Here is a 327,295-nt window from a genome sequence, read left to right as displayed (position 1 = left end):
GTGACCCCGTGGGTTATTATTATGAATATATTAATCTGTTTCATATTAAACATGTATTATGCCCGTTTTGTTATCAAAAATTTGATTAGAATCCAATTTGTTTTTATCGTTTAGAACAAGGACTCCACTCCGACATTGTTTTCTATTAGTATATTATCTTGAACTAAGTTCTCTTTTCCCTGAATAGATATCCCATAAGTTGAAGCAGCAGTGATGTTATTTGATGATATATTATTCTATCAATTGTTGACATACCCAAATTAGCATTTTGAATCATATTAGCTTTAGCAGTATAGCAATTTTTGAGCTATCAAATATTATATCGTATCATCTGGATTTGCACTATCTACAGCTTCTTGTATAGTTTTGAACATAGTCGGAACGATTAGAATAGATATATCTAGAACTCATTTTTGACATTATATCTGTGATAAATATATGAAAGCTAAAAAATAAACCAAGAGCCAAAGTATACGACTCTTGGTTTTACTTAGATTTTAAACATTGCCTTCAGGAAATACCTCTGGAATGTATTTATCATAGATTGTAAAGAACTCTGTCCATTTTGCTTCTGACTCTGTTTTTTTCCCTGCTTTGTCAAATTCGCAAATTTTATTATAGATTACTTGCAAAGCTTTGTGATCTTTTTCAGTTATAGTTTCTATAATTTTAGAAGCTGATAATATTTCATCCAACTCAATAAAAGTAGGTTCAGGCTTAACATAATGATCTGCTATAATCTTGTCAAAAGCATCCCACTTCGCGAGAAATGCTTTGTGGTTAGCTTCGCTGTAAGGATTTTTTCTTAATTTTTGGATTTCACCGTATATGTTCTTTAATTTTGTTTCATCTGCTCCTGGTATATTTCCTTTTAAATGTAATTGCTCCATGTATTCATCATAAGTAATGTTACCCATATATCTATGGTTATCGTTGGCTTCTTGCACAATCGCTGTATTTTGTGTATTGGTTGTTGCCGCTAATGCACCGGTAGGTAGTATACCAAACAGCATAACAGCAGATAATGATAATGCAGTTACTTTTTTTAGTGCCATAATAATCATCCTCCTAATTTTATATATAGTTTTTTAATCGCGATTTACAAATATCATTATAACAAGGAGTTTTAGATATAATATGTTGATTATGTGTTAATTATCGTGAAATATATATATATATAAACACAAAAAAGACATATCTTAATGATATAATGATTTATTCAAAGGATAATTTTCAAAAATAAGAGGTGATATTTAATGCACCGTAATGTATTAATAATTGAAGATGAAGAAAAAATACGATCCATAATTAGAGACTATTTTTCAATGGACGGATATACTGTCTTTGAAGCAGAAGATGGAGAAATGGGACTTTATAAGTTTGATAATGAAAAAATAGACTTAATTGTACTAGATATAATGTTACCTAAAATTGATGGGTGGTCAGTATGCAGACGAATCAGGAAAAAGTCAGATGTTCCGATTATCATGTTAACTGCCAGGGGTGATGACGAAGATGTATTGCTGGGGTTTGAACTCAAAACAGATGAATATATAGTCAAGCCATTTAATCCTCAGGTCTTGTTAGCAAGAGCAAATATGCTATTACATCGAACTTATGGGACAATCATAGAAGATCAATCAATCATCAATATAGATGGAATATCTATTAATAGACTATCTAGAGAATTAAAAATAGAAGGAAATACAGTCAAAGCTACACCTAAGGAGTTTGATCTTTTAGTATATTTAATAGAAAATCAAGATAAGGTACTTACTAGAGAATCTATATTGACATCAATATGGGGATATCCATATTATGGAGATGTTAGAGTGGTAGATAATTATATAAGGAAATTACGTAAGACTTTAAGGCAAAAGGCATACACTATTGTAACTGTTTTTGGTGTGGGATATAAATTTGAGGTGAACAAATGAAAATAAGATTAAAAAGTGTGACAACCAAAACATTTATAGTTACAACATTGCTTTTTGTAGGATTGTTATGCTTAAATCTTTTAGGTCAAGAGTTACTATTGTCACGTTATTATAAAACGGTAAAGATCAATTTAATGGAAGATAAAATAAATTCTTTGATGGATGAAATAAATAATTCTATGATAACACCTAACAAATTACAAGAAATCTTAGTAAGGTTTTCAAGAAACAATCAGATGTCTACAGCAGTAGTGGACTCAAAGGGACGGGTAATATCAGGGGATATATCTTTGTACAATTCACCGTACTTCGAAATTGTAGCAGATGATAAAAAAATATATCAGGTAAGCTTAGAAGGATTGAAGCTAAACAAAAATAGTAAAGTGCATGTACAAGGTATGCTTTATGATTATGGCAATATGTTCAGATATATTTATCCGTATAAAATATATGTAGACGGGGTGGAATCAAGTGTAGATAATGGAGGGGCAAATAACAATGATTATATAAACGTAAATGGAACTATAACAGATATAATTGATACATCTAAATATTCAAAAGACATAAGCAATTACAATGCATATACGGTTGAATATATTTATAAAGTAGTAGATGAAATGAAAAATAAAGATACTTTAAAAAAAGAAATTGAAAATAATAGCTTTGTATATAAAGAGATGACTGACAAAAATTCAGGATTAAAATATATTGTTTTTAGAAAAACAGCTGTAATAAATGGAGATAGGTATTTATTTTTGTCATCTATGTCTTCTCAATCAGTTGATGATACTATATCTATAATAAGGATATATAACAAATATCTCTTTTTTATAGCAATACTTTTAGCTATAATAGTTGTATTCTTTTATTCAAAAAAGATTTCAAGACCGCTTATTAAACTTAACAATATTGCAAGGAAAATGGCTAATTTAGATTTTATGACAACATATGATGTGACAACACAGGATGAGATAGGTGAATTAGGAACTAGCTTAAATACATTGTCTACAAATCTGAATAAAAGTATAAATGATTTAAAAATGGCTAATAAGAAATTAGAAGAAGATATTATTAAAGAAAAAAAGCTGGAGGATTCTAGAAAAGAATTAATAGCAAGTATGTCTCATGAACTTAAAACACCACTTACAATAATCGAAGGAATATCCTCTGGGTTAAGAGATGGTGTATACAACAGTAATGATAAGGCATATATAGAATCAATAATTGAAGAAGTAAAGAGGATGAGTAATATAATATACGATATGTTGGAGTTATCAAAGATAGAATCTAACGTATATAAAATTAACAAAGAAGCTTTTGATTTTTCAATAAGTGTGTTAAAAATCCATAATAAATTAAAACGATTAGCTGAAAGTAAACATATATTAGTTAATATTGATGTTAAAGAGGTCATTGTATATGGAGATGTAAAAAAAATAGAACAAGTAATAACCAATTTATATAGCAATGCTATAAAATACACAAAAAGTAACCAAAAAATCAATATATCCATAAACGAGGACAAAGAAAACAATAAAGTAAAATTTACTATAGAAAATACAGGTATTCATATAGATGAAAAGGATATAAACGAAATATGGAAACCATTTTATCGTATAGAGAAATCCAGAAGCAGAAGGTTAGGAGGTACAGGACTAGGGTTGAAAATAGTTCAGGGTATATTAATGCATCATGAGTGTGATTTTGGTGTTATTAACACAGATGATGGGGTGATGTTTTACTTTAGTCTAAATAGAATAGATAGGACTTTTTAATAACTATAATAACCCACTGATAGAATTTTATCAGTGGGTTAAATTGTTTAATTAATATAAGTATATCAGTCTGCAAACTTACCAAATAGTGCTTTAACTAAGGATATAATTCAAAGCTTCTAAACTTATAATTGGTCTACATAATTGAGTTTGTTTGATGATTTCTTTATCAAATCCTGCAATACCATTTTGAAGAATGGAAGCATTAAAACCTCTTTCTAAAGCTCCGTTTAAAGAAAATAAAACACAGTGTTCTGCTGCGAAACCACTGATTACAACAAAATTCACTTCAAGTGACTTAAGTAAATCCGCCAAGCTTGTTTTCCAAAATGCATTTGAATAAAGTTTGGTTACTCTATGGTCTGATGGATGTATAACTAACTCATCTATCAATTCAAAACCCTCAGAATCAGGGCCATTGTCTACTTCTTCATCCTGTATTATAATAACTGGTTTGTTCGCATTTCGGAACATACTACTGGCTTCGTTGATATATTCTAAAGCATTTTTTAAAGATTTCTTACAAGATTCATTATTGTTAAATTCTTTTTGCATATCAATTATCAGTAAAGCGATACTCATCTTTAACATCTCCTTTTGGTTAATAATCATTAGCCTTTAGTGATGATGGAGTAGCTTGATCAAAACGGTGGTTTTGATATCCATCACAATTTAGATATTCTTTTAATATTTTATAATTTTTCATAAAACCACCTCCTTTTTTGATTTTAACAGAAAATTCTTTCAAATTCAATAAAATGGCTTTTTCACATAATTAAGAATGCTCATGTTCACAACTTAAAAAACAATTTTGCTAATATTCCTAAAAATAAATTTGTGGTTGTCACAGGAGTGAGTGGTTCAGGTAAATCCAGCTTAGTATTTGATATTTTGTACAAAAGCAGACTACAAAAAATATAAAATAATCCCCTTGTTGAATGTGATTAAAGTAATGTTTGAAAAACATATCACCATATAATATAATAATATGTAGAAATTTCATGAATTATAAGGAAATTTCAATTTTATATTTCTAAGGAGAGAAGGTTAAATGAAAAAAGCATGTAAGGGGTTTATAATGGTTTTTGTTTTGTGTATGCTTACTGTTATAGCATATTCTCAGGGAAACATAAATGTATCAATTAATGAGTATAATGTTGAATATTCTAAAGATACTGGTTTTCCTTTTGTGGATGAAAATAGCAGAACTCAAGTTCCATTTAGAGCAACGTTAGAAGCATTTGGAGCTGTTGTGGAATGGGATAACGAAAAGAAGTTGCCATTTGCTACATATGATGGTGTTAAGGTTTATGCGCCTATAGGAGAAAAATATATAATCGTAAATGATGAAAAAATCGAAAATGATACATTAGCGATATTAAAAGAGGGTAAAACATATTGCCCTATTCGTAAAGTACTAGAAGCGTTTGGCTTTGTAGTTGAGTGGGATTCTAAAACTTGTTCAGTTAAGGCAATTAATGAAAATGCAGGGATACCGCATCCAACGTTAGAATTACAATATAGTACTATAAATGGGACTGGTAAATATTCTGGATACAAAATTTTGCGAGGACATCCAAAAGAAAACCAGTATGTAGTATATTTTAAACACTCAGTAGAGGGTAATTTTGAGTCAACTCAGGTGTGTTATGATATAAAAAAACAAGAGAATTTAAAGGAAAAAATAACTTGGTCTTATGATGGTGTTTCTCATACTAACACAAGAAGTGAACTATACGAATTATTTAGCGATACTTCTGAACTAATGTCATCATTAGGTGGTACTTATAATGGCGAATTTTCTCAGTCGTGGTATGCGAATACATTTGGACAGGTATATACTGATTGGATAAGAAAAATGGATGTAGGCCAATATGCAGAGGAACAAGTGAATGCATATATAAAAGATAGATTACTACCTAATCCTATTAATTTTAAAATTAACGAGAAAGATTGGATTTCATCAGGGGATTTAAGAGAAAAGTACAAAATGGATTTAGATAGCAATCCTAGAGGTGGAGGAAGTCCATACCTTGAATACTTCCATTTCCCAGTTATATATAGATACTTCCTTTCTGGATATTATGATTTTAAAAACGGATTTTTAGAATTTAACAAGATTAGAGTTATTTCTTTAGGTAAAGGTGATAAATATTTTTATATAAAAGATATTGAAGAATATGTTATACCTGGTCTAAATGAAGAGATTGAAAAGAAAAAAAAGCTAGAAGAGAAATATAAATAGCCTTATAAAAAAGTTAAACCTTTTAGGTTTCAGACTGTAGACAAAAGCCCAATTTCTGCGTTGTAGTTAAATTTCCGGCTGACTTACTTCTAAGTAAGCTCCGCTACTCAATTTAAATACGCCCCCACTTGAACTTTTACTATAGTCTGCTATCTTGATGACTTTGTCATCAATCTAAGGCTGCCAAAAGGCAGCCTATTATTAAATATAGTTTACCATACGTTGTAATGAATATTGTTTTCTTCAAACCTATCTGGTATGCTTTTATCTTCAGCTGGATAACCTAATGCTACTATAGAGAAAGGTATTATGTTTTCTGGCGCATTAATAAGCTCTCTTATACCATCAACTCTATCTGTTTCAGGATATACCCCTAACCATACAGAGCCTATTCCTAGCTCTGTTGCAGATAATAATATGTTTTGTGTAGCAGCTGAGCAATCTTGAATCCATAAGCCCTTATATTTTTCCTTTTTCATATCTCCACAAACTATAATAGCGCAATCAGCACCGAGTAATGGTTTTGAATAAGGGTGTAACTCAGTTATTTTCTTAAGGGTATCTTTGTCTTTAATGACCACAAAGCTCCATGGTCTAGCATTACCACCAGATGGTGCATACATACTAGCTTTTAAAATTTCTTTGATTTTTTCTTCTGATATAGCTTCATCAGTGTATTTTCTTATGCTTCTACGGTTTAATATACAATCAAGTGTATTCATAAAGAACCTCCTTTTATAATATGCATTTCAAAATCTTGATAAAATATTTAGTATTGATATATAATATTTTATATTAGGACGATATAATTTACTAGTATGCACCTTTTTGATAGACTCTATCCAAAAGGATAGCTATGGAGGAGAAAAAATGAGTAAATCTGAAATTAGAATAGATGAAAATGGGAAATTAAAATGTTGTTTAGAGCATACATTGTCCATAATAGGGGGCAAATGGAAGCTTGTTATACTTTGGAATCTAGGAAAGAAAGGGACACTTAGATATAATGAGATTAGAAGATTGATGCCAGGAATAACACACAAGATATTAAGTCAAAAACTTAAAGAGCTAGAACGAGATGAATTAGTGGATAGAAAGCAGTACAATGAAATTCCACCAAAAGTAGAATATTCACTTAACCAAAAAGGACATACAGTAATGCCCATATTGGAAGCTATGCATGAATGGGGAAATAAAAATTGGTAAAGTGGTAGAGATAATAAATTAGAATGTCGGTATATAGTAAGAACAAAGTAATCTGGCAATATAGGGGGTTGAAATATGATTACCATTGACCACAATGATAATATAACAGGTATTCTAAAAAATGAATTGCTTAATATGGGAATTAATAATGATAATATAGTACTTAATATGATACGGGAAAAGAATGGTGTACATGTTTATAGAGTTATTGCTAATGATAATGCATATGTAATAAAGTACTTTTCAGATAATCAGTTTGCTAGAGAGATAAGTAATTATAAGATACTTAATTCTATAAAAGTACCTACAATAAGACTTATTGAACATACAAACAAAAGTTTGCTATTAGAAGATATATGTGAAAGTAGTATATATAGACTTGGTATTACAGATGATCTTGATGATTGCTATATAGCTAGAAAAATAGCTAAATGGTATAAAACATTACATAATCAAGGTCAGCACGTTTTAAATTTGGAAGATTTATATTGTGAACATAACATCATTAAAAAAGATAGTATAATTAGACTAAAGGATAAAACTAGTGAACAGGACAATAAAGTTTGGAGTTTATTGTTAGATAATTTTAATGAACTTATGAACATAATATCAAGCATTAAGTTAACTATGACGTATAATGATTTTTATTGGACAAATCTTATAGTCAGAAAGGACAAGACAGAAGCTTTGATGTATGATTATAACTTGATGGGTAAGGGTTATAGATATAGTGATATTAGGAATGTTTGTACTGCTTTGTCACCAGCATCAAGAAAAGCATTTTTGGACGAATATGGTGAGTTTAATGAGGATGAAAAAATAATTGATGATGGGATATCTATATTAATAAATCTAATATTTGCGTACGAAAGAGAGTGCTTCCCAGCATGGGGGAAAGAATCTTTAAAGATATTAAAGAGCGGAGAGTTATATAAACGTTTAGAGAGAATACTTAGTATAAATTAATACTAAATGGAAAATATTTAATACAGACTGCTTAAATCTAAGCAGTTTTTTTATCAGGTAATAAACTATCAGGAACCTATTTCTTAAGAGATATTACATATATATATTTGACTATTTCTATAAAGGAGATAAGAAGCACAGTTCGGGCTTGGGGCTTTCTATAGTAAAACGGATAATAGATATACATGAGGGAAAAGTTACAGTGATGAGCAATGATGATGAAACAATGTTTGAAGTTAGATTGATATGTGAATTGTAAAATACTAAAAAATATAATATAATATAGTAATAAACCAAAAAATACCTCTGAAAGGAAGTGATCAAGTGGCAAATATGGCAGATACGATTCAAGAGAAAATTGAAATGGTGGTAGACCAGTAAATCAAAGGCTTTTTGATCATTTTATTAGATGAATTTTATTGCAAATTAAACACATATTTTGATGTGCTTAATTGTGATACTTAAAATTGGACTAAAAGGAATAATCAAGAGTTTCTTGACTATTCCTTTTTCTATTTAATTTAGGAGGTAAAAATGAATAAAATCATGTTAGAAGATTATGGATATAATGATAAATTAAAAAAAGAATTCAAAAAATATAAAGATGTTAGTGGACAATATCCAGCAAGAGTTATTGGACTAACAGGGAATATATATACTATTTTAACGGAGGCAGGATCAATAAGTGGTTTGGTTAGAGGCAAATTTAGACATAAAGTCAAACAAAGCAGTGATTACCCAGCAGTTGGAGACTTTGTTATAGCTAGAAACATAGAGCAAGATAAAGCAGAGATATTACATGTCCTAAAAAGAAGAAATACCTTTTCTCGAAAAATGCCTATATCAGGAGGAAGAAAAATACGTGGAGGATTAATAGTTGGTGGTAGTACACAGGCTCAGGTTATAGCATCGAACTTAGATTATATAATGATACTTTCAGGTCTAGATAGTAACTTTAATATATCTAGGATAGAAAGATTTTTGATACTAGCTAAGAAATCCAAAGTAAAGACTATAATAGTACTAACTAAGAAAGATTTGTGTACAAATTATCAGCACTATGTAGATATAGCTAAGGAAGCAGATAAAGAGATAGAAGTAATAGCAGTTAGCTCTGTGACAAGAGAAGGACTAGACTCAATTAATCCATATTTAAAGAAGGGAAAGACGATAGCTTTATTAGGTTCATCAGGTGTAGGTAAATCAACACTACTAAATGCATTGTTTAATGAAAATATGCAAAAGACAAATCAAGTAAGCGAAGCTTCTGGAAAGGGAAAGCATACAACTACAAATAGACAGATATTTATACATCCTTCAGGAGGTATGATAATAGATACACCCGGAATAAAAGAAGTTCAACTTTGGGCAGACGTTGAAGATTTAAATCTGATTTTTTCAGATATAATAGAGCTTGAAAGAGAGTGCAAATTTAGTAATTGCACTCATGGTAGTGAAGAAGGTTGTGCTATAATAGAAGCTATAAAAACAGGTAAGATAACGCAACAGAGGTATAATAGATATAAAAAAATGCTACGAGAGCTAAAAATACTATCACAAAGAAAAAAGGACTATAATAGAAGACAAAAAAATAAAGCTTAAAGTGGTAAATGATAATAATGAACGTGAGATAGGTAGTATAACAAAAGTACTCCATATATATTTACAAAGTAATATATGAAATAAAACATAAAGGGAGAGATATATATGATAATTTTGATAGGAGGATACAGTTGTACAGGAAAGACAGCTATGTCTCAAAAACTACTTGAGAAATACAAAATACCTTATTTATCTATGGATCACTTAAAGATGGGACTATACAGAAGTAACAAGGAATGTGGATTTACACCTATGGATAGTGAAGAAGTTATAGCTGATAAGCTTTGGCCAATAGTTAGAGAAATGATAAAGACAGCTATAGAAAATGAGCAACATCTAGTAATAGAAGGATGCTATATATTGCCGAGTTTAGTGGATGCCTTTGATAAACAATACTTAAGAGATATAATATCAGTATATATAGGATTTTCAAATAGGTATATTAAAGAAAAATATGAATCAAATATCATAGGCTTTAGAAGTGTTGTAGAAAAAAGAATATATCCAGAGGATAGACCAATATCACACTTTATAAATAAACATGAAAAATTCAGGCATAAATGTGGAAAAGATAATGTTAAGTACTTTGAAATTGATAATAATTATGAAGATGAGATAAAAAGAGTCTATGAGTATATAGATAATGAAATTCAAAAAAGAAAACTACTAAAATAAGACTGACTAGAATAATATAAATAATCTATATTTTTAAAAGTAAAGAAATATATATAGAAACAAGTATTATGGATTTTACACCTATGAAAGTAATTTGATAAGATATTAAAACCCCTTATATAATTGATTTGAGGGGTTTTAATAATACTAATAAGGATAAATTTTTAGTTATTATTTCTTTTATTATTATTGTAATCATGAAAAAACTCATCTAGAAAACGGATGGCCGAGTGATTCATAGTATGCCATTTACCATCGAAATTTACAAGGTGTTCCAGAAATATATAATCATCACTTGAGTATCCATTATAGAAAATAGTTACTCTGTATTTCCAACCTTTTATATCAGATTCAATAGCTCTAATATTTTCATCTTTAATTAATACTTGAAATTTATCATTAAATTCATTAATTAACTTTTCATCTTTTAAAGATATATGGCTATCACCTACAGGCGTATTGCATATTTTTATTTCTTTTATAACAAAAAAATTATCTTCTTTATTTGCATAATAGTATCCTATAATTATTACAATAATGATAATTACTGTGGCGATTATTAATCGTTTTTTATTATTCAAAAGCTATACCTCCAAATATCCTGTATTTTATTTACTTAAATAACCCTTCTTACCAATACATAGAGGATTAACATTAATATCACTAATTCCCCATCCATCATTAACTTTAATACTAATAATTACTGCACTATGCCTAGTGAATGATACCTATTTCACTCGGGGTTCTACTGTTATAGGAACTTTTAAGATTCATTAGAAGAAATTAGCAATAATAGTTTATCATAAACTAAATAAGAAAACAATGAGCTTATAAATCACCAAAGAAGAGGTTTAATACATAAATCTGTTTATTTGTCAAACTATTTTAATGCGAAGAGATAAATAGTAAGGGTTGATTTCTGATAACAGTATAGCATAATTTCTAACAACAAATTTGCAAAGCGTACTTGACAAATTATGCAAAGTATACTATGCTAAAAATGCAAAGTAAGCATTGCATTTGATGAGGAGGATTATACTATGAAAAAATGTAATAAAGAGTTAAAGTTAGAGTTTAAAGTTGGATTATTGACATTTGCATTGTATTTGGTATTGTACAGATTTACTGATGTTCATGAATTGATATTAGGACTATTATTTGGTATTTCAATGAGTGCTTATATTAAAGGATTAATGCCACAAAGCATATTAGCTAAGATAAAATTATTTAAAAGGTCATTATTAGGAATGAAGTAAATTTGGAGCATATGATATTATAGCTAAATTAGGAATGGTTTAAGAATAAAATAAAGAACTAAGAAAGTAAATATGTTCAAAGCCATGTAGAGTAGTGCGATAGACATATATAATAATATAGTATATAATAAAATCAGCAAACTAAATTAAACGAAAGGAAGACAGTGTTTTATGAGAGAATACACTAATGCATAGCAGAGGCTATTGCATAAAAATATGATAGTAGCCTTTGCTCAACTTTAGATTAACAAACTAGAGGAGGAGCAACATGAGCTATGTAAAAATTGAAGAGGTGCTACCGAAAGAACTTATAGAGACTATACAGCAATATGTTGATGGTAAGTATATATATATTCCAAGAAAAGAGGAAAAAAGAAAAGCTTGGGGGGAAAGCACTAATATTAAAAATGAAATTAAAAGTAGAAATAAAGAGATATTTAATAAATATAAAAATGGTACTACTGTAGAAGCACTTATAATAGAGTTTTATCTATCAAAAAAAAGTATACAGAGAATCATATATCAAGAAAAGAAAAAAGCTGAAATGGGAAAGTGATATACTTTCCTTTTTTTCTGAAATTTTGTTATGTATTTGCTTTACCAGTAAATCTAACAAACTAAACTACAAAATTATGTATTATTGCTATAGAATATTTAAGTAAGTAGTTATATAATTTTAAATATAATCATATGAATAGGAGGATATTTATGGAGTACAAGGGAGTTAGAGCGACAGAAATGGTCTTAGGTATTATAGGTGGAGCATTGGGAATTGTAGGAGGAATTTTAGCGTTTTTTATAGGGGGATTTGGCGCACTTTTAATTGGTACATCAGGAAAATTAGCTAAAAATAGTCTATCAGCCTTTGGATTTTCAATTATAGCTATAATAGCCTCACTCATGGTTCATGTCAATCCGAAGCTTGCTGGATGGGGACAAGTTATAACGGGAGTAGCACTTATTATATCTATTTCTATTTTTGGATTTATTCCTGGGGTTTTACTCATTATAGCAGGAGCTATAACACTGAGAAAATAAAAACATATTATTAAATTAATATAATATTTTGAAAAATCAAACTAAATATAGAGGATAAATAAAATTATTGTCGAATAAACAAAGATAATATTTAAATTAATAAAGAAATAAAAGGGGCGGATAAAATGAAAATAAATTATAGTATCCAAAATGATCTTTCATTTGAAGGTATAATATTGCCATACTTTAAGGAATGTAAAGAAAACTACAATCAGTTAGAGATTTTAAAAGGAAATAAGATACCAACAGAGTTTTTGGTTAGTGATAAGATATTCAAAGGAGAAAAGCAAGAAACGTACAACTTAAACTTTATAAAAGACAATGCAAGATTAGAAGTAATGCTAGTAGGGCTGGGAGAGAAAAAAGAGCTGTCTAGAAGAGATTTTAAAAAAGCTATCGGCAAGGCTTACAAATCACTCAAAGGTAAAAAAGTAGTAAGTATAGGAGTTTATCTAAATGAAATAGAAGGATTATTCGATTCAGAAGAGGAAGTAGTGAAAAATACTGCCCAAGCTTTAGTGGTGGCAGATTATAAGTATATAACACAAAAATCAGATAAAAAAGAAGAAAAATTAGAGACTGTCACATTAGTATCAAATAATATTGATGATAACTTTAAAAAAGGTTTTGGTGAAGGTGTTAGTTTGGGTAATAACATGGAATTTTGTAGAGAGCTAGTTAACGAGCCAGCAAATGTTATGACACCAACAGAACTAGCAAATAGAGTTAAGAGTCTAGGGGATAAAACAGGATTTGAAGTAGAAATACTTGAATATGATAAAATTAAAGAACTAAAAATGGAAGCATTTTTGTCTGTTACTAGAGCCTCAGCAGAGCCACCAAAGTTTATAATAATGAGATACAAAGGTAATCCTGGAGGAGAAACACTTGGATTTGTCGGCAAAGGTTTAACATATGATTCAGGTGGGTTGACTTTAAAGAGTCATGCAGGAATGAAAACAATGAAGTGTGACATGGGTGGTGCAGCAGGTGTTATCGGTGCAATGGGAGCTATAGCTGAAAATAAGCTAAATGTAAATGTAACCGCGGTAGTAGCAGCATGTGAAAACATGGTTGCAGGAAATAGCTATAGACCTGGAGATATAATAGGATCAATGGGTGGAAAAACTATATTTATTGGTAGTACAGATGCGGAAGGTAGACTTACACTAGTAGATGCAGTATATTATATTATCAATAACGAAAAGGTAGATAAAGTTGTAGATATGGCTACTCTTACAGGAGCCAAAGTAGTAGCACTTGGAAGTGATACTACAGGGGCAGTAAGTAATAATGATGAATTTTTTGCTAAAGTTAATAAAAGCTATGATAAAGCAGGTGAATATGTTTGGCTAATGCCTTCGTTCCCTGAGTTTAAAGAGCAATTAAAGCATTTCGAAGCTGATTTGACGAATTCCCCGGGCAATCCAGGTACAATAACAGCGGGCTTATTTATAAGAGAATTTGTAGGAGATACACCTTGGGTACATTTAGATATTGCAGGTGCATCATATAATACTAAAGGCAAAGATTATATATCAAGTGGTGGAACAGGTATCGGAGTTAGTCCTCTATATCATCTTGCCAAACTTATGGAAAAGTAAAATATACAAAAAGAGAGATAAGGTTGTTTGATAAATAACTTTACTCTCTTTTTAATAACTCTGTATTTATAATTTATAATTAGCCATAATATTAGTAAATTTAATTGAGGAGGAGAAAATAATTAAAAAATACGAAGTAGTTGCTGGAATTATTAAATACAATGACGAAATATTATGTATGCAAAGAGGAAGCTGTAGATATGATTACATGGCTTATAAATATGAGTTTCCAGGAGGCAAGATTGAAGAAGGAGAAACTAAAGAAGAAGCACTAAGCAGAGAATTAAAAGAAGAAATAGATATAAACGTTACAATAAGCAATGAGCAACACTTCATGACTGTTGAGCACGTATATCCGGATTTTACAATAAAAATGTACTCTTATATATGCGAGGTTCAAAGTAAAGATATAGTATGCAAAGAACATATAGATTATAAGTGGCTTAAATGTAATCAGCTTGGGGATCTTGATTGGGCAGTAGCAGATATACCTATAGTAAAAGAGTTGGAAAGTTTAAAGCGAATATAAAGTTAAACTTTCATAATATTTGATTATATTGAAGGACTACAAATATCATTGTAGAATAAAGTAATACATACATAATCAGATTTATAAAAGATAAAAGGGGGAAATTATGAATATCCTATACAAAAACTCAAAAGATATTATTCCAGAAGGAATAATAATTCCATGCTTTAAAGATAGTGTAAAAAACACTTATAGCATTAATAATCTCAGTATTGATATTCCTACTGAGAGATTAAAGAATAAGAAATTATTTAAAGGAAAAAAACTTGAAACTTATACAAATTGTTTTATTCAAAACAATGAATATGTTGAAGTAATGCTAGTAGGTCTAGGTGAGAAAGAAAAGCTAACTCAAAGAAACTATAAAAAAGCTATAGGAAAAGCATATAGACAACTTAAAAGTAAGAAGGTTTCTTCTATTGGGGTTTATCTTAATGGGATAGTAGATGCTGTAAGTTGTAATTATACTATAGCTAAAAATACTGTACAAGCTATATTAATAGCTGATTATAATTTTGATGATTATAAAACAGAAAAGAAAGAAGATAAACTAAAAGAAGTTACTCTAATATTAGATAATATTAACGAAGATTTTATAAATGGATTTGATGAAGGCATAATAGTAGGAAATAACATCACAGTTTCTAGAGAACTGACAAATCAACCAGCAAATGTGTTAACACCAACAGAACTATCAAATAGAGTTATAAAGCTAGGTGAAAAGAGTGGATTTGATGTAGAGATTTATGACTACGATAAGATTAAAGAGTTAAAAATGGAAGCTTACTTATCAGTAGCTAGAGCTTCTAGTGAGCCCCCTAAGTTTATAATAATGAGATATCATGGCAATCCAGGTGGAGAGACTTTAGGTTTTGTAGGTAAAGGACTAACATATGATGCTGGTGGTCTTAGCATAAAACCTACTAAGGGTATGTCAACCATGAAATGTGATATGGGTGGAGCAGGAGATGTTATAGGAGCGATGTGTGCTGTAGCTCAGAGCAAACTTAAAGTGAATTTAATAGCTGTTGTAGCTGCATGTGAAAATATGTTAGGAGGTAATAGCTATAAACCTGGAGATATCATAGGTTCAATGGGAGGAAAGACAATATATATAGGAAATACAGATGCAGAAGGAAGATTAACTTTAATTGATGCTGTGCACTATATAATAAATCATGAGAAAGTAGACAAAGTAGTAGATATAGCAACACTTACAGGATCAGTAGTGGCTGCATTAGGAACAGTATGTACTCTAAGCGTAAGTAATAATGATGAGTTTAGTGATAAGATGAATAAGAGCTTCGATGAGTCAGGAGAATATGTTTGCAGGATGCCTGTTTTCGAAGAATACTATGAATTATTAAAACATCCTGAAGCTGATTTAACAAATATACCTGATAGACCTGGATCAATAACAGCAGGGTTGTTTATAGAAAAATTTGTAGGAGATATACCTTGGATTCATTTAGACATAGCGGGTACTTCTTATTTAAGCAAGAAAAAAGATTACATGTCAAGTGGAGCAGCAGGTGTCGGAGTAGCGCCCCTATATCATTTAGCAAAAAATATGGCAAATTAATTAGTAACCATATCTTATAGAAGTAAAATAAAGAATATATTATAAGAAATTAAACTTTCATAGGTAGCTAGGGTTCCACCATAAACTATGGGTTTGTGACCAAGCGCTACAGGATTTTATTGTATGAACAATAAAAGGCAACTATTGGATTAAAAAGCCTGAGGGAAAAGTTTGGAGTATTTAGAGTACACTTTTTTTCTTAGGCTCTTTTTATTATTATCATAAAAACAAATAAAAAGGAGAGTTGATATGGAAATCTTAGCAAAACCAGGAGTTGCAGCAATTATAGAAAAGAGAATTGAAGGCATTCTATGTATATTAGTTCAAAATAGAGAAAAGATTGATGCACCAAAGGAAACGGGGTTGTTAGAAATACCAGCTGGTAAGATAAAGGCATTTGAACCTATATATGATACACTCAGGAGAGAGGTAAAAGAAGAAACTGGTTTAAATGTAACAGAAATTTGTGGAGAGCAAGATGGTAACACAATAACAGCTAATGGATATAAAGTAATATCTTACGAGCCATTTTGTAACACACAAAATATAAGTGGAGACTATCCAATAATGGTGAGTACATTTATCTGTAAAGGAGAAGGAAAGTTATTAGAAAGCAGTAATGAATCCCAAAATATCACATGGATGCCGATAGAAGAATTAGCAAGATTACTACAGGATAATGCAAACATAATATATCCAATGCATATAAGCGCATTGAGGAAATATATTGATATGAAAATGAGATAGTGAAAGTAATAGCATAATTTGAACATTAAAAAGAAACTATGTTAAAATTATACAAAATATTTATCTGAAAAGGAGGAAAACAAATGGGTAGATTAACATATTCAAAAATAGACAGTACTCTATGCAAAGTTTGTGACACAGGTGATAGTTGCATAGAGGTAAACAGATTAAACATCACCTATAATCAATAGGTATAAACAAACTTTGCATCCTTTATAATAGATAATTAAAGGAGCGGAGTAAGTGAATTATACAAATGCAAAGGATATACTCCCTAATACACTTGTAAAAGAGATACAAAAATATATACAGGGAGAGTATCTATATATTCCTTCAAGTTCTGAAAGGAAGAAATGGGGAGAAAATTCAGGTAGTAGAGAAAGTATAAAGAGGAGAAATGAAGATATAAGGCAAAGATATAATAAGGGCATAACAATACAAATGTTGTCAGAAGAATTTTTTCTATCTATTCATAGTATTAAGAAGATTGTATACACTAAAAATAAAAATAAATAACAAATTGACATTCCAAGAACGTATAATCTTGGGTGTCTTTTTTATAAATTTCCCATTGATTCATTTAGATAGCTTAATTCAAAATAACTCTAGAAACAACTGCCCTCTAGCATCTATTTCTGTTAGCTAAAAAGCTTTTTCCGACAGTCCTTCCTATTTGATAACCAGTTTCTAATACATCTGGATCTTTAGTAAACCTTGATACTTCAAAATCATCTGTAGGAAATATATCATGTATTTTGACATCTTCAGGTGATTGCTTTATAAAATCAATAGCATTGTTATAAGTATCTACTCTTTCATCTAAAGCTCTTTGAACCTCAGGCAAGTTCTTAAACAGTAACCTTACTGCTTTATTGGTAGGTTTAATCTTATAATAAGATGGTTTAGAACGTATCACAACAATCTCCTTAGCTCCTCTATTATAGGCTTCTTTAACTGGTATAGGGTCAGCTAATCCTCCGTCTAAATAACGCACGCCATTAAAGTGTAATTTACTTCTGTATACTACTGGCATTGCGCTAGAAGCTTTTAAACAATTTTCGAGATTATCTTTTTGAGGTTTTAAATATTCTATATTTCCTGTATTGCAGTTAGTTACACCGACTATAAAAGATCTATCTATTTCACTATATATCTGCTCTAAATCTAGAGGATATTTTTCCATTGATTTTTCCCACAACCAATCCAAATCGAAATAATGTCCTCCTTTTATGAATTTTTTTATGCTGATACATTCTTTGCAACCTGTAAATTGCTTGTATATGTGATAATTTCTTTTATAAACTTTTGCCAAATATGATGCTATATTTATTGCTCCTGCTGAAACACCTATGTATATATCAAATGGATTAAATTCTTTTTCTAGAAATATATCAAGAACACCTGCGGCAAAAATACCGCGCATAGCACCTCCTTCTACAACTAATGCTACTTTTTCTTTCTCCATAATAATTCTCACTCCTTATTAGTTACTAGGCAAATAACTCGCTCATTAATATAATAATCTCTAATATAAAAGCAACAAGAATAAATCAATTTATTTGTTTTATCGTTATTATATCTTAAATTACTTTATTTTACAAAACATAATTATATATAAATTTAAGCCTACTAATGAATAGTATTCTCTAAAAATTAAGATAACATAAATCAATTTTTATATTTAAAGATAGAGTATATAAATCAATCAATATTTGGAATTATTGTTATGGATAGCTTCTTTGAAATAATAACTTCTAACGAGCATTAGAAAGAGATAATGACATTGATAAAAAATGTTTTTAAAACCAAAGGACTATGATTTTTTATAGTTTTGAGTATAAATAGAAGAATTTAAGAACTAACTGTATGAGGTGAAATAAATCTAATAAAAATTATTACAAAGGACGATTCTCAGAAAGAATCGTCCTTTTCTTATGGAATTATAGTATAGTAAATAATATTTTCACTAGTTCTTTTTTATTTTCAAGCATTGGAAAATGGCAAGAGTTATGAACTATATGTAAGTCTACTTTTTCTTTTACGCTTTTTGGCCAATTTAACTCATTGATAATTTTTTTTGTGTCACCGCATCCCCTATCTCCATTGATTACATATAACTTACTATTAATATTTTGAATAAGATTTAGAACATTTACATCTATTAATTCTTTTAAAAGCTTTTTTGAATAATTACTTTTATTATTGGACATCATTGTATTTAATCTATATTTTAATTCATCTGGAGTTTTATCAGTAACTAAGTTTTTGAAGAAATCACTTGGTGAAGTGATAAAAGTTTCTACTAAAATTACCTTCTGAATTGTATGAGATCTTATATTTGCTAAGTGTAAGGCGACAAGACCTCCCATACTATGCCCTATTATGTAATCAATATTATCGTCTATGTTCTTATCAATCCATACAGCAAAGTCTTTTAATGAATCAAATTGGGTACATTTGTTTATAGGCCAATCTATATTTTGTATTGTAAAATTATCTTGTAGTTCTTCAACTATTTCATTCCATATCCATGATTCACATGCATATCCACATAAAAACAAAACTTTTTTCATCTTTAGCATTCACCATCCTTTATAGCTCATGTTAATAAAACTGATTATATAAATTATTTATGAAAGTATAACATAAAACAAGAAATTTGTTAAGAATATTATAATACATAGATTAAACGACAACTCGTAACAATATAAAATAAAAAATAGTACAGAGCTATTTTTTATATTTTATAAGACATGATGTTAGAGTAAAATACTTATTAAAGTAGTTTATAGTCAGTAACAATAGATAAATATATGAGTATATAAAAGTTGCATAAATTCTGATTACACTGATGTTTGTCTTAATTAATGTATTATGATATCATATAGTTTCAGGCATAAAAGAAATGGAGGAATTAATATGATTGAATTACCTAACTGTCCAAAATGTAATTCAGAGTATACATATGAAGATGGCAACCTGTTTGTATGTCCAGAGTGTGCTCATGAATGGTCAGAGAGTACTAAAAATGAAGACGAGAAAGCTATTAGAGATGTCAATGGGAATATATTAAACGATGGAGATACAGTTACAGTTATAAAGGACCTTAAAGTAAAAGGAAGTTCATCTGTAATAAAGATAGGTACAAAAGTAAAGAATATACGATTAGTTGAAGGAGACCATGATATAGATTGTAAAATTCCTGGATTTGGTGCAATGAAATTAAAATCTTCAGTAGTAAAAAAAGCATAGAATATACATCATTTAATTAATCAACACTATGTATAATAATACTCATATTATTCTAAATACTATCTATTTATTGAATTAATATAGGAGGTAATGGAATGAAAAAATATGATATTAAGTGTAACTGGAACAAGATGGCGATGGCATATGAAGTTTTCACTAACGCAAGAAATTCTTATAGTAATATGATTGAATGGCCTGCAATAGAAAAACTCATGCCAAATTTAAATAACAAAGTAGTCATTGATTTAGGCTGTGGAACTGGTAGATTTTCATTTTTATTCGAGCAATATAAACCAGTGAAAGTTACAGGTATAGATATTTCTGAAGAAATGATAACCTTAGCCAAAGAGAAAGCCTTAAGCAAAGGATCTAGGGTTAATTTTATAAAAGGAGACATAGAAAATCTTTCGCAGATAGACACAAATAGCGTAGATTTAGTGTTCTCATCTACGGTGCTACATTACTTGAAGGATTTGAACTCTTTTATGAAGGAAGTACATAGAATACTTAAAATAGGTGGTATTTGTATATTATCAGTTATTCACCCTGTTTATTCTGCTCAATATCCTCTAAAACATAAGGACGGAGCTTTTCCAAAAGACGAAGAGTGGAAAGTTAGGTATTTATGTAAGAGTGAAAGAACATATATACAACCATGGATAGAATACAATTCTGACATAGACAACTTCTTATCAAGTAGTTATCATCATACAATGGGGGATTATATAAACAGTATCATAAGAGCAGGGTTTATATTAAAAGAATTTGTAGAGCCTATGCCTCCAATAGAGTGGAAACAAGGAAATAAGGTAAGATATGAAGGATTTTTGGATACACCAACTTATGGAATATTTGAGCTTCAAAAATAGAAAAGAACCCAAGTGTCAGATTAAAGATGCTTGAGTTCTTTTTAACATAGCCATGTAGTTAAACATTATGTATGTATTTTTTTCTAGTCTGCTTATAAAGACTATTAGCTATTATAGTAATAATTACAATAAATCCTCCTAAGAGTGCATATTTCCCTGGCGCTTCTTTTGTAATCAAAAATACCCAAAAAGGGTTAAGTAAAGGCTCGATAACAGGTATAAGAACTGCTTCAATAGCAGAAACGTACTTTATTGCTACGCTATATAATATGTACGATATCCCTAGTTGAAAAACACCTAATATTATTATGTAAATAATAGTTTTTGTAGTTACAGATGATGCGAAAAAGTAAGGAATACCACCTATAAAAACTAAGATATTTCCCCAGAAAGTCATTTCTACTGGAGAGCTCTTTTTTTGAAGCTTTAAAAAGATTATAACAAATGCCATAGCTACACCACTTAGAAGTGCTATACAGTTGCCTAGAGTATTTCCACGGTCTAAATCGCCAACAAAAAATAGTGACATTCCAAGTAGAACGATTATGATGGTCAGCCAATCTGATTTTAATATTTTTTCTTTTAGAAAACATCTAGAGAATAGCGCTATCCATATAGGGGCTGTAAATTGTAATAGTATTGCATTAGCAGAAGTAGTGAACTTATTAGCAGTTACAAAAAGAATTGTGAGCATAGCATATGCGCATGCACCTAAAAATTTATATTTGCATACTGTTTTTGAAGGCCTTTTTATATAAAAAAGCATTACAATAGAAGCAATAGCACTACGACCGCTGGCTATAGCCATAGGATGCCAATCAATTAGCTTAATAAATAAACCGCCGATACTCCATAAAATTGAGGCTAGTACAAGATAAAATATAGCTTTATTTCTATTCATTTTCATTAGTAGTCCCTCCTTAGTTGAAAAATAAAAAACTTAAAAGACATAATTATTATATATAAATTATAAGCAGTAAACAACTAATTAAGGAGATATAAATCGTTGGTTATTATATTGTATCAATACAAAAAGAGACTGACCGTTAGTCAATCTCATCTTATTTATTCTATATAGTTTTTAAGAAACATTGTTTACCGTCAATACTACTCTTTTCAAATCCCATTTTGGTCAAATATTTCGTGTGTTCATTTTCAGTTGAAAAACATATGAGTTTAGAATATCCTTTTTTAACAAAATAGTCTCTGTTTTGACCAAATATAAAAGATGCTATTTTAAAATCTCTGTATTCAGGGACAACAAAATCAAGATTTACTCTAAGCGTATTGTTATTGTAGCGTGAGCCTATAAATAATCCTGCATGGATCATGTTACGTAATATATAAAAACTTATGTCAGAATTATCAATATCAATTTTTGTTTCAGAGTATTTTTCAATATCATCTTTATAAAAGTTTAAAAAGTTCTTAAAATACAGTGAATCGTTTTCAATAGGCAATATTTTAAAGTATTCCTTTGAACGGTATATTTTAAATAAATAATAAATATTAATGAAAGCAATTCCTAAGTTCATAAATCCAACAGGCAGAGCATTTATAAGAAAACCGTATAATGAAAACAATAAAGCACCTATAAGATTAATCCATCTAAGTTTTAGGATAGAACTCATCAATAATGATATCAATACAATAAGTGAAGCTAAATATCCTAGCCATTCTAGCCAATTTTCCACTCGAAAAACTCCTTTCTAAGTAATATAGGACTGCCTTCAATATTATACCTTAAAAACGTATAATGATGCAAGAAATTAAAAAATTTACATAATTATAATCGTCGATTCAAACATAAAATATACCGTTAGAGTGTTAGATTATAATTTGAAATCAATGTGTTGTTTAGATATAATAGTATAAAAATAATAGCAGAGAAAAGAGGGAAAATAACTTGAGAAAAGGAAAGCTATATGGAGTGGGAATAGGATGCGGAGATCCAGAGTTATTAACAGTTAAGGCTACAAAAATACTTAAATCAGCAGATATTATAATATGTCCTTATAAAGAAAATAAAAATAGTTTTGCATTGGAAATAGCAAAAGATTATATAAACAAAAAGGCACAAATTCTAAGGTTACTTTTTCCTATGACGTATGAGCATGAAGAACTACAAAAGAGATGGGAAGAAAATGCGCTTTTAATAGCTCAAAAAGTCAAAGAAGGTAATGTAGTAGCGTTTATAACGCTAGGAGATCCAACAGTATATAGCACATATATGTATATAATGCCATTCATAAAAAAACAAAATATAGAGGTGGAGACGATACCTGGAGTCACATCTTTTTGCTCGGTAGCAAGTAGCGTAAATACACCAATTTCTAAATGGGAAGAGAACTTTTGTATAGTCCCATTAAGAAAAGGAGTAGACAATAATTTATCAAGTGCACTAGACAATTTTGATAATATTATAGTAATGAAACCATCAAATAATTGTGTACAACTCGCGGAAGAATTAATTAAGCGTAATTTAGAGAATAATTTTGTTTTAGTGTCAAAATGCGGGACTAGTGAAGAAGAAGTAATAAGAGATATAGAAGTAATTAAGTCAAAGAAAATACCTTATTTTTCAACAATGTTAATAAAAAAGAAGATAAATATTTAATATTTTAGGGTGTGAAAAGTATGAAGATTAAAATTGGAGAAATGTCAAAACTTTTCAATATAAGTATACATACGCTTAGGTATTATGATGAAATAGGGCTTTTAAAACCTAGTACAGTGGATAAAAAAACAGGCTATAGATATTATGATGAGTATTGTTTATACAGGCTAACTAAAATAAAAGCATTAAAATCAATTGGAGTACCTTTAAAAAAAATACAACATTTATTACAAGGCACAATAGAAGAAGTGGAAGATTCCTTTAAGCTTATTAGAGAAGAAGTGAATAAAAAAATTAATAGGCTAAATCAAGTTGCGAGTTATCTAGATGAGCAACTAATGGAAATGAAGCAATCAAGAGAAGGCACTTGTTATATAAAGCCACAAATAATTGAAATACCAAGAAGAGAAGGACATATTATTGATGTGAACGATAATACTAGTTTACTAGAAATAATAAGAACTATATCCGAATTTGAGAAAAAGAATGATACAAATGCAGATATATTTTATATACCAACAAGGTTGATGCAGATAAACGAAAAAGGGGTTAGAAGTTTGCGAAATTATCTTGCTGTAAAAAGAAATGGTTTATACTACAGTTACAATGATGTCTATATATTAGATGAAGGAATGTATGGCGTGATAGACCACATTGGTTACGATAAACCAATAGAAAGTAGCTATAAAAAGTTGCTGGAATATATCAAAGACAAAGGTATGAAGATTAAAGATACGGCAATAGAGGTGTTAGTTATTAACTCTTGTGTTACAGACAATGCAGAAAAGAGAAGGACTCAGATACAAATTCTTTTAAAGTAGTTAAGAAGATGAAGTTCCTAACATAGAAATATAGAGAGCATTTGAAATAAATACTCTCTTTAGATTGATGACAAAGTCATCAAAATAACAGGGTATAGTAAGAGTTCAATTTTAACAACAACGCAGAAATTGGACTTTTGTCTACAACCTGAAAAGAGCATTTTAAATAAATGCTCTTTTAATAATATAAAAGGGTGTATTATTAACAGTCTTTAGATTCTACCTTATTACTAGGGAAATCTATACCATTAATCCAAGTAAAACCATAAGACAATAAGCTTTCTATAAAAGATTTGTTGCCAGTACAAGACCAATTTGCTCTATAATGTAACCCAAAGTACCTCTGAGCCATATTGATATGGCCAGCTTCCTTTATACCATTGACCATATTTTCTGCGTACTCTTTTCCGCCAATATCATTAGCAACTTCATAAATCTCAGCTAGTTTACCTTCGGTCATAGGTAAAGTTCTATAATCATATTTTTCGTCTTGAAGTTGTTTTAGTCTTTCTATATCCAAATCTTTGTATTTTTCTTCATGTACAATTGCTTCTATACCAAGCTTGTTTGCAGGTTTTGGATATTTAGTAGGATAGCCAAGGCTCAATAAAACAACTGGGAAAACACCTTCTGGGATATCGAAGATCGATTTAAGCTCCATAAAACAACTTTCAACAGTCCCTATATATACAGAACCAAGACCTACAGAATCAGCAGCAGTACATATATTTTGTGCTGTTATAATAGTATCTTGTAATGCTATCCAAAAGTGTCTGTAGCTATTTGTGGCTACAAAAGGAGCATTACATGCTCTAGCCCATTGACCTATTCTATGCCAGTCTACACAGAACAATAGATTAACAGGAGCATTTGATACAATTGGTTGCATATCACATTCGTCAACCAACCTATCTTTTGTAGATTTTTCGGTTATTTTAATTATAGAGTAAGGTTGTAGATTCCCACCAGTAGCACCATGTATACCTGCCATTAAAACTTCATCTAAAACATTTTTAGGTATTTCTTTGTCCTTAAAAGACCTACAACTAGCACGCTCATGAAGTAGCCTCATAGTTTCATTTGAGTATTTAGTAGTCATATTTCATCCTCCCAATATTTTATTATATGTTAAGTATAAACTATAGAGTAACTCTAGAGTCAAGATAAAAATTATAAATATTGACAAGAAGAGATTTAATATATAAAATATAGGTAACTAGTTACTCATACAGGGGGGGTGATACTATTAGCGAAAAGAAGGCTTATATATTTGGCTCTATTTTCTTGTTTTCTAATTTGCTTCAAAAGGCTGGAGACAAGTTATTTGATGAAGTCACAGTAAAACAGTGGATATTACTTGCGTCAATATTAAAAAGTGGAGTAAAAGAACCTACATTATCAGAGATAGCAGATATAAATGGTTATAGTAGACAAAATGTAAAAAAACTCACTAAAATATTAGAAGAAAAAGAATTCATACAATTCAAAAAGGATGCAAAGGATAATAGAGTTTTACGAGTTCAGATTACTGATAAATGCATAGCATATCTAAAAAGTAGATATGTAAAGGAACAAGCATTTATAAAAGATATGTATAGAGGTATAACAGATGAAGAAGTTGATGATATGTATCAAACAATGAAAAAATTAGAACAAAATATATCAGATTTAAGTGAAGAGGGGTGATTAGTATGACGTTTAAAAAATTATTGTTGGGTATCTTTATACTAGCAATATTAATAATAATATATATTAAGTTACCATTTTCAAAGACAAGAAAAGAGTTTGAAAGTAAGGTATTAATGCTTCTAGAAGAATCTTTACCACAAAATCGTAAAATTACTAAGGATGATATAAATGAATTACCAGAAGTGCTTCAAAAATACCTTGTAAACAATGGTCTTTGCGATATAGGTGATGCAGGAACAATAATTTTTATGTTTTACGAAGCTGATTTTAAAATGGGTAGAGGTAAAGATAAATTAAAGATTGAACATGCAGTCTATAATTTTTTGAGAACTAATTCAAGATGCGCTATTATAAATACAACCAAATACGGTTTACCATTTGAGGGAATAGATGAATATATTATTGGAAGAGGTAGAATGAAAGGAATTATTGCTAAGCATATTACTCTTTTTGATGTAACCGGCAAAGATATGGACAAGAGCGCATTAGTAACATATCTAGCAGAGAGTATATTCCATCCAAGTGGTTTATTAAAATCAAACATTGATTTTAGACAGTTAGATAATTATAGTGTTGAAGCTACTATAACAAATCGTGGACAGTCAGCAACAGGTGTATTCTATTTTAACGAAAGATATGAAATGACAAGCTTTAAAGCAAAAAGATTTTCGGATGAAACAAAATCATACGAGGATTGGGAAGTAATTGCATCTGATTATAAAAGAGAAAAAAATATTAATAGACCAACAAGGTTACAGGCAAAATGGCATTATAAAGATGGCGAGTTACTTTATTTTGATAGCACAAATTTTAGTATACAAAGCTTGTAACTATTAAGATGACAGTTATGGCAATATCAAATAGAAAATATATAAAGCGTATATTGTAGTTATGTGATATAATTAACACTAATTATTAAGAGGTTAAATTGGATGGAGAGTTTATTAGAATGATAAATAAAGAAATGCGTTTGCGAATGAGAAAGCAATATATTAAAATTGCTAAGAAAATCTTAATAAATGAAGGTGCAAAAGCTGTTACAGCTAGGAGACTAGGCAAAGAAATGGATTATTCATATGCTACTGTCTATAATTATTTTGATAGTATAGAAAATCTTCTATGGCATGTAGCTATAAGTTTTGGAGATGATTACATAAAACAGTTTCAAGACTATAATAGCGACAAAGATTATAATGTAGAAGATTTAGTAACACTGTTTATGCGATATATTGAGTATCATTTCAAAAATCCTAATATTTTCAAATTTTATTTAAATCCAATGCAATCTAAACCTTCAAATGAAATAATAAATAGTATAAAAGCTATAGAGGTAAATGAGATAGTGTTAAAAGTTATAACTAGCATAATGCATGAGAATGAGCCTTCTAATAAGTCTAAAATGATGACACATATAATAACTAGTTCAGTTTATGGCATGTTGACACTGCATTTTGGTAATATAATGGTGCTAACTCAAGATCAAATAAGAGAGTTAGTTAAGCAAGAGATTTTATTTATTTTAGAAGAATATAAACAATAAAAGAGCTATTAGCCCTTTTATTGTTTATTGATACTATCCATAATACCAAAAGCTAGCTTTAGAGACATCATAGCATCATCTATCCCTTGTACTGTAATAGTGTTACTGTTACAACACTCAAGGACATGTTTGATTGATTTCTTATAGCAATTGGAGCTTAGTATAGGTATATCCTTTTTTTCATTATTAGTAAATAAGATTAAAGAGGTTTCAGTTTTATCAGTGTAGCCATCTTCAAAATATTTTATAGCTCCTTTATCAAAGATAGCTTCATACTCTACGGTAAACGGTGAATGATTAGGCATCATTGATGAGGCTTTGACTGATACAATAGTGTCATCATATTTAAGTAATGATGATACATTTGATTTACCAGGATTTAAGCTATTACCATATGCACTGATATTTTTAGGCATTCCCAATAACCATGTCACAAAGTCAAGCTCATGTAACATAAAATTGGTTACTATGTTTTCAAGTCCTAGGTTTCCCCATAAAGGAGGCGTTTTTCTACTTATGTTCAATACCTTAAGCTTTCCAAGAGAGTTATTCAAAGTAGTTTCATATAAATACTGATATGGATATTCGTGTTTTATAAACTGATTGACAAATATTTTTTTATTATACTTTTTCTCAGCTTTCTTCATTGATAGTATTTCGTCCATATGCAAACTTAAAGGGGTTTCGCAAAACACATGTTTTCCATGTTTTAAAGCTTTAACAACGTATTCTTTGTGTAGAGAACTAGGAAGACATATGTCTACTAGATCTATATTATCATCATGAATTATATCATCTATATTTGGGGTAGTTTTTATATTTAGTTCTTTTCTAATCCCAAGAAGCTTTTCTTCATCTCTTCCAAATATTGTTATAAAATTTTGCTTGTCTAATTCTCTATAAAGACGAGCGTGATACCTTCCAAAACCAGTTCCTAATATGCCTATATTCACATTATCACTCCTTAAATTAAATATAACAATAGTATAACATATATTGTTGACAACATTATGTCATATATATATAATTATTTGTGATAAGGAGATGAGAGTATGAGGGTGCATAGACTAATTTCAATACTTCTATTGATAGAATCAAGAGGTAAAGTAAAAGCAAAGGAAATAGCACAGAAATTCGAGATATCTGAGAGGACGGTATATAGAGATATAGATGCGTTATGTGAAGCAGGAATACCAGTGGTAACAACGACTGGGCCAAATGGAGGCATATACTTAATAGATGAATATACGGTAGGGTTAAAAAATTTCAACGAAGAAGATATACTAAATATGCATCTAATAGGAAAAGGAATTAAGCCAGATAAAAATACAGATATGGCACTCAAAATAAATAATACGCTCTTAAAGCTTCAAAAAAAGACCTCTTTGAAGCAAAGAGAGCGAATTAATATTATCGAGCAAAGATTTTATTTTGATGAAAAGCCTTGGTGGGGGAATGCATCAAGAATAAAAAATGTTAACAATATACTAAATGGGGTTTTTAAATCAAAACCACTTAACATAAAATACAAGAAGTTTTCAGGAGAAATATCTGAAAGAAAAATACTACCATATGGGATAGTAGTAAAAAAAGATGAATGGTACTTAATAGCATATTGTACAAAAAGCAAGGATATAAGGACATTTAAATGCGAGAGAATAATTGAAGATGTGTTGCAAGAAGAAAACTTTACTATGCCTAAAGGTTTTTCAATAATAGAATATTGGAATACATCAAAGAAACGGTTTAAAGATATGTGTGAGCAAAGAGAAATTTATCCGGTTGTAGTAAAAGTCAAAAAAGATAAAATTTGTACATTGAATTTTTTCGAGGTAATAAGCAAAAAACATATTGATGATGAATATATAGAAGTGACTATTGATATGAAAAATAGCGAATATGCTAAGAATAACATATCAATGATAATAAGTTGTGAGATATTAAGCCCTATAGAAATTAGAATGTTTGCTAAGAATGAAATTAAAAATATTCTTTTATTATATGAAAAGTAAGTATTATAGTTCAATTTAAGGCTTACATTTTTTAATTAGAAATGAAGTACTAGGTAAAGATAAGAGAATAGTTTATTAGAATTAATTATATAGGTGGTTTTTTATTTATACGATTTACAATAATAAGTTTTACAAATTTCTTTAGCTCTTGAGTATATTAGTGATATAATATTGTAGACTATATACTAAGCTTGAATTAATCATAGAATAATCAGTAAATACAACATATTTATGTAGTTCATGAATTTTTCAGGTTAAACTATAATTTGGGTGGTTAAACAATGAATGAAATAATTATTCGGTTAAACAAAAAATACAAAAATAGGATTAATAAAGGATACCCTTTAATAGAGAAGGATTATATAACAGAGAAACACAAATTAAAAGAAGAAGGAAGCATAATCAAATTTATAGATGATAACAAGAGATTTATAGCTAAGGGATACTATGGAAAGCAAAACAAGGGTATAGGATGGATATTAACGCTTAATCAAAATCAACCTATAAATCAAGAATTTTTTTTAAAGACTATAGCAAGAGCTATAAACTATAGAAAAGAATTATATAGAGATAAAAACACAACAGCATTTAGAGTGTTTAATGGTGAAGGTGACGGTGTAGGCGGGTTTACTATAGATTATTATGCTGGTTATTATCTAATAAATTGGTATAGTAAAGGTATCTACGAATTCAAAGAGCTTATTATAAATTCACTTAAAGAGTTAGAAGACTATAAAGGAATATATCAGAAGAAGAGATACAAGACAGGTGGCAAGTATATTGAGGAAGATGATTTTGTATGTGGAGAAAGAGCAGAAGATAGAATAATAGTTAAAGAAAATGGTGTGAATTTTGCTGTATATTTAAATGATGGTGCAATGGTAGGGTTCTTTATAGACCAAAGAGAAGTCAGAAAAGCGATAAGGGACAAATACTCAAAAGGTAAATCAGTACTCAATACATTTTCATATACAGGTGCTTTTTCAGTATTTAGTGCTTTAGGTGGAGCTATCAAGACAACAAGTGTAGATTTAGCAAATAGGAGTAGGAATAGAACTATAGAACAGTTTGATATAAATAATATTGATATACAAGAACAAGATATAATAGTAGAAGATATTTTCAAATATTTCAAATATGCTTTAAGAAAAGAACTGAAATTTGATATGGTGATATTAGACCCACCGAGTTTTGCCAAGTCGAAAAAGTATACATTTAGTGCTTCAAAGGATTACAAGGATTTGGTAAAACAAGCTATACAGATAACTAACAAAAATGGAATAATAGTAGCATCATCAAATTGTAGCTCGTTTAATATGGATAGGTTTTTGAGGTTTATACATGATGCTTTTAAAGAATCAAATAAGAAATATGAAATATTAGAAAAGTTCTCTCTGCCTAAAGATTTTAAGACAATTAAGCAGTATAAAGAGGGAGATTATTTAAAGGTAGTAATATTAACACTTGTAGGGTAATAATGTTAGCTTCAAGGTGGTTGGTTGATATTTTCTTTGAGGAATGCTTTGTGAGATTGAAAGCATAAGTTCTTTGTTATATTTTGCTGATTGGTGAGAATCATACCCTAATTTCTTACTGACTCCATAGAGCACTTATTTCTAATATAGAAAGAAACACTACTCTTACAGGGTTAAGAAAAAATGCTTCCCACATGAAGTAACGAGATACATTGTAAAGCATGACCATAGTTCTTCTTTATTCTTTGGACTTTGTATAGAATTTATTAAATTATCAATTTTGATTACAAAAATTAAGCAGTTTCCTGAGGGATATTAACCTAAGAAAACTGCTATAAGTTCTAAATATTAATCTTGTATAGAAGTTTCATGCAAGACGATACCTTCATTTCTTTCGGTAACATGTCTGATAGACCATTCATTTTGGAATAGTAAAACAGGTTCTTTGCTTTCGTTTTCCACTATCATAGAGTCCATAGGTAGTGAGAAATTACTAGTATCATAAGTATTTGGCTGTATCCAACGTATATAGCGATAAGGTAGATTTTCCCTTATTATATCAGCTCCGTACTCATTTTTAAGTCTATATTCTAGCACTTCAAATTGAAGAACACCAACGACACCAACTATCAATTCTTCCATACCGATATTAGGTCTTTTGTAGACTTGTATAGTTCCTTCTTCAGCAAGTTGTGAGATGCCCTTTAGAAACTGCTTTCGTTTCATAGAATTCTTGGTGTATATCTTAGCAAAATGTTCAGGTGCAAATTGTGGAATATTCTTATATTTAAGATCACCCTGTTTTTCACTAAGGGTGTCTCCTATATTAAATATTCCTGGGTCATGTATACCTATTATATCTCCGGGATAAGCTTTATCTACTATAGCTCTATCTTGAGCAAGGAATTGTTGTGGTTGAGATAACCTTACTTTTTTATTTTTTTGTACGTGGTTTACGAGCATACCTTTTTCAAATTCGCCTGAGCATATTCTTAAAAAGGCAATCCTGTCTCTATGAGCAGGGTTCATATTTGCTTGTATCTTGAATATAAAGCCTGAAAAATTATCTGATTCAGGATCAATATCACCAGCATTACTAGGCCTTGCTTTAGGTGGAGTAGTAATATTTAAAAATTCCTTTAAGAACGGCTCAACTCCAAAATTGGTCAATGCACTACCAAAAAACATAGGTGTAAGTTCGCCTTTGAGTATCTTGTTTATGTCAAAGTTATCTCCAGCTATGTCGAGTAGCTCAATATCATCACGTAGCTTTCCTACTATATCATTACCTAAAGTATTGCTAATATCTTCATCATCTAAATTACCTGTGATAACTTTAGCTATAGATTGACCGTGATTACCGTCATTGAATAACTCTAGTTGCTTTTGCTCACGGTTATAAACTCCTTTGAAGTTACCATCAGTACCTATAGGCCAATTGATAGGACATGAACGAATTCCAAGAACCTTTTCGATATCTTCCATCAACTCAAAAGGATCTTTTCCTGTTCTGTCCATTTTATTTATAAATGTGAAGATTGGAATACCTCTCATTTTACATACTTGGAATAGCTTTTTGGTTTGATCCTCGACACCTTTAGCGCAATCTATAACCATTACAGCGCTATCTGCTGCCATAAGTGTTCTATACGTATCTTCACTAAAGTCTTGATGACCAGGTGTATCTAATATATTGATACAATAGTTATCATAATTAAACTGCAAAACACTAGAAGTAACTGAAATACCTCTTTTTTTCTCTATTTCCATCCAGTCAGAAACTGCATGTTTATTAGAGCGTCTTGATTTAACAGAGCCAGCTGATCTTATAGCGCCACCGTACAATAATAATTTCTCTGTCAAAGTAGTCTTGCCTGCATCAGGATGAGATATAATAGCGAAGGTTCTTCTCCTTTTAACCTCATCTTTAAAACTAAAAATTTTATCTTCTGACATCCTTTACCTTCCTTATCTTTAAGTTTTAATTACTATTTTAAAAGAACAACTATATATTATGGTATACTTTTATTAAAATTATGTCAATTGTTATTAATAGTAATAAAAAACACTAATATTATATGTAATATGCTTGTAAATCATAAGTATACTAGTTTATGATACAATATACCTGTATGAATTATTATGTATAACAGTAAAGGAGTGAAGGTATGCTAAAGCTAAAAAGAACTATATTAGTTAGTTTTGCAGTATTAATGTTAGTAGTAGCACCATCTAGTAGCTATGGGAAAGCTAGTATATACTACGAGAGTAAAGATTCATTGTTTTTAAAGCAAGATGACCAAATAACTAAGATCAATAAGGATTTGAAACATGAACAAGAGTATATAACAAAAGAAGAAAAAGAAAAAATAATAAACAATAAAAAGAATTACGAAATAGAAGGACAAAATGTAAATAAAGAAGATATAAAGATTGTAAATAATTTACTGTATGTCAAAAATCAAAGACTCCTTGATATATCCGAATACAATGATTATAATGACAGATTTTATGATATATATGAAGGTGAAAACAATCACGAAGATAGAACAAAAGAACGTGAAGCTAGCAATAGAGGAAGGAGACTTAAGCTAATAAATTTAGGGACGGGTGATTATATTAAAAGAGAGCCTTTAGCTATATCAATTAATAAATATGAACTAGAAGATGGTAAAGAACTTTATTGCGTATTCATGAATGTTGCAGCTACTCCACGTGCTGGGATTTTTAGTAATATTGTTATAGCAGAAGGAGAAAATGTATTCGCATATGAACTAGGTAGTGATTTTAGGTTAAGCGGTATATATTCTAATAAACTAGGAATTTTTATTACAGGAATTAATAGTTATTCGCCTACAGGGATACATACAGATGGAGGTTGTGTAATACATGTGTATAAAAGTAATAATGATTATAAGGTGGATTATATCAAAGATAAGATTGAAGAAGTATACAGTTATTGTAAATTCATGCTAGCAGCTATAAGACAAGATAAAGTAATATTTATGGGGGAACCTGTTAAAGATACAAAAAGCTTCTATGAGTTAAATAAAGTGGGGAACATAGTTAAGAGAAATGAAATAATAAAGAAAAATTCATATGGAGAATGTTATATTGATGACAATAATCAGATTTATTACATAGATAGTAAGGGTGTATCAAACATCACAACAGGTAAATTTATAGAACTAAGAAAACACACAAGAATCAAACATGGAGATGAATATATTAAATTCAACAGCGATAAAGGATATCCATTTATAGACGAAAATAGTCGTACTCAAGTTCCTCTTAGAGTAACTATGGAGCAACTTGGAGCAACGGTAGAGTGGAACCAAGATACAAAGAAGGCTATAGTGACAAAAGGTAATACGAAAGTAGAAGTAAAAATAGGAGAAAAATATATATTTAAAAATGGAGTAAAGATTGAAAGTGATACAAAAGCAATAATAGTGAATGATAGGATATACTTACCAATGAGGATTGTTATGGAAGCTTTTAATCAAGAAGTAAGTTTTGATAAAGATACTAATACTGTGGTAATTGAGGGTAAATAGTATTATTTATGGAAGGTGAGTATTATTCTTTTTATGAACTCAATGCAGATAGTGAAATTGTTAAGAAAAAGTAGGTTATGACTAAATTAACAGGAGTTAAGTTGAGGGGATTAAAAAAATGCCCCTCGTCTTTTCTAATCTAATATGCTTCTATCAAAACATAATTTAGTATCCAATCCCTAAAAGATCACTTGTTTCAAAGAAGATTTTTTGTCACAGAAAACTCATAGTATATAGAATTTCCCATCCAATTAATTGTGATCATTGTTCCTATAACACTATTGAAGTTTTTCTCATAATTCTTTAACTATTTATCAATTTTTATTCGCAGAGTAAATGGCTGTTCTATTGCATATATTATCTGTAGGTATTGAAAACTCCACAGTTGCACCACCTTGTGCATTGTTATATGCATTAATGTTTCCGTTGTGCTTTTCAGCAATAAGTTTACATATATAAAGACCTAATCCTGAACTGTTTTTGTGAGATGTATTTTCATTTTCTTTATAGTATTTATTAAATATCATATCAGTTTGACTTTTAAAGCCTTTTCCTGTATCTGATATTTTAAAAACAAGCAAGTTATTTTTAATAAAGCTCTCTAGTAGAATCTCATCATCTTGTTTTGTATACTTTAAAGAATTGGAGACTATATTTAATAACATTTCTTCAATTCTAAATGCATCAAAGTAATAACAATCTTTATCTTTAAACGAATGTGATACTTTTAAGATCCCATTATTATCTTCACAAAAACAAGAAATATTTTTTTCAATAGAAGAAAGGAATTCTACTATTCTTGTTTCTTGTATATTTAAAACCAAACCAGGGCGCTCTAAATCCCACACTTGTTAGTGGCTAAATGGATAACACTAGCTATAACATATACGATTACTTTAGGTTGTGTATTAATAACAAAAACTATAATAGGATTTTTGTTTATACCTAAAGTACAATCTGCAAATTATTTTTTTATTAATGAGAAGCTAGGATGTTTAGATTCAATTATATACAATGTTAAATATTATTTAATATTGTTGGTAATTCATTTATCTTTGCTGGGTATAATTTCGCTCATAAATGTAGTTATTAAGAAGCCTATACTAGCTGTTTTGGGTAGCATATCTTTTATGATAGTTTCGGGTTATTTAGTCAAACCTTTATCAGATATGTTTTTTCAAGCAACAGATGTTGCATATTATATTTTAGGAGGAATATATAGTTTTAGTAATATACTGTTACTTTTCTTGTTTAATTTATGTTGTTTAGTAATATCGCTTTTTATTTGGAATAATAGAATAGGAGAAATAGTATAGAAACAAATAGTTATTACCCTATCATTTTAGCTGGATGATTTTAAATTAAACCAAGTAGCTAAGGTCGTTTTGCTACTTGGTTGATTTTATGTTGTAGCCAATTCAAGTAGTTATCAAATATATATACAGTTAACTACCAGAAGACTTATAATGTTTAACACCTAGATTCCATACCAAAATACAGGGTATGATAAATAAAGTCCCTAAAACAGGTATAAACAGATAACTCATCTTATTACCATCAACTCTTCCTAAAACAGACATCAAAGGCAAATAATTGACTGTAGCAAAAGGTATAATGTAGGTAAAGAATTTTCTAATGGGTTTCCTATATATACTGAGTGGGTACTGAGAGATTTCCTTACCTCCATTTGTAAATATATTTATAACCTCTAAGCTTTCTATTGTCCAAAAACACATAGTTGCACCTAAGATATATATTCCAGAGAAGATAAAAACACCACTTACGACCATTAAAATAAGCGTTGCGATATTATAAATATCCCAATTAACGGATAGATTGTTAATAGTATAGACAAGTAAAATTACGTTTTGCATCAACCTTCCTACCCTAGAAAACTCAAATTTAGAACCAAGTACTTGAATAATAGCACCTCTTGGTCTTACTAGAACTCTGTCAAATTCACCATTTACTATAATAGAAGAAAACAAATCAAAGCCTCTAGCAAAACATTCAGCTATAGCACTAGACATATGTATAACACAGAAGCAAAGCAATACTTCATAAAGCGACCATCCTCCAATATGTGGAAATCTTTGAAACAAAATAAAAATAGTAGCAAATGAAACAAAAGGCATGAAGAATTGTACAGAACATATAAGTATAAAAGATACTTTATATTCAAGTTGGCTTTTAAATAGTATAGATAAATATTTTAAATATAGTTTCATAAAACTATCCTCCTTGTACTATCACTTTTTTTAACGCTCTAGACATCCAATATTTACCTAATATAACTATTGTTACTATCCATACACATTGAACACCAAGCAATTTGATAGCTTCTGCTATATTTATGTTTCCAGAATATATTCTAAAAGGTAAATCACATGTATAACTAAAAGGAAGTATATGTGCTATTGTTTTTAATATTTTTGGCATAAAGGGAATAGGTATAAGTATACCTGAAAAGAAATCACTAATCATGCCAAATAAAATTAAAGAACCTACAGGCGACAGGGTATAAAATACTGATATATAAAGTAACATGGAAATTGCTACCGTTAAAACTAGACCGAAAAACATTGCAAATATAAATAATATTAAAGAGATAATATTAGGTGGTATATTTAATTTAAAAGGTTCTGGGAGTATCATACCAATTATTAGGATAGGCAAACATCTTAGTGCTGCACCAGATAATCTTTGAGCTATTAGTTTAGCGTACCAAAAAGTATATAAATCAGTAGGTCTACACAATTCATAAGCAATAGTACCGTTTTTAATATGGTTAAACAACTCATTATCTCTAAACCATAGCATAACTAAAATCAAGAAACCTTGTCTTAGCCAAAGGTAATCAACTAAATCATTCAAAGACATTGGAGCAGATGGTGAGCTTTTATAGAAAGCTTCAAATATCATTATAGTTATAAATCCCCAGAAAAATTGAGTTAATATGCCAGCTAATGCTGGGATCTTATACTGTAATCCTTTGAGTAGTCTAATTTTGAAAAGAGAAAAATAAGGCTTCATATTGCATACTCCTTATATAACTGAACGATAATTTCATCGACGGGACGATTTTCAACAGATATATCAATTATACTCAGCTTTGAAGATAGAATTCCTATGACATCAGATACTTTGGTTTTAGCTAGATCAACAGATAAGGTCATGCGCTCGTTTGATCTAGACAGTATTGAGGCACCTTTTATATTGATTTCTTCAAGGCTATTAGAATGGTGTATTGTTAAAATTTTATTAGTCATATATTTTGTTTTAAGACTATCTAAAGTGGTATCAAGCAATAATGCTCCTTTACCAATTAACATTATTCTGTTAGCAAGTGCTTCGATATCACTCATATCATGTGTAGTAAGTATGACAGTAACTTTTTTCTCTTTATTTATGGTTTTAATGAAATTTCTTACGGCTATTTTTGAAACGGCGTCGAGCCCAATGGTTGGTTCATCTAAAAACAATATTTTAGGACTATGTAAAAGAGAAGCTCCTATTTCGCATCTGATTCTCTGCCCAAGGCTAAGCTGTCTAACTGGAGTATAGAGTAGTGTTGATAAATTAAGTGTAGTAGTTAATAATTCTAGGTTACTAGAGTATTCTTTTTGTGGAATCTTGTATATATCTCTTAATAATTCAAAGGAATCAATTACTGGTACATCCCACCATAGTTGAGATCTTTGGCCAAAGACAACACCAATATTTTTAACATGTTTAATACGGTTTTTCCAAGGAGTATTTCCTAAGATGTTACATTTTCCACTATCGGGGACTAGTATACCACTAATGATTTTTATAGTAGTAGATTTACCAGCTCCATTTGGACCAATATAACCGACTATTTCTCCTTCATCAATTTCAAAGGAAATATCTTTAAGAGCATGAACTATAGAGTATTGTCTGGTAACAAAGGATTTTAGAGCTGCTTTAATTCCCGATTGCCGTTTTGACACCTTGAAACTCTTATTTAAGTGTTCAACCTTTATCATTATGAACCTCCTTTTATGATGTAATTATAAAGTGCAAAATATATTATATATTTTCTAGTAAAGCATGTCAATATTTACTTGGCAAATTTATAATTTAAATAATTAACTTACATTGTTGAATAAAATTATATAATATAGTACGATAATGACATATAAATAATAGAAGTACGGAGGCTATATTAAATATGTGGGATAAATGTGTAGAATTTCATGGTCACGAATGTCCGGGTTTAGCAATAGGATTAAAGGTGTCTCAAGCGGTAATAAGTAAAATGAATATTAAATTTTCTCTAGATGAAGAAATAGTATGTGTCACCGAAAATGACACGTGTGCAGTAGACGCGATACAAGTATTGATAGGGTGTACCTTTGGAAAAGGTAATTTGATTTTTAAAGATACAGGTAAGATGGTTTTCAATTTTTATAATAGAACAAATAATGATAATATCAAAATATCGCTTAAGCCTATGGATTATGCTAATATGAATAGGAACGAAAAAATTAAATACATATTACAGTCAAATATAGAAGAGATATTTAATTTTAGTGAAACTACAGCTGTACTACCTGAAAAAGCAAAGATATATAACACAGTCTTATGTGATAAATGCAAAGAAAAAGTAGCAGAAAATAAGGTGTATTTAGTTAATGACAAGAATATTTGTACAGATTGTTACATAAAATACCAGGAAGGAGTGTCAAAATGATACCAAAAAGATTAGATTTAGCAAATTTGCCTACCAAAATACAGGCTTCCAGATATTTATCAAGTATAGATGAGAATATAAATGTATACATAAAGAGAGATGATTATTCAGGGATAGAGGTATCAGGCAATAAGATTAGAAAGTTGGAGTTTGCAGTCAAAGAAGCATTAGATCAAGGATGTGATGCACTAATAACATGTGGAGCAACACAGTCTAATCATGCTAGGGCTACAGCAGCAGTAGCAGCAAAGCTTGGCTTAAAATCATATTTAATACTTAGAGGAAATGAAAATGACAGTATAGATGGTAATTATTTGTTAGATAAGCTATTTGGAGCAAATATAATATTTGTTACAGCCAAAGAATATGAAGATAGAGAGACAATAATGAATAAATTAGTTCAGAACCTAAAAAGTGAGGATATAAATGGATATATTATACCAGAAGGTGCATCTAATGGTATAGGTACATTTGGATATTATCATGCATTTGAAGAGATAATAAGGCAAGAAAAAGAAATAGGTATTGAGTTTGATGCTATTGTGTGTGCAGTAGGTTCTGGAGGAACTTATGGAGGCCTTTTTTTAGCTAATCTAGTAAACAAATCAAATAAAAAGATATATGGCATCAATGTTTCAAAAGATAAAGAACATTTTGTAAATCGCATAGATAAACATCTTAAAGATGCTAATGAGTATTTAGGGGCAAATATTACTTATGGACTTGAAGATATAATGATTCTAGACGGATATGTCGGACAAGGCTATGGAATAAGCACGAAAAAAGAAATAGATTTCATAAAAGAAGTAGCCAAAAGAGATGGTATAATATTCGATCCAGTATATACAGGTAAATCAGCATACGGGCTTGTAAATGAGATAAAGAAAGGCACATTTAAAAATATTAAAAATATACTATTCATACACACAGGTGGATTACTAGGACTTATACCGAAAAGAGAGGAATTTGGTTTCTAAAATAAAATATATAAATACAGGAATAATATCATGATATTATTCCTGTATTTATATATTACGTTATTTGTTAAAAATATTCTCTTAAAAAGGTTTATAAAGTAACATAATAGCCATGAAAACTAAACAGTATTTACAGAATAGACACATGAAAAGATTGTGTTTTTTTTAAGATCTATTCTCTAAGATGCATTTATAACATTTTGCATTTAATATTTCTAGTTTAGTCTAACAAATAATCTAGTCTAAACTTATCTCCACTAATCCTTTCAAACAATTCATTGAACTTATAAAGTCCCGATGGAGATATAACCTCATCAATTATAAATTGACCAAATACTTTAGGATCTTCAGATATTTTTGCTACGTTGTATTTTTGCTTAAATACTTTTTTGAGCATGGTGCAAGTTACATCACCCATAAAGTAGTTATGAAGATATATAGGGTGAGTAGTATGATGAATTGTAAATGCCCACGGTGGATTATCGCAGAAAGGTTCTTCGTCCAAAAGCTCCTTATATAGACGCCAATACATATTGCTTACATCTTCAAGACTGCTCAAATCCTCTTTATAAAACTGTTGGTCAAAAAATATTCTAAATATAGCTCTGAAACTATCTATATACTGGAATTGCTGTAATTCTTTGAATTCATCAGCAACCGAGTCATCAAAAAATTGCTTATAAAATAAACTATCAAGCATAAAGCTTTGGAATAGATTAGCAATACCTTCAGAAATTATACCACTAACACCTCGGTTAATCATTATATCTTCTGGTTTTAGTAAAAATGAATGTATACCGTGTCCAGATTCGTGAAGGAGCACTCCGTATTCACTATATAAATCTTTTACATTTGCTAAGATACGAGAATCTTTACCTGTTTCAATACCAAAGTTATAACCCCATTCAGATTTATTAATTCTTGGGAAAACATCATAAGTAATATTAAAAGATGCTAAATCAATACCAAATTGGTTAAAAAACTCTACTAAATGAGAGTGAAAGGTACTCATGTTGGTTGGAGTATTAAGACTTGGAGCTAGCTTTGCAGTCACAAATTGCTCATCCCATGGGTATATCTTTGTATCATTTAAAAAACGCATAGCTATTTTTTCCCTAATTTCTTTTATTTTAGGTAGCACCTGAGATAGTTCTTTTTTCCAGCTATCAAAAGTAGTAGATTCAAGTTCGGCTTCATCAAGCTTATAATCAACAAAATTATCGAAACCGTTTAGCTTTGCAAGTTTTTTACGCATTTTTACTAAGTCTAAGAAACCAGCATCGATAAGCGGTTTGTTCACTTGATTTTTAGCCATGTAAGCTTTTTTACGACGGTTACGGTCAGAGTCTTGTTTTAATATTTGAGATAATTCTACAGCTGAAACCTCACGTCCTTCAAAAACACAGCGATGTGTATTGAGTATTTGAGAAAGCTTTGTAACTTTCTTGTTTATTTCTAGCTGTAAGGCATTAATTTCTTCTGATTTATGAAAAGGATCAAATTCTTTTTTTAGTAATAAAAGTTTACGTCTAGATACATCATCCATGTTATTGTCAAGTAAACTACATATATAGTCGTAATATTCTGTATTTTTAAGCAATGTTATCATTTCTTCGTATGCCTTATTGACTCCAAAGTCAAAACTTGTAGTAAATCGAGTCCAAGATAACTGACTGTATTTTATGCCAAGATTATGAAGTTCGCTAGATATGTTTTCTGCCTTATTCATAGTTTAATCTCCTTTGCTAATCAATTTTTTTGTATTTATAGAGCTTACTGCATAATATTTCAATTATTTCTGAACTTGCGATATCAACAAAATTATTCATTTCTTTAGTTGTTAAGTACCGATGCGTTGGAGTGTAACTTTCTGCATCGTTCAGATAAAAGTTATGTATGAACTTCATCTTCGAGGTTAATGCACCTAAAGGAAAGTAATCAATATAATCATTGATAGAATCTATTTTTAAGTATTTATCATGAAAGACATTATTTTTTTTATTTGCTATATATTCAAAATCTAATCCATACCAATCTTGTTTTACTTCATGTATAAAGTTAGGATCATTCTTTAGACGTTCTTTGTAATTAAGGTTTTGTAACTGTTTTGCTCTATGCATCTGAAGCCATTTTATATCTGTTAATAGATGAACGTAGTAACCCAACAGAAAAGATAGCTTTTTATCATCGCGTTCCATTTCGCTAATATATTTTTTATAAAAACCTTCCGCATCTAATTGATTTTTTCCATTATTATCTTTAAACATCCAGTGAGTTACTTTCTTAGGTGGATTACAGCTTGTCCCGTTTTCATTATGGACACCGCTGTCTGGAGCAATGTTACCTGCTAGAAATTCTTTCATACTAAAATCATAATAGTGCAATATTCTTTCTGCTACACGTAAGTGAGTAATCCAAGTTGCCATTCTAGTTCTCCCTTCATAAAAATAACTTCTTACAAATCTAATTTTATACCTTTATATATAAATGTGCAAGTAAGCTAAAAGCAAAACTAAAGAGCATTTCAGTTTACACATTACCACATTATGGATGCATTATTATTTACCATATGAAGTATTGTATCCAATAATTGTTTTAATTGATTCTCTTTGATAAAAATCTTGTATTATAATATTAGGGAAATAAGCATTAGGACCAGGGTTTATTGTAGGAGAATGAGCTTTTAGCCAATCTTCTATATGTTGAAAATGTGGAGATATAAGATTATAAATACCTGGAGTGTTAACTAGTTTATTAAATTCTTCAGTGAATCTAATTTGACCGTAGATTGGTATAGGTAGCCATTTGAGAAGATTTAGTATTATATCTCTGATTTCAGAAGAGTTAATAGTTAAAATCAATTGAGATACATATATATAATCACGAATAGAAGGTAGATTTTTAAGACTAGTATCTATTTGACTAATTAGATAGTTATAATCATTGGTATTATACCATGGGTTTAAAATGGTGGAATTGTTACGATACCAGTATAGAGGTTCGCTGTCAACTATATTGCTATTAGTATATAGCAAAACTGCATTTTTTCCTGCTTTATAAAAATCGTTCAAAGTTGATTTAGTAGATAAAGAATTTCTTGAAGCAAGATGCTTACCTATAGTATTTAATATAGTGGCTTTTAGATTAATTTGGTCAGAATCGTTTAGATTATTAATAGATTGAATATCAATGATTACGACTTCATTAGGATTATTATTTAGAAAAGTTGCTATTTGTTCAAAAATATTGGTGGCACTGTTACCGAAAACAGTATGAACAATTCTAATTCTACCTTTTTGGTCTTTGGCGAACCGCAAATCTATATACCTATTTCCTTCTAAAAGCTGTGTGTATATGTTAGCATTTTGAGTTACAGCCATAGCTCTAATAATAGGACCTGCTATAGTAGGGGCTATTCCTGTAAAATCATTGACATTGTATATTTCGTCAGTGAATAATTCATAAGTTCCAGAATCATGGGTTCCAGGTAAAGATAATTTATTCAAAGCTAGATTTTTTATAGCATCACTAGAATTTCCCATCCAATTTTGAAAATCCGTCCATCTTGGAGAAGTAACAAAACTAAAGCTATTTATATTAAAAGAATTAGGATTATAATATGAAAAATACATGATATATCCTCCTTTAAGAATCTTTATTTAATATATGCAAATGTAAATTCAATGTGACAAGTATATTTATTGAATTAACCAAATTAATATGTTGTATACTATGCTGATAAAGATGTATAATAATAGCATAAAATGATTGGAGGATTAAAATGGATGAGAATAATGTTATACATTTAGAACTAGAAGATGGAAAAAAAGTTGATTGTTCAGTTCTAGCAGTATTTGAAGTAGAAAGCAAAGAGTATATTGCACTATTGCCAGATGAAGAAGAAACAGTGTACATATATAAGTATATTGAAGAAAATGGCGAGCCAATATTATCACATATAGAATCAGATGAAGAATATGATATGGTTTCACACGCTTTTATGGAAATATGTGAAGAGGATGAAGACATAGAAGAGATAAAGGAATAATTTAATAACAACAAAAAACATTAAATATTAATAAGTAAATAATACTTTAATTATAAAAAAGCCTGTCATAATTGATAGGCTCTTTTTATTAAAGGAGTACTCTAGCTTGATTAATTAAATTAATAGTACATAACTTTTACTTATTATGAAAAACATAAAACATGTGATATAAAATAACCTGAAAATATTGCCTTAGTGATTGTATCGACTAAGTTAGGAGAGGTAAATATGGTATATATAATTGGAAACCTAATTAATAAAGCAAGTGAATATATATGGAATATCTTTTTACCAGTAATTATTCTTTTAGGGTTATTTATAATATATAAAACAATAAAATACAGAAAAAAAATAAGCTATGTAGATAATGACAAATGGGTATGGTCTAAAATCAGGGATTCAGTTTCAATATCACTATCATCCAAAATAGGTACAGGAGCAATAATAGGAATTCTGACGGCAATGTATAAGTCTTCTGAGGATGGTATCGGTGGAGAAAGCATAGTAATGTGGATATTAATTGGTATGATTATACTAGTACCTATTACATATTGTGATGTTTTATTTTCTAGAGTAACTAATAAACAGCCTAGAGAGTTTATTGATTACAATATTAACAATAAAGCAGGTACTATTTATGCAATATGTCTAGTTATACTATATACATTTGGATTTGTTGGATTTCAGTTTACAGGTATACAAAGTGTAGTTAAAAATATATCGGAAAATAGCTTGGGATATAATTTTACACAAACAGGTGAACTATTGTACATAGTGTTTCCACTACTTGTTGTCGCATCTATTATAGTGATAACTAAAAACCATGAATTATTTATAAAGAGTTTATCATCAATGATTGGATTAGTATTGATTTCCTATGGTTTATTTTTTATAGTATTTTTGATAAAAACAGCGAGTTTTATACCAGAGTATTTATTAATTATATGGGATGACTTTATGTCATTTAGGATGGCAGCTATAGGTATACCTATAGGGTTGATAATAGGGTTTCAGAGAATAATACAAATAAGCGAAACAGCTCTTGGCACAAGTGCACTAGCAAGCTCAGAAGGATTTAACTCATCAAGAAGAGAAGCCTTAATTCAGACAATGTCTACATTATTGACTATATTTATTGCAGTAATAATAACATCCTATGTGTTTACATATGGTAAAAATAATGTTTCAAATATAGTATTAAGTCAAAATAATTTTAATAGAATATCAGGATACTTTAAAAGTGCAAAGATAGTTACAGGGTTTGCAGGAGAAGCTATAATAATGATTTTCTTTATATTTTCAGGATTAACCACTATACTTGGTTCATTTCATTTTATCAATAAGACCATAAAGCTAAATGAGAACAATAGGATATTACTGTATTTATCGTTAATAAGTTTATCAGGATTACTAAGTGTTACACATTTTAATATGATATTTGACATAACAGATTTACTTATGTTTATAGTAGGTACATTAAATATAACAGCAATGTTTGTGTTTACCATTAAAAATATCAAAAAGTACAAGAAATAGAGAGAAGTAAAAAATTATAATAGAAAAATAACAGGAAATTTTAAATTAGAAATAGAGAAATAGTCTAAAAAAGGCTAAAAATCAATGGTTAACAAAAAATAATATAAAAATAAAAAAATATGTTTAAACATAAGTACCATGGGTATATATATATTAACAAAAAAGAGCGACTACAAAAACATATTGACAAGGTAGTTGTTTTATATTACACTTAAATTGTAATCGTTACAAATTTAAAATGATTACACATAACTCGAAAGAAGGTATGGTTTAATGAAATTTAAAATTAATAATGTTTCAAACTATCTAAAAAGCAATGATATAAAACCATCTTATCAAAGAGTAAAGATTTTTGAGTATTTGATAAAACATAGAAATCATCCGACTGTTGATATGATATATAAAGAGTTAGCTCTAGAAATACCTACATTGTCAAAGACAACTGTGTATAACACACTTAAACTATTTGTAGAAAAGAACATAGTGATAGTGATAAACATAGAAGACAATGAAACTAGGTATGATGCAGACACCTCATTTCATGGACACTTTAAATGTAGGCGCTGTAACGAAGTCTATGACTTCAAGGTAGAAATGCCTTTTATCAAAGATTTAGATGGTTTTGAAGTTAATGAGTATCATTTTTATTTAAAAGGAATATGTAAAGGCTGTAAATAACAGCAAAAAATTAAAATTTGGAGGTAGTAAAATGAAAAAATTTGTATGTACAGTATGTGGTTATGTTCACGAGGGAGAAAATGCTCCAGAAAAATGTCCAACATGTGGAGTTTCAGCAGATAAATTTATAGAACAATCATCAATAGAGGATTTAGCTTGGGCAGATGAACATAAAATAGGAGTAGCAAAAGGTTTAGATGAAGAAGTAGTAAAAGATTTAAGAGCAAACTTTATGGGAGAATGTACAGAGGTAGGAATGTACCTTGCCATGAGCAGACAAGCAGATAGAGAAGGATATCCAGAGATAGCAGAAGCATATAAAAGAATAGCTTGGGAAGAAGCAGAGCATGCAGCTAAATTTGCAGAGTTACTAGGAGAGGTAGTAGTTGCAGATACAAAAACAAATCTAAAAATGAGAGTAGAAGCAGAGCATGGTGCCTGTCAAGGGAAAAAAGATTTGGCAACAAGAGCAAAACAACTTAACTACGATGCAATTCATGATACAGTGCATGAGATGTGTAAAGACGAGGCTAGACATGGTTCAGCCTTTAGAGGTCTTTTAAAGAGATATTTTGGTTAATAAAGATATGATGATAATATTTGAATATAAATAGTGAACACAGAACAAAAATATTAAAATGGATAAAAAACTCATATATTGAGATTTTTATCCATTATTTTTTTGTCGCTCAGTATTATACAAGAAATCATATTAATCAAAAATAAAGGAAATACAACTCTATGTAATAGTTTATGTAATAGTTAAATAGAAAAGGATATCAAAATGAAAAGAGACAGAAGACTAGCGTTATTATTTATAAGTCATAATGACAATGGCATTAAGTAGCATAGCAATATATGCACATGATGGAAACTTTCAAGTCAATATTCAAGTCAAATCCCCCTTTTGCCAAATAGCACAAACAAAAGCCACCCGAAAGAGTGACTTTTATTAATACAATAGCTTACATGACCAGTATAAGTATAGCATATAGAGCTATCAAAAAACTAGTTTTTTTCTAACGTTAATCATCAGGACCAGCCAAGAAAATCAAAATCGCTCGCTCGTCTACATAAGCGAATGAATTTTCACACCGACAGATGCAAGAACCGTTACATGCAACAGTAGATTCTGTCCTTATTATCCTTCTAAGCTTCTTCATACAAACCCTCCTTTCAAATAGAATAGTAGTTAATTATAATATAAAATACATGGATAAAAATGTAAAGAAGTAAATACATTCTAAATACTCCAAAAATTAATTATATTCAAATGTAACCTCCTATTCGATATGATGAACCCTTTTTACGAAGCTGTCTTTTCAAAAGTATAAAAGAGATAGAATTTATACAATAAATTACATTAATTAAAAATAAAGGAAATTTAAATAAAGAAATAGAACTCTATATAATAGATAAATAAAAATAAAGGGGATGTTAAAATGAAAAAAAATAACAGAAGACTAGCGTTATTATTTATTGTCATAATGTCGATGGCATTAAGTAGCATAGCGATATATGCACATGCTGGAAATCATTCATGGCCACTTCTCAGATATGGTGATAAGGGAACTAATGTAAAGACTTTAAAGTGCTTCTTAAAATCCAAAGGCTACAATCTATATCCTGATGGAGGTGAACCGAGTGACTATTTTGATTCAGCTACAAAATCAGCAGTAAAGAGTTTTCAATCTGCTAATAATTTATCAGCAGATGGTATTGTTGGGAAGAATACTTGGTCTAAGCTAATAGCAACTGTATATTATGGTGTGAAAAGTAATACTGTTAGAGGTTTACAATATCAGTTAAAAGAAAAATACAAATGTAATTTGGTGGTTGATGGGGATTTCCAATATGAAACAAAATATTATGTTAACACATTTCAGTATAGAGCGGGTCTTACTGAGGATGGTATAGTCGGACCGAAAACATGGAATCACCTCCTTAGTAATAATAGTTTTGATGATTTTCCAACTCCTCAGTGATAAATAAAACTGATATGATGATAATATTTAAATATAACACTGAACAATAACATTAAATAGAACTTTATAAAAAGTTAAATAAAAATAAAGAATATTAAAATATAAAAAAAACAGAAGACTAGCGTTATTATTGGTTGTTGTAATGATTATGGCATTAAGTAGTATTGCAACACGGTGCTTTGGAGAAAAAAATATTTGACTCTAATATGTATTTGGATTTAAACAGCTTAAGTCTAACAGGATTTTAGTATATCGTATTGCTTAACCAAGTTTTTTACTTTATAGTACAAAGGTTTAGAAATATCTTTTTCAAATGCATAAAAGCGCAATTATAAAACACGTTACTTGACAAACATGTCATTAATAAAGTAAAATGTTAATTGCTAGTAATGGAATAAGATTTTTAGGGGATTTTTAAAGAACTATAGTTAGACTATAACATAATTCAATATGACACCACGTATTGGATTGTATAGTATGTTTTATTAAATAGGGCGATGGATATTTGTATATCTGTTGCCCTAAAATTATTTAGTATAAATATTTTATAAATTTTGTAGCTTTTCGGATTACTATAGGGTATTCATAGTGGAAGGAGGATTCAGTTTATGGGAATAGACTCGTTTAACGAAGAGGATTGTTTAGAAAGCATTATAAAGACATACTCTAATATGGTGTATAGATTAGCTTTCTCACAGACACGAAATAAAAGCAATGCAGAGGACATATATCAAGAAGTATTTATTAGATATATTAGAAAAAAACCTCAGTTTGAAACAGAAGAACACTGTAAAGCATGGCTTATTAGGGTTACTATAAATTGTTGTAAAAAACTATGGGCATCTTCTTGGAGGAAGAAAACAATACCTTTAGATGAATCGATTGTATTTGAAACAAAGGAAGAAACCAATCTTCACTATGAACTTCAAAAACTACCTATAAAGTATAGAGCAGTAATACACCTTTTTTATTATGAAGATTTGAGTGTAGAAAGTATTAGCAGGATATTAAACAAAAAACAGTCCACGATTAGAACACAGCTTACACGTGCGAGGTATAAACTAAAAGAAATTATAAAGGAGGATTCTAATGTTTAGAGATACATATCGTAGCATGAATGAACAAATTTTTCCTGACAGTAAACTAGTAAATAAGGTTATACATGCTAAAAAAAAGTCAATAAAAACAAATAAAATAAAAAACTTTTTTCTTAAACCTGTTGCAATTTGTGCAATATCTTTATTAATTGTGCTGACAGTAACACCAGTAATAGCGGATAATGTATCAGGCATATATAACCTTATGTATTTCGTTTCTCCATCTGTTGCTCAATATTTTATGCCTGTGAGGAAGACATGTGAAGATAATGGTATAATAATGGAGGTTGTATCCAGTTATATTCATGATAATACAGCAGAGATATACATAACACTAAAAGATCTAAAAGGTAATCGTATAGACGAAACTACGGATCTTAATGATAGTTATTCAATCAATAGAGCATTTGATAGCTCTGCAACGTGTAGGCTAGTTGCTTACGATACTAAAACAAAAACAGCAACTTTTATGATAACTATAAAAGAATGGGGTAATAAAAAGATAGTTGGAGATAAGATAACTTTTTCAGTCAGAGAATTTATTAGTAATAAGCACGAATATAACGAAATACCTATTGAAATGGATTTAAAAACCATAGGCGAAGCAAAATCAACGAAATATGTATCAACAACTGGTGGTGGCGGAACTAAATATAGTGAGTATATTACGGATAAGGATGAAATCGAAGTTTTAACACCAGCAACTCCTATGAAATTTCCAGTTAAGGATATTAACTTAACAGGTATTGGGTATATGGATGGAATGCTTCATATCCAAACATCTGTCATTAATAACTTAGAGAAAGATAATCATGGATACTTTTTCTTGGTTGATAAAAACTTTAAAAAAATAAATGCTACATATAGAGTCGGTTTTATGGAAAAAAATATTGATGCAAACAGAGTAGATTATGATGAGTATATATTTGATATACCAAAGTCAAAGATAGATCAGTGTTCCCTTTATGGAACATTTTTTATAAGTAATACTTTTACAAAAGGCGATTGGCAAGTAACATTTCGTCTTGAAGAACAATGCTATGATTAAAATTCACTCATAAAATATAGTTGTTTTTATTAATATGTTTGATACAGTGTGTTAAAAGGGATTACATAGTTAATAGGAGGGTAATCATGGCTATTAGTAGAAAACAAAGCAAATAAAGAGAGATATTTCTTACTAGGTGCAGGACTTGGGATGTATAAAGCAACAAGACCTAGTTATTTTGGGGGAAATATATTTCCTCATGAAGAGGAAGGAACAGTTAAAACTGTGGCTGTATGCGATGTAGATGGTGATATATTTTTCATAGATAGTAATGAAATAAGGGTAGTAGAAATAGATGGTGTCAATATAGAAACCTTTAGAGATAAGTCTCATTTTAAAAGTAAAAAAAGAAAACTAGAAAATCCACTAGCTGAAAAATGTCCTGGTTGTGATACTGTGCTAAAATCAGAAGAAGAGTTCTGTCATAGCTGTGGACTAAGAGTGAGGTAATGTAAAAAATAAAGGCATGTTAGAAGCATGCCTTTATTAGAGATTTATTTAAAATCTTTTTATTAAGCCATAAAAGAATAGCTCAAATATAACCATATTTCTTTTTTTTATATCAGGGTACATGTTAATGACTCTCGGATCATTGCGAGATTTATCAATGAGTTCTAGTTGATATAAAAAGAACTCTGGAGTTATGTCATTACTTATTTTCTTTTGAGCTAATCCTATTTGATATATTACCATAGAGTTGTTGATAGAATCTTCATGAAGCTTATTAAGAAGTTCTTTTATTTTTGGTTCTCCACTGCTGTACAAAGACATAAGAAAATCTGAGGAGTATTTTTGCATAAAATCTTCTTTGAGTTGCAAGACAGCCTTTACTAAAGTCTCGAAATTAATCTTTTCATCTAATAAGTTCTTAAATCTTTCATTAGAATCGTTTATAAATAAAGTGACTATATAGATAAGTAAAGAAGTTTTATTAGAAAAATATTTATAAAAAGTTCCTTTACTTATATTAGATTTAGAACAAATTTCCTCAACTGTGACTTTTTTTGTGCCATATTTATTGAACAATTCTAACGAGTATTTCACTATGTCATCTTTTTTATTTATTTTCATTTTTATCTCCTTTAAAGTAAGCAAAATAACCTATCAATGAACCCGTAGTTATAAAGCCAATAGACATTGCCCAGGGAATCTGAGTAGGGTTGCTTGATGCTTGTAGAGTTAGAGAAGGCAATGCAATTAAGAAAATACCTTTCATTAGAAACAAAATACCTGATAAGGATACAGCTATTTCGATGAATTTTTTCCATTTGAAATGCAGTACTAAAATTGTAATACCAATAAAAAAATGAACCATACCTGACAAATTGATTAATATTGGGTCTGAGCCTTTATGAGCTATCATAGTTTGATAATAACTACTAGAGACAAAAAAGCCAATTCCAGTTATTAGGTAGTATAACGATACTATTTTAGCTATTATAGTTGTTAGATTTTTTTTCATATTACATCCCCCTTTTTATTAAACTATACGATTTTATTAATATTATACTACAAACGTACAATTTAGTCAAAAAAGTATAAATTAAATACACCATGATTTAATGATTAATAAGTAGAAATCTATAATTATATTAAATATTGAACCCCCTGATATTTTTATACATAAATTGAAGTATGGATTTATATTAATAATATTAATAGGGGGTTACTTGATGCCAAGTAAAAGAAAAGGAATAGTATTGGCAGGTGGCTACGGAACACGCTTGTATCCTTTGACTGTAGCGATTAATAAGCAATTGTTACCTGTATATGATAAACCTATGATTTATTATCCTATATCAGTATTGATGTTAGCAGGTATTAGAGAGATTTTAATTATTGCATTGCCTGGTGATATACCTAAATACAAAAACCTATTAGGAGATGGAAGTCAGTATGGTATAAACATTTCGTATGCAGAGCAAAAATATCCAAATGGCTTAGCAGAAGCTTTAATTATTGGAGAGGATTTTATAGCAGGAGATAGTGTCGCTTTAGTTCTAGGAGATAACATTTTTTATGGTAATGACCTGCAAAATATATTGAAAAGTACAAATCAAAAGCAAGAAGGCGCAACAGTTTTTGGTTACTATGTTGAAAAGCCTCAGAGGTTTGGAGTTGTAGAGTTTGATGAAAAAGGCAAGGTTCTTTCGATTACAGAAAAGCCTAAAAATCCAAAATCTAACTATGCCATTATAGGTTTATACTTTTATGATAATAAAGCTGTTGAGTATGCAAAGTCATTAAATTTTAGCAATAGAGGAGAATTAGAAATAACTGATTTAAACAAAAAATATCTAGATAAAGGCGAGCTAGATGTAAAACTTTTAGGCAGAGGTTTTTCTTGGTTTGATACAGGGACAATAGAGGCTTTATCTGATGCATCTGAGTTTATTAGGATAATACAAAAGAGACAGAGTATGATAATATCAGCATTAGAAGAAATAGGATACAATAATAACTGGATAACTAAAGAAGAGCTCTTAAAAGCAGCTAAAAAGTATATCAAAACACCTTATGGTAAATATCTAGAAAAAGTTGCACATGGAGATATTATTAACTCACAATTTTAAAGGATTGGAGTGATATAGTGGATTTGAAGGTAATAAACACACAAATAAAGGACGTAATGATTGTAGAACCAAAAGTTTATGAAGACAATAGAGGTTGGTTTATGGAATCATATTCATTAAAAAAACTCTTACCAAAGAGTATTGATGTAAACTTTGTTCAAGATAATCATTCACTGTCTAAAGTAAAGGGGACACTTAGGGGATTGCATTTTCAAAATAACCCAAAGGCACAAGCAAAATTAATAAGATGCACAAAAGGAGCAATTTTAGATGTAGTTGTAGACATAAGAAGGGAGTCGCCAACATACAAAAAATGGATAAAAGTAGTGCTTTCCGAGGAAAACAAAAAACAACTGTTTATTCCTAAAGGATTTGCACATGGTTTTTTGACATTAGTTGATAATACAGAAATACAATATAAAGTAGATGAATATTATTCCAAAGAGCATGATAGATGTATTAGATATAACGATAGTGAGCTGTCTATAGAATGGGACTATGAGAACCCTATATTATCTCAAAAGGATTTGATGGCACCATTCCTTAAAGACAGTGATTATAACTTCTAATATTAATAGAAAGAAGTGAGTTTTATGAAGATATTGGTTACAGGTGGGGCTGGATTTATAGGAAGTAATTATATATTTTATATGTTAGATAAATACCCAAACTACAAGGTTGTATGTTTAGATGCACTGACCTATGCTGGGAATTTAAGTACTCTAAAAAGCATAATGAATTACCCAAATTTTTCTTTTTGCAAAGGAGATATAACCGATAAAAGGTGTGTATACGAGCTCTTTGAAAAAGAGAAATTTGATATAGTTATAAACTTTGCTGCTGAATCACATGTAGACAGATCAATAGAAGACTCAAGCATATTCATAACAACAAATATAATAGGGACACAAGTATTAATGGATGCATGTAGAAGCTATGAAGTAAAAAGATTTCATCAAGTCTCTACAGATGAGGTTTATGGTGATTTGCCATTAGACAGACCAAATTTATTATTTACAGAACACTATCCATTAAAACCATCATCTCCATATGCTGCTTCCAAAGCAAGTGCAGATCTTTTGGTTCTATCTTATTGTAGAACACACAAATTACCAGCAACTATCTCAAGATGTTCTAATAACTATGGACCATATCAATTTCCAGAGAAGCTGATACCATGTATGATCTCAAAAGCATTAGAGGATAAGAAGTTACCTATATATGGAGATGGTATGAATGTTAGAGATTGGATACATGTAAAGGATCATTGTAAAGCAATTGATAAGATAATCAAGAAGGGTAAAGTAGGCGAATTATATAATGTAGGTAGTGGTAATGAAAGAAGTAATTTAGAAGTAGTAAGATTTATACTAAAGCAGCTAAACAAACCAGAGAGTTTAATCTCTTATGTAAATGACAGACCAGGCCATGATTTGAGATATGCCACCGATTCGACCAAAGTCGAGTCATTAGGATATAAAGCACATACTTCTTTTGAAAACGGAATAAAAGAAACAATTGATTGGTATGTAGAAAATGACTCTTGGATAGAGAATATATTAAGTGGTAAATATAAAATATCAAATATATATAATAAAACAAGGTGATCATATGAAGGTTTTAGTTACTGGTTATAATGGACAGCTAGGATATGATGTTATAAAAGAATTAAAAAAACATAATATACAGTGCTGTGGAAGTGACAAAAAGGAGTTTGATTTAACAGATAGGGTAGCTTGTAGTTCATTTATTAAAGATTATAAACCAAACATCATAGTGCATTGTGCAGCTTATACAAATGTAGATAAAGCAGAAAAAGAAAGAGAGCTATGTCATAAAATAAACGTCATAGGTACAAAAAATATTGCTAGTATTTCACAAGAGATAGGAGCAAAGTTACTATATATTAGTACTGACTATGTATTTGATGGAAAAGGAGAAAAACCTTTTACGGTTGAAGACATACCAAATCCTATAAATTACTATGGATGGACTAAATACTTAGGAGAACTTGAAGTCAAAGAACATTTAGATGATTATTTTATATTAAGAGTTTCATGGCTTTTTGGAACAAATGGACATAATTTTATAAACACAATTATTAGATTAGCTAAAGTAAATCCAAATATAAAAGTAGTAGATGATCAAATAGGATCACCAACTTATACTAGAGATGTTGCTGTATTTATAAGAAAATTGATTGCTACAAATAAATATGGAACATATCATGTCACTAATGAAGGATTTTGTAGTTGGTATGAATTTGCTAAAAAGATTATTGAGCTTTCGGATATGAAAACTATAGTATATCCTATAAAGACAATTGATTTTAAAACTACTGCTAGAAGACCAAACAATTCAAGATTATCCAAAACCAAATTAGAAACAAATGGACTGTATATATTACCTACTTGGCAAAGTGCTTTGAAAAGATATTTGAATGAGAAACATAGTAAATAGAATGAGCAGATAATGTCTGCTCATTTTTATTATGTAAATTCTACTAGTTTATATAACTTTCTTACTACAAATTACATATTATGAAATTAGGATACAAACATTTGATGCATAAGGAGGTAAGCTATGTTCTTTAAAAATAGAAAAATACTAATAATAGGAGGAACAGGAACTATAGGTCAAAGTCTAGTCAAAGAGATACTAGTAGATCAGCCCAAAGTTGTTAGAATTTTCAGTAGAGATGAATATAAACAATTTGTATTAAAGAATAAGTTATCTGAATATAGTAATATGAGGTATTTAATAGGTGATGTTAGAAATTATGATCGCATATTAAATGCTATGGAAGATATTGATTATGTGTTTCATGTTGCAGCATTGAAGCATGTTGAATCGTGCGAATATAATCCATATGAGGCAGTATTAACAAATATTATAGGGACAAATAACGTTATAAAAGCTGCTAAAGCACAAAAAGTAAAAAAAGTAATTTTCACAAGTTCAGACAAAGCAATTTCACCAACCAATATATATGGAGCTACGAAGTTAGTTGCAGAAAAAATGATAGTAGCATCTGAGAACAATAAAGGAAGTAGAATGACTAGTTTTTCTATGGTGAGATTTGGGAATGTTATGGGCTCTAGAGGGTCTGTAATTCCATTGTTTGTAGACCAAATAATAAATAACAGAAAAATAACTGTGACAGATGAAAATATGAGTAGATTTATTATGAGTATAAATCAAGCTACAAAGCTTACTATTAAAGCTATGAAGAAGGCAGAGGGTGGAGAAATATTTGTGCTTAAGATGCCAGTTATAAAGCTAAAGGATTTAATAACTGTTATTATTGAGCAGACATGTAAAAAGTATAGCATTGATAAAAAAAAGATAGAGATACAGTATATTGGATTAAGACCGGGAGAAAAAAGATATGAAGAATTGATGACATATGATGAGTCATTAACAGCTTTAGAACTTCCAGAAATGTTTATCATTCCATCCAAAAAAGATTTTAACTATAGTAATGCAAAAAAAGCAAAAGTAGGAATTTATAGTTCTGATAATCAAGAAATTATTTCTATTGAAGAACTCAATAAATTAATAATAGACCAAAAACTAATATGAAGGGAGTTGACTAAATGAATATACTAGTTACAGGAGGAGCAGGGTTTATTGGAAGATGGGTTGTAAAGAGACTATTAGAAGATGATCATAGTATATGGATACTAGATAATTTATCAAGCGGAAGCTTTGAAAATATAAAAAACTTTGTAGAGGGTAATGAGCATGTTAAGTTTATTGAAGGAGATATCACGGATAAGCAAGTCATAAGCAGTGTATTTAAAGAGGAATTTGATTTATGTTACCATTTAGCAGCAAGTATAAATGTGCAAGATAGTATTGATAGTCCCGAACAGACATTTACAAATGATACGATAGGAACTTTTATCATATTGCAGGAGTGTAAAAAGCATAAAGTAAAACTAGTGTTTATGAGTACTTGTATGGTTTATGATAAAGCTATAAAGCTTAAAGGAATTAACGAAAACCATCCAACTAAGCCGGCATCACCTTATGCTGGTTCAAAAATAGCATCAGAAAATATGGTGCTTTCTTATTATTACGCCTATGGACTTCCAACTGTTGTTATCAGACCATTTAACACATATGGGCCATACCAAAAAACTACAGGAGAAGGAGGCGTAGTGTCTATATTTATAAATAACAAATTACAAGGAAAAGATATCAATATTTATGGAGATGGCTTACAAACTAGGGACTTGCTTTATGTGGAGGACTGTGCTGAATTTGTAGCTATTTCTGGATACTCTAATAAAACAAATGGTCATATAATCAATGCTGGTTATGGCGTAGATATCTCTATTAATGATTTGGCTAAACTGATTATAAATGATGAGTCTAGGATAAAACATATCCCACATATTCATCCTCAAAGTGAGATACAGAAACTACTATGTGACTATAGTAAAGCAGAAAAATTGCTATGCTGGACTCCGTCAGTAGACATAACTAGTGGAATAGAAAAAACTCAAGAATGGATTAGTAGACAAATTGTCAAAGGAGAATAGATTAAATGAATTATAAACCAAAATTAGCAATTCATGGAGGAACTCCAGTCAGAGATAAGTATCTTCCCTATGGTAGACAATGGATTGATCAAGAGGATATAAAAGCTGTAGTAAATGTACTAAAAAGTGACTATTTAACTACAGGGCCTATTATTGAAAAATTTGAACATAAAATATCTAAGTACGTAGGTTCTAGATATGCGGTTGCTTTTTCAAACGGTACGGCAGCACTTCACGGTGCTTGCTACGCTACAGGGATAAAGTCAGGAGATGAAGTAATAACTTCACCTATGACATTTGTTGCGAGTTCAAATTGTATTCTTTACCTAGGAGGCAAACCAGTTTTTGCAGATATTGATATGAATACTTACAATATAGATACTAAATCAATAAAAAAACTTATCACAGATAAAACCAAAGCAATAATACCGGTGGATTATACAGGGTTACCGGCTGACTTAGAAGAGATTAATAATATAGCTAAGAAACATAGGTTAGTAGTTATAGAAGATGGAGCGCATGCACTAGGGGCTAGTTATAAGGGAAAAAGAGTTGGAGCTATAAGCGATATGACTATGTTTAGCTTTCACCCAGTAAAACATATCACTACTGGTGAAGGGGGAATCATTACTACGGATAATAAGGAGTATTTTGAAAAGTTAAAACAATTTAGAACACATGGAATAACAAAGCAAAAAAATAAGATTGATGATTACCAAGGTGCTTGGTATTACGAGATGCAAATGTTAGGCTACAACTATCGCATCACAGATATTCAAGCATCGTTAGGAATTAGTCAGTTTGATAAGCTTGATAAATTTATTAAACTGAGAAGAGAATATGCAAATATATATAGTGAAGCATTTAAAGATATAGAAGAGATAATATGTCAAAGCAATAAAGATGATAGAGTATCAAGTAGTCATCACCTGTATGTGATCAGACTCAATCTAAGTAAATTAAAGGCTACTAGAAAAGAGATATACGATGCACTTATAAAAGAAAATATAGGTGTAAATGTTCATTATATGCCTGCGTACTATCATCCATATTATAAAAAGTTAGGCTACAAAAAAGGGATATGTCCAAATGCTGAAAAGTTATATAGCGAAATAATAACATTACCACTTTTTCCTGCTATGAGTAGGCGAGATATATGTGATGTTGTAAAAGCTGTAAAGAAGATTATTTATTATTATTCAAAAAGCGTATAAGATATGGAGTAAAACTGCACCAACTAATATGCCAAATCATAATATAGATTATAGATTATTAGAGGTGAAAAAATGAATGAAGTAAGGATTATAGGGGAAATAGCCTCTGCACATATGGGAGATGTGAATAAACTTTACTCTATGGTTAAAGCTGTTGCTGATACAGGAGCAAATGGAGTTAAATTTCAATGGTATAAATATAATCATCTAGCAGTAGAAGATTATTATTTTTATGAAGGCTATAAAAAACTGTTTATAACTGAAAACGATTGGGCCAAAATATTATCTTTTGCTAAAAAACACAATCTAGAAATATGGATAGACATATTTGATGATTGGGGTTTAAATCTAGCGGGCAAATATATTTCGATGATAGATGGTTTTAAAATACCTCCTACAATAATACAGTCAGATAGTATCATAGAAAAAATAATGTCATTTAATAAAGTTACTATATTAGGAGTTGGGGGCTGGAAAGATAAAGAAATAAAAGATCTTTTATCAAAACCAAGTTTCGTAAATAAAACAAATCTTATATTAATGCATGGATTTCAAGGGTATCCTACAAAAATTGAAGATATAAATTTGAAGAGAATAAACCATCTGAAAAGGAAGTTTAATCTAAATATGGGTTTTGCAGATCACTATGATGCATCAAAAGAGTTGGCAATAGATATGCCGATATATGCGATATTTGCTGGAGCGACGCTTATAGAAAAGCATATAACGCTAGACCGCTCAAAGAAAGAATATGATTATTATTCATCTTTAGAACCAACTGAATTTAAGGAAATGGTAACAAAGTTAAGGATGGCAGAACGTTCGTTAGGTAGCGAAAAAATTAATCAATCTGAACGTAATTATTTAAAGGATGCACTTAAAGTTGTGGCAAACAAAAATATAAAAAAAGGAGAAATAATAGTTAAAGATAAAGTAGCATATAAGCGATGTCCAGATGAGGAAAATTTAATTATGCCTGATGACTTTAAAAATAGATTACCTATAATAGCAGATGAGGACATCAAAAGAAATAGACCTATAGTAACTGACATTATAGAAACACCAAAGATTACAATAGGTGTAATTTGTCGTTTAAAATCCACTAGGCTTAAAAAGAAAGCAATATTACCAATAAATAATATTGCATCTATAGAGAGATGTTTACTAAATTGTTTGGCAGTTCCAAATGTAGATGATGTAATACTTGCAACATCCTATTTGCCTGAAGACAATCCATTAGAACAATTCACACTAGATGGTAGAGTTAAATTGATACGTTCAGACCCAGATAATGTTGCAAAGAGATTACTTGAAGTTGCTGAATCAACAAATGCAAATATTATCCTACGTGTAACGGGAGATAATCCATTGATTTCTCCTGAAATTTTAGAGATTTTAATAAATTCACATCTTTTAAAAGGTAGTGACATGACAATCCCAGATTATAATGAAATTGCTTTGGGAACAGCAGGAGATGTATATACAGTAGAAGCTTTAAGAAGATTACTTCGTGCAGAAAAACCACTTACTCACACTGAATATTTATCATATTATTTTATAAACAATCCACATATATTTGATGTAAATGTAGTTAGTATGCCCACTAAATTTAGATATCCTAGCTGGAGACTGACATTAGATGAAAAAGATGATTTAAAATTGTTTGAAAAAATATTTTCAGACTTAAAAGTAAATAAAGAAGCATTATATTTTTCAAAAGTACGAGATTATTTACTCAAGAATCCTGACGTAGCAATGATTAATTCACATATAAAAGTCAAATGGACGGATATCAAGCAACTAAAAGAGGAGATACTTAATGCAACGCAACTATAACGCATAAGTATGAATTTGGGTAATTAAATAAAAGCAGGTGAGTTTTATGAAAACCATTAATGGCTACAAACTTGTTGAAGTTAATAATCAATACGAAAGTCTTATTCTAAGATGGCGTAACTTAGAGCATATACGTATTAATATGTATAGAGATACATTAATAGAAGAAAAGGAGCATAGAGAATGGTTAGATAAAATAAAAAATAAGAAAAATATATTGGCTAGACTGATGTTATATGAGAATAAACCAATTGGCTTTGTAAATTTTGTTGATATAGATGATAAAAATAATAAAGCTCATTGGGGATTTTATATAGGAGATAAGGAAGCACCTAGAGGTAGTGGTACAGTTATGGGATTACTAGCATTAGACCTTATATTTTTAGAGCATGGGCTAAGAAAGTTATGTTCTGAAGTTCTTGGCTTTAATAATACGAGCGTAAAATACCATGAAAAATTAGGATTTAAAAAAGAAGGAAGATTAAAAAAACAGATATATAGACGCAATAGATATATCGATGTAGTTTTGATGGGTTTATTCAAAGAAGATTGGATAGAGAGAAGAAAGATAATACTTGAGAAAGTAGGGGTGGATTAATTTATGAAAGAAATAGTATTGGGCAAAAGTAAAATAGGTAAAAATCATCCACCTTTTATAATAGCTGAAATGTCAGGTAATCATAATCATTCATTAGATAGAGCTTTAGAGATAGTGAAAGAGGCTCATAAGTGTGGAGTAAATGCATTAAAGATACAAACATATACAGCAGATACAATGACGTTAAATATAAAGGACAGACAATTTTATATAAATGACTCAAAGAGTTTGTGGAAGGGTGAGTCCTTATACAAGCTATACAAAAAAGCATATACCCCTTGGGAGTGGCACAAGCCTATATTTGACAAGTGTAACGAACTTGGAATAATACCATTTAGTACTCCGTATGATGAAAGTTCGGTGGATTTTTTAGAGACATTAAATCCTCAGTGCTACAAAATAGCTTCTTTTGAAAATACAGATATAAACTTAATAAAAAGAGTTGCTAGGACTGGTAAACCATTGATTATATCAACGGGCATGTCATCTATATCAGATATTGATTTAGCAGTAAAAACTGCTAGAGAAGCTGGATGTAGTGATTTGATACTGCTTAAATGTACTAGTGCATATCCTGCTTTGCCTGAGAATGCAAATATCAAGACTATTCCTCATATGAGTAAGCTTTTTAATGTCCCAGTTGGGTTATCTGACCATACATTTGGGATTGGAGTTGCTATAGCTAGTATTGCGTTAGGGGTTAGGGTAATTGAGAAGCATTTTACATTATGTAGGAATGACGGAGGGGTAGATTCAACATTTTCTCTTGAGCCAAATGAAATGAAATTATTAGTAGATGAAGCAAACAAAGCATATAAAGCTGTAGGTGAGGTTGTTTATGGCTGTACTTCTAATGAGATTAATTCTAAAAAACTAAAAAGGTCACTGTATATAACCAAGGACATAAAAAGAGGGGAAATATTAAGCAAAGAAAACTTACGAGCTATAAGACCGGGATTAGGATTGGAATCTAAATATTATGATATTTTTTTAGGAAAAAAAGTTAATCAAGATATCAAAAAAGGTACTCCTTTAAGTTGGGATTTAATATGACATTATATCATGAATTTAAGGAGGCTTTTTATGGTAGAAAAGTATAATCTAAAACCTAAAGTTAGTATTGTGATTCCAGTATATAATCAAATAGAGTATACAAAAATGTGTTTAAAGAGTATAAAGAGACACACAGATGTTGATTACGAAATAATAGTTATAAATAATGGTTCTATTGATGACACCGAAGAATATTTGCAAAGGCAACAAAACATCATATCTATTCACAATAAAACTAATCTTGGATACCCGAAAGCTATAAATCAAGGTATTGCAATAGCTAGAGGGGACTATATAATACTCCTAAACAACGACTGTATAGTTACTAAAGAATGGGTCAAACGATTAATAAAAGCGTCAAATATACCAAGGGTTGGGATTGTAGGAGTGATGTCTAACTATGCTCAACACCCTCAATTAATCATGTTATTAGATTATGATATAGAAAATATAGATAAAATTACAAAGCAAATTCAAAAAAAATATGATAATCGGTATTTTTATGTTACTAGGATACTTGGTTTTTGTATGCTTATAAAAAAAGAGGTTATTAAAAAAATTGGAGGTTTTGATGATACGTTTGGAATGGGTTTTTTTGAAGACGATGATTTTTCTCTTAGGGCTATTTTAAGTGGCTATAAAAATATAATAGCTAGAGATGTATTTGTATATCATTATGGAAGTGCTACATTTAAAAAGGAAAATATAAGAAGAGACAAATTGCTTAATGAGAATTGGAAAGTTTTTAAAAGAAAATGGGGGCTATCAAATAATGTAGTATTGCAAAAAAATGATTATTTATCAAAATTGAATTTCAAATTTTTAAATAGAATGAATAAACGTAAAATACATATTCCTTTGAAAAAGGAGTAAATAACTTGAGCTTATATATTGGAGGGAATATTATGAGCACAGTATCTATCATTATGACTAGTTATAATAAAGCAAAGTTTATTGGAAAATCTATAGAGGGAATATTGAATCAAACATATAAAGATTTTGAATTGTTTTTAATGGATGATAATTCAAATAAAGAAACGCAACGTGTTATTAATCAGTACTTACACGATAGAAGGATTAAGTATATCAGAAGTGATATAGAAGATGACGAAGAAAGATTGGAGAAAATCAGATATGCAGTATTGATAAATAAAGCTCTGAGATGGATTAATGGTAAGTATGTGTCATATGCTACAGATGATAATGTATATAGGCCTAGACGTATTGAAAAGATGGTAGAATATTTGGAGAACAATCAAGAAGTAAATATATGCTACTCTTCATCTAGAATATCGTACCTAAATAAAAGTAAGCAACCAACAAGAGTAATGGTAAGAAAAGCAAAATCTATACTTTGGATAGCCCCATGTGTGGTAGATCATTGCTCAGTTATGCATAGAGCTAGTATTTTACCTGTTATATATGAAAAGTGGGGTTCTTATTGGGACGAAGACCCTAGGTTTTATTTAAGAGGGGATGCGAAGTTCTTTTGGAGATTAAATCATTTTTGGCCGTTTTATCCTATACGGGAAATATTAGATGACAATGCTATAACTCAAGAATCACTTCACACACAAGTAATATCAAAAAACATAGATTCAGTAATGAAAAAATTACCTAGGCAATGTAGCTGTAGAGAAATGCGAGAACAGCTTAAGTATTTGAGGAGTGAAAGGAATGCCACAAAGTGAGGTTTATTTAGATAATTATTGGAAGGTATATCTTGAGTTTGTAGATAAATGTATAGATGTTAAATACAAAGGTATACCACTTGCATTGATGATAAATTTTTACCAATATCTCGATGAACAAATAAAGACTGAAATAAATAGTATTGAATTCAATAAATATTTAAGCACTAAATATATAGATATTAGTAAAGCAAATATTCAACCAATATTTGAAAGATGGCTTGAACCGCTCAAGAAAGATAAAACCTATTCAAATGGTAAAATACTTCTAAGTTCTGCAAATTTAAGATTTACTAGAAATAGCTATAAAATGTACTTTGACTCTAAGGAAACAATTATGTTGGCACCATGGTCTATAGATAAATATTTTAATATATCAGTGCATAATGTCCATGAATTTAAAGCTGATATTAACAATACTGTTAATGTATTAAAAGCAGAATTAGAAGATATATTTAATTCAAATAGCAGTCATATCCTAATGGGAAACAAGTTTTTTCATGATAAATTTATGAAATCAATTTATTCTATAGTTAACACTATAGCATTAGTAGATATCTATCTAGAACAAACAGATATAGCATGTATAATAATAGGAAGTACCGAAAATTTGATAAATAGAGTACTATCTGTAGTTGGAAGTCAGAAAGGAATACCAAGCATTTGTATGCAGCATGGGTTAATAGGTGGAGAAGAAGCTTTCATGCCAATGTTTTCGAGTGTGGCAGCTGTATACGGAAACTTTGAAAAAGAGTGGTATCTTGAAAGAGGCTTAAAAAAAGAAAGAATATCTATTATAGGACATCTAAAATATGATGATATTTTTACACTAAGATATATGTCTAAAACACAGTTTCGTAAAAAATATAATATAAGATCAAATAAAAAAATCATACTAATAGCAACGCAACCATTTTTTTCAGAAAAATGGAATGAGTTAATAAAATATTTATCAAAAGATAATAATTGCGAAATTATTATAAAACCTCATCCGTGGGAATTATCACGTAGACCTAAGAGAATAAAAGAATATGAAAAAATGGCAAACGAATATTCAAATGTAAAAGTAATAGTTGAAAAAAAGGTTAAACCATATAATGTTATTTCAAATATTGATATATTGCTAACACAGTCATCGACGATTGGATTAGAGGCTATGTTATTCAAAAAACATTTACTTTTATTAGATAATAAAGTAAAGAATTTTTATAACAAACTTGAAAATTTTAACTTTTCAAGTTCGAAGAAATTAGCAAAATATATTATCAAGTTAAATAAAAGTAAAAAAATGCAAAAAGCCAATGCTAAACAATACAAAAAATTTTTAGAGTATGCATATCCACAGGAACTAGCAGGGCTAAAGCTCAAAAAATTGATAGCAAAACTAATCAAGTAATCGGAATAGACAAAAAGAGCCGTTTTATTTGGAACGGCTCTTTAGATTGATGACAAAGTCATCAAGATAGCAGACTTTAGGAAAAGTTCAATTTCAAGGCGTGTTAAAATTGAGTAGCAGAGCTTACTTAGAGGTAAGTGAGCAACGGAAATTTTAACAACAACGCAGAAATTGGGCTTTTGTCTACGGTCTGAAGAGCCGTTTTATTTGAACGGCTCTTCTTAATAAAATATATCGTATAATTACCAAATAGTCCATCCTCCATCAACACGGATATTTGCTCCATTTATGTAGTCTGATGCATCAGAGGCTAATAAAACAATTATTCCCTTCAAATCATTAGGCATACCTATCCTACCTATAGGCACCTTTTTCTCAAGATTGTTTATAAAAAGTTTGTTTTCTTGAACTTTTTTATTTGGAAATGGCCCAGGAGATATAGAATTGCAGGTTATGCCATATTTACCGTAAACAGAAGCAATATACTTTGACATTTGTATAATACCAGCTTTTCCAACTCCGTAGTTAATAGGGTTATAATAATTATTGTCTTCATATATAGATACATCAGGAGCAACAATGCCATACATAGAAGCAATATTTATTATTTTTCCATATTTATTTTTTATCATTTCCTTTAGAACAGGCTGAGTGATATGAAAAATACCGTTAATGCTACCATCTATTCCAGTATTCCATTCTTTTTCTTTCATAGATAAAAATTCAGCACCTTCACAATAATAAGCATTGTTTATAAGAACATCAATTTTTCCGTGTTTTTGCAAAATATTTGAAATAGCCTTTTTAACTGCTGTACTTTTAGATATATCTAGTTGAATACAGTCTACTTTATTGCCATACCTAGATAATCTATTTTTAAGTTCCATATTTTTTTTATTATTACGGCTTGCTACAATCAAAGTTGCACCAAATTTACTGAGAGCTTCGCTCATAGCAGTTCCTAAATAGCCATTTCCTCCAGTTATTAAGACAGTTTTGTTTTTAAGAGAGAACATAGAATTTTCTTTCATATTATAACCTCCAATTCCTAGGATCAACCAAATATGATGGCATATCAGAAAACATATCATTTATATTAATATTACTGACATTTGTAGATGTATCGTAAGTGATATCAACCAATTCCTTTAGTTGATTAATGTTATCTACACCTAAAACAATGCTATCTATGTTTTTATTAGTAAGTAAATATTTAAGTGCAATTTCACATTTGCTTAAATTATACTTTTGTGAAATATTATTTAGCTTTATGATATAACTTTTTAGTTTGCTAAGAGGTAGTGGTAATTTATCAGCATCCATGAATATTAAACCTTGAACAAATGCACTTCTGGAAAAAGTTTTAATATTTTTAGCTTTTAGCGATAGAAATTCTTTAGAAGTTAGGATGCATGAATTAAAAATACTTGCAGGGAATTGGATAGTATCAAAGTTATGTTCTAAAAAAAGGTCAATATTATCTAAATCATAAATAGAGCAGCCTATTTCATTTACAAGGCCTGTGCTCTTTAAATCTTGCATAGTTTTAGCTAAAATTTTGCCATGTTGAATCATATCAGAAAAATCGTGAACGAGTAAATTGTCAATCTTATCAACCTGAAGGTTTTTTAGAGAAGAGTAAATTTGCTGCTTTAAAAACTTTGGAATCTCACTTTTCGAGATTTTTAATTTTGATAAAGATGGAATTTTAGAAGTTATGTATAGATCTTTAATATTGTACAAACTTTTAAATTCACCGATTAATTCTTCACTATCTCCATAAGCTGGTGCAGTATCTATTGATTTAATACCATTAACATAAGCATATTTTAGAATCTTGATATTTTCATCTAAAGTATTTTTTCCTGTATTGTTATTTATGCCATAGTTCATACCTAATTGTGCGGTTCCAAGTGTCAATTTAGATATCATATACAATCCCACTTTCATAAATAGTGACCATTAATAACTTGCCTTATAAGAATAGGTATGCTTAGACATAAAGTTGTATGACAGTTTTAATGTAAGATTATTGGTATTAAATAATTCAGCAAGATAAAGTAAACAAAATACATACAATAATCTCTAAAATAAAATACAGAAGTACTGAATAATGCAAAAACAACAAAATATAGAAAAATAGTATATAAATTGTTTACAAAATCAAATAAATAATGATACAATATACTAAAATAGAAAAAAATGGAGGATGGAATGTGACTGATATTATAATTAGTAATATTAATAAATACATCAAGAAGAAATATATTAAACAAACTTGGATAGCAGAAACCCTTGGAGTAAACAAAATGAATATTAGCAATATACTAAACGGACGCAAAAGAAATGTAACATTAGAGGAACTGAATTCAATTTTAGAAGTGCTAGACTTGAGTTTTGGTGAAGTTAGTAGAATAGATTTTCTAATAGATAGTACACCTTCTAAAATCGTCAGCGAAGAAAGAGCCGCATATGTTTGTAAAGTTGATGATAGTGATATGATTGCAAATAAATCTGTAGAGCTGATACTAAATATTATTGATATAATTGATGTTTTTAAAACAGCTAATGAGGTGGCACATGAATAGTCATAATAAATTAGAGAGTATTATAGAAATTAATAAGGCAATTCATAAACAAATCCAAAAGCTCGTTGAAAAAGATCTGGAAAAATATAAAAGATTTGGCGTAAATAATGCAGATATAGCAAAACAAATAATAAATGAAAAGTATGAGCTGATTGAGCTTCCAATAAAAAATAACTTATTGGCAGGTATAATAGTTAGAAAAAATGAAAGCTTCTACTATTTTGTTAATTCATCAATTCCAAGAACACTTCAAAATCTGTTACATTTACATGGACTTTACTACTTACTACATGGTGATAAAAAAGATATTTATATTATAAAAAACGAAATAGAGACAAGCGTAAATATTAACAATAGAAAGGCTATTTATTATGCATCGCTTATGATGTTAGATAAAGAATCAATAAGAAGTAATTATTATTATCTAAAAAATGATAGAAAGCTTCCTCTGAAATTGATAGTTTATAATTTAATGATGTTATATAAAACAACATACCATACTATTTTAATAAGATTATTTGAAATAAAGTGTATAGAAAGATTTGATATTTTGGAGGACTGCTTTAAAGATTTTGATAATAAAAGAATACACAACGAATTTAAAGAAATTGGTCTAGATACATGTATTTTAGAAAGTAGTAACACAAAATCTATGGGTAATTTTAAGCTATATGTAGAACAATCAAGAAATAACAATAATTTGCTAGAAGATTTTATTAATATAAACATATCTGAATACAACAATATAATAAAAGAACTACAGTGTATGCAGGAGTGCAAATGATGGATTATATAAATGAATTATTAGCTTGTAATCTAACGGATATAAGCAAAAAGATAATAAAAAAAGATGTTATTTTTTATGATGCATGTTTGATTGGCAGTCATGCTAGAAAGAACCAGGTATCCAATAAATATGATATGATAGATTATTTTAATGAGGATGATTTGATTATTTTAACAGATAAAGTGTTAGAAGAAGCTTTAAACATAAACTTTAGAGATAAAAGAGAGCAAAATGTTCAATATATAAAACAGCTAAAACAAAAGGTCAGTGATATCATATTATTAAAAGAATCTGACTTAGAAAATCTCTTAATATTAAAACATAGCAATAAAGCATATGTTAGAAGTATAATTCAACATAGTATAAAAGGTGCGTTGGTTGATTTGCCGATGAATTACAAGAAACCGATATATGATAATAAGATTTTAGGCAAGCAAGACTTTATAAAAAAAGCGTTGTCCATATTAGACATTGTTAAGCGAGATAGGGGTAAAGTATCTATACTTATATGCTTATTGGTTATGAAAAATATAAAAAATAAAAATTTTAGAGTTATATCTGATGATTATCAATGTTTTAACTATATAAATAGAATTTTTAATAAAGGAGAAAATCTATCTAGAGCATATATAGAATCTACAGCTAAAATAGTCCAACAATTATATGACTCAAGAATATGGAATGATAAGTGTACTATTGATATAAAACAGACATTAGATTTAATGAGTAACAAAGAACATTATAAAACAAAATACTATAAAATTATAGATGGAATTAAATGTGATAATCTTATAACCAAGAAAATAACAAATGAACAATTGGCTTTTTATATATGTAACAGAATGGTTAAAATTAAATATTAATAAGAGATATTATTATATGTTTTTTATTAAAATATAATCTAAGGAGGCTAGCGATGAAGGATTGTTTCGATATGATTTTCAATAACTTCGCTACAGATATGATGCTCAAAGAGTATAACTGTTTTGTAGAAACGGATTTACACTACAATAAAGTTAAAGAATTTTTAGAGAGTAATAGCGATAGATATAATCAAATTTTAAATATGTTAGAAGAAAGAGATAGAGACTTTATAAAAGAGTATATAAGTAACATGTGTAGTAAGGAATCAAGTCCTATTCAACATGTTTATATAAGTGGATATAGGGATTGTGTACAATTGCTAAAAAAGGTTGGAGCTATATAAAGATAAAAATATGGTAGACCCAGATGAAGGCATCTACCACAAAAATGAAAAAATTAGCACGTACAGTATACATCTATTTACTCAAAAAAGCAAATATTTATTATTACAAAATGTTTATAAATTTGCTATATATAATGAGATGATTGACATTATAGTTGGTTTTAATTTACAATGGATTTAAGTGAAATTGGTAAATATCTACATATTAGTATATTGAACCAATAAAAAGATGAGGGGTGGATGGATGAATAAGCTATTATCATTTATATTAATTATTGCCATATTTTTTAGTGTGCTAGGTGTTAATAACATGCAAGTTTGTTTAGCTACTAAGCAAAACGATATGTCAGACATATCAGAACATTGGGCTAGAAATACCATATTAGAATGGACGGCGAAAGGCATAATAAAAGGTTATGCAGATAATACATTTAGACCAGATAATAATATGTCTAAGGCAGAATTCATAACACTAATAAACAAAATGTATGGGTATTACAATAAATCAAATATAAACTACGCTGATATAAAAGGTGATGAATGGTATGCAAGAGCAGTATCAATAGCAAAAGCAAGTGGATATATGAAGTGGTATACCAATGACAAACTAGATGCGAGCAAAGAAATAACAAGACAAGAAATATGCGCAGTATTAGCAGTGATAATGTGTTTAGAAGAGCCTAAAGATTTAATGGATGATAAAATAATGAAATCATATGTTAATCAAATGGTAGATAAGGGTTATATGAAGGGATATACGGATGGCACCTTTAATCCACAGGACAATATAACTAGGGCAGAGATGCTAATAATGCTTGGTAGAGTAATAGGAGAATTCATTAATAGTGATAATAATAGAGCGCTAGAAAACGAGGTAAGAGTAGTAGATGGAAATATTACTGTAAATACAAATACAGCAAAAATAAAAAATATTACCGTAAATGGTGATCTAATATTGTCAGCTGGAATAGATGGAGATATATTTTTAGAGAATGTAACAGTTAAAGGGAGAATAATAGTATACGGAAGAGGGAAAAGTGCTCTGAAATTGAAAGGCAGTAAAATAAAGAAAATAATAGCATTAAAACATCAAGGAAATATAGACATAGAGTCAGAAGATAGTGAGATAGAAGAACTGATACTAAAATCAGATGGTATATTATTTGGCGATTTTCAAGATATTCAAATACAAGGAAGTAAAAATGAAGTAAAATTAAACGGAAGATTTAATAAAATATTAGTTCAAAAAACTGCAAATATTAGAATAGCAAATGATACTAGAATTAATACACTTGTTATTGATAAAAAAGCTATTGGTAGCCAAATAGATATAAAGAAGGGCACAACAATTAATAAAATGGAGTTTAACGCAAAGACAAGTGTTACAGGAAGTGGAAAAATCAATAGAATAATTATAAATGCTAAAGGAGTCTATATAGAGCAAAAGAAGAACAAAACAAATGCAGATGACGATGAGCCAGTTCCAGATACAAGAAATCCTATTATTGCAAATAGTGTGATATCAGTATCAAATGTAACTCAATCGGGCTTCAAAATAAATTGGAATAAAGCAACAGATAACAAAAGCAATCAATCAGACCTAGAGTATATAACATATTATTCATTATCAAATAACATAGAAACATATCAAGAAGCAGAGACCAATGGAATAGCAGTAGGAAACTACGAAAAGGATATAACCACAAAGCAGATAACAGGGTTAACTGGTGATACAACATATTACTTTAATGTAGTAGTAAAAGACGAAGCAGGAAACAAAAGTGTATATCAGGTTAATAGTCAAAAGACATTAGCGTTACCAGATACACAGTCACCGACAGTAACAAATGATAATCTGACGGTAGATAACGTTGCAGAAACAACAATAGATGTAAGTTGGATAAAAGCGATAGATAACAAAAGCAATCAATCAGACCTAGAGTATATAACATATTATTCATTATCAAATAACATAGGAACATATCAAGAAGCAGAGACTAATGGAATAGCAGTAGGAAACTACGAAAAGGATATAACCACAAAGCAGATAACAGGGTTAACTGGTGATACAACATATTACTTTAATGTAGTAGTAAAAGACGAAGCAGGAAACAAAAGTGTATATCAGGTTAATAGTCAAAAGACATTAGCGTTACCAGATACACAACCACCATCAGTAACAAATGATAACCTGACGGTAGATAACGTTGCAGAAACAACAATAGATGTAAGTTGGGTAAAAGCGATAGATAACAAAAGCAATCAATCAGACCTAGAGTATATAACATATTATTCATTATCAAATAACATAGAAACATATCAAGAAGCAGAGACCAATGGAATAGCAGTAGGAAACTACGAAAAGGATATAACCACAAAGCAGATAACAGGGTTAACTGGTGATACAACATATTACTTTAATGTAGTTGTAAAAGACGAAGTAGGAAATAAAGCATCATATATAATGAATAGCAAGAAAACTGTAAAACCTGTTTATATGTATTTTGCAGAGATGACAAGCAATAAAATATATAGAGCCAATCCAGATGGAACAGATGTATCAGAGTATTTAAAAGAAAGTCATGGTGTTAAAGAGCCTAGAGCAATAGCGGTAGGTTGTGGTTATTTATATTGGGTAAATGATGGAGAGACTAAGATATATTATAAAGATTTAGATGTAAGTGGAGGTATTGGAAGTTTTGATGTTGGTACTTCTCCATACGCAATAGCAATAGATAAAGATAATAATAAAATATACTGGAGTGATACGGATAGTAAAATGAAGAGAAGTAATTTGGACGGTTCTAATATAGAAGATTTTGTAACTACAAATGGACAAGCAGAATCAATAGCAGTAGGATGTGGATATGTTTACTGGGGAAATGAGAATTATGATATAAAACGTATAAAAATTGATAAATCAGAAAATCGCACTATAGTTAAAGAAGTTTTTGCAACTGCAATAGTAGTTGATACAAATAATAATAAAATCTATTGGGCTGATTACGATAACAAAAAAATAACTAGTTCTGATTTATTGGGAGATAGTAAAGAAGATATAAGAACAGATAAAGTGAAAAGTGTCTATTATGGAGTATCAATATATGAGGGTAATATATATTACAGTGATGAGGATAATCGTTCAATAGAGAAGATAGGAATTACTGATTCATCAAAAGATAGTAAAGTAATATCTGAAACAAATAAAGAATATTATGGAATAGCTCATGATTAAAATATAAAAATCGAAGGGGGATGAGAATATGAGTGAAGGATTTATAGGAGAGATACGCATGTTTGCAGGAAATTTTGCACCAAAAGGGTGGGCTTTTTGTAATGGGCAAATAATGAGTATATCAAGTAATCAAGCATTATTTTCTATATTAAGTACTACTTATGGGGGAGATGGTAGGACGTCGTTTGCACTCCCAGATTTAAGAGGAAGAGTAGCAATTGGAACTGGTGAAGGAGCCGGATTATCAGGAAAAGTGCTAGGACAAAGAGGTGGAGTTGAATATGTAAAGCTTTCCGCACATGAGATGCCAACTCACACGCATGCAGCTACGACATCTTGCAATATAGATATATCAGCAACAGGTACTATAAAATGTACAAATGGAGGAGTAGACACAAATAATCCAGAAGGGAATAATATCAGTCAGTCTAAATCTACAACAAAGGTATATAGTGATGGAGAATCCAACAAGAGGATGAAAGAAGGTAATGTCGATATAAACATTGATCAAACAAACTTTAATTTATCAACTCAGATAACAGAGGCAGGTGGGAATAATCCCCATACTAATATGCAACCTTACAGCTGTATAAATTACATTATATGTATAGATGGATTATATCCACCAAAAAATTAATAATAAAAAATACTAAAGAGAGGCTATTAAATATTAGCTTCTCTTTCTTCTAAAATAAGAGATTTATTTAAAAGTATAGAAATAATATATTGCTTATTGTATAATTTATAATATGCAGAAAGGTGGTGATATAATGGAAAATAATAAAAATATTGGAAGATTAGCAAATGGCTATTTTTAACATCTATGCTTGTATTTCTTGCTTTAGGGTTAGATGTTGTAGTTTCTATGACTATGAGTAACGTGATTTCAAAGCAAGCATCATATAGGATGCTAATCAGCAATTCTACGACAGTATTTGTATGGGGGATAGTAGCAATTTTAACATTTAAATTCATAAAAATAGTAATGAGAAAATTTATAATTCATGGTCAAATGTAAATACCAAATCAATAATATCATTTATGGTATTTGCTGGTGTGATAATAGCACTTAATTTTGTTGTAAAAGACCAAAAACTACCTGACATAGTGCAAGAGTTATCTAATTTAAAAGAAAGGTACAAGGAGTTTGGTACTGCTATATAATAAGAAATATCTATTCTATACTAGAAGCTATGTTAATGACTTTAATAGTAGTGCTTAGTCAAATATGGGGAGACAAAAAATTCGCAAAAAATTTGATACCTTATGGTGGATTTGTATTAGCATTAACATGGGGATTGGTTCATATATTGACAAAGGACTTTACTACAGGGATTTATGTAGCTGTAGTTGCATTTATAGTGTGGGTAGGATTTAAGCTATGTAATAAGAACTTATTACTTACGTATTTATTAGCTCTATTCATATTTATTTTTTAAAATAAGGCTATTTTATAAGGGGGAGTAACCATGAAAGCTATAGAGATAAACAATCTTGAAAAGAGATATGGTGAAGTTGTAGCCGTAAATGATGTATCGTTTTCTGTTAAAGAAGGAAGCATATGTGCAATATTAGGACCAAATGGTTCAGGTAAGACTACTATTATCAAAAGCATTTGTAATCTTATAATACCTGATAATGGTCAAATTATGCTATATGGCAAAGAAAATAAAAGAAGTATAGACAAGATAGCAGCACTATTTGAAGGTACAAGGAATTTATATTGGAGACTTACTCCTAGGGAAAATCTAAGGTATTTTGCAGGGCTTAGAGGCATAGGAGGAAAGAAAATTGAGAAAGAAATAGATAGGCTTTTAGATATGTTTAATTTGGGAGACAAAAAAGATATTGTAGTTAATAAACTTTCAAGAGGAATGAGGCAAAAAACAGCCATAGCAATGACATTAATATGTGATACAGATATCATATTGTTAGATGAACCGACTTTAGGTTTAGACATTAGTAGTTTTATAGACATAAAAGATATACTTAGAGATATCGCATCAGGCATGAATAAGACTATACTTCTAAGTACTCATAATATGGATTTAGTAGAAGAAGTTTGTGACGATGTTGTGATCTTGAATAAAGGTAAGCTTGTCACTGTAGATTCAGTAAGTAGTCTGAAAGACATGTTTAAAAGTAAAACTTATGAGATAGTTTTATCTAATGCTATTAGCGATGATGAGAAGCAAGCGTTGTTAGAAGAAAGTAAGAAATTTTATTTTACAGATGACTTAACTGTAGAAGTAGATATAATGAGTACGGAAGAACTGTATAGTATTATAGATACATTTAAAGAGAAGGGTATCTATGTTAAAGAGATTAAGCAAAATAATATTAATTTCGGTAGAATATATTTGAGCCTTACAAATGGAGGTGTAAAATAATGAAGAACGTATATTATTTGTTTAAGGTATCAATACAAAAATCCTTCATACAGACTATTAGATATAGATTTAACACACTTTCAGAAATTTTGAGTTTTTATTTTTTATTCCTTGGTATGTTTTATGGTATAAAAATGTTTGGAGTAGGGATGAATGTCAGCAAGGTCAATTTAGGAAACACACTAGAAGGGTTTGTAGTAGGCTATTTCTTGTGGACTATTATGATTATGGTTTATTCGGATACAGCACATGGTATAATTTCGGATGCTAATAGAGGTACACTAGAGCAAATTAGTATGTCAAATGCTAGACTTCAAAATGTACTAGTAATACGAAGCCTTAGTAATCTTATAGTTAATTTAATAATTTGTTTTATCGTTTTAATATGTGTAATGGAAACAACAGGATACTGGTTAGATATAAATATATTATTATTATTACCAATTATTATAATAGGTATATTTAGTATGTTAGGGATAGGGCTGATATTTGGAGGACTAGCACTTATATTTAAAAAAATACAGTCATTACTGAATGTTATACAATATTTTTTGATTGCACTAGTTTTACCAAGTAAAGGAAGTATACTAGACTCTATATTGCCGTTTAGACCTACAACAATATGTGCATTTAAAATTATTATGGGCAAACAATCGTTATTATCATTTTCTGCAATAGATTATGTATTATTGATAACCAATTCAGCAGTTTATTTTGTTATTGGTATAATAGTATTTAAGAAGTGTAGTGAAATAGCTAGAAAAAGAGGACTGCTCGGTCAGTACTAATAGAAGATAGGTATATATAGGGGGATACTCATAAAAATTGAGTATCCTCAGACTGTAGACAAAAGCCCAATTTCTGCGTTGTTGTTAAAATTACCGTTGCTCACTTACCTCTAATTAAGCTCTGCTACTCAATTTTAACACGCCTTGAACTTTTCTACAGTTTGCTATCTTGATTACTAATATATCCAATACTCTACTAAATGCAATGTTTTACCGGAGTCAGTAGTTACATCATATTTTTTTACTAATTTACCATTATTAAGTTCAGGTATTCGTTTACTTGCAATGTTTCTTTTATCAACTGGATACTTAATGTATTCAAAAGATATATTCTCTCGTGCCCACTGAATTATTGCATTTACAGCTTCCAGTCCATAACCATTTCCATGAGCAGATTTTTTTAGCCATATACCAATTTCAGGATCTTTATCGCCTATATGGTGAAGACCAGAGCCTCCAATATGCTCGTTTGTTTCATTATCGAGGATAGCTAAATAAAGGTCGGTGTTATTATTTATTTTAGTAGTTGCATTAGAAATAAAAGCATGAACGCCTTCTATGTTCTCAGAAGGTGTTGGATACATATACTTAGTTACTTCATCAGTGAAGTTTTTATATAGAGATTCAGCATAGCTTTTATTGATAGGAACTTGTATTAATCTTTTAGATACTATTTTAACATCTTTTAGATTCATATAATCACCCCTTATTAAATTAAATACGTATTTAACTAAACATAATATCATATATTATCCAATTTGCAAATGACATATTAAACAAATTTTGTCGTAAGTAGGACTAACGAACTAATCATATGTATATTATGTATAATATTGCCTAAATTCCACCAAAAAGTTGTATAATAAAAATATCATGTGCTTGTTTATATAACTTTTGACAGTTTCGTCAGTAACGCACAATATAATGTAAAGTTAACGAAGCTAGTACTATTACATAAAATAATTGACATTACATATTACATAATAATAGCAAGATTAAGATGTGAGCATATGGTATAGATAGCATAATAAAGGGAGGAGTAACTATGAAAATCAAAGGACGTTTGATATATCTTAATTTAGCAATAATAGTAATTATATCAGGGGCAATTATGGGATACTTAACATTTAGTTCGTATACAAACATTAGAGAAAGCACTATAAAGTCTATATCACAACAAACGGATTATGTGGCTGCAGAAATGGAATCAGTACTAGATGATGCAGTGCATGATGCAAAGGCATTAGCTGATATCTTAAAAAACTTGAAAAAAAGTGGAAGTACAGATCGAAGCTTAGTTAAACAGCTACTTAAAGAGAAACTAGAGAGTAACGAAAACTATTTGTATGCATGGGCAGCTTTTGAACCTAATGCATTTGATGGTCAAGATTCATTACATATCAATGGTGAAGGCTGTGATTCACAAGGAAGATTTATTCCGTCATGGGCAAAAATTGGAGGCAAACTTACATTTAAAAAGACCAGTAAAGTAGATGAGAATGATTATTATCTAGTTCCTAAAAAAACAAAAAGAAGCTTTATAGCCAAGCCAGAGCAATATGAGTTAGGTGGAGAAGAGGTTACTGTGGTAACATTTTCAGAGCCCATTGTAATAAACGGTAGATTTGTAGGAGTAGCTGGAGTTGATATATCTTTAAAGAAATTGACAGAGATAAACTCAGAAGTTAAGTTATATGAAAACGGATTTGGAAGATTAGTAAATAACGAAGGTACTGTATTAGCACATAGAGATGAAGGAAAGGTTAACCAAATAGGCAAAGAGTTTGGATTAGAAGCGGGAAATAGTTATTTAGCTAAGATAAACAATGGAGAGAAATTCTCAAACAATGATTTATCTGATAGTATTGGACAAGATGTAAAATGTTTTTATTCACCAATTAATTTTGAAGGTAGTGACCTAAAATGGTCATACAATATAATAGTGCCTACAGACGAGATGATGGCATCAACAAGAAAGAGCATACTAATAACAACTATACTTGCAGTAGTAGCTACATTGATTATGGCAGGAGTCATGTACTACAACAGCCAATACATAGTGAAATCAATAGATGTAATGTCCGATGTTGTAAATAAACTTGCAGGATATGATTTAAGCTATGACGAAAAGCATAAAGCAAATATACTCGTAAAAAGGAAAGATGAAACAGGAGATATGACACGTGCTTTAGGAAAGATGTGTATGAATTTTACCGAATTGATAAAAAAGGTACAGGAAGTTACATCTCACTTATCAGCATCTAGTGAAGAGCTAACAGCTACTTCAGAGGAAACTTCAACTAGTTCTCAAGAGGTAGCAAGGACTATAGAAGAATTATCTAGAGGAGCTATGTCTCAAGCACAAGATACTGAGATAGGAGCAAGTAAGATAAATGAATTAGGAGATTTGATCAAACAAAATCAAGAGCTTATGGAGGAAGTAAATAAATCCTCTGAAAATGTATCAAGCTTAATAAGTGAAGGATTAGAAGTAGTAGAAGAATTGACAGAAAAGACCCACCAAAGTGGTATTGCAGCTAATGAGATTTTTGATGTTATAGAGCAGACAAATGCTAGCTCTGAAAAAATAGGAAACGCAAGTCAATTGATAGCTTCAATAGCAGAACAAACTAATTTACTTGCACTAAATGCGGCCATTGAAGCAGCAAGAGCAGGAGAAGCAGGTAAAGGATTTGCTGTTGTGGCAGAGGAAATAAGGCATCTTGCAGAACAATCAACCAATTCAACAGTTGAGATAGACACGATAGTTAATGAACTAATAGACAACTCAGCAAAAGCGGTACAAAAGATTAAGGAAGTTGGGGAGATTGTAGATAAGCAAGCTGAATGTGTTGGAAAGACAGAAAGTAAGTATAAAGATATAACTGGTGCTATAATAAAAACAGAGGAAGCTATAGGTAAAATCAATACATCAGTGGAAGAAATGAATACTAAAAAAGCAGATATACTAGAAATAGTTCAATCACTATCAGCAATAGCCGAGGAAAATGCAGCAGGAACAGAGGAAGCGTCAGCATCAACAGAAGAACAATTGGCATCTATACAACAAGTTGCTAGCTCAAGTGAAAGCTTATCGGAATTAGCACAAGGTTTACAGGAGACGATTTCTCAATTTAAATTATAAATTTTATTAGCTGGTTGACAGTAATTAATATATATGATATCTTATAGTCAACCTGAATAAGGGGAGCTTGTTTAGCAGGCTGAGAGGAAGTAATCTAACTTCGACCCATAACCTGATTTGGATAATGCCAACGTAGGGAACATTAGAGAAAAATAATGGGAGATACTAATACATTGGTATAAAGTATCTCTCATTTTTTATTGTAGTCGCAAAATAAAAGATTAGGAGGATAAATATGTACAAAGATATATTTATGAATGTAAGAGTTAAGTCACCGTTAGTTCATTGTATTACAAACTATGTTACAGTAAATGATTGTGCAAATGTTATACTAGGATGTGGAGGATCACCAATTATGGCAGATGACATATCAGAAGTAGAAGAGATTACTTCTATATGTAATTCGCTTGATATAAATATTGGTACATTAAACGTTAGAACGATTAAATCAATGATTGCAGCTGGAAAAAGATCTAATCAATTATCTCATCCTGTAGTTTTAGATCCAGTAGGAACAGGAGCATCAATTCTTAGAACTTCTACTACATTTAAATTGTTAGAAGAGATAAAATTTGATGTCATAAGGGGTAACATATCAGAGATTAAAACCATATCACAGGGCAGTGGAAATACAAAAGGCGTTGATGCTGATGTATCAGATATAGTAACAGAAGATAATATAGATGAGGTAATATCATTTAGCAAAGAACTTAGCAAAAAAACAGGAGCAATAATAGTTATAACGGGTGCGATAGATATTGTCTCTGATAGTAAAGAATCGTATATAGTCAGAAATGGACACCCAATGATGTCAAAAATAACAGGAACAGGATGTATGTTAACAGCATTGATAGCTACATATTGTGGAGCTAACAAAGATAATATTTTAAAAGCTACTGCTTTAGCAGTGGGTGTGATGGGTCTGAGCGGAGAACTTGCTCATAAAAAAGTTATAGATAATAATGGAGGAACATCCTCCTATAGAATGTTTTTAATAGATGAAATAAGCAAGATGGAATTTAAAAGTCTTGAAGGAGGACTAAAAATTGAAAGTAGATAAAAAAGCCATGAGGCTCTATGCCGTAACAGATAGAACATGGCTAAACGAGAACACACTACAAAGCCAAGTAGAACAATCGATAGTAGGAGGAGCAACTTTTATACAGCTTAGAGAAAAGAACTTAGAGTATGAGTCATTTTTAAAGCTTGCTAAAGAGGTGAAGCAGGTGACAGATAAGCATAAGATACCATTTGTAATAAATGATAATATAGAGATAGCAATAGCTTGTAAAGCTGATGGTGCACATATAGGTCAAAGTGATACATCAGTTAAAGAATCTCGTATTAAAATAGGTAAAGATAAAATACTAGGCGTGTCAGTGCAGACAGTGAAGCAAGCGTTGATAGCTCAGGAAAATGGAGCAGACTATCTTGGAGTAGGTGCTGTATTTAAGACAAATACAAAATCGGATGTAAATGATGTTGATATAGAAACATTAAGAAAAATTTGTGAAGCAGTAAATATACCAGTTGTAGCAATTGGAGGTATAAACAAAGATAATGTTTTAAAATTGAGAGAAAGTAAGGTAGATGGTATTGCTGTGATATCAGCGATATTCTCAAAGGAAAATATAGAATTAGCATCAAAAGAATTGAGGGTTTTGTCAGATGAAATGGTGAATAACTATGTTATGGAGGATGAATATGTACAAAGTGTTAACTATTGCAGGCTCAGATTGTAGTGGGGGCGCTGGAATACAGGCAGACATAAAAACAATTACAGCACACAAGATGTATGGCATGAGTGTCATAACAGCTTTAACAGCACAAAATACTACTGGAGTATATGATGTAATGGATGTAACTAGCAAGCTAGTCTCAAAGCAGCTTGATTGTATATTTACAGATATACGTCCAGATTCAGTAAAAATTGGGATGGTATCTAGTATAGATATAATCAATGCTATAGTAAAAAAAATAAGTGAATACAATGCTAAAAATATAGTAGTAGACCCGGTAATGATTTCAACAAGTGGAAGCAAGCTTTTAAGTGATGGTGCTATAAAATCATTAACTAACTCCTTACTCCCAATAGCAGATGTTATTACACCAAATATACCAGAAGCTGAATGTTTATGTGGTTTTGAAATAAAATCAAAAGAAGATATGATTAACTCGGCAGTCAAAATATCAGAAAAGGGAATAAAAAATATACTCATAAAAGGTGGGCATTCAAAAGATTCTGCAGATGATTTGTTTTATAGTGACGGTGATATAAACTGGTTTAAAGCACGAAGAATAAACAATACTAATACACATGGAACAGGATGTACGCTTTCATCAGCTATAGCTTGTAATCTTGCAAAAGGTATGTCAATATATGATAGCATAAGTAAAGCCAAAGAATATATTACAGGAGCATTAGAAGATGGGTTAGATTTAGGAAATGGCAATGGTCCGTTAAATCACTGTTTTGCACTATAAATAGTTAAATAATATTATAATATAAGGGGCTATTTCCTAATAATAGCCTCTTATACATATGCATTTTACATAGAACAAGTAGCTTATATAGTCAATAATTTAGTATAATGTAAAATAAGAAATAAAATCTTTTAGGGAGGCACATATGAATATAATAACAACAGATAGATTGATAGTGAGAGAATTTAGTCTAGAAGATACAGAAGAGGTTTATAAATTTAGTCAAGAGGAATCATTGAAAAAATGGATGCCAGATCAAGTGTATGAAGATATACAAGTAGCTAAAAAAGTATTAGAGTTTCTAATATCTAAATATACATCTAATCTTGAGAATATTGATTACCCTTATGTAATGGGAGTAGAACTAAAAGATACAAAACTCATTGGGCATGTAGGCTTGAGCAAAATTAAAGAAGGTATAGAGATAGGATATGCAATAGGTGAAGATTATCAAAGAAAAGGTTATGCAAGTGAGGTAGTAAAGGCATTTGCCAATTGGTCAAAGGAAAATCTAAACTTACCTGTACTATATGGAGTAGTAAAATCAGATAATATTGCTTCTTGTAAAACATTAGAGAAGGCAGGATTTACATACCAAAATGAGGAAGAGGTATATAACCGAAAGATATATACAATATAATCATTTTTAGGAGGAGAAGTTATGTACAATCATATAATATGGGATTTTGATGGAACACTTTTTGATACATATCCAATGCTTGTAGATTCACTACGTAGAGCTTTAATAGAAATGAAGATAAATGATGAGTGTGACAATATAATGTCTCTTATGAGGATATCTCATGGACATACTTTTGAGCATTATAAAAACAAATATAACGTAGATTTAGATATATTGAAACAGAAATATGATGGTTTTCGCAGTGAAGTAAATTTAAGTGATGTTAAGCCTTTTCCTTCTGCAGATATAATAATCAAAGATGTATTTAAAGCAGATAAGAAAAATTATATTTACACAAACAGAGGTAAATCTGTGATTGATTACTTAGAGCACCACAATCTAATAAAGTATTTTGAAGATATTGTATCAAAAGAAGATAAATTTGAAAGAAAGCCTTCGCCAGAGGCACTATTGTATTTGTTAACCAAGCACAATATTAATAAAGAAGAAGCTATAATGATAGGAGATAGAGACATAGATGTATTGGCTGGTAAAAATGCTGGGATAAAGAGCTGTTACTTTGATATTTTTTCTGATGATCAGGTGAAAGTAGCTGATTATGTAGTAAATAGCATAGATGAGTTGTATAAAGTTTTTGGGTTAGAAAAATAGGGAAACAATTTGATTATCGTTAATTTAGTCAAGCTCTCTGAGATTAATAAAAATTACAACAAATCAATTTACTAGGAAATTAAAAGATGTTACTCGTAGGTAATTTTAGGAGCTGTTTCTTTAAAGCTTCTACTTAAATTGGTAGAAAACAGCTCCTCTACTGCACCGCTTGGAACAAATATTATTCACTAGTTATCTAGATTTATTAGGGATGATATTATATAAGCTAAATGTTAATAATGCTAGTTTATCTTAAGTTTACTTTTATTTCTTCTAGAATCTTATTACATTTTGCTCTAGAATAATAGATTCCTTCTTTAATTACACCATTATGCTTATAGATTTCATTAAGATCAACAAGGGGGTTTTTATTAGTTATTATTATGTTTGCTTTTTTTCCAACTCCAATAGTCCCCACATCCTTCTCAATTTTCAAACATTTAGCAGCGTTAATTGTTGCAGTCTTGATAACTTCATAATTATCCAAGCCTGCTTCTTTTAATAGCTTCATTTCTTTATGTTCAGAAAAACCTGCAACAACATATGGAACTGCTTTATCAGTACCCATTAGTATCCCTGCCCCTTCATTCTTTAATTGCTGTATAATATAGAATAGAAATTCCATATATTCATGGTTTCCTTTAATATTATTTTTCATGATGAGCTCATTTGATTTCCGTAACAAAAACCTCATTGCTTTCTTATTCTTATTTGATATATAGGACATTTGATCTTCATTTTCAAACTCATCTTTCCTATCAATATTAGCTATTCTTTCATTTGCAATTAGAGTTGGACAGTTCCAAACATCATTGCTTGCAGCAATACTAGCTATTTCTTTTATTTCTTCTTTCTTTAAATTCAATTCTGGCATATATGGATTAAAGAACCCATATAAATGTTCAATAGAATGCATTTTTGATTTCAATGCTTGTCTAATTCCAACTGAATCAGGTACATGTCCAACTACTGGCATATCATAAAGCTTCGCAATATTAATTATATCTTTAAAATTTTGTTTAGATATCTTAGAATAAATCTTAATGAAATCATATCCTTTTGTAAATTGATTTTTTATGACTTGATTAATCTGCTTTTTATCTTTTAGAGCATGAAGGTTCATAAACTTTGGAAAAAACGGATCTTTTCCATCCAATAATGGACCTGCTGTGAAAATCGTGGGGCCTATAATTTTTCTCTCATCAATTTGCTTTTTTAATAATAAATGATTAAATACCCTTGTTCCAAACAACCATTGTCCAAAATTAAATTTACCATAACCCCACATATTCCTTATTGTAGTTATTCCATTAGCTAAATAGAGCTTCAAATCATCTTTGTTATCTCCTAGATGTGTGTGCATGTTAATAAGCCCAGGCATAATATATTTATCTTTACCATCAATTACATTTAAGTAATTACCTGTATTATCAGTCCCTTTACCAATTTCTATAATTCTTCCATCTTTAATAATAACTAATTTATTCTTAAGTATTTTATTATTAACCATTGTTAATATATTAATATTGTTAATTATAAGTTCATTGCCTTTATAATCTTTCATAGCTATATTCCTTTCATATGTTACTAGCTTTAATTATTGTGCTTAACAGTATTAGCAGTCAAATCCAGAGTAGTCAATAAAAACATTACCCCATATAAAGGCCATGTAATTTCTTCTGAAAGAACTATCGTTTATTATTTTTTTACGGTATTCAGCGTTATGCTGAAAATAATTAAGTCCCATATCAATATAATGATATATACACTCATCACTAATGTCTTCGCGAATTAATTTGTTTTGTTGACCTTCTTTTATAAGAACAATAATTATATCTTTTACTTTCATATTAAATTGCTTAACTTCTTTATTTATTTCATCATTATAGTTACCCAACTCAAAACATAATGTAGCGTATCCCTTAGATATATAATCAGTTAGTATATATGTGCATTTAATCATTTTTTGAACAACATCATCAGATAATTCATATAGCTCTTCTAACTCTTCATAACAACGTTCTAGCATAGTTTTACCAACATATTTATATAACGTCTCCTTATCGTTAAAGTACTTGTAAATAGTCATTTTAGAAACATTAGAACGTTTTGCAATATCATCCATAGTAACTTTCTTTATTCCATATTCCATAAATAATTGAATAGAGCAATCTAATATTTTAATACTTTTTCTCGTCATTCTTTCCATAAATTCACCTTCAGATTTGATTTTTGTACTTTTTTTATAATTATAGTATATTTATAAACTTGTGTCAATAAATATATTCGTTCAATAGAATTAATAGAAAAGCATATATCCTTTGTTTTTAATTCTGTTACTAGGTTACCAAATGTTGTGATTTTCACTGTGCTACAAAAGTTATAATATAATTCTAATTACAGAAATTCCGCTCTAAATATCTTAAAGCGGAATTTCTTTCTACTAATTATATTTAATTGATTATCAATTCGATCTAAAAACTGTTCCAAAACTTCAAACTATATAAAACAATACTAGTTACTCTTTATCTCACTAAGCAATTTAGGTACTACTTGTTTTTTCCTTGAAACAACACCTTCAATAAATACACCTTGATATGGAGATATATCAAAAGCTCTTTTGAGTATTGATTCATTTGATGTTTTATAGAGTATATAAGAACCATTTTTTAATATATCAGTTATTAATAATAGCGAGATATATTGATTAGTTATCTGATTAGTTTTATTTATATATGAAATAAAATCATCCTTTCGTCTAAATACATCATCAATATCTAGAGTGAATACTTGGCTTACTCCTATTTTATATTCTCCTTCATCAAATTCCTTGTAATCTTTATTAAATATATCATCTATGCTGTCATTTTCTAGAGACGTTCCAGCTCTAAACATACTATAAGTGTATTCATCCAAATCTAACTTCAATATCTTATTTAGCTGGATTACTGCTGAGATATCTGTAGGAGTAGTAGTTGGTGATTTGAAATACAATGTATCAGATAAAATACCAGATATCAATAAACCAGCAATGTTTTTTTCTATATTTATTCCTTTTTCTTTGTACATGGTATATACTATTGTACACGTGCTACCAAGGGGCATATTCGTAAAATTTATAGGTTCATCAGTTTTTATGTCACCAATTTTGTGATGGTCAACTATTTCTAATATTCTTGCTTCGTTTAGACCTTGTATGCTTTGAGTTATTTCGTTATGGTCTACTAATATAACTTCTTTTCTTTTTGGTTTTAATACATGTAACCTATTCAAAACACCAAGATATCTTCTTTTACTATCGAGTACAGGGTAGTATGAATGCCTGTTAGTAACTAACTCTTCTTTGACGTCTTCTAGATATTCGTCCTCATAGAAAAAAGAAAGATTATCAGTTTTCATTATATTAGATATATAGTTGCATTGATTGATTAACTTAGATGTAATATAGGTATCTGATTTAACGGATATAATACATACGTTATTATTCTTAGCAGCTTCGATGTATTTTTGAGGTATCTTTTTACCGCCTGTGAGTATTATTAGTTGAACTTTACAATCTATAGCAGTTGAAATAGCATCGTACATATCACCTACTATAACTACACTTCTTTCATTAAGAATAGACGCTTTTTTTAGTGTTTTATGGTATAGTGATATAACGAGAATATCTCCAGAAATTTCTTTTGTAGTACCAGTTAGTAATTTACCATTTAAATCTTTTAATATATTGTCTAAGCTAGTAGTAAGCTCATAATAATCACCTTTTATTAATGACATTGCAATATCTTTCATTGTAACAATGCCTATAATTTTATTCTTATCATTAACGATAGGAAGAGTACGAATATTATTTTCCTCCATTTTTCTATATGAATATAGTATAGATTTATCTTTAGTGATTGAAGCAACCTTGTCATAAGCTAAATCTTTGACTTGTGTCTTCACATTATCAAGTAGCATAGGTTTTTCCATACAAAAATAATCAAGTACAAATTTAGTTTCTTTATTTAACTCGCCTAAAGAGCAAGCTGTAGCATTATAACCAAGTTTGTTTTTAAGTACGCTTAGCGCAATAGCTGAAGCGATTGAATCAGTGTCTGGGTTTTTGTGACCAAATATAAACATAATAAACTCCTTTAAATCATTTATACTAGTGCAATGTTTTTATATATTATAACATAATACATATACATACATAACAAACAATTTTAAATTGTAATATACAAAAAATGAGTATCCTATGGATACTCATTTTTACTATATTAGTATGGTCTTTTTGCATGAACATATTTAGCGTTATAGTAACTATTGTTAAGTGATGATATAGTTACACTTCGTACACTTCTAGTAGATGATGCATGTATAAAGTTACCTCCACCTATATAAATACCACAGTGAGATATTACTTTGTTATATTTTCCTGATGTATCAAAAAAAACTAGGTCACCAGCTTGAAGTTTATTTCTGCTTACATATTTTCCATAGTTTCCTTGATCTCTAGAAGTTCTAGGTAAAGTAATTCCTAGCTTAGCATAAACGTATTTCGTAAAGCCAGAACAATCAAATCTACTTGGGCCACTAGCTCCATAAACATAAGGTACACCCAAATACTGTTTTGCAGTGTTTACTACTTGGGTAGTAAATCTAGAATCACCACTTCTTGATGTTAATTGATTTGTTTGACCTGCCATAGGTTTTATTAGGTCAGTTTTAACCCATCCTACGATATTATCGCCAGTTGAAATCTTAAACCAGTCATCTTTTCTATCTAGAACAAATACAGATTTGCCTTTGTTCAACTTAGTGACTACGTCAGAATCAGTCGAGAAGGAACTTCTTAGATTAACAGTACCTTCGCTAATGGACCACATTGGGTATAGAGATATCAACTGAACGTAATCAGAATGCAAAAAAGCATTTGTAGAATTTTCAAGAAGTATTTTATACCAATCTTCTTGTTTTTCTACTATTATAACTAAATTGTTCTCATGTTTTTTAGATAATATGTTCGCTGTTAAGCTTGGTTTTTCTCTTACATTAAGTATATCTGCTGTGATTAGCCCCTTCTTAAGATATTTTATATCTTTTATAGGAACAATATAGTTGGAATCTACCCAACCAATTGCACCGTCAGATGTTTTAACATGAGTTTGACTGTTGTTTTGTCCAATAATTTCGATTTTCTGACCTAGATTCAGAGTTCTAAGTGTTTCGGAGTTTTGGGTTAACTCCTTTTTCATGGGGATGTTTGCACTGATTATTTTTCCTTTTACAGTAACTGTCACAGCGTTAGCTGATGTTGGAAGAATAGTAAGTACAAACAATACTAAACTAAGTGTTAGAATTGTTTTAAGTGTTTTTTTCATTAGTTACCTCCATTAGTTAGATGTGTTAGATGATTTTAGAATTGTTTACTATACACAATATTATATCATTAACTATAATAACCTGCAGTTGGTAATATATGCAACAAAATAGAAAACATAGTAAACAAAAACATTTTTTTAGCATATATATGACACGATTAAAGCCTGTATATGACTCAAATGAAGCTAAGTTGAAAAAGTACCATGGAAAAAACATGAAACATGTATGTAAAATATCAGTAATAAAATTTTAATCGAAAATATGAAACTTTTTTTAAATGTAAAATATGATAAAATGTATTAAGAGATTATTAAACCTAATGAAATTTTCAATAATAGGTTGAACAAGGAGATAAAATGAACATCATACTAAACAGTAACCAAAAGATTGCAGTAATGCATAAAGATGGACCAATGCTTGTATTAGCAGGACCAGGATCAGGAAAAACCTTAGTCATAGCACACAGAGTGTTTAATCTTATACATAAATATAACATAAAGCCACAAGATATACTAGTGATAGCGTTTAACAAATCAGCAGCTATAGAAATGAGCGAAAGATTCAGCGGATTAACAAATGATAATCATAACGTCATGTTTGGCACGTTTCATGCCATATTTTTTCGTATAATAAGAAGCTACTATGGGATAAGTTTAAATAACATAATAAAAGAAGATACAAAACAACAATTATTCTACAGCATTATAAAAAAGTTAGAGCTAGATTTTCAAGATGAAAATGAGTTCATAAACGAATTGATGAAAGATATATCTTGTATGAAATGTGAACTATGTGATATACATGAATATGAGCCAACTACATGCTCGCCACTAGAGTTTCGCAAAATAACGATGATGTATGAAGAATATAAGGCTAATAACAATCTTATAGATTTTGATGATATGTTGGTTAAATGTTATGATTTACTTAGTAGCAATAACGAGGTACTTAAGTATTGGCAGGACAGGCACAAATATATATTGATAGACGAATTCCAAGATATAAATAAAGTTCAATACGAAACAGTGAAGCTATTAGCGTTACCAAAGAATAATCTGTTTATAGTAGGAGATGATGACCAGTCGATATATAGATTTAGAGGAGCAAGACCTGAATTCTTATTGGATTTTTCAAAGGATTTTAAAGATGCAAAAACAATTATACTAAATAAAAATTACCGTTCAACTAAGGCAATAGTTGATTTTAGTAAGCAACTTATAACTAATAATAAACTAAGATACAAAAAAAATATGACCACAGATAATACAGAAGGGGTTAAGCCACAAATACTTGAAGCTGAAGATGTATTGGAAGAATCAAACTTAATAGTGGATAATATCATAGGTTTAATAAATAAAGGAGAGTTATTATATCAAGATATAGCAATAATATATAGAACTAATTTGCAATCAAGGTCTATAATAAATGCACTTCTTGATAGGAACATACCATTCATAGTAAAGGACAAGGTGGCTATACTTTACGACCATCCAGTAGCACGAGATGTAATAGCATATATGAAACTATCTCAGGATATAATGAATAAAAAGTATTTTCAGAGGATTGTTAATAAGCCTACTAGATACATAAAAAAGACTGAAATAAAAGCAATAAAAGATAGTGATAATATATGGATGGCTTTATATAGAAATTATAGTGATAAAGCTTGGATTACTGAAAGGTTAGAAGACTTGCAGTATCATCTTCAAATAATAAAACATATGAGCCCACATGAAATGCTTGAGTATATAAGATATAAAATAGGCTATGAAAAATATTTAGACGAGTATGCTAAGTTTAGAAATATGAAAGTAGCTGGATTAATAGAGGTATTAAATGAAATAAGCCAAAGTACAAGGCAATATGATACATTAGAGGAATGGCTTGAACATATAGAAGATTTCAGACAGAAAGTAAAACAGAGTGATAAAAAAGAAGAAAATGCTGTAGTACTTACTACGATGCATAGTTCAAAAGGATTAGAATACGAGTTAGTATGGATAGTTAGTGTGGTAGAAGGACTAGTTCCACACAAAAAATCAGACATAGAAGAAGAAAGAAGGCTTTTCTATGTTGGTATGACAAGAGCTAAAGAGTACTTGTATATATCTCATATCAAAAACAGATTTGAAAAAGAGATAGAAAAATCAAGGTTTTTAAAAGAGCTATATAGTTATTTTTCTAAAGATTTAAAAGAAGGAGTAGATATCTACCACAAAAAGCTTGGTAGTGGTAGAATTGTTAGTATATCAAAGAGTAATATAGAAATAGAGTTTGAAGAAAAAGGCAATATAAAGTTAGATTTAAAATTTTGTTTAGAAAACAATTTGATAGAAGGTGTAAATTGAAGGGAGTAATATAAATGCCACGAACGTTAGTATTAGCAGAAAAACCATCTGTAGGAAAAGAAATAGCAAGAGTACTTGGTTGTAAAAATAAGCATCACAGTTATATAGAAAGTAACAAATATATAGTAACATGGGCACTAGGGCACTTAGTAACACTTGCCCAGCCTGAAATATACAACAAAAAATATACTTCATGGAATCTTGAGGATTTACCTATAATGCCTCAAACATTAAAACTTGTTGTCATAAAAAAAAGTGCAAAGCAGTTTAACGAAGTCAAAAGGCTTATGAATAGAGATGATATCAAGGATATAATCATCGCAACAGATGCTGGAAGAGAGGGAGAACTCGTAGCAAGATGGATTATGGAAAAAGCACACGTTAAAAAAGACATTAAGAGACTTTGGATATCATCAGTAACAGACAAAGCTATTAAAGAAGGATTTAAAAATCTAAGAAATGGCAAGGAATATATAGGTTTATACAATGCAGCATCTGCAAGAGCTCAGGCAGACTGGATAGTGGGGATAAATGCAACTAGAGCACTTACATGTAAATACAATGCACAGTTGTCATGTGGAAGAGTTCAAACTCCAACGCTAGCTATGATAGCGAAAAGAGAAGAAGAAATAAGAAGCTTCGTGCCAAAAGAGTATAGAACGATAACAGCTACATCAAACAAAGTAAAATTTGAATATAGGGATAAAAAAAGCAACAACGCTAGAATTTTTGATATAGAAAGGGCAAAAGAAATAGTCAATAAATGCAAAAATAGCGACATTAAAATAATAGACGTAAAAATGAAAGTTAAAAAAGTATATTCACCAAAATTATATGATTTAACAGAGCTTCAAAGAGATGCTAATAAAATATATGGGTTTTCAGCTAAACAAACACTGTCTATAATGCAGTCTCTTTATGAAAAACATAAAATTCTCACATATCCTAGAACGGATTCAAGGTATATTACAAAAGATATATTTCCTACATTGAGAGATAGACTACAATCATGTGCAGTTAGTAATCATCAAACAATGGCTAAGAAGATATTAAAAGAGGGATTTAAAGCTAGCCCATCCTTTGTAAATGATTCAAAAGTAACAGATCATCATGCAATAATACCTACAGAAGAGCCAGTGATGCTTAGCTTATTGGATTACAAAGAGAGAAAAATATATGATTTAGTAGTAAAAAGGTTTATGTCAGTGTTATTGCCACCATATGAGGCTGAAGAATATAGCATAACTGCTGATATAAATGAGGAGTTGTTCACATCTAAATGTTCAAAAACAATAAAATTAGGATATAAAGAAATAGATGACAATACCCAAAGTGATGATTTTAATATTGATATACCTAGAATAAAAAAATCTGATAAGCTAAATCTATCAGACATAGTGTATAAAACAGATAAGACATCTCCACCATCAATGTTCAATGAAGCATCTTTATTATCGGCTATGGAAAACCCTGCAAAATACATGGCTGACGAGAAAAAAGAACTGATAAAGACTATAGGGGAAGCAGGAGGTATAGGCACAGTAGCAACTAGAGCGGATATAATAGAAAAGCTACTTTCTACTAAACTCATAGAAAAGAAGGGCAAAGAACTATATGCTACTAAAAAAGGTAAGCAACTATTGTCATTAGTACCAGAAGAGTTAAGATCACCTGCTTTAACAGCTAGATGGGAAGTCAATCTCAATAATATATCAAAAGGCAAATTAAAAAAACATGCCTTTTTAGATGAGATGCGCAAATATACAGACAAGATAATAGAAGAAATAAAAAATAGCAAAGAGAAGTTTAAGCACAGTAATGTGACAAGGAGTAAGTGTCCAAACTGCGGGAAGGCATTACTTGAGGTTAATAATAAAGCAGTAAAAAAATTAGTATGCCAAGATAGAGAATGTGGATATAAAAAAGTGATATCAAGAGTTTCAAATGCGAGGTGCCCACAGTGTCATAAAAAGATGGAAATATGGGGAGAAGGAGATAACCAAGTGTTTGTATGCTCATGTGGGCATAAAGAGAGACTGTCAGTTTTTAAAGATAGAAAGAAACAAAAGAAAAATATGGGCTCCAAAAAAGATGTCATGAAATATATGAAAAAACAAAAGAAAGAAGACGATAATTTCAACAGTGCATTAGCAGATGCTCTGAGTGCTTTTAAAGACAAACTATAAGACAAAGGGGAGATAGCTATATGACGTATACTTATAAAAACGGATATAGAGAAGGGGTAGTATTTGCGTTTATAAAGGATGATAAGGTTTTGATAGAGAAAAGACCCATTCAAACAGGTTGCCATGAGCTATTTTTTCCAAGTGGGTCTATAGAAGATAAAGATTACTTTAACAATATAGATTATAAGATTCATGCACTGTATAGAGAAGTAAGTGAGGAGTTTGAAGATAAGGTTGAGATAAAAAAATATATATATCTTGATGAAATGAAAGCCCACGAAATAAAAATAGTGTTTTATATATACTTAATAACTGACTGGGTTGGGGATATACCTAAGTATACTTTGGAAAACGGAGAGAAGGATTCCGACCTTTTGTGGATAAGATTATCAGATAAAGATAGATATTTCTCATTTGAGAGCGCATTTGAGATATGTAAGAGGATTGAAAAAACTAATCATGGGGCATATTAGTTTTTTATTGATCAATGATTATGATAGATCTAGCTGAGAATCTAGGTTATTTCTATCATATGATTTATTTGAAATATTCAAGTTTTATAATAGGGCATTCATCCGTGTGTGATGAGGAGATTGGCGTTAGCACCGATAGACTAATAAATTATAGCGTTACCCATTAATAATTGTAACAATTTCAAATTCTTTATCTGTATAGTTTATATCCAAAGTACCATTATATTTATTTATTATCTCCTTAACATTCTGAATACCAAATCCATGCATTTTGCTATTCGGTTTATTGGAAATTATCCTTCCGTCTTTCTTTACTATATCGTTTGTTTTATTATTTTTGATTGAGTAAATAAAAAAATTATTTTTTGTACGTACTTTTATACATATTTGTCTATTCTCTGAATCAGATATCTTTAAAGAAGCATCTATAGCATTATCTATAGTGTTTGCAAATAATGAACACAAATCTAAATCATCTATAGCTATTAAATTTTGTATAGATATATTAATTTTGCAGTCTATATGATTTTTACTTATCAACATCATCTTGTTATTTAAAACAGCATTTACTATATGATTATTACAGAATTTTTTATTTCTATAAATTTCAGTAGATTTAGATATTTGCATAATATATTTCAGAGCATCTTTTTTGTCGCCATTTTCAATAAAATTACCTATAACCTGTAGATTGTTGTTCATATCATGATAGATTTTCCTAGTGTTTAATTGTTCATTTTCAAGTAATTGATAGTAATCATATTGTATTTTATAGTTTTTATTTTCTAGCTTTATTTTTACGCTATCAACAATGAATTTTATTAATAGTAATATACCGATGTTTGACAGCAGACATAGTATAGCTATTATTTTTGCTTTGTATTGTTCATCATAATTTGTCCAAATTATAGTTATTATTATATTCAGAAATGGAGCGATATTTATTAAATCTAATAGTAACCATGTTTTGCTATTTATATATTGACGTGTAGATGCTATCTTATCTTTTGTATATCTATATAGAACATACCAAAATATAGCTATTGTATATATCCAGCACATATTGTCCAATGCTCCGTTTTTAAATGAAACAGGGATATATCGCATTAGAAAATTCACATTCACTACAATGGGGTATAGGATCATTACTGTTGATATTTTTTGTATTATTGTTCCTTTATAACAAATAATTACAATCATTAAAAACCAAAATAATGTAAATAGTACATTTGTTAAGTCACTTACAAATATCACGACGATTGGGACAAATATCATAGATATTGAAGCTATATACTTATATATCCTCTTATCTTTTATATCGATAAACAATTTAACCATTTTATAAAAATATTTAGTAGTAAATAATGCACCTACAACTGCAAGTGCGTGATACAATATAGTTTGATATTGTGACATATATACTCCTTTTTATTCCAACATATGTTTAGCAAAAGAGATCATTACTTCTTGATATTTTCTTTTGCTAATCGGAATTCTTTCATTTTCTAGATTTATAAAATTATTTTCTATTGATATAATATGTTTTGGATTAATCAAATATCTTTGATGAGTTCTTATAAATTGATCTTGTAATTCAATTTCTATATTATCTAACTTCTCATAAAATTCTATCAAGTTCAATTTCGTATGTACTGTTACCTTTCTTTTATTACTTGTAAAATATTTAATATCATCAAAATTAAGTTTATACAATTCTTTACCTGTTTGAACAACGTAAAATTTATTTTGTTCATGTTCAAGTTGTTTTAGCGATTGCCCTATTACATTTATTATTTTTTCCTGAGTATAAGGTTTGAGTACATAATTAAGTGCTTTTACATCGTATCCATCAAACACGTAATCTCTAAAGCCAGTTACAAATATGATTACAGAAGTATTATTATATTCTCTAATCTTTTTTGCAGTATCAATTCCATTTATATTATTCATTTCTATATCTAAGAAAAATATATCAATATGTTTATCTGATGTATCTTTAATCAAGGCTTCTCCACAATTGCATTCTATTACATTATAATCTAAACCCTTTAACTGCATCTGAGTTTCTATGATATTTAATAATTTCTTTCTTTGTGTTTTTTCATCATCACAGATACATATATTTAACAAATAAATCCACCTCTTTTCAACATAAATTCATTATAACATACTCTATGACGAATTTTACATATAACGTGCCATTTGTTACATCCAGATCTATTAAATTAATTTCCATTATTAAGTATAATTCTTGTAGATTCTAAATTATAAAAAATATTAGCTTTGAGAGGGGATTATATATGTTAAATGTAAAAAATTTATGCAAATCGTATACAACTAAGAATAATGAATATCAGGTACTTAATAACTTATCTTTCGATATAAAAGCAGGCGAATTCGTAGCTATAATGGGGGCATCTGGAAGCGGTAAAACAACATTACTTAACAGTATAGCACGCTTTATTCCCATCAATAGTGGTGAAATCATGTTAAATAATATGAACATTTCTAAAATCAAGGGAAATGACCTTGCTAAATTGAGAAATAATGATTTAGGATTTGTTTTTCAAGATTTTATGCTATTTGATGGACTTACTGTGTATGACAATATATGTATGCCTCAAATTTTGAGTAATAAAAATTTAAACCAAATGGAGATATTAGCAGATAAATTATGTGATTTGTTTGATATATCGCATATTAAACATAAATATCCGGCTGAAATATCTGGTGGAGAAAAGCAACGAACTGCTGTTGCTAGAGCACTTATTAATAATCCATTCTTGATTTTAGCCGATGAGCCCACTGGAAACCTTGATAGCAAATCAAGCAAAGCAGTAATTGATTCTTTTATTAGAGCCAAAAATGAATTATCTGCAACAATATTTATGGTAACTCATGATAGTTATGCTGCTAGTTTTTGTGATAGAGTAATTGTCCTAAAAGACGGTATGATTTATAAAGAATTAGTTAAAACAAACAACAGAACAGCATTCTTAGATAAATTGTTAGCTACACTTAAAGAATTGGGAGGTAAATAGAATGAATATATTTAAAATCAACTCTAAACTACGAAAATTTAATTATTCAAAATATATTTTATTTGCTTTTTCATTAACTTTATCTAGTTTATTAGTTTCTTCTTATGGGGTTATGTTTTTGAGTCCTACTGTTCAAAATATATTACCAGCCAGTGGAGACAGTAACAAGCAAGCATATATGTTATATTATGTTGCAATTATTGGATGTATGTTTTTTACTTCATATTCTTATTCGTTATTTTTAAAGTATAAAAGCAAAGATATAGGTATATTACTCTCATTAGGAGCTAAGAAAACTAAAATAAAAAGAATACTTTATACCGAGCTTCTTACCAATGCTGTATGTTGCAGTATAGTAGGACTGGTTTTAAGCATCCCTGTATCTTATTTGATATGGAAGGCATTTCAGTTTTTTATTATAGATTCACGTGAGATGACTTATCATATAGGATATGATGGATTTATATATGGGCTGATATTTTGTCTTGTTTGTACAATATTATTAATTTTTAAAACAGCTATATTTATTAATCATAGCAATATAATAGATACTATCAGAAGCCAACATAAATGCGAAACAGTTAAATTAGTAAAACCTTGGTATGGAGTTTTAGGTGGTATTTTCATTATTGGTGGTTTGTTTTTAGGATATGGCGTGCCTATAATATCTATAAGGCATTATTCTTATTGTATGCCAGGGATATGGTCATTGACGTACTTGTTCTGCATAGTAGGACTATATATGCTAATATCATTTTGTGTGATATATAATCAAAAAGGAAAAAATCTAAAAAAGTATTATTCTAATATTATTCCAAAAAGTATGATGAAATTTACTGGTAAGCAGACGGTAAAGAGTATGTGTGTTATATCCTTATTAATTAGTGGAGGATTATTTGCTTCTTTTTATACACCCTCTTTGGTAACTAGATTCTTTTATAATATGAGTAAGACTCCTTACAATTACTCGTTTCATTATAGGTTATCTGAAAATCTACTAACTCAAAATGACATTGATGAATTAGCAGATAAATACAATATTAAAATCAATGACTATAACGAGGTATCATCAATTTCATTAATTGGAAGTGGATTGGAATTAAGGAGTATATCTGCTAGAAAATATGATTATGTCTACAAGGAAAAATATGAAACAAACGAATTTTTTAGATTATCTGATTTTAATAAAGTTGCTAATATGGATTTAAAGCTATTGCCAGGTCAATATTATACTATTATAATCAGCTCAATGAGCGAATCAAGATTTAGAAGATTTAATGATTTGAATAAGGCAACCAACCCTATAAATGATACTAGTATAGACTTATCATATAAAGGAAATGTAGAGTTTTCACCTTTTGTTATAGAAGGAACATACAAATATGTTATATCTGATAAGGACTATGATTTGCTAGTAGCTGATTTGCCTGAAAAAAATATAGAGACATTTGTATTATTTAACGTACCTAAACAAGGAGATAACTATAGCTTTGCAAAAGAATTTAGAGATGAGATCATAACACGTAGTTCAAAAGATGTAGCGAAAGGAGTTTATTACAATGAATATAGAAAAATAAGATATCTTAAAGAAGGTAAGGAGTATGGAAATCATGAGTCTATAAATCTCTCATGTGATAATAATCAACTGTTCTTATCGTGGAAATATTATCCTCAATTTAGCATATTAAACAAACAAGACTTATTAAAAAACATGGCTGTTTACTTGATGCTTTTTATCTACATATCCATCATATGTTTTGTAGCTGTGGGAGTAATATCTTATACACGTTGCATTACTATCGCTACAAACTGTAAGGCATTATTTAAAAATCTAAAGAGATTAGGTGCTAATACTTCTTATATAAACAAGTGCATCAAAAATCAATTAAAGAAAATCTTTATTTTACCTATGGTCTTTGGAAGTATTATGCCTTATATGTTCTTTGTATTCATAACGTTTGGCGACGGTAGTATTATATCTAGTGATTATTTAGTATTAGGAATTAACTTAATTACGATATTATTAGCGGCTATATTTGTTTATGGTTTATATAGATTTTCTCTAAAAAGATTCAAAGAAGTAATTACAACCTAACTATAAATATACAGTAACCATTATATGGATGCAAAAGAGGGTTTATGCTGAATAAATTGCAGTGCATACAAAATCATTCAGATAAAGAGAACCCTCTTTGTTATACATTAGAAAAGCTCTTTCTTATACCAAATGGGCAAACAAAACTAAAATCAGAGAGTTTATCAAAGATTGATTATAAAATTAAGTTTTTAAATTAATTTTCCTCTACCCAATGAGATATATCCCCTTGTAAAGTAAAGTTTCTATTTTCTCCATCTACTTCAAGTATATTAAGACAAGTCGATTCCATACGTGGTCCTGACCAGAAATCTTCTATCTTTTTGTTTTCAAAATATGCAATTATAGCCTTTAGAGTAATCCCATGAGTGACTATTAGCACATTTTTATCACTATGGGTTTTGATAATAGCTTCTATTTCAGAGGAAGCTCTATTATAAATATCTTTTATACTTTCGCCATATTCAGGTTTGAAAAGATGAGGAGTGCTTGTATATACTTGGAAATCATCTGCATAGATTTCTTTTATATCTTTGAATAACATACCTTGCCATTTCCCCATGTGTAGTTCTTTCAAATTATCAGTAGTTATAATCTCAATATTTCTATCGCCTCGTATGAGTTTGGCAGTATTGATAGCTCTCTCACTAGAACTAGAGATTATAATATCTATATGTTCATCTATCAATTTATTACCAAGCCAAATTGCTTGTTTTTTTCCAAGTTCAGTAAGAGCAGAGTTTTGTTGACCTTGCAGTCTACCTTCTGAATTCCATTCAGTTTGTCCATGCCTTGTGATGTACAGCTTCATAACGCTAAATCACTCCAATCTTTTGTTTTAGTGCTATACTAATTTTATAAATTGTAAACCGAGATGTCAATATTACATTATAATTTATATAAAACTAGATTTAAAAATTAACAAAAGCTTAAATTATCTTTAGATGTCTTATGATATAATTAAACCAATCATAATTTTAAAATATTGATAATATATGGAGGTAATATGCATTTAATAGTAATATCATTTGATGGATTATCAACAAAAGATTTTAAGTACATATCAAGACTAGAGAATTTCAAAAGTGTGTTAAAGGATGCATCATATTGCACAGATGTAGAGAGTGTATATCCAACACTGACATATCCGGCACATGTATCTATAGTCACAGGTAAATACCCAAAAAATCATGGAGTGGTAAACAATACACTCCTGCAGCCAAATAGGCAATCACCAGATTGGTACTGGCACAGAAAGTATATTAAAGGGGAGACTTTTTATGATTTGGCTATAAAAGATGGTAAAACAGTTTCAGCACTGCTTTGGCCTGTTACAGCAAAGTCTAAAATACAGTATAATGTTCCAGAGATATTTGCTAATAGACCATACCAAAATCAAATAATTGTTTCGCTGCTAAATGGAAGTATAAAGTACCAATACAAACTAAACAAAATGTTTGGACATCTTAGAAAAGGCTTAAAACAGCCATACCTAGACAATTTTACACATCAATCCTTTCTATATACTCTCAAAAACGTAAAACCAGATATATCACTAGTACATTATACTGACTTAGATTCAATGAGGCACTACAATGGATTTGATTCAATAGAGGCTTTGGATGCTCTAAAAAGACATGACATAAGATTAGGTGAGATTATGAGAACTCTTAAAGAACTTAATATCTATGAAGAAAGCACATTAATCTTACTCGGTGATCACAGTAGCATGGATGAGAGTAAAGTTGTTTATCTAAATGTATACTTAAAAGAAAAAGGATTTATTAAAGTTAATAAAAAAGGTAAAGTTACATCCTATGATGCTATAGCCAAGAGCTGCGACGGATCTACTTATATCTACATGAAGGATAAAAGTAACAAACAATTAAAAGATAGATTATTTAAAGATTTATGTGATTTTAACAAGCATAACAATTGCTTTGATGATATATACACGAGTGAAGAAGCAATTAGATTAGGAGCAGACAGTAATTGTACGTTTATGATAGAAGCTACAGAAGACTATTACTTCTTAGACAATCTAGATGTCCCAGCCATAAAAGAGATTAGCTTAGATGAGGTTGGTAATGTACCTCATATTACAAAGGCAACACATGGCTATTTGCCGTCAAAAGAGGGGTATGGGACAGTGTTTATAGCACGCGGAAAAAGAATAAAAAAGGGCAATATAATAGATAAGATGAGACTTATAGACGAAGGTCCGACAATTGCGAAACTATTAGGCTATGAGCTTAAAGAGGCTGATGGTCAAGTTATAAATGACTTTTTAGATATATAATAAACTAAAAGGAGGAAGATAATGTTTAAGCTAAACAAATTAGAAAAGAGCTGGGCATTTTACGATTGGGCTAACTCAGCGTATACAATGACTGTAACATCGACAATTATGCCACTGTATTTTAAGTCATTATTTACTAAGAGTGGAGGGAACGGAGCGTTATCAACAGCATATTGGGGATATGCAAACTCTATAGCTACACTAATAATAGCGCTCTTAGCACCAATACTAGGGACGATAGCGGATTATAAGGGGTTTAAGAAGAAGTTTTTTACAGTGTTCGTATCATTAGGTTTAATAACAACAGTAGCACTGTCATTTGTGGACGAGCAGTACTGGTCAATATTATTAGCATGTTATATATTGACAGCGATAGGATTTTCGGGAGCAAATATTTTCTATGATGCTTTTTTAGTAGATGTAACAACAAAAGATAGGATGGATAAAGTATCAACATATGGTTTTGCTCTTGGGTATATAGGCAGTACAATACCTTTTATACTGTGTATGGCAATAGTGATATTAGCTGGCAAAAACATTATACCTATAACAGTAACATTGGCCTGTAAAGTTTCATTTGTACTTACAGCTTTATGGTGGGCTGTGTTTACTCTTCCAATGTACAAGAGAGTTAAACAGATACATGGAATAAAGAGAGAAAAGCACGTAGTAAAAAACAGTTTTGCAAGAATATATAAAACATTTAAAGATATTAAGAAACATAAAAAGTTATTCATGTTTTTACTGGCATACTTTTTCTATATTGATGGAGTTTCTACTATTATTAAAATGGCAACATCTTACGGAGCAGACTTAGGAGTGAGTTCTACAAATTTATTAGTTATATTGCTAGTAACACAGTTTGTAGCTTTTCCATGTGCTATAATATATGGTAAGCTAGCAGATAAATTTTCTACATTGACAATGATTTATACAGGAATAATTATATATATAATAATATGTGTATATGCATACTTTTTAGATAGTGTACTTGATTTTTGGATATTAGCAATGTTAGTTGGTAGCTCACAGGGAGGGATTCAAGCTCTCAGTAGGTCTTATTTTGCGAAGTTAGTTCCTAAAAATAATGCAAATGAGTTTTTTGGATTCTATAATGTATTTGGCAAATTTGCTGCGATAATGGGGCCATCTCTTTTAGGAGTGATAACTCATATAACAGGTAAGACAAACTATGGTGTATGTAGTATAATATTGTTATTTATAATAGGAGGAATACTGCTAACTAGAGTAAATAAACAGTCGGTAAAGAATGTATGTTAATTCGTAAATAAAAGGAAGGTTAGTATGAACATATATGAGGTCTTAAAAATATATTTTGGTTATGAAGAATTTAGAGTAGGTCAAAAAGAGTTAATAGAAGGAGTAATAGATGGTAAAGATGTTGTTGGCATTATGCCAACAGGTGGAGGTAAATCTTTATGCTACCAGTTACCTGCTATAGTAAAAGAAGGGCTAACAATAGTTATATCTCCTTTAATATCTCTAATGAAAGATCAAGTAGACTCATTAAAAGAAATAGGCATAGAAGCATCCTTTATCAATAGTACATTAGATGGTCAAGAATTAGTGGACAGGTTAATGGATATGAGAAGAGGTAGATATAAGCTTATCTATGTAGCACCAGAAAGGCTTAATACGCGAAACTTTAAAAGTATAGTAAAAAACATTAACGTATCGTTTATAGCAGTAGACGAAGCTCATTGTATTAGCCAATGGGGTCATGACTTCAGACCAAGCTATTTAGAGATACCAAAATTCATACAATCCTTTGCATGTAGACCAGCTGTTGGGGCTTTTACAGCTACAGCCACAAAATATGTAATAGATGAAATAAAGTCTTTGCTTAATTTACAAAATCCAATAGAGTTAGTAGCTAGTTTTGATAGACCAAATCTAACATATAAAGTCGTTAAAACTAGCAATAAATATAGATATCTTATTAAATATTTAAAATCAAAACATGAAAATGGTTCAGGAATAATCTACTGCTCAACAAGGAAGTCAGTAGAATCTGTAGCTAAAAAATTGCAAGAAAAACATATACCAGTGGTATTTTATCATGGAGGGTTAGAACCAGAGATAAGAAGAAAAAATCAAGATGATTTTATACTAGGAAGAGCTAGAATAATAGTAGCTACAAATGCATTTGGTATGGGGATAGATAAGCCAGATGTCAGATTTGTTATTCATTACAATATGCCACAAAACATGGAGGCATACTATCAAGAGGCAGGAAGAGCAGGAAGAGATGGAGAGCCAAGCGAATGTATATTGATGTATTCACCATCAGATGTAGTGAAACAAAAGTTAATAATAAACACTGATGGGTTATCACAAGAAAGGCAGAAGATATTACTAGCTAATCTTCAAATATTGGTTAATTTCTGTCATGCAAATGATTGTTTAAGAGCCCATATACTTAGGTATTTTAACGAGGATGTGACTCTTGAAAAATGTAATAATTGTGGTAACTGCCTTGATGAAAGTGAAATGATTGATATAACTTTAGAATCACAAAAAATATTATCGTGTATATATAGGGCTAATGAACGATTTGGTGTTAATACTATAATAGACATACTACGAGGTTCAAAGAATAAAAAAATAATTCAAACAGGGTTAGATAAATTATCAACCTATGGGATAATGAAGGAATATAGTGTTTATGTTATAAGAGAGATGATAATGACATTGATATCAAAGAAAATTATAAACATAACAACAGATAAATTTCCTATATTAAAGCTTACAAAGACATCTATAAATGTCCTAAAAGGAAAAGAAAAAGTAGAACACAAAAAATATCTTCTAGTCGAAGAAAATAAGGAAACAAAGAAAGAGACAAAACAGAAACAATATGAACAATATGATGAGATTTTATTTGATAAACTCAAAAAATTAAGGGCAGATATAGCGAATAATAAAGGAGTTCCAGCATTTATAATATTTCATGATGTAACATTAAAAGAGTTGGCATTTTCGCTCCCACAAAATAAAGATGAAATACTCGATATAACTGGAGTTGGAGTAAAGAAATACGAAGTTTATGGAGAGAGGTTCATAGAAATAATAAAAGAGCATATTAAAGACAAGGAAATGGAATAAATTACAATTATATATATACACAATTTGGATAAAATAGAAATGATAAATAATTATCCAAAAGGAGTGTTTATATGAAAGCATATGTAGATAAAGGAACTTGTATAGGCTGTGGCTTATGCCCAGATATTTGCCCTGAAGTATTTGAAATGGATCAGAGCGATAAGGCAGAAGCTACAGATATGGAATTAACAGATGAATTAATAGACAGTGCAAGAGATGCAGAAGAACAGTGTCCTGTGGATGCGATATCTGTTAAGTAGAGATTACAAAACAATAGATTAAAATGATAACAAGCCCAAAAGCACTTCAAGTTATAGTGAAGTGCTTTATTGTTTTTGTAAAACAAATTTGGCTAGTAAAGAAATTGCTTTAATAACCCATAAGATAAAATAATATATAATTAATACAAAATATTACAATATTCACGCATTAGTATGGTATATAATTAAAGAGCAACAAAAAATATAGAAAAGGGGGTAAATACATGAATAACTATGAAGTAGTAGAAGAAATGGTTGTTGAAAGAGGCTGCCATGATACATTGGGAAGAGGAACAGGTGTAACTACTGAAATAACTGTACCAACTACATCAATAAAAACTGGTGTAACGTGGAGTTTCTAGTTTTTTTTACAGGTGCATTACTTAATTAAAGGATTGTATCAAAATAAGAAATAACTTATTATGAAACAGCCTTCGAGGTTGTCTCATAAAAGTTACTTGAGACAGCCTCGATAAAAATAAACATAGGACAGCAGATAATTTGGGAGGTGTATTATCATTAGAGTTGTTTTTGTTAATGCAATCAGTAAGTTTAAAGTTGGTGATTTATACATAGGGACATTACTATTAGCCAGTATATTAAAAAAAGAAGGCCATGATGTAGAAATAGTAGATTTTGGATATTTGCAAAGCATAGGAGAGTTAGATGACAAAGAGTTCGAAAATCGTGATGTAAAGTATCTTGGACAGCATCTTATAGATAAAAAACCAGATGTTTTAGCATTTTATACAATGGCAAATTCATATCATTTAAGTGTAGATATGGCTAAATATATAAAAGACCAAAGACCTGATATAAAGCAAATTTTTGGAGGGCCACAAGCATCCGTTTCAGCGTATGATTTAATGAGTATTTTTTCGTTTATAGATGTTATAGGAATAGGTGAAGGTGAAGAAAGTATAGTAGATATAATGAAAGCATTTGCTGGTGAGAAAGAGCTATCAGATATAAAGGGTATATGCTATAGAGATGGAGAAAAAATTGTAATAAATAAAGAAAATAGTTTAATACAAGATTTAGATGTTTTACCTGATATAGATTATTCCCTTGTTCCATATATGGACAAGTTAAAATCATTATCAATAGAGGTAGGAAGAGGTTGTCCTTTTGGCTGCAAATACTGTTCTAGCAAGAGTTTTTGGAAACAAAGGTTCAGACTAAAAAGCAACGATAGAATAATACAAGAGATGAAAAGGGCTATAAAAGATTATGACATAAAAGCATTTAGCTTTGTACATGATTTGTTTACTGCCAACAAGAAGAGAATTATAGAGTTTTGTAATAAAATAATCAAAGAAGACTTACAAATTCAATGGGCATGTTCTGCTAGGATTGATACGTTAGACGAAGAGGTTATAGAGATGTTAGTCAAATCAGGATGTGTAGGGATGTTCATAGGAGTTGAGACAGGCTCTGCTGTTATGCAAAAAGCTGTTAATAAAAACTTAAAATTAGACGAAAAATTTTACGATAAAATCAAAATGCTTACAGAAAGTAAGCTTGATATAACAGCATCTTTCATATATGGATTTCCAAATGAAAAGCTCAGTGACTTATTAGATACATTTAGAGTCATCAAGAAACTAAAGGATTTAAAAATCAAGACTATACAACTTCATATTTTTTCAATGTTAAGAGGAACAGAGTTTTACAATGAGTACCATAACGATATAAGCTTCGATCCTGAAATAGTTTCTGATATTACTTATGGTGCAAGTACAAAAAAGAATGCTGAGTTAGTAAAAAAATATCCTAATCTATTTTCACATTTTTACACTATGAATGATTCAATAGTGAAGAAATACAAATATTGTGATATGTTTATAAATCACTTTATACAAGTTATGTGTTCTTTGTTTACAATAACATATAAAAACTTGATAGAATATTTCGATGATGATTTATTTGCATTCTATCAATCTTTTTATAGCCAGCTTGAAAAATATGCTGATGAGATAGTTCGATTTAGTGACAACATAGATATGAACAATATAGAGTTTAATAGATGGATAACAAGAGTATGGCATGAATACATAAATAATACAGATTTTGATAAGTACAATGATGTGATTCAAGAATTGTTTGACTTTGAAAAAGATTTAAGCAAGGTTATAATAAGTGCTGATAAGCAGGAAGAACTCATAAAAACATATAAATTCGATGTTTACGAAGCTAATAAAGGTAAGTCAAAGCTAGATTCCTATAACCAAAAAGAGACAATAGTGAGAATATACAAACCAGAGGGAGTTTTAAAACTACAAAGGCTCAGAAGAAAAATCTCATAGGGTTAATAGGGAGAGTTATATAATGAATTATAAAGCTAATAAAAAAGATATAAAACTAAGTGAATATATTAAAAATGATTCTATAGTAAAGATATATAAGAGTAAGGGACAAATTAAAAAAGAAAATTTCTTAATGGGCGCATTGGAGTATATATGCACCCATTGTTTTATATATGGTGTAAATTCTTAGAAAAGGTTTTATTATTAACTCTTAAAGTCTTTTGAACCAATTCATCATAATATCTACTAACTCCCTATATCTTTGACAAATAATGCATGAGGGGTGCCTTAGAGGTATATAAGCACCCTCTTTGTTATTTCTATATCCACTTATAGTTGATAAAATTCATAGTTCTTATTTAAAAAATCTGTAATATATCCTATTTGATAATCTGCATTTATAAAACCATAATAGGACATAGCTGGTACATCATGATATTGGTATTTAGTACCATTTTCAAATTCTATTTGTAGAGCTTCTCTAGCTGGATCATATTGGGTATCTTTTACCTTAAAATCACTCATAAACTATTCTCCTTTTAGTCATATATTATTTTAATCTGAACATTAATATTTTTTTTATTTGTCTATAATTTATTCCTAGAAAAATAAACCTATATAACTATATAAAGTTTAAGGATAATATATCAATTATAGAAAAGAATAATATACAAAGAAAGATTAGGAGGATAATATGAGAAACAAAATATTATTTACTATATTGGTTAGTTGCTTAGTAGTTATAACCAATGGCTGTGAAAATAAAGATGAAATTAGTAAAAAATATGATTTTGATAACATGAACTCACTAAATCCACCAAATAAATTATATTGTATGATTAATAATAATGAAGGATGGACATATGATTTTTCAAATGTTTCAGTAGCAGATATAAAAAAATATGGATTAGAAGCTAGGCACTCAAAAATCCCTGTTAAAGGAAGCAGTAGAAAAGGGATAATGATGAAATACACAGTTGCACAAGACAATATATTTATGTATATTACAAAGAAATTGTCTCCAAAGGATGATTTAAAACCAAATAAAAAATATAAAGTAAGGCTATCTTTCGATATAGCTACAAATCAATCAAGAGATAAACTCTCAGCAAAAGATAGAGTGTTTATAAAGGCTGGAATAGTAAATGAAGAACCAAAAGAAAGACAGAAAAAAGGGTTGAAGTTAATAAATATAGACACTGGAGACTTTGGATGTAGTGGAAATGATATGAGAATATTAGGAGATATATATAAAACTAATGGTACAAAAGATGAATCATATCAATATAAAAGCTTTGAAACAATTTTAGACATAACAACAAATGAAAAAGGAGAAGCTTGGATTATAATAGGTGCTGATAGTGGGATTAAGAGCAAATTTACTCTTTATTTTACTAAAATAAGGGTTGTTTTTTCTTAGAAAAAACAGAAACAATGTTATGAGAGAACCTTGTGAATGCTAGGTTCTTAGGTTGATGACAAAATCATCTAGATTGTAGTAAGGGTTCAAATTCAAGGCGTGTTAAAATCGAGTAGCACCTTACTTAGAGGTAAGTGAGCAACGCAAATTTTAACAACAACGCAGAAATTGGGCTTTTGTCTACAGTCTGAGAATCTTGTGAATGCAAGGTTATTTTTGTTTATATTATTAAATTAAGATATAAAATTTATGACCTATAATTCAATTGAATTATAGGTCAATAACATGGATATCTCTTTACATACTTACCACTTATGCGTTTTTCTCATCTCTTCATCAGTCAAATTAAAGAAATCATAGCATGCTTTTTGATTTTCATCGTCATCATCCCACGTAACATCAAGGTGATAATACTTACCGTCAATTTTTACTAAATTCCATGCATGCCCAATAGTATCAGTGTTATCTTTATTCTTTGCATGACCGAAAACTAATTTTGATTCAATACCAACTCTGTTTAAAAGCACATTAGTTGCTTCAGCATAACCATCACATACCCCAGTGCCATATATCAGCACACCGTAAGCAGTATGACAATACTCAGGTATATCTTTTATCGAATCTTTATCATATTTATAATAAACAGTATTGTTTATTATATAATCGTGAATAGCTTCTTCCTTTTGTAAATCTGACATTTTTGAATCAATTATTTTTCTTAATATATCGTCAATGACATCATTAAATATACTTTTTTCTTTATCAGGGGAATAATACAGAGGGTCTTTGCTAAGTCTGTTATTTTCTAAATCAAACAAACCTATATAAGTTAATCCATCAGACCAGATATATTTACCCTTTTCAGTTATTTCATCAACAACATCATTTCTTATATGCAAATCACCATTGTTGTAAATATAACAGCCATGTTTAGATCTATCAATAGTACCATTAAAATAGCCAATATATTTAGAACCATCTGTCCAATAACTTGCTCCAAAGCCGTATCTTTTATCGCCTTTAAAGCTACCAATGTATTTTAGATGATTAGTAGATTTATTTTTAGTAGCAGATATAAAAACACCTTTGCCATCAAATAGTTCATTTTTAAAGTTACCAATATATTTATCGCCATTAGAAAAATAATAAGTCCCAAGACCAGATTTTAAGTCTTTGTAGAAGTTACCTATGTATCTTTCATTACCTATATATTTGTAAATTCCTAAACCATCAAAGTCTCCATTTTTAAAATAACCTATATACTCATTACTATTTTTGAATACGTATTTGCCTTTACCATGTTTTTTTCCATTTTTAAAGTTACCTATATATTTGTCACCATCTTCCCAAAGTATCATTCCATTGCCATTTGCAGAAGAATTTTTATAGTTAGTATAATAAAGCTTTGTACCGCTTTTAAGAATAATCAATGTTTCGCTGTCATAATTTCCATCTTCTCTGTAGCCATATTGTAAATCTCCGTTATCATATACATGAGGCTTATTTTCAGAAACTAAAAGCTTAATCTTTTTATTTAAAAACAGTTCAAGATTATCCATTTGAGATTCTATCGTAAGGACTTTTTCTTCCATAACTTTTGTGTTAGTATACAAGGATTGTTCAAAATTGAATAATTCTTTTTCTTTATCCAAATACATTTTTTTCTCAAGCTTTGGATATTGTGTTAAAATGTTATTTGGTATATTAGGGACTTTACGCAAGTTTTTATCTAGCATCCTGTTTATGATGATACAGCTTTGCGCTCGAGTGGCGTTTTCATTTTCCTTAAACTCTCCTGAAGGATATCCTGTAATAATACCACTTGCAAAAGCACTTAGTACATAGTCTTTATAAGAGTTATTTATACTATTGTAGTCAGGTATTATTTTAGAATAAACTGAGAAATCCTCATTTTCAGGAATATCAATGCATTTAACTATTATTTTAGCCATTTGACCACGAGTAATAGGGACGTTATAAGCTTCAAACTCGCTTTCATCTATCAACTTAAGTTCAATAGCTTTATTTATATAACCAAGTGCCCAGTAGCCGTCATACTTTTGTATATCGTGATTAAGAGAGGTTATCACGATTTTTAAAAATGCATCAACATTGATATTTTCATTCGGCCTAAAAGTGTTATCAGGATAGCCATTTATTATGTTTTTTTCAACTAATAGTTTTATACTACTAGTATACCAGTCGTTTGAGTTTATATCTGAGAATGAGTTGTCAGTAGCTAGGATTGTTGTAGAAAGCAGTATTGCAATAATTATTATGCATAAACAAGTCGTTAGCTTTGATTTAAAGCAAAATAAATTCAAAAGTTTTCACTTCCTTTCAATAGTGAAGCCGAATTTACAGTATATGTATATATTTATATTGTTGCATAAAACCAGTCAAATGTAAATATTATAATAAAACTATGAATCATAAATAACATTATAGTTTATAATACATAAAATAACAATAGCAATAGGTCAAAAATCCCAAAAACTAAAAATAAACAAAGTTTAATAACTATTGACTTTTAAAATAGAGATTGATAAAATATAGACAATCTAATTCAAATTTGTAGAGAATTTCTTTACAGATTTGTTTGAGTTTAAAATAAAAATACCTTTCTAAAAAGATAATCTGATTTGAGAGGGAGTTGTAAAATATGATTCTTATAGACTTCCTTTTTGTAGGAAGTTTTTGTATTTAAAAAGAAAAAGTCAGATATATCATGCTGGAAGGAGTTATGGAGGTGTGATAATGAGTTTAAACAAAACCCCACGCTCAAATAGGGTTCATATAGCTCTGTTTGGCAAGAGAAATGCTGGTAAATCAAGTGTAATTAATGCTATAACAAATCAAGACATAGCTATAGTTTCAGAGGTGAAAGGAACTACTACAGATCCAGTTTATAAATCTATGGAAATATTGCCAATAGGTCCATGTGTGATAATAGACACAGCAGGAATAGATGACAGCGGGAGTTTAGGGGAGCTAAGAGTAAAAAAATCTTTAGAGGTATTAAATAAGACTGATGTAGCACTAATAATAGCAGATGCCACGCTTGGAGTATCAGATTATGAAAGAGAATTGATAAACAAAATAAAAGAGAAAAAGATACCAGTAGCTTTAGTTCTTAACAAAATAGATATAGCAGATGAAAATAAAATATCAAAAGACAAGTTGAGCAATCAGTTGGGGGTAGAAGTAGTATGCGTATCATCCCTTGAGAGAATAGGAATAGAAGAACTAAAACAAAAAATAATAGATATAAAACCCCAAGAAAAAAATGATATAAAATTAGTTGGTGACCTAATAAAACCTAAAGATATTATAGTGTTAGTTACCCCTATAGATAAAGCAGCCCCAAAAGGTAGACTTATTTTACCTCAGCAACAAACAGTTAGAGATATATTAGATCATGATGCTATCTCAGTAGTTACCAAAGAGACAGAGTTAAAAGAAACACTAGAAGCTTTAGAGGGAAAGGTTAAACTAGTTATTACAGATTCACAAGCATTTGAAGGTGTTTCTAAAGATACTCCTAATAATATACCTCTGACGTCTTTTTCTATTTTATTTGCTAGGTTTAAAGGAGATTTATTAGAGTTAATAAAGGGAGCAAAAGCAATCAGTAATCTTAAAGACGGAGATAGAATATTAATATCAGAGGCATGTACTCACCATAGACAAGAAGATGATATTGGACGAGTAAAAATTCCTAGATGGTTAAAGCGAAAAACAGGAAAAGATTTTGAGTATGAGTATTCTTCAGGTAGTGGTTTTACAGAGGATGCTAAAAAATACGCACTAATTATACACTGTGGAGGATGTATGCTCAACAGAGCTGGAATGGTTAGTAGAATAGACAGTGTAAAGAAACTAGAAGTACCGATAGTAAATTACGGAATATTCATAGCTTATGTCCATGGTATATTAGATAGAGCACTAGAGCCATTTAACAATGTCAAAAAGATATGGGATGGTCAGTAACCATGAAAGAATTTGTAGATAGACTTTATAGAGGAGAATCGTTTGAGAGTGGAGAGTTAGTAGAATTTATTACTAACATAGATGAAGATACTAAAAACTATTTATATAATAAAGCATGCAAAAAAAGAGATGAAATATATGGGAGAGTAGTGTTTTTTAGAGGACTTATAGAGTTTACAAATTACTGTAAAAATGACTGCATATACTGTGGAATAAGAAGAAGTAATAAAAATGCAGATAGATATAGATTAGATAAAAAAGAGATACTAGAGTGCTGTAAATATGGCTATGAAGCAGGATTTCGTACATTTGTACTACAAGGTGGAGAGGACGGATGTTTTACAGATGAAAAAATGGTGGACATCGTTAGTTCTATAAAGGAGAATTATCCAAACTGCGCAATAACATTATCTATCGGAGAGAAGAGCTATGAATGTTATAAAAAACTGTATCAAGCAGGGGCAGATAGATTTTTATTAAGACATGAAACAATAGATGAGAAACATTATAATAAACTACATCCTAACACAATGACTTTAAAAAGCAGAATTAAGTGCTTAAGAAATTTAAAAGAGATAGGATTTCAAGTAGGTGCAGGCTTCATGGTTGGTTCGCCATATCAAGAGGTAGAGTATATGGTAAGGGATATCATGTTTATAAAAAAATTCACCCCACACATGGTAGGGTTGGGACCTTTTATACCACATAAAGATACACCATTTAAGAGCTATAAAGCAGGTGATGTTGATATGACATTGATAATGTTATCAATTGTTAGACTGGTAAACCCTAAAGTACTATTGCCAGCTACGACAGCCCTAAATTCAATACATGAAAAAGGAAGAGAGTTAGGATTATTAGCTGGTGCAAATGTCATCATGCCAAACTTATCACCTAAAAGAGTTAGAGAAAAGTACACATTATACAATAATAAGAATATAAGCGGACTAGAAGCCGCTGAATATAGAGACGCTATAGCTAGAGATATTAGTAATATAGACATGAAGCTGGTTATAGATAGAGGAGATCATGTTAGTATGTGTTAGGGATAAATATAATTGGTCTAAAATCCAGTAAATAAAAAATGTGTAGTCAAGGGCGCACTATGTAATAAAAGTATCATATATTGGGTTAATATTGTGTTGACATGTATAGGGCTACACATTATAACCTTATTGATGAGGTGATAATATGAAAAATTATAAAAATGGATTTTCAAACAAAATTGGACTTTTTGGACTAGCTGAAAAAACAAAAGTAAATCGTAATCTTATCTGGTTTGGGGTTCTTTCATTTATGATTATCACGGCTGGAGGTATGCCAGCTAATATAATTGGAGAAGCTTTATTTCCAGAGAAAACACAGCCTTACTGGAATCTATTTATCAACTTATCATTTGGTTTCGGTTTCATATCACTGTTAATATTTACAATAGTGAAATATAGGGAAAAAAGGACTATCAGGGATTTAGGGTTTCAAAAGGAAGGTGCATTTAAGCACTATATTATTGGATTTATAATAGGATTAATTATGCTTGGATTGACTACGCTTATAATTGTATTATTGGGAGGATTAAAATTTGTTCCCAAAGCACAAAATGTAGGTACGCAGATGTTGCCGACTATTATGTTTATTTTAATAGGCTGGATTATACAGGGAGGAACAGAAGAAGTAATTTATAGAGGATGGATGCTTCCTCTTTTAGGAGAGAAATATAATGTACCTATTGCCCTAATATTTAGCTCGATAATATTTGCAGCAGTTCACTTAGGGAATAATTCAATTAGTATAATGCCAGTAATTAACCTTGTTTCATTCGGACTATTTGCTTCACTTTATGTGGTTTATAAAAAAAGCTTATGGGGCATATGTGGTTTGCATGGTGCATGGAACTGGATGCAAGGCAATATTGTAGGTGTTCAGGTAAGTGGAAACGTTGCACCAGGTGGCTCATTAATCAAGCTTCAAGCTCAAGGGAATCATATAATTTCTGGAGGCTCATTTGGAATTGAAGGTTCAGTTGTATGTTCAATAGTATTAATACTATCGTCATTATATTTGGTAATAAGGATTATAAATATGAGAGAATATGAAGTCTAAAATAACGATTTATTAAATATAAATCGACCACTAACATAAAGGTAATAATAAGTGGTCGATTTTGTTTTGTATTTAATACTTTTACTGTTAATCTATTTTTTATTCACATGAATCATATAAAAAATTAAGCATAATACTGTGCTTGTGCATTCCACAGCTCATGATATTTCCCTTTATCATTAGCTAATAGTGTATCATGATTACCACGCTGAATAAGTTTACCTTCATGGAATACAGCGATATCATCACAGAATCTACACGAAGATAATCTGTGAGAGATATAAATAGCTGTTCTATTAGATACTACTTCATTGAATTTAGAGTATATTTCAAACTCTGCAACAGGATCAAGAGCAGAAGTTGGCTCATCTAATACTATAAAAGGTGCATCTTTGTATAATGCTCTAGCAAGGGCTATTTTCTGTGCTTCTCCGCCAGAAATTTCAACACCATCTTCTTCAAAGTCTTTGTAAAGGAATGTATTACATCCTTTTTTCATTTTACTATAACGCTTTGTAAAGCCGACTTTGGCTAGAGTTTCTTCAACCTTAACTATATCATAATCAACTGTACTTCCTACGTTTTGACCAAGAGGAAACGAAAAAAGCTTAAAATCTTGAAATACAACAGAGAACAAAGAATAATACTCCTTAAAGTCATACTTGCGTATATCCACACCGTTTAACTTTATTATTCCTTCTGTAGGGTCATAAAGCCTACAAAGCAGTTTTATAAAAGTTGTTTTACCACTACCATTCATGCCTACCACAGCCAAACGCTTACCAATTTTTAGTTTGGCAGAAACATTTTTTAGTGCATAATCCTCAGAGCTAGGATATTTAAAGCTGACATTACAGAACTCTATCTCATAATCATTGTCCCCATTGTCGCAAGCGTAACGTTTTTCAACAGGTAATGTACCTTGATATAGCACATTTTTGATATCTAAAAAATCAAAACATGCTATCAGTCCTTCATTGTTAGCACGAAGTGATGCAAATTCATTCATAAATGTAGTAAAACTATCAATAAACTCATTAATACTTCCAACATATTTTACTATTGAACCAACACCGTATAATCCAGCTAAAGCTTTTAGGCTTACGAAAAGATATACAAGAGTAGTTATTATAATAGTTGAAATTATTGTTATAGATGAGTATTTAATTTCATTTTTACCGATTTTACTCGTTATTAGCCTTGCATTATTATTTATATCATTTTGCTTGCTAAGTATTAAATTTTTCTGGTTATATATCCTTGTATCTTTTCCAGCGTGATAAGAAGCAATAAAATTTGTAAAATAGTAAAAGTATATTCTATTAAGAGGGACGAAGCCATTTAAAATAGCAAAGTAGTTCTTTTTAGATGTAGAATTTGAATACATAGTAAGGATTACATTAATTACAATACATGAAATTAACAAGATAGAGCATAGCTTTGATGTAGCAAAATTCAGTATATTTGACGAATCGTTATTTCCATTAAGAGTAAACAGTGAAAATGTTAAGGATATTGAAAAAATAATCTTAAAAAAGTTTTTAGTAATTAATGAAGCTGAACTAAATAAATTCCATATGCCTGTTCCATTAAGGTTGCGTAGCTCTTTTATTTTTTGAAGCTTTTGATGTGTTTGAGGGTTTTCAACATTAGCGTAGTCTATATCTGCAATTTTTTGGCTTAAAATCATATCAAATTTATGGTTGAATTCCTCGTAAAATAGATTAATGTTTTTATCTAATATCTTGATTGATATTACTGCTATAAAATTAAATGTAATTGCTAGCATAGCATAAGTTATTAGAGTGTTAAAATCATACTTTGCTATAATACCATCAATGATTAAGGCAGACATATATATAGTAATAAAAGGAGAAATAGCTTCAAAAACTGAACGAATTACTACTAAAGATAACATCCATGGTCTAATTTGACGAATTTTCATAAATCCTTTATATATCAATCTAACATCCGATTTTAACTGTTTCATTACAGCAACCCTCCTTATAGTAATGGCTTTGCAATTCAAACATATTGGCGTATTTTCCACCAAGCTTGATCAAATCATCATGAGTTCCTTCCTCTATTATTTCGCCATTTTCAAGAAAGAATATTCTATCGCAAAATCGTGTACTTGATAATCTATGAGAAATAAAAATTGATGTAGTATCTTTTGTAAGTGAGTTATATTTAAGGTACATTTCATTTTCAGCTATAGGGTCTAATGCAGAAGTTGGTTCATCAAGAATGACGATTTTACCATTTTTATATAAAGCTCTAGCTAATGCTAGTTTTTGCATTTCTCCACCAGATAAATCAACAGCGTCATCATGAACACTTTTTAGAAGAATCGTTTTTTCTTTACTAGGTAACTTTTGAACTAAGGATTCTAATCCAGAAGACTTTATTACGCTTTTTAGTTGTAATTTATCAATGTGTTTTTCGGTACTTAAAGCAATGTTTTCTTCTATAGATACTGGCATAACCATAATATCTTGAAAAACTACAGAAAGAAGTTTGTAATAATCATCTCTATTATATTTCATTAATTCATGTTCATCTATTTTTATAGTACCTTTTGTTTGACGGTACAGACCACTAAGTAATTTGACCAATGTAGTTTTTCCAGCACCGTTAAGCCCTACAATCGCTATTTTTTCCCCAGATTTAATATTGAAGTCTAAATTTTTTAAGGTGTCGTTTTCACAATTTGGATACTTAAAAGAAACATTATTAAAAATAATGTTAGGAGCTTTTTTTGGTACCGTAGGGCCCTTTCCTTTATTAAAGCTATCTGGTATATCAAGAAACTCTCTTAAATCACAAATACTTAAACTTGTAAGCTGTAGAGTGTTATAAGAATTGATTAGACCGAGTAACCAGTCTGAATACTTAGATATTAATGCAAAGTAAAACACAAACTCAGATGCAGACATATTGTTTTTTGTTACTTGGTATATCAAAAATACATATGCTACACCGTCCTTTAAAAACATCATAATAGCACATATAAAATTAATAAAAAATTTAAAAGTTTCTTTTTTATTTGTCCAACTTAGTCTGTCTAAAAGAAATATAGAGAACATTTTTTTAAACCAGCTGGATATATCGTAAAGTCTCATATCTTTAGCAACTTCAAAATCGCCTAATTTATTTATTATATACTCTAGTTTCCTATCTACAAGTACCCAATTTTCTTTGTTTTGGTGTATCCATTGATTATTTTTTGTATTAATATAATAGTTTATAGTTGTCATTACAAAAAGTATAAAAATTATAAATGGACTTATATGCAGTATTAGATAGGTATATGTAGCCAAGCCAATTAGATTGGCTAATATGTCTACGAGTTGTTTAAAAAACTTCTCTGTACTTGAATTATTATTTAGAAAAGCGTTTGTTGCTTTTTTTAATTTGATTTGAGCACTTGGGCTTTCAATATTATAATAATCCATATCAAGTACTTTGTCAGAACATAATGTAATATAATTGAACCTATTAAAAACTGCTCGCCATCTCATAGAAGTACTAAGATAATTATTTAATATCCTAACAAATAAGATTATACAAGAAATATACAATATGTATTTAATCAGTGTGCTAGATGTTGTGCCTATAGTTACAAGTTCTACAATATATTTTGTTAGATATGTTGGTAATAATGGTAAAGCAATAAGCATTGGTATTTGTAAAACAGTTACCAAAATCAAGGTTTTATCAATTTTCCATGCTATTTTAAAAAGAAATATTATATTACTTAGTGTTGAGTATAAAGGTTTGTCTTTTTTTTTCAATGTCATCATCCTCCTAGAAGCAATAATAGCAAATACTTAAGAGTAAATATGAAATTTTTCACGAACGGGCAATATATAAACACGAATGGTGCTATAATGGCAGGAGAACTTCAGTTACAAAAACACTCTCTTCACTTTGACGGTTAATATATCCATCGTATTTATTTATGATATTGTCTATTCTCATTAATCCAAAACCGTGATTGTTACTTCTTTTAGTAGAAATATATTTACCTGATATTTTTTTCGGGTTACCACTAGTAGAATTAGACACATAGATATATAATTGTTTTTTTAATACACCTATATAAATTTTTATATATGGAAAGCGATCTGGATTGTCATTACAATATAAAGCACAACATGCTTCCATAGCATTATCTAGCAGATTGCCAATTATAACTGAGAGGTCTATTTCAGATATGTGTATGTCTTTTGGCACAACAGCTTTGGCATTGACATCAATTTTTTTTGATATAGCTAGTGATATTTTACTATTTAAGATAGCATCTATCATAACATTTCCAGTCTTGATAATAGTATCAACATTAGCAAGATCAGCATCAAGCTTACCTAGGTATTGCTTGAGTTCAGGTATTTGTCCCATTTCTATATGGGCTTTCATGGTTTGGATATGATTATGATAATCATGTCTCCAACCTCTCATTTGCTTGTACATATTTTGGACCTCATCTACGTGCTTGCTTATGAGGTCATTCTGGAATTCTACTATACGTTTTTCAAGTAATTTACTAATAAATAGATTAATAAGGCCCATTTTGCTCTCCTTTATAGTAGTTTATAAATGTCTGATTTACAGTACCATATTGACGTCTTGATAAAGGTACTTTAGTATCATTATCTAGAATAATATCGGTTTTAGTTATTTTTTTTATGTGTTTTAAGCCTACAAAATATGAACGATGACATTTGATAAAATCATCATTTAGTAGAATAATCATTTCCTTCATAGATTTTTTTACGGTATAATTTTCATTTGTAGTAGTTATGATAACAGAATGAGACATAGCTTCTATACACATTATGGAGTTAACCATTAAACGAATAGTTTCTCCATCAACATTGACAATAATTGATTTATTTGACTTGCTAATATTTTTTACAGCTTTGTCTAATACACAAAAAAGAGAACACTCTCTTATGGGCTTCATTAAATAATGTAGTGCTGAAACATCATATCCTTGAGCAATAAAATCAGGTAGACCAGTCGTAAATACAATTTGTATGCTTTCATTTTCAATTCGTATATGTTTAGCAAGTTCTATGCCATCCATTTCTTTTAAATCTATATCAAGAAGTAGAATATCAAAGCTTTTATCTTCTGCATAATGAAACAAAAAGCTTTCAGCACTTTCAAAGCTTTTTATAGTAGCTTTTTTGTCGGTATCCCATCTATTAATAAGTAACTTTAAATATTCTCTTTCGGCTTTTTCATCTTCGCATATTGCTATTCTAATTGACATAAAAATTACCCCTTTTTTTAATGATAAATATGCATTAACATTATAACACAATAGTAGGTTAGACAGATAGTCTTATATATTATGAATAAAAATAAAAAACAATAAGAAATAATATGGTAATAAATCGCAATATGATGTATAATTATTTAAATTAACTAAAATAAATACAAAAGGTGATTGTGTGATAATAAAAAACAGTAGAGACAAAGTTGTATATTTAATTAAAAAAGCATCAGAAACAAAAGAAATGTATGATGAGTTGGTTAAGCCAATAAAGGATTATGATGATATAAATAATACAGAAATTTTTAAGACTATAAAAGCTTTTGTAGAAACTGATGGAAGCTATAAAAAAACAGCAAAGAGCCTTTTTCAGCATGAAAACACTATAAGATATAGAGTTTCCAAAGCAAAGAAATTATTAGGTATGAAAAATAGTAATATAGAGTTTATTACATATATTAGCATAGTGGTGAAGATAGATGATATTTATACGAAGATTTACTGATATCTATTCCAGATTATAAAAAAAGTTGATACGATAAAACTCGAAATCAACTATAATATATTTATCATTTTATCTTTTTAACTTCAACATGAAAAAATGGCGTTGGTTCACTAACAGTTTCAACTAATCTCTTAACGATTTTTTTAGTATTAGGTTCGTCTATTATCCATGCTTCCCAATCTGAATATACATAGTAATTTTTAGACTTTATATACCAATTTACTTCGTACACACCATTTTTATTGAAAGTAAGCCCTGTGGATTGCCCTTGTCTTATAATGATTGTTTCTGATGGAGAGTATTCAGACAGATGCGCCATAACAGATGCAATAAAATTGTATCCACCTTGTTCACTAGATTCACTTAATAGAGTGTATTTTCTAGCACTTGTTTTTTTATTGTTTGCTCAAATATGTGAGTATATGGATTGTCGTCAGTAAACTTAATAAATGTTCTAAAAAAATGCTTGTAGTAATAATCGTAGCCTATATATTCATTTCTTATAGTATCAGGAACTTCTTGTCCATAAGTTATAAATGAATCTATAGGTTTTACTATATCATTACTAATTGAACTTTTAACAAGATTAGAATTTTCAACTATTGTCCATTTATTAAAAAAGTTAACCCATTAGAAAAAATAGAATTATTGCAAACAGAACTATAATCTTTCTTTTCATTGTAAAAATTCCTTTCATAAATACCTAGATAGGTAAAATTATAACTGTGGAATATATATTTTTGACTACTGAATATTTTTTATCTTTAAGTATAATACTCCATAACCTATTAAGTATAGTGCTACACAAATAACGGATAGTAACAAAGGTACGTAAATTATTTCGCTAAAGAATTTTTTATAAACTGCTATAAGCATATAAAAAGACAATAGCAAAATAGATTGTAATATTTTCATGCGAGAATCTAAAGATATTAGCTTTTTTATACTAGATAAAGATAAATCATTATTGAATATTTTTCTTTTATAGCACTCGTCATCTATATTTTTCAATGATACCATCCCACTTACCATCAGGTATAAGCATGTAAACAAGAAAACGATACTTAAAATAACAAACATATATTTATACTCCTTTACCGTTGGATTATTTTTCTGAATTCATCAAAATCAAAGCTATCGTCTAGATAATAATAGTCACCATCTATAGAAATAAATTCTGGTGAAAGTAATTTCACTTCCATATATGAAGTATCGTTTTTAAAATCAATATACCAACAATTACCATCATATGGATAAGCAGTTTTTAATAGTTTATTTACTTTTACACATCTTCTATCAAACAGATAATTGTATAGAGTATTTATTGTAGATGTATCATCAATATTTAAGGTTTTTTTTGTATGGAATTCGTATATAGTCAGTCTATTAAAATTATTTTCAGGAATTTTTTTGATAACATGCCAATGATAAGTATATTTAAAGGTAATATAAACTATTGAAATTAATAAAATTACAACAAAAAAATGTTTCAGTAATGTCTTTTTTTTCATAGCTCCCTCCTAGCATATAATTTATACATCATTATATCATATTTTTTTACAATTAAAAAAACCCCTATAAAACGGACTGAGGATGTTTACTCAATTATTTCTCCAGATGATAAATAAAAACTTCTCTGTATAGTATTATTTTTTTATCACTACTATAAGATTATCTTTTCCATCAATCATTTATATAGCCTTTCATTACAAACAGTTACACATAATCCATATCTGTTACATTTATCTTCATTTATATTAATTATTTTTCTTTTCATATAATTACCTCCTTGTATTGTTAATCTATGTACATTATAATAGTATAAAACAACTAAGTCCGTAACGCATGTTACGTAAAAACAAAAGGTGAAAATAGTGGAAGAATTAATAATAGCTATAAAAGATAATAGGTTTATCAACAAAAGAGTTAGCAGAGTTATTGGGTGTGCCAAGACCTTCACTTTCAAGAGAAATAATCAATATGAAAATGGATGGGTTAATAAAGTTTAATAAAAATAAGATTGAAATAAAGGACTTAGATGGCTTTTTTTAGAGTATTATCATAATAAAATGGAAATAATATCTAGATAGTTTTGTAAATATAAGAATTACTGTTATAATAAGATAGGAGAAGTTTAAATAAATAGAAATACGAAAGAGAATGTTACTGCTTAATATATAAATGGAGTTGATTATAATGAAATTATGTTCTATTTGCAAAAAGAATATAGCTGTGATATTTACAACTAAAGTTGAAAATGGAAAAAGTGAAATGCAGGGATTATGCATGGAATGTGCAAAAAAAATGGGACTACCAGTACTTGATCAAATGTTTCAGCAAACTGGAATGTCTCCAGAAGATATAGAAAATATAACACAGCAAATGAATGGGATGTTTAACGAAGAAGATATGGATATGGATGAGGCAACTGAAGGGAATTCATTAGGAGAATTATTTGGTAACATATTCAACAAAAAAGATACATCCAAAGAAAACATAAACAATGTTAAAGAAGATAAAAAAGAAAAGAAGAAAGAAAAAAAGAGAAAAAATCTCAATAAATATGGTAGTAATCTTACAAAGCTTGCTAGCCAAGGGAAAGTAGATAAAATAATAGGAAGAAATAAAGAAATAAATAGAGTTGTTCAGATACTAAACAGGCGTACCAAGAACAACCCAGTATTAATTGGAGAACCAGGTGTTGGTAAAACAGCGATAGCAGAAGGATTGGCAGTTAGAATATTTGAAAAAGAAGTACCAGAAAAACTGCAAAACTCAGAAGTTTATCTCTTAGATATGACTGCTGTGGTTGCAGGTACTCAATTCAGAGGCCAGTTTGAAGGCAGAATGAAAGCAATAATAAATGAAGCAAAAGAAAGTGGTAATATAATATTAGTTATAGATGAAGTTCACAACATAATGGGAGCTGGAGAGGTTCACGGTGGAGTTATGAATGCTGCAAACATATTGAAGCCAGCTTTAGCAAGAGGAGAAGTTCAGATATTAGGGGCAACGACATTTGAAGAATACAGAAAACATATAGAAAAAGATGCGGCTCTTGAGAGAAGATTCCAACCTGTACCTGTAGATGAACCAACAGTAGATGAAACTATAGAGATACTAAAAGGTATAAAGCACTACTATGAAGATTATCACAAGGTTACAATATCAGACGAAGTAATAAATATGGCAGCTAAGTTATCTGATAGATATATAACTGATAGATATTTGCCAGACAAGGCAATAGATCTAATTGATGAAGCAGGATCTAAAGCAAATTTATCTAATAAGAATCTCAATAAATTAAGAAAACTAAAAGGGAAGCTTGAAAAACTACAAGCAGAAAAAGAAATAGCAGCTACAGAGGGAGACTTTGAAAAATCAGCATTAATTAAAGTTGAAGAATTTAAGGTAAGCGATGAAATTAGTTTATTGAAAAACAATAATGAGTATATACCATTAAAGGAAGAAGATATAGCTTATGTAATAGAGTCTTGGACTAATATACCTGTACAAAAAATAACAAAAGAAGAAGCAAAAAAATTATTAGAGTTAGAAGAAAAATTGCACAAAAGGGTAATAGGGCAAGAGGGTGCTATAAGTAGCTTAGCTAGAACAATCAGAAGGACTAGATCTGGGTTTAAGAAGAAAAAGAAGCCAGCTTCATTTATATTTGTTGGGCCAACAGGAGTTGGTAAAACAGAGTTAGTGAGGTCGTTAGCAAGCGAGCTATTTGGAAGCGAAGAAGCACTTATTAGAATAGATATGTCTGAATACATGGAAAAACATACTGTATCAAAGTTAATAGGATCGCCTCCAGGTTATGTAGGTTATGATGAAGGAGGGCAATTGACAGAGAAGGTTAGAAGAAAGCCTTATTCGGTAATATTGATGGATGAAATAGAAAAAGCACATCCAGATGTGTTTAATATGCTATTGCAGATATTAGAAGACGGCAGGCTTACAGATAGTCAAGGCAGAACAGTGTATTTTGATAATACAGTTATAGTAATGACATCAAATGTAGGAACAAGTCTCAAATCAGCTTCTATAGGCTTCGAAAATGATAGCTATAATGTGCTAGAAGCAAAGATTCGTCAGATGCTTAAAAATACGTTTAAGCCAGAGTTTTTAAATAGAGTTGACGAGATAATAGTGTTTAATCACCTTACAAAAGAAGAGTTACAGCAGATAATACAGCTTATGATAAATGAAGTAAAGGAAGAAGCATTAGAGAAAGAAATAACAATTAATGTTACAGATACGCTCAAATCATTTATACTTGAAAAAGGATACGATAAGAAATATGGAGCTAGACCATTAAGGAGAACCATACAAAAATATATTGAAGATGAACTAGCAGAAGAATTCTTAAAAGGAAACATTAAGCCAAAAAGTAGTTTGTTAATAGATATCGTTGATGACAATGTAGTGATAGAAAGTAAATAATAGAGATCTGAATAGATACTTAAATAGCTGTTTCAAAATGAGACAAAGTACAAGCTTTGAAATTTACACTCGAGGTTACAAGATGTATGCAGTGTAATATTTTAATAACGAGTAATTTATCATTATGAGACAGCTTTTTTATAATCATACATCAAAAAGGAGATGACAAATAATTGAAAACATTAATCAAACTAATAAAAGTAGGAATTATATTTGGTTTAATAGTAGCATTAGCAGTAGGACTAATCAACATAAGAATGATAACACTAGCTGGTAAATATAAACACACAGTGGATGAAGTACCGAAAGCCGATGTAGCATTAGTGCTTGGAGCACTTGTATATAATAGCGGTAGGCCATCAGACATACTAGCAGATAGATTGGATGTTGGGATAGAGTTATACAAAAAAGGGAAAGTAAAAAAATTATTGTTAAGTGGTGATCATGGTAGAAAAAACTATAATGAAGTTGAGAGTATGAAACAATACATGCTAAAAGCAGGAGTAAAAGAACAGGATATATTTATGGATCACGCAGGTTTTAGTACCTACGAAAGCGTATATAGAGCAAAAGAAGTATTTGAGGTAGAAAATATGATAGTAGTAACACAGAAATTTCATTTATCTAGAGCGGTATATACTGCAAGAAAGCTGGGTATAAAAGCCTTTGGAATACCTGCGGATAAAAATATATATCGTAAAATGATTATATTTCAAATAAGGGAAGCGCTAGCTAGATGTAAAGATTTTGTACTTGTGAATATTTTAGATAAAAAACCAACGTATTTGGGAGAAAAAATAAACATAATGGGAGATGGCACAGTCACACAAGACTAGTAGCTTAGCAGGAGGATAACCAATGGTTTATATTAATAGGTTAGACAAAAATTTTTATAACCGAATGGCAAAGTTAGCTATTCCTATAGCGTTACAATCATTAATATTTTCATTACTAAATATGGTGGATATATTGATGATAGGGAAATTAGGAGAGACAAATATAGCTGCTGTATCCGTAGCAAATCAGATTTCATTTATATTTATGCTTATAATGTTTGGGATAAACAGTGGGTCATCAATATTTACGGCTCAATTTTGGGGTAAAAGAGATATTATAAATATACGAAAAATATTAGGGATATCGTTAATACTAGGAGTAGGAGTTGGTATTTTATTTGCAATAGGAGGAGTTTTTTTTCCAAAGCAATTGTTAAGATTGTTTACACCTGATGATAAAATCATAAATATCGGAGAACGATATTTAGTAATAGTAGTATTAAGTTATGGTGTTTCTGCAGTATCATTTGCATTTACATCCGCATCTAGAAGTATAAATCAAACCAAACTTCCAATGGTAACAAGCAGTATATCACTAGCATGTAATACGCTGCTTAATTACGTGCTCATATTTGGACATCTAGGGTTTGACGCTCTTGGAGTAAGAGGAGCAGCATATGCTACATTGATATCCAGGTTAATAGAGATGGCTCTCATAATAACAATAATATACATGAATGATGGTGTGTTAGCAGCAAAGATAAAAGAGATGTTTAATTTATCAAAAGAGTTTATCAAGACATATTTTAAAACATCTGGTAGTGTTATACTCAATGAGTTATTTTGGGTGTTAGGAGTGAGCGTGTATACAGCTATATATGGAAGAATGGGGGAACAAGCGCTTACAGCAGTACAAATATCCAATAATGTAAGAAATATTTTTATGGTACTTAATACAGGTCTATCTAGTGCATGCGCTATAATGATAGGTAACAAAATAGGTGAAAAGCAATATGAACAAGCAAATGAATATGCTAATAAATTTACAAGAGCTTCGCTTGCGCTTAGTGTGGTGCTTGGCTTGGGAATAGTGATCATAGCAAAACCTGCATTGTTATTATTTGATATTTCAGATGAAGTAAAAATGCTTACCTTTAGAACACTTATAGCACAAGCGATTTTCCTGCCAGCTACATTGTATTCAGCATTACTAATAGTTGGTATATTTAGAAGTGGTGGAGATACCAAATTTTCGTTATATCTAGAGATGTTAGGAGTTTGGTTTATAGGAGTACCACTAGCGGCGATAGGTGCATTAGTGTTAAAACTACCAATTTATTTAGTAGTTGCACTTGTTAAAATAGAAGAAGTAGTCAAAATCATGGTGGGCTTAGTTAGAGTAAAATCTAAGAAGTGGATTAAAAACGTAGTAGATGACGTTAAGTGATAATTTATAAAATAATAGGAGAGAATTATGAGAGATACTTTAAAAATAATGATAGTTGATGATGATAAGAATATAACTGAATTAATATCACTCTATTTGGAAAAGGAAGGCTACAGCACTAAAACATACAATAATAGTAAAGTGGCATTAGATGAATTTAATCATTACCTTCCAGATATGATTATACTTGACATAATGATGCCTGATATAGATGGTTATGACTTTTGTACTCAAATAAGAAAGCAAAGCTCGATACCCATTATCATGCTGACTGCTAAAGGAGAAACACTAGACAAAGTTTTAGGTTTAAGACTTGGCGCTGATGATTATATAGTAAAACCTTTCGAGCCACAAGAGTTAATAGCACGTATAAAGGCTGTGTTTAGAAGATTTAATCAAGAAACTTTAGACAAAGGATTGATATTTAGGGATTTGATAATAAATCCAACGGACTATTCAGTAGTATATAAGAACGAAAAACTAGAGCTTCCACATAAAGAATTTGAACTACTGCTGTTTATAGCATCAAATGCTAATAGAGTATTTACGAGAGATCAAATATTAGATAAAGTTTGGGGTTATGATTTCATAGGAGGAAGTAGAACAGTAGATGTTCATATTAAAAGATTAAGAGAAAAATTGAAGGATAATGATAGTTGGCGTATAAAAACTGTTTGGAGTGTTGGTTATAAATTTGAGGTGAGCTAAAGTGAAGTTATTTAAATCCCTATTTGGAAAGATGTTAATAATATATGTGTCTATTATAATAGTCAGTTTTATAATATTAGGATTTATAGTATCAAATGCGCTTGAAAGCTATTTCACAGATCAAAAAGAACAAAAGCTAATCGAGCAATGTGAAAAAATTCAAAGACAGGTTACATTGATACAACAGACCGGTAGACCTGATTTTGACAAACTAAAATTTGAAATAGACGCATTAGAGACTTATTTGAATTCTCGTATATGGATAATGGATAGGACAGGAATTATATATGTCAATTCAAGCAAGGAAAATATAGAGCTATATAGACAGGTAATGAAAGAAGAAATAGATGATGTGTTCAACGGATATATTATAAAAAGACACGGAGAGTTTAATAAACAGCTAAACGAAACAGTTTTAACTATAGGTTATCCTATAGTGTCCAACAAATCAGTGATTATGGCTTTATTTATGCACGCTTCAATGCCAGAAGTTAATAAAACAATATCGGATATTTACAATATAACAGTCATAGTATTGGGATTTGCGTTGATTATTGGTATAGTATCTTTTTTTATAGTATCAAGAACGCTAAAAAGGAAAATATATAAATTAAGTGATGCCTCAAAGAGGTTTGCAAAAGGAAACTTTACAGATATCGAGGTACATGGCACAGATGAGCTAGATCAACTAGCAGAAAGTTTTAACCAAATGTCAAAAGAATTGAAGAAAGTAGACAAAATGAGAAAGGATTTTATATCAAATCTATCTCACGATTTAAGATCACCGCTTACATCTATTAAAGGTTATGCACGTGCATTAATAGATGGTACTGTAGATAGAGATAATCAAAATAAATACTTAAATATTATATTGGAAGAAAGTGATCGCTTATCTAAAATGACAAACGATATTCTTGATTTATCAAAGATTGAAAGTGGTAACTATGAACTAGATCTTAGTAATTTTAGCATAAATGAAATGATATTAAACCAAATAGAAAAGTTTGAAGTTTTGCTTAAAGAAAAAGAAGTGTATGTAAAAATAAATCTATGCGAAGATAAAGACATAGTATTTGCGGATAGAGATAAAATAAACAGAGTAGTATATAACCTAATAGATAACGCTGTAAAATTTGTAGATGTAAATGGTAGATTAACAATTACTACAACAAAAATAGGAGAATTTATAAGCATATCTATTTATAATTCTGGTGAAATAATACCAAAAGAAGAACTAGATTATATATGGGAGCGGTTTGTAAAGTTAGATAAATCGAGAGGTAAGAATAAAAAAGGATCAGGGCTGGGTTTAGCTATAGTAAAGAGTATTTTAGATAGTCACAATGCTGAAATAGTTGCTTTGAGTGATAAAACAGGTACTCAGTTCAAATTCAAACTAAAAAAATCATAATTAATATTTTGTTCATAATTCCTTAACATATGTGTATTATTATATATTTATAGCATGATACAAAAAGAAAAAGAGGTGAATGAGTTATGGATAATGAAAGAGAAAAAAATGAACAACTACAACAAGAGTTAGATCAAAGTACAAAAGATAATGCAGAGCAGGAAACTAACCATGACTACGAAACGCAATCAGAAACGGAGAATCAAACTCTTAGTGACAATATAGACGAAGACATAAATGATGTTAATGGAGAATCAGTAGAGTATGATGAAGCTACATTAAATAAAAATGTAGAACAAGCTAACGAAGAAGGTACAAAGAATAAAAAGAAAAGCGTAAAAACTAGGAATCTGAAAAAGGTACTTGCACTAGGGTTGGTATTTGCTATGGTAGGTGGTTTATTCACAGGAGTAGGTTACAATATATCATCATATTATTTTATGCCAAAGATAGATAAAAACTATGATGTAAGTAGAAGATTAGAAAGTAAAGGGAATGAGCAACCAAAAGTAATAGAAACTAGTGGAAGTTCAAGTAATTCTGACGTAGCTAAAATTGCTGAAATAGTTGGACCTTCGGTTGTAGCTATAACTAGCAAAGTCCGTGTGACAGACTTCTTTCAACAGACTAGCGTCCAAGAAGGAGCAGGTTCAGGGATAATATTCGATATAAACAATGCTGGAATTTTCATTGTAACAAACAACCATGTTATAAAAAATGCACAAGAGGTAACAGTACTATTATCCGGGAAGAAAAGTGTACCAGCTAAAGTTGTAGGTAGTGATTTAGATACAGATTTGGCAGTAATAAAAGTAGACAGAAAAGATGTACCTATAGATGTAATAGATAAGCTAGCAGTTGCAAGACTTGGAGACTCAAATGCACTTAAAATAGGAGAAAGAGCAGTAGCAATAGGAAATCCACTAGGTTATGGCAATACAATAACAGCAGGGTTCATTAGTGGTTTAAATAGAGATGTAGGAATGAGAGACAGCGGACTTAAGCTTATACAGACAGATGCAGCAATTAACCCAGGAAATAGTGGTGGAGCATTAGTTAACTCAAAAGGTGAAGTAATCGGTATAAACACAATCAAGATTGCAGACACAAAAGTAGAAGGTATAGGATTTGCAATACCTATATCATATGCAAAACCAATCATAAAACAGTTAGTGGAAAAAGGAGTAATAAGCAGACCATTTTTAGGTATAACAGGTAGAGATATAGATGAGGAATTAGCTTCAGTATATGAACTTCCAATTGGAGTATATGTAAACGCAATATCTAAAAATTCACCAGCACAAAAGGCAGGGTTGCAACCTAAAGATATAATAATAAGTGTTGATAACAAAAAAATATTCAGCATGAATCAATTAGTAGATGTAATCAAAGGCTATAAAATAGGAGACAAAATTAAGATTACAGTAGTAAGAAATGGCAAAGAGAAACAAGTACTACAAGTTGTATTAGGAGACAAAAGCAAAATAGCTAATAATTAATTATAAAAAAAGCAAGTCATTTGAAATTTCCCCCTTTTAAAATGACTTGCTTTTATATTTTAAAGTGATTTGTTAATTTTGTTACTTAATAATAGGTAATTTTTTTAAGATTACATTTTTAGATGTAAAGGACGGTTTATATGACTATATTTTTTTAACCATAGTGTGATCATCATAACCCTTTGGACAATTACTAATAATCATCTTCACTTTATAGCCTCTCTTTTCATAGAAGCCTTTCGCTTGAAAAGTACATGTACCTAAATAGAAATGATTATAACCTTTCTCTTTAGCTTCATCTTCAATCAGATCCATTAGTTTTGTAGCAATATCATTACCCCTATAGGCTTCATCTACCCATAGAATAGATACATACAAGTAATCCTGAATCAGATAACCATATACACCACCAACAAGTTTCTCTTGATTAAATGCGACATATTCGATGTCTATTTTTGCTTCATCAATCTTAAGTACTTCATTATATGCCTTTACTTGTTCATCCACAATTTTGGAGTAAACTTCATGTTTTTTATTTGTAATTTCAAGTTTATATTTATGGTTTACTGGTATATCAGTCATCTTTTTGTTGACTAGTATGTGTGACTCATATCCAATTGGTTTGTCTTCTAAAATACCAAGTACTTCAAAGCCTGCCGCCTTAAAATCTTCAATACGATTGTTAATATATGATTCAAAAATTATACCTTCTGATTTTTCTTTAAAAAGTCTATAAAGTTCATTCATTATCGTTATCAAGATTTCATGATTTTGATAGAATAGTGCTTCAATGTATACCCAATTCCATTCAAGTTCTGTATGACAGCCTCCTACCAATTTATCATTATCAATAACATAAACGTTAACGGTCATAGAAGGTGCATCACCTGCAAACGTTTTATTGTAGGCAACCAGCCCTTTAAGTACATCTGGTTTATATTCTAATTGATCATCCCTTTTATAGTTAATATTCATAACTGTCTTTCCCCCTTAATAAATTCATTTTAGCTGAATACTACATTTGAATATGTTTTTAAAAAAGATTCTCCCACAAAAACATAGTATTAATTAAATACCTCCCCATTATAATAATGAATTACCTGAAAGTAGAAAGCTCTTAAGAAAAAATGTATAAAAAATTTACTTAAGTGAATTAATTGACGATTTTGACAATTTGATAGAAACTAAAAACTTCTTTTACTAGAACTATTTAAACGCTATATTGATTTTAATCCGTTTATTCTCACTGAATATATTATAAATACAATAGCTTTACTGGTAATCCTAGGTTTATTGTTTTTTTCTAATAAGAATCTGCAGTTTAGTTTGGCAACTATCTAAATGGCTTCTTTACTTTAATTTTTTTTTCGTATTTGTAATAACTATAGCTACGGAGGCTTATAGGAATAATAGCACATATGATTAGGAAAATCGATAACAGTGAATTTACATTATGATATTTAAAATAAAATATAGCAAACATTGTTGTCCATATAACTGCATATAAAGTACTCCCTTTTGTATTATAAGGTCCACTTAAAATAGAGCTGCTCAATTTTTTGATTTCTCTAATATAACATTCATTGTGATAACACTTTAAGCCAAAAAAACTAAGAGCTACTACTAAGTCATAGTTATACTCTATTATTTCATCACATATCTCACATCTTAGATTTTGCTTCATAAAACACCTCCATTGTCATTAATTATATCATAAACGACTATTTCCTAGAAAAAAATATTATAAAATTCAGATTGTTTTTATATAATACAAATGATACAATATATCAATATGACAAAAGTATAATTAAATATAGCAGAGGTGGAAGTATGGTAGGAACAATAGTAAATATGGTTGCAATAATCATAGGAGGATCGTTAGGCGTATTACTAAAAAAAGGTATTAAGAAAAGATATAGTGAGACAATCATATATGGAATGGCACTAAGTGTAATAGTAATGGGCATGATGAGTGCAATAAAAGCAAAAAGTATGTTAGTGGTTATAATCAGTATAGTACTGGGAAGCATTATAGGAGAATTTTTAAATATAGAACAAAAACTTGATAATCTAGGAAAAACATTAGAAAGTAAATTCAAAAGTGATAAAGGCAATTTTTCCAAAGGATTTGTTACAGCATCATTGATATATTGTGTTGGAGCAATGGGCATAATGGGAGCATTAGAAGATGGTCTTACTGGAAATCACCAAATCCTTTTTACTAAAGCAATATTAGATGGAATATCATCAATTATCTTTGCTTCAACATTAGGTATAGGAGTGGCTTTTTCAGCAGTACCAGTTTTAATATATCAAGGATCAATATCTTTAGTTGCATCTTTTTTAAAACCTTATTTAACAGATGTATTAATCACAGATATGTCAGCAGTTGGAGGGATATTAATAATTGCAATAGGAATCAATGTATTAGAAATAAAAAGGATAAGAATAGGAAATATGCTACCAGCAATTGTTCTTCCAGTATTGTACTATATATTTTTAGGGTAAAGGAGTGGTCATATGAAAAAAACAAATGCAGCTCGTATACTAGATAGAAATAAAGTATCATATGATATTAGTACATATGAGGTAGATGAGAATGATTTAGGAGCTGTTAATGTAGCGTCAAAAATCAATGCAGATATTAAAAAGGTTTTTAAAACTTTAGTGGTAAGAGGAAACAATGGAATAGTTGTAGCTTCTATTCCAGGAGACAGTGATCTCAACCTAAAAGCATTAGCAAGTGCTAGTGGCAATAAAAAGGTAAACCTTGTACCACTTAAAGAAATTAACAGTCTAACAGGATACATACGAGGGGGAGTTTCACCAATAGGAATGAAAAAACAATATTCATTTTTTTTAGATGCAAGTGCAAAAAACTATGATAAGATATATATAAGTGCAGGATTAAGAGGAATGCAGTTCTTTATAAATCCTGATGATTTATTATTGGTTACAAAAGGAACATTATGCAAATTGACTGATTAGGGGGGTATATATTTGAACAATAAGTCAAAGGGGATATATGCCGATATTGCATTGCTTTTTGTTGCTATGTGTTGGGGAGCAGGTTTTGTAGTCTTAAAAGATGCTCTTGATACTATATCTCCTTTAAATATCATGGCTATAAGATTTACGCTAGCCTTTATAATTATGGCTATAATATTTAAAAGCAAGTTTAGAGAAATAAAGATGAGTGACTTAAAAGCAGGGATAGTAATAGGAGTTTTTTTATTTTTAGGATTTGCTGTTCAAACAATAGGGCTTAAATATACAGATCCGGGCAAGCAAGCTTTTTTGACAGGTACAAACGTTGTTATGGTTCCATTTTTAGTATGGATAGTATATAAAAAGATGCCAGACAAATATTCGTTGATAGGAGCATTCTTGACACTCGTAGGGATAGTTATGCTTACTCTTAAGAGTGATTTAGGAACGTTAGATATTAACTTTGGCGATAAGTTAACGCTTTTGTGTGCAGTTATGTACGCATGTCATATAGTATCAGTCGGGTTTTTCACAAAAAAACATGATCCTATACTGCTAGCAACACTGCAGATAGGAGTAGCATCACTATTGTTTATAATAAGTACATTGATATTTGAGGAAGTGTCTTTTAATTTTGGTTTTAATGTAACATGGAGAATAGGATATTTAGTTATATTTCCAACAGTTGCGGCATTTATAATACAGAACGTTGCACAAAAAAACACCACAGCTACTAGAACAGGAATAATATTATCATTAGAAGCAGTTTTTGGAGCATTATTTGCAGTTGTCATAAATAAAGAGGAATTTACTTCAAAGATGATAATTGGATGTTTGTTAATATTTTGCGCTGTAATTATAACAGAAACAAAACTCAGCTTCATATTTCACAAAAATAAATAAGGAGGGAATAAAAATGATAAAAAATATCTCTTACAACGATTATTCAGATCAGATGCTAGGGCAATTGGTGAAAGGTGCGTTTATGACTACTAAATATGGTGATATAATTAATACTATGACTATTGGATGGGGTACAATTGGATTTATGTGGAGAAAACCTATTTATACAGTAGCAGTGAGACTTTCTAGATATACATATGACTTAATAGAAAAAAGCAAGGAGTTCACAGTAAGTGTACCACTCAAGAGTAACATGAAAAGAGAGCTTTTAATATGCGGTACCAAGTCAGGAAGAGATGTAGATAAATTACAGGAGTGTAATTTATCGGCTCAAAAAGGTCAATATTTAGAAACACCAATAATAGGAGAATGTGATTTACACTATGAATGTAAAGTTGTACATCAACAGATATTAGAGCCTGCACTCCTTGAAAAGGATATTATTGAGACTAACTATAAAAACAATGATATACACGTTATGTATTATGGTGAGATAGTAGCTAGTTATATTAATGAATAAATAAAGCAAACAATCAAGGGAGATAAGGTTGAATGTTAATAGAAATAGTTTTTTTGGAGTCTTACTCTGTGCAAAAAAACGTAAATGTGAGCAATTGTAGATAAATTTTACAATTGCTTTTTATAGTATTAATTTATATGAATATATGATAATCTTATAAAGAAATGGGAGAAATACTATGATAAAAATATCAGCTGTAACAATGAACTCAAAATACAATGACATAGATTACAATATAAATCAAATAGAAGAATATGCGCTAATAGCAAAAGATGCTGATTCAAGTATTGTATGCTTTCCTGAACTTAGTATAAGTGGGTATAGTATATATAACCCCAAAGAAGTAGCTCAAACATTAGACTGTGAAGCTATAGCTAGAGTTAGTAATATTGCAGTAAAGAACAATATTACTGTACTGGCAGGGTTAATAGAGAGAGAAAATAATCATATATACATAACTCATGTAGTCCTTTTTCCCGATGGCAAAATAGAAAAATACCGAAAGACACATTTAGGAAGGCACGAAAAAAAGCATATTACAGAAGGTAATGAATTGAATGTATTTAGTATAGATATAGACGGTAAAAGATTGAGTTTTGGTATAGCATTATGCTATGATAACCATTTTCCTGAAGCAATAACATCAATGGTGCTCAAAGGAGCTCATATAGTATTTTGTCCTCATGCGTCTCTTATGGATGCTAAGAGGAGAATAAAGACATGGCAAAAATATATGTGTGCAAGAGCTTACGATAATAGGATTTATGTAGTAGCGATGAATGCTTTTGGTTATAGCAATGATAAATACTTTGGAGGAGGATTAGCAATATGGAGTCCTTATGGAGATATGGTAAAATATTTTGATAAAGAATGTGAGCAGATTAATCATTTTGACATAGATTTTGAAGAAATAGAAAGAATAAGAATACAAAATAAAAGTATGAGAAATCAATTTTTTTTAAAAGATAGACGAGCAGAAATATATAGATAGGTGATAATATGAGAAAAGAGTTTTTACCAATAAGTAAAAAAGATATGAAAAAACTAAATATAGAAGAATTAGACTTTATACTAGTAAATGGTGATGCTTATGTAGATCATCCAAGCTTTGGAGGAGCTATTATATCAAGGGTACTTGAATCAGTAGGGTATAAAGTTGGAGTTATATCACAGCCTAATTGGAAGAGAATTGATGATTTTAAAAAATTAGGCAAACCAAGACTTGGATTCTTAGTAACTGGTGGCAATATAGATCCTATGGTTAACCATTACACAGTCAATAAAAAGCGTAGAAGAAAGGATTCATATTCTCCTGGGGGAAAGATAGGATGTAGGCCAGATAGAGCTACTATAGTGTACTGCAATATGATAAAACAAGCGTATAAGGATATTCCTATAATAATAGGAGGTATAGAAGCTAGTCTTAGAAGATTTGCACATTATGATTATTGGAGTAATAGTGTAAGACGCAGTATATTACTAGATAGTAGAGCAGATTTGCTCATATATGGGATGGGTGAAAAAGCCATAATGGAAATTGCAGAATGTTTAAATTCTGGCATGGATGTAAAGTATATAAGACATATCGCTGGAACATGCTTTTTGCTTAAAGACTTAGATGAGATATATGATTACAAATTAGTTCCATCTTATAAGGATGTAGCTAATAACAAAAAAGACTATGCCAAAGCATTTAAGATACAACACGAAGAGCAAGATCCGATAAGAGGAACGTCGTTAGTTCAAAGGCACAATGACAAGTATTTAGTGCAGAATCCACCTACGATGGTATTGTCACCTGATGAACTAGATTGGGTATATTCGTTGCCATATACAAGAAAATATCATCCTATATACAAAGAGCCAGTACCAGCGATAGAAGAAGTTAAGTTCAGTATAGCTAGCTCTAGAGGTTGTTATGGTGGGTGTTCATTTTGTGCGTTAACATTTCATCAGGGAAGAATCGTCAGAGGGAGGAGTCAAGACTCCATAATAAGAGAAGCTAAATTAATTACAGAGGAAGAAGATTTTAAGGGATACATTCATGATGTAGGGGGACCTACAGCGAATTTTAGAGAACCTGCATGTGAAAAACAGCTCAGCAAAGGTGCTTGTAAGAATAAGCAGTGTTTATTTCCTAAACCATGTAAAAATTTAAAGGTGTCGCATACAGAGTATACAGAGCTATTGACAAAGCTTAGAAAGCTAGAGGGAGTAAAAAAAGTGTTCGTGAGATCAGGGCTTAGATATGATTATATAATGGCAGATAAAGATGATGATTTTTTACACAATCTATGTAAACATCATGTTAGTGGTCAACTGAAAGTAGCCCCAGAGCATATTGCAGATGAAGTATTAGAGCTTATGGGTAAACCAAAAAAAGAAGTGTTTGATAGGTTTTCAAAAAAATACTTTGAAATAAACAAAAAAATAGGAAAAGAGCAGTATTTGATACCTTATTTGATGTCAAGTCATCCGGGAAGTACGCTAAAATCAGCTATAAAATTAGCAGAATATCTAAGAGACATACACTATCAACCAGAACAAGTGCAGGATTTTTATCCAACACCAGGTACATTATCAACTACTATGTTTTATACAGGAGTAGATCCTAGAAGTGGTAAAAGTGTATATGTGCCAAAAGATAAAGAGGAAAAAGCTATGCAAAGAGCGTTGCTTCAGTTTAGCAATCCTAAAAATTATGATTTAGTTTTTAAAGCACTGACATTAGCTAAAAGAAGTGACCTAATAGGCTATGATAGAAAGTGCCTTATTAAACCCAAAAAACATAAGTCACCTACAAAAATAAGGCGAAGAAAATGATTAATTTGTACAAATAATACAATGAAATATAGTAAGTGTTACTTGATTGGGATATTTATTATTTTTAATTTTATAAATATCCCAATACCTATTACAATTGGTAAAATCACCTGAAATAAGAGTGCATAGTAGCGATATGTACTAAAGGCCCATTCAAACATATCATGAGTATCTGGGTATATAAAATAAGCTAAGTTCAAAATCATTAAACCGCTAGGTGCTACAGCAATTTTATAATCCTGTAATTTAAATATATGAACAATCCCTGAACTCATGCCTATAGTACATAAACATATTTTAATAAATCCACTAATTAAAATATTCATAGTAACCATTACTTCTATTCTTTCTATAAAACCAGCGATTTTTATTTTATTACTAGCACTGTATGTAGGAAAGAGTATTTCATTATAGCTATCTCCTATCAAAGATATTTCAAAGAAAGTTACAGAAATAAGAAAAATCCCTGACAGTAATAATGCCCATAAAAATATTTTATAAGACGATTTAGGGTTCAAAAATACTGGACTAACAATAAGTACAATGACTAATTCAGCGAAAGGAAAAGTGAATATACTAAAAGCACTGTTAAGTACAGGTCTAATGCCATTATATAAAACAGGGCGAATATGGTTTAAATCCATACTAGGCGACGCTAAAGAAACAGCTGTGATTGCAACAATAGTTACAAAAACAGCACCCAACCTAGACCACCTGCATAATGTTTCGATACCACTTTTAGCTCCCCAAATGCATAATAAAGTAATAAATGCCATAGTCACGATGATGGGAGTTTTATTAAAAGAAACTACTCTAATAAAATCACCAAAGTTTCTAATAACTAATGATGCTAGATGAAATGAATACCACACATATAATAGACTTATTATTTTTCCAATATATTTACCAAAAACATATTCAATAATATCAAATAGATTTTTCTCAGGAAAAGCACGAAGTAACTTCGCGTAAAGCATAAGAATAGGGAAAGATAATACCATTGCTATACCTATAGACAACCAAGTATCAGCACCAGAGGTACTATCAGTTCCTATCAAAGTAGTACTTCCCAAGACGAAAAGTAACAATAGACTTATCACTTGCTTGTTAGGAATAAATTGCTTAATCATGATGTTTCACCTCTGATAGTAGAGTAATATCGGTTTATATTTAGTTATATTATGCCCAAAGGTTGTTAAAGTAATTTAAAAATTTAATAATATGTCATACTAAGTAGGTAGAACTATTAAAGAAAAAAATTATATAACATAGCTATTATTATCAATAAATTTATGTTAATCTTATTAGGTATAGTAGGATTAATTTTAAAGAAGCATAATGGAGGAGGAACCAATATGGACTATAATAAAGAAAGTTTAAGAGTTCATGAAGAAAATAAGGGGAAATTAGAAGTTATATCAAAAGTTAAGCTAGAAAATAAAGATGATTTAAGCATAGCATATACTCCGGGAGTAGCAGAGCCGTGTAGAGAGATACATAAAAACGAGAAAGATGTATATAAATATACAAGTAAAGGTAATTTGGTTGCGGTAGTTACAGATGGTAGTGCTGTTTTAGGATTAGGCGATATTGGGCCGAAGGCAGCATTACCTGTTATGGAAGGTAAAGCAGTACTATTTAAAGAGTTTGCAGGTGTTGATGCGATACCTATTTGTTTGGATACTCAATCTGTAAATGATATTGTGAATATTGTAAAAGCTATGTCTCCAACATTTGGAGGAATTAATTTAGAAGACATATCCGCGCCTAGATGTATAGAAATAGAGAAAAAGTTAAAAGAACAATTAGATATACCAGTATTTCATGACGATCAACACGGTACTGCTATAGTTGTTACGGCTGCTTTGATAAATGCATTAAAGCTAGTAAAAAAAGAAATAAACCAGATTAAAACAGTAGTAAACGGCGCTGGTGCAGCAGGGAGTGCTATAGTTAAAATGCTTTTAACTTTAGGAGTAAAAGATATAATAGTTTGCGATAGAAAGGGTATCCTATATAAAGGAGCAGAGTCTAATGATTGGAGTAAAGAAGAGTTAGCAGGTCTAACAAATAAGCAAGGGATAAAAGGAGATTTAAGGCTTGCTATGGAAAATGCAGATGTATTTATAGGTGTCTCAGCAGCAAATGTAGTTGATGAAGATATGGTAAAGAGCATGAATCAAGATGCTATAGTTTTTGCTATGGCTAATCCAAATCCAGAGATTATTCCAGAACTTGCGTTAAAAGCAGGAGCGCGAGTTGCAGGTTCGGGCAGATCTGACTATATAAATCAAGTAAATAACGTTTTAGCATTTCCAGGGATATTTAGAGGCGCTCTTGATGTTAGAGCAACTGATATAAACGAAGAGATGAAGTTAGCTGCAGCGTATGCAATAGCGAGTATAATAAGTGAAGATGAGTTAAAAGAAGACTATATTATACCAAACCCATTAGATAAGAGAGTAGCAAATAAAGTGGCAAAAGAAGTTGCACAGGCAGCTATACGTAGTAATGTTACAATATAAACACATGCTTTAAAGAAGGAGTCTGTAAGATGAAATCCGACAAATACAAAACCACTATAATAGCCTTGTTTATCATCATGATAATATTTTTTATGGTAGAATATTTTCATTTAATTGATATATTGTCTTTTGAGAATTTTAAAAGCAATAGAGAAAATTTTAGAAGTTTAGCAAATAAGCATTATATAACAGCTGTCTTAATGTATATGAGCATTTTTATTTTGATATCTTTTGGTATACCAATATCAGCGTTAGTGATATTGTTTGGTGGTTTTTTATTTGGGTGGTACAATGGTTTTATATATTCAGTAATAGGGATAACAATAGGATCGGTACCAGCATATCTATTTTCCAAGTACATTATAGGTAATTGGATAGATGAAAAATTTGGACATAGGATAAAGCCCATACAAGACGAAATAAATAAAAATAAAATTAGTTATTTGATTTCCGTTAGGTTTATCCCTTCATTTCCATTGTTTGTAGTGAATTTCGTAGCAGGCATATCTAATATTTCATTATTTACATTAGTAACTACAACCTTTATTGGTATGTTACCATATTGTTTGGTGTACTCATATGCAGGTAGCAATATAGGTAACATAAATTCTCCAAAAGAAGTCATGTCTCCAAGGATGCTAGCAATATTTGTAGTGCTTACAATTATAGCATTCCTACCTGTAATAGCCAGTAAGGTTAAAAAGACACACCCAAATAGTAATAAAATTAATGAAGATACATAGAGAAAGGTCAAAAACATAATGGTTAAATTATAAAATGGTTTTTGGGACTGTTTTATTTTTTTATAACAACATACAATGAATTGCATTTTTCCAATAATTATTATGCTCCATGATAAAAATAGAGGGCAATTATATTATAATAAAGGAGGAGTAAAGATGACACTGTCTAGATTTGTAAGGTGTGATGATAATACAATAAAAGGACATACTTATCCTGAAACTATTATCCAAAATTTTTACTGTGTTGGCTGAAAGAAATATAAAAGTTAATATAATTAATAATATAAAACGGCTATAGGTCGTTTATTTATTTTCATCAAGAGATAAAAATAAGAACAGTTTTTTACATATTTCTCATAATTAGAATGGTATAGTTATATTGTAAACAAAACGATAAAGGAGGGTTACGTATGACATTATCCAAATTTGAAAACTACAAACCATTAGGGGGTTATATCTGTCCACCGATAGTTATAGCTTATCCTGAATGCGGTCCTAGTGAAAACTATGCATATCCACCAGAACTTTAAGTTTTAAAAATGTAATATAAATTATTTAGATAAAAGTTAGGGGCTGTCAAGAAATAGCCCTTAATTTTATAAAGACAAGCAAAAATTTATCATAGATTATTTTAAGTATTATATTTATGTACTTTTACGAATACAATTATAATATCTCAAATTTTCAGTAAAAAACTTATATAGTTGTCAAATGGGGGAATAAAAATGATTTCTAAAATGAAACTTGTTTGCTTAGTAATATTTTTTATGCTTGTAATAGTTATACTTGCATATTTTTTTGTTTCCAACAATATTACCTTTGAAGATTTTAGAGAAAATAGAGATATAATTAAAGATATAGTGCGGCAGCATCATTATTCTTGTTTGATTATAATACTTATTGGTTATGTATTAAGTGCATTTGGTATACCAATAACCCCTTTGTTAACCATATTTACTGGATTTTTATTTGGCTGGATATTGGGTGTAATATATTCAATAACAAGTATAACAATAGGCGGGGTACTGACCTTTATTTTTACTAGATACATGATAGGTGATTACATATGGAATAAATACAAGAATAGGATAGAGCAGATAAATAGCCATATAGAAGAAGATGTTCTTAGGTATTTCATATCACTTAGATTGATTCCTTTTCTTCCTATTTGCATATTAAATTATGCAGGAGGGTTGTCAGGTATATCATTAGAAGAGTTTACAATAAGCACAGTAATTGGAAAACTGCCTTATTGTATTGTCTATGCTTTAGCAGGTGATAATATAATGGATATAGACAATGCTAGTGGTGTTTATTCTATTAAAACAATAGTCATGTTTATTTTTTTAGCAATTATAGCATTAGCTCCAATCTTATATAACAACAAATATTTTAAAGAGCGAAGTAAAGATAAAATAAATAAATGTATAAAGATTATAAAAAAATAGACGTTTTTTAGACGGCTCTTTATTATAATATAATTAAATTTTATTATTATAAAATTAAGGGAGGAATCTTATGAAAAATATTGATATTTCTAATGCTATGGATGTAAGCTTAGAGAGTATTTTTAGCGAATTACCGAAAATGCCTAAATTTGCGGAAGGTATCCGTAGAGCACCGAAAAGAGAATTTACACTTACAAAAGCAGAGACAGAGTTAGCGCTAAAAAATGCGCTAAGATATATACCAGAGAAATGGCACGAAGAATTGGCACCGGAGTTTTTAGATGAGCTTTTAACAACAGGAAGAATATACGGTTATAGATTCAGACCAGAGGGAAATATAAAAGGTAAATCAATAGATGAGTACAAAGGAAAGACAGTAGAAGGTAGAGCGTTTCAAGTAATGATAGACAATAATCTAGATTTTGAGATAGCACTCTATCCATATGAATTAGTTACTTACGGAGAAACAGGACAAGTATGTCAAAACTGGATGCAGTACCATATAATAAATAAATATTTAGAAGTTATGACATCAGATCAAACACTTGTTGTAGAGTCAGGAAATCCACTAGGACTATTTAAATCTACAGTAGAAGCACCAAGAGTTATCATAACAAATGCATTAATGATCGGTATGTTTGATAATCAGGAAGATTGGCATAGAGCTATGGCGTTAGGAGTAGCAAACTATGGCCAAATGACAGCTGGTGGATGGATGTATATAGGACCACAAGGTATAGTACATGGAACATATAGCACTATACTTAATGCAGGAAGAGATAAATTAGGTATTTCTGAAGATAGTGATTTAAGAGGAAAACTATTTGTAACTTCAGGCCTTGGTGGAATGAGTGGAGCTCAAGGAAAGGCAGTAGAGATCGCAAATGGAGTAGGTATAATAGCAGAGGTTGACTACTCTAGAATAGAGACAAGATACAATCAAGGATGGGTAAGTAAAATCGCAAAAACTCCAAAGGAAGCATTTGATGTAGCTAAAGAATATCAAGAAAAAGAAGAAACTATAGCTATAGCTTTCTATGGTAATATCGTAGATTTACTTGAATATGCAGTTAAAAACGATGTGAAGATAGATTTATTGTCTGATCAAACATCATGTCATGCAGTTTATGATGGTGGGTATTGTCCTATAGGATTATCGTTCGAAGAAAGAACTGAAATGCTTGGCAATAATAAAGCTAAATTTATAGAGCTAGTAAATGAAACATTAAAGAAGCATTACGAAATGATAGTAGAGCTTGATAAAAAAGGAACTTATTTCTTTGATTATGGTAATAGCTTTATGAAAGCAGTATATGATGCAGGAGTAAATGAAATATGTAAAAATGGAAGAAATGAAATAGATGGATTTGTATTTCCATCGTATGTTGAAGATATATTGGGGCCATTATTATTTGACTATGGTTATGGACCTTTCAGATGGGTTTGTTTAAGTGGAAAAAGAGAAGATTTACTAAAAACAGATAAGGCTGCTATGGATTGTATAGATCCAAATAGAAGATTCCAAGACAGAGATAACTGGATTTGGATAAAAGATGCAGATAAAAACAAACTTGTAGTAGGTACGCAAGCAAGGATACTATATCAAGATGCCTTTGGTAGATTAAATATAGCACTAAAGTTCAATGATATGGTAAGAAGAGGAGAAATAGGCCCAGTTATGCTAGGTAGAGATCATCATGATACAGGTGGTACAGATTCTCCATTTAGAGAGACATCTAATATTAAAGATGGTAGTAACATAATGGCTGACATGGCTACACAGTGTTTCGCAGGAAATGCAGCAAGAGGAATGAGTTTGATAGCACTTCACAATGGTGGCGGAGTAGGTATCGGAAAATCAATAAATGGTGGATTCGGTATGGTGTTAGATGGAAGCGATAGATGTGATGATATATTAAAGAGAGCAATGCTATGGGATGTTATGGGCGGAGTTGCTAGACGTTCCTGGGCAAGAAATGAAAACTCAATAAAAACGTGTATAGAATACAATGACGTTAGAAAAGGAAATGATCATATAAGTATACCATTTATACCTAATGAAGATCTAATAAAGAAATTAGTAGATGAAAAATACAATAAATAATATTTTAATAAGCCATATTTTGAGGAGGAGAAAAAATGTCTAGTTTAAAAAGAATAGTAGAATGTGTGCCTAACTTTAGTGAAGGTAGAGATTTAGATAAAATAGAAAAAATAGTAGATGCTTTTAGAGGTAAAAAAGGAGTTAAGTTACTTGACTATAGCAATGATGAGGACCATAATAGATGTGTTGTAACAGTGGTTGGAGAGCCAGAAGAATTAAAAGCTGCAGTAGTAGAAGCTATAGGAAAAGCAGTAGAATTGATTGATATGAATGTACATGAAGGACAGCACCCAAGAATGGGAGCGACAGATGTAGTGCCATTTATACCAATCAAAAACGTGACAATGGATGAAGCAATAGAGCTTTCAAAAGAGGTAGCTAAAGAAGTTTCAGAGAAATACAATTTACCAATTTTCTTATATGAAAAATCAGCATCATCTAAAGATAGAGAGAATCTAGCTAAAGTTAGAAAAGGTCAGTACGAGGGAATGAAAGAAAAATTACAACAGCCAGAGTGGAAACCTGATTTTGGTCCGGAAAACGTTCATCCAACAGCAGGAGTAACAGCAATAGGGGCTAGAATGCCGTTGATTGCATATAACGTTAACTTAAATACTTCAGATTTAGAGATCGCAACAAAGATAGCTAAGAAAGTTAGACATATAGGTGGAGGATTAAGGTTCTGTAAAGCTATGGGAGTTGAACTAAAAGAAAGAGGAATTACTCAAGTATCAATGAATTTGACAGATTACACAAAGACTACAATATACAGTGCTTTTGAGCTTATAAAAGTAGAAGCTAGAAGATACGGAGTAAATGTTGTAGGTAGTGAAGTGATAGGATTAGTGCCTATGCAATCACTAATAGATTGTGCTGAGTATTATCTTGGAATAGAAGATTTCTCTACAGATCAAGTATTAGAAGCCAAGTTATAATTATTACCAGAGAGGTGATTTTGTGAAAGGTAGTATTTTAATTAAAAATGCTAGTGAGCTAGTTACATGTCATGGGTATGAGCCAAAAGCGGGAAAAGATATGTCAGATTTACACATTATAAAAAATGGAGCAGTGGTTATAGAAGATGGCATAATAAAAGCAGTAGGCAAGACAGATGACATATTAAAAGAATATGATGAGAATAAATACACAGTTATAGATGCTTATAATAAAGCTGTATTGCCAGGTTTCGTAGATTCTCATACACACTTTGTATTTGGTGGATATAGAGCAGAAGAGTTTTCATGGAGAATTGAAGGCGTAAGTTATATGGATATCATGAACAGAGGTGGAGGTATAGTAAACTCTGTAGAGGGAACAAAGAAAGCTACAAAACAAGAGTTAATAGAGCTAGGGAAGAAGAGATTAGATTCCATGCTTTCATTTGGAGTAACAAGCGTAGAAGGAAAGAGTGGATATGGATTAGACTTTGATACAGAGATTAAGCAACTTGAAGTTATGGAGGAATTAAACAAGATTCATCCAATGGATATATATACAACGTTTTTAGGGGCACATGCTGTTCCAAAGAACTATAAGGGCAGAACTGATGAATTTATAGATTACATCATTGAGGAAGTTATGCCAGTTGTAGCAGAAAAAAAACTTGCTGAGTTCTGTGATGTGTTTTGCGAGAAGAATGTTTTTTCTATAGAACAGTCAAGAAAACTACTCTTAGAAGCTAGAAAGCTTGGAATGAAACTAAAACTTCATGCTGATGAGATCGTACAGCTTGGAGGTTCAGAGTTAGCAGCAGAGTTAAACGCTATTTCAGCAGATCATCTACTGCAAGCTTCAGATGAGGGAATCAAAGCTATGGCAAAGGCTAAAGTAATCACCACATTACTACCAGCTACAGCATTTAGTCTTAAAGAAGACTTTGCTAGAGGAAGGTATATGATAGATAATGGATGTGCTGTAGCGTTAGCGAGTGATCTAAATCCGGGTAGTTGTTTTACAGAGTCTATACCGTTAATTTTTGCATTAGCAACGCTTTATATGAACATGAGTGTAGAAGAAGCCATAACAGCACTTACTATAAACGGGGCAGCAGCAGTTGATAAAGCAGATATTATAGGTAGTATTGACGTAGGTAAAAAAGGAGATGTAATTATTCTAGAGCATCCATCATATAAGTTTATACCTTATCATATAGGCGTAAGTGTAGTTGAGAAAGTTATAAAAGGTGGAATGCTTGTATTTGATAAAGCTTAGATTATAGATTAGAAGGAGTTGATAAAATGCTTGTAGATTTAAATATAAAGAATTTTTTAGCTGAGACAGCTTCAAATTCACCAGCTCCTGGAGGGGGAAGTATATCAGCACTTAGTGGAGCTATAGCAGTTAGTCTAGGAGAAATGGTTGCTAACTTAACAGTAGGCAAGAAAAATTATGAAGCTGTTGACGGAGAAATGAAAGAAATACTATCAGCAGGAGAAGAAGCTAGAAAGGCTCTAACAGATGGAGTAGATAAAGACACAGAAGCATTCAATGTTGTAATGTCAGCATTCAAGCTTCCAAAGTCAACAGATGAAGAAAAAGAGATAAGAAAAAATAAGATTCAAGATGCTATGAAAAATGCAGCATTAGTGCCATTAGAGACTGCTAAAAAAAGCTTTGAATTCATGAAATATATCAAACTAGCTGTAGAGAAAGGTAATAAAAACGCAGTTACCGATAGTGCAGTTGCAGCAATGATGGCAAGAACAGCAGTACTAGGAGCACTATACAACGTAAAGATTAATTTAACATCAATCAAAGATGAATCATTTAGAGATGATTTAAGTAATCAAGTAAAACAACTTGAAAAAGGTGCTATAGAAATGGAAAAAGATATACTCAAGTTAGTTGATGAAAATCTATAATCTATATAAAGATTAGACAATAAATCCCTAAGATTAAGGATGTGCCTTGATTTTAGGGATTTTTAATTTGATAAAATATGGTTTGTTATGATATGATGTGGATGGTTTTGTAAAATAGCATAAATTAGTAAAACATTAGACTTATACAAGGAATTTATACAGAAATGTAGAATATATTAGATAGTAAATTTACAAAATCAAATACATAAAGGTGAAGAATGGGAGTAAATATGAACTTACAGAAAAGTACCATAAAAGCAGACTACAAATTTATAAGCATAGCACTGATAATATATACAGTTATATGGACTATAATTGAGAATACAAAAGGGAATGTTACAAATCCTACCAATCAAACATATTATGCAGTTTGTTTGATGTTTATAGTCATAGTGTCATCTCAATTGATAACGAACTATCTATCTTGTTTTTGCTTCAAAAAACATAAAAAAGAAGGATACAAAAGTCTTTTTAGGATCAAAAGAATTTCTATAAAACAGTTAATGCTTGGTATAGTGATTTTTATATCATTTAATGGAATTTCACTATTTCTACTTCAAATGCAAGATCTTGTATTGCGCAATTTTGGAGTTAAATTTGTAATGAACAACTATCCAATAGCTGATAATTTATTAACTCTGACAATATTAGTATTAACAGCAGGAGTACTTATACCTATAGGAGAGGAATTATTTTTTAGGGGGTTGCTTTTGAAGGGTAATGAAAGTATAAGTATTACTTTCTCAATAACGATATCTGCATTCTTTTTTGCAATATGTCACAACAATCCATATAGATTAACAACACTATTTTTATTTGGCATATTGTGCGGTGTGATGGTCTATTATACAGGATCAATTATTATAGGTGTTGTAATACATATTTTAAATAATACAGTTTTCGAAGTGGTATCTTATATAAATGGTAAAGAAGTAATGGCTAAACAGTATGGAGATATTACAAATACACCTTATAGTATTTTGAATAATTATTATTTCTTATTTATACTGTTTATTGCTTGTACAATAATATGTCTATTGTCACTTAGAAGATTAAAGAAAATATCAGTAATAGAAGTTAATACTAATAAGCTAGATATAAACCAAAGAAAGAAAGCTAAAACAAGTGTTATTGCATCACTGGCGATTTGCTTTGTAATATATTTATTGAAGGTATTATAGAACGAATAAATTATATCCAAAAGCCATGAAGATATTTCTTCACGGTTTTGGAGTTTATTGCATCTGTTGGTGTGACTTCCAAAAATAATTTGGGGATTATTAGTGAGTGATCTATGAAAATAGATACTCTTTGGAGCTGACCGACAGATGCTTTATAATGTCTTTATCAGCCAGTTTATATTCCAGTTTTCTTCATTTGAGGATAGTCTTTTATTTATATCCTTAAGTAGTATATTTCTAAATTATGATGATAGAATTATACTATTAAAGCTACGATTCTTTAAAACTTGTAGTGTTTAACCAAAACTTAGAAGATGTTTTTTCAGATAAAGACGGTAGTTTATACTAACAAAAACGATGTGGGCTATTTTATCCCTTGTTATATATTTACTCTAAAATTTTATTATTATCAGTTTTATAGTCTAATCAAAAACTTCTCTTATATATGAAAACGTACCACGGTTAGCACCTAGAGTTGTTTCCATAGTATTAATGAAAGCATCTACTAATTTAAGCCTTTTACTTTCGCTAAAATCAAATAATCCTTTATCGAAAAAAAATGTAGCAGAAACAAGTAAAAATTCGACGGTCTCCGTAGGGTATAAAGTAGTAAACATCTTTTTTTTAATTCCCTGCTCAATAACGCTAACCAAAATTGGTGTAATATGTTTAACTATTTCAACTAATATTTTTTGATGCATCAAAGCATTGCTTGTTTGATGTAGTTGGTCTATCATGTGCTTCTTAACTTCAGATGGTGGGTTTAGTGACAATATAATATTAAGAATTTTTTCGTGTATAGAGAGTGTATCATCACTAGCTACCTTTTCTGCTTTTGCTACTTTAGTTGAAACAAAACGCATGACTACAGCATTCAAAACGTCTTCTTTCGATTTGAAATAATGATAAAAAGTCCCTTTAGCTATATTGAGCTCGTGTAATATATCATTTATAGTTGTTTTTTGATAACCGTTAGTTATGAAAAGCGTTAGAGTAGCATCTAAAATTTCATTTTTTCGTTCATTATGTTTCTTGTATACTCTCAATTAGTCACCTCCAAATTAGACCGACGGTCGGTTTAAATTCATTATATTAAATTCTTAACGAAGTGTCAACACTAAAGAATTTAAAGTTTATAATCAATTGTATATATCATAAAGTTAAACAATTTATCATGGAACTTTGATAAATATGATGTAGTTTTCTAAATTACAATATTTCGGCAATTTTAAAAGCGTACTGAGTGGTACGGTGAAAAAGTGTGGATATATTGTAATTAGAAGGATATAATATAGTTATTAATTTTCTGTGAATAATTTAGGTTATGGTTAAAAATAAAGAAGTGTTTAAAAAAACACATATAATATGTTATACTTATCATTAAGATATATACATATGTTGTAGAGTTACATATGTTCATGGAGGGATTTTATGAAAAAGAATATTGTGAGACCTGATATTTTACCCGGATTTATGGAGTTACTACCTAGGGATCAGATATTGTTTAATAACATGTTAGACATTATAAAGAAAAACTACGAAAGTTTCGGATTTTTACCAATAGACACACCTATAATCGAAAAATCAGAAGTACTATTAGCTAAGGCTGGAGGCGAGACTGAAAAACAAATATACAGATTTGAAAAAGGAAAGAATGATTTATCACTAAGATTTGATTTAACAGTACCATTAGCTAGATATGTTGCAAAGCACCAGTCAGAGTTATCATTTCCATTTAAAAGATATCAAATAGGTAAAGTATATAGAGGAGAAAAGCCGCAAAAGGGAAGATATAGAGAATTTTACCAATGTGATATAGATATAATAGGTAGCGAAAAACTGAGTCTAATTAATGATGCAGAGATACCAGCAGTTATATATTCGATATTTAAAGAGCTAGACCTTGGTAAATTTACTATAAAACTGAATAACAGAAAGATATTGAATGGTATTTATGAAGAGTATGGAATAGAGAATAAAGCAGAAGTAATGAGAGTAATAGATAAGCTTGAAAAGATAGGCGAGGAGAAGGTAGAAAAAGAACTATTAGACATGAACTTATCAAACAATACAGTTAAAAAACTATTAGATTTTATAATGATAAAAGGAACAAACAATGAAATATTGGGTAAATTAAAAGCTTTGAAAGTGCAAAATGAATTGTTCAACAACGGATTAAAAGAAATTGAGGATGTTGTCAAATATATTAGAGCATTCGGGGTAGATGAAGATAGCTTTACTATTGATTTGACAATAGCTAGAGGTCTTGATTACTATACAGGAACAGTATATGAAACTTTCTTAGACGATTACCCAAAGATTGGTAGTATGTGTTCGGGAGGTAGATACGATAATCTAGCGGGATACTATACAAAATCAAAACTTCCAGGAGTTGGAGTTGCTATAGGATTAACTAGGTTATTTTATCAATTACAGCAGGCAGAGCTTATAAAAAATAGTAATGATGTGCTTATTAAAGCATTAATCGTAACATTTGACGAAAAAGATATGAACTATGCTATTAACGTATCTAACCAGTTAAGAGAAAACGACATAGTTACTCAAGTCTATTGTGAAAACAAGAAAATCAATAAAAAATTTGATTACGCAAACAAGTTAAACATCCCTTATGTTATAATAATAGGTGATGATGAAGTCAAAGATAAAAAGGTTTCTATCAAGTGCATGGAAACAGGCGAGCAAAAGACAGTTGCTCTTAGCGAAGCTATAGAGATATTAACTGTTTAAAAGAGATATTACTAAAAAACTATGGGGCTGATTTTTAAGGCCCTTTTTAAGTAGTGTGTATGTTAGGATGTGATTGTATGGAAGAAATACATGTGCAACTGTTTGGCGTTCCTACAATTAAATATAAAGGAGATATCATAACTTTTTCACTTAAGAAGGCGGAGGCTTTGTTTTATTACCTTGTAGTAAAGCAAAAGTTTCATAGAGATGAAGTTATAAACCTCTTGTGGAATGACATGACACAGCAAAAGGCTAGAAAGAATCTCAGAAATGCGCTCTATAAAGTCAGAAATATGTTTAAGATTGATATAGGGATAACTACAAAAGGTGATATTGTAGAGCTGTCAAATAGCAATATTGTTAATATAAGCTTGACAGAAGATATCCTTTATAGTTATAAAGGAGAGTTCATGGAGAGTTTTTATGTAAAGAATGCTCCAGAATTTAACGAATGGGTAAGTAAAAACAGAAGATATTATAAGGACATGTATCTTGCCAAATTACTTTCTCATATCAAAGAGCTTTACAATCAAAAAGACTATGATAATGCGATAATTAAAGCTACTAAATATTTAGAAGAAGATATATTTGATGAAAGAGTTTGCAGACTTTTGATGAATATTTATGTAGATAATGGCACACCTAATAAAGCACTACATTTGTATAAAGATTTAGAAAGAAAGCTGGACTTAGAGATAGGAGTCTGCCCAGATGACGATACAAGAGAAATTTATAGTAGTATCGTAAATAGACCTACTATGCAAAAAGCAGATGCATCAGAGTTTTTTTATGGTAGAGAAGATGAACTAAAAAAACTAGAACTACAGTATAAGATGTTAAAAAAAGATAAGCGTACTAGAGCTGTTTTTATAAAAGGTGAAGTAGGCATAGGGAAGACAAAATTTAAGGACTATTTTTTTTCCAATAAAAAGCAAGATAATATACAGAGAATAGAGATAAACTGTAGCAAAATTGAAGAAAATTGTCCTCTTAGACTGTTTGCTACATTAATTGAAAAAATAACAGCATTAAAAGATAATAGCGCTAATTATTTAGATAAAAATATAGTTAAGCACTTATTACCAGCTCTAAAAGATGATATATCGTATAAAGCAAATATTAACTATAATTTTATTGAAAATAGTATTATAGATATGTTTAAAAAATTATCTGTTCATAATAAAATAATACTAGTATTAGAAAATTTCCAATGGATAGATGATATTAGCTTAAATCTATTAGCAAGATTATTATACAATATAAAAGACAATCTAATGATAGTAGGTTTACTTAGGGATGATTATAAGGAATCTATACAATCATTCATAATGAATATAAAAGATCTAAATATTTACAACGAAATAACTATCAGTAGATTGGATGAGTATGAATGTGGAGAATTTGTAAAAATGGGGTTAGCGAACTTCAAGCTATCAAAGCAAACTATACACAATATTTATACGGAAACAGAAGGAAATACATGCTTTTTAATTGAGGTAATAAATACATTGAGGCATAATGGAGAAGTTAATGTTTTAACAGCTAAGATGAAAGATATATTACAAGGCAGAATAATGCAAGTCACAAAAGATGGCAGGATGTTACTAAACATAATGTCTCTCTTTTCTGAAGTTATACCTCTAAATATAATTAGTAAGATAAGCAGTGTGGATGAAATAGATATCCTTACTGTAACGGATGAATTACAACGAAGACTATTAATAAAAGAAGATATACAAAAAAATGATGTAGTATATTGCTTTACGCATATAAAACTCAAAGAATTTTTGTATATGAATCTCACTCACACAAAAAAAATAATACTGCATAACAAAATAGCACAGGTACTAAAGGCTGAACTTAGTAATTACAAACAAAACATAGATATATATCCTAAAATCATATATCATTTTGAGAAAGCTAATAACATAGAAAGTGCACTAAAATACACTATGGAGTATGCTGACTTGAGACTTAGTTTTAATCATGAATTGTTTCCTAATTTATACGAATCAAATATGCAGATGGATAGACTTTTATATGCTCAAAGCAACAATATACATAAGCTTTTAGATAGTATTAAGATTTTAATAAAACGTTGTGAAGAAGAAAAGGGATATGTAAAAGATATAAAAAAGTGCAAGTTAGAATATATATATATGTTAGGTAGGTATAATATTAGAGAAGCTAACTATGAACAAGGATTAAAATATGTACAAGATGTTATTAAAAAGGCAACAAACTTAGACGAAGATAAATTTAAGATAAAATCTTTTAAACAATTGATATATTATAGCATACAGACACATGATATAGATACAATGAATAAATATCTTGATTTATTAGCAGATTGCATAAGTGATGATATCAATAAAGCTATATACATGAGATTGAAAGGGCTAAACCATATTATGCAGTATAAATATGATGATGCTCAGAGTATGTTACAGAAAAGCATCGATATATTGAGCGGTATAGATGAAGATAATCCTACAATCTTACTAAATATAGCAGCATCATATAATTATATAGGAGATATTAAAAGATATAGATACGAGTTTGATTATGCACTCAAATACTATAACAAAGCTATAGATATATGCAAAAAATTAAGAGCTTTAAAGGGATTAACAATATTTTATACGAATGTAGCACTTACTTGCTACGAAATGAAAGATTATAATAAAGCAAAAGAGTATTTACTAAAGGGTAATGAGATATTTGAGATATCAGGCGCTATATGGAAAAGGTCAGTGCATCAGGGATTATTATCATTAATTTATGCACATGAAAAACAAATTAAGAGTTCACTAGAAAGTTATAAGAAAGCTAAAGAGTATTGTAATAAAATAAAAAATCCTTTAGAGTCAAAGTGGTTACTTGAAGTAGAAAAAGAACTAGTGAAACTTAGCATACTATAGGAGGGATTATAGACATGGCAAGCAAGGTATATTTTACTGATTTTAGAGCTAGGACTAATAAACAAAATAAAATAGAGAAAATCAAAAAACTTCTAGATAAATTAGAGGTAACGAATTTCATATCTAAAAATGATTTGACAGCTATAAAGATACATTTTGGCGAGCAAGGAGGAGATACATTTATAAATCCTATATTCGTTAGACCAGTAGCAGATAAGATAATACAAGCTGGAGGAAAACCTTTTATCACAGATACAAATACACTATATTCAGGTAGCAGACATAACAGTGTTGATCATATGATTACAGCGATAGAGCATGGCTTTAATTATGCAGTTACACATGCACCTGTTATAATAGCAGATGGTTTAAAAAGTGATAACTTCACAAATGTTGATATTGACGGTAAGCATTTTAAGAGTACTAAAATAGCTAGTGATATAGTTAATGCAGATAGCATGATAGTTATGTCGCACTTTAAAGGACATGGAATGGCTGGCTTTGGAGGAGCTATCAAAAACTTAGCCATGGGATGCGCGAATGCTGAAGGTAAGAAAGATCAACATTCACTCAGACCTGTTGTAAAGAACAAAAAATGTAAAGCCTGTGGTAAGTGTATAGAAATCTGCCCGCAAAATGCAGTTTCAATGGTAGATGGCTATGCATATATTGATAAAGAGTTATGTGTAGGTTGCGCTGAATGTATAGCAATGTGCCAGTTTCAGTCTATAGTATTAGATTGGAGCGTAGAATTACAAGAATTCACAGAGAAGCTTACAGAGTATGCATTAGGTGCAGTACAAGGAAAAGAAAATAAAATAGTCTATTTAAACTTTTTGATTGATATAACACCAGATTGTGACTGTGTGCCTTGGAGTGATACACCTATAGTACCAAACATAGGTATGTTAGCTTCCTTTGATCCAGTAGCGATAGATAAAGCAAGCTTAGACTTAGTAAACAGACAAAAACCGCTTAGAGGTTCGCTTTTGGATGAGAGTGAACATCATGATCTAGACCATTTTAAACGTATGCATAAGAGTACAAAAGGAAATATACAGATATCATATGGAGAAGAAATAGGGCTAGGTAGCAGTGAGTATGAACTCATAAAGATATAAGGAGAAAAAAATGATTAGAGTTTCACAAATAAGATTAGAAATAGATGAAAAAATAGAACTTCTTAAAAATAAGATTGCAAAAAAACTTAGAATCAAAGATGCAGATATATTAAAGATAAAAATATTTAAGGAATCAATTGATGCTAGAAAAGGTAAGATTCAGTTTGTTTATACGGTAGATATAAAGGTGAAAGATGAATCAAAAGTATTAAAGAAAAATAAAAACGTAACTGTTTCTCCAAATCTAAAATATGACTATCCTAAAATGGGCAAAGAAACTTTAAACAATAGACCCGTTATAATAGGTATGGGACCAGCTGGTATGTTTGCTGGACTTATACTTGCTCAAATGGGATATAAGCCATTAGTCTTTGAGAGAGGAGAAAGCGTAGAGGATAGGACAAAGACAGTAAATGAGTTTTGGGAAAGTGGAAAACTTGGCATATCATCAAATGTTCAATTTGGTGAAGGCGGAGCAGGCACATTCTCAGATGGTAAACTTACAACAAGAGTTAAAGATAAAAGATGTAGAAAAGTACTAGAAGAGTTAGTCTTAGCAGGAGCACCAAAAGACATACTGTACTCTCATAAGCCACATGTAGGAACAGATATATTAAAAGAAGTGGTAAAAAATATAAGAAAAGAGATTATACAATTAGGTGGAGACATACGATTTAATTCTCAAGTGACAGATTTTATAATAAAACAAGATAATATAAAAGCCATAGAAATAAATAATGATTGTATAGTTGATTCAGATAATGTGGTATTAGCAATAGGCCATAGTGCTAGAGATACATTCGAGAAGCTTTATGATAGAGATGTATGTATAATGCAAAAACCATTTGCTATAGGAGTAAGGATAGAGCATCCACAAGAGATCATTAATAATTCACAGTACGGGCAATATGCTTCGCATGAAAGACTTGGACCGGCAGATTATAGGCTTACTTATCATGCTACAAACGGGCGAAGTGTGTATACATTTTGTATGTGTCCGGGAGGAAGTGTGGTATCAGCATCTTCAGAAGAAGGTAGGCTAGTGACAAACGGAATGAGTGAGCACGCTAGAGACAAAGAAAATGCAAATAGTGCATTATTAGTTTCAGTAGTACAAGAGGACTTTGAAAGTGATCATCCATTAGCAGGAATGTATTTTCAAAGAAAATGGGAAGAGTTAGCCTTTAAAGCTGGAGGAGAAGACTACAAAGCACCAGTACAGTTAGTTGGTGATTTCTTAAAAGATATAGAGTCATCAGAGTACAAATCAGTCATACCTAGCTATAAACCGGGAGTTAAGATGGCTTCACTAGATAAGTGTTTACCTAACTATGTATTAGAGGCAATGAAAGAAGGTATGATCGACTTTGATAGCAAGATAAACGGTTTTGCTATGGAAGATGCAATTCTAACAGGAGTAGAAACAAGAAGCTCATCTCCAATAAGGATAAAACGAGATATAGAGTCACTTCAGAGTATAAATGTAAAAGGTTTATATCCTACAGGAGAAGGAGCAGGATATGCAGGAGGAATAGTATCAGCAGCAGTAGATGGTATAAAGGCGGCGGAGAAGATTATAGAGAGATATAAAGTTTGATGAACTTTTAGAGAGACCTATAAATGGACATAAAAATGATGAATGTGAAAACTCTAATTGAGCCTAACACTCGGCTATAACTTTACGTAAGCTAATAATGGACTAAGGCTTAGGTAAAAATCAAAACCACTTAATGGACAATTTTTCATACAAAACAATAATCCCAATCATGCACTATAGCTCTCAGTGATGCTTGGGATTATTTTGCTATTTTTTGAAAGAACAATTCTAATAAAATTGATGACCTATCATTATAGTAAGTTTGACTTGAGTGATTTAGTCATTCTATTTCTCTATTAGCAACCTAAAAGAGTTATAAACTTATTGTTTTATAAGCTTCAATGTTTTAATGGCTCTATTTGCATTAACTCCTCCTAAATACTCATAGGTTATTCTATAATCAACTTTTTTTTCGACTGCAGATAAACTTATAATTATAAGTTTCACATTTGTATTATCTTCCTTAATCAATAGCTCACTTTTTACCTCCATTGTTTCATGGATACAAATATTGCCTTGATAAACCTTTAACCTTACGTCTTTGTTTTTTAAGTTTTTAAATTCCCATTTTAACTTTTTATCTGGTTCCTTATTAACTTTAAATTGAACTTCAAATGTCTGATTTGGTTTCATATTTATGCTTTCATAAGAATCTCTCTTAATTATTGTGAAAGCTATAATGCCACTAACAAAAATAATAGCACTTATAATTAATAGTATAATAATTATCCTGTTTTTCCTACTTATAATAAAAACACCCCCCAGTGCTATAAATAATATCGAAATTACAGTTATTACAACCCTTTTAATGTATCTTTCTTCATTTGATTCCATTATATGTCGCTTAATTCTAGAAGTCAACTTTAAATTAAATGTAGTAATATAGGTTGATATATTTTGGGTTGGTTTTATATCCAAATTGAAATATTTCTTTGACCCTAAAAAACTATATTACCTAATATATTAGTAGACGGGGATAATACTATAGAGAAGCAAAACATAAGAGGATAATAGAAACAAAGGATTAAGGATCCCTATGTCTAAGTTTATTAGACATGGTTATTCTACGTAATAAAATTAGTTTCGATTTAACCGTAGATTCTACACTAAACATCTGGTAAAATATATAATAACAAGCATTTTTCGGGAGGATCAAATGCATAAACTAAAAATATGTACATTAATTGTAGCGGTTGTAGCTTTTCTTATAGGTTGTAAACAACAAGATAATAGAACAAATCTTATTAAAAGCAATGAGTTATCAGGAGGTAGTGTTGAGTCAATAGATATTAAAGAGTATGAGTTAAAGTTTGCTCATAATGATAAAATTATCAAAATTAAATCTTCAGATATTCCTATAGTAAACCAATATTTAAACGAATCAGACGATCCAGAATCAGAAATCAGATGGATGTCATTAGACTATATTGGAAAAGTAAAAGACAATACATATTTTTTACTCAAATATGGACGTGCTATAAAGCTAAGGGATTATGTTTTAATTAAATTCAGGAGAAACACATTCAACTCATCCATAACGCTTGCATTTGGGATATATCAAGAACATAAGTATTCTCTAGATAATAAATACTTAGCTTTTAATTTTAGATACAACCAAGGCAATACAGTTTTAAGAAATGATATAGTTGTTATAGATTTATTAGAAATGAAAAAATGTATTTTAACAAATGTACAAGAAAAATATCAACCTTTTCTTTGGTGGATATCAGATTATAAATGGGTAGGAGATAAAAAGATTGAAATATCAATACCAAATATTAAAGAATTTGATTTTGAAAGTTTAGAAAAATGGGGTTTATCAGAGGATAGAGAGAGTCGTGTAATAGAGTTTTTAGTGGATTGATAGTATTAAAAGGAGTTGTTTTATTTGAGAAAAATATTTGTCTTTTTTGTAGTGATGATATTTTTAATCGTTTCATGTAAGAAAAACGAATCAGTGAGTGTTATTAAAAGAGGAGATGGTTACAAAACACTGCTTGCGAGTATAGATGATGAAAATATATATCTTTATGGTAAAGAGGTTAGCGGTTCATACAATAGTATGAAGTTAGTTATAGGTGATAACAGTAAGATATTTGATTGGAGAAATACAGGTAATATACTAGGTTATGCTCCTAAAATAACTTTGCATGATATTAATAATGATGGTAAAGATGAGCTTGTCATAACACGCGTCGAGGGTTATGGTACGGGTATTTACAATGGAACTATAAATATACTAAACATAGAAAATTTCAAGCAAATGGATATTGAAGCTCCTATTGATATCATTAAAAAGAACGTAAAAAGCAGGATAAGCTTGACAGAAATAAAAATAGATATAAAGGGTGAGGAAATATCATTAGACCCTAAAAAATATACTAACAATAAAAACACCTATAAAGAGGTAGAGTTTGGCTGGCAAACTTACTACAATATTAAAGATAACAAGATTCGGGCAAAAGTATCTGCTCAAATAACCCCAGCAGCTTACATAGGGTATATAGTAATTGACTACAAATGTGAAGGAAATAAACTTGTGTTAGGTGATATTGGATTTAAAAAAATAAATAATTTATAAATAACTCAAAGATAGTATAATAGGGGTTAATAAACAACATAGTTTATAGATAAAAGGGAGAAATTGTGAGGAAGATATATTATATATAGTAGGAAGTGTAGTTGTTTGTAAGTTAATAATAGTGTTGTTAAGTGATAACAATGACTTTAAGCACAGGGATTATATCAGTAAAGTAATTACAACAAGCATAACTATAGAATCTACGCCTAAGAGACTTGTCAAAATAACATTTAAACAATATTTAAAATAAAATAGTTAAAGAGCCTACACCTAAAGGGGAAAATTATTATTGTAGACTCTTATTCTTCTAAATATATAGGTATTATTTTATAAAACGAAAAATGTACTTTCACCTAAGGCGCTTTAGTCCAAATATTAGCTTGCATAAAGTTGTAGTCAAGAGTCAAGCTCAGATTAGATTTTTCACATTCATCATCATTGAAATCAGTTTCTTCAAGATTAAACTTAATATATATAGTCATGTATTCGTTTTTCTTAAGCTTTTGCATAATATCAGGAGTGATTGTTTTACCATCTAGATTTACTAGAGGTTCATAATTTGATAGGTAATAAATATCATCCTCAATATATGATTTTATAGTTATGTGCATTTTCTCTTTTAATAACCAGTTGTCCGTAGTAACATTTGCAATCACATTCTCTAAAGCAGCAGGGACGCTACCAGTGTTTCTAAGTTTAAATTTTGACCAATAAACTGTTCCAGGAACTATATTGGTTACATCAAATTTTACACTTCCAGGGTCGTCTGAATTTGGAGCATGGATGTATTGATAGTTCATGTTTATATTATATTCTTCTAGCTCATTTTGATATAGCTCTTCACTGTAAACAACAGCTCCATGAGGGTCATCTTCTTCTTCGTAGGTTATCTGTAAATTACCTGTATTTATATTACTTGTAGATGTGAATTTTTCAGTCCAACCAGCATAACCTATACCAATAAGAATTAGTGATAAAATTAATATTACTAATATGACTTTGCTTCTTTCCATTTAAACATCTCCTTTTTATTTGATATCAAGTCAAATATATAAGCATTATCTTTATTTAGCACATAAAATTTATTGATTTTCCTATAATCTCTAAAACATTCATACATTATAGGTATAGATAGTTCGTCCGAAATTCTAACTAAATCATCTATAGTCTCTACTTCATATATATTCTTTGAATCAATTAATATTTCATGGTTGATTGATATAAACCTGCTACTATATTTTTTGAAAATTCTTATACGTTGTTTAGAAAGTTTGCTAGGATATATACCATTAGTTAATACAATCATAGCTACTATTAAAAGCAATACAATGCATGAGATGATGATATATAGATTAATTAGGTATCTTCTTTTAGGTATAGCAATGTTAGTAGTTTTTTCTATCTTATCAGTAGCTTCGTTAGTTAGGTTGCTGATAATTTGGCTATAATTAGAATCCAAAGGTATAATAATATAAGGTGAAGATTTTAGCAATATTTTTTTATTGTTTCTATTTATAAATGTTTCTATATCAAACATTATAGTAGCTTTTGCTTGGCAAAAAATCTCCGTATCTTTTTTTAAATCTTTTATAAATTTATTTAGAGTTTGGTAATCTATGATTACAGTTTGATTTAGCATAGTATTTTGAATATCAGTATTTACTGTGTTTTTTTTAATTAGTGGATATTCTTTTTTAAATATACTCAAATAAGATTCATTTTCACCAGTATAACCTTCAACAGTAATATTTGCTTTATAAGTTATAGTTAAGTTTGATATATCAGAGCTTGAGAAATTATAATCAATAGAAGCTTTCATTTGTTTAATATACTTGTTTAATATTACATCTATATTTTCTAAATAGTTTTTTTCATAAACAGTATTTGGTTTTAGTTCAAAGCCGTAGTTTAAGGTTACTCTTTGCTTACAATCATAAAGAGTTTTTGTTACGGCTTCAGATTTAGGAATGCTTTCCATACAAAACAAAGCCACTATAAATATTAGTAATATTATTAGCGTTATAATTACAGAAATTTTTGTAGAACCTTTTATATTGTATTTTTTTACTTTCATACATTACAGCTCCTTAGAAACCTTATCCATCAAGTATAGTTTTAATTTATGGCTTAGTCCAAATATTAGCTTGCATGAAGTTATAATCTAGTGCTAGTTGTAAGCTGGTATTTTCACATTCATCACCTTCAAAGCTGTTTTCGTCTAGATAAAACACCAAATCAACTGTAACCGAATCACCATTTTTTAGTTTTTTCATTACAGTTGGAGTGAGTTCTATGTTTTTGAGATCTTTTAAAAGAGCGTATTTACATAAGAAAAGCTCATCTTGATTTCTATCAATAATGATAGAAAGTGTAATTTTTTCCATAAGTTCATTATCACCAGAAGTAGACGCTACAACATTTTTTAGAGCAGCAGGAACTGTACCTACGTTTTTCAAACTAAAAGATGACCAGTAGATAGTACCAGGAGCTAAGTTTGTAACATTAAAAATTACGCTACCAGCATCATCAGAATTAGATGCTTTTATTCGTTCATAATCCATTTTAATATTGTAGTCATTATTATCTCCTGGGTGTATATTTTGCCATATTTCATCATAATGTTCATAAATATCGGCTTGATGTTTTTCATTACCTTCTACATAATCTATTTTTAGATTACCAGTGTTTATATTATTTGTAGAAACAAAGGTTTCAGTCCAGCCCGCATAGCCTGCTCCTATTAAAATCAAAGATAGAATTAATGCTAATGATATAAATTTAGTTTTCTGCATATAAAAAACCTCCTAATTTTATAAAATATTTTTATTTTTTTACAATATTTGATTTGGATATATTATATTAATATTGAAAGTCATTTGTGTCTGTGTTCTTATTTTGTTTTATAAATAATGTTGGATATCCGATTTTAGGGATAATAAATGTTACTTTACCTTTGATATTTTCAATTGCAACAGGGTCTATGTCAGCGATTGTGTTATTGTCGCCTTTGGTAATATACTGTATTTGATTGCTGATATTTTTTGTACCAATTACCCTATGGCATATAAATACACCCTTCTTTTCAAATTGAATTATATCTCCAATGTTTGGTGTTGATTTACCAAGCTCTTTAATTATTGCGACATCGCCTGGATATATAATAGGTTCCATACTACCAGTGGCAACAACCATAGGATATACTGAAAATATTCCTACGCTAAACCATACTAAAAATACTGAAAAAATACTTATCAGTATCCAACCTATAGTACCTTCCCCCTTAGTATTAGTTTTAACTTTAAGTTGCTTATAATATTGGTCTTGAAGTATTATTATGCTATAAATAGGGCAAAGAATACCAACTAAACATTGATTAATCCATTTTAGATTTGGAAGTACTGGGCATAACCATTGAAAATATTCAATTATTGTTAAGTAAATTATTGAAGGAATAGGGCCTCCAAACATACATAAATATGAAGCTACTAGATTATGACTAAAGAGAGGCAGGATGTTTTGTCCAAGTAGTTTTGTTATTTCTATCTTTGTTGAAACTGATGTAAAGCTATTAAAAGTTGTGCTTATTAATGTATAAAAACTAGATATTAATATGATGGTCAATACTCTATTAGTCTGGTTTTTAGTATTTAACAAATGATTCCTAGCAAGCTCTTTTCCAATAATTGCAATACTTACCATAGTAATATTCGTGAGAATTCCTATTGCAGAATGATCATAAGGACTTTTACCAAACCCATCAATAAATAATCCAAAAAATGTTTGTACCACAATAAAAATAATAGCAAAATTAAACGACCATAGATATACAAATGGTTTCAACTTTAGAACACCGTTTATTCTAGGGCTAGGTAAATTGATAATATATATACACAAGCTAGTCCAAAGAACAAGCATAACTATATATGGCATATAGGTGATACTTGTGATATATATTGTATTTTTGACAATGTATATTAATAATAATGAACTTATGATTAGTAGTGTTCTTTTTATAGATGGGTAAGTGGGTTTAACATATTTCATAGTGATATCCTCCAATTACTCAATTGGTAGATTTTTAGTATTATCAATTATTTTATCAGTTTTAGTGGGCAGTTGCTTTTTCACAGTTACATTAACATTAATAGTCAATACTTCAAACCAAGAGCATGATACAGGTATTAAAAGAATAATAAATAATAATACACTAATCAATAATACAATTATTTTTTTCATTAAATACCTCCTTGCTATTAAGGAACTAAATTTGCCTGTTCAGCTATAATGGTATATGTTTTATTTATATATTCATCTTCTCCATTAAGAGTTAAAACTACATGTCCACGATTTTGCATATGTTTTTTAATTAGTGACGTCTGTAAATAAACCTCACTATTTTTGGTTATGCATTTTATTGGGGTACTACCGTTATTTCGAATAAAATAAGTAATAATCATTTCCCTTGGAGAGCTTTTTTCATCAGTTATAGTAATAGTACCGTTAATATTAAGTTCATTAGCACTATAGGTGCAAGAAAGATTGTTAGCATAAGCGCCACAAAATTGAGGGTCAATGTCACCCATAGAAATTTTATTTATTGATTTAAACGTGCCATTCCAATGTGCATAGGCTATACCAATTACATTAAGAGATATAATAGCTGTGATAATCAATACGTGTACTTTAAATATCTGAGTACTTTTTCTTCTCATACGAACACCTCTATAGATTTTTGTATACCTTTGGATCGTAGTATTTTTTATTGTTTTTAATTATTTTAATAGCGTTTAATAGATTTTTAGGTGAACTCTTTTTATAGATATAACCATCTATATCAAATTTTTTAGCTTTATTAAAATCTTCTATTTTAGTAGAATTAGAAAGTATTACAAAACTGCTTTTTATATCATATTTTCTAGTTTTACTGATTATATCAAGACCACTTTCCTTTCCTAATCTCAAATCAATAAAAACCATTTCAGGATTATGGATTTTTACCATTTGTACAGCATCATGTACATTAGAAGCATAAAAAATTCTATCAATATTGTGATCAAGTGATAATATCGAGCTTATATTTTTTCTAATGATAGGATGATCATCAACCACAAGAACTTTCAATGGATAGCCTCCTTTGTACGTTTTTTTGGTATACTTCTTCTTAAATTATATTAGAATGTAAATATATTTATTCCAATAAGAGAAAATGCTTGTTTATATGATAGTACTTTGATTGTAGTGACTACAACAAAAAAACATGTACACATATATATATAAACATAATTGGTTAAAAAAGTCAAAAATAATTTTTGTAATGGAGCTCAAGGCAGTTAAATTTAAAAAATATAATGTATTAATAGTTCAATTTACTTGCTATTGAGTATATTTTTTCTTAGAATCTTTTATACAAGTACAAAAAAAGATGAACGAATAATTATTATATTATGAAATTGTTGTACAAAAGGATATGAAAAATCAATATAAATGAGAGAAAAGTACTTTTCAAGCTGAAATATTATTATAAGAAAATATAATTATGGAAAAACAAAAATTTTGGTATAAATATAATACTCAATGTGAATATGATTTAAAACGAGATGAATTGTTATGTTTCATGGAAAGAATTTGGGGATGTCTTATAAGACATCCCCGACTAGTTTTAACCTCTCTCAAAACTACCACAATCAGTATGTTCCTTACTACAGCATTCACCGCCATGTTTAACAACCTGAATGTGAGGAAGTGTACATTGCTGTACAGTTTTAGCATGATATTTACATTCAGTTACTGTACATCCAATACATTCATTACTATGCATAAATTCACCTCCTTAAAAGGTTTCACAAATATTATTAGACATATAAGATTTTTTATTCTTAAAAAAAATTAATTCAAATATAAACCAAAATAAATGTTACAAAAATGTAAAAAAATCTTGACGAATTACATATTATGGATATATACTAAAAATAGATAAGCTTATCAAACTTTTATTTATATCTGAACCTAATATACAAAATTAAATTGTTATTTGATTGTCTTCTTAAATTTTTTAAAGATAATTCAAAGAATTGTATGGTTTAGCGACTTAATGAAATCGAGCTATAGATATTACAATGATTCATCCAAGTTATTATACAATTGATGAACTCTATATAAGAGTAATCCAAAGTATTATGGTATGATCGGAAAAGAAGTTGAAGCAGACAAAGCATATAATTTCTCTAATTTATGATAAGTAAAATAAGAAAATATAGGAGGTAATTTTTTTGTTAAAGAAAATTTTAATTTTTACACTTTCAATTCTGTTTGTGTTGAATCCGTTAGCAGTGACAAAAGTAGTAGCGCACAGCGGGGTAAATACCAATTTAGAAGTAGTAAGCAAGTTAAAATCTCCTAACGAGTCGTTAAAAACTGTTGATGTAGGACAACCAGTATATGAATATGGAAAAAATGCATTTGTAATGATAGCGTCAATAACAGTTAAGGTTACAACACCTTGTGATGATGAATGGAGAAGCAAATATTCATCATGGAAAAATGAAGCATATAAATCAGTTGAGCGAGCAGATGATGAACTGCTATCAAAATTTGGAATTGATTTTACTGTAACATCTCAGCCAGCATGGTCATCTTCACAGACAACCGCTATTGGGTTACTAGATGAGGCATATGATGAACATGGAACAGGTGGTGCTGATTTAATGATTGCTTTCTCTGGAAGGAAGCCTAGCGATGCCTCTGTAGCTGGAATGGGATATTTAGGTGAACCGGGATGTATAATATTTGATAATGGATATAATATAAATGCTGAAACAGTTCAACATGAAGTTGGACATAACTATGGATTATCCCATTGTCAAGATGAATCAGATCCTTCATATGATGGAAGCAATTGTGTAATGACTGCAACGGGATTTGGATATATAGGCAAGTTCTGTACTGGACATTATAACCAATGGTATAGTAATAAGAGTAAATATTAGGATACAGTTTGGGATGCCTTAAAAGGCATCCCTTAATATAACTGATTTTATACAGACACAATATAAATGGAGGTGAAGTAGTGTTTTCAGGTAAGACAAATAAGGTTTTAGCAATTGTATGCATAATTATTATTGTAGGGGTATTTTACATAGGCTATAAACGTATTGAAGAAAGCAATAAAATAGTAGCTAAAGTAAATAATGAGCCAATTTATAGAGAAGACATAGAAAGAGTTATAAAGTTAAATTCAAATACTTCAAGTAGTAACAATATAACAGAAAAGGACATAATCAATGCTGCAATAAAGGAAATGCTTGTAATACAAGAAGCAAAAACTATTGGAATTGAAATATCTGATGATGAATTAGAAAAATCAATAATGATGCTTAAGAATGAACATGCTGACTTATATGAAATTGTAATAAAACAATATGAGTCAGAAGAAAATTATAAACAAAAACTAAGAAATAAATATATATTTGATGCTATAAAAGAAAGAGTTGTTCAAAAATATTATAAAGAGAATCCAGTGAATAAAAGTAGTATAATAAAAGAAATACCTAAATATTTCGATGTAGATATAAAAAAGCTTTCTAAGAAGGAGATAGAATCATTAACACAGCAATTGATGTACTTAAAGAACAAATCAAAAATAGATTATTACTTTGGTACATGGGTTGATTCATTGTCAAAGAAATATAATATAGAGTATTTTTACGAAGATGATAACCTAACAAAATTACCTGAATTGTATACTTATGAAATGGCAGTAGCAAATAACGATGTGATCTGGACACATGATAAAACCTACAATAAAGAATTGTTAGATGCTTTTGTTAAAGATATAAACAACAAAAACACAAGTAAAATTAGAATTGTTACGTTTACAAAAGAAGGGGATGCTATTATAATACATTTAAAATACAATGGTAAACAGATAGAAGCAACAATAGATAGCACTCGAGATAAATTTTCAAAAGAACCTCAAATAAGAACTGAGATATTTGATAAAATTGATATAGAAGAAGTTTTTAATGACCACTATAATAAAACTTTTATAAAGTATTATTTGGTTAAAGGAGACGCGAGTAAAATCCTAATATTTCAGCAAACAAAAGAATAAAGATACACTTAATTATATAAAAAATAAGAGGCTGTCTAAAGAGACACACCTCTTATTTTTTATTAATAATTTTTATTTAAAATTCTAAGAGAATTCAATATAGCAAGTATAGTAACTCCAACATCTGCAAATACAGCTTCCCACATATTTGCTAGTCCTATGGCACCTAGAATCATTACAATTAATTTGATGCCTAGAGCAAAGATAATGTTCTGCCATATTATAGCTCTCGTTTTTCTTGCAATTGTAATAGCACGAGGGATTTTTGATAGCTCATCGGTCATTAGTACGACGTCAGAGGCTTCTATTGCAGCATCTGAGCCTAGTCCTCCCATAGAAAACCCTATATCTGCTCTTGCGAGTACTGGGGCATCGTTTATACCATCACCAACAAAACCAACCGATTTATTATTTGTATTTTTATCTAGAATATTTTCAAATATGCTAACCTTGTCTTGAGGTAATAAATTTGAGTGAACATCTTGTATATTCAGCATAGAAGCTACTTTATCAGCAGTATATTTGTTGTCGCCAGTTAGCATGGTAATATTCTTGATGTTTAACTTTTGAAGGCTATCAATAGCTTCTTTAGAATCTTTTTTAATCTCATCAGTTATTACAATATAACCTTGATAAACATCGTCAACAGCCATATAAACTATAGTTCCATATGCATCAATTCTATTTATTTTTATGTTTTTAGTTTTCATGAACCTTTCATTTCCAGCAGTAACCAACTTATTATTTACTATAGCTTCAACACCATGGCCTGCCTTTTCTTTATAATCCTTTATAATAGATTCATCAATATCCTTATCATAAGCCTTTTTGATAGATTTTGCTATAGGATGATTTGAATAAGCTTGAACATATGCACCGTAATAAAGGAGGCTATATTTATCTAAGTTATTTTCAGGTACCACTGAAGAAACAATAAAATTACCCTTAGTTAAAGTTCCTGTTTTATCAAAAACAATGCTATTTAAATTAGCAAGTGCTTCAAGAAAATTACCACCTTTAATTAAAACTCCAACACTGGAGGCCTTTCCTATACCAGCAAAGTAACCGAGTGGTATTGATACAACTAAAGCACAAGGGCAAGATACAACTAAGAAAAGAGCCCCTCTATAAAGCCAAGTTGAAAATGACTTTCCAAATAAAAGACTAGGGACAACAGCTATTAAAAAAGCTACAATAACAACAGTAGGTGTATAGTACCTGGCAAATTTAGTCATAAATTTTTCAGTATCAGCTTTTTTATCAGCAGAGTTTTCAACTAAATCTAGTATTCTGGCAATAGTTGAATCTTCATATTTTTTAGTTACTTTGACAGTTATAACATTGCCTTTATTTATGAATCCGCTGTATACACTTTCACCAGTGGTTATGCTTTTTGGTACGGATTCACCTGTTATAGCAGAAGTATCAAAAGTAGTCTTACCTTCAACGACTACAGAATCAAGAGGTACTCTTTCGCCAGATTTTACAATTAGTAAATCGCCTACATTAACGCTTTCAGGATCAACTTTAATAGTACCATTTGTTGTTTTCAGATTCGCATATTCTGGTTTCATATCTATTAGAGATGATATAGAGTTTCTAGAGTGATTTACAGCTTTGCTTTCCATTATTTGACCTATCTTATAAAAGAGCATAACGGCAAGTGCTTCGGGATATTCGCCAATAAAGAAAGCACTGAGGGATGCTATACTCATTAGTAGACCTTCGTCAACAATTCTACCTTTAAATAGCCCTTTTACAGCATCAATTAAAACATTGTAACCAAATACTAGATAGCCTATAGAAAATATGATTAATTCTATGTTTTTATCCAGATTAAATAAAAGACCTATAGCAAAAAAGATACTACCAATAATAAGTGATGCGATAGTTTTTTTATCTAATTTATCATCATGACTATGATCATGGTCATGTCCGTGGCTATCACTATGATTGTGGTCATCATGTGTGTGTGCATGGTCTAATCCACAACCACATTCATGATTATGTGAGCGGTCATGGTCGTGGTTACAACCACAAGAACTCGTTACTTTTTGAGCTTTGTCACCTTCTGCTATACTAACATCAGACTCAACAGATTGAATTAGAGATATGATATTTTGTAACTCAGAAGATATATCATATCCATCAGCTAATGTTATTTTTAGCTTACTAGTAGCAACATTTATAGTAGTATTTTTTATATATGATTGCTTTTTTAGAGCACGCTCGATTTTTGCAGCACAGTTGCTACAATGCAAATTATTTAATGTAAATTTGTGTTCTTTGTTAACTTTAAAAGTATTATCGTGATTATGTTCGCTATGATGATCATGATGGCATTGACCACAACCGCAAGAACTCGTAGGTTTTTTATTTTTACTGTCTACAATACTAACATCAGATTCAACAGATTGAATAAGCCATACAATATCTTGAAGTTTAGAAGACATATCTATCCCATCTGCTAAAGTTATTTTTAACTTACTAGTAGCAACATTTATAGTAGCGCTTTTTATATATGTTTGCTTATTTAAAGCACGTTCAATTTTTGCAGCACAGTTGCTACAATGTAAGTTTTTTAAGGTAAATTTGTGCTCCATAATTTAGCACCTCCATTAACTTATATATTTATATGATTAATATGATTAAATCCTTGCTCAAGAATCTTAACAACATGGTCATCGTCAAGAGAATATAGCACTAGCTTACCTTGTTTTCTGTATTTAACTAGTCTAGACTTTTTAAGCAACCTAAGTTGATGAGATATAGCTGATTGCTTTATATTCAATATATTTGATATATCGCTTACACATAATTCAGATTTTAAGAGTATATAGAGTATTTTAATCCGAGTAGAATCACCAAATACCTTAAAAAAATCAGCCAAATCATATAAATTTTCATCTTCGGGCAATTCATTTTTTATTTTATTAACCAGTTCTTCGTTAAAAATATTACACTTGCAAGACATTACAACACCTCCTATACATGAACAAGTATTCATATGTTAATATAATAATACATCATATTATTTAGAATGGCAATATGTTTTTTGAAAAAAGTTGGATTTTATTTTAATTATTTATAGATAACATCATTAGATTGACAAAACCATTACAATAAGTTAAAATATTCATGAAATATAGGTTTTCTCCGAGCTTTTATTCCTGTTGCTCAGTGCATGGAATTTTGGCCGATAGGGTAATGTTGGAAACGATATTGCCTCCCGTTTGGAAAGGAGATAGGTATAATAGGCTTTGATTTTATAATTCTCCTTAAGATAAAGGAGTTTTTTATTTTGTAGAAATATGTAGAAAATTGTTAAAAAATAAACAATGGAGGTGCAGAGAATCAAGAAATTACTTATAATAATTTTGTTTTTAAGCTCATTATTAATCTCATGTACCAATAAAGATGAACAGTTGAATCAGTTGAATGAGTATTTTGGACAAGGATATGATATTACAAGGCAAAATGATTATGAAAATAATGATATAATTAGAGCATATAGAATAGTTAATAAGTCAAATAATAGCAGTGAGTTTGTCCAAATTGTAAATAGTAATGGTTATAAGGATAACATTAAAATAATGGTTATCATTGATGAAGAGAGTAAGAAAATCTCAAACATACATATATTACAGCATAGTGAGACAGAGGATTATGGTGGGTATGTCACCGAAGATTGGTTCACTGATAGATTCAAAAACAAGCCTATAAATCAAAGTCTAAAAACAGTCAAGATAATATCTAAAAATCCTAGGGAAATAACAGCTATAACAGGAGCAACAGTCACAAGTGAAGCAGTAGTAAAAGGAGTAAACTTATGTATACAAAACTATGGGGGTAGATAAAATGAAAAGGTTTTCAAGAAGTATTTTGCTAATCATAATGCTTGTTATAGCATTATCTGTTGTAGGATGCAAAGATAAATCAGTAAGTAGCGATGAGGCAAATAATACATCTAGTAATATAACAATAACTGGAACCAAAGGGGAAGAAATTACATTAACTATAGATGAAATAAAAGATTATAAAGAAGTATCACAGACAGTAAAGGTAGTTACATCTAGTGATGAAGAAAAAACATATGACGTAAAGGGCGTTACGCTTAATGAAATATTAAAAAAACATGATAAATCACAGGCAGATTATAACGCAGTAAGATTAATTGCAGGAGATGGTTACTCTATAGAAGTACCAAAAGAAGTAATAGCAATTAGAGAACTTATATTAGCGTATGAAATAAATGGCAAACCATTAGATGAAAAAAGCAAACCTATAAGAATAATGCTGACAGACGAGAGATCTATGTATTGCCTGAGAAATTTAAGTAAAATTGAACTAATAACTAGTACTAGAAAAAGCAATAAAGTATCAAAGGCTTTATTATTTATGTCAGCTATAAAAGATATAAAATCAGAGGATTACACATATTATGAAGCTATTGACAAGGCGATAAAGATAAAAGACTTATTAAAAAAGTATAATGTTGAGTCTGAAGAAGATGCAGTATTTATAAAATCTATAGATGGATTAGAGAAAAATGAAAATATAGATGTATTTAAAGGTGGTTATTTAAAAATTTCAGGTAAAGAAGCTCCTGCATTTTTATCACCAGACTTACCAAAGGGTATGCATGTAAAAGATATAGCAATGTTTTCATATGACAATGTAGCATTTATCAATATAAAAGCAATGATGAAAGAAGAACAGTTACCACTTATAGATCTGCTAAATAAATTAGCTTTTGACAAAGAAGAAACTATAAAAGTAGTATGTGAGGATGGATATACAAAAGAGATAACAAAAGACATGTTTAAAGCGGGATATATTTATGAAAAAGAAGGGTCATATAATATAGCTTTTAAAGATATGGCTAAAGATACGAAGATAAAATTCGTATTAAGCTTAGAATTAGTTAAATAAATAATAGAGTGGAGCAGATAAAATGACTAAAAAATATCTAGATATGTTTTCTATGTTTGATTTAGTTATCATAGCTATGATGGCAGCGCTGGGAATAGCTTCGAAAACTGTAATAGTGCCACTAGTACATATAGTCACTAGTTCACTATATATACCAGGTGGAGTTATCGCTGGAGGATTTTATATGCTTTGGATAGTGATGAGTGCAGGCATAATAAAGAAGAGATTTGCAGGCACTCTAACTGCATTTGTACAAGCTATAATGGTTATAGCCTTAGGTACATTGGGGACACATGGTATACTTAGTATTGTTACCTATAGTTTACCAGGGGTAGCTATAGATGTAGTGCTTTTATTTTCAAAAAATAGAAAATATAGTGTTGTACATTTTTTTGTAGCAGGAGCTGCTGCCAATTTGACAGGTACATTTTTATCTAATCTAGTTTTTTTTAGATTGCCATGGATACCATTAGTACTAAGTATTAGCTCTGGGAGTCTGTCAGGAGGACTAGGCGGTATAATAGCATATAACATTGTCAAAGGCTTTGGCAGATTTAATATAAATCATAAGCAAAGTAAAGGAGCGACAAATGAATAAAAAAATACTTGTTTTATGTATAAGTGTAGTTATCGTGTGTGTAATAGGTTTATTGCTTGTTATATTAAACTCTGATGACGGATACATACCTCAGCTAAAAGTAGTAGGAGATGTAGAGAAGTGTATTGATGTAAGTGATGAATCTATAGATTATAAAGAATACACTATAAAGCACAACGAAAAATCGTATACTGCTATAAAGCTAGAAGATATTTTATCAAATTCTAATGTATATGATGAAAGTTATGATGTACTGTTAGTGAGCTATGATGGACGTTTTTCAAGAATAAATAGTAGCCAAATAAGTAACAGCTATATATCATTTGACAATGAATATGGATATAGTTCTATAAACTTATATCATCCACCAAGTGCAAATATAAAGTTATTAAAAGAGATTGTAGTAGTTTCAAAAAATAAATCTTTAGAACATGATTTTAATATAATAACTAGTGATAAAAATTTACTTAGTATATCTGTAGGTAATTTTATAGCTGGAGAAACAAAACAGATAACATTTACAGACGGGAAAGCTACTAAAAATGTAAATGGCACTAAATATAACGTAGAGGTTTTTAAAAAAAGACGCTGTATAAAAGCTGATGACTTAATTGATATAGATTATGAAAAAAGAAATATAGTAATGGGAGAACAAGGAGACTATCAGCTATTAGAAAAAGAAGATTTTTTAGAGATAAAAGATAATTATGTAAATCTACTATCGCAAAATGGTAAGGTTAAAGTTAAAAAAGCAAAGGGAATATACATAAATGCAGTTTTAAAAAGTAATATGGATGTTTATTATGATGCACTACATTATATAGAAAATGGCGAAAAAGTAATGTTTATATTTTTAGACGGATTTTCATATAAGCAATATAAATATTGCAAAGAAAACGGAGTTATACCATTTATAGAAAAGCAAAGAGTTCAGATAGCTAGTTCCATATATAAACCAGTTACAAATGCAGGTTTTGCTGCTATGATAACGGGGAAAAGTCCACAGGTGAACGGTGTTTATTCTAGAAAACAAAAAGATTTGAAAGTACCGAGTATATTCGGTAAATTGATAGAAATGAATAAAAAAGCTGTGCTCATTGAAGGTAATATAAAGATACTAAATACAGAAATAGAGCCTATGCTCAATCTAGATAAAAACAACAACAATACCACAGATGATGAAATATTTATTACAGCCAAATCTATGATAAAAGAGGATAATGATTTTGTATTAGTTCATTTTCATGGTATTGATGACAAAGGGCATAGTTTTGGGGATTTAGCAGATGAGACCATAGAAGATATTAGATTGCATGATGAGTATGTAAAACAGCTAGTTGAAAATTTTGATGGCAAGGTTATCATAACAGCTGATCATGGGATGCATAGCACTGAATCAGGAGGAACACATGGAGATTTTAGATATGAGGATTTAATAGTGCCTTATATGATTATAGATTAATCAAAGGAGGAAATTATTCATGAATAAAAAATTACTAGTAGTAATAGGGGTGCTTTTAGTTATAATAGGGGTCACTGCATATCTTAATTCAGACAACCTAAATGAAAAGAAGAGGTTACAAAAAGATGCTATTGTTGTACTTAAAATGGGAGATAAAGAAGTTAAGTACACAATGGATGATGTAACATCAGTAAAAGAAGAAGAATTTAAAGCAAATTTAAAGACCAATGGTAAAGAGCCTATAGAGTATACGTATTCAGGGGTTGAGCTAAATAAGCTCATAGAAAAAGCAGGATTTAACACAGACACAAAAGATACAGTTATCACACAATCAGTAGATGGTTACACTATAGCCCTTAGTTTAGAAGAAGTTAAGAAACCATCAAACGTATACGTAGTTTATAAAAGAGAAGGAGAAGGACTTGGCACAAAAGAAGACGGAGGAAAAGGCCCATACATGACAATAATCAGAGAAGATAAATTTAGTCAAAGAAGATGTAAATACTTAACTATAGTAGAGATAAAATAATGTACGCATTAGAAATAGAGAACTTAACATATATGTATCCACAAAGTAATAGAGTGATACTAGAAAATGTGGAGCTAAAAGTTTCAAAAGGACAGATAATAGGGATAATAGGGCTGAGCGGAGATGGAAAAAGCACACTTTGTAACATAATGACTGGGATAATCCCACACGTTTATGGTGGCAATATACAAGGAAAAGTCAAACTCTTTGGTAAAGACATAAGTACTATGACAATACCAAAGATAGCAACTAAAGTAGGCATAGTATTTCAAGATCCAGATTCTCAGCTTTTTTCGCCAGTAGTAGAGGATGAGATAGCATTTGGCCCCGAGAACTTATGTATGAGCAGAGAAGAGATTGGCGAAAGAATAAAGGAGTCATTAGAGTTTACATCAATGAGCAAGTACAGATATGAGAATCCCAATAATCTATCAGGAGGACAAAAACAACTTATAGCTATAGCATCAGTGCTCAGTATGAAGCCAGATATTTTTATATTTGATGAAGTGTTTTCTCAAATAGATAAAGAAGGTAAGAATAAGCTGAGAAAAGTTATAACTAGTTTGAAAAGAGACAACAAGACAATTATAATGGTTGAACATGATTATAAGAATTTAGACATATGTGATAAAGTAATGATATTAAAAGATAAGAAGCTCCATGAATGTTATGATAAAAAATACTCTAGTTTAATTAAATTACTAGACTAACACAAGAGGATTGATTGAGTGGATTATATAATTTTAGAGAATGTAAGCTATGGTTATAAGCAAGAGTATAATGTGCTAGATGATGTCAATATCTCACTTAAAGCAGGAGAATGTACAATGATAGTAGGTGCTAATGGAAGTGGTAAAACAACATTTAGCAAGATAATTAGTGGAATAATAAAACCTAATACAGGCAGAGTTTTAATTGATGGTACAGATACTAAAAAAATGAGTTTAGGTGAAATAGGAAAGAAAATAGGTTATCTTTTTCAAAACCCCGAGAAGCAAATATTTACACATACAGTTTATGACGAACTATCATTTATATTGAAATTAAAAAAATTGGATCAAAAATTAGTATATGAAGAAGTATATAAAAAGCTTAAAGAATTTGAATTACTTAAGCTAAAAGACGCTTTTCCGTTTAATCTTAGTCAAGGCGAGAAACAGAGACTAGCTATCGCATCCATACTAATAAATGATGTTAAATACATAATCATGGACGAACCAACAACAGGACTTGATATAAAGAGGAAGGAAAAATTATCAGAAATTATAGATAATTTAAAAAATAATGGGATAGGCTTTGCAGTTATAAGCCATGATGAAGACTTTATAAATAGGCATGCAGATAGAATACTAGCTGTTGAAGACAGAGAGGTCGTAGAATATGATAGCTAAAAACATAGATCCACGAACAAAATTGTTTATAGTATTATGCCTATCATCTATAGGAGTAATAATCAAAGATATATATATAATGATGTTCATATTGATATTATCAGTAATCATATGTAGGTTATTTGAGTGCAATTTATATTCGTATTATAAAAAACTTAAAGGAATGTTTAAAATAATATTAGTAATTGCTATAGTTCAGAGTATATTCACCAAATCAGGTAGTAGTATAGTATCTATTGCAGGAGTTAGATTACTAACTACAGGAGGAATAATGAAATCAGTGATGTTTATATTAAGACTTTCTATAGTGTTAATATCGGCAGCTATAATATCTACATCTAATTATAGAGAAATAGTGCAAGGCTTAGTTCAGATGAAGATTCCATATGAGATAGCCTTTATGGTATCTGTAGGCATTAGGTTTTTGCCCATAATGAAAGAGGAATTCACAGATGCTCTGATTGCTATACAGCTACGGGGTATAGAGATAGATAAAATATCACTTAAAGATAAGCTCAAGATTTACTCATATATATTTACACCAGTAATAGCAGGGAGTATGATTAAAGCAAGAAGACTATCAATAACAATGGAAACAAGAGCTTTTAGAGCATATAAAACTAGGACTAGCTATAATATTTTAGAGTTAAATAAAATAGATTACATGGTTATGTTGAGTACAGCATTAATAAGTATAGTTATAGTTATAACATATATTCTATGGCTAAGATAAAGGACGGTGTGATATGAAAGTATTTTCAGTTATAGGCATTTCAAAATCTGGAAAGACAACAACAATAGAGAATATAATCAAAGCACTAAGAAATAAGCGATATACAGTAGGTTCAGTAAAAGAAATACATTACGAAAAATTTGAGATAGATACAGAAGGGACTAATACATATAGACACAAGAAAGCGGGAGCAGAGCTAGTAACAGCAAGAGGAATGTATGAAACAGATATACTATATCAAGAGAAGTTAGATATAGCTAAGATATTAAAAGCATATAACCATGAATATGTTGTGCTAGAGGGTGTTAAAGACATAAATGCACCAAGAATCATAACAGCACATACTACTGACGAAATAGATAAGCTTCTAGATGATAGGGTGTTTGCAATATCAGGGAAAATATCAAATCAAATAAATGAGTACAAGGGGATACCAGTTGTAAACTCATTAAATAGAGTGGAAGAACTAGTAGCATTGATAGAAGAAAAGGTTTTTGAAAGATTGCCAAACTTTTCAAAAAAATGTTGTGGTGAGTGTGGATATAGCTGTCAGGAACTTTGTGAGATGATAATAAAAGGCATTGCCAAAAGAAAAGATTGCATATTAAAAACTGATAATATAAAGCTGAGTATAGAAGATAAAGATATTACGATGGTTCCGTTTGTTCAAGACATACTGAGAAACGCTGTACTTGCAGTAGTAAAAGAGCTAGAGGGTTATAAAGAAGGTGCTAAAATAAACATACAAATAGGTGAGGATTTTGATAAATAAAGAGTTATCAAATAACATAGAGCTGAAACACAGATTTAAAAGTAAGAAGAACATCGTTTATAGTGGCGTACTTAAAAACGAAAAAAAAGAATGTGTAATAAAAGTATATAAAAAGTTAATGTGCAGAGATAACGAGGTATTTTGGCTAGAGAATCTGCAAAATGTTAAAATCCCATTGTTATATGAAAAGAAAAGCGATTATATTATTATGCAATACATACATGGAGATTTATTGATAGATAGGATAGAGAAGTTAGAATTAAATAATAACTTGCAGTATCAATCGCTAATAAATCATATTTGTCATTGGTTTGAGGATTTTTATAAAGCGTGCTACAGCATAAAAGGAGAAAAATACATACTGTATGATGTTAATCTGCGTAATTTTATAATAGGTAAAGAGCTACATGCAGTAGATTTTGAAGAGTGCAAGAAAGGTGACTACGAGCAAGATATAGGTAGGTTATGTGCGTTTATATTGACGTATAGACCAGAGTTTACAGATTGGAAGATAAGCTTTGCAAAAGATGTGTACGATATGTTTATATGCAAAATAAAGCTAGATAGAGTACTCGTTAAAAAATATATGTTGAGAGAGTTTGATGATATTGAAAGGAGAAGGAATCAAAAACTATCTATTGTGGATAAAGATATTATAAAGAATAGTTGGTAGCTAATAGATGACAATACAAATCTTCTTTACAAAGAAATCATTATAGAATATAATAAGAACAAAAGTTCGATTAGAGGGGAGTGTTAACATGGAAAAATATCAGAAAATATTGGACATTGTAAACGAAGAATTGTCTTGCTCAGCTCATAAGATAGATCATGTTATGCGAGTATATAATCTGTGTAAGTTAATAGCAAGTGGTGAAGAAGATGTGGATATAGAGGTGCTTAGTATTTCAGCATTATTGCATGATATTGCTAGAGTAAAAGAAAGCAAAGATATAACGGGTAAAGTAGATCATGCAATACTCGGAGGGCAGATGGCAGAGGATTTACTATCAGAGCTTGGATATGAAGATGCTTTTATAAAGAAAGTAAAGCATTGCATAACAACACATAGATTTAGAACAGGCAACCTACCAAATAGTAAAGAAGCTAAGATATTATATGATGCAGATAAAATAGATGCTATAGGCGCAGTTGGGATAGCACGATGCTTTATGCTATCAGGACAATTCAGGCAAAGGCTAATGATAGATGAACCACTAGAGGAATACATAAAAAACAATATCACAGAAAATGGTAGACTAAAAGACTTAAGTAAACACTCACCGATAATTGAGTACGAACTAAAATTCAAGAAGATACCTAGTCAGATGCATACAACCAAAGGCAAAGAAATAGCATTAGAGAGACTGGAATATATGAATAAATTTTATGAAAGATTGAAAAATGAGATAACTGGCACAGAATAAAATTAATAAAATATAAATTTAGCCTAACAAAATAAAGCCAAATTAATGATGGCTTTATTTTGTTTTGCATCTATAAAAAAGCACAGGTGATTCAACTGAGTTTTTGAATAATAATACATTTCTTTATTCATTAGTGTATAATATATTAATACAGCAAAAAGTTAATAAAAGTAATAGTATAAGATATTATTTACTGAATATAGTTTAACAATTTAAAACTAAACCTAACTAAAGTGAGTCCGATATATGTTGAATAGTTAGAAGAATTGAATATAGAAAAATATAAGTAAGGGAGGAATGTAAATGATAAAAAGATTCAAGAGAATATTAGTAGCCAATAGAGGCGAAATAGCAATAAGAGTGTTTAGAGCATGTAGTGAATTAGGAATAAGAACCGTTGCCATATATTCAGAAGAAGACAAATTATCATTGTTTAGGACTAAAGCAGATGAGTCATATTTAGTAGGGAAAAATAAAGGACCGGTGGAATCTTATCTAGATATAGATGAGATAATAAAGTTAGCTCGTAAAAAAGGTGTAGATGCAATACATCCAGGCTATGGTTTTTTATCTGAGAATGCAGAGTTTGCACGCAAATGTAAACAAGCAGATATAGAGTTTATAGGGCCGACACATGAAATGATGGATAAGATGGGCGATAAAATCAAATCCAAAATAGTGGCTAAAAAAGTAAATGTACCAACAATACCAGGTGTTGAAAAGCCTATCAAGTCTGATGAAGAAGCTATTAGTTTTGCAGAGCAATGTGGTTATCCAGTGATACTTAAAGCTGCCGCAGGTGGCGGTGGTAGAGGAATGAGGATAGTAAAAGAACCAAAAGAACTGTTAAGTGAATTTATAAGTGCTAAAAACGAAGCGAAAAAGGCATTCGGAATAGACGATATTTTTATTGAAAAATATCTAGAAAACCCAAAGCATATAGAAGTGCAAATATTAGGTGACAAATACGGAAATATAGTGCATCTATACGAAAGAGATTGTTCAATACAAAGAAGACACCAAAAGCTTATCGAATACACACCAGCCTTTTCATTATCAGAGGATAAGAGAAATCAAATATGCGAGGATGCTATAAAAATAGCCAAAGCGGTAGATTATTTAAATGCAGGAACAGTAGAGTTCTTGATAGACAAATACGGAAACCATTATTTTATAGAGATGAATCCAAGGATACAGGTAGAGCATACAATTACAGAAATGGTCACAGGGATAGATATAGTACAAAGTCAGATATTGATAGCACAGGGATATTCACTAAAATCGGATGAAATAGGCATTTATTCACAGCAAGACATACAGCCAAGAGGGTACTCAATACAATGTAGAGTTACAACAGAAGATCCGTCAAACAACTTTGCACCAGATACAGGCAAGATAGATGTGTATAGAACAAGTGGAGGTTTTGGTATTAGATTAGATGGTGGTAATGGATTTACAGGTGGAACAATAAGTCCATACTATGATAGTTTGTTAGTAAAAACTACATCGCTATCAAGGTCATTTAAAGATGCAGCAAGAAAAGCTATAAGAGCTATAAAAGAACAAAAGATAAGAGGTATTAAAACCAATGCAGATTTTTTAATAAATGTGCTTAACAACGAGGAATTTTTAAGAGGTAGAGCAGATACAAGCTTTATAAAGAACAATCCAGAATTATTGTCGACTTCTGGTAGAAAAGACAAAGAGTTAAGACTATTGACTTATATTGGTGATATAGTAGTAAATAAGACAAAAGGTGTAAAGAAAGACTATGACGTGCCTGTAGTGCCTAAAGTGAAGAAAACAAAGAGAATAGGTACTAAGCAAATATTAGAGGAGCAAGGCGCAGGTGGAGTAGTAGACTTTATAAAGAGCCAGAAAAAATTATTACTCACAGATACAACAATGAGAGATGCCCACCAATCATTGATGGCTACTAGGATGAGAACTAGAGACATGACTAAAATAGCAAAATCTACGTCTGTTCTTGCAAGTGATCTGTTCTCAGTAGAGATGTGGGGAGGAGCTACATTTGATGTAGCATATAGATTCTTAAATGAATCACCTTGGGATAGATTAGATAAGCTTAGGAAAAAGATACCTAATATATTGTTCCAGATGCTACTTAGGGGATCAAATGGAGTTGGTTATAAAAACTATCCTGATAATGTGATAAGAAGATTTATAAGACAAGCGAGTTGTAAAGGCATAGATGTATTTAGAATATTTGATTCATTAAACTGGATTGAAGGAATGAAAGTTGCCATTAACGAAGTTTTAGAGTGTGGTAAATTAGCAGAAGCCTGTATCTGCTATACAGGTGATATACTTGATGTGAAAAGAGATAAATATACACTCCAGTACTATATAAATATGGCAAAAGAGTTAGAAAAGATGGGAGTTCATATATTAGGTATAAAGGATATGTCAGCATTACTCAAGCCACATGCTGCATATAAACTCATAAAAGAACTCAAAAAAGAAATATCTATACCTATACATTTACACACTCATGATACCAGTGGAAATGGCGTAGCAACAGTGTTGATGGCAGCAGAAGCAGGAGTGGATATAGTTGATACAGCATTTAACGGCATGTCAGGACTTACTAGTCAGCCAGCTCTAAACTCAGTTGTTGCAGCATTAGAGAATACAGAAAGACAAACAGGGATTAAATTAGATGACATACAGAAATTATCTGATTACTGGAGTGCAGTAAGACCAGTATATGATGAGTTTGAGTCAGATTTAAAATCAGCTACAGCTGAGATATATAAATACGAATTGCCAGGAGGACAATACTCAAATCTTAAACCTCAAGTATCAAGTTTTGGCTTAGGACATAAATTTAAAGAAGTTAAAGAAACTTATAAAAAAGTTAATGAAATGCTAGGAGACATAATAAAAGTAACACCATCTTCTAAAGTAGTGGGAGATTTAGCAATATTTATGGTTCAAAACGATTTAGACGAAAAAAGTATATACACAAAAGGAAAAAACATGGCGTTTCCAGATTCGGTAGTTGATTATTTTGAAGGAATGATAGGTCAGCCAACTGGAGGTTTTCCAAAAGAACTACAGGAGATTGTATTAAAAGGAAAAGAGCCAATAACATGTAGACCAGGAGAGTTACTAGAAGATGAAGATTTCGATAAGATGAAGAGCTATTTAGAAGATAAATATGGTAGAAATTTCGATGAACAAGAACTTCTGAGTTATGCACTTTATCCAAAGGTGTTTGAAGACTATCTTAAAAAAGTAGACAAATACGGAGATTTGAGTAAAGTAGGCAGTGATGTATTTTTCCATGGTTTATATGAAGGAGAAACAAGTGAGGTAGAAATAGCGGAAGGTAAGAGATTAGTAATAAAATTACTTGAAGTAGGAAAGATTGACGAAGAGGGAAATAGAAGTGTTAACTTTGAGATTAATGGAAATCGTAGAGAGATCAAAATACATGATAAAGCTGCTGATAATAGCAAAAAAGAAACTTCATTTACGCAAATGGCAGATGATGAAAATGATTTAGAAATAGGTTCTAGTATCCCAGGAACAGTCGTAAAAATATTAGTTAACGAGGGTGAAGAAGTAAAAGAAAATCAACCTCTTATAGTAATAGAAGCAATGAAAATGGAGACAAATATAACCGCAACTGTGGGTGGCGTTGTTGATATTATAGCAGTAAAAGAAAATCAGCAAGTTAAATCAGGAGAATTGTTAATAAAGTTAAAGTAAAACAAAGAATCAAAAAAGAAATCTTATTCAAAGTTGACAAAATATAAGACCCTTTTGTATATTTAACAGGTATATAAAGGGGTTTTAGTATGAAAAATTTTAGGATCGTTATTTATGCGATGGGTATTAAATATAAAGGGTGAAAGCAGATATAAATGTAGAGCAACTTTTATATTAGACATAAAAATAAATCATTGACAAAAAAATAGTTATGTATTAAAATGTGTTTAATATTTAAAACGTCGATTGAGAGTAGTAGATTTGTTAAGTTGCTACAGAGAGCAAGTGGTGGTGAGAGCTTGTGTAATGAAACAGATTGAATGGACTCATGAGTGGAAGCTGAAGTATAGTATGCGACACGGGTTCTCCCGTTACAGAGATCAAATATCGGACGATAAAGTCCCGTATTGTAGAGATGTAGTTTTTTTGTGCTACAAAAGAGGTGGCAACGCGGATATATTCGCCCTCTATATACTGAATAGGTATGTAGAGGGCTTTTTTGATGCTTATTCTAATACAGAGTTTTATGAATAATATTCACATACTAATACTTTCGTGTTTTAAATAAATAAAATACAGGAGGAATTACGATGAAAAATCAAGATGGTTATTTTGGAGAATTTGGAGGAGCTTATGTTCCAGAAGATTTAGGTAAGGTACTCAAAGATGTAGAGCGAGCATTTTTATACTATATTAAAGACGAGGATTTTTTAAGAGAATTAGAATATTATCAAAAAGATTATATTGGAAGAGCTAATCCACTATATTATGCTAAAAATCTGAGTGAAAATGCAGGTGGAGCAAAGATTTATCTTAAAAGAGAAGACTTAAATCATACAGGGGCACATAAAATAAATAATGCTATAGGGCAAGTACTGTTAGCTAAAAAAATGGGCAAAAAGAGGATTATAGCAGAAACAGGAGCAGGGCAACATGGTGTTGCAACAGCTACGGCTTGTGCACTATTTGATATAGAGTGTACTGTGTACATGGGAGAAGTCGATATGAAAAGACAAAGTTTGAATGTGTTCAGAATGGAGCTGCTGGGCGCTAAAGTAATACCTGCGACAAAAGGAAGAAAAACACTCAAAGATGCTGTTGATGCTGCACTTGATGATTTTGTAAAAAACAGTGAGGATACATTTTATGTGCTAGGGTCAGCAGTAGGACCTCATCCATATCCTATTATGGTTAGAGAGTTTCAAAGTGTTATAGGAGAAGAGGCTAGAAAACAAATACTTGAAAAAGAGGGTAGATTGCCAGATTATATAGTAGCATGTGTAGGAGGAGGAAGCAATGCAATAGGATTATTTAATCCATTTTATGATGATAAACAAGTTAAAATAGTGGGAGTAGAACCAGCTGGTTTAGGATTAGATACAAACGAACATGCAGCATCAATTAGCAAAGGTACAACAGGTATCATTCATGGGTTTAAGTGTTATACAATACAAGATAAAAATGGAGATGATTTACCGGTACATTCAATAGCAGCAGGGCTAGATTATCCAGGAGTTGGGCCAGAGCATTGTTATTATAAGAAAACCAGCAGAGCAGAATATGTTGCAATAACAGACGAAGAAGCATTAGAGGCATTTAGCCTATTAAGCAGAACAGAAGGAATAATACCAGCATTAGAAAGTTCTCATGCAATAGCGTATGGAGTCAAACTAGCTAAAAAACTACCAAAAGATAAAGTGATCATAGTAAACCTATCTGGTAGAGGGGACAAAGATGCTATACAGGTCAAAGAGATATTTAATAGTAGAAGGTAGTTGTTTAGATGATATAAATTTATAGTCACTAGCTAACACATTAATAATATTTAGTGGAGAAAAAGACATATAAATTCCTATTGACAAAAATTAGTTTATATAGTAATATGTACCTATTACAAATTATTATTTATAATTTTTATATTATTCTATATAAATTATATTGGAATTAAAATCGGCTAGAGTTAGGAGTGACGACTCCTAGTTTATATTAATATATTTATATAACTAGCAAATTGAATATTCATTAAAAATTTAAGTAGGAGGGTAATTATGAAAAAGACTTTAGGAAAAAGCAATATGAGCGATAGTTTTAATGCATACCATAAGGCTGCTTGTACTATATGTGGAGGTTATTGTACTGTTGGTTGTACTCCAGGTATGGGGGAAATGTGGGATTATGAAAAATCGGTAAGACCATCACAGAGAGCTGAATTTCCTTCACAATAAGTTAAATATAATATGCTTCAGCATCTGCTTTTGCAGATGTTGAAGTTATTAAATAGGAGTATATTAAAATAATATAATATTATTGATTAATATTAGATAATAAGGAGATAAGGTCATACAACATAAATATATTGTAAAACACAGGTTAAGATGTTTTTACTGAAAATTGACGTTGAGACTAGGAATTATATTGTACAAACACAAAAAGTCATTGCATAGTTAATGATACAATAGAATGTTTAATATAAATCAATATGAATACAATTGCCAAGCACATAAGTAACTATGTGCTTTAGAACCGGCAAATTTTTATATATTATTTAGTTTTAGTGTAGATTTTGCATGTATTTTAGATAGTTTTGAAAAAATTTGGTTAACTGTTTTCTTTAACATAATCTCAAATCGAGTCGTAACAATATTAGAAAATAGTAGAATACATAAAGAATCAATATATAGAAGAAAACAGAAAAGCGACTATTTTACTATAGGGAAGTTTTCAGGTGCTTTAGCATCAAATCTAGTCCTCCTGCTTTTAGCAGGTGGTAATTAATTTTTATCATAAAAATTTTAAAAGTAAATCAAGATAATTAAGGTTTAATATGACTAGAAAAACCGCACGTTACTAAGTTACTCAACCGGTTAATATAAAAAAGTAAAAAGGGGGAAAACATAAATGTATATGTATAAAGCCTTTAAATCACCATATAACTATTATGTTTATGATGCAAATAAAAATATTATCATGAAGATTAATAAAACAGAGTATGAAGTATTAGAACGTATTTATAATGGTAATGTCTTGGATGGAGATATGGATATATTGAAAGCATTCCAAAGAAATGGGTTATGTAAAAAGACTAATGTTACAGAAATTAGACATCCTGAAGAGCCCAACCTTAGCCATTATTTTGATAATATGCTTACACGATTATATTTACAATTAACTCAAAACTGTAATCTTCGATGTGAATATTGTGCATATTCAGGGCTATATGAAAATAGAAACCACTCAAATAAAGTAATGTCGTATGATGTTGCGAAAATGGCTGTAGACTATTTTGTAGAACACTCTAAAGACTTGCCTAGGTGTGATATAGGATTCTATGGTGGAGAACCATTTTTAGAATTTAAATTAATGAAAGATATAGTTAAATATATAAAATCTAATTATCCTGAGAAGAATATTACCTATACTGTAACCACAAATGGAACGTTATTAACATTAGAAGTTATAGAATTTTTGGTTAATAATGACTTTTCATTATTAATAAGTCTTGATGGACACAAAGATTGTCAAGATTCAAAACGAAAATTCGTTAACGGAAAAGGGACATTTGATACTATTATAAAAAATTTAAGAACAATTCAAAACAAGTATCCAAATTATTTTTCAAAAGTACTTATAAATTCAGTTGTAGCTCCTGAATCAGATTTTGCATGTATTACAGAGTTTTTTTCAGCTGATGAAGTTGTAAAAGATTTAGGTGTTATAAGTGGAATTGTGTCTGATAATTATATTAGTGATAAAATGTATTATCCAGATAAGTATTTTATGGTGCAGAGGTTTGAAACATTTAAGGCGATGCTTTGGAGCATAGGTAAAATAGATTTAGAAAAAGTTTCAAAGATTTTTGTTAGATGGAGAGGTCAGATAGCAGACAAATATAGATTATTAAGGCATCTTGGACAACTGCAGTCATGTCATCATCCTGGTGGTCCATGTATACCAGGAAAACATAGGTTATTTCTTGATACAGACGGAAATTTCTTTCCATGTGAGAAAGTGAGTGAGAAGTCAAAGGTAATGAAAATCGGGACATTACAAAATGGTATTGATCTTGAAAAAGTAAAAGCTATGATAAATGTTGCACAATGTACGAAAGAAGAGTGTATGAATTGCTGGTGTTTTAGTTTATGTGCCCAATGTGCAAGTAATGCAGACGATTTAACAGAAAATTTTTCAAAAGAAAAGCGTTTATCTAGGTGTGAATTAATCAAAAATTTCATTATTGAAGATTTTTTAGACATTTGTTATCTTAAAGAAAATGGGTTTAACTTTGAGGAAGGAGTTATTGAGATATGAAAAAAAATATGATGATATACCCTTTTGGCCCACAAACAACACCTATAGTTAGATATATAGATATGTTAGAAACAGTAGTTGTACAACCTGTTGCTAGCAAAAGTTGGAGTTTTTGTGAAGTCGATATAGAAAATTTTGATGGAGGAAGTTCTCAAATTAAATCTATTTCATATGATTTCGAAGATTCTTTTGATAAATGTGATTTAATATATGTTCCTTACGAAAATAATATTTTAACATTGAAAGACTATAAAACATTAATTGATAGAATAGTAGAATCAGAAAAGCATGCAATAATATCACATGATTTAGAGAAGAAATTAAATTACAACTTGTCTAATTTCGAGAATATAGATATTTACGATTTTGATGATACGGAAATAGAGTTTAAATTTGAACAGATAGTGCCAATTAGTATACCTGTTATTTTAGTAATGGGTGATGGAATAAACTGCAATAAATTTGAAATTCAATTGACATTAAGGAAGTTTTTTCAGGATAAAGGATATTCAGTATGTCAATTTGGAACAAAAGAATATAGTAGATTATTTGGATTCAAGTCACTTCCAAGGTTTATATTTGGTTCCAAAAGTTTAAAAAATAAAATAATTAGGTTAAATTATACAATTTATAGAGAGGTTATGAGAGAGAAAGCTGATATAGTTATAGTTGGAGTTCCTGGAGGAGTATTGCCAATAAGTAAAGAACATCCTGGAGATTTTGGGGAGTTTGCATACATGATAACCAATGCAGTAAAACCAGATATAACGATAAGAAGTCTTTATTATAATAATTATCCAAGTGAATTTTTTAAAAAAGATAGATTAATGTGTAAGTATAGACTAAATAGTGAAGTTGAGTATTACAATATTTCAAATACAAAATTAGTTTTTCCTTATGATAGATACAGTGAATTAGATTATTTGACTATAAAAAGCAATAATATAGTAAACTATGTAACATCTCAAAATGATAAAACTGATGGGTATAAATGTTTTAATGTATTAGAAGAAAATAATTTAGCAGACGCTTACAATCAAATTTTAAGTCAGCTAATTGGAAATCAGGTAGTTATATAATAGTAAAGGAGAAATTATAATGAAAAATAAAGATTATATAGAAAAAAAAATTAGAATAATAATAAAAGAAATATGTAAGAGAGATATTGAGCAATTAAGTTCAAATATCTTTATTTATCCAATAAGTATGTCAAGTCGTGAGTTGGCTTATATCTTTGTTGAAATCGAAAAAGAATTTAATGTTGACTTAAATCTACTTGTGGAGGAGTATAAAAATCACACAATTGCAGGGCTTATAAATGCTGTAATAAGTGTTCAAAGTTCTCTTACAGAGTGTGTATAACTTAATATTATCTTTCTAAAAGGATGGGAAAAAGGATGAGATTTCTAAATGTTGCTTTTATAGATGATGGAATAAATGAAGAAGGTATATCGTTAGATGGAAAGTATACATTTTATCATTATGTACTCGATAAAAAAAAGATTGCTGAATCTAGAGAATCTATCAAAAATAAAGAATCTCATGGAACGCTTTGTGCCAAAATGTTTACCGGCTTTGCGCCAATATGTAATATTCATGATATTAAAATACCTACTACAAGAAAGGATAATATGAAATCAGAGGATATTAATATAGCCTTAAAATGGTGTATTAATAATGATATTCAAATTATCTCAATGAGTTTAGGTATATTATCAATGCTTAATATATCTCACCTTAAACATAGTATAAGAGAATTAACGAAACAAGGAACAATAATTGTTGCAACTTCTAGCAACACTAATAAGGTGACCTATCCTGCATCTTTTCCAGATGTCATAGGTATTAGGTATGATAGAGATGGACTATTAAATGATGGAGAGTATTATTATTTACAAAATCCTATTGATGGAATTAATGTAATTACTTCTCTTCCTAAAAAACATCCACTCAATTATTATGAGGAATTATATGAAAATAAAAATTTTATGACAAATAGTTTTGCAGCTCCATATATTGCTTCAAAAATTTGCTCTTATTTAAACGAGGGAATGAGTATGAAAGTAATCAGGAAAGCACTAGAAAATAATTCCAAGAGGTTTCCGAGTAATCAAATTTATAAATATTATGAGAGCTGCATTGTAAATTACAAGGAAGAAAGGTTAATTGATATTCCAATAGTAGCAGTTTTGGCAAATGAAAAAGCCGAAGGTGCTATTTACGAGGAATTATATAAAATCTTTCAAGCTAATGGATATTTGTGTGGTCTTATAAATGATGATGATGACATAACTGAAATTAAATTTTCTAAAAAATGGGCTAGTGAGTATAGTATTTCAATAAACCAATTAATAACTTTGATTATCAATAACACCATAATGGATATATTATTAATCACAATAGCTGAAGAGGAATTGGACGAACTATTATCTTCAAAGTTAGTGGATATTATTTTAAAACCGAAATCATTATCAATAATCTCAGAACTAGATACAATAAATTATTCCATGAATTATAATATAAAAAAAATCTTTAAGAAAATAGTAAATATATTTAATAACTAAAAAATACAATACATGTCCAATTAGTAAGTAGATGTAAAAGTAACGTGAGAATAAATTTATCAGTTCATTAAACTGCCTTTCAGTCAGAGAAATAATTTAACATAGTGACATAATCAAAATAAAATCATTTGTGATGTTCTTGATTAATCACAAGTATCATAGTAGATACAATCCTTTGACTACTTATTTTCTTATCTGTAACTAGAGAATTATAGTTTGATTAAAGGTAGCAATGACTTATTGAAAACTTTAGATGTAGTATTACAGTAAATCTAATCTAGTTGAGGCATGATTATCTGTAAACGATAGACCGTAATTAAAATAAGTAGTTCGTATACATTTAGCGATTGTTAAAGATATACTCAAAAATAAATGAAGCCATAAAATGAAAATAAATTCCATTGAAGATCCTCAGTAGAAAGTAATACTACTTTTTACAAAATCTAAAAAAATAATAAAATATAGGTTTTAACATTTTAATAAATACGTAGTTTTATGTTATAATTTTCATAGTATGACTACCAACTTCAGAGTACTATTCAATAAAATTTATATACTAAAATTTTCAGAACCAAAGTTATTAAGAGGTGAATTGAATGGATTATAAAACAATTAATATAGTAATTATATTTGTGATAATTTTATCATTATGTGGATGCTCCTTATCACAAGAGAGTGTTTATGATGAATTATCAAAGGAGATAAAATCCAATAAAAAGAGTAATGACAATATAACTTTAACAGGAGAACTAAATAAAGAAAAAAATTTAAGTGGAACATTAACAATAACAACATTATTGGACGATTATATAAATATACATGCCAAGAATTTCATGAAACTACATCCTGATGTAAAAATTATTTTCAAAACGTCTGACGAAAATCAATTTGAAACGTTAGAAATGTATTCTAATAGAGTTTCTGTAGAACTAATGAGTGGAACAGCAAGTGATGTTGTAGATTTAGCCAATTTAGATATAAATCGCTATGCTAAAAGTGAATTACTATGCAATTTATACGAGTTTATGAATGATGATACTAGTTTCAATAAATCAGATTATTATGATAATATATTTAAAGCTATGGAGTATGAGAATGCTCTTTATGCAATACCTTTTGTATTTTGTTATGATATGGTGTATGTGAGTAAACCTATAGTCAATAAAATGAATATCAACATCAAAAAAAATTTAGATGGAATTAATTATATTACTATGTTAGATATTTTTAAGAAAGTAAAAAAAGAGTACAAAACACCGCAAGAATTTGAGTTAATGCCAGGAGCAGTAAAAGAAATATTTTTTAAACATGAGTGTGTAGAATTTTATGATACAGGAAAAGGAACTTGCTTTTTTGACAGTGAGAAATTCTTACAATTTTTGAATCTTACAAATTCAATAAAAACAAAATATAATCCTAAAGATCAGAGTGGATGGAATATGATACGTGTATATGATGGAAATGATGATTTTATGAAATCTAAATTTTTGTTTTCAAAATTTGAATCTAATGCAATTGATTTATATAATATGATGATAGTTTATGAAAATATACTTGGTCCCATTCCATTTATAAATTCTAAGAACAATGCAACTTTTGAGACATTTTCATCCACATACGGTATACCGAAGAACAGTAAAAATAAAAAACTTGCTTGGGAGTTTATAAAATACTGTATATCTGCAAAAGAAATAACGGAATTTGAGAGTAATGAAGAAGAGTATGAATATTTTATGATGTATCAAGGTTGGATACCTATAAACATAGAAAACTTTTATAGTTCTTTTAGATTTAATTTTAAAAAAGAAATAAAACGACTCGCTGGAAATGATATTAAATGGAAAAAAGGTAAAAGAGACGAATTAATAAATAATATTCTAGATCAAATTCACAAGTGGAATTTAGGTAGGAACAAATTAGTTTTAGACTTTGATTTATGGACATTGTTAATAAATGAATTGAAAAATTATTATTATTATAACTTATCAACAGATAAAGAAACAGCAAAAATAATCCAAAATAAAGTATCAACATATTTGAATGAGTGAAATAGGTGATTTTAATGAGGAAATCTGCCATAGTATTAAGTGTAGCGTTTATAATAACATTAGTTTTTGCAACTATTTATTCAATTAACTACAAAAAAAATCAATTACCAACAGTTAATATTGACATTCCTTATAGTGGCTTATTAAAATCTAAGCATTATGATTGTATTTTACCAGTAGGGGCTCTGTACACTGATGCTGATAATAGGAATTATATATTATTAGTAATTGAGAAAAATGGAGCTTGGGGAAAAGAGTATGTTTGTGAACTTAAGTACATATCTGTAATAGAAAATTCTGGCACACATGTTGCTTTAAAAGTAAATAAGATGATAGAGAACCCAGTTGTTGTATCAAGTGATCAACCAATATTTAATGGTAGTGAAGTGAAAATAAAGAAGGAGCGACTAAATGAAAAATAGAAAGCCTAATTTATTATTTTTTATAATACCTAGCTTGTGTGGACTTTTGATTTTTTATTTGTTACCTTTTATATTATCATTTTATTATACTTTAATAAACAATATGGTAGAGAAAAAATTTATTGGTTTAGCAAATTTTGTAGATATCTTGGAAAATCCAATGTTTAGAAGAGGGTTAAGAAATCAAAGTTTATTTATTGCTGTTGCTGTTCCTACATGTCTTACCTTAGCATTAATATTTGTACTACAATTAAAAAAGTTGAAGACACGACAGTGGATTATACTTCTAATATCTTTTATTCCTTTTATTATTCCATCAGGAACTATAGTGTACTTTTGGAAATGTATATTTGATGTAAATGGACTACTAAATAAAATTTTGTATATATTAAATATCCCTATTATTGATTGGTATAATAGTAGATGGGTAATGGTTTTTGTTGTAATTATGTTTATCTGGAAAAACATAGGCATCACTGCAATGTTATTGTATGTAGGACTTAACTCTATACCTAAAGAATATTATGAGATAGCAGATATAGAGGGAATGAGTAATTTTCAAAAATTTACCAAGATTACATTAGTGTATCTTTCACCAGTTTTTTTTATAGCAGTACTTTTATTAATTTATAACTCATTTAAGATATTTAAAGAGGTCTTTTTATTGTTTGGTAGTTACCCATGTGAAAAAATATATATGTTACAACATTTTATGAATAACCAATTTTTCTCTCTCAATTTGCAAAAATTGACATCGGCTTCATTTATTTTATTTTTACTTATGGGAATTATTGTTTGCATATTATTTTTTTTACAAAAAAAATATTCAGATTTATTTAGCACCATAAATTTTGATGTAGAATATAAAGGTACGCGTAGTAAAAAAAAGAATTATTCTGCAAGGGGATTTTCATATATAATAACATTTTTAATAGTGCTTCCAATAATATTTATAATTTCAAACTCTTTTATGAGTAGTTCTGAAATTATAAACAGATATACTAGTGATATTACACTAGATAATATCAAAGATATTGCGGTAAACAGTATGCATTTTGTACGTATGGGATTTATACCTGATAATCCAACATTAGCAGAATATTTCAAGCTATTATTTAGAAGTCCTGAATATTTAAGATTATATTGGAACTCTATCATTTTGGTTGTACCTATTTTAGTTGGGCAATGTATTATTTCACCTTTGTGTGCTTATGGTTTTGAACAAAGCAAGTTAAAATATAAAGAAGTTTTGTTTTTTATATACATAATTATAATGTTAATGCCTTTTCAGGTTCTTTTAGTACCAAATTATCTTGTATCAAATTGGCTGGGTTTCAATAATACGTATCTTGCAATTATCCTACCTGCTATATTTAATCCTATTGGTGTGTTTATCATACGTTTACAGATAAAGGGTTTTCCAAAAGAATGTATAGAAGCAGCACAAAATGATGGAGCGACACATTTTCAAATATTTAGATATATATTACTTCCTAATATAAAATCATCAATAACTATATTATCGTTAATAATATTTGCAGAATATTGGAATATCATAGATCAAGCTATTATTTTTATTAAAAATACATATTCTCAGCCGCTGTCAATATATATGGCACAGATAGTTCAAAAAGATTTAGGAATGTTTTTTGCTACATCTTGCTTTTATTTAATTCCTGTGTTTATTTTGTTATTTATAGAAAAGAAGTATTTGTTTAATGAAATAATAAAAAATAAATTGTAACGCTTGAGTATAGTAATCGACTTTTAGAGTTAGCTAGGGTTTTAATAAAGATAAATAACAAAATTATAGTTTTTTGTCTATAGTTTATTTGGCAAAGAGCTTTTTTATAGTATAAAATTTAGTCGTAATTTAATTTCAATAAATATTTGAGGATTGAGTGAAGAGAAGGTTCTTATATATGATTATTGCAGTGATTGAAAATAGAGTATATAATTTATTTCATAGGTAGATTATAGTAGGATGATTGTGTTTGGTTTATATGTATATTTATTGATTGTTTAATTTACAACCAACAGATATATATATAATTTATAATGAATGATTTAACTCAATAGATATGTTTAAGTTAATGCAGAATGGAGTGATAAAGTGGAAATCCAGAACAATGATATATATGATTTTTATAATAATATTGATGAAGATAAAAGATTAAAGAGAACAAAAGTAAATAGAATAGAATTTCTAACAACTACTTATTTTTTAGACAAAATATTAAAACCGCATTCTAGAATATTGGACGCCTGTGCAGGAGCTGGGATTTATGCTTATTACTTAGCAGAAAAAGGGCATAAAGTGACTGCAGGAGATTTAATACAAAAAAATGTGGATGTAATGAAAAGTATTCAAGAAAAAAGTAATTTATTTGAGAATGTATATAAAGGGAGTATTTTAGATTTATCTCAATTTGAAGACTGTAGTTTTGATATGGTTTTAAACTTAGGTTCATTTTATCATTTAATTGATGGGAACGAAAGAAAGCAATCAATTAAAGAAAGCTTAAGAGTATTAAAACCAAACGGTATATACGCTATGTCGTATATAAATAGATATGCAAATATCATAAAATATAGAGAAATGTTTGTAGAGGATTTTACATTACTAAATGAGTATTTAGAAAAAGGGTTTCATGAAAAAAATAAAATTTTCTATGCATCTAACCCAGAAGAAGTTGAAGCTCTTCTAAAACAACATGGCATACAAAAGATACATAATATTGCAACGGATGGAATGAAGTTTATAATAAGAGATACAGTGAATGAATTAAGCGATACAGATTTTGAAAAATGGATGAATTTGCACTACAAAACATGTGAAGATAAGAGTATACTTGGGACAAGCGAGCATGGCTTGCTTATTGGAAGAAAACTATAACATACTATTTATAGTTGATATAGTTATTGTGTGTTTTACTTGACAGACTCAAAAAGACAGCACTTTTAATAAAGTTGCTGTCTTAAAATACTATTTTCCACAACATTTTTTATACTTTTTACCACTACCACAAGGGCAAGGTTCGTTACGTCCTATTTTTTTCCCTTTTACTACAGTTTGAGTTTTATTGTAGTCTTTTTTGATTTGCTTTCTAGTTGCTTCGTCTAATATATTAGCCCAATGCTCTATATCATATAACCATGGTGCTTTAGCAGCTAGCATATTGTAATATAGTTTTTCAAAATCAATATTTAGCGATATAGATGATTCTTCTGTTAAAGAATCTAAATCCAATTCCTCAGTAAGGCTAGAGTTAATACCATCTAAGAAGCCTAAAAATGTAACAGTATCAAGGTCATATTTTTTCGCTAATTCAGAAACAGTACCTTCTATTTTATTTTGTTTATTTTCTAATATGTTTTCATATACTGTCTGTTCTTCTAATAAGTAGCCTTTCCAGAACTCTGTAGATGCTTGTTCTGATCTATCTTTATTAGCAAGTTCTGTCCATTGCTTAAACAAAGTCATAAAGTTCATCCTTTCCTATTCTTAATCCTTTGTAATTATATCACAATTATTATGTCTATGCCACAGGCGTTTTATTACATTATTAAGGGATGCCTTATTAGACACCCCTTTAATACATATGAAATTTAATTTATCTCATAGCATTTCTTTTGCTATTAAATTCTTCTTGTATTTCATGAAGTCTTCTAGTACCGTCAATACGTTTTTCTTTCATTTCATTTTGTATTTGTCTAGTCTCATCAATACCTTGCATTATAGTTTGCCAAGTTTTTTCTAGAGTTTCAATTTGTACAGCTCCACTAGAAGCTAATTGAGCCGTAAGCTTAGATTGCATTGCTGTGTTTTGAGCATTTCTAAGCAACAATTCATTAGTTTTCTCATCTAACGCTGCCATAGCTTTAGCTTGAACAGCTTGACGTCTAAGAGTTATAGCTTGAGTTAAGCATTGCTTAAATATAGGCATTGTTATGATAAATGCTGAGTTGATTTTTCTTATAAGATTATAGTTACCCTTTTGTATTAACTTGATTTGTGGCATTGTTTGTAGTGCAACATTTTTAGCAAGCTCTAAATCGTATATTCTTTGATCTAGCATCTCTAGAATCTGATTAGCATTAGATAAATTTATTTGATCTATTTGATCTGTAGATGTTGATGCTTTTTGTTGCAACTGTGGTATTACTGTGTTTGCAAAATTATTCTTTACACTATTACCTGCTAGTATATGCTTTTCTAATAGCTCATAATAATCCATATTTTTAACAAACATCTCTTGTAGCATGTTATTTGCTTGATTGATTTCTACTTCATATTCTTTAAGTTGTACATAAACCTTGTCGACTTCCCCACCCATAGTATGGTACTTGCTAAACAATGCTTCTATTGAGTTCTTAGCTTTGTTAAATAGTTTCTGAAAAAGCCCTGGTTTCTTCTCTTCGAAGTCTTTGATGTCGAATTTGTCCATTATTTTATTTAATTGAACTAATAGAGTACCTGAATCTTCAACCTTTGATGTTTCCATTGAAGCTAATATTTTGTCTGCAAAACTTGAAATCTCTTGAGCGGTATTTTGACCAAAAGTCATCACAGAATCCACATTAGATACGTCTATTTGTCTTGCTAGAGCAACTACTTCAGGTGAATTTTGCAACTTAATAGCAACTTCGTTTTTAGTTTTCTCAAGACTAAACTCTTGATTTTGTTGATCCATTACGTTTTGATTGTTCATTATTTTCATCCCCCTACTTAAGGTCTACCAAAAAGAGAAGACCAAAATGATTTTTTGTTTGATTTATTATTTAAATTGGGCAATTGTAAATCGAATTGTACCTTTTGCAATTTGTGTATATCATAGTATTTCGACTTTATAGCATTTTCAATATTATTATATCCTGTTGGAGTTAAAATTAGTATATCAAATCCAAATAAATTCAGAAAAGATAAAACTGCTATATCTTGGTCGTTAAACATGCTTTCGTTATTGTCATATATCACTATTTTAGGTACTTTAAATGGATAATCAAAATTTTGTATAAGATTGAGTATTTGTTTATCCATAGTCAAAATACTAATTATGATTTTGAGTTTATAGTCCTTATTTATTTCATTTTTAAAGATTGGCAGTACAAATAGTTGATTAATCTTATGAACTATTAGCTCCTGCAAATGAGTTCTTAAATATGAGAACTTATATAATGGGCTAGAAAAGAGTTTGTCTTTATCTACAAAACCTTCAGAGTCTAATATATAAGCACATTTATATAATGATTCTCTAGTGTACTGAGTAGTAGTGAATGGGAGGTTACTATAAAAAATTGTGTTTTCACTATTTTTAAATGTAGATACATCGTTCCAATATATACTAATATCTTCGTAAACTCCACTAATTTTCACAAATAAGTTTGGAATATATACTGTTTTATTTTCAACCTTGAATCCAGTACGCATTCTAGCTTCTTCTCTCCAAAGTAATTTTACTTCATCTATAGTAGTCTTTAAAGTAAGCGGTTTAGTCTCATAGCTTTCAAACTGCCAAGGTTTATATATCCCATCAGTTTCTGTATAGATTATATCTGATAATTCATTTGAAGCTTTAAAAGCAGTAGTTTCTGTTCTTATCAAAACTTCTTCTTCTGGGAAACTTTTGAGAGTTTTTTTATCAGCAAATTCTATTAGGTACGAGTATTTACAGTCTGGGTCTATAGAGTTAAATGCACTATCGTTTTCTGTGTTTATATACATTATATCAAAACCAAGTTTAGATAACATCAAGAGGAAATAAGCTTCATGTTGCTTGATATTGCCATAATATATGACTTTAGGATTAAACGTAGTTCCTTTAATATTAGTGGCGTCAAATTTTGATGCAAGCTTCACTCCGTATTCATCTAACCATAATAACTGTTTCATAACAAAATTCTTTAGTTTCTGTATGGTTATAGCGCCTTCGTTTGCAAGATAGACCTTAAGCATTTCACTAAGAGCATTGATAAAAGAATTAGCAATAGTTTTATTATTGTTTGCTTGAAATGCACCGCATGCATATAAATTGTCAATGATTACAGATGAATTAACAGTATTAGAATCTATCGTCGTCCATACATCTTTACATTTATCAACAAGACTAGGTTTATTTGTAAGTGGTACGTTATTTTCAAATTTAATATAGCTGTAGTTGCCGTTTGATAGTTTTTTATTGAGTCTATAAAGTTTATTATAGTAACTATCTACATTAGTGTCTATCCCAATATATCTGTAAAAATAAACAGGAATTATAGGGCTATTACCTCCTATAAAACCGCTTCTCTCACTCAAGGGTTTTGTAAATTCATCAAGTAAATCATGTGCGGTCTTAGGTTTAGTATTTATCTTGTCAGCTGTGCTAATATCTATTCGTTTTATTCTCCTAGTGTTAATAGTAGGAGTTGAAGAAACTTTACTTACAGGTTGTCTTTGAGTAGCTACAGGTCTATTCGTTTTAGAGCTAACAGGTTTCTTACTAAAAGTTCTTAATGGTTTCTTTAGAGGAAATTCTAGTTTTCTAGAGAAAATTCCATTTTTATCTATAACACTAAAATCAGAGTCAGTCATTGAATTAATATAAAGTATATCTATACCTATTTGTGATAAAAATATTAAAAAGTATATTTCGTGCTTTTTTATATCACCATAATACATGACCTTGGGATTGTTATTTTCTATATTAATTGTTTTAAATAACTTTGGTAAATAACCCTCAATCCAAGACAATATCTTTAATGAAAAGTTTTTTATCTTTGTTGGATTGATGACATGTTCATTGTTTATATATAGTGACAATATATTTTCAAGAGATGATTTAATAGCCTCTGTTAGCAATGCATTGCTAAAACTAGGTAATACTTTAGTTGAAATTAAAGTATTAGTAATACTCATAGGGCTGTAGTTGCCAGAGTTTAAACTGTTCCAGATATTTTGAGTTTTAGCTACCAACATCTGACTAATTGCTTTTACAGGGATATGATCAATAAATCTTTCATATCCACTCATGCTACTAGAAAGTTTACTATCAACGCTATCAATATCATCGTAGTATTTTTTTTCATTGTTGTTTATACCTATGTACCTATAAAAATATATAGGGTAAATAGGAGTTTTACCAGAAGCAAAACCTAATCTTTGTTTTATAGGTTTTTGTAAATCTTCTAATGGGTTATTAGATTTGGTTATAATAACTTTAAAGGATTTACGTGTATTAATCATATTAAATACCTACCTTCTATATAAATTAGTTAGTTAGGGATTATTTGTGAGTATTTCATTTGAAAGATAAAAGTTCACCATATCATAAATAAGTATTTTATAGTAATGATATGAATGTAATTACCGTAACTATGTGTAACTATTAATAGTATAACAGAAAAATGTGAAATTTTGAATAGTTACTATAAGGTTTAAAAATATAAATTATTGAAAAAAGTGTAAATTTATCTCCTAAAACCTCTATTAAATATATTGATGGCATAATTAAAAATATTAAAACTACAATTAAAAATATATAAAAAAATAAAAAAATACTTTAAAATAATTGTATTTTGTGGTATGCTATGTATAGAAATAAAAAAGATAAAAGTTTTGTGAGTTATTTTACTTAATAAAATCAAAGAAAAGAGGCAGATAGATATGTTTAATTTTAGAATACAACATGAATTAACATGCGTTGCAGAAGGAGATGGTCAATTCTTTGCAAGAGCTGGAGCTATGGTTGCTTTTCAAGGTTCATTTAAACAAGAGAAGGTATTGTTTGACACAAATGCAAATAGTTCTATGCTAAGATCTGTTATGAATTATGCATCGAGAAAGCTCAGTGGGGAAAACATACCTATAATGAAGGTTAATGGAAAAGGTACATACTATATGGCACATTTTGCAGATCATGTATCAATTATTACGCTAAATCAAGGCCAAAGTATAGGTGTTGAGGGAGAGAATTTATTAGCATTCACACCAGATTGTAAATATGGAGTTAAGTTTGTAGGTGTTGGAGTTATATCTCAAAAAGGTTTATTTACATCCAAGCTTACATCGATAGGGCCTAATGCACAAGTAGCAATAACATCTAATGGTAACCCTATAGTGCTTGAAACTCCATGTGTAGTAGATCCAGATGCAGTTATCTGTTGGACAGGTCAAGATCCAAGTGTAAGAACTGATTTGAATTGGAAGACTTTCATTGGTCAAACATCAGGAGAATCATACTTCCTAGAATTTAGTTCTCATGGAGAAATAGTTATTGTACAACCTTCAGAAAGACCTTCGGGATTAAAATTATCTGTTGATTAGGTGGGGAGCCATATGAAAATAAAGATAGAAAAAGGCACAAAACAAGGAAGAAAAATATATAACAATAATAAAGTAAAAGTAAACTTTGGTGATTCAGTAATACATGAAGGAAAGATTGATCTAAGACAAGGCGCTAGAGCTATACAAAAAGGTATAGCAAATACTCAAGGTAGTGGTTTGAAACAAGCACCTTTAGACAATAATAATGTTATCAAAGCTACGGCGGGTGAGGTTAAGCCTCAACCAGCTAAAATAAAGAAACCAAACAATATTATAGATAAAAGTAAATCTGTAAACGTAAAGAAAGGCCAAAAGGTTAGTATAACAAAAAATGTTTCAAATATTTCAAGGGTGCTAGTTGCACTAGAGTGGGAATATAAAAGTCAAAGTTTTGATATAGATACCTCAATTTTTATGATGGATGTAAACAACAAAACAGCTGAAGAGGATTTTATATTTTATAATAATCCTATTAGTAGAAGTAATGCAGTAGCTCTTAAAAAGGATTTTAATAAAAAGCTATTAGACTGCTATGATATAACATTGCAGTTAAACTTAAATACAGTTCCATCAAATATAAAAGTACTCGCCGTCACTGTGACAGTAGATGAAGAAGCAAAAAATAAGCATTCATTTAAAGATATTAAAAATGCACAGCTAAAAATTATTGACGTAGATACTAATAAAGAAATATTCTCATACAGTTTTGCGCAGGGTTTAACTAACCAGACAGCAATAGTAGCAAGTGAGATATATAAACATGGTGACGAGTGGAAGATAAACTGCATTGGGAGTGGGTTTACAGGAGGCTTACAAGCTTTATGTGATAATTACGGTATAGATACGAAATAATAATGTATGTAATCGTTATAAAAATAAAGACATTGTATATGCTTTATAGTATAATTTAAGATATACATAAGGGTATTGAGGAGGAGTATTAATGTTAAAAACACATTATGAAGGTTTGAGTTCATCTCAGGTTGAAGAGTCAAAGAACAAATTCGGAACGAATACACTTTCCGAAATAGAGACAGAAACATTTTGGGATAAGCTCAAAGGAAATTTTGAAGATCCAATAATAAAAATACTAGTAGTCGCATTAGTAATCGACGTTATATTTTATTTCTTAGGGCAAGTTGAGTGGTTTGAGCCTCTAGGTATAGCAATAGCGGTACTAATAGCTACATTAGTTGGTACTTACTCAGAGTTTTCAAACGAACAGTCATTTCAAAAACTACAAGAAGAAGCATCGAGGATTAAATGTAAGGTTTACAGAGACGGCAATGTTAGTGAAATACCAATTAATGATATAGTAAAAGGCGACTATATATTGGTCCAAACTGGGGATAAAATACCAGTGGATGGAGTATTAGTAGATGGTCATATAAGTGTAGATCAGTCAGTATTAAATGGAGAGAGTAAAGAAGCACAAAAACATGTGCCTAACGAAGGGTATGCATATAAGGATGGTCAATCCGATTTCTTAGATGAATACAAAGTATTTAGAGGTACAGTAGTAGTAGAAGGAGAAGCTATAGTTGAGGCTAAGACAATAGGAGATAGTTCATTCTATGGACAGCTTGCAAAAGAGCTTCAAGCAGAAGATAGAGAGTCTCCATTGAAAGTGAAATTAGGCGATTTAGCAGATGGAATAAGTAAATTTGGATACATAGGTGGTTCTCTTATAGCAGCATCATTTATGTTTAAGAAGATAGTGCTAAACAGTTTAGCAAATGGAACACCTATACTGGATTATTTTGCAAGTGGGAACTTAGGTACAGCTGTAAGTGACGTTGTAACAGCAATTATATTAGCTATTATAATCATAGTTGTAGCAGTACCAGAGGGTTTACCAATGATGATAGCGATGGTATTATCGCTTAACATGAAAAAACTACTTAAAGACAACATATTAGTTAGAAAGCTCATAGGTATAGAGACAGCAGGTTCACTTAATATATTATTTAGTGATAAAACTGGTACAATAACAAAGGGATTATTAGAGGTAGTATTGCTCTGTGACGGAGATAACAACCAATATGACTCAAATAGTGATATTCCAGAAAAACTAGGGAAAGTTGTTGATATATCCATTTCGCAGAATACAAATGCAGTCTTGAATATACAAGAAAATGGCGAGAAAGTAGTATTAGGTGGAAACTCAACAGAAAGAGCCTTGTTACATTTTATAAGCGATGATATTGGCAAATATAACTTAAATACTGTTGATAATATACCTTTTAACAGTAAAGATAAATTCTCAGCAACTCAAGTTGAAGGAGAATATAACCTTACATTGGTAAAGGGAGCTCCAGAAAAGATACTCACATCCTGTACAACGTATTATGATAAGGATGGAAATAAGCAGACATTTGGAAAAGATAAATTAGAGACTATAAACAACAAAATAAATGAGTTAGCAGGTAGAGCAATAAGAGTACTAGCGCTAGCTACTACAGATAAAGCTGTAGGGACAGAACTTTTCGAGGAAATGACTTTTGTTGGTATAGTAGGAATAAGAGACGACCTTAGAGCAGAATCTGTACAGGCGATAGGCGAAGCATTAGATGCAGGAATACAAGTAGTAATGATAACTGGTGATAGAAAAGAAACTGCTATGGCAATAGCTAAAGAAGCAAATTTACTTCAGAAAGATACAGATATAGTTCTTACATCAAATGAGCTTCAAAAGTTATCAGATGAAGAATTGAAGAAAATGCTAAAAGATATAAGAGTAATAGCAAGAGCATTACCTACAGATAAGAGTAGATTAGTCAGAATAGCACAAAGTTTAGATTTAGTTGTCGGTATGACAGGTGATGGAGTTAATGACTCACCAGCACTTAAAAAAGCAGATGTTGGTTTTGCAATGGGATCAGGAACAGAAGTTGCAAAAGAAGCAGGTGATATTGTTATACTAGATGATAACTTTAACTCAATAGCAAAAACAGTGCTTTATGGAAGAACAATATACAACTCAATAAGAAAGTTTATAGTATATCAGTTAACAGTAAATGTTGGCGCTATATTGATAGCATTCATTGGACCATTTATAGGGGTAGACTTACCACTATCAATGACACAGATGTTATGGGTAAACCTAGTAATGGATACACTAGCAGCTTTATCATTTGGTGGAGAAGCAGCTCTAAGAAAATATATGAGAGAAAAGCCAAAGTCAAGAACAGAAGCTATAATCAACAAAGATATGTGGAGCTCAATACTTACAAATGGTGGATTAATAGCGCTACTTAGTGTATTATTCCTCAAGCTAGATTTCTTTAAAGAACTATTTAGAACAGGACCAACAGGAAAAGAAGATATATATTACTTAACAGGATTCTTCTCGTTCTTTATATTCTTAAACGTATTCAATATGTTCAATGCGAGAACTACAGAGCTAAACTTGTTTGCACATATTAGAGAAAATAAAGGATTCCTAAAAGTTGTAGGAGTAATAGTAGTAGTCCAAGTAGTTATGGCTTATATAGGTGGAGACATACTAAGAACAGCTGGATTAACATTAAAAGAATGGTTAACAGTAGCAGGACTTGCTATAGTAATTATACCAGTTGACCTAATAAGAAAAACTATTAGAAATACATTAAAACAAAGCTAATAAACATATAAATTTATATAAATAAAATAAAATATTGATAAGAAAGGATGATAAAAATGGCTGTAAGTTTAAGTAAAGGTCAAAAAGTAGACTTAACAAAATCAAATCCGGGACTTACTAAAGTTATTGTTGGATTAGGATGGGATGTAAACAAGTATGATGGAGGAAATGAATTTGATTTAGATACAGCAGCATTTCTTTTAGGAGAAAATGGGCATGTATCAAGCGATGTAGACTTTGTATTCTACAATAATCTAAATCATCCATCAGGTTCAGTATCACATCTTGGAGATAATAGAACTGGTGAAGGTGAAGGTGATGATGAGCAAATCAAGATTGATTTAAGTACTGTTCCACCAGAAGTTAGTAAAATAGCATTTACAGTTACAATACATGATGCAGTAAACAGAGGGCAAAACTTTGGTCAAGTATTAAATTCTTATATAAGAATATTTAATGAAGAAACAGGTGAAGAATTAATCAGATATGATTTAAGCGAAGATTACAGTATAGAGACAGCAGTAGTAGTAGGAGAGCTTTATAGACACGGTGCAGAATGGAAATTCTCAGCTGTAGGAAGTGGTTTTGAAGGTGGACTTGGAGCTTTATGCGGTAACTTCGGAATCAATATAGGATAGTCTATAATGGCAAATTACTGCGTTATCTAAATGTTATACGACTAATCACGTACGAAAAAGTACGCTCAATCCGTATAAATTTAGATGCCTTGTAATTTATACATTCTAGAGCAATCCAATGTGAGTATAAAGAGCTTGCCTTGATTAGTACTATCAAGGGAACCTGTAATAGGATAGTCTATAATGGCAAATTACTGCGTTATCTAAATGTTATACGACTAATCGCGTACGAAAAAGTACACTCAACCCGTATAAATTTAGATGCCTTGTAATTTATACATTCTAGAGCAATCCAATGTAAGTATAAAGAGCTGCCTTGAATGATATCAAGGCAGCCTCATATAAATAAGGGGGTCTGTGTTAGTGAACAAGAAAAAGATAACACTTATAGGAATGCTAATATTTACTACGGTTATATTAGCAGGATGTATGCCTGGAGATGGATCATGTAATTTGACAGATAGAGCAGGTATATTTAGTGGAATCTGGCATGGATGGATAGCACCAATATCACTTATTAGAGGGTTATTTAATGACAATATAAGAGTTTATGAGGTTTTCAATAATGGATGGTTATATGATTTTGGTTTCTATATAGCGGTAGTAGGTGGATTTGGTAGTATTAATATAATCAGGAACAAAAAGAAAGAACGTGACTAGTTGAAATACACAAATTACTTAATATATAATATAAGAAATAGGTAATAGGGAGGTTATATAATGTCAATAAATTTATCAAAGGGACAAAAAATAGACTTAACAAAGAGCAATCCAGGGCTAAAAAAGGTTATAGTTGGTTTGGGCTGGGATACCAATCAATATGATGGAGGACATGATTTTGATTTGGATGCATCAGCATTTTTAGTTGGAGTTAATGGCAAAGTTAATAATGATTTGGATTTTATCTTCTATAATAACTTGACTCATTCTAGTGGAGGAGTTATTCATACAGGTGATAACAGAACAGGTGAAGGAGACGGAGATGATGAGCAAATCATCATTGATTTCCCAGCGATACCTTCTGAAATTGATAAAATAGCAATAACTGTAACAATACATGATGCAGTTGCAAGAAGTCAAAACTTTGGTCAAGTTTCTAATGCATTTGTTAGAATAGTTAACGAAGAAACAGGAGAAGAAGTATTAAGATATGACTTAACAGAAGATTTCTCAATAGAAACAGCACTTGTTTTCTGTGAACTTTATAGACATGATGGAGAATGGAAATTCTCAGCTGTAGGAAGTGGATTCCAAGGTGGACTTGCATCACTTTGTCAAAGCTATGGATTAAGTGTATAAATAATAGGAGGATTATAAAATGGCTATTAATTTACAAAAAGGTCAAAGGATTAATTTATCAAAAGAAGACGCTTCACTATCAAAGATAATGGTAGGATTGGGCTGGGATCCAGTCAAAGGAGGGCAAGGCGGAGGGTTTATAAAGAGTTTATTTAGCTCAACGCCAGAAATAGATTGTGATGCTTCGTTATTTATGCTTAATGCAAATGATAAGTTAGAAAGTAGCAAGCATGTTGTATATTTTGGTAACTTGAAATCATACGATGGAAGTATTGTTCATATGGGAGACAACTTGACAGGAGATGGTGATGGTGACGACGAGCAAATCATGGTTAACTTAAAGGATGTTCCTTCAAATGTACAAAAGCTAGTGTTTGTTGTAAATATATATGATTGTATAAAAAGAAGACAGCATTTTGGAATGATACAAAATGCATTTATTAGAATAGTAAATATGGATAATAATAAAGAAATGGTAAGATTTAATCTTACAGAGCAATATTCAAATATGACAGCATTAACTGTTGGTGAATTGTACAGACATGATAATGAGTGGAAGTTTGTAGCTTTAGGTCAAGGAACTGGTGACACGTCCTTGGGAGAAATGGCTAGAAAATATCAGTAAAAATGTTTGGATTTAAGGAACTGCTCAAAATCTTTATGAGAGTTCCTTTTTCTTATAGCTATATTACGAATTCATAAGATTAACGATTTAGTGTATAAAAGTGAAATTAGTTTAATGCATAAGAAAAAACAGTTTACTAAAAAGTATAGGAGGGAAGCAGTTGAAGTACTTTAATTATCTTGAGCAGGAACAGATAGAATCAATATTTTATAAAAAACCTCAGAGTTTCTATAGACATGATGATAGAGACAAACTGGCTTATGCATTAGGTGCAACTTTATATATGCCGGCAACAAGAAATAGTATAGTAAAAGACATCAAGAAAATTATAAAAGATGGTCTAATGACAATAGTTTTATGTTTAGAGGATGCAATAGGTGATAATCAGGTTAAAATAGCAGAGCAAAACCTTATAAGAACCGTAGAGGAAATTGATGAATTAGTAGTAAATAATCAACTTGATAAGGAAAACATTCCGCTTTTATTTATTAGAGTAAGAAGCGCTGAGCAAATGAAAAGCATGGCAAGCATGATAGGTGATAATATAGATTATATAACAGGCTTTGTATTTCCGAAGTTTACATCAAAGACAGGTGAAGAATACTTTAGAGAACTTAAAAAAATAAATGAAAACACACATAATATCGTTTATGGTATGCCAATACTAGAAGGCAAAGAGATAATATATGTTGAAAGTAGAAAAGAAGAGTTAGCAAAGCTTTCAAGGATATTTGAGAATTATAGAGAATTAGTTTTAAATATTAGAATAGGTGCAACAGATTTCTGTAGTTTATTTGGAATAAGAAGAAGCTATGATAAAACTATATATGATATACAGGTAATAAGAGATTGTATAGGAGATATAGTAAACACATTTACAAGAATAGAGAAAGATTTGGTTGTATCAGCACCTGTTTGGGAATATTTTTCTTCGGGAGAAAGATTGCTAAAGCCACAACTAAGAGTATCTCCATTTACAAAAACACTTGGAAAAGAAGCTGGAAAAGTAATGAGAACTACTCTTTTGAATCAGTATATTGATGGATTACTAAGAGAAGTAGAACTAGATAAAACAAACGGATTACTAGGCAAGACAATAATACATCCTAGTCACATATTGCCAGTTCAATCTATGTTAATAGTTACGCATGAAGAATATACAGATGCAGTTAGTATAATGAATAAGCGTGGTGGCGATATTGGAGTATTTAAGAGTGAGTATAAGAATAAAATGAATGAGATAAAACCACATATAAACTGGGCAAAAAAGATTTTAAATAGAGCTAAGCTATATGGTGTATTTAACGAAGGAATGAAATATATAGATATATATAACAACAAGTCACTATAACATATATGGAAAGGAGAGGCTAAATAATGAAGCAATCCTGCTATAAATACAGTATAGGAAATAAATTTGATATAAAGATCAGTATAAATAATAACGAGTATGATTTAAATATAGATAACCTTTTTTGCATGGCAGCAAGAAAGAATTTAAAAAGAAAATTCCTATTTGTAAGTAAAGTACTGGGAAAACACATTCCAGTTAATCCTAAGATATCATTGCTTACAGGTAGATTATTAGGTCATAAATATATAGAAGAAACATACAAGATAAATCAAAAGGTATCAGATCTTTGTGACATAATGAACAAAAACGAGTGTAGTGAAAATCAATATGAGCAAATATTAAATGAAAAAATAGATCTGCCAGAGGAAACATTAATAATAGGGTTTGCAGAGACAGCAACAGCGCTAGGACATAGTTTTTTTGATAGTTTTAAAGATAAGGCGCATTATATTCATACTACTAGAGATACGATATTGACAAATAACAAGCCAATATCATTTGAAGAAGAACACTCTCATGCAACTAGCCATATGATATATCCAATTGACACGTCAATACTTAAGTCAGATATTCCAATAGTATTTGTTGATGATGAAATCACAACTGGGAAAACAACGATAAATATTATTGAATCTATACAGAAAAAATATCCTAGAAAAAGATATACAATTGTTTCAATTTTAGATTGGAGAAGTAAGCAAGACAAAGAGTATTTTATTAAGAAAGAAGAGGAGCTAGGAGTCAAAATAGATACTGTATCGCTAGTCTCAGGAGAAATAGATTATTATGATATAAAGGCGGGTTTTTTCAAAGATAACAATGTTTTAAACGATGCAATCAATAAAACAGAAATTAAATATATAAACTTAGAAGATATTTTCACAGATACAATTAAGGCAATATCTAAAGATACAAATGGTAATACTAATGACTGTGATTATCTAAGATTTACTGGTAGATTTGGGATAGACAGTATAGATAATAATAAAATTGATAATATATCTCGTATATGTGGTGAGAATTTGAAAAACATAAGAACAGGCAGTAAAACATTGTGTTTAGGTACTGGAGAATTCATGTATATACCAATGTTGATAGCATCATATATGGGAGAAGGTGTTTTGTACCATTCAACCACTAGAAGTCCGGTTTATCCTAGTGACGATATAGGTTATGCACTTCAAAATAAATACACCTTCCAAAGTATGAAAGATTCCAATATAGAAAACTATGTCTACAACATACCTCAAAACTACTATGATGATATATTTATATTTATAGAAAGAGAAGGGCTTAATCTAAGCACAGATACATTAATACAAGCTATGAAAAAGACAGGTGCAAAGACAATATATATTGTAACACATGCAATGAGAAGAAGAGGTGATATGATTGGAGAAGCTTAATACAAAGTCACTTGTTAAAAGCAGTTATAGCCAAAAGGATGTTAAGTTTTTACTCAAAGATATCGGAAAATTTATAACAGAGCAAAACAATATTACAAGAGAAAGGGCTATACAATCAGGAGTTCATTATTCAGAGATGTTACCAATAGAATATAAACCTTCTGATGAGTACATGACGATATTTTATAAAGCACTAAAACAAAATAAAGATAAAATAGCAGTAGCAACTGGAGTTGTAGCTGAAAGAATACTAAAATTAAAGGGAGAAGATGTGGTATTTGTATCATTAGCTAGAGCTGGCTCTCCAGCTGGAATCCTGATAAAAAGATATATAAAATATAAGTACAACATAGATATACCACATTATAGTATATCAATTATAAGAGGAAGAGGAATAGATGAGAATGCAATAAAATATATATTAGAAAAACATCCTAATAGAAATATACAGTTTATTGATGGATGGACAGGAAAAGGCGCAATAACAAACGAGCTGACAAAGGCATGTGGAGAATTCAATCAAGCCCATGGAACAAACATAGATGACACTTTGGCAGTGATAGCTGACCCAGCTCACTGTACATCAATGTATGGTACAAGAGAGGATTTCTTGATAGCTAGTGCATGTTTGAATTCAACAGTATCTGGATTAGTTAGTAGAACTGTTTTGAGAGAGGACTTAATTGGTGGAAATGACTTTCATGGTGCTAAATTTTACGAAGAATTAATAAAAGAAGATGTTTCAAATTTATTTATAGATACAATCGTTAATGAGTTTGCTAATGTTAAAGATGATGTAGAAAAATCATTAAGAGACATTGAAAATGATATTGAAAGTAAAGGTATATCTTGGATTGGATTAAAAGATGTCCATAACCTTTTAGAAGAATTTAAGATCGAAGATATAAACTTCATAAAACCTGGAATAGGAGAAACTACGAGAGTGCTTTTAAGGAGAGTTCCATGGAAAATACTAATTAAAGAAAACTCTGAAAATCTAGAGCATATATTACAGCTTGCTAAAGAGAGAAATGTACCTGTAGAAACCTATAATTTAAAGGCTTATAATTGCTGTGGCTTAATAAAAAACATAAGGAGATAACGACATGCTTTACGCGAGTGACCTAGATAGAACGCTGATATATAGTTTTAAATTAATAGACAAACAAATAATAAAGGATCAAGATATAAAGGTTGTTGAGAGATTAAGTGGAGAACCTATAACTTATATGACAGTCAAATCTATAGATTTATTAAAGAAAATCAAAGATAAGCTTCTTTTCGTACCAGTTACAACTAGAACATTACAACAATTTCAACGAATAGACGTATTCAAGCCTCTTGATCTCAAATATGCAGTAGTAGCTAATGGAGGAATAATAGTAGAAAATAACAGTATTAATAAAGAGTGGCAAAACATTATTACTAATAAGATAGCTGATAAATGTATTGATTTACATGATGCAATAAAAGAGTTTGAAAAAATAAAATATGATAATTGGGTCAAGAAGTTACGTATAGCTGATGAGCTATTTTTCTATTGTATTGTAGATGAGAACAAGATACCTCAAGATGAATTAGATGATTATATAAAATGGATTAATGAAAAAAATTGGATTGCCACAAGACAGGGTAGAAAGCTGTATTTTATACCGAAATACGTAAATAAAGGAGATGCTGTTAAATTTATAGCAGATAAAGAAAATATAAATAGTATTGCAGCGTCAGGCGACTCATCGTTGGACCTCGCAATGGCAAACGTAAGTAATAGATTTATAGTGCCTAAGCATGGAGGTATATGTGAGATAACAGATGGTAAATTAGAATGCATGAGCTATACGACAGTAGAAGGAATAAAGGCAGCCGATGAAATCTTGATGACTATAGCAAACTATTATAATGTTTTATAATATATTATAAAATAAAGAGAGCTCACTAGATTTAGAAGAGCTCTCTTAATATAAAAGTGTAGATTTAGCATATTCAGTAGGTGTCATATTAACAATATCCTTAAATTGTTTTGAAAAATGATGTATAGAACCAAAATTTAATATTTGGGAGATTTCAGTAAATGTTAGATTTTTTTCTCTAATCATTCTTTTTGCTTCATCCATTCGTAGACTCCTGTAGTAACGCATAACGCTAGTTTTTTTAGTTCTTTTAAAAAGGTCTTGTAAATATGGTTTGCTAAGATTAGAAAGTTTTGATACTTGGTCTAATGATATGTTGTCATATAGATAATCCATCAATATTTGTTCAATATTATCAATTCTATTATTTTCTCTATTAATAGTCATATTAAGTTTGTATGGTTTTAAATTATTAATGTCATTGTATCTAAGACAATTGATCAAAAATTCCTCGGTTTTTATCTTTAGAATTTGTTCACAACCGATATTAAAACTATGTTTCTTTTTAATATATCCTGCTTCAAAATTTAACTTTATTTCTTTTGCTATATTACTTAGCAAAGAAATTTGCTGTTTATTTAACTTGAGAATTTTCTTTTTAAAAAAATCCATAGCTTTAGATGTACATACAAAACTCATAACGATTACATTGGGAGCAGTTTTACCATCAGCCTTCAAGCTGTGAAACTCATTTGGCTGATGGAAGATCATATTATTTGCATATAATGTATAATAGCAATTATCGGCTCTTACCTCTAATTTTCCCTTATCAACATAAACAATTTCCCAGAAATCGTGCTTTTCACCATCGTATGAATAATTCTTAGAAAAATCAAAGTAATAAAAAGTAATTATTTCATTAATTTCGATTGTATTGTTTAATTTCATAGTTATCACCTAAGCAAAATATATCATAAATAAAGTTAAAGGTAAACAATATCTGATATTAATAATCTCTATGTTTATTAATATAATCCTCTATATTAATAACCTGATTAGTAACTCTTGCTTCTTCAGCTGCAAAGCACATTATATGACTATGAACAGATAATGTTGCATCAGTAAGACCACGAATATCACCATTGTTACGTACAAGATTAATAAAATCTTTCATTAATCCAGTATCACCGCCATAGTGTCCATTTTTATCAGTACTCAGTTTTATAGTATGAACATCTTTAGAAGGAAACTTGACAATTTGTATTTCGTTATCATATAAAGAAGCATTTATTTCTCCATTAGTTCCCATAATTTTGATTTTCCTACCATCATCACAAAATGCAGTCATAGTCATTGCGACTGTTACATTATTTTCAAACTGCATACTAATTACTTGATGATCTACAACATCATTATCACAATGATATATACATCTGCCATAAGGACCTGTTTGTAGTGCTTGTCTGCGACCTTCGTAACTGAGATCATCACTAATGACAGAAGTTGGCCAGTCTATATTATCTGTCAAATATATTTTACTAACGTTAAAAGCACATTCGTCAGCAATAGGACAACCATCTAAACATCTTTTAGGCAAGCTATCTTTTGAGTACTTACCACAATAATAATCAAGAGAACCAAAAGAAGATATGTTTTTGCATTTACTACCAACTAGCCAAAAGAGTATATCCATATCATGACAGCATTTTTGTAATATCATAGGACTTTCTTTTTTTGAATTACCCCAATTACCTCTAACAAAACTATGTGCTTGATGAATTCTACCTACATATTCGTTATGCTGTATAGTCATTATGTCACCGATTACTTTGCTGTCAACTAATTTTTTAAGTTCAGAGAAAAACTTGGTAAACCTTAAAACGTGACAAATAGAAAAAGCTTGCTTAGGATATTTTTTAGATAATTCACCAAGTTTTATACACTCTATGATGTTATTTGACATTGGTTTTTCTAACAATACATGATACCCTTTCTCTAAAGCTAGCTTGGTAGGTTCATAGTGATTATTATCTAAAGTGCATATTAAAGCTATGTCAGCTAGTTTTTCTTTTTCTAGTAATTCTTCCCACGAATTAAAGCATAATTCATTTGGGATATCATGTTTAGTCTTAAACTCAGTCTTTCTTCCAATCATAGGTTCTGCCACTGCTACGAATCTTAAATCATTGTCATGGGACAAGGCATATGATCCAAGAGCGTCTTTACCACGTTGTCCAGCACCAATTAGTATTGCGGTTAAAGGTTTATTTTTCAAAGTATTCACCTCACAGAAATATATTATATAAAACTAATATAATATATTTTCAATATAAAATCTTTGTAAATTAGCATGAAGAATTTATAAAAAGAAATATTATAAGATTACTGTAAAATTATTATGATATCTAAGGGAAGGAAAGACAACAGTATATAAAATAAAATGGAGATATCAGCTATTGATATCTCCATGGTTGTTAATATTCGCCTATAGAATTAAGATATTTAGTAATACTAATATTTTTAGCATATTCTATTTCAACAACTTTTTCTTCAATTTGAGCTAGCTTTTCACTTGCAGCTAATACTTCCATTATAGTACCACCTAATTCATCAGAATCTAAATTTGCGCTACTAAAACCAATACCCTCATTGTATTTAAAAGTTGCTATTTTAAGATTTTCTTCCATTTGCAGAACACTATTTTTAACATGCTCATACATTTTGCTTGTTGCAACCATAGTTTCATAGTTCTTTCTTATATCAGCTTCTATACTTTTCTGCTGTATTTCTAGCTCTATTTGAGAGTGTTCTTTTTTATATAGAGCTTCTTTGTATTGATTTGTAATATCCGGATATGATCTAGAAGTCAATTCATGATTCAAGCTGTCTATTACATATTTTCCTAAAGATTGTTTTATTTCTAGTCTTTTCTCTAACCCCTGCTTTATACCATCTTCTAGAGAAGGCACATCTTTAGATGATAAAGGTACATCCACAATATTGATATCAGTATCAAGTGGTATATTTAAAGAATTAAGCAAGTCTATTTTAGCATTGTGAGCATCGCAGGTTGCTTTTTCAAGCTCGACATTGATAAGTTCAAGATTTGCTTTAGCCAATAAAAGATCATCCTTTGCTTTAAGTCCTTCATCATAAGCGTTTTTAATAATATCATATTGCCCTTTAGCTCTGTCGAGTGACTTCTCTTTAGCACCTACAATTTTTTGTTTCTTTAATGCTTCATAGTAATTATTTTCTACTAACATAGCTATCTGTTTTTTACTTATATCAAAACCTGCTTTAGTTATATCGTAGTTAATATTTGCTATAGCATCTAATAGTTCGGTAGTTGATTTGACACTTAGCTTAACATTAGTAGATAGTTTGAGATTACTCGAAATAACTGAGCCAGCCTTGTTATTAACATCATCTAGTTGTGCATCTGAGCTACGCAGATCGCCATATGAAGCATTTATTTTACCGTCTATATTACTCTTCATATTATTTATAATACCATCCATAGTACTTTTATCTTTGCCATGAAGTAAATTGTAGGTATTATCATCTATCATATTTTTATTCTTCATATCTACTAATGCAGCATTAGGGTCAGGTGCATCTTGTATAGAAGACAGTAGTTTTTTAGTATTATCAGCTATTTTTTTATTTTTATCATATTCTGCCCAGCCTATATCTAGAGAATCTTCGCTATCTAATATTTTTCTACTTTTTCTATTAGTACGCTTTTTATTAAACTCACTTATTTTTAGCTCCTGCTTAATTTTTTTTATAGTTAAATTATTTTCAAGGGCGATATCTATACATTGCTCTAATGTATATGAATTGAGCTTTGTATTATCATTTTGAGCATAACTAATAGTTACAGTTATAAAGCATAAACTAAATATTAATATTAGACTAACTCTTTTTTTCATTACAGCTCCTCCTTTTATACCTATCTACGAACTATTCTATCTGAAACTTTATGGACTTTATTCATAATCATACTATAAATAGTAGGAATCATAATCATAGTTAAAAGTGTTGATATTATTAAACCAAAAATCAATGATATTGATAGAGGTGTAAATATCTCACTTCTTGATATAGCTAAAGGAATAAGCCCTATTATAGTTGTTGATGTACTTAAAATTATTGGTCTAAATCTTCTATCTACAGCATGGCTACATGCATCTTCAATGTTTTTACCATCAGCTATTTCTTTGTTAATATAGTCAATCAGAACTATGGCATTATTAACAACGATACCCATAAGACTCACCATACCTAGTAATGCTGTAAATGATAGAGTTTGACCCAATACGTATAATCCTATTATAGATCCAATAGAGGAAAAAGGTATAGTTATCAATATAACTAATGGCTGAACATAAGAATTAAACTGCATTAACAATATCAAATAGATTACAAGTACTGCGAATATAGCCGAAGTACCGAGACTACCAAAATTATCATTAATCGATTCTCTCTCACCATCGAATATTATCTGAGCATGTTCAAAGTCTTTAGTGGACAATAAAGGCTGAATTGCATTTTCAATATCTACAGCACTACCTCCCTCTTTAACATCACTATAAACAGTTACACAAATTTCATTATTAAATTTAGTAATCATATTAGTTTTTGGGATAAGTTTAACCTTTGCCATCTGTTTTAAAATATGCTTATTTCCAGTTAACTTCGATTTTATAGCCAAATTTTCTAACTCGTTTTTAGTTTTGATATTACCTTTTAAGGTAATGTTGTATTCATTGCCTTCGTTTCTAAAGACTGAGATATTGTTTCCTCTCATTGCCATATAGATTTCTTTTTGTATCTCATATTTGCTTATTCCTAAGGTGCTGGCTTTATTAGTGTCAATATCAACATAGTATTCATATTCTTTTTCTTCTAAGTTATCACCTATATTTATAGTATCAGGAATATCCTTTAAAAGTTTTTTAACCTTTCCTGCATAATCGTACAATGTTTGTATATCATCACCAACTAAACGTATTTTGACAGGATGACCAATAGGTACACCTATTTCGAGCAGATTAGCAGTAGCAGTTCCGCCTGAAAGTGTTCTATCAAACATACCTTGTAGATAGTCAGTGAATTCTATATAAGTTTTAAATCTATCAGTTTTGGATAAATCTACTTTTACCATAACCTGAGCAAAATCATTAGATTGGTAAAATATAGGCATAGTATCGTAGAATTTTGGTAATCCGTCACCGATAGATACTGTATAGTCAACAACCTCAGTTTGGTTAGATAAAATATCACTAACTTTGTCAGCAAGTTTTTCAGTGATATCTATATTACCTGGTTGCTCTGCTTTAATATCAATGTAAAATACATCTCTATCAGCCTTAGGGAAGAATTGAAGACCAAGTTTTGAGACTAAAAATCCTCCAATACATATACATATAAGACAAATAAAAATCGAAGAAAATTTATGCTTTAAGCTTTGCTTTAATAAACCAGTGAAAAAACTTCTTATTCTATATTTTTTATTTTTTTGACTAGATTCCTTAAAGAATATATAAGCCATAGTTGGTGTTACAAATAGAGCTACTATATAGGAAGCAGTAAGCGATAGAATTATAATCTGTGGAAGAGAGATTATATATTCCCCAGCTAAAGAGTTTAACAATAACAGTGGTAAAAAAGCGCCAATAGTAGTCAAAGTAGAGGTTAATACAGGTATAGCGACATCTAAAGTACCTCTAACACATGCGTCTATCTTATTTTCCTTGTTGTCTATACGAACTTGTATAGAATCACTTACAACTATTGCATTATCTACAAGCATACCTAAAGCAACAATAGATGCTGAAATAGATATCTCGTGTATAGTACCTCCTATAATTTTAAAGCCAGTAATAGTTATTAGTATAGATAAAGGAATAGCAGTTGACACAATTATTGCATTTCTAAAGCCCATACCAATAAAAACTACAACAATAACAAGTAAAATACCTATGAGAAGATTATTTGAAAAATCATTTACAGCATGTGATACATCGTTAGGTTGATAATGTACTTGATTGTATATAATATCACTAGGTAAGTTTTTCTCTACATCATTTAGTACTTTTTCTACTTCTTTTCCAACTATTATTATATTTTTTCCACTACTAAAATAACCAGTTAGTAACACTGAATTTAGACCCTGGTGTTTAATTTTTAAATTAGAATTTCCATGTTCATAGCCAATATCAGCAATATCTTTTAATTTTAGCACAGCTCCAGTTTCACTAGATACGTTAATTATGGTATTGCCTATTTCTTCTAGAGAAGAAAATGCTTTGGATACTTTCACATTGATTTGCCCTGTAGCACTATCAATACTACCAGAAGGTATATCTACATTTTGAGCTTTTACTATAGTTGCGATATCTTCAAAAGATAAATTATATTGATTTAGTTTCCTAAAATCTACATTTATTTGTACTTCTTTTTCTTGCTTTCCAGTAATGTCAAATCTAGAGATACCATCAATTTTGCTAAGTTTTGATTTTATCATCTCAGCGTAGCTGGCTAATTCTTCGTAGGTATAATCTTTTCCTGACATACTAATGATTATACCAGCTGTCTCAGCAAGTTTAGTATTTACATTTATATTTTTACAACCAGAAGGTAATTTACTTTGTAACTCAGACATTTTAGTTCTTAATTTGTCCCATGTCATATTAACATCAACATCATTATTGATATCAAGTCTAACAATACTTATGCTGTTCTTAGAATATGATTGGCTAGATTTGTATCCATCTATTTCTTTAATAGTATCTTCAATTTTACTGGTCACTAATTTTTCTATATTATCAGGTGATGCACCGGGATATATAGTAGTGATAATAGCTATTGGAACATTTATATCTGGAGATTCTTGTTTAGGTAAAATATAATAGTTATACATTCCAATAATGCTAAAAAAGACAATCAGAAATAGAGTTATTTTTCTTCGTTTTATAGCTGCTAGCATTAGTCTTTTCATTTTTTCACCTGCCTTTTTAATTTACAAATAGATGCTATTTGGAATCAATGGTAATTTTATTCCCGTCTATAAGTGATTTAATTCCTTCAATAATAATTGCATCATTATTATTTAGCCCATTAATCTTAGCATTTGTTTCATTTGTAGAAATTATTTTTACTGTTTTTTTATGTGCGATATTGTTTTTTGCAATAAAAACATAATCGTGACCATTAGATTTAATAGCTTTAATAGGTATCCAGATACCTTCTTCTTTACCAATAACTATATCAACATCAACGATAAATCCAATTTTAAAATTGTTATCTTCAAGAGCTAGTTCAATGTTGTATGTTCTTGTTTTTTCATCAGGTAAATCGCTTATATTAGTAACAGTTCCATTTACTTTAGTATCACCAGAAATAACTGTGGCATTATCACCTAGATTTATTTTAACTACGTCTTCTTGAGTTATACCGACATTAACGATTTTTTTATTGTTTCTAACTACTATTACAGGATAACCTGCACCTACTATTTCGCCTTGACTGAATAAGGTATTAACGACTATGCCATCTGAACTAGCTTTAAGTGTGGCATCTTTTAAGAGACTTTGCTTGTGATCAAAATCTACCTGTGCTTGGTTTTTAAGGTCGTTCGCTTGACTAAGTTCTGATTTTCTTAAATCTAATTGTAACTTTGCTTCTTCATATTTTTGCTTTGATACAGAATTCTTTTCATACATATTTTTAATTCTATTATGAGTATCACTTGCAAAATTATAAGCATCTTGTGCTTTAGTAAGCTGTGATTTTGCAGATGCTAGTTTTGATTTTGAAGCGTTGTAGGCAAAAGTTAAATCTTTAGTGTCAAGCTTAGCTAAAGTATCACCTTTTTTAATCTGTTGTCCTTTCTTAACGTATATATTGGATATCTTTCCTGAACTTTTAAATCCAAGTTTTTTAAGTTCATTGTAATTTACAGTTCCAATATAGCTAAGTTTCATTGGTTTTGTTTCGGTCTTAACTGTAACTGTTTTTACAGGTTTTGCATTTTGTATAACTCCATTATTGTCAGTTTCATTAGAGCATGATGTTAGAATAAATAGAATAGGTATATAGATTAATAGTTGCGATAATCTTTTCAATTTTTAGTACCTCCTTAAATAATTAATTAAATCTTTCTAGAAAACCATTAAAATAAAACTCATTAAACTCATTTAAAGCACCTTCAAATTCTGTAGTATCTTTGAATTCTTTATATATAGACATCAGACCTTCGATAAAACCTTTAGCGATAAGATAAGATATAAAATCGTGTTTCTTACTTATCTCTTCTTTATTACGGCTTAAAATATCAAGTAAAAAAAGCTTAGTTATATCTATTATTTTCTGCTTGACTATTTCATATTTAGTGCCATTACAGCATTCAGACAAAATTATAAGTTCATTTCCATGTATTTTACATAAATTGGATATAGAGTTTGTTATATGTTTTTGAAAATCAGCGAAGGTAAAACTGTCCCTTTCGTTACGCAAAGATTGATATTTTGAAATTAATGCGAATATTTCACAATACGCAGGTCTTACAATTTCCTCAAGCAGTTTCTCCTTATTTTCAAAATACCTGTAAATATTACCTTCTGATATTTTGGCTTTTTTAGCTATGTTTCTTATAGTAGATTTCTGGAATCCATGTTCTTTAAATTCCTTAATAGCTGAACTCATAATATTGTCTCTTATTTTGTTTTTTAGAATTTGCATAATAATAAACTCCTGTTCATTTTTAATCTTAACATAGTTATAACACTTTTCAGACAGTATTGTCAACCATATATATAAATAAACTAGGTTCAAATTACTAAAATGGGGTATTTAATAAATAATAGTTTATATAGATATATATGAAATGGTATAATATTCAAAAAAGGAGGACATATATATGTTTAAATGGAAAGATGAGTATAGTGTAAAAATTAGCTCCATTGACGAGCAGCACAAAAAATTATTATCTATAGGGGAAGAACTGTTTGATATAGTATCAGATTCTGGCAATATAGATTACTATGATGAAATAGTGGAAATATTAAAAAGGTTAGAGGATTATACGATTTATCACTTTCAGTTTGAAGAAGAGTTGATGGCAAAATATAATTATGATGATTTAGAAAGTCATAAAGAACAACATGCAAAATTTGTTAATAAAATTAAGAGCATTACAGACGATGCTGTTGATGAGTCTCAAAAATCTGTAACTATGGATATGATCATGTTTATAGCAGATTGGATAGAAAAACATATATTAAAAGTTGATCACAGGTATAAAGATATTGTTTTAGAAAAATAATGAGAGTGAGAGAGTATGAAATCATTTGTATTAAATAAATTCAAACTAAAGAGTCATATGGATATCAGGATACTTAGAGAAGATGATAATGATGTGGATATTATTATACCACTAGAAAAGAGTGTGTTGAACTTAACATTTGAAAACGCTCCAAAGTCATTAAGAGGGAGAATTCAGTTTACTGATGCAAAGAATATAATATTACGATTTTGCAAATCTGAGGAATATCAAGCATGTACAGTTCATGTATTAAAAAGCATAGATTTATTTTCAGCAGTAGCTAATTTCGAGCTAGACTACTCAAATATAAGTATTAACATATCAAATAGTATAGGGAGTACAGAAATGGTACTTTATAGCAATGAAGTTGTCAAATAAGATGCTCATACTATAAACCTTAACATATTAACAAAACATACATATAATATAAATTACAAGCAATAAATATTTTATTTTGGTAGGAAGGATAGGAGGTATTACATGGCTTGTATTGCAGCTTTTTTTGATATTGATGGAACCTTATATAGAAATTCACTTATGATACAGCATTTTAAAAAACTAATAAAGTACGAAGTAATAGAACCAAGTGAATGGTATGCTCATGTAAAAAATACCTACTCAAAATGGGAGAGTAGATACGGTGATTTTGAAGAATATTTAGAAGAATTAGCAACAGTTTATATAGATGCTTTAAAAGGAGTTAACAAAGAGCATATAGATTTTATAGCTAGTCAAGTAATTAAAATTAATGGGGATAAGGTATATAAATATGCTAGAAGTAGAATTGAGTGGCATAAAAAGAGAAAGCATAAAGTGTTCTTTATATCAGGAAGTCCAGATTTTTTAGTAGATAAAATGGGTAAAAAGTATGGAGTTACTGAATGTAAGGGTAGTAAATATGTAGTTGATAAAAACAATAATTTTACAGGAGAAATTATAAGGATGTGGGATTCAGTCAACAAACAAAAAACACTCGATGCACTAGTAAATAAATATAGTATAAAACTAGATAGTAGTTATTCCTATGGTGATACCACTGGCGATATTTCAATGCTAAAAATGGTTGGGAACCCTATAGCTATCAATCCCAATAAAGAACTCCTATTTTATATTAAAAATGATACAGAGCTATATGAAAAGATTCAGATAATAGTTGAAAGAAAAGATATAATTTATAAGTTAAATGCGAATGTACAAACTATAGACTAAAGATGAGGTGTTTAAGTTATGAAAGCATTATTTTTAGATAGAGATGGAGTTATAAATGACAACAAAAGACCAGTGAATAAACCAGAAGATTTCATTATTTTTGATGGAGTAGAAAGAGGTCTTAAAAAGGCAATAGATGCAGGTTATGAGATATTTGTTGTTACAAATCAAGGGGGAATAGAACTAGGTTTTATCACACATGAAGAGTTAAAATTAATACACGAGTACATGCAAGAAAAACTAAAAGAAGCTTGTATATTTAAAGAAATAATATATTGTCCAGATTACCATAAAAAATCAGACTACAGAAAGCCAGCACCAGGGATGTTATTGGAATTGCGAGACAAATATATGGTAGACATGGATAAAAGCTGGATGATAGGAGATAATGAAACAGATGCAGAGGCAGGGATAGCTGCTGGCTGTCGAACAGCTAAAGTAGGGGAAAAAAGTAAAATAGCTGATATAACAGGAGAGAATTTAGAAGACGTAATAGACATGATTTTAAAAATAGATAAACAATAAAGTTTTATTGGATCGAATACTAAAAAACAAATTTACTTAAAGGGGGAAAAAAATGAAACTGAGAACAAGGTTAATATTTATGAATTTAGGTATAATTGTAATCATATCAGGTATACTCTCATGGTATATGTTAAGAACATCGTCTGACATTATTGAAAACAGCAGTTTAGATAAGATAAAATTCCAAACAGAAAATGTTTCAACTCAGATGAAGAGTGTGTTAGATGAAGCTGCAAAAGATACTAAGTCAATTGCAAAGATACTAACTACGATGAAACAAAATTCCATAACAGATAGGAATGCTGTAATAAAAATACTTAAAGAAACTATCAGGGACAATGAAAATTATGTTTATACATGGGTTGTTTGGGAACCAAATGCATTTGATGGACAAGACCTTAATAGGATAAATTCCCAAGGAAGTGATAAGGCTGGTAGATTTACGCCAGCTTGGGGTAGAGATAATGGAAAACTTATATTAAAGGCTTGCGACGGTGTGGAAAATAAAGATTACTATAGAATTCCTAAGAAGACTAAAAAGAGATTTATAACAGATCCAACTGAATATGAATTAGGAAATGAAAAAATATTATCCATAACTTTTGCAGAGCCAATAATAATTAATGGTAGAGTTGTAGGAGTAGCGGGAGTAGACATATCTCTAGATCAATTAGCTCAAATTAATAATAGTGTAGAACTTTATGATACAGGGTATGGAGTGTTATATAACAATAATGGTATAGTGCTCGCTCATAAAGATGCAAATATGGTTAATACAGTTAGCAATGAAATTAGTTTAAATAAGAGCTCATACCTAGACAATATCAAAAATGGTAAGGGTTTCAATAACTTTGATGACGAAAATGATGGGATATATAGGATATATACTCCTATCAAATTTAAAGATTATGGTATAAACTGGTCTTATTCAACTGTAGTACCTGCTAGTGAATTGATGAATGAGTTAAATAATATGGGCAATAAACATACAATTATATCTATTTTCGCTATATTATTAATGGGTGGAGTATTATATTATAATAGTAAATATGTAGTTAGCTCAATCAAATCATTGTCAAATGGATTACAAAAAATGTCTGAATACGATTTGAGTTTTGAAGATAAAAAAGTAATGAGCTATCAAAAAAGAAAAGATGAAACAGGTGACATAGCCAATAATATGGTGAAGTTAAAAGAAAACTTTACATCTTTACTTAAAGAGGTTCAAGATGTAACAACTCAGGTATCTGCATCATCAGAGGAGTTGACAGCAACTTCAGCTCAATCAAGTTTGAGCTCCGAGGAAATTGCAAGAAGTATTCAGGAGCTTGCTAGTGGAGCATCTGATCAAGCAAGAGATACAGAAGAGGGAGCTAACAAAATACAAGAGCTAGGAGAAATGATTAAATTAAACCACGTTCTAATGGAGAATGTAAATAATGAATCTGACAGTGTATCAGAATTAGTAGATGAAGGTTTGAAAATTGTATCTGATTTAACAGACAAAACTCAAAAAAGTGGAGAGGCTGCTGAGAACATATTCGAAGTAATAGTAAAAACTAATGAGAGCTCTAAAAAGATTGGAAATGCAAGTGAGGTTATAGCCGCGATAGCAGAACAGACAAATTTACTTGCTCTAAATGCAGCTATAGAAGCAGCACGTGCGGGAGATGCAGGTAAGGGCTTTGCGGTGGTTGCAGAAGAAGTTAGAAAACTTGCAGAACAATCTACTAAATCAACCAAAGAAATAGATATTATAGTTAATGAATTAATAGCGAATTCTGATTCAGCTGTAGAGAAGATGAAAGAAGTTGAGGTAATAGTAGGAAAGCAGGTTGAAAGTGTTGTAGATGTAGAGCATAGTTATGAGGGTATAGCAAGAGCAATGAATAAATCAAAAGAAGCTATAAGGAACATGGATGCATCAGTTCAAGATATGGAAGCTATGAAAGCAAATATACTGGATATAATACAAGCATTGTCAGCCATTGCAGAGGAAAATGCAGCTAGTACACAGGAAGCTAGTGCTTCAACAGAGCAGCAGTTAGCGTCAATACAACAAGTTGCAAGTGCGAGTGAGAGCTTATCGCAGTTAGCTCAAAATTTACAGGATCAGATAATAAAGTTTAAGTTATAATCAAAGTCAAAAAATAAAAGAAGAAAGCACCCTTTGTTATATTATGAGTTTGCAAAAACAAAAATAATAAAAAGAAAGGTGCTTTTTTTGTATAATAGTCAATTTAGTGAGGTTGAAGGACAGCCATCTGTTAGACATGCATAATTTACAAATTTTACAAAAAATTAATAATTTTACATATTCATTTGTTATATAATATTGTTATGGTAATTTATTGAATAAATAAAAAAGTGAGGTAGATTTATGAAAAATAAAATTTTAAAATCTTTATTAGTATTAACGTTGATATTTTCTTTAATTGTACCAATTAATAATTCATTTACTACAACAACGCCTCAAAGAGATCCAATTTATGTTATTAGTGATGCAAAAGTTTTATTTTCTAAAGATGATACAAGTGTACGATTCAAGGAACGAGCTGAGGCCGTAAATATATCTAAAGAAAATGTTTCAAATCTTTCTACAACTAATTTGTTAGAGTTGATTATGGAATATCCTTTTTTGGGAAATATTTTTGCATATGACGATTGTAATACAGGCTTAGATTCACTTATAAATATTTTTGAACCATTAAATGTTTTCATTGATAGACCGGATGCGGTTTCAGTGTTAGAGGCAAAATATACTAGAATAAAAGAATCGGATGATAAATTTATAGAAAGAACTTTCCTTGAAACATTAGGTAATAGAATAGGCTACAAATATACAGATAAAGGTTATACGGCAAGAGCAGTAACCACCTATGTTACTACACCTAAAGGAAGCAAGGTAGAAGTATTTATTAGGGGAGAAGAATTGACAGCTAGGCAAAAAGCAGAGATCAATAATTACTATGATAAAAAATTCCCGTTCGCTAAAAGATTATCAGGTGCAACAACAAATTATAATTGTCACTCATATGCATGGCATAATCAAAGTACTTCAAATATATATTGGATGAATAAACCTACTACCTATTATACAGATGGAAGTTATAGTTTGTCATCTACTAGTTCTGGTAGTACTGGTGATAAAGCTACTTATATGCCACATAATACTATAATAGCTATACCAGAACATTCAGCTATAGTTAGTGGAAGTTTATTTATATCAAAATGGGGTCAAGCAGGATTATATAGACATAGTCCTAAAGATTCACCTTATGACTCTGATTATATTTATTATTTTAACTAATAACTTAAACTCAATCTACGTATTATGTATGAACCAATAAATTGCCATATATTGAACTGCTTCTTGTCAAGTGGACAGGGGCATAATAAAAGTATTTATATCTCCAATCATGTATTCTTGTGCTTGGAGATATTTTATTTTTACTCAATAATACAGCAACTCAAGAAGAAAGTTTAAATATCTGTCTAACAGGCTTAAACTACTCTTAGGTTAACATGAGGGATGTAACATTTATTTTTTAATTACAAAGCCTAGGTTATAAAATGCAAAACTATATAAAATCGGCATATGCAACATATACTATATAAAGGCTAAGGTTTTAATAAATTTTAAAATACCCTTGACAACTATTGTTAGATTAATATATACTATACTCTAAGTAAATATGACATGCTATGACTAGGCAGTAATAGAAGAATTGAAGATATACAGAGAAATAATCATGAGCTGAGAGATTATTATTGGAGTCTTTTATGAAAATCACCTATGAGCTTAAGGTTTGAAATAATAGTAAAACTTTACGTAGAGATACGTTAAAATGTAATGAGTGATAGGAATCATTTGTTTTCCTATAATTTGGGTGGTAACGCGTACAATCGTCCCTAAGTCTTTTGACTTGGGGATTTTTTAATAGATTTTATGTTAATAATAAGTGAAAGAGAGGATGAAAAGTATGGATAAATTTAAACAATTATCAAAGCTATCTGTCAAAGAAGCAGAAAAAAATATTTCAGAATATTGGAATGACATAGATATACTAAAGAAGAGTATAGATATCAGGAAAGACGACGATTCATTTGTATTCTTTGAAGGGCCTCCTACAGCTAATGGTAAACCAGGAATACATCATGTTATATCAAGAACATTGAAGGATTCTATCTGTAGATATATGACAATGAAAGGATATCAAGTAAAGAGAAAAGCAGGTTGGGACACTCATGGATTACCTGTTGAAATAGAGGTTGAAAAGCAGTTAAATTTATCTAGTAAGCAAGACATAGAAGAATACGGAATAGCACAGTTCAATGAAAAATGTAGGGAATCAGTGTTCAAATATGAAGGTTTATGGAGAGATATGACTAAGCGTATGGCTTACGAAGTTGATTTAGATAACCCATATATAACGCTTGATAACAACTATATAGAGTCTGTTTGGTGGATTTTAAACAAGTTCTTTAAAGAAGATTATATATATGAAGGACATAAAATATTACCATATTGCCCAAGATGCGGAACTGGGCTAGCCTCTCATGAAGTTGCACAAGGATATGAGGAAATAAAGACCAACACAGTAATAGTTAAGTTCAAAGTCAAAGATGCTGATGAATATTTCTTAGTTTGGACTACTACACCTTGGACATTAGCTTCAAACGTTGCACTAACAGTAAATCCAGACGAAACGTATGTTAAAGTAAGAGTAGAAGATGAGATTTATTATGTAGAAAAAAATCTTTGTAGTAAAGTAGTTGGTGATGACTATGAGATTATCAAAGAACTTAAAGGTAAAGAGTTAGAATACATGGAATACGAGCAATTGATGCCATTTGTTAAGGCAGATAAAAAAGCATTTTTTGTTACGGTAGCAGATTATGTAACTACTGAGGATGGAACAGGAATAGTTCATACAGCCCCAGCATTTGGAGAAGATGACTATAATACTGGTAAAAGATACAATCTACCAGTACTTCAACCAGTAGATGAGACTGGTAAATATATAGAGACTCCTTGGAAGGGTCAATTCGTAATGGATGCTGATATTGATATTATAAAATGGTTACATGCAGAAGGTAAATTATATAAAAAAGAAAAAATAGCACATAATTATCCACATTGTTGGAGATGTAAAACTCCACTATTATATTACGCGAAGCCTAGTTGGTATATAGAAATTACTAGACTAAAAGAAAAACTTATAGAAAACAACAATTCAGTTGAGTGGTATCCAGATTATGTTGGAGAAAAGAGATTCGGTAACTGGCTAGAAAATTTAAATGATTGGGCTATATCAAGAAGTAGATATTGGGGAACACCATTAAATATATGGCGTTGCGAATGTGGACATTTAGCAAGCGTAGGTTCAAGAAAAGAGCTAGTGGAAAGAGCAATAGAAGATATAGATGAAAATGTAGAACTACACAGACCTCATGTTGATAACATTCATTTAAAATGTGAGAAATGTGGAGAAGCAATGACTAGAGTTAAAGACGTTATAGACTGTTGGTTTGATAGTGGGTCAATGCCTTTTGCACAACATCATTATCCATTTGAAAACAAAGAAAACTTTGATCAATTATTCCCAGCTGATTTCATCTGTGAAGGTATAGATCAGACAAGAGGATGGTTCTACTCTTTACTTGCTATATCAACATTTGTAACAGGAAAGTCACCATATAAGAGAGTGTTGGTTAATGATTTGATATTAGATAAAAAAGGCAAGAAGATGTCAAAATCTAAAGGAAATACAGTAGACCCATTTGAATTATTTGATCAATATGGAGCAGATGCACTTAGATGGTATTTACTATATGTATCTCCAGCTTGGACACCTACAAAATTCGATGAAGAAGGGCTTAAAGAGGTATTAAGCAAATTCTTTGGAACAATTAAAAACGTATACAATTTCTTTGTACTATATGCTAATACAGACAATGTAAATCCAACAGAGTTTTATATAAAGCCAGAAGATAGGCCAGAACTTGATAGATGGGTGTTATCTAAATACAATGCATTGTTAAAAGAAGTAGAAAAAGAACTTAGCGTATATGATTTAACAAAAGCAGTTAGAAGGATACAAGATTTTGTAAACGAAGATTTATCAAACTGGTATATAAGACGTTCAAGGAGAAGATTCTGGGATACTGAGCTATCAGATGACAAAAAAGCAGTATACAATACAACTTATGAGCTATTAGTTGGATTATCACAGATAGTAGCACCATTTGCTCCATATATATCAGAAGAGATGTACAGAAACTTAACAGGAGAAGAGTCAGTTCATTTGAGTGATTATCCTGTGATTAATGAGAGCTTAATAGATAAGCATATAGAAGAAAAAATGGATTTAGTAAGAGATTTAGTAAAATTGGGTAGAGCTTCAAGAGAAGCTGTTAAAATTAAAGTACGTCAGCCTATACAAAAGGTTTTAATAGATGGAAAATATCAAGAATTAATAGATGATTTGGTGCCATTGATAAAAGAAGAGCTAAATGTAAAAGATGTTGTATTCGAAAGTGATTTAAGTAAATACATGAACTTTAGCTTAAAACCAAATTTTAGAGTTCTAGGTCCTATATTAGGTTCAAAAATAAAAGAGTTTGGCAAGGCACTTTCAGAACTTGATAGCTCAGATGCTGTAGCAAAATTAGAGAAGGGTGAAACTATAAAAGTAAATCTTTCAGGTGAAGCATTTGAGTTTGATAAAGAGAAAGTATTGATAAACATTAATTCAAAAGAAGGATTTACAGTTTCGATGGAAAACAACTTGTTTGTTATACTTGATACAACACTAACAGAAGATTTGTTAAACGAAGGATATGTTAGAGAGTTCGTATCAAAAGTACAACAAATGAGAAAGAGTAATCAATACGAAATGATGGATAACATAGTTATATATTATGAATCAGACGAAGTTATAGAAAAAGCAGTAGATAACTATGGCGATTATATCAAGAGTGAGACACTTGCAGTAGATATTAAACAGGTTAAAAAAGATGATATGACAAAGCAAGACTTAAATGGACATGAGGCTTATATAGCATTAGAAAGAGTTAAATAGTAAAACTAATATGGAGTTAGTCTAAAACTTATAGACTGACTCCTTTTTTGTAAACAATTTTTAACATATAGAGAAAAATTGATAAAAACTACTTATTTACAGGGCTAGAATATTAATTTCGTTGTCAAGATATAAGATAAAACGATGTAGAATTATAATAATAGAGGAAATTATATGTATCTATAGAATATATCTAGTAGAAAGGGTGATTGATTATGGAATATCTTTGGGAGGATTCAGTTATATTCATGGGAACTCAAGACATGGATTCAACACATGAATTCTATTCTAAAAACTTAGGGTTTTCTTCGTACGAAGAGAACGGTGAAAGCAAAATATATAATATGCCTGGAGGCTGTAAATTAGCTTTCTCAAGTAAAATTAAGATGCAAAGAGATTTTAAAAATCCAATAATATCTTTAACAACTCCTTATGTAGACTCGCTATACACAAAATTCAAGCAAGAGGGAGTATGCATAAAAAATAAACCTAAATACAATAGCAGCTCAAGAAAATATTACTTTCATATGATAGACCCAAACGGTTACATAATTGAAATACAAAAGAAAAAATCAAAGATATAATATAAACAAACAATAACATAAAGCAAAAAGATTAATAAACTAAAACTAGACAAAAAAACAAGTGCAAAAAACAAGCAAATATCATTGCTTGTTTTTAAGTTTTAAAAGATCTTTTTTGGGTAATATAGTAATAGGGAATGTTATAAATCATATAAAGGAGGTTTGAAGATGGACAAAATAGTAGGAAACATAGCTCCAGACTTCATGCTAAAAACAGCACTAGGAGATGGAAGTGGTTTTGGAGAGGTTTCATTAGAAAACTATAAAGGAAAGTGGTTAGTATTATTCTTTTATCCACTAGATTTTACATTTATTTGACCGACAGAGATCACTGGCTTCAGTGAAAAATACAATGAGTTTAAAAGTTTGAATGCGGAAGTACTGGCAGTAAGTGTGGACAGTGAGCATTCACATAAAGCATGGATAAATGGAGATCTAGGCAAGATAAACTTTCCGCTTGCATCAGATATGACAAAAGAGATTGCTAGAAAATATGGAGTGCTAGATGAAAAACTAGGGATAGCACTAAGAGGATTATTTATTATATCTCCAGAGGGACATGTAAAGTATTCGGTAGTACATGATTTAGGAATAGGAAGAAGTGTTGGAGAAACAATGAGAGTTTTAAAAGCATTACAGACTGGAGGATTGTGTCCAATAGACTGGAATGAAGGAGATGAGTTATTATAGAGTATACTCTGTTTATCTGTAATAATATATAAGGAAATACAAGAACGACCTACATGATATGCTATGTAGGTCGTTTCAAGCTGAAGACAAAAGCCTAATTTCTGCGCTCATTTACCTTTAAGTAAAGCCGCTATTTAATTTTAACACGCTTTGATTTGTACTCTTACTTACAGTCTGTTATCGATCTGATTTTATTTAAATTATAATTCTTAACCGTTCTAATAGTAAAATCACACAATTCCTTTCTGTAGTTACCCGTTAAAAGGTTATTGTTCTTATTAATATAAAAATTATATAAATCATCAATTAAATCTCTATCTGATTTATCAGTAAAATATGCTTTACAAGCTGTATATACATCATCTTTCTTTATACTCATAAGACCATAAGCTAAGCACGTGCATCTGATAACTTCCCAAGCGTTCTTTATTTGGGTTATGCCACCACTTAATTTTTCATAGTCAGAAACAGTATCTTTTATTTTAATAGTAGAATCATATATCCTTTTCATACGAATCGGAACAAAATGTTTTGGTTTTATTCTAGTATAAAAATCTGTAACATCTTGCCCATACAGTACATTATGATGTGCAATACTATCAAAAGCATATAACCATAGTTTTGGATATCCATTTGGTACATTGTCAACAGTCCATTCATCTAATGTCCTATTTTTACATTTGTTTAGAGTCTGAATATCTTGCCATTGTATATCATAAACAAGTGGTTTTCTAGGATATTCTCTTTTAGGAAGATCATTTGCTACATCAACAATTATATCTTCAATGAGTTTTTTAATATTAAATGTTATATTATTACCAAATGTTGTAATAGTTATATCAATATCACTAGAATCTGCAATGAAATCTCCTCTAATTATGCTTCCGTCTATAATTATACTAGCGATGTTATATTTTATTTGAGAATCAACATATAATAGTTTATCTCTTAATAGCAGTATGTTTTGAAAAATCTTGTTTTCAATCATAAATTATTATCCTCTTTTACTCAGGAATATAAGGATTAGTGTCTTGTAATAATCTCATTTCTCTAATTATAAAGATAGCAGTAATAATACAGGAAAATACATCTGAAAAAGGTACTGCAATCCATATGCCTTTAAATCCCCAAATAGTTGGAAACAGTAGTAAAGAAGGTATCAACAATATTACTTGTCTAGTAGTGCTTAAAAAGATAGAGTGTTTTGGTTTACCAATAGCCTGAAAATAATTAGAGCTTATAATCTGAAAACCTATTAAAGGAAGCATCAACATATATATCTTAATATATTTAGCTCCTATATCAATCATATTTGTATCAGTTTTATTAAATAGTAAGAATAGCTCTCTAGGGAAAAATTGAATTAAAAGAAAACCAACTAAGACTATACTTGTAGCTACTATAACAGCGTAGCTATAAGCTTTCTTTACTCTTTTGTATTGTTTAGCTCCATAATTATAACCTATTATAGGTTGTGCTCCTTGATTAATACCGAAAATAGGCATTAAAATAAACATAACAATACTACTCATTATACCAAGAGCAGCTATAGCAGAATCACTGTTATTACCACCATAAGTTTTTATACTATAGTTAAATAACCCTGTTACAACACTAGAAGCAACTTGTATAGCAAAAGGAGCTGAGCCTAGAGAAAAAATCTTCAAAACCACTTTTGATTTTAGAGACATAGTACTTATGTGAAACTTAAGTAGACTTTTACCAGAAACAAAATATTTCATAACCCATAAAGCAGAAACCAACTGACCTATTATTGTTGCATATGCAGCACCTTTAATTCCTAGGCTTAGATGTCTTATGAAAATATAATCCAGAATGATATTAGTGATTGCACCTATTAACATAGTGGAGGCAGCCAATCTAGGATTACCTTCTCCTCTAATAAAGTTATTTAATCCAAAGCCTATAAATTGAAAAATAGTACCATATAGTATAATAGTTATATACTGTTTTGCATAAGGCATTACTTTATCACTTACATTAAAAAACATTAATATATCTTTGTATGTTAGAAGACCAATAATCATAATACATACTGAGAATATAATTAATAAAACAAAAGAATTACCAAGTATTCTTTCAGCTTCTTCTTTTTTTTGTTCACCTAACTTAATAGATACAAGTGCAGTACCACCAAAGCCAACCAACATACTGAAAGCCATCATTATAATCATGATAGGAAAACAAAGTGTAATTCCTGTGATAGCATCACTATTAACATAGTTACCCACAAAATAACGGTCAATAACATTGTAAAGTGCATTAACTATCATACCAATAACTGCTGGAGTAGAGAATTTAAGTAGTAGCTTCCCCACACTTTCTTTTGCTAAAAGTTCTGTTCTGTCCATGTATTCACCTCATTAAATTTGTATATTGGAGTTATAATATTATTTAGTTATATGTAAAAAAATATACGAAAGTATATTTTTATTCCCGGAATATTTTTTAAATTTAGAAAAGAGGAGAGTAATATTTGTTAACGTTAAAATAATCACGGTTAATATAAAATTAAAATATATATACTCTTGAATAAACATTATACATGAATATATATATTATATCAAGACATAGAAGATAATATAATTTTGGTGTATAATATTAAGTAAAATCAAAATAGAAAGGGAAAAGTATAGCAAGTTGATATTATGCTATGTGAGGTGATAATATGTTTAAGGTAGAAAAACCAGAGTTTAAAGATAAAAAATCATTTTACAATTTCTTAAATATTAAGTTAACAGGAATAATATGCGAAGAAAGTGACTGGCTTGCAAATTTGTCAAATGCAGCAGCTTTACTAGGTGTATTGTTGGACGACATTAATTGGGCAGGATTTTATTTGTATAAAAAAGATGAATTGATATTAGGTCCATTCCAAGGTAAACCAGCATGTACACATATTAAATTAGGAAAAGGCGTTTGTGGAACATCAGCAATTAAGAAAGAAACTATAATAGTTAAAAATGTACACGAATTTGAGGGACATATTGCTTGTGATAGCGCATCAAAATCAGAGATAGTAGTTCCTATAGTCAAAGATGATAAATTAATTGGAGTACTTGACATAGACAGTCCTATATATAATAGGTTCGAGGAAAAAGACCGAGAGTACTTAGAGAAATTTGTAGCAATATTAAATAAATATATGAAATGGGAAGATATAAATTAATAAGAATCCAAAATTTTGTGTGAGTAATTGCACAAAATTTTTTATTATAGAAAAGCATGTAAAAAACGAGACAATATTACTTAAAATTAACAAATATGTATAAAAAGCAACAAAAAAATTAACATTTATTAACAAACTTGAAAATAGAATGGTAACCCGTTATAATGGACTTAAGCAAAAATTCTAAATATTTAGAATTTTATAAATAAGAGCTTAATGAATTAGACATAAGAAATAAAACAAAGAAAGGAGGGGAATGAATGAAAAAAATAGTGGGGTTACTTTTAGTTTTATCACTTATGCTTAGTTTTGCAGGCATAGCTTATGCAGAAGGATTTGAAACTACAGATAAACATGAGCATAATTACAAGGTAGTAAAAGACTATAAATATTGGAAGTACACTGGAAACGAAAAAAAAGAATATATTTCAGATGCAGCATATAAAGTGTACAAAGAATATGAAGAATGGCGTTATACTAAAAAAGTATGTTCATGTGGTGCGTCAAATGTAGTAAAATCGCCTACAGGTAAAACCGAATGGAGATACGTTGAAACTATATACGAATAATATCAGGTGAAGAGGGGTTAGAAGATTAGGTTGTTATAGCCCCTTTTGGCTAAAACAATTAGATAAAGTTAAAATGTTGTGTATTAGAAGGTTTATTGCTATTTATGAGACAATATCAGCCTTTTTATAACATATAGATACATGAGTCTAGCATAATTTAATATAATTTGCCTTTTTGTCTCATAAATAGTATAATATTACTAATGAGAAGTTATCTAACGTAGTTTGTGTACATACGGCAAAATAGATGATGGTGTTGGCACATAAGCTTTATTTTAGTTAACTTGATAAGTTAAACAAAATAAAAGGAGGAAAAAGTGTTATGAAAAAAACGGTATCAATTATTTTGGTGGCAGCATTAGTTTTAGGGTTAGCAGGATTGGCTTTTGCAAAAGTTGGTGATAAAGAATGCAATCATGATTTTAAAGTAGTGAAACATGTAAAAAGATTTAAAGTTATTGATCGCAAAACAGAAGTGACATATCCTGGCCCAGTTTTAAAATACTATGAATTAAGACAACACTATGAACTAAGAAGAGAAGAGTGCAAATATTGTGATTCATATAGAGAATACTATACAGTTAAACGCGAAGAATGGGTATGCACAGGTTCAGATCACTAAGTTGTTGCATGGAAATTAATCTATATTAAGTACCAATATGCTAATAAACACCCTCTCCTTATTAAAGTTTCTACTATAAAGAGAGGGTATTAACTTGTATTATATAAAATAATTATAATACTACTTCAGCTGTAGACAAAAGCGCAATTTTCGCTCGGTCCTAAAATTATCGTTGTTCACTTATCTCTAGTAAGCTCTGTTACTCAATTTTAACCGCCTTGAACTTTCAACTCTTACTACATATCTAGATGACTTTGTCATCAATCTAATACTACTTGATGATATGTTTTTTTACCTTTTTTAATAACTAAAGCATTGTCTTCAAACATATCGACAGTTACAGTAGTTTGAGGGTCAGTGACTTTCTTATCTTGTAAACTGACACCACCTTGTTTAATCAATCTTCTAGCTTCTCCATTCGAAGCTGTTAATCCTAGCTCAGTTAAGAGAGCTAGAAGACCTATACCATCAACGAATCTATCTTTATCCATTTTAGTAGTAGGCATATTGTCAGATTTATTACCAGCAGAGAAAAGTGCTCTAGCAGCCTCTTGAGCCTTAGTAGCTTCTTCTTCACCGTGAACGATTTTAGTAAACTCAAATGCTAGGATATCCTTAGCTTTATTTATCTCACTACCCTCAAGGTTACTTAGGTGATCAATTTCATCCATAGGTAAAAACGTCAATAAACATAGACAATTTCTTACGTCAGAGTCATTTACATTTCTTAAGTATTGATATAAGTCATATGGAGATGTTTTGTCTTTGTCTATCCATACAGCACCTGCTTCGGTTTTACCCATTTTTTTACCTTCACTAGTTGTTAATAGCTTGAACGTTAATCCGTATGCAGACTTTGAATCAGATCTTCTTATCAGCTCAACACCTGCAATTATATTTGACCATTGGTCATTTCCACCTAGTTGCATTTTACAATCATATCTTCTATTTAGTTCTAAGAAATCATAGGCTTGCATTATCATGTAGTTAAATTCTAGGAAAGAAAGGCCTTTTTCCATTCTGCTTTTAAAACATTCAGCAGTTAACATTCTATTAACAGAAAAATGTCTTCCTACATTTCTTAGAAACTCCACATAATTAAGGCTTCTAAGCCAGTCTGCGTTGTTTGCAGCATAACCTTTTTCTCCATCTAAACAGAGGTATTTAGATAGTTGTTTTTTCATCAATTCAGCATTGTTATCTATATCTTCCATAGATAGCATCTTTCTCATATCAGTTTTTCCTGATGGATCGCCTACCATTGCAGTTCCGCCACCAAATAACGCAATAGGTTTATGCCCTGCCTTTTGCATGTGCATCATAACCATAACTTGTATAAAGTGACCAACATGTAGACTGTCAGCAGTTGGGTCAAAGCCAATATAAAACTTAACAGATTCCTTTTCAAGTAATTCTCTGATTTCATTTTCATGTGTTGCTTGCTCAATAAAGCCTCTTTCAAGCAAGATGTCATAAATATTTTTACTCATTTTATAACCTCCCTATTTAATATTAGTGCAAAGCACAATATTTTTATATATTTTATAACGAAGATGTTAATGCAACTAGATAAATAATTATCTTTCATGTTTCACTAAGGTATTTTGCAAATGGTTTTATCATACCGTTTCGAACATTAGTATAATAAATTTGAATGATTTAATATTTAAATTAAAAATTTTAATTCTATAGACTTATTGACCTTAATGATTTTCTAGTATAAATTGGTAATAAAAAAAGCCTATTCAACCCATAAGGACGAATAGACTCGTGGTACCACCTTAATTCATAGCCGTTAATAGCTACCTCTAAGACCATTTATCGCATGGTTAACGCAATGTTTCCATCATGGCTCAAGATACGTAATTTACTAACTATGCACCACTGACTTTGCACCATCCAGTCAGCTCTCTTATTATAGACATAATTAGCTAAAATATCTTTCTTAGCCTTATTAGTATTAAGTTATATTATATAATATTAGAACAAGTAGAATTTGTCAAGGGTAATTATTTAGTTGATATAAATTTAGAATTATTATAATATAAATCTGTGGTTATAAAGTAAGTTACACATAATATCATTAATACTGTAAAAAATATCATAAAGATTAAGATAAAAAATTCAATTTTGATTACCTGAGAATAGGAGAGTAAAAATGAGCAATATAGAATTAATAGCAACTTCAAGCTTTGGATTAGAAGCAGTAGTAAAAAGAGAGCTACTAAACCTAGGTTTTGAAAATCCTAAAGTAGAAAATGGAAAAATAACATACAAATCTGATGAAGAAGGTATAGCTAAGTCAAACCTATGGCTTAGAAGTGCAGACAGAGTTTTATTAAAACTAGGAGAATTTCGAGCAGAATCGTTTGAAGAATTATTTCAAGGAACAAGATCATTACCTTGGGAAGATTGGATTACAGAAGATGGAGAGTTTATCGTAAATGGAAAATCTGTCAAATCAAAACTATTTAGCATATCAGACTGCCAAGCTATTGTTAAAAAAGCTATTGTAGAGAGATTAAAGATAAAATATAAAACAGACTGGTTTAAAGAAACAGGTGCAAAATTTACAGTTCAAGTATCAATACTAAAAGATATTGCAACATTGACAATAGATACTAGTGGAGTTGGATTGCATAAAAGAGGATATAGACAGGACTCTGTAGAAGCTCCTATTAAGGAGACTCTAGCAGCAGCGATGCTACAGCTTAGTTATTGGAACAAAGGTAGAGTTTTACTTGATCCTTTTTGTGGTTCTGGAACAATACCAATAGAAGCAGCATTAATAGGAAAAAATATTGCTCCAGGGTTAAATAGAGAATTTGTTTCAATGGATTGGCCAAGAGTAGGTAAAGATATATACAAAAAAGTTAGAGTTGAGGCTTATAAAGCTATTGATACTGAAGCTAAGTTAAAGATATTTGCATCAGATATAGATAAAGATGCTATTAATCTTGCTAAGGAAAATAGTATAGAAGCTGGAGTAGATGACTGTATTAATTTTAAAGCAATTAGTTTAAGACCGATTAACATAAAAGATAAATTCGGGGTTATAGTATGCAATCCTCCTTATGGTGAAAGACTTGGTCAAAGACAGGAAATAATGAAGTTGTATCGAAAAATGGGAAGCTTTTTTGGAGAATTGAAGACTTGGTCAAAATACATCATCACTTCAGAAAAAGAGTTTGAAAAAGCATATGGTAAAAAAGCTGATAAGAAGAGAAAATTATTTAATGGTAGATTGGAAGTAAACTACTATCAATACTTTGGGCCAAGGCCAGATAGTAAATAAATTAAAACAAACATATGAATAAATTAAGTAGTTAATGAGGTGTTATTTTGAAAAATAAAAATAAAATAGAATATGGTAACTCAAGTATTTCCTCTCTAAAAGGTGCAGATAGAGTAAGAAAAAGACCGTCAGTTATATTTGGTTCAGATGGGCTTGAGGGATGCCAGCATACCTTTTTTGAAATATTATCTAACTCTATAGATGAAGCAAGGCAAGGTTTTGGAGATTGTATAAAAATAATAAAACATATAGATAAATCAATTACAGTACAAGATTTTGCAAGAGGTACACCTGTAGACTTTAATCCCACAGAAAAAAAATATAATTGGGAGCTAGTATTTTGTGAGTTGTATGCAGGAGGAAAATATAACAATAACTCAGGAAACATATATAAATTCAGTTTAGGATTAAACGGATTAGGTGCATGTGCTACACAGTATAGTTCTGAGTATATGGACGTTATAGTTTTTAGGGATGGATATAGATATGATTTGCATTTTGAAGAGGGAAAAAATATAGGTGGACTAAAAAAGGAAAAGTGTGATTATGAATCCACTGGAACTATTACAAAATGGAAGCCAGATATAAATGTTTTTACAGATATAAATATACCGATAGAGTATTATAAAGACACTATTAAGAGACAAGCAGTAGTAAATGCAGGATTAAAGTTCTTGCTTTATGATGAAGAAACTCAGACTCATTATGAATATATTTATGAGAATGGTATAGTTGACTATATGAAAGAAATAGCTGAAGATAAAAATCTTACTGAGATATATTATTGTGAAGCTGAAGGTGATGGAAAAGACAGAGAAGACAAGCCAGAATATAAAGTAAAGGTAGAGCTTGCTTTTTGTTTTAATAACGATATAAATAGATTAGAGTATTACCACAACTCAAGTTTTCTAGAGTATGGTGGTTCACCTGATAAAGCAGTTAAGAATGCTTTTTTATATGAAATCAATAATTATTTGAAAAAGACTGGAAAATACAACAAGGGTGAGAAAAAAATCAGCTTTGTTGATATACAAGATAGTATGATATTAATATCTAATTCGTTTTCAACAATCACAAGCTATGAAAACCAGACTAAAAAAGCAATAACGAATAAATTTATACAGGAATTTATGACAGAATTTATAAAAGAGAAATTAGAAGTTTATTTTATTGAAAACAAAGAAGATACAGAAAATATAATGAATCAAATACTAGCAAACAAAAGAAGTAGAGAAAAAGCAGAGATTACAAGAAAAAGTATAAGAAAAAAGTTAAGTGGCTCAGTAAGTGTTACAAATAGAGTAAAGAAATTTGTAAACTGTAAAAGCAAAGATATTAGTAAAAGGGAGTTATACATTGTTGAGGGAGATTCTGCATTAGGATCTTGTAAACTAGCAAGAGATGCTGAATTTCAGGCGTTACTTCCAGTGAGAGGAAAGATATTAAACTGTTTAAAAGCTGATTATGATAGGATATTTAAGAGTGATATAATAATAGATTTGTTAAAAGTACTGGGTTGTGGAGTTGAGATAAAGACAAAACACAACAAGGAACTTAATACATTCGATATAGATAATCTTAACTGGGATAAAATAATAATTTGTACAGATGCTGATGTAGATGGATTTCAAATTAGAGCATTGATATTAACTATGATATACACGTTAGTACCTACGTTAATACAGCAAGGAAAAGTTTTTATAGCTGAGTCACCTTTGTTTGAAGTTAATACAAAGAAACGAACATACTTTGCTTACAATCAACAAGAAAAACAAAAAATTGTATCAAAGATAAAAACTTCATATACTTTACAAAGATCAAAAGGGCTTGGAGAGAACGACCCAGAAATGATGTGGCAAACTACAATGTGCCCAGAAACTAGAAGATTAATAAAGGTAGTTCCAGAGGATATAGAAAGTACGCAAGAGATGTTCTTGACGTTGTTAGGAGATAATATAACAGGTAGAAAACAATTTATTATAGATAAAGGACACTTGTATTTAGAAATGTTAGATATAAGCTAGAAGAGGTGTTGTATGAAATTTATAAGCAAAAACATAACAAATGTATTAGAAGAAAATTATATGCCATATGTAATGAGTGTTATAGTTTCTAGAGCTATACCTGAAATAGATGGGTTTAAACCTGCTCATAGAAAACTTTTATACACTATGTATACAATGAAGCTTTTGACTGGTTCGAGGACAAAATCAGCTAATGTGGTAGGGCAAACAATGAAACTAAATCCACATGGAGATGGAGCAATATATGCGACATTAGTAAGACTTACAAAAGGTTACGATGCGTTACTGCATTCATTTATAGATTCCAAAGGAAACTTTGGTAAATATTATTCTAGAGATATGAAATATGCTGCATCAAGGTATACAGAAGTTAAATTGGCACAAATATGTAGCGAAATATTTAAAGATATAGATAAAAACACAGTTGAATTTGTTGACAACTACGATGGAAAGTTAAAAGAACCATTGCTATTGCCTACAACTTTTCCAAACGTACTAGTAAGCAATAATAAAGGTATAGCAGTAGGTATGGCAAGCAATATCTGTAGTTTTAACTTAAAAGAGGTTTGTGATGTAACAATACAGTTTCTAAAGAATGAAGAAATAGATGTGCTCAAATATTTAAAGGCACCTGATTTTTCAAGCGGCGGGAAATTGCTGTTTGATGAAAAACAAATCAGGAAGATATATAATACTGGTATTGGTGCATTTAAATTAAGAAGTAAGTATGAATATATAAAAGAAGACAATTGTATAGAAATAACCGAGATTCCATATACAACAACAACAGAGCAAATCATAGATAAGATTATAGACTTAATCAAGTCTGGAAAGATAAGCGGAATATCGGATGTAAGAGATGAAACAGATCTAAAAGGTCTTAAGGTTACCATAGATTTAAAGAGAGGAACCGATCCTGAGTTATTGACAAAAAAATTACTTAGCATGACAACACTAGAAGACACATTTGCATGTAATTTTAATATATTGATTGGAAATGCTCCTAGAGTAATGGGGATTAAAGAAATATTAAGAGAATGGATTAAATTTAGAATAACATGTATCAAGAATCAGATACAACATGATATAGGTAAAAAGTCAGATAAGTTACATTTACTTAATGGTCTAGCTAAAGTGCTTTTAGATATAGACAAGGCTATACAGATAATTAGGAAAACCAAAAACGATGAATCAGTTATACCTAATCTTATGAATGCGTTTGAAATAGATAAAATACAAGCAGAGTATGTAGCTAATATAAGGTTACGTAATTTAAATGAAGACTATATACTTAATAAAGTAAAAGAAATAGAAGCGCTCAAAGAAGAATTAAATGAACTCAATGTTACATTTAATGATGAAAATAAAATCAAAAATATAATATCGGCACAGTTAAAAAACATAAAAAAACAATTTGGGCAGGAGCGAAAAACTGAAATTATAGAATATGTGCAAGAAGATAAAATAACACAAAATAATATTGTAGAAAACTACGAACTAAAACTATTTATTACAAAGCACCAATACATCAAAAAAATATCAATGGCATCTTTAAGAGGAAATAGTGAACATAAGCTAAAAGATGAAGATTATATAGTGCAAGAAATAGATGCTGAAAATCATTCAGAGATATTGTTTTTTACAAATAAGTTTAATGTGTATAAGATGTATGCATATGATATAGCAGACCATAAAGCTAGTAGTTTAGGGCAATACATTCCTAATTTAGTCGATTTAGATGAAGGTGAACATATAATAAAAGTCGTTGCAACAAAAGACTTTATAGGGCATATGGTCTTTGCATACCAAAATGGGAAAATAGCTAAAATACCATTAAGTAGCTATGCTACAAAGACTAATAGAAAGAAACTTGTTAAAGCATATTCAGATGATTCTTCATTGATTAGAGTGTTTTATATGCCAGAGGATGAGGATATCATATTATTTAGAGATGAAGGTAGTAAAGATACAAGAGTTATGCTAATAAATACTAGTGTGATCAATGAAAAAACTACAAGAACTACTAGAGGTATCCAGTGCATGAGGATGAAAAAGAACAGCATTATAACAAGTGTTAAAAAACCAAACGAAATAGAGTTTAATGATGTAGAATATTATAGATTTAACTCTATACCAAGAGCAGGTAATACCTATTCAGTAGAAGATTCATTTAGTTATTTTAATAAAAAATGATATTAGTTAAATGATGACAACCGTATAATTGGATTGAGAGACTATAAATATGCGGGAAATTAAGAAAACTTCTTTCTGGTAATAATTAAGTTATGATATCAGAAAGAAGTTTTTTAAGGAACCATACCAAAAGTAGTAGTCAAGGGAATAACTAGTGAAAATAACTGTAGTAATGTTTCAGATGGTTATTAAATTATTAAGGACATAGCTGGATTAGATTAATATCATAGATATAAAAAATTAAACTATTTATTTACTTATTGCTAAATATATAAAAACACAAAATAAACTACCATTATGTAGGAAATTTATTTTCTTTAGTTTCTCTGTCAAGTGATTTATCCAATTCAAACCAAAACGTTATACCATCAGATTCTAAATTGGCGCCATATTTATTATTATCTGCAACTTGTATAGCTTTAACAACAGAAAGTCCTAAACCAAAGCTAGCATAATCTCTTGTTCTGGAAGTATCAATTTTATAAAAGCTTTCCCATAATTTTTCTAATTCAGTTTGTTCAATAGGGTTGCAGGTATTATATATCTCTATTTTAACATGTTCTTGTTTTTCTATAATATTAATTTTAATAATTTTTTTATTATTTACATATTGTATCGCATTATTAATATAATTTGTTAATATTACTTCACACTTAAGTATGTCAGCAGTTACATAAATAGCATCAATGGGTGTATATACTAATTTTATGTCATTATTATTAAATTGAAGCTGATATTTCTTTAGAATATAGTCTACAAACTCAACAATATCAAAAGAAGATTTGTTTAATTTAATGTCTCCAAACTCAATTTGATTAATATCAAGTAAATCCTGCACTAGCTGATTCATTTTTCTTGATTCGTCAATTATAACATCACAATAGAAATTTCTACGATTAGCGCTGTTTGCTACATCATATTTAAGACCTTCTGCATATCCATGCATAAGCGATAAGGGAGATTTCAATTCGTGTGAAACATTATTTAGTAATCGCTTACGTTTTTCATCTATTTTATTTTTCAGGTGTATTTCTTTCTTTAATTCTTTATTAGTAGCATGTAATGAATTTATTGTTTTAGCTAACTCAATTGATAGTTCATTTATACTACATGCAAGTTGTCCTATTTCATCATTGGTGGTAACTTCACATTTTGTATCAAAGTTTAATTGTTTCATTTTATTAGTAGCACTGTTCATTTGTAAGATTGGTTTAGTAAAGGATTTTGATAAATAATAAGCGGAGGTAATACCTATTAATAGAAGTAGAATACCTGTTAATAATATAAAATTATTAGACATAGAAATATTTATTTCTATAGGTATTAGCGGTAATCTTAAATCAAAATTATTACCGTTATCTAATTTACCGGTCAGTATTAAACTCTTTGTTCCACTAATTATGTCGTTGGCCCAAATATATTCTATATAATCATTAACATGCTCTTGATTAGTTATGGTTATTGGTGGCCTAAGTAGCTTTTTTTGGTTTTTAGAGGGTTTATTTGGTTTAGGTTTAAGTATTTTATCAAATAGTTCATCTTTAATGTATGACCTTGAAGAATAGTAAATTTCATCATCATTATTATATATAAGAATGTCAATATTAGATCTGTTTTCTATAGAAATAAAATCTTTTAAAGATTCAGTATAACTATTAGAAACGTTATTATTTATTATAGAATAATATTTATATAGCAGTTTCTTTTGAGTATTAGTATAATATATTGGATATATATATGTGTTTACTAAAACCATTATTATAGTAAGTATAATTACTATTGAACCAACCTGAAAGAATAGTTTTTTCTTTATTGAATTCATATTGTCACCTCAAATTTATAGCCATACCCTCTGACCGTTTGAATGTATGATTGGTAGTCTTTAAATTTAATTCTTAATCTATTTATGTGAGTATCCACAGTTCTATCTGTTCCTTGATAGTCAATACCCCAAATTTTATTAAGCAATTGATTTCTTGTTAATACTATTGATTCGTTTTCTATAAAATATAGTAGTAAATTATACTCAGTTTGACTAAGGTCAATAGGTTCATCGTTTAATATAACCTTATGCTGTTTTAATATTACCGTAAGTTCACCCTTTTTTATTACATCATCTTCATTGATTTGATAAGTACGCTTTATTAATGCGTTTATTCTTGCAACTAATATAGTAGGGCTAAAAGGTTTAGTAATATATTCATCGCTTCCATTTTTAAAACCATTGAGTTCATCTATTTCGGTATTTTTAGCAGTTAACATGACTATTGGAATATCGCTAATTTTTCTAATTTCTTTACATACCTCAAAACCATTCAAATATGGCATCATTATATCAAGTATTGCTAAATCAATATTGTTATTCTTAAATTTTTCAATTGCTTGACAGCCATGTTTGGCTTCTATAATACTATATCCCTGATTTTTTAAAAAATCAGATATAAGTATTCTCATCCTTGTATCATCTTCCGCTATCAATATAGTTCTTTTCATAATAATGCCTCCAGAAATAAAATCATTATTTTTATACTAATATAGATATGTTACAGTTAAATCACAAATTTAACAAGTGCCATAATATTATTTCTAAAAAGATTAATTACTTCATACCTATGTATCTTATTATGTACAAATAAATTATATAACTAAACTACCTCCTTATATGAAAAAATATAAAACTTATGTTATATAAATGTGACATTGCAGCTATAGAGTATAAATATGTTGTTAGTCTATGCGTAGGAAGGAGGTGTTTTAGTGAAAGAAAAGAGACATGAAATTAAATATTTACTTAATTATACTGAGTATATCAGTTGTATTAGAAAGGTAGAAAAGTTGTTAAAAAGAGATATGAATTCTAATGAAAATGGCTATATAGTAAATAGTTTATATTTTGATAATTACTATAATAAAGCAGTTACAGAAAAAATAGATGGTTTAGAAATACGTCATAAATATCGTATAAGATATTATAATAACAATCTAAGAAACTCAAAATTAGAAAGAAAATCTAAAATAGGATTAATAACTACTAAGGAGAACATTAAAATTACTGATGTTGAAGTAAAGGATATACTTAATAAACAATATAGTTTTTTAATAGAAAAGAGATCAAATTTGAGTAATGAGTTCTATATTAAATTAAAACACGAACTATTCGAGCCAAAAGTTATTATTAAGTATAGGCGACAAGCTTTTGTACACCCTATAGGTAATCTTAGGGTGACCTTTGATAGAAGTATAAAAAGAGGATATAAAGATGTGGATATATTTAATGATAATATTCGATATGTCAATTGTATAGAAGATGACAATATAGTGATGGAAATAAAATACAATGGATATTTCCCTGACTATATTAGAAGTATTCTTCAAACAGGCAATATAATGCGAGAGGCTGTTTCTAAATATGTGATAGCCAGAGAAATTTACTAAATCAGTTCAAATAATAAATTATGGAGGAGTTAAGATGACTACGTTTCAAGACATTTTAAAAGAAGGAATTATAGAAAATATATCTAATATATCAGCTGTTTCTATAGGTATAACTTTATCAATAGCATTTATTATAGGCATGTTTATTTTTAAGGTATATAAAGTTACATACCAGAGTGTAGTTTATACAAAGAGTTTTAATATTTCTCTGGTTATGATGACTATGGTTACTTCATTAGTTATATTAGCAGTAACAGCTAATGTTGTTTTATCATTAGGTATGGTAGGTGCTTTAAGTATAGTTCGTTTTAGAAGTGCTATAAAAGATCCAATGGACATAGTATTCATGTTTTGGTCAATAGCTACAGGTATTATAACAGGAGCAGGGTTTTATCTTTTGGCAGTAGTTGGCTCTTTGGTGATAGGTATAGTTATATATTTACTAACCAAGAGTATAAAAAATGAAAGTCCATATATATTGTTAGTAAATTATTCCAACAAAAAATCGGAAGAGCAGATTTTACAAAAAGTAAGAGGTAAAGCAACTAAATATTTTATAAAATCCAAGACTGTTGAAGACAGTGGAATGGAATTAACTATATCTTTGAGAATTAAAGATAATGAGACAGAATTATTAAATGATTTGAAAAAAATTGATTCTGTTACTAATACGATTTTAGTTAGTAATCATGAATTTAGTTAGATAATTGTAGCAAGGATGTGGACATATGAAAATTTTAAGAATTATAGTGGTCTTATTATTATGCATTACTATTTTTATCTTTGTAGATAGTGTAATAGCATATAAGCTGAATGAAATTGAATTTCAGGAGAACTTAAAAACGGATACAGAACTAAATAATGATAATGAAAATAATAATATTGATAAAGCCGATTCAATAGTTTTCCCTCATAATAAAGTAGTTGATGTCAAAATAGATATCGATGAGTCAGTTTATAACAATATGATTGAAAACGCACTAAAAGAAGAAATGGTGTGTGCTAATATAGAATATAACGGATATAACTTTAACAATGTAGGAATAAGACCCAAAGGTAATTCCAGTTTAAGGTCAGTAGCTAATAAAGGAAGTAACAGGTTTAGTTTAAAAGTAGATTTTAATCATTATGTTAAAGATCAGAATATATTTGGTATAAGCAAATTAAACTTAAATAATCTTTATTCAGATCCTACTATGATGTCTGAATATCTTAGCTATGAAATGCTTAATGAGTTAAACGCTGATGTCGCGAGAACTACATATATTGCTTTATATATTAACGAGCGATATTTTGGATTATATTTGTGTGTTGAACAAGTTGATGAGGCGTTCTTGTTAGATCGTTTTGACAATTTTGAAGGAGAATTCTATAAGCCTGAAATGGGAGTGGGTAGCAATTTAAAGTATATTTCTGAATATAGTAGTGATTATCAAGGTATGATTGATAAGAATGACATTAGAATAGATAATAAAAAGTTAATTGAACTTATTAAGTCAATAGATAGTGGCATTGCCTTAGAAGATAATTTAAATATAGATTCGTTTTTAAAATATCTAGCCTTAAATACTGCCATTGTTAGCTTAGATAATTATCTGTCTGGTATGTTCCATAACTATTATCTATATAATAATAACGGAATCTTTGAATGGATAGCATGGGATTTTAATATGTCATTTAATGGCTTTCCAAAGAGTGGTATATCTAATCAGCAGGCTGTTGCATTTTTAATTGATGAGCCTGTTATAGGATCAATGGATAAATACCCAATAGTAAAAACAATACTTAGTAATGAGGAATATGTTAAGAAATATCATTTTTATTTAAATAACCTTACTACTGGATATTTAAGTGAAGATAACTTTACTAATAAAGTAATGCAAACATATGAGATGATTAACGAATATGTAAAGAAGGATCCATCAGCATTTTATTCCTACGATAAGTTTAAAGAATCTATTTTTAAAGATACAGATAAGGGTATGGGGCTTTTGAATTTTGTTAAGGCTAGAAATGAAAATATAAAGAAGCAATTGGATGGTGCTATACCAAGTGCTAATAACGGTAATGGTAATATAGGCACTCATAGAGGAGAAGGACGTGGGCAGAAAGATAATAAAAAACAGCAGTTAAATGATATGAAAAACAAAGAAGGGGAAAATAGTGAATTCAATGAGGGGGGAGTAAATAGACAAAAAAATGTTAATAAAATTAAATCTTCTTCTAATAAAAATCTAGGAAAACTATCTAAGAATAAACCTATAGAACGAGTAGAGATGTCCAAAGATCGTGATGGAAAAGAGAAAAATAATAATAGGTCTAAAGAGGGGAACTTAAATAAAGAGCATCTTTTGGGTAAGAGTGAGGACAGACAAAGTAAACATATCGATAAAAATACTTTATATGTTAATATAGCGATATTGTCTATTAGTATAATTATTATAATAATTTTTTGTTTATATATTAATAAAAAGAATATATAGTGATAAGGAATTGTTATTATATTAAAGATTGTAATAGTCAGATTTATAGTTGTTTTGTGTAATTAAAAGTTATTTTGAATATCACTTTGTAGGTATTTCAGCCAATAAGTTACTAGGGATCAAGTAGTCCTTAATGTAGTAAACTGGGGGAATATTCTATTTAACTAAATATAAAGAGTCATACTTACAAAGTATGACCCTATTAACCCCTCATAACTTTTAAAAAACCAACTCAAGACCTTGAAGTCTCTCCTTTAACAAAGCCATAACTTTTTTCTCTTCTTTTATACTATCAGCATCATAAGTTACAGAAAACCTAAGGAAATGACCTGCATCATCCCAAGGCACTGTGGAGACAAAGGCATTTTCAAGTATATATTTAAATGCGTGCATAGCACTTTCAAATATAACGCCAGATTTTGTACCTTTAGGTATTTTAGTATAGAGATAGAAAGTAGACCTTGGTTTATTTACATCAAATCCGATTTCTTTTAGTACATCTACAAGCATATCAAGTCTTCTAGAATATTTTGAACAAGTGTTCTGAGTGATTTCAGTATGACCAAGAGCGTAAATGCCAGCTTTTTGGATGGGTATAAACTGCCCAGAGTCGACTGAGTTTTTAACTATAGAGTACAGATTTATTATATCACTGTTGCCAGCTATAAAAGCCAATCGCCACCCTGTCATATTGAAAGCCTTACTAAGAGAGTGAACCTCCACACCAATTTCCTTAGCACCATCAATAGATAAGAAACTTAGAGGTTTAACTCCATCGTAAACTAATGGACCATAAGCGGCATCAGATACAACTACAAATTTATATTTATGAGCTAAAGCGACAATTTTTGAGTAAAGTTTAAAATCAGGTATTTGACCAGTTGGATTATTTGGATAATTTATATAGAGTATTTTTGTCTTGTTCAATATATCCTCAGGCACAGCGTTAAGGTTTGGATAAAAATTATTATAATCATACAAAGGTAAATTAAATACTCTTCCACCAAGATATTTAGTATGTGATGCAATTATAGGGTACCCAGGCACAGTAACTAGTGAATAGTCTCCGGGATTGATAAAACATAATGGTAACATTGACAGTATTGATTTTATCCCTATACCATGAAGCACTTCATTACTTGGATCAATATCAATACTATATATATGTTTCATATAACTAGAGCAAGAGTTTTTGAAAGATTGTATACCGTTATCGGCATACCCTCGATTTTCTTTTTTACAAGCTTCATTACATAAAGTATCTATTACTCCAGAGTTTGCCTCGCTATCCGGCTCTCCAATACCAAAATTAAGTATATCTATAGCAGTATTTTTTAATAATAAGTCATTCTTTAACTGTTTTATTTCAGCAAATTTATACTTAGCAAACTGCTTAGCTTTTAACCTATCTGATGTAATATTAGCTATTAATCCCATAAAATCACTCCATTATATATAATAAACTTAACCTCAATTTCTCCAAGATACATCTTATTCAGATAGTATCCAATAATACTAGAGTTAATTTTATAGTATTCATCAGAGTATATAATGTGCCATTTAATACTACAAATCCAAGATTGCTATAAGAATTATTTAGTGAATTTATTTAACTGTCAACTTCTTAATTAATCATAAAAAATTAAGGTGTATCAAAAGACACACCCTCAAACTGTAGACAAAAGCCAATTGCTACGTTGTAGTTAAAAATTCCGTTGCCTCACTTACCTCTAGGTAAGCGCTACTACTCAATTTTAACACCTAGACTTAAACTCTTACTACAGTCTGTTATTTAGGATATTAGCAATCAGGTATTTGATATTCAAGATTTTTTATAACGATATTAGTTTCTTTCATTAAATCAATATCTCGATGGTCTCCTCCCCATACAACAGAAACTTCAGGTCTAAGAGGAAATTTACCATCAACTTTTTTAACAGAAGCAATTGCCCCAGTACTCAGCCTAACTAAGCTTCCTGTTGGAAAAGGAATGATTTTGCTGATAAATGCTTTAACCATTTCAAAATCAAAATAAGTTCCTCCACTTGCCATTAAGTATTCTAAAGCAGCATTAGGAGGGAGTGCCATTCTATAAGGCCTATCCGAAGTTAATGCATCGTATACATCAGCTATAGTAACTATTCTAGCCAGCTTATTTATCTCAGATCCTTTTAGTGATTGAGGATATCCACTCCCATCATATTTTTCATGATGATGAAGAGCAATTATTCTAGATCTACCAGATATTGAAGAACATTCTTTCAAATAATCGTAGCCCAGTTGTGGGTGTAACATTACCTCAGCATATTCACTATCAGTTAGACTGCCCTCTTTCTGTAAAATTTCTTTAGGAATTAATATTTTTCCAACATCATGAAGCATAGCACCCAAGCATAAATCAGTAAGTTCTGTTTTGTTAAGATTTAATGTTATACCAAGTGTTAAAGATAGTATAGCAACATTAATAGAATGCTGCAGAGTATAAGAATCGCTACTTTTTATATCTACTAAATTAACTAAGACATCTTTGTTAGATAATATTTCATTAACAATATCCTCAGAAATTTTAGTCAAATTGTTGATGTGATTTATTTGTTCATTTTTCATTCTATTAACCACAGACGGTATTTTTGAACCTGATTTTTGCATAATACTGAATTGTCTGAACTGGTTAAAAGTGCTTTTTATACTATCCATAGCTTTATTTCTAAGTTCAGGACGAATAATATCTTCTAGTTCTTCATCTGAATATTCATCTAGTATATAAACAGAGCGTATTCCCATGGAAGTTATTCTATCTTTTATTTTACTTGTTAGAGTTGCCCCTTTTTTTAATAATATCCTACCTTCGTTATCGAATAAGTTTTTGCCCAGTATCGAATTGTCTTTTGCATACATAATTGGTAAAAATCTCATATATTACCCCTTTTTCATCAATAAACCCACATCAATAATCTTATTTTACCATATAAGTGCAACATGTGAATATATTTATTTTAATGGTTAAATCTAATCGTAATATCTATTTATTAATCTTAAGTAATTTTGTATACAGAAAACGTAAATAATAATGTTTAAATCAAAACAAAAATATGATAGCATTTAAAATATAACGAAATATTTATGTTTGCAAAGGAGTGAGACGATTTGAAAAAAGAATTCGAATGGAATTTTGCATATGATATATTAGATGGAATGATAGATTGGGTAAGAGTAGTAAGTATAGAAGGTGAAGTTATATATGTAAACAAAACATTGTCAAAAGATATGGGTAAGAATATATTGGGTTCAAAATGTTACTCACTGCTATGTAAGGACAAGCATTGTATAAACTGCATATCTCAAAAAACAATGAAGACGGGAGAATCTCATACAAAGATAGAGAATGTAAAGGAAAAAACATACTCAGTAAAAAGTTCACCTATACATGATAAAAATGGAGATATATATGCCGCAGTAGAAGTTTTTAGAGATATAACAAAGCAAAAAATATTAGAGAATAAGCTAACAAAGAAAAATATTGATATGCAAAGAGATATAGATTTTGCAAGAGTACTCCAACATAAAATATTACCTGAAAAAGGAAAACATGATTTTGTTGATATAGATTATATATACGAGCCATCTAAGTTATTAAGTGGAGATATATTTGATATATTTAATATAGGAGAAAGATATATGGGGGTGTATATTTGCGATGTAGTGGGACATGGAGTTACTGCATCAATGCTGACTATGTTTATCAGGCAGACTATGAGAGCTATTAAAGACAAATATCATTCTCCAGCAAAAACATTAAAATTACTACACGAAGAATTTATAAGGCTTAATCTTGATGATGATAAGTATTTTACAATTTTTTATGGAATATTTGACAAGTCAAATTATACGCTATCATGTGCTAATGCGGGGCATAATTGTGCTCCAATATTAATAAAAAACAATAAAGTTAGTTTAATAGAGATGACGGGATTTCCTATAATGAATTTATATAGAGACATTCAATACAGAGAACAAATTATAAAAATAAAAGAAAATGACAGCCTAATATTTTACACAGATGGTGTAATAGAAGCTAAGAATGATATAGGGGAATATATGGGAATAGACAGATTTCTAGATATGGTCAAAAGTAACATAAATAAAGATTTACTTTTGGCTATACAAAGGGATATGCAAAGACTAAATTATGATAATAAGCATGATGACATAGCTATATTAAAGATAAATATGCTATAAAAGAGAGTTATATTATAAGTAGAAAAGAAGCTAACATAACAGCTTCTTTTTTGCTTGGCAATATTGTAACGATATTAAATTATAAAATATAGAAAACTTTATATGGGGCTTTGTACCTAAATGTAACGAATTAGATACAAAAAAGCTATTATAAAAAGGAAAAATAGAGAATAACGAGAATATAGTAATACAATTATTATTATAAATAGCAGATTTAGGGGCGATAATGATGAAAAAAGTCAAACTGACAAGTATAAAGTATAAAATGATATTTGTCTCGCTATTTATTGGTAGTTTTGTTGCTATAGCATTAATGGTGATGACATATTTCAAATCTAGTGATAAATTAACTAGATTGTCAATTGAACATTATGAAAAAAACGTCAACGATTATTCTTTTATAATAGGTACTTGGTTTGCAGAAAAAATAAACGAAGTATCTATGTACTCAAGAGTACATGCCGTAAAAAATAAAGATTATAAGCAGGCTACCATATACTTGAAAAAAGAACTTAGCAACTATAATTGTACATATAAAAATTTTTTTATCAGTGATGTAAATGGAAAGTGCAGGAGTTTTATAAGTGCTAATCACAAATATGATTCAGTGAAAGGTATACAAGACATTAGTAATAAAGATTATTTTATAAGGGCTGTAAATGGAGAAGTAGTTATAACAAGTTCATTGGTATCTAAGATCGATGGAAAAAAGCAAATAGTGATAGCTTCACCTATAAAAGATAATGATAGAATAGTGGGAGTATTATGTGGAGTTATTTCATTAAGAAATTTAGAGAAAATATTAGAGTATTTAAATACTAATGCAGATTTAACTAAGAGTATGATAATAGATCAAGATGGGTTGATACTTATACATTCTAATAGTATAGATAATATGAAATACAATATATTTGAGCAATCAAAGGATGTGAGCAAAGAATTAGAAGAAGCGTCACACGAAATTATCTCTGGAAAATCAGGCTATATAAATGTTAAAGATAACAAAGAACTATATTATTACAGTTTAATACCAAGTACAGACTATAAAATATTATTTCAAGCGTCGAAGGACCTTATATATAAACCAGCAATTAATATGACTAATGAGCTTGTCATAATAGGGTTGATTGGTATTATAGTGACAGTTTTGATGTCCAAATTCATATCTAATTCTATTTCAAATCCAATGATTCAGTTGAATAATGTTATTTACAAAGCTTCGTTAGGAGATATGAGTGTTAGAGCAGAAATTAATACAAATGACGAAATAGGACAAGCAGCTAAAGGATTTAATAATATGATGGATAAAATTGGGGAGATGACATATTATGATCATTTAACTGCATTGCCAAATAAAAGATTTTTCAATGAAGCATTATCTAATATTTATTATAATAGCTCAGAGGCTAATAATGCAGCAGTGTTGTTAGTGGGAATAGATAAACTTAAGTCATATTATGATACATATGGTATAACTTTTGGAGATGAGTTGTTAAAACAGATAGCACATCAATTGAAAGAAACTGCAAATAGTAAGTATATGATGGCTAGAGTATCAGAAGAAGAGTTTGCCGTTCTTTTAAAAAATGTAATAAATGAAGATCAAATAATAAAATTTGCAAAAAATATACTAGGTGTACTAAACAAGGTATGGATATCAGATAACAAGAAACTATATATCAACTCAAACATTGGCATCAGTTATAAATGTAGCGACAAGTTATTAGAATATGCAAGAATAGCTATGCATTTTTCAAGGGAAAATGGAAGTTGTGGGTACGAATTTTATAAAGAAAAAATGAACAGTATATTATCAGATAGAGTTAACACAGAAAATAGTATATTATCAGGAATAGAGAACGGTGAATTTTATTTAGAATTTCAACCAATAATTGACGTAGAGAACCATCAAATGATGGGAGTAGAGGCCTTAACTAGGTGGAAAAGTTCACACAAAGGACTGATTAAGCCAGATGAATTTATACCATTAGCAGAAAAAAACGGGACCATAATACAACTAGGTGAGTGGATATTAAGAAATGCTTGTATACAAAATATGAAATGGGCAAAAAAATTAAATGAGCCCATTATGATATCAGTGAATATATCAATAATACAACTCAGACAGCTAGATTTTATAAATAGAGTAAAAAATATTCTTAGAGAGACAGGTATGGATCCTAAATATCTTGAATTAGAGATAACAGAAAGTATATTGGTCTGCAATGATGATTATATAGCAAAAGCACTTTTAGCGCTTAGAGAATTAGGAATAAGTGTTGCACTAGATGATTTTGGAACAGGATATAGTTCTTTAAGCTACTTAAATAAATTTAATTTTAATACTTTAAAAATAGACAAATCTTTTATTTCTAATTTGAGTGATAATACAAACAATAAAGCGCTTATAACATCAATATTAGATATAGCGCATAACTTAAATATAAATGTAACCGCAGAAGGAGTCGAAACAGAAGAGCAACTGAATTTTTTAAAATTAAAAAACTGCGATAAAATACAGGGATATTATTTTAGTCCACCAACTCATGCAGACGATATTTATCAATTAATAATACATAATTACACGTAATAAAATAAGATAATTAATAATACCCCATTTTTAATAAATCTTAAAGGATGTTACACTAACTATGAACATCCTTTGCCACCAAATGAAGTTATTTGGTGGTTTTATTTTTCTATTAAAACATAATATGGAATAAATAAAAAAATATACACACTTATGAATTATGTGGCTGATAGCTCGGAATAAAAGAGCAGATGATTGAAAATATTGATGAATAATGATATAATCTATTGATGCTGGGTTTAATTATAAAGATATGTTTACATTTGATATAGAATTGTAATATTTTTTTTGGTGATTTTCAAATATAATATGTTATATATTATAAAAAATATAGTTTTTGAGCAAGATAAAATTAACTAAAGAAGTTCTTGTCATAGAAAACGAGAAAAGGAGCATAATATGAAATACTTTATTAGAATTTTTATAATTGCTTTTGTATGTTTTGCATTAGCAGTAGGAGCCGGTATAATGGCTTATAATAAAATATATGAGCCACAAAAAGATATAGGAGCAAAAAATCCCCTAAGCATGGGAGAGAATGTTCCGATAGTAGATAAAATAGATGATAAAGATCCTTTAGGTATCGCTATAAATAACAGTAAGAGAATAAATGTAGTTTTACTGGGATTGGAAGGTACAAGAACAGATACAATAATATTTGCAAGTTTTGACCGTAAAACTAAGAAGGTGGACATGCTTTCAATACCTAGAGATACTTATTATTGGGATGAAGGATATAATAAACCAGATCAAAAGAAAATTAATGCCAAATATGGTAGAAGCAATGCCAAAGGAACCATGACTGCAGTTTCTAATATATTGTGTAAAATACCAATTCATTATTATGTAAGTGTGACATATAAAGGTGTTGAAGATATAGTAAATTCATTAGGTGGAGTTGAAGTTAATGTTCCATTCCATATGGAGTATCACGATACAACACCTGGCAAGAGTTTGCATATCAATATACCAAAAGGAAGACAGGTTTTAGATGGGAGAACAGCTGTAAAGTTTTTAAGATATAGAAAAGGATACAAAAATGGAGACCTTGGAAGGATACAAGCACAACAGCAGTTTGTAAAATCAGCAATAGATAAAGCATTATCATTCAAATTGTTAAAAGTTATAAGTTCTGCTTTTGACTGTGTTAAAACAGATATGCCATTAACAGATATGTTAGCATATGGGAAAGATGCATACGGAATTAATACATCAAAAGATATAAGTATGTCAGTGCTAGAGGGAAAAGCTAGATATAAAGATAGATTATCTTATTTCTTTCATGATTCAAAAAAGACTAGACAATATGTACTAGATCTTTATGGTGTAAAAGAGGTAGAAGATAAAGAGGAACAAAAAAGCAAAAAATAAAAGGTGTATTAGATAGAACGAGGGGGAGAACACAAAGATGAAATTTTTTGTCAGGATATTTATAATAGCCTTGATTTGTTTTGCATTAGCTATAGGAGCAGGAATATTAGCTTATATGAGAATGTATGAACCTTTACCAGAGCCTACTCAAGGAGGGAATATTAAACAACCGATTGATAAAGAGAAAGATAATGAACAAGAAAGAACACCGTTACAAACCGCGATGAATGAAAGTAATAGAGTAAATGTGATATTGATGGGATTAGAAGGAACAAGAACAGATACCATGATATTTGCTAGCTTTGACCCAGATAAAAAGAAGTTGAATCTATTATCTATACCAAGAGACACCTATTATCATGAAGATGGTATATTTAAAGACAAAGGAAGCAACAAAATAAATGCAGTTTATGGACGTAGTGGGAAAAGAGGAGTAATAGATGCTGTTTCAAACGTGCTTGGAGGAGTTCCAATAGAGTTTTATATCTCAGTTGGCTATAATGGGGTAGAAGAAATAGTAGATGCAATTGGAGGGGTAGAAGTAGTAGTTCCGAGGAATTTAGACTATGATGATACAGGTGAAGGGCGAAGCCTTCATATAAAGATAAAAAAAGGTAAGCAAGTGTTAAATGGAAAGAATTCAGTTGAATTCTTAAGATGGAGAAAAAATAACGATGGTACAGGCTATCCCGATGGAGATCTCGGAAGAATAAAAACACAACAAAAATTTATTAAGTTAGCTATAGAAAAGGCACTTGGATTGAAATTACCATCAGTAGTTAACACAGCTACTAAGTATATTAAAACAAATATACCACTACAAAAAATGTTGTTATATGCTAATAGTGCAATAGAAATAGATACAGAAAAAGATATAACAATGAACACATTACCGGGAGTAGCTAAAAAAGATGATTATTACAGAAGAGATGTTAAGGAAATAAAAGAATATGTCATGAATATGTATGGAGTAACTGAGAGAAATTAAAATTATAAAGGTGCGAATATATAGCAAAGCTATATGTTCGCACCTTAGATTTATGACAAAGTCATCAAGATAGCAGACTGTAGTAAAAGTTCTAGGTCAAGGCGTGTTAAAATTGAGTAGCAGAGCTTACTTAAAGGTAAGTGAGCAACGGAATTTTAACAACAACGCAGAAATTGAGCTTTTGTCTACAGTCTGAGGTGTGAATATTATAGCAAAGCTATATATTCGCACCTTTTTTAAAACTATTCATAAGCTTATTTCCAACTTCGTATATATTACCAGCACCCATAGTTATTACAATATCGCCATCAGTACAGTTAGATAATATATGTTTTTTTATATCATCAAAATTTTTAATATAATTAGCATTTACACCGTTTGATTTTAGCTTATCAACCAAATGATTTGAATGTACTAAACCATTATCAATTTCCCTAGCGGCATATATATCTGTGATTATTACATTGTCACAATTATAAAATGCTTCAGAAAACTCATTTAATAGTTCATATGTTCTAGTATAAGTATGTGGCTGAAATATACAATAGAGTTTGTTATGTTTTATTTCCCTAGCAGAATTTAAAGTTGCTTTTACGGCTGTAGGATGATGAGCATAGTCATCAATAATAGTTATATTGTTAGTAATGCCTTTAAATTCAAATCTACGCTCAGTTCCATCAAATTCAGATATTTTGGAAACAATATAATCTATATTTAAACCATATACATGAGCAGTAGCTATAGCTGCTAAAGAATTGTAGATATTGTGAACACCCATAGATTTTAAAACAACTTTTTTACGTACTTTGTTATTTATATTTAGTACATAACTAGAAGTATTTTGACCTATAGAAATATCTTCAGCCAAGTAATTGCAGCTTTTATTAATGCCAAAAGTGAAACAACTACATTTTAGATTATCTATCAATTTCATGCAATTTTCATCATCTCCATTTATGATTAGAGAGCCGTCAACGGGCAACTTTTGTACAAATTCTCTAAAAGTATCAATGATATGTTCAATTGATGAGAAATAATCCATATGGTCTTTATCTATATTTAATATAATTTCGATAGAAGGGTGAAATTTTAAAAAGTTACTTTTATATTCACAAGCTTCAGTTAATAGTAATTTAGTATCACCAATTTGAATATTTCCATTAATACAACCCATGTTGCCGCCTAATAGAATAGTTGGATTAATAGGTGAGTTGTAGAGTATACTAGCTAGCATACCTGTTGTGGTTGTCTTACCATGAGTTCCAGAAACAGCTATAGAATCATTATAGTTTTGCATTATGCTTCCTAGAAAAGTTGCTCTATCAACAATAGTAATATCATTATTTACTGATTCAAGTAGCTCTGGATTATTCTCACTTATAGCAGATGTATAAACTACCATATCAGCACCAAAAACGTTTTTTTTATCATGATTAATGAATATATTAGCTCCTTTATTCTTTAATCTATCAAGTGTATATGAACTCTTCATATCAGAACCTGATACTTTATATCCAGCATCTAAGCATATTTCGGCTAAACCACTCATGCTTATGCCACCGATGCCAATAAAATGTATATGATTACATTTTTCATTTGCTTTTGTAAAAGTCAACATATAGTAATACCTCCCAATAAAAACTAGTATTTATATTATTACCAATTTTTTTGCTGTTATTTCATTCTATTAGAAAAAATCAATTATAGTTACAATTATAACATAGATGATTGTAAATTAGCTAAATGTGATGATAACAAAAATATTAAGAAATTTATTGATAAACACGAATTAAATCATATATAATAAATATAAATATTCGTGCTTTTTGGAGGTTAAAAGTGAATAAATTAAAAAGAAATGAGAGAATAGGTGCATTAATGAATATCTTAACAGATAATCCTAATAAAATATTTACTTATAATTATTTTAATGATAAATTTGATGCAGCTAAATCAACTATAAGTGAAGATATTGTTATAATAAAAAAATTAGTAGAAAAGCTTCAATTAGGTTATATAGAAACACTATCAGGAGTATCAGGCGGAGTTAGATATCTCCCGGCGTTAAATAATAGCCAAATTATAAAACTTCTAGATAAAATGTGTAAAGATATATCTATGGGCAACAGAGTAATAGCAGGTGGATTTATATATATGATAGATTTATTATATTCGCCAGAGTGGATTTATAATATTGGCAAAATATTTTACTCTGTTTTCAAGGATAAGGAAATTGATTACATTATAACAGTTGAGACAAAGGGAATTCCACTTGCTTTAATGACAGCTAAAATTTTTAATAAACCACTAATAATAATTAGGAAAGATTCAAAAATAACAGAAGGACCAACGGTTAGTATAAATTATGTTTCTGGTTCAACAAAAAAGATTCAGACCATGTCCTTAGCAAGAAAAGCATTAAAAGAAGGTTCTAAAGTATTAGTTATAGATGATTTTATGAGAGCAGGTGGTACAATAAAAGGAATTTATGACATGATGCATGAATTTGATGCAAAAGTAGTGGGAACAGGTATTTTAGTATCAACAGAAATTCCTGAAAACAAAGTTGTAGATGATTACGTGTCATTATTAAAATTAAAAAATATAAATGAAATAACTAAAAGCGTTGAAATAGCTGTAAATGATGACATGTTTTTGAAATAAAATTATTAAAAAAAGTAATAATTTTAAAAAAAAGAAGGAATTACCAAAATAATATAGAATTATACTGTATATACAACTGAGTTATGCAGGAAGGTGGTGAGATCATGAACGTTACTGATGTTAGAGTAAGAAAAATAAACAATGATGGAAAAATGAAAGCTATTGTTTCTGTAACATTCGACAATGAGTTTGTGGTACACGACATAAAGATTATTGAAGGGCAGAATGGATTGTTTATAGCTATGCCAAGTAGAAAGATGGTAGATGGAGAATTTAGAGATATAGCCCACCCAATAAACTCTGAAACAAGAAGCAAGATACAAGAAGCGGTATTTTCAGAATACCAAAAAGAAGTTGAAGTAGAATGTGCAGAATAAAAGAGTCCTAGACTCTTTTATTTTTTGCCATTAAATTTGTTATTAGCGATATGTTTTGTTATAATACAAGGGAAAAAGAAGATATTTATTCTATAAATTTGACAAAAACTAAAAATTAAATAGATCAAAGTTAGAGAGGCGGGAAAGTATGATTATATCAGTAATACTAGCAGCAGGTGAAGGATCAAGGATGAAATCAAAGTTACCAAAAGCTGTGCATAAAGTTTGTGGTAAAAGTATTATAAATTATATGATGAGTACGTGTATAAATGGAGGTAGTGATAAAAGCGTAATAATAGTAGGACATAATAAAGAAGAAGTATTAAAAGAGATTGAAAAACATGGACAAAATAAAGTAGAAGCTATAGAGCAACCGATAGGAGAAAACGTTCCTTATGGAACAGGATATGCGGTGATGCAAGCTAAAGAATATATTGGCGATGATGACACAGTTATAACACTTTGTGGAGATACACCTTTAGTTACAGATACAACAATCAAAAAGATAATAGAATATCATGATAGGGAAAAAAATGAAGTAACAATATTAACGGCTGATATTAATAATCCAAAAGGATATGGAAGAATAATTAGAGATGAATTAAATAGGACAGTATCAGAGATAGTAGAAGAGAAAGATGCGGATGAAATGCAAAAGGCTATAAAAGAAGTGAATTCAGGTATATATTGTTTTAGTGGTAAGCGATTGAAAGAAGCGCTTAAAAAACTCACAAATGATAATTCTCAGAATGAATACTATTTAACAGATACAATAAAGATACTGAAACAAGATGGATATAAAGTAGGTGCTTGTAAACTTGATGATAACAATGAAATTTTAGGTATTAATTCAAGAGTACAGCTAGCAGAAGTACAACAAATAATGCAAAAGAGGATAAACGATGAGATTATGCTCAGTGGAGTGACGATAATAAACCCAAATAGCACATACATAGAGTATGGGGTAGAAATAGGAAGAGACACAATCATATATCCAAACACATATATAGAAGGATCTACGATTATAGGAAAAGATTGTGTCATAGGACCAAATAGTAGAATAATAGATAGTACTATTGGAAATGATGTTAAAGTTGAACAGTCAACTATTGTGGAAAGTAAAATAGGGGATAATACAACAATAGGACCATATGCTTACTTACGTCCAAATAGTAATATAGGAAACAATGTTAAAATAGGTGATTTTGTTGAAGTAAAGAATTCTACCATTGGAAATAACACTAAAGCTAGCCATCTGGCCTATATAGGAGATGCTAATGTAGGAGATAAAGTTAATATAGGATGTGGCGTAGTATTTGTAAATTACGATGGTGTAAATAAGCATCAAACAACAGTTGAGGATAATGTGTTTGTAGGAAGTAACTGTAATTTGGTAGCGCCAGTAACAATCAAAGAAAACGCGTTACTAGCAGCGGGATCAACTATTACTGATGATGTACAGGCAAATGCACTTTCAATAGCAAGAGCAAGACAGATTAATAAAGATAATTGGGTAAAGAACAAAAAATAAAATATACACAGTTAGACAAAATTTAATTGTAGAGAAGTACATTTGTGTTATAATAAGAAATGTGATTTTACAAAATACAACGATTAATTTGTTTTATAATAAAAGGAGGAATTTTAGTGTGTTCTAATAATAAAATGGGCATAAAAATTTTCACTGGTAATGCAAATAAAGAACTTGCAGAAAAAATATGTAAAGAAATCGGTGTTGATTTAGGAGACAGTGTAGTAGGTACATTCAGTGATGGAGAAATTTCAGTAGATATCAACGAGACCGTAAGAGGTGGCGATGTTTATGTTATACAGTCTACATGTCCGCCAGTTAATGAAAATCTAATGGAATTATTAATAATGATTGATGCATTTAAAAGAGCATCTGCAGGGAGAATAAATGCAGTTATACCTTACTATGGCTATGCAAGACAAGATAGAAAGACAAAGGCAAGAGACCCAATTACATCAAAACTTGTTGCTGATATCCTAACTACAGCTGGAGCGGATAGAGTTGTAACTATAGATTTACATGCGGCTCAATTACAAGGATATTTTGATATACCAGTAGATCATTTAAAAGCAGTGCCTATTTTAGCAAAGTATTTTAAAGATAACGATTTAGTTGATAAAGATACAGTTATAGTATCACCAGATATAGGTGGAGTTAGAAGAGCTAGGAACTTTGCAAGTATATTAGATTTACCGATAGCTATTATAGAAAAGAGAAGACCAAAAGCAAATGTTTCAGAGGTAATGAATGTAATAGGAGATATACAAGATAAGAACGTTATAATAGTTGATGATATCATCGATACAGCAGGATCAATGACAAAGGCAGCAAAAGTCTTAAAGGATTTTGGTGCAAAAAGAGTGTATGCATGTTGTGCGCATGCTGTATTATCTGGACCAGCAATAGAGAGAATAGAAAATTCGGTTATAGAGAAGTTGGTAGTAACTGATACTATACCATTAACACAGGAAAAGCAAATTAAAAACATAGAAGTAATGTCAATATCGCCATTGTTTGCAGAAGCAATAAAGAGAATTAACAATAATGATTCAGTAAGTAAGTTATTTGATTAGAATTAAAAAAAGCTGTATACATGGCTATATATGAAGGATAAATTAGTATAAGGAGTTGAATGACTTGTATGCAGTTATAGGGTTAGGCAATCCAGGTAGTAAATATTCAGATACAAAACACAACGTAGGATTCAATACCATAGATTGTATTGCACAGAAATACAGTGTAAAGCTAAATAAGATTAAATTTAAGGCAGTATATGGAGAAACAAATATTGAGGGGAATAAAGTAATATTAGTTAAACCTCAAACATATATGAATAATAGTGGAATCTCTGTAATGGAGCTATTAAAATATACCAATATACCCGTGCAGAATTTAATAGTAATATACGATGACATAGATATAGACCTTGGGACTATTAGAATAAGGAAAAAGGGTAGTGCAGGAAGTCATAATGGAATGAAATCTATAATTTATCATATAAAAAATGATGATTTTCCAAGAATTAGAATAGGAATAGGAAGGCCTAATCAAGGTCAAGATTTAGCGTATTTTGTGCTTAATAAATTTAATAAAGAAGAAAGAGAAAAAATAGATGAAATCGTAGAGATAGCAAGTGATTCAGTAATAGAAATAATAAAAAATAACGTGGATTATGCTATGAATAAATTTAATAAAAAGAAATAAAGATGAACGCAACTTTATAACTGACAAGGGGGATGTCTCGTAAGACAGCCCCTAGGTTTGTTATAACTTTTTATAAAACTGATAAGAAGTTTATACTTTTAATATTAAGAGTGTGTACTTGTTATCAGTTATAATTAGCACATCAAAAGGAGTTGGTACTGTTGGAGAAAAACATATTTATAGACCAAATGAAAAACCTTAAACCATACAAAAAAATTGTAGACTGTATAAAAAAAGATATATCTCCTATACAAGTACATGGAATTTTACAAGAAAATATTAGTCATATAGCATACTGTTTAAATACTGAGTTGTCTAACCAAATATTAATAGTCACACATGATGAATTTAGAGCTAAAAGGATTGTAGAAGATTTAAAATTTTATGGTAAAACAGTAGAGCATTATCCAGTAAAACAAATGCTTTTATATGATATAGATGCGTATAGTCATGAGATAAATGACCAAAGATTAAAAGTAATGAATAAGCTTTTTAGTAATCAAAAAATAATAGTAGTAGCATCCATAGAGACATTGTTAAATAGAGTTATGATGCCAGAGACATTTGGTGAGTGTAGATTTTCAATAGATTCACAGCAAGAACTCAATTTAGAGGAGTGCATAAATAATTTTATAATAAATGGATACGAAAGAGTTGATATGGTAGAAGGTACGGGTCAGTTTAGTGTTAGAGGAGGATTAATAGACTTCTTTCCATCAAATTCAAATAACCCTGTTAGAATAGAGTTGTTTGGAGATGAAGTAGATTCAATAAGGTGCTTTGATTTAAAAGATCAAAGGTCAATGTATAATCTTGATCGTATAGACGTACCACCTTTTAAAGAGGTATTAATAGAAAAAAATCAAATAGGCGATATAAGTAAAAAGTTGCAAAGAGATTTACAAAAATCAATTAAAAGGATATCAAAAGAGTCGTTTAGTAGCATTGTGGATAGATTAGAGGAGAAGTTTAAAGCATATATACACAGTTTAAATGAAGGTGTTGATATTCAAAATATAAATATGTTAATACCATATGTAGATAGGTTAACAAGTATACTAAGCTATTTTAATAAAAATAGCTTAGTAATATTGGATGATCCTCAAAGAATAATGGATGAATGTAAAAATATTAAAGAAGATTTTATAAGTAAGTACACAGATTTGTACGAAAGAGGAGAATTATTAGGAAAACACAAAGATATATATCTAGATTGCGATGATATTTTAGAAGATATAAAGTCCAAGAATTGTATTTGCATGTCGTCGTTATTAAAAAATAATAAAAACTTTAAATTCAAAGAAATTATAAGCATAGTATCTAAAGAAATTCAGCCGTTTCATAATAAGATGCAATTAATAGCTGATGAATTAAAAAGACTTAAATATAGCGGATATAAAATAATAATACCATCAGGGACACAGGAAAGAGGAAAAAGACTGGAGAAGAGTCTCAAAGAATTAGACGTAGAGTGTTTGTATACAGACAAAAAAGAAGTAGAGATCTTTTCTGGGCAGGTATTTATAACAGAAGGTACTATTAGTAAAGGGTTTGAATATCCAGAATTAAAGCTAATGATTATAAGTGATAGAGAGATATTTGGTGTAAACAAGAAAAAGAGGACCTCAAAATCAAAAGAAAGTGGCAGAAAGATTTCTTCATTTACAGATTTAAAAATAGGAGATTATGTAGTACATGAAAGTCACGGTATAGGCAAATACACTGGTATAGAGCAATTAGACGTGCAGGGAATAAAGAAAGATTATATGTGCATAAAGTATTCGGGAGAAGATAAGTTGTTTGTACCAGTTGAACAAATGGATCTAATACAAAAATATATTGGAGCAGATTCAGTAAGACCAAAAATCAATAAATTAGGTAGTGGAGATTGGATAAAAACAAAAAATAAGGTCAAAAAATCAATAGAGGATATGGCTAAAGATTTACTTGAGCTATATGCAAAAAGGCATATGCAAAAGGGACATGAGTTTTTAAAAGACACGCTATGGCAAAAACAATTTGAAGATATGTTTCCATATGAAGAAACTCCTGATCAGTTAAAATGTATAAAAGAGATAAAAGACAACATGCAGAAGAAGGAAGCGATGGACAGATTGTTATGTGGAGATGTTGGCTATGGAAAAACCGAAGTAGCATTAAGAGCTGCATTTAAAGCGGTTATGGAAAGTAAGCAGGTGGCTATATTAGTTCCGACGACAATATTAGCTCAGCAACATTACAATACTATAGTTAACAGGTTCAAAGATTTTCCAGTGAAAGTAGAAATGCTCAGTAGATTTAGAACACCATCACAGCAAAAAAAGATATTATCAAATCTAAAAGGTGCAAATTTAGACATAATAGTAGGAACACATAGAATGCTTTCAAAAGACGTTATATTTCATGATTTGGGATTACTAATTATAGATGAGGAACAGAGATTTGGAGTTAAGCATAAAGAAAAAATAAAGCAAATAAAAGAAAACATAGATGTATTAACATTAACAGCTACACCTATTCCAAGAACGCTTCATATGTCTTTAATAGGTGTTAGAGATATGAGTTTAATAGAAGAGCCGCCAGAAGAAAGATATCCCATACAAACCTATGTTATGGAATATAACGACCAATTAGTAGTTGATGCAATAAAAAAAGAGATGAACCGAAATGGACAGGTGTATTTTGTGTATAACAGAGTTAAGGGTATAAAAAAGATGGCATCTCGTATAAAAGCACTTGTCCCAGAAGCTAGAATTGCAGTTGGACATGGTCAAATGAGTGAGAGAGAATTAGAACATATAATGATTGATTACTTAAATGGGGAATATGATGTTTTAGTATGTACAACAATAATAGAAACAGGGCTGGATATACCGAATGTAAATACAATGATAGTATATGATGCTGATAAAATGGGGCTATCACAGCTTTATCAATTAAGAGGAAGAGTTGGTAGATCAAATAAAGTAGCATTTGCTTATTTTACTTATGAAAAAGACAAGGTTTTATCAGAAATTGCAGAGAAAAGACTTAAAGCCATTAAAGAGTTTACTGAATTTGGTTCAGGTTTTAAGATAGCTATGAGGGATTTAGAAATAAGAGGAGCAGGTAATATACTTGGTTCAGAACAACATGGTCATATGGCTGCAATCGGTTATGACTTGTATGTAAAGTACTTAGAAGAGACAGTAGATCAGTTAAAAGGAAAGGTAAAAGAAAAACAGGTAGATACTGCGATAGAGCTTAATGTAAATTGTTATATACCTAAAAGATATATCCAAAATGAACAACAAAAAGTTGATATGTATAAGAAAATATCAACTATAAAGAGCTTGGAAGATACAAGTGATACAATAGAAGAGTTAATAGATAGGTATGGAGATTTGCCAAAAGAAGTAGAAAATCTAATCAAGATAGCCTACATTAAATCTATTTGCAGAAGAAACCATATTCTAAGTGTAGAACAAAAAAAGAATATATTTAAGGTGCAGTTTGATGATGTGAATGTTTTAACCCCAGTGTTCATAAATGAGTTTTCACAATATTTTAGAAGAGGGATTAATTTTGATTTGTCAAAAACACCTGGTTTGAAATACAAACTTAATAATACATCTCAAAATAGCATTATATCAACATTAGAAAAAATAGTTAATAAAATTGATAGTTTAAATAATAGACAAATTGATATATAATAGATTAGTGGTACAAATGATTTTATCTAGTTAGGAGTGAAAAACTTGAAAAAAAATAGATTAATAATTTTTATGGCTATAATTATAAGTTTAGCCGCATTTGTTGGATGTAGTAAAGATAATAAGGATGTAGTAGCAAAAGTAAATGGGCAAGCAATCACGAAAGATGATTTGGATCAATATGTAACTTTCCAAAAAAAGGTAGCAGAAGCAAATGGACAAATATCTCCAGATATGTGGGATAATAACTATGGTGATGGAAGAACTTTTGAAGAAGTAATAAAAGAGATAGCGTTAGAAGAGCTAATAATGCAGGATGTTCTAAAGCAAATGGCAAAAGAGCACAATGTAGAAGCTAGCGATAAAGAGATAGAAGAAGAATTTAAAAAACAAATTTCAACAGATGAGCAAAAAGCAAATTTTAAAAAGTACCTTGAAAATATGAAAATAACTGAAAAGTTTTTTAAGCAAGTGCTTATAAAAAGAGGTATTATTGCTAATAAATATGTTGATGAAGTTATAAAAGTTGATGACAAAAAAGCTAAAGAGTATTATGAGCAAAGAAAGGCACTGTTTGATCAAGTAAGAGCAAGTCACATATTAGTAAAGACAGAAGAAGAAGCTAAGGCAATCAAAAAACAGTTAGATGAAGGTGCCAAATTTGAAGAGTTAGCAAAAGAAAAATCTTTATGTCCTTCAAAAGAAAATGGTGGAGACTTAGGGTTTAAAACATACAACGGTTGGGTTAAGGAATTCTCCCAAAAAGCTTTTGAACTAGAAGTAGGACAAATAAGTGAACCAGTTAAAACGAATTATGGTTACCATATAATAAAAGTTACAGATAAGAAATTTGGGTTCGAAAAAAACAAAGACCAAGTAATAAGAGCTATGAAGCAAGAAGAATATCAAAAACAAATGCAAGAGTTTAGAAGTAAGGCAAAAGTGGAAATATTAATAGAACTTGCTAAACCGAAGTCAGAAGAAAAAGACAAGAAGCAAGAAGGTGACAAAACACAAGGAGAAGATAAAAAACAAGATAACAAAGAAGAAAAAGATAGTTCACAAAACAAAGACAAACAAACAAATAACAATAATGATAAGAAAGAATAGAGAAAAGCCGAGATTCGGCTTTTTTTGTTTAAACAAAAGCTAAGTTCTATTTTCTATAAAATTACCGTTGCTAGCATATCTTTAATTAAACACTGTTATTTAATATTAATAACTTTGTACTTGAATTTTTACTATAGTTTTCCAGATGATAGACTATGTTATCAATCTTTTTTTATGATATACGTTTAATTTTTTAGTAATTACATAAAATATGACCAAGATAAAATTTAATTACCAACAATGCATAAAATAATCACACAAGTAAAATAATAAACTCAAACAACTTCAATTTTATAACTAGGAGGGAAAAAATTTGAAAGCTACAGGTATCGTTAGAAGGATTGATGACTTAGGTAGAGTAGTAATACCAAAAGAAATAAGAAGAACACTTAGAATAAAAGAGGGTGATCCATTAGAAATATTCACAGATAGAGAAGGTCAAGTGATACTTAAAAAATATTCTCCAATAGGTGAATTAGGTGAGTTTGCTAAAGAGTATGCTGAGGCTTTAAGTCAAACAGTTAAACATATTTCAATAATATGTGATAGAGATAGTGTAGTTGCAGTATCAGGGGCTTCAAATAAGGAATATTATGATAAAAGACTAAGCAATGAATTAGAAAAAATCATAGAGAGTAAAGAAATCTACGAAACATCAGGAGATATAAAGCCATTGAGATTAATAATAGACGAGGCTAGTGCTGAACAATACAAAGCACAAATCATAGCACCTGTTGTTTCACAAGGAGACCCGATAGGAGCAGTTATAATAACATCGAAAGATGAAGGTGTTAATATGGGTGAAGTAGAAATCAAATTAGCGGAAGCAGCAGCTAAATTTCTAGCAAAACAAATGGAAGGTTAGAAGTAAGAAAGAGATGTTAATAAAATAGCATCTCTTTTATACATGTTGAAAGTTTCAAAATTACAGATTCAGTCAATAGCATAAATAAAACAAAGAAGCCTCACTCAACATAAAGGGCTTCTTTGTTTTATAAAAAAGTGTTTGGTAATATAATAATAATTAAAGTAGTTGCAAAAGTTAACAATAAGTTTTTATAATATAGCAAGGACGATTTTATTTAATCATCAATATTTGCTATAATAGTAATGATAGAGCCTACGTAGCTTACATAAATAAGGCAAAAAACGCAATATTGAATAATAAGAACTAATAACAGAGTCTTTAGGAGGTAGTTAATGAGTAAGAAATCTTTTTTGCAAGGTGCTGTAATATTAGGGGTAGCAGGGATATTAGTAAAAATAATAGGAGCATTTTATAGAGTAATTTTAGGTAATATAATACATACTGAAGGTCTTGGATATTACCAAACATCATACCCTATATACAATTTATTATTTGCTATTTCTACAGCAGGACTACCAGTTGCCATAGCCAAGCTAGTATCAGAAAAAAGGGCATTAGGACAATATAAAAATGCACACAAGATATTCAAGATATCTTTTTTAGGTTTAGTCATAGGTGGTGTGATTACATCTTCAGTTATATTGTTTGGAAGTAAGCACATAGTTAATTACTATGGAAGGCCAAAAGCATACTATTCTATGATTGCACTTGCCCCAGCATTATTATTCGTACCAATAATGTCAGCTATAAGAGGGTATTTTCAAGGAAGACAAAGTATGCTTCCTACAGCATGTTCCCAAATGATGGAACAATTACTTAGAGTAGGAGTAGGATTATTTTTAGCAAAGTACTTATTAGATAGTGGTCTAGATAAAGCAGCTGGCGGAGCAGCCTTTGGTGCTTCAGCAGGAGCAATAGGTGCGACAATCCTTATAGTAATTATTTATGCATATAAAAGAAAATCTATAGGAATAGAAGTTAGAAGTGATAAATCAGATATGACAGATAGTACATCTAATATAATTAAAAGTATATTGGTGATAGCTGTACCTATAACAATAGGAGCGGCAATAGTTCCATTGATGAACAACATAGATGTTGCAATCATAGGAATAAAACTTCAAGAAATTGGCTATACAGAGAACGAAGCAACAAAACTTTTTGGGCAGATGACAGGGATGGCTCAAACCTTGGTAAACTTTCCACAAATGTTTTCTATAGCTTTAGTAATGAGTTTAGTACCAGCTATATCATCTGTCTATGCTACATCTGACTATAGAAATGTAAGAAAGTTATCTATATCAGGGATAAGAGTATCACTATTTGTAGGATTACCATCTGCACTAGGATTATATGCTCTATCAACACCTATAATAAAACTGTTGTATTTTAAAAACACTATAGAGGTACAAGAGAGTGCTGGTGCTATGCTATCAGTGTTAGCATTTAGTGTTATATTCCTAGCACTAGTGCAGGCTATGACAGGTATACTACAAGCAGTAGGCAAACCATTCATACCAGTAAGAAATCTTATCATAGGTGCAATATTCAAGATTATAATATCGTATACATTAACAGGTATAAAAGGTATAGGTATATATGGAGCAATGATTGGGACAATAGTGGCATACTTAATAGCTAGTGTACTAAATTATATATCAGTTAAAAAATACGTAAATATTAGGCCTAATTTTATAGCAGTGTTTGCAAAACCAGCAATATCAGCCATTCTGATGTTAGTAGTAGTGAAAATTTCATATATAGGAATTAGCAGTGTGATATCGGATAAAATAGCAACGATATTATCAATAATAGAAGGTGGAGTAGTATATGTAATAGCATTATTTATGACAGGTGCAATAACTGAGAGAGACTTTCAGATTGTTCCTAAAGGTGACGAGATAGTAAAGATACTAAAAAAAGTAGGGATGTTTAGATAGTTATAATTAAAACAAAGAAGCTTTCTCATTAGAGAGCTTCTTTGTTTTATAAATTAGTATTATGGTAATAATAACTAAACGTGTCGATAAAACTTAATAATAAGACTAACATATCGCTAGGAGGTTTTTATTTAATTAATCATCAATATTTGCTATAATAGTAATGTTAGAGCCTAAGTTGTTCACATAAAATAAGACAAAAAAGCATAATAGTGAACAACATGAAATAATGGCAGAGTCTTTAGGAGGTAGTTAATGAGTAAGAAATCTTTTTTACAAGGTGCTGTAATATTAGGGGTAGCAGGGATATTTATAAAAATACTAGGGGCATTTTATAGGATACCATTGATTAATATGATAGGTAGCGAAGGTATGGGATATTTTCAGACTTCATATCCTATATACAATTTATTGTTTGCTATTTCTACAGCAGGACTACCGGTTGCAGTGGCTAAGCTAGTATCCGAGAAGAGGGCATTAGGGCAATATAAAAATGCACATAAGATATTTAAGATATCTTTTTTAGGTCTAGTCATAGGTGGGGTGCTTACATCTTCAATAATATTATTTGGAAGCAAGTACATAGTTAACTATTATGGAAGGCCAAAAGCATATTATTCAATGATAGCACTTACACCAGCATTACTATTTGTACCAATAATGTCTGCAATAAGAGGATATTTTCAAGGTAGACAAAGTATGCTCCCAACAGCAAGTTCTCAAATGGTAGAGCAATTGCTAAGAGTAGGTGTAGGATTATTCTTGGCAAAATATTTACTAGACAGTGGCTTAGATAAGGCTGCAGGTGGAGCCGCATTTGGTGCTTCGGCAGGAGCGATAGGCGGAACTATCTTGATGGTAATAATATATGTGTATAAGCGAAATGATATAAAGGCTGAAATAAGAAGAGATGCATCTGATATAACAGATAATACATCTAATATAATTAAAAGTATATTGATGATAGCTATACCTATTACAATAGGGGCGGCAATAGTTCCTTTGATAAACAGCATAGATGTTGCTATAATAGGTAGAAAGCTTCAATTAATAGGTTATACAGAGAAGGAAGTAACAAAGCTCTTTGGACAGATGTCAGGTATGGCACAAACTCTTATAAACTTTCCTCAGGTATTTTCAATAGCACTAGCAATGAGCTTAGTACCAGCTATAGCATCTGTTTATGCTACATCTGACTATAGAAACGTAAGAAAATTATCAATATCAGGTATAAGAGTATCATTAGTTGTAGGATTACCTTGTGCACTAGGATTATATGCTCTAGCAACACCAATAATAAAATTGTTGTATTATACTAGACCATTAGAGACACAAGAAAGCGCAGGTTCTATGTTATCGGTGTTAGCTTTTAGTGTTATATTCCTAGCATTAGTACAGTCAATGACGGGTATACTACAGGCAGTAGGAAAACCGTTTATACCAGTAAGAAATCTTATTATAGGTGCAATATTTAAGGTCATAATATCCTATACACTAACAGGCATAAAAGGTATAGGAATATATGGAGCAATAATAGGGACAATAATTGCATACGCAGTAGCTAGTATATTGAATTATATATCAGTTAAAAAATACGTAAATATTAGACCTAATATTATTGAAGTGTTTGTAAAACCAGCGATATCAGCGATTTTGATGCTAGTAGTGGTAAAAGTATCATATATAGGAATAAGTAGTGTGATTTCAGATAAATTAGCAACGCTATTAGCAGTAGCTATAGGTGGAGTAGTATACGTATTAGCATTGTTTGTAACAGGTGCAATAACTGAAAAAGATTTTCAGATTGTACCTAAAGGAGATAAAATAGTAAGAGTACTAAAAAGAGTGGGTATATTTAAATAAGTTACAAAATAGGCAGTAATACAGGTGGTGTAATCATGTGTGAAATAACTATAATAGGTTTAGGGTATAGAGGGTATGACTCATTGACATTATCCGCTGCTAAAGCTATTGAAGAAGCAAGAAAGATTTATTTAAGAACAAAAAAACATGAAGTAGTAGATTATTTGATTGAAAATAAAATAGATTTTGATACCTATGATTATATATATGAAAAAGGTGAATCTTTTGATGATGTATATAAGATGATAGCAGATGATTTAATAAAAAAATCATTGGAGCAAGGTAAGATAGTTTATTGTACTCCTGGAAATCCTATGGTATCGGACAAGGTTAGTCAGCTGTTATTAAAAAAAGAAGTAGCAGGAATAATCAAACTCAAATTACTAGGTAGTGTTAGTATAGTAGATGAAGTATTAAGAACTACAAGAAGAAATAGCGATAACAGCTTGAAGATTATAAATTCGCTTGATATCGGAAACCATTATATAGACATAAATAGCGATAACATAGTTACAAATATATATGATAAAATAATCGCAACAGAGATTAAATTATATTTAAGTGAAATATATGGTGATGAGTATAAAATTTATTTTTTGAGTAAAAATAAGGACGAAATCAGTCTGACATCTGCTGAAATACAGATATATGAACTAGATAGAATGTCAGATTTGAACCATCTTTCATGTATTTTAATACCTGCAATAGATATTTCGGCAAAAAAAGTATATAATCTCCATGACTTGTTAACAATAATGGAAAGATTAAGAAGCAAGGACGGATGTCCTTGGGATATGAAGCAAACGCATGAATCGTTAAGAGAATATGTGCTAGAAGAAGCCTATGAAGTAGTAGAGGCGATAGACAACAATGATGTAGACAACTTAATAGAAGAACTGGGAGATTTGCTTTTACAAGTGATATTCCACTCTCAGATAGCAAAAGAAGAAGGGACATTTACTTTGTGGGATGTTATGAGTAACCTTGCTAAAAAGCTAGTTACAAGGCATCCGCATGTGTTCAGTAATCAAACAGCCCACAATGCTAAAGAGGTAAAACAAATATGGGATAGCATAAAGGAAAAAGAAAAAAATATTCAGTCTTATACAAAAAAGCTAGAAGAAGTTCCAAAAAGTTTATCAGCACTCATTAGAAGCTATAAAATACAAAATAAAGCCGCTAAAGTAGGATTTGATTGGGATAGTACTGATGAGGTGATAAGCAAGGTAAAAGAAGAGCTACAGGAGCTAGAAGAAGCAATAGAACTAAAAGATAAAGATAGTACATCAAAGGAACTGGGAGATTTATTCTTTTCTGTAGTCAATTTGAGTAGGTTTTGTGATATTAACCCGGAAATTGCATTACTTGGCACAATAGATAAATTCATATACAGGTTCAAATTCATAGAAGATGAAAGTAAAAAAATGGGAAAAGACATGAAAGAAATGAGCTTATCAGAGATGGAAAAAGCATGGAATACAGCAAAAACACATAAAAACATAAAAAATTAGAAAAAATAATACTACAAAAGAAGGATTTTATAAAGATTCATAGAATAATAGTAAATTATATTAGTATTGTCTTATGGCTACATGACTGAGTTTATAGTTCAAAAATAGGGAGGTATATTAATGAACAAATCAGATCTTATCACAAGCATAGCTGAAAAAAGCAATTTGACAAAAAAAGATGCTGAAAGCGCTTTAAATGCTTTTATGGAAAGTGTAAAAGAGGCTCTTGAAAATGGAGATAAAGTTCAGTTGGTTGGATTTGGAACATTCGAAGTTAGACATCGTAAAGAAAGAGAAGGAAGAAATCCAAGAGATCCAAAACAAAAGATCACAATTCCAGCATCAAAAGCTCCAGTATTTAAAGCTGGTAAAACTTTAAAAGAAGCAGTTAATAAGTAAAAAAATCAGGTCTTTAGACCTGATTTTTTACAAAATAATGAGAAATAAATAAACATGCTTAAAAGCTATGTTGATAACTTAGAAATAATATTTTTATAAAGTAAGACTCATACCTGTAAGCCTTAGAAAGTAAAGGAGTGTATATATGAGAATAGATAAATTTTTAAAAAATTCAAGAATAATAAAAAGAAGAACACTAGCTAAAGAAGCATGTGAGAAAGGTAAAGTACTACTAAACAATAAAGAAGCAAAACCAGGAACAGAAGTGTCAGCTGGTGATATACTGCAAATAAATTTTGGAGCTAAAGAATTAAAGATAGAAATATTAGAGCTTTTAGAGCATGTTACCAAAGAAGATGCATGTAAAATGTATAAGATACTTGAATAAAAAACAAGCAAAATTAAAGACTGGCTAAGTAATTATTACTTAGCCAGTCTTTTTTAGTAATAAAATCAAGGGTAAAAACATATTCATTAACATGAGTAGTAAAGGGGGTATAAGTATGAATAATAACACTAACGCAAACCAAAACGTATACCTAGAAGACAGAAAAAAGCTTACAGTAAGTGGAGTAGAGCATGTAGACAAATTTAATGAAAATATCATAGTAATAGTTTCTACAAACGGATTAATAACAATAAAAGGAGAAAATTTGAACATTAATAAATTAAATCTGGATGATGCTAATCTGAAAATAGAAGGCCAAATAGATTCTATAGTATATAGCAATAAATCATTTAATAGTAAAAAAGGATTACTAAAAAATATGTTTAAATAGCGCTATGAGGTGTTTATATGTATGTATTAACAAAGGATCAAGTAATAATATTCTTAACCACAGTTTATGGTGGGTTAATCATTGGATTTATATATGACTTATATAGAGTGTTTAGATTTTTTATAAGACCAAAGCGTGTGGCAACCATTATTGAAGATTTGTTATTTTGGATACTGGTATCTATAATTTCAGTAGGAATACTTTTTTATAGCAATTGGGGACAACTAAGAGGATATGTGTTTATAGGGTTTTTATTGGGGGTAATCATTTATACTTTGTTACTAAGTAGGTTTGTAATGAAAGTATTATTAAAAATCACAAGATATTTAATAAAAGGAATTACATATATTACAGGATACGTAACACTACCACTAAAATACATGAGTATAATAAGGAAAAAAATTCAAAATAAAGTGGACTATAGATTAAAAAGACACAAAAAGCGAATAAAAAGGGTTTTGAGTCTACCACATAGAATAATATATGATATAAAAAAACATGCCAAATACATCTTATTTAAAAAGCATTGACTAAACTACAAACTGGTAAAGTATAAAAAAGATGGGAAAGGATAAAATATGAAAAAAAGAAAGAGCAAGCTATTTAGCATAGGAAATATAGTAATCATGTTTGTTGTAATTTACTTTTTTAGTATTTGTATAAAAAAAGTAATGCTTATAAATGATTTAGAGAATCAAATAGCAAGTAGAGAGGAAGCAAATAAAAAAATAGAAAGTCAAATTGAAGACTTACAGGAAAAAACTGAAAAGGGTAAATCTACTGAATTTGTTGAATCAGTAGCTAGAGATGATCTCAAGATGGCTAAACCAGGAGAATATATTTATATTGAAAAAACAAACGAAGATGAGAAAAAGGATAAAGAATAATATTGTCCCCTGAGAATGCTGTTTTTTAAAGTATTGTTGCAATGTATTGATAATAAAACCACCATTAAGGTATGTAATACTTTCTAATGAAAGTTTAATATAAATAAAAATGTAAAACTTAGCAAATGATTATTTAGCCTGAAAGTAAAATAAAGGGTTAAATTAGTAATATACAAAAAAATTGCATTTTTGTTATAAAAGCGAATATAGACATATTATATTTATTATGTTATTATTGATGTATTGAGAAAATAAAATATACTTTAAAAAATTAAAACAGTATTTTTAAAGGAGGAATAATTAATTTATGCCAGTTAAAGTAGGAAATGTAGTTGAAGGCACAGTTACAGGCATAACAAACTTTGGTGCGTTTGTTCAGCTACCAGAAGGAGAGACTGGATTAGTCCACATATCAGAGGTATCACATGAATACGTTAGTGATATTAAAAAGCATCTTAAAAACAAACAAAAGGTAAATGTGAAAGTTTTATCTATTGAAGGAGGAAAGATAAGTTTATCTATAAGACAAGCTAAACCAAAGAGAAGCCATAAACAGCCTACACAGGTAGACTGGAGCAACAAAACTGAACGTATACAACGAAATATGTCTTTTGAAGATAAAATGATGCAATTTTTAAAAGATAGTACAGAGAGACAGGATCAACTTAAAACAAGAGAATCGAAAAAAGGAAATTATAAATCTCGTTAATATATATGTTGATAATAAAACCGAAAATCGGGTTTATATAGATAATGGCACAGTGATATGATGTGCCATTATTTCATTTTTTTTAGTTTAAACGCTTTATATGGTAAACTACGGCGTTATCAAAATTTTAGTTTATTCACGTACTACAAAGTACGCTCAAACTCTAATATGTCTTGATGCATTGCATTTTACACATACCAAAGTGTTGTCTATTTGAATTTTTAGTAGATAATTTTGAAATTATTGAGTTATTTATATACTTAAACTTAATTTTTATTTGTCGAAAGATACAAATAATATAAAATACTCTATTTATGATAGATATATGTCATATAGAGTATTTTTTTACTCAGAAATAAATTGATATATCTATATTTTATGGCGATAAAACTAATAAAAATAAAAATATAAATTATACATGTATCAAATAAATTCAAAAACTGAGATTATTATTTTTTTAAATCTTTACAGTAAAATGTCACACATAATAAAAAGCATGCGCCATATGATAATTAATTAGAAATTGTGTAAAACGATTTTTTTATACTGTTACCTTTATTGACAAATAAAATAAAGAAACTCTGATACAATATCACTCACAAAGTAAGGAGTGATTATATGGTCAATGAAATAGCTAGTAACATCAATAATATAATACATCAAAGGACAAGCTTAGAGAAAATTAAAAATAGCCTATATATCAATACGCCATATTTCTTTATAGTATTAATAAGCATATTCATATCAAGAGTAAAATTAATGAATGGATTTATACCTTTTTCAATAGCATTAGTAGGAGCATACTTAGGGAAAGGTAAAAAAATCTGTTTAACAGCAATAAGTGCAACATTTGGATTAATGACAAATCCAGGTATGGCAAAGTACGAATATATAATGGCTATTTGGATATTAATAATACTCTACAATTTATTTAAGACAAATATCAAGTTTAATAAACTGTCTATTTCACTTATGACAGCTTTGATAACAGTAGTGATAAGGATGGTATTTTTAAGTCAAAAGGATTATTTTATATATGATTTTATAATGGTTACATTTGAAGCAATCATAATATTTGGCGCAACATATATATTTAACTACGGCATATCAGTATTTTTTAAATATGATGAAGATCTCATAAACGAAGAAATAATATCATTAATTATAATATTAGCTTTAGTGATTGCAGGAATTGGGAATGCTCAATTTATGAGATTCGGATTTAGAAATATAATTAGTATATTTTTAATTATAGCAGTTGGTAACATGAAAGGTCCATCAATGGGAGCTACTATAGGAATAACAGTAGGTTTAATAATATCCTTTAGTACACCTTTTATTTACATTACAGTAGCTATATTAGGTTTCTGTGGGCTTGTAACAGGATTATTTAGAGAACTTGGGAAGATAACTAGCTCAATAAGCTTCATAATATCATATTATATTATTTCATATTACTCTATAGAGGCAGTTGATATATTGATTAGTACTAGAGATATAATAGCTGGATGCATAATGTTTTTACTGTTTGGTAAATATTTTGTAGAAGCATTTGATAAAGCTACAATGATAAACAGAAATAAAGTTAAGGTGAAGGATTCATATCACAACAGGGTAAAAAAATTAACTAAAAAAAGACTTTTAGAGTTGTCAGAAGTATTTGAAGAACTATCAACTACATTTAACAAAGTAATACAAGAAGAAGTACACACACAAAACAAAGATATAAATCAATTCATAAACAAATTATCAGATGGAGTGTGTAAAAATTGCAGTATGTATCAAACGTGTTGGAAAAATGATTTTTATAACTCTTATAAAGCTATGTTTGACTTAATGAATGTAATAGAAATCAAAGGCATAATAAAAGAAAAAGATTTACCGTTATCAATAAGAAAAAGATGTTTGAGGCTCAATAGAATAGTTGATAAATGCAATTATTTATTTGATTTATATAAGGTCAATTATTCATGGAATAAAAAAGTGCAAGAAAGTAGACAACTTGTATCGCAACAATTAAAAGGAGTTTCAAATATAATGACAGAATTATCACATGAAATAGAAGAGGATATTAGTTTTAAAGAAGATGCCGAAAATAGCATATATATACAGCTTAAAAAACATGAATTTGCAGTTACAGAGGTAGTGGTTACAGAATCAAACAATGAAAAATTCGAAATTATAATAGAAACAAAAAATAAATTAGATAATTTACAACTACAAAGGCTAATAACAATAGTATCTTTGGTAGTTGGATACAAATTAAAAAGAGATAAATATTTTCACGGCAGTGTAAATACTAACAAATACTCAAAAATTAAGCTAATAAAAGCAAATAGATATAATGGAATAACAAGGGTTTCAAGAATAAACAACTCCTTTAGAGAAGTATCTGGAGACAGTTATGTATTTGGTGAAAGACAGAATAACTATTTTTCTATATTGAGTGATGGTATGGGAGTTGGGTATAAAGCTAATATAGAGAGTAGCACAGTAGTATCATTGTTAGAAAAGTTTTTAGAGGCAGGGTATAATAAAGAAGTTGCATTAAAAACTATTAACTCTATACTAATTCTAAAATCCAATGAAGAAATGCTTACGACATTAGATATGTCAATTATTGACTTGTATACAGGCAAGGGTCAGTTTGTTAAAATAGGATCAGCTCCAACCTTCATAAAGAGAGGAAAAAATATAATATCAATAAATTCAAGTAGTTTACCAATAGGTATACTAAGAGAAGTAGATATTTATGTATATGAAGAGCAAATAAAAAGCGGAGATGTGATAATAATGATGTCAGATGGAGTTTTTGATGCAAATAAAGAGAGCAAAGATAAAGAAGGCTGGCTTACAGATATAATAAAGAATATTGACAGTGTCAATCCTCAGACAATAGCGGATGATATATTAGACAAAGCATTAGAAGTAGCACCAAATAAAAAAAGAGACGATATGACAGTTTTAGCAACAAAGATATGGAAAAGCGTAAAATAAAAAAGTTTCCCTCCTAAGAGTATATAAAGCAAAAAAATGATAATAATCATAATGAGGAGGGATAATATGGAAAAGACATTAGAGTTTAGACAAGTTATATTAGTAACAGATGGTAAATCAAATAAAGGAGTAGACCCAATAAAAGTAGTAAATGAAAATGTGCAAAAAGGAATAACATTTAGCACTATAGGAATAATCCAAGGCTATAAAGACGAGGAAAGCATAAAGGAAATTAAAGAAATAGCTAACGCAGGTAATGGGCTATGGGAAATTACAGACATACACAACTTAGAAAAGAGCATGTGTATGCTGACAAGACAAACAGCATGTAATACAATACAACAAGCAGTTAATAATGAATTAAAAAGTATTATAGGTGAAGAACTAGATAAAATAGAGATACAATCAAGAAGAAAAATTATAGAACTAATAGAAAAAATTGAAGATGAGATGACAATAAAGTGTTGTGTAGTATTAGACTGTAGTAAAAGTATGACAAACAAGATAGAAGTAGCTAAAAAGAGCATAATAAGCCTTCTTAGGAATTTAAGCATGAGAAAAGGTAACACATATGTAGGAGTGATAGCTTATCCATTTGGTATGGAGCTAGACTATAAAGTAGTATCAGAAATGACAAATGACATTAGTGGATTAGAAAATAGAATACAAAGCATAGAAATAGGAGGATTAACACCTACAGGTCCAGCGTTATTATCAGCAATAGAGCTATTGAGCAAGGATGATAGCAAAGAAGAGAAAGACGGCCTATTTGAAAGTATGATAGTATGAGAAAAATTGTAGGTAAATGGAACAAAAAAGAGTATACAATATTAAAAAAAATAGGTAGTGGGGGAATAGGTTGTATCTATAAAGTAAAGGATGAAAACGATAAAGTATATGCGCTCAAAATCAGTGAAAATATGTACTCAATATCTAGAGAATTTGATGCAATGCAAAAGTTGAAAGACATGGATTTTGTACCAAAAGTGTATGATATGGATGATTTTATATCAAAAGATAAAACCTATTTCTTTTTAGTAATGGATTATATACAAGGACAAAGTTTAAGAGAATACGTATATAAGAAAAAACTGAAAGAAGAAGATTTACTGAGTATATGGCTACTATTGATTAAAGAACTAAATAGTATGTATCAGAAAAATTACATGTATTATGATATCAAACCAGATAATATATTAATAGATGAGATTAATAGTAAAATAATATTTATAGATTTTGGTTCAGTGGTTTCGTCTAATAGTGGAGTAGTAGAATTCACACCAACGTACAATATAAACTCGTGGTTAAATAATGAAAAAATAACAAGAGAACAATCGCTAATTTTTAGTATGGCTATATTAATTATATTTTTACTTACAAATAAAGAATTAAATCCAATAAAATCCAAATTTCCAGACTTGATAAATCTAATAAAAAAGACCAATGTTTCAAATGAACTAAAAACACTTTTAATAAATTGTTTAAAAGGAAAGCATAAAAATATAAAAATATTTGAAAAAAAACTCAAAATAGTTTATAATTCATTAATAAATAATAAATATAAAAATTTCCGTATAGTAGATATTTTATTTACAACTAGTATAAGTTTTTTTTTAATATTAATGTTGTATAGTATGTTAAAATAGTATAATATACCAAGAATGGTGATAGTATGGAGAAAATCGTATATAAAACGATAATGGATGAAAAATTAATACTGCCGGGAGACAAGTTAGTGATAGGTGTTTCTGGAGGGCCTGATTCAATGGCTCTTCTTTGTGTTTTAAAAAGCATACAAAAGTTAATAGAGTTTTCAATGGTAGCTGTACATATTAATCATGGTGTTAGAGGAAAAGAAGCAAATATGGATGAAAGATATGTAAAAGATATAACACAAAAGTGGTCTATCCCTTATTATAGCAAGAGAGTTAACATGAACGAATATGCAAGATTAAGAAAACTTTCATCAGAAGAAGCAGGAAGAGAGCTTAGATATCAGTTTTTTAATGAGGTACTAAAAATTGAAAAAGCCGATAAAATAGCTGTAGCACATAATAGAAATGATCAAGCTGAGACTCTTATAATGAGATTTTTAAGAGGTACAGGTATAGAAGGGCTAAAAGGTATGCAATACGAGGTTAACAATGTTATTAGACCTCTACTTGATGTGGATAGAAGCATAATTGAAAAATATTGCAATCAAAATAAACTATTTGCAAGGATTGACAAAACAAATCAAGAACCTATTTATGGTAGAAATAAAATAAGATTAGAGCTAATTCCCTATATAGAAAACAATATAAATAAAGGTATAATAAATACAATGAATAGAACATCAAAGATTATGGGAATAGATGATGACTTTATTAACAATATTGCACAATATGAATATAGTAAAATCTGCATAACAAATCATGACCAAACTATCGAATTTGATATTTGTAAGTTCAAAGGGCTACATACAGCTATAAAATCTAGAGTAATTAGGATAGGTATCAAAGAGATGTATGGAGATAACAAGAATATTGAGCTTAAGCATGTAGAAAATATGATAGAGTTTATAGAAAATGCTACTGCTGGTAGAATACATGAGTCAGCAAAAGGGATTGAACTAGTGAAAAAATACAAAACATGCTTAATGAGAAAGAAAGTAGCTAAAAAAAAATCTGCATATAAGAATAAACTAGAAATTAATTCAAACAATTATAATAACAATTTTAAAACAAACATAGTTATAGAAGTGAAAGATATACAAAATTTTGATATTAAATATAAACATAGGTTTATTAAATACATTGATTATGATAAAATAAAAGGCGACTTATACATACGAAACAGAAAATCAGGAGATAAGTTTATTCCATTTGGCATGAAGGGTAGCAAAAAACTCAAAGATTACTTTATAGATAATAAAATTCCTAGAGAGAAAAGAGATAATATCCCAATTATAGAAGATGACGAAAATATTATTTGGGTAGTAGGATATAGGTTAAGTGATTTATATAAAGTTGATGAAGGGACTAAGAGAATTCTGTCAATGCAATATATTACCAAGGAGGATTTACATGATTAAAGATATTGAAAAAGTACTAATATCCAAAGAAGAATTAGAGGCAAAAACTAAAGCACTAGGGAAACAAATAACAGAGGATTATAAAAGTAAAGATTTAGTTATAATTTGTGTATTAAAAGGAGGAGTAATGTTTTTTACAGATCTTGCAAAGAACATTAACTTGCATTTAGATATGGATTTTATGGCTATATCCAGTTATGGCGCATCAACAAAATCATCAGGAGTAGTAAAAATTCTAAAAGATTTAGATACTAGTATAGAAGGGAGAGACGTATTAATAGTAGAAGATATAATTGATAGTGGATTAACATTAAATTATCTAGTAGAGAATTTAAAATCTAGAGAACCAAACAGTTTGAAAATATGTACTCTTTTAGATAAGCCAGAAGGTAGAAAAGTTGATATGGAAGCAGACTACGTAGGATTTGAAGTTCCAAATGCTTTCGTTGTTGGCTATGGACTTGACTATGCAGAGAAGTATAGAAATCTACCTTTTATAGGAGTATTAAAAGAAGAAATATATATATAATTATAAAGTTAGTAAATTTTAATTTGACTTAAGCGATAGAAATTACTATTATAGAATGAGTAGATACATTATTATTTAAACATAATAATAGCATTCTATGGTAATACTAAACAACTACGATATAAGATTAAGATTGGAAGGAGGACTGTAGTTGAGAAAGTTTTTTAGAGGTATAAGCTTTTATTTATTAATTTTTATAATAATAATAGCTATAGTTCATATAATGACCAAGCCTGTGCAAAAATCAGAACAGATTGCATACAGCAAACTTGAGAAAGAAATAGAAGCTAATCATGTTAAATCAATAAAGATAGTTGGGCATCAGATAACTGGTGAATATGCTAATAATTATAAAAAAGATCAAACCTTTATAACACAAGTACCTGATGTTAATAAAGCGTATATAGATAAATTTTTGTTAGCGAATCCTAATTTAGTAATAGAAGCAGAAGAGGTAGAAGGAACTTCATTAATCATGCAAATATTACCAACAATATTTATGATATTAATCTTTGTAGTATTCTGGTTTGTATTTATGCAACAATCACAAGGCGGAGGCAGTAGAGTAATGTCTTTTGGTAAAAGTAGAGCAAAAATGCATAAACAGGACACAGATAAAAAAGTAACCTTTAAAGATGTTGCAGGATTAGAAGAGGAAAAAGAAGAGTTGAAAGAAATAGTCGATTTTCTTTCAGATCCAAAAAAATATATAGCACTTGGAGCAAGGATCCCAAAAGGTGTATTAATGGTTGGTCCTCCAGGAACAGGAAAAACATATCTATCAAGAGCAGTAGCAGGAGAAGCAGGCGTTCCATTCTTTAGCATAAGTGGTTCTGATTTTGTAGAGATGTTTGTCGGAGTTGGAGCATCAAGAGTTAGAGATTTGTTTGAACAAGCAAAAAAGAATTCCCCATGTATTATCTTTATAGATGAGATAGATGCAGTAGGAAGAAGAAGAGGTGCCGGTCTTGGCGGTGGTCATGATGAAAGAGAACAAACACTCAATCAATTATTAGTTGAGATGGATGGTTTTGGGAACAATGAAGGAATAATTATGATTGCAGCAACGAATAGACCTGACATACTTGATCCAGCACTATTAAGACCAGGTAGATTTGATAGGCAAGTACATGTTGGCGTACCTGATATAGTAGGACGTGAAGCCATACTAAGAATACATTCTAGAGGAAAACCATTAGAAGATGACGTGGATTTAAAAATACTTGCAAGAAGAACTCCGGGGTTCACACCGGCAGATTTAGAAAATTTAATGAATGAAGCAGCATTATTGACTGCAAGAAAAGACTTGAAAAAGATATCAATGGATATAACAGAAGAAGCAATAACAAAAGTAATAGCAGGACCAGAAAAGAAGAGCAGAGTAATAAGTGAAAAAGAAAGAAAGCTTACAGCATTCCATGAAGCAGGGCATGCATTAGTGGCTAGACTATTACCGAATACCGATCCAGTACACATGATAACAATAATACCTAGAGGAAGAGCCGGAGGATTTACAATGATACTTCCAAAAGAAGATAGGTATTATACATCTAAAACAGAGATGGAAGAAACATTAGTACATTTATTAGGTGGTAGAGTAGCAGAAAAGCTAGTACTAGATGATATTAGTACAGGTGCATCAAACGATATAGAAAGAGCAACAAAAATAGCTAGAAACATGGTAACTCACTACGGAATGAGCACAAAGCTTGGACCAATGACATATGGCACAGACGAAAACGAAGTATTTATAGGAAGAGATTTTGGGAGAAGCAAGAACTATAGTGAGCAAGTAGCTGCAGAGATAGATAATGAAATGAGAAGAATAATCGATGTAGCTTACACAAAAGCAAAAAATCTAATAAGTGATAATATGAATAAACTTCATGATGTAGCGAATGCATTGTTGGAGAAAGAGACATTATCAGCAGAAGAGTTTGAAAATATATTTACAGGTAAAAAAGACGCTAAACTAAAAGAAGTCTTTGAATCTGGTGAAGATGAAATCAAAATAGAAATAAAAAAAGATGAAGAAATAGATATAGATAATAAAAAAGACAAAGAGTAAAAAAAGGGGCTATCTCAATTATATGAGTTCGCCCCTTTGGGCTGTCTAATTTTATAATAAATATTAAAGAGGTGTTAATATGTTTGAAGAGTTAAAGATTGGATTAAAAGCAAGAGCAGAAATGATAGTATCAGAAAAAGATACAGCTAAGAGCTTTGGTAGTGGAGATATAGAAGTTTTTGCTTCGCCACTTATGATAGGGTTGATGGAAAATGCAGCACTAAAAGCAGTTGATGACAAATTAGGAGCAGAGTATTCTACAGTTGGGATAAATGTAAATGTCGATCATATAAGTGCCACTCCAGTTGGTCATAATGTTTATGCAGAGGCAATATTAAAAGAAATAGATGCAAAGAAGTTAACATTCCAGGTTAGTGCTTTTGATGAGAATAAAAAAATTGGTGAAGGTACACATACAAGATATATAGTGAACATAGATAAATTTACAAACAAAGTTAATTCACTTTAAATTATTTTAAATAATAATAGTATTAATAGTTTAAAGTCAAACAGGGCTATTACATAGGATTACCTAATATAATTTACGAATTTGAAGGTTTTAATTCATTTTTCAAAAAAATTGATAAAATATCTTGCAAAATTATTAAATATGTATTAGTCTATACATGAATTAATATTTTTGAAAATAAAGAACATGATTTTACAAATAGTGACAAAATAACATTTAATCAAAGCTATAATAAATGTTAGTCTATAGTCTAGAGGGATATTCTGAAAATAACTTCCATGGTAGTATTCGTAATACATTTATAGATTGGGAAAATGTTTTTATTGATAAATATGGAATTATTTCATTGTCTCTAAATATGAATAGGAGGGATTTTCCAAGTGTTTGATAATGAAATGCTTAAACAGATTAAGCAGGAAAAAAAGCAGTGGCAAGAAAATAAAGTAGATAAAGCCTTGGCAAGGTTTCCAGAAAGACTTGAGAACTTCACGACAGGATCTGGAGAAGAAATAAACAGGCTTTATACACCTGAAGATATTGAAGATATGAATTACCATGAAGACTTAGGATTTCCAGGACAATATCCTTATACAAGAGGTGTACAACCTACAATGTACAGGGGTAGACTTTGGACAATGAGAATGTATGCAGGTTTTGCTACAGCAGAAGAATCAAACAAGAGATATAAATATCTAGTAGAGCAAGGCTCAACTGGATTATCAGTAGCAATGGACTTACCAACACAAATAGGATATGATTCAGATCATCCTCTAGCAGAAGGAGAGGTTGGAAAAGTAGGAGTTGCTATAGATTCATTAGAAGATATGGAAGTGCTTTTTGATGGCATACCTTTAGATAAAGTAAGTACATCAATGACAATTAATGCTCCAGCATCAGTATTATTAGCTATGTACATAGCTGTTGCAGAAAAACAAGGAGTATCATCAGATAAATTAAGAGGAACAATTCAAAATGATATATTAAAAGAGTATATTGCAAGGGGTACATATATATTTCCTACAGAACCTTCAATGAGACTTATAACAGATATATTTGAATATTGTTCAAAAGAAGTTCCAAAATGGAACACAATAAGTATATCGGGTTACCATATTAGAGAAGCAGGTTCAACAGCAGCACAAGAGGTTGGATTTACATTAGCGGATGGAATAGCATACGTAGAAGCAGCAGTAAAAGCTGGATTAGATGTTGATACATTTGCCCCAAGATTATCATTCTTCTTTAATGCACATAATGATTTAATAGAAGAGATTGCAAAATTTAGAGCGGCTAGAAGACTATGGGCAAGGATAATGAAAGAAAGATTTGGCGCAAAAAATCCAAAATCTATGGCACTTAAATTCCATACACAAACAGGTGGTTCAACATTAACAGCACAACAGCCAGATAACAACATTATTCGTGTAACAATTCAAACATTAGCAGCAGTTCTTGGAGGAACTCAATCACTTCATACTAACTCAAGAGATGAAGCATTAGCTCTTCCAACAGAAGATTCAGTTAGAATAGCATTAAGAACTCAACAGATAGTAGCGCATGAAAGCGGAGTTACAAATACAATAGACCCATTTGCGGGTTCATACGTAGTAGAAGCAAAAACAAATGAAATTGAAAACAAAGCAATGGAATATATTAGTAAGATAGATGATTTAGGTGGTGCTCCAAGAGCCATAGATTTAGGCTATATACAAAAAGAAATAATGGATTCGGCATATGATTATCAAAAAGAAATCGAAAGTGGAAATAGAATCGTAGTAGGAATGAATAAATTCCAAATAGAAGAAGAAAGTCCAAAAGGATTATTAAAAGTTGACCCTAGTGTTGGAGAGAGACAAAAAGAGAAGCTTAAAAAGTTAAAAGACAGTAGAGATAACGATAAAGTTAAAGATACATTAGAGGCGTTAAGAATGGCTTGTAAAGGCGACGAAAATGTAATGCCGTTTATATTAGACGCAGTAAGAGTATACGCAACTTTAGGAGAGATATGTGGCGTTATGAGAGAAGAATTTGGAGAATATCAACAATCAGTGAATTTATAAAAATAGATAAATATGATTTCTTTATGATAAGGAGGATATAAATGAACAGACCTATAAGAGTATTAGTTTCAAAGCCAGGGCTTGATGGTCATGATAGAGGAGCAAAAGTAATAGCTAGAGCATTAAGAGATGCTGGTATGGAAGTTATATATACAGGTTTAAGACAAACACCAGAGCAGATAGTGTCTGCAGCAATACAAGAAGACGTTGATGTTGTAGCGATGAGTATACTATCTGGAGCTCATAATCATCTTTTTCCAAAGGTAATGCAATTGTTAGAGCAAAATGGAGTAGATGATGTGTTAGTAATTGGTGGTGGAGTTATACCAGATGAAGATATACCAGGTTTGAAAGAAGTAGGAATAGCAGAGATATTTACGCCTGGAACACCAACAACTACAACAATAGAATTTATTAAAGAGAACGTGAAAAGAGCAGAATAATTCTTAACTGGTGGAGAGAATATGGATATTGAAAAAAGGCTTTTACAAGGAGATAAGAGGGCATGTGCTCGTCTTATCTCACTGTTTGAAAACGAAAATAAAAAAGCAATAGATATAGTGAAAAGAAATTACAGCAAAACTGGAAATGCTCATGTTATAGGAATAACAGGTCCACCTGGAGGTGGTAAGAGCACACTGACAGATAAATTAGCCAAAGAGCTGAGGAGAAGAGGAAAAAAAGTAGGTATAATAGCAGTTGATCCTACAAGTCCATTTAGTGGGGGAGCTATATTAGGAGATAGAATTAGGATGTCTGACTTAGCTTTAGACAGTGAGGTTTTCATAAGAAGTATGGGAACAAGAGGCTATCTAGGTGGACTCTCAAAAGCTACGCAAGGTGCTGTGAAGATATTAGATATATTTGGAATGGACTATATATTTGTAGAAACAGTAGGAGTAGGTCAATCAGAAGTAGACATAGTTAAGACAGCAGATACAGTAGTTATGGTAATGGTACCTGGACTTGGAGATGATATACAAGCTATCAAGGCAGGGGTTATGGAAATAGGAGATGTTTTTGCTGTTAATAAAAGTGATTTACATGGAGCAGATAAAACAGCTAGAGAGATTCAAACTGTCCTCGATTTTTCAAGTAAAGATAGAAGAGTTCCAGTAGTAAAAGTGACAGCTAGACTTAATGAGGGGATAAGTGACTTATTAGACGAGATAATAAGTCATATGAAGTATATGAAAGAAAGCGGAGAAATAAACATACGAAGAAAAAAGAATGCCAGAACAGAAATAATAAGCATGGTAGAAAGAGAACTATTAAATATAATAATGGCTAGAGCAACAGAAAATAACTTATTAGAAACTATTACAAATGATGTAGCAAGTAGGAAACTTGATCCATATAGCGCGAAGGATGAAATTTTGAGTATTTTAGAAAAATAATATATTGGGAGGATTTTATATGGTAATGAAAGTTGATCATATAGGGATAGCAGTAAAAAGTTTAGAAGAGACACTTGATTTTTACACAAAAGTATTAGGCTTAGAGTTACAAGATACAGAAATAGTAGAAGAGCAAAAAGTAAAAGTTGCATTTTTGCCAATAGGAGATACAGAGCTAGAACTATTAGAATCAACACAAGATGATGGCCCTATTGCAAAATACATTGAGAAAAAAGGTCAAGGAATGCAACATATAGCATTTAGAGTAGATGATATAGAAAAAGCAATTCAAGACATGATAGACAAAGGCATAAGAATGATAGATGAAAAACCAAGATATGGAGCAGGCGGAGCTAAAATAGCCTTCTGTCATCCAAAAAGCACAAATGGTGTTTTAGTAGAACTTTGTCAGAGAGATTAGTTTTGAAGGAGGAAGATGTATGTCAAGTGCTAAAATAGATGGGCTACGAGAGTTAAAGTCGAAAATTAAGCTTGGTGGTGGCGAGGAGAGTATAAAGAAACAACATGAAAGAGGCAAATTAACAGCAAGAGAAAGAATAGAGGCTTTATTAGATAATGAAAGCTTTATAGAGATAGATGCTTTTGTAACACATAGGTGTACAAATTTTGGGATGGAAAAGAAAAAAGCACCTGGAGAAGGTGTAGTAACAGGATATGGAACAATAGATGGAAGATTAGTGTATGTATATGCTCAAGATTTTACTGTAATAGGTGGATCTCTAGGAGAAATGCATGCTGCTAAGATAGCAAAAGTTCAAGAAATGGCATTAAAAGTTGGAGTACCTTTAATAGGCATAAACGATTCAGGTGGAGCAAGAATCCAAGAAGGAGTAGATGCATTAGGTGGATATGGTAAGATTTTTTACAACAACACTATTGCATCAGGAGTAATACCTCAGTTATCAGTAATATTAGGACCGTGTGCAGGAGGAGCAGTTTATTCTCCAGCATTGACAGATTTTATATTCATGGTTGAAAATACAAGCAAAATGTTTATAACAGGCCCACAAGTAATAAAAACAGTAACAGGAGAAGAAGTATCAGCAGAAGAACTAGGTGGAGCTATGACACACAATCAAACAAGTGGAGTTGCGCACTTTATTGATTCAACTGAACAAGAGTGTATAGATAGAATCAAATTATTACTTAGCTTCCTACCTTCAAATAACTTAGAAGATGCTCCTGTATTTGATTCAGAAGATAACATGAACAGAATAGAAGAGAGATTAAACGACATAGTACCAGAAAATCCTAACAAAGCCTACGATATGAAGGAAATAATCAATTTATTAGCGGATAATGGTGAATTCTTAGAATACCAACCATACTTTGCTAAAAATATAATAACAGGTTTTATTAGGTTGAACGGAAAGTCAGTAGGAGTCATAGCAAATCAACCAAAATACTTAGCAGGATGTTTAGATATCAATGCATCAGATAAATCAAGTAGGTTTATCAGAACGTGTGATTCATTTAATATACCAATACTTAATTTGATAGATGTACCAGGATTTTTACCTGGAACCAATCAAGAATATGGCGGAATAATAAGACATGGTGCAAAGATGCTGTATGCATATAGTGAGGCAACAGTTCCTAAAGTGTCAGTAATCATAAGAAAAGCGTATGGAGGATCATATCTAGCTATGTGTAGTAAAGAGCTTGGTGCAGATATGGTATTATCTTGGCCTAATGCAGAGATAGCGGTTATGGGGCCAGAAGGCGCAGCAAATATTATATTTAGAAAAGATATAAAAGAAGCAGATGATCCAGTGCTTGCAAGAGGAGAAAAGATTAAAGAGTATAGAGAGGCAGTTGCAAACCCATATGTGGCGGCATCAAGAGGATATGTAGATGATGTAATAGAGCCTTCGTCAACAAGAAAGAGAATAATCAGTGCTTTTGATATGCTTTCAACAAAGAGACAAGTATTACCATCAAAAAAACATGGAAATATACCACTATAGATTGTCTTTAGAAAGCTAAAAAAGAGAGGTGAATTAATTGTTAGGCAAAATTATGAAAGAAGGGCTAAACGTAACACTTTTGAGTATGGGCGTAGTATTTTTTGCATTAATATTGATTTCTTTTATGATTGATCTTATTAAGGTTGCTATAGCTAACAAAAAGAAAGAAGAAATAAAGCCAGAAGTTACAAATGATACTGTTATAGAAGAAGCAAATAACTATAGTGACGATGAAGAGTTAGTTGCAGTAATTTCAGCGGCGGTAGCATCAATGATGGATACATCAATAGATAATATTACAATCAGAAATATAAAAAGGGTTCCTCAGACAACAGGAGTTTGGGGCAAGATGGGAAGACAAGAACAGATATACAATTAGTATGAGTCATATTGTTTATTTTAAGGGAGGAAATACAACATGAAAAAGTTTATGATTACAGTTAATGGTAATAGCTATGAGGTAGAAGTAGAAGAAATAAGCTCATCAAATAACGATACAGTACCTATGTCTACGCCTTCAGTACCACAAAGAAAAGCTCCAGTGAAAGTTGCGTCTACGCCAAAAAAGGTAGCACCAAAACCAGCGCCAGCAGGAGCTAATTCGGTAAAAGCTGAAATGCCAGGAACTATACTGGATATAAAAGTTTCAGAGGGAGATGCAGTAAAGGCAGGAGATGTTTTACTTATACTAGAAGCGATGAAAATGGAAAACGAGATATTAGCACTAGCTGACGGAGTAGTAGCATCTATAAATGTTGCAAAAGGAGCTTCAGTAAAAACAGGTGACCCACTGGTTACAATGAAATAATGACAAAGAAGGAAAGCGAGGCTAGACAATATGGAAGTACTAAGTAAATTTTGGACGAGTTCAGGTTTTTATAGCCTTACAGTTGGTGGACATCATAAAAATATAATAATGATAGTTATAGCATGTTTTCTATTATATTTGGCAATAAAGAAAGAATTTGAGCCTCTTTTACTCTTACCAATAGCTTTTGGAATGTTATTGGTTAACTTACCACTAGGTGGACTGATGAGTGAACCAATACTTGAATCAGTTCAAGATAAAGTAACAGGTGATATGGTTACACATACGAAACAAGTTGGAGGGCTGCTTTATTATTTATATCAAGGTGTGAAGCTGGGAATTTATCCACCTATAATTTTCCTTTGTGTAGGAGCAATGACTGACTTTGGCCCATTGATAGCTAATCCAAGAAGTTTACTGTTAGGAGCAGCAGCACAATTTGGCATATTCTTTGCGTTTATAGGAGCTTTAATTATAGGAATAATATTTCCTTCAATTGGAATAGACTCATTAGCAGCAGCATGTATTGGTATTATAGGAGGAGCAGATGGACCTACAGCTTTATTTCTAACGTCTAGATTGAAACCAGAACTGCTCGGGCCTATTGCAGTAGCAGCATATTCATATATGGCATTAGTGCCAATAATACAACCACCAATAATGAGAGCACTTACAAAACCTGAAGACAGAAAAATAAAAATGGATCAGCTAAGAGAAGTTTCAAAAAAAGAAAAGATAATATTTCCGATTGCAGTAACACTTTTCACTGTATTGCTATTACCTTCAGCAGCTCCATTACTTGGAATGTTGATGTTTGGTAACTTGATGAAAGAATCTGGGGTAGTAGACAGACTTACAAAGACAGCAGAGACCGATTTATGTAACATAGTTACAATATTTTTAGGTTTGACAGTTGGTGCAACAGCTAACGCTGAAATATTCTTAACATGGAAAACTATAGCAATTATAGTAATGGGATTGGTAGCATTTTGTGTGGGAACAGCAACAGGAGTTATATTTGGAAACATAATGTGCAGATTATCAAAAGGTAAGATCAATCCACTAATAGGAGCGGCGGGAGTTTCAGCAGTGCCTATGGCAGCTAGAGTAGTACACAGAGTAGGACAAGAAGAAAATAGAGCAAACTATCTTATGATGCATGCTATGGGACCAAATGTGGCTGGAGTTATAGGGTCAGCAGTAGCGGCAGGAATATTATTAAAGATATTTGGAAGTTAAATAAATGAAAATGATGTATTAAGGAATGTCGTTAGACATTCCTTTCAGACCGTAGACAAAAGCCCAATTTCTGCGTTGTTGTTAAAATTTCCGTTGCTCACTTACCTCTAAGTAAGCTCTGCTACTCAATTTTAACACGCCTTGAAATTGAACTTTTACTAAAGTCTGCTATCTTGATGACTTTGTCATCAATCTATAAGGAATGTCGTTAGACATTCCTTTTTTAGTTTAAATTTATAAAAAATTAATAAAAATATAATGTAAAATTAAACATTATAAGTTAAATGTTACAAAATCATGTGAATTGCTATTGTTGTGGAGTACAAAACATTATTATAAAATGCACAAAAATGCATGAGATTAATAAATATACAAAATTAACAAAAATTATTAAATTAATGTAATAAATTTTAAAAAAAATACACACTTGCTATATAATTACAATATACAATTCCAGCTATATTATAGTTTCAAATGACAATATACAAAACATAAAAAATGGAGGTAATAAAATGAAAAAATTAGTGAAAAAAAATACAAAAGCAACATTAATAGTTAACGAAGTTTCAAGCGGATGTATGTGTGGAAGAGATATATTTGAGAGAGCAGATAATGGTGCAGGTCCAAGATTCTAATAACATAATATAAATACTGGAGGGGAAGAATCGTGAAAAAATTGATAAAAAGAAAAAAAGTAGAAAATCTAACAGTTAATTCATACGTGTGTCACTGTATTTGTCCTTACAATTTTAAAGAGACAGCTGATGAAAGTGCTGGAGGAAAGTTCTACTAATTTTATATATGGAGGTATATAAAATGAAAAAATTAGCGAAAAGAATTAAAATAATGACTATGGAGATTAATAGCATAAATAGATGTATGTGTCATTGTGATAAAACATTTGACAGGTCCGAAGGACAGGAGGCTATGACAACAGATTTTTAGTGTAAAGTTTAAGAAATATTAATAAAATTATTGCTGGAATTGTATTACTTAAACCCTTATTGTCAATAGGGGTTTTTTGTTTACTTATAATAGTGTGATATAATGTAAATACACTAGCCTAATTATCATAGAAAACCATATATCACATCGTTCTAATTACAATGCTTCCTTACTTTTTCACCGTACTATAGAAAAATTGTAAATTAGAAAACTACAACGTATTTATCAAAGTTTCATGAGCAATTCAGGCTAAGTAATAAAAGAGGTGAATCTTATGGAAAATTCAAATTACGAGAGAGCCATATTTGCAGGAGGTTGTTTTTGGTGTATGGTTTCACCATTTGATGTATTAGACGGAATAATAAGAGTAGAATCTGGATACATAGGAGGACAAATAACTGACCCAACATATGAAGATGTTAAATCTCAAAATTCAGGACATTATGAGGCTATAATGATAACATTTGATACAGAGAAGATTGACTACCAAAAGCTACTAAAAGTTTACTGGATGCAAATAGATCCAACAGATGAAAATGGTCAATTCCATGACAGAGGACCATCATATAGATCGGCTATTTTTTATATAACAGAAAGACAAAAACAGCTAGCTCACGAATCAAGACAAAAACTTGAAGATATGAAGAAATTTGATAAACCAATAGTGACAAAAATACTACCAGTAAGTAAATTTTATCCAGCAGAAGAATATCACCAACATTTTTATAAAAAGAATCCAGTGGAATATAAAGAAGACAGAAAAATATCAGGGAGAGATGAATTTATAAAAAAGTATTGGAATGATGAATTTTGGAAGCTATTTGAAGAATAATTACAATATAAAAAGGCATATATAAAGTAGTAGTTGGATATATGCTTTTTTAGTGTACAAATATTGTGTAAAAATTTTTATTATTTACAAATATAAAATATTTTTTCTAGAAGTTAGGCAAAAGGCTCGTGGATACAATTTTAGTTTAAAGTATATAATTCATAGGTAACGTAGAGTATTATAACTAACTACAAATTAAATGAAAGGGGGATATTAAATGAAAAAACTGAATAAAAGAACAAGAATAAATACATTAGGTTCTTATATTATTTTCCCATGTGATTGTGTATGTCCATTCTCATCAAAAAACAGAGAACTTGAAGAGATAAGTAATTTCAATTTTAGACATAAAATACACTATTAATAAACAACTTATTAAATTTGAGTGTCGAATAATTAATAGGCTTAATATATAATAGAGTAGATTATAAGAGCTACTCTATTTTTATTTATATAATGTACTTTTTAAATCGTCAATTTTTATTTCAAAGAGAGCATTAAAGTAAATTTTGTATAATTCAAACTAAATGGAACAAATTTACAAATGAAAATATCGTACTTGTAACTAGGTATTTATTATATAAATCGGGTGAAAGGAGGGATAATTATGAAAAAATTAATAAAGAGAAATAACATTAACTTAGAAACTTATAATAGCATCAATTGCCCATGTATTTGTCCTGTAAGTTATTATGACTCACGTGATATTAGTATATATCATCCAATGAGATGGTAAAGACAATTGAAGAAGTATAAAAAATAAGAAGTGGAGGTGAACATTATTAAAAAATTAACTAAGAAAAATTATAAGACATCTATACTATTTAGTAATGGTAATTGTGTATGTATGTGTCCAATGGATGAAAAAATGTTGTGGGATTTGAGTGCTAGTTGGGGTTATAGATTTGCATAGTATAAAACCAGACTTACTCAAATAATATCGAGAAAAAAACAAATTAACGCGTTGTTATATGAACATGATAGGCTATAATATTATAAAATGAATGAACTTTAAGAGATGTATAGTACCATTAAAACAAATCCTTAAAATTTAACAAACTGCTATAAAAAACCTTAATAACACCAGAAATAAAATCTTATCACTATTCCAAATAATAAATTAATATTGTGATTAATAAAATAGTTTTCTAACTGACAAATTTTAGCTAGATTACTTGCTTTGTTGTGCTTAAATAATTTATTAAGAGCTAAAGGAAAAGAATAATTCTATTTTATTTTTAATCTATATAAATATAAGATGGTAATAGCTTAATATTCATTACGAATTTCACAAAAGATAGTTTATTAATATATATTAGGGATTTATCTATTAAAAATAATTAAAAATTCGCAACGAGGGTTAAAATAAACGGCTTAGTTATATATAATGTTATTTCATGAATTTAGATAGTATAGATGATTTAAATTCGTGGCGTTTAGTTAATAGAGCAAGTAATATATAAACTATTACAATAAATAAAGATGTTGTAGGAAACAAAAGACGACTGTATTTGTAACAAATTACATGAAAGGTAATCAAAAAATTATTAAAGGAGGATTAATATGAAAAAATTGATGAAGAAATTAAGCGCAAATACAGTTAATAGTAACGCTCAATGTTATTGCGTATGTTTAATAAATTCAGATACAAGTAGAATAGAAAAGTACTATGCAATGCATGATGAATATTAATAAAAGTAGTATTGTCCGTTCTAGTTTAGAAAATTAAGTATGATTATGAATACAAAAAAGGAGTATTTCATGGAATACTCCTTTTTTATGTATAAAAAATCATATTAATTTCAGACCAAAATACAGGTTATCGTGAATATTATGCAAATTAGAAGAATAATATATATACATACAATTAGAACTAGGTACTAAAACTTAATATAAGTAGTTGACAAAACAAAAAATATAGACTATACTTTGAGTATCAAAATAATTAATACAAATTTTAATCTAGAAATTAGATAGAAATTTGGAGGTGAGAAATTTAGTGCAAGCAGATAAAATAAAAGAGATAATAAAGCTTATAGATAATACAGATATTAATATATTAGAGCTTGAGACAGAAGGGCTGAAGCTTAAATTACAAAAAAATGCAAACACTGTACTTATGCAAGATGATAAAAAAGATGACAGTAATCATAATATTAATAATATAGAAGTTACTAAAGAAAAGAATGATAAAGCAAATAACATAAAATATAAAGAAGTCAAATCGCCAATAGTTGGTACGTTTTATAGTTCACCAAGTCCAGATTCGCCACCATTTATAAAAGTAGGAAATAAAGTAAAAAAAGGTGATGTGCTATGTATTATAGAGGCAATGAAAGTCATGAATGAAATACAGGCAGATGAAGATGGAGAGGTACTAGAAATAGTAGCAGAGAATGAATCTATGGTCGAATATGGAGAAGTTTTGATTAAGATAGTCTAGGAGGCAGTTATGTTTAGTAAAGTATTGATTGCAAATAGAGGTGAAATTGCAGTTAGAATTATAAGAGCATGTAGGGAAATGAGAATACAAACAGTAGCAGTTTATTCAGAGGCAGATAAAGAATCTCTACATGTACAATTAGCAGATGAGGCCTATTGTATAGGGCCAGCTGTAGCCACTAAAAGCTATCTAGACATGAAAAACATTCTAAGCATAGCGGTGTTGACAAATGTAGATGCAATCCATCCTGGATTTGGTTTTTTATCTGAGAATCCGACATTTGCAAAAATGTGTAGAGAATGCAACATAGTATTTATAGGACCAAGCCATGACATAATATCTCAGATGGGTAATAAATCCTGCGCTAGAGACATAATGAAGCAAATAGGAGTGCCTGTAGTTCCTGGTTCAGAAGGGGTAATAGATACTGCTAAAGAGGCAATAACAGTTGCAGATAAAATCGGATATCCTGTTATGTTAAAGGCTTCCGCTGGTGGAGGCGGTAGAGGAATGAGAATAGTACACCAAAAAAATGATATAGAGCGTATGTTTAAAACAGCTAGGAGTGAAGCACTTTCGGCATTTGGTGATGGTACAATGTATGTAGAAAAATTTATAGAAAACCCTAGACATATTGAATTTCAGATATTAGCAGATAATTATGGTAATATAATACACTTAGGAGAAAGAGACTGCACAGTTCAAAGAAGGAATCAAAAAGTATTAGAAGAAGCTCCTTCTAGAATAATATCTAATGAGCTAAGAGAAAAAATGGGGAAAGATGCAGTGTTAGCAGCTAGTGCAGTGAAATATCAAAATGCAGGAACAGTCGAATTTCTTTTAGATAAAAATGGTGATTATTATTTCATAGAAATGAATACTAGAATACAAGTAGAACATCCAGTTACAGAGTTAATAACAGGAATAGATATAGTTAAAGAGCAGATCAAGATAGCATGTGGAGATGTACTAAGATACACACAAGAAGATGTAAATTTTACAGGTCATGCTATAGAGTGCAGAATAAATGCCGAAGATCCAGATAATGGGTTTATGCCTTGTCCTGGCGTGATAGATGTATTAAACATACCAGGAGGTAATGGTGTAAGGATGGATACATCCATATATCAAGGGTATAAAGTACCATCATCCTACGATTCAATGCTAGGAAAATTGATAGTGCACGGAGAAGATAGAGATAGTGCTATTCTAAAAATGAAAAGAGCATTAGATGAGTTTGTAATAGAGGGTATAAAAACTAACATACATTTTCAATATAAAATACTTTCAAATGAGATGTTTGAAAATAGCCAATATGATACAGGATTTATTGACTATATATTAGTGTAGAAATGTGGTGCAAAAATGTTAAATAAAATTTTCAAAAAAAATAAATATAGTTCTATGAATATTACAAATATGGACAAAAGAAGAGAAGAAACAAAAGTTCCTGATGGAATGTGGGAAAAATGTAAAAAATGTGGAATCATGATTTATAAAGACAACCTTAAAGCTCAACAGATGGTTTGCGCCTCTTGCAATAATCATATGAGAATGTCGGCAAGAGATAGAATAGATAGTATACTTGATAAAAATAGTTTCATAGAGCTTGATAGTGATATGAATAGTGTAAATCCATTGGAGTTTAATGGCTACAAAGAAAAAGTTCAAAAATCAAAAGAAAAATCAAAAATAAACGAAGCAGTAATAACAGGTCAAGGGACAATAGACAATAATGCTACCATAATATGTGTTATGGATTCAAACTTCATGATGGGAAGTATGGGTTCGGTAGTAGGAGAAAAACTTACTAGAGCAATAGAGGTTGCTACAGAAAACAGGCTTCCAGTGATTATATTTAGTGCATCAGGTGGAGCAAGAATGCAAGAAGGAATTTTTTCTTTAATGCAAATGGTCAAAACTAGCGCTGCATTATCAAGGCATAATCAAGCAGGGCTATTATATATATCAGTGCTAACAGATCCAACGACAGGAGGAGTATCTGCAAGTTTTGCAATGCAGGGAGATATAATTTTAGCAGAACCAGGTGCTGTAATTGGTTTTGCAGGTAGAAGAGTTATAGAGCAGACGATAAGACAAAAACTACCTGAAGAATTTCAAACATCTGAGTTTTTGCTTGAGCATGGATTTATAGACAAAATAGTGCTAAGAAAAGATATGAGAAAAACATTAGCACAAATCATAGCCATGCACAAGGAGGTGTTGTAACTTGGGTTTAGACAGTGAAACTAAAGTAATAAAGCTAGAAAAAAAAATATGTGAGTTAAAAGATTTTTCTAAGGCAGAAAATATAGATTTATCTACAGAAATAAAGATACTGCAAAGCAAAATAGATATATTTAAAAATGAGATATACACTAATTTAACGCCTTGGGATAAAGTAAAATTATCTAGACTTCAAGATAGACCAACATCGCTAGATTATATAAACAATGTATTTAGTACATTTATAGAGCTTCATGGAGATAGAACCTATGGAGATGATCCTTCAATAGTAGGAGGGTTGGCATTGCTTGAAGATATAGTAGTAACAGTAATAGGTCAACAAAAAGGCAAAAACACAAAAGATAATATATATAGAAATTTTGGGATGCCACATCCTGAAGGATACAGAAAAGCTCTTAGGCTTATGAAACAAGCGCAGAAGTTTAAAAGACCAATAATATGTTTTATAGATACACCAGGAGCATACTGTGGTATTGGTGCCGAAGAAAGATGTCAAGGAGAAGCAATAGCTAGAAATCTAATAGAAATGGCAAACATAGATGTACCAATAATATCAATAGTGATAGGAGAAGGTGGAAGTGGTGGAGCGCTAGCATTAAGTGTGAGTGATGAAATTTGGATGCTAGAGCATTCAATATATTCTATACTATCACCAGAAGGTTTCGCTAGTATACTATGGAAAGATAGTCAAAGAGCAGAAGAGGCATCAAAAATTATGAAAATTACAGCAGAGGATTTAAAACAATTTGGGATAATAGACAAAATCATCAAAGAGCCATTAGGTGGCGTTCATAAAAATCCAATAGAGTGCTATAGTGAGATAAAAAGTTTATTGATAGAGACAATTAATAGGCTTAATAGTATGAATAAAATTACACTGACAAGCAAACGATATGAAAAGTATAGAGCTATAGGAGAATTTATGTTAGGATATAATTAACATAAATAATGGAGTTGGTGTAATATGAATAAACAACATAGTATAATAAATGATATTCTAGTAGAATTGTTTAATGATATCCTCAATATAGAAGAAATAAGTGTCAATTCAATAGGATATGGAGATTTATCAATAACAGAGATTCATACAATAGATGCAGTAGGTATTGAAGAACCAAAAACTATGACTACAATAGCTAACAAATTAAAAATAACAGTTGGAACATTGTCAATTTCAATAAACAGACTAGTAAAAAAAGGATACGCTTTAAGAAAAAGATTTGAAGAAGACAAAAGAGTAGTATTAGTTTCGCTAACAGAGAAAGGTAGAGAAGTTTTTAATGACCATAAACTATTTCATAATAAAATGATTGAAAAATTGACATCAGATTTGAAAATACATGAAGATAAGATACTAATAAAATCGTTAGAAAACTTAAGAGAGTTTTTTAAGGATTATTTACCGCAGTCATAAATTAACAGATAAATTTGATTGAAGGTTATGTATATCATAAATTAGCACCAACTATTAAAAGTATATACTATTAACTAGAAATAAAAGGGGATGATATAAAAATGAGCTATGTGAGTATTGTAGGAACAGGTAGTTATGTACCAACAAAGGTAGTTACAAACAATGACCTAGAGAAAATAGTAGATACAAATGATGAATGGATAAAAACAAGAACAGGAATACACACTAGAAGAATGTCTGAAGGAGAAAATACTTCTGATTTAGCACTCAAAGCAGCCGAGGAAGCTTTAAAAGATGCTGACATGAGTGGAGAAGATATTGATCTTATAATAGTTGCAACAGTTACACAAGATACATTTACACCATCTGTTGCATGTATAGTTCAATCTAAAATAGGAGCCAATAAAGCTACATGTTTTGATATAACAGCAGGATGCACAGGATTTGTTTATGCATTAAATATAGCAAAGCAATTTCTAGAGACAGGTAAATGTAAAAATGCTCTAGTAATTGGAGCAGAAGTTTTATCTAAGGTTACAAATTGGGAAGATAGAAATACCTGTGTGTTATTTGGAGATGGTTCTGGAGCAGCTGTACTAAGAGCAGGTGAGCAAGAAGGAATTATCTCAACATATACAGGATCAAAAGGAGACGAAAACAGATATTTAGAAATAAAAGCTGTTCAGGTAAATAATCCTTTTATGCAAGAAATCTCAAACAATAATCCAAGCTTAATAAAAATGAATGGAAAAGAAATATTTAAATTTGCAACAAAGATAATACGAAAATCCTTAAAAAACGTCATAGAAGATACAGGATATAGCTTAGATGATGTCAAATATATAGTTCCACATCAGGCTAATCACAGAATAATTGAACACGTAGCACATAAAACTAATATGGATATAGATAGATATTATATGAATATCGACAAATATGGAAACACATCCTCGGCTAGTATAGCAATAGCACTAGACGAAATGAATAAAAAAGGTTTATTAGAGAAAAATGATAAAGTCATATTAGTTGGTTTTGGTGGTGGATTAACATGGGGATCAATATTCATAAATTGGGTTAAATAATAAAAATTAAATTTAAAAATCGAGGAGGATAACAAATGATATTTGAAAAAGTAAAAGAAATATTAATGAATGAGTTAGATGTAGAAGAGGTAAAATTAGAGAGTAAAATTCAAGAAGATTTAGAGGCAGATTCATTAGATATGGTAGAGGTAGTTATGGCAATAGAAGATGAATTTGACATAGAAATACCAGACGAAGATACAACTGATATAGTAACAGTAAAAGATATAGTAGACTATATCCAAAACAAAAAATAATATGACAAAATTATAAGCTTAATGTTTTATTTTTCCCCTTTGGGTTGTTTCAGTAAACCAAATCACTAGATTTGAAGAATGAAACAACCCCTTATAACATACAGGAATATTCTTAAATTGGAGGAGGGTAACCCTTGAAATTAAAAATATGTGAATTACTTAATATAGAGTATCCAATTATCCAAGGAGGAATGGCTTGGATATCAGATGCATGTTTAGCGGCAGCAGTTTCAAATGCTGGGGGATTAGGAGTGATAGCTGCAGGTAATGCACCTTTAGATATAGTAAGAGATGAAATAAGAATGGCTAAGAAGCTTACAGATAAACCGTTTGGTGTAAATCTAATGCTACTAAGTCCATATGCACAGGAAATAGCTCATATGCTAGTAGAAGAAGATGTAAAGGTAGTCATAACAGGAGCAGGAAACCCCGGTAAGTATATAAAAATGTGGAAAGAAAAAGGAATAGTTGTTATGCCAGTAGTTGCTTCAAAAGCATTAGCAATAAGAATGCAAAGAAGTGGAGCAGATGCAGTTATAGCAGAAGGAATGGAGTCAGGTGGACATGTAGGAAAGATAACAACAATGGCATTAATACCACAGGTAGCAGACAGTGTAGAGATACCAGTTATAGGAGCTGGTGGTATAGCAGATGGTAGAGGAATGGCAGCGGCTATTGCATTGGGAGCAGATGGAGTTCAAATAGGAACAAGGTTTTTAGTAGCAAAAGAATGTCCAGTTCATGAAAATTACAAACAAAAAGTTTTAAAGGCAAAGGATACAGATACACAAGTTACAGGTAGAAAGACAGGACATCCGGTAAGGATATTAAAAAATAAATTTGCAAAAGAATATACAAAGCTAGAAAAAGAGAATGTAGGGTTAGAACAGTTAGAGGAATTTGGAGTAGGAAAACTACACCTAGCAGCAATAAAAGGTGATATAGACAACGGTTCAGTAATGGCAGGACAATGCGCAGGACTTATAAATAAAGCTCAAAGTGCAAAAGAAATAATACAGGAGATTTATAGTGAGACAATAGAGCTATTTAAAAATATTGAAAAGGAGAGGTCTACATGGGGAAAATAGCCTTTATTTTTTCAGGGCAAGGAGCTCAATACTCAGGAATGGGAAAAGAATTTTATGAAAACTATGAAGAAAGCAAAAATATATATGAAAGAGCAAGCAAAGTATTAGGTTACGATATAGCAAAAATGTGCATAGAAGGAACACAGGAAGAATTAAACAAAACAGAAAATACTCAGCCTGCAATACTAACAACTAGCGTAGCAATATTAGAAATATTAAAGAAAAAAGGTATAAAAGCTGATGTGGTTGCAGGTCTTAGTTTGGGAGAATATAGTGCATTAGTAGCATCAGAATCACTAGAATTTGAAGAAGCAGTTAGTTTAGTGAGAAAACGTGGTAAGTATATGCAAGAAGCTGTGCCACAAGGGAAAGGCACAATGGCAGCAATCATAGGGCTGGATAAAGATGACGTAAATAAAATCTGCGAAGATGTTAAGGAAATTGGTATAGCTGAAATATCTAATCTAAACTGTCCAGGACAGATAGTAATAGGTGGAGAAACAGAATCTATTTTAAAAGCTATGGAATTGTCTAAGGAAGCAGGGGCAAAAAAAGTAATAAAGTTAAAAGTAAGCGCTCCATTCCATACATCTATGCTAAAGCCAGCGTCAGACAAATTAAATGAAGAGCTAGAGAATGTAGAAATAAAAGAGTTAAAACTACCAGTAGTATCAAATGTAACAGCTGATTATGTAATAGACAAAAATAATGTAAAAGAATTGCTTACAAAACAAGTAATGAAATCAGTATTGTGGGAAGACTCTATCAAAAAAATGATAAAAGATGGAGTAGATACATTTATAGAAATAGGACCAGGGAATGTATTAAAAGGCTTCAATAGAAAAATAGACAAAAAAGTTACATCATTGAATATAGAAGATATTAAATCACTTAACAAGACAATAGAAAAATTGGAGGAAATAGTATGTTAACAAATAAAACAGCCATTATAACAGGAGCTAGTAGAGGGATAGGAAAAGCTATAGCTATAAAATTAGCTAGTATGAATGCTAATGTAGTTGTTAACTATAATTCAAATTTAGATGAAGCAAAAGAAGTTGTAGATGAAATAATTAAGGAAGGCGGAAATGCAATTGCCGTTAAAGGAAATGTAAGCAATTTCGACGAAGCCAAAAGAATTATAGATGAAGCAAAAGACAAATTCGGTAGTGTTGATATATTAGTTAACAATGCTGGTATAACAAGAGATAACTTGATAATAAAAATGAAAGAAGAAGATTTTGATAGCGTAATAGCAACAAATTTAAAAGGATGCTTTAACTGCTGTAAACATGCTTCAAAGATTATGTTAAAACAAAGGTCAGGTAGTATTATAAACATATCGTCAGTTATAGGAATCACAGGAAATGCAGGTCAAAGTAATTATGCAGCTTCCAAAGCTGGAGTTATAGGGCTTACAAAATCATTAGCAAAAGAACTAGCTACAAGAGGGGTCACAGTTAATGCAGTTGCGCCAGGATTTATAGAAACAAAGATGACTGATAAACTAACTGATAAAATAAAAGATGCAATATTAGATATTATACCACTTAAAAGAATAGGAAAACCTGAGGACATTGCTAATGCGGTAGCCTTTTTAGCTTCTCAGGATGCAAACTATATAACAGGACAGGTTATAAATATAGACGGTGGAATGGTTATATAAGGAGGGATTATTTATGAAAAGAGTAGTAATAACAGGACTGGGAGTAATATCTTCATTAGGAAATAATGTAGAGTTATTTTGGGATAACATCAAGAATGGAGTATGTGGAATAGATTATATACAAAGCTATAATACAGAAGATAGTAATGTAAAAGTAGCTTCAGAGGTAAAAGATTTTAAGCCAGAAGATTTTATAGATAAGAAATCAGCTAAGAGGATGGACAGATTTTGTCAATTTGCAGTTTCAGCAGCTAAGCTTGCATATGATGATTCAGCGCTTGATAAAGAATTAGTTGATTCTGATAGAATGGGAGTAATACTTGGAAGCGGTATTGGAGGGATAAGAACAATAGAGTCCCAACATAGTGTGTTTCTAAAAAAAGGTGCTGGTAGAATTTCGCCATTTTATATACCTATGGCAATAAGTAACCTAGCAGCAGGGCAAATTGCGATAATGTTAGGAGCTAAGAATATATGTAATACTGTAGTAACAGCATGTGCATCAGGTACAAATGCAGTAGGAGAAGCATTTAGAGCAATTAAATATGGTAATGCAGATATTATGCTCACAGGAGGTAGTGATGCAAGTATAACTCCAATGACAGTAGCGGGTTTTGCTTCAATGAAAGCATTAAGCACATCAGAGGATCCAAAAAGAGCTTCAATACCATTTGATGTAGATAGAGATGGATTTGTAATAGGTGAAGGGGCAGGTATACTAATAATAGAAGAACTAGAGCATGCAAAAAAAAGAAATGCACGTATATATGCTGAAATAGTTGGTTACGGAGCAACATGCGATGCGTATCACATAACCGCACCAGCACCGGGAGGAGAAGGAGCAGCAAAAGCTATGAATTTAGCAATAAATGAGGCTGGAATCACTCCCAGAGAAGTATCTTATATAAATGCGCATGGAACTAGTACACCATATAATGATAAATTTGAAACGCAAGCTATAAAACAAGTATTTGGTCAAGATGCAGAAAAAGTAGCAGTTAGCTCAACAAAATCAATGACAGGACATTTACTTGGAGGAGCAGGAGCAATAGAAGCAGTAGTATGTAGTAAAGCATTAGATAATAGCTTTATTCCACCAACAATTGGCTTAGAAAAAGCTGATCCAGAATGTGATTTAGATTACATTGCAAAAGTAGGAAGAGAATCAGATATTAAATATGCAATGTCAAATTCGTTAGGATTTGGTGGACATAATGCAGCGTTGTTGTTCAAGAAGTGGGGTGAATAAAATGCTAGATAGCAATCAAATACAAGAAATTATACCACATAGATATCCATTTTTACTGATAGATAAGATAGAAGAGCTAGTACCGGGTAAAAAAGCAGTAGGATATAAATGTGTGACAGCAAATGAATATTTTTTCCTAGGGCATTTTCCAAAAGAGCATGTTATGCCAGGAGTATTAATAATAGAAGCACTTGCACAAACAGGTGCAGTTGCAATTCTTAGCCTAGAAGAAAATAAAGGTAAAATAGCGTACTTTGGTGGAATTAAGAAAGCCAAATTCAAAAGAAAAGTAAAACCAGGGGATGTTCTTAGACTAGAAACAGAGATAGTTAGAACAAAAGGACCAGTAGGCATAGGAAATGCTATAGCTTATGTAGGAGATGAAGTTGCTGTAGAAGCAGAGTTAATGTTTGCAATAGAAAAATAAAATGTACTAACAGCGAAAAGATGTTTTATATGACATCTTTTTGTTATATTTAAATTAAAATTTCAATACAACACCTATTTTGATTTGTTTAAAGTAAAGACAAGTGGTAAAATTTAAAAGAGGTTTAGAAAAGGGTGATTTTATGGATAAGTATATAGAAATGCTAAAATACAATATTGCAGGATTTTCCTTAGCACAATACATCTTCTTGATATATTTATTACTGATAAATTTAGTATGTTATTGCTTAATGAGTTATGATAAAATGAATTCAAAAAATAAACGTCAAAGAATAAGAGAATCAACATTTATAACACTATCTATTCTTGGCGGTGCAACAGGAGTACTTATAGGTATGGTTGTATTCAAGCACAAAACAAAAAAGAATAAATTTAGAATAGGTGTACCTATAATATATATAATAACTAGAATCTTAGAGACAATAATATTAATCTATTTAATCCCAAGTTTTGCTTAAGAAGGAGAATGAAAAATGAAAAACAGTATCTTGAATTTGTTAAAAAGAGAAGAAGATTTCATATCAGGTCAAAAAATCAGCGAAATGTTAGGTGTTAGTAGAACTGCAATATGGAAACATATCAATTCGCTTAGAAATGAAGGTTATGATATACAATCGGTGTCTAACAAAGGCTATAAACTGATTACATCGCCAGATATTTTGACATTATCAGAAATAAGACCTTATCTAAAAACAGCTTATATTGGGAGAAATATAGTACATTTAGATACAGTAGACTCTACAAATACAAAAGCAAAAGAAATAGCACAAGATATAAACATACAGGACGGTACTGTTATTATAAGCGAAGAACAAAAGATGGGTAAAGGTAGACTTGGTAGAGCGTGGGTATCACCAAAGCACAAAGGAATTTGGATGTCGTTAATACTTAAGCCAGACATAGCACCCTCAGATGCCGCTATAGTGACTCAGATAGGCGCAGCAGCCGTTTATGAAGCTATAAAGGATCTAGGGGTAGAGGCTTATATAAAGTGGCCTAATGATATAGTTATAAACAAGAAGAAGGTCTGTGGAATACTTACAGAAATGAATGCAGAACTTAGCCGAATTAATTACATAATAGTTGGTATAGGAATTAACGTAAATTTAGAAAAGGAAGAAATAGCTGAGGAAATAAAAAATGTTGCAACATCACTTAAAATAGAAGCAAAAAAACATGTAGCAAGAAAAGAAGTAATAGCTACAGTTTTAAATAACTTTGAAAAATATTATGAGAAATTTGTACAAGAAAATGATATAAAACAAGTAATAGATTTATGTAAACAAGCATCTATAGTGTTAGGAAGACAGATAAGTATTATTAGTAAGGGGAAGGAAATACCAGCAAAAGCTATAGATTTAAACCATAAAGGAGAATTAGTAGTAGAATACGAAGATGGAAAAAAAGAGAGTGTATTATCTGGGGAGGTTTCAATAAGGGGGTTTAATTGGTATGCATAACGGATACTTAACTGATGTAGAGGGTATATTAGTGGGCCATGCACAAAGCGATAGAGGCATGACAGGATGTACAGCCATAATATGTAAAGAAGGAGCAACGGCAGGAGTAGACGTAAGAGGGTCTGCTCCAGGGACCAGAGAAACAGACCTATTAAGACCAGAGAAACTAGTTGACAAAGTACATGGAATAATGCTTTCCGGTGGAAGTGCATTTGGACTAGATAGTGCAAGTGGAATGATGAAGTATCTAGAAGAAAGTGGTGTAGGTTTTGACGTAGGAGTAACAAAGGTACCTATAGTATGTAGTGCAGTTATATTTGATTTAATGATTGGGGATTATATGATTAGACCAGATTTTAAGATGGGCTACGAAGCATGTGATAAAGCATCAAATACACAAAGTGGACAAGGATCTATAGGAGCTGGTAAGGGTGCTACAGTGGGCAAGATATTAGGGCCAGTCAATGCCATGAAATCAGGGATAGGTAGCGCAAGTTTAAATATCGGAGATTTATGGGTATCAGCATTGATAGTTACAAATAGCTTTGGAGATGTATTTAATGGTAAAGGAGAAAAATTAGCAGGAGTATATGATTATGAAAATAACGTACATCTCAATACCTATGAGATAATGAAACAAAAAAAACAAATAGATGGCTTTCAAATGAAGAATACAACCATAGGAGTAGTAGCAACAAATGCTATACTAGATAAAGCAGGGGCAAACAAAGTTGCACAAATGGCTCACAACGGCCTTGCAAGAGCAATAAATCCAATACATACAATGTTTGATGGGGACACGTTATTTGCATTAGCTACAGGGAAAGTAAAAGCAGATATAAACTTAGTTGGAACAATGAGTGCAGATGTAGTAGCAAAAGCAGTAGAGAATTCAGTAAAATATGCTGAAAGTTATAAAAAGGTATTGAGTTATACAGATATAAACAAATTATAACAAAAATAATTTGAAATAATATAAAATAAAATTGATTTTACATTTAAAAATTGTTAAAATATGATATGAAGCTAGCATCTTAATAAGAGCTAGACGTAATAATAATATAATTTATCAACTAGTATCCTTGAAATTTGAGGAACTAGAGTGGGAGGGTATTACAATGGAGAAAGCAAAAACTTTGCCAGTTAAAAAACTGGCTATTATTGGTATGCTTGGAGCGATATCAATAGTATTAGGATTAACACCACTGGGATTTATTCCAATAGGTCCAACAAGTGCTACGATAATGCATATTCCCGTAATTATAGGGGCGATATTAGAGGGACCAATAGTAGGAATGTTAGTTGGTCTAATATTTGGAGCATCAAGCTTGTTTAGAGCAGCGACCAATCCTTCACCAGTTTCATTTGTATTTTTAAATCCGTTGGTGTCAATTTTACCAAGAGTCTTAATAGGTGTAACATCATATTATGCATATATTGCATTTAAGAAGGTAGGAAAAAAAGTATCATTAATATCGTTATTATTAGTATGGATGGCATCATTAGGATTTTTGACATATAAGTTTTACAATGATATAAAATTAGCAGACATAAGCAACATCACAAAAGTAATAGAAGGAGCTTTAATAGCACTTATATTATTAGTAGGGATATACTCATATAAGAAGTTTAAAGATAAAGCAATAGAAGTAGTTGCAGCAGCAGCTATAGGTACTATTACGAATACAGCAGGAGTATTATTTATGATTTACTTACTGTATGCTGGACAATTTGTTGAAAAAATAGGTAAAAGTGCAGCAGTAGCAAAGAAAGTCATAATATCTATAGGAATAACAAACGGTATACCGGAGACAATAGTAGCAATGGTGATAGTAACAGGTGTAGTAGTAGGTATTAAGAATAAAAAAGCTTAAAAGGCATTAAATAGATTATAGTTTTATCAACTTAGGATAAACATATGTAAAGAGGTGGCTAGCATTGATTTTAGTATTTGATGTAGGAAATACAAATATAGTATTGGGAGTATATGAAGGAAAAGAATTAGTGAACTATTGGAGAATAGAAACTGATAGACAGAAGACATCAGATGAATTTGGTATGATTATAGATAGATTATTTCAGTATAACAATTTATCATTAAAAAATGTAGAAGCAGTAGTAATATCATCAGTAGTACCAAATATAATGTATTCACTAAAAGCAATGAGTATAAAATACTGCAATAAGAATCCAATAGTTGTAGGACCAGGAATAAAAACTGGTATGAATATAAAATACGACAATCCTAGGCAATTGGGTGCCGACAGAATAGTAAATGCTGTATCAGCCTATAACAAATACGGAGGACCTCTAATAATAGTAGACATAGGAACAGCGATAACATTCTGCGCAATATCTTCGCAAGGAGAATACTTAGGCGGAGTAATAACACCAGGATTAAAAATTGCAAACGAAGCATTAGTAAACGGTACAGCTAAATTACCTAAAGTTGAAATAAAGAAACCTAAGAAAATAATAGGTAGAAATACAATAGTTAGTATGCAATCGGGCTTAATATATGGATATGTTGGTTTAGTAGATACAATAGTAGAAAAAATGAAGGAAGAATTAAGAGAAGAGTTAAACGATGATGTTAACAAAGTAATAGCAACTGGAGGATTATCAACATTGATAGCTTCCGAATCAAGAACCATCACTAAAGTAGATAAGCTTTTAACTCTAGAGGGTTTAAGAATAATATATGAAATGAATAGCAAAACAAAAGTTAAAAACAACTAAAACCTGTGATTCACAGGTTTTAGTTTTCATTATAAACAATGATAATTAAAATCTTCTTTATAAAAGAGTCTGATTTTAGTATAATTAATTAGTATTTAAAGCATATTATTTATATTATTAGGATGTATAAAATAAATAATTTGAAAAAAGGTACAAAAAGAATATATAATAATATCTAGAAAAACTAATTATAAAAAGCAAAAGAAAACACGTAGGGTGATTTAATGAAAATTGGCAATATAGAAATAACCAATAATGTCTTCTTAGCTCCTTTAGCAGGAATTACAGATATGCCATTTAGAATATTATGTAAAGAACAAGGAGCTGGTCTAGTTTATAGCGAAATGGTAAGCTGTAAGGGTATGTATTATAACGATAAAAAAACAGAAGAATTACTGATTACAAATGATAAAGAGAGGCCTATAGCAGCTCAAATCTTTGGATCAGATCCTAAAATAATGAGTGAAATAGTATATACTAAGCTTAACAAAAGAGAAGATATAGACATAATAGATGTCAATATGGGTTGTCCAGTACCTAAAGTAGTTAAAAATGGTGATGGTAGTGCACTATTAAAAAAACCAGAGCAAATAAAAGATATTGTTAAATCTTTAGTTGATGTTTCAAGTAAACCTATAACAGTAAAAATAAGAACAGGATGGGATGCTAATAGCATAAACGCAGTAGAGGTGGCTAAAACTATAGAGCAGGCAGGAGCATCGGCTGTAGCAGTTCATGGAAGAACGAGAGAGCAATTTTATAGTGGAACAGCAAACTGGGACATAATAAAAGAAGTAAAAAAAGCAGTCAGCATACCTGTGATTGGAAATGGTGATATATTTGAGCCACAAGATGCACTTAGAATGATTAATCAAACCAATTGTGATGCTGTTATGATAGGTAGAGGATGCAGAGGAAATCCTTGGATTTTTAGTAGGATACTTGCTTTATTCAGAGGAAAGCATTTACCACAGCCGACAGATGGGGAAAAGATAGATATGGCAATAAGACATTTGAAGCTACTATGTACAGTAAAAAGAGAAGACATAGCAGTAAAAGAAATGAGAAAGCATATAGGATGGTATACAAAAGGAATGAAAAATTCTGCAGAGCTTAGAGGAAAAATAAACACATATAACAATAAAGACGATATGATAAAAGCTTTAAGAGTGTTTTTAGAAGGAATAAAATAGAATAAAATATATGTTCTAGAGTAATTGATGGATTTATTACTATTGACAACAACGAGTAACTAAAATATAATAATCAACATAAAATAAAGGTAAAGTTTGTAAATTGAAGATAATAACAAAACCTTTTGGTTTTGTTTCTTAAAATTATAGCAAGGGAGAGAGAGTAAGTGGCTGAAAAGCAAGTAATTTTAACAATTGAAGGATTAAAAAAGGTTGAAGATGAGTTAGATTATCTAAAAACCAAAAAGAGAAAAGAAGTATCAGAAAGAATAAAGACAGCACTTGCGTTTGGAGATATCAGTGAGAATTCAGAATATGATGAAGCAAAAAATGAACAAGCACAAGTAGAAGAACGTATATTTAAACTAGAAAATATGCTTGCAAATGCGGAAGTAATTGATGATAATCAAATTTCGGTAGAAGTAGTAGGAGTAGGTTCAAAAGTTCTAGTAAAAGATATGGAATTTGATGAAGAGATAGAATATACTATAGTTGGTTCGGCTGAAGCAGATCCATATGATGCAAAAATATCTAATGAATCCCCAGTAGGAGAAGCACTAATAGGTAGAAGAAAAGGTGATAGCGTAGAAGTTCAAGTGCCAGACGGAGTAATAGAGTATAAAATATTAGATATCAGCAGATAGGAGGAATAAAGTGAGCACTAATGAAAATAATCTTAACGAAATGTTAGTAATGAGAAGACAAAAGTTAGAACATCTTAGAGAAATAGGGAAAGATCCTTTTATAAACGAAAAATATGATATTTCACATAAAAGTGCAGATATTCAAAATAGATTTGAAGAACTAGAAGGGCAAGAAGTAAGCGTAGCAGGAAGAATTATGTCAAAAAGAGGTCAAGGTAAAGTTGGCTTTTACGATATTCAAGACGGAGAAGGACGCGTACAGATGTATGCAAAAAAAGATTTAGTAGGAGAAGAGGATTACGAACTACTAAAAACATATGATATAGGAGATATAATAGGAGTAAAAGGAGAAGTATTTAAAACAAAAAAAGGTGAAATATCAATAAAAGCAAACAATGTAGTATTACTTTCAAAATCATTACAGATATTGCCTGAAAAGTGGCATGGATTAAAAGATCATGATTTAAGATATAGACAGAGATATGTGGACTTAATTGTTAACCCTGAAGTTAAGAAAACGTTTATGTTAAGATCAAAAATAATAAAAGCAATAAAAGAATATTTAGATAACAAAGGGTATTTAGAAGTAGATACTCCTATACTAAATACAATAGCAGGTGGAGCGGCAGCAAAACCGTTCATAACTCATCACAATACCCTAGACATAGATATGTATTTGAGAATAGCAAATGAATTGTATCTAAAAAGACTAATAGTAGGTGGATTTGAAAAAGTATATGAAATGGGAAGAATGTTTAGAAATGAAGGAATGTCAGTAAAACACAATCCAGAATATACTGCAATAGAGTTATACGAGGCATATGCAGACTACGAAGATATGATGACTATTACAGAGAACTTAGTAGCTTATGCATGCGAGAAGGCTTTAGGAACTACTGTAGTAGAGTATCAAGGTGAAAAAATAGACTTTACACCTCCTTGGAATAGAATGACTATGGAAGAAGCTGTTTTAAAGTATGCAGGAGTTAATTTTTCAGAAATTGATACACTAGAGGAAGCTGTTAAAGTAGCAAAAGAAAAAGGCATAGAAGTCAAGCCAAATATGACAAGAGGGCATATAATAAGTGAATTATTTGAAGAATATGGAGAAAAACATTTAAAACAACCAACATTTATAACACATCATCCAGTAGAAATTTCTCCACTATCAAAGAAAGATCCATTAGATCCAAGGAGAACCCATAGATTTGAAGCGTTTGCAAATACGTGGGAAATAGCCAATGCATTCTCAGAGCTTAATGATCCAATAGATCAAAAGAGTAGATTTGAAGATCAACTTAAGCAAAGAGAAGCAGGTGATGATGAAGCTCATATGATGGATTTAGATTTTATAAATGCATTAGAAGTAGGACTGCCACCAACTGGTGGACTAGGAATTGGTGTGGATAGACTAATAATGATTATGACTAATCAGACATCAATAAGAGACGTACTATTATTTCCTACAATGAAACCAATAAAATAAAATATTAGAAGAAAGCAAAACCATTTCAAGAGATATGTCTTGAGGTGGTTTTTTTATTAAGAATTAGTTTAGTATAACAAATTATTCATTTAGTAAATAGATGTTAACAAATTATAACAATATAAATAAACATAATTTACCCTGCATGATTCATATAATTTAAATAATAGCTTTTCAATTCATTATAGAAAATTACATCCAATAATTTATCATAAAACCATATACCAAAAAATAATTTGAAGGGGGTATTTTACTTGACTAAGAAACTGTTAGCGTTGTTATTAGTTGTAGTTCTATCTCTTAGTGCATTTATTGTGGGATGTTCAAACAAAGATGATGAGCCACAAAATGTAAAAGAAAATGAAACTAAGGTAGATGGAAAATTGTCAGAATCAGAGGGTGACAAACAGAAAGATGAAACAGAAAAAACAGAGCTAGATGATGAGCAAATTATCAACGTATCATTACTAGAGCCAAAGACTTTAGATCCAGCAAAAAGCACAGATGTGTATTCATCGGCAGTATTTACAGGAGTAATGGAAAACTTGACAAGAATAGAGCAAGATGAAAACGGAAATGACATCATAAAGTCAGCAGGAGCAGAAAAATGGGAAGTGAGTGAAGATGGTATAGTTTGGACTTTTCATTTAAGAGATTTTAATTGGGAAGATGGTAAAGCGGTAACAGCACATGATTTTGAATACGGAATAAAAAGAGTGCTTGCACCAGAAACTGCATCTGGTTATGCGTTCTTACTTGCTCCAATAAAGGGTGCAAACGAGTATAACGCTGGAAAGGCAAGTGCTGATGAAGTAGGAGTGAAGGCAATAGACAATAAGACATTACAATTTACATTAAAAGGGCCTTGTCCATACTTTGAGCAATTGACATATTTCAAAACTATGCTACCACAACGTAAGGACATAGTAGAAAAATACGGAGATAAATATGGATCAGAAGCTGAATATTTTATAAGTTGTGGGCCATTTAAACTTGATAAATGGGTACACAATAGTGAGATATCACTAGCTAAAAATGATGCGTATTGGGAAGCCGATGTAGTAAAATTAGAAAGATTAAATTATAAGATTATATCAGATTCCGATGCTAGATACAATGCACTATTCAACGGAACATTAGATTCATGTGGAGTAACTAAGACAGAGTGGATTGATAAGTTTGAAAAAGAAGGCAGATTTGTAAACATCAAAGGCTATGATCCTTCAACAAATTATCAATTTTATAACCAGAACGATGAGTTGTTCAAAAATGCAAATATAAGGAAAGCATTCTCAACGTCAATAACAAGAGAAGACATGGCAGATGTAATATTCCATGGATTATATACAGCAGCATATTCATGGGTGGCACCATCATTACAATTAGGAGATCAAGAATACAGAACTCTTAACAAAGAAGAACCAATAAAAATGATAATCGATGAAAATCCAGATCCAAAAGAGTTATTAATAAAAGGATTAGAGGAGTTAGGATTAGACCCTGATCCTTCAAAGCATACCGTTACAATGTTGATGTCTGGTACAGATGATTGGGATAGAACATATGCAGAATATATGCAACAAATGTATAAGAAAAAGCTTGGCATAAACATGGATGCAAAATATGTTAAATGGGATATGTTCCAAAAACTGACAGACGATATGGAGTACCAGATAGCAGGAATGGGATGGTTTGGAGATTACAATGATCCTATGACATTCCTAGACATGTTTGTATCGACAGCATTAGTATGTCCTACAGGTTGGGTAAATGAAGAATACGACGAGCTCATAGCAAAGGCTCAAAACGAAATGGATTCATCAAAAAGATTAGAGTACTTTAAAAAAGCAGAGAAAATACTCTTGTATGAGGATGCTGTAATTGCTCCAACAGTATTTAGAAATAGAAATACATTTAGAGCAAAATACCTCAAAAACTTGATGAGCCCATTATTTGGAACAACAGATTTTAAATATGCATATGTACAAGGTAAAAAATAATTAATGAAAGAGGCTGTCATATATTATAGACAGCCTCAAAAAAAATCTGACACAACACCATATAAATAAGGGGGTGTGAATCGTTGGCTTGCTAATAGTTTAATATGGGCAATAAAAAGTCAGCGATCTTCATATGTTAAAATATGTTGCAAAGAGGATTGTATACATGTTCATAACAATATATCTAGTTGTTAGTATCACATTTTTATTAGTACACTTAAAACCAGGAGATCCATTATCCGTAATGGGGAGAAAATTACCTGAACAAATTAAAGCAAATTATTACGCCAAATATGGGTTAGATCAACCTTTACATGTTCAGTACTATAGATATATTAAGCAATTATTAAAAGGGGACTTAGGAGAATCATTATGTTATCCAGGAAGAAGCGTAACAGAAATAATCAAAACATATTCTCCTGTATCAGCAAGATTAGGTATACAAGCATTAATAGTTGGAGTTTCGCTTGGAATAATATTTGGTATACTAGCTGCATATATGCGGAACACTTGGCCTGATTATATCATAATGATCTTAGCAGTATTAGGAATATCAATTCCAAGCTTTGTATTAGCCTCATTCCTGCAATACAGGTATACAGTAGTTTATAGATGGTTACCTACAATAGGATGGGGGAGCTTTAAACATACAATACTACCAACAATAGCGTTATGTTTTGGATCAATAGCAGTATATGCAAGATATATGCGAGCAAATGTATTAGATATATTAAACCAAGATTATCTATTAACAGCAAAGGCTAAAGGAGTAACTGGCATAAGATTAGTGTGGAAGCATGTTATTAGAAATGCGATGTTACCAGCAATAACAATACTTGGTGTGCAAATAGCAGGCATATTTATAGGCTCATTTGTAATAGAAAGCATATTTGGGATACCTGGATTTGGATTTAACTACGTGACATCAATAAATAACAATGACTATACAATGGTGCTTGGGCAAACAAACTTTTTCACACTTTTATATATTTCAGCCATATTAATAATTGATATATTATATGGATTTATAGACCCTAGAATCAGATTGGGTAAAGAAAAAATATAAAAGGAGAAGATAAATCATGAAAAATCAATCAATAGATTTAGATAAATTTAAAATAATTGGGTGTGAAGACTTAAATGATGAAGAGATAAGTAGGCCCAATATAACCTACTGGCAAGATGCATGGAGGAGATTAAAGAAGAATAAAATAGCAATGATTTCAATATGTATACTTTTAATAATAAGTATAATGACAATCATTGGGCCAAGTTTAACCACTTATACTTATGATAATGTAGAAACATCTATTAGAAACTTAAATCCATCTACAGAGCACTATTTTGGAACGGATCACTTGGGAAGAGATTTATTTGCTAGAGCATGGAAAGCAGGAAGAATATCGATACTAATAGGTTTAATAGGAGCCTTTATAGATACAGTAGTTGGTTGCTTGTACGGAGGCATAGCAGGTTATTTTGGTGGCAAAGTAGATACAATAATGATGAGAATAGTAGAGGTTTTATCAAGTGTTCCATATCTAATCGTAGTAATAATAATAAAAATGACATTCAATAAAAGTGGATTAATCTCATTAATAATTGCATTGACTATAACAGGATGGTGTGGCATGGCTAGGCTTGTGCGTGGTCAGATATTGCAACTAAAAGAACGTGAATATATTATGGCAGCTAGAGCATTGGGAGTTAGTCCGTTTAACATAATTAGAAAACATCTTATACCTAATACGATGGGAGTAATTATTGTTGCAATAACATTCGATGTACCAGCATTCATATTTGCAGAGGCATTTCTTAGTTTCTTAGGATTAGGAGTACAATCACCTAATACAAGCTGGGGTATGTTAGTATCAACAGCAAGAGGAAATCTAATGTTTTATCCCTATCAGTTATTCATACCAGCATTGTTAATTAGTTTAACTATGCTATCCTTCTCATTATTAGGAGATGGGCTTAGAGATGCATTAGATCCAAAACTACGTCAATAAGGAGAGTTATTTATGGATAGAATTCTAGAAGTAAAAAATTTGAGAGTTTCATTTCATACTTATATAGGAGAAGTTCAGGCAGTTCGAGGAATTAGCTTTAAACTATATGAAGGTGAAACCCTTGCGATAGTTGGAGAATCAGGGTGTGGAAAGACAGTTACAGCAAAATCACTAATGAAGCTCATTTCAATGCCACCAGGAGAGATAAAAGAAGGTTCAGAAATAAACCTATATACTAATATAGTTGGTACTAACAAAAAAAAGACTATGTGTGAAGAAATAGTAAAAATGAATAAAAAAAGATTAAAACAGCTTCGTGGTGAAGATATAAGTATGATATTCCAAGATTCAATGACTTCGCTAAATCCTACAATGAAAGTAGGTGATCAAATAGCTGAAAGTCTTATGATGCATACAAAATATAATAAAAAAGAATGTAGGAAAAAAGCAGTTGAGCTTTTAAAAGCAGTCAACATACCTAATCCAGAAAAAAGAGCAAAAGAATATCCACATCAATTTTCAGGTGGAATGAGGCAACGGGCTATGATAGCCATAGCATTAGCCTGTAATCCAAGAATATTAATAGCAGATGAACCTACAACAGCATTAGATGTTACAATACAAGCACAAATTATGGATTTAATAAAAGATTTACAAAAGAAATCTAATATGTCGGTGATTCTAGTAACACATGATTTAGGAGTAGTAGCAAATGCATCAGATAGAATAGCAGTAATGTATGCAGGAAAAATAATAGAAAGAGGCACAAAAAGAGATATATTTTACAATCCTCAGCACCCATATACATGGGCATTATTAAGATCAGTGCCTAGATTAGATATAAAAAACAAAGCAAGTTTATATTCATTAAAAGGGACACCTCCAGATTTGTTAAAACCACCAAAAGGATGCCCTTTTATTACTAGATGTGAATATTGTATGCCTATATGCAGAGAAGAATTGCCAGATATAACTCAGATTAGCGATTCACATTTAGTTAGATGTTGGCTAAAGCATAGCAAAGCTCCTAAAGTCAACATTCCAAAAATGGCAGGAGGTGAAATATAGTGGAAAATCTCGTGGAGGTAAAAAATCTCAAAAAGTATTTTAGAATAAGAAAGAACAAAATACTTAAAGCAGTTGACGATGTGAGTTTTTCAATAAAAAAAGGAGAGACATTAGGTTTAGTAGGAGAGTCAGGTTGTGGTAAAACTACATGTGGTAGAACGATAGCAAGGCTGTATTCAGCAACAGATGGAATTGTAAAATTTAATGGCGAAGATATCCATAAACTAAATAAAGCAAATTTAAAATCATTTAAAAAAGATATGCAGATGATATTTCAAGATCCATATGCTTCATTAAATCCTAGAATGACAGTAGGAAGCATAATATTAGAAGGATTAGAAGTGCATTATCCTGAGCTTACAGCGAAAAACAAAAACGATAGAGCGTATAAATTATTAGAGTTGGTTGGACTTAACAAAGAGCACTTTCAGAGATTTCCACATGAATTTTCAGGAGGACAAAGGCAACGTATAGGCATAGCTAGAGCGCTTGCAGTAGAACCAAAATGCATAGTATGTGACGAACCAATTTCAGCACTAGATGTTTCAATACAAGCACAGATAGTAAACCTTTTAATAAAGCTTCAAAAAGATTTTGGATTGACTTATTTATTTATAGCACATGATTTATCTATGGTAAAACACATATCTGATAGAGTAGGAGTTATGTACCTTGGCGCATTAATGGAGATAACATCAAGTAAGAAATTATACAGTAATCCATTACATCCATATACAAAAGCGCTTATTTCAGCAATTCCAATACCAGATCCAGATATAGAAGAAAACAAAAAAGTAATAAAACTTGAGGGCGAAGTGCCAAGCCCTATAAATCCTAAGCCTTGGTGTAAATTCTCAGAGAGGTGTAAGTATGTATCAAAGAAATGCAGAGAGATTCCACCTAAATTGAAAGAAGTAGAAAAGGATCATTTTGTAGCATGTCATTTATTTTAAAAAAAGGGGCTATCATTACAGCCATTAGATTGATGACAAAGTTATCAAGATAGTAGACTTTAGTAAAAGTTCAATTTCAAGGCGTGTTAAAATTGAGTAGCAGAGCTTACTTAGAGATAAGTGAGCAACGGAAATTTTAACAACAACGCTGAAATTGGGCTTTTTTCTACAGTCTGAGGGGCTATCATTACAGTCCCTTTTAAGAGTTAGTATTTAATTATCGTAATTTGAGTAAGATAATTTAGAAGTATTTTTAGTATTTAGAAACACATCAATACTATACATAAATAAAATATCATCATAATCAGATATGTTTATTAACTTAGTAATATCCATATTTATATATCTCATATCTAGCAATGTAATTTCATCATAAGAATAACTTAAAAATGGCGCTAAGCAATGAGAATAGGAGTCTTTAAAAATAAGCAGTTTTCTATTATAATGCTTGGCATTATTCATCTTTATTACAACCTTTGGTTGATTTACTCCTAAGAAATAGGAGTATTTATCTTTTTTATCTAAAAAATCTTTAAAATATATACTTTTATAAGTAGTTTTAGACTTACCATTGTAGACGATGAATTTATCTATATTATTGTTATTTAAAGCCTTTATTTCATCGTATTTTACATAGTCAAAACCACATTTTGAAAGCAAAGAACCTTTAAAATCCTTAGTTATAGTCCTTATATCTAGATTATCGTATGAAATAGGATTAATACCCATAACTTGAGCCATCTTTTTATAAGCAATATAAGCGCCATCTAAAGTCCAATGATGGTCTGTTCTATAATAGATATAATCTTTTTTGTTTAATAATAAGTTATTGTATATGTTTACATTCTTTATTGATGATTGAGTTTTTTTATATACTCTATTTATAAAATCAAGTTGATTAAAAGTAACAGCATACTTTGGGAGCTTAAAATTCTGAATTTCACATGTTGATGGTATTAATGTAAAGTAAATATTTGATGTATTATTAAATTTATTAGCAAACCTAATAATTTCACTAGTATTTTCAATACTATAGTTTTTACCATTATCTTTAATATCTTCGGCTAAATAATCCTTAGATAAATAAACTCCATTACTTTCTTTTTTACAAGCTAAATAATCAATAGTGACCTTTAGCTTAGTCCAATGATCTCTAAATATAAAATGATCATTAAAGTATTCATCATATTTATTAGTTAAATCATTATTAATTAATCTATCAATGTTAAATAAGGGTAATTTCCTTAGATACCTATTTTCATTCTCGGAATAATTTTTTTTATCTATTAGGATAGTACAAATAGATAAACCGTAGATAATTATAAGAAAAATTACTGAAGTTATCCAAGCTACTTTTTTTTCATTCATTTTTACCTCCGATCAATATCAAAATCTAAAATACAAAAAAGGATTATACGATGCTTCAACTATATAAGATATAGATAAAAGTAAAATAAGAAATATATATATATTTTTAATAACAATAAATCCAAATTGTGTTTTTTCACTAAATAATTGGTTAAAAGCATGCCTTGGATAGTTGGTTGATGATATACATAGTATTATAATGAGTACTATGTTAGATGACATCAAATATAAGAAATATTTGTCTATCAATACAGCATTATTTAATCCAAACATAGTTATAAGATAATGTTTCATTATAAGAATGTCATCAAAAGCAAATATGCACCATCCTATGATTACAAAAAACATAGCATACATATGTGAAAATAATTTTGGTAATTTACAAAGTATAGATGATAAAAAGCACTTTTCAATAATTAACAATAAAGCATAGTAAATTCCCCATATAATGAAATTCCAGCTAGCACCATGCCAAATACCAGTCAGCATCCATACTAAAGATATATTTCTAATTTGCATAAATAATCCTTTTCTATTTCCACCAAGAGGAATATAAACATATTCCTTAAACCAAGAACTCAAAGAAATATGCCATCTTGACCAAAATTCAGTTATACTCTTTGATATATAAGGATAATTGAAATTTTCAGGAAAATCAAAACCAAACATTTTACCAAGTCCAATTGCCATATCTGAATATCCTGAGAAATCAAAATATATTTGAAAAGTATAAGCTATTATCCCTAGCCAAGAAGTTGCTACAGATAGTTGATGCAAGTCTTGGTTTGAAATTGTATCAAAAAGATATCCAATATTATTTGCTAGTAATACTTTTTTAGCAAGCCCTATTATGAATCTATTAACACCACTAGAAAATTTATTAATAGTAACTCGTCGATTGTTAATTTGATCAGATATGCTACTATATCTTACAATTGGGCCGGCAATGAGTTGTGGAAAAAGTGTTACATATGCTCCGAAAGAAACAATATTTTTTTGGACTGGAACTTTTCTTTTATATACATCAATCGTATAGGACATAGTTTGAAAAGTATAAAATGAAATTCCTATAGGAAGTACAATTTTACAAAACCCTTTAGACAGTCCAAAAATATTATTTACATTAGCAATTAAAAAATTTAAATATTTAAATATACATAGTAAACCAAGATTTATCACTATAGAAAAAATTAAAAACAACTTTGCTTGACGATTTTTACCTTTGCTAAAAGCGTTATCTATTAATATTCCGTTTGTATAATCTACTATTGTTGAAAGTAACATAAGAATTATGTACTTAGGTTCACCCCACGCATAAAAAAACAAACTTACAATAAATAACACAAAATTCCGTATCTGCTTAGGAGATACATAATACAATATTAATGCCATTGGTAAAAAATAAAATAAAAAAGTTATGCTACTAAAAACCATAATATGTCCTACCCATTCATTAATTTTTTACTACATTACAGTATGAGTTTTTATATAATCAAGCCATAAATCAGTATATTTTTTAATCAAATGTACACCATCTACAGATGCTTCATCAGGTAAAGCCCCTTTTGAATTTGCGACACTTTCAAATGTATCCAAATAATACGCATTGATATCTTTACACATTTTTAAAATTTCGCAATTAAATTTTATAATGTTTTGATTTGTATATATTTTATTAGAATTTGATTTCTTACTAGTTACAGGTAAAATAGATTGAATATATATATTCGCCTTAGGGTTATATTTTTTCAATTCGTTTATAAGTTGTTTATAGCGATCAATAAAAGTACTTGTGTATATCCAGCCCAACTCATTAGTTCCAAACATTACATATATATTTTCAAATCTGTTTTTGTTTGCTGATAAAGCGTTACTAATCGAGATCTTTGTTTTTTTACCTTTAGACCTTATAATTTTTTTAGTTAAGGCATTGCTTACTAACAAACCTTCATGGGTATAAAAAGTTGCTCCTTTAGGAGATGAATAAAGGAATAATCCTTCAGTTCTCGAATTTCCTATAAATAATGTTTTTTCAAAATACGAATCATCTACAGAATTATTTAAAGAAACTTTCTTACTATAATCATAATTGCCGTTATTTTTTAGGACAGGTACATCATGAACTTCTTTTTTATTAGAATTAATATCATCAGATGTTACATTGTTACTTTTTTCGTTGTTCTCAACTCCTTCGTTATTTTTACCAGAAACATTATTGACTTTTAAATTTACATCTTTAATCTCAGGAAGAGTAGATGATATTTTATCTTTCAAAACATTACTTGCTTGCGAAACATTTGAATTTTTACTTGATAAAAAAGAACTTGATATAAACAGTAGAGCTGATATAACAAATATACATTTGAATAAAAATAGTAGTTTTCGAGTTCTTTTCCTAGGTTTTCTTCTCCTGATATTTCTCTTGCTTTTTTGTACGTCATAATACATCTCTTAACCTCCTACTGTTTTAGTTAGTAATATAATCATTTATAATATTCAATGCTTTATTACTTTCATCAGAAATACATAAAATCACATAATCTCCTTTTAAAACAAGAGTATAATCCTCTAATTTTTTTATTTCTGAAGGATTATATGTTGAAAAAGCATCTTTTTGATCTTTTATTCTAGTTTTTATAGCTTCTTCAATATTAGTTTTACTTTGAGAGCTACTTGCTTTAAAAATTGCAATTTCTTCAACCGTTGCAGCAGAACTAGTATAAACTACGCAAGAAGATATATCTTTACCTTCAAGCATATATAGATTGTATACAACATGATCTTGAGTTTTATTTAAAGAGTCTTTAAAATCTATGTCACATAAAAGTTTGGTGGCAAGACCTTGCATATCAAAATCTTTAATTCTATCACTGCTAAAGCATCCAGTAAGAATACCCAATAACATTGTCATAAATATAATACTTAATATTGTTTTTTTATTTCTCATTAAAATCTCCTCCTACATTGATGTAATCTGATTTTTATAAAGAAAGTGTACGTACAATTCTTTTGCTAGCTAATTTTTAGATGTATAAATACCTTTAAAAGTTTCAAGGTAAAATAACTTATATCAAATTGTAATTTAGAGAAGTGAGTTTAACAATAACATGGCAAGATGATTACAACCAATAATAGAACCAGAAGTATTTTAATGTTAGCACTAAATGAATTAAAGTCTATAAACAAAATTCAATAAAAATAAAGTAAGGTTGTAGTTGATAATATCTACTTTTTCCTTTTTTAAAAATATATTTATTAAAAAATTTATCAAAAACTATTGACTCACTAAGAAATAGCTGGTATACTATCACTTGTCGCAAAAAAGAAAAACAAATTTACGACAAAGAAAAAACGAAAAACTTTTATAAAAACTATTGACAAAGTGATTCAAACATGATAGACTTATAAAAGTCGGCAATGAACAGGAAAGATGCCG

General features: G+C 30.0%; 305 protein-coding genes, 1 pseudogene, 2 riboswitches and 2 other annotated features. Of the genes and pseudogenes, 231 read left to right on the top strand and 75 right to left on the bottom strand.

The genetic code is table 11. The features are described from left to right. Window positions 1–497 precede the first annotated feature (497 nt). Window positions 498–1,055: a hypothetical protein gene (locus P3X86_RS16020; protein ID WP_483293724.1), complete on the bottom strand. Its 558-nt coding sequence runs from the start codon at window positions 1,053–1,055 to the stop codon at window positions 498–500. Window positions 1,056–1,256: 201 nt separating this feature from the next. On the opposite strand from P3X86_RS16020, the gene P3X86_RS16015 reads away from it, so the two are divergent. Continuing rightward, complete coding sequence (locus tag P3X86_RS16015) at window positions 1,257–1,937, top strand: response regulator transcription factor (RefSeq protein WP_483293723.1); 681 nt, start codon at window positions 1,257–1,259, stop codon at window positions 1,935–1,937. Then, entirely contained in the window at window positions 1,934–3,712 is a 1,779-nt protein-coding gene (locus tag P3X86_RS16010; protein ID WP_483293722.1) for a sensor histidine kinase, read from the top strand. The genes P3X86_RS16015 and P3X86_RS16010 overlap by 4 nt, the downstream gene beginning before the upstream one ends. 93 nt (window positions 3,713–3,805) lie before the next feature. On the opposite strand, the gene P3X86_RS16005 is transcribed toward P3X86_RS16010, so the two are convergent. Beyond that, window positions 3,806–4,294 carry a cysteine hydrolase family protein gene (locus P3X86_RS16005; RefSeq protein ID WP_483293721.1) on the bottom strand — a complete coding sequence of 163 codons (489 nt, stop codon included), beginning with the start codon at window positions 4,292–4,294 and terminating at the stop codon, window positions 3,806–3,808. Window positions 4,295–4,763: 469 nt separating this feature from the next. Here P3X86_RS16005 and P3X86_RS16000 point away from each other — a divergent pair, with 469 nt between their 5' ends. After that, window positions 4,764–5,957 carry a copper amine oxidase N-terminal domain-containing protein gene (locus P3X86_RS16000; RefSeq protein WP_483293720.1) on the top strand — a complete coding sequence of 398 codons (1,194 nt, stop codon included), beginning with the start codon at window positions 4,764–4,766 and terminating at the stop codon, window positions 5,955–5,957. A 212-nt stretch (window positions 5,958–6,169) separates the two neighbouring features. On the opposite strand, the gene P3X86_RS15995 is transcribed toward P3X86_RS16000, so the two are convergent. Then, window positions 6,170–6,679 (bottom strand): nitroreductase family protein, encoded by a 510-nt coding sequence (locus P3X86_RS15995; protein WP_483293719.1) that lies wholly within the window; start codon window positions 6,677–6,679, stop codon window positions 6,170–6,172. Window positions 6,680–6,827: 148 nt separating this feature from the next. Here P3X86_RS15995 and P3X86_RS15990 point away from each other — a divergent pair, with 148 nt between their 5' ends. The 5 genes from P3X86_RS15990 (at window position 6,828) to P3X86_RS15970 (ending at window position 10,406) form a co-directional block, all read left to right on the top strand. Further along, window positions 6,828–7,163 (top strand): winged helix-turn-helix transcriptional regulator, encoded by a 336-nt coding sequence (locus tag P3X86_RS15990; RefSeq protein ID WP_483293718.1) that lies wholly within the window; start codon window positions 6,828–6,830, stop codon window positions 7,161–7,163. A gap of 75 nt (window positions 7,164–7,238) precedes the next feature. After that, window positions 7,239–8,129, top strand: coding sequence for a hypothetical protein (locus P3X86_RS15985; protein ID WP_483293717.1), 891 nt, complete (start codon window positions 7,239–7,241; stop codon window positions 8,127–8,129). Window positions 8,130–8,196: 67 nt separating this feature from the next. After that, window positions 8,197–8,388: an ATP-binding protein gene (locus P3X86_RS15980; RefSeq protein ID WP_483293735.1), complete on the top strand. Its 192-nt coding sequence runs from the start codon at window positions 8,197–8,199 to the stop codon at window positions 8,386–8,388. A 275-nt stretch (window positions 8,389–8,663) separates the two neighbouring features. After that, window positions 8,664–9,731 carry a ribosome small subunit-dependent GTPase A gene (gene rsgA / locus P3X86_RS15975; RefSeq protein WP_483293716.1) on the top strand — a complete coding sequence of 356 codons (1,068 nt, stop codon included), beginning with the start codon at window positions 8,664–8,666 and terminating at the stop codon, window positions 9,729–9,731. A 105-nt stretch (window positions 9,732–9,836) separates the two neighbouring features. Beyond that, window positions 9,837–10,406, top strand: a complete 570-nt coding sequence (locus tag P3X86_RS15970; protein WP_483293715.1) for a 2-phosphoglycerate kinase — start codon at window positions 9,837–9,839, stop codon at window positions 10,404–10,406. A gap of 164 nt (window positions 10,407–10,570) precedes the next feature. Here the strand turns inward: P3X86_RS15970 and P3X86_RS15965 are convergent, their stop codons facing one another. Then, window positions 10,571–10,987 carry a hypothetical protein gene (locus tag P3X86_RS15965; RefSeq protein WP_483293714.1) on the bottom strand — a complete coding sequence of 139 codons (417 nt, stop codon included), beginning with the start codon at window positions 10,985–10,987 and terminating at the stop codon, window positions 10,571–10,573. Window positions 10,988–11,446: 459 nt separating this feature from the next. Here P3X86_RS15965 and P3X86_RS15960 point away from each other — a divergent pair, with 459 nt between their 5' ends. The 8 genes from P3X86_RS15960 to P3X86_RS15925 all read left to right on the top strand — a co-directional run bounded on the left by P3X86_RS15960 (window position 11,447) and on the right by P3X86_RS15925 (window position 17,678). Then, complete coding sequence (locus P3X86_RS15960; protein ID WP_483293713.1) at window positions 11,447–11,662, top strand: hypothetical protein; 216 nt, start codon at window positions 11,447–11,449, stop codon at window positions 11,660–11,662. Between the two features lie 268 nt (window positions 11,663–11,930). Beyond that, the gene (locus P3X86_RS15955; RefSeq protein ID WP_483293712.1) at window positions 11,931–12,218 is read left to right on the top strand and encodes a CD3324 family protein; all 288 of its coding nucleotides are present in this window, start codon (window positions 11,931–11,933) and stop codon (window positions 12,216–12,218) included. A 152-nt stretch (window positions 12,219–12,370) separates the two neighbouring features. After that, the gene (locus P3X86_RS15950) at window positions 12,371–12,700 is read left to right on the top strand and encodes a hypothetical protein (protein ID WP_483293711.1); all 330 of its coding nucleotides are present in this window, start codon (window positions 12,371–12,373) and stop codon (window positions 12,698–12,700) included. 125 nt (window positions 12,701–12,825) lie between these two features. Beyond that, window positions 12,826–14,304 (top strand): leucyl aminopeptidase, encoded by a 1,479-nt coding sequence (locus tag P3X86_RS15945; protein WP_483293710.1) that lies wholly within the window; start codon window positions 12,826–12,828, stop codon window positions 14,302–14,304. Between the two features lie 85 nt (window positions 14,305–14,389). Then, complete coding sequence (locus tag P3X86_RS15940; protein ID WP_483293734.1) at window positions 14,390–14,833, top strand: (deoxy)nucleoside triphosphate pyrophosphohydrolase; 444 nt, start codon at window positions 14,390–14,392, stop codon at window positions 14,831–14,833. A gap of 106 nt (window positions 14,834–14,939) precedes the next feature. Beyond that, window positions 14,940–16,415 (top strand): leucyl aminopeptidase, encoded by a 1,476-nt coding sequence (locus P3X86_RS15935; protein ID WP_483293709.1) that lies wholly within the window; start codon window positions 14,940–14,942, stop codon window positions 16,413–16,415. Window positions 16,416–16,664: 249 nt separating this feature from the next. Next, window positions 16,665–17,162, top strand: coding sequence for an NUDIX hydrolase (locus P3X86_RS15930; protein WP_483293708.1), 498 nt, complete (start codon window positions 16,665–16,667; stop codon window positions 17,160–17,162). Between the two features lie 243 nt (window positions 17,163–17,405). Further along, the gene (locus P3X86_RS15925) at window positions 17,406–17,678 is read left to right on the top strand and encodes a CD3324 family protein (RefSeq protein WP_483293707.1); all 273 of its coding nucleotides are present in this window, start codon (window positions 17,406–17,408) and stop codon (window positions 17,676–17,678) included. Window positions 17,679–17,784: 106 nt separating this feature from the next. On the opposite strand, the gene P3X86_RS15920 is transcribed toward P3X86_RS15925, so the two are convergent. After that, window positions 17,785–18,627, bottom strand: a complete 843-nt coding sequence (locus tag P3X86_RS15920) for a patatin-like phospholipase family protein (RefSeq protein WP_483293706.1) — start codon at window positions 18,625–18,627, stop codon at window positions 17,785–17,787. Between the two features lie 475 nt (window positions 18,628–19,102). Beyond that, on the bottom strand, window positions 19,103–19,735 hold the full coding sequence (locus P3X86_RS15915; RefSeq protein WP_483293705.1) for an alpha/beta fold hydrolase: 633 nt from the start codon (window positions 19,733–19,735) through the stop codon (window positions 19,103–19,105). Window positions 19,736–20,081: 346 nt separating this feature from the next. Here P3X86_RS15915 and P3X86_RS15910 point away from each other — a divergent pair, with 346 nt between their 5' ends. Together P3X86_RS15910 and P3X86_RS15905 are read left to right on the top strand one after the other, a co-directional pair. After that, the gene (locus P3X86_RS15910) at window positions 20,082–20,414 is read left to right on the top strand and encodes a zinc ribbon domain-containing protein YjdM (RefSeq protein ID WP_483293704.1); all 333 of its coding nucleotides are present in this window, start codon (window positions 20,082–20,084) and stop codon (window positions 20,412–20,414) included. Between the two features lie 95 nt (window positions 20,415–20,509). Further along, window positions 20,510–21,283 (top strand): class I SAM-dependent methyltransferase, encoded by a 774-nt coding sequence (locus P3X86_RS15905; RefSeq protein ID WP_483293703.1) that lies wholly within the window; start codon window positions 20,510–20,512, stop codon window positions 21,281–21,283. 58 nt (window positions 21,284–21,341) lie between these two features. Here the strand turns inward: P3X86_RS15905 and P3X86_RS15900 are convergent, their stop codons facing one another. Both P3X86_RS15900 and P3X86_RS15895 read right to left on the bottom strand, forming a co-directional pair. Further along, window positions 21,342–22,190: a DMT family transporter gene (locus tag P3X86_RS15900; RefSeq protein WP_483293702.1), complete on the bottom strand. Its 849-nt coding sequence runs from the start codon at window positions 22,188–22,190 to the stop codon at window positions 21,342–21,344. Window positions 22,191–22,353: 163 nt separating this feature from the next. After that, complete coding sequence (locus tag P3X86_RS15895; protein ID WP_483293701.1) at window positions 22,354–22,977, bottom strand: hypothetical protein; 624 nt, start codon at window positions 22,975–22,977, stop codon at window positions 22,354–22,356. Between the two features lie 212 nt (window positions 22,978–23,189). Between P3X86_RS15895 and cobI the strand changes: the two genes are divergently transcribed. After that, window positions 23,190–23,900 carry a precorrin-2 C(20)-methyltransferase gene (gene cobI, locus P3X86_RS15890; protein ID WP_483293700.1) on the top strand — a complete coding sequence of 237 codons (711 nt, stop codon included), beginning with the start codon at window positions 23,190–23,192 and terminating at the stop codon, window positions 23,898–23,900. 20 nt (window positions 23,901–23,920) lie between these two features. Then, on the top strand, window positions 23,921–24,721 hold the full coding sequence (locus P3X86_RS15885) for a MerR family transcriptional regulator (RefSeq protein WP_483293699.1): 801 nt from the start codon (window positions 23,921–23,923) through the stop codon (window positions 24,719–24,721). 202 nt (window positions 24,722–24,923) lie between these two features. On the opposite strand, the gene P3X86_RS15880 is transcribed toward P3X86_RS15885, so the two are convergent. Then, window positions 24,924–25,820 (bottom strand): nitroreductase family protein, encoded by an 897-nt coding sequence (locus P3X86_RS15880; protein WP_483293698.1) that lies wholly within the window; start codon window positions 25,818–25,820, stop codon window positions 24,924–24,926. A 185-nt stretch (window positions 25,821–26,005) separates the two neighbouring features. Here P3X86_RS15880 and P3X86_RS15875 point away from each other — a divergent pair, with 185 nt between their 5' ends. From P3X86_RS15875 to P3X86_RS15865, 3 genes are all read left to right on the top strand, one after another. Then, a complete protein-coding gene (locus P3X86_RS15875) occupies window positions 26,006–26,407 on the top strand; it encodes a MarR family winged helix-turn-helix transcriptional regulator (protein WP_483293697.1) in 402 nt (133 codons plus the stop codon). A 5-nt stretch (window positions 26,408–26,412) separates the two neighbouring features. Beyond that, on the top strand, window positions 26,413–27,240 hold the full coding sequence (locus P3X86_RS15870; RefSeq protein ID WP_483293696.1) for a DUF6544 family protein: 828 nt from the start codon (window positions 26,413–26,415) through the stop codon (window positions 27,238–27,240). Between the two features lie 119 nt (window positions 27,241–27,359). After that, complete coding sequence (locus tag P3X86_RS15865; protein WP_483293695.1) at window positions 27,360–27,950, top strand: TetR/AcrR family transcriptional regulator; 591 nt, start codon at window positions 27,360–27,362, stop codon at window positions 27,948–27,950. Between the two features lie 17 nt (window positions 27,951–27,967). Here P3X86_RS15865 and P3X86_RS15860 read toward each other — a convergent pair whose 3' ends face one another. Then, window positions 27,968–28,903: a Gfo/Idh/MocA family protein gene (locus P3X86_RS15860; protein ID WP_483293694.1), complete on the bottom strand. Its 936-nt coding sequence runs from the start codon at window positions 28,901–28,903 to the stop codon at window positions 27,968–27,970. 99 nt (window positions 28,904–29,002) lie between these two features. On the opposite strand from P3X86_RS15860, the gene P3X86_RS15855 reads away from it, so the two are divergent. Both P3X86_RS15855 and P3X86_RS15850 read left to right on the top strand, forming a co-directional pair. Next, complete coding sequence (locus tag P3X86_RS15855) at window positions 29,003–29,962, top strand: helix-turn-helix transcriptional regulator (protein ID WP_483293693.1); 960 nt, start codon at window positions 29,003–29,005, stop codon at window positions 29,960–29,962. A 281-nt stretch (window positions 29,963–30,243) separates the two neighbouring features. Continuing rightward, window positions 30,244–31,437, top strand: coding sequence for a class I SAM-dependent rRNA methyltransferase (locus P3X86_RS15850; RefSeq protein ID WP_483293692.1), 1,194 nt, complete (start codon window positions 30,244–30,246; stop codon window positions 31,435–31,437). Window positions 31,438–31,785: 348 nt separating this feature from the next. Here the strand turns inward: P3X86_RS15850 and P3X86_RS15845 are convergent, their stop codons facing one another. Further along, window positions 31,786–33,393, bottom strand: a complete 1,608-nt coding sequence (locus P3X86_RS15845) for a peptide chain release factor 3 (RefSeq protein WP_483293691.1) — start codon at window positions 33,391–33,393, stop codon at window positions 31,786–31,788. Window positions 33,394–33,605: 212 nt separating this feature from the next. On the opposite strand from P3X86_RS15845, the gene P3X86_RS15840 reads away from it, so the two are divergent. Beyond that, window positions 33,606–34,994, top strand: a complete 1,389-nt coding sequence (locus P3X86_RS15840) for a copper amine oxidase N-terminal domain-containing protein (RefSeq protein WP_483293690.1) — start codon at window positions 33,606–33,608, stop codon at window positions 34,992–34,994. Window positions 34,995–35,308: 314 nt separating this feature from the next. Here P3X86_RS15840 and P3X86_RS15835 read toward each other — a convergent pair whose 3' ends face one another. After that, window positions 35,309–35,818, bottom strand: a complete 510-nt coding sequence (locus P3X86_RS15835) for a sensor histidine kinase (protein ID WP_483293689.1) — start codon at window positions 35,816–35,818, stop codon at window positions 35,309–35,311. A 24-nt stretch (window positions 35,819–35,842) separates the two neighbouring features. On the opposite strand from P3X86_RS15835, the gene P3X86_RS15830 reads away from it, so the two are divergent. Further along, a complete protein-coding gene (locus P3X86_RS15830; RefSeq protein ID WP_483293688.1) occupies window positions 35,843–36,310 on the top strand; it encodes a hypothetical protein in 468 nt (155 codons plus the stop codon). A gap of 129 nt (window positions 36,311–36,439) precedes the next feature. Here P3X86_RS15830 and P3X86_RS15825 read toward each other — a convergent pair whose 3' ends face one another. The 3 genes from P3X86_RS15825 to P3X86_RS15815 are packed head-to-tail and all read right to left on the bottom strand — an operon-like array spanning window position 36,440 to window position 39,001. Continuing rightward, window positions 36,440–37,222, bottom strand: a complete 783-nt coding sequence (locus P3X86_RS15825; RefSeq protein WP_483293687.1) for an ABC transporter permease — start codon at window positions 37,220–37,222, stop codon at window positions 36,440–36,442. Between the two features lie 4 nt (window positions 37,223–37,226). After that, the gene (locus tag P3X86_RS15820; RefSeq protein ID WP_483293686.1) at window positions 37,227–38,027 is read right to left on the bottom strand and encodes an ABC transporter permease; all 801 of its coding nucleotides are present in this window, start codon (window positions 38,025–38,027) and stop codon (window positions 37,227–37,229) included. Then, complete coding sequence (locus P3X86_RS15815; protein ID WP_483293685.1) at window positions 38,024–39,001, bottom strand: ABC transporter ATP-binding protein; 978 nt, start codon at window positions 38,999–39,001, stop codon at window positions 38,024–38,026. Before P3X86_RS15815 ends, P3X86_RS15820 begins: the two co-directional genes overlap by 4 nt. Before the next feature lie 185 nt (window positions 39,002–39,186). Here P3X86_RS15815 and P3X86_RS15810 point away from each other — a divergent pair, with 185 nt between their 5' ends. Further along, window positions 39,187–39,708, top strand: coding sequence for an FmdE family protein (locus P3X86_RS15810; protein WP_483293684.1), 522 nt, complete (start codon window positions 39,187–39,189; stop codon window positions 39,706–39,708). Further along, the gene (locus P3X86_RS15805) at window positions 39,705–40,685 is read left to right on the top strand and encodes a D-cysteine desulfhydrase family protein (RefSeq protein WP_483293683.1); all 981 of its coding nucleotides are present in this window, start codon (window positions 39,705–39,707) and stop codon (window positions 40,683–40,685) included. Before P3X86_RS15810 ends, P3X86_RS15805 begins: the two co-directional genes overlap by 4 nt. Window positions 40,686–40,905: 220 nt before the next feature. On the opposite strand, the gene P3X86_RS15800 is transcribed toward P3X86_RS15805, so the two are convergent. From P3X86_RS15800 to P3X86_RS15790, 3 genes are all read right to left on the bottom strand, one after another. Continuing rightward, the gene (locus P3X86_RS15800; RefSeq protein ID WP_483293682.1) at window positions 40,906–42,414 is read right to left on the bottom strand and encodes a M3 family metallopeptidase; all 1,509 of its coding nucleotides are present in this window, start codon (window positions 42,412–42,414) and stop codon (window positions 40,906–40,908) included. A 16-nt stretch (window positions 42,415–42,430) separates the two neighbouring features. After that, a complete protein-coding gene (locus P3X86_RS15795; protein WP_483293681.1) occupies window positions 42,431–43,111 on the bottom strand; it encodes a zinc dependent phospholipase C family protein in 681 nt (226 codons plus the stop codon). Between the two features lie 132 nt (window positions 43,112–43,243). Next, complete coding sequence (locus tag P3X86_RS15790) at window positions 43,244–44,317, bottom strand: phosphoinositide-specific phospholipase C-related protein (RefSeq protein ID WP_483293680.1); 1,074 nt, start codon at window positions 44,315–44,317, stop codon at window positions 43,244–43,246. A gap of 149 nt (window positions 44,318–44,466) precedes the next feature. Between P3X86_RS15790 and P3X86_RS15785 the strand changes: the two genes are divergently transcribed. The 8 genes from P3X86_RS15785 to P3X86_RS15750 all read left to right on the top strand — a co-directional run bounded on the left by P3X86_RS15785 (window position 44,467) and on the right by P3X86_RS15750 (window position 51,527). After that, window positions 44,467–44,733 (top strand): DUF1292 domain-containing protein, encoded by a 267-nt coding sequence (locus P3X86_RS15785; RefSeq protein ID WP_483293679.1) that lies wholly within the window; start codon window positions 44,467–44,469, stop codon window positions 44,731–44,733. A 228-nt stretch (window positions 44,734–44,961) separates the two neighbouring features. Then, a complete protein-coding gene (locus P3X86_RS15780; protein ID WP_483293678.1) occupies window positions 44,962–46,269 on the top strand; it encodes an ACGS family protein in 1,308 nt (435 codons plus the stop codon). Window positions 46,270–46,542: 273 nt separating this feature from the next. Next, window positions 46,543–46,947, top strand: a complete 405-nt coding sequence (locus tag P3X86_RS15775) for a Fur family transcriptional regulator (protein ID WP_483293677.1) — start codon at window positions 46,543–46,545, stop codon at window positions 46,945–46,947. 31 nt (window positions 46,948–46,978) lie between these two features. Then, window positions 46,979–47,527 carry an NADH peroxidase gene (locus P3X86_RS15770; protein WP_483293676.1) on the top strand — a complete coding sequence of 183 codons (549 nt, stop codon included), beginning with the start codon at window positions 46,979–46,981 and terminating at the stop codon, window positions 47,525–47,527. An 862-nt stretch (window positions 47,528–48,389) separates the two neighbouring features. Continuing rightward, entirely contained in the window at window positions 48,390–48,932 is a 543-nt protein-coding gene (locus P3X86_RS15765; RefSeq protein WP_483293675.1) for a peptidoglycan-binding domain-containing protein, read from the top strand. Window positions 48,933–49,540: 608 nt separating this feature from the next. Then, window positions 49,541–50,029, top strand: a complete 489-nt coding sequence (locus P3X86_RS15760; protein ID WP_483293674.1) for an RNA polymerase sigma factor — start codon at window positions 49,541–49,543, stop codon at window positions 50,027–50,029. Beyond that, entirely contained in the window at window positions 50,022–51,077 is a 1,056-nt protein-coding gene (locus tag P3X86_RS15755; RefSeq protein WP_483293673.1) for a hypothetical protein, read from the top strand. The genes P3X86_RS15760 and P3X86_RS15755 overlap by 8 nt, the downstream gene beginning before the upstream one ends. A gap of 150 nt (window positions 51,078–51,227) precedes the next feature. Next, complete coding sequence (locus P3X86_RS15750) at window positions 51,228–51,527, top strand: hypothetical protein (RefSeq protein ID WP_483293672.1); 300 nt, start codon at window positions 51,228–51,230, stop codon at window positions 51,525–51,527. 48 nt (window positions 51,528–51,575) lie between these two features. Here P3X86_RS15750 and P3X86_RS15745 read toward each other — a convergent pair whose 3' ends face one another. Together P3X86_RS15745 and P3X86_RS15740 are read right to left on the bottom strand one after the other, a co-directional pair. Next, window positions 51,576–52,148 (bottom strand): TetR/AcrR family transcriptional regulator, encoded by a 573-nt coding sequence (locus P3X86_RS15745; protein ID WP_483293671.1) that lies wholly within the window; start codon window positions 52,146–52,148, stop codon window positions 51,576–51,578. Further along, window positions 52,135–52,539 (bottom strand): hypothetical protein, encoded by a 405-nt coding sequence (locus P3X86_RS15740; protein ID WP_483293670.1) that lies wholly within the window; start codon window positions 52,537–52,539, stop codon window positions 52,135–52,137. The genes P3X86_RS15745 and P3X86_RS15740 overlap by 14 nt, the downstream gene beginning before the upstream one ends. Before the next feature lie 211 nt (window positions 52,540–52,750). Between P3X86_RS15740 and rfbA the strand changes: the two genes are divergently transcribed. The 13 genes from rfbA (at window position 52,751) to P3X86_RS15675 (ending at window position 65,985) form a co-directional block, all read left to right on the top strand. After that, the gene (rfbA, locus tag P3X86_RS15735; RefSeq protein WP_483293669.1) at window positions 52,751–53,650 is read left to right on the top strand and encodes a glucose-1-phosphate thymidylyltransferase RfbA; all 900 of its coding nucleotides are present in this window, start codon (window positions 52,751–52,753) and stop codon (window positions 53,648–53,650) included. Window positions 53,651–53,673: 23 nt separating this feature from the next. Next, window positions 53,674–54,219 (top strand): dTDP-4-dehydrorhamnose 3,5-epimerase, encoded by a 546-nt coding sequence (gene rfbC / locus P3X86_RS15730; RefSeq protein WP_483293733.1) that lies wholly within the window; start codon window positions 53,674–53,676, stop codon window positions 54,217–54,219. A 24-nt stretch (window positions 54,220–54,243) separates the two neighbouring features. Continuing rightward, window positions 54,244–55,257, top strand: coding sequence for a dTDP-glucose 4,6-dehydratase (gene rfbB / locus P3X86_RS15725; RefSeq protein WP_483293668.1), 1,014 nt, complete (start codon window positions 54,244–54,246; stop codon window positions 55,255–55,257). 4 nt (window positions 55,258–55,261) lie between these two features. Next, window positions 55,262–56,110: a dTDP-4-dehydrorhamnose reductase gene (gene rfbD, locus P3X86_RS15720; RefSeq protein WP_483293667.1), complete on the top strand. Its 849-nt coding sequence runs from the start codon at window positions 55,262–55,264 to the stop codon at window positions 56,108–56,110. A gap of 123 nt (window positions 56,111–56,233) precedes the next feature. Then, window positions 56,234–57,232 carry a polysaccharide biosynthesis protein gene (locus P3X86_RS15715; protein ID WP_483293666.1) on the top strand — a complete coding sequence of 333 codons (999 nt, stop codon included), beginning with the start codon at window positions 56,234–56,236 and terminating at the stop codon, window positions 57,230–57,232. Between the two features lie 14 nt (window positions 57,233–57,246). Next, a complete protein-coding gene (locus tag P3X86_RS15710) occupies window positions 57,247–58,197 on the top strand; it encodes a dTDP-glucose 4,6-dehydratase (protein WP_483293665.1) in 951 nt (316 codons plus the stop codon). A gap of 5 nt (window positions 58,198–58,202) precedes the next feature. Next, window positions 58,203–59,411, top strand: a complete 1,209-nt coding sequence (gene pseC, locus P3X86_RS15705) for a UDP-4-amino-4,6-dideoxy-N-acetyl-beta-L-altrosamine transaminase (protein WP_483293664.1) — start codon at window positions 58,203–58,205, stop codon at window positions 59,409–59,411. Window positions 59,412–59,483: 72 nt separating this feature from the next. Then, on the top strand, window positions 59,484–61,247 hold the full coding sequence (locus P3X86_RS15700) for an N-acetylneuraminate synthase family protein (RefSeq protein ID WP_483293663.1): 1,764 nt from the start codon (window positions 59,484–59,486) through the stop codon (window positions 61,245–61,247). A 46-nt stretch (window positions 61,248–61,293) separates the two neighbouring features. After that, the gene (pseH, locus tag P3X86_RS15695; RefSeq protein WP_483293662.1) at window positions 61,294–61,845 is read left to right on the top strand and encodes a UDP-4-amino-4,6-dideoxy-N-acetyl-beta-L-altrosamine N-acetyltransferase; all 552 of its coding nucleotides are present in this window, start codon (window positions 61,294–61,296) and stop codon (window positions 61,843–61,845) included. Between the two features lie 3 nt (window positions 61,846–61,848). Continuing rightward, entirely contained in the window at window positions 61,849–62,898 is a 1,050-nt protein-coding gene (pseI, locus tag P3X86_RS15690; protein ID WP_483293661.1) for a pseudaminic acid synthase, read from the top strand. A gap of 30 nt (window positions 62,899–62,928) precedes the next feature. Next, complete coding sequence (locus P3X86_RS15685) at window positions 62,929–63,771, top strand: glycosyltransferase family 2 protein (RefSeq protein ID WP_483293660.1); 843 nt, start codon at window positions 62,929–62,931, stop codon at window positions 63,769–63,771. A gap of 32 nt (window positions 63,772–63,803) precedes the next feature. Next, on the top strand, window positions 63,804–64,589 hold the full coding sequence (locus P3X86_RS15680) for a glycosyltransferase family 2 protein (protein ID WP_483293659.1): 786 nt from the start codon (window positions 63,804–63,806) through the stop codon (window positions 64,587–64,589). Beyond that, window positions 64,576–65,985, top strand: a complete 1,410-nt coding sequence (locus P3X86_RS15675; protein WP_483293658.1) for a capsular polysaccharide export protein, LipB/KpsS family — start codon at window positions 64,576–64,578, stop codon at window positions 65,983–65,985. The genes P3X86_RS15680 and P3X86_RS15675 overlap by 14 nt, the downstream gene beginning before the upstream one ends. 242 nt (window positions 65,986–66,227) lie before the next feature. Here the strand turns inward: P3X86_RS15675 and P3X86_RS15670 are convergent, their stop codons facing one another. Together P3X86_RS15670 and P3X86_RS15665 are read right to left on the bottom strand one after the other, a co-directional pair. After that, complete coding sequence (locus P3X86_RS15670; protein WP_483293657.1) at window positions 66,228–67,016, bottom strand: SDR family oxidoreductase; 789 nt, start codon at window positions 67,014–67,016, stop codon at window positions 66,228–66,230. A 1-nt stretch (window position 67,017) separates the two neighbouring features. Continuing rightward, window positions 67,018–67,917, bottom strand: a complete 900-nt coding sequence (locus P3X86_RS15665; protein ID WP_483293656.1) for an aldo/keto reductase — start codon at window positions 67,915–67,917, stop codon at window positions 67,018–67,020. A gap of 284 nt (window positions 67,918–68,201) precedes the next feature. On the opposite strand from P3X86_RS15665, the gene P3X86_RS15660 reads away from it, so the two are divergent. The 10 genes from P3X86_RS15660 (at window position 68,202) to P3X86_RS15615 (ending at window position 76,980) form a co-directional block, all read left to right on the top strand. Further along, window positions 68,202–68,573, top strand: coding sequence for a helix-turn-helix domain-containing protein (locus tag P3X86_RS15660; RefSeq protein ID WP_483293655.1), 372 nt, complete (start codon window positions 68,202–68,204; stop codon window positions 68,571–68,573). Then, entirely contained in the window at window positions 68,566–69,357 is a 792-nt protein-coding gene (locus P3X86_RS15655; protein ID WP_483293654.1) for a hypothetical protein, read from the top strand. Before P3X86_RS15660 ends, P3X86_RS15655 begins: the two co-directional genes overlap by 8 nt. Beyond that, on the top strand, window positions 69,357–70,223 hold the full coding sequence (locus tag P3X86_RS15650) for a hypothetical protein (protein ID WP_483293653.1): 867 nt from the start codon (window positions 69,357–69,359) through the stop codon (window positions 70,221–70,223). Before P3X86_RS15655 ends, P3X86_RS15650 begins: the two co-directional genes overlap by 1 nt. Before the next feature lie 53 nt (window positions 70,224–70,276). Beyond that, window positions 70,277–70,567 (top strand): hypothetical protein, encoded by a 291-nt coding sequence (locus P3X86_RS15645; protein ID WP_483293652.1) that lies wholly within the window; start codon window positions 70,277–70,279, stop codon window positions 70,565–70,567. A 244-nt stretch (window positions 70,568–70,811) separates the two neighbouring features. After that, complete coding sequence (locus P3X86_RS15640) at window positions 70,812–73,802, top strand: S-layer homology domain-containing protein (protein WP_483293651.1); 2,991 nt, start codon at window positions 70,812–70,814, stop codon at window positions 73,800–73,802. A 28-nt stretch (window positions 73,803–73,830) separates the two neighbouring features. Further along, the gene (locus tag P3X86_RS15635; RefSeq protein ID WP_483293650.1) at window positions 73,831–74,439 is read left to right on the top strand and encodes a phage tail protein; all 609 of its coding nucleotides are present in this window, start codon (window positions 73,831–73,833) and stop codon (window positions 74,437–74,439) included. A 234-nt stretch (window positions 74,440–74,673) separates the two neighbouring features. After that, window positions 74,674–74,820, top strand: a complete 147-nt coding sequence (locus P3X86_RS15630) for a hypothetical protein (protein WP_483293649.1) — start codon at window positions 74,674–74,676, stop codon at window positions 74,818–74,820. Between the two features lie 181 nt (window positions 74,821–75,001). Beyond that, on the top strand, window positions 75,002–75,241 hold the full coding sequence (locus P3X86_RS15625; RefSeq protein WP_483293648.1) for a hypothetical protein: 240 nt from the start codon (window positions 75,002–75,004) through the stop codon (window positions 75,239–75,241). Between the two features lie 30 nt (window positions 75,242–75,271). Further along, the gene (locus P3X86_RS15620; protein WP_483293647.1) at window positions 75,272–76,192 is read left to right on the top strand and encodes an ABC transporter ATP-binding protein; all 921 of its coding nucleotides are present in this window, start codon (window positions 75,272–75,274) and stop codon (window positions 76,190–76,192) included. After that, window positions 76,192–76,980: a hypothetical protein gene (locus P3X86_RS15615; protein WP_483293646.1), complete on the top strand. Its 789-nt coding sequence runs from the start codon at window positions 76,192–76,194 to the stop codon at window positions 76,978–76,980. The genes P3X86_RS15620 and P3X86_RS15615 overlap by 1 nt, the downstream gene beginning before the upstream one ends. A gap of 176 nt (window positions 76,981–77,156) precedes the next feature. Here P3X86_RS15615 and P3X86_RS15610 read toward each other — a convergent pair whose 3' ends face one another. Continuing rightward, entirely contained in the window at window positions 77,157–77,675 is a 519-nt protein-coding gene (locus tag P3X86_RS15610; RefSeq protein WP_483293645.1) for a GNAT family N-acetyltransferase, read from the bottom strand. 350 nt (window positions 77,676–78,025) lie between these two features. Here P3X86_RS15610 and P3X86_RS15605 point away from each other — a divergent pair, with 350 nt between their 5' ends. From P3X86_RS15605 to P3X86_RS15580, 6 genes are all read left to right on the top strand, one after another. Then, window positions 78,026–80,125, top strand: a complete 2,100-nt coding sequence (locus P3X86_RS15605) for a methyl-accepting chemotaxis protein (protein ID WP_483293644.1) — start codon at window positions 78,026–78,028, stop codon at window positions 80,123–80,125. Between the two features lie 49 nt (window positions 80,126–80,174). After that, window positions 80,175–80,282: riboswitch (TPP riboswitch) on the top strand. Window positions 80,283–80,360: 78 nt separating this feature from the next. Beyond that, window positions 80,361–81,185 carry a hydroxyethylthiazole kinase gene (gene thiM, locus P3X86_RS15600; protein WP_483293643.1) on the top strand — a complete coding sequence of 275 codons (825 nt, stop codon included), beginning with the start codon at window positions 80,361–80,363 and terminating at the stop codon, window positions 81,183–81,185. Beyond that, window positions 81,172–81,867 carry a thiamine phosphate synthase gene (gene thiE / locus P3X86_RS15595; protein WP_483293642.1) on the top strand — a complete coding sequence of 232 codons (696 nt, stop codon included), beginning with the start codon at window positions 81,172–81,174 and terminating at the stop codon, window positions 81,865–81,867. Before thiM ends, thiE begins: the two co-directional genes overlap by 14 nt. After that, window positions 81,830–82,609 carry a bifunctional hydroxymethylpyrimidine kinase/phosphomethylpyrimidine kinase gene (gene thiD / locus P3X86_RS15590; RefSeq protein ID WP_483293641.1) on the top strand — a complete coding sequence of 260 codons (780 nt, stop codon included), beginning with the start codon at window positions 81,830–81,832 and terminating at the stop codon, window positions 82,607–82,609. Before thiE ends, thiD begins: the two co-directional genes overlap by 38 nt. A 145-nt stretch (window positions 82,610–82,754) precedes the next feature. Further along, on the top strand, window positions 82,755–83,249 hold the full coding sequence (locus P3X86_RS15585; protein WP_483293640.1) for a GNAT family N-acetyltransferase: 495 nt from the start codon (window positions 82,755–82,757) through the stop codon (window positions 83,247–83,249). Between the two features lie 21 nt (window positions 83,250–83,270). Next, the gene (locus P3X86_RS15580; RefSeq protein WP_483293639.1) at window positions 83,271–83,903 is read left to right on the top strand and encodes an HAD-IA family hydrolase; all 633 of its coding nucleotides are present in this window, start codon (window positions 83,271–83,273) and stop codon (window positions 83,901–83,903) included. Between the two features lie 247 nt (window positions 83,904–84,150). Here P3X86_RS15580 and P3X86_RS15575 read toward each other — a convergent pair whose 3' ends face one another. The 4 genes from P3X86_RS15575 to P3X86_RS15560 all read right to left on the bottom strand — a co-directional run bounded on the left by P3X86_RS15575 (window position 84,151) and on the right by P3X86_RS15560 (window position 89,269). Further along, window positions 84,151–85,467 carry an amidohydrolase family protein gene (locus P3X86_RS15575; RefSeq protein ID WP_483293638.1) on the bottom strand — a complete coding sequence of 439 codons (1,317 nt, stop codon included), beginning with the start codon at window positions 85,465–85,467 and terminating at the stop codon, window positions 84,151–84,153. Window positions 85,468–85,518: 51 nt separating this feature from the next. Beyond that, window positions 85,519–86,112, bottom strand: coding sequence for a TetR/AcrR family transcriptional regulator (locus P3X86_RS15570; RefSeq protein ID WP_483293637.1), 594 nt, complete (start codon window positions 86,110–86,112; stop codon window positions 85,519–85,521). A gap of 305 nt (window positions 86,113–86,417) precedes the next feature. After that, window positions 86,418–88,028 carry a putative manganese-dependent inorganic diphosphatase gene (locus tag P3X86_RS15565; RefSeq protein WP_483293636.1) on the bottom strand — a complete coding sequence of 537 codons (1,611 nt, stop codon included), beginning with the start codon at window positions 88,026–88,028 and terminating at the stop codon, window positions 86,418–86,420. Window positions 88,029–88,165: 137 nt separating this feature from the next. Then, entirely contained in the window at window positions 88,166–89,269 is a 1,104-nt protein-coding gene (locus tag P3X86_RS15560; protein WP_483293635.1) for a C40 family peptidase, read from the bottom strand. A gap of 357 nt (window positions 89,270–89,626) precedes the next feature. Between P3X86_RS15560 and P3X86_RS15555 the strand changes: the two genes are divergently transcribed. From P3X86_RS15555 to P3X86_RS15545, 3 genes are read left to right on the top strand one after another with little or no spacing between them, the layout of a single operon-like run. Beyond that, window positions 89,627–91,618 carry an ATP-dependent helicase gene (locus P3X86_RS15555; RefSeq protein ID WP_483293634.1) on the top strand — a complete coding sequence of 664 codons (1,992 nt, stop codon included), beginning with the start codon at window positions 89,627–89,629 and terminating at the stop codon, window positions 91,616–91,618. Between the two features lie 14 nt (window positions 91,619–91,632). Beyond that, complete coding sequence (locus tag P3X86_RS15550) at window positions 91,633–93,804, top strand: DNA topoisomerase III (RefSeq protein WP_483293633.1); 2,172 nt, start codon at window positions 91,633–91,635, stop codon at window positions 93,802–93,804. Between the two features lie 20 nt (window positions 93,805–93,824). Then, window positions 93,825–94,277, top strand: coding sequence for an NUDIX hydrolase (locus P3X86_RS15545; RefSeq protein WP_483293632.1), 453 nt, complete (start codon window positions 93,825–93,827; stop codon window positions 94,275–94,277). 156 nt (window positions 94,278–94,433) lie between these two features. Here P3X86_RS15545 and P3X86_RS15540 read toward each other — a convergent pair whose 3' ends face one another. Together P3X86_RS15540 and P3X86_RS15535 are read right to left on the bottom strand one after the other, a co-directional pair. Then, the gene (locus P3X86_RS15540; RefSeq protein ID WP_483293631.1) at window positions 94,434–95,693 is read right to left on the bottom strand and encodes an ATP-binding protein; all 1,260 of its coding nucleotides are present in this window, start codon (window positions 95,691–95,693) and stop codon (window positions 94,434–94,436) included. 12 nt (window positions 95,694–95,705) lie between these two features. After that, window positions 95,706–96,407: a LytR/AlgR family response regulator transcription factor gene (locus P3X86_RS15535; RefSeq protein WP_483293630.1), complete on the bottom strand. Its 702-nt coding sequence runs from the start codon at window positions 96,405–96,407 to the stop codon at window positions 95,706–95,708. A 170-nt stretch (window positions 96,408–96,577) separates the two neighbouring features. Here P3X86_RS15535 and P3X86_RS15530 point away from each other — a divergent pair, with 170 nt between their 5' ends. Further along, the gene (locus tag P3X86_RS15530) at window positions 96,578–97,318 is read left to right on the top strand and encodes an ABC transporter ATP-binding protein (protein ID WP_483293629.1); all 741 of its coding nucleotides are present in this window, start codon (window positions 96,578–96,580) and stop codon (window positions 97,316–97,318) included. Window position 97,319: 1 nt separating this feature from the next. Then, entirely contained in the window at window positions 97,320–99,413 is a 2,094-nt protein-coding gene (locus P3X86_RS15525) for an FtsX-like permease family protein (protein ID WP_483293628.1), read from the top strand. Between the two features lie 196 nt (window positions 99,414–99,609). Here P3X86_RS15525 and P3X86_RS15520 read toward each other — a convergent pair whose 3' ends face one another. Then, on the bottom strand, window positions 99,610–100,224 hold the full coding sequence (locus tag P3X86_RS15520) for a histidine phosphatase family protein (protein WP_483293627.1): 615 nt from the start codon (window positions 100,222–100,224) through the stop codon (window positions 99,610–99,612). Window positions 100,225–100,419: 195 nt separating this feature from the next. Here P3X86_RS15520 and P3X86_RS15515 point away from each other — a divergent pair, with 195 nt between their 5' ends. From P3X86_RS15515 to P3X86_RS15485, 7 genes are all read left to right on the top strand, one after another. Then, entirely contained in the window at window positions 100,420–101,712 is a 1,293-nt protein-coding gene (locus P3X86_RS15515) for an alkaline phosphatase family protein (protein WP_483293626.1), read from the top strand. Between the two features lie 21 nt (window positions 101,713–101,733). Beyond that, window positions 101,734–102,993 carry an MFS transporter gene (locus tag P3X86_RS15510; RefSeq protein WP_483293625.1) on the top strand — a complete coding sequence of 420 codons (1,260 nt, stop codon included), beginning with the start codon at window positions 101,734–101,736 and terminating at the stop codon, window positions 102,991–102,993. Between the two features lie 24 nt (window positions 102,994–103,017). After that, window positions 103,018–104,838, top strand: coding sequence for a DNA helicase RecQ (gene recQ, locus P3X86_RS15505; protein WP_483293624.1), 1,821 nt, complete (start codon window positions 103,018–103,020; stop codon window positions 104,836–104,838). A 71-nt stretch (window positions 104,839–104,909) separates the two neighbouring features. After that, window positions 104,910–105,098 carry a ferredoxin gene (locus P3X86_RS15500; protein WP_483293623.1) on the top strand — a complete coding sequence of 63 codons (189 nt, stop codon included), beginning with the start codon at window positions 104,910–104,912 and terminating at the stop codon, window positions 105,096–105,098. A gap of 224 nt (window positions 105,099–105,322) precedes the next feature. Continuing rightward, window positions 105,323–105,460: a hypothetical protein gene (locus P3X86_RS15495; protein WP_483293622.1), complete on the top strand. Its 138-nt coding sequence runs from the start codon at window positions 105,323–105,325 to the stop codon at window positions 105,458–105,460. Between the two features lie 150 nt (window positions 105,461–105,610). Continuing rightward, window positions 105,611–107,404 carry a B12-binding domain-containing radical SAM protein gene (locus P3X86_RS15490; protein ID WP_483293732.1) on the top strand — a complete coding sequence of 598 codons (1,794 nt, stop codon included), beginning with the start codon at window positions 105,611–105,613 and terminating at the stop codon, window positions 107,402–107,404. Window positions 107,405–107,426: 22 nt separating this feature from the next. Beyond that, window positions 107,427–107,594, top strand: a complete 168-nt coding sequence (locus tag P3X86_RS15485; RefSeq protein WP_483293621.1) for a hypothetical protein — start codon at window positions 107,427–107,429, stop codon at window positions 107,592–107,594. A gap of 140 nt (window positions 107,595–107,734) precedes the next feature. Here P3X86_RS15485 and P3X86_RS15480 read toward each other — a convergent pair whose 3' ends face one another. Beyond that, window positions 107,735–107,929: a KTSC domain-containing protein gene (locus tag P3X86_RS15480; RefSeq protein ID WP_483293620.1), complete on the bottom strand. Its 195-nt coding sequence runs from the start codon at window positions 107,927–107,929 to the stop codon at window positions 107,735–107,737. Window positions 107,930–108,098: 169 nt separating this feature from the next. Between P3X86_RS15480 and P3X86_RS15475 the strand changes: the two genes are divergently transcribed. Next, complete coding sequence (locus P3X86_RS15475; RefSeq protein ID WP_483293619.1) at window positions 108,099–108,824, top strand: hypothetical protein; 726 nt, start codon at window positions 108,099–108,101, stop codon at window positions 108,822–108,824. 305 nt (window positions 108,825–109,129) lie between these two features. Here the strand turns inward: P3X86_RS15475 and P3X86_RS15470 are convergent, their stop codons facing one another. Next, window positions 109,130–111,148 carry an S-layer homology domain-containing protein gene (locus P3X86_RS15470; protein WP_483293618.1) on the bottom strand — a complete coding sequence of 673 codons (2,019 nt, stop codon included), beginning with the start codon at window positions 111,146–111,148 and terminating at the stop codon, window positions 109,130–109,132. 433 nt (window positions 111,149–111,581) lie between these two features. Here P3X86_RS15470 and hydF point away from each other — a divergent pair, with 433 nt between their 5' ends. From hydF to P3X86_RS15455, 3 genes are all read left to right on the top strand, one after another. Next, entirely contained in the window at window positions 111,582–112,814 is a 1,233-nt protein-coding gene (gene hydF / locus P3X86_RS15465) for a [FeFe] hydrogenase H-cluster maturation GTPase HydF (protein WP_483293617.1), read from the top strand. Window positions 112,815–112,816: 2 nt separating this feature from the next. After that, window positions 112,817–113,860, top strand: coding sequence for a [FeFe] hydrogenase H-cluster radical SAM maturase HydE (hydE, locus tag P3X86_RS15460; protein WP_483293616.1), 1,044 nt, complete (start codon window positions 112,817–112,819; stop codon window positions 113,858–113,860). Window positions 113,861–114,005: 145 nt separating this feature from the next. Next, complete coding sequence (locus tag P3X86_RS15455; RefSeq protein ID WP_483293615.1) at window positions 114,006–114,914, top strand: CPBP family intramembrane glutamic endopeptidase; 909 nt, start codon at window positions 114,006–114,008, stop codon at window positions 114,912–114,914. A 124-nt stretch (window positions 114,915–115,038) separates the two neighbouring features. Here P3X86_RS15455 and P3X86_RS15450 read toward each other — a convergent pair whose 3' ends face one another. From P3X86_RS15450 to P3X86_RS15435, 4 genes are all read right to left on the bottom strand, one after another. Beyond that, the gene (locus tag P3X86_RS15450) at window positions 115,039–116,904 is read right to left on the bottom strand and encodes an ABC transporter ATP-binding protein (protein WP_483293614.1); all 1,866 of its coding nucleotides are present in this window, start codon (window positions 116,902–116,904) and stop codon (window positions 115,039–115,041) included. After that, the gene (locus P3X86_RS15445) at window positions 116,879–118,708 is read right to left on the bottom strand and encodes an ABC transporter ATP-binding protein (protein WP_483293613.1); all 1,830 of its coding nucleotides are present in this window, start codon (window positions 118,706–118,708) and stop codon (window positions 116,879–116,881) included. The genes P3X86_RS15450 and P3X86_RS15445 overlap by 26 nt, the downstream gene beginning before the upstream one ends. Window positions 118,709–118,799: 91 nt before the next feature. Beyond that, window positions 118,800–119,486 carry a sensor histidine kinase gene (locus P3X86_RS15440; protein ID WP_483293612.1) on the bottom strand — a complete coding sequence of 229 codons (687 nt, stop codon included), beginning with the start codon at window positions 119,484–119,486 and terminating at the stop codon, window positions 118,800–118,802. Then, on the bottom strand, window positions 119,473–120,192 hold the full coding sequence (locus P3X86_RS15435; RefSeq protein WP_483293611.1) for a LytR/AlgR family response regulator transcription factor: 720 nt from the start codon (window positions 120,190–120,192) through the stop codon (window positions 119,473–119,475). The genes P3X86_RS15440 and P3X86_RS15435 overlap by 14 nt, the downstream gene beginning before the upstream one ends. Before the next feature lie 181 nt (window positions 120,193–120,373). Here P3X86_RS15435 and P3X86_RS15430 point away from each other — a divergent pair, with 181 nt between their 5' ends. Next, the gene (locus tag P3X86_RS15430; RefSeq protein WP_483293610.1) at window positions 120,374–120,700 is read left to right on the top strand and encodes a helix-turn-helix domain-containing protein; all 327 of its coding nucleotides are present in this window, start codon (window positions 120,374–120,376) and stop codon (window positions 120,698–120,700) included. 64 nt (window positions 120,701–120,764) lie between these two features. On the opposite strand, the gene P3X86_RS15425 is transcribed toward P3X86_RS15430, so the two are convergent. From P3X86_RS15425 to P3X86_RS15415, 3 genes are all read right to left on the bottom strand, one after another. Then, window positions 120,765–121,019 carry a hypothetical protein gene (locus P3X86_RS15425; RefSeq protein WP_483293609.1) on the bottom strand — a complete coding sequence of 85 codons (255 nt, stop codon included), beginning with the start codon at window positions 121,017–121,019 and terminating at the stop codon, window positions 120,765–120,767. A gap of 425 nt (window positions 121,020–121,444) precedes the next feature. Continuing rightward, a complete protein-coding gene (locus P3X86_RS15420; protein ID WP_483293608.1) occupies window positions 121,445–121,780 on the bottom strand; it encodes a hypothetical protein in 336 nt (111 codons plus the stop codon). Between the two features lie 14 nt (window positions 121,781–121,794). Next, window positions 121,795–122,211, bottom strand: a complete 417-nt coding sequence (locus P3X86_RS15415) for a hypothetical protein (protein WP_483293607.1) — start codon at window positions 122,209–122,211, stop codon at window positions 121,795–121,797. Window positions 122,212–122,614: 403 nt separating this feature from the next. Here P3X86_RS15415 and P3X86_RS15410 point away from each other — a divergent pair. The 7 genes and pseudogenes from P3X86_RS15410 to P3X86_RS15380 all read left to right on the top strand — a co-directional run. Then, window positions 122,615–122,752 (top strand): annotated as a pseudogene (locus P3X86_RS15410) (helix-turn-helix domain-containing protein); the annotation flags it as partial. Window positions 122,753–122,896: 144 nt separating this feature from the next. Continuing rightward, on the top strand, window positions 122,897–125,149 hold the full coding sequence (locus P3X86_RS15405) for an ATP-dependent Clp protease ATP-binding subunit (protein ID WP_483293606.1): 2,253 nt from the start codon (window positions 122,897–122,899) through the stop codon (window positions 125,147–125,149). Window positions 125,150–125,322: 173 nt separating this feature from the next. Continuing rightward, entirely contained in the window at window positions 125,323–125,985 is a 663-nt protein-coding gene (locus tag P3X86_RS15400) for a SanA/YdcF family protein (RefSeq protein ID WP_483293605.1), read from the top strand. A gap of 22 nt (window positions 125,986–126,007) precedes the next feature. Further along, entirely contained in the window at window positions 126,008–127,372 is a 1,365-nt protein-coding gene (locus tag P3X86_RS15395) for an MATE family efflux transporter (RefSeq protein ID WP_483293604.1), read from the top strand. 27 nt (window positions 127,373–127,399) lie between these two features. Beyond that, window positions 127,400–128,080 (top strand): response regulator transcription factor, encoded by a 681-nt coding sequence (locus P3X86_RS15390; protein ID WP_483293603.1) that lies wholly within the window; start codon window positions 127,400–127,402, stop codon window positions 128,078–128,080. Window position 128,081: 1 nt separating this feature from the next. After that, a complete protein-coding gene (locus tag P3X86_RS15385; protein WP_483293602.1) occupies window positions 128,082–129,491 on the top strand; it encodes a sensor histidine kinase in 1,410 nt (469 codons plus the stop codon). An 86-nt stretch (window positions 129,492–129,577) separates the two neighbouring features. Next, window positions 129,578–130,990: a S1C family serine protease gene (locus tag P3X86_RS15380; RefSeq protein WP_483293601.1), complete on the top strand. Its 1,413-nt coding sequence runs from the start codon at window positions 129,578–129,580 to the stop codon at window positions 130,988–130,990. Between the two features lie 144 nt (window positions 130,991–131,134). On the opposite strand, the gene P3X86_RS15375 is transcribed toward P3X86_RS15380, so the two are convergent. Both P3X86_RS15375 and P3X86_RS15370 read right to left on the bottom strand, forming a co-directional pair. After that, complete coding sequence (locus P3X86_RS15375; RefSeq protein ID WP_483293600.1) at window positions 131,135–131,965, bottom strand: GNAT family N-acetyltransferase; 831 nt, start codon at window positions 131,963–131,965, stop codon at window positions 131,135–131,137. A gap of 358 nt (window positions 131,966–132,323) precedes the next feature. Further along, on the bottom strand, window positions 132,324–132,674 hold the full coding sequence (locus P3X86_RS15370) for a hypothetical protein (RefSeq protein ID WP_483293599.1): 351 nt from the start codon (window positions 132,672–132,674) through the stop codon (window positions 132,324–132,326). A 146-nt stretch (window positions 132,675–132,820) separates the two neighbouring features. Between P3X86_RS15370 and P3X86_RS15365 the strand changes: the two genes are divergently transcribed. From P3X86_RS15365 to P3X86_RS15340, 6 genes are all read left to right on the top strand, one after another. Beyond that, window positions 132,821–133,498 (top strand): DUF554 domain-containing protein, encoded by a 678-nt coding sequence (locus P3X86_RS15365; RefSeq protein WP_483293598.1) that lies wholly within the window; start codon window positions 132,821–132,823, stop codon window positions 133,496–133,498. Between the two features lie 12 nt (window positions 133,499–133,510). Next, entirely contained in the window at window positions 133,511–133,978 is a 468-nt protein-coding gene (gene ybaK, locus P3X86_RS15360; RefSeq protein ID WP_483293597.1) for a Cys-tRNA(Pro) deacylase, read from the top strand. A gap of 12 nt (window positions 133,979–133,990) precedes the next feature. Beyond that, window positions 133,991–134,881: a DMT family transporter gene (locus tag P3X86_RS15355; RefSeq protein WP_483293596.1), complete on the top strand. Its 891-nt coding sequence runs from the start codon at window positions 133,991–133,993 to the stop codon at window positions 134,879–134,881. Window positions 134,882–134,894: 13 nt separating this feature from the next. Then, entirely contained in the window at window positions 134,895–135,401 is a 507-nt protein-coding gene (locus P3X86_RS15350) for a flavin reductase family protein (RefSeq protein WP_483293595.1), read from the top strand. Between the two features lie 178 nt (window positions 135,402–135,579). Beyond that, window positions 135,580–136,392, top strand: coding sequence for a nitrilase-related carbon-nitrogen hydrolase (locus tag P3X86_RS15345; RefSeq protein WP_483293594.1), 813 nt, complete (start codon window positions 135,580–135,582; stop codon window positions 136,390–136,392). A gap of 8 nt (window positions 136,393–136,400) precedes the next feature. After that, on the top strand, window positions 136,401–138,224 hold the full coding sequence (locus tag P3X86_RS15340; protein ID WP_483293593.1) for a YgiQ family radical SAM protein: 1,824 nt from the start codon (window positions 136,401–136,403) through the stop codon (window positions 138,222–138,224). A gap of 38 nt (window positions 138,225–138,262) precedes the next feature. Here the strand turns inward: P3X86_RS15340 and P3X86_RS15335 are convergent, their stop codons facing one another. Then, complete coding sequence (locus tag P3X86_RS15335; RefSeq protein WP_483293592.1) at window positions 138,263–139,354, bottom strand: GerAB/ArcD/ProY family transporter; 1,092 nt, start codon at window positions 139,352–139,354, stop codon at window positions 138,263–138,265. A 225-nt stretch (window positions 139,355–139,579) separates the two neighbouring features. Here P3X86_RS15335 and P3X86_RS15330 point away from each other — a divergent pair, with 225 nt between their 5' ends. The 8 genes from P3X86_RS15330 (at window position 139,580) to P3X86_RS15295 (ending at window position 149,086) form a co-directional block, all read left to right on the top strand. Next, window positions 139,580–140,749, top strand: coding sequence for an NAD(P)-dependent malic enzyme (locus P3X86_RS15330; protein ID WP_483293591.1), 1,170 nt, complete (start codon window positions 139,580–139,582; stop codon window positions 140,747–140,749). A gap of 29 nt (window positions 140,750–140,778) precedes the next feature. Next, window positions 140,779–141,492, top strand: coding sequence for a TVP38/TMEM64 family protein (locus P3X86_RS15325; RefSeq protein WP_483293590.1), 714 nt, complete (start codon window positions 140,779–140,781; stop codon window positions 141,490–141,492). Between the two features lie 725 nt (window positions 141,493–142,217). After that, entirely contained in the window at window positions 142,218–142,940 is a 723-nt protein-coding gene (locus P3X86_RS15320; protein WP_483293589.1) for a TVP38/TMEM64 family protein, read from the top strand. A 70-nt stretch (window positions 142,941–143,010) separates the two neighbouring features. Then, window positions 143,011–145,044, top strand: coding sequence for a urocanate hydratase (locus P3X86_RS15315; RefSeq protein ID WP_483293588.1), 2,034 nt, complete (start codon window positions 143,011–143,013; stop codon window positions 145,042–145,044). A gap of 35 nt (window positions 145,045–145,079) precedes the next feature. Further along, entirely contained in the window at window positions 145,080–145,979 is a 900-nt protein-coding gene (gene ftcD, locus P3X86_RS15310) for a glutamate formimidoyltransferase (RefSeq protein WP_483293587.1), read from the top strand. A gap of 22 nt (window positions 145,980–146,001) precedes the next feature. Then, complete coding sequence (hutI, locus tag P3X86_RS15305; protein WP_483293586.1) at window positions 146,002–147,255, top strand: imidazolonepropionase; 1,254 nt, start codon at window positions 146,002–146,004, stop codon at window positions 147,253–147,255. A 26-nt stretch (window positions 147,256–147,281) separates the two neighbouring features. Further along, window positions 147,282–147,905, top strand: coding sequence for a cyclodeaminase/cyclohydrolase family protein (locus P3X86_RS15300; protein ID WP_483293585.1), 624 nt, complete (start codon window positions 147,282–147,284; stop codon window positions 147,903–147,905). A 230-nt stretch (window positions 147,906–148,135) separates the two neighbouring features. Then, window positions 148,136–149,086, top strand: a complete 951-nt coding sequence (locus tag P3X86_RS15295) for a CPBP family intramembrane glutamic endopeptidase (RefSeq protein WP_483293584.1) — start codon at window positions 148,136–148,138, stop codon at window positions 149,084–149,086. Window positions 149,087–149,508: 422 nt separating this feature from the next. Here the strand turns inward: P3X86_RS15295 and P3X86_RS15290 are convergent, their stop codons facing one another. Beyond that, a complete protein-coding gene (locus P3X86_RS15290; protein ID WP_483293583.1) occupies window positions 149,509–150,132 on the bottom strand; it encodes a TetR/AcrR family transcriptional regulator in 624 nt (207 codons plus the stop codon). Window positions 150,133–150,517: 385 nt separating this feature from the next. Here P3X86_RS15290 and hisS point away from each other — a divergent pair, with 385 nt between their 5' ends. From hisS to P3X86_RS15270, 4 genes are all read left to right on the top strand, one after another. Further along, entirely contained in the window at window positions 150,518–151,834 is a 1,317-nt protein-coding gene (hisS, locus tag P3X86_RS15285) for a histidine--tRNA ligase (RefSeq protein WP_483293582.1), read from the top strand. 77 nt (window positions 151,835–151,911) lie between these two features. Then, the gene (locus P3X86_RS15280) at window positions 151,912–154,755 is read left to right on the top strand and encodes an AAA family ATPase (RefSeq protein ID WP_483293581.1); all 2,844 of its coding nucleotides are present in this window, start codon (window positions 151,912–151,914) and stop codon (window positions 154,753–154,755) included. Between the two features lie 14 nt (window positions 154,756–154,769). After that, a complete protein-coding gene (locus P3X86_RS15275) occupies window positions 154,770–155,876 on the top strand; it encodes a DUF362 domain-containing protein (RefSeq protein ID WP_483293580.1) in 1,107 nt (368 codons plus the stop codon). A gap of 10 nt (window positions 155,877–155,886) precedes the next feature. Then, window positions 155,887–157,473, top strand: coding sequence for an NAD(P)/FAD-dependent oxidoreductase (locus P3X86_RS15270; RefSeq protein WP_483293579.1), 1,587 nt, complete (start codon window positions 155,887–155,889; stop codon window positions 157,471–157,473). 321 nt (window positions 157,474–157,794) lie between these two features. Here P3X86_RS15270 and P3X86_RS15265 read toward each other — a convergent pair whose 3' ends face one another. Beyond that, window positions 157,795–158,307 carry a hypothetical protein gene (locus P3X86_RS15265; RefSeq protein ID WP_483293578.1) on the bottom strand — a complete coding sequence of 171 codons (513 nt, stop codon included), beginning with the start codon at window positions 158,305–158,307 and terminating at the stop codon, window positions 157,795–157,797. Window positions 158,308–158,629: 322 nt separating this feature from the next. On the opposite strand from P3X86_RS15265, the gene P3X86_RS15260 reads away from it, so the two are divergent. Together P3X86_RS15260 and P3X86_RS15255 are read left to right on the top strand one after the other, a co-directional pair. Then, window positions 158,630–159,337 (top strand): hypothetical protein, encoded by a 708-nt coding sequence (locus P3X86_RS15260; RefSeq protein ID WP_483293577.1) that lies wholly within the window; start codon window positions 158,630–158,632, stop codon window positions 159,335–159,337. Between the two features lie 24 nt (window positions 159,338–159,361). Next, window positions 159,362–160,054 carry a hypothetical protein gene (locus P3X86_RS15255; protein WP_483293576.1) on the top strand — a complete coding sequence of 231 codons (693 nt, stop codon included), beginning with the start codon at window positions 159,362–159,364 and terminating at the stop codon, window positions 160,052–160,054. A 353-nt stretch (window positions 160,055–160,407) separates the two neighbouring features. On the opposite strand, the gene P3X86_RS15250 is transcribed toward P3X86_RS15255, so the two are convergent. The 8 genes from P3X86_RS15250 to P3X86_RS15215 form a co-directional block, all read right to left on the bottom strand. Then, entirely contained in the window at window positions 160,408–161,067 is a 660-nt protein-coding gene (locus P3X86_RS15250) for a hypothetical protein (protein ID WP_483293575.1), read from the bottom strand. Further along, window positions 161,043–162,128, bottom strand: coding sequence for a DUF5305 family protein (locus tag P3X86_RS15245; protein ID WP_483293574.1), 1,086 nt, complete (start codon window positions 162,126–162,128; stop codon window positions 161,043–161,045). The genes P3X86_RS15250 and P3X86_RS15245 overlap by 25 nt, the downstream gene beginning before the upstream one ends. A gap of 46 nt (window positions 162,129–162,174) precedes the next feature. Continuing rightward, the gene (locus tag P3X86_RS15240) at window positions 162,175–162,846 is read right to left on the bottom strand and encodes a hypothetical protein (RefSeq protein WP_483293573.1); all 672 of its coding nucleotides are present in this window, start codon (window positions 162,844–162,846) and stop codon (window positions 162,175–162,177) included. A 67-nt stretch (window positions 162,847–162,913) separates the two neighbouring features. Then, window positions 162,914–164,098, bottom strand: coding sequence for a signal peptidase I (locus tag P3X86_RS15235; protein WP_483293572.1), 1,185 nt, complete (start codon window positions 164,096–164,098; stop codon window positions 162,914–162,916). A 15-nt stretch (window positions 164,099–164,113) separates the two neighbouring features. Beyond that, window positions 164,114–164,290, bottom strand: a complete 177-nt coding sequence (locus P3X86_RS15230; protein ID WP_483293571.1) for a hypothetical protein — start codon at window positions 164,288–164,290, stop codon at window positions 164,114–164,116. 17 nt (window positions 164,291–164,307) lie between these two features. Beyond that, complete coding sequence (locus P3X86_RS15225; protein WP_483293570.1) at window positions 164,308–164,766, bottom strand: hypothetical protein; 459 nt, start codon at window positions 164,764–164,766, stop codon at window positions 164,308–164,310. A 10-nt stretch (window positions 164,767–164,776) separates the two neighbouring features. Then, window positions 164,777–165,175, bottom strand: coding sequence for a response regulator (locus P3X86_RS15220; RefSeq protein WP_483293569.1), 399 nt, complete (start codon window positions 165,173–165,175; stop codon window positions 164,777–164,779). Window positions 165,176–165,713: 538 nt separating this feature from the next. Then, entirely contained in the window at window positions 165,714–165,872 is a 159-nt protein-coding gene (locus tag P3X86_RS15215; RefSeq protein ID WP_483293568.1) for a DUF1540 domain-containing protein, read from the bottom strand. 451 nt (window positions 165,873–166,323) lie between these two features. On the opposite strand from P3X86_RS15215, the gene P3X86_RS15210 reads away from it, so the two are divergent. Both P3X86_RS15210 and P3X86_RS15205 read left to right on the top strand, forming a co-directional pair. Further along, window positions 166,324–167,040 (top strand): M12 family metallo-peptidase, encoded by a 717-nt coding sequence (locus P3X86_RS15210; protein ID WP_483293567.1) that lies wholly within the window; start codon window positions 166,324–166,326, stop codon window positions 167,038–167,040. An 80-nt stretch (window positions 167,041–167,120) separates the two neighbouring features. Continuing rightward, entirely contained in the window at window positions 167,121–168,164 is a 1,044-nt protein-coding gene (locus P3X86_RS15205; protein WP_483293566.1) for a DUF4362 domain-containing protein, read from the top strand. A 62-nt stretch (window positions 168,165–168,226) separates the two neighbouring features. Here the strand turns inward: P3X86_RS15205 and P3X86_RS15200 are convergent, their stop codons facing one another. Together P3X86_RS15200 and P3X86_RS15195 are read right to left on the bottom strand one after the other, a co-directional pair. After that, on the bottom strand, window positions 168,227–170,767 hold the full coding sequence (locus tag P3X86_RS15200; RefSeq protein ID WP_483293565.1) for a heavy metal translocating P-type ATPase: 2,541 nt from the start codon (window positions 170,765–170,767) through the stop codon (window positions 168,227–168,229). 20 nt (window positions 170,768–170,787) lie between these two features. Continuing rightward, a complete protein-coding gene (locus P3X86_RS15195; protein ID WP_483293564.1) occupies window positions 170,788–171,138 on the bottom strand; it encodes an ArsR/SmtB family transcription factor in 351 nt (116 codons plus the stop codon). 168 nt (window positions 171,139–171,306) lie between these two features. After that, window positions 171,307–171,424: riboswitch (molybdenum cofactor riboswitch) on the top strand. 165 nt (window positions 171,425–171,589) lie between these two features. Between P3X86_RS15195 and P3X86_RS15190 the strand changes: the two genes are divergently transcribed. The 22 genes from P3X86_RS15190 (at window position 171,590) to P3X86_RS15085 (ending at window position 195,981) form a co-directional block, all read left to right on the top strand. Further along, the gene (locus P3X86_RS15190; RefSeq protein WP_483293563.1) at window positions 171,590–172,021 is read left to right on the top strand and encodes an RnfABCDGE type electron transport complex subunit G; all 432 of its coding nucleotides are present in this window, start codon (window positions 171,590–171,592) and stop codon (window positions 172,019–172,021) included. Window position 172,022: 1 nt separating this feature from the next. Continuing rightward, on the top strand, window positions 172,023–173,096 hold the full coding sequence (locus P3X86_RS15185; RefSeq protein ID WP_483293562.1) for a molybdopterin-dependent oxidoreductase: 1,074 nt from the start codon (window positions 172,023–172,025) through the stop codon (window positions 173,094–173,096). Window positions 173,097–173,118: 22 nt separating this feature from the next. Beyond that, a complete protein-coding gene (locus P3X86_RS15180; RefSeq protein WP_483293561.1) occupies window positions 173,119–173,694 on the top strand; it encodes an ECF transporter S component in 576 nt (191 codons plus the stop codon). After that, a complete protein-coding gene (locus P3X86_RS15175) occupies window positions 173,687–175,156 on the top strand; it encodes an alkaline phosphatase family protein (protein WP_483293560.1) in 1,470 nt (489 codons plus the stop codon). The genes P3X86_RS15180 and P3X86_RS15175 overlap by 8 nt, the downstream gene beginning before the upstream one ends. A 19-nt stretch (window positions 175,157–175,175) precedes the next feature. Continuing rightward, window positions 175,176–175,685 (top strand): molybdopterin-dependent oxidoreductase, encoded by a 510-nt coding sequence (locus P3X86_RS15170; RefSeq protein ID WP_483293559.1) that lies wholly within the window; start codon window positions 175,176–175,178, stop codon window positions 175,683–175,685. Further along, window positions 175,685–176,395 carry an energy-coupling factor ABC transporter ATP-binding protein gene (locus tag P3X86_RS15165; RefSeq protein ID WP_483293558.1) on the top strand — a complete coding sequence of 237 codons (711 nt, stop codon included), beginning with the start codon at window positions 175,685–175,687 and terminating at the stop codon, window positions 176,393–176,395. Before P3X86_RS15170 ends, P3X86_RS15165 begins: the two co-directional genes overlap by 1 nt. 72 nt (window positions 176,396–176,467) lie before the next feature. Beyond that, a complete protein-coding gene (locus tag P3X86_RS15160; protein ID WP_483293731.1) occupies window positions 176,468–177,076 on the top strand; it encodes an ABC transporter ATP-binding protein in 609 nt (202 codons plus the stop codon). Continuing rightward, window positions 177,066–177,809, top strand: coding sequence for an energy-coupling factor transporter transmembrane component T family protein (locus P3X86_RS15155; RefSeq protein ID WP_483293557.1), 744 nt, complete (start codon window positions 177,066–177,068; stop codon window positions 177,807–177,809). The genes P3X86_RS15160 and P3X86_RS15155 overlap by 11 nt, the downstream gene beginning before the upstream one ends. Window positions 177,810–177,822: 13 nt before the next feature. Further along, on the top strand, window positions 177,823–178,581 hold the full coding sequence (gene mobB, locus P3X86_RS15150; RefSeq protein ID WP_483293556.1) for a molybdopterin-guanine dinucleotide biosynthesis protein B: 759 nt from the start codon (window positions 177,823–177,825) through the stop codon (window positions 178,579–178,581). After that, window positions 178,571–179,254 carry a BUD32 family EKC/KEOPS complex subunit gene (locus tag P3X86_RS15145; RefSeq protein ID WP_483293555.1) on the top strand — a complete coding sequence of 228 codons (684 nt, stop codon included), beginning with the start codon at window positions 178,571–178,573 and terminating at the stop codon, window positions 179,252–179,254. Before mobB ends, P3X86_RS15145 begins: the two co-directional genes overlap by 11 nt. Window positions 179,255–179,342: 88 nt before the next feature. Beyond that, window positions 179,343–180,008: an HD domain-containing protein gene (locus tag P3X86_RS15140; RefSeq protein ID WP_483293554.1), complete on the top strand. Its 666-nt coding sequence runs from the start codon at window positions 179,343–179,345 to the stop codon at window positions 180,006–180,008. Between the two features lie 303 nt (window positions 180,009–180,311). After that, window positions 180,312–183,743 carry a pyruvate carboxylase gene (locus P3X86_RS15135; RefSeq protein WP_483293553.1) on the top strand — a complete coding sequence of 1,144 codons (3,432 nt, stop codon included), beginning with the start codon at window positions 180,312–180,314 and terminating at the stop codon, window positions 183,741–183,743. Window positions 183,744–183,976: 233 nt separating this feature from the next. Continuing rightward, window positions 183,977–184,214: a binding site (T-box leader), on the top strand. Between the two features lie 119 nt (window positions 184,215–184,333). Continuing rightward, window positions 184,334–185,518: a tryptophan synthase subunit beta gene (gene trpB / locus P3X86_RS15130; protein ID WP_483293552.1), complete on the top strand. Its 1,185-nt coding sequence runs from the start codon at window positions 184,334–184,336 to the stop codon at window positions 185,516–185,518. A 273-nt stretch (window positions 185,519–185,791) separates the two neighbouring features. Further along, entirely contained in the window at window positions 185,792–185,968 is a 177-nt protein-coding gene (locus tag P3X86_RS15125) for a hypothetical protein (protein ID WP_483293551.1), read from the top strand. A 673-nt stretch (window positions 185,969–186,641) separates the two neighbouring features. Further along, complete coding sequence (gene ccpM / locus P3X86_RS15120; protein WP_483293550.1) at window positions 186,642–188,051, top strand: Cys-rich peptide radical SAM maturase CcpM; 1,410 nt, start codon at window positions 186,642–186,644, stop codon at window positions 188,049–188,051. Continuing rightward, complete coding sequence (locus P3X86_RS15115; protein WP_483293549.1) at window positions 188,048–189,130, top strand: TIGR04066 family peptide maturation system protein; 1,083 nt, start codon at window positions 188,048–188,050, stop codon at window positions 189,128–189,130. The genes ccpM and P3X86_RS15115 overlap by 4 nt, the downstream gene beginning before the upstream one ends. Before the next feature lie 19 nt (window positions 189,131–189,149). Continuing rightward, window positions 189,150–189,413, top strand: a complete 264-nt coding sequence (locus P3X86_RS15110) for a hypothetical protein (RefSeq protein ID WP_483293548.1) — start codon at window positions 189,150–189,152, stop codon at window positions 189,411–189,413. Between the two features lie 35 nt (window positions 189,414–189,448). Continuing rightward, window positions 189,449–190,615, top strand: a complete 1,167-nt coding sequence (locus tag P3X86_RS15105; RefSeq protein ID WP_483293547.1) for a S8 family serine peptidase — start codon at window positions 189,449–189,451, stop codon at window positions 190,613–190,615. A gap of 596 nt (window positions 190,616–191,211) precedes the next feature. Beyond that, on the top strand, window positions 191,212–192,663 hold the full coding sequence (locus tag P3X86_RS15100; RefSeq protein ID WP_483293546.1) for an ABC transporter substrate-binding protein: 1,452 nt from the start codon (window positions 191,212–191,214) through the stop codon (window positions 192,661–192,663). Window positions 192,664–192,677: 14 nt separating this feature from the next. After that, window positions 192,678–193,085: a hypothetical protein gene (locus P3X86_RS15095; RefSeq protein WP_483293545.1), complete on the top strand. Its 408-nt coding sequence runs from the start codon at window positions 192,678–192,680 to the stop codon at window positions 193,083–193,085. Next, window positions 193,075–194,829, top strand: coding sequence for an ABC transporter permease (locus P3X86_RS15090; RefSeq protein WP_483293544.1), 1,755 nt, complete (start codon window positions 193,075–193,077; stop codon window positions 194,827–194,829). Before P3X86_RS15095 ends, P3X86_RS15090 begins: the two co-directional genes overlap by 11 nt. A gap of 369 nt (window positions 194,830–195,198) precedes the next feature. Continuing rightward, on the top strand, window positions 195,199–195,981 hold the full coding sequence (locus tag P3X86_RS15085) for a class I SAM-dependent methyltransferase (RefSeq protein ID WP_483293543.1): 783 nt from the start codon (window positions 195,199–195,201) through the stop codon (window positions 195,979–195,981). A gap of 90 nt (window positions 195,982–196,071) precedes the next feature. On the opposite strand, the gene P3X86_RS15080 is transcribed toward P3X86_RS15085, so the two are convergent. The 3 genes from P3X86_RS15080 to P3X86_RS15070 form a co-directional block, all read right to left on the bottom strand. Continuing rightward, complete coding sequence (locus tag P3X86_RS15080; protein WP_483293542.1) at window positions 196,072–196,569, bottom strand: SEC-C metal-binding domain-containing protein; 498 nt, start codon at window positions 196,567–196,569, stop codon at window positions 196,072–196,074. A gap of 130 nt (window positions 196,570–196,699) precedes the next feature. After that, window positions 196,700–197,797: a toxic anion resistance protein gene (locus P3X86_RS15075; RefSeq protein WP_483293541.1), complete on the bottom strand. Its 1,098-nt coding sequence runs from the start codon at window positions 197,795–197,797 to the stop codon at window positions 196,700–196,702. A 17-nt stretch (window positions 197,798–197,814) separates the two neighbouring features. After that, window positions 197,815–200,310: a YceG family protein gene (locus P3X86_RS15070; protein WP_483293540.1), complete on the bottom strand. Its 2,496-nt coding sequence runs from the start codon at window positions 200,308–200,310 to the stop codon at window positions 197,815–197,817. 420 nt (window positions 200,311–200,730) lie between these two features. On the opposite strand from P3X86_RS15070, the gene P3X86_RS15065 reads away from it, so the two are divergent. The 11 genes from P3X86_RS15065 to P3X86_RS15015 all read left to right on the top strand — a co-directional run bounded on the left by P3X86_RS15065 (window position 200,731) and on the right by P3X86_RS15015 (window position 212,244). Then, window positions 200,731–201,390: an AIM24 family protein gene (locus P3X86_RS15065; RefSeq protein ID WP_483293539.1), complete on the top strand. Its 660-nt coding sequence runs from the start codon at window positions 200,731–200,733 to the stop codon at window positions 201,388–201,390. A gap of 12 nt (window positions 201,391–201,402) precedes the next feature. Further along, a complete protein-coding gene (locus tag P3X86_RS15060) occupies window positions 201,403–202,242 on the top strand; it encodes a TerD family protein (RefSeq protein WP_483293538.1) in 840 nt (279 codons plus the stop codon). 91 nt (window positions 202,243–202,333) lie between these two features. After that, window positions 202,334–205,012 carry a calcium-translocating P-type ATPase, PMCA-type gene (locus P3X86_RS15055; RefSeq protein WP_483293537.1) on the top strand — a complete coding sequence of 893 codons (2,679 nt, stop codon included), beginning with the start codon at window positions 202,334–202,336 and terminating at the stop codon, window positions 205,010–205,012. 56 nt (window positions 205,013–205,068) lie between these two features. Next, complete coding sequence (locus P3X86_RS15050; RefSeq protein ID WP_483293536.1) at window positions 205,069–205,650, top strand: TerD family protein; 582 nt, start codon at window positions 205,069–205,071, stop codon at window positions 205,648–205,650. A 363-nt stretch (window positions 205,651–206,013) separates the two neighbouring features. Further along, entirely contained in the window at window positions 206,014–206,310 is a 297-nt protein-coding gene (locus P3X86_RS15045; RefSeq protein ID WP_483293535.1) for a hypothetical protein, read from the top strand. A 60-nt stretch (window positions 206,311–206,370) separates the two neighbouring features. Further along, the gene (locus tag P3X86_RS15040; protein ID WP_483293534.1) at window positions 206,371–206,949 is read left to right on the top strand and encodes a TerD family protein; all 579 of its coding nucleotides are present in this window, start codon (window positions 206,371–206,373) and stop codon (window positions 206,947–206,949) included. 19 nt (window positions 206,950–206,968) lie between these two features. Next, window positions 206,969–207,574 (top strand): TerD family protein, encoded by a 606-nt coding sequence (locus P3X86_RS15035; protein ID WP_483293533.1) that lies wholly within the window; start codon window positions 206,969–206,971, stop codon window positions 207,572–207,574. A 160-nt stretch (window positions 207,575–207,734) separates the two neighbouring features. After that, window positions 207,735–208,925 (top strand): HpcH/HpaI aldolase/citrate lyase family protein, encoded by a 1,191-nt coding sequence (locus P3X86_RS15030; RefSeq protein WP_483293532.1) that lies wholly within the window; start codon window positions 207,735–207,737, stop codon window positions 208,923–208,925. A 26-nt stretch (window positions 208,926–208,951) separates the two neighbouring features. Beyond that, window positions 208,952–210,334, top strand: coding sequence for a phosphoribosyltransferase family protein (locus P3X86_RS15025; RefSeq protein WP_483293531.1), 1,383 nt, complete (start codon window positions 208,952–208,954; stop codon window positions 210,332–210,334). Next, window positions 210,321–211,436 carry a cysteine protease StiP family protein gene (locus P3X86_RS15020; RefSeq protein ID WP_483293530.1) on the top strand — a complete coding sequence of 372 codons (1,116 nt, stop codon included), beginning with the start codon at window positions 210,321–210,323 and terminating at the stop codon, window positions 211,434–211,436. Before P3X86_RS15025 ends, P3X86_RS15020 begins: the two co-directional genes overlap by 14 nt. 4 nt (window positions 211,437–211,440) lie before the next feature. Next, a complete protein-coding gene (locus P3X86_RS15015; protein ID WP_483293529.1) occupies window positions 211,441–212,244 on the top strand; it encodes an HAD family hydrolase in 804 nt (267 codons plus the stop codon). A 45-nt stretch (window positions 212,245–212,289) separates the two neighbouring features. On the opposite strand, the gene P3X86_RS15010 is transcribed toward P3X86_RS15015, so the two are convergent. The 6 genes from P3X86_RS15010 to P3X86_RS14985 all read right to left on the bottom strand — a co-directional run bounded on the left by P3X86_RS15010 (window position 212,290) and on the right by P3X86_RS14985 (window position 220,932). Continuing rightward, window positions 212,290–213,132, bottom strand: a complete 843-nt coding sequence (locus P3X86_RS15010) for a helix-turn-helix domain-containing protein (protein ID WP_483293528.1) — start codon at window positions 213,130–213,132, stop codon at window positions 212,290–212,292. A 58-nt stretch (window positions 213,133–213,190) separates the two neighbouring features. Next, window positions 213,191–214,459, bottom strand: coding sequence for a Gfo/Idh/MocA family protein (locus P3X86_RS15005; protein ID WP_483293527.1), 1,269 nt, complete (start codon window positions 214,457–214,459; stop codon window positions 213,191–213,193). Between the two features lie 199 nt (window positions 214,460–214,658). Further along, entirely contained in the window at window positions 214,659–216,119 is a 1,461-nt protein-coding gene (locus tag P3X86_RS15000; RefSeq protein ID WP_483293526.1) for a TolC family protein, read from the bottom strand. Window positions 216,120–216,139: 20 nt separating this feature from the next. After that, on the bottom strand, window positions 216,140–219,190 hold the full coding sequence (locus P3X86_RS14995; protein ID WP_483293525.1) for an efflux RND transporter permease subunit: 3,051 nt from the start codon (window positions 219,188–219,190) through the stop codon (window positions 216,140–216,142). Between the two features lie 34 nt (window positions 219,191–219,224). Continuing rightward, window positions 219,225–220,316, bottom strand: a complete 1,092-nt coding sequence (locus tag P3X86_RS14990; protein ID WP_483293524.1) for an efflux RND transporter periplasmic adaptor subunit — start codon at window positions 220,314–220,316, stop codon at window positions 219,225–219,227. Between the two features lie 22 nt (window positions 220,317–220,338). Next, the gene (locus P3X86_RS14985; RefSeq protein ID WP_483293523.1) at window positions 220,339–220,932 is read right to left on the bottom strand and encodes a TetR/AcrR family transcriptional regulator; all 594 of its coding nucleotides are present in this window, start codon (window positions 220,930–220,932) and stop codon (window positions 220,339–220,341) included. 178 nt (window positions 220,933–221,110) lie between these two features. On the opposite strand from P3X86_RS14985, the gene P3X86_RS14980 reads away from it, so the two are divergent. The 9 genes from P3X86_RS14980 (at window position 221,111) to P3X86_RS14940 (ending at window position 231,608) form a co-directional block, all read left to right on the top strand. Next, window positions 221,111–221,515 (top strand): bacteriohemerythrin, encoded by a 405-nt coding sequence (locus P3X86_RS14980; protein ID WP_483293522.1) that lies wholly within the window; start codon window positions 221,111–221,113, stop codon window positions 221,513–221,515. 15 nt (window positions 221,516–221,530) lie between these two features. Next, window positions 221,531–221,893: a hypothetical protein gene (locus tag P3X86_RS14975; protein WP_483293521.1), complete on the top strand. Its 363-nt coding sequence runs from the start codon at window positions 221,531–221,533 to the stop codon at window positions 221,891–221,893. A 102-nt stretch (window positions 221,894–221,995) separates the two neighbouring features. Next, window positions 221,996–222,724, top strand: coding sequence for an HAD family hydrolase (locus P3X86_RS14970; protein ID WP_483293520.1), 729 nt, complete (start codon window positions 221,996–221,998; stop codon window positions 222,722–222,724). A gap of 18 nt (window positions 222,725–222,742) precedes the next feature. Then, window positions 222,743–223,249, top strand: coding sequence for a D-glycero-alpha-D-manno-heptose-1,7-bisphosphate 7-phosphatase (locus tag P3X86_RS14965; RefSeq protein WP_483293519.1), 507 nt, complete (start codon window positions 222,743–222,745; stop codon window positions 223,247–223,249). Between the two features lie 52 nt (window positions 223,250–223,301). After that, on the top strand, window positions 223,302–225,386 hold the full coding sequence (locus tag P3X86_RS14960; protein WP_483293518.1) for a methyl-accepting chemotaxis protein: 2,085 nt from the start codon (window positions 223,302–223,304) through the stop codon (window positions 225,384–225,386). A 243-nt stretch (window positions 225,387–225,629) separates the two neighbouring features. Continuing rightward, window positions 225,630–226,559, top strand: a complete 930-nt coding sequence (locus P3X86_RS14955; protein ID WP_483293517.1) for a hypothetical protein — start codon at window positions 225,630–225,632, stop codon at window positions 226,557–226,559. A 386-nt stretch (window positions 226,560–226,945) separates the two neighbouring features. After that, window positions 226,946–227,166: a binding site (T-box leader), on the top strand. 66 nt (window positions 227,167–227,232) lie between these two features. Next, the gene (gene ileS, locus P3X86_RS14950; protein WP_483293516.1) at window positions 227,233–230,334 is read left to right on the top strand and encodes an isoleucine--tRNA ligase; all 3,102 of its coding nucleotides are present in this window, start codon (window positions 227,233–227,235) and stop codon (window positions 230,332–230,334) included. Between the two features lie 215 nt (window positions 230,335–230,549). After that, entirely contained in the window at window positions 230,550–230,918 is a 369-nt protein-coding gene (locus P3X86_RS14945) for a VOC family protein (protein ID WP_483293515.1), read from the top strand. A gap of 168 nt (window positions 230,919–231,086) precedes the next feature. Continuing rightward, window positions 231,087–231,608 carry a peroxiredoxin gene (locus P3X86_RS14940; RefSeq protein ID WP_483293514.1) on the top strand — a complete coding sequence of 174 codons (522 nt, stop codon included), beginning with the start codon at window positions 231,087–231,089 and terminating at the stop codon, window positions 231,606–231,608. A 163-nt stretch (window positions 231,609–231,771) separates the two neighbouring features. On the opposite strand, the gene P3X86_RS14935 is transcribed toward P3X86_RS14940, so the two are convergent. Both P3X86_RS14935 and P3X86_RS14930 read right to left on the bottom strand, forming a co-directional pair. After that, the gene (locus tag P3X86_RS14935) at window positions 231,772–232,596 is read right to left on the bottom strand and encodes a hypothetical protein (RefSeq protein ID WP_483293513.1); all 825 of its coding nucleotides are present in this window, start codon (window positions 232,594–232,596) and stop codon (window positions 231,772–231,774) included. 16 nt (window positions 232,597–232,612) lie between these two features. Then, the gene (locus tag P3X86_RS14930) at window positions 232,613–233,980 is read right to left on the bottom strand and encodes an MATE family efflux transporter (RefSeq protein ID WP_483293512.1); all 1,368 of its coding nucleotides are present in this window, start codon (window positions 233,978–233,980) and stop codon (window positions 232,613–232,615) included. Window positions 233,981–234,297: 317 nt separating this feature from the next. On the opposite strand from P3X86_RS14930, the gene P3X86_RS14925 reads away from it, so the two are divergent. The 3 genes from P3X86_RS14925 (at window position 234,298) to P3X86_RS14915 (ending at window position 235,989) form a co-directional block, all read left to right on the top strand. Then, the gene (locus tag P3X86_RS14925) at window positions 234,298–234,798 is read left to right on the top strand and encodes a GAF domain-containing protein (protein ID WP_483293511.1); all 501 of its coding nucleotides are present in this window, start codon (window positions 234,298–234,300) and stop codon (window positions 234,796–234,798) included. Between the two features lie 260 nt (window positions 234,799–235,058). Beyond that, window positions 235,059–235,367, top strand: a complete 309-nt coding sequence (locus P3X86_RS14920; RefSeq protein WP_483293510.1) for a hypothetical protein — start codon at window positions 235,059–235,061, stop codon at window positions 235,365–235,367. Between the two features lie 322 nt (window positions 235,368–235,689). Continuing rightward, window positions 235,690–235,989 carry a hypothetical protein gene (locus tag P3X86_RS14915; protein WP_483293509.1) on the top strand — a complete coding sequence of 100 codons (300 nt, stop codon included), beginning with the start codon at window positions 235,690–235,692 and terminating at the stop codon, window positions 235,987–235,989. Between the two features lie 260 nt (window positions 235,990–236,249). On the opposite strand, the gene tyrS is transcribed toward P3X86_RS14915, so the two are convergent. Then, window positions 236,250–237,479 carry a tyrosine--tRNA ligase gene (gene tyrS / locus P3X86_RS14910; RefSeq protein WP_483293508.1) on the bottom strand — a complete coding sequence of 410 codons (1,230 nt, stop codon included), beginning with the start codon at window positions 237,477–237,479 and terminating at the stop codon, window positions 236,250–236,252. 668 nt (window positions 237,480–238,147) lie between these two features. On the opposite strand from tyrS, the gene P3X86_RS14905 reads away from it, so the two are divergent. The 3 genes from P3X86_RS14905 to P3X86_RS14895 are packed head-to-tail and all read left to right on the top strand — an operon-like array spanning window position 238,148 to window position 243,501. Continuing rightward, on the top strand, window positions 238,148–239,284 hold the full coding sequence (locus P3X86_RS14905) for a THUMP domain-containing class I SAM-dependent RNA methyltransferase (protein ID WP_483293507.1): 1,137 nt from the start codon (window positions 238,148–238,150) through the stop codon (window positions 239,282–239,284). A 44-nt stretch (window positions 239,285–239,328) separates the two neighbouring features. After that, entirely contained in the window at window positions 239,329–241,308 is a 1,980-nt protein-coding gene (locus P3X86_RS14900; RefSeq protein WP_483293730.1) for a DNA gyrase/topoisomerase IV subunit B, read from the top strand. 12 nt (window positions 241,309–241,320) lie between these two features. After that, window positions 241,321–243,501 carry a DNA gyrase subunit A gene (locus tag P3X86_RS14895; protein WP_483293506.1) on the top strand — a complete coding sequence of 727 codons (2,181 nt, stop codon included), beginning with the start codon at window positions 241,321–241,323 and terminating at the stop codon, window positions 243,499–243,501. A gap of 295 nt (window positions 243,502–243,796) precedes the next feature. Here the strand turns inward: P3X86_RS14895 and P3X86_RS14890 are convergent, their stop codons facing one another. Further along, entirely contained in the window at window positions 243,797–245,323 is a 1,527-nt protein-coding gene (locus P3X86_RS14890) for a HAMP domain-containing sensor histidine kinase (RefSeq protein ID WP_483293505.1), read from the bottom strand. Then, entirely contained in the window at window positions 245,320–245,994 is a 675-nt protein-coding gene (locus tag P3X86_RS14885; protein WP_483293504.1) for a response regulator transcription factor, read from the bottom strand. The genes P3X86_RS14890 and P3X86_RS14885 overlap by 4 nt, the downstream gene beginning before the upstream one ends. Before the next feature lie 264 nt (window positions 245,995–246,258). Between P3X86_RS14885 and P3X86_RS14880 the strand changes: the two genes are divergently transcribed. The 3 genes from P3X86_RS14880 to P3X86_RS14870 are packed head-to-tail and all read left to right on the top strand — an operon-like array spanning window position 246,259 to window position 249,419. After that, complete coding sequence (locus P3X86_RS14880) at window positions 246,259–246,936, top strand: polyphosphate polymerase domain-containing protein (protein ID WP_483293503.1); 678 nt, start codon at window positions 246,259–246,261, stop codon at window positions 246,934–246,936. Window positions 246,937–246,970: 34 nt separating this feature from the next. Next, window positions 246,971–247,639: a DUF4956 domain-containing protein gene (locus tag P3X86_RS14875; protein ID WP_483293502.1), complete on the top strand. Its 669-nt coding sequence runs from the start codon at window positions 246,971–246,973 to the stop codon at window positions 247,637–247,639. Window positions 247,640–247,664: 25 nt separating this feature from the next. After that, window positions 247,665–249,419 (top strand): CotH kinase family protein, encoded by a 1,755-nt coding sequence (locus P3X86_RS14870; RefSeq protein WP_483293501.1) that lies wholly within the window; start codon window positions 247,665–247,667, stop codon window positions 249,417–249,419. Between the two features lie 219 nt (window positions 249,420–249,638). Here P3X86_RS14870 and P3X86_RS14865 read toward each other — a convergent pair whose 3' ends face one another. Further along, window positions 249,639–250,856 carry an aminotransferase class I/II-fold pyridoxal phosphate-dependent enzyme gene (locus P3X86_RS14865; RefSeq protein ID WP_483293500.1) on the bottom strand — a complete coding sequence of 406 codons (1,218 nt, stop codon included), beginning with the start codon at window positions 250,854–250,856 and terminating at the stop codon, window positions 249,639–249,641. A gap of 363 nt (window positions 250,857–251,219) precedes the next feature. Further along, window positions 251,220–252,335, bottom strand: a complete 1,116-nt coding sequence (locus tag P3X86_RS14860) for an HD-GYP domain-containing protein (protein ID WP_483293499.1) — start codon at window positions 252,333–252,335, stop codon at window positions 251,220–251,222. A gap of 231 nt (window positions 252,336–252,566) precedes the next feature. Here P3X86_RS14860 and P3X86_RS14855 point away from each other — a divergent pair, with 231 nt between their 5' ends. The 4 genes from P3X86_RS14855 (at window position 252,567) to P3X86_RS14840 (ending at window position 258,607) form a co-directional block, all read left to right on the top strand. Next, window positions 252,567–253,658: a PP2C family protein-serine/threonine phosphatase gene (locus P3X86_RS14855; RefSeq protein ID WP_483293498.1), complete on the top strand. Its 1,092-nt coding sequence runs from the start codon at window positions 252,567–252,569 to the stop codon at window positions 253,656–253,658. Window positions 253,659–253,887: 229 nt separating this feature from the next. After that, window positions 253,888–256,248, top strand: a complete 2,361-nt coding sequence (locus P3X86_RS14850; protein WP_483293497.1) for a bifunctional diguanylate cyclase/phosphodiesterase — start codon at window positions 253,888–253,890, stop codon at window positions 256,246–256,248. Window positions 256,249–256,647: 399 nt separating this feature from the next. Beyond that, window positions 256,648–257,619, top strand: a complete 972-nt coding sequence (locus tag P3X86_RS14845) for an LCP family protein (protein WP_483293496.1) — start codon at window positions 256,648–256,650, stop codon at window positions 257,617–257,619. Between the two features lie 37 nt (window positions 257,620–257,656). After that, complete coding sequence (locus P3X86_RS14840) at window positions 257,657–258,607, top strand: LCP family protein (protein ID WP_483293495.1); 951 nt, start codon at window positions 257,657–257,659, stop codon at window positions 258,605–258,607. Between the two features lie 217 nt (window positions 258,608–258,824). On the opposite strand, the gene murC is transcribed toward P3X86_RS14840, so the two are convergent. After that, window positions 258,825–260,225, bottom strand: coding sequence for a UDP-N-acetylmuramate--L-alanine ligase (gene murC / locus P3X86_RS14835; protein WP_483293494.1), 1,401 nt, complete (start codon window positions 260,223–260,225; stop codon window positions 258,825–258,827). 221 nt (window positions 260,226–260,446) lie between these two features. Here murC and purR point away from each other — a divergent pair, with 221 nt between their 5' ends. From purR to P3X86_RS14515, 64 genes are all read left to right on the top strand, one after another. Next, complete coding sequence (gene purR, locus P3X86_RS14830; RefSeq protein WP_483293493.1) at window positions 260,447–261,271, top strand: pur operon repressor; 825 nt, start codon at window positions 260,447–260,449, stop codon at window positions 261,269–261,271. Between the two features lie 104 nt (window positions 261,272–261,375). After that, the gene (gene spoVG / locus P3X86_RS14825) at window positions 261,376–261,648 is read left to right on the top strand and encodes a septation regulator SpoVG (protein WP_483293492.1); all 273 of its coding nucleotides are present in this window, start codon (window positions 261,376–261,378) and stop codon (window positions 261,646–261,648) included. A gap of 148 nt (window positions 261,649–261,796) precedes the next feature. Then, entirely contained in the window at window positions 261,797–263,179 is a 1,383-nt protein-coding gene (glmU, locus tag P3X86_RS14820; RefSeq protein WP_483293491.1) for a bifunctional UDP-N-acetylglucosamine diphosphorylase/glucosamine-1-phosphate N-acetyltransferase GlmU, read from the top strand. A gap of 134 nt (window positions 263,180–263,313) precedes the next feature. After that, window positions 263,314–264,252: a ribose-phosphate diphosphokinase gene (locus P3X86_RS14815; protein ID WP_483293729.1), complete on the top strand. Its 939-nt coding sequence runs from the start codon at window positions 263,314–263,316 to the stop codon at window positions 264,250–264,252. A gap of 64 nt (window positions 264,253–264,316) precedes the next feature. Further along, window positions 264,317–264,883, top strand: a complete 567-nt coding sequence (gene pth / locus P3X86_RS14810) for an aminoacyl-tRNA hydrolase (RefSeq protein ID WP_483293490.1) — start codon at window positions 264,317–264,319, stop codon at window positions 264,881–264,883. A 161-nt stretch (window positions 264,884–265,044) separates the two neighbouring features. Continuing rightward, window positions 265,045–268,575, top strand: a complete 3,531-nt coding sequence (gene mfd / locus P3X86_RS14805; protein ID WP_483293489.1) for a transcription-repair coupling factor — start codon at window positions 265,045–265,047, stop codon at window positions 268,573–268,575. Between the two features lie 45 nt (window positions 268,576–268,620). Further along, window positions 268,621–269,685 (top strand): peptidylprolyl isomerase, encoded by a 1,065-nt coding sequence (locus P3X86_RS14800; protein WP_483293488.1) that lies wholly within the window; start codon window positions 268,621–268,623, stop codon window positions 269,683–269,685. Window positions 269,686–269,998: 313 nt separating this feature from the next. After that, window positions 269,999–270,550, top strand: a complete 552-nt coding sequence (gene spoVT, locus P3X86_RS14795) for a stage V sporulation protein T (protein WP_483293487.1) — start codon at window positions 269,999–270,001, stop codon at window positions 270,548–270,550. 335 nt (window positions 270,551–270,885) lie between these two features. Beyond that, window positions 270,886–272,493 carry a putative polysaccharide biosynthesis protein gene (locus tag P3X86_RS14790; protein ID WP_483293486.1) on the top strand — a complete coding sequence of 536 codons (1,608 nt, stop codon included), beginning with the start codon at window positions 270,886–270,888 and terminating at the stop codon, window positions 272,491–272,493. 255 nt (window positions 272,494–272,748) lie between these two features. Then, entirely contained in the window at window positions 272,749–274,356 is a 1,608-nt protein-coding gene (locus tag P3X86_RS14785) for a putative polysaccharide biosynthesis protein (RefSeq protein ID WP_483293485.1), read from the top strand. Between the two features lie 35 nt (window positions 274,357–274,391). Beyond that, window positions 274,392–275,867 (top strand): bifunctional methyltransferase/pyrophosphohydrolase YabN, encoded by a 1,476-nt coding sequence (yabN, locus tag P3X86_RS14780; RefSeq protein WP_483293484.1) that lies wholly within the window; start codon window positions 274,392–274,394, stop codon window positions 275,865–275,867. Between the two features lie 120 nt (window positions 275,868–275,987). Further along, window positions 275,988–276,266: an HU family DNA-binding protein gene (locus P3X86_RS14775; protein ID WP_483293483.1), complete on the top strand. Its 279-nt coding sequence runs from the start codon at window positions 275,988–275,990 to the stop codon at window positions 276,264–276,266. A 145-nt stretch (window positions 276,267–276,411) separates the two neighbouring features. Then, window positions 276,412–276,654, top strand: coding sequence for an RNA-binding S4 domain-containing protein (locus P3X86_RS14770; protein ID WP_483293482.1), 243 nt, complete (start codon window positions 276,412–276,414; stop codon window positions 276,652–276,654). 115 nt (window positions 276,655–276,769) lie between these two features. Continuing rightward, entirely contained in the window at window positions 276,770–277,045 is a 276-nt protein-coding gene (locus tag P3X86_RS14765; protein WP_483293481.1) for a YabP/YqfC family sporulation protein, read from the top strand. 17 nt (window positions 277,046–277,062) lie between these two features. Then, a complete protein-coding gene (gene yabQ, locus P3X86_RS14760) occupies window positions 277,063–277,575 on the top strand; it encodes a spore cortex biosynthesis protein YabQ (protein ID WP_483293480.1) in 513 nt (170 codons plus the stop codon). 48 nt (window positions 277,576–277,623) lie between these two features. Next, the gene (locus P3X86_RS14755; protein ID WP_483293479.1) at window positions 277,624–277,932 is read left to right on the top strand and encodes an FtsB family cell division protein; all 309 of its coding nucleotides are present in this window, start codon (window positions 277,624–277,626) and stop codon (window positions 277,930–277,932) included. Between the two features lie 307 nt (window positions 277,933–278,239). Further along, a complete protein-coding gene (locus tag P3X86_RS14750; RefSeq protein ID WP_483293478.1) occupies window positions 278,240–278,641 on the top strand; it encodes a S1 RNA-binding domain-containing protein in 402 nt (133 codons plus the stop codon). 618 nt (window positions 278,642–279,259) lie between these two features. Continuing rightward, window positions 279,260–281,638, top strand: a complete 2,379-nt coding sequence (gene spoIIE / locus P3X86_RS14745; RefSeq protein ID WP_483293477.1) for a stage II sporulation protein E — start codon at window positions 279,260–279,262, stop codon at window positions 281,636–281,638. 66 nt (window positions 281,639–281,704) lie between these two features. Beyond that, on the top strand, window positions 281,705–282,427 hold the full coding sequence (locus P3X86_RS14740) for a vWA domain-containing protein (RefSeq protein ID WP_483293476.1): 723 nt from the start codon (window positions 281,705–281,707) through the stop codon (window positions 282,425–282,427). After that, window positions 282,424–283,284 (top strand): protein kinase domain-containing protein, encoded by an 861-nt coding sequence (locus tag P3X86_RS14735; RefSeq protein ID WP_483293475.1) that lies wholly within the window; start codon window positions 282,424–282,426, stop codon window positions 283,282–283,284. The genes P3X86_RS14740 and P3X86_RS14735 overlap by 4 nt, the downstream gene beginning before the upstream one ends. Window positions 283,285–283,310: 26 nt before the next feature. Continuing rightward, a complete protein-coding gene (tilS, locus tag P3X86_RS14730) occupies window positions 283,311–284,711 on the top strand; it encodes a tRNA lysidine(34) synthetase TilS (protein ID WP_483293474.1) in 1,401 nt (466 codons plus the stop codon). Beyond that, a complete protein-coding gene (gene hpt, locus P3X86_RS14725) occupies window positions 284,704–285,240 on the top strand; it encodes a hypoxanthine phosphoribosyltransferase (protein WP_483293473.1) in 537 nt (178 codons plus the stop codon). Before tilS ends, hpt begins: the two co-directional genes overlap by 8 nt. A gap of 151 nt (window positions 285,241–285,391) precedes the next feature. After that, window positions 285,392–287,308: an ATP-dependent zinc metalloprotease FtsH gene (gene ftsH / locus P3X86_RS14720; RefSeq protein ID WP_483293472.1), complete on the top strand. Its 1,917-nt coding sequence runs from the start codon at window positions 285,392–285,394 to the stop codon at window positions 287,306–287,308. A 79-nt stretch (window positions 287,309–287,387) separates the two neighbouring features. After that, window positions 287,388–287,777 carry a thioesterase family protein gene (locus P3X86_RS14715; protein ID WP_483293471.1) on the top strand — a complete coding sequence of 130 codons (390 nt, stop codon included), beginning with the start codon at window positions 287,388–287,390 and terminating at the stop codon, window positions 287,775–287,777. A 395-nt stretch (window positions 287,778–288,172) separates the two neighbouring features. Next, a complete protein-coding gene (locus tag P3X86_RS14710) occupies window positions 288,173–289,837 on the top strand; it encodes an acyl-CoA mutase large subunit family protein (protein ID WP_483293728.1) in 1,665 nt (554 codons plus the stop codon). A gap of 41 nt (window positions 289,838–289,878) precedes the next feature. Further along, window positions 289,879–290,280, top strand: a complete 402-nt coding sequence (locus tag P3X86_RS14705) for a cobalamin B12-binding domain-containing protein (protein ID WP_483293470.1) — start codon at window positions 289,879–289,881, stop codon at window positions 290,278–290,280. Between the two features lie 21 nt (window positions 290,281–290,301). Next, the gene (gene meaB, locus P3X86_RS14700) at window positions 290,302–291,234 is read left to right on the top strand and encodes a methylmalonyl Co-A mutase-associated GTPase MeaB (RefSeq protein WP_483293469.1); all 933 of its coding nucleotides are present in this window, start codon (window positions 290,302–290,304) and stop codon (window positions 291,232–291,234) included. A 19-nt stretch (window positions 291,235–291,253) separates the two neighbouring features. Beyond that, the gene (gene mce, locus P3X86_RS14695) at window positions 291,254–291,655 is read left to right on the top strand and encodes a methylmalonyl-CoA epimerase (protein ID WP_483293468.1); all 402 of its coding nucleotides are present in this window, start codon (window positions 291,254–291,256) and stop codon (window positions 291,653–291,655) included. A gap of 19 nt (window positions 291,656–291,674) precedes the next feature. Further along, window positions 291,675–293,222 carry an acyl-CoA carboxylase subunit beta gene (locus P3X86_RS14690; protein WP_483293467.1) on the top strand — a complete coding sequence of 516 codons (1,548 nt, stop codon included), beginning with the start codon at window positions 291,675–291,677 and terminating at the stop codon, window positions 293,220–293,222. Window positions 293,223–293,259: 37 nt separating this feature from the next. Next, window positions 293,260–293,601 (top strand): OadG family protein, encoded by a 342-nt coding sequence (locus P3X86_RS14685; RefSeq protein WP_483293466.1) that lies wholly within the window; start codon window positions 293,260–293,262, stop codon window positions 293,599–293,601. 39 nt (window positions 293,602–293,640) lie between these two features. Next, window positions 293,641–294,030: a biotin/lipoyl-containing protein gene (locus tag P3X86_RS14680; protein WP_483293465.1), complete on the top strand. Its 390-nt coding sequence runs from the start codon at window positions 293,641–293,643 to the stop codon at window positions 294,028–294,030. A 30-nt stretch (window positions 294,031–294,060) separates the two neighbouring features. Continuing rightward, on the top strand, window positions 294,061–295,269 hold the full coding sequence (locus P3X86_RS14675; RefSeq protein ID WP_483293464.1) for a sodium ion-translocating decarboxylase subunit beta: 1,209 nt from the start codon (window positions 294,061–294,063) through the stop codon (window positions 295,267–295,269). A 512-nt stretch (window positions 295,270–295,781) separates the two neighbouring features. After that, window positions 295,782–295,904 (top strand): hypothetical protein, encoded by a 123-nt coding sequence (locus P3X86_RS14670; protein ID WP_483293463.1) that lies wholly within the window; start codon window positions 295,782–295,784, stop codon window positions 295,902–295,904. A 32-nt stretch (window positions 295,905–295,936) separates the two neighbouring features. Then, on the top strand, window positions 295,937–296,062 hold the full coding sequence (locus P3X86_RS14665) for a hypothetical protein (protein ID WP_483293462.1): 126 nt from the start codon (window positions 295,937–295,939) through the stop codon (window positions 296,060–296,062). A 23-nt stretch (window positions 296,063–296,085) separates the two neighbouring features. Then, complete coding sequence (locus tag P3X86_RS14660) at window positions 296,086–296,214, top strand: hypothetical protein (RefSeq protein WP_483293461.1); 129 nt, start codon at window positions 296,086–296,088, stop codon at window positions 296,212–296,214. A gap of 274 nt (window positions 296,215–296,488) precedes the next feature. Then, window positions 296,489–297,046 (top strand): peptide-methionine (S)-S-oxide reductase MsrA, encoded by a 558-nt coding sequence (gene msrA / locus P3X86_RS14655; protein ID WP_483293460.1) that lies wholly within the window; start codon window positions 296,489–296,491, stop codon window positions 297,044–297,046. Window positions 297,047–297,263: 217 nt separating this feature from the next. Further along, complete coding sequence (locus tag P3X86_RS14650) at window positions 297,264–297,410, top strand: hypothetical protein (RefSeq protein ID WP_483293459.1); 147 nt, start codon at window positions 297,264–297,266, stop codon at window positions 297,408–297,410. 243 nt (window positions 297,411–297,653) lie between these two features. Next, window positions 297,654–297,782, top strand: a complete 129-nt coding sequence (locus P3X86_RS14645; RefSeq protein ID WP_483293458.1) for a hypothetical protein — start codon at window positions 297,654–297,656, stop codon at window positions 297,780–297,782. 827 nt (window positions 297,783–298,609) lie between these two features. Then, window positions 298,610–298,738, top strand: a complete 129-nt coding sequence (locus P3X86_RS14640; RefSeq protein WP_483293457.1) for a hypothetical protein — start codon at window positions 298,610–298,612, stop codon at window positions 298,736–298,738. Window positions 298,739–299,045: 307 nt separating this feature from the next. Further along, complete coding sequence (gene accB / locus P3X86_RS14635) at window positions 299,046–299,489, top strand: acetyl-CoA carboxylase biotin carboxyl carrier protein (RefSeq protein ID WP_483293456.1); 444 nt, start codon at window positions 299,046–299,048, stop codon at window positions 299,487–299,489. A gap of 9 nt (window positions 299,490–299,498) precedes the next feature. Beyond that, complete coding sequence (locus P3X86_RS14630; RefSeq protein ID WP_483293455.1) at window positions 299,499–300,839, top strand: acetyl-CoA carboxylase biotin carboxylase subunit; 1,341 nt, start codon at window positions 299,499–299,501, stop codon at window positions 300,837–300,839. Window positions 300,840–300,854: 15 nt separating this feature from the next. Then, window positions 300,855–301,718, top strand: coding sequence for an acetyl-CoA carboxylase, carboxyltransferase subunit beta (gene accD, locus P3X86_RS14625; protein WP_483293454.1), 864 nt, complete (start codon window positions 300,855–300,857; stop codon window positions 301,716–301,718). 1 nt (window position 301,719) lies between these two features. Next, window positions 301,720–302,676 carry an acetyl-CoA carboxylase carboxyltransferase subunit alpha gene (locus tag P3X86_RS14620; RefSeq protein WP_483293453.1) on the top strand — a complete coding sequence of 319 codons (957 nt, stop codon included), beginning with the start codon at window positions 301,720–301,722 and terminating at the stop codon, window positions 302,674–302,676. Between the two features lie 24 nt (window positions 302,677–302,700). Further along, window positions 302,701–303,150, top strand: coding sequence for a MarR family winged helix-turn-helix transcriptional regulator (locus P3X86_RS14615; RefSeq protein WP_483293452.1), 450 nt, complete (start codon window positions 302,701–302,703; stop codon window positions 303,148–303,150). Between the two features lie 101 nt (window positions 303,151–303,251). After that, window positions 303,252–304,232 (top strand): beta-ketoacyl-ACP synthase III, encoded by a 981-nt coding sequence (locus tag P3X86_RS14610; RefSeq protein WP_483293451.1) that lies wholly within the window; start codon window positions 303,252–303,254, stop codon window positions 304,230–304,232. A gap of 35 nt (window positions 304,233–304,267) precedes the next feature. Continuing rightward, a complete protein-coding gene (gene acpP / locus P3X86_RS14605) occupies window positions 304,268–304,489 on the top strand; it encodes an acyl carrier protein (protein ID WP_483293450.1) in 222 nt (73 codons plus the stop codon). A 191-nt stretch (window positions 304,490–304,680) separates the two neighbouring features. Then, window positions 304,681–305,577 (top strand): nitronate monooxygenase, encoded by an 897-nt coding sequence (locus tag P3X86_RS14600; RefSeq protein WP_483293727.1) that lies wholly within the window; start codon window positions 304,681–304,683, stop codon window positions 305,575–305,577. After that, on the top strand, window positions 305,565–306,509 hold the full coding sequence (fabD, locus tag P3X86_RS14595; RefSeq protein WP_483293449.1) for an ACP S-malonyltransferase: 945 nt from the start codon (window positions 305,565–305,567) through the stop codon (window positions 306,507–306,509). The genes P3X86_RS14600 and fabD overlap by 13 nt, the downstream gene beginning before the upstream one ends. Then, window positions 306,503–307,243 carry a 3-oxoacyl-[acyl-carrier-protein] reductase gene (gene fabG / locus P3X86_RS14590; RefSeq protein ID WP_483293448.1) on the top strand — a complete coding sequence of 247 codons (741 nt, stop codon included), beginning with the start codon at window positions 306,503–306,505 and terminating at the stop codon, window positions 307,241–307,243. Before fabD ends, fabG begins: the two co-directional genes overlap by 7 nt. Window positions 307,244–307,256: 13 nt before the next feature. Continuing rightward, window positions 307,257–308,492 (top strand): beta-ketoacyl-ACP synthase II, encoded by a 1,236-nt coding sequence (gene fabF, locus P3X86_RS14585; RefSeq protein ID WP_483293447.1) that lies wholly within the window; start codon window positions 307,257–307,259, stop codon window positions 308,490–308,492. Then, window positions 308,485–308,919, top strand: a complete 435-nt coding sequence (fabZ, locus tag P3X86_RS14580; RefSeq protein ID WP_483293726.1) for a 3-hydroxyacyl-ACP dehydratase FabZ — start codon at window positions 308,485–308,487, stop codon at window positions 308,917–308,919. Before fabF ends, fabZ begins: the two co-directional genes overlap by 8 nt. A 142-nt stretch (window positions 308,920–309,061) precedes the next feature. Next, window positions 309,062–309,397: a DUF1294 domain-containing protein gene (locus tag P3X86_RS14575; protein WP_483293446.1), complete on the top strand. Its 336-nt coding sequence runs from the start codon at window positions 309,062–309,064 to the stop codon at window positions 309,395–309,397. Between the two features lie 15 nt (window positions 309,398–309,412). Then, the gene (locus P3X86_RS14570) at window positions 309,413–310,399 is read left to right on the top strand and encodes a biotin--[acetyl-CoA-carboxylase] ligase (RefSeq protein WP_483293445.1); all 987 of its coding nucleotides are present in this window, start codon (window positions 309,413–309,415) and stop codon (window positions 310,397–310,399) included. Beyond that, entirely contained in the window at window positions 310,392–311,354 is a 963-nt protein-coding gene (locus tag P3X86_RS14565) for a P1 family peptidase (protein WP_483293444.1), read from the top strand. Before P3X86_RS14570 ends, P3X86_RS14565 begins: the two co-directional genes overlap by 8 nt. Window positions 311,355–311,517: 163 nt before the next feature. Then, window positions 311,518–312,273, top strand: a complete 756-nt coding sequence (locus tag P3X86_RS14560; protein ID WP_483293443.1) for an ECF transporter S component — start codon at window positions 311,518–311,520, stop codon at window positions 312,271–312,273. Between the two features lie 64 nt (window positions 312,274–312,337). After that, window positions 312,338–313,138 (top strand): type III pantothenate kinase, encoded by an 801-nt coding sequence (locus P3X86_RS14555; protein ID WP_483293442.1) that lies wholly within the window; start codon window positions 312,338–312,340, stop codon window positions 313,136–313,138. Between the two features lie 224 nt (window positions 313,139–313,362). Further along, the gene (gene dusB / locus P3X86_RS14550) at window positions 313,363–314,331 is read left to right on the top strand and encodes a tRNA dihydrouridine synthase DusB (RefSeq protein ID WP_483293441.1); all 969 of its coding nucleotides are present in this window, start codon (window positions 313,363–313,365) and stop codon (window positions 314,329–314,331) included. A gap of 167 nt (window positions 314,332–314,498) precedes the next feature. Next, window positions 314,499–314,975: a transcription elongation factor GreA gene (greA, locus tag P3X86_RS14545; RefSeq protein ID WP_483293440.1), complete on the top strand. Its 477-nt coding sequence runs from the start codon at window positions 314,499–314,501 to the stop codon at window positions 314,973–314,975. Between the two features lie 40 nt (window positions 314,976–315,015). Continuing rightward, complete coding sequence (gene lysS, locus P3X86_RS14540; protein WP_483293725.1) at window positions 315,016–316,461, top strand: lysine--tRNA ligase; 1,446 nt, start codon at window positions 315,016–315,018, stop codon at window positions 316,459–316,461. Between the two features lie 254 nt (window positions 316,462–316,715). After that, window positions 316,716–318,461: a peptide ABC transporter substrate-binding protein gene (locus P3X86_RS14535; protein WP_483293439.1), complete on the top strand. Its 1,746-nt coding sequence runs from the start codon at window positions 316,716–316,718 to the stop codon at window positions 318,459–318,461. Between the two features lie 133 nt (window positions 318,462–318,594). After that, window positions 318,595–319,527: an ABC transporter permease gene (locus tag P3X86_RS14530; protein ID WP_483293438.1), complete on the top strand. Its 933-nt coding sequence runs from the start codon at window positions 318,595–318,597 to the stop codon at window positions 319,525–319,527. Between the two features lie 16 nt (window positions 319,528–319,543). After that, window positions 319,544–320,470, top strand: coding sequence for an ABC transporter permease (locus P3X86_RS14525; protein ID WP_483293437.1), 927 nt, complete (start codon window positions 319,544–319,546; stop codon window positions 320,468–320,470). A 12-nt stretch (window positions 320,471–320,482) separates the two neighbouring features. Beyond that, window positions 320,483–321,538 (top strand): ABC transporter ATP-binding protein, encoded by a 1,056-nt coding sequence (locus P3X86_RS14520; protein ID WP_483293436.1) that lies wholly within the window; start codon window positions 320,483–320,485, stop codon window positions 321,536–321,538. Then, window positions 321,538–322,491 (top strand): ABC transporter ATP-binding protein, encoded by a 954-nt coding sequence (locus P3X86_RS14515; RefSeq protein WP_483293435.1) that lies wholly within the window; start codon window positions 321,538–321,540, stop codon window positions 322,489–322,491. Before P3X86_RS14520 ends, P3X86_RS14515 begins: the two co-directional genes overlap by 1 nt. A gap of 213 nt (window positions 322,492–322,704) precedes the next feature. Here the strand turns inward: P3X86_RS14515 and P3X86_RS14510 are convergent, their stop codons facing one another. From P3X86_RS14510 to P3X86_RS14495, 4 genes are read right to left on the bottom strand one after another with little or no spacing between them, the layout of a single operon-like run. Further along, the gene (locus tag P3X86_RS14510) at window positions 322,705–323,859 is read right to left on the bottom strand and encodes a DHHW family protein (protein ID WP_483293434.1); all 1,155 of its coding nucleotides are present in this window, start codon (window positions 323,857–323,859) and stop codon (window positions 322,705–322,707) included. Window positions 323,860–323,877: 18 nt separating this feature from the next. After that, window positions 323,878–325,293 carry an MBOAT family O-acyltransferase gene (locus tag P3X86_RS14505; RefSeq protein ID WP_483293433.1) on the bottom strand — a complete coding sequence of 472 codons (1,416 nt, stop codon included), beginning with the start codon at window positions 325,291–325,293 and terminating at the stop codon, window positions 323,878–323,880. 30 nt (window positions 325,294–325,323) lie between these two features. After that, the gene (locus P3X86_RS14500; RefSeq protein ID WP_483293432.1) at window positions 325,324–326,307 is read right to left on the bottom strand and encodes a GDSL-type esterase/lipase family protein; all 984 of its coding nucleotides are present in this window, start codon (window positions 326,305–326,307) and stop codon (window positions 325,324–325,326) included. 19 nt (window positions 326,308–326,326) lie between these two features. Beyond that, complete coding sequence (locus P3X86_RS14495) at window positions 326,327–326,806, bottom strand: DUF4358 domain-containing protein (protein ID WP_483293431.1); 480 nt, start codon at window positions 326,804–326,806, stop codon at window positions 326,327–326,329. Between the last annotated feature and the right edge of the window lie 489 nt (window positions 326,807–327,295).

The sequence above is a fragment of the Abyssisolibacter sp. ZYX002 genome, from assembly GCF_056892235.1.
The sequence above is the reverse complement of the archived record's forward strand: the minus strand, read 5'-3'. Positions and strand labels throughout refer to the sequence as shown.

Bases quoted from the DNA above. Each gene is read 5' to 3' on its own strand.
- P3X86_RS16020 (WP_483293724.1), bottom strand. From the start codon at position 1,055: ATGGCACTAAAAAAAGTAACTGCATTATCATTATCTGCTGTTATGCTG.
- P3X86_RS16015 (WP_483293723.1), top strand. From the start codon at position 1,257: ATGCACCGTAATGTATTAATAATTGAAGATGAAGAAAAAATACGATCC.
- P3X86_RS16010 (WP_483293722.1), top strand. From the start codon at position 1,934: ATGAAAATAAGATTAAAAAGTGTGACAACCAAAACATTTATAGTTACA.
- P3X86_RS16005 (WP_483293721.1), bottom strand. From the start codon at position 4,294: ATGAGTATCGCTTTACTGATAATTGATATGCAAAAAGAATTTAACAAT.
- P3X86_RS16000 (WP_483293720.1), top strand. From the start codon at position 4,764: ATGAAAAAAGCATGTAAGGGGTTTATAATGGTTTTTGTTTTGTGTATG.
- P3X86_RS15995 (WP_483293719.1), bottom strand. From the start codon at position 6,679: ATGAATACACTTGATTGTATATTAAACCGTAGAAGCATAAGAAAATAC.
- P3X86_RS15990 (WP_483293718.1), top strand. From the start codon at position 6,828: ATGAGTAAATCTGAAATTAGAATAGATGAAAATGGGAAATTAAAATGT.
- P3X86_RS15985 (WP_483293717.1), top strand. From the start codon at position 7,239: ATGATTACCATTGACCACAATGATAATATAACAGGTATTCTAAAAAAT.
- rsgA (WP_483293716.1), top strand. From the start codon at position 8,664: ATGAATAAAATCATGTTAGAAGATTATGGATATAATGATAAATTAAAA.
- P3X86_RS15970 (WP_483293715.1), top strand. From the start codon at position 9,837: ATGATAATTTTGATAGGAGGATACAGTTGTACAGGAAAGACAGCTATG.
- P3X86_RS15960 (WP_483293713.1), top strand. From the start codon at position 11,447: ATGAAAAAATGTAATAAAGAGTTAAAGTTAGAGTTTAAAGTTGGATTA.
- P3X86_RS15955 (WP_483293712.1), top strand. From the start codon at position 11,931: ATGAGCTATGTAAAAATTGAAGAGGTGCTACCGAAAGAACTTATAGAG.
- P3X86_RS15950 (WP_483293711.1), top strand. From the start codon at position 12,371: ATGGAGTACAAGGGAGTTAGAGCGACAGAAATGGTCTTAGGTATTATA.
- P3X86_RS15945 (WP_483293710.1), top strand. From the start codon at position 12,826: ATGAAAATAAATTATAGTATCCAAAATGATCTTTCATTTGAAGGTATA.
- P3X86_RS15935 (WP_483293709.1), top strand. From the start codon at position 14,940: ATGAATATCCTATACAAAAACTCAAAAGATATTATTCCAGAAGGAATA.
- P3X86_RS15930 (WP_483293708.1), top strand. From the start codon at position 16,665: ATGGAAATCTTAGCAAAACCAGGAGTTGCAGCAATTATAGAAAAGAGA.
- P3X86_RS15920 (WP_483293706.1), bottom strand. From the start codon at position 18,627: ATGGAGAAAGAAAAAGTAGCATTAGTTGTAGAAGGAGGTGCTATGCGC.
- P3X86_RS15915 (WP_483293705.1), bottom strand. From the start codon at position 19,735: ATGAAAAAAGTTTTGTTTTTATGTGGATATGCATGTGAATCATGGATA.
- P3X86_RS15910 (WP_483293704.1), top strand. From the start codon at position 20,082: ATGATTGAATTACCTAACTGTCCAAAATGTAATTCAGAGTATACATAT.
- P3X86_RS15905 (WP_483293703.1), top strand. From the start codon at position 20,510: ATGAAAAAATATGATATTAAGTGTAACTGGAACAAGATGGCGATGGCA.
- P3X86_RS15900 (WP_483293702.1), bottom strand. From the start codon at position 22,190: ATGAAAATGAATAGAAATAAAGCTATATTTTATCTTGTACTAGCCTCA.
- P3X86_RS15885 (WP_483293699.1), top strand. From the start codon at position 23,921: ATGAAGATTAAAATTGGAGAAATGTCAAAACTTTTCAATATAAGTATA.
- P3X86_RS15880 (WP_483293698.1), bottom strand. From the start codon at position 25,820: ATGACTACTAAATACTCAAATGAAACTATGAGGCTACTTCATGAGCGT.
- P3X86_RS15870 (WP_483293696.1), top strand. From the start codon at position 26,413: ATGACGTTTAAAAAATTATTGTTGGGTATCTTTATACTAGCAATATTA.
- P3X86_RS15865 (WP_483293695.1), top strand. From the start codon at position 27,360: ATGATAAATAAAGAAATGCGTTTGCGAATGAGAAAGCAATATATTAAA.
- P3X86_RS15855 (WP_483293693.1), top strand. From the start codon at position 29,003: ATGAGGGTGCATAGACTAATTTCAATACTTCTATTGATAGAATCAAGA.
- P3X86_RS15850 (WP_483293692.1), top strand. From the start codon at position 30,244: ATGAATGAAATAATTATTCGGTTAAACAAAAAATACAAAAATAGGATT.
- P3X86_RS15845 (WP_483293691.1), bottom strand. From the start codon at position 33,393: ATGTCAGAAGATAAAATTTTTAGTTTTAAAGATGAGGTTAAAAGGAGA.
- P3X86_RS15840 (WP_483293690.1), top strand. From the start codon at position 33,606: ATGCTAAAGCTAAAAAGAACTATATTAGTTAGTTTTGCAGTATTAATG.
- P3X86_RS15825 (WP_483293687.1), bottom strand. From the start codon at position 37,222: ATGAAACTATATTTAAAATATTTATCTATACTATTTAAAAGCCAACTT.
- P3X86_RS15820 (WP_483293686.1), bottom strand. From the start codon at position 38,027: ATGAAGCCTTATTTTTCTCTTTTCAAAATTAGACTACTCAAAGGATTA.
- P3X86_RS15815 (WP_483293685.1), bottom strand. From the start codon at position 39,001: ATGATAAAGGTTGAACACTTAAATAAGAGTTTCAAGGTGTCAAAACGG.
- P3X86_RS15810 (WP_483293684.1), top strand. From the start codon at position 39,187: ATGTGGGATAAATGTGTAGAATTTCATGGTCACGAATGTCCGGGTTTA.
- P3X86_RS15805 (WP_483293683.1), top strand. From the start codon at position 39,705: ATGATACCAAAAAGATTAGATTTAGCAAATTTGCCTACCAAAATACAG.
- P3X86_RS15800 (WP_483293682.1), bottom strand. From the start codon at position 42,414: ATGAATAAGGCAGAAAACATATCTAGCGAACTTCATAATCTTGGCATA.
- P3X86_RS15795 (WP_483293681.1), bottom strand. From the start codon at position 43,111: ATGGCAACTTGGATTACTCACTTACGTGTAGCAGAAAGAATATTGCAC.
- P3X86_RS15790 (WP_483293680.1), bottom strand. From the start codon at position 44,317: ATGTATTTTTCATATTATAATCCTAATTCTTTTAATATAAATAGCTTT.
- P3X86_RS15785 (WP_483293679.1), top strand. From the start codon at position 44,467: ATGGATGAGAATAATGTTATACATTTAGAACTAGAAGATGGAAAAAAA.
- P3X86_RS15780 (WP_483293678.1), top strand. From the start codon at position 44,962: ATGGTATATATAATTGGAAACCTAATTAATAAAGCAAGTGAATATATA.
- P3X86_RS15775 (WP_483293677.1), top strand. From the start codon at position 46,543: ATGAAATTTAAAATTAATAATGTTTCAAACTATCTAAAAAGCAATGAT.
- P3X86_RS15770 (WP_483293676.1), top strand. From the start codon at position 46,979: ATGAAAAAATTTGTATGTACAGTATGTGGTTATGTTCACGAGGGAGAA.
- P3X86_RS15765 (WP_483293675.1), top strand. From the start codon at position 48,390: ATGAAAAAAAATAACAGAAGACTAGCGTTATTATTTATTGTCATAATG.
- P3X86_RS15760 (WP_483293674.1), top strand. From the start codon at position 49,541: ATGGGAATAGACTCGTTTAACGAAGAGGATTGTTTAGAAAGCATTATA.
- P3X86_RS15755 (WP_483293673.1), top strand. From the start codon at position 50,022: ATGTTTAGAGATACATATCGTAGCATGAATGAACAAATTTTTCCTGAC.
- P3X86_RS15750 (WP_483293672.1), top strand. From the start codon at position 51,228: ATGTATAAAGCAACAAGACCTAGTTATTTTGGGGGAAATATATTTCCT.
- P3X86_RS15745 (WP_483293671.1), bottom strand. From the start codon at position 52,148: ATGAAAATAAATAAAAAAGATGACATAGTGAAATACTCGTTAGAATTG.
- P3X86_RS15740 (WP_483293670.1), bottom strand. From the start codon at position 52,539: ATGAAAAAAAATCTAACAACTATAATAGCTAAAATAGTATCGTTATAC.
- rfbA (WP_483293669.1), top strand. From the start codon at position 52,751: ATGCCAAGTAAAAGAAAAGGAATAGTATTGGCAGGTGGCTACGGAACA.
- rfbB (WP_483293668.1), top strand. From the start codon at position 54,244: ATGAAGATATTGGTTACAGGTGGGGCTGGATTTATAGGAAGTAATTAT.
- rfbD (WP_483293667.1), top strand. From the start codon at position 55,262: ATGAAGGTTTTAGTTACTGGTTATAATGGACAGCTAGGATATGATGTT.
- P3X86_RS15715 (WP_483293666.1), top strand. From the start codon at position 56,234: ATGTTCTTTAAAAATAGAAAAATACTAATAATAGGAGGAACAGGAACT.
- P3X86_RS15710 (WP_483293665.1), top strand. From the start codon at position 57,247: ATGAATATACTAGTTACAGGAGGAGCAGGGTTTATTGGAAGATGGGTT.
- pseC (WP_483293664.1), top strand. From the start codon at position 58,203: ATGAATTATAAACCAAAATTAGCAATTCATGGAGGAACTCCAGTCAGA.
- P3X86_RS15700 (WP_483293663.1), top strand. From the start codon at position 59,484: ATGAATGAAGTAAGGATTATAGGGGAAATAGCCTCTGCACATATGGGA.
- pseH (WP_483293662.1), top strand. From the start codon at position 61,294: ATGAAAACCATTAATGGCTACAAACTTGTTGAAGTTAATAATCAATAC.
- pseI (WP_483293661.1), top strand. From the start codon at position 61,849: ATGAAAGAAATAGTATTGGGCAAAAGTAAAATAGGTAAAAATCATCCA.
- P3X86_RS15685 (WP_483293660.1), top strand. From the start codon at position 62,929: ATGGTAGAAAAGTATAATCTAAAACCTAAAGTTAGTATTGTGATTCCA.
- P3X86_RS15680 (WP_483293659.1), top strand. From the start codon at position 63,804: ATGAGCACAGTATCTATCATTATGACTAGTTATAATAAAGCAAAGTTT.
- P3X86_RS15675 (WP_483293658.1), top strand. From the start codon at position 64,576: ATGCCACAAAGTGAGGTTTATTTAGATAATTATTGGAAGGTATATCTT.
- P3X86_RS15670 (WP_483293657.1), bottom strand. From the start codon at position 67,016: ATGAAAGAAAATTCTATGTTCTCTCTTAAAAACAAAACTGTCTTAATA.
- P3X86_RS15665 (WP_483293656.1), bottom strand. From the start codon at position 67,917: ATGATATCTAAATTGACACTTGGAACCGCACAATTAGGTATGAACTAT.
- P3X86_RS15655 (WP_483293654.1), top strand. From the start codon at position 68,566: ATGAATAGTCATAATAAATTAGAGAGTATTATAGAAATTAATAAGGCA.
- P3X86_RS15650 (WP_483293653.1), top strand. From the start codon at position 69,357: ATGGATTATATAAATGAATTATTAGCTTGTAATCTAACGGATATAAGC.
- P3X86_RS15645 (WP_483293652.1), top strand. From the start codon at position 70,277: ATGAAGGATTGTTTCGATATGATTTTCAATAACTTCGCTACAGATATG.
- P3X86_RS15640 (WP_483293651.1), top strand. From the start codon at position 70,812: ATGAATAAGCTATTATCATTTATATTAATTATTGCCATATTTTTTAGT.
- P3X86_RS15635 (WP_483293650.1), top strand. From the start codon at position 73,831: ATGAGTGAAGGATTTATAGGAGAGATACGCATGTTTGCAGGAAATTTT.
- P3X86_RS15630 (WP_483293649.1), top strand. From the start codon at position 74,674: ATGAGTAACGTGATTTCAAAGCAAGCATCATATAGGATGCTAATCAGC.
- P3X86_RS15625 (WP_483293648.1), top strand. From the start codon at position 75,002: ATGACTTTAATAGTAGTGCTTAGTCAAATATGGGGAGACAAAAAATTC.
- P3X86_RS15620 (WP_483293647.1), top strand. From the start codon at position 75,272: ATGAAAGCTATAGAGATAAACAATCTTGAAAAGAGATATGGTGAAGTT.
- P3X86_RS15615 (WP_483293646.1), top strand. From the start codon at position 76,192: ATGAAGAACGTATATTATTTGTTTAAGGTATCAATACAAAAATCCTTC.
- P3X86_RS15610 (WP_483293645.1), bottom strand. From the start codon at position 77,675: ATGAATCTAAAAGATGTTAAAATAGTATCTAAAAGATTAATACAAGTT.
- P3X86_RS15605 (WP_483293644.1), top strand. From the start codon at position 78,026: ATGAAAATCAAAGGACGTTTGATATATCTTAATTTAGCAATAATAGTA.
- thiM (WP_483293643.1), top strand. From the start codon at position 80,361: ATGTACAAAGATATATTTATGAATGTAAGAGTTAAGTCACCGTTAGTT.
- thiD (WP_483293641.1), top strand. From the start codon at position 81,830: ATGTACAAAGTGTTAACTATTGCAGGCTCAGATTGTAGTGGGGGCGCT.
- P3X86_RS15585 (WP_483293640.1), top strand. From the start codon at position 82,755: ATGAATATAATAACAACAGATAGATTGATAGTGAGAGAATTTAGTCTA.
- P3X86_RS15580 (WP_483293639.1), top strand. From the start codon at position 83,271: ATGTACAATCATATAATATGGGATTTTGATGGAACACTTTTTGATACA.
- P3X86_RS15575 (WP_483293638.1), bottom strand. From the start codon at position 85,467: ATGAAAGATTATAAAGGCAATGAACTTATAATTAACAATATTAATATA.
- P3X86_RS15570 (WP_483293637.1), bottom strand. From the start codon at position 86,112: ATGGAAAGAATGACGAGAAAAAGTATTAAAATATTAGATTGCTCTATT.
- P3X86_RS15565 (WP_483293636.1), bottom strand. From the start codon at position 88,028: ATGTTTATATTTGGTCACAAAAACCCAGACACTGATTCAATCGCTTCA.
- P3X86_RS15560 (WP_483293635.1), bottom strand. From the start codon at position 89,269: ATGAAAAAAACACTTAAAACAATTCTAACACTTAGTTTAGTATTGTTT.
- P3X86_RS15555 (WP_483293634.1), top strand. From the start codon at position 89,627: ATGAACATCATACTAAACAGTAACCAAAAGATTGCAGTAATGCATAAA.
- P3X86_RS15550 (WP_483293633.1), top strand. From the start codon at position 91,633: ATGCCACGAACGTTAGTATTAGCAGAAAAACCATCTGTAGGAAAAGAA.
- P3X86_RS15545 (WP_483293632.1), top strand. From the start codon at position 93,825: ATGACGTATACTTATAAAAACGGATATAGAGAAGGGGTAGTATTTGCG.
- P3X86_RS15540 (WP_483293631.1), bottom strand. From the start codon at position 95,693: ATGTCACAATATCAAACTATATTGTATCACGCACTTGCAGTTGTAGGT.
- P3X86_RS15530 (WP_483293629.1), top strand. From the start codon at position 96,578: ATGTTAAATGTAAAAAATTTATGCAAATCGTATACAACTAAGAATAAT.
- P3X86_RS15525 (WP_483293628.1), top strand. From the start codon at position 97,320: ATGAATATATTTAAAATCAACTCTAAACTACGAAAATTTAATTATTCA.
- P3X86_RS15520 (WP_483293627.1), bottom strand. From the start codon at position 100,224: ATGAAGCTGTACATCACAAGGCATGGACAAACTGAATGGAATTCAGAA.
- P3X86_RS15515 (WP_483293626.1), top strand. From the start codon at position 100,420: ATGCATTTAATAGTAATATCATTTGATGGATTATCAACAAAAGATTTT.
- P3X86_RS15510 (WP_483293625.1), top strand. From the start codon at position 101,734: ATGTTTAAGCTAAACAAATTAGAAAAGAGCTGGGCATTTTACGATTGG.
- recQ (WP_483293624.1), top strand. From the start codon at position 103,018: ATGAACATATATGAGGTCTTAAAAATATATTTTGGTTATGAAGAATTT.
- P3X86_RS15500 (WP_483293623.1), top strand. From the start codon at position 104,910: ATGAAAGCATATGTAGATAAAGGAACTTGTATAGGCTGTGGCTTATGC.
- P3X86_RS15495 (WP_483293622.1), top strand. From the start codon at position 105,323: ATGAATAACTATGAAGTAGTAGAAGAAATGGTTGTTGAAAGAGGCTGC.
- P3X86_RS15485 (WP_483293621.1), top strand. From the start codon at position 107,427: ATGAATTATAAAGCTAATAAAAAAGATATAAAACTAAGTGAATATATT.
- P3X86_RS15480 (WP_483293620.1), bottom strand. From the start codon at position 107,929: ATGAGTGATTTTAAGGTAAAAGATACCCAATATGATCCAGCTAGAGAA.
- P3X86_RS15475 (WP_483293619.1), top strand. From the start codon at position 108,099: ATGAGAAACAAAATATTATTTACTATATTGGTTAGTTGCTTAGTAGTT.
- hydF (WP_483293617.1), top strand. From the start codon at position 111,582: ATGAGTTTAAACAAAACCCCACGCTCAAATAGGGTTCATATAGCTCTG.
- hydE (WP_483293616.1), top strand. From the start codon at position 112,817: ATGAAAGAATTTGTAGATAGACTTTATAGAGGAGAATCGTTTGAGAGT.
- P3X86_RS15455 (WP_483293615.1), top strand. From the start codon at position 114,006: ATGAAAAATTATAAAAATGGATTTTCAAACAAAATTGGACTTTTTGGA.
- P3X86_RS15450 (WP_483293614.1), bottom strand. From the start codon at position 116,904: ATGAAACAGTTAAAATCGGATGTTAGATTGATATATAAAGGATTTATG.
- P3X86_RS15440 (WP_483293612.1), bottom strand. From the start codon at position 119,486: ATGGGCCTTATTAATCTATTTATTAGTAAATTACTTGAAAAACGTATA.
- P3X86_RS15435 (WP_483293611.1), bottom strand. From the start codon at position 120,192: ATGTCAATTAGAATAGCAATATGCGAAGATGAAAAAGCCGAAAGAGAA.
- P3X86_RS15425 (WP_483293609.1), bottom strand. From the start codon at position 121,019: ATGGCGCATCTGTCTGAATACTCTCCATCAGAAACAATCATTATAAGA.
- P3X86_RS15420 (WP_483293608.1), bottom strand. From the start codon at position 121,780: ATGTTTGTTATTTTAAGTATCGTTTTCTTGTTTACATGCTTATACCTG.
- P3X86_RS15415 (WP_483293607.1), bottom strand. From the start codon at position 122,211: ATGAAAAAAAAGACATTACTGAAACATTTTTTTGTTGTAATTTTATTA.
- P3X86_RS15405 (WP_483293606.1), top strand. From the start codon at position 122,897: ATGAAATTATGTTCTATTTGCAAAAAGAATATAGCTGTGATATTTACA.
- P3X86_RS15395 (WP_483293604.1), top strand. From the start codon at position 126,008: ATGGTTTATATTAATAGGTTAGACAAAAATTTTTATAACCGAATGGCA.
- P3X86_RS15390 (WP_483293603.1), top strand. From the start codon at position 127,400: ATGAGAGATACTTTAAAAATAATGATAGTTGATGATGATAAGAATATA.
- P3X86_RS15380 (WP_483293601.1), top strand. From the start codon at position 129,578: ATGGATAATGAAAGAGAAAAAAATGAACAACTACAACAAGAGTTAGAT.
- P3X86_RS15375 (WP_483293600.1), bottom strand. From the start codon at position 131,965: ATGAATATTAACTATAAAAGGGATGATCAATTAGAATATAAACCAGAT.
- P3X86_RS15370 (WP_483293599.1), bottom strand. From the start codon at position 132,674: ATGAAGCAAAATCTAAGATGTGAGATATGTGATGAAATAATAGAGTAT.
- P3X86_RS15365 (WP_483293598.1), top strand. From the start codon at position 132,821: ATGGTAGGAACAATAGTAAATATGGTTGCAATAATCATAGGAGGATCG.
- ybaK (WP_483293597.1), top strand. From the start codon at position 133,511: ATGAAAAAAACAAATGCAGCTCGTATACTAGATAGAAATAAAGTATCA.
- P3X86_RS15350 (WP_483293595.1), top strand. From the start codon at position 134,895: ATGATAAAAAATATCTCTTACAACGATTATTCAGATCAGATGCTAGGG.
- P3X86_RS15345 (WP_483293594.1), top strand. From the start codon at position 135,580: ATGATAAAAATATCAGCTGTAACAATGAACTCAAAATACAATGACATA.
- P3X86_RS15340 (WP_483293593.1), top strand. From the start codon at position 136,401: ATGAGAAAAGAGTTTTTACCAATAAGTAAAAAAGATATGAAAAAACTA.
- P3X86_RS15335 (WP_483293592.1), bottom strand. From the start codon at position 139,354: ATGATTAAGCAATTTATTCCTAACAAGCAAGTGATAAGTCTATTGTTA.
- P3X86_RS15330 (WP_483293591.1), top strand. From the start codon at position 139,580: ATGGACTATAATAAAGAAAGTTTAAGAGTTCATGAAGAAAATAAGGGG.
- P3X86_RS15325 (WP_483293590.1), top strand. From the start codon at position 140,779: ATGAAATCCGACAAATACAAAACCACTATAATAGCCTTGTTTATCATC.
- P3X86_RS15320 (WP_483293589.1), top strand. From the start codon at position 142,218: ATGATTTCTAAAATGAAACTTGTTTGCTTAGTAATATTTTTTATGCTT.
- P3X86_RS15315 (WP_483293588.1), top strand. From the start codon at position 143,011: ATGAAAAATATTGATATTTCTAATGCTATGGATGTAAGCTTAGAGAGT.
- ftcD (WP_483293587.1), top strand. From the start codon at position 145,080: ATGTCTAGTTTAAAAAGAATAGTAGAATGTGTGCCTAACTTTAGTGAA.
- P3X86_RS15300 (WP_483293585.1), top strand. From the start codon at position 147,282: ATGCTTGTAGATTTAAATATAAAGAATTTTTTAGCTGAGACAGCTTCA.
- P3X86_RS15295 (WP_483293584.1), top strand. From the start codon at position 148,136: ATGAACTTACAGAAAAGTACCATAAAAGCAGACTACAAATTTATAAGC.
- hisS (WP_483293582.1), top strand. From the start codon at position 150,518: ATGAAAAAGAATATTGTGAGACCTGATATTTTACCCGGATTTATGGAG.
- P3X86_RS15280 (WP_483293581.1), top strand. From the start codon at position 151,912: ATGGAAGAAATACATGTGCAACTGTTTGGCGTTCCTACAATTAAATAT.
- P3X86_RS15275 (WP_483293580.1), top strand. From the start codon at position 154,770: ATGGCAAGCAAGGTATATTTTACTGATTTTAGAGCTAGGACTAATAAA.
- P3X86_RS15270 (WP_483293579.1), top strand. From the start codon at position 155,887: ATGATTAGAGTTTCACAAATAAGATTAGAAATAGATGAAAAAATAGAA.
- P3X86_RS15265 (WP_483293578.1), bottom strand. From the start codon at position 158,307: ATGGAATCAAATGAAGAAAGATACATTAAAAGGGTTGTAATAACTGTA.
- P3X86_RS15260 (WP_483293577.1), top strand. From the start codon at position 158,630: ATGCATAAACTAAAAATATGTACATTAATTGTAGCGGTTGTAGCTTTT.
- P3X86_RS15250 (WP_483293575.1), bottom strand. From the start codon at position 161,067: ATGGAAAGAAGCAAAGTCATATTAGTAATATTAATTTTATCACTAATT.
- P3X86_RS15245 (WP_483293574.1), bottom strand. From the start codon at position 162,128: ATGAAAGTAAAAAAATACAATATAAAAGGTTCTACAAAAATTTCTGTA.
- P3X86_RS15240 (WP_483293573.1), bottom strand. From the start codon at position 162,846: ATGCAGAAAACTAAATTTATATCATTAGCATTAATTCTATCTTTGATT.
- P3X86_RS15235 (WP_483293572.1), bottom strand. From the start codon at position 164,098: ATGAAATATGTTAAACCCACTTACCCATCTATAAAAAGAACACTACTA.
- P3X86_RS15230 (WP_483293571.1), bottom strand. From the start codon at position 164,290: ATGAAAAAAATAATTGTATTATTGATTAGTGTATTATTATTTATTATT.
- P3X86_RS15225 (WP_483293570.1), bottom strand. From the start codon at position 164,766: ATGAGAAGAAAAAGTACTCAGATATTTAAAGTACACGTATTGATTATC.
- P3X86_RS15215 (WP_483293568.1), bottom strand. From the start codon at position 165,872: ATGCATAGTAATGAATGTATTGGATGTACAGTAACTGAATGTAAATAT.
- P3X86_RS15200 (WP_483293565.1), bottom strand. From the start codon at position 170,767: ATGGAGCACAAATTTACCTTAAAAAACTTACATTGTAGCAACTGTGCT.
- P3X86_RS15195 (WP_483293564.1), bottom strand. From the start codon at position 171,138: ATGTCTTGCAAGTGTAATATTTTTAACGAAGAACTGGTTAATAAAATA.
- P3X86_RS15185 (WP_483293562.1), top strand. From the start codon at position 172,023: ATGAAAAGGTTTTCAAGAAGTATTTTGCTAATCATAATGCTTGTTATA.
- P3X86_RS15180 (WP_483293561.1), top strand. From the start codon at position 173,119: ATGACTAAAAAATATCTAGATATGTTTTCTATGTTTGATTTAGTTATC.
- P3X86_RS15175 (WP_483293560.1), top strand. From the start codon at position 173,687: ATGAATAAAAAAATACTTGTTTTATGTATAAGTGTAGTTATCGTGTGT.
- P3X86_RS15170 (WP_483293559.1), top strand. From the start codon at position 175,176: ATGAATAAAAAATTACTAGTAGTAATAGGGGTGCTTTTAGTTATAATA.
- P3X86_RS15165 (WP_483293558.1), top strand. From the start codon at position 175,685: ATGTACGCATTAGAAATAGAGAACTTAACATATATGTATCCACAAAGT.
- P3X86_RS15155 (WP_483293557.1), top strand. From the start codon at position 177,066: ATGATAGCTAAAAACATAGATCCACGAACAAAATTGTTTATAGTATTA.
- mobB (WP_483293556.1), top strand. From the start codon at position 177,823: ATGAAAGTATTTTCAGTTATAGGCATTTCAAAATCTGGAAAGACAACA.
- P3X86_RS15140 (WP_483293554.1), top strand. From the start codon at position 179,343: ATGGAAAAATATCAGAAAATATTGGACATTGTAAACGAAGAATTGTCT.
- P3X86_RS15135 (WP_483293553.1), top strand. From the start codon at position 180,312: ATGATAAAAAGATTCAAGAGAATATTAGTAGCCAATAGAGGCGAAATA.
- trpB (WP_483293552.1), top strand. From the start codon at position 184,334: ATGAAAAATCAAGATGGTTATTTTGGAGAATTTGGAGGAGCTTATGTT.
- P3X86_RS15125 (WP_483293551.1), top strand. From the start codon at position 185,792: ATGAAAAAGACTTTAGGAAAAAGCAATATGAGCGATAGTTTTAATGCA.
- ccpM (WP_483293550.1), top strand. From the start codon at position 186,642: ATGTATATGTATAAAGCCTTTAAATCACCATATAACTATTATGTTTAT.
- P3X86_RS15115 (WP_483293549.1), top strand. From the start codon at position 188,048: ATGAAAAAAAATATGATGATATACCCTTTTGGCCCACAAACAACACCT.
- P3X86_RS15110 (WP_483293548.1), top strand. From the start codon at position 189,150: ATGAAAAATAAAGATTATATAGAAAAAAAAATTAGAATAATAATAAAA.
- P3X86_RS15105 (WP_483293547.1), top strand. From the start codon at position 189,449: ATGAGATTTCTAAATGTTGCTTTTATAGATGATGGAATAAATGAAGAA.
- P3X86_RS15100 (WP_483293546.1), top strand. From the start codon at position 191,212: ATGGATTATAAAACAATTAATATAGTAATTATATTTGTGATAATTTTA.
- P3X86_RS15095 (WP_483293545.1), top strand. From the start codon at position 192,678: ATGAGGAAATCTGCCATAGTATTAAGTGTAGCGTTTATAATAACATTA.
- P3X86_RS15090 (WP_483293544.1), top strand. From the start codon at position 193,075: ATGAAAAATAGAAAGCCTAATTTATTATTTTTTATAATACCTAGCTTG.
- P3X86_RS15080 (WP_483293542.1), bottom strand. From the start codon at position 196,569: ATGACTTTGTTTAAGCAATGGACAGAACTTGCTAATAAAGATAGATCA.
- P3X86_RS15075 (WP_483293541.1), bottom strand. From the start codon at position 197,797: ATGAACAATCAAAACGTAATGGATCAACAAAATCAAGAGTTTAGTCTT.
- P3X86_RS15070 (WP_483293540.1), bottom strand. From the start codon at position 200,310: ATGATTAATACACGTAAATCCTTTAAAGTTATTATAACCAAATCTAAT.
- P3X86_RS15065 (WP_483293539.1), top strand. From the start codon at position 200,731: ATGTTTAATTTTAGAATACAACATGAATTAACATGCGTTGCAGAAGGA.
- P3X86_RS15060 (WP_483293538.1), top strand. From the start codon at position 201,403: ATGAAAATAAAGATAGAAAAAGGCACAAAACAAGGAAGAAAAATATAT.
- P3X86_RS15055 (WP_483293537.1), top strand. From the start codon at position 202,334: ATGTTAAAAACACATTATGAAGGTTTGAGTTCATCTCAGGTTGAAGAG.
- P3X86_RS15050 (WP_483293536.1), top strand. From the start codon at position 205,069: ATGGCTGTAAGTTTAAGTAAAGGTCAAAAAGTAGACTTAACAAAATCA.
- P3X86_RS15040 (WP_483293534.1), top strand. From the start codon at position 206,371: ATGTCAATAAATTTATCAAAGGGACAAAAAATAGACTTAACAAAGAGC.
- P3X86_RS15035 (WP_483293533.1), top strand. From the start codon at position 206,969: ATGGCTATTAATTTACAAAAAGGTCAAAGGATTAATTTATCAAAAGAA.
- P3X86_RS15025 (WP_483293531.1), top strand. From the start codon at position 208,952: ATGAAGCAATCCTGCTATAAATACAGTATAGGAAATAAATTTGATATA.
- P3X86_RS15015 (WP_483293529.1), top strand. From the start codon at position 211,441: ATGCTTTACGCGAGTGACCTAGATAGAACGCTGATATATAGTTTTAAA.
- P3X86_RS15010 (WP_483293528.1), bottom strand. From the start codon at position 213,132: ATGAAATTAAACAATACAATCGAAATTAATGAAATAATTACTTTTTAT.
- P3X86_RS15000 (WP_483293526.1), bottom strand. From the start codon at position 216,119: ATGAAAAAAAGAGTTAGTCTAATATTAATATTTAGTTTATGCTTTATA.
- P3X86_RS14995 (WP_483293525.1), bottom strand. From the start codon at position 219,190: ATGAAAAGACTAATGCTAGCAGCTATAAAACGAAGAAAAATAACTCTA.
- P3X86_RS14985 (WP_483293523.1), bottom strand. From the start codon at position 220,932: ATGCAAATTCTAAAAAACAAAATAAGAGACAATATTATGAGTTCAGCT.
- P3X86_RS14980 (WP_483293522.1), top strand. From the start codon at position 221,111: ATGTTTAAATGGAAAGATGAGTATAGTGTAAAAATTAGCTCCATTGAC.
- P3X86_RS14975 (WP_483293521.1), top strand. From the start codon at position 221,531: ATGAAATCATTTGTATTAAATAAATTCAAACTAAAGAGTCATATGGAT.
- P3X86_RS14970 (WP_483293520.1), top strand. From the start codon at position 221,996: ATGGCTTGTATTGCAGCTTTTTTTGATATTGATGGAACCTTATATAGA.
- P3X86_RS14965 (WP_483293519.1), top strand. From the start codon at position 222,743: ATGAAAGCATTATTTTTAGATAGAGATGGAGTTATAAATGACAACAAA.
- P3X86_RS14960 (WP_483293518.1), top strand. From the start codon at position 223,302: ATGAAACTGAGAACAAGGTTAATATTTATGAATTTAGGTATAATTGTA.
- P3X86_RS14955 (WP_483293517.1), top strand. From the start codon at position 225,630: ATGAAAAATAAAATTTTAAAATCTTTATTAGTATTAACGTTGATATTT.
- ileS (WP_483293516.1), top strand. From the start codon at position 227,233: ATGGATAAATTTAAACAATTATCAAAGCTATCTGTCAAAGAAGCAGAA.
- P3X86_RS14945 (WP_483293515.1), top strand. From the start codon at position 230,550: ATGGAATATCTTTGGGAGGATTCAGTTATATTCATGGGAACTCAAGAC.
- P3X86_RS14935 (WP_483293513.1), bottom strand. From the start codon at position 232,596: ATGATTGAAAACAAGATTTTTCAAAACATACTGCTATTAAGAGATAAA.
- P3X86_RS14930 (WP_483293512.1), bottom strand. From the start codon at position 233,980: ATGGACAGAACAGAACTTTTAGCAAAAGAAAGTGTGGGGAAGCTACTA.
- P3X86_RS14925 (WP_483293511.1), top strand. From the start codon at position 234,298: ATGTTTAAGGTAGAAAAACCAGAGTTTAAAGATAAAAAATCATTTTAC.
- P3X86_RS14920 (WP_483293510.1), top strand. From the start codon at position 235,059: ATGAAAAAAATAGTGGGGTTACTTTTAGTTTTATCACTTATGCTTAGT.
- P3X86_RS14915 (WP_483293509.1), top strand. From the start codon at position 235,690: ATGAAAAAAACGGTATCAATTATTTTGGTGGCAGCATTAGTTTTAGGG.
- tyrS (WP_483293508.1), bottom strand. From the start codon at position 237,479: ATGAGTAAAAATATTTATGACATCTTGCTTGAAAGAGGCTTTATTGAG.
- P3X86_RS14905 (WP_483293507.1), top strand. From the start codon at position 238,148: ATGAGCAATATAGAATTAATAGCAACTTCAAGCTTTGGATTAGAAGCA.
- P3X86_RS14895 (WP_483293506.1), top strand. From the start codon at position 241,321: ATGAAATTTATAAGCAAAAACATAACAAATGTATTAGAAGAAAATTAT.
- P3X86_RS14890 (WP_483293505.1), bottom strand. From the start codon at position 245,323: ATGAATTCAATAAAGAAAAAACTATTCTTTCAGGTTGGTTCAATAGTA.
- P3X86_RS14885 (WP_483293504.1), bottom strand. From the start codon at position 245,994: ATGAAAAGAACTATATTGATAGCGGAAGATGATACAAGGATGAGAATA.
- P3X86_RS14875 (WP_483293502.1), top strand. From the start codon at position 246,971: ATGACTACGTTTCAAGACATTTTAAAAGAAGGAATTATAGAAAATATA.
- P3X86_RS14870 (WP_483293501.1), top strand. From the start codon at position 247,665: ATGAAAATTTTAAGAATTATAGTGGTCTTATTATTATGCATTACTATT.
- P3X86_RS14865 (WP_483293500.1), bottom strand. From the start codon at position 250,856: ATGGGATTAATAGCTAATATTACATCAGATAGGTTAAAAGCTAAGCAG.
- P3X86_RS14860 (WP_483293499.1), bottom strand. From the start codon at position 252,335: ATGAGATTTTTACCAATTATGTATGCAAAAGACAATTCGATACTGGGC.
- P3X86_RS14850 (WP_483293497.1), top strand. From the start codon at position 253,888: ATGAAAAAAGTCAAACTGACAAGTATAAAGTATAAAATGATATTTGTC.
- P3X86_RS14845 (WP_483293496.1), top strand. From the start codon at position 256,648: ATGAAATACTTTATTAGAATTTTTATAATTGCTTTTGTATGTTTTGCA.
- P3X86_RS14840 (WP_483293495.1), top strand. From the start codon at position 257,657: ATGAAATTTTTTGTCAGGATATTTATAATAGCCTTGATTTGTTTTGCA.
- murC (WP_483293494.1), bottom strand. From the start codon at position 260,225: ATGTTGACTTTTACAAAAGCAAATGAAAAATGTAATCATATACATTTT.
- spoVG (WP_483293492.1), top strand. From the start codon at position 261,376: ATGAACGTTACTGATGTTAGAGTAAGAAAAATAAACAATGATGGAAAA.
- glmU (WP_483293491.1), top strand. From the start codon at position 261,797: ATGATTATATCAGTAATACTAGCAGCAGGTGAAGGATCAAGGATGAAA.
- P3X86_RS14815 (WP_483293729.1), top strand. From the start codon at position 263,314: ATGGGCATAAAAATTTTCACTGGTAATGCAAATAAAGAACTTGCAGAA.
- P3X86_RS14790 (WP_483293486.1), top strand. From the start codon at position 270,886: ATGAGTAAGAAATCTTTTTTGCAAGGTGCTGTAATATTAGGGGTAGCA.
- P3X86_RS14785 (WP_483293485.1), top strand. From the start codon at position 272,749: ATGAGTAAGAAATCTTTTTTACAAGGTGCTGTAATATTAGGGGTAGCA.
- yabN (WP_483293484.1), top strand. From the start codon at position 274,392: ATGTGTGAAATAACTATAATAGGTTTAGGGTATAGAGGGTATGACTCA.
- P3X86_RS14775 (WP_483293483.1), top strand. From the start codon at position 275,988: ATGAACAAATCAGATCTTATCACAAGCATAGCTGAAAAAAGCAATTTG.
- P3X86_RS14770 (WP_483293482.1), top strand. From the start codon at position 276,412: ATGAGAATAGATAAATTTTTAAAAAATTCAAGAATAATAAAAAGAAGA.
- P3X86_RS14765 (WP_483293481.1), top strand. From the start codon at position 276,770: ATGAATAATAACACTAACGCAAACCAAAACGTATACCTAGAAGACAGA.
- yabQ (WP_483293480.1), top strand. From the start codon at position 277,063: ATGTATGTATTAACAAAGGATCAAGTAATAATATTCTTAACCACAGTT.
- P3X86_RS14755 (WP_483293479.1), top strand. From the start codon at position 277,624: ATGAAAAAAAGAAAGAGCAAGCTATTTAGCATAGGAAATATAGTAATC.
- P3X86_RS14750 (WP_483293478.1), top strand. From the start codon at position 278,240: ATGCCAGTTAAAGTAGGAAATGTAGTTGAAGGCACAGTTACAGGCATA.
- spoIIE (WP_483293477.1), top strand. From the start codon at position 279,260: ATGGTCAATGAAATAGCTAGTAACATCAATAATATAATACATCAAAGG.
- P3X86_RS14740 (WP_483293476.1), top strand. From the start codon at position 281,705: ATGGAAAAGACATTAGAGTTTAGACAAGTTATATTAGTAACAGATGGT.
- P3X86_RS14735 (WP_483293475.1), top strand. From the start codon at position 282,424: ATGAGAAAAATTGTAGGTAAATGGAACAAAAAAGAGTATACAATATTA.
- tilS (WP_483293474.1), top strand. From the start codon at position 283,311: ATGGAGAAAATCGTATATAAAACGATAATGGATGAAAAATTAATACTG.
- hpt (WP_483293473.1), top strand. From the start codon at position 284,704: ATGATTAAAGATATTGAAAAAGTACTAATATCCAAAGAAGAATTAGAG.
- P3X86_RS14715 (WP_483293471.1), top strand. From the start codon at position 287,388: ATGTTTGAAGAGTTAAAGATTGGATTAAAAGCAAGAGCAGAAATGATA.
- P3X86_RS14710 (WP_483293728.1), top strand. From the start codon at position 288,173: ATGCTTAAACAGATTAAGCAGGAAAAAAAGCAGTGGCAAGAAAATAAA.
- P3X86_RS14705 (WP_483293470.1), top strand. From the start codon at position 289,879: ATGAACAGACCTATAAGAGTATTAGTTTCAAAGCCAGGGCTTGATGGT.
- meaB (WP_483293469.1), top strand. From the start codon at position 290,302: ATGGATATTGAAAAAAGGCTTTTACAAGGAGATAAGAGGGCATGTGCT.
- mce (WP_483293468.1), top strand. From the start codon at position 291,254: ATGGTAATGAAAGTTGATCATATAGGGATAGCAGTAAAAAGTTTAGAA.
- P3X86_RS14690 (WP_483293467.1), top strand. From the start codon at position 291,675: ATGTCAAGTGCTAAAATAGATGGGCTACGAGAGTTAAAGTCGAAAATT.
- P3X86_RS14680 (WP_483293465.1), top strand. From the start codon at position 293,641: ATGAAAAAGTTTATGATTACAGTTAATGGTAATAGCTATGAGGTAGAA.
- P3X86_RS14675 (WP_483293464.1), top strand. From the start codon at position 294,061: ATGGAAGTACTAAGTAAATTTTGGACGAGTTCAGGTTTTTATAGCCTT.
- P3X86_RS14670 (WP_483293463.1), top strand. From the start codon at position 295,782: ATGAAAAAATTAGTGAAAAAAAATACAAAAGCAACATTAATAGTTAAC.
- P3X86_RS14660 (WP_483293461.1), top strand. From the start codon at position 296,086: ATGAAAAAATTAGCGAAAAGAATTAAAATAATGACTATGGAGATTAAT.
- msrA (WP_483293460.1), top strand. From the start codon at position 296,489: ATGGAAAATTCAAATTACGAGAGAGCCATATTTGCAGGAGGTTGTTTT.
- P3X86_RS14650 (WP_483293459.1), top strand. From the start codon at position 297,264: ATGAAAAAACTGAATAAAAGAACAAGAATAAATACATTAGGTTCTTAT.
- P3X86_RS14645 (WP_483293458.1), top strand. From the start codon at position 297,654: ATGAAAAAATTAATAAAGAGAAATAACATTAACTTAGAAACTTATAAT.
- P3X86_RS14640 (WP_483293457.1), top strand. From the start codon at position 298,610: ATGAAAAAATTGATGAAGAAATTAAGCGCAAATACAGTTAATAGTAAC.
- P3X86_RS14630 (WP_483293455.1), top strand. From the start codon at position 299,499: ATGTTTAGTAAAGTATTGATTGCAAATAGAGGTGAAATTGCAGTTAGA.
- accD (WP_483293454.1), top strand. From the start codon at position 300,855: ATGTTAAATAAAATTTTCAAAAAAAATAAATATAGTTCTATGAATATT.
- P3X86_RS14615 (WP_483293452.1), top strand. From the start codon at position 302,701: ATGAATAAACAACATAGTATAATAAATGATATTCTAGTAGAATTGTTT.
- P3X86_RS14610 (WP_483293451.1), top strand. From the start codon at position 303,252: ATGAGCTATGTGAGTATTGTAGGAACAGGTAGTTATGTACCAACAAAG.
- acpP (WP_483293450.1), top strand. From the start codon at position 304,268: ATGATATTTGAAAAAGTAAAAGAAATATTAATGAATGAGTTAGATGTA.
- P3X86_RS14600 (WP_483293727.1), top strand. From the start codon at position 304,681: ATGGCTTGGATATCAGATGCATGTTTAGCGGCAGCAGTTTCAAATGCT.
- fabD (WP_483293449.1), top strand. From the start codon at position 305,565: ATGGGGAAAATAGCCTTTATTTTTTCAGGGCAAGGAGCTCAATACTCA.
- fabG (WP_483293448.1), top strand. From the start codon at position 306,503: ATGTTAACAAATAAAACAGCCATTATAACAGGAGCTAGTAGAGGGATA.
- fabF (WP_483293447.1), top strand. From the start codon at position 307,257: ATGAAAAGAGTAGTAATAACAGGACTGGGAGTAATATCTTCATTAGGA.
- P3X86_RS14575 (WP_483293446.1), top strand. From the start codon at position 309,062: ATGGATAAGTATATAGAAATGCTAAAATACAATATTGCAGGATTTTCC.
- P3X86_RS14570 (WP_483293445.1), top strand. From the start codon at position 309,413: ATGAAAAACAGTATCTTGAATTTGTTAAAAAGAGAAGAAGATTTCATA.
- P3X86_RS14565 (WP_483293444.1), top strand. From the start codon at position 310,392: ATGCATAACGGATACTTAACTGATGTAGAGGGTATATTAGTGGGCCAT.
- P3X86_RS14560 (WP_483293443.1), top strand. From the start codon at position 311,518: ATGGAGAAAGCAAAAACTTTGCCAGTTAAAAAACTGGCTATTATTGGT.
- dusB (WP_483293441.1), top strand. From the start codon at position 313,363: ATGAAAATTGGCAATATAGAAATAACCAATAATGTCTTCTTAGCTCCT.
- lysS (WP_483293725.1), top strand. From the start codon at position 315,016: ATGTTAGTAATGAGAAGACAAAAGTTAGAACATCTTAGAGAAATAGGG.
- P3X86_RS14530 (WP_483293438.1), top strand. From the start codon at position 318,595: ATGTTAAAATATGTTGCAAAGAGGATTGTATACATGTTCATAACAATA.
- P3X86_RS14525 (WP_483293437.1), top strand. From the start codon at position 319,544: ATGAAAAATCAATCAATAGATTTAGATAAATTTAAAATAATTGGGTGT.
- P3X86_RS14520 (WP_483293436.1), top strand. From the start codon at position 320,483: ATGGATAGAATTCTAGAAGTAAAAAATTTGAGAGTTTCATTTCATACT.
- P3X86_RS14510 (WP_483293434.1), bottom strand. From the start codon at position 323,859: ATGAATGAAAAAAAAGTAGCTTGGATAACTTCAGTAATTTTTCTTATA.
- P3X86_RS14505 (WP_483293433.1), bottom strand. From the start codon at position 325,293: ATGGTTTTTAGTAGCATAACTTTTTTATTTTATTTTTTACCAATGGCA.
- P3X86_RS14500 (WP_483293432.1), bottom strand. From the start codon at position 326,307: ATGTATTATGACGTACAAAAAAGCAAGAGAAATATCAGGAGAAGAAAA.
- P3X86_RS14495 (WP_483293431.1), bottom strand. From the start codon at position 326,806: ATGAGAAATAAAAAAACAATATTAAGTATTATATTTATGACAATGTTA.